This is a genomic window from Streptomyces cyaneochromogenes, assembly GCF_003963535.1.
GTDB classification, from domain to species: domain Bacteria; phylum Actinomycetota; class Actinomycetes; order Streptomycetales; family Streptomycetaceae; genus Streptomyces; species Streptomyces shaanxiensis.
Map to the genome: position 1 here is coordinate 3,424,182 of NZ_CP034539.1, position 461,373 is coordinate 3,885,554.

393 protein-coding genes, 9 tRNA genes and 3 pseudogenes (2 of these 405 running past the window's edge) are annotated in these 461,373 nt (G+C 70.5%); 194 read left to right on the forward strand and 211 right to left on the reverse strand.

The window, feature by feature from the left end; translation table 11 throughout:
- A protein-coding gene (locus EJ357_RS15305) for a hypothetical protein (protein ID WP_126392152.1) crosses the window boundary here: on the reverse strand, nt 1-7 show its 5' portion. Its footprint begins 491 nt before the window's first position; the window shows 7 of its 498 coding nt (coding positions 1-7); it begins with the start codon at nt 5-7; its stop codon lies off the left edge, out of view.
- Nucleotides 8-169: 162 nt separating this feature from the next.
- On the opposite strand from EJ357_RS15305, the gene EJ357_RS15310 reads away from it, so the two are divergent.
- Nucleotides 170-493, forward strand: a complete 324-nt coding sequence (locus EJ357_RS15310) for a hypothetical protein (protein WP_126392153.1) — start codon at nt 170-172, stop codon at nt 491-493.
- Between the two features lie 23 nt (nt 494-516).
- On the opposite strand, the gene EJ357_RS15315 is transcribed toward EJ357_RS15310, so the two are convergent.
- From EJ357_RS15315 to hrcA, 4 genes are all read right to left on the reverse strand, one after another.
- Nucleotides 517-1,266, reverse strand: coding sequence for a 16S rRNA (uracil(1498)-N(3))-methyltransferase (locus EJ357_RS15315; RefSeq protein ID WP_126392154.1), 750 nt, complete (start codon nt 1,264-1,266; stop codon nt 517-519).
- Entirely contained in the window at nt 1,263-2,339 is a 1,077-nt protein-coding gene (locus EJ357_RS15320; RefSeq protein ID WP_126392155.1) for a nitronate monooxygenase, read from the reverse strand. The genes EJ357_RS15315 and EJ357_RS15320 overlap by 4 nt, the downstream gene beginning before the upstream one ends.
- A 102-nt stretch (nt 2,340-2,441) precedes the next feature.
- Entirely contained in the window at nt 2,442-3,578 is a 1,137-nt protein-coding gene (dnaJ, locus tag EJ357_RS15325) for a molecular chaperone DnaJ (protein WP_126392156.1), read from the reverse strand.
- Entirely contained in the window at nt 3,579-4,595 is a 1,017-nt protein-coding gene (gene hrcA / locus EJ357_RS15330; RefSeq protein ID WP_126392157.1) for a heat-inducible transcriptional repressor HrcA, read from the reverse strand.
- Between the two features lie 164 nt (nt 4,596-4,759).
- Between hrcA and EJ357_RS15335 the strand changes: the two genes are divergently transcribed.
- A complete protein-coding gene (locus EJ357_RS15335) occupies nt 4,760-5,491 on the forward strand; it encodes an MBL fold metallo-hydrolase (RefSeq protein WP_126392158.1) in 732 nt (243 codons plus the stop codon).
- 42 nt (nt 5,492-5,533) lie between these two features.
- Entirely contained in the window at nt 5,534-6,343 is an 810-nt protein-coding gene (locus EJ357_RS15340; protein WP_126392159.1) for a DUF3097 domain-containing protein, read from the forward strand.
- Between the two features lie 14 nt (nt 6,344-6,357).
- Here the strand turns inward: EJ357_RS15340 and hemW are convergent, their stop codons facing one another.
- Nucleotides 6,358-7,590 (reverse strand): radical SAM family heme chaperone HemW, encoded by a 1,233-nt coding sequence (gene hemW, locus EJ357_RS15345; protein ID WP_126392160.1) that lies wholly within the window; start codon nt 7,588-7,590, stop codon nt 6,358-6,360.
- A gap of 214 nt (nt 7,591-7,804) precedes the next feature.
- The gene (locus EJ357_RS15350) at nt 7,805-9,931 is read right to left on the reverse strand and encodes an ATP-binding SpoIIE family protein phosphatase (protein WP_126392161.1); all 2,127 of its coding nucleotides are present in this window, start codon (nt 9,929-9,931) and stop codon (nt 7,805-7,807) included.
- Between the two features lie 192 nt (nt 9,932-10,123).
- Here EJ357_RS15350 and EJ357_RS15355 point away from each other — a divergent pair, with 192 nt between their 5' ends.
- Both EJ357_RS15355 and EJ357_RS15360 read left to right on the forward strand, forming a co-directional pair.
- On the forward strand, nt 10,124-14,206 hold the full coding sequence (locus EJ357_RS15355; RefSeq protein ID WP_407698487.1) for a HAMP domain-containing protein: 4,083 nt from the start codon (nt 10,124-10,126) through the stop codon (nt 14,204-14,206).
- Nucleotides 14,207-14,218: 12 nt separating this feature from the next.
- Nucleotides 14,219-14,794: a response regulator gene (locus tag EJ357_RS15360; RefSeq protein ID WP_126392163.1), complete on the forward strand. Its 576-nt coding sequence runs from the start codon at nt 14,219-14,221 to the stop codon at nt 14,792-14,794.
- 107 nt (nt 14,795-14,901) lie between these two features.
- Here EJ357_RS15360 and EJ357_RS15365 read toward each other — a convergent pair whose 3' ends face one another.
- Entirely contained in the window at nt 14,902-16,776 is a 1,875-nt protein-coding gene (locus EJ357_RS15365) for an AMP-dependent synthetase/ligase (protein WP_126392164.1), read from the reverse strand.
- A 202-nt stretch (nt 16,777-16,978) separates the two neighbouring features.
- Nucleotides 16,979-18,847, reverse strand: a complete 1,869-nt coding sequence (gene lepA, locus EJ357_RS15370; protein ID WP_126392165.1) for a translation elongation factor 4 — start codon at nt 18,845-18,847, stop codon at nt 16,979-16,981.
- A gap of 220 nt (nt 18,848-19,067) precedes the next feature.
- Between lepA and rpsT the strand changes: the two genes are divergently transcribed.
- Entirely contained in the window at nt 19,068-19,334 is a 267-nt protein-coding gene (rpsT, locus tag EJ357_RS15380; protein WP_126392167.1) for a 30S ribosomal protein S20, read from the forward strand.
- 212 nt (nt 19,335-19,546) lie between these two features.
- Here rpsT and EJ357_RS15385 read toward each other — a convergent pair whose 3' ends face one another.
- The 9 genes from EJ357_RS15385 to leuS all read right to left on the reverse strand — a co-directional run bounded on the left by EJ357_RS15385 (nt 19,547) and on the right by leuS (nt 31,359).
- On the reverse strand, nt 19,547-19,942 hold the full coding sequence (locus EJ357_RS15385; RefSeq protein ID WP_126392168.1) for a nuclear transport factor 2 family protein: 396 nt from the start codon (nt 19,940-19,942) through the stop codon (nt 19,547-19,549).
- 68 nt (nt 19,943-20,010) lie between these two features.
- Complete coding sequence (gene holA, locus EJ357_RS15390; RefSeq protein WP_188142319.1) at nt 20,011-21,000, reverse strand: DNA polymerase III subunit delta; 990 nt, start codon at nt 20,998-21,000, stop codon at nt 20,011-20,013.
- A gap of 136 nt (nt 21,001-21,136) precedes the next feature.
- Nucleotides 21,137-21,382, reverse strand: a complete 246-nt coding sequence (locus EJ357_RS15395) for a hypothetical protein (RefSeq protein ID WP_126392170.1) — start codon at nt 21,380-21,382, stop codon at nt 21,137-21,139.
- Between the two features lie 231 nt (nt 21,383-21,613).
- Nucleotides 21,614-22,453: an arylamine N-acetyltransferase family protein gene (locus EJ357_RS15400; protein WP_126392171.1), complete on the reverse strand. Its 840-nt coding sequence runs from the start codon at nt 22,451-22,453 to the stop codon at nt 21,614-21,616.
- A 4-nt stretch (nt 22,454-22,457) separates the two neighbouring features.
- Complete coding sequence (locus tag EJ357_RS15405) at nt 22,458-25,121, reverse strand: ComEC/Rec2 family competence protein (RefSeq protein ID WP_126392172.1); 2,664 nt, start codon at nt 25,119-25,121, stop codon at nt 22,458-22,460.
- Nucleotides 25,118-26,197, reverse strand: a complete 1,080-nt coding sequence (locus EJ357_RS15410) for a ComEA family DNA-binding protein (RefSeq protein ID WP_126392173.1) — start codon at nt 26,195-26,197, stop codon at nt 25,118-25,120. Before EJ357_RS15410 ends, EJ357_RS15405 begins: the two co-directional genes overlap by 4 nt.
- Nucleotides 26,198-26,334: 137 nt before the next feature.
- Nucleotides 26,335-27,180, reverse strand: a complete 846-nt coding sequence (locus EJ357_RS15415; RefSeq protein ID WP_126392174.1) for a DegV family protein — start codon at nt 27,178-27,180, stop codon at nt 26,335-26,337.
- Between the two features lie 92 nt (nt 27,181-27,272).
- Entirely contained in the window at nt 27,273-28,106 is an 834-nt protein-coding gene (locus EJ357_RS15420; protein ID WP_126392175.1) for a hypothetical protein, read from the reverse strand.
- 379 nt (nt 28,107-28,485) lie between these two features.
- Nucleotides 28,486-31,359 (reverse strand): leucine--tRNA ligase, encoded by a 2,874-nt coding sequence (gene leuS, locus EJ357_RS15425; RefSeq protein WP_126392176.1) that lies wholly within the window; start codon nt 31,357-31,359, stop codon nt 28,486-28,488.
- 446 nt (nt 31,360-31,805) lie between these two features.
- On the opposite strand from leuS, the gene EJ357_RS15435 reads away from it, so the two are divergent.
- Together EJ357_RS15435 and EJ357_RS15440 are read left to right on the forward strand one after the other, a co-directional pair.
- The gene (locus EJ357_RS15435) at nt 31,806-33,152 is read left to right on the forward strand and encodes a ferric reductase-like transmembrane domain-containing protein (protein ID WP_175647403.1); all 1,347 of its coding nucleotides are present in this window, start codon (nt 31,806-31,808) and stop codon (nt 33,150-33,152) included.
- Nucleotides 33,149-34,762 carry an NADH-quinone oxidoreductase subunit NuoF family protein gene (locus EJ357_RS15440; protein WP_175647404.1) on the forward strand — a complete coding sequence of 538 codons (1,614 nt, stop codon included), beginning with the start codon at nt 33,149-33,151 and terminating at the stop codon, nt 34,760-34,762. Before EJ357_RS15435 ends, EJ357_RS15440 begins: the two co-directional genes overlap by 4 nt.
- A 138-nt stretch (nt 34,763-34,900) precedes the next feature.
- On the opposite strand, the gene EJ357_RS15445 is transcribed toward EJ357_RS15440, so the two are convergent.
- From EJ357_RS15445 to EJ357_RS48295, 9 genes are all read right to left on the reverse strand, one after another.
- A tRNA-Ala gene (locus EJ357_RS15445) sits at nt 34,901-34,973 on the reverse strand.
- Between the two features lie 358 nt (nt 34,974-35,331).
- On the reverse strand, nt 35,332-35,565 hold the full coding sequence (locus EJ357_RS15450) for a hypothetical protein (protein WP_003976229.1): 234 nt from the start codon (nt 35,563-35,565) through the stop codon (nt 35,332-35,334).
- A gap of 445 nt (nt 35,566-36,010) precedes the next feature.
- Nucleotides 36,011-36,083: transfer RNA gene (locus EJ357_RS15460), tRNA-Ala, on the reverse strand.
- Nucleotides 36,084-36,182: 99 nt separating this feature from the next.
- Nucleotides 36,183-36,854, reverse strand: coding sequence for a histidine phosphatase family protein (locus EJ357_RS15465; RefSeq protein WP_126392179.1), 672 nt, complete (start codon nt 36,852-36,854; stop codon nt 36,183-36,185).
- Nucleotides 36,851-37,297: a ribosome silencing factor gene (rsfS, locus tag EJ357_RS15470; RefSeq protein WP_126392180.1), complete on the reverse strand. Its 447-nt coding sequence runs from the start codon at nt 37,295-37,297 to the stop codon at nt 36,851-36,853. Before rsfS ends, EJ357_RS15465 begins: the two co-directional genes overlap by 4 nt.
- A gap of 98 nt (nt 37,298-37,395) precedes the next feature.
- Entirely contained in the window at nt 37,396-39,099 is a 1,704-nt protein-coding gene (locus EJ357_RS15475) for an LCP family protein (RefSeq protein WP_126392181.1), read from the reverse strand.
- A gap of 25 nt (nt 39,100-39,124) precedes the next feature.
- Nucleotides 39,125-39,763, reverse strand: a complete 639-nt coding sequence (gene nadD, locus EJ357_RS15480; RefSeq protein WP_030051755.1) for a nicotinate-nucleotide adenylyltransferase — start codon at nt 39,761-39,763, stop codon at nt 39,125-39,127.
- A 77-nt stretch (nt 39,764-39,840) separates the two neighbouring features.
- The gene (locus EJ357_RS48290; RefSeq protein WP_031476884.1) at nt 39,841-40,005 is read right to left on the reverse strand and encodes a hypothetical protein; all 165 of its coding nucleotides are present in this window, start codon (nt 40,003-40,005) and stop codon (nt 39,841-39,843) included.
- Between the two features lie 130 nt (nt 40,006-40,135).
- The gene (locus tag EJ357_RS48295; protein WP_175647405.1) at nt 40,136-40,297 is read right to left on the reverse strand and encodes a hypothetical protein; all 162 of its coding nucleotides are present in this window, start codon (nt 40,295-40,297) and stop codon (nt 40,136-40,138) included.
- A gap of 124 nt (nt 40,298-40,421) precedes the next feature.
- Here EJ357_RS48295 and EJ357_RS15485 point away from each other — a divergent pair, with 124 nt between their 5' ends.
- Nucleotides 40,422-41,558: a M48 family metallopeptidase gene (locus EJ357_RS15485; RefSeq protein ID WP_407698488.1), complete on the forward strand. Its 1,137-nt coding sequence runs from the start codon at nt 40,422-40,424 to the stop codon at nt 41,556-41,558.
- 79 nt (nt 41,559-41,637) lie between these two features.
- Here EJ357_RS15485 and EJ357_RS15490 read toward each other — a convergent pair whose 3' ends face one another.
- The 5 genes from EJ357_RS15490 to proB form a co-directional block, all read right to left on the reverse strand.
- Nucleotides 41,638-42,711, reverse strand: a complete 1,074-nt coding sequence (locus EJ357_RS15490) for an SCO2583 family membrane protein (protein WP_126392183.1) — start codon at nt 42,709-42,711, stop codon at nt 41,638-41,640.
- Between the two features lie 121 nt (nt 42,712-42,832).
- Entirely contained in the window at nt 42,833-43,411 is a 579-nt protein-coding gene (locus EJ357_RS15495; RefSeq protein WP_456114835.1) for an SCO2584 family spore wall biosynthesis protein, read from the reverse strand.
- A 185-nt stretch (nt 43,412-43,596) separates the two neighbouring features.
- Entirely contained in the window at nt 43,597-44,883 is a 1,287-nt protein-coding gene (locus EJ357_RS15500; RefSeq protein ID WP_126392185.1) for a glutamate-5-semialdehyde dehydrogenase, read from the reverse strand.
- A gap of 134 nt (nt 44,884-45,017) precedes the next feature.
- On the reverse strand, nt 45,018-45,482 hold the full coding sequence (locus EJ357_RS15505) for a hypothetical protein (protein ID WP_407698490.1): 465 nt from the start codon (nt 45,480-45,482) through the stop codon (nt 45,018-45,020).
- Nucleotides 45,483-45,868: 386 nt separating this feature from the next.
- Nucleotides 45,869-46,996: a glutamate 5-kinase gene (gene proB / locus EJ357_RS15510; RefSeq protein ID WP_126392186.1), complete on the reverse strand. Its 1,128-nt coding sequence runs from the start codon at nt 46,994-46,996 to the stop codon at nt 45,869-45,871.
- 191 nt (nt 46,997-47,187) lie between these two features.
- Between proB and EJ357_RS15515 the strand changes: the two genes are divergently transcribed.
- Together EJ357_RS15515 and EJ357_RS15520 are read left to right on the forward strand one after the other, a co-directional pair.
- Nucleotides 47,188-48,600 (forward strand): polysaccharide pyruvyl transferase family protein, encoded by a 1,413-nt coding sequence (locus tag EJ357_RS15515; RefSeq protein ID WP_126392187.1) that lies wholly within the window; start codon nt 47,188-47,190, stop codon nt 48,598-48,600.
- A gap of 156 nt (nt 48,601-48,756) precedes the next feature.
- Nucleotides 48,757-50,853 carry a hypothetical protein gene (locus EJ357_RS15520; protein WP_126392188.1) on the forward strand — a complete coding sequence of 699 codons (2,097 nt, stop codon included), beginning with the start codon at nt 48,757-48,759 and terminating at the stop codon, nt 50,851-50,853.
- On the opposite strand, the gene EJ357_RS15525 is transcribed toward EJ357_RS15520, so the two are convergent.
- The 30 genes from EJ357_RS15525 to EJ357_RS15665 form a co-directional block, all read right to left on the reverse strand.
- Nucleotides 50,822-52,048, reverse strand: a complete 1,227-nt coding sequence (locus EJ357_RS15525) for a glycosyltransferase family 2 protein (RefSeq protein ID WP_126392189.1) — start codon at nt 52,046-52,048, stop codon at nt 50,822-50,824. The genes EJ357_RS15520 and EJ357_RS15525 overlap by 32 nt on opposite strands.
- 256 nt (nt 52,049-52,304) lie before the next feature.
- Complete coding sequence (locus tag EJ357_RS15530; protein ID WP_126399521.1) at nt 52,305-54,395, reverse strand: hypothetical protein; 2,091 nt, start codon at nt 54,393-54,395, stop codon at nt 52,305-52,307.
- Between the two features lie 147 nt (nt 54,396-54,542).
- The gene (locus EJ357_RS15535) at nt 54,543-56,042 is read right to left on the reverse strand and encodes a bifunctional cytidylyltransferase/SDR family oxidoreductase (RefSeq protein ID WP_126392190.1); all 1,500 of its coding nucleotides are present in this window, start codon (nt 56,040-56,042) and stop codon (nt 54,543-54,545) included.
- A 181-nt stretch (nt 56,043-56,223) separates the two neighbouring features.
- A complete protein-coding gene (locus tag EJ357_RS15540; protein ID WP_228473071.1) occupies nt 56,224-56,631 on the reverse strand; it encodes a hypothetical protein in 408 nt (135 codons plus the stop codon).
- A gap of 256 nt (nt 56,632-56,887) precedes the next feature.
- Nucleotides 56,888-58,447 carry an alkaline phosphatase D family protein gene (locus tag EJ357_RS15545; RefSeq protein ID WP_126392191.1) on the reverse strand — a complete coding sequence of 520 codons (1,560 nt, stop codon included), beginning with the start codon at nt 58,445-58,447 and terminating at the stop codon, nt 56,888-56,890.
- A gap of 166 nt (nt 58,448-58,613) precedes the next feature.
- Nucleotides 58,614-60,092, reverse strand: coding sequence for an FG-GAP-like repeat-containing protein (locus tag EJ357_RS15550; protein ID WP_126392192.1), 1,479 nt, complete (start codon nt 60,090-60,092; stop codon nt 58,614-58,616).
- 94 nt (nt 60,093-60,186) lie between these two features.
- Entirely contained in the window at nt 60,187-61,707 is a 1,521-nt protein-coding gene (locus tag EJ357_RS15555; RefSeq protein WP_126392193.1) for an FG-GAP-like repeat-containing protein, read from the reverse strand.
- A gap of 50 nt (nt 61,708-61,757) precedes the next feature.
- Nucleotides 61,758-63,191, reverse strand: a complete 1,434-nt coding sequence (locus EJ357_RS15560; RefSeq protein ID WP_126392194.1) for an integrin alpha — start codon at nt 63,189-63,191, stop codon at nt 61,758-61,760.
- Nucleotides 63,192-63,442: 251 nt separating this feature from the next.
- Nucleotides 63,443-64,888 carry a GTPase ObgE gene (obgE, locus tag EJ357_RS15565; protein ID WP_126392195.1) on the reverse strand — a complete coding sequence of 482 codons (1,446 nt, stop codon included), beginning with the start codon at nt 64,886-64,888 and terminating at the stop codon, nt 63,443-63,445.
- A gap of 143 nt (nt 64,889-65,031) precedes the next feature.
- Complete coding sequence (gene rpmA, locus EJ357_RS15570) at nt 65,032-65,286, reverse strand: 50S ribosomal protein L27 (protein WP_029387501.1); 255 nt, start codon at nt 65,284-65,286, stop codon at nt 65,032-65,034.
- A 14-nt stretch (nt 65,287-65,300) separates the two neighbouring features.
- A complete protein-coding gene (rplU, locus tag EJ357_RS15575) occupies nt 65,301-65,621 on the reverse strand; it encodes a 50S ribosomal protein L21 (protein ID WP_004931419.1) in 321 nt (106 codons plus the stop codon).
- 284 nt (nt 65,622-65,905) lie between these two features.
- Nucleotides 65,906-69,979 carry a ribonuclease E/G gene (locus EJ357_RS15580; RefSeq protein ID WP_126392196.1) on the reverse strand — a complete coding sequence of 1,358 codons (4,074 nt, stop codon included), beginning with the start codon at nt 69,977-69,979 and terminating at the stop codon, nt 65,906-65,908.
- A gap of 262 nt (nt 69,980-70,241) precedes the next feature.
- Entirely contained in the window at nt 70,242-71,024 is a 783-nt protein-coding gene (locus tag EJ357_RS15585; protein ID WP_126392197.1) for a TIGR03936 family radical SAM-associated protein, read from the reverse strand.
- A 48-nt stretch (nt 71,025-71,072) separates the two neighbouring features.
- Nucleotides 71,073-72,284 (reverse strand): phage tail tape measure protein, encoded by a 1,212-nt coding sequence (locus tag EJ357_RS15590; RefSeq protein WP_126392198.1) that lies wholly within the window; start codon nt 72,282-72,284, stop codon nt 71,073-71,075.
- Between the two features lie 64 nt (nt 72,285-72,348).
- Complete coding sequence (locus EJ357_RS15595; protein ID WP_126392199.1) at nt 72,349-74,136, reverse strand: ABC transporter ATP-binding protein; 1,788 nt, start codon at nt 74,134-74,136, stop codon at nt 72,349-72,351.
- Entirely contained in the window at nt 74,114-74,560 is a 447-nt protein-coding gene (locus EJ357_RS15600) for a lasso peptide biosynthesis B2 protein (RefSeq protein ID WP_126392200.1), read from the reverse strand. The genes EJ357_RS15595 and EJ357_RS15600 overlap by 23 nt, the downstream gene beginning before the upstream one ends.
- Complete coding sequence (locus EJ357_RS15605) at nt 74,557-74,877, reverse strand: lasso peptide biosynthesis PqqD family chaperone (protein ID WP_126392201.1); 321 nt, start codon at nt 74,875-74,877, stop codon at nt 74,557-74,559. The genes EJ357_RS15600 and EJ357_RS15605 overlap by 4 nt, the downstream gene beginning before the upstream one ends.
- A 27-nt stretch (nt 74,878-74,904) precedes the next feature.
- Nucleotides 74,905-76,734 (reverse strand): lasso peptide isopeptide bond-forming cyclase, encoded by a 1,830-nt coding sequence (locus tag EJ357_RS15610; protein ID WP_126392202.1) that lies wholly within the window; start codon nt 76,732-76,734, stop codon nt 74,905-74,907.
- Nucleotides 76,735-76,859: 125 nt separating this feature from the next.
- Nucleotides 76,860-76,970 carry a keywimysin-related RiPP gene (locus EJ357_RS50750; RefSeq protein ID WP_399102373.1) on the reverse strand — a complete coding sequence of 37 codons (111 nt, stop codon included), beginning with the start codon at nt 76,968-76,970 and terminating at the stop codon, nt 76,860-76,862.
- Between the two features lie 201 nt (nt 76,971-77,171).
- Nucleotides 77,172-79,145 carry a TIGR03960 family B12-binding radical SAM protein gene (locus EJ357_RS15615; protein WP_126392203.1) on the reverse strand — a complete coding sequence of 658 codons (1,974 nt, stop codon included), beginning with the start codon at nt 79,143-79,145 and terminating at the stop codon, nt 77,172-77,174.
- An 88-nt stretch (nt 79,146-79,233) separates the two neighbouring features.
- Nucleotides 79,234-80,742: a CYTH and CHAD domain-containing protein gene (locus EJ357_RS15620; protein WP_126392204.1), complete on the reverse strand. Its 1,509-nt coding sequence runs from the start codon at nt 80,740-80,742 to the stop codon at nt 79,234-79,236.
- A 133-nt stretch (nt 80,743-80,875) separates the two neighbouring features.
- Nucleotides 80,876-82,075: a rod shape-determining protein RodA gene (rodA, locus tag EJ357_RS15625; protein WP_126392205.1), complete on the reverse strand. Its 1,200-nt coding sequence runs from the start codon at nt 82,073-82,075 to the stop codon at nt 80,876-80,878.
- Complete coding sequence (gene mrdA, locus EJ357_RS15630; protein ID WP_126392206.1) at nt 82,072-84,333, reverse strand: penicillin-binding protein 2; 2,262 nt, start codon at nt 84,331-84,333, stop codon at nt 82,072-82,074. The genes rodA and mrdA overlap by 4 nt, the downstream gene beginning before the upstream one ends.
- A 157-nt stretch (nt 84,334-84,490) precedes the next feature.
- Entirely contained in the window at nt 84,491-85,171 is a 681-nt protein-coding gene (gene mreD / locus EJ357_RS15635) for a rod shape-determining protein MreD (protein ID WP_126392207.1), read from the reverse strand.
- A 13-nt stretch (nt 85,172-85,184) separates the two neighbouring features.
- Entirely contained in the window at nt 85,185-86,138 is a 954-nt protein-coding gene (gene mreC / locus EJ357_RS15640) for a rod shape-determining protein MreC (protein WP_126392208.1), read from the reverse strand.
- A 189-nt stretch (nt 86,139-86,327) separates the two neighbouring features.
- The gene (locus EJ357_RS15645) at nt 86,328-87,347 is read right to left on the reverse strand and encodes a rod shape-determining protein (RefSeq protein WP_004931372.1); all 1,020 of its coding nucleotides are present in this window, start codon (nt 87,345-87,347) and stop codon (nt 86,328-86,330) included.
- 268 nt (nt 87,348-87,615) lie between these two features.
- Entirely contained in the window at nt 87,616-88,029 is a 414-nt protein-coding gene (gene ndk, locus EJ357_RS15650) for a nucleoside-diphosphate kinase (protein ID WP_004001296.1), read from the reverse strand.
- A gap of 87 nt (nt 88,030-88,116) precedes the next feature.
- Nucleotides 88,117-88,473 carry a DUF4233 domain-containing protein gene (locus tag EJ357_RS15655; protein ID WP_126392209.1) on the reverse strand — a complete coding sequence of 119 codons (357 nt, stop codon included), beginning with the start codon at nt 88,471-88,473 and terminating at the stop codon, nt 88,117-88,119.
- Between the two features lie 9 nt (nt 88,474-88,482).
- Complete coding sequence (gene folC / locus EJ357_RS15660; protein WP_126392210.1) at nt 88,483-89,970, reverse strand: bifunctional tetrahydrofolate synthase/dihydrofolate synthase; 1,488 nt, start codon at nt 89,968-89,970, stop codon at nt 88,483-88,485.
- A gap of 141 nt (nt 89,971-90,111) precedes the next feature.
- Entirely contained in the window at nt 90,112-92,736 is a 2,625-nt protein-coding gene (locus tag EJ357_RS15665) for a valine--tRNA ligase (protein ID WP_126392211.1), read from the reverse strand.
- A 136-nt stretch (nt 92,737-92,872) separates the two neighbouring features.
- On the opposite strand from EJ357_RS15665, the gene EJ357_RS15670 reads away from it, so the two are divergent.
- Nucleotides 92,873-93,874 (forward strand): hypothetical protein, encoded by a 1,002-nt coding sequence (locus tag EJ357_RS15670; RefSeq protein ID WP_126392212.1) that lies wholly within the window; start codon nt 92,873-92,875, stop codon nt 93,872-93,874.
- 73 nt (nt 93,875-93,947) lie between these two features.
- Here the strand turns inward: EJ357_RS15670 and clpX are convergent, their stop codons facing one another.
- The 5 genes from clpX to EJ357_RS15695 form a co-directional block, all read right to left on the reverse strand.
- Nucleotides 93,948-95,234 carry an ATP-dependent Clp protease ATP-binding subunit ClpX gene (gene clpX / locus EJ357_RS15675; protein WP_126392213.1) on the reverse strand — a complete coding sequence of 429 codons (1,287 nt, stop codon included), beginning with the start codon at nt 95,232-95,234 and terminating at the stop codon, nt 93,948-93,950.
- Between the two features lie 180 nt (nt 95,235-95,414).
- Nucleotides 95,415-96,095: an ATP-dependent Clp protease proteolytic subunit gene (locus tag EJ357_RS15680; protein ID WP_126392214.1), complete on the reverse strand. Its 681-nt coding sequence runs from the start codon at nt 96,093-96,095 to the stop codon at nt 95,415-95,417.
- 48 nt (nt 96,096-96,143) lie between these two features.
- Complete coding sequence (locus tag EJ357_RS15685; RefSeq protein WP_175647819.1) at nt 96,144-96,752, reverse strand: ATP-dependent Clp protease proteolytic subunit; 609 nt, start codon at nt 96,750-96,752, stop codon at nt 96,144-96,146.
- Nucleotides 96,753-97,078: 326 nt separating this feature from the next.
- Nucleotides 97,079-98,473, reverse strand: coding sequence for a trigger factor (tig, locus tag EJ357_RS15690; RefSeq protein WP_126392216.1), 1,395 nt, complete (start codon nt 98,471-98,473; stop codon nt 97,079-97,081).
- 210 nt (nt 98,474-98,683) lie between these two features.
- Nucleotides 98,684-98,760 (reverse strand) — tRNA-Pro (locus EJ357_RS15695).
- 153 nt (nt 98,761-98,913) lie between these two features.
- Here EJ357_RS15695 and EJ357_RS15700 point away from each other — a divergent pair.
- Nucleotides 98,914-98,987, forward strand: a tRNA-Gly gene (locus EJ357_RS15700).
- A gap of 70 nt (nt 98,988-99,057) precedes the next feature.
- Here the strand turns inward: EJ357_RS15700 and EJ357_RS15705 are convergent.
- Nucleotides 99,058-101,199 carry a protein kinase domain-containing protein gene (locus tag EJ357_RS15705; RefSeq protein ID WP_126392217.1) on the reverse strand — a complete coding sequence of 714 codons (2,142 nt, stop codon included), beginning with the start codon at nt 101,197-101,199 and terminating at the stop codon, nt 99,058-99,060.
- 91 nt (nt 101,200-101,290) lie between these two features.
- Entirely contained in the window at nt 101,291-101,485 is a 195-nt protein-coding gene (locus tag EJ357_RS15710) for a hypothetical protein (protein ID WP_030044846.1), read from the reverse strand.
- 563 nt (nt 101,486-102,048) lie between these two features.
- Here EJ357_RS15710 and EJ357_RS15715 point away from each other — a divergent pair.
- A complete protein-coding gene (locus tag EJ357_RS15715) occupies nt 102,049-103,260 on the forward strand; it encodes an acyltransferase family protein (protein WP_126392218.1) in 1,212 nt (403 codons plus the stop codon).
- 49 nt (nt 103,261-103,309) lie between these two features.
- Here EJ357_RS15715 and EJ357_RS15720 read toward each other — a convergent pair whose 3' ends face one another.
- Both EJ357_RS15720 and EJ357_RS15730 read right to left on the reverse strand, forming a co-directional pair.
- The gene (locus EJ357_RS15720; RefSeq protein WP_126392219.1) at nt 103,310-103,783 is read right to left on the reverse strand and encodes an HD domain-containing protein; all 474 of its coding nucleotides are present in this window, start codon (nt 103,781-103,783) and stop codon (nt 103,310-103,312) included.
- A gap of 305 nt (nt 103,784-104,088) precedes the next feature.
- Nucleotides 104,089-105,270 carry a PP2C family protein-serine/threonine phosphatase gene (locus EJ357_RS15730; protein ID WP_126392220.1) on the reverse strand — a complete coding sequence of 394 codons (1,182 nt, stop codon included), beginning with the start codon at nt 105,268-105,270 and terminating at the stop codon, nt 104,089-104,091.
- Between the two features lie 162 nt (nt 105,271-105,432).
- Here EJ357_RS15730 and EJ357_RS15735 point away from each other — a divergent pair, with 162 nt between their 5' ends.
- Complete coding sequence (locus EJ357_RS15735; RefSeq protein ID WP_126392221.1) at nt 105,433-106,689, forward strand: GNAT family N-acetyltransferase; 1,257 nt, start codon at nt 105,433-105,435, stop codon at nt 106,687-106,689.
- 129 nt (nt 106,690-106,818) lie between these two features.
- Here the strand turns inward: EJ357_RS15735 and EJ357_RS15740 are convergent, their stop codons facing one another.
- Both EJ357_RS15740 and EJ357_RS15745 read right to left on the reverse strand, forming a co-directional pair.
- Nucleotides 106,819-107,628 (reverse strand): Fpg/Nei family DNA glycosylase, encoded by an 810-nt coding sequence (locus EJ357_RS15740; protein ID WP_126392222.1) that lies wholly within the window; start codon nt 107,626-107,628, stop codon nt 106,819-106,821.
- Between the two features lie 564 nt (nt 107,629-108,192).
- The gene (locus tag EJ357_RS15745) at nt 108,193-108,678 is read right to left on the reverse strand and encodes a ribose-5-phosphate isomerase (protein ID WP_175647406.1); all 486 of its coding nucleotides are present in this window, start codon (nt 108,676-108,678) and stop codon (nt 108,193-108,195) included.
- 217 nt (nt 108,679-108,895) lie between these two features.
- Between EJ357_RS15745 and EJ357_RS15750 the strand changes: the two genes are divergently transcribed.
- Complete coding sequence (locus tag EJ357_RS15750) at nt 108,896-110,371, forward strand: amino acid permease (RefSeq protein ID WP_126392223.1); 1,476 nt, start codon at nt 108,896-108,898, stop codon at nt 110,369-110,371.
- Nucleotides 110,372-110,494: 123 nt separating this feature from the next.
- On the opposite strand, the gene EJ357_RS49345 is transcribed toward EJ357_RS15750, so the two are convergent.
- A complete protein-coding gene (locus tag EJ357_RS49345; RefSeq protein WP_407698491.1) occupies nt 110,495-113,197 on the reverse strand; it encodes a serine/threonine-protein kinase in 2,703 nt (900 codons plus the stop codon).
- A 295-nt stretch (nt 113,198-113,492) separates the two neighbouring features.
- On the opposite strand from EJ357_RS49345, the gene EJ357_RS15760 reads away from it, so the two are divergent.
- Nucleotides 113,493-114,218: a hypothetical protein gene (locus EJ357_RS15760; protein ID WP_126392224.1), complete on the forward strand. Its 726-nt coding sequence runs from the start codon at nt 113,493-113,495 to the stop codon at nt 114,216-114,218.
- A gap of 107 nt (nt 114,219-114,325) precedes the next feature.
- Here EJ357_RS15760 and EJ357_RS15765 read toward each other — a convergent pair whose 3' ends face one another.
- Nucleotides 114,326-114,979 carry a DNA alkylation repair protein gene (locus tag EJ357_RS15765; protein ID WP_407698519.1) on the reverse strand — a complete coding sequence of 218 codons (654 nt, stop codon included), beginning with the start codon at nt 114,977-114,979 and terminating at the stop codon, nt 114,326-114,328.
- A 188-nt stretch (nt 114,980-115,167) separates the two neighbouring features.
- Entirely contained in the window at nt 115,168-115,749 is a 582-nt protein-coding gene (locus tag EJ357_RS15770) for a biotin transporter BioY (protein WP_126392226.1), read from the reverse strand.
- Nucleotides 115,750-116,214: 465 nt separating this feature from the next.
- On the opposite strand from EJ357_RS15770, the gene EJ357_RS15775 reads away from it, so the two are divergent.
- From EJ357_RS15775 to EJ357_RS15810, 8 genes are all read left to right on the forward strand, one after another.
- The gene (locus EJ357_RS15775) at nt 116,215-117,417 is read left to right on the forward strand and encodes an ROK family transcriptional regulator (protein ID WP_126392227.1); all 1,203 of its coding nucleotides are present in this window, start codon (nt 116,215-116,217) and stop codon (nt 117,415-117,417) included.
- 208 nt (nt 117,418-117,625) lie between these two features.
- On the forward strand, nt 117,626-118,693 hold the full coding sequence (locus EJ357_RS15780; protein WP_126392228.1) for an ABC transporter substrate-binding protein: 1,068 nt from the start codon (nt 117,626-117,628) through the stop codon (nt 118,691-118,693).
- 5 nt (nt 118,694-118,698) lie between these two features.
- A complete protein-coding gene (locus tag EJ357_RS15785) occupies nt 118,699-119,541 on the forward strand; it encodes an ABC transporter permease (RefSeq protein ID WP_126392229.1) in 843 nt (280 codons plus the stop codon).
- A complete protein-coding gene (locus tag EJ357_RS15790) occupies nt 119,517-120,233 on the forward strand; it encodes an ABC transporter ATP-binding protein (RefSeq protein ID WP_126392230.1) in 717 nt (238 codons plus the stop codon). Before EJ357_RS15785 ends, EJ357_RS15790 begins: the two co-directional genes overlap by 25 nt.
- 189 nt (nt 120,234-120,422) lie before the next feature.
- A complete protein-coding gene (locus EJ357_RS15795) occupies nt 120,423-121,766 on the forward strand; it encodes an LLM class flavin-dependent oxidoreductase (RefSeq protein ID WP_126392231.1) in 1,344 nt (447 codons plus the stop codon).
- An 11-nt stretch (nt 121,767-121,777) separates the two neighbouring features.
- Nucleotides 121,778-122,680: a TauD/TfdA dioxygenase family protein gene (locus tag EJ357_RS15800; RefSeq protein WP_126392232.1), complete on the forward strand. Its 903-nt coding sequence runs from the start codon at nt 121,778-121,780 to the stop codon at nt 122,678-122,680.
- A 120-nt stretch (nt 122,681-122,800) separates the two neighbouring features.
- Nucleotides 122,801-124,219: an amino acid permease gene (locus EJ357_RS15805; RefSeq protein ID WP_126392233.1), complete on the forward strand. Its 1,419-nt coding sequence runs from the start codon at nt 122,801-122,803 to the stop codon at nt 124,217-124,219.
- A 120-nt stretch (nt 124,220-124,339) separates the two neighbouring features.
- A complete protein-coding gene (locus EJ357_RS15810) occupies nt 124,340-124,981 on the forward strand; it encodes a superoxide dismutase (protein WP_126392234.1) in 642 nt (213 codons plus the stop codon).
- Nucleotides 124,982-125,126: 145 nt separating this feature from the next.
- Here the strand turns inward: EJ357_RS15810 and EJ357_RS15815 are convergent, their stop codons facing one another.
- From EJ357_RS15815 to EJ357_RS15825, 3 genes are read right to left on the reverse strand one after another with little or no spacing between them, the layout of a single operon-like run.
- Nucleotides 125,127-125,906, reverse strand: a complete 780-nt coding sequence (locus tag EJ357_RS15815; protein WP_126392235.1) for an SAM-dependent methyltransferase — start codon at nt 125,904-125,906, stop codon at nt 125,127-125,129.
- 12 nt (nt 125,907-125,918) lie between these two features.
- Nucleotides 125,919-126,584, reverse strand: a complete 666-nt coding sequence (locus tag EJ357_RS15820) for a histidine phosphatase family protein (protein ID WP_126392236.1) — start codon at nt 126,582-126,584, stop codon at nt 125,919-125,921.
- Nucleotides 126,581-128,041: an FGGY-family carbohydrate kinase gene (locus EJ357_RS15825; RefSeq protein WP_126392237.1), complete on the reverse strand. Its 1,461-nt coding sequence runs from the start codon at nt 128,039-128,041 to the stop codon at nt 126,581-126,583. Before EJ357_RS15825 ends, EJ357_RS15820 begins: the two co-directional genes overlap by 4 nt.
- A gap of 168 nt (nt 128,042-128,209) precedes the next feature.
- On the opposite strand from EJ357_RS15825, the gene EJ357_RS15830 reads away from it, so the two are divergent.
- The 6 genes from EJ357_RS15830 to EJ357_RS15855 are packed head-to-tail and all read left to right on the forward strand — an operon-like array spanning nt 128,210 to nt 134,324.
- Nucleotides 128,210-129,631: an ABC transporter substrate-binding protein gene (locus tag EJ357_RS15830; protein WP_126392238.1), complete on the forward strand. Its 1,422-nt coding sequence runs from the start codon at nt 128,210-128,212 to the stop codon at nt 129,629-129,631.
- Nucleotides 129,632-129,634: 3 nt separating this feature from the next.
- Nucleotides 129,635-130,516, forward strand: coding sequence for a carbohydrate ABC transporter permease (locus EJ357_RS15835; protein WP_126392239.1), 882 nt, complete (start codon nt 129,635-129,637; stop codon nt 130,514-130,516).
- The gene (locus EJ357_RS15840; protein WP_126392240.1) at nt 130,513-131,343 is read left to right on the forward strand and encodes a carbohydrate ABC transporter permease; all 831 of its coding nucleotides are present in this window, start codon (nt 130,513-130,515) and stop codon (nt 131,341-131,343) included. The genes EJ357_RS15835 and EJ357_RS15840 overlap by 4 nt, the downstream gene beginning before the upstream one ends.
- A complete protein-coding gene (locus EJ357_RS15845; protein WP_126392241.1) occupies nt 131,340-132,425 on the forward strand; it encodes an ABC transporter ATP-binding protein in 1,086 nt (361 codons plus the stop codon). The genes EJ357_RS15840 and EJ357_RS15845 overlap by 4 nt, the downstream gene beginning before the upstream one ends.
- The gene (locus tag EJ357_RS15850) at nt 132,422-133,264 is read left to right on the forward strand and encodes a DeoR/GlpR family DNA-binding transcription regulator (RefSeq protein ID WP_126392242.1); all 843 of its coding nucleotides are present in this window, start codon (nt 132,422-132,424) and stop codon (nt 133,262-133,264) included. Before EJ357_RS15845 ends, EJ357_RS15850 begins: the two co-directional genes overlap by 4 nt.
- A complete protein-coding gene (locus tag EJ357_RS15855; RefSeq protein WP_126392243.1) occupies nt 133,242-134,324 on the forward strand; it encodes an ABC transporter ATP-binding protein in 1,083 nt (360 codons plus the stop codon). Before EJ357_RS15850 ends, EJ357_RS15855 begins: the two co-directional genes overlap by 23 nt.
- Before the next feature lie 29 nt (nt 134,325-134,353).
- Here the strand turns inward: EJ357_RS15855 and EJ357_RS15860 are convergent, their stop codons facing one another.
- Nucleotides 134,354-135,547 (reverse strand): RNA-guided endonuclease InsQ/TnpB family protein, encoded by a 1,194-nt coding sequence (locus EJ357_RS15860; RefSeq protein WP_126392244.1) that lies wholly within the window; start codon nt 135,545-135,547, stop codon nt 134,354-134,356.
- A gap of 69 nt (nt 135,548-135,616) precedes the next feature.
- Here EJ357_RS15860 and EJ357_RS15865 point away from each other — a divergent pair, with 69 nt between their 5' ends.
- The 4 genes from EJ357_RS15865 (at nt 135,617) to EJ357_RS15880 (ending at nt 139,643) form a co-directional block, all read left to right on the forward strand.
- Entirely contained in the window at nt 135,617-136,642 is a 1,026-nt protein-coding gene (locus EJ357_RS15865) for a 2-hydroxyacid dehydrogenase (protein ID WP_126392245.1), read from the forward strand.
- Nucleotides 136,643-136,900: 258 nt separating this feature from the next.
- Nucleotides 136,901-138,325 carry an FGGY-family carbohydrate kinase gene (locus EJ357_RS15870; RefSeq protein WP_126399525.1) on the forward strand — a complete coding sequence of 475 codons (1,425 nt, stop codon included), beginning with the start codon at nt 136,901-136,903 and terminating at the stop codon, nt 138,323-138,325.
- 26 nt (nt 138,326-138,351) lie between these two features.
- Nucleotides 138,352-139,422 carry a glycerophosphodiester phosphodiesterase family protein gene (locus EJ357_RS15875; protein ID WP_126392246.1) on the forward strand — a complete coding sequence of 357 codons (1,071 nt, stop codon included), beginning with the start codon at nt 138,352-138,354 and terminating at the stop codon, nt 139,420-139,422.
- Nucleotides 139,419-139,643, forward strand: a complete 225-nt coding sequence (locus EJ357_RS15880; RefSeq protein ID WP_126392247.1) for a hypothetical protein — start codon at nt 139,419-139,421, stop codon at nt 139,641-139,643. Before EJ357_RS15875 ends, EJ357_RS15880 begins: the two co-directional genes overlap by 4 nt.
- 3 nt (nt 139,644-139,646) lie before the next feature.
- Here the strand turns inward: EJ357_RS15880 and EJ357_RS15885 are convergent, their stop codons facing one another.
- The gene (locus tag EJ357_RS15885) at nt 139,647-140,291 is read right to left on the reverse strand and encodes a mycothiol-dependent nitroreductase Rv2466c family protein (RefSeq protein WP_126392248.1); all 645 of its coding nucleotides are present in this window, start codon (nt 140,289-140,291) and stop codon (nt 139,647-139,649) included.
- A 160-nt stretch (nt 140,292-140,451) separates the two neighbouring features.
- Here EJ357_RS15885 and pepN (EJ357_RS15890) point away from each other — a divergent pair, with 160 nt between their 5' ends.
- Both pepN (EJ357_RS15890) and EJ357_RS15895 read left to right on the forward strand, forming a co-directional pair.
- Nucleotides 140,452-143,037 carry an aminopeptidase N gene (gene pepN, locus EJ357_RS15890; RefSeq protein ID WP_126392249.1) on the forward strand — a complete coding sequence of 862 codons (2,586 nt, stop codon included), beginning with the start codon at nt 140,452-140,454 and terminating at the stop codon, nt 143,035-143,037.
- 209 nt (nt 143,038-143,246) lie between these two features.
- Nucleotides 143,247-144,293 (forward strand): hypothetical protein, encoded by a 1,047-nt coding sequence (locus EJ357_RS15895; protein WP_126392250.1) that lies wholly within the window; start codon nt 143,247-143,249, stop codon nt 144,291-144,293.
- Nucleotides 144,294-144,586: 293 nt separating this feature from the next.
- On the opposite strand, the gene EJ357_RS15900 is transcribed toward EJ357_RS15895, so the two are convergent.
- Nucleotides 144,587-144,874, reverse strand: coding sequence for a hypothetical protein (locus tag EJ357_RS15900; protein WP_126392251.1), 288 nt, complete (start codon nt 144,872-144,874; stop codon nt 144,587-144,589).
- 88 nt (nt 144,875-144,962) lie between these two features.
- On the opposite strand from EJ357_RS15900, the gene pdxR reads away from it, so the two are divergent.
- Nucleotides 144,963-146,372 (forward strand): MocR-like pyridoxine biosynthesis transcription factor PdxR, encoded by a 1,410-nt coding sequence (gene pdxR / locus EJ357_RS15905; protein WP_126392252.1) that lies wholly within the window; start codon nt 144,963-144,965, stop codon nt 146,370-146,372.
- Between the two features lie 62 nt (nt 146,373-146,434).
- On the opposite strand, the gene EJ357_RS50220 is transcribed toward pdxR, so the two are convergent.
- From EJ357_RS50220 to EJ357_RS15925, 5 genes are all read right to left on the reverse strand, one after another.
- Entirely contained in the window at nt 146,435-146,560 is a 126-nt protein-coding gene (locus EJ357_RS50220; RefSeq protein WP_267132850.1) for a hypothetical protein, read from the reverse strand.
- Between the two features lie 127 nt (nt 146,561-146,687).
- Complete coding sequence (locus tag EJ357_RS15910; protein ID WP_126399526.1) at nt 146,688-147,869, reverse strand: glycosyltransferase family 4 protein; 1,182 nt, start codon at nt 147,867-147,869, stop codon at nt 146,688-146,690.
- Between the two features lie 100 nt (nt 147,870-147,969).
- Nucleotides 147,970-149,160, reverse strand: coding sequence for a serine hydrolase domain-containing protein (locus EJ357_RS15915; protein ID WP_175647407.1), 1,191 nt, complete (start codon nt 149,158-149,160; stop codon nt 147,970-147,972).
- Between the two features lie 327 nt (nt 149,161-149,487).
- The gene (locus EJ357_RS15920) at nt 149,488-151,278 is read right to left on the reverse strand and encodes a TIGR03767 family metallophosphoesterase (protein ID WP_126392253.1); all 1,791 of its coding nucleotides are present in this window, start codon (nt 151,276-151,278) and stop codon (nt 149,488-149,490) included.
- A 230-nt stretch (nt 151,279-151,508) separates the two neighbouring features.
- Nucleotides 151,509-151,979, reverse strand: coding sequence for an NUDIX hydrolase (locus tag EJ357_RS15925; protein WP_126392254.1), 471 nt, complete (start codon nt 151,977-151,979; stop codon nt 151,509-151,511).
- A gap of 192 nt (nt 151,980-152,171) precedes the next feature.
- Between EJ357_RS15925 and EJ357_RS15930 the strand changes: the two genes are divergently transcribed.
- Nucleotides 152,172-155,456 carry a S8 family serine peptidase gene (locus EJ357_RS15930; protein ID WP_126392255.1) on the forward strand — a complete coding sequence of 1,095 codons (3,285 nt, stop codon included), beginning with the start codon at nt 152,172-152,174 and terminating at the stop codon, nt 155,454-155,456.
- A 52-nt stretch (nt 155,457-155,508) separates the two neighbouring features.
- Here EJ357_RS15930 and EJ357_RS15935 read toward each other — a convergent pair whose 3' ends face one another.
- The gene (locus tag EJ357_RS15935; protein ID WP_126392256.1) at nt 155,509-156,309 is read right to left on the reverse strand and encodes a hypothetical protein; all 801 of its coding nucleotides are present in this window, start codon (nt 156,307-156,309) and stop codon (nt 155,509-155,511) included.
- Between the two features lies 1 nt (nt 156,310).
- Nucleotides 156,311-156,862 carry a sigma-70 family RNA polymerase sigma factor gene (locus EJ357_RS15940; RefSeq protein WP_175647408.1) on the reverse strand — a complete coding sequence of 184 codons (552 nt, stop codon included), beginning with the start codon at nt 156,860-156,862 and terminating at the stop codon, nt 156,311-156,313.
- A gap of 409 nt (nt 156,863-157,271) precedes the next feature.
- Between EJ357_RS15940 and EJ357_RS15945 the strand changes: the two genes are divergently transcribed.
- The 3 genes from EJ357_RS15945 (at nt 157,272) to EJ357_RS15955 (ending at nt 161,724) form a co-directional block, all read left to right on the forward strand.
- Nucleotides 157,272-158,288 (forward strand): aspartate-semialdehyde dehydrogenase, encoded by a 1,017-nt coding sequence (locus EJ357_RS15945; protein ID WP_126392258.1) that lies wholly within the window; start codon nt 157,272-157,274, stop codon nt 158,286-158,288.
- Nucleotides 158,289-158,471: 183 nt separating this feature from the next.
- Nucleotides 158,472-161,048, forward strand: coding sequence for an aminopeptidase N (gene pepN, locus EJ357_RS15950; protein WP_126392259.1), 2,577 nt, complete (start codon nt 158,472-158,474; stop codon nt 161,046-161,048).
- Between the two features lie 199 nt (nt 161,049-161,247).
- A complete protein-coding gene (locus tag EJ357_RS15955; RefSeq protein ID WP_126392260.1) occupies nt 161,248-161,724 on the forward strand; it encodes a DUF1203 domain-containing protein in 477 nt (158 codons plus the stop codon).
- Nucleotides 161,725-161,977: 253 nt separating this feature from the next.
- Here the strand turns inward: EJ357_RS15955 and EJ357_RS15965 are convergent, their stop codons facing one another.
- From EJ357_RS15965 to EJ357_RS15975, 3 genes are read right to left on the reverse strand one after another with little or no spacing between them, the layout of a single operon-like run.
- Nucleotides 161,978-162,901, reverse strand: a complete 924-nt coding sequence (locus EJ357_RS15965; protein WP_126392261.1) for a LysR family transcriptional regulator — start codon at nt 162,899-162,901, stop codon at nt 161,978-161,980.
- A 14-nt stretch (nt 162,902-162,915) separates the two neighbouring features.
- Nucleotides 162,916-163,893, reverse strand: coding sequence for a DMT family transporter (locus tag EJ357_RS15970; RefSeq protein WP_126392262.1), 978 nt, complete (start codon nt 163,891-163,893; stop codon nt 162,916-162,918).
- A 35-nt stretch (nt 163,894-163,928) separates the two neighbouring features.
- Nucleotides 163,929-164,870 carry an EamA family transporter gene (locus tag EJ357_RS15975; protein ID WP_126392263.1) on the reverse strand — a complete coding sequence of 314 codons (942 nt, stop codon included), beginning with the start codon at nt 164,868-164,870 and terminating at the stop codon, nt 163,929-163,931.
- Between the two features lie 109 nt (nt 164,871-164,979).
- Between EJ357_RS15975 and EJ357_RS15980 the strand changes: the two genes are divergently transcribed.
- Entirely contained in the window at nt 164,980-165,492 is a 513-nt protein-coding gene (locus EJ357_RS15980; RefSeq protein WP_126392264.1) for a MarR family winged helix-turn-helix transcriptional regulator, read from the forward strand.
- Nucleotides 165,493-165,524: 32 nt separating this feature from the next.
- Here EJ357_RS15980 and EJ357_RS15985 read toward each other — a convergent pair whose 3' ends face one another.
- Nucleotides 165,525-167,003 carry an FAD-dependent monooxygenase gene (locus EJ357_RS15985; protein WP_126392265.1) on the reverse strand — a complete coding sequence of 493 codons (1,479 nt, stop codon included), beginning with the start codon at nt 167,001-167,003 and terminating at the stop codon, nt 165,525-165,527.
- 113 nt (nt 167,004-167,116) lie between these two features.
- On the opposite strand from EJ357_RS15985, the gene EJ357_RS15990 reads away from it, so the two are divergent.
- On the forward strand, nt 167,117-167,698 hold the full coding sequence (locus tag EJ357_RS15990) for a TetR/AcrR family transcriptional regulator (RefSeq protein ID WP_126392266.1): 582 nt from the start codon (nt 167,117-167,119) through the stop codon (nt 167,696-167,698).
- 145 nt (nt 167,699-167,843) lie between these two features.
- On the opposite strand, the gene EJ357_RS15995 is transcribed toward EJ357_RS15990, so the two are convergent.
- The 3 genes from EJ357_RS15995 to EJ357_RS16005 all read right to left on the reverse strand — a co-directional run bounded on the left by EJ357_RS15995 (nt 167,844) and on the right by EJ357_RS16005 (nt 170,563).
- On the reverse strand, nt 167,844-168,101 hold the full coding sequence (locus EJ357_RS15995; protein ID WP_031476771.1) for a hypothetical protein: 258 nt from the start codon (nt 168,099-168,101) through the stop codon (nt 167,844-167,846).
- A 74-nt stretch (nt 168,102-168,175) separates the two neighbouring features.
- Nucleotides 168,176-170,302, reverse strand: coding sequence for a 4-alpha-glucanotransferase (gene malQ / locus EJ357_RS16000; protein ID WP_126392267.1), 2,127 nt, complete (start codon nt 170,300-170,302; stop codon nt 168,176-168,178).
- Entirely contained in the window at nt 170,303-170,563 is a 261-nt protein-coding gene (locus tag EJ357_RS16005; protein WP_126392268.1) for a hypothetical protein, read from the reverse strand. It abuts the gene before it with no gap.
- A 197-nt stretch (nt 170,564-170,760) separates the two neighbouring features.
- On the opposite strand from EJ357_RS16005, the gene EJ357_RS16010 reads away from it, so the two are divergent.
- Nucleotides 170,761-171,294, forward strand: a complete 534-nt coding sequence (locus tag EJ357_RS16010; RefSeq protein ID WP_126392269.1) for a PadR family transcriptional regulator — start codon at nt 170,761-170,763, stop codon at nt 171,292-171,294.
- Between the two features lie 185 nt (nt 171,295-171,479).
- On the opposite strand, the gene EJ357_RS16015 is transcribed toward EJ357_RS16010, so the two are convergent.
- The gene (locus tag EJ357_RS16015; protein WP_030049754.1) at nt 171,480-172,016 is read right to left on the reverse strand and encodes an HNH endonuclease; all 537 of its coding nucleotides are present in this window, start codon (nt 172,014-172,016) and stop codon (nt 171,480-171,482) included.
- Between the two features lie 318 nt (nt 172,017-172,334).
- Between EJ357_RS16015 and EJ357_RS16020 the strand changes: the two genes are divergently transcribed.
- Entirely contained in the window at nt 172,335-173,429 is a 1,095-nt protein-coding gene (locus tag EJ357_RS16020) for a mechanosensitive ion channel family protein (protein WP_126392270.1), read from the forward strand.
- A 103-nt stretch (nt 173,430-173,532) separates the two neighbouring features.
- On the opposite strand, the gene EJ357_RS16025 is transcribed toward EJ357_RS16020, so the two are convergent.
- Nucleotides 173,533-177,993: a wHTH domain-containing protein gene (locus EJ357_RS16025; RefSeq protein ID WP_126392271.1), complete on the reverse strand. Its 4,461-nt coding sequence runs from the start codon at nt 177,991-177,993 to the stop codon at nt 173,533-173,535.
- A 208-nt stretch (nt 177,994-178,201) separates the two neighbouring features.
- Between EJ357_RS16025 and EJ357_RS48300 the strand changes: the two genes are divergently transcribed.
- Nucleotides 178,202-178,372, forward strand: a complete 171-nt coding sequence (locus EJ357_RS48300; protein ID WP_175647409.1) for a hypothetical protein — start codon at nt 178,202-178,204, stop codon at nt 178,370-178,372.
- A gap of 10 nt (nt 178,373-178,382) precedes the next feature.
- On the opposite strand, the gene EJ357_RS16030 is transcribed toward EJ357_RS48300, so the two are convergent.
- Entirely contained in the window at nt 178,383-178,637 is a 255-nt protein-coding gene (locus EJ357_RS16030; RefSeq protein ID WP_126392272.1) for a hypothetical protein, read from the reverse strand.
- 44 nt (nt 178,638-178,681) lie between these two features.
- A complete protein-coding gene (locus tag EJ357_RS16035; protein WP_126392273.1) occupies nt 178,682-179,611 on the reverse strand; it encodes a LysR family transcriptional regulator in 930 nt (309 codons plus the stop codon).
- Between the two features lie 116 nt (nt 179,612-179,727).
- Between EJ357_RS16035 and EJ357_RS16040 the strand changes: the two genes are divergently transcribed.
- From EJ357_RS16040 to EJ357_RS16110, 14 genes are all read left to right on the forward strand, one after another.
- Nucleotides 179,728-181,020, forward strand: a complete 1,293-nt coding sequence (locus tag EJ357_RS16040) for an MFS transporter (RefSeq protein ID WP_126392274.1) — start codon at nt 179,728-179,730, stop codon at nt 181,018-181,020.
- Nucleotides 181,021-181,180: 160 nt separating this feature from the next.
- Nucleotides 181,181-182,392, forward strand: a complete 1,212-nt coding sequence (locus tag EJ357_RS16045; RefSeq protein WP_126392275.1) for an ROK family transcriptional regulator — start codon at nt 181,181-181,183, stop codon at nt 182,390-182,392.
- A 119-nt stretch (nt 182,393-182,511) separates the two neighbouring features.
- Nucleotides 182,512-183,849 (forward strand): ABC transporter substrate-binding protein, encoded by a 1,338-nt coding sequence (locus EJ357_RS16050; RefSeq protein ID WP_126399528.1) that lies wholly within the window; start codon nt 182,512-182,514, stop codon nt 183,847-183,849.
- Between the two features lie 8 nt (nt 183,850-183,857).
- The gene (locus tag EJ357_RS16055; RefSeq protein ID WP_126392276.1) at nt 183,858-184,799 is read left to right on the forward strand and encodes a carbohydrate ABC transporter permease; all 942 of its coding nucleotides are present in this window, start codon (nt 183,858-183,860) and stop codon (nt 184,797-184,799) included.
- A gap of 2 nt (nt 184,800-184,801) precedes the next feature.
- A complete protein-coding gene (locus tag EJ357_RS16060; RefSeq protein WP_126392277.1) occupies nt 184,802-185,692 on the forward strand; it encodes a carbohydrate ABC transporter permease in 891 nt (296 codons plus the stop codon).
- A 7-nt stretch (nt 185,693-185,699) separates the two neighbouring features.
- A complete protein-coding gene (locus tag EJ357_RS16065; protein WP_126392278.1) occupies nt 185,700-186,965 on the forward strand; it encodes a 6-phospho-beta-glucosidase in 1,266 nt (421 codons plus the stop codon).
- Complete coding sequence (locus tag EJ357_RS16070; protein ID WP_126392279.1) at nt 186,956-187,927, forward strand: N-acetylglucosamine kinase; 972 nt, start codon at nt 186,956-186,958, stop codon at nt 187,925-187,927. The genes EJ357_RS16065 and EJ357_RS16070 overlap by 10 nt, the downstream gene beginning before the upstream one ends.
- Nucleotides 187,928-188,199: 272 nt before the next feature.
- Nucleotides 188,200-189,672, forward strand: a complete 1,473-nt coding sequence (locus EJ357_RS16080) for a hypothetical protein (protein WP_228473072.1) — start codon at nt 188,200-188,202, stop codon at nt 189,670-189,672.
- Nucleotides 189,673-189,686: 14 nt separating this feature from the next.
- The gene (locus tag EJ357_RS16085; protein WP_126392281.1) at nt 189,687-190,763 is read left to right on the forward strand and encodes a glutamate ABC transporter substrate-binding protein; all 1,077 of its coding nucleotides are present in this window, start codon (nt 189,687-189,689) and stop codon (nt 190,761-190,763) included.
- Nucleotides 190,764-190,848: 85 nt separating this feature from the next.
- The gene (locus tag EJ357_RS16090) at nt 190,849-192,180 is read left to right on the forward strand and encodes a coiled-coil domain-containing protein (protein WP_126392282.1); all 1,332 of its coding nucleotides are present in this window, start codon (nt 190,849-190,851) and stop codon (nt 192,178-192,180) included.
- A gap of 22 nt (nt 192,181-192,202) precedes the next feature.
- Nucleotides 192,203-194,749: a serine/threonine-protein kinase gene (locus tag EJ357_RS16095; protein WP_126392283.1), complete on the forward strand. Its 2,547-nt coding sequence runs from the start codon at nt 192,203-192,205 to the stop codon at nt 194,747-194,749.
- A gap of 3 nt (nt 194,750-194,752) precedes the next feature.
- On the forward strand, nt 194,753-196,228 hold the full coding sequence (locus EJ357_RS16100) for a PP2C family serine/threonine-protein phosphatase (protein ID WP_126392284.1): 1,476 nt from the start codon (nt 194,753-194,755) through the stop codon (nt 196,226-196,228).
- Between the two features lie 98 nt (nt 196,229-196,326).
- Complete coding sequence (locus EJ357_RS16105; protein WP_126392285.1) at nt 196,327-197,673, forward strand: vWA domain-containing protein; 1,347 nt, start codon at nt 196,327-196,329, stop codon at nt 197,671-197,673.
- 104 nt (nt 197,674-197,777) lie between these two features.
- Entirely contained in the window at nt 197,778-199,340 is a 1,563-nt protein-coding gene (locus tag EJ357_RS16110; protein WP_126392286.1) for an FHA domain-containing protein, read from the forward strand.
- Between the two features lie 66 nt (nt 199,341-199,406).
- Here EJ357_RS16110 and EJ357_RS16115 read toward each other — a convergent pair whose 3' ends face one another.
- Nucleotides 199,407-200,402, reverse strand: a complete 996-nt coding sequence (locus tag EJ357_RS16115; RefSeq protein WP_126392287.1) for a methyltransferase domain-containing protein — start codon at nt 200,400-200,402, stop codon at nt 199,407-199,409.
- A 165-nt stretch (nt 200,403-200,567) separates the two neighbouring features.
- On the opposite strand from EJ357_RS16115, the gene EJ357_RS16120 reads away from it, so the two are divergent.
- Nucleotides 200,568-200,981 carry a globin gene (locus EJ357_RS16120; RefSeq protein WP_126392288.1) on the forward strand — a complete coding sequence of 138 codons (414 nt, stop codon included), beginning with the start codon at nt 200,568-200,570 and terminating at the stop codon, nt 200,979-200,981.
- 38 nt (nt 200,982-201,019) lie between these two features.
- On the opposite strand, the gene EJ357_RS16125 is transcribed toward EJ357_RS16120, so the two are convergent.
- The 5 genes from EJ357_RS16125 to EJ357_RS16145 all read right to left on the reverse strand — a co-directional run bounded on the left by EJ357_RS16125 (nt 201,020) and on the right by EJ357_RS16145 (nt 205,067).
- On the reverse strand, nt 201,020-201,703 hold the full coding sequence (locus tag EJ357_RS16125) for a hypothetical protein (protein WP_126392289.1): 684 nt from the start codon (nt 201,701-201,703) through the stop codon (nt 201,020-201,022).
- On the reverse strand, nt 201,700-202,113 hold the full coding sequence (locus tag EJ357_RS16130; RefSeq protein WP_126392290.1) for an acyl-CoA thioesterase: 414 nt from the start codon (nt 202,111-202,113) through the stop codon (nt 201,700-201,702). The genes EJ357_RS16125 and EJ357_RS16130 overlap by 4 nt, the downstream gene beginning before the upstream one ends.
- 6 nt (nt 202,114-202,119) lie before the next feature.
- Nucleotides 202,120-203,784: an energy-dependent translational throttle protein EttA gene (gene ettA / locus EJ357_RS16135; RefSeq protein ID WP_126392291.1), complete on the reverse strand. Its 1,665-nt coding sequence runs from the start codon at nt 203,782-203,784 to the stop codon at nt 202,120-202,122.
- Between the two features lie 210 nt (nt 203,785-203,994).
- Nucleotides 203,995-204,621 (reverse strand): hypothetical protein, encoded by a 627-nt coding sequence (locus EJ357_RS16140; RefSeq protein ID WP_126392292.1) that lies wholly within the window; start codon nt 204,619-204,621, stop codon nt 203,995-203,997.
- 248 nt (nt 204,622-204,869) lie between these two features.
- Entirely contained in the window at nt 204,870-205,067 is a 198-nt protein-coding gene (locus EJ357_RS16145) for a hypothetical protein (protein ID WP_126392293.1), read from the reverse strand.
- A gap of 311 nt (nt 205,068-205,378) precedes the next feature.
- On the opposite strand from EJ357_RS16145, the gene EJ357_RS16150 reads away from it, so the two are divergent.
- Both EJ357_RS16150 and EJ357_RS16155 read left to right on the forward strand, forming a co-directional pair.
- Nucleotides 205,379-208,051, forward strand: a complete 2,673-nt coding sequence (locus EJ357_RS16150) for a P-loop NTPase fold protein (protein WP_175647410.1) — start codon at nt 205,379-205,381, stop codon at nt 208,049-208,051.
- A gap of 1,012 nt (nt 208,052-209,063) precedes the next feature.
- Nucleotides 209,064-210,254 carry a hypothetical protein gene (locus tag EJ357_RS16155; RefSeq protein WP_126392295.1) on the forward strand — a complete coding sequence of 397 codons (1,191 nt, stop codon included), beginning with the start codon at nt 209,064-209,066 and terminating at the stop codon, nt 210,252-210,254.
- A gap of 360 nt (nt 210,255-210,614) precedes the next feature.
- Here EJ357_RS16155 and EJ357_RS16160 read toward each other — a convergent pair whose 3' ends face one another.
- Complete coding sequence (locus EJ357_RS16160) at nt 210,615-211,079, reverse strand: NUDIX hydrolase (RefSeq protein WP_175647411.1); 465 nt, start codon at nt 211,077-211,079, stop codon at nt 210,615-210,617.
- 18 nt (nt 211,080-211,097) lie between these two features.
- On the opposite strand from EJ357_RS16160, the gene EJ357_RS16165 reads away from it, so the two are divergent.
- The 14 genes from EJ357_RS16165 to EJ357_RS16230 all read left to right on the forward strand — a co-directional run bounded on the left by EJ357_RS16165 (nt 211,098) and on the right by EJ357_RS16230 (nt 219,292).
- Nucleotides 211,098-211,877: a GntR family transcriptional regulator gene (locus EJ357_RS16165; protein ID WP_126392296.1), complete on the forward strand. Its 780-nt coding sequence runs from the start codon at nt 211,098-211,100 to the stop codon at nt 211,875-211,877.
- 139 nt (nt 211,878-212,016) lie between these two features.
- Nucleotides 212,017-212,373 (forward strand): SCO3933 family regulatory protein, encoded by a 357-nt coding sequence (locus EJ357_RS16170; protein WP_126392297.1) that lies wholly within the window; start codon nt 212,017-212,019, stop codon nt 212,371-212,373.
- A 2-nt stretch (nt 212,374-212,375) separates the two neighbouring features.
- Entirely contained in the window at nt 212,376-213,731 is a 1,356-nt protein-coding gene (locus EJ357_RS16175; RefSeq protein WP_126392298.1) for an FtsK/SpoIIIE domain-containing protein, read from the forward strand.
- Nucleotides 213,732-213,811: 80 nt separating this feature from the next.
- Nucleotides 213,812-214,015 (forward strand): hypothetical protein, encoded by a 204-nt coding sequence (locus tag EJ357_RS16180; RefSeq protein WP_126392299.1) that lies wholly within the window; start codon nt 213,812-213,814, stop codon nt 214,013-214,015.
- Nucleotides 214,016-214,020: 5 nt separating this feature from the next.
- On the forward strand, nt 214,021-214,686 hold the full coding sequence (locus tag EJ357_RS16185) for a DUF2637 domain-containing protein (protein ID WP_126392300.1): 666 nt from the start codon (nt 214,021-214,023) through the stop codon (nt 214,684-214,686).
- A 22-nt stretch (nt 214,687-214,708) separates the two neighbouring features.
- Nucleotides 214,709-214,900: a mobile element transfer protein gene (locus EJ357_RS16190; RefSeq protein ID WP_126392301.1), complete on the forward strand. Its 192-nt coding sequence runs from the start codon at nt 214,709-214,711 to the stop codon at nt 214,898-214,900.
- A 9-nt stretch (nt 214,901-214,909) separates the two neighbouring features.
- Nucleotides 214,910-215,065 (forward strand): hypothetical protein, encoded by a 156-nt coding sequence (locus EJ357_RS16195; protein WP_126392302.1) that lies wholly within the window; start codon nt 214,910-214,912, stop codon nt 215,063-215,065.
- A 24-nt stretch (nt 215,066-215,089) separates the two neighbouring features.
- Complete coding sequence (locus EJ357_RS16200; protein WP_126392303.1) at nt 215,090-215,407, forward strand: SpdD-like protein; 318 nt, start codon at nt 215,090-215,092, stop codon at nt 215,405-215,407.
- A gap of 86 nt (nt 215,408-215,493) precedes the next feature.
- Nucleotides 215,494-215,703, forward strand: a complete 210-nt coding sequence (locus EJ357_RS16205) for a hypothetical protein (protein ID WP_126392304.1) — start codon at nt 215,494-215,496, stop codon at nt 215,701-215,703.
- The gene (locus EJ357_RS16210; RefSeq protein ID WP_126392305.1) at nt 215,700-215,897 is read left to right on the forward strand and encodes a hypothetical protein; all 198 of its coding nucleotides are present in this window, start codon (nt 215,700-215,702) and stop codon (nt 215,895-215,897) included. The genes EJ357_RS16205 and EJ357_RS16210 overlap by 4 nt, the downstream gene beginning before the upstream one ends.
- Entirely contained in the window at nt 215,894-217,279 is a 1,386-nt protein-coding gene (repSA, locus tag EJ357_RS16215; RefSeq protein WP_126392306.1) for a replication initiator protein RepSA, read from the forward strand. The genes EJ357_RS16210 and repSA overlap by 4 nt, the downstream gene beginning before the upstream one ends.
- A gap of 2 nt (nt 217,280-217,281) precedes the next feature.
- The gene (locus tag EJ357_RS16220) at nt 217,282-217,482 is read left to right on the forward strand and encodes a helix-turn-helix transcriptional regulator (RefSeq protein ID WP_126392307.1); all 201 of its coding nucleotides are present in this window, start codon (nt 217,282-217,284) and stop codon (nt 217,480-217,482) included.
- Nucleotides 217,482-218,744, forward strand: a complete 1,263-nt coding sequence (locus EJ357_RS16225) for a tyrosine-type recombinase/integrase (protein ID WP_126392308.1) — start codon at nt 217,482-217,484, stop codon at nt 218,742-218,744. The genes EJ357_RS16220 and EJ357_RS16225 overlap by 1 nt, the downstream gene beginning before the upstream one ends.
- 347 nt (nt 218,745-219,091) lie before the next feature.
- Nucleotides 219,092-219,292, forward strand: a complete 201-nt coding sequence (locus EJ357_RS16230; protein ID WP_126392309.1) for a hypothetical protein — start codon at nt 219,092-219,094, stop codon at nt 219,290-219,292.
- A gap of 287 nt (nt 219,293-219,579) precedes the next feature.
- Here the strand turns inward: EJ357_RS16230 and EJ357_RS16240 are convergent, their stop codons facing one another.
- The gene (locus EJ357_RS16240) at nt 219,580-220,371 is read right to left on the reverse strand and encodes a hypothetical protein (RefSeq protein WP_126392311.1); all 792 of its coding nucleotides are present in this window, start codon (nt 220,369-220,371) and stop codon (nt 219,580-219,582) included.
- A gap of 317 nt (nt 220,372-220,688) precedes the next feature.
- Between EJ357_RS16240 and EJ357_RS16245 the strand changes: the two genes are divergently transcribed.
- Both EJ357_RS16245 and EJ357_RS16250 read left to right on the forward strand, forming a co-directional pair.
- Nucleotides 220,689-221,258 (forward strand): hypothetical protein, encoded by a 570-nt coding sequence (locus EJ357_RS16245; protein ID WP_126392312.1) that lies wholly within the window; start codon nt 220,689-220,691, stop codon nt 221,256-221,258.
- A gap of 239 nt (nt 221,259-221,497) precedes the next feature.
- Nucleotides 221,498-221,773, forward strand: a complete 276-nt coding sequence (locus tag EJ357_RS16250; RefSeq protein WP_126392313.1) for a hypothetical protein — start codon at nt 221,498-221,500, stop codon at nt 221,771-221,773.
- Nucleotides 221,774-221,974: 201 nt separating this feature from the next.
- Here EJ357_RS16250 and EJ357_RS16255 read toward each other — a convergent pair whose 3' ends face one another.
- From EJ357_RS16255 to EJ357_RS16270, 4 genes are all read right to left on the reverse strand, one after another.
- A complete protein-coding gene (locus tag EJ357_RS16255; protein WP_126392314.1) occupies nt 221,975-223,393 on the reverse strand; it encodes a Cys-Gln thioester bond-forming surface protein in 1,419 nt (472 codons plus the stop codon).
- Nucleotides 223,394-223,653: 260 nt separating this feature from the next.
- On the reverse strand, nt 223,654-224,118 hold the full coding sequence (locus EJ357_RS16260) for a single-stranded DNA-binding protein (protein WP_126392315.1): 465 nt from the start codon (nt 224,116-224,118) through the stop codon (nt 223,654-223,656).
- 346 nt (nt 224,119-224,464) lie between these two features.
- Nucleotides 224,465-226,720, reverse strand: a complete 2,256-nt coding sequence (locus EJ357_RS16265; protein WP_126392316.1) for a YfjP family GTPase — start codon at nt 226,718-226,720, stop codon at nt 224,465-224,467.
- Between the two features lie 3 nt (nt 226,721-226,723).
- Nucleotides 226,724-228,331: a dynamin family protein gene (locus EJ357_RS16270; RefSeq protein WP_126392317.1), complete on the reverse strand. Its 1,608-nt coding sequence runs from the start codon at nt 228,329-228,331 to the stop codon at nt 226,724-226,726.
- Between the two features lie 321 nt (nt 228,332-228,652).
- Between EJ357_RS16270 and EJ357_RS16275 the strand changes: the two genes are divergently transcribed.
- The 3 genes from EJ357_RS16275 (at nt 228,653) to EJ357_RS48305 (ending at nt 230,815) form a co-directional block, all read left to right on the forward strand.
- Nucleotides 228,653-228,725 (forward strand) — tRNA-Arg (locus EJ357_RS16275).
- Between the two features lie 629 nt (nt 228,726-229,354).
- The gene (locus tag EJ357_RS16280; RefSeq protein ID WP_175647412.1) at nt 229,355-230,557 is read left to right on the forward strand and encodes a glycosyltransferase family 87 protein; all 1,203 of its coding nucleotides are present in this window, start codon (nt 229,355-229,357) and stop codon (nt 230,555-230,557) included.
- Nucleotides 230,558-230,656: 99 nt separating this feature from the next.
- A complete protein-coding gene (locus EJ357_RS48305) occupies nt 230,657-230,815 on the forward strand; it encodes a hypothetical protein (protein WP_175647413.1) in 159 nt (52 codons plus the stop codon).
- Here the strand turns inward: EJ357_RS48305 and EJ357_RS16285 are convergent.
- The gene (locus EJ357_RS16285) at nt 230,797-231,402 is read right to left on the reverse strand and encodes an NADPH-dependent FMN reductase (RefSeq protein ID WP_126392319.1); all 606 of its coding nucleotides are present in this window, start codon (nt 231,400-231,402) and stop codon (nt 230,797-230,799) included. The two genes, EJ357_RS48305 and EJ357_RS16285, sit on opposite strands and share 19 nt — an antisense overlap.
- Before the next feature lie 114 nt (nt 231,403-231,516).
- On the opposite strand from EJ357_RS16285, the gene EJ357_RS16290 reads away from it, so the two are divergent.
- A complete protein-coding gene (locus tag EJ357_RS16290; RefSeq protein ID WP_126392320.1) occupies nt 231,517-232,176 on the forward strand; it encodes a TetR/AcrR family transcriptional regulator in 660 nt (219 codons plus the stop codon).
- Between the two features lie 52 nt (nt 232,177-232,228).
- On the opposite strand, the gene EJ357_RS16295 is transcribed toward EJ357_RS16290, so the two are convergent.
- The 3 genes from EJ357_RS16295 to EJ357_RS16305 form a co-directional block, all read right to left on the reverse strand.
- Nucleotides 232,229-233,017, reverse strand: a complete 789-nt coding sequence (locus EJ357_RS16295; RefSeq protein ID WP_228473073.1) for an SDR family oxidoreductase — start codon at nt 233,015-233,017, stop codon at nt 232,229-232,231.
- A gap of 81 nt (nt 233,018-233,098) precedes the next feature.
- The gene (locus EJ357_RS16300) at nt 233,099-234,058 is read right to left on the reverse strand and encodes an NAD-dependent epimerase/dehydratase family protein (protein WP_126392321.1); all 960 of its coding nucleotides are present in this window, start codon (nt 234,056-234,058) and stop codon (nt 233,099-233,101) included.
- Nucleotides 234,059-234,100: 42 nt separating this feature from the next.
- Nucleotides 234,101-235,036: a ScbA/BarX family gamma-butyrolactone biosynthesis protein gene (locus tag EJ357_RS16305; RefSeq protein WP_267132859.1), complete on the reverse strand. Its 936-nt coding sequence runs from the start codon at nt 235,034-235,036 to the stop codon at nt 234,101-234,103.
- A gap of 287 nt (nt 235,037-235,323) precedes the next feature.
- On the opposite strand from EJ357_RS16305, the gene EJ357_RS16310 reads away from it, so the two are divergent.
- Together EJ357_RS16310 and EJ357_RS16315 are read left to right on the forward strand one after the other, a co-directional pair.
- Nucleotides 235,324-235,995 carry a ScbR family autoregulator-binding transcription factor gene (locus tag EJ357_RS16310; RefSeq protein ID WP_126392323.1) on the forward strand — a complete coding sequence of 224 codons (672 nt, stop codon included), beginning with the start codon at nt 235,324-235,326 and terminating at the stop codon, nt 235,993-235,995.
- A gap of 99 nt (nt 235,996-236,094) precedes the next feature.
- The gene (locus tag EJ357_RS16315; protein WP_126392324.1) at nt 236,095-237,054 is read left to right on the forward strand and encodes a D-2-hydroxyacid dehydrogenase family protein; all 960 of its coding nucleotides are present in this window, start codon (nt 236,095-236,097) and stop codon (nt 237,052-237,054) included.
- Nucleotides 237,055-237,063: 9 nt separating this feature from the next.
- On the opposite strand, the gene EJ357_RS16320 is transcribed toward EJ357_RS16315, so the two are convergent.
- The 5 genes from EJ357_RS16320 to EJ357_RS16340 all read right to left on the reverse strand — a co-directional run bounded on the left by EJ357_RS16320 (nt 237,064) and on the right by EJ357_RS16340 (nt 240,510).
- Nucleotides 237,064-237,657: a DUF2087 domain-containing protein gene (locus EJ357_RS16320; protein ID WP_126392325.1), complete on the reverse strand. Its 594-nt coding sequence runs from the start codon at nt 237,655-237,657 to the stop codon at nt 237,064-237,066.
- 72 nt (nt 237,658-237,729) lie between these two features.
- On the reverse strand, nt 237,730-238,590 hold the full coding sequence (locus EJ357_RS16325; protein WP_126392326.1) for a tyrosinase family protein: 861 nt from the start codon (nt 238,588-238,590) through the stop codon (nt 237,730-237,732).
- Nucleotides 238,574-239,071 carry a tyrosinase family oxidase copper chaperone gene (locus EJ357_RS16330; RefSeq protein ID WP_126392327.1) on the reverse strand — a complete coding sequence of 166 codons (498 nt, stop codon included), beginning with the start codon at nt 239,069-239,071 and terminating at the stop codon, nt 238,574-238,576. Before EJ357_RS16330 ends, EJ357_RS16325 begins: the two co-directional genes overlap by 17 nt.
- 90 nt (nt 239,072-239,161) lie before the next feature.
- Nucleotides 239,162-239,794 (reverse strand): vitamin K epoxide reductase family protein, encoded by a 633-nt coding sequence (locus tag EJ357_RS16335; protein WP_126399536.1) that lies wholly within the window; start codon nt 239,792-239,794, stop codon nt 239,162-239,164.
- Nucleotides 239,791-240,510, reverse strand: coding sequence for a glycoside hydrolase family 16 protein (locus EJ357_RS16340; RefSeq protein WP_126392328.1), 720 nt, complete (start codon nt 240,508-240,510; stop codon nt 239,791-239,793). Before EJ357_RS16340 ends, EJ357_RS16335 begins: the two co-directional genes overlap by 4 nt.
- A 248-nt stretch (nt 240,511-240,758) precedes the next feature.
- On the opposite strand from EJ357_RS16340, the gene EJ357_RS16345 reads away from it, so the two are divergent.
- The 4 genes from EJ357_RS16345 to EJ357_RS16360 all read left to right on the forward strand — a co-directional run bounded on the left by EJ357_RS16345 (nt 240,759) and on the right by EJ357_RS16360 (nt 242,566).
- Nucleotides 240,759-241,166: a hypothetical protein gene (locus EJ357_RS16345; RefSeq protein ID WP_228473075.1), complete on the forward strand. Its 408-nt coding sequence runs from the start codon at nt 240,759-240,761 to the stop codon at nt 241,164-241,166.
- Nucleotides 241,167-241,464: 298 nt separating this feature from the next.
- Nucleotides 241,465-241,800, forward strand: a complete 336-nt coding sequence (locus tag EJ357_RS16350; RefSeq protein ID WP_126392329.1) for a hypothetical protein — start codon at nt 241,465-241,467, stop codon at nt 241,798-241,800.
- 63 nt (nt 241,801-241,863) lie between these two features.
- A complete protein-coding gene (locus tag EJ357_RS16355; protein WP_126392330.1) occupies nt 241,864-242,184 on the forward strand; it encodes a hypothetical protein in 321 nt (106 codons plus the stop codon).
- Between the two features lie 61 nt (nt 242,185-242,245).
- A complete protein-coding gene (locus EJ357_RS16360; protein ID WP_126392331.1) occupies nt 242,246-242,566 on the forward strand; it encodes a hypothetical protein in 321 nt (106 codons plus the stop codon).
- A 355-nt stretch (nt 242,567-242,921) separates the two neighbouring features.
- Here the strand turns inward: EJ357_RS16360 and EJ357_RS16365 are convergent, their stop codons facing one another.
- On the reverse strand, nt 242,922-243,227 hold the full coding sequence (locus EJ357_RS16365) for a hypothetical protein (RefSeq protein WP_126399541.1): 306 nt from the start codon (nt 243,225-243,227) through the stop codon (nt 242,922-242,924).
- 483 nt (nt 243,228-243,710) lie between these two features.
- Here EJ357_RS16365 and EJ357_RS16370 point away from each other — a divergent pair, with 483 nt between their 5' ends.
- The 8 genes from EJ357_RS16370 (at nt 243,711) to EJ357_RS16405 (ending at nt 253,492) form a co-directional block, all read left to right on the forward strand.
- Nucleotides 243,711-244,826, forward strand: coding sequence for a glycosyltransferase (locus EJ357_RS16370; protein ID WP_126392332.1), 1,116 nt, complete (start codon nt 243,711-243,713; stop codon nt 244,824-244,826).
- Between the two features lie 20 nt (nt 244,827-244,846).
- Entirely contained in the window at nt 244,847-246,310 is a 1,464-nt protein-coding gene (locus EJ357_RS16375) for a sugar transferase (protein WP_126392333.1), read from the forward strand.
- Between the two features lie 6 nt (nt 246,311-246,316).
- Nucleotides 246,317-247,753 (forward strand): O-antigen ligase family protein, encoded by a 1,437-nt coding sequence (locus EJ357_RS16380; protein ID WP_126392334.1) that lies wholly within the window; start codon nt 246,317-246,319, stop codon nt 247,751-247,753.
- 137 nt (nt 247,754-247,890) lie between these two features.
- Entirely contained in the window at nt 247,891-249,810 is a 1,920-nt protein-coding gene (gene murJ, locus EJ357_RS16385) for a murein biosynthesis integral membrane protein MurJ (RefSeq protein ID WP_126399544.1), read from the forward strand.
- The gene (locus tag EJ357_RS16390) at nt 249,800-250,591 is read left to right on the forward strand and encodes a polysaccharide deacetylase family protein (protein ID WP_126392335.1); all 792 of its coding nucleotides are present in this window, start codon (nt 249,800-249,802) and stop codon (nt 250,589-250,591) included. Before murJ ends, EJ357_RS16390 begins: the two co-directional genes overlap by 11 nt.
- The gene (locus EJ357_RS16395) at nt 250,588-251,730 is read left to right on the forward strand and encodes a glycosyltransferase (RefSeq protein ID WP_126392336.1); all 1,143 of its coding nucleotides are present in this window, start codon (nt 250,588-250,590) and stop codon (nt 251,728-251,730) included. Before EJ357_RS16390 ends, EJ357_RS16395 begins: the two co-directional genes overlap by 4 nt.
- The gene (locus EJ357_RS16400) at nt 251,727-252,383 is read left to right on the forward strand and encodes a YveK family protein (protein ID WP_126392337.1); all 657 of its coding nucleotides are present in this window, start codon (nt 251,727-251,729) and stop codon (nt 252,381-252,383) included. Before EJ357_RS16395 ends, EJ357_RS16400 begins: the two co-directional genes overlap by 4 nt.
- The gene (locus EJ357_RS16405) at nt 252,380-253,492 is read left to right on the forward strand and encodes a GNAT family N-acetyltransferase (protein WP_126392338.1); all 1,113 of its coding nucleotides are present in this window, start codon (nt 252,380-252,382) and stop codon (nt 253,490-253,492) included. The genes EJ357_RS16400 and EJ357_RS16405 overlap by 4 nt, the downstream gene beginning before the upstream one ends.
- Here the strand turns inward: EJ357_RS16405 and EJ357_RS16410 are convergent.
- From EJ357_RS16410 to iolC, 11 genes and pseudogenes are all read right to left on the reverse strand, one after another.
- Nucleotides 253,483-254,736: a glycoside hydrolase family 26 protein gene (locus EJ357_RS16410; protein WP_126392339.1), complete on the reverse strand. Its 1,254-nt coding sequence runs from the start codon at nt 254,734-254,736 to the stop codon at nt 253,483-253,485. The two genes, EJ357_RS16405 and EJ357_RS16410, sit on opposite strands and share 10 nt — an antisense overlap.
- A gap of 157 nt (nt 254,737-254,893) precedes the next feature.
- Nucleotides 254,894-256,834 carry an AMP-dependent synthetase/ligase gene (locus tag EJ357_RS16415; protein ID WP_126392340.1) on the reverse strand — a complete coding sequence of 647 codons (1,941 nt, stop codon included), beginning with the start codon at nt 256,832-256,834 and terminating at the stop codon, nt 254,894-254,896.
- 535 nt (nt 256,835-257,369) lie between these two features.
- On the reverse strand, nt 257,370-258,926 hold the full coding sequence (locus tag EJ357_RS16425; RefSeq protein ID WP_175647822.1) for a vWA domain-containing protein: 1,557 nt from the start codon (nt 258,924-258,926) through the stop codon (nt 257,370-257,372).
- 147 nt (nt 258,927-259,073) lie between these two features.
- Complete coding sequence (locus tag EJ357_RS16430) at nt 259,074-259,940, reverse strand: ABC transporter permease (RefSeq protein WP_126392343.1); 867 nt, start codon at nt 259,938-259,940, stop codon at nt 259,074-259,076.
- On the reverse strand, nt 259,937-262,594 hold the full coding sequence (locus tag EJ357_RS16435; RefSeq protein WP_126392344.1) for a CocE/NonD family hydrolase: 2,658 nt from the start codon (nt 262,592-262,594) through the stop codon (nt 259,937-259,939). The genes EJ357_RS16430 and EJ357_RS16435 overlap by 4 nt, the downstream gene beginning before the upstream one ends.
- 210 nt (nt 262,595-262,804) lie before the next feature.
- Nucleotides 262,805-264,208, reverse strand: a complete 1,404-nt coding sequence (locus tag EJ357_RS16440) for an APC family permease (RefSeq protein ID WP_126392345.1) — start codon at nt 264,206-264,208, stop codon at nt 262,805-262,807.
- A 206-nt stretch (nt 264,209-264,414) separates the two neighbouring features.
- Complete coding sequence (mmsA, locus tag EJ357_RS16445; protein WP_126392346.1) at nt 264,415-265,917, reverse strand: CoA-acylating methylmalonate-semialdehyde dehydrogenase; 1,503 nt, start codon at nt 265,915-265,917, stop codon at nt 264,415-264,417.
- Nucleotides 265,918-265,931: 14 nt separating this feature from the next.
- The gene (gene iolD / locus EJ357_RS16450; RefSeq protein ID WP_126392347.1) at nt 265,932-267,839 is read right to left on the reverse strand and encodes a 3D-(3,5/4)-trihydroxycyclohexane-1,2-dione acylhydrolase (decyclizing); all 1,908 of its coding nucleotides are present in this window, start codon (nt 267,837-267,839) and stop codon (nt 265,932-265,934) included.
- A gap of 95 nt (nt 267,840-267,934) precedes the next feature.
- A pseudogene (locus tag EJ357_RS49350) lies at nt 267,935-268,048 on the reverse strand (5-deoxy-glucuronate isomerase); the annotation flags it as partial.
- A gap of 121 nt (nt 268,049-268,169) precedes the next feature.
- Nucleotides 268,170-269,051, reverse strand: coding sequence for a Cgl0159 family (beta/alpha)8-fold protein (locus EJ357_RS16460; protein WP_126392348.1), 882 nt, complete (start codon nt 269,049-269,051; stop codon nt 268,170-268,172).
- Nucleotides 269,048-269,998: a 5-dehydro-2-deoxygluconokinase gene (gene iolC / locus EJ357_RS16465; protein WP_126392349.1), complete on the reverse strand. Its 951-nt coding sequence runs from the start codon at nt 269,996-269,998 to the stop codon at nt 269,048-269,050. Before iolC ends, EJ357_RS16460 begins: the two co-directional genes overlap by 4 nt.
- Nucleotides 269,999-270,122: 124 nt before the next feature.
- On the opposite strand from iolC, the gene EJ357_RS16470 reads away from it, so the two are divergent.
- The 4 genes from EJ357_RS16470 (at nt 270,123) to EJ357_RS16485 (ending at nt 273,295) form a co-directional block, all read left to right on the forward strand.
- Nucleotides 270,123-271,040, forward strand: a complete 918-nt coding sequence (locus EJ357_RS16470) for a sugar phosphate isomerase/epimerase family protein (RefSeq protein WP_126399546.1) — start codon at nt 270,123-270,125, stop codon at nt 271,038-271,040.
- Between the two features lie 227 nt (nt 271,041-271,267).
- Entirely contained in the window at nt 271,268-272,080 is an 813-nt protein-coding gene (locus EJ357_RS16475; RefSeq protein ID WP_228473176.1) for a helix-turn-helix domain-containing protein, read from the forward strand.
- A 350-nt stretch (nt 272,081-272,430) separates the two neighbouring features.
- Entirely contained in the window at nt 272,431-272,634 is a 204-nt protein-coding gene (locus EJ357_RS16480) for a helix-turn-helix transcriptional regulator (protein WP_228473076.1), read from the forward strand.
- Nucleotides 272,635-272,710: 76 nt separating this feature from the next.
- Complete coding sequence (locus EJ357_RS16485; RefSeq protein WP_126392351.1) at nt 272,711-273,295, forward strand: GNAT family N-acetyltransferase; 585 nt, start codon at nt 272,711-272,713, stop codon at nt 273,293-273,295.
- Between the two features lie 49 nt (nt 273,296-273,344).
- Here EJ357_RS16485 and EJ357_RS16490 read toward each other — a convergent pair whose 3' ends face one another.
- Nucleotides 273,345-274,388: a zinc-dependent alcohol dehydrogenase family protein gene (locus EJ357_RS16490; protein ID WP_126392352.1), complete on the reverse strand. Its 1,044-nt coding sequence runs from the start codon at nt 274,386-274,388 to the stop codon at nt 273,345-273,347.
- Between the two features lie 113 nt (nt 274,389-274,501).
- Nucleotides 274,502-276,769, reverse strand: coding sequence for an MMPL family transporter (locus EJ357_RS16495; RefSeq protein WP_126392353.1), 2,268 nt, complete (start codon nt 276,767-276,769; stop codon nt 274,502-274,504).
- 194 nt (nt 276,770-276,963) lie between these two features.
- On the opposite strand from EJ357_RS16495, the gene EJ357_RS16500 reads away from it, so the two are divergent.
- From EJ357_RS16500 to EJ357_RS16510, 3 genes are all read left to right on the forward strand, one after another.
- On the forward strand, nt 276,964-277,605 hold the full coding sequence (locus EJ357_RS16500; protein ID WP_126392354.1) for a TetR/AcrR family transcriptional regulator: 642 nt from the start codon (nt 276,964-276,966) through the stop codon (nt 277,603-277,605).
- Nucleotides 277,606-277,705: 100 nt separating this feature from the next.
- Nucleotides 277,706-277,945 (forward strand): heavy-metal-associated domain-containing protein, encoded by a 240-nt coding sequence (locus tag EJ357_RS16505; protein WP_126392355.1) that lies wholly within the window; start codon nt 277,706-277,708, stop codon nt 277,943-277,945.
- Between the two features lie 7 nt (nt 277,946-277,952).
- Nucleotides 277,953-280,244: a heavy metal translocating P-type ATPase gene (locus tag EJ357_RS16510; RefSeq protein WP_228473077.1), complete on the forward strand. Its 2,292-nt coding sequence runs from the start codon at nt 277,953-277,955 to the stop codon at nt 280,242-280,244.
- A gap of 632 nt (nt 280,245-280,876) precedes the next feature.
- Here the strand turns inward: EJ357_RS16510 and EJ357_RS16515 are convergent.
- From EJ357_RS16515 to EJ357_RS16525, 3 genes are all read right to left on the reverse strand, one after another.
- Nucleotides 280,877-282,166, reverse strand: a complete 1,290-nt coding sequence (locus tag EJ357_RS16515; RefSeq protein WP_126392356.1) for a citrate synthase — start codon at nt 282,164-282,166, stop codon at nt 280,877-280,879.
- A gap of 264 nt (nt 282,167-282,430) precedes the next feature.
- Nucleotides 282,431-284,689, reverse strand: a complete 2,259-nt coding sequence (gene recD2, locus EJ357_RS16520; protein ID WP_126392357.1) for an SF1B family DNA helicase RecD2 — start codon at nt 284,687-284,689, stop codon at nt 282,431-282,433.
- Between the two features lie 67 nt (nt 284,690-284,756).
- The gene (locus tag EJ357_RS16525) at nt 284,757-285,122 is read right to left on the reverse strand and encodes a cupin domain-containing protein (protein WP_126392358.1); all 366 of its coding nucleotides are present in this window, start codon (nt 285,120-285,122) and stop codon (nt 284,757-284,759) included.
- A 237-nt stretch (nt 285,123-285,359) separates the two neighbouring features.
- Between EJ357_RS16525 and EJ357_RS16530 the strand changes: the two genes are divergently transcribed.
- The 6 genes from EJ357_RS16530 to EJ357_RS16555 all read left to right on the forward strand — a co-directional run bounded on the left by EJ357_RS16530 (nt 285,360) and on the right by EJ357_RS16555 (nt 292,026).
- Nucleotides 285,360-286,388 carry a LacI family DNA-binding transcriptional regulator gene (locus EJ357_RS16530; RefSeq protein WP_126392359.1) on the forward strand — a complete coding sequence of 343 codons (1,029 nt, stop codon included), beginning with the start codon at nt 285,360-285,362 and terminating at the stop codon, nt 286,386-286,388.
- Nucleotides 286,385-287,905, forward strand: coding sequence for a sugar ABC transporter ATP-binding protein (locus EJ357_RS16535; RefSeq protein ID WP_126392360.1), 1,521 nt, complete (start codon nt 286,385-286,387; stop codon nt 287,903-287,905). Before EJ357_RS16530 ends, EJ357_RS16535 begins: the two co-directional genes overlap by 4 nt.
- A complete protein-coding gene (locus EJ357_RS16540; protein ID WP_126392361.1) occupies nt 287,895-289,844 on the forward strand; it encodes an ABC transporter permease/substrate-binding protein in 1,950 nt (649 codons plus the stop codon). Before EJ357_RS16535 ends, EJ357_RS16540 begins: the two co-directional genes overlap by 11 nt.
- Before the next feature lie 120 nt (nt 289,845-289,964).
- Nucleotides 289,965-290,867, forward strand: coding sequence for a ribokinase (locus EJ357_RS16545; protein ID WP_126392362.1), 903 nt, complete (start codon nt 289,965-289,967; stop codon nt 290,865-290,867).
- Nucleotides 290,864-291,253, forward strand: a complete 390-nt coding sequence (gene rbsD / locus EJ357_RS16550) for a D-ribose pyranase (RefSeq protein ID WP_126392363.1) — start codon at nt 290,864-290,866, stop codon at nt 291,251-291,253. Before EJ357_RS16545 ends, rbsD begins: the two co-directional genes overlap by 4 nt.
- A gap of 386 nt (nt 291,254-291,639) precedes the next feature.
- A complete protein-coding gene (locus EJ357_RS16555; protein WP_126392364.1) occupies nt 291,640-292,026 on the forward strand; it encodes a DUF937 domain-containing protein in 387 nt (128 codons plus the stop codon).
- Here the strand turns inward: EJ357_RS16555 and EJ357_RS16560 are convergent.
- Nucleotides 292,001-292,213, reverse strand: a complete 213-nt coding sequence (locus EJ357_RS16560; protein WP_126392365.1) for a hypothetical protein — start codon at nt 292,211-292,213, stop codon at nt 292,001-292,003. The genes EJ357_RS16555 and EJ357_RS16560 overlap by 26 nt on opposite strands.
- Before the next feature lie 157 nt (nt 292,214-292,370).
- On the opposite strand from EJ357_RS16560, the gene EJ357_RS16565 reads away from it, so the two are divergent.
- The gene (locus EJ357_RS16565) at nt 292,371-293,507 is read left to right on the forward strand and encodes a PQQ-dependent sugar dehydrogenase (protein WP_126392366.1); all 1,137 of its coding nucleotides are present in this window, start codon (nt 292,371-292,373) and stop codon (nt 293,505-293,507) included.
- A gap of 69 nt (nt 293,508-293,576) precedes the next feature.
- On the opposite strand, the gene EJ357_RS16570 is transcribed toward EJ357_RS16565, so the two are convergent.
- Nucleotides 293,577-293,918 carry a hypothetical protein gene (locus tag EJ357_RS16570; RefSeq protein WP_126392367.1) on the reverse strand — a complete coding sequence of 114 codons (342 nt, stop codon included), beginning with the start codon at nt 293,916-293,918 and terminating at the stop codon, nt 293,577-293,579.
- A 437-nt stretch (nt 293,919-294,355) separates the two neighbouring features.
- On the opposite strand from EJ357_RS16570, the gene EJ357_RS16575 reads away from it, so the two are divergent.
- Nucleotides 294,356-294,541 carry a hypothetical protein gene (locus EJ357_RS16575; protein ID WP_228473078.1) on the forward strand — a complete coding sequence of 62 codons (186 nt, stop codon included), beginning with the start codon at nt 294,356-294,358 and terminating at the stop codon, nt 294,539-294,541.
- Nucleotides 294,542-294,689: 148 nt separating this feature from the next.
- Here EJ357_RS16575 and EJ357_RS16580 read toward each other — a convergent pair whose 3' ends face one another.
- Genes EJ357_RS16580 through EJ357_RS16590 form a run of 3 tightly spaced genes read right to left on the reverse strand, consistent with a single transcriptional unit; the run spans nt 294,690 to nt 297,843 of the window.
- Nucleotides 294,690-295,490 (reverse strand): sugar phosphate isomerase/epimerase family protein, encoded by an 801-nt coding sequence (locus tag EJ357_RS16580; RefSeq protein WP_126399555.1) that lies wholly within the window; start codon nt 295,488-295,490, stop codon nt 294,690-294,692.
- A 44-nt stretch (nt 295,491-295,534) separates the two neighbouring features.
- Nucleotides 295,535-296,689: a dihydrodipicolinate synthase family protein gene (locus EJ357_RS16585; protein WP_126392369.1), complete on the reverse strand. Its 1,155-nt coding sequence runs from the start codon at nt 296,687-296,689 to the stop codon at nt 295,535-295,537.
- The gene (locus EJ357_RS16590) at nt 296,686-297,843 is read right to left on the reverse strand and encodes a Gfo/Idh/MocA family protein (RefSeq protein ID WP_126392370.1); all 1,158 of its coding nucleotides are present in this window, start codon (nt 297,841-297,843) and stop codon (nt 296,686-296,688) included. The genes EJ357_RS16585 and EJ357_RS16590 overlap by 4 nt, the downstream gene beginning before the upstream one ends.
- Nucleotides 297,844-298,185: 342 nt before the next feature.
- Here EJ357_RS16590 and EJ357_RS16595 point away from each other — a divergent pair, with 342 nt between their 5' ends.
- Nucleotides 298,186-299,232 carry a LacI family DNA-binding transcriptional regulator gene (locus EJ357_RS16595; protein ID WP_126392371.1) on the forward strand — a complete coding sequence of 349 codons (1,047 nt, stop codon included), beginning with the start codon at nt 298,186-298,188 and terminating at the stop codon, nt 299,230-299,232.
- Nucleotides 299,233-299,914: 682 nt separating this feature from the next.
- Here the strand turns inward: EJ357_RS16595 and EJ357_RS16600 are convergent.
- Complete coding sequence (locus EJ357_RS16600; protein WP_126392372.1) at nt 299,915-300,475, reverse strand: GNAT family N-acetyltransferase; 561 nt, start codon at nt 300,473-300,475, stop codon at nt 299,915-299,917.
- 244 nt (nt 300,476-300,719) lie between these two features.
- Between EJ357_RS16600 and EJ357_RS16605 the strand changes: the two genes are divergently transcribed.
- From EJ357_RS16605 to EJ357_RS16620, 4 genes are all read left to right on the forward strand, one after another.
- Complete coding sequence (locus EJ357_RS16605) at nt 300,720-301,259, forward strand: GNAT family N-acetyltransferase (RefSeq protein ID WP_126392373.1); 540 nt, start codon at nt 300,720-300,722, stop codon at nt 301,257-301,259.
- 160 nt (nt 301,260-301,419) lie between these two features.
- The gene (locus tag EJ357_RS16610; RefSeq protein ID WP_126392374.1) at nt 301,420-302,019 is read left to right on the forward strand and encodes a dihydrofolate reductase family protein; all 600 of its coding nucleotides are present in this window, start codon (nt 301,420-301,422) and stop codon (nt 302,017-302,019) included.
- A 110-nt stretch (nt 302,020-302,129) separates the two neighbouring features.
- A complete protein-coding gene (locus EJ357_RS16615) occupies nt 302,130-303,062 on the forward strand; it encodes a bifunctional helix-turn-helix transcriptional regulator/GNAT family N-acetyltransferase (RefSeq protein WP_126392375.1) in 933 nt (310 codons plus the stop codon).
- A 95-nt stretch (nt 303,063-303,157) separates the two neighbouring features.
- Nucleotides 303,158-303,958: a sugar phosphate isomerase/epimerase family protein gene (locus tag EJ357_RS16620; RefSeq protein ID WP_126392376.1), complete on the forward strand. Its 801-nt coding sequence runs from the start codon at nt 303,158-303,160 to the stop codon at nt 303,956-303,958.
- Nucleotides 303,959-304,009: 51 nt separating this feature from the next.
- Here EJ357_RS16620 and EJ357_RS16625 read toward each other — a convergent pair whose 3' ends face one another.
- Complete coding sequence (locus EJ357_RS16625) at nt 304,010-304,417, reverse strand: VOC family protein (protein WP_126392377.1); 408 nt, start codon at nt 304,415-304,417, stop codon at nt 304,010-304,012.
- Nucleotides 304,418-304,572: 155 nt separating this feature from the next.
- Between EJ357_RS16625 and EJ357_RS16630 the strand changes: the two genes are divergently transcribed.
- Nucleotides 304,573-305,811: an MFS transporter gene (locus EJ357_RS16630; protein ID WP_126392378.1), complete on the forward strand. Its 1,239-nt coding sequence runs from the start codon at nt 304,573-304,575 to the stop codon at nt 305,809-305,811.
- On the opposite strand, the gene EJ357_RS16635 is transcribed toward EJ357_RS16630, so the two are convergent.
- Both EJ357_RS16635 and aroA read right to left on the reverse strand, forming a co-directional pair.
- The gene (locus EJ357_RS16635) at nt 305,792-306,373 is read right to left on the reverse strand and encodes an RBBP9/YdeN family alpha/beta hydrolase (protein ID WP_126392379.1); all 582 of its coding nucleotides are present in this window, start codon (nt 306,371-306,373) and stop codon (nt 305,792-305,794) included. The genes EJ357_RS16630 and EJ357_RS16635 overlap by 20 nt on opposite strands.
- 254 nt (nt 306,374-306,627) lie before the next feature.
- Nucleotides 306,628-307,866, reverse strand: a complete 1,239-nt coding sequence (gene aroA / locus EJ357_RS16640) for a 3-phosphoshikimate 1-carboxyvinyltransferase (protein ID WP_126392380.1) — start codon at nt 307,864-307,866, stop codon at nt 306,628-306,630.
- A 609-nt stretch (nt 307,867-308,475) separates the two neighbouring features.
- On the opposite strand from aroA, the gene EJ357_RS16645 reads away from it, so the two are divergent.
- Together EJ357_RS16645 and EJ357_RS16650 are read left to right on the forward strand one after the other, a co-directional pair.
- Nucleotides 308,476-310,374, forward strand: a complete 1,899-nt coding sequence (locus EJ357_RS16645; protein ID WP_126392381.1) for a glycoside hydrolase family 3 protein — start codon at nt 308,476-308,478, stop codon at nt 310,372-310,374.
- Between the two features lie 141 nt (nt 310,375-310,515).
- The gene (locus EJ357_RS16650) at nt 310,516-311,184 is read left to right on the forward strand and encodes a hypothetical protein (RefSeq protein WP_126392382.1); all 669 of its coding nucleotides are present in this window, start codon (nt 310,516-310,518) and stop codon (nt 311,182-311,184) included.
- A gap of 22 nt (nt 311,185-311,206) precedes the next feature.
- Here EJ357_RS16650 and EJ357_RS16655 read toward each other — a convergent pair whose 3' ends face one another.
- From EJ357_RS16655 to EJ357_RS16675, 6 genes are all read right to left on the reverse strand, one after another.
- A complete protein-coding gene (locus tag EJ357_RS16655; RefSeq protein ID WP_126392383.1) occupies nt 311,207-312,637 on the reverse strand; it encodes a S28 family serine protease in 1,431 nt (476 codons plus the stop codon).
- An 85-nt stretch (nt 312,638-312,722) separates the two neighbouring features.
- Nucleotides 312,723-313,115, reverse strand: a complete 393-nt coding sequence (locus EJ357_RS16660; RefSeq protein ID WP_126399558.1) for a cupredoxin domain-containing protein — start codon at nt 313,113-313,115, stop codon at nt 312,723-312,725.
- Between the two features lie 102 nt (nt 313,116-313,217).
- Nucleotides 313,218-313,364, reverse strand: a complete 147-nt coding sequence (locus tag EJ357_RS48310) for a hypothetical protein (protein WP_175647415.1) — start codon at nt 313,362-313,364, stop codon at nt 313,218-313,220.
- Between the two features lie 107 nt (nt 313,365-313,471).
- Entirely contained in the window at nt 313,472-317,206 is a 3,735-nt protein-coding gene (locus EJ357_RS16665) for an ABC transporter ATP-binding protein (RefSeq protein WP_126392384.1), read from the reverse strand.
- An 88-nt stretch (nt 317,207-317,294) separates the two neighbouring features.
- Entirely contained in the window at nt 317,295-318,314 is a 1,020-nt protein-coding gene (locus tag EJ357_RS16670; RefSeq protein ID WP_126392385.1) for an esterase-like activity of phytase family protein, read from the reverse strand.
- Nucleotides 318,315-318,367: 53 nt separating this feature from the next.
- On the reverse strand, nt 318,368-319,162 hold the full coding sequence (locus EJ357_RS16675) for a serine hydrolase (RefSeq protein WP_126392386.1): 795 nt from the start codon (nt 319,160-319,162) through the stop codon (nt 318,368-318,370).
- Nucleotides 319,163-319,345: 183 nt separating this feature from the next.
- Between EJ357_RS16675 and EJ357_RS16680 the strand changes: the two are divergent.
- Nucleotides 319,346-319,836, forward strand: a pseudogene (locus tag EJ357_RS16680) (nucleotidyltransferase domain-containing protein).
- Here the strand turns inward: EJ357_RS16680 and EJ357_RS16685 are convergent.
- Entirely contained in the window at nt 319,837-320,196 is a 360-nt protein-coding gene (locus EJ357_RS16685) for a hypothetical protein (RefSeq protein ID WP_126399560.1), read from the reverse strand.
- A gap of 330 nt (nt 320,197-320,526) precedes the next feature.
- Here EJ357_RS16685 and EJ357_RS16690 point away from each other — a divergent pair, with 330 nt between their 5' ends.
- The gene (locus tag EJ357_RS16690; protein WP_126392387.1) at nt 320,527-321,321 is read left to right on the forward strand and encodes a helix-turn-helix domain-containing protein; all 795 of its coding nucleotides are present in this window, start codon (nt 320,527-320,529) and stop codon (nt 321,319-321,321) included.
- A complete protein-coding gene (locus EJ357_RS16695; RefSeq protein WP_126392388.1) occupies nt 321,314-321,529 on the forward strand; it encodes a DUF397 domain-containing protein in 216 nt (71 codons plus the stop codon). The genes EJ357_RS16690 and EJ357_RS16695 overlap by 8 nt, the downstream gene beginning before the upstream one ends.
- A gap of 46 nt (nt 321,530-321,575) precedes the next feature.
- On the opposite strand, the gene EJ357_RS16700 is transcribed toward EJ357_RS16695, so the two are convergent.
- Nucleotides 321,576-322,019: an SUKH-3 domain-containing protein gene (locus EJ357_RS16700; protein ID WP_175647416.1), complete on the reverse strand. Its 444-nt coding sequence runs from the start codon at nt 322,017-322,019 to the stop codon at nt 321,576-321,578.
- A gap of 2 nt (nt 322,020-322,021) precedes the next feature.
- Nucleotides 322,022-326,677, reverse strand: coding sequence for an RHS repeat-associated core domain-containing protein (locus EJ357_RS50225; protein WP_126392390.1), 4,656 nt, complete (start codon nt 326,675-326,677; stop codon nt 322,022-322,024).
- A gap of 280 nt (nt 326,678-326,957) precedes the next feature.
- On the opposite strand from EJ357_RS50225, the gene EJ357_RS16710 reads away from it, so the two are divergent.
- The 3 genes from EJ357_RS16710 to EJ357_RS16720 all read left to right on the forward strand — a co-directional run bounded on the left by EJ357_RS16710 (nt 326,958) and on the right by EJ357_RS16720 (nt 330,738).
- Complete coding sequence (locus tag EJ357_RS16710; RefSeq protein ID WP_126392391.1) at nt 326,958-329,315, forward strand: ArnT family glycosyltransferase; 2,358 nt, start codon at nt 326,958-326,960, stop codon at nt 329,313-329,315.
- 228 nt (nt 329,316-329,543) lie between these two features.
- Entirely contained in the window at nt 329,544-330,353 is an 810-nt protein-coding gene (locus tag EJ357_RS16715; protein ID WP_126392392.1) for an endonuclease I family protein, read from the forward strand.
- A gap of 151 nt (nt 330,354-330,504) precedes the next feature.
- A complete protein-coding gene (locus EJ357_RS16720; protein WP_126392393.1) occupies nt 330,505-330,738 on the forward strand; it encodes a hypothetical protein in 234 nt (77 codons plus the stop codon).
- 4 nt (nt 330,739-330,742) lie between these two features.
- Here EJ357_RS16720 and EJ357_RS16725 read toward each other — a convergent pair whose 3' ends face one another.
- The 3 genes from EJ357_RS16725 to EJ357_RS16735 are packed head-to-tail and all read right to left on the reverse strand — an operon-like array spanning nt 330,743 to nt 335,016.
- Nucleotides 330,743-332,431 (reverse strand): thiamine pyrophosphate-binding protein, encoded by a 1,689-nt coding sequence (locus EJ357_RS16725; protein ID WP_126392394.1) that lies wholly within the window; start codon nt 332,429-332,431, stop codon nt 330,743-330,745.
- The gene (gene speB / locus EJ357_RS16730) at nt 332,428-333,417 is read right to left on the reverse strand and encodes an agmatinase (protein ID WP_126392395.1); all 990 of its coding nucleotides are present in this window, start codon (nt 333,415-333,417) and stop codon (nt 332,428-332,430) included. The genes EJ357_RS16725 and speB overlap by 4 nt, the downstream gene beginning before the upstream one ends.
- Nucleotides 333,418-333,474: 57 nt before the next feature.
- A complete protein-coding gene (locus tag EJ357_RS16735; protein ID WP_126392396.1) occupies nt 333,475-335,016 on the reverse strand; it encodes a sodium:solute symporter in 1,542 nt (513 codons plus the stop codon).
- Nucleotides 335,017-335,213: 197 nt separating this feature from the next.
- On the opposite strand from EJ357_RS16735, the gene EJ357_RS16740 reads away from it, so the two are divergent.
- The 3 genes from EJ357_RS16740 (at nt 335,214) to EJ357_RS16750 (ending at nt 338,504) form a co-directional block, all read left to right on the forward strand.
- Nucleotides 335,214-336,824 carry a PucR family transcriptional regulator ligand-binding domain-containing protein gene (locus EJ357_RS16740; protein ID WP_126392397.1) on the forward strand — a complete coding sequence of 537 codons (1,611 nt, stop codon included), beginning with the start codon at nt 335,214-335,216 and terminating at the stop codon, nt 336,822-336,824.
- A 132-nt stretch (nt 336,825-336,956) separates the two neighbouring features.
- Complete coding sequence (locus EJ357_RS16745) at nt 336,957-337,745, forward strand: phosphatase (protein ID WP_126392398.1); 789 nt, start codon at nt 336,957-336,959, stop codon at nt 337,743-337,745.
- 90 nt (nt 337,746-337,835) lie between these two features.
- Nucleotides 337,836-338,504 carry a DedA family protein gene (locus tag EJ357_RS16750; protein ID WP_407698520.1) on the forward strand — a complete coding sequence of 223 codons (669 nt, stop codon included), beginning with the start codon at nt 337,836-337,838 and terminating at the stop codon, nt 338,502-338,504.
- A gap of 4 nt (nt 338,505-338,508) precedes the next feature.
- Here the strand turns inward: EJ357_RS16750 and EJ357_RS16755 are convergent, their stop codons facing one another.
- The 3 genes from EJ357_RS16755 to EJ357_RS16765 all read right to left on the reverse strand — a co-directional run bounded on the left by EJ357_RS16755 (nt 338,509) and on the right by EJ357_RS16765 (nt 341,455).
- The gene (locus tag EJ357_RS16755) at nt 338,509-339,384 is read right to left on the reverse strand and encodes an acyl-CoA thioesterase (RefSeq protein WP_126392400.1); all 876 of its coding nucleotides are present in this window, start codon (nt 339,382-339,384) and stop codon (nt 338,509-338,511) included.
- A 46-nt stretch (nt 339,385-339,430) separates the two neighbouring features.
- Nucleotides 339,431-340,588, reverse strand: coding sequence for an acyl-CoA dehydrogenase family protein (locus EJ357_RS16760; protein ID WP_126392401.1), 1,158 nt, complete (start codon nt 340,586-340,588; stop codon nt 339,431-339,433).
- Nucleotides 340,589-340,852: 264 nt separating this feature from the next.
- A complete protein-coding gene (locus EJ357_RS16765) occupies nt 340,853-341,455 on the reverse strand; it encodes an SACE_7040 family transcriptional regulator (protein WP_126392402.1) in 603 nt (200 codons plus the stop codon).
- A 96-nt stretch (nt 341,456-341,551) separates the two neighbouring features.
- Between EJ357_RS16765 and EJ357_RS16770 the strand changes: the two genes are divergently transcribed.
- The 10 genes from EJ357_RS16770 (at nt 341,552) to EJ357_RS16815 (ending at nt 354,623) form a co-directional block, all read left to right on the forward strand.
- Nucleotides 341,552-343,168, forward strand: coding sequence for a carboxyl transferase domain-containing protein (locus EJ357_RS16770; RefSeq protein WP_126392403.1), 1,617 nt, complete (start codon nt 341,552-341,554; stop codon nt 343,166-343,168).
- Between the two features lie 14 nt (nt 343,169-343,182).
- On the forward strand, nt 343,183-345,135 hold the full coding sequence (locus EJ357_RS16775) for an acetyl/propionyl/methylcrotonyl-CoA carboxylase subunit alpha (RefSeq protein ID WP_126392404.1): 1,953 nt from the start codon (nt 343,183-343,185) through the stop codon (nt 345,133-345,135).
- Complete coding sequence (locus EJ357_RS16780) at nt 345,132-346,064, forward strand: hydroxymethylglutaryl-CoA lyase (protein ID WP_126392405.1); 933 nt, start codon at nt 345,132-345,134, stop codon at nt 346,062-346,064. Before EJ357_RS16775 ends, EJ357_RS16780 begins: the two co-directional genes overlap by 4 nt.
- A gap of 6 nt (nt 346,065-346,070) precedes the next feature.
- The gene (locus EJ357_RS16785) at nt 346,071-347,231 is read left to right on the forward strand and encodes an acyl-CoA dehydrogenase family protein (RefSeq protein ID WP_126392406.1); all 1,161 of its coding nucleotides are present in this window, start codon (nt 346,071-346,073) and stop codon (nt 347,229-347,231) included.
- 198 nt (nt 347,232-347,429) lie between these two features.
- Nucleotides 347,430-348,476 carry an ABC transporter substrate-binding protein gene (locus EJ357_RS16790; protein ID WP_126392407.1) on the forward strand — a complete coding sequence of 349 codons (1,047 nt, stop codon included), beginning with the start codon at nt 347,430-347,432 and terminating at the stop codon, nt 348,474-348,476.
- 116 nt (nt 348,477-348,592) lie between these two features.
- A complete protein-coding gene (locus EJ357_RS16795; RefSeq protein WP_126392408.1) occupies nt 348,593-349,435 on the forward strand; it encodes a siderophore-interacting protein in 843 nt (280 codons plus the stop codon).
- Between the two features lie 167 nt (nt 349,436-349,602).
- Nucleotides 349,603-351,045, forward strand: coding sequence for a lysine decarboxylase DesA (desA, locus tag EJ357_RS16800; protein WP_126392409.1), 1,443 nt, complete (start codon nt 349,603-349,605; stop codon nt 351,043-351,045).
- Entirely contained in the window at nt 351,029-352,312 is a 1,284-nt protein-coding gene (locus EJ357_RS16805) for a lysine N(6)-hydroxylase/L-ornithine N(5)-oxygenase family protein (RefSeq protein ID WP_126392410.1), read from the forward strand. Before desA ends, EJ357_RS16805 begins: the two co-directional genes overlap by 17 nt.
- Nucleotides 352,309-352,854 carry a GNAT family N-acetyltransferase gene (locus EJ357_RS16810; protein WP_126392411.1) on the forward strand — a complete coding sequence of 182 codons (546 nt, stop codon included), beginning with the start codon at nt 352,309-352,311 and terminating at the stop codon, nt 352,852-352,854. The genes EJ357_RS16805 and EJ357_RS16810 overlap by 4 nt, the downstream gene beginning before the upstream one ends.
- Entirely contained in the window at nt 352,851-354,623 is a 1,773-nt protein-coding gene (locus tag EJ357_RS16815; protein WP_126392412.1) for an IucA/IucC family protein, read from the forward strand. Before EJ357_RS16810 ends, EJ357_RS16815 begins: the two co-directional genes overlap by 4 nt.
- Before the next feature lie 71 nt (nt 354,624-354,694).
- On the opposite strand, the gene EJ357_RS16820 is transcribed toward EJ357_RS16815, so the two are convergent.
- Nucleotides 354,695-356,224 (reverse strand): beta-N-acetylhexosaminidase, encoded by a 1,530-nt coding sequence (locus EJ357_RS16820; protein ID WP_126392413.1) that lies wholly within the window; start codon nt 356,222-356,224, stop codon nt 354,695-354,697.
- 149 nt (nt 356,225-356,373) lie between these two features.
- On the opposite strand from EJ357_RS16820, the gene EJ357_RS16825 reads away from it, so the two are divergent.
- On the forward strand, nt 356,374-357,258 hold the full coding sequence (locus EJ357_RS16825) for a DUF4429 domain-containing protein (protein WP_126392414.1): 885 nt from the start codon (nt 356,374-356,376) through the stop codon (nt 357,256-357,258).
- Nucleotides 357,259-357,270: 12 nt separating this feature from the next.
- Here the strand turns inward: EJ357_RS16825 and EJ357_RS16830 are convergent.
- A pseudogene (locus tag EJ357_RS16830) lies at nt 357,271-357,777 on the reverse strand (phosphoesterase); the annotation flags it as partial.
- Between the two features lie 138 nt (nt 357,778-357,915).
- Between EJ357_RS16830 and EJ357_RS16835 the strand changes: the two are divergent.
- Together EJ357_RS16835 and glmS are read left to right on the forward strand one after the other, a co-directional pair.
- Nucleotides 357,916-358,173: a hypothetical protein gene (locus EJ357_RS16835; RefSeq protein WP_126392415.1), complete on the forward strand. Its 258-nt coding sequence runs from the start codon at nt 357,916-357,918 to the stop codon at nt 358,171-358,173.
- A gap of 13 nt (nt 358,174-358,186) precedes the next feature.
- Nucleotides 358,187-360,004, forward strand: coding sequence for a glutamine--fructose-6-phosphate transaminase (isomerizing) (glmS, locus tag EJ357_RS16840; protein ID WP_126392416.1), 1,818 nt, complete (start codon nt 358,187-358,189; stop codon nt 360,002-360,004).
- 222 nt (nt 360,005-360,226) lie between these two features.
- On the opposite strand, the gene EJ357_RS16845 is transcribed toward glmS, so the two are convergent.
- The 4 genes from EJ357_RS16845 to EJ357_RS16860 form a co-directional block, all read right to left on the reverse strand.
- Nucleotides 360,227-360,299, reverse strand: a tRNA-His gene (locus tag EJ357_RS16845).
- 116 nt (nt 360,300-360,415) lie between these two features.
- The gene (gene orn, locus EJ357_RS16850; RefSeq protein ID WP_126392417.1) at nt 360,416-361,018 is read right to left on the reverse strand and encodes an oligoribonuclease; all 603 of its coding nucleotides are present in this window, start codon (nt 361,016-361,018) and stop codon (nt 360,416-360,418) included.
- A 155-nt stretch (nt 361,019-361,173) separates the two neighbouring features.
- Complete coding sequence (locus EJ357_RS16855; RefSeq protein ID WP_126392418.1) at nt 361,174-362,418, reverse strand: helix-turn-helix domain-containing protein; 1,245 nt, start codon at nt 362,416-362,418, stop codon at nt 361,174-361,176.
- A gap of 377 nt (nt 362,419-362,795) precedes the next feature.
- Nucleotides 362,796-363,131, reverse strand: a complete 336-nt coding sequence (locus EJ357_RS16860) for a hypothetical protein (protein ID WP_126392419.1) — start codon at nt 363,129-363,131, stop codon at nt 362,796-362,798.
- A gap of 337 nt (nt 363,132-363,468) precedes the next feature.
- On the opposite strand from EJ357_RS16860, the gene EJ357_RS16865 reads away from it, so the two are divergent.
- Complete coding sequence (locus tag EJ357_RS16865) at nt 363,469-363,996, forward strand: universal stress protein (protein ID WP_093908257.1); 528 nt, start codon at nt 363,469-363,471, stop codon at nt 363,994-363,996.
- Nucleotides 363,997-364,146: 150 nt separating this feature from the next.
- The gene (locus EJ357_RS16870; protein ID WP_126392420.1) at nt 364,147-364,713 is read left to right on the forward strand and encodes a GPR1/FUN34/YaaH family transporter; all 567 of its coding nucleotides are present in this window, start codon (nt 364,147-364,149) and stop codon (nt 364,711-364,713) included.
- Nucleotides 364,714-364,875: 162 nt separating this feature from the next.
- On the opposite strand, the gene EJ357_RS16875 is transcribed toward EJ357_RS16870, so the two are convergent.
- Entirely contained in the window at nt 364,876-365,925 is a 1,050-nt protein-coding gene (locus tag EJ357_RS16875; RefSeq protein WP_126392421.1) for a sulfotransferase family protein, read from the reverse strand.
- 127 nt (nt 365,926-366,052) lie between these two features.
- Here EJ357_RS16875 and EJ357_RS16880 point away from each other — a divergent pair, with 127 nt between their 5' ends.
- Entirely contained in the window at nt 366,053-366,853 is an 801-nt protein-coding gene (locus tag EJ357_RS16880) for an alpha/beta fold hydrolase (protein ID WP_126392422.1), read from the forward strand.
- Between the two features lie 79 nt (nt 366,854-366,932).
- Here EJ357_RS16880 and EJ357_RS16885 read toward each other — a convergent pair whose 3' ends face one another.
- A complete protein-coding gene (locus EJ357_RS16885; RefSeq protein ID WP_126392423.1) occupies nt 366,933-367,988 on the reverse strand; it encodes a LacI family DNA-binding transcriptional regulator in 1,056 nt (351 codons plus the stop codon).
- A 381-nt stretch (nt 367,989-368,369) separates the two neighbouring features.
- Here EJ357_RS16885 and EJ357_RS16890 point away from each other — a divergent pair, with 381 nt between their 5' ends.
- From EJ357_RS16890 to EJ357_RS16910, 5 genes are all read left to right on the forward strand, one after another.
- Nucleotides 368,370-369,692, forward strand: coding sequence for an ABC transporter substrate-binding protein (locus tag EJ357_RS16890; protein ID WP_126392424.1), 1,323 nt, complete (start codon nt 368,370-368,372; stop codon nt 369,690-369,692).
- On the forward strand, nt 369,689-370,717 hold the full coding sequence (locus tag EJ357_RS16895) for a carbohydrate ABC transporter permease (RefSeq protein WP_126392425.1): 1,029 nt from the start codon (nt 369,689-369,691) through the stop codon (nt 370,715-370,717). The genes EJ357_RS16890 and EJ357_RS16895 overlap by 4 nt, the downstream gene beginning before the upstream one ends.
- Nucleotides 370,714-371,619, forward strand: a complete 906-nt coding sequence (locus EJ357_RS16900) for a carbohydrate ABC transporter permease (RefSeq protein ID WP_175647417.1) — start codon at nt 370,714-370,716, stop codon at nt 371,617-371,619. The genes EJ357_RS16895 and EJ357_RS16900 overlap by 4 nt, the downstream gene beginning before the upstream one ends.
- Before the next feature lie 120 nt (nt 371,620-371,739).
- Nucleotides 371,740-373,170 carry a GH1 family beta-glucosidase gene (locus EJ357_RS16905; RefSeq protein ID WP_126392426.1) on the forward strand — a complete coding sequence of 477 codons (1,431 nt, stop codon included), beginning with the start codon at nt 371,740-371,742 and terminating at the stop codon, nt 373,168-373,170.
- Between the two features lie 101 nt (nt 373,171-373,271).
- Complete coding sequence (locus tag EJ357_RS16910) at nt 373,272-374,837, forward strand: oxidoreductase (RefSeq protein WP_126392427.1); 1,566 nt, start codon at nt 373,272-373,274, stop codon at nt 374,835-374,837.
- Between the two features lie 84 nt (nt 374,838-374,921).
- On the opposite strand, the gene EJ357_RS16915 is transcribed toward EJ357_RS16910, so the two are convergent.
- The 3 genes from EJ357_RS16915 to EJ357_RS16925 all read right to left on the reverse strand — a co-directional run bounded on the left by EJ357_RS16915 (nt 374,922) and on the right by EJ357_RS16925 (nt 378,600).
- Entirely contained in the window at nt 374,922-376,397 is a 1,476-nt protein-coding gene (locus EJ357_RS16915) for a glycoside hydrolase family 18 protein (protein ID WP_126392428.1), read from the reverse strand.
- Between the two features lie 113 nt (nt 376,398-376,510).
- On the reverse strand, nt 376,511-377,914 hold the full coding sequence (locus tag EJ357_RS16920; RefSeq protein WP_126392429.1) for a sensor histidine kinase: 1,404 nt from the start codon (nt 377,912-377,914) through the stop codon (nt 376,511-376,513).
- Nucleotides 377,911-378,600 (reverse strand): response regulator transcription factor, encoded by a 690-nt coding sequence (locus tag EJ357_RS16925; RefSeq protein WP_175647418.1) that lies wholly within the window; start codon nt 378,598-378,600, stop codon nt 377,911-377,913. Before EJ357_RS16925 ends, EJ357_RS16920 begins: the two co-directional genes overlap by 4 nt.
- 110 nt (nt 378,601-378,710) lie before the next feature.
- Here EJ357_RS16925 and EJ357_RS16930 point away from each other — a divergent pair, with 110 nt between their 5' ends.
- Complete coding sequence (locus EJ357_RS16930; RefSeq protein WP_126392431.1) at nt 378,711-379,241, forward strand: hypothetical protein; 531 nt, start codon at nt 378,711-378,713, stop codon at nt 379,239-379,241.
- A gap of 1 nt (nt 379,242) precedes the next feature.
- Here the strand turns inward: EJ357_RS16930 and EJ357_RS16935 are convergent, their stop codons facing one another.
- Complete coding sequence (locus EJ357_RS16935; protein ID WP_126392432.1) at nt 379,243-380,112, reverse strand: spermidine synthase; 870 nt, start codon at nt 380,110-380,112, stop codon at nt 379,243-379,245.
- Between the two features lie 90 nt (nt 380,113-380,202).
- On the reverse strand, nt 380,203-380,640 hold the full coding sequence (locus EJ357_RS16940) for a hypothetical protein (protein ID WP_228473079.1): 438 nt from the start codon (nt 380,638-380,640) through the stop codon (nt 380,203-380,205).
- Nucleotides 380,641-380,906: 266 nt separating this feature from the next.
- Between EJ357_RS16940 and EJ357_RS16945 the strand changes: the two genes are divergently transcribed.
- Nucleotides 380,907-382,394: a hypothetical protein gene (locus tag EJ357_RS16945; RefSeq protein ID WP_126392433.1), complete on the forward strand. Its 1,488-nt coding sequence runs from the start codon at nt 380,907-380,909 to the stop codon at nt 382,392-382,394.
- Between the two features lie 38 nt (nt 382,395-382,432).
- On the opposite strand, the gene EJ357_RS16950 is transcribed toward EJ357_RS16945, so the two are convergent.
- The gene (locus tag EJ357_RS16950) at nt 382,433-383,029 is read right to left on the reverse strand and encodes a histidine phosphatase family protein (protein WP_126392434.1); all 597 of its coding nucleotides are present in this window, start codon (nt 383,027-383,029) and stop codon (nt 382,433-382,435) included.
- Between the two features lie 184 nt (nt 383,030-383,213).
- On the opposite strand from EJ357_RS16950, the gene EJ357_RS16955 reads away from it, so the two are divergent.
- From EJ357_RS16955 to EJ357_RS16985, 7 genes are all read left to right on the forward strand, one after another.
- Nucleotides 383,214-384,260, forward strand: a complete 1,047-nt coding sequence (locus EJ357_RS16955; protein WP_126392435.1) for a phosphatase PAP2 family protein — start codon at nt 383,214-383,216, stop codon at nt 384,258-384,260.
- On the forward strand, nt 384,211-385,419 hold the full coding sequence (locus EJ357_RS16960) for a hypothetical protein (protein ID WP_228473080.1): 1,209 nt from the start codon (nt 384,211-384,213) through the stop codon (nt 385,417-385,419). Before EJ357_RS16955 ends, EJ357_RS16960 begins: the two co-directional genes overlap by 50 nt.
- Nucleotides 385,410-387,053 carry a hypothetical protein gene (locus tag EJ357_RS16965; RefSeq protein WP_126392436.1) on the forward strand — a complete coding sequence of 548 codons (1,644 nt, stop codon included), beginning with the start codon at nt 385,410-385,412 and terminating at the stop codon, nt 387,051-387,053. Before EJ357_RS16960 ends, EJ357_RS16965 begins: the two co-directional genes overlap by 10 nt.
- On the forward strand, nt 387,050-388,384 hold the full coding sequence (locus tag EJ357_RS16970; protein ID WP_126392437.1) for an AAA domain-containing protein: 1,335 nt from the start codon (nt 387,050-387,052) through the stop codon (nt 388,382-388,384). Before EJ357_RS16965 ends, EJ357_RS16970 begins: the two co-directional genes overlap by 4 nt.
- Before the next feature lie 330 nt (nt 388,385-388,714).
- A complete protein-coding gene (locus EJ357_RS16975) occupies nt 388,715-389,080 on the forward strand; it encodes a hypothetical protein (protein WP_126392438.1) in 366 nt (121 codons plus the stop codon).
- A gap of 112 nt (nt 389,081-389,192) precedes the next feature.
- Nucleotides 389,193-389,852 carry a bifunctional DNA primase/polymerase gene (locus tag EJ357_RS16980; RefSeq protein WP_126392439.1) on the forward strand — a complete coding sequence of 220 codons (660 nt, stop codon included), beginning with the start codon at nt 389,193-389,195 and terminating at the stop codon, nt 389,850-389,852.
- Nucleotides 389,843-389,916: transfer RNA gene (locus tag EJ357_RS16985), tRNA-Lys, on the forward strand. Before EJ357_RS16980 ends, EJ357_RS16985 begins: the two co-directional genes overlap by 10 nt.
- A gap of 146 nt (nt 389,917-390,062) precedes the next feature.
- Here the strand turns inward: EJ357_RS16985 and EJ357_RS16990 are convergent.
- Complete coding sequence (locus EJ357_RS16990; protein ID WP_407698492.1) at nt 390,063-391,406, reverse strand: M6 family metalloprotease domain-containing protein; 1,344 nt, start codon at nt 391,404-391,406, stop codon at nt 390,063-390,065.
- A gap of 375 nt (nt 391,407-391,781) precedes the next feature.
- Here EJ357_RS16990 and EJ357_RS16995 point away from each other — a divergent pair, with 375 nt between their 5' ends.
- On the forward strand, nt 391,782-393,602 hold the full coding sequence (locus EJ357_RS16995) for a putative bifunctional diguanylate cyclase/phosphodiesterase (RefSeq protein ID WP_126392440.1): 1,821 nt from the start codon (nt 391,782-391,784) through the stop codon (nt 393,600-393,602).
- Between the two features lie 25 nt (nt 393,603-393,627).
- Here EJ357_RS16995 and EJ357_RS17000 read toward each other — a convergent pair whose 3' ends face one another.
- The 3 genes from EJ357_RS17000 to EJ357_RS17010 all read right to left on the reverse strand — a co-directional run bounded on the left by EJ357_RS17000 (nt 393,628) and on the right by EJ357_RS17010 (nt 396,551).
- The gene (locus EJ357_RS17000) at nt 393,628-394,734 is read right to left on the reverse strand and encodes an LLM class flavin-dependent oxidoreductase (protein WP_126392441.1); all 1,107 of its coding nucleotides are present in this window, start codon (nt 394,732-394,734) and stop codon (nt 393,628-393,630) included.
- Nucleotides 394,735-395,013: 279 nt separating this feature from the next.
- Nucleotides 395,014-395,745, reverse strand: a complete 732-nt coding sequence (locus EJ357_RS17005) for a maleate cis-trans isomerase family protein (protein WP_126392442.1) — start codon at nt 395,743-395,745, stop codon at nt 395,014-395,016.
- A complete protein-coding gene (locus EJ357_RS17010; RefSeq protein WP_126399571.1) occupies nt 395,742-396,551 on the reverse strand; it encodes a maleate cis-trans isomerase family protein in 810 nt (269 codons plus the stop codon). The genes EJ357_RS17005 and EJ357_RS17010 overlap by 4 nt, the downstream gene beginning before the upstream one ends.
- A 215-nt stretch (nt 396,552-396,766) precedes the next feature.
- On the opposite strand from EJ357_RS17010, the gene EJ357_RS17015 reads away from it, so the two are divergent.
- Nucleotides 396,767-397,762 carry a D-2-hydroxyacid dehydrogenase gene (locus tag EJ357_RS17015; RefSeq protein ID WP_126392443.1) on the forward strand — a complete coding sequence of 332 codons (996 nt, stop codon included), beginning with the start codon at nt 396,767-396,769 and terminating at the stop codon, nt 397,760-397,762.
- Between the two features lie 23 nt (nt 397,763-397,785).
- Complete coding sequence (locus EJ357_RS17020) at nt 397,786-399,240, forward strand: amidase (protein WP_228473081.1); 1,455 nt, start codon at nt 397,786-397,788, stop codon at nt 399,238-399,240.
- Here the strand turns inward: EJ357_RS17020 and EJ357_RS17025 are convergent.
- A complete protein-coding gene (locus EJ357_RS17025; protein WP_175647419.1) occupies nt 399,221-399,715 on the reverse strand; it encodes a DUF3830 family protein in 495 nt (164 codons plus the stop codon). The two genes, EJ357_RS17020 and EJ357_RS17025, sit on opposite strands and share 20 nt — an antisense overlap.
- A gap of 23 nt (nt 399,716-399,738) precedes the next feature.
- Between EJ357_RS17025 and ehuB the strand changes: the two genes are divergently transcribed.
- The 6 genes from ehuB (at nt 399,739) to EJ357_RS17055 (ending at nt 403,967) form a co-directional block, all read left to right on the forward strand.
- Complete coding sequence (gene ehuB / locus EJ357_RS17030) at nt 399,739-400,668, forward strand: ectoine/hydroxyectoine ABC transporter substrate-binding protein EhuB (protein ID WP_407698493.1); 930 nt, start codon at nt 399,739-399,741, stop codon at nt 400,666-400,668.
- A complete protein-coding gene (gene ehuC, locus EJ357_RS17035; protein ID WP_126392446.1) occupies nt 400,665-401,399 on the forward strand; it encodes an ectoine/hydroxyectoine ABC transporter permease subunit EhuC in 735 nt (244 codons plus the stop codon). The genes ehuB and ehuC overlap by 4 nt, the downstream gene beginning before the upstream one ends.
- Nucleotides 401,396-402,046, forward strand: a complete 651-nt coding sequence (ehuD, locus tag EJ357_RS17040) for an ectoine/hydroxyectoine ABC transporter permease subunit EhuD (RefSeq protein ID WP_126392447.1) — start codon at nt 401,396-401,398, stop codon at nt 402,044-402,046. Before ehuC ends, ehuD begins: the two co-directional genes overlap by 4 nt.
- Complete coding sequence (gene ehuA, locus EJ357_RS17045) at nt 402,036-402,827, forward strand: ectoine/hydroxyectoine ABC transporter ATP-binding protein EhuA (RefSeq protein WP_126392448.1); 792 nt, start codon at nt 402,036-402,038, stop codon at nt 402,825-402,827. Before ehuD ends, ehuA begins: the two co-directional genes overlap by 11 nt.
- Nucleotides 402,828-403,027: 200 nt before the next feature.
- Nucleotides 403,028-403,792, forward strand: a complete 765-nt coding sequence (locus EJ357_RS17050) for an IclR family transcriptional regulator (protein ID WP_126392449.1) — start codon at nt 403,028-403,030, stop codon at nt 403,790-403,792.
- Nucleotides 403,793-403,893: 101 nt separating this feature from the next.
- Nucleotides 403,894-403,967 (forward strand) — tRNA-Lys (locus EJ357_RS17055).
- Between the two features lie 195 nt (nt 403,968-404,162).
- Here EJ357_RS17055 and EJ357_RS17060 read toward each other — a convergent pair.
- The 5 genes from EJ357_RS17060 to EJ357_RS17080 all read right to left on the reverse strand — a co-directional run bounded on the left by EJ357_RS17060 (nt 404,163) and on the right by EJ357_RS17080 (nt 409,763).
- Nucleotides 404,163-405,812 (reverse strand): long-chain-fatty-acid--CoA ligase, encoded by a 1,650-nt coding sequence (locus EJ357_RS17060; protein ID WP_126392450.1) that lies wholly within the window; start codon nt 405,810-405,812, stop codon nt 404,163-404,165.
- A 40-nt stretch (nt 405,813-405,852) separates the two neighbouring features.
- A complete protein-coding gene (locus EJ357_RS17065; protein ID WP_126392451.1) occupies nt 405,853-406,326 on the reverse strand; it encodes a DUF3592 domain-containing protein in 474 nt (157 codons plus the stop codon).
- Nucleotides 406,327-406,417: 91 nt separating this feature from the next.
- Nucleotides 406,418-407,023 carry a lytic polysaccharide monooxygenase auxiliary activity family 9 protein gene (locus tag EJ357_RS17070; RefSeq protein WP_126392452.1) on the reverse strand — a complete coding sequence of 202 codons (606 nt, stop codon included), beginning with the start codon at nt 407,021-407,023 and terminating at the stop codon, nt 406,418-406,420.
- 142 nt (nt 407,024-407,165) lie between these two features.
- Nucleotides 407,166-408,293, reverse strand: a complete 1,128-nt coding sequence (locus EJ357_RS17075; protein ID WP_126392453.1) for an SPFH domain-containing protein — start codon at nt 408,291-408,293, stop codon at nt 407,166-407,168.
- 114 nt (nt 408,294-408,407) lie between these two features.
- The gene (locus EJ357_RS17080; protein ID WP_126392454.1) at nt 408,408-409,763 is read right to left on the reverse strand and encodes a peptidoglycan-binding protein; all 1,356 of its coding nucleotides are present in this window, start codon (nt 409,761-409,763) and stop codon (nt 408,408-408,410) included.
- Nucleotides 409,764-409,947: 184 nt separating this feature from the next.
- Here EJ357_RS17080 and EJ357_RS17085 point away from each other — a divergent pair.
- The 4 genes from EJ357_RS17085 (at nt 409,948) to glxA (ending at nt 415,333) form a co-directional block, all read left to right on the forward strand.
- Nucleotides 409,948-410,021 (forward strand) — tRNA-Lys (locus EJ357_RS17085).
- Between the two features lie 323 nt (nt 410,022-410,344).
- Entirely contained in the window at nt 410,345-411,061 is a 717-nt protein-coding gene (locus EJ357_RS17090) for a FadR/GntR family transcriptional regulator (protein WP_126392455.1), read from the forward strand.
- A 322-nt stretch (nt 411,062-411,383) separates the two neighbouring features.
- A complete protein-coding gene (locus tag EJ357_RS17095; protein ID WP_126392456.1) occupies nt 411,384-413,399 on the forward strand; it encodes a glycosyltransferase family 2 protein in 2,016 nt (671 codons plus the stop codon).
- Complete coding sequence (gene glxA / locus EJ357_RS17100) at nt 413,396-415,333, forward strand: radical copper oxidase GlxA (protein WP_126392457.1); 1,938 nt, start codon at nt 413,396-413,398, stop codon at nt 415,331-415,333. Before EJ357_RS17095 ends, glxA begins: the two co-directional genes overlap by 4 nt.
- A gap of 66 nt (nt 415,334-415,399) precedes the next feature.
- Here the strand turns inward: glxA and EJ357_RS17105 are convergent, their stop codons facing one another.
- A complete protein-coding gene (locus tag EJ357_RS17105; protein ID WP_126392458.1) occupies nt 415,400-416,425 on the reverse strand; it encodes a glycoside hydrolase family 6 protein in 1,026 nt (341 codons plus the stop codon).
- A gap of 197 nt (nt 416,426-416,622) precedes the next feature.
- On the opposite strand from EJ357_RS17105, the gene EJ357_RS17110 reads away from it, so the two are divergent.
- On the forward strand, nt 416,623-417,411 hold the full coding sequence (locus EJ357_RS17110) for a GAF and ANTAR domain-containing protein (RefSeq protein ID WP_126392459.1): 789 nt from the start codon (nt 416,623-416,625) through the stop codon (nt 417,409-417,411).
- A gap of 224 nt (nt 417,412-417,635) precedes the next feature.
- Here EJ357_RS17110 and EJ357_RS17115 read toward each other — a convergent pair whose 3' ends face one another.
- The 13 genes from EJ357_RS17115 to EJ357_RS17175 form a co-directional block, all read right to left on the reverse strand.
- Complete coding sequence (locus EJ357_RS17115) at nt 417,636-418,301, reverse strand: class F sortase (protein ID WP_126392460.1); 666 nt, start codon at nt 418,299-418,301, stop codon at nt 417,636-417,638.
- A gap of 34 nt (nt 418,302-418,335) precedes the next feature.
- A complete protein-coding gene (locus EJ357_RS17120; RefSeq protein ID WP_126392461.1) occupies nt 418,336-418,935 on the reverse strand; it encodes a hypothetical protein in 600 nt (199 codons plus the stop codon).
- Nucleotides 418,936-419,120: 185 nt separating this feature from the next.
- The gene (locus EJ357_RS17125; protein WP_126392462.1) at nt 419,121-419,900 is read right to left on the reverse strand and encodes an HAD-IIA family hydrolase; all 780 of its coding nucleotides are present in this window, start codon (nt 419,898-419,900) and stop codon (nt 419,121-419,123) included.
- An 84-nt stretch (nt 419,901-419,984) separates the two neighbouring features.
- Entirely contained in the window at nt 419,985-421,523 is a 1,539-nt protein-coding gene (locus EJ357_RS17130; protein WP_126392463.1) for an alkaline phosphatase family protein, read from the reverse strand.
- Between the two features lie 131 nt (nt 421,524-421,654).
- Entirely contained in the window at nt 421,655-422,710 is a 1,056-nt protein-coding gene (locus EJ357_RS17135) for a 2-aminoethylphosphonate ABC transporter substrate-binding protein (protein ID WP_126392464.1), read from the reverse strand.
- A gap of 66 nt (nt 422,711-422,776) precedes the next feature.
- Entirely contained in the window at nt 422,777-423,574 is a 798-nt protein-coding gene (locus EJ357_RS17140; RefSeq protein ID WP_126392465.1) for an ABC transporter permease, read from the reverse strand.
- The gene (locus tag EJ357_RS17145; RefSeq protein WP_126392466.1) at nt 423,561-424,343 is read right to left on the reverse strand and encodes a 2-aminoethylphosphonate ABC transporter permease subunit; all 783 of its coding nucleotides are present in this window, start codon (nt 424,341-424,343) and stop codon (nt 423,561-423,563) included. Before EJ357_RS17145 ends, EJ357_RS17140 begins: the two co-directional genes overlap by 14 nt.
- Nucleotides 424,336-425,382: an ABC transporter ATP-binding protein gene (locus EJ357_RS17150; protein ID WP_126392467.1), complete on the reverse strand. Its 1,047-nt coding sequence runs from the start codon at nt 425,380-425,382 to the stop codon at nt 424,336-424,338. Before EJ357_RS17150 ends, EJ357_RS17145 begins: the two co-directional genes overlap by 8 nt.
- On the reverse strand, nt 425,379-426,071 hold the full coding sequence (locus tag EJ357_RS17155; RefSeq protein ID WP_126392468.1) for a phosphonatase-like hydrolase: 693 nt from the start codon (nt 426,069-426,071) through the stop codon (nt 425,379-425,381). The genes EJ357_RS17150 and EJ357_RS17155 overlap by 4 nt, the downstream gene beginning before the upstream one ends.
- Nucleotides 426,065-427,189 carry a TIGR03364 family FAD-dependent oxidoreductase gene (locus EJ357_RS17160; protein WP_126392469.1) on the reverse strand — a complete coding sequence of 375 codons (1,125 nt, stop codon included), beginning with the start codon at nt 427,187-427,189 and terminating at the stop codon, nt 426,065-426,067. Before EJ357_RS17160 ends, EJ357_RS17155 begins: the two co-directional genes overlap by 7 nt.
- 142 nt (nt 427,190-427,331) lie before the next feature.
- Complete coding sequence (locus EJ357_RS17165) at nt 427,332-428,087, reverse strand: GntR family transcriptional regulator (RefSeq protein ID WP_126392470.1); 756 nt, start codon at nt 428,085-428,087, stop codon at nt 427,332-427,334.
- Nucleotides 428,088-428,183: 96 nt separating this feature from the next.
- On the reverse strand, nt 428,184-428,969 hold the full coding sequence (locus EJ357_RS17170; RefSeq protein WP_407698494.1) for a hypothetical protein: 786 nt from the start codon (nt 428,967-428,969) through the stop codon (nt 428,184-428,186).
- A 162-nt stretch (nt 428,970-429,131) separates the two neighbouring features.
- A complete protein-coding gene (locus EJ357_RS17175; protein WP_126392472.1) occupies nt 429,132-430,457 on the reverse strand; it encodes an ROK family transcriptional regulator in 1,326 nt (441 codons plus the stop codon).
- 48 nt (nt 430,458-430,505) lie between these two features.
- Between EJ357_RS17175 and EJ357_RS17180 the strand changes: the two genes are divergently transcribed.
- Entirely contained in the window at nt 430,506-431,579 is a 1,074-nt protein-coding gene (locus tag EJ357_RS17180) for a Gfo/Idh/MocA family protein (protein ID WP_126392473.1), read from the forward strand.
- Entirely contained in the window at nt 431,576-432,097 is a 522-nt protein-coding gene (locus EJ357_RS17185; RefSeq protein WP_126392474.1) for a heme-degrading domain-containing protein, read from the forward strand. The genes EJ357_RS17180 and EJ357_RS17185 overlap by 4 nt, the downstream gene beginning before the upstream one ends.
- A gap of 95 nt (nt 432,098-432,192) precedes the next feature.
- Here the strand turns inward: EJ357_RS17185 and EJ357_RS17190 are convergent, their stop codons facing one another.
- From EJ357_RS17190 to EJ357_RS17205, 4 genes are all read right to left on the reverse strand, one after another.
- Entirely contained in the window at nt 432,193-433,050 is an 858-nt protein-coding gene (locus EJ357_RS17190; RefSeq protein WP_126392475.1) for a fumarylacetoacetate hydrolase family protein, read from the reverse strand.
- A 127-nt stretch (nt 433,051-433,177) separates the two neighbouring features.
- On the reverse strand, nt 433,178-433,900 hold the full coding sequence (locus EJ357_RS17195) for a YidC/Oxa1 family membrane protein insertase (protein WP_126392476.1): 723 nt from the start codon (nt 433,898-433,900) through the stop codon (nt 433,178-433,180).
- Nucleotides 433,901-434,024: 124 nt separating this feature from the next.
- Nucleotides 434,025-434,336, reverse strand: a complete 312-nt coding sequence (locus tag EJ357_RS17200) for a DUF6412 domain-containing protein (RefSeq protein WP_126392477.1) — start codon at nt 434,334-434,336, stop codon at nt 434,025-434,027.
- A gap of 114 nt (nt 434,337-434,450) precedes the next feature.
- Entirely contained in the window at nt 434,451-435,251 is an 801-nt protein-coding gene (locus EJ357_RS17205) for a class E sortase (protein WP_126392478.1), read from the reverse strand.
- 361 nt (nt 435,252-435,612) lie between these two features.
- Here EJ357_RS17205 and EJ357_RS17210 point away from each other — a divergent pair, with 361 nt between their 5' ends.
- The 3 genes from EJ357_RS17210 to EJ357_RS17220 all read left to right on the forward strand — a co-directional run bounded on the left by EJ357_RS17210 (nt 435,613) and on the right by EJ357_RS17220 (nt 441,892).
- Entirely contained in the window at nt 435,613-437,085 is a 1,473-nt protein-coding gene (locus EJ357_RS17210) for a glycoside hydrolase (protein WP_126392479.1), read from the forward strand.
- Between the two features lie 415 nt (nt 437,086-437,500).
- Entirely contained in the window at nt 437,501-438,523 is a 1,023-nt protein-coding gene (locus EJ357_RS17215; protein ID WP_126392480.1) for an SEC-C domain-containing protein, read from the forward strand.
- Nucleotides 438,524-438,808: 285 nt separating this feature from the next.
- Complete coding sequence (locus EJ357_RS17220; protein ID WP_228473178.1) at nt 438,809-441,892, forward strand: DUF3427 domain-containing protein; 3,084 nt, start codon at nt 438,809-438,811, stop codon at nt 441,890-441,892.
- Nucleotides 441,893-441,904: 12 nt separating this feature from the next.
- Here the strand turns inward: EJ357_RS17220 and EJ357_RS17225 are convergent, their stop codons facing one another.
- Complete coding sequence (locus EJ357_RS17225) at nt 441,905-442,576, reverse strand: ATP-binding protein (RefSeq protein ID WP_126392482.1); 672 nt, start codon at nt 442,574-442,576, stop codon at nt 441,905-441,907.
- Nucleotides 442,577-442,756: 180 nt separating this feature from the next.
- Here EJ357_RS17225 and EJ357_RS17230 point away from each other — a divergent pair, with 180 nt between their 5' ends.
- Nucleotides 442,757-443,605 (forward strand): helix-turn-helix domain-containing protein, encoded by an 849-nt coding sequence (locus tag EJ357_RS17230; RefSeq protein ID WP_126392484.1) that lies wholly within the window; start codon nt 442,757-442,759, stop codon nt 443,603-443,605.
- Nucleotides 443,605-443,808: a DUF397 domain-containing protein gene (locus EJ357_RS17235; RefSeq protein ID WP_228473179.1), complete on the forward strand. Its 204-nt coding sequence runs from the start codon at nt 443,605-443,607 to the stop codon at nt 443,806-443,808. The genes EJ357_RS17230 and EJ357_RS17235 overlap by 1 nt, the downstream gene beginning before the upstream one ends.
- Here the strand turns inward: EJ357_RS17235 and EJ357_RS17240 are convergent.
- Nucleotides 443,801-444,376, reverse strand: a complete 576-nt coding sequence (locus tag EJ357_RS17240) for a hypothetical protein (protein ID WP_126392488.1) — start codon at nt 444,374-444,376, stop codon at nt 443,801-443,803. The two genes, EJ357_RS17235 and EJ357_RS17240, sit on opposite strands and share 8 nt — an antisense overlap.
- A gap of 100 nt (nt 444,377-444,476) precedes the next feature.
- On the opposite strand from EJ357_RS17240, the gene EJ357_RS17245 reads away from it, so the two are divergent.
- From EJ357_RS17245 to EJ357_RS17265, 5 genes are all read left to right on the forward strand, one after another.
- The gene (locus EJ357_RS17245) at nt 444,477-445,511 is read left to right on the forward strand and encodes a hypothetical protein (RefSeq protein WP_126392490.1); all 1,035 of its coding nucleotides are present in this window, start codon (nt 444,477-444,479) and stop codon (nt 445,509-445,511) included.
- Between the two features lie 692 nt (nt 445,512-446,203).
- Nucleotides 446,204-446,809: a hypothetical protein gene (locus EJ357_RS17250; RefSeq protein WP_228473082.1), complete on the forward strand. Its 606-nt coding sequence runs from the start codon at nt 446,204-446,206 to the stop codon at nt 446,807-446,809.
- A gap of 436 nt (nt 446,810-447,245) precedes the next feature.
- Nucleotides 447,246-447,488 (forward strand): hypothetical protein, encoded by a 243-nt coding sequence (locus EJ357_RS17255; protein WP_126392492.1) that lies wholly within the window; start codon nt 447,246-447,248, stop codon nt 447,486-447,488.
- A gap of 210 nt (nt 447,489-447,698) precedes the next feature.
- Nucleotides 447,699-448,436, forward strand: a complete 738-nt coding sequence (locus EJ357_RS17260) for a YqeB family protein (RefSeq protein ID WP_228473180.1) — start codon at nt 447,699-447,701, stop codon at nt 448,434-448,436.
- A gap of 269 nt (nt 448,437-448,705) precedes the next feature.
- Nucleotides 448,706-448,915: a hypothetical protein gene (locus tag EJ357_RS17265; RefSeq protein WP_126392494.1), complete on the forward strand. Its 210-nt coding sequence runs from the start codon at nt 448,706-448,708 to the stop codon at nt 448,913-448,915.
- A 161-nt stretch (nt 448,916-449,076) separates the two neighbouring features.
- On the opposite strand, the gene EJ357_RS17270 is transcribed toward EJ357_RS17265, so the two are convergent.
- The gene (locus EJ357_RS17270) at nt 449,077-450,591 is read right to left on the reverse strand and encodes a hypothetical protein (RefSeq protein ID WP_126392496.1); all 1,515 of its coding nucleotides are present in this window, start codon (nt 450,589-450,591) and stop codon (nt 449,077-449,079) included.
- A 345-nt stretch (nt 450,592-450,936) separates the two neighbouring features.
- Entirely contained in the window at nt 450,937-452,805 is a 1,869-nt protein-coding gene (locus EJ357_RS17275) for a sigma-70 family RNA polymerase sigma factor (RefSeq protein WP_126392498.1), read from the reverse strand.
- A 189-nt stretch (nt 452,806-452,994) separates the two neighbouring features.
- On the opposite strand from EJ357_RS17275, the gene EJ357_RS17280 reads away from it, so the two are divergent.
- Complete coding sequence (locus tag EJ357_RS17280; RefSeq protein WP_126392500.1) at nt 452,995-453,408, forward strand: SsgA family sporulation/cell division regulator; 414 nt, start codon at nt 452,995-452,997, stop codon at nt 453,406-453,408.
- 3 nt (nt 453,409-453,411) lie between these two features.
- Here EJ357_RS17280 and EJ357_RS17285 read toward each other — a convergent pair whose 3' ends face one another.
- Nucleotides 453,412-453,606 carry a hypothetical protein gene (locus tag EJ357_RS17285; protein ID WP_126392502.1) on the reverse strand — a complete coding sequence of 65 codons (195 nt, stop codon included), beginning with the start codon at nt 453,604-453,606 and terminating at the stop codon, nt 453,412-453,414.
- A 108-nt stretch (nt 453,607-453,714) separates the two neighbouring features.
- On the opposite strand from EJ357_RS17285, the gene EJ357_RS49370 reads away from it, so the two are divergent.
- From EJ357_RS49370 to EJ357_RS17305, 5 genes are all read left to right on the forward strand, one after another.
- Nucleotides 453,715-453,993, forward strand: a complete 279-nt coding sequence (locus EJ357_RS49370) for a hypothetical protein (RefSeq protein ID WP_228473083.1) — start codon at nt 453,715-453,717, stop codon at nt 453,991-453,993.
- A gap of 59 nt (nt 453,994-454,052) precedes the next feature.
- Nucleotides 454,053-454,535 (forward strand): hypothetical protein, encoded by a 483-nt coding sequence (locus EJ357_RS49375; RefSeq protein WP_228473084.1) that lies wholly within the window; start codon nt 454,053-454,055, stop codon nt 454,533-454,535.
- Between the two features lie 229 nt (nt 454,536-454,764).
- On the forward strand, nt 454,765-455,625 hold the full coding sequence (locus EJ357_RS17295) for an LLM class flavin-dependent oxidoreductase (protein ID WP_126392504.1): 861 nt from the start codon (nt 454,765-454,767) through the stop codon (nt 455,623-455,625).
- A gap of 58 nt (nt 455,626-455,683) precedes the next feature.
- Nucleotides 455,684-456,181: a hypothetical protein gene (locus tag EJ357_RS17300; protein ID WP_126392506.1), complete on the forward strand. Its 498-nt coding sequence runs from the start codon at nt 455,684-455,686 to the stop codon at nt 456,179-456,181.
- Between the two features lie 63 nt (nt 456,182-456,244).
- A complete protein-coding gene (locus EJ357_RS17305; protein WP_126392508.1) occupies nt 456,245-456,547 on the forward strand; it encodes a hypothetical protein in 303 nt (100 codons plus the stop codon).
- Nucleotides 456,548-456,637: 90 nt separating this feature from the next.
- Here EJ357_RS17305 and EJ357_RS17310 read toward each other — a convergent pair whose 3' ends face one another.
- Nucleotides 456,638-457,039, reverse strand: a complete 402-nt coding sequence (locus tag EJ357_RS17310; RefSeq protein ID WP_126392510.1) for a VOC family protein — start codon at nt 457,037-457,039, stop codon at nt 456,638-456,640.
- A gap of 213 nt (nt 457,040-457,252) precedes the next feature.
- On the opposite strand from EJ357_RS17310, the gene EJ357_RS17315 reads away from it, so the two are divergent.
- Nucleotides 457,253-458,731 carry an alginate lyase family protein gene (locus tag EJ357_RS17315; RefSeq protein ID WP_126399579.1) on the forward strand — a complete coding sequence of 493 codons (1,479 nt, stop codon included), beginning with the start codon at nt 457,253-457,255 and terminating at the stop codon, nt 458,729-458,731.
- Between the two features lie 82 nt (nt 458,732-458,813).
- On the opposite strand, the gene EJ357_RS17320 is transcribed toward EJ357_RS17315, so the two are convergent.
- Nucleotides 458,814-460,190 carry a DUF445 domain-containing protein gene (locus EJ357_RS17320; protein ID WP_126392512.1) on the reverse strand — a complete coding sequence of 459 codons (1,377 nt, stop codon included), beginning with the start codon at nt 460,188-460,190 and terminating at the stop codon, nt 458,814-458,816.
- Nucleotides 460,191-460,412: 222 nt separating this feature from the next.
- On the opposite strand from EJ357_RS17320, the gene EJ357_RS17325 reads away from it, so the two are divergent.
- Nucleotides 460,413-461,373, forward strand: the 5' portion of a protein-coding gene (locus tag EJ357_RS17325; RefSeq protein ID WP_126392514.1) for an SGNH/GDSL hydrolase family protein. 377 nt of this gene lie beyond the right edge of the window; 961 of the gene's 1,338 nt are visible here — the first part of the coding sequence; its start codon is at nt 460,413-460,415; its stop codon lies off the right edge, out of view.

Here is a 461,373-nt window from a genome sequence, read left to right on the forward strand (position 1 = left end):
CTGCCACCCGCACACCGTGGGCGCGGCGAACGGCCGAACGTGCGCTACCTGTGCGGCCCGTGCGACCCCAAACCCTCCTGAATGCCCCCATGGACGGCAGCCTGCCACTGTCCCCGCCGACGCGGTAGGGCGCATACGGCCACTCCCTGCTCGCGCACGTCACTATCAGGTGTCGCCGCCACGACCGACCGACCGCGCCGCCCCCGGCGGAGGACGACGGAGACCGAGCGGCGTCCGCACCCGGATCGTGTTCCGGGCGGGCGAGCCGGGCTCGGGCCGCGTTGTCGCCGAAGGCCACTTCTTCCCGGGCTGCGTCGCCGACGGCCGCGGCAGCCTCCTCAACCTGCGCGAACCCGGCGTCGTACGGGCTCTCGTCGACGAGGCCGAGGCGCGCCGACTTCTGCCGGGCGGCGCGGAGTCGGACGGCTGGGAGCTGTTCTCCGCGGCCGGCGAGGCGGTGGACCTCAGGCGCGGGGCCGCAGCCACTCCGTAGGGTTGCGAAACGCGCGACCGACGTCAGGACCAGCGGCCGGTACGGCCGAGGACCAGTGCCGTCGCCGCGGTCCCGGCGGTGGAGGTGCGCAGGACGGAACGGCCCAGACGGTACGCCTTGGCGCCCGCCTCCTCGAAGAGGGCCAACTCCTGCGGGGACACCCCGCCCTCCGGCCCGACGACGAGCACGATCTCGCCCTCGGCGGGCAGTTCGGCGGTCGCGAGCGGCTCGCTGCCGTAGTCGCGCTCCTCGTGCAGTACGGCGGCGAAGTCGGCCTTGGCGAGCAGCGCGGCGACCTGCTTGGTCGTCGCCGCGTCCGCGACCTCCGGGAAGCGCACCCGGCGGGACTGCTTGCCGGCCTCGCGGGCGGTGGCCCGCCACTTGCCGAGGGACTTCAGGCCCCGGTCGCCCTTCCACTGGGTGATGCAACGGGCCGCCTGCCAGGGCACGATGGCGTCCACACCGACCTCGGTCATGGTCTCCACCGCCAGCTCGCCCCGGTCCCCCTTGGGGAGGGCCTGGACGACGGTGATGCGGGGCTGTTGCGGCGGCTCCTCGGAGACCGAGGTCATGTGGAGGACCAGCTGGTCCTTGCCCTCGGTGCCGATCACGTCGCACAGCGCGTAGCGCCCGGCGCCGTCGGTGAGAACGACCTCCTCGCCCGGCTGGAGGCGCTTCACGGAGACGGCGTGCCGGCCCTCGGGCCCGTCGAGCACATACCGGCCTCCCCCGGTCGCGTCGAAGTGCTCGACCACGAACACCGGCGCGGTCATCGCTGCCCCCCGTTGACCGACAACGCTGTCCTCGCCGCGTCGAGTTCGGCCGCCAGCACCTCCACCAGCTGCCCGGCGGGCAGCTCACGTGCCATCCGGTGCCCCTGCCCCGCCCACAGCGCCAGGCCCTGCGGGTCGCCGGACGAGGCGGCCTTCTTGCGCAGCGGCGAGGTGAGGTGGTGGACCTCGGGGTAGGCGGCGGGGGCGTACGGGCCGTGCTCGCGCAGGAAGCGGTTGACCAGGCCACGGGCCGGCCGCCCGGAGAACGCGCGCGTCAACTCGGTGCGTGCGAACAGGGGGTTGGTCAGCGCCTGCTTGTGCAGGGCGTTGGCGCCGGACTCCGGGGTGGCGAGGAACGCGGTCCCCAGCTGGGCGGCACTGGCACCGGCGGCGAGCGCGGCGGCGATCTGGCTGCCGCGCATGATGCCGCCCGCGGCGACGATGGGCAGCCCGACGGCCTCGCGGATCTGCGCGATGAGCGACAGCAGCCCGATGCCGGTGCCGTCGGTCTCGGGATTGTCGCGATGAGTCCCCTGATGGCCACCCGCCTCGACACCCTGCGCGATCACCGCGCCCGCACCGGCCCGCTCCACGGCGAGGGCCTCGTCGGGGGTGGTGGCCGTGACGAGGGTGAAGGTTCCGGCACGCCGGAGGGACTCCAGCACATCGCTGCTGGGCACCCCGAAGTGGAAGGAGACGACGGGCACCGGATTGTCGAGCAGCACGGCCAGCTTGGCCTCGTACCCGTCGTCCCGCCCGCTGTCCGGGTCCCCGAGCTCGGTGTCGTACCAGGCGGCCTCGCCGGCCAGCTGATGCGCGTAGACGTCGACGGCGGCCTTGTCGGCGTACTCGGGCTGCGGCATGAAGAGGTTGACACCGAAGGGTTTCGTGGTCAGCCCTCGCAGCTGCTTGATCTCCTGGTACATCCCGTCGGCGGTCTTGTACCCGGCGGCGAGGAACCCCAGCCCACCGGCCTCGGACACGGCCTGGGCGAGATGCGGTACGGAGACGCCGCCCGCCATGGGGGCCTGCACGATCGGGAAGGGGAAGAGATCGGTCAGTGCGGAGGACATGACGGCATGTTGTCACGTCCCCCGAACAAGTCCGAATCGACCCTGTCCCTTGGTGCGGGCCAACGGAAACCAGCCCCTCCGGCGAGCGACCCCACCCACCGGTCAGCGACCGTTGAACGCGTCCTTCAACCGCGAGAACAGCCCCTGCTGCCCCGGCTGGAACTGCCCCTGCGGCCGCTCCTCACCCCGCAGCTTGGCCAGCTCCCGCAGCAACCGCTCCTGCTCGGGATCCAGCTTGGTCGGCGTCTGCACCTCGACGTGGACGATCAGATCGCCGCGCCCGCCGCCGCGCAGATGCGTGACCCCACGCCCGTGCAGAGGAATCGACTGTCCGGACTGGGTACCCGGCCGGATGTCGACCTCCTCCAGCCCGTCCAGCGTCTCCAGCGGCACCTTCGTACCGAGACACGCCGCGGTCATCGGGATCGTCACCGTGCAGTGCAGATCGTCGCCGCGCCGCTGGAAGGTCGGGTGCGGCAGCTCGTGGATCTCGACGTACAGGTCACCGGCGGGACCGCCACCGGGCCCGACCTCGCCCTCACCGGCGAGCTGGATCCGCGTGCCGTTGTCGACACCGGCCGGGATCTTGACCGTCAGGGTCCGCCGGGACCGTACGCGGCCGTCGCCCGCGCACTCGGGGCACGGCGTGGGCACCACGGTGCCGAAGCCCTGGCACTGCGGGCAGGGGCGGGACGTCATGACCTGGCCCAGGAAGGACCGCGTCACCTGGGACACCTCACCGCGACCGCGGCACATGTCACACGTCTGGGCCGAGGTGCCCGGCGCCGCGCCCTCACCGTTGCAGGTGTTGCAGACGACGGCCGTGTCGACCTGGATGTCCTTCGTCGTACCGAAGGCCGCCTCGTCGAGCTCGACCTCCAGCCGGATCATCGCGTCCTGGCCGCGCCGGGTGCGCGAGCGCGGACCGCGCTGGGACGCCGTACCGAAGAACGCGTCCATGATGTCCGAGAAGTTCCCGAAGCCGCCCGCGCCGAAGCCGCCGGCTCCTCCGCCGCCCGCCTGGGACAGCGGGTCGCCGCCGAGGTCGTAGACCTGCTTCTTCTGCGGGTCCGACAGCACCTCGTAAGCGGCGTTGATCTCCTTGAACCGCTCCTGGGTCTTCGGATCCGGATTGACGTCCGGGTGCAGCTCGCGCGCGAGCCGCCGGAAGGCCTTCTTGATCTCTTCCTGCGACGCGTCGCGACGCACGCCGAGAACGGCGTAGTAGTCCGTGGCCACTTACGACTCCGCCAGGATCTGTCCGACGTACCGTGCCACTGCGCGTACCGCTCCCATCGTTCCCGGGTAATCCATGCGGGTCGGTCCGACCACGCCGAGCTTGGCGACTGCCTCGCCGCCCGAACCGTAGCCGACCGACACGACGGACGTGGAGTTGAGTCCCTCATAGGCGTTCTCATGACCGATGCGTACGGTCATGCCCGAATCCCCGGCCTCGCCAAGCAACTTGAGGAGCACGACCTGCTCCTCCAGCGCCTCCAGGACGGGGCGGATAGTGAGGGGGAAGTCATGTCCGAAGCGGGTGAGATTGGCGGTGCCGCCGATCATCAGCCGCTCCTCGTTCTCCTCGACGAGCGTCTCCAGCAGAGTGGAGAGCACGGTCGAGACGGTGCCGCGGTCCTCGATGTCGAAGGCCTCGGGGAGGTCCTCGACGAGCGTCGGCACATCGGTGAAGCGCCGCCCCGCGACCCTGCTGTTCAGCCGCGCGCGTAGATCCGCGAGCGAGGCCTCACCGAAGGGCGCCGGGCAGTCCACCATCCGCTGCTCGACCCGCCCGGTGTCCGTGATCAGCACGAGCATCACACGCGCGGGCGCGAGCGAGAGCAGCTCGACGTGCCGGACGGTGGACCGGGTGAGCGAGGGGTACTGCACGACGGCGACCTGCCGCGTGAGCTGCGCGAGCAGCCGCACGGTCCGGGCCACGACATCGTCGAGGTCGACGGCGCCGTCCAGGAAGTTCTGGATGGCGCGCCGCTCCGGCGGGCTCATCGGCTTGACGCCGGCGAGCTTGTCGACGAACAGCCGGTAGCCCTTGTCGGTCGGGATCCGCCCCGCGCTGGTGTGCGGCTGGGCGATGTACCCCTCGTCCTCCAGGGCCGCCATGTCGTTGCGGATGGTCGCCGGGGAGACGCCGAGGCTGTGCCGCTCGGTCAGGGCCTTCGAGCCCACCGGCTCCTCGGTCCCGACGTAGTCCTGGACGATGGCGCGCAGCACCTGGAGCCTGCGTTCACTCAGCATCTCGCGCACACCTCCAGATGTCGTTCCCCTTGGCGCCTGCCTGGCACTCTGCGCTTGTGAGTGCCAGCCGTCCCCGGCCCAGTGTACGGCTGTGGGGTACGCCCCGGGCAAGGCCGGTCCGGCACGACGGTGCCGGCCGGTCGTGTCTTGGTTAGCGTCCCTGTATGACGGTGACTTGGGAAGAGCTGGGATGGGAGCGGCTGGCGGCCGGGGTGGGGCGGTGCCGGCTGCCGGTGTGGGACTGCACGGCGGGGCTGGTCGTCGGGGACGGGACCGCGTTGATCGTCGACGCCGGGTCAAGCCTCGGGGAGGGCGCGCGGTTGCGTACCCAGGCGCAGTGGCTCGCGGGTCACCGTGTGACTCATCTCGCGCTGACCCATCCCCACTTCGACCATGTCCTCGGGGCGGCGGCCTTCGCGGGCGCGGAGGTGTACGGCGCGGTGGGCATGGACACGGTCTTCGACGGACGGCACGCGCGCGAGGAGCTGCGCGCGGACGCGGTCCGCCACGGCCTGGACGCGGCCGCCGCGGAGGAGGCCGTGGACGCGCTGATCCACCCCCACCATCAGGTGAGCGGCGAGTGGACCCTCGACCTGGACGGCGGTCGGCAGGTGCTGCTGGCGAACGTGGGCCCGGCCCACACGGCCCACGACCTGGTGGTGCTCGTGCCGGGCGACCCGGAGGTGGTCTTCTGCGGCGACCTGGTGGAGGAGTCCGGCGAGCCCCAGGCCGGCACGGACGCCGTACCGTCCCACTGGCCGGCGGCCCTGGACCGCCTGCTGGAGCTGGGCGGCGAGGACGCGCTGTACGTGCCCGGTCACGGAGCGGTGGTGGACGCGGAGTTCGTGCGGCGCCAGCGCGACGCCCTCGCGGCCCGCTTCGGCGTGTCGGGGTGATCCGTACGCCAGACGGCCCACGCTTCTCCTATCGTCATCCGAATGCGCCAGTACTCGCCGGACCTGACTCCGCCGTGGAAGAAGCCCAAGCCGGTACCGGAGGTACCCGCCGACCCGGGCCTGGTCGTCGAGGAGGCGGGCACGGGGTTCTGCGGCGCGGTGATCCGCTGTGAGGCGGGCACGGTGACCCTGGAGGACCGCTTCGGCAAGCACCGGGTGTTCCCGCTGGAGCCGCGCGGGTTCCTGCTGGAGGGCAAGGTGGTGACTCTCGTACGCCCCTCGTCGCCGGCTCCGGTACGTCCCACCCGTACGGCGTCCGGTTCGGTCGCCGTCCCGCAGGCACGCGCGCGCGTGGCCCGCGCCGGCCGTATCTATGTCGAGGGCCGGCACGACGCCGAGCTGGTCGAGAAGGTGTGGGGCGACGATCTGCGCATCGAGGGCGTGGTCGTGGAGTACCTGGAGGGCGTCGACGACCTCCCGTCGATCGTCGCCGACTTCGCTCCGGGCCCGGACGCCCGCCTCGGCGTCCTGGTCGACCACCTGGTCCCCGGCACGAAGGAGTGGCGCATCGCCGAGTCGGTGACCAGCGCGCACGCCCTGGTGGTGGGCCATCCGTACATCGACATCTGGGAGGCGGTGAAGCCGTCGTCCCTGGGCATCGCGGGGTGGCCGCGGGTGCCGCACGGGCAGGACTGGAAGACGGGGGTGTGCCGGGCGCTGGGGTGGCCGTCCGAGAACACCGGGGCGGTGTGGCAGGCGATTCTGGCCCGGGTGGGCTCCTACAAGGATCTGGAGCCGGAGTTGCTGGGGCGGGTGGAGGAGCTGATCGACTTCGTGACGGCTCCGCAGTAGCGCCGTAGCGCCCCTCAGTCCACCAGGTCCCGCACCACGGCGTCGGCCAGCAGGCGCCCGCGCAGCGTCAGGACCGCGCGTCCTTCGTCGTACGGCTCCTGCTGCAGAAGTCCGTCCGACAGGGCGCGGCGGGAGGCCCTGAGGCCGTCCTCCCGCAGCAGCTCCAGCGGCGCCCCCTCCAGCAGCCTGAGCTCCAGCAGGATCCTCTCCACCCTGCGGTCCTCCCCCGACAGCAGCTCCCGTCCGGCCCCCGGCGACCGCCCGGCCGCCAGCGCCGCCGCGTAGGCCCCGGGGTGCTTCACGTTCCACCAGCGCACGCCGCCCACGTGGCTGTGGGCGCCGGGACCGGCCCCCCACCAGTCGGCGCCCCGCCAGTACAGCTCGTTGTGCAGGCAGCGGGCGGCCTCGGAGGTCGACCAGTTGGAGACCTCGTACCAGTCGAAACCGGCCGCCGTGAGCGTCTCCTCGGCGATCAGGTACCGGTCCGCGTGGACGTCGTCGTCGGTCATCGCAACCTCGCCCCGGCGGATCCGGCGGGCCAGCTGCGTGCCCTCCTCGACGATCAGGGCGTATGCCGAGATGTGGTCCGGTCCGGCCCCCAGCGCCGCCTCCAGCGAGGCCCGCCAGTCGTCGTCCGACTCGCCAGGGGTGCCGTAGATCAGGTCCAGGTTGACGTGCTCGAAGCCCGCCGCGCGGGCCTCCGCGACGCATGCCTCGGGGCGGCCGGGCGTGTGCGTGCGGTCCAGGATCCTCAGCACGTGCTGCTTCGCGCTCTGCATGCCGAAGGAGAGGCGGTTGAAACCGCCCCGGCGCAGCGTGGCCAGGTACTCCGGGTTCACCGACTCCGGGTTCGCCTCCGTGGTGATCTCCGCGTCGGGCGCCAGTCCGAACTCGTCGCGGATCGCCCCCAGCATCCGTACGAGATCGTCGGCGGCCAGCAGGGTCGGCGTACCGCCGCCGACGAAGACCGTGCGCACCTCGCGCGGGTCGTCGCCGAGGACCTTGCGGGCCAGGCGGATCTCGTCGATCAGCGTCTCGGCGTAGTTGTCGCGGGACGCCAGCACCCCGCCCGTGCCGCGCAGCTCGGTCGCCGTGTAGGTGTTGAAGTCGCAGTAGCCGCAGCGGGTCGCGCAGTACGGGACGTGCAGGTAGAAGCCGAGGGGTCGGTCGGCGGACCCGGCGAGCGCGGGCGCGGGGAGCGCGCCGTCGTCGGGGACGGGCTCGCCGTCGGGGAGTGCGGAGGGCATGGGTTCTATTGTCCCGTACGCGGCCGGTTGCTTCGGGCCCGCCGGTTGCCCGGGGCCCGCCGTGCCCGGGCCCGCCGGTTCCTCGGGCCCCGCCGGTTCCTCAGCCCTGCCGGTTGCGGGCCCGCCGGTTGCTCGGCCCCTGCGGTTACTCGGGCCGCCGGGTTCCTCGACCCCGACCGGTTACCCGGCCCCGCCGGTCATTCGGCCCCGCCGGTCATTCGGTCTGCAGCACCAGCAGCGCCAGATCGTCCTCCGGCGGGCGGCCGCCGAACTCGTGCACCAGCCTGCGGATGCGTTCCGCGATCAGCTGGGCGTTCAGGCCCGCGCATCCGGCGAGGGCCGCCGCGAGGCCGTCGCCGTCGTCGAACTGGCGGGAGCCGCTGCGCCGCTCGGTCACCCCGTCGGTCACGCACAGCAGGGTGTCGCCGGAGCGCAGCTCGAAGGTCTCGCTGGTGTACGTCGCGTCCTCGACGACCCCGAGGAGGGTCTGGGGCTGCGCGGCCGTGTGCACCTCGCCGCCCGCGCCGAGGAGGAGCGGCAGGGGGTGTCCGGCGGAGGCCAGGGTGCAGCGGACGCCGCCGTCGAAGGGGGTCAGCTCGCCGTACAGCAGGGACAGGAAGCGGGTCTGCGGGCCGTCTCCGGGTGCCATCGGGCCGACCAGGGCACGGGCGGCGGCGTCGGCGGCCTCCGTGGCGTCGTCGAGGAGGAGCTGGTTGAGGCGGTCGAGGACGTCGGCGACCCGGTAGCCCTCTCTGGCGAGGAGCCTCAGCCAGGGCCGCGCGATGCCGATCACCACGGCGGCCTCCGGGCCCTTGCCCTGGACGTCGCCGATGGCGAAGCACCAGCGGCCGTCGCCGGCCGGGAAGAGGTCGTAGAAGTCGCCGCTCGGGCCGCCCTTGTCGCACGGCTCGTACACCAGGGCGCTGACCACCCCGGGGATCTCCGCGACCGCGCCGGGCAGCAGTCCGCGCTGCAGGACCCGGCTGATGGTGGCCTGCCGGGCGTACTGGCGGGCCGCGCCGATGGCGAGGGCCACCCGGCGGCTGAGGTCCTCCACGAGCCCGGTGACCTCGTCGGGGAAGCGGCTGAGGCCGGCCCGCCCGATGACCAGCGTGCCCAGCGGGCGGCCGCCCGCGATCAGGCGGTACGCGAGCGCCGTGCCGCGGATGCCGCGCTCACCGAGCGCGTCACCGGGCCACGGGTAGGCGACGGGGCTGGTGCGGTGCTGGTCGGACGGTTCGGGCGGCTCCTTCTCCAGGGCGCGGCGGAGTTCCTCGATGAGGTTCTCGGAGCCGTGCCAGACGCGGGCGAGCCGGGGCCCGGCCCCCGCGCCGAAGTCCACCGGCCGGCCTCCCCCGCCCCCGGCCTCACCTGATCGGGGGTAGCCCCAGCGCCCGGCGACCTCGTCCTCCAGCCACACCGCGCACCAGTCCGCCAGCCGCGGCACGATCAGCTGACCGGCGAGCGCGGCGACGAGGTTCTCGTCGAGCTGCCCGGCGAGCAGGTCGGAGGCCTCCGCGAGGAAGGACAGGGCGCCTCGGTTGAGCCAGTCCCGTTCGCGTTCGGGGCGCGGGGGAAAGTGAGGATCCCCCTGATCGAGGGAAGCCGGGGCGCTCCCCTGATCGAGCGAAGCCGGAGCGCTCCCTTGGCCGAGTGACACCGAAGCGTCCTCCTGAGCGCCCTGATCGCCCCTCTCGCCCGAAGCCGCGAACGGTGGCCCGGCCGACAGCGGCAGCGGCTCCGGCGCGAGAATCTCCGCGACGCGCAGCCCGCGCTCCAGCGCACGCTCCTCGGCGTACGCCTCGATGTCGTCCCTGGCCACCACGGGATCCTCGGCGGGCAGCCGTGCCCACACGGTCTTGGCACCGGTGCGGTAGGTGACACCCCAGGACTCGGCGAGCCGGGACACCAGCCGCAGGCCACGGCCGTACTCCGGGGTCTCGTACGGCGCGTCGACCTCGCCGTCGCGCGGGGCGCGCGAGGGGTGGTGGTCCAGTACCTCGACGAGGAGTGCGCCGGTGTCCTCCTCCAGCCGACAGCTGAGCTCGACATCGGTACCGGCGTGCACGACGGCGTTGGTGACGAGTTCGCTGACGGCCAGGACGGCGTCCTCTACCAGGCGGTCGCTGACGCGCTCGGTGCCGGGAAGGCCGGAGGCGGCCCACTCGGTGAGGGTGGCGCGCACGAGGGAGCGGGCGGAGCCCGGGGAGAGGGGGGTGCCGGGGAGGGTGGTACGGGTCTGGGGGCGCACACCTTCCCCGGTACGCGGGCGCGCGTCCTCGTGCGCAGGCGCATCAGAGGCACGGGTAACGGTCTCCCGTTGCACCGGAATGGCCCCCATGGACAGCTCCCCGAGCGGTTCGGACGAATACGCCTCAGTCGACGCCGACAGAGTGACAGACTGGCCACGCCCATAAGCACCGAGTTACCGAAGTGGGCCGCCATGAGTGAGAACCGTGCTACGCGTGTGCTCGAAGACGGACAGAAAGACGGTCAAATTCGAGCATCGGAACTGCGCGCGCTGCTCGCCGCGATGACCGCGGCTCGAGACGGCGACTTCCGCAAGCTCCCGGAGACGGGTGAGGGGGTCGTCGCCGAGTTGACGGCTGTCTTCAACCAGATCGTGGACCGCAGCACGCACTTCAACAATGAAGTGCAGCGCGTCAAAAGGGAGTTGGTTCGGCACGGCCGCCTCGACGAACGGCTGTCCGCGAGCCCGGGACAGGGCGGCTGGATGACCCGGGTCAACGACGTCAACCAACTGCTCGACGCCCTGGTGGCCCCGGCGGCGAACGCCACGCGCGTGCTGGACGCGGTGGCCGGCGGCGACCTCACCCAGCGCGTCGACCTGCACGACGGCACCCGCCTGTTACGCGGCGACCTGCGCCGCCTCGGCCGGGCCGTGAACAAGATGGTCGACCAGCTCTCCCTGTTCACCGGCGAGGTCACCCGCGTCGCCCGCGAGGTCGGCACCGAGGGCCGGCTCGGCGGCCGGGCCAAGGTGACGGGTCTGTCCGGCAGTTGGCGGGACGTGACCGAGGCGGTCAACACGATGGCGTCCCGGCTGACGGCCCAGGTGCGCGACATCGCCCTGGTGACCACGGCCGTGGCCCGCGGCGACCTGACCCGCACGGTCACCGTCGAGGCGACCGGCGAGCTCCTCGAACTCAAGCTGACCGTCAACACGATGGTCGACCAGCTCTCCGCCTTCGCCGACGAGGTGACGAGGGTCGCCCGCGAGGTCGGCACCGAGGGCCAGTTGGGCGGACGCGCCCAGGTCCGCGGCGTCAGCGGCGTGTGGAAGGACCTCACCGACAACGTCAACTTCATGGCGTCGAACCTGACCTCCCAGGTCCGCAACATCGCCCAGGTCACCACCGCCGTCGCCAACGGCGACCTGAGCCAGAAGATCACCGTCGACGCCCAGGGCGAGATCCTCGAACTCAAGTCGACCATCAACACGATGGTCGACCAGCTCTCCGCCTTCGCCGACGAGGTGACGAGGGTCGCCCGCGAGGTCGGCACCGAAGGAAACCTCGGCGGCCGGGCCCAGGTACGCGGCGTCTCCGGCGTATGGAAGGACCTCACCGACAACGTCAACTTCATGGCGGACAACCTGACCTCCCAGGTCCGCAACATCGCCCTCGTGTCCACGGCCGTGGCCCAGGGCGACCTCGGCAAGAAGATCACGGTCGAGGCGAAGGGCGAGATCCTGGAACTGAAGTCGACCATCAACACGATGGTCGACCAGCTCTCCGCCTTCGCCGACGAGGTCACCCGCGTCGCCCGCGAGGTCGGCACCGAAGGAAACCTCGGCGGTCAGGCCCAGGTACGCGGCGTCAGCGGCGTGTGGAAGGACCTCACCGACAACGTCAACTTCATGGCGCTGAACCTGACCTCCCAGGTCCGCAACATCGCCCAGGTGACGACGGCCGTGGCGAACGGCGACCTGTCGAAGAAGATCACCGTCGACGCCCGCGGCGAGATCCTCGAACTCAAGGACACCGTCAACACGATGGTGCAGCAGCTGCGCGCCTTCGCCGACGAGGTCACCCGCGTCGCCCGCGAGGTCGGCACCGACGGCCGGCTCGGCGGGCGGGCGCAGGTGCTGGGCGTCTCCGGCGTCTGGCGGGACCTGACGGACAACGTCAACTACATGGCCGACAACCTCACCTCACAGGTGCGGAACATCGCCCAGGTCACCACGGCCGTCGCCAACGGCGACCTCTCCAAGAAGATCGACGTGGACGCGCGCGGCGAGATCCTGGAGCTGAAGACCGCCATCAACACGATGGTCGACACCCTGTCCTCCTTCTCCTCCGAGGTCACCCGCGTGGCCCGCGAGGTGGGTTCCGAGGGGCAACTCGGCGGCCAGGCCCGGGTGGAGGGCGTCTACGGCACCTGGAAGCGCCTGACGACGAACGTGAACGAACTCGCGTCGAACCTGACCACCCAGGTCCGCGCGATCGCCGAGGTCGCCTCCGCCGTGGCCCAGGGCGACATGTCCCGCTCGATCACGGTCGAGACGCGCGGCGAGGTCGCCGAGCTGAAGGACAACATCAACCTGATGGTGGCCAACCTGCGCGAGACGACCCGTGCCAAGGACTGGCTGGAGTCCAACCTGGCCCGCCTCGCCGCCCTGATGCAGGGCCACCGCGACCTGATGGAGGTCGCCGACCTGCTGCTGCGCGAGCTGACCCCGCTGGTCAACGCCCAGTACGGCGCGTTCTTCCTGGCCGACCCGGACGAGGAGAGCGCCGCACTGCGCACGACCGTGCCGGCGAAGGGGCTCGCGTTCATCGCCGGGTACGGCTCGGCGCAGGGCGCGACCGTCGAGACCGGCGGTCTCCCGGTGCACGGCCTGGTCCGGCAGGCGGCCCGCGAGAAGAAGCGGATCCTCGTCGAGGAGGCACCACCGGACTACATCAAGATCAACAGCGGCCTCGGCGAGGCGGCCCCGACCAGCGTCGTCATCATCCCGATCCTCTTCGAGGACAAGCTCCTCGGCGTGATCGAGCTGGCCTCCTTCTCCCGCTTCTCCGACGTGCACCTGGCGTTCTTCGACCAGTTCGTGAACACCATCGCCGTCGCCATCAACACGATCATCGCCAACTCCCGTACGGAGTCCCTGCTCGGCGAGTCCCAGCGCCTGGCCATGCAGCTCCAGGAACGCTCGGACGAACTCCAGATGCAGCAGGCGGAGCTGCAGCGCTCGAACGCGGAACTGGAGGAGAAGGCGGCCCTGTTGGCCACCTCCTCCCAGTACAAGTCGGAGTTCCTGGCGAACATGTCGCACGAGCTGCGTACGCCGCTGAACTCGCTGCTGATCCTGGCGCGCCTGCTGTCGGACAACCCGGACGGCCATCTGTCGGACCAGGAAGTGCAGTTCGCGACGACGATCCACCGCTCCGGCTCCGACCTCCTCCAGCTGATCAACGACATCCTGGACCTGTCGAAGATCGAGGCGGGCCGGATGGACGTACGCCCGAAGAAGCTCCCGCTCATCAAACTCCTCGACTACGTCCACGCCACCTTCCGCCCCCTCACCCTGGACCGGGGGCTCGCCTTCGAGGTGTCGGTCGGCGAGGACGTGCCGCGCGAGATGTACTCGGACGAGCAGCGCCTGCAGCAGATCCTGCGCAACCTCCTGTCCAACGCGATCAAGTTCACCGCGACCGGCCGGGTCGAGCTGCGTGTGAACCGGGTGAAGGACCCCGACCACCAGTACGTCCTCGAGGGCGACGAGGTGATCGCGTTCGCGGTGTCCGACACCGGCATCGGCATCGCGCAGGAGAAACTCCCGGTGATCTTCGAGGCGTTCCAGCAGGCCGACGGCACCACCAACCGCAAGTACGGCGGCACCGGCCTCGGTCTGTCCATCAGCCGGGAGATCGCGGGCCTGCTGGGCGGCCGTATCGTCGCCGAGAGCGAACCCGGCAAGGGCTCCACGTTCACGCTGTACGTCCCGGTCGTCAGCCCCGGCCACGCGGCGACCGGGCCGGTCCCCGAGGACCGCGCGCTGCCGATCCCGGAGCAACTGTCGGCCGAGCCCTTCACGGCCACCCACGACGCGGACGAGAGCTGGCCGACACCGACCAAGCTGGAGGCGTGGCAGACGGGCCGGGCAGGCCGCGTCCTCCCCGGCCGACGGGTGCTGATCGTCGACGACGACATCCGCAACGTCTTCGCGCTCACCCATGTCCTGGGCAGGGTCGGCATGCCGGTGCTGTACGCGGAGAACGGCCGCGAGGGCATCGAGACCCTGGAGCGCAATCCGGACGTCGAACTCGTCCTGATGGACATCATGATGCCGGAGATGGACGGCTACGAGACGATCTCCGCCATCCGCCGCACCCCGCGCTGGACCGACCTGCCCATCGTCGCGCTGACCGCGAAGGCGATGCCCGGCGACCGGGAGAAGTCCATCGCGCGGGGCGCCAACGACTACGTACCGAAACCGGTGGACGTGGATCAGCTGTTGACCGTCGTCTGCGACCTCCTGGACCCCGAGGGCGCGGAACGCGGAGAGGAACAGTCCGCGGAGCCGGAGAACACCGCAGAACCGGGACCGAGCACTTCCAAGGGGGAAGAGGTCCCGCCGACCATCACCGAATGAGGCCACTACACCATGAGCGCTGAGGCAACGACCGACGAGCGCGCCGGCATCCTCCTGGTCGACGACATGGAGGACAACCTGATCGCGCTGGAGGCCGTCCTGGGGTCCCTCAACGAGCCGCTCGTCCGCGCACGTTCGGGCGAGGAGGCGATGAAGGCGCTGCTGCGCCAACGCTTCGCCCTGGTCCTGCTCGACGTCCGCATGCCGGGCATGGACGGCTTCGAAACGGCGACGAACATCAAAAGGCTCGACCAGACCAAGGACGTCCCGATCATCTTCCTGACCGGAGCGGAGGACGACCCCGGCTACGCCTTCCGCGGCTACGCGACCGGCGCCGCGGACTACCTGACCAAGCCGTTCGATCCATGGGTGCTGCGCGCGAAGGTGACGGTGTTCCTGGACCTGTACCGCAAGAGCCGGGAGCTGGAACGCCTGCTGACCCAGAAGCCGACGCACAGCGCCGAGTTCCTCATACGGCTGGCGGCTCTGGAGGAGGAACTGAACGGGAAGGAACCGGACCTCGAAAGGCTGCGCAGCCAGGTCCGAGAGCTACGGCAATACCTGACAGGCGGACGGCAAGTGTCCTGACCTGGGGGGCGCGGGGCTGTGTCGATCCGCGGCTCCGCCGCGAGGGCGCGACCAGCCACAACGAACCGGCAGTCGCGCACAGACCCCGCCACCCCTCCCCTTGGGCGCTACGCCTCCCGCGTCCCCGCGTACATCTCCTCGATCAGCCCCTTGTACTCCCGCTCCACAACCGGCCGCTTCAACTTCAGACTCGGCGTGATCTCCCCGTGCTCCACGTCGAGATCCCGCGGCAGCAACCGGAACTTCTTGATGGTCTGCCACTTCTGCAGCCCGGCGTTGAGCTGCTTCACATAGCCGTCGACCATCTCGACGGTGGCCGGCGCGGCCACGATCTCCGCGTACGACTTCCCGGCCAGCCCGTTCTCCTCCGCCCACGCCAGGATCGAGGGCTCGTCCAACGCGATCAGCGCCGTGCAGAAGTTCCGGTCGGCGCCGTGCACCAGGATGTTGGAGACGTACGGGCACACCGCCTTGAACTGCCCCTCGACCTCGGCCGGCGCGATGTACTTGCCGCCCGACGTCTTGATCAGGTCCTTCTTGCGGTCGGTGATGCGCAGGTAGCCGTCCGGGGACAGCTCGCCGATGTCACCGGTGTGGAACCAGCCGTCGGCCTCCAGCACCTCGGCGGTCTTGTCGGGCAGCCCGTGGTAGCCCTCCATGATGCCGGGACCGCGCAGCAGGATCTCGCCGTCGTCCGCGATGCGCACCTCCGTGCCGGGCAGCGGCTTGCCGACCGTGCCGGTGCGGTAGGCCTCACCCGGGTTCACGAAGGACGCCGCGGAGGACTCGGTGAGGCCGTAGCCCTCGAGGATGTGGATGCCGGCGCCGGCGAAGAAGTAGCCGATCTCCGGGGAGAGGGCGGCCGAGCCGGAGACGCAGGCACGCAGGTTGCCGCCGAAGGCCTCGCGGATCTTGGCGAAGACGAGGGTGTCGGCGACCTTGTGCTTGGCGGCGAGGCCGAACGGCGCGGAGTGGGTGCCGGTGCGGCGGAAGTTGTCCTGGGTGACCTTGGCGTACTCGCGGGACACCCCGGCGGCCCACTGGAAGATCTTGTACTTGGCGCCGCCGGCCGCGCGGGCCTTCGCGGCGACCCCGTTGTAGACCTTCTCGAAGATGCGCGGCACGGCCGCCATGTACGTCGGCCGCACGACCGGCAGATTCTCGATGATCTTGTCGACGCGGCCGTCGACAGCGGTGACGTGACCGACCTCGATCTGGCCGGAGGTGAGCACCTTGCCGAAGACGTGCGCGAGCGGCAGCCACAGGTACTGCACATCCTCGGCGCCGACCAGCCCGGTCGCGGCGATCGCCTTCGCCATGTACGCCCAGTTGTCGTGCGGCAGCCGTACGCCCTTGGGGCGGCCGGTGGTGCCGGAGGTGTAGATCAGGGTGGCGAGCTGGTCCTTGGTGATCGCGCCGACGCGCTCCTTGACCAGCTCGGCGTCCTTCTCCAGCCGGGCCGCGCCGCGCTTCTCCAGCTCGTCGAGGGTGAGGATCCAGTCGGCGGTCTCGACGCCGGCCGGGTCGATCACGACGACATGCGTGAGGTGCGGCAGCTCGGCGCGCTTCTCCTTGGCCTTGGCCAGCTGCGCCGCGTCCTCGGCGATCAGTACGCGGCTCTCGGAGTCGGCGAGGATGAACGCCGACTCGTCGGCGTTGGTCTGCGGATAGACGGTGGTGGTGGCCGCGCCGGCGCACATGATGCCCAGGTCGGCGAGTATCCACTCGATCCGGGTCGAGGAGGCGAGGGCCACCCGCTGCTCGGGCTGGACGCCCAGCTCGATGAGCCCGGCCGCGATCGCGTAGACCCGGTCGGCGGCCTGTCCCCAGCTCAGGGACTTCCAGTCGTCCGGGCCCTGGCCGGTGGCGGCGGGCACCGGATACCGGTACGCCTCGGCGTCCGGCGTGGCCGCTACGCGCTCCAGGAAGAGGGTCGCCACGCTCGGCGGGCGGTTCTCGATCAGTGTCTGTGTGTCGCTCACGACATCCTCCGGGGCCCGCGACAGTGCGGCTGGCTCAGGTTGCGGCTGTTGTTTAACTCGCGAGTAACTATCGAGCAGGGATCAGAGTAGATGCCGACCGGCCGGTGCGTAAGGGGCGGCGGGCTGTCACTTCCTACAGAGGAAAGCGGAGGGCCCGCCACACTACGGCGCGACGGGCCCATGGAATCGGTACACCTCGGGACTATTTCTTGCCCTTGCCCGATCCCGCGCTGTCATCACTGCTCAGTACGGCGATGAAGGCCTCCTGCGGAACCTCCACGGAACCCACCATCTTCATCCGCTTCTTGCCTTCCTTCTGCTTCTCCAGCAGCTTCCGCTTACGGGAGATGTCACCGCCGTAGCACTTGGCGAGGACGTCCTTGCGGATGGCGCGGATGGTCTCGCGGGCGATCACCCGGGAGCCGATGGCGGCCTGGACGGGCACCTCGAAGGCCTGCCGCGGGATCAGCTCCTTGAGCTTGGCGACGAGCCGTACACCGTACGCGTACGCCTGGTCCTTGTGGGTGATCGCCGAGAAGGCGTCGACCTTGTCGCCGTGCAGCAGGATGTCGACCTTGACCAGGCTGGAGGTCTGCTCACCGGTGGGCTCGTAGTCGAGCGAGGCGTAGCCGCGGGTCTTGGACTTCAGCTGGTCGAAGAAGTCGAAGACGATCTCGGCGAGCGGCAGGGTGTAGCGGATCTCGACCCGGTCCTCGGACAGGTAGTCCATGCCGAGGAGGGTGCCGCGCCGGGTCTGGCACAGCTCCATGATCGAGCCGATGAACTCGGTCGGCGCGAGGATCGTGGCGCGCACGACCGGCTCGTACACCTCGTTGATCTTGCCCTCGGGGAACTCGCTCGGGTTGGTGACGGTGTGCTCGCTGCCGTCCTCCATCACGACCCGGTAGACCACGTTCGGCGCGGTCGCGATCAGGTCGAGGCCGAACTCGCGCTCCAGCCGCTCGCGGATCACGTCGAGGTGCAGCAGGCCGAGGAAGCCGACGCGGAAGCCGAAGCCGAGCGCGGCGGAGGTCTCCGGCTCGTAGACGAGCGCCGCGTCGTTGAGCTGCAGCTTGTCGAGGGCCTCGCGCAGCTCGGGGTAGTCGGAGCCGTCCAGCGGATACAGGCCGGAGAAGACCATCGGCTTCGGGTCCTTGTACCCACCGAGCGGCTCGGTGGCGCCCTTCTGCTGGCTGGTGACGGTGTCACCGACCTTGGACTGGCGAACGTCCTTCACACCCGTGATCAGATAGCCCACCTCGCCGACGCCGAGACCGTCGGCGGACAGCATCTCGGGCGAGTTCGTCCCGATCTCCAGCAGCTCGTGCGTGGCGCCCGTCGACATCATCTTGATGCGCTCGCGCTTGTTGAGCTGGCCGTCGATGACACGGACGTACGTCACGACACCGCGGTAGGAGTCGTAGACCGAGTCGAAGATCATCGCGCGGGCGGGGGCGTCCTTGACGCCGACCGGGGCCGGGATCTCCTTGACCACCTTGTCGAGCAGCGCGTCGACGCCGAGGCCGGTCTTCGCGGACACCCGCAGCACGTCGTCCGGGTCGCAGCCGACGAGGTTGGCGAGCTCCTCGGCGAACTTCTCGGGCTGGGCGGCCGGCAGGTCGATCTTGTTCAGTACGGGGATGATCGTGAGGTCGTTCTCCATCGCCAGGTAGAGGTTGGCGAGGGTCTGCGCCTCGATGCCCTGGGCGGCGTCGACGAGGAGGACGGTCCCCTCACAGGCCGCGAGCGACCGTGAGACCTCGTAGGTGAAGTCGACGTGCCCCGGGGTGTCGATCATGTTGAGGATGTGCGTGTTGCCGGGTTCGTGGGTGGGAGCCCACGGCAGCCGCACCGCCTGGGACTTGATCGTGATGCCGCGCTCGCGCTCGATGTCCATCCGGTCGAGGTACTGAGCACGCATCTGCCGCTGCTCGACCACACCGGTCAGCTGGAGCATCCGGTCGGCGAGCGTGGACTTGCCGTGGTCGATGTGCGCGATGATGCAGAAATTGCGGATCAGAGCCGGGTCGGTACGGCTCGGCTCGGGCACATTGTTAGGGGTCGCGGGCACGCAGGGTCCTGTCTCTTGAGGCGCCTTATGCCTCGGGTCGGATCGATACGTAGGTTCCATGGTCCCACGGGCGGCGACCGGCGACCGTTTTGGGCCGTCGGCCGGGCCACTGGTACTCTGGGTGGCTGTGTCTCATGCCCTCTCAGCACGAGGCACTCTCCAGAAAATCACCGGTGCGGGACCCTTGCGGTCCTGTGCCTGAACCTGAAAAGGCTCATTCGTGGCGAACATCAAGTCCCAGATCAAGCGGATCAAGACCAACGAGAAGGCCCGGCTGCGCAACAAGGCCGTCAAGTCCTCTCTGAAGACCGCGATCCGCAAGGCCCGTGAGGCCGCTGCCGCGGGTGACGTCGAGAAGGCCACCGAGTACCAGCGCGCCGCGTCGCGTGCCCTCGACAAGGCCGTCTCGAAGGGCGTCATCCACAAGAACCAGGCCGCCAACAAGAAGTCGGCGCTTGCTTCGAAGGTCGAATCCCTCAAGGGCTGAACCTCTTCTTTGATCTGACCGCCGGAGGGAATCGAGCGGGCCCTCTCTCATCCGCTCCCGTCCGGCACCCCGAGCCTGTACGCGGCCTGCGTTCGCCACGCGGGTACGGGCTCAGCAGCTTGAACCGAAGGCCCCGGCGCCTCGCCCTTCCCCAGGGCGCGGCGGCGGGGCCTTCGGCATGGGTCAGGCTGGTCAGGCCTTCCCTGCGACCGTCACGACCAGAAGTCGTTGGACTTGTCGATGTCCGCGATGCACTCGTCGAGATCGCTGATCCTGTCTCCTACGACGCGGAAGACGATCGCCCCGTCCTCGTCGATGCGCTTGCCCTGGCGCTCCGCCTTGAAGTGGTGCACGGAGACCACGTGCCCCCGGCCGTCGACGAGCAGGTTGCGGAGTTCGACCTGCATCGTCCCGGCCGTCTCCTCGAAGAGCCGGCCGTACATCTCGATGACCGCGTCCTGCCCCTTGAAGTCACCCGACAGCGGGTGGCTGCCGGGCACGTGGTGCGTGCAGTCCGATGTCATCAGCCCGCGCAGGGCGTCCATGTCACCTCGTGTGAAGGCTTCGTAGCCCTTCCGGACGAGAGTCGCGTGCGGGTGTTCAGCCATGCCTGATCGCCACCTTCCCTGATGTAAGGCGATGTACGGCCGATACGCCCGATTCTCCTCTCTTCTCCCTAGCCCCGCCCCCGGGAACGTGCCGCCCGCGCGACCGCCACGACCGCCTTCTCCAGGGCATACCCGGGGTCGTCCCCGCCGCCCTTCACTCCGGCGTCCGCCTCGGCGACCGCCTGCAGCGCGACCGCCACTCCGTCCGGCGTCCACCCCCGCATCTGCTGTCGGACGCGGTCGATCTTCCACGGCGGCATACCCAGCTCACGCGCGAGGTCGGCGGGACGCCCGCCCCGGGCCGAGGACAGCTTCCCGATGGCCCGCACGCCCTGTGCCAGCGCGCTGGTGATCATGACCGGCGCCACGCCCGTCGCCAGCGACCACCGCAGCGCCTCCAGCGCCTCCGCGGCCCGCCCCTCGACCGCCCGGTCGGCGACGGTGAAGCTCGACGCCTCGGCCCGGCCGGTGTAGTACCGCCCGACGACCGCCTCGTCGACGGTCCCCTCGACATCGGCGACCAGCTGGCTCACCGCGGACGCCAGCTCCCGCAGATCGCTCCCGATGGCATCGACCAGCGCCTGACAGGCTTCCGGCGTCGCGGACCGCCCGGTCGCCCGGAACTCCTGCCTGACGAACGCCAGCCGGTCCGCCGGCTTCGTCATCTTCGGGCACGCCACCTCCCGCGCCCCCGCCTTGCGCGCGGCGTCGAGCAGCTTCTTGCCCTTGGCCTGACCGGCGTGCAGCAGCACCAGGGTGATCTCCTCGGCGGGAGCCGTGAGATACGCCGTGACGTCCTTGATCGTGTCCGCCGACAGGTCCTGCGCATTGCGCACGACCACGACCTTGCGCTCCGCGAACAGCGAGGGGCTGGTCAGCTCGGCCAGCGTGCCCGGCTGCAACTGGTCCGAGGTCAGCTCCCGTACGTCCGTGTCGGCATCGGCGGCCCTGGCGGCAACCACCACCTCCCGCACGGCACGATCGAGCAGCAGCTCCTCCTGACCCACGGCGAGGGTCACAGGGGCAAGGGGGTCGTCGTTCGCAGTCTTCCTGGCCATCGCGTACAGCATGGCATGGGGGACTGACAGCGGGGGCGGGAGCGGTGTGCCCCCTGCCCGAAGAGCTGGGGGCACACCGCCGGCTCCGGACGGCGCGGCCCCGCCCCCCGCCCAGCCACGCCGGGCAGGCGTCCGGCTACGGCTCCTCCCGCCACCCGTCCCACTCCCCCGCGAACGCGTCCAGCTCCCCCGGATCCAGCCGCCCCGCCTCGTCCCGCAGCACCACCAGCCACTGCGCGTCCTCGGCGTCGTCCTCCCCGGCCAGCGCGTCCCGCACCAGCCGCGGCTGCTCATCGATCGCGAACCGCTCCCCGAGCGCCTCCGCGGCCTCCTCCGCCGCGTCACGATCGGGCAGCACCAGCACATGTCTCACATCACTCACGGAGCAATTCTCAGGCACCCGAGGAGGCTCGAACGCACGCCGGGGTCCGGGAACGGACAGCCGCCCGCCGCCGCAGCGCGGCCCTGAGGTGCCAGGGCAACCTCATGAACTCCGGCCACCCCGTGAACCCGGCCGACCCGTGCCCCCTGGGCAACCATGAACCCCACAGCCGGATTCGCCCGAGCAGCCTCCCTGCCCGGCTCGGGCCCGGACTCGGACGCGGACTCGGACTCAGCCCTCCCTGCCCGGCTTCCGTACCGTCGGCACCCGGTCCAGCTCGATCCCGAACCGTTCCCGGTAGACCCCCAGCACCTCCTCGTCCGTGCCCAACTCCCGCTCCTCACGACTCCCGTCGGCCGCCGTCGACTTGAACGTGCGGCCGCTGAGCGTGATCCGCCCTCCGTCCTCCGTCACGCGCGAACACACCAGGGACTGCGTGAAGTGCGACCCCGGCGAGGTGCTGTGCCACCACGCCCCCGCCACGAAGTCACCGAGCACCCGTGGCCGCTGCTCCAGCCGGTACTCCGGCCGACCGGCCATGCCGACCTCCAGGTCCGCCGCCTCCGCCACGTCGTATCCGCCACGCACCCCGGCCTCATCCGGCCCGGCCTCCACGATCCGGAACACGCCCGCGGGATCCACCTGCTCACCCCGCGCCTCGAACGCCAGCGGATAGTGACTGTGCGCCCCGAATCCGACGTCCGCCAGCCACGCTCCCCCGTCCACCGTCCTGACCTTGAGCGCCATGTGGTCGTAGGGGATCCCGAGCCGCCCCTCCTTCCCGTGCACCCGCGCCGCGAGCAGCGTCACGTCGAAGCCCAGCGCGGTGAGCAACGCCCCGAACGCCCCGTTCAGTTCGTAGCAGAACCCTCCCCGTCCGGCCCCCACCACCTTGTCCAGCAGTCGCTTCTCCTCCAGCACGATCTCCTCGCCGAGGTGGATCGACAGGTTCTCGAACGGCACGGTCTGCAGATGGCGCAGATGCAGCTCGCGCAGCACGTCCACGGTGGGCCAGGCCGGGTGCTCGACCCCCAGGCGACGGAGATAGGCATCAACCTCAACGGAATCCATGCCCTCAGTCTCCCGCCACCGCGAGCTCCGCGCCCGTGCCCACGACCGCCAGCGCCCCGTCCTCGTCCGTCCGCAGCACCACCGCACCCTGCGCCCGCAGCGCCGCGACGGTGCCGGGAGCGGGGTGCCCGTACGGGTTGTCCTCACCGCAGCTGATCAACGCCAGCCGCGGCGCCGCCCGGCGTATGAGCTCCGGGTCCTGGTACGCCGAGCCGTGGTGGGCGACCTTGAGCACATCCACGCCGCCCAGCAACGCCCCGGCCGGCGATCTCAACAGCGCTTGCTGGGCCGGGGGTTCGAGGTCCCCGAGCAGCAGGAGCCGCAGCCCGGCCGACCGGACGAGCAGGGTGACACTGGCGTCGTTCGGTCCCTCCGGGGCCGGCACCGGGTGCGCCGGCGGCCACACCACCTGCCAGCTCAGCGCCCCGGTCCGCCGCTCCTCCCCGGCAGCTGCCCGGGTCAGGGGGACGCCCCGAGCGGCCGCCTCCCTGCGTACGAACTCCACCTGGTCCACGGGCTCTTCGTGCCCTGTGGTCTCGATCGCGCCCACCTCACGCCCTCGCAGCACGCCGGGCAGGCCCGCGACGTGGTCCGCGTGGTAGTGGGTCAGCACGACGAGCGGGATCCTGGTGATCCCCAGCGTGCGCAGACACCGGTCGACCAGCGTCGGATCGGGGCCTGCGTCCACCACCACACCCGTGCCCTCGCCCGCCGCGAGCACCGTCGCGTCGCCCTGCCCCACATCGCACACGGCGAACCGCCACCCGGGCGGAGGCCACCCCGTGACCACCCTGGTCAGCGGCGGCGGCTGCAGCACCACCAGCAGGAGCAGCGCCCCGCAGACACCGCACCACCAGGGGTGCCGCAACAGTCGCCGACCGGCGAGCAGGGCGACCACCGTGACGAGGGCGAGCAGCGCCGCCCCCGTCCAGCTCCCTGGCCAGTCCACGCCCGCCCCGGGCAGTGCGGCGCCTGTCCGGGCGACGTCCGCGATCCACCCGGCCGGCCAACTCGCACACCAGGCCAGCACCTTGGCCATCGGCATCGCGAGCGGTGCCGACGCCAGCGCCGCGAAGCCCAGCACCGTGGCCGGTGCGATCGCGAACTCCGCGAGCAGGTTGCACGGCACCGCCACCAGGCTCACCCGGGCCGAGAGCACGGCCACGACCGGCGCGCACAGGGCCTGCGCGGCAGCCGCGGCCGCCAGCGCCTCGGCCAACCGCGGCGGCACCCCTCGGCGGCGCAGCGCCGCACTCCAGCGGGGCGCGAGGGTGAGCAGGGCGCCCGTGGCGAGCACGGAGAGCAGAAAGCCGTAACTACGGGCCAGCCACGGGTCGTACAGCACCAGCAGCAGTACGGCCGTCGCCAGCGCCGGGACGAGTGATCTGCGGCGTCCGGTCGCCAGTGCCAGCAGCGCGACGGCCCCGCAGGCCGCGGCCCGCAGCACGCTCGGGTCCGGCCGGCACACGACGACGAACGCGAGGGTGAGCCCTCCGCCGAGCAGCGCGGTGGACCGCAGGGAGATACCGAGGCGAGGTGCGAGGCCACGACGCTCTGCCCGCTGGGCCAGTCCGGGCGGGCCGATCAGCAGGGCGAGGATGATCGTGAGGTTGCTGCCGGAGACGGCGAGCGTGTGCGCGAGGTCGGTCTCCTTGAACGCCTCGTCCAACTCCGGCGTGATCCGGGAGGTGTCGCCCACGACCAGCCCCGGCAGCAGCGCCCGCGCGTCCGCAGGCAACCCGTCGGTCGCCTCCCGCAGGCCTCCCCGCAACCGCCCCGCCAACCGCTGCGCTTCAGTCGGCTGCCCCACGACCTCCGGCACAGCCGGGTCCCGGACCCGCAGTACGGCAGCGATCCGGTCACCGTCGGCCAAGGAGGGCGCGAGGCGGGCGGTCACGCGCAGCCGCGTGGAAGGGAGAAGCCGCAGCCAGGGCGAATGCCGGGCGGCAGCGGAGTGGGACGGCACATCGGCGTCGCCGGAGGCTCCCCATCCACCGTCGACGATCATCAGCACCGGCGCCCGCGTCACCACGGCCGCGCCGTCCGTCTCTTCGACGCGCCGTACGTCCGCGTTGATCAGCACGGACGTCGGCGCCATGTGATTCCCTCGGACCCGGGGCCGGGTGAGCCGCGGATCGGCGGTGACCTCGACCTCGGCGGTCACGGTGGCGTACTCCCGGGCCAGCCCCGGCACCGGCCCACGCCGCAGATCGGCCCCGTGCAGCCCGGCGGAGACGGCGGCCGCGGCGACGCAGAGCAGCACGGCGGCGACGGAGGTACGCGGCCAGGTGCGTCGCACGGGCGCGGTGTCCTGCCTGCGCGGCCACTTGAGCGGACCTGCCAAAGACGCCTGCCGGGCCGCTCCGTCCCGCCCGGGAGCGGAACCGGGTCGAGGTACGGTCGCATGACCAGCGCGCCCACCGCCCCGCCGTACCAGCACCAGTACGCCTGCCGCGACCAGACAGACGGCCGCCACACCGGCCACCCACACCGATGGGGCATCCAGCATGAGCGCCGCCGTTCCCCAGGCGGCCAGCGCGGGTAGGACGAGTCGGAGGTCCGTCGGTCCTTCCTGCCGGGGGTGGGAGGTGCCGAGCCGGCTACCCGACGCGGCATGAACGGCGGCGCGGGAGGGCGCGCGGACGGGTGTGCGGGCATCGTGACTCATGGCCGCACGAGATTCCGGAGATCGGCGAAACGACGCGTGCCGATGCCGTTGACCTCTTGCAGCTCGTCCACCGAGCGGAAGCCGCCGTGCCGGGTGCGGTAGTCGATGATGTGCTGGGCCAGCACCGGGCCGACGCCCGGGAGGGTGTCGAGCTGCTCCACGGTGGCCGTGCTGAGGGAGACCGGCGCGACAGGCGCCGCACCGGCGACCGCAGTACCGCCCGAGCCGCCCGTACCGGCCGCTGCCCCCGGCACGGCAACCGGACCGCCGACGATCACCTGCTCGCCGTCCACCAGGAACCGGGCCCGGTTGAGACCGTCGGTGTTCGTGCCGGGACGCACTCCACCAGCCACGCGCAATGCGTCCGCTACTCGCGAGCCGGCCGGAAGGCGATGGATCCCCGGCTCACGCACCTTGCCGCTGACGTCCACGACGATCTCCGCCGCTGCCGCGCCCTCGGTACCCGGCACACCGGCCGCCGACGCCCCCGCACCGGCTTCCCCGCCCGACTCACCGCCCCCGTGCGGGGCACCCGGCTCCCCGCTCCCGTGCGGGGGCGCCGCCCTCACCACCTCGGGCGCCCGCACGGACTGCGTCCGGCCGCTCCAGAAGTGCTGCACGGCGAACCCGGCGGCCAGGACGAGCACCACGCTGAGCGCGACCACGCTCCGCCGCTCCAGCCCGCACCTCGCCTGCAACCACACCGGCATCCGCTCCCGCAGCGCCAGCCCGGCCCGCCCCCGCCAGTCCCCGCTCCCGGCGTCACTGCTTCCAACGCCCCCACCGGCATCCGCCGCGCCCGGGCCCAGCACCGCGGCATCATCATCCCGGGCATCCCCCGTCGGCGGCCCCGCCCCCGACTCTCCCCACTCCTCGGCCCGTTCGGCGAAAATCACCTCCGCCCGGCGGCGCAGCTCCTGCGCCGACGCATGCCGCCGCCGTGCCCGGCCACGGGCACGCAGGCGTTGATGACGAGCGCGGACATCGGAGTGAGGACCGCGGCCCGGGCCGCTGGTCACCGTGGCCGTGCGTGTGCGTGTGGGTGAGCCCGTACGTGTACGTGATCGAAGTGCCATGCGACGAGGATCGAACACCTCGCCCAACTCGCGATGATCTTGCTCAATTCCCGGGGATTACCGCCCAGTTGTGGATAACTCGGCCACCCACACGAGTGACTCAACCGCCTGACAGGCCGGCCAACTCATCTTCACAGTCACCGCGGCGAAACCACTACCCCCAACAACCCGGGCCCCGTATGCGCCCCGATCACCGCCCCCACCTCACTCACATGCAGATCGGCCAGCCCTGGCACCCGCGTCCGCAGCCGATCCGCCAGCGCCGACGCCCGGTCGGGAGCGGCGAGATGGTGCACCGCGATGTCGACCTGTGCGCTGCCCGCACGGTCGGCCGCGATCTCCTCGAGGCGGGCGATCGCCTTGGACGCCGTCCGCACCTTCTCCAGAGGGCCGATCCGGCCGCCCTCCAGCTGCAGCAGCGGCTTCACCGCGAGCGCGGACCCCAGCAGGGCCTGCGCGGCGCCGATACGGCCACCGCGGCGCAGATAGTCGAGAGTGTCGACGTAGAAGTAGGCGGCCGTGGCCCCGGCTCGCTTCTCCGCGGCCGTCACGGCGTCGTCCACGGTGCCGCCCGCCTCCGCCGCCTCGGCCGCGGCGAGCGCGCAGAAGCCGAGCGCCATGGCGACCATCCCGGTGTCCACCACCCGCACCGGCACCGACGCCTCACGCGCCGCGAGGACCGCCGCGTCGTAGGTGCCGGAGAGCTCGGCGGACAGGTGCAGGGAGACGATGCCGGTGGCGCCGGACTCGGCGACCTTGCGGTAGTGCTCCGCGAAGACCTGGGGGCTGGGGCGCGAGGTGGTGACGGGGCGTCGCTTCTGCAACGCCTGGGCGAGGGAACGGGTCGAGATCTCGGTGCCCTCGTCCAGTGCCTGATCGCCGAGGACCACGGTCAGGGGCACCGTGGTGATGCCGTGGCGCTCCATCGTCCGCGGCGGCAGGTAGGCCGTTGAATCGGTGACGATCGCGACATGGCGGGACATGAGCTGGAGGTTACCTGGCGTAGCGCCCGGGCGGCAGCCCGACCCCGCTCAGCCGGTGCTCCCTTGACCGGATCATCGCGTGCACCGTGGGCTCAAGTCGTGCTCTCGGGGCGGGCCTTCTTCTGCCAGGGGTACGTCGGCCGGGGGCCGGGCGGGGTGATGGCGGGCCTGGTCGGCTCCTCGGCCCGCTGCGCCTGAGGGGTGTCCGGCCAGGTCTGCTCGGTCGTCGCGGCGGCCTCGGGAGCCGGAGCCTCCGGCCACGGGGGCGGCGTCGACGGACGTTCCGACGCCGGGCGTTCCGACGCCGGACGTTCCGAGGCCGCACGTTTCGACCCCGGCGCCGACGTGGGCGCCGAAGTCGACGCCGATGCCGAGGGCTCCGTCGTCTGCCAGTGCCGCAGGGCGCCGGTCTCCACGTCGATCTGCGCGCTGAGGGAGTCCAGGTCGTCGTCGGCGAAGCGGTGGGCGCGGTCGCGGGCCGCCCAGCGCAGGGAGTCCGCTGCCTGCACGATGCGTGCGGTGCGCTCGCGCAGGTCGGGCAGCCGCTGGGCAAGGGTCGAGCGGTCGGGCTCGGACTCCAGGCGCCGCAGTTCGGCGTCGAGTTCGTGCCCGTGCGCGCTGAGGCGCTCGAAGAGGCCGAGGGACTCCTTGAGGGACTCGTCCTCGGTCGCGCCCGCGTGCAGCGCGTCCTGGGTGGCCCGCATGGAGGTGCGCAGCTTCAGCCGCAGCTGGGCGAGCTCTCCGGCCGAGCCCGGCTGGGCCAGGGACTTTGCCCGCAGGGTGGTGTCCTCGACCGTGCGCCGGGCGTGGGTGATCGTCTCGTCCACACGGCGCTTTGCCGCGCCGACCACCTTCACCGTGGCGTACGCGCCGAGCACGACGAAGAGCACGAAGAGCAGGGCGACGACTGCGATCACTGCTTCCACGAGCTCCTCCTCCAGCCTGACACGACACACGCCGCGTCACTCTTCAACGGTAAACGCAGCAGGCAGGCCCGGAGTTCCAACAGAACCCCGAACCTGCCCGTAGGGGATCACCCCGAGCCGAGATCACCCGGAGACACCCGCCACACTCACGACAACTCCGAGCCGCCGGCCACGCAGGCCCGAGCCGCCGCAAGACTCACGCGAACCGAGCCGCCGCCCAGCGCATGGCAACCCGAGCCGCCCGCACGCTCCCGGCACCGCCGAGCCACCCGGCGACCGGCCGGCCCAACCGCCGGAGCCCAACCATCGGAGCCCCACCATCGGGACCCTGCACCGAAGGCCTCCGCCGAAGGCCCACGCCGCAGTCCCTCACCGAGCCCTAAGCCGGAACGATGTTCACCAGCTTCGGCGCCCGCACGATCACCTTCCGGATCCCGGCCCCGTCCAGCGCAGCCACGACCTTCTCGTCGGACAGCGCGACCTTCTCCAGCTCCTCCTCGGAGATGGCCGGCGAGACCTCCAGGCGAGCCTTGACCTTGCCCTTGATCTGCACAACACACGTCACGGTCTCGTCGACGACATACGCCGGGTCGGCGACCGGGAAGTCCTGGTGGACCACCGAGTCGGTGCGCCCCAGCTTGCGCCACAGCTCCTCGGCGATGTGCGGGGCCAGCGGGGCGGCCATCAGCACCAGCGACTCGGCGACGGAACGCGGCAGCGCGCCTCCCGCCTTGGTCAGGTGGTTGTTCAGCTCGGTGACCTTGGCGATCGCGGTGTTGAACCGCATGCCCTCCAGGTCCCCGCGCACCCCGTCGATCGCCTTGTGCAGGGCACGCAGCGTGTCCTCGTCGGGCTCGGCGTCCACCACCGTCACGGCACCGGTCGTCTCGTCGACGACGTTGCGCCACAGCCGCTGCAGCAGCCGGAACTGGCCGACCACCGCGCGCGTGTCCCACGGCCGGGACACGTCCAGCGGGCCCATCGCCATCTCGTACAGCCGCAGCGTGTCGGCGCCGTACTCGGCGCAGATCTCGTCCGGAGTGACCGCGTTCTTCAGGGACTTGCCCATCTTGCCCAGCAGCCGGGAGACCTTCTCGCCCTGGTAGTAGTACGCGCCGTCGCGCTCCTCCACCTCGGCGGCCGGCACCGCGATGCCACGGCTGTCGCGGTAGACGTAGGCCTGGATCATGCCCTGGTTGAACAGCTTGTGGAACGGCTCCGCGGAGGAGACGTGCCCCAGGTCGAACAGGACCTTGGACCAGAAGCGGGCGTACAGCAGGTGCAGCACGGCGTGCTCGGCGCCGCCGACGTACAGGTCGACACCGCCGTGCGGCTGGCCCTCGCGCGGGCCCATCCAGTACTGCTCGATCTCCGGGTCGACCAGCTGCTCGCTGTTGTGCGGGTCCAGGTAGCGCAGCTCGTACCAGCAGGAACCGGCCCAGTTGGGCATGGTGTTGGTCTCACGCCGGTACCGCTTGGGGCCGTCGCCCAGGTCCAGCGTGACGTTGACCCATTCCTCGTTGCGCGACAGCGGCGTCTCGGGCTGGGTGTCGGCGTCGTCCGGGTCGAAGGTGCGCGGCGAGTAGTCCTCGACCTCGGGCAGCTCCAGCGGCAGCATCGACTCGGGCAGCGCGTGGGCGATGCCGTCCTCGTCGTAGACGATCGGGAAGGGCTCGCCCCAGTAGCGCTGGCGGCTGAACAGCCAGTCGCGCAGCCGGAAGTTGACCGTGCCCTCGCCGATGCCCTTGCGCTCCAGCCACTCGGTGATGCGCACCTTGGCCTCGGCGACGCCCAGGCCGTCCAGGGAGATGCCCTCGCCCGTGGAGTTGATGATCTTCGCGTCGTAGGACCCGAAGGCGTTCTCCCACGTCGAGGTGTCCGTGCCCCGTCCGTCCGTCGGTTCGACGATGCACACGATCGGCAGCTCGAAGGCGCGCGCGAACTCGAAGTCGCGCTGGTCGCCCGCCGGAACGGCCATGATCGCGCCGGTGCCGTAGCCCATCAGGACGTAGTCGGCGATGAAGACGGGGATCTTCTCGCCGTTGACCGGGTTGGTCGCGTACGAGCCGATGAAGACGCCCGTCTTGTCCTTGGCCTCGGCCTGGCGCTCGACGTCGGACTTGGAGGCGGCCTGCGCACGGTAGGCGGCGACGGCCTCGGCCGGGGTCGCGTGGCCGCCGGTCCACACGTCGTGGGTGCCCTCGGGCCAGGCGTCCGGGGTGAACTTGTCGACCAGCGGGTGCTCGGGAGCCAGCACCATGTAGCTCGCGCCGAACAGGGTGTCCGGGCGCGTGGTGAAGACGGTGATGCGCTCGCCGTCGATCGGGAAGTCGACGCGGGCGCCCTCGGAGCGGCCGATCCAGTTGCGCTGCTGCAGCTTGATGGCCTCGGGCCAGTCCAGCTCGGTCAGGTCGTCCAGCAGCCGGTCGGCGTACGCGGTGATCCGCATGTTCCACTGGCGCAGCTTGGCCTTGAACACCGGGAAGTTGCCCCGCTCGGAGCGGCCCTCGGCGGTGACCTCCTCGTTGGCCAGCACGGTGCCCAGGCCGGGGCACCAGTTGACCGGCGCGTCGGAGGCGTACGCCAGCCGGTACTCGCCCAGGACGTCGGCGCGCTCGGCGGCGCTCAGCTCGCTCCACGCGCGCGTGTGGCCCGGTACGGCACGCTCACCGGACTCGAAGGCGGCGACCAGCTCGGAGATCGGCCGGGCCTTCTTCGCCTCGTCGTCGTACCAGGAGTTGAAGATCTGCAGGAAGATCCACTGGGTCCACTTGTAGTAGTCCGGGTCGATCGTGGCGAACGACCGGCGCTTGTCGTGGCCCAGGCCCAGCCGGCGCAGCTGGACCTTCATGTTCTCGATGTTGGCCTCGGTGGAGACACGCGGGTGCGTGCCGGTCTGCACGGCGTACTGCTCGGCGGGCAGGCCGAAGGCGTCGAAGCCCAGGGTGTGCAGGACGTTGTGGCCGGTCATGCGCTGGAAGCGCGCGAAGACGTCGGTGGCGATGTAGCCCAGCGGGTGACCGACGTGCAGGCCCGCACCGGAGGGGTACGGGAACATGTCCATGATGAACTTCTTGGGCCGGGCGACGACCGCGGGGTCGCCCGCCAGGTCACCCTTCGGGTTCGGCGCGGCGTACGTGCCCTCGGCGTCCCAGAAGTCCTGCCAGCGTGCCTCGATCTCGGCCGCCATGGCGGCCGTGTAGCGGTGCGGCGCTGCTGCCTCGGCGGCGGCAGCGGGGTTCGTCTCGCTCATGATCCTCAAAGCTCCATCGATCGTCTCTGCCAGCGGCTGCGGTTCTCTGGAAACGAAAAATCCCCTCGCACAGGAGGGGACGCCGCGCCGATTCCGACCATCCGATTCACCCGGTGGTCGGGACTGATCAGCGCGGCCCGCTAAGCAGAAGGCGTACGGCACGCATGGCGTCAGGGTACCGCAGCGCCGGAGCGGGTCGCGACGGGCTTCCGACGGGGGCGCGCGTGAACAATGACGCCCCCGATTGCGTACCTCAGAGTTGTGAAGACCTGGAGAAGTTGAACAACACTCAACTGTTACCTGGCGTAACAGTCGCTAAGGGACATCACAAGCCCCATACAGCCCGTAGATAACAACGCAATAACTCAAACGCCGTACCCACCGGTATGGAGCCACTTAGAGTGCGGCAGCGGGACCGCCTTCCCGAACCGCTCGGAGTTGCCCCCATGAACCCTCGTCGTAGTAACAGTTCGCTCCCCAGGACGGGCCGGTCGGCCTACGGGGTGGCGACCGCTGCTGTTGTGCTGCTCATACCCCTGGTCGTGCTGCTCGGCGGCACCTGGCTCCAGGAGTTCCTCAACTTCGGTGCCGGTGTCCTGTCGCTCGTCTGCCTCACCTGCTCGGTGATCTGGGGCCTGGTCGCCCAGGACCGGATGATCCTCAACACCCGCCAGCGGATCATCGCGCAGGGCATCCACCGGGTGACCGCCGTGGCCTCCATCGCGTTCCTCCTGGTGCACATAGGCGTCAAGCTGGCGCTGGAGCACGCAAGCCCGATCGCCGCGCTGATCCCCTTCAGCCTCGTGCTGTTCGGCGGCGACGAGATCCCCGGCAGCGCCTTCCTCATCGGCCTGGGTTCCCTGGCCGCGCTACTCATGATCTTCGTGGGCGTCACCGGCGCGCTGCGCAACCGGTTCGCCTCCCCCGCACCGGTCGCCGCGCGCTGGCGGGCGATGCACATGCTGGCCTACCCCGCCTGGTGTGCCGCCCTGATCCACGGCCTGTTCGCGGGCCGCCCGGCGAAGACCTTCTTCATGGTCTGCTACGAGCTGTGCGTGGTGGCCGTCGCCGCGGCCCTCGCGCTGCGCGCCGCCCCGCGCCCGGTCAAGCGCAAGTTCGCCGACCGGATCGCCCAGATCATCGGCAACGAGCCGGGGGCCCGCGAGGACCTGGAGGAGAGCCGCGCCAGGGCGGCGTCCGGGAGCTCGCTGCCGGGCTACCAGGATCAGCGCCCGTCCCGCTCGTCACGGCAGTCCCGCGACGAACGGACCGGCCCGCTGCCCGGCATGCCCGCCCAGCCCCCGTCGGCCGCGGAGACCACGGGCGGCTTCGCGGCCGCCTACCGCGCCGTCAACCCGCGCTCCCGCGGGCAGCAACAGCAGCCGTACGCCGACCAGACCGCGCGCATGGACCTGCCGCTGGACATGCAGCCGACGGAGGCGATCCCCCGCGTCGACGGCGGCGCGGGCAGCACCGGCAGCTGGCCGATTCCCTCCCCACCGCCGGTCGGCGAGGCGCCCCCGTCGTCCTACGACCCACTCAATGACACGGGATACAACATCCCCGTCTATGACAATTTGGGCACCCCGGGCTACGGCTCGGGCGCTTCGGGCTATGGCTCGAGTGATGTGTACGACACCTCTGAGACGAACGCCGCCTTCGGTACGTACAACCAGAACGACACGTACAACAACAGCGGTCCCGCCACTGAAACTTTCCCCGGTGCGTCCTACGACTTCGACGCACCGGGTTCGGGCGAACCTTGGAACACGCCTTCCGGAGGCTTTAAGTGAACGAGGCCCTGCCCGACGTACCCGAAGTCCGCGTGGTCGGACTTCCCCAGCTCACGTCGGGCTTCGACCTTGTCGAAAGACTTGACCTGCCCATGCATCTGAAGGTGCACGGGCCGCTCGAACCGTTGGGCGGCGAGCAACTCGCGAAGCTCGCCGAGAACATCAACCTGAAGGGCCGCGGCGGCGCGGGCTTCCCCTTCCACAAGAAGCTGCGCTCGGTCGCGGAGGCCGCGATCAAGCGCGGGGTACGGCCGGTCGTGGTCGTCAACGGCAGTGAGGACGAACCGGCCTGCCGCAAGGACACGGTGATGATCAACCGTGCCCCGCATCTCATCCTGGACGGCGCCCTGCTGTGCGCCGAGGCCATGGGTGCCCGCACGCTCGTGGTGGCGGTCACCCGGGAGTCCACCCAGCGCTCCATGGAGGCCGCCCTCGCCGAACGCGGCCTCAGCAACAGCCGTCGGTCCGCGCTACGCGCGTTCGTGCAGCGCAACCCGGTGCGCATGGTCACCGGCGCCGCCGCCTCCGTGATCCGCTCCATCGACGGCGGCCCGGCGATCCCGCCCGGCCGCAAGGTCAGCGCCTCGCAGAACGGCGTCGGCGGCGCCCCGACCCTGCTGTCCAACGCCGAGACCTTCGCCCAGCTCGCGATCGCCGCCCGCATCGGCCCGGAGCGCTACGGCAACACCGGCCTGTACGACGAGCCGGGCACCGTCATGCTCACGGTCTCCGGCGCAGTCGCACGCCCTATGGTCATCGAGGTCCCCACGGGCGTGCCGCTGCGCTACGTCCTCCAGCTCGCCGGCGCCCCGCCCGTCCCGCAGGGCGTGCTCACCGGCGGCTACCACGGCAAGTGGATCGACGCGGCGACGGTCAACGAGGCCATCGTCTCGCGCAACTCCCTGGACGCGGTGGGCGGTTCGCTGGGCGCCGGCGCGATCCTGCCGATCACCCAGGAAACATGCCCGCTGGGCGAGTCCCTCCGCGTCGCACAGTGGCTGGCCGAGGAGAGCGCGGGCCAGTGCGGTCCCTGCTACCTCGGTCTGCCGGCCGCCGCGCGCGGCATGGAGGACATCCTCAACGGCGGTGGACCCGCCGCCCTGGAGGCGCTCAAGCAGGTTGCGAAGAACGTGAAGCGGCGCGGCGCGTGCTCGCACCCGGACGGCTCCGCGATGTTCCTGGAGTCGACCATCAAGGCGTTCACCGACGACCTCGCGGCGCACGTCCTCGGCAATGGCTGCGGACGGCCCGTGGAGGGCGTTCTGCCGCTCTTCGAGGGCGGCAGGGGCCCGGCGGGCATCCCGGGCGGCGCCGAGGCGGAGGAGAACGGCCCCAGCCGCCAGAAGATCTACGTCGACTGGACCCTGTGCCGCGGCCACGGCCTGTGCGCGGACATCCTCCCGGAGGTCTTCCAGCTCGGCGCCGACGGCTTCCCGACCGTCGCCCAGGCGATGGTGCCGCGCTACGCCGAGGCCAAGGCCCTGCGCGCGGTACGCCGTTGCCCGGCACTCGCCCTGCGCATCGAGGAGGACACGCGCGCGCAGGACTCCTCCCGCAACAACCTGCCCGTTCTCTCCCAGGGCCGCGGCAGGCGCGCACTGGGCCGCTGACACCAGGCACGCACGCGTAGAGGGGCCGTCCAAGCGGGACGGCGGCCCCTCTTCCTGTTCCTCAACGGCCTGCGCAGCGGCGGCTTCCGCAGACGCAAAAAGATCCCGCCGGATCAACTGACCCGGCGGGATCTACTGTGGAGCTAAGGAGAATTGAACTCCTGACCTCCTGCATGCCATGCAGGCGCTCTACCAACTGAGCTATAGCCCCTTGCTTTGGTCCGCCCGGTTTCCCCGGCGGCGACGCCAACATTACCGGTCGACCTGGTGCAGCACCAAATCGTTTCCGGTCCGCGCCGATACGGGCGTCAATGTCGGCCTTCGTGACCGTGATCGCGTCCTCCGCAGTCCGCCGTGGGCACCGGTCGCCCTGGTCGCCTGCCTGGGTCGCGCAGCGCGCCGCGCAGGTCTCGAGTGGGTGTGATGGGTGCCACACGGCCCGGGCGGCTCGAACTGCGTCAGAACGGCATCGAGTTGATGTTCTCGGCCGACTACGGAACGGCAGGCTGCCTTTTCCTCGTGACCGGGGTCACTCCGCCCAGCCCCGCCCGACGTCAAGCCGTGACGCGTCAAGCCGTGACGAAGGAATAGAAGCGCTTGAGTGTGCAGTGTTCTTCGAGGAGGCGGCCGTAGATCGGTTCGCCCTCGAGTTCACGGTAGGTCTCGATGGGGTCGCCTTTTATGATCAGCGCCCGGGCGCATTCCTCGCACCAGTACTGGTAGTCGGGGTTCACCGGTTCCATGTCACGGACGATCGGCGTTCCGCTGCCGCACCAGTCGCACTTTCGCCTGTGTGCACCCATCGATCAGCTCCAGCTGTGGCCGCAGGCCGTGCACACGTAGGAAATTCCGCCGTTGTCACCGAGGAGCTGGGCGACATGGACGGAGCCGCAGGAAGGGCAGCTGAGGCGGGTGATCGTATCCCGTGTCAACGCTGCTTCGAAGAGGTGACCGACCTCTCCGAGGATGCTCGCAGGCATCACCACTCCCTCCCGTCGGGTCGCGCCCCCTTCCGGCCGTTTGATTCTGCCACGACCGGACCAATACGGTCAGCGACGCCTCAGTACCAGTCCGGACACGGCAGCCGTGGCGGCCGTACGAACCGTGCGAACACGCACCCCAAAGCGCCTCTTGAGAGGTATACGCCTCGCAGGCCCAAGTGACTCAAGCCGGGCGCGGAACAGTTCGGGGCGGATACCAGAAGATCCCGCCGATCGAAGCGATCGGCGGGATCTTGTTGTCTCACTGTGGAGCTAAGGAGAATTGAACTCCTGACCTCCTGCATGCCATGCAGGCGCTCTACCAACTGAGCTATAGCCCCGCGACACACGGTGGAAGCCGCATGTCGTCTCGTCCTCCCGCTCGGCGGGCGAACAAGAAGAACTCTAGCCTGCGACCTGCCGGAAAGTGAAATCCGGCGTCAGTCGTCGTCGCCGAGCACCGGCTCCGGCAGGGTGCCGGCGTTGTGCTCCAGCAGACGCCAGCCGCGGGCGCCCTCGCCGAGGACGGACCAGCAGCAGTTGGTCAGGCCGCCGAGGCTCTCCCAGTACCGGGGCTCCAGGCCCAGGAGTCGGCCGATGGTCGTACGGATCGTGCCGCCGTGGCTGACCACGACGAGCGTGCCGTCGTCCGGGAGCTTCTCGGCGTGCCGGAGCACCACGGGCGCGGCGCGGTCGGCGACCTCGGTCTCCAGTTCACCGCCTCCGCGGCGCACCGGCTCACCGCGCTTCCACGCGGCGTACTCCTCGCCGTAGCGGGCGATGATCTCCTCGTGCGTCAGCCCCTGCCAGACGCCCGCGTAGGTCTCGCGCAGACCCTCGTCGTGGGTCACCTCCAGGCCGGTGAGCCCGGCCAGCTCGGCGGCCGTGTCGGCGGCGCGCTGGAGGTCGGAGGCGATGATCGCGTCGGGCTTGAGGCTGACGAGCAACCGGGCGGCACGGCGGGCCTGGGATACGCCCGCCTCGGTGAGGGCGACGTCCGTGGAGCCCTGGAAGCGGCGCTCCACGTTCCAGGAGGTCTGGCCGTGCCGCCACAGGATGACGCGGCGGCCCCGGCCGGGCTTGCCGGCGAGCACCTCGCCGGTGGCACTCATCGCCACTCACCGCCCAGTTCGGCCGCCTCCTCGGAGGCCTGCAGCTTGGCGTGCTCCTCGGCCTTGCCGCGGGTGGCCTTGGCGTCGTCGGGCAGCTCGAGCTCGGGGCAGTCCTTCCACAGCCGCTCCAGGGCGTAGAAGACGCGCTCCTCGCTGTGCTGGACGTGCACCACGATGTCGACGTAGTCGAGCAGCACCCAGCGTGCCTCGCGGTCGCCCTCACGGCGCACCGGCTTGGCGCCGAGCTCCTTCTGGAGCCGCTCCTCGATCTCGTCGACGATCGACTTGACCTGGCGGTCGTTGGGTGCGGAGGCCAGCAGGAAGGCGTCCGTGATCGACAGGACGTCGCTGACGTCGTAGGCGATGATGTCGTGCGCGAGCTTGTCGGCGGCCGCCTGGGCGGCGGTGGTGACGAGCTCGAGGGAACGGTCGGTAGCGGTCACTACAAGGCTTTCGGGTCGGTGGTCACTTGACACCAAGGGTCTCACGGACCGCCGACAGCACCCCACGTGATTATCGGCTCACGTGGGGTGCCCCGTGGTCATGAGGACGAGGGCGCGTAGTCCTGGCCCAGGACCACCGAGACGTCCGCGTTCCCCGAGACCTGGCCCTTGGTGACCGCGTCGGCGGAAAGGCCGAGGGTCTTGGCGACCTCGGTGGCGTTCGCCTTGTCGGCGGCGTCGGCGTAGACGACCTTGGACGTGGCCGCCGCGGACGCCGTACCGCCCTCCAGGAAGGTGAAGCCGCCGTTCAGCAGCACCACGCGGGCCTTCTCGGTGTTGTCCTTGGTGCCGCTGGCGTTCTGGACGGACACGCGGACCGCGGCGTCCTTGTCGGGGCTCTTGGCGGTGCCGCCGAGGACGTTCTTGACGACGCTGCCGCTCGCCTGGGCGCTCAGCGTGCCGTCGGCCTGGACGGGCAGCATGGCCGTCTTGTAGTCGCCGCCCTTGGCGAGTTCGGCGAGCTTGGCGAGGAAGGCGCCCAGGTCCTTGTCGGTCAGCGGCGGTTCGATGATCATGCCCAGCGTCTGCACGGTGACGGTCGCGCCCTGGGTGTCGGAGGTCATCTTGCGCAGCACGGCCTGCATGACCTGCCCGAACCGCTCCAGCTGGGCGTTCTGGGCCTCGCCGGAGGCCTGGTACGTGGCGTAGGCGACGGCCGTCTTGCCGCTGAGGGTCTGGGCCTTGCCCTTGCGCACGAGGGGTGCGGCGCCCTTGGTCTTGGCGTCCGGGTCGGGCACGTCGGCGTTGGTGTCGACCTCGATGTTGCCGACCAGGTCGACGAGGTTCTGCAGATACGGGGTGTCCAGCCGCCAGGTGCCCTGGATCTCGGTGCCGAGGACGGTGTCGATCGCGTCGCGCGTCCCGGAGGAGCCGTCGTCGTCGACCGACTTGGCCAGGGTGGTCGTGGCGCCGTCGTCGCCGGACACGGCGAGGGAGTTGGGCAGCAGGACGGTGGTGCCCTGGTTGGTGGTGGTGTTGTCGACGAGCAGCGCCGTGGAGGTGCCGCCCTTCTTGGTGTTGTGCAGATGGACGACGATCACGTCCCGCTTCTGGGCGGCCACCGGGGTGTCGGTGCCGGTCTTGTCGTCCGACGTCGACAGTCCGGGCAGCTTCCCGGCGTACCAGAGGTAGCCGACGCCACCGGCCGCGACGAGCGCCAGCACGACCACGAGGGCGACCACGCGCGCGCGTGCCCGGCGCTTGGCCTCCTCGCGGCGCTCGGTGCGGTTCTCGGTGAACTTCAGCCAGTCGATGACGTCCTCGGAGTCCTGGTCGGGCTCCTCGACGAAGGCGAACTGCTCGGTGCGGTAGTCCCGGTCTCCCTGGTCCCCCCGGCCCTGGGGCAGGGGCTCCTCGACCGGCCCCGCCTGCTGCGGGATGTAGGCGGTCTGCTCGGCGACACGGGGCTGGTGACCGCTGGTGGCGGTGCGGCCGTAGGGGTCGTACGGCGGTGAGTGCCCGCCGGCCGGCTGCTGGTGCGTGCCGGTGCCGTACGGGTCGTAGGAGGGCGTGGGCGGCTGCTGACCGGTGTCGCCACCGGCGTACGGGTCGTACGGCGGGACCGGCTGCTGGCGGCCGGTTGCGTACGGGTCGTAGCCGTACCCCTGCTGTGCGTAGGGGTCGTACTGCTGCTGAGGCTGCTGCGGCGGCGCTACCTGTCGGTACACCGGCCGCCCGTACTCGTCGTAGCCGACGAGTTCGTACTGGTCGTCTCCATACCCCGCGTCGTATCGGTCGTTCACCGTCGCCCCTCTCGGCTCACTCGCCTCACTCGCCGCGGTACAGCTCACGTTTGTCGATGTAGCGCACGACTCCGTCCGGCACCAGATACCAGATGGGGTCGCCCTTTGCGACTCTCGCGCGGCAATCGGTGGACGAGATGGCCAGTGCGGGAACCTCGACCAACGACACGCCGCCCTCCGGGAGCCCGGCGTCGTCGAGATGGTGGCCGGGGCGGGTGACCCCGACGAAGTGCGCGAGGGAGAACAGCTCCACCGAGTCCCGCCAGGTCAGGATCTGGCCGAGGGCGTCGGCGCCGGTGATGAAGAAGAGGTCCGTGTCCGGATTGAGCGCGCGCAGGTCGCGCAGGGTGTCCACGGTGTACGTCGGGCCGCCTCGGTCGATGTCGATGCGGCTGACGGAGAACTGCGGGTTCTCGGCGGTGGCGATGACCGTCATCAGATAGCGGTCCTCGGCCGGGGAGACGTGCCGGTGGCTCTTCTGCCAGGGCTGGCCGGTCGGTACGAACACGACCTCGTCGAGGTGGAACTGCGCGGCGACCTCACTGGCCGCGACGAGGTGCCCGTGGTGGATCGGGTCAAACGTTCCGCCCATGACGCCGAGACGGCGCTTGCCGGGGTTCGACGGGCCGTTTCCGGGGCCGGTAGGCATGTCCTGCTCTCCCATGCGTGCAGACCCTACCGGCCCCGCCTGAGAGCTCCGGCCGACCGTTGCCGGGGCGGAGTGAGGGGCCTGGCCGGGACTCAGCGGTCGCGGTTGAAGCGGGTGGTGATCCACAGCAGCAGCATGAGGATGATGAACGCGCCGCCGCCGGTGGCCAGCGCGCTGATGCTGTCGTGGTTGCCGCCGTGCTCCTCGCCCTCGGCGGCGAGGGTGACCAACTGGGCAGCTGCGCTGTGGAAGCTCATCTTCGGCGTGACCTATCGGTGTGGGCGGGATAAAGATGTCGGCCCATCGTAAGCGGGCGCCATGACGGCGCTCACGCCGACTCCACCGTTGGGGCGCCCGGACGAACCGGCGGGGAACCTTCCCGGCGGCTCAGTCGTCCTTCCGCCTGTAGCCCCGCAACAGGAACCACGCGGTCAGCACACAGCCCACGACCATCACGATCAGCACGACCCGGAGCAGATTCCCCGCCCCCTGCTGCTCGGCCGCGCTCGCGGCCTGGGTGAGCCAGTCGGCTGCGGGGTTGTGCTCCATGGCGCGGAACTCCTTCGCTGTAGTGCCCGTCCACGGTAACTCCGCCTAGGCTGGGCTCTGCTTCGGGGGCGCAAAGGGCGGAACAAGGCTCCGCAAAGGGCCGCACAGAGCCATCCACACGCACATGGGGGAAGACATGTCCGACGGCCACGAGCACAACGGGCACGAGAACGTGCCGAGCAGGCAGCGCAGGCGTTTCCCGGGGATCTCCTCGCGTGCGTACGAACACCCGGCGGACCGCTCGGCCCTGGTGGCCCTGCGCAAGCTCAGCGGCTTCGACACCGTCTTCAAGGCGCTGAGCGGCCTGCTTCCCGAGCGCAGCCTCAGGCTGCTGTTCCTGTCGGACTCGGTGCGGGTGTCGGACCAGCAGTTCGCCAACCTCAACGACATGCTGCGGGACGCCTGTTACATCCTGGACCTGGAGAAGGTCCCGCCGATGTACGTCAACCAGGACCCGGTGCCGAACGCGATGTGCATCGGCCTGGACGAGCCGATCATCGTCGTCACCACCGGTCTGGTCGAGCTGCTCGACGAGGAGGAGATGCGGGCGGTGATCGGCCACGAGGTGGGCCACGCCCTCTCCGGCCACTCGGTGTACCGCACGATCCTGCTGTTCCTGACCAGTCTGGCCGTCCGGGTCGCCTGGATCCCGCTGGGCAACCTCGCGATCATGGCGATCGTGACGGCGCTGCGGGAGTGGTTCCGCAAGTCGGAGCTCTCCGCGGACCGGGCCGGCCTGCTCGTCGGCCAGGACCTCCAGTCCTCGATGCGCGGTCTGATGAAGCTCGCGGGCGGCCACCATCTGCACGAGATGAACGTGGACGCGTTCCTGAAGCAGGCCGAGGAGTACGAGGCGGGCGGCGACCTGCGCGACTCGGTCCTGAAGATCCTGAACGTCCTGCCCCGCTCGCACCCGTTCACCACGGTCCGCGCGGCCGAGCTGAAGAAGTGGGCCCAGACGCGCGACTACCAGCGGATCATGGACGGCCACTACCCGCGCCGCACCGAGGACAAGGACACGTCGGTCACCGACTCCTTCCGTGAGTCGGCGTCCCATTACGCCGATCACGTGAAGTCCTCCAAGGACCCCCTGATGAAGCTGGTCACGGACATCGCCGGCGGTGCCGGGGACCTGGGCGGCCGGGTACGGCGCGGGTTCGGGGGGTTCACGGGCACGGGCACGACAACGACCTCGACACCGAAGGACGAGCCGAGGCGGGACCACACGGACGACACCGACGACCAGGGGTCCGGCAGCTGAGGCAGCTGACCAGCCGACGCAGCTGAGGACGGACGCACGCCACCTGCGGGCCACGGACTCACCGCACCTGAGGAGGGGCTCACACCTTCGGCTGGGCCCCCGCCGCCAGCGACCCGCACAGCGCCGTGGCCCCGCCCGTGGCATAGGGGTCGGTCCCCGCCGGGCCGCCCTCCTTCGCCGTCTGGCCGGCCAGGAGCGGGTGGAGGCGGTTCGTGGAGTCCTCGGCGCAGGACAGCGGGCCGGCCTGCACGTAGGACACCACCAGCTGCGCCTGGTGCAGCCGCAGGTCCTCGCGGTCGAAGCGGAAGTGCAGCTCGCGCCGGACGGTGAACAGCGACGCCTCGCCCGCCTGCTCCGCCCGGGCGGACCGCAGCGCGTACACGAAGGTGTGGTCGGCCGTGACCTCGAGGGTGGAGGAGTCGGTCTCGGCGGCCTGGAGCGTGCCCTGCACCCGGACCTTGCGATCGGCCAGCTCGGTCTCGGCGGGGTCGAAGCGAACCAGCCACCCGGTCGGCGCGTGCCGCCCGTCCGCGGCCGGCTGCCTGAAGCTCTGGTCGAACTGGTCCAGTTGATCGGGGTCGAGCAGCACCCGGACCGACCGGACCTGGTCTCCGGTGAGCACCTCGGGATACAGCGAGGAATGCACGATGTAGTCCTTCGCGATGCTCAGCGCGTTGGTCACCTGGCTGTCCGAGAAGTGCGCCGTCCGCCGCGCGGCCGGAAGCGGAATGCCCTCGGCGCCGATACGGAACTGCGCGGCGGGGCTCTGCGCGTACAGGTGGTCGGTGTCGGTCGCCCCGGGCACCTTGCCCTGCGGGGCGAGCGGGATGACGGTCATCCGCAGGGGCTCGGCGGGCGGCCCGGAACCGGCGGGGCTCTGATAGGGATGCCGTACACCCATATAGATCGCCGTACCGAAGGCCACGGCGATCAACAGGACGAGGATCAGCGCCTGCCGGGACAGTCCCCGGCGCATGGGTGCACGACGGCGTACGGCGGGCGCGTGGTCGCTCAGGCGCTCCTGCGCGGAGAACTCCTGGAGGCGGGCAGCACGCACGAACGACTCGTCGAAGACGACGGATCGGTACTCGTCCTCGCCACCTCCGGGTCCGCCCTCGGGTGTCCCCTCAGGTGGGTCTCCAGGCCCTCCCATATATTCAGGGTAGGTCGCCGGGAGCCCCGGTAAACGCCCTGGTACACGACAAGTTCTGACAGGTTCTCACCAGGATGGCCGGGCAGCTCCCAGCAGCGCCCAGGCCCTCGATCCGGTCCGGTCAGGGAGTGCGCGGGGTCGCCGAGATGGCCGGCTGGGAGTGGTCGGCGGAGGCGGAGGGAGCTGCTCCGCTGCCCTGCTCCAGCCCGGTGGACGCGGGCGGCGGGACCTGCTGGTCCCGGCTGCTGGAGGAGGCGCCGCGGTAGACCGCCGCGAACGCCAGCGCGACCATGCCGACGCCCATCACGAGGGCGAGGATCCAGGCGACGGGACGATGCCAGCGGACCTGCTTGCCGTAGGCACCCGGGGCGCCGTAACGGCCCTCGAGTATGTCCGTGTCGTCCGGATCGTCGAAGTCCGGATCATGGCCGAAAGCGGTGTGGCCGTCGGGGCCGTACCCGTCGTCGTACCGCTCGCCGCGGCCGTGTGCCCGGCGCGCTTCCGCCTCGGAGGCCTCCGCTCTCGCCTGGGCGGCGGCCAGGAGGCGTTCGACGGCGGTCGGCTCGTGCACCACGGCCGCCTGTACGAAGGCCTCGTCGAAGACCACGGAGGCGAACTCTTCGTCCGACACCCCGCGGTCGTGGTCGTCGTCGGGCTCCCAGCCGTCAGGGAACGGCGTGCCCCCCACGTCCTCCGGCACGGCTCCAGAGTAGTCCTGGGGGGTCAATTTGGGCAGACGGTATGGAAATTCATCCGCCTGGTGAGACACCTCGTGTGCATCACGGAGGCAGCCGGGGGCGCGTGTCGGGCGCATATGCCCTGGCCACGCACCCCGCGCCCCGACGACCCGCCTACGCGCCCCCGATGGCGCGGATACGGCGCGACTCAGCGCCGTACGTGCCCGTCCCCCGTGACGATGTACTTCGTGCTGGTCAGCTCCGGCAGCCCCATCGGGCCGCGGGCGTGCAGCTTCTGCGTGGAGATGCCGATCTCCGCGCCGAAGCCGAACTGGCCGCCGTCGGTGAAGCGCGTGGAGGCGTTCACCGCGACCGTCGTGGAGTCGACCAGCTGGGTGAAGCGGCGGGCGGCCTGCTGCGAGGTGGTGACGATGGCCTCGGTGTGGCCGGAGGTCCACAGCCGGATGTGCTCGACGGCCTTGTCCAGCGAGTCCACGACCGCGGCGGCGATGTCGTACGACAGGTACTCGGTCTCCCAGTCCTCCGCCGTGGCCTCGACGACGGTCGCCTCGGAGTCCTTGGCGTACGCCAGCACCCTTTCGTCGGCGTGCACGGTCACGCCGGCCTCCGCGAGGGCGTCCAGGGCCCGGGGCAGGAACTCGGGGGCGATGTCCTGGTGGACGAGGAGGGTCTCGGCGGCGTTGCAGACGCTGACGCGCTGCGCCTTGGAGTTGATCAGGATGTCGATCGCCATGTCGAGGTCGGCGTGGGCGTCGACGTAGACGTGGCAGTTGCCGGTGCCGGTCTCGATGACGGGGACGATCGACTCGTTGACGACGGTCTGGATCAGCGAGGCGCCGCCGCGCGGGATCAGCACGTCGACCAGGCCGCGGGCCCGCATCAGCTCGCGCACGCTCTCCCGGCTCTCCCCGGGCACCAGCTGCACGGCGTCGGCGGGCAGCCCGGCCCCACCGACGGCGTCGCGCAGCACCCTCACGAGTGCGCTGTTCGACTCGTACGCCGAGGCCGAGCCGCGCAGCAGCACCGCGTTGCCGGACTTCAGGCAGAGCGCGGCGGCGTCCACGGTGACGTTCGGGCGGGCCTCGTAGATGATGCCGACGACGCCCAGCGGGACGCGGACCTGGCGCAGGTCGATGCCGTTGGGGAGCGTGGACCCACGCACGACCTCGCCGACCGGGTCGGGCAGCGCGACGACGTCCCGCACGTCGGAGGCGATGGCCCGCACACGCTCCGGCGTCAGCGTCAGCCGGTCGATGATCGCCTCGCTGGTGCCGGCCTCGCGGGCCTTGGCGATGTCCTTGGCGTTGGCCTCGACGATTTCGCTCGTACGGACCTCCAGGGCGTCCGCGACGGCGAGCAGCGCATCGTCCTTCTCCGCCCGCGGCAGCGGGGCGAGGTCGGCGGCGGCGGACTTGGCGCGGTAGGCGGCCTGGGTGACCGGGGACATGGAGTCGTACGGCGAGAGCGTGGTCATGAAAGAAGGGTAGTGCGCTCGCGCGGCCGGTCCATCGGTCATTCCGAACCGCGAGACGGGCCTCCCGGGTGCCGAGAGCGGCGCCGGTTCGGGTGCGCCGGGCCCTGCGACATGGGCATGATCAGCCGGAGCCCCTAGTACGGGTGGACACCCACCGGAGTCGCCGGTGGCGGACCGTATCCCTCCGCGATGCGCTGGTGGTAGGTCTCCCGGTCGATGACCTCCAGGCCGACGATCTCCCAGGGCGGCAGCCCCGCGCTCTGCCGGTGCTCGCCCCACAGACGCAGGGCCACGGCGGCCGCGTCGTGCAGGTCGCGGGCCTCTTCCCAGTAGCGGATCTCGGCGTGGTCGTTGGCGTACCTGCTGGTCAGCAGAAAGGGGTGGTCGTGGGCCAGCTGTTCGAGGGCGCGCCGCACCTCCTTCAGCGGGGCCTCCCGGCCGGAGACGCTGAGGGTGACATGCCACAGGCGGGGCAGGTCCTTGGGCTCCTCGTACCGTCCGCCGGCCGCGACGCTCGTCAAGGCGCGCTCCTCACCGGCCGCACGGGACGAGGCCCCTCCGGCACCACGGGACGCCGTCCCAGGGCGCACTCGTCTCACGACGGCCTCCTTTACACAGTGACCGAACCGGGGTCGCGCGGAATGTCTCCCTGAGACAAAGTTGAGCAGGCCGCAAGCGATCGCGGGGCGCTTTTGCGGAACGTCCACCTCAGGGCGACTCGTGTGGCAGGGCGTTCCCCCCGTTTTCGGCCGGGGGTCCGGGGGTTGCCCCCGGGGCAATGCAGCGCGGAACGTCCACCTCAGGGCGACTCGTGTGGCAGGGCGTTCCCCCCGTTTTCGGCCGCCGTTTTCGGCCGGGGGTCCGGGGGTTGCCCCCGGGGCAATGCAGCGCGGAACGTCCACCTCAGGACGACTCGTGCGGCAGAGCGTTCCCCCCGTTTTCGGCCGGGGCCCAAGGTCCGGCCGGACGCCGGCTCGCCCGGACCTCAGGGCTGCAGGATCACCAGATCGTCCCGGTGGACGACCTCCCGCTCGTACTCCGCTCCCAGCTCCCGCGCCAGCTCCCGCGTCGACCGCCCCAGCAGCTGCGGGATCTCCTTGGCGTCGAAGTTGACGAGCCCTCGGGCGACCGCGCGCCCGGTGCTGTCGCGCAGCTCGACCGGGTCGCCCGCGCTGAACTCGCCCTCGACGGCGGCGATTCCGGCCGGCAGCAGGGACTTTCGGCGCTCCACGACCGCCCGTACCGCACCGTCGTCGAGGGTGAGCGACCCCTGGGGCGTGGAGGCGTGCTGCAGCCACAGCAGCCGGTCGGCGGAGCGCTTGCCGGTGGGGTGGAAGTACGTGCCGGTGTCGCCGCCGTGCAGCGCCTCGGCGGCGTGGATCGCGCTGGTGAGGACGACCGGGATGCCGGCGGCGGCCGCGATCCGGGCGGCCTCGACCTTGGTCACCATGCCGCCGGTGCCGACTCCGGCCTTGCCCGTACTGCCGATGTCGACGTGGGCGAGATCCTCCGGGCCCCGTACCTCCGCTATCCGCGAGGTGCCCGGCTTGCTGGGGTCGCCGTCGTACACGCCGTCCACGTCGGACAGCAGCACCAGCAGATCCGCCCGTACGAGATGAGCGACCAGGGCTGCGAGCCGGTCGTTGTCGCCGAAGCGGATCTCGTCCGTGGCCACGGTGTCGTTCTCGTTGACGATCGGGAACGCGCCCATCGCGAGCAGCTTGTCGAGGGTGCGGGAGGCGTTGCGGTGGTGGGCGCGGCGGCTCATGTCGTCGCTGGTCAGCAGGACCTGGCCGACGCGGACGCCGTAGCGGGCGAAGGAGGCCGCGTAGCGGGCCACGAGCAGGCCCTGGCCGACGCTGGCGGCTGCCTGCTGGCGGGCCAGGTCCTTGGGACGTCGGCGCAGACCCAGCGGGGCGAGCCCGGCCGCGATGGCGCCGGAGGAGACGAGGACGACCTCCCTCTCCCCACCGCTGCGGCTCTTGGCGAGAACGTCGACGAGCGCGTCCACCCGGTCGGCGTCCAGGCCGCCCGACGCGGTGGTCAGCGACGAGGACCCCACCTTGACGACGATCCTGCGGGCCTCGCGCACACCCTGCCTTGCCCCTGCCACCTGTGCTCTTTCCCCTCGCGTACGTCCGGTTCCGTGCTCGGCAATCTACGCGAAGCGGATCGTGTGGCGCTCGGGGATTCCAGCCTCCGGACAGGCGAGCGGTAACTGTTTGCTCACGGGTTGCATACGGCAAAAAGGTTGCGTTGGTTGCCTATAGAAAACAAAGACAGTTCAAACTTATTTTGAACGCTGTGTCACACAATGCCCATCATGGTCACCGCGCGCGGCGCATCCTGCTCCGCTCGGGCAAGAGCCCCTACGACGTGGTTCCCGTGGAGGAAGCTCTCCACCGGGACGTCATCGCCACCAACGCCGGCAACCTGATCTTCAGCGACGCCACCCACAAGATCCTCGAGACCCCGCACACCGAGGTCGTCTCGAACGGCATCCGTACCGATGTCTCGGCCGCGGGCCGGATCAACGAGGAGTACGACGCGTTCGTCGTCCCGCTCGCCAACGCGTTCCGGCCCTCGTTCGAGGGGCAGTTGAAGCGGCTGACGCGGCTGATCGGCAAGCTGCGGATCCCGGTGGTCGTGGTCGGGGTCGGCGCGCAGGCGGGGCTCGGCTACAACGCGGCGCGGCTGAAGGGCATCGAGCCCGCGGTGCGCGAGTTCGTCTCCGCCGTGCTCGACCGCAGCGCCTCGATCGGGGTCCGGGGCGAGTTCACCGAGAAGTACCTCAAGGACCTGGGCTTCAGGGACGTCGAGGTCATCGGCTGTCCCTCGCTCTTCATGTACGGCAAGGAACTCACCGTCGCCAAGCGGGAGCCGGCCCTCGGTGCCGGCTCCCGGATCGCGGTCAACGGCTCGCACAGCGCGTTTCGGTCCCAGGGCCTGGACCGGGTCATCGACCGCGCCCACGCCCGCTATCCGTACCTGCGTTTCATCGGCCAGAACATCAGCGACGCACGGCAGTTGCACTGGCGGGACCTGTCCGACCCGAACGGCCTGGTGACGGCGATGCCGACGCATCCCGAGCATCCGATGTACCGGGAGGACAAGGTCCGCGTCTACGTCGACCCGGTCACCTGGATCGACGACCTGCGCGCGTTCGACTTCTCCTTCGGCTCCCGCATCCACGGCAACATCGCCGCGCTGCTCGCGGGCACACCGGCGACGGTCCTGTGCGGCGACTCCCGCACCCTGGAGCTGTGCCGCTACTTCGGCATCCCGCACCGCCGGATCGACAAGCTGCCTGAGGACCTGGACCCGGCGGCGCTGTACGAGGAGGCCGACTTCGGCGCCCTGATGAGCGGCCACCAGGAGCGGTTCGAGCGGTTCACGGCGTTCCTGGACCGCAACGGCCTGGACAACACGTTCACGCACGGCGACGGCGGCGCCGCCTACGACGAGCGCATGCGGTCGCTGTCCTTCCCGGCGGGCATCCGCCCCTGGAACGACGCCGACCTCGCCTCGCTCACCAGCCGGTTCGGCTGGCTGCAGGGCCGTATCTCCGAACTCGCCGCGGACAACGACCGGTTGAGGCGGGAAGTGGCTCGCTCCGGCAAGGGGGGCGCGGCCCTCCCGGCGGCGTCCGTCTACCGGCGGGCGCGGCGGATCGTGGGGCAGCCGATCCGGAAGGTGATCCGGCCGGCGCGAGGGTAGTGCCCGCTCAGCCGCGCTCGCTGCGGCGATGCCGGCGACAACCCTGAACACCCGGCGGCTCACTCCAACCCATCCGGACACTCGCGTGTCGTCCGGAGGTCGGCGCACGTTAACCCGGACGCACGACGTCCCGCGCCGACCTTGGAGTGACCGCAGTTGCCCACACCCCTGTCCCGCATCCCGGCGAGAGCCCTCGTCACGGCTCTCCTGGCCGCAGCCTTCTGCGCCCAGGCCGTGGCGGCGCTGCGCCCGCACATCCCGCTGCTGGTCGCCGCGACGGTCGCTTCGCTGGCCGTCGAGGGCGTGCTGTACCGCTGGCACCGGGGCATGCTGTCGGTGTTCGCCAAGTCGCACGCGGACATCACCGTGCGGCACGTGCTGCGGGACCTGCTGCTGGTCGTGGCCCTGCTACGGCTCGGCGAGCAGCACCGGGAGACGCTGTACACCCCGCTCGTCGCGGGCCTGCTCGCCTTCTACGCGCTGCACTGCGCGATCCAGGCGGTCTCGGTGCTGGTCCGCCGCACCCGCACGCTCCCGGTGGTCACCCGCAACATCGACGCCTCCGCCCTGCGCCTGTCCCCCGCCCCGCCGGCCCTGCTGCGCCGCCCCGGCGACCGTCTGCCGGCCTTCGGCCTCCCGGCCACCGCGGGCCTGCTGGCCACCGCGGCCACCGACGACCCGCGCTGCGCGGCCCTGGGCATCGCCCTGTCCCTCGGGCTCGCCCTGCTGGGCCTGTACGACCTTCTCGTACGGCTGCTGCCGAGCCGTCGCCCGGCGAGCGAGCGGGAGACGCTGGCCTGGCTGGACGCGTGGCTGGCGGAGTACCGGCCGACGGTCGGCCTGTACTTCTCCGGCGGAGCCGCGTCGGCGTACCAGGCGAACATGTGGCTGGAGCCGCTCGCGCAGTTGGAGGGGCGTCCGCTGATCGTGCTGCGCGAGCGGTTCATGGTGCAGAAGATCGGCCCGACGGACGTACCGATCCTGTGCCTGCCGAAGGTCTCCACGCTGATGCGCCTGGAACAGTCCACGCTCCAGGCCCTCATCCACCCCTCCAACTCCGGCAAGACCTCCCAGGTCCTGCGCATCCCCACGCTGAAGCACACCTTCGTCAACCACGGGGAGAGCGACAAGCTGTCGTCCTGCAACCCATACGCGAAGGCCTACGACGAGGTGTGGGTGGCCGGTCCGGCGGCGCGGGAGCGGTACGCGCTGGCCGAGGTCGGCGTCGAGGACAAGGACGTTGTGGAGATCGGCCGCCCGCAGCTGGACGCCGTACAGCCGTACGCGGGCCCGCCGGCCGATGCCCGCGGCGGAGCCGCCGACGGCCACCGCACGACCGTCCTGTACGCGCCGACGTGGGAGGGCTGGGACGGCAACCCGGGCAACACCTCGGTGATCGAGGCCGGCGAGAACGTCGTACGGGCGCTGCTCGCGGACCCTGGTGTACGGGTGCTGTACAAGCCGCATCCGCTGACCGGGTCGGTGGATCCTCGGGCCGGGGCGGCCGATCTGCGCATCCGTGAGCTGATCCGGGCGGCGAACCGGGAGCGGGTGGGCGAGCAGTCGCGCGAGACCGGTGAACTCGCCCGGTGTTCACGGGAGTTGGACCGTCTCACCACGACGACCGTCCGGGCGAGCGCCGACCAGGTCGAGCGGATGCTGCTGCAGTCGGCGCCGGAGCCGGGGCGGGCCGAGGCGGTGGCGCGGGCGACCGCCGCCTGGGAGGAGGCCTACTGGGCGTCACTGCCGGAGGGGGAGCACCAGGTCGTCACGGATCTCCGGCCCACGCTGTACGCCTGCTTCAACCGGGCGGACCTGCTGATCAGCGATGTGTCGAGTGTGATCAGCGACTTCCTGGCGAGCGGGAAGCCGTACGCCGTGGCGAACACCAGCGGGCTGGCGGAGGACGTGTTCCGCAAGGCCTTCCCGACCGTCCGCGCGGCGACCGTGCTGACGCCGGACGCGGCCGGGATGCCGGAGCTGCTGGACGCGGTGCGGCACCCCGAGAAGGACGAACTGGTCGAGGCGCGGGCCGAGTTGAAGCGGCACCTGCTGGGGCCGGACGAGCCGACGTCGCAGGTGCGCTTCAACCAGGCCGTACAGGCGCTGTGTTCTGCCGCCCGGGAGCACCAGGTGCGGATGGCGGAGCGGCTGGCGGCTGAGCTGCATCCGACAGTCGCTGCGCGGCGGGCCGCGGAGGTCCCGGACCAGCGCCGGTCCGTCACGCCGCAGCAGCCCGCCCACCCGGCGTAGCCCCGCCCGAGGACTTCAGCATCCGGCGCGCCTTGCGCACCGCCCGCCGCAGGAACGAGTCGACCCCGCCCTCCCTGTACCCCGGGAAGGCGCGGGCCTCGCGCGGTTCGGCGAGGTACACCGAGTCGGGTATCCCCGCGGCCGCGTCCCGGAAGTGCGGGTAGGCGAGGTAGACACGGCGGCCCTTCTTCTCCAGGAGGGCCGCCGCCTGCTTCTTGGCCTTGACGAACTCCACGACGGGCAGCAGGAGTTCGGGGCGCTGTTCGGCGACCAGGTGCAGCCGCAGACGCTCCTCGACCTTGAGGCGGCGGGCGACCCCCTCGGACCAGTGGGCGGCCATGAGGGGCGCCGCCAGTTCGAGCTTGTGCTGCCGCACCTTCTCGCTGTCCTTGGCGTACTTGGGGCCGAACTGCGGCAGCAGGGTGATGAGGAAGGGGCGCACCATGAGCAGGTCGCGCCGGTCACCGGCGGGTACGAGCTCGGCTATCAGGTTCATCAGGGCCCGCGCGGAGTCGAAGCGCAGGGTGTAACCGCCGCTCTTCGTCACGTGCTTGCCGTCGTCACGGCCCACCAGGTAGTAGCAGGTGTAGTCGGCGACCACGGAGACGCCGTCGGCCCGCAGATAGGCCTCCATCGTGAACAGCGCGTCCTCGCCGGTCCACAGGGACTCGTCGAAGCGCATATTGTGCCGGGTCAGCAGGTCGCGACGGAACAGCTTCTGCGCGCTCAGCGTGAACTTGATGTTGGAGGAGAAGACGTCGGTCCGGTCCAGCGTCTTGCCCCACATCGACTTCGGCGCGGTGCGGTTGACGCCCTCGACCCGGCCGAGCACCACGTCGGTGCCGTTCCTGTCGGCCATCGCGACCATGCGCTCCAGGGCTTCGGGGCCCAGCCGGTCGTCGGCGTCCAGGAAGAAGACGTAACGCCCGGCCGCCTTGCTCAGGCCGACGTTGCGCGGGCCGCTGGGGCCCCCGGAGTTCTCCTGCCGGATCACGGTCACCGGCATCGACGCCCGGGCGGCGAACTCCTCCAGGCACTCCCCCGTGCCGTCCGTCGACCCGTCGTCGACGGCGATGACCTCGATGCGCTCCGCGTCGATGGTCTGTGCCTCTACTGACGCAAGGCACTCGACGAGATACGGCATCGCTTCGTACGCCCCGATGATCACAGTCACATCAGGCTGCGTGACGGTCACGTTTCCCCCTTGTCAACGGGATATTTCCCCCGTATCGCCTCATTCGCTACTTGGTAGACGGCTGGACCCTGCAAGCGGTTGCCTCACATCACCGCTTTTGTGATCCAAGCCACATAGCGAACTGACATGGAGTCACGGTATTCGGGCAATGTAAGAGGCCCGCCAGAGGCGGTGCGGCAGACCACAAGAAACGGCGCGGCCCCCGAGGAACACTCCTCGGGGGCCGCGCCGTTGGATTCGCGGGTGACCTGGTGGGTCAGGCCGTCACATCGTCCCCGGCCGCCGACATCCGCTGCCCGGGTACGGCCGCCAGCTCTGCCCCGGCGGCTCCGGCCGCCGCCCGTGACTCCTGGCCGACGTTGCGCGTCTGGGCCTTGATCGCGAGGTTCGCCACCGCGGTGTTGAACTGCTCGATGGAGGTCGGCTCGTCCGGGCCCAGCAGGTACCGCTTGAGGTCCCCCCGGTCCTCGGCCAGCGGGTCGGCGGCCGGGTCCCGCACGGCGTCCAGCAGCTCACCCAGCTCGCCCGCGCTGTTGGACAGGATCGTCGCGGCGCGCACGGCCGTGTTCTGCCGCTTGAACTCCTCCACGCCCAGCTCGGCGGAGTCGGTGACGGCGTACGGCTTGCCGCTGGCGATGAAGTCGGAGACCACGCTGGAGATGTCGGAGACCATCGCGTCGGAGACGTTGAAGCAGTCGTACAGGCGCGGCTCGGCGCCCGTGATGACACGGTGCTCGTGGCTGCCGAAGGAGCGCCAGTACGCGGTGTTCCACTCGGCGCGCAGCCGGGCGACCTCCTCGTGCCTGGCGATGTCGACCAGGCCGTCGCGGGTGGCCTCGGCCTCGTCGCCCCGGCCGTTGCCGTTGCCCTTGCCGTTCCCCTTGCCCTTCCCGGACAGCTCGGCGAGGCGGGCCTCGATACGGGCCAGCTCGGCCTGGGCGGCGGCCTGCGCGGCGCTGTCGACCTGGAAGCGCGGGTCGGCGGCGCGCTCGGTGGCGGCCTGCTCGACCAGGGCGGTGATCCGGCGGTGCGCGGCGCCGGCCTCCTTGCTGACGGTGCCGGTGAAGGGGTGCGGCTTGTACAGGACACGGACCGGCGGGTCGGCCTTGACCAGCTTCTTCACGATGTTCTCGCCGGCCAGCACGATCGAGGTGTTGCCGGGGTTGCCGTCCCAGCCCTCCCAGGTCGGCGCGTACAGGACCGTCGGGATCCGGCCCTCCGGCACACCGTCCCAGCCCTGGATCGGCGCCAGCTGCGGGCGGCCGACCTCGACGATGTCGTCGTCACGGACGCCGACGTCGGCGATGGCGTAGCGGTCGCGGCCCGCGCGCCCGGCGGTCCACACCTCGTCGTAGACCTTGCTGTACGGGTTGACGCTGGCCAGCTTGTCGCTGTCGCCGTGGCCGATGAAGACGTGCTTCATGGTGGGGACGCGCAGCAGGTGGATGTTCTTGCCGACGTTCGCCGCGTAGAGCGCGACACGCACGTTGGACAGGTCCATGTTCATCAGGTGCACACCACCGGGCACGCAGATGACGGGGACCGTGGTGGGCGCCAGGTTGTTCAGGATGACCCGCTCGCGCAGGATGATCAGCGGCTTGGAGTCCAGCTGCTCCATGGTCTCCAGCCACATGTTGACCTGGTAGGCCGAGTCCTTGGAGCCGGAGAAGTACAGCACCGTCTCGGGCCGGTACTCGCCCAGCCAGTCGTCGACGGCGGCCAGGACGGTCTCCGCGTTCGGCGGGACCTTGCGGCCGCGGACGTACGGCACGAGCGCGACCACGTACAGGCAGCCCAGGCCCACGGTGACGCCGATGCCGATGAAGCCTGCGACGGCCGACTCCAGGGCGGCCGAGACGAGGATGCCGACGACGGCGGCGACGTCGAGGTGCAGCATCTTCTCGGCGGAGCGGTGCAGCAGCCGGCGCGGCGGGGCGTCCGGGATGCGGATACGCGAGGCGAGGTCGACGTTGCGGGTGGCGACCGGCATACGGCGGCGGTTGCGGATCAGGGTGACCAGCGCGCCGTGCGGGGCCTGGAGGCCGTAGAAGGCTATGAAGCAGGCGATCGCTCCGTAGTAGACCAGGTCGTCCGCGAAGCCGAGCCGGGCCAGCAGCAGGATCAGCAGCAGCTGCCTGATCAGGAAGCGGATCGACAGACCGGCCCGGACCTTGCTCAGGCGGTTGACCAGATAGCTGCCCTTGCGGTGCAGATAGTGGTCCGCCAGGTACGTCACGGCGGCCGCGGCCGCGAAGGCGGGGACGCTCGGGACGAGCGCGGCCAGCATGAGCGCCGGGAAGCCCAGGATCATGAGGGCCGCCGCGGCCAGCTCGGCCGGGCTGCCCACCCGGGCGACGCGAATAGCGGTGGATATCACGGAGAACCTGCTCAGGGAGAGGGGCCGGTCTGAGGGCTGAAGGACTCAGGCCCCTGTGAATTCTTCGTGAACGAAGAATCGCAGAGGCCTGAATTCCATAAGGCTATTGACTGCTGATTATGCCACGCCGTCCTGGCGGTCCAGGACACTGGCGAGCGCCTGCTCGAAGCCGGACGCCTTGCCGGCGGGCGCCGTCGGGTCCTGCTGGCGGACGTCGATCACATGGCCGGTCAGCTCGGAGAGCAGCACGTCGAGCGAGGTGCGGGCGACGGCCTCGGAGGAGAGCAGGCTGCCCGCGGGCTCCTGGCCGAAGGCCTTGGTGCGCATCGGGGTGGCGGTGCGCTCCGGGTTGATGCAGTTGACGCGGATGCCGTCGCCGGCCCACTCGTCGGACAGGGCCTGGGTGAGGTTCACCATGGCGGCCTTGGTCGAGGAGTACAGGCTGTACTCGGCGCGACCGCGGGTGTAGCTGCTGGAGGTGTACAGCAGCAACTGGCCCTTGGTCTCGGACAGGTACTTGTACGAGGAGCGCGCGATCTGCACCGGGGCCAGGTAGTTGACCTTCAGCGCCTCCTCGATGGTGGCGTTGTCGGTCTCGGCGAGCTTGCCGATGCGCAGGACGCCGGCGGTGTTGACGACGTAGTCGATGCGCCCGGTCTCGGCGTAGGCCTTGGACAGCGCGTCGTCGACCTCCTCCGGGTTCTCCACGTGGGTGCCGGTGGTGGAGCGGCCCAGCGCGTACACCTTGGCGCCGTAGGACTCGGCGAGTTCGGCGATGTCCTTGCCGATGCCGTACGAACCGCCGAAGACGACGATGGTCTTGCCGGTCAGCAGCTGGCGGTAGGCGTCCTCGCTCACCTGCTCGGGAGCGGCGGTGGAGGCCAGCTGGAAGAGCTTGTCGGCGATGAAGACGTCGACTGGCTGGGTGACCTTCATGTTGTACTCGTCACCCGCGACGACGTGGATCGGCACGTCCGGCAGGTACTTGAGCACGACGGAGCAGTCGTCGGTGGCCTGGAAGTTGGGGTCGCCCGCGGCGACCTCGTAGGCCCGCTTGATCGTGGACAGCTTGAAGGCCTGCGGCGTCTGGCCGCGGCGCAGCCGGGAGCGGTCCGGGATCTCGGTGATGAACTCGCCGTCCTCGCCGTGCGTGCGCGTGACGATGATGGTGTCCGCGGACGGGATGGCGACGTCGACGGCCTGGAAGCGCTCCAGCGCCACCACACAGTCGTCGATCACACGCTGTGACAGCAGGGGGCGTACGGCGTCGTGGAAGAGGACGTTGAGGTCCTCGCCCTCGGCCAGGCCCTCGCCGAGGGCGTCGATGGCGCGCTCGGTCGTCTCGTTGCGGGTCGAGCCGCCCTCGATGATCTTCTTGACCTTCGTGAACCCTGCCTTGGCCACGATCTTCTCGATGTCCGGCACATAACCGGGCGCCATCAGGACGATGACGTCATCGATCGAGTCGGCGTTCTCGAAGGTGGTCAGGGTGTGCTCGATGACTGCCTTGCCGGCGATCTTCAGCAGCTGCTTGGGGATCGACAGACCCACCCGCTGACCGGTACCGCCGGCCAGGATCACTGCGGTGGTACGGGGCTTGGCTATGTGCTGGGACACAGGTGACCTACCTTGTGGCGACTGGGAACTTCGAAATGGTCCCACTTGGGGTTACCGCAGTGCAAGGTGAGCGTCCCCGGCTGCATATGTGCGCGCAACCTGTCATTCACCTTGTACGCATGGTCATTGTCGAGAGGCTCTCCCGGAGCCCCGGGGAATTGCTGTGAGTAACGGCACAGGCTCAGCGAAGCCGTAGGCGCTTGAGACAACGATGGCCGAGTACGCGCAGCAGTTCCTTGGACGACGTCTGGTGAACCGTACGCGACTTGGCGGCCGCGGCGTGCCGCACGGGCGCGGCGACGGCCGCGGGGCTCACGCATCTCGGACAGAAGGCGCATGTCACCCAGGACGCGTACGTGCAGATCTTCACGTCGCCGGGACCGGGAGTGCACGTGTTCTTCATATGCATCACTGCGCCGTTCCGGACGAGCTGTGAATAGAGCTCCTCGGGCAGTTCATTGGCGCGGAATTCCTTATTAAGATTCCGCAGCATTTCGGTCTCGGCGAGGGTGAGTGACCGATCCGCGGCATCCGGAACGGGGTGCAGAAGGTGGGCGGACAGTCCGAGCAGCGCCTCGATGGTGCGCATCACGACGGTGATCTGTTCCGGCCCGACCACCCGGGCCCAGCGCTCGACCAGCCGGTCCTGCCGGTTTCCGCACGTACTGCTGCCACTGCGAGGGCATGATCCGCGCCAGTGGGCGCAGGGTGACCAGGACGTGCACGCGGTCGCCGCCGAGCTTCCCGACGATCCGCCCGATCGTCTTCCTGAGACCGCCCTGAGAGTGACCTGGGACACGGATGAGTCCCAGGTCCCCCAACGGGTGTTACGGGAGTTGCCGGAGTTACTCGACCTCGACGCCCGGCCGCCCCGCCTCCACGCGCAGCCGCGCCAGGGTGCTCGGCGTGGCCGTCGGCTGCCGGACCGTGTCCACGATCCGCACCTGGGCGTCGATGCCGTCGCGGCGGATGTCGAAGAGGTGGTAGCCGCGGTGGGCGTCGAGGAGCTTCCAGTGCGGGTTGTCCGGGACGCGCGGGTCCCACTCCCGGTGGAAGGCGGCCTGGTCCTGGTCGCCGTTGCTGGAGATGGACGTCCCGACGAACTCGGCGCCCACGACGGCCGAGCCCGGATCGGCGTAGTCCTCCTTGAGGTCGCTGATCATCGTCAGGTGGCGGTCGCCGGTGAACACGACCGGGTTGCGGACCTGCTTGAGCTCCTGCATCAGGGCGTTGCGTTCGGCCTGGTAGCCGTCCCAGGCGTCGTAGTACCAGAGCTTGCCCTCGCCGACCTTGAGGTCGGTCTCGGCCATCATGATCTGCGAGCCGATCATGTTCCAGCGGGCCGGCGAGTGCCGCAGCCCGTCGATCAGCCACTCCTTCTGCTCGGCGCCGAGCATGGTGAGCGAGGGGTCCTGGGCGCCTTCCTGGCTGGTGGCCTGATCGCTGCGGTACTGGCGGGTGTCCAGCACGCTGAGCCGGGCGAGGCGGCCGAACTCCAGCCGGCGGTACATCTGGATGTGCGGGCCGTTCGGGATGGCGCTCGCCCGGACCGGCATGTGCTCGTAGAACGCCTGGTAGCCGGCGGTCAGCCGGGCCACGAAGGCGTCGTGCGGCTGCTTGTCCGGGTCCTGCGGGATCTCGCCGGCGAAGTCGTTGTCGATCTCGTGGTCGTCGAAGGTCACCACGAAGGGCGCGTTCGCGTGCATCGCGGCGAGGTCCGGGTCGGTGCGGTACTGGGCGTACCGGTTGCGGTACTGGACCAGGGTGTACGGCTCGTCGGTGCCCTCGTGCTTGCGCAGGGCGGTTGCCGACGGCCGGGACTCGTAGATGTAGTCGCCGACGAAGAGGACGAAGTCGGGGTCCTGGGCCAGCATGTCGGCGTACGGCGTGAAGTAGCCATGCTGCCAGTTCTGGCAGGAGGCCAGCGCCATGCGCAGCCGGCCGCCGGAGTGGTGCGGGTGGGGCGCGGTGCGGGTGCGCCCGATCGGCGAGATCTGCCCGTCGACGCGGAAGCGGTACCAGTACGTACGGCCCGGGCGCAGTCGCCGTACGTCCACGTGAACGCTGTGTCCCAGCTCGGGCCGGGCCTGGGCGACACCGCGCCGCACCGGCTTTCTGAACCGCTCCTCCTCGGCGAGTTCCCACTCGACGGTCACCACGCGATCGGGCATCCCGCCGCCGTTCAGCGGGTCGGGTGCGAGCCGGGTCCACAGCACGATGCCGTCCGGCAGCGGGTCGCCGGAGGCGACGCCGAGGCTGAACACGCCGTCGGGCAGCGGGGTTTCGGCTGCTCGGGCGGCGGTCGGCAGCCACAGCTGGGCGGAGGCCGCGGCGCCGAGCACGGCGGCTCCGGCGGTCAGAAAGCGGCGTCGGTCGGGCGATACGGATCCGGAAACACCGGTCATCGGCGAACTCCCCTGCCTCGCTGGCCTCTTGGACACTTCGGATGCTCAGGCCCGTGGGCGGCCTGGCTGCTGAACTGCGAGCTTCGCGTGCATGACAAATAGGGAGACAACAGAAGACCCGTTGCGGCACGGAACGTGCCCTTGCCACAACGGGTCTGTCGATCGATCAGTAGTTGAACCCGGAACCCAGCTTCGCGTTGGTCGCGACCGTGCCGAGGGTCCCGGCCCCGAAGGTGAACGAACCGGTCGGTGTGATCCCGGTCGACGTGGGCTGGAAGACCCAGACCGACCCGGCGTTCGCGTTCTCCCCCGTGGCACCGACGACGAGTTCGGCGCGGCCGTCGTGGTCGGCGTCCACGAGGTGGGTGGTGGCGCCGAAGGCGTCGTTCGTCTCCGCCGCGCCCGGCACGCCCGTGGTGTCCTGGTTGACGCCCGTCGCGCCGGCGCCGGTCAGGCCGTTCGCGCCTCCGCGCAGCACGATGGCCCCGCCGGCGTTGCTCAGCCCGTCGAAGTCCTCGCCGGGAACGCCGGTGGAGACGTCGGCGTACCCGTCACCGTTGACGTCGGCGACCGAGACGTCGGAGCCGAAGCCGTCCCCCCGCTCGGCGGCGCCCGGGACTCCGGCGCTGTCCTGGTTGACGTACATCGCCTTGCTCACGACGGGGCCGTCGGCGCTGCCGGGGACGAAACCGACCCGGCCGCCCTTGGGGAGCGGGGTGTCGAGGTCGCTGTCGTAGCCGTCGACGGAGCGGCCCGCGACGATGTCGTCGTAGCCGTCGCCGTTCACGTCGCCGAGGTCGAGGGACTCGCCCTGCACCCAAAAGCCCCGGCTGTCCTCCAGCACGATCTTCTCCGCGAGACCGTCCGGCGTGCCCCGCCAGTACGTGATGCGGCGGTGGTCGTACTCGTCGCCGTCGTTCATGGCGCCGACGACGTCGTCGATGCCGTCACCGTTGACGTCACCGGTGGCCAGGTCCAGGAAGCGGGGGTCGGAGTTGTCGAGGACGGTCTGCTCACCGCTCGCGGCGCCGTCCCGCCCGAAGGGGCCCTTGATGACCCGCAGCTTGTAATTCCTCTCGATGACCACGAGGTCCGGTGCCCCGTCCCCGTTCACATCGCCGACGGTGAGCTCGCCCCGCTCACTGAGCCGGTCGTACGTCTCGTGCCCGTACGCCAACGCGGCCCCGCCCGACAGCCCGTTCGCGCCGCCCCAGACGACCTGTACGAGGCCGGTCTCGGCGCCCCCTTCGACCGAGTCCTCGCCGGTGACGCCGACGATCAGGTCGGTGTACCCGTCCCGGTCGAGGTCGGCGCTGCTCACCGCGCTGCCGAACAGGTCGCCGGTCTCGGCGGAGTCGGTGACACCGGCGGTGTTCTGGCTGATGACCTGCTTGGAGGTGGTCTTGAGCCCACTGGCCGACCCGTACAGCACGGCGACGTATCCGGCCCGGGTCTTGCCGTCGACGGTCGCCTCGGGCGCCGCCACGGCGAGGTCGGAGTAGCCGTCGCCGTTGAAGTCGTCCTGAAGCTTCGCCGCGGCCGACGGCGCGTCCCCGGCCGCGTGGGCGGAGGGCAGAACGGCCGCTCCCGTCACCGCCAGGACGACGGCGAGTCCCGTGCGCCAGGTTCCTTTGCGCCTGTTCATGGTGCTGTCTCCTGTCATTTCGTGGGGGGATGGTCGTACGGAGAGTTGTCGCAATACGGGGATGTATGCGTCGTACGAGGCTGCCGTGCCGTCATCAGTCCGCCAGCGAGGCGCCGAACTGGGCCCCGGTCGCGGGCAGGCCCATGGTGGCCGGGCCGAACGAGAAGGAGCCGCTCGCGGTGATACCGCCGGACGTGGCGGAAAAGACCCACACCGAACCGTTGTTGGCGTTCTCGGCGGAGTCACCCACGACCAGGCCGTCCTTCTTGTCCGCATTGGCATCGACCAGGGCGGTCACCGCGCCGAATCGGTCCAGCTTCTCGGCGGTGCCCGGCACGCCGCTGGTGTTCTGGCTGAACGGCTTGTAGCCGGTGGTCGTCAGGCCGTTCGCACTGCCGCGCAGCACGAGCACGGTGCCCGCGTCGGTGAGGCCGTCGAAGTCCTCGCCGGGCAGCCCGGTCGCCACATCGAGGTAGCCGTCACCGTTGGTGTCGCCGATGGACAGACCCGAGCCCATGCCGTCGCGGTACTCACCGACGCCCGGCACCCCGGGGGTGTCCTGGTTGATCCACACCGGCTTGCGGGTGGTCGACGTGCCGTCGGGGCCGCCGTAGACGACGATCAACGCGCCCCCCTTGCTGGGGAGTTCGACGTCGCTGTCGTAGGTGTCGATGAAGTGACCGACGACGATGTCGGCGTACCCGTCCTTGTTCAGGTCACCGATCTCGACGTCCTCACCGCCGATGCGGCGGCCCTGGGCGTCCTTGAGATTGCCCTTGCGGGTGAACCCGTCGGGGCCGCCCAGGAGGAGGGTGACCGCTCGTGAGTCGGACTCGTCCTGGAACGTGTTGGGCACCGCGAGGTCGGCGAAGCCGTCACCGTTGACGTCGCCGGCGGCCGGGGCGTCGTAGAAGGAGTACTGATCGGGATCGATGCCGAAGGAGGACTTCTTGGCGGACTCTCCGGTGCGGGTGAACGGACCGTGCCACACCGTGCCCGCCCCGCGGTGGGCCCCGTCCTCCCACCGGTCGGTGGCGACCGTCACCAGATCCTGTCGCTTGTCGCCGTCCACGTCGGCCACGGTGAAATGGCCGTGCCACTCGTTGTCCGGCGCCCACAGCAGCCTGGTCGGGGTGGTCGAAAGCCCCTGGGGTCCACCCCAGTTGACGACCACGGCGTACCCGGAGTCGATGTCCATCACGTCCTCCGAGACGGACGAGAGCAGATCCGCGTACCCGTCCCCGTCCAGGTCGGCGCTCCGCAGGGCGGTGCCGTACAACTGCTGCGGCGGCTCGGCGTTCTCCCGCGACGGCCAGGTCAGCACCTGCTTGCGGGACGTCGACAATCCGCCGGCCGATCCGTACAGCACGCTCACCGCGCCCGCCTTGACCTGCTCGCCCCGCTTGGCCTGCGGCGCGCCGATCGCCAGGTCGGGATAGCCGTCCCCGTTGAAGTCGTCGTGCAGCCGCTTGGCGCTCGGCGTGGTCGCCGTCGCCTCGGTGGCCGCGTTGACGGCGGGCACCGCCAGCGCTCCGGCGACGACGGCGGTTCCGGTGGCGAGGGCGAGACGTCTGCGCCGGGTGAGGAAGGTGCGGCGGTGAGAGGGCGAAACCATGTGATTCCTGACGTGAGAAGGGTGCGCGGGTTGATGTGGGGGGCAGCTGATCAGCGTGGGAACCGGTCACCGAGCCAGGCGCCGCTCGCGACCGTCCCGAGCGTGCGGGCGCCGAAGGCGAAGGAGCCCTTGGCGGTGACACCGGCCGAGCCGGACCGGAACACCCACACGCCACCGGCGTACGAGTCCTCCCCGACGGCGGCCACGACGGGCTCGGCCCGCCCGTCGCCGTTGCCGTCGACGAGGTGAACGTTCTCGCCGAAGCGGTCGTCCTTCTCGACGGTGCCGGGAACGTCCGCGCTGTCCTGGCCGAAAAGCCTGGAGCCGGCCCCGGTCGGCCCGCCCGGTCCGCCGGGCACGACGACGAAGGCGCCGGCCTGCCGCACCGCGCCCAGGTCCTCGAACGGGTCGCCGGCCAGGACGTCGCCGTAGCCGTCGCCGTTGACGTCGCCGACCGCGAGGTCGTGGCCGAACACGTCCCCGGCCTCGTCGGCACCGGGCACGCCCGGGGTGTCCTGGGTGATGGTGCGGGGGGCGACGGAGTCGGCGGGGCCGTTCGCCGTGCCGTAGATGAACCTGAGCCCTCCGTAGCCCATGACGATGTCCCCGCGGTGGTCGCCGTTGACGTCGCCGATGGCCAGGGTGTGACCCGGTCTGATCTTCTCGCCCTGTGCGTCCTTGAGGACGACGAGTGGCCGCAGGCCGTCGCGGCTGCCGCGCAGGAAGTTCAGATGCTCGCCCCGGTTGCCCTCGTCGTCATCGTCGAACGACTGAGCGAGGGTGACCACGTCGGTGATGCCGTCGCCGTCCACATCACCGGCCACCACCTTGACCAGTTGGATGTCGCCGTCGACGAGCTGCACGCCGGTCGAGCCGGCGGGTACACCGTCACGCCCGAACGGCCCGTACTCCACACGGCCGTTGTCGAGCAGATCCTGATGCCCGTCACCGTTGAAGTCACCGGTGACGGTCCCTGAGCCGCTCTGGTACCGGCCGTCGCCGACGGCGGGCCGCACCTTCCCCGAGGTGAAGCCGCCCGGGCCGCCCCACAGCACGGTCCGGCTGCCCTCCCGGACCACGCCGCCCTGCTCCCACAGCTCGTCGTCGGCCGACACCTGCAGGTCGGTGTACCCGTCGCCGTCCAGATCGGCGGTGACCAGGTCCGAACCGAAGCGGTCACCGGCCTCGACGGTGCCCGGAATGCCGGCGGATGCCTGCGTGTACACCTTCTTGGCCGTGCCGCGCAGCCCGTTCGCGGACCCGTACAGCACGGCGACGTAGCCCGCCTTGGCCTTGCCGTTCACGGTGGCGTTGGGAGCGGCCACGGCCAGATCGCCGTACCCGTCGCCGTTGAAGTCCTGCGGCACGGTGCCGGTCGCCGCACGGGCGTGCCCGGCCGGCAGCACACCGGCACACGCGGCCGCCAGGGCGACAGCTATGGCAACGGTGCGCAGCAGCGTCCTGCGGGGAACAGCCTCGACCACGTCGACTCCGGGAATCAGAAGGGCAGTTGAGCGTGGAGAGGGTCCGAAGGGTTCAAGATCCTCATCCACGCCGCCCAGTACGACTCACCGAAGAGCGAAGGGGTTGCCCTGAGATACCTCGCAAATTTTCCCGGCGTTAACCATTTCAGCCTGTCCGGCGATTGAGGACTAGGCCCTTCAAGGGACGAAAGCGGGGGTCTGGGGGCGGCAGCCCCCAGACCCCCGCGACATCGCCGGGCACCGCCTCAGGATCAGAACGGCTCGAAGTCGTCGTACTCCCGGAGGGCCTCGTCCCGCTCCGCCTGCTGGTCACGGCGCCGCTGCGCCGCAGGTCGCGGCGCCTCGAAGCGATGGTCCTCGCCACGCCGGCCGAGCATCTCCGCCCCGGCCGTCACCGTCGGCTCCCAGTCGAAGACGACGGCGTTGTCCTCGGGACCGATGGCGACGCCGTCACCGGACCGCGCCCCCGCCTTCATCAACTCGTCCTCGACACCGAGCCGGTTGAGCCGGTCCGCGAGATACCCCACGGCCTCGTCGTTGTTGAAGTCGGTCTGCCGCACCCAGCGCTCGGGCTTCTCACCGCGCACCCGGAACAGCAGCTCGCCGCCGATCTCCTCACGGGTCACGGTGAAGCCCGCGTCGTCGACGGCCTTCGGCCGGATCACGATCCGCGTCGCCTCTTCCTTCGGCTTCGCGGCCCGCGCCCTGCCCACCAGGTCGGCCAGTGCGAACGACAGCTCCTTCAGCCCCATGTGCGCGACGGCGGACACCTCGAAGACCCGGTATCCACGGGCCTCCAGGTCCGGCCGCACCATCTCGGCGAGGTCCTTGCCGTCCGGCACGTCGATCTTGTTCAGGACCACGATCCGGGGCCGGTTGTCGAGCCCGCCGTACTCCCGCAGCTCCGCCTCGATGATGTCGAGGTCGGAGACGGGGTCCCGGTCGGACTCCAGCGTCGCCGTGTCCAGGACGTGCACGAGCACACTGCACCGCTCGACGTGCCGCAGGAACTCCAGCCCCAGGCCCTTGCCCTGGCTGGCTCCCGGGATGAGCCCCGGGACGTCGGCGATGGTGTAGACGGTCGAACCGGCGGTCACCACACCGAGGTTCGGCACGAGAGTCGTGAACGGGTAGTCCGCGATCTTCGGCTTGGCGGCGCTCAGCACGGAGATCAGCGAGGACTTGCCGGCGCTCGGGTACCCGACCAGTGCCACGTCGGCGACGGTCTTCAGCTCCAGGACGACATCCTGCAGATCACCCGGCTCACCCAGCAGCGCGAACCCCGGCGCCTTCCGCCGCGCCGACGCCAGCGCCGCGTTCCCGAGCCCGCCCCGGCCGCCCTGCGCGGCGACGTACGACGTGCCGTGCCCGACCAGGTCGGCGAGTACGTTGCCGGCCTTGTCGAGGACGACGGTGCCGTCCGGCACGGGAAGGACCAGGTCCTGCCCGTCCTTGCCGGACCGGTTGCCGCCCTCGCCGGGCTTGCCGTTGGTGGCCTTGCGGTGCGGGGAGTGGTGGTACTCGAGCAGCGTGGTGATCGACTGGTCGACAGTGAGGATCACGTCCCCGCCGCGCCCGCCGTTACCGCCGTCGGGTCCGCCCAGCGGCTTGAACTTCTCACGGTGGACGGAGGCACAGCCGTGACCTCCGCTACCCGCGGCGACGTGCAGCTCGACGCGGTCCACGAAGGTGGTCATGGTTCAGTGCCTCCAGAAACTTACGGATACGTCTTCGTAGTGCTGTGCTCTATTAGAAACACGCGAAAGGCGGACCCGCCTTCCCCGAAGGGAAGTGAGGTCCGCCTCGCGAAACGTTCGGTCGAAGCCTTGAGCCAGAGGACTCAGGCAACCGGAACGATGTTCACGACCTTGCGGCCACGGTGGGTGCCGAACTGCACCGAACCGGCCTGCAGGGCGAACAGCGTGTCGTCGCCGCCACGGCCGACGCCCGAACCCGGGTGGAAGTGCGTGCCACGCTGGCGGACCAGGATCTCGCCCGCGTTGACGACCTGACCGCCGAAGCGCTTCACGCCGAGGCGCTGAGCGTTGGAGTCACGACCGTTACGGGTGGACGATGCGCCCTTCTTGTGTGCCATCTCTCCTCAGTCCCTTACTTCGCAGCCGCGGGGATCTCAGTGACCTTGATCGCCGTGTACTGCTGGCGGTGGCCCTGACGACGGCGGTAGCCGGTCTTGTTCTTGTAGCGCAGAATGTCGATCTTCTGGCCCTTGTGGTGGTCCACGACCTCGGCCTGGACCTTGATGCCGGCCAGCACCCACGGGTCGCTGGTCACAGCGTCGCCGTCGACAACGAGCAGGGTCGAGAGCTCGACCGTGTCGCCAACCTTGGCAGTGGAAATCTTGTCAACCTCAACGATGTCGCCGACAGCAACCTTGTGCTGGCGACCACCGCTGCGCACGATGGCGTACACGCGGATCTCACTCTCTCGCTCGGGAACGGCACCCCCGAAGTCCAGCCACCCGGCAGGCGGGCAGCCTCTCCGGAACACCCTGTGCTCCGGAGGAAGAGGTTTACGGGGATGTGGCGCGCCTATATCCACGGACACGCCGACGGTCAAGGTTACGGGGCCGTGGCCGAGAGGGTCAAACCGGGCCGGGCCCCAACGAAGTGCGGCCGGTCACAAAGGACCGGCCGCACCACACATCACTCTCCGATGAGCGTCACTCGTCGGTGAGCGTCACGCTCCGATGAGCGTCACTCGTCGGTGGCGGCCGAGACCGTGGTCTTCTTCGCCGCCGTCTTGGCCGCGGCCGTCTTGGCGGTCTTCGCCGCCTTCTTGGCCGTCACCTTCTTCGCTGCCGTCTTCTTGGCCGCGGTCTTCTTGGTGGCGGCCTTCTTCGCCGTGGCCTTCTTGGCCGTCTTACGGGCCGTCTTCTTGGCCGGAGCGGCCTCCTCGACGCCCTCCTCGGCAACCGTGGCCTCCGCCACCGCGGGCTCCGCCTGGGTCTCCCCCGCCGGGACGACCACGACGGCCGCCTCGTCGGACGCGGTCGGCGCGGTGGCCTTGCGCACGGCACGGCGCCGCGGGCGGGCCGGAGCCGCGCTCTCGGCGACCGGCTCGGCCGCAGCCGGTTCGGCCGGGGCCTCGGTCACCTGCTCGGTCGCGGGCGCGGCGGCCTCGCCGACCGTCACCACGGCGGCCTCGGCCCCCGTGGGCGACCCGGCGGGCGCGGACACCTTGCGGGTGGCGCGACGCCTCGTACGCCCCTTGGGCGCGGCCTCCTCGGCGACCGGAGCCTCGGCCTCGGTGACCGGGGCCTCGACCACCGCGTCCTCCGCCGCCACCGGCTCGGCCTTCGCCTCCGCGGCCGACTCGGGCCGCACCGGACGCTCGACCTCCTCGGCAACGGTCACGTCCTGAGCCGTGGGAACCGCCTCGGCCTTCTTCGGCGCACCGGCCGGAGCCGACACCCGCCGGCCGCCACGGCGCCGCGAACGACCGCCGCGCACGGCGGCCTCCGCCTCGGCGACGCTGCTGTACAGCTCCTCGTCCGGCGCGAAGGCGGGCTCGGGCAGCGCGGCCGGCTCGGCGACCTCCGCGACGACCTCGGCCTCGGTCTCCGCCTCCTCCTCGGCCGTCTCGACCGGCTCGGCGGCGACGGACGCCTCGTGCACGTGCTCGGGACCGGCACCGGCACGGGCGCGCTTCTTGCGCTTGCCGCCGCCACCGACGGCCGTCGGCTGCTCCATGTGCACGATGACGCCGCGCCCGTTGCAGTGGACGCAGGTCTCGGAGAACGACTCCAGCAGCCCCTGGCCGACCCGCTTACGGGTCATCTGCACGAGCCCCAGCGAGGTCACCTCGGCGACCTGGTGCTTCGTACGGTCCCGGCCCAGGCACTCCAGCAGGCGCCGCAGCACCAGGTCCCGGTTGGACTCCAGGACCATGTCGATGAAGTCGATGACGATGATGCCGCCGAGGTCGCGCAGCCGCAGCTGGCGGACGATCTCCTCGGCCGCCTCCAGGTTGTTCCTGGTGACCGTCTCCTCGAGGTTGCCGCCCTGACCGGTGAACTTGCCGGTGTTGACGTCGACGACGACCATCGCCTCGGTCCGGTCGATCACCAGCGAGCCGCCGCTGGGCAGCCAGACCTTGCGGTCCAGCGCCTTGGCGAGCTGCTCGTCGATCCGGTACGTGGCGAAGACGTCGACCTCGGAGGTCCACTTCGACAGCCGGTCGGCCAGGTCGGGCGCCACGTGCGAGACGTATCCGTGAATGGTCTCCCACGCGTCGTCACCGCTGACGACGACCTTGGTGAAGTCCTCGTTGAAGATGTCGCGGACGACCCGGACGGTCATGTCCGGCTCGCCGTACAGCAGCGTCGGCGCGTTGCCGTTCTTGGCCTTCTTCTGGATGTCCTCCCACTGCGCCTGCAGTCGCTCGACATCGCGGCGCAGCTCGTCCTCGGAGGCACCCTCGGCGGCCGTGCGGACGATGACGCCCGCGTCCTCGGGGACGATCTTCTTGAGGATGGTCTTCAGCCGCGCCCGCTCGGTGTCGGGCAGCTTGCGGCTGATACCGGTCATCGAGCCCTCGGGGACGTACACGAGGTAACGGCCCGGCAGGGAGACCTGGCTGGTCAGACGCGCGCCCTTGTGCCCGATCGGGTCCTTGGTGACCTGGACGAGCACGGACTGGCCGGACTTCAGGGCGGACTCGATGCGCCGCGGCCCGTTGGCCATGCCGAGCGCCTCGAAGTTGACCTCACCGGCGTAGAGCACGGCGTTGCGGCCCTTGCCGATGTCGATGAAGGCGGCCTCCATCGACGGCAGCACGTTCTGGACCTTGCCCAGGTAGACGTTGCCGACGTACGAGGTCGACTGCTCCTTGTTGACGTAGTGCTCGACGAGCACGTTGTCCTCGAGGACGCCGATCTGGGTGCGGTCGCCGTGCTGGCGGACGACCATCACGCGCTCGACGGCCTCGCGGCGGGCCAGGAACTCGGCCTCGGTGATGATCGGCACGCGACGTCGGCCCTGCTCACGGCCCTCGCGGCGGCGCTGCTTCTTGGCCTCCAGGCGCGTGGAGCCCTTGATGGACTGCACCTCGTCGGACGGCTCGGCACCCTTTTCCCGTGCGGGACGCGGCTCGCGGACCTTGACGACGGTGCGCTCGGGGTCGCCCTCGCCGGGCTCGGTGTCGACGCCGCTGTCACCGGCGCGACGACGACGGCGCCGGCGGCGACGGGTGCTGGAGCTGGAGCCACCGCCCTCTTCGCGGGCGTCCTCGGCGTCCTCTTCCTCCTGCTCGGCGGTGTCCTCGGCGTCCTGCGCGGCCTGCGCGGCGGCGAGTTCCTCGCCCTCGGCGTCACCCTCGCCGGCCTCGGCATCGGCGGACTCGCCACGACGACGACGGCGACCACCGCGGCGACGACGCCGACGCGACCCGGTCTCCTCGCTCTCCTCGGCCTCCTCGCCCTCGGCGACGTCCTCGGCGGCCTCTTCGGCTTCCTCGGTCTCGTCCTCGGCGGCGACCTCGACGCCCTGGGCCTCGGCCTCCTCGCCGAACGCGCCGCCCCGGCGCCGGCGACGACGCCGCGACGCGCCCGCCTGCTCCTCCGGGAACTCCTCGACGTCCTCGACCTCGGCCTCGGCGGCAGCCTCGGCCGCGGCCCGCTGGGGCGTCTGGAACTGGGGCTCGGTGAAAACGGGCGCCTGGAACACGGCCACGGAGGGACGCGCCGGGCGCGGAGCCTCGGCCGACTCGGCGGCGCGGGACTGAGCGGGCGCGGCGAACCCGGTCGCGGCGCGGCTGACGACCCGACGGCGACGGCGCGGGGCGGCCTCCTCGCCGGCCTCGGCGGCGGGGGCCTCGGCGGGCGCACCGGCACCGGTGACGGCAGCGGCCTCGGTCTCGGGGGTCGCGGGAGTCTCCACGGCCGCCGGAGTCTCGGCAGCGGCGGGAGCCTCGGCGACAGCGGCCTCGTCGGATGCGGCGGCCGCGGTCACACGCCGCGTGGCACGCCGACGCGTACGACGCGGAGCGGCTTCGGCCTCCTCGCCCGACTCGGCGGCCTCCTTCGGCTCCTCTGCCTCAGCGGCGACCTCGGCACTCACGGGCGCCTCGGCGGGCGCAGCAGCCTCCGCGGGAGCGGACGAACGGCGCACCGCACGCCGACGCGCACGACGCGGCGCGGCCTCCTCGGCTGGTGCCTCCTGCGCAGCGGCGACGGGCACCTCGGCGGCCTCAGGGCTCGCGGCTTCCTCGGCAGCGGCACCGGAGACCACGGTCTCGGCGGCCTCCGCCGAACCCGGAGCACCAGCGGGCGCCGACGCCCGACGCACCGCACGCCGACGCGTACGAGGGGGAGCCACCTCTTCGGTGGCGGCCGTGCTCGCCGCTTCGGCGACCGGCGCGGGGGCGGCAGCAGCCGGGACCACGGTCTCGGCCGCCTCGGCAGCCGCGGGCGCTCCGGCGGGCGCGGACGCGCGACGCACGGCACGCCGACGCGTGCGTCCGGCAGGCGCGACCTCCACCGTCTCCTCGGCCTCTACAGCCTCTTCGGCTTCTGCGGCCTCGGGAGTCACCTCGGCCTCAACGGCCTCGACGCTCTCCTCGGCCTTCTCGGCCTCTTCGGTCACCGCCGCGACATCGGCGGCATCGGCGACCGGTATGGCCGGCTCGACCACCTCCGCGGCCTGCGCCTCGGCGCCGGCCGTCGGCGGGCCCGCCGGGCGGGACGCGGCACGGCGCCGACGACGCGGCGGCAAGGTGTCGCTGGGGGTGTTCAGTTCGGAACCCTCGGTGGGTTCGGTCGGTTCGAGCATGCGGGCGTTTCTCCCGTCAGGCTCCCGGGCGCCGCGCCTGGTCCGGCGATATGCCGGTGACGTCCGCGGCTCGCGCGATGCGCGACTACCGCCGTCCGGGGCGCGGGCGCCGCACGGGAGCTCTCTGTGTCCTGTCTCGCCGGTTCCGTACGCCTCATGCGCACGGCCTGGCGAAAGTCTTCTGGTCGGTGCGCTGCCCGACCCAGGTGGCTCCCGAGTACGAGGGCGGCGCTTCGACGTACGTCCCTACGCGGAACCTTCCTTACGCCGGCGCCGTCGCGGCGGCAGCGGTCTCGGCCTCGGATGGGGCCGTCGCTGCCTCGCGGTCGGGCGCGAGCGGGTCGGTTACCGTGCCGGTCTCTTCATCGAACAGCCCCTGCGCCAGCCTGGTCACCGCTGCGGGGACCGGCGGCGCCAGGTCGGCCACGGCGCGGAGACCGGACAGGACGTCGTCGGGTCGTACGGCAGGCGTCACGTGCCGAACAACCAGCCGCAGTATCGCACAGGGCTGGTCGGTCGGCCTATCAGCCGTCGAACTGTGCGTTTCTGTTCCTTCGGTGCTTTCGAGGTGGACGACCGCCGGACGGGCGTCGAAGGTGCGCACGCCGTTCTTGGTCATGCGCTGGACCTCGACGGCGTCGGCGGCGTTGAAGGCGGCGACCGCGCGCCCGGCCTCGGCCGGGTCCACACCGTCGAGCCGCAGCTCCCAGACGGACGCCATGAGACGGTCGGCGAGCCCGGAGGTCCGGGCCTGGACCGCCTCGATGACGTCGAGCCCGGCGGGCATCGACTCGTCGAGGAGCACTCTCAGCTGCTCCGGATCGCGCGCCTCGGTGAGCGCGATCTCCAGGTACTCCGCCTCACTGCCCGTGCCGGTGGGTGCGGCATTGGCGTACGACACCTTCGGATGCGGCGTGAACCCCGCCGAGTACGCCATCGGCACCTCGGCACGGCGCAGCGCACGCTCGAAGGCGCGCTGGAAGTCACGGTGGCTGGTGAACCGGAGGCGGCCGCGCTTGGTGTAACGCAGTCGGATGCGCTGCACCGCAGGTGCGGGCGGCGGGCCTTCGGGCTGTCGCTTGCCCAGTGTCGTTCAGTCCTTCGTGAGAGCGGTCGTACTGCTACCAAGAGTACGTGTCTCGCGGGCCTCAGGTTCCCGCCGGGCGACCGCCTCCCGCTGCTTCGGCTCCCCGAACAGCATCCGCCGGAAGTCGGCACGGGCCTGCCGTACGGACTCGCGGGCGGCCGTGAGGGCCTGCCGGGTGGCCCGTCCCACGCTGCGCGCGGCCTCGGCGACGGGCCGCAGCACCATGTCCCGTACGACATGCCCGACCGGCGTGAACACCGTCCGGTACACCCACCGCACCGGCTCGACGAACGTCCACCGCAAGACAGTCGCGAGGAACCGCCCGACGGCGAGCGAGATCCGCCCGGCGACCCGCCAGGCGTGCCCGAGCGCGTCCCAGATCTCCCTGCCGATGACGGCGAACAGCCGACCGACCGGCGCGAGAACCCACCGGTACAGGCCCAGCGCGGGCAGCACAAACAGCACACGGACGATCCAGTACAGGGCGATCCCGATCCCGGTGACGACCGTGCGCACGGCCCACACGAGGCCCCGCGCGCACCAGGCGATCGCCCGCCCCACGGGCGTGAGGATCCACTCGTACACCCACAGGGCCGGGACGACGACCAGATACCTCACCAGCCACGCCACCACGCCGAACACGCCGATCCCGATCGCGGCGACCACCGCACCCAGCCCCTTGAGGACCCACATCACCGCATGCCCGACGGGCGTGAGCACGCGCGCGTAGAGCCACGCGAGCCCTGCACCGATCCCACGCGCCACCCACGCGAGCCCTGCGCCGATCCCCCGCGCCACCCACGCGAGCCCTGCGCCAATCCCACGCGCGACCCACGCGAGCCCTGCACCGATCCCACGCGCCACCCACGCGCACGCGTGCCCCACCGGAGTCAGTACATACCGGTACAGCCACACCGCGGGCACGACGACGAGCACGTTCCCCAGCCACGCGAGCCCCTTCGCCACGGGCACGACCACATACCGCCACAACCCCACGAACGGCCACACGAACACCGCCCGCCCGAGCCAGAGCAGCGCACGCCCCACCGGCCGCAACACCGCGTCGTTCAGGAACCGCCCGGCAACGACGAGCGCGTCCCACGCCATCCGCACCGGCACGACCAGCACGAGCGCGACGATCCGCACCGGCAGGCGAATCGCGACGACCAGACACCCTTCGGGTTGCTGGCGCGGCGGTGGCGATTTTTCGAGATCCATGTCCTTGGAGACGCCGGAACGGCCTGGGCGGATGCAGTGGCGGGCCAAGAGCTGATCGCAGGAGCTAACCGGAGAGCACGTCCTTCGTCTCCTGGGCGCGTGTCAGCAGTTGGTACTGCTCGCTGCCGGCCAGCAGTTCCTCGTGGGTGCCCGCGGCGACGACACGGCCCGCGTCGAGCACGACGATCAGGTCGGCGGCGCGGATGGTCGACATGCGGTGGGCAATCACCAGCAGAGCGCACTCCTGCGCGGTCTCCCGGATGGACCTGCGCAGCGCCGCCTCGTTGACGGCGTCCAGATGGGCCGTCGGCTCGTCCAGCAGCAGCAGACGCGGCCGGGTCAGCAGGGCGCGGGCGATCGCGATCCGCTGACGCTCGCCACCGGAGAGCGCCATGCCGTGCTCCCCGGCGTCGGTGTCCAGCCGCCGCGGGAGACGGTCGACCAGGTCCGTGAGGTGCGCCAGCTCGACCACCCGGTCCAGCTCGTCCTGTCCGGCGTCCGGGGCGGCGTACGTGAGGTTCTCCCGCAGCGTTCCGTACAGCACCGGGGCGTGCTGCTCCACCAGGCCGACCCGGGCCCGGTGGTCGGCGCGGCCGACCGTCCTTATGTCACGGCCGTCGAAGAGGATCCGGCCGCGATCGGGGTCGTAGAACCGCTCGATCAGGGCGAACACGGTGGATTTCCCCACCCCCGAGTTGCCGATCAGGGCGACATGGGCGTGCTCCGGTACCTGGAAGGTGACGCCGCGCAGGACGGGGCGCCGCGGTGAGTAGCCGAACCACACGTCCTGGAACTCCAGCACGGGCGCTCGAGACCGCCGGCGACTGCCGTCCGCACGCAGCGACGCCGCGGCCGCCGGGCCGGACACGGCGTCCTCCTCCGTGGGCAGTGCCAGCACCTCCGTGACCCGGTGGTAGGCGCCCATGCCCTGCTCCATGGTGCTGAAGGACTGGAACAACATGCCGATCGGCTCGACCAGATAGACCATGTACAGCAGGAAGGCGGCGAGATCGGCGATCGATCCCTGCCGGTCGGCGACCCGCACGCCGCCGATGAGCAGCACGACGATGAACGACCCCTTGACGGCCAGCTGGATCGCCGGTGCCACCACGGCGTCCAGTTTCGCCATCCGCACGCTTCCCTCGTAGGCCGATCGGGCGCCGCCGGCGATCCGGTCGAACTCGCGCTGCTCGGCACGGCTGGCCCGGACGGTACGGATGGCCCCGAGCGCGCGCTCCAGATCAGCGGTCATCGCGCCCGTCGCCCGCTGGGTGGACAGCGACGCCACCTCGATGCCGCGCAGCACCGAGGCGACGATCACGGTGGTGACCGCCACCATGGCCAGCACGACGAGGAACATCAGCCAGTCGAGCCAGATCATCAGCGCCACGACGCCGATCAGTCCGAGGGCGCCCGTCACCGCGGCGGTGAAGCCCTCGGCGATGAGCAGCCTCAGCGTGGTGCTGTCGGCGCCGACACGCGAGATCAGATCGCCCGTGCGGTGGCGGTCGTACACGGGGATCGGCAGCCGCAGGACATGCCCGATCAGGCCGAGCCGGATCCCCAGCACGACGCCTTCACCCGTGCGCACCAGGACGTACTGGGCGAGCCCCTGGACCAGTGCCTGGGCGAGGAAGACCACGACGAGCAGCACCAGGGCCAGCCCGGTCACACCGCCGGACCCGGTCGCTTCGATCACCCTCTTGACCAGCAGCGGCTGGGCCAGGCTGAGTGCCGAGGCGCCCAGCGTCAACAGCACCGCGAGGCCCATCCACCGACGGTGCCCACGCAGCAGGCGCAGGGCATCGCGCGGGCCGCTCCGGCTCCGCTCAGCTGCCGCTTTCGGCTTCATGGCTCAAGGACTCGACGGTGAGGAGGGTCCGGAAGTAGCCGGGCGGGTAGTTCTCACCCACCGGAACTCCCTCCGCCTCCACCCAGGCGTGCGCGCCGAAGGGCGGCAGGTTCCGCGCGCCCACGCACCACGTGGGCCACTGACCGTGCAGGCGGCACAGCAGCGTCGTGGCCAGTGACCGGGGCAGGCACCCTTCCCGCCCCCCGCACGCCAGGCTGATCGCGACCACAGTGTCCCGGGCGGCCTGGGCCTGCTCGACGGTGGCCGGACCGGCGCCCCGGCGCAGCCACTCCAGCACGGCCCGGATCCGCCGGGGACGCTGGGTGGCCAGCAGCCGCGCGGCGCCCACCACGAACCGGACCGGGATCCGGCGCCGCAGGGGTACCGAGCGGGGGTGGTGGTAGATGGCTTCCGGCGTGGTCATGATGTCTTCTTCTCCGGCCACCAGGCGCGTCGGCCACGCCGTACCGAGGGCCCCTGGGTGCTCTCTTCGGCCAGGCCCGCCGAGCACAGTTCGCCGACCAGCTCCCGGACGTCCCGGTGCGCGGTGTCGATGTCCACCGCGTACTCCTCGGTGAGCGTTCGCGCGGCATCGGCTTCGGTGCCGCCGTCCAACAGCGTCCGCAGGGCGATGGCCGCGCTGGGATTGAGCGTCCAGTACTGGTCGCGGTCCTCGTCGAGCACCGCGACCCCGTACTCGGTCTCGGCCGTGAACACGCCGTCACGCAGCTTCAGCGTCATGAACGTCTCCTTCGGTGACCGTCTCCCTCAGCCCGCAGCGGTGGCGCTTGCCGACGCCCGTAGCCACACCTCACAGCCCACGGTCTGGAACAGCGCGTCGAAGGGCAGGGCCGCAGGCAGCGGTCGCCCGCAGACCTCGCGCAGCACGTTCGCGTCGATCAGGCCCAGCCGAGCCATCCGGGAGTCCTCGCACAGGGCCAGCAACTCGGCACGGTTCTCGCGCAGCCCCACCTCCACCTCATGGGAGCCCTCGTCCTTCGTATGGCGGGTCAGGCTCTCGTCGGGAACGATGCCGCGCATCGCCTCGACGATGAGCGGCTTGTACGACCAAGGGGTGATCCGGTCCTCCGGCCGCACTGCCAGGCCCGCTTCGATCACGCGGTCGTCGTAGTAGGGGGCGGTGACGGTGAGCCCGGTACAAGCGGCCATCTGACCCAGCTGCCGGACCAACCCGGACGTGATCCGCATCGCGTGCAGCTCGACATGCTGTCCGCGTCGCTCGGCCAGCGGTTCGGCGGTTCGGGCCGCGGTGAGAACCAGCTCGCGCACGGCATCGACCGCCGCCGGCGTCACCCATGGGGGCAGCCGCGGCGGTGTCCCCCAGTCCAGAGTGGGTGCCTCCAAGGGTGGCGGCACGGCAGTGAGCCGGTCGCCGACCCTGGCCAGCCACTCCCGGTAGGGGCTGCTGTCCCACAACTGCCGGAACGTTTCCCGATACGGCCACGGGCGCTGGGCGGCGAAACCACGCACGCGCCGCAACGCGACCCCGGGACGCGTACGCGCGAGCGCGTGCAGGTGCGCAGGTGAGCCGGCGAGCAGTTCGTCCCCGCCGAAGCCGGTCAGATGCAGCTGTGAGCCGCGCGCCGCGGCCGACCGCGGGATGACCATCCACCGGCTGCGATCGACGACGGCCGGGCACGGTTCGTCAAAGCGGTCGTCCACGTCTCGCAGACCCTCGTACACCATCGGCGACCGGTCCCCGGCGATGATGTGGTGCTCCACCTCGCCCAGTCCGGCAACGGTGCGGCGGGCCCAGGTCACGTCGTCGCCCATGGGGTCGCGGCCGTCGGCGGTGTAGGCGATGACCTTCACCGCGTCGCGAGCGGCCAGAGAGCACACCGAGGTGGAATCCAACCCGCCGAGATCACAGCTCACCAGGCCTCGGCCCCGAACCCGAGCCTCGACCGCGGCGGACAGCGCCTCCCGCAGCGCCGCCGCGCCTTCGGCCATCGGGAGCACCGGCTCGGGCGGTGTCCACCGCCTGACGGACCGTCGTCGGCCGTTGCTGTCGAGCACCAGGTAATGGTCGGTCGGCAGGGCGCCCACTCCGCGCCACACCGGTCGGCCTGCGAGCGGGTGCGGCACCGACGGATTGAGCAGATGGACCGCCAGCAGCTGCTCGTCGACCGCGGCGTCGAGCAGGTCGGCCGGCACGTCGGCCCGGTCAGCGGCCACCGTGGCGTCACCGATCCTGGCGTGGAACACCCGCCGAAGGCCGGTGACGTTTCCCTGGACGCGCACGCAACCGTCGACCGAAGCGGCGAGATGGAAGCTCCCCACCACGGAGGCGGCGAATCCGTCGAGGTCAGCGACCGTTTTCGTGCGTCCGGCCGCCGCACTGAGCCGGTCGGCGGTGACGTCGTGTTCACCGATGACCGCGATCTTCACCCGGCCTGCCTCACCGACCACCAGGGCGTGGGGCGACCAGTTGCCCAGCAACCAGGGCCGCCCGGACGGATGGCTGACCTCCTGCACCGCCCGGCCACGCAGCACGGCGCCGACCGGCGCCGCCGACGCACAGTCCGGGAGAACGACAAACCAGCACGGAACGTCGCCGCCATCAGGAAAAGTGCCCATAACGGTGTCTCTCCCGGACGCTCGCCTCGGAGTGGTCGGAGTGGTCTCGGAGTGGTCAAAGACGGGAGGGCATAAGGAGGGCGGCGGGGTTGCGTATGACACAATCCACGCCACCCGGGAACGCTTCACAGGCTGAACCTCAGGGGAATGACCCTCTCAGGCCCTCTGTTCGTGCCCAGACCAGTCCTGCGGAAAGAACCGGCCGCACTCAGCGTCGGACGCTCGTAAGTACGCATCCCGTCACACCTCCTTTCCACCACCCGAAGCCGGACTGGAGAGTTCAGGAGTGTGATCCTCGATGTGCGCACTTCAATAGCGGATCCCTTCCAGGGTAGCCACACACTTGACAAAACGCCCACTTATGGACACCCCCGGGCAGTATGGAGCCCCCTCCCGATCGGGAGGGGGCTCCATTGACTTGACTCCAGGCCCCGGCCTCAGACCCCGCTGCCATTGGGAGCAGGCGCGGCGTTCTTGACCGTCAAGGGCAGCAGCTTCTTCCCCGTCGGGCCGATCTGGATGTGGGTGTCCATCTGCGGGCACACCCCGCAGTCGAAGCACGGCGTCCACCGGCAGTCCTCGACCTCGGTCTCGTCGAGGGCGTCCTGCCAGTCCTCCCAGAGCCAGTCCTTGTCCAGGCCGGAGTCCAGGTGGTCCCAGGGAAGGACCTCCTCGTACGTCCGCTCACGCGTCGTGTACCAGTCGACGTCGACGCCGAAGGGGGCCAGCGCCTTGTCCGCGCACTGCATCCAGCGGTCGTACGAGAAGTGCTCGCGCCAGCCGTCGAAGCGGCCGCCGTCGTCGTAGACCGCGCGGATGACGGCGCCGATGCGGCGGTCGCCGCGGGAGAGCAGGCCCTCGACGATGCCGGGCTTGCCGTCGTGGTAGCGGAAGCCGATGGAGCGGCCGTACTTCTTGTCGCCGCGGATCTTGTCGCGGAGCTTCTCCAGACGGGCGTCCGTCTCCTCCGCGCTGAGCTGCGGGGCCCACTGGAAGGGCGTGTGGGGCTTGGGGACGAAGCCGCCGATGGAGACCGTGCAGCGGATGTCGTTGGAGCGGGAGACCTCGCGGCCCTTGGCGATGACCTTCGTCGCCATGTCGGCGATCTGCAGGACGTCGTCGTCGGTCTCCGTCGGCAGGCCGCACATGAAGTACAGCTTCACCTGACGCCAGCCGTTGCCGTACGCCGTCGCGACGGTACGGATCAGGTCGTCCTCCGAGACCATCTTGTTGATGACCTTGCGGATGCGCTCCGAGCCGCCCTCCGGGGCGAAGGTCAGGCCGGAGCGGCGGCCGTTCCTCGTCAGCTCGTTCGCCAGATCGATGTTGAAGGCGTCGACCCGGGTGGACGGCAGCGAAAGACCGATCTTGTCTTCCGTGTAGCGGTCGGCCAGGCCCTTGGCGATGTCGCCGATCTCCGAGTGGTCCGCCGACGACAGCGAGAGGAGGCCGACCTCCTCGAAGCCCGTCGCCTTCAGGCCCTTGTCGACCATCTCGCCGATGCCCGTGATCGAGCGCTCACGCACCGGGCGGGTGATCATGCCCGCCTGGCAGAAGCGGCAGCCTCGGGTGCAGCCGCGGAAGATCTCCACCGACATGCGCTCATGGACCGTCTCGGCGAGCGGCACCAGGGGCTGCTTGGGGTACGGCCACTCGTCCAGGTCCATGACGGTGTGCTTGGACACGCGCCACGGGACGCCCGACTTGTTCGGTACGACGCGGGCGATACGGCCGTCCGCGAGGTACTCGACGTCGTAGAACGCCGGGATGTACACCGCACCCGTCTTCGCCAGGCGGAAGAGGACCTCTTCGCGGCCGCCGGGGCGGCCCTCCGCCTTCCACTCGCGGATGATCTTCGTCATGTCGAGCACGGCCTGCTCGCCGTCGCCGATGACGGCGGCGTCGATGAAGTCGGCGATCGGCTCGGGGTTGAAGGCCGCGTGGCCGCCGGCCAGGACGATCGGGTCGTCGATGGTCCGGTCCTTGGACTCCAGCGGGATACCGGCCAGGTCCAGGGCCGTGAGCATGTTGGTGTAGCCGAGCTCGGTGGAGAAGGACAGGCCGAACACGTCGAAGGCCTTCACCGGGCGGTGGCTGTCCACCGTGAACTGCGGGACGCCGTGCTCCCGCATCAGCGCCTCCAGGTCCGGCCACACGCTGTACGTGCGCTCGGCGAGGACGCCCTCCTGCTCGTTCAGGACCTCGTAAAGGATCATGACGCCCTGGTTGGGCAGACCGACCTCGTACGCGTCGGGGTACATGAGCGCCCAGCGGACGTCGCAGGACTCCCACGGCTTGACCGTGGAGTTGAGCTCTCCGCCGACGTACTGGATCGGCTTCTGCACATGCGGGAGCAGAGCTTCGAGCTGCGGGAACACGGACTCAGCGGCCGCAGCGGCTTCGGCAGGCATGTCGCGAACCTTCGTGAGCTGGACTGAACTGACAGGGGTGACCATCTAGCCTAACGCGACCGCGGACACCCCCCGTACGTCCGAAGGCTCAGAGGACCTCCGTCGCGCCCTTGGTGCCGGCCCAGAACCCGGGCAGCTCGGCCTCCACGGCCGCCGCACGCTGCTCCTCACGCCCGTACAGCAGGCCGTACGTGAAGGCGCTCTCCCCGGCCGCGTGCGCGACCGCGGACAGCTCGCGCAGGGTCCCGCGGGCCATGACGCTGTCCTGGTGCTCGCCGAGCAGGTTCTGCAAGGACTTCATGGTCTTGACCAGGTCCTTGGCCGGCTTGCCGAGCGCCGGGGTGGCCGCTTCCGCCGCGTAACGGGTGCGCTTGGTCTTCTTGCGGGCCTCGTGGATGGCGACGTCCCGGTCGCTGCCGGGGTCCAGCTCCAGCGCCTGCTCGACGAGCCGGGCCACCTTGCGGAAGTCCTTCTTCACGGCCTTGGGCAGCACCTTGCCGGGTTTCTTCCCGGCCGCCTCCCGCAGCGGCGGGTCGGTGAGCACCGCGTCCAGGGTGTCGAGCAGGGCCAGGTAGCGGTGGGAGTCCAGGACCCCGATCAGCCGGCCGCTCGCCCCGCCGGGGCTGTCACCCGCCCACTTGCTCACACGCTCGGCGACCGGACCGGAGACCAGCGCGGAGGGCACCTCGTCCAGAGCCGTCAACAGGCGTTCGTTCAGCACCTCTCGGTCCCGGTCCACGCCCAGCTCGCCGGCCAGCCACTTCAGCTCGTCACCGATCGGGTCGGTGACCGCCCGGTCCAGGACCTTGCCGAAGGACTTGAAGGTGCTGCGCAGCCGGCGGGTGGCGACGCGCATGCTGTGGACGGAATCCTCGACGTCCTGGCGTACCGCGGGGTCGAGGTCGACGATGGCGTCCCGCTGGGCACGGACGTACGCGAGCACGTGATCCCCGGCGGTCACGGCCTCCTCGGCGGACCCGGAAGCGAGCTTCCTCTTCTTCGGGGCGGTCTCGGCCAGGGCCCGCGCGAGCTTCGACGCCGACTTCGACGGCCGTACACCCGCCTTGCGCAACCGCTTCTCCACCTTGTCGAGCAGGACCGGGTCGACGTCGTCGGCCAGCTCCACCTCGATCTCGGTCCACTGTGCGGTGCCACTGCCGCCGCTGAGGCGTTCCGCCCGAACGGCGTCCACGCTGACCTCCGCCAGCACCCGCCCCTCGGCGTCGACGAGGTCCCGCACATCGCGGTCGGAACGCAGCCGGACCACAGGCACCAGCTCGGCGTCCCTGACCCTGGAGCGGACGAGTCCGGCGAGATCACCGGGCAGGTCGTCGGACAACGGGGCCTGGATCTCGTCCCGCACGCCCGGACTGACGGGGAACTTCAGATGCCAGCCCGCGTCGGAGCCGCCCGTCCTGCGTCGCAGGGTGACGGACGACGCGGCGAGGCGTTCGTCCACGGTGTCGTAGTAGGTGGCGTCCAACTGCGCGACACCTTTGTCGATGACCTCCGCCACCCCGGCGACGCCCGTCAGATCGGGCAGGCCGCTCTCGTCGGACTCGTACTTCCGCTCGATCTCGCGCTTTGTGTCCGCCATGACCTGAATCTAGTTGGTGTCACGACGTGATAACAGGGCCCACTCGACATGGACACCGGGCAAACGGGCGATGACGCCAGGGCATCCGACGTTTCTCGGTCTAGGGGTTCGGCACCCGGTCCGGAGCCCGGCGCTACGCGGACATCGGACGCTGCACCCGGATCGACTGCAGCAACCCGACCGCCACCCACACCGCGAACATCGACGACCCTCCGTACGACACGAACGGCAGCGGCAGACCGGTCACCGGCATGATTCCCAGCGTCATCCCGATGTTCTCGAACGACTGGAAGGCGAACCACGCCACGATCCCCGCCGCGACGATCGTCCCGTACAGCTCGGTCGTCTCCCGCGCGATCCGGCAGGCCCGCCACAGGATCACACCGAGGAGCAGGATGATCAGCCCACCGCCGACGAAGCCCAGCTCCTCCCCCGCCACCGTGAAGACGAAGTCGGTCTGCTGCTCCGGCACGAACTGGCCGGTCGTCTGCGAGCCGTGGAACAGACCCGAGCCGGTGAGCCCGCCCGAACCGATCGCGATACGCGCCTGGTTGGTGTTGTAGCCGACGCCCGCCGGATCGAGCTCGGGGTTGGCGAAGGCCGCGAAACGGGCGATCTGGTAGTCGTCCAGAACACCCAGTTGCCAGATCGCGATCGCACCGATCGTCCCCGTGCCGATCAGCCCGAAGACCCAGCGGTTGGAGGCGCCGGACGCGAGCAGCACGCCCAGCACGATCACGACCATCACCATGACCGAGCCGAGGTCGGGCATGAGCATCACGATCAGCATGGGCACCGTGGCCAGGCCCAGCGCCTGCACGACCGTGCGGTGGTCGGGGTACTGCTTGTCGCCCGCGTCCACTCTCGTCGCCAGCAGCATCGCCATGCCCAGGATGATCGTGACCTTCACGAACTCCGAGGGCTGGAGGGAGAAGCCGCCGGGAAGCTTGATCCAGGAGTGGGCGCCGTTGATGGTCGAGCCGAGCGGGGTGAGCACCAGCAGGATCAGGAAGACCGAGACGCCGTACAGGATCGGCACGGCGGTGCGCAGGGTGCGGTGGCCGAGCCAGACCGTGCCGATCATCAGGGCGAAGCCGATGCCGGCGTTCAGCAGATGGCGGACCAGGAAGTAGTACTGGTCGCCCTGGTTGAGCTCGGTGCGGTTGCGGGTCGCCGAGAAGACGAGCAGCGAGCCCATCAGCGACAGGCCGATCGCCGCCAGCAGTATCGTCCAGTCGAGCCTGCGGGCGAGCGAGTCTCGGGCGAACAAGCGGGTCCAGCCCGCCCGTTCCGGCCCGTACCCGGAGACCTGGAAGCTGTTGGCGCCGGTCATGTGAGCATCCTTCGGCTTCCCCGCCTGCGGCTGCGCCGCCGCCTGCGCCGTGTGTCCCGGTTCTCCGCCGACGGCGTCGCCGCCGTGCCGGCGAGCTGCTGCTGGTCCGTGGAGTCCTTACCCTTCTGGCGGGCCCGCTCCTCCTTCGCCGGGTCCTTGGAGACCTTCGGCGAGGTGATGGTGCCGTCCGTCCGGACCTTGGGCAGGCTCTTCTGCGGCGTCGGCAGCAGCGCCTTCTTCTTGTCGATCGCGCCGTCGTCGGAGACGCCGTACAGCGCGTCGTAGATGTTGCGCACGGCCGGACCCGAGGCGCCGGAACCCGTACCACCCTGGGAGATCGTCATGACGACCGCGTAGTCCTTGGTGTACGTGGCGAACCACGAGGTCGTCTGCTTGCCGTAGACCTCCGCGGTACCGGTCTTGGCGTGCATCGGGATCTTGTCCTGCGGCCAGCCGACGTCCGCGAACCGCCAGGCGGCGGTACCGCGGGTGGCGACGCCGGCGAGGGCGTCGTCCATCTCGGCCAGCGTCTGCCTGCTTATGGGCAGCTTGCCGTGGGACTTGGGCTTGATCTCCTCGACGTTCTTGCCGTCGGCGCTGACGATCGCCTTGCCGACGGTGGGGTCGTACAGGGTGCCGCCGTTGGAGATGGCCGCGTAGATCGTGGCCATCTGGATCGGCGTGACGAGGGTGTCGCCCTGGCCGATGGAGTAGTTGACCGAGTCACCGGCGCGCAGCCGGTTGCCTTCGAGGCAGTTCTCGTAGGCGATCTTCTCGGCGTACGAGCCGTCCTTCTTGCCGTACTTGCACCAGGCGTCCTTGTTGGCCTTCCAGTAGTCCTGCTTCCACTGGCGGTCCGGAATGCGCCCGGTGACCTCGTTGGGCAGGTCGATCCCGGTCTCCGCGCCGAGGCCGAACTGGTGCGCCGTCTTGTAGAACCAGTCGTTGGCGTTCTTCTTCGGCTTCGTGCCGCCGTCGCGCTGCCATTCCTGGTGGGAGAGGCGGTAGAAGACGGTGTCGCAGGAGACTTCCAGCGCACGCCCCAGGCTGATCGGGCCGTACCCCTTGGACTCGAAGTTCTTGAAGACCTGGCCGCCGATCGAGTACGAGCTCGAGCATTGGTAGGGGCCGTCGAAGGAGTAGCCGGCGTTGACGGCGGCCGCCGTCGGGACGACCTTGAAGATCGAGCCGGGGGCCGACTGGCCCTGGATCGCGCGGTTGAGCAGCGGGTAGTTGGACTCCTTGCCGGTCAGCCTCGTGTAGTCCTTGGCGGAGATGCCGCCCACCCAGGCGTTGGGGTCGTAGGTCGGGTTGGACGCCATGGCGACGATCCGGCCGGTCTTGGCCTCCATCACCACCACGGCGCCGGAGTCGGCCTTGTACGGCTCGTTGGTGTTGCGGTCCCACTCCTTGCGGGCCTGCTTCATCGCGTCGTTCAGCTCGTACTCGGCGACCCGCTGCACCCGTGCGTCGATGCTGGTGACGAGATTGGAGCCGGCCTGCGCGGCGTCCGCCTTGGCCTGGCCGATCACCCGGCCGAGATTGTCCACCTCGTACCGGGTGACACCGGCCTTGCCCCGCAGTTCCTTGTCGTACTCCCGCTCCAGCCCCGAGCGGCCGACCTGGTCCGAGCGCAGGTACGGTGAGTCGCTGTCCTGGGCCTTCTGGATCTCCTCGTCCGTGACCGGGGAGAGGTAGCCGAGGACCTGGGCGGTGTTGGCCTCACCGGGGCTCGCGTAGCGGCGCACCGCCTGCGGCTCGGCCGTGATGCCGGGGAAGTCCTCGGCCCGCTCGCGGATCTGCAGGGCCTGCTTCGGGGTGGCCTCGTCGGTGATCGGGATCGGCTGGTACGGCGAGCCGTTCCAGCAGGGCTGCGGCGTCTGCGCATCGCACAGCCGGACCTTCTCCCGCACCTCCTTCGGGGTCATCCCCAGCACACCCGCCAGCTTGGTCAGGACCGCCTTGCCGTCGTCCGGCATCTTCAGCAGATCCGTGCGCGAGGCGGACACCACCAACCGCGTCTCGTTGTCCGCCAGCGCCACCCCGCGCGCGTCCAGGATCGACCCGCGCACCGCGGGCTGCACGACCTGCTGGACATGGTTGCCCGACGCCTCCTTGGCGTAGGCGTCGCCCTCGCGGATCTGCAGGTACCACAGGCGGCCGCCGAGGGTGCCGAGGAGGGAGAGGACGAGGACTTGGATGACGATGAGCCGGATCTGGACGCGTGGCGTCCGGCCCGTCTCGGGAATGTTGGTCACGTCTGCTGCTCCCCCTCTCAGCTCGTGGACGGATAGGTGTGCGCGAAGGACGGCCGGGTGCGAACGAACGACCACCGTCTGCGTACGAGTGATGAACGTCGGGCCCGCGCGGCGCGGTTCCGGTGATCGTCACCCGTTCCGGTGAACTCTCCTGCGGTCACAGCCGCTTGACCCCCTTGATGCGCCCGGCGCGCGCCGTCCGCGCCCGCCCGGCCTTGACCTTCAGGCCGCCCAGCCCACCGCGCTGACCGCCGATGCGCAGGCCGGTGCCGCCGGAGAGCCAGCCGGAGGAGATGTTGGGCTTCTTCGCCTGGGAGTTGGTCTCGGCGAGCGGGTCGTTCTCCGCGCGCCGGGCCAGCGCCATGATCCCGGGGACCACGAACGGCGCGAGCAGCAGGTCGTACAGCGCGGCCGTGAAGAGCAGGCTGCCCAGGCCGACATGGCGGGCGGCGGTGTCCCCGACGAGGGCGCCGACACCGGCGTACAGCAGGGTCGAGCCGATCGCGGCGACGACCACGACGACCATCGGTCCGGTGGCCGACTTCAGCCGCCCGTTCTCCGGTTTGACGAGCCCGGCGAGATAGCCGATGACGCACAGCACCAGCGCATAGCGGCCGGCGGCGTGGTCGGCGGGCGGGGCGAGGTCGGCGAGCAGACCGGCGCCGAAGCCGACGAGGGCGCCGCCGACATGGCCGTAGACGAGGGCGAGGCCCAGCACGGTGAGGAGCAGCAGGTCGGGGACGGCGCCCGGGAGGTGCAGGCGGGCGAGGACGCTCACCTGGAGCACCAGGGCGACGACGACCAGCGAGGAGGAGAGCAGGATTCGGTTGACGCGCATGGGGCTTCAGCTCCTACTGCTCTTGCTCGTACTGGTTCTGGCCGTCGACCGGGGGCTCGCCGGACGGTGTGACGGTGACCGTCACGGTCGGCGTCGGGGTCGGCTTGGGCTTGGCGGGGAGCACCGTGTCGCGCGGGTCCTTCTCGGGGGCCTGGACGACGACGCCGACGATGTCGAGCTTGCTGAAGCCGACGTAGGGCGCGACATACAGGGTGCGGGTGAGGTTGCCGCCGGACGGGTCGACACGCGACACGACGCCGACGGGGACACCGGGCACGAAGGGCTTGTCGGCCTGCGAGCCGAAGGTGACGAGGCGGTCGCCCTTCTTCACCTCGGCCTTGCCGTTGAGGAGTTCGACACGCAGCGGACGGTCGCCCTGGCCGGAGGCGAAGCCGAGCTCGTCGGTGGATTCCATGCGGGTGCCGACGGTGAAGTCGGGGTCGTTGGCGAGGAGTACGGTCGCGGTGTTCGGGCCGACGGTGGTCACCCGCCCGACCAGCCCGTCCCCGTTCAGGACCGTCATGTCGCGCTTGATGCCGTCGCCCGCGCCGACGTCGATGGTGATCGTCCAGGAGAAGCCCTGGGCCGCTCCTATGGCGATGACCTCGGCGCCCTTGATGCCGTACTGGCCCTGGCCCGCGATCTTCAGCATCTTGTCGAGCTGACGCAGCCGGCTTCGGTCACGGTCGTCGCTGCCGAGCTTCGCCTTGAGGGCCGCGTTCTCCTGCTCCAGCTGGGCGAGCCGGTCATGGCGCTCGCCGGAGTCGCGGATCGCGGCGACCGCGTTGCCGACCGGGTTCACCCCGGCCGACACGCCGTCCTCGATCGGGCCGAACACCGCGGCGGCGGCGGACCGGGCGCCGTCGACGGGGGAATCCTCACCGCCGCGGATGTCCACCGTGATCAACGCGAACGCGATGGCGATCAGCAGCACCAGGAGCAGCCGGCTCTCTCGTGTGTCCCTCACGTGCGGCGGCCGTGCCCTTCCTCATAGGAATTCGGGAAACCCCCGGTAAACCCGAGGGGTTCTGTATACGGAGGTTGTACGCGGAGTTGTCTGCGAGGTATCGAGGCTCATTGTGGAGCTTATGCCTCTATATCAACGATCCGCCGTACGAGAGGAGATCATCCCGTACGGCGGAATCGAAGAGTTATGTCATCTGCGCGGCTGGGCGTCCAGCACCTGCTGCAACGCCTCGAACTCCTCGACACACTTGCCGGACCCGAGCGCCACGCTGTCCAGCGGGTCCTCGGCGATGTGGATCGGCATGCCGGTCTCGCGGCGCAGCCGCTCGTCGAGGCCGCGCAGCAGGGCGCCGCCGCCGGTCAGAACGATTCCTCGGTCCATGATGTCGCCGGACAGCTCCGGCGGGCACTTGTCGAGGGTCGTCTTCACGGCGTCGACAATCGCGTTGACCGGCTCCTCGATGGCCTTGCGCACTTCGGCCGCGGAGATGACGACGGTCTTCGGCAGCCCGGAGACAAGGTCCCGGCCGCGGATTTCGGTGTGCTCGTCAGCGTCGAGATCGTACGCAGAACCGATCGTGATCTTGATCTGCTCGGCCGTCCGCTCACCCAGCAGAAGGGAGTACTCCTTCTTGATGTGCTGGATGATCGCGTTGTCCAGTTCGTCGCCCGCGACACGGATGGACTGGGCGGTGACGATGCCGCCGAGGGAGATGACCGCGACCTCCGTGGTGCCGCCGCCGATGTCGACCACCATGTTGCCCGTGGCCTCGTGGACCGGCAGGCCGGAGCCGATGGCCGCGGCCATGGGCTCCTCGATGATGTGCACCTGGCGGGCGCCGGCCTGGGACGACGCCTCGATGACGGCGCGGCGCTCGACGCCGGTGATGCCGGAGGGCACACAGACGACGACCCGCGGGCGAGCCAGATACCGCCGCTTGTGGATCTTCAGGATGAAGTAGCGGAGCATCCGCTCGGTGATCTCGAAGTCGGCGATCACGCCGTCCTTCAGCGGACGTACGGCAACGATGTTGCCGGGCGTGCGCCCGATCATCTTCTTCGCCTCGGCGCCGACCGCGAGGATGCCACCGGTGTTGGTGTTGATCGCGACGACGGACGGCTCGTTGAGTACGATCCCGCGACCCCTGACGTACACCAGCGTGTTGGCGGTCCCGAGGTCGACAGCCATGTCACGGCCGATGAACGACATTGAGTTCCCCATCAGGATTCGTCTGGCCTTCCTGGGAGCTTTTGATGGCTTTTCAGGTCGGCGAAGTGGGTGCTGTGACGTGAAGGCTTCTATCGTAGACGCGCCTTCGCGAACACTGCGGGAGGGTCTTCGCCATTGTCAGCAGATGACGAGCCGCCCCGCTTGTAGGGACGGGCCATCGGGGGCACTCGTTCCCTCGATCGCCACGCATATGCCGCAGGGCGGCCGGGTTTCTACGGCCGCCCCGGATCGGGCCGGTTGAAGGGGCTCAGGCGCGGCCCGGGAAGAAGATCTTCACCTCGCGCTCGGCGGACTCCTCGGAGTCGGAGGCGTGGATCAGATTCTCGCGGACGATCACACCGTAGTCACCCCGAATGGAGCCGGGCGCGGCGGCGATCGGGTCGGTCGGACCGGCCAGCTGGCGCAGCCCCTCGATGACCCGCTCGCCCTCGACGATCAGGGCGACGACCGGGCCGGAGGCCATGAACTCCACCAGCGGCTCGTAGAAGGGCTTGCCCTTGTGCTCGCCGTAGTGCTGCTCCAGCGTCTCCTGGTCCAGCGTGCGCAGCTCCAGCGCCGTGATCTGCCAGCCGGCCTTGCGCTCGATGCGGCTGATGATCTCGCCGGTCAGGCCGCGGCGGACTGCGTCGGGCTTGAGCAGGACGAGGGTGCGCTGGGTCACGAGGGGGCTCCTTCTTACAGCCGGTGGTGCGGTGGGATGAGGCTACAGTGCGCACCCAGGTGCCTGTTACGCAGTGTCAGCTTGCGCTCAGGCGCCGGAGGGGCTGCCTTCACCGCTCTGCGCGGCGAATCTCGCCTTCGCCTCGTCGACCTTCCTGCCGAAGTGCACCGAGGCCCACCACAGCGCCGCGAAGATCGCGCCGAGGAAGAACATCGTGGGGACGATGAAGCCCGAGGCGATGAGGGCGATCTGCAGGGCCCAGCCGAGGGCGACGCCGCCGGGGCGGGTCACCACGCCGCACAGCACCAGGCACAGGAACATCGCGATGCCGCTGACCGTCCACACCTGCGCCATGGACAGGTCGGGGTCCTTCATGGCGACCAGACCGGCGAAGCCGATGACGAAGAACTCGCCGATCAGAGTCGAGGAACAGAGCGTACGCATCTTTCGGACTCAGCCCTTCCGCAGGAGCAGCCGGGCTTCGCCGACCGTGATGACGGACCCGGTGACCAGCACGCCACCACCCGCGAACTCGCCCTCCTCCTCGGCCAGCGTGATCGCGGCCTCCAGGGCGTCCGGCAGCCGCGGCTCGACCTGCACGCGCTCCTCGCCGAACACCTCGACGGCGATGGCGGCCAGTTCGTCGGCGTCCATGGCCCGGTGGGAGGAGTTCTGCGTGACGACGATCTCGGCGAAGATCGGCTCGAAGGCCTCCAGCAGCCCCTGCACGTTCTTGTCGCCGCTCGCCCCCACCACGCCGATCAGCCGGCTGAAGTCGAAGGCCTCCCCGATCGCCTCGGCGGTCACCCGCGCGCCGGCCGGGTTGTGGGCGGCGTCGAGCACGACGGTCGGAGAGCGCCGTACGACCTCCATACGGCCCGGCGAGGCGACGGCGGCGAAGGCCTTGCGGACGGTGTCGATGTCCAGCGGCTCGGCCCGCGCGGCGCCGACGCCGAAGAACGCCTCCACCGCGGAGAGGGCGACGGCGGCGTTGTGCGCCTGGTGCGCGCCGTGCAGCGGCAGATACACCTCGGGGTACTCGCCGCCCAGTCCGCGCAGGGTGACCAGCTGTCCGCCGACGGCGACCTGACGCGCCACGACCCCGAACTCCAGGCCCTCCCGGGCCACGGTCGCGTCGACCTCCACGGCCTTCTTCAGCAGCACCTGCGCGGCGTCCACCGGCTGCTGGGCCATGATCACGGTGGCGTCCTGCTTGATGATCCCGGCCTTCTCCAGGGCGATCTCACCCGGGGTGGTGCCGAGCCGGTCGGTGTGGTCGAGGTCTATGGGCGTCACGACGGCGACGTCACCGTCGATGACGTTGGTGGCGTCCCAGGCGCCGCCCATCCCGACCTCCACGACGGCGACGTCGACGGGCGCGTCGGCGAAGGCGGCGTAGGCCATGCCGGTCAGCACCTCGAAGAAGGACAGCCGGTACTCCTGCTGTCCGTCGACCATCTCGACGTACGGCTTGATGTCGTTGTACGTCTCGACGAAGCGCTCGGCGGAGATCGCGGCGCCGTCCAGGCTGATCCGCTCGGTGACCGACTGGACGTGCGGCGAGGTGTAGCGGCCGGTGCGCAGCTCGAAGGCGCCGAGAAGGGCCTCGATCATGCGGGCCGTCGACGTCTTGCCGTTGGTGCCGGTGATGTGGATGGAGGGGTACGACCGCTGCGGCTCGCCGAGCACGTCCATGAGCGCGGCGATACGGCTGACGGACGGCTCCAGCTTGGTCTCGCCCCAGCGCGTCGCGAGCTCCGCCTCGACCTCGCGCAAGGCCTTGTCGACCTCGGGGTCCTCGGGGCGTGCGGGCACGTCGGCCTCCGGCGGGCCGCCCTGGGTGCGCAGGGTGCGGCTGCCGGCCTCGATGACCGCGAGATCGGGGTCGCGGTCGGTTTCTGCCGCGATGATCTCGTCGAAGGGGTCGTCGCTCTCACTCACGGGGCCAGTCTACGGAGGGGGACTGACAGAGTGCCCACGGAGTGGGGTGCGTGGTGTTGTGCGGCGGGTGCGGGTGCGTGGTGGATACGCGGAGGCCCCCGGCGCCTCACAGCGCCGGGGGCCTCATGGCCGTAGAACCACCTACGCCTGCGGCAGGCGCTCCAGCTGGGCGGCGATCCGGGCGATGTCCTCCTCCGCCTTCGCCAGGCGGCCGCGGATCTTCTCCACGACGTTGTCCGGGGCCTTCGCCAGGAAGGCCTCGTTGCCGAGCTTGGCCGTGGCCTGGGCCTTCTCCTTCTCGGCGGCGGCGAGGTCCTTGGCCAGGCGCTTGCGCTCGGCCGCGACGTCGATCACACCGGACAGGTCCAGCGCGACCTCCGCGCCCGCGACCGGCAGGGTCGCCGTCGCCGAGAAGCTCTCGCCCTCCGGCTGGAGGCGCAGCAGCTGGCGGATGGCCGGCTCGTGCGGGGCGAGGGCCGTGCCGTCGAGGGTCAGGCGGGCCGGGACGCGCTGGCCCGGCTGCAGGCCCTGGTCGGCCCGGAAGCGGCGGACTTCGGTGATGACCGACTGGAGCGACTCGATCTCCCGCTCGGCGCCCTGGTCACGGAAGCCGCTGTCGCTCGGCCACTCCGCGATCACGATGGACTCTCCGCCGGTGAGCGTGGTCCACAGGGTCTCCGTGACGAACGGGACCACCGGGTGCAGCAGCTTCAGCGTGACGTCCAGGACCTCGCCGAGGACGCGCTTGGAGACCTCGGCCGGCTCCCCGCCCGCCTGGAACGTCGTCTTGGACAGCTCGACGTACCAGTCGAAGACCTCGTCCCACGCGAAGTGGAAGAGGGCGTCGGAGAGCTTGGCGAACTGGAAGTCCTCGTAGAACGCGTCGACTTCGGCGACGACGGAGTTCAGGCGGGACAGGATCCAGCGGTCCGTTGAGGACATCGCCGACGGGTCCGGCAGCGGGCCCTCGACCGTCGCGCCGTTCATCAGCGCGAAGCGCGTGGCGTTCCAGATCTTGTTGGCGAAGTTCCGGGAACCCTGGACCCAGTCCTCGCCGATCGGGACGTCGACGCCCGGGTTGGCGCCGCGCGCGAGGGTGAAGCGGAGGGCGTCGGAGCCGTACTTGTCCATCCAGTCCAGCGGGTTGACCGCGTTGCCGAAGGACTTCGACATCTTCTTGCCGAACTGGTCGCGGACCATGCCGTGCAGGGCGATGGTGTGGAACGGCGGGGTGCCGTCCATCGCGTACAGGCCGAACATCATCATCCGGGCGACCCAGAAGAAGAGGATGTCGTAGCCGGTGACCAGGACGGAGTTCGGGTAGAACTTCGCGAGCGACTCGGTCTGTTCGGGCCAGCCGAGCGTGGAGAACGGCCACAGGCCGGACGAGAACCAGGTGTCGAGGACGTCGGTGTCCTGGTGCCAGCCCTCACCGCTGGGGGCCTCGTCGTCGGGGCCGACGCAGACGACCTCGCCGTTCGGGCCGTAGAAGACCGGGATGCGGTGACCCCACCACAACTGCCGCGAGATGCACCAGTCGTGGAGGTTGTCGACCCAGTCGAAGTACCGCTTCTCCATCTCCTGCGGGTGGATCTTGACCCGGCCGTCACGGACCGCGTCACCGGCGGCCTTGGCGAGCGGGCCGACCTTGACCCACCACTGCATGGACAGGCGCGGCTCGATGGTGGTCTTGCAGCGCGAGCAGTGGCCGACCGAGTGGACGTACGGCCGCTTCTCCGCGACGATCCGGCCCTCGGCGCGCAGCGCGCCGACGATGGCCGAGCGGGCCTCGAGACGATCCAGCCCCTGGAAGGGGCCGTGCGCGGTGATGACCGCGTGCTCGTCCATCACCGAGAGGGACGGCAGGTTGTGCCGCTGGCCGATCTCGAAGTCGTTCGGGTCGTGCGCCGGGGTGACCTTGACGGCGCCGGTGCCGAACTCGGGGTCGACGTGCTCGTCGGCGACGACGGGGATACGGCGGCCGGTGAGCGGCAGCTCGATCTCGCGGCCGACGAGGTGGCGGTAGCGCTCGTCCTCGGGGTGGACCGCGACAGCGGTGTCACCGAGCATCGTCTCGGCACGGGTCGTGGCCACGACGATGGAGTCGTCGCCCTCGCCGTACCGGATGGAGACGAGCTCGCCGTCGTCGTCCTGGTACTCGACCTCGATGTCCGAGATGGCCGTGAGACACCGCGGGCACCAGTTGATGATGCGCTCGGCGCGGTAGATCAGCTCGTCGTCGTAGAGGCGCTTGAAGATGGTCTGGACGGCCTGGGACAGCCCCTCGTCCATGGTGAAGCGCTCACGCGACCAGGCGACGCCGTCACCGAGGCGGCGCATCTGACCGGAGATCTGCCCGCCGGACTCGGCCTTCCACTGCCAGACCCGCTCGACGAAGGCCTCACGGCCGAGGTCGTGCCGTGACTTGCTCTCCTTCGCGAGCTCCCGCTCGACGACGTTCTGCGTGGCGATACCGGCGTGGTCCATGCCGGGCTGCCACAGCGTCTCGTAGCCCTGCATGCGCTTGCGGCGCGTCAGGGCGTCGATGAGGGTGTGCTCGAAGGCATGCCCGAGGTGCAGGCTCCCCGTGACGTTCGGCGGCGGAATGACAATGGTGTACGGCTGCTTGTCGCTCTTCGCGTCCGCCTCGAAGTAACCGCGCTCTACCCAGCGCTCGTACAGCGGCCCCTCTACGTCGGCCGGCGCGTACTGGGTCGGCAGTTCGGTGCTGGGCGCTGGTGGCTGCTGCTGAGCGTTCTCGGTCACCCGCTCAGTTTAGGGGTGTCGCGGCGGTGTCCCGAAACGCGTTTGTTCTGTAACGGTGCGCCCCCCGATGCAACGCGCTTCCCCGGCCTGCGCCAGGATGTCGGGAACACATAAACATCTGGAGGGGAACCCAGAAATGAGCTACAACCAGCCGGGCCCGTACGGCGGGCAGCCCCAGCAGCCCGGTCCGTACGGCGGGCAGCCTCAGCAGCCCGGTCCGTACGGCCAGCAGCCTCAGGCGCCCCAGCCCGGCTATGGCTACCCTCAGCAGGCTCCGCCGCCCCAGCCCCCGGCCCAGCCCCAGGGCCAGCCCGGTTACGGCTACCCGCAGCAGGCGCCGCCCGGCCAGCCGGGCTACGGCTACCCGCAGGGCGTCCCGCCGCAGCAGCCGCCGTACGGCCAGGCCCCGTACGGGGTGCCGCAGCCGCCGGCTCCGGGTGGCGGCGGCAAGAAGGCCGGCCTGATCATCGGCGCCGTGGCCGTCGTGGTCGCGATCGGCGTCGGGGCGTACTTCGTGTTCGGCGGGGGCGGTGGCGCGGGCGCCATCGAGGACGACGGGGCACACAAGCTGGCGTCGCCGGAGAAGGTGCTCAACGAGTACACACTGGCCCCCACGGCCGGGGAGAGCGCGAGCAAGAACAACGACACCGCGGCCGAGCTGGCGAAGAACGGCGTCAAGAACGGCGAGAGCGTGGTCAGCGTCTACTCGACGACCGACCTGAGCAACTACGACCCCAGCGACCCCTCGACCGCGCCCGACGCGTCCGACCTCGCGACGAACAAGACCATCGTGGTCTTCGGCGCCTACGGTGAGATCGCCGACCCCGAGACGGCCCTGGACGAGTTCTTCACCGCGTTCAAGAAGGGCGCCTCCGACTCCAGCACGTCCGGCTCGGGCAAGACCGAACTGCTCGGTGAGCCCGAGGCGGTCGACCTGGACGGCGCCCTCATGAAGTGCCAGGGCATCAAGGGCCAGGACCTGCTGACCCAGAAGGAGAAGACCGACTGGTTCTGCGTCTGGGCCGACTACAGCACCATCGCCATGGTGACGCCGGGTGACGCCACGCAGGGCATCACCAAGGACGTCGCCGCGGACGTCGCCAAGAAGCTCCGCCCGGAGATCCGCGTCGAGGCCTGACCCACGCCGGCTCGTCAACTGCGAAGGGGCCCCGGTCGGTTGACCGGGGCCCCTTCGTGTGTCCGTGGTGCGGTTACGCCGTCTTCTGCTCGCCGGGACCGCGCCCGCGCGCGTCGCGCGGGATCAGCGTGGGGTTGACGTTCGAGTGGACGACGTCCGCCGTGATGACGACCCTCGCGACGTCCTTCCGTGAGGGCACCTCGTACATCACCGACATCAGGACCTCCTCCATGATGGCGCGCAGGCCGCGCGCGCCGGTCTGGCGGAGGATGGCCTGGTCGGCGATGGCCTCCAGGGCCTCGCGCTCGAAGTCGAGTTCCACGCCGTCGAGTTCGAAGAGGCGCTGGTACTGCTTCACCAGCGCGTTGCGCGGCTCGACGAGGATCTGGAGCAGGGCCTCGCGGTCCAGGTTGTGGACCGAGGTGATGACGGGCAGCCGGCCGATGAACTCGGGGATCATGCCGAACTTGACCAGGTCCTCGGGCATGACGTCCTCGAACTGGTCCTTGGCCTCCAGCTCGCGCTTGGAGCGGATCGTCGCGCCGAAGCCGATGCCCTTGGCGCCGGCCCGGGACTCGATGATCTTCTCCAGGCCCGCGAAGGCGCCGCCCACGATGAACAGGACGTTCGTCGTGTCGATCTGGATGAACTCCTGGTGCGGGTGCTTACGGCCGCCCTGCGGGGGAACCGACGCCGTGGTGCCCTCCAGGATCTTCAGCAGGGCCTGCTGGACGCCCTCGCCGCTCACGTCGCGGGTGATCGACGGATTTTCACTCTTGCGCGCGACCTTGTCGATCTCGTCGATGTAGATGATCCCGGTCTCGGCCTTCTTGACGTCGTAGTCGGCCGCCTGGATCAGCTTCAGCAGGATGTTCTCGACGTCCTCACCGACGTACCCGGCCTCCGTCAGCGCCGTCGCGTCCGCGATCGCGAACGGGACGTTCAGCATGCGGGCCAGCGTCTGCGCGAGCAGCGTCTTGCCGGAGCCCGTGGGGCCCAGCAGGAGGATGTTGGACTTGGCCAACTCGATGGCGTCCTCGCGGCTTTGGCCGCCGCCGTTCTCGCCGGCCTGGACGCGCTTGTAGTGGTTGTAGACGGCGACGGAGAGCGCCTTCTTGGCTGCTTCCTGGCCGACCACATAGCCCTCGAGGAACTCGTAGATCTCGCGCGGCTTGGGGAGTTCCTCCCAGCGGACCTCACTGGTCTCCGCGAGCTCTTCCTCGATGATCTCGTTGCAGAGATCGATGCACTCGTCGCAGATGTACACACCAGGGCCTGCGATGAGCTTCTTGACCTGCTTCTGGCTCTTGCCGCAGAACGAGCACTTGAGCAGATCGCCGCCGTCACCGATGCGTGCCACGGTGTGCTTCCCCTTCGCCTGGGAGACGACTGGACGTTTTCGAATCCAGCGGCTCCTGGTGCTGCCTTATGTCGACGGTACCTTGCTTGGCCCCCCGTTCGGGCCCCCCTTGGCGCGGTTCACTTTGACGTGCACCGTCCCAAACCGTGCCAAGGGGCAGCAGACAATACCGGGTCCGCGTCAGCGAACGTCGGCGTTGTTCATCTTCCGCGTGGAGATGATCTGGTCGATCAGCCCGTACGACAGCGCGTCCTCGGCCGTGAGGATCTTGTCGCGCTCGATGTCCTCGCGGATCTTCTCGATCGGCGTGGTGGAGTGCTTGGCCAGCATCTCCTCCAGCTGCGCGCGCATCCGGAGGATCTCGTTGGCGGCGATCTCCAGGTCGGAGACCTGGCCGCGGCCGGTCTCGCTGTACGGCTGGTGGATCAGCACACGGGCGTTCGGCAGCGCCATGCGCTTGCCGGGCGTGCCCGCGGCCAGCAGGACGGCGGCGGCGGAGGCCGCCTGGCCCATGCAGACCGTCTGGATGTCCGGCTTCACGAACTGCATCGTGTCGTAGATGGCCGTGAGCGCGGTGAAGGAACCGCCGGGGCTGTTGATGTAGACCGAGATGTCCCGGTCGGGGTCCATCGACTCCAGGCACAGCAGCTGCGCCATGACGTCGTTGGCGGAGGCGTCGTCGATCTGCACGCCGAGGAAGATCACGCGCTCCTCGAAGAGCTTCGCGTACGGGTCGTACTCGCGGATGCCCTGCGAGGTGCGCTCGACGAAGCGGGGGATGACGTACCGGGACTCGGCGGCGGGGCCGGTGTACTCGGCGCGCGTGCGGTCGTACAGGCCGCTGCCGGGGAAGTCGTTCACTGTCTGTCTCCTAGGGGCTGTGGCGGTCGGCTGAGGGGCGCTATGGGGCTACGCCGCCCCGGTGCCGCCGCCGCCCGGCATACCGGCGGCCGTCGGGATGACGTCGTCGATGAGGCCGTACTGCTTGGCCTCGAAGGCGTCGAACCAGCGGTCGCGGTCCGAGTCGCGGGTGATCTGCTCGACCGACTGGCCGGTGTGCTGCGAGGTGAGCTCGGCCATGCGCTTCTTGGTGTGCAGCAGCCGCTCCGCGTGGATCTTGATGTCGGAGGCCGAACCGGCCAGGCCGGCGGAGGGCTGGTGGATCAGGATCTCGGCGTTCGGCAGCGCGAAGCGCTTGCCGGGGGTGCCCGCGCTGAGCAGGAACTGCCCCATCGAGGCGGCGAGGCCCATGGCGATCGTCACCACGTCGTTCTTGATGTACTGCATGGTGTCGTAGATCGCCATGCCGGCCGTGATCGAACCGCCCGGGCTGTTGATGTACATGTAGATGTCCTTGTCCGGGTCGGCGGCAAGGAGCAGCAGCTGTGCGGTGATCTTGTTCGCGATGTCGTCGTCGACCGGCTGGCCGAGGAAGATGATCCGCTCGCCGAGCAGTCGGTTGTAGACATGGTCGCCGAGGCCACCGCCGATGGAGGGCTCGCCGGCGGCGGAGGGCATCAGATTCGTCACGTATCCACCTGCTCGTCTTACGACGGCGCCGGGCCGTCTCACGTGTTCTGCGTGGGCAACGGGGACTCCCCTGCCCTCATACTCATGGACCCTAACGCGCTGGTCCCTTCGGGGAATCCCGGAGCGGCAGGTGTTCGCCGGGGGCGTAGCGCCGCAGGGGCTTCGGTGCGCGAGCGGCCGCGGGTCCGTCGTGGTCGTTCGCGCAGCTCCCGCGCCCCTGGCGGCGCTGCCCAGCCCCATGACAGAAGGGCCCCGGGGATGGTCGTCCCCGGGGCCCTTCCTACCAGCTGTACGGCCTGTACGGCGCCGTGGGCTCAGCCCTCGGACTTCTCCTCGGCGGCGGCGTCGGCGGTGCCCTCGGCGGCCTCCACCGTCTCCGTGGCCTGCTCGACCTCGTCCTCATCGTCCAGGTCGATGACCTCGCCGTTGGTGTCCTTGACCACGGCCTTCTCGACCACGACGGCCAGGGCCTTGCCGCGGGCGACCTCGCCGACCAGGAGCGGAACCTGGCCGCCCTCGACGACCGCCTGGGCGAACTGGTCGGGGGACATGCCGGAGGAGGCGGCGCGGCGCATGAGGTGCTCGGTGAGCTCCTCCTGGTTGACGTTCAGCTTCTCCTGCTTGACGAGCTCGTCGAGGACGAACTGCGTCTTGATGCCCTTGACCGCGGCTTCCTTGGTCTCGGCGTCGAACTCCTCGACCGTCTTGCCCTGGATCTCGAGGTACTTCTCGAGGTCGAGACCCATCTGGCCGAGCTGGTGGTGCTCGAGGTTGTGCTTACGGGTGTTGATCTCGTCCTCGAGCAGCTTCTCGGGGACGGGCACCTCGACGAGCTCCAGCAGCTTCTCCAGGACGCGCTCCTGGGCCTGCGTGGCCTGGTCGAACTGCTTCATGTTCTCGAGGCGCTTGCGGCTGTCGGCCTTGAGCTCGTCGAGGGTGTCGAACTCGGAGGCGAGCTGCGCGAAGTCGTCGTCCAGCTCGGGCAGTTCGCGCGCGGCGACCTGGGTGACCTTGACGGTGACCTCGGCCTCCTTGCCGGCCGCCGAGCCGCCCTTGAGCTCGGAGGTGAAGGTGGCCTCGCCACCGGCCTCCAGGCCCTTCACGGCGTCGTCGATGCCGTCCAGCAACTCGCCGGAGCCGATGGTGTAGGAGACGCCGTCGGCGACGCCGTCCTCGAGGACCTCGCCGTCGACCTTGGCCGTCAGGTCGATCGTGACGACGTCGCCGTCCTCGGCGGCACGCTCGACGGGAGACGTCGACGCGAAGCGCTCACGCAGCTGCTCCACGGACTTTTCGATGTCCTCGTCGGTCACCTCGACGGCGTCGACCTCGACCTCGATGCCGGAGTAGTCCGGGATCTCGATGGCCGGGCGGACGTCGACCTCGGCGGTGAAGTTCAGCGTCTCGCCGTCCTTCAGCTCGGTGATGTCGACCTCGGGCTGGCCCAGGACGTTGAGCTCGGCCTCGTTGACCGCCTCGGTGTAGAACTTCGGAAGCGCGTCGTTGACCGCCTCCTCCAGGACCGCACCGCGGCCGAACCGCTGGTCGATGACGCGCGCCGGGATCTTGCCCTTCCGGAAGCCCTTCACCGTGACCTGCTGGTTGATCTTCTTGTACGCCGCGTCGAGGCTGTCCTTGAGCTCCTCGAAGGGCACCTCGACAGTGAGCCGAACCCGAGTCGGGTTCAGGGTCTCCACGGCGCTCTTCACGGTTCGGTCTCCTTGTGGCTGACTTCTTGGTTTCTGCCGGAGCCAGACTGGTCCGGCGGATTCGCCGCCCGGAGGACTTCGTGACTTCATACGGAGAGACACACGGGCGTGCAGCTTGCATAGTAACGGCAGCGACGACACGCCCCCAAAGGCGATCACAGGACGCGATCACACGAGGTCACCGCGCGTGCGGCCAATGGTGACCGGTCATGGTCGGGGTGGCGGGATTTGAACCCACGGCCTTCCGCTCCCAAAGCGGACGCGCTACCAAGCTGCGCCACACCCCGTGCTGGTGCGACACGTAGGGTACATGCCCGCAGGCAGTGCGGCTGCCGCATTTCCCGAGGGCCGGGACTACGGCAATGGAGTGTGCGTCGAGGGGCCACGACCCGCTACGATGCCTGCAGTGCCGCGGTCACCTGACCTGCGGCGCGTCCTGTGCGGGCGTAGCTCAATGGTAGAGCCCTAGTCTTCCAAACTAGCTACGCGGGTTCGATTCCCGTCGCCCGCTCCATACGGCTCAGGGCCAGGTCAGAGGATTAGTCCTCCGCCTGGCCCTGACTCGTTCCCGGCCGCGGCCCGGTTCAGAGGTGCCTTACGTCCACGGTGTAGACGGAGCGGACGCCGTACGGGACGTAGAGCGCGTCGCCTACCAGGACGGGCGCGGCGGTGATGCCGGTGGTGAGCAGGTCGAGGTCGCCGCCGTCGTCGCGGCCCGCGCGGGTGGCCTGGACCCTTCCGGTGCGCACGTCGATGGCGGCGACGCGGCCGCTCGGGGAACCGAGATAAAGACGGGTGGCGGAGGCGACCGGGGGTCCCGACTGCTCCACCGTGGAGTCGGTCTTCCAGAGCCGGCGTCCCGTGCTCGGATCGACGGCGCGGACACTGCCGGAGGGAAGCGTGAAGTAAAGGGTGCCGCGCACGAGGTGGACGGACGATTCCTCGGGCTGGGACTCGGACAGTTTTACGGTCGTCAGGACGTGCGACTTGGCGTTGATCAGGGTCAGCGTGCGGTGGGTGCCGAGGGCGCGGGCCAGCACGAGGCGTCCGTCCGTCTGTCCCGCGAGGTCCACGTCGCCCTTCACCTTCACGGTCCAGCTGGGCTTTCCTGTGGCCGTGTCGAGCTGCGAGATGCTCGTGCTGGTGATGTCGGTACCGGTGAAGACCGCGCAGACCAGGTACGCGTGCCGGGCCGCGCTGCGCAGCAGGCAGGGCTGGTTCTCCGGATCGGGCAGCGGGCGCTTCCAGCGGACCCTGCCGTCGTCGGCGCCGAGCAGCGCGTAGTACTTCGACTCGTCGCCGTAGGTGGCGATGACGCCGTCGGGCAGGGCGATGGACGCGCCGCGGTCGCTGTTCGGCTCCGTTGCCGCGTCCCCTTCGCCGGTGACCGTCTTCCAGATCACCTTGCCGGACTCGGCGTCGAGGGCCTGGACCGTGTAGCGGGTCGTGGACAGCCCGTCGCCACCGATGGGCCGGTCGTCGGCGCCGTAGACGTACACACGCCCGCTGCGGGCGGCGATGACCGTGCCCCCGGAGCTGCCGCCGAGGTCGTCCGCCGTTTCGTCGATGGGCCGGGCCCAGGTGTTGCGGCCGTCGGCGAGGGCGAAGCGGGTCGCCATGATGTCGTCGCCGGCACACACCAGGGACCTGCCGGTGGCGGCGCAGCGGTTGAACGGATTGCTGGGGCCCACCGGCTCCTTGTCGACGCTCGGGTCCCTCGACTTCTTCTGCCAGGCCTGCCATCCGGACGGCAGATCGGCGGGGGCGGCGGCCTCGGGGGTGACGGCGACCGTGGCGACGAAGACGCCGGCGAGGAGCGCGGCCCCCAGGGCGATGGCCGCCGGCCACAGGCGTTTGCGGCGCTTGGGGACGTGTACGGGGCGGGTGTCCTCGTCCGCCGGTATCGGCTCCGGAAGCCGGCCGTCACGCAGCAGGGCCAGCAACTCGTCGGGAGTGGGGCGGGACTTGGCGTGCTTTTCCAGACAGAGGCGGACGAAGGGCAGCAACTCGTCCGGCACACCGTCGAGTTCCGGAGTGCCGTCGACGACCCGCATGGCCGTCTCGTAGGGGCTCGGGCTGTCGAACGGGCCATGGCCGGTCGCGGCGTAGGCGACGACCGAGCCGAGGGAGAAGATGTCCGCGGCCGGGCCCACGTCCTGGGGGGACGAGAACTGCTCGGGGGACATGTAGGGCGGGGTGCCCATCACGCGGCCGGTCTGGGTGAGGACGTCGGAGGCCGCGAACTCGGTGGCGCGGGAGATGCCGAAGTCGATGACGCGGGGGCCGTCCTCGGCGAGCATCACATTGGCCGGTTTCAGGTCACGGTGGACCATTCCGGCACGGTGGATGTCGCGCAGCGCCTCGGAGAGGCCGGCGGCGAGTGCGCGCAACTTCGCCGGCGGCAGCGGGCCGTGGCGGCGGACGTGGGTGCCGAGGTCCTCGCCGGGGATGTAGAGCGTGGCCATCCAGGGGCGTGGCGCGTCGGCGTCCGCGTCCACGACGGGGGCCGTGAAGGCGCCGCTGACCCGGCGAGCGGCGGCCACCTCGCGGCGGAAGCGGATGCGGAACTCGTCATCGTCGGCGTACTGCGCGTGCACGACCTTGAGGGCGAGACGGCGGCCGGAGGCGGAGCGGGCCAGGTACACCACGCCCATGCCGCCGGAGCCGAGGCGGTCCTCGATCCGGTAGCCGCCCACCTCCGCCGGGTCGGACTCGCGCAGCGCCATCCCGTACGTCCCCCGTTCCGCATCGTCGTTCCGCGACGTTCGACGATCACGAACGAGGGTATCCGTACCCTTCCGGGCCGCCCCCCGGACCCTAGAACTGGATGGAGTTGATCGTCTCCGCTATCGAGTTGAGGAACCGCTGGATGTCGTCGGCCATGCCCGTCGAGGCAAGGAAGAAGCCGAACAGCACAGCGACTACGGCGGGGCCGGCCTTCAGGGATCCGCCACGGATCAGCACTACCAAGATGATCGCCAACAGCAGCACCACTGACAGCGAAATGGCCACAACAGATCACACCCTCGGTCGGTCCGCTCTCCCGGCCAGGGGATGCAACCCCGCGCACCCCCGCCAGAACCATCGTGCCACCAACCGGGCTCCGCTATGCGGCACGTGACGTTTCGTTCGCCACACCTGTGCCGGATCCGTGCGGACCCGACGCGCCCCGGACCGGTCGCCTCACGCCCGTACGGCTTTTCGACCGGACACCCGCACAGGGAATTCGGCGGGATCGTTTCCATTGGCACACAACATGTTCGCGGGTATTTCGAATTGCCGACGCGATGATCACTTCATCGATCGCTTCTTCGATCATTACACCGGAAGCAACTCCTAGCCATATGCACCTTTTAGTCAGGATGAATCCGGACAAGACGGGTGGCCAACAGGTATCCGGCAGGTGCATGTTCGCTGTACACGCGTCATCGATCGCAATAACCGCGAACGACCTCGGTGGTTTTACGAAATCACACAGACAACGCTAGGGTGCCTCAGATGTTCCACGCCGCCTCGTCCCCCGCATGCGCAGCGAGGTTCTCGATCGACTCCCCCGGATTCCCGCGGGAGGGTCTGTGACGAACTCGCTGCGACCGCACGGCCACAACAGAGCGCCACTCCCCCCGGCACAGTCGCCGGCGGACGGAGTGCCGAGTCCGCGCTCGCCGCAGAGCCAGCAGGCTCAGGCGGACAGCAGACCCGCGTCCAGCGGTGCCAAGCAGCGCGACGCGTTCTTCGACAACGCCAAGTACCTGGCGATCGTGCTCGTCGCCATAGGACACGCCTGGGAGCCGATCAAGGGCGACAGCCGGATCCTGGAGGCCGTGTACACCGTCGTGTACACCTTCCACATGCCGGCGTTCATCATCATCTCCGGCTTCTTCTCGCGCAGTTTCGACGCGACCCCCAGCCGGCTCAAGCGGCTGATCACCGGCGTCGCCGTGCCGTACATCGTCTTCGAGACGGCCTATCCGCTCTTCAAGCGCTGGATCGACGACGACCCGGGCCAGGAGATCAGCCTTCTGGACCCGTGGTACCTGACCTGGTTCCTGTGCGCGCTGTTCGTCTGGCGGATGACCACCCCCATCTGGAAGATGGTGCGCTGGCCGCTGCCGATCGCGCTCGGCCTCGCCATGGCGGCGACGGTCACCCCGGAGATCGGCGACGACCTCGACCTCCAGCGGGTCCTGCAGTTCCTGCCGTACTTCGTGCTGGGTCTGATCATGAAGCCCGACCACTTCCACATGGTGCGAACGCGCACGGTGCGGATCCTGTCCGTGCCGGTGTTCACCGTGGCGCTGGCCTTCGGCTGGTGGGCGGTGCCGCGTATGAACACCGCGTGGTTCTACCACCGTGACGCCGCGCAGGAGCTGGCCGCGCCGTGGTGGAGCGGGCCGGTGATGGTGCTGGCGATGTTCGGCTGCTCGCTGGTGCTGACGGCGTGCTTCTTCGCCTGGGTGCCGCGCCGCCACATGTGGTTCACCGCGCTCGGTGCGGGCACGCTGTACGGCTATCTGCTGCACGGCTTCGTCGTGAAGGCCGGTGACTACCAGGGCTGGTTCGACCACGCGTGGCTGCACCGTCCGCTCGGCGAGATCTTCGTCAGCGTCGTCGCGGCGATCGGGGTCACGCTGCTGTGCACCAAGCCGGTGCAGCGGGTGTTCCGGTTCGCGATGGAGCCGAAGATGGAGTGGGCGTTCAAGCGGGATGCCGCGCAGTTGGCGCGTGAGCGTGAGAAGCGTGAGAAGCGTGAGGGCGCTGCCGTGCGGGAGAAGGTCAACGCCTGATCTGAGCTGAACCTCTCTGAGCTGAACCTCGGAGTTCCCCCCCGCGGGATCACTCGTCGACCAGACCGAGAAGTGCGCGCATCCGTGCGTACTTCTCGGTCAGTCGTTTCCGGGTCGGCTCGTCGAGGGCCGCGAGGCGTGACGGGTCCGCGTTGTGCGCCAGGTCCGCCTCCTTCACCAGGAGGGCGCCGGGGGTGGTGAGGATGCGTTGTGCGTACGCCTCGGGGGGTTCGCCGGGGTGCTTGGTGAGGGCGCGCACGACGGCTTTTGTGCGGCGGCTCAGGGGGGCGGCTTCCAGCCACTGTTCGGAGAGTGCGTCGTCTTCTACGGCGTCGTGCAGCCAGGCTGCCGCGATCTGGTCGTCGTCGCCGCCGCGTGTGCGTACGCCCTCGGCGACGGCCCTCAGGTGTTCGGTGTAAGGGCGGCCGGCCTTGTCGGTCTGGGTTGCGTGGGCTGTGCGGGCGATGGCCTCTACGTCGGTGAGGGTCAGCCTGTGCGGATGCTGCTGCGGTGTCTCGGTCACCGGTCCAGTGTCTCGCCCCCGCCGCCCCTACCCGTCCCTCCTCCAGGGGCTCCGCCCCTTCGACCCCGCACCGCTTCTGGGGGCTGCCGCCCCCAGACCCCCGCTTCGGCCCTTAAGGGGCCTCGTCCTCAAACGCCGGACGGGCTGAGATGCCTGGGCCGGCGCTGAGATGTCGCCCCCGCTCAAAGGGCGCCCCCGCGGGTGGGTGGGGAATCGGGACAGCGAGTCCTCGTCCTCAAACGCCGCACGGACCGAAATGCCCGGCCCGGCCTCGAAAGGTACGGCCCCCGGCAGGTGGGTGGAGGTCAGCGTGGTGTCGACTGGGCTGTTGGGCCTTCTCGGCAGATCAGGAGGAGGGCGCGGTCGTCGTTGACGTCCTTTGCCACTGCCTCGATGAGGTGCCAGGCGGCGCCGTGGAAGCCGGCGGCCACGTAGCGGTCGGCCTCGCCGGTGAGGCGGTCTATGCCCTCGACGATGTCGCGGTCGGAGGTTTCGACCAGGCCGTCGGTGAAGAGCATGAGGACGTCGCCGGGGCGGAGTGAGCCCTTCACGGGGTCGAACTGGGCGCCGTCGTAGACGCCCAGGAGGGGGCCCTCGGCGGCCTTCTCCTCCCAGCGGCCGCTGCCCGCGCTCAGTTGGAGGCCCGGCGGGTGGCCCGCGGAGTAGAGCTCGTAGTCGCCCGAGTCCAGGTCCAGGACGAGGTGGATCGAGGTCGCGAAGCCCTCGTCCCAGTCCTGGCGGAGCAGGTAGCCGTTCGCCGCCGGGAGGAACGCGTGCGGGGGGAGACTGCCCAGGAGGCCGCCGAAGGCTCCCGAGAGGAGGAGGGCGCGTGAGGCCGCGTCCATGCCCTTGCCCGACACGTCCGTCAGGACGACCTCCAGCGTGCGGCCGCCGTTCGTGCGGGCCGCGACCACGAAGTCGCCGGAGAAGGACTGGCCGCCCGCCGGGCGCAGGGCCATCTCGCGGTGCCAACCCTGGGGCAGCTGTGGGAGCTTGCTCTGGACTCGGATGCGTTCGCGCAGGTCGAAGAGCATCGTGCCGCCGCGCCGCCACGGCACGCCCACCCGACTGCGGAACTGCGCGATCAGGAGGCCGAAGAAGCCGCACGCCGCCACGACGAGGACGATGCCCGGGGTGACTCGCGAAGGGCCCTCCGTGTACGGGCCCAGCTGCACCGACTCCACGATCAGCGCGGTGGCCGCCGCCGCGTACAGGCCCAGCAGGCTCGCCGGGCGCAGCAGCAAGCCGCCCGCGACGATGGGGAGGACCAGCGCGGCCGGGGAGAACCACACCGGGTTGGCCATCGTGACGGAACAGATCAGCGGAACCGTCAGGAGCAGGCCGGCCAGCGCGATCCAGTCCGAGCCGTCGCCGCGGAAGTAGTCCACGGCACTTCTGCGCACGCCGACGCGGGCCCGGTGCCAGTGCATCTTCAACCGGGCCATGAACGTCTCGGCCGCCGTGCGCCGCTCTCGTCCTGCTGCCATTAGTTCGGGACCCTATCCATCGGACCAGCTGCTTGGCACGGGAGGTCCCACTTGTCCCCCGTCCGAGGTTCAACTTCACAGTGAACTTCACAGAAAGCGGTCTCGCCGCCGCCAACGAGAAATTCCCTCGCTCGTCCCGCAATGCCCTGGTAGGCATGGTTCATGGCGAAAGACAGTGCGAGCGAGGCCGACCGTCCCGAGCTGCGGGTACTGCGCAAGGACGAGTGGGGCATCTGGTACGACACGCTCATCCGCGCCTTCGGTGGCGTCGCGGAGTCGGCCGAGGAGCGGGAGTTGTGGGACTCGCTCACCGAGGTCGACCGTTCCATCGGCGTCTGGGAGGGGGACGCGTGCGTGGGAACGGCCGGCGTGTTCAGCTTCCGGCTCACCGTGCCCGGCGGTGCTTCCGTCCCGGCCGCCGGTGTGACCATGGTCAGCGTCGCCGCCACGCACCGTCGGCGCGGCGTCCTGCGGTCGATGATGCGGCGGCAGCTGGACGACGTACGCGAATGGGGCTGGCCGCTGGCCGTCCTGACCGCCTCCGAGCCGGAGATCTACGGCCGGTTCGGTTACGGCGTCGGCACCTTCCAGACGAGCGTCGAGATCGACACGACCCGCGTCCGGCTGTCCGTGCCGCCCGGCACGGATGACGTACGGCTGCGCTACGCCGTACCGGCCGACGTCCTCGACGTCTGCGAGGCCGTGTACGCGCGCAAGGTGGCCGACCGGCCCGGAATGCTGGCCCGGCAGCCCGGCTGGGAGCGACTCGGGGTGCTGGACCCGGAGAGCGACCGGGACGGCGCGTCGCCGCTGCAGTGCGTGCTGGCGGAGCGGGGCGGCGAGGTGGTCGGGTACGCGCGCTTCCACGTCAAGCCGGAGTGGGACGGCAACGGGCCCAAGGGCGCCGTGAATCTGCGGGACGTACAGGCCCTCGACCCGGTGGCCCAGGCCGCGTTGTGGCAGTTCCTGTTCGGCATCGACCTGACGTCCACGGTGACGGCACGCGCGCGTCCGGTGGACGAGGCGTGGCAGTACCAGGTGTCCGACATCCGGCGGTGCGCGGTGCGGGTGCGGGACGGGTTGCATGTGCGGCTGGTGGACGTCGGGGCGGCGCTCGGGGCGCGGACGTATCAGGCGCCGGTGGACGTGGTGTTCGAGGTGGAGGATGCCTTCTGCCCCTGGAACACCGGGCGTTGGCGGCTGAGCGGGGACGCCAAGGGTGCGTCGTGCGAGCGTACGACGGACGCGGCCGATCTCTCCCTGTCCGTACGGGAGTTGGGGGCCGCCTACCTCGGTGGCGTGAGCCTCGCGGCGCTGGGGGCGGCCGGGCGGGTGCGGGAGGTTCGGCAGGGGGCGTTGGCGGAGGCGTCGGTGGGGTTCGCTTCTGCTGTGGCGCCTTGGTTGCCGCACGGGTTCTGACGTGAAGGTTCTGGCGGGTGGGTGCCTGCGGGTGATTCCTGTGGGTGGCCCCTGTGGGCGGGTGCCTGCTGGTGGGAACTGACGCGTGGGTTCTTGCGGGTGGGCCCTGACGCATCTCGGTCGGGGCGCCTACGGCGTCTGGCAGGTCGGGCACCAGAAGAGGTTGCGGGCGGCGAGGTCGGCGGTGCGGATCTCGCCGCCGCAGATGTGGCAGGGCAGGTTGGCCCGGCGGTAGACGTAGACCTCGCCGCCGTGGTCGTCGACGCGCGGCGGGCGGCCCATGGCCTCCGGGGTGTGCTCCGGGCGGACGGTGTCGATGCGGTTGTTGCGGACGCCCTCGTGCATGAGCTCGACGAGGTCCGTCCAGATGGCCTCCCACTGGGCGGGGGTGATGTCCTTGCCCGCGCGGTAGGGGTCGATGCGGTGCCGGAAGAGGACCTCGGCGCGGTAGACGTTGCCTACGCCCGCGATGACCTTCTGGTCCATGAGCAGGGCGGCGATGGTCGTACGGCTGCGGGCGACGCGTTGGTGCGCGGTGTGCGGGTCGGCGTCCTCGCGGAGGGGGTCGGGGCCGAGGCGGTCGTGTATCGCCTGCTTCTCGGTGGGGGTGATCAGGGCGCAGGTGGTGGGGCCGCGGAGGTCGACGTATGCGGTGCCGGTCGCCAGGCGGAGGCGGACGGTGTCCGTGGGTGGGGGTGCGGGGGCGTCGCCGAAGCTGACCTTGCCGAAGAGGCCGAGGTGGATGTGGATCCAGTCGGTGTCCCTAAAGCCGAGGAAGAGGTGTTTGCCGTGGGCCTCGGTGTGGGTGAGTTCGGCGCCGGTCAGGAGTTCTGCGGCGTCTGAGAACTTGCCCTGGGGGCTGGTGACGTTCGGGGTCGTGCCGAGGAATGCGGCGGCGTAGTCCTGGGCCAGCCGGTGGATGGTGTGCCCCTCAGGCACGGTGGCTCCTTCTTCGTCCTTTGTCTGGGGGTGGGTGGGGGCGGGGGCGGGAGGTTTTCGCCCCCGCCGCCCCTACCCGTCCCGTCCTCCAGGGGCTCCGCCCCTTCGACCCCGGTTGCTTTCTGGGGGCTGCCGCCCCCAGACCCCCGCTTCGGCCCTGAACGGGCCTCGTCCTCAAACGCCGGACGGGCTGAGATGCCCCGGCCGGCGCCGAGAAGTGGCCCTCGTCCACATGACGCCCCCTGCGGGTGGGTGGGGGCTAGGGACGGTGTGGTCCTGGCCTCGAACGCCGGACAGGCTGAGATGCCCGGGCCGGCGTCGAGCAGTGGCACCCGCCCACATCCGGCCCCTGCGGGTGGATGTGGGCTAGGGACGGTGTGGTCCTGGCCTCGAACGCCGGACAGGCTGAGATGCCCGGGCCGGCGTCGAGCAGTGGCACCCGCCCACATCCGGCCCCTGCGGGTGGATGTGGGCGGGGGAGGGCGGCCCACCGAGGAGTCGCCCTCGCCCAGAACGCGCCCCCTGCGGGTGAGTGAAGGCTCGGGGCGGCGTTGCTCCCGGGTGCTACTGCTGCGGGTGGTGCGGCGGGATCGGGGGGAGGTCGCCCGTCGTTTCGTAGTCGGCCAGCATGTTGATGCGGCGGGTGTGGCGGTCGTCACCCGAGTACGGGGTGCTCAGGAACGTCTCGACGAACTTCGTCGCCTCGTCCTGCGTGTGCATGCGGGCGCCGACCGCGATGACGTTGGCGTTGTTGTGCTGGCGGCCCAGCGCGGCCGTCTCCTCGCTCCAGGCCAGTGCCGCGCGGACGCCCTTCACCTTGTTCGCGGCGATCTGCTCGCCGTTGCCGGAGCCGCCGATCACGATGCCGAGGGAGTCGGGGTCCGCGACCGTCCGCTCCGCCGCGCGGAGGCAGAAGGGCGGGTAGTCGTCCTGGGCGTCGTAGATGTGGGGGCCGCAGTCGACCGGGTCGTGACCCGCCGCTTTGAGCCACTCGACGAGGTGGTTCTTGAGTTCGAAGCCCGCATGGTCGGAGCCGAGATACACGCGCATGGAACGAGTGTGACACGGCTGTTTCAGGGCAGCAGCGCCGGGTGTCGCCCGTGTCACATGTGACGCAGACTATGGAAGCTCAAGGAAACCTCAAGTAACAATCCCGAATCAAAGGTTCCCGAATCCGTTCTCCTCCGATTCACTGGTCCGACTCGTACACCGCTCGTTCACCATCCGTACGAGAACCGCTCCCCACGGCGCAAAGGAAATCCGTTCCATGACTTCGCAGCCGACTCAGAAGACGGCCGGACCGGCCGGACCTGCTCCCGGCGGCCACGGCCTACAGGCCGGCCTCAAGAACCGCCATCTGTCCATGATCGCCATCGGCGGTGTCATCGGCGCCGGACTCTTCGTCGGGTCCAGCTCCGGTATCGCCACCGCCGGCCCCGGCATCCTTCTCTCCTACGCCCTCGTCGGCACGCTCGTGGTGCTGGTGATGCGGATGCTGGGTGAGATGTCCGCGGCCAACCCGACCTCCGGGTCCTTCTCCGCGCACGCCGACCGGGCGCTCGGGCGCTGGGCCGGGTTCTCCATCGGCTGGCTCTACTGGTTCTTCTGGGTCGTCGTGCTGGCGGTCGAGGCGACCGCCGGTGCGGTGATCCTGGAGGGCTGGATCCCGGCCGTCCCGCAGTGGGGCTGGGCCCTGATCGTGATGGTGGTGCTGACCGCCACCAACCTCGTCTCCGTCGGCTCCTACGGCGAGTTCGAGTTCTGGTTCGCCGGCATCAAGGTCGTCGCGATCGCCGCGTTCATCGTCATCGGCGGGCTGGCCGTCTTCGGGCTGCTGCCGGGCGTCGACAGCGAACAGGCCGGGCTGAGCAACCTCACCGAACACGGTGGATTCCTGCCCAACGGTGCCGGTGCCATCCTGACCGGTGTGCTGCTGGTCGTCTTCTCCTTCATGGGCAGCGAGATCGCCACCCTGGCCGCCGGTGAGTCCGAGAACCCGCAGCAGGCCGTCACCAAGGCCACCAACAGCATCATCTGGCGAGTCGCCGTCTTCTACCTCGGCTCGATCTTCGTGGTGGTGTCCCTGCTGCCCTGGGACAGCAAGGCGATCGCCAAGGACGGCTCGTACGTCGCCGCCCTCGACTCCCTCGGCATCCCGCACGCCGGTCAGATCATGAACTTCATCGTGCTGACCTCGGTGCTGTCCTGTCTCAACTCCGGCCTCTACACCGCCTCCCGCATGGCCTTCTCCCTCGGCCAGCGCGGTGACGCCCCGAAGGCCTTCGGCCGCACGACCGGCAACGGCGTGCCGCGCACGGCGATCCTGGCCTCCGTCGTCTTCGGGTTCGTGGCGGTGTTCTTCAACTACGCCTACCCGGACTCCGTCTTCCTCTTCCTCGTCAACTCCTCCGGCGCGGTCGCCCTGTTCGTCTGGCTGGTCATCTGCTTCTCGCAGCTGCGCATGCGCAAGATCATCCAGCGCGAGGCGCCGGAGAAGCTCGTCGTGAAGATGTGGCTGTACCCGTACCTGACCTGGGCGACGGCCGCGCTGATCGTCTTCGTCCTCGGCTACATGCTCACCGACACCGAGCACGACGGCCGCAAGACCGTGCTGCTGTCCCTCCTTGTGGCGGCGCTCGTGCTGGTGACCGCCTTCGTGAAGGAGAAGGTCGGGCGTGGGCGCGCCGCGGGTGTCGAGGCCGCCGCCTCGGTCGAGCCGCGCGACGAGGTCAAGACCGGCTGAGCACGAACGCCGGGCCTTCGAGGGCCCGTGGAGTTCCCGCGGAGGGGCGGTGGGGTGCCGTGCGCACCCCACCGCCCCTCCCCTGTTTCCGGGAACATGTTGTTTCCGGAAACACCTGTCCTGTCACAGCACCGTGAAGCTGTCCCTCACCTTCTCGTACGTCTTCAGAGCCTCGGGCTCGATGTCCGGCTGGTACCAGGTGTTGATCTGGTACGACTTGCCCTCCACGGTGAAGCCCAGCAGCCGGGCGTGCCAGGGGGCGCCCTGGAGGGTGAAGGTGTACTCCCAGACGACCGCCGGGTGCCCGCGGAACGTCGTCCGCTCCAGGCGGATCTTGCGGTACTGCTGCCCCTGCCGGGCGTTCTCCTCCGACTTCTGCCAGGAGTCCATCAAGTCGTCGCGGGCCAGGGACGACTTGGCGGCGAGTTCCTGCTTGGCGTCCGGTGACGTGTAGTGCACCTCCGACCCCGTCTTGACGTCCCGTCGCCAGCCCTCGGGCGGCGCCCACGCGAACCCGCCCGCCTCCCGGCGCGACCCGGGCGGCAGGCTCTGCGGCCTCGACGTGCCCTCGACCGTGGACGACGGGCCCGTGGAGGGGGTGGACGCGACCGAGGCGGGCGGCGACGAGCCGGCTTCGCCGCCGCCCGGCGACCCCAAGTCGGTCGCCAGCACGATCGCCATGACAGCGCCCGCGACCACGACACCGACGGCGACGGCGATACGTCCCGTACGGCGGCGCCCGCGCCGGGGGCCGGCCGGGACCGGGGGGCCGGGCAGCTCGCCGGGTGGCATCGGGGTGGACGACCGTGCCGCGCCGGGCGCGAACTCCCCCTCCGGAACCGGCCGGCGCTCGGTCACCGCCTCGGCACGGGACAGGGAGACGCCGGGGCGGTGGGGAGCAGCGGGGCCGCGGGCATTGCCGGGAGCGGGGCCACGGGAGTTGCCGGTCGGGGTTTCGGAGCGTGCCTCCGAGCGGGGTTCGGAGGCGAGTTCGGTGGAGGAGGAAGAGGGCGGGGCCCCGGGGGGTGGGGTGGTGGAGGGCGGCGTGGTGGAGGGCGGGGTGGTGGAGCTGTGGGTGGGGGGTGGTGCGGGGTCCCGCCGGGTTTCGGTGGTGGGGTGCCGTACGTCCTCGGTCGTCGCGGGCTGCGGCGGTATCGCGTCGTGTACGGCTTCCGGCTCGCGAGGGTCGCGGGGGGTGACGACGCGGGGCGCCTCCAGGAGCGCGGGGGTGGGCGACTCGCCGGGGGGCGGGGGTGCCGGAGTGGACGGGGCGAGGTTCGAGTCCGAGGGCGGGGGCGGGGTGGGCAGGGATCGGGGAGTGGGAGCGTGTGCCGTCGCGCGCTCCGGCGCCGAAGTGGGCGACGGTTCCTGGTCGGGCCCGGCGGCATGCGCGAGGTCGGGGGCATGCCTTGGGTCGAGGGCGGGGCTGGGGGGATAGGCGGGGTTGGAGTCGTAGGCGGGCCCAGAGCCATAGTCAGGGTCTGAGCCGGAACCAGGGTCGCCGGAGCCAGGAACAGAGCCGGGGCTGAGGTCAGGGCCGGGACCGGGACCAGAGCCAGAACCGAGGCCGGAGCCGGAACCAGGGACGGAGCCCTGGACTGAACCGGGGCTGAGGTCAGAACCCGGACCGGAGCCAGAACCAGAGCCAGGACCAGAGCCAGGGCTGAGGCCAGGGCCGGGACCAGGCCCAGGACCAGGAACGAGACCAGGGCCAGAACCAGCCCCAGCGACAAGGCCGGGGACGGCGTTGGACTCAGGCTCGCGTACAGCCTCGGCCTTGCCACCGGGTCCCGGCGCGGGGCCTCCCTCAGCCGCCGGCGCACCCGCCGGCCCGCTCACCGGCCCGCTCGCCGGCTCGCTCGCCGCCCCGTCCAACCCCCCGCCCGCCCGCGACGACTCGGACGCGACCCCCGTACCACTCCCAGAACCAGCTCCCCCCGCACCCCAACGCCCGGCGCCTGCTCCCCCCTCCGCCTCTCCCGCACCATCCCTCACGGCCTCCGGCCCCCGCGGCTCCCCCCTGACCGACACAGACCCCGCTCCCCCAGTCCCCGGCATCGTCGGCGTAGCCGTGGGGAACGCCACCGGGTGGAGGGTCGTCTCCAGGTCGTCCAGGTCGGGGCGGCTTGACGGGTCCTTGTTCAGGAGGGCGGTGAGGATGTCGTGCAACGGGCCTGCTGTCGGCGGGAGTTCGGGCTCCTCGTACAGGACCGCGTGCAGGGTTGCCAGGGTGGTGTCGCGGGAGAACGGGGAGCGGCCGGCGAGGGCCGCGCTCAGGGTGGCGCCCAGGGACCAGATGTCGGACGGTGGGCCCTGGGGGCGGCCGGAGACGCGCTCGGGGGCCATGTAGTCGGGCGAGCCGACCAGCATGCCGACCATGGTGAGGGCCTTCGCGTCCTGGATCGCCGCGATGCCGAAGTCCGTCAGGACGACCCGGCCCCGCCCGTTCGTCGCCTCCGCCTCCACCAGGACGTTGCCCGGCTTGATGTCCCGGTGCAGGACACCGCGGGCGTGGACCTGGCGCAGCGCCGCCACCAGGCCCAGGCCGATGCGGGCCGTGTCGCGCGGGCCGAGGGGGCCCTCTTCCGCCATGATCCGTTCCAGGGAGCGGCCGGCCACCAACTCCATGACGATCCACAGGCGTTCACCCTGGTCGACCACGTCGTAGACCCGTACGACGTTGGGGTGGTCGATCCGCGCCGTGGCCCGCGCCTCGCGCAGGGTGCGTTCGCGGCGTGTGCGGGTGTCCTCCGGGTCGAGGCCGTCGATGCGCATTTCCTTGACGGCGACCAGCCGGTCGAGCACTTCGTCGACGGCTCGCCACACGCGCCCCATTCCCCCCTGGCCGATACTCTCGACCAGCCGGTAGCGCCCCGTCACCAGTAACCCTGGAAGCCCACCGCTCCTCGTATTTCCCGCGCTCCCCGCGCTCCCCGCATTTCCAGAATTTCCCGCGCTTCCCGCATTTCCCGGCAATCCACTGCACCCCCCTCGAAGCCGCATCGGACATCCGCCATTGAAACACAATGGTCACACTTCGTGCCGTACCAGCATAGTGCGGAGAAATCTTGTGGTAGCTCTTCAAGTACTGCGAATTCAGGCGCAGGCAAGGGGGACGAACATGAGTTCTCGTCGCACGACGGCCATCGCGGGATCGCTGGTCGCGGCATCTTTCTCGGCAGTGCTGATCCTTTCCGCCACTGCCGGCGCGGATGACCAGGGGCCCGGAAGCAACAAGGGGGGAAAGGTCATCGACGAGGCGCCGGCAGGGGTGAAGCTCACCACTCTGCTGCCCGAGAAGATCTCGGTGGACAACGGTTCACAGGAGACCGACATCACCGCCACGGTGAAGAACGAAGGGACCAAGGACAGCGGAGAGATCAGGCTTTTGGTCGTCGGTTTCGACGGCCTTACCGTCAAGAATGTCGAGGGTTGTTCAGCAATCGAGGAAAGCGGTCTTCCGGAGGGCTCGAACAGCGGTTTCAGCTGTGCCATCGACAATCTGCCGGCCGGTGAGTCGAAGTCGTACGCCGTCGACGCGACGTACGACCTGAGCAAGGCCGGCAAGATCTGCCTGCCCGTACAGACCGGTGACGGCAAGAAGACGTACTGGCAGCAGGGCCCGGTCCCGTTCGGTACGACGAACCCGTCGCCCGACGCGCCGGCCACCCCGCTGCTCCTCGGCACCGACAACAAGCCCGTCGCGCCGGGCGCCGACGAGCTGCCCAAGACCGGCCTCGGCCGTGACGTCCTGCCGCTGGGCGCGGCCGGCGCGACGCTGATCGCGGCGGGCGCGGCCGGGCTGTGGTGGTCGCAGCTGCGGCGGTCGCGACAGCCGCGGGGCTGACGACAGCCGCAGGGCTGAGCTGCACCGGATCAACACCCGTCGGGGTGCGGTCGCTTGCTGCCGCACCCCGCTTCCTCTTCGCAAGGAGACAGATCTGACGGCCGTTGTCAGGCCGGGCCCGCATCCTGCTGTCGCCGCACCATCTCGGTGATCCAGACGGGCGCGAACGGCGAGGTGCAGCCCGGGGACGTCGGGTAGTCCTTGAGCACCTGCAGGCGCTCACCGATGTCGATCGCGCGGGTGCGGTGCTCGGTGTGCTCGATCCCGATCTGGGCCAGGCAGTGGTTCATCGCCCACTGCAGACGGTCCGGGGCGTCCTTCATCTGCGCCTCGATGACGTCGAGCAGCCCGGCGAGGTCCAGGCCCTCGGGTTTCCTCGCCACGCGTTCGGTGGTGAGCGCCCAGCCGGCGCTCGCGACGACCGGGTCCGGGTCGGCGGACCAGGCCACGCGCAGCTCCTCGGCGTGCGGGTTCTTCTTCACCACGTAGTTCACGAGCCAGTCGTGCACCTTGGGTGTGCGCGCCTCGCGCAGCATGACGTCCAACTCGTCGCGCTCGAAGGCCTTCGGACGGCAGATCAGCAGCGCCAGCAGTCTCGCCGCGGTGTCGTCCGTGTCCCAGAGCCGGCGCGCGAGGTCCTGCTGGGTCTTCAGCCGCTTCGCGAGCGCGCGCAGCTTGCCGAGGTTCACCCCGTGATCGTCACCGTGTCGCTCGTTCACCGCGCGTGTCTTCGGGTCGTCGAGCCCGGCCAGCTCGGCCATCACCTCGGCGAGCGTCGTCTCGATCGGCGTCGTCCCGGCCACTTCGGCCTCCCCGGCCTCCCGTCCGTCGCCTGCGCGTCTCAGCCTACGAGGGGGCCGGTCCCCTGCCCCACCCGCGGGCGACGCAAGAGGCCCGCCGGGTTGTCGTCGTCGCACGACCCGGCGAGCCTCTTCGCGGAACTGCCGCGTCAGCGGTTGATCAGCTTCCAGGTGGTGGGCAGCGCGCCCATCGCCAGGGCCGCCTTGAGGGCGTCGCCGATCAGGAACGGGGTGAGGCCGGCCGCGATGGCCGCGGAGGCCGACATGCCGGTGGCCAGGGCCAGGTAGGGGACGCCGACGGCGTAGATGATCGCCTCGCCCAGGAGCATCGCGCCCGCCGTGCGCAGGGCGGTGCGGTCGGCGCCGCGGCGGGCCAGGGCGCCGACGACGGTGGAGGCGAGGATCATGCCGAGGATGTAGCCGAAGGACGGGGCCGCGGCGCCGGAGGTGCCGTCCGCGAACCACGGCACGCCCGCGATGCCCGCCAGGGCGTACAGCGCGAGGGAGAGGAAACCGCGACCGGCGCCGAGGGCCGTACCGACCAGCAGCACCGCGAGGGTCTGGCCGGTCACCGGGACCGGGGAGCCCGGCACGGGCACGGAGATCTGGGCCGCGAGGCCGGTGAACGCGGCGCCGCCGACGACGAGCGCGATGTCGCGGACGCGGGAGGCCGGGAGCAGGTCGGCGAGGACCTGCCCCGGGCGGGCGGGGGCGGCGGCAGCGGTGCTCATGGGGACTCCGCGAGGTGAGGACGGTACGGGACGCTTGTGACCGTATCCCGGCGTGTGCGGGCCGATCACCGTCAGTGGTCGACAAAGGCGCGTTCACGGGCTTGGTGGGCTCCGGACAAACGATGGGTGTTACACCGGGTACGGGGTGATGCCGGTCACTGAGGCCGGGACGTTCAGCTCACATGCCGTGGTGGGGGCGGGCTGTAGGGATCCGCCAATCGGGCCGCCCTCGTGAGAAGCGGCCGTCTCGCCCGTCGGTCGCCGTCTGGGCAGCGGGTGGGCCGTTTTGCTAGCTTCGAGCGCATGGTCGCCCAGTCCCGGAACTTCTCGTCGCGTCGCCACGTCGATCTGCGACGCGTGGGCGCGGCCGCCTGTCGCCGAACGAGGTGAGTCGGCTCCGGTGACCCGGTACGACTCGCCGCCTCAGACGGCGCAGTGTCGGACCGGCTCCCGAGGAAGTTCCCCATGCCCCGTACCGCGGCACCCACCCTTACGTCCACCGTCCCCCGTATCGCCGACCGCGACCGGCGCCGGACCAGCGCCAGCGTCATCCTGCGCTCCGTGCTGGAACACGGGCCGGTCGCCCGCAGCACCATCGCCCGGCTGACCGGGCTGTCACCGGCGTCGGTGACCGACTACTGCGCCCGTTTCACCGAACTCGGGCTCATCCGGGAGTCCGTCGCGCCCCGGCAGGTCAAGGGCGTCGGCAGACCGCACGTGCCTGTCGACCTGGACGACTCGCGGTTCGTGGTGTGCGGGGTGCACGTGGCCGTGCCCTACACCACGGTCGCGCTGCTCGATCTGCGCGGACGGGTCGTCGCCGACCGGGAGTTGAAGCACTCGGGGGCCATCGAGCCGTACGGCGTGCTGGCCCGGGCCGCCGACGGGCTGGCCGCGCTGCTGGACGAGACGCCGGGCAGCCGGCCGCTCGGCGTCGGATTCGCCGCGGGCGGCTGGGTGGACCGCGACACCGGGACCGTCGTCGCCCACCCGCTGCTGGGCTGGCGCGAGGTGCCGGTGCGGGAGGTGCTCGGCGCGCGCACGGGGCTGCCGGTCCATGTGGACGGCCACGCGCGGGCGTTGGTCAACGCGGAGCGGCTGTTCGGGCGGGCACGCGGCAGCGGGAGCGTGCTGCACCTGTTCGTCGGCAACGTGGTCGACGCGGCGTTCGCCACCCATGACGAGGTGCACCACGGACCTCGCTCGCAGGCCGGCGCCATCGCCCATCTGCCGGTGCCGGGCGGGACGGAGACCTGCGAGTGCGGTCGGGTCGGCTGCCTGCAGGCCGAGCTGAGCGAGCGGACGCTGTGCCGCCGGGCGCGTGCGGCGGGCGTCATCGAGGGGGTGAACCCCGTGCATGTGGTCGCCGCGGCGGCCGCGGGCGACCGGGAGGCCGTACGGCTGCTGGTGGAGCGGGCGAGTGCCGTCGGGCGGGCGGCGCGGCTGCTGCTCGACGTCCTCAATCCGGAGACGGTGGTGGTGACCGAGATGGGTGTCATTCACCGGGAGGACTGCCTCGCCGCGTTGCGCTCGGGGGTCGGCGACGGGCGCGCGACGGCCGTCGTGCCGACGAGTTTTCCGGATTCCGTGCTTGCCGTGGCCGGTGGCTCGGTGGCCCTCGACGTGCTCTACCGGGATCCGCTGGCCGTGTCACCTGAGGCTATTTAATTCAGAAACTCGGAATGTTGACAGGGATCGCCGATGTCCAGGAACATCCTGCTCATGAGCCTGTTCGTGAGCTGTCGCACCCTTTGTTGCTGACACACCGCCACGTGTGAAGCGCTCATTTCCTCCTGCGTGAATTTCCCCCTCCCTGGCTTTCTCCTGCCCGGAATTCCGCATGCATTCCCATCACTTTGGCCTACGGAGTCCTGCCATGTCATCTCTGCCTGCCCCGGGCGTTGACCGCCGTCTGTTCCTGACCTCGCTGCTCGGTGTCACCGCCGCGGCCGCCGGCCTCTCCGGCTGCGCCGACAGCAGCGCGGCCGCCGGCAGCGAGGGCGCCTCGACCGCCCCGCTGGCGAAGAAGGTGCCCGCCGGTACCAGTCTGAAGATCGCCTCGTTCTCCAACTCCCAGCAACTCCAGTTCAGACTGGCCAAGTTGGGCGACCCTCCGTTCAAGGTCAGCAACTGGCTGAACATCGGCGCCGGGCCCGATGTCATCAACGCCTTCCGGGCCAAGTCCCTGGACCTCGCCAACAATGCGGGCATTCCGCCGATCCAGGCGCACTACCAGGGCTTCGACGCGAAGATCGTCGCGATCAACATCACCCGCAAGCCCAATTACCTCTTCGCCACCAAGCCCGGCAGCGACATCCGGTCGGTCGAGGACTTCAAGGGCAGGAAGCTCGCCTTCTCGCAGGGCCAGGCGCAGGGCGTCGTCCTGCTGCGTGCGCTGAGGAAGGCCGGCCTGAAGTACGACGAGGTGGAGCTGGTCCCGCTGACCAGCAACCAGTTCCTCACCGCACTGCAGTCCGGCCAGGTCGACATCGCCCCGCTCGGCAACACCCAGGCGCCGGCCTACCTGTCGCAGTACGAGTCCAAGGGCGCCCGCACCATCCCCACCGACGTCGTCGACCTGCTCAACCTGCTGTGGGCGCCGGTCTCCGTGCTGAACGACCCCGCGAAGGCCGCCGCGGTCGCCGCGTACATCCCGTACTGGGCCAAGGGCCAGGTGTGGACGTACGAGCACCCCGACGTGTGGAACCGGGAGTTCTACGTCAAGACGCAGAACCTGACCCTCGCGCAGGCCGAGGCGATCACGAAGCTCGCCAACAAGCCGCTGTTCCCGCCGAGTTGGGACGAGGCCATCAAGTGGGAGCAGGAGACCGCGGATCTGCTCGCCGAGGGCGGCTTCGTGAAGAAGTTCGACGTCCGCGAGCTGTTCGACCACCGCTTCGAGGGCATCGCCGCGAAGTCCGTACCGGCCGAGTACCGGAAGTGACCGCCATGACCACGACCACCCTGGACAAGGCCGCCGACGTCGTCGTCGCCGACGAGCGGCCCCGCAAACGCCGCCGCGGGCTCGCCCCCGGCAAACGCCTGCCCGCCGCCCGGCTCACCGGGCCCCTGCTGGTGCTCGTCCTGTGGGCCGTCGCGTCCGCCGCCGAAGCGCTCGACGCCGCCGCGATCCCCGCGCCCTGGACGGTGGTGGAGACCGGCGTCCAGCTGTGGACCGACGGGACCCTGATCACCGACATCCTCACCTCTTTGCAGCGGGCCGCGTCCGGCTTCGCGATCGGTCTGACCGCCGGCATCGTGCTGGCCCTGGCCTCCGGGCTGACCCGCACCGGAGAGGCGTTGATCGACGGCACGGTCAACCTCAACCGGGCCATCCCGACCCTCGGTCTGATCCCGCTGTTCATCCTCTGGCTGGGCATCGGCGAGACCTTCAAGATCGCGATCATCGCCATCGTCGTCTACATCCCGATCTACCTCAACACGCATGCCGCGCTGTCCGGCATCGACAACCGGTTCGTCGAGCTCGCCGAGGTGCAGGGCCTGTCGAAGCTGCGCTTCATCCGGGAGATCGTCATCCCCGGCGCGCTGCCCGGGTTCTTCGTGGGACTCCGGCTCGGCGTGACCGGCTCCTGGCTGGGCCTGGTGGTCCTGGAGCAGATCAACGCCACCAGTGGACTCGGCTACATGATGTTCCAGGCGCAGAACTACGGCCAGTCGGACGTCATCCTCGTCGGCCTGGTCGTCTACGGCATCTTCGGCCTCGCCTCGGACAGCACGGTCCGCATCATCGAACGGAGGGTGCTGTCGTGGCGCCGCACACTGAGCAGCTGACCCGCCCCGCCGTCCAACTGCGCTCGCTGACGCGCTCGTTCGACGGACGTACCGTTCTCGACGGCATCGACCTGGACATCCCCGCCGGCCAGTTCGTGGCCCTGCTGGGGCACAGCGGCTCCGGCAAGAGCACCCTGCTGCGGGCGGTCGCCGGGCTCGACCACGAAGTCACCGGCAGCGGACAGCTCACCGCCCCGGACCGGGTGTCGGTCGTCTTCCAGGACTCCCGGCTGCTGCCCTGGCGCCGCGTCCTCGCCAACGTCCTGCTCGGGCTCGACGGCAAGGAGGCGGAGCACAGGGGCCGCGAGGCCCTCGCCGAGGTCGGGCTGAAGGGCCGCGAGCGGGCCTGGCCCAACGAGCTGTCGGGCGGCGAGCAGCAGCGCGCCGCACTGGCCCGCTCCCTCGTCCGTGAGCCCGAACTCCTGTTGGCGGACGAGCCGTTCGGGGCGCTGGACGCGCTCACCCGGATCAAGATGCATGCCCTGCTGCGGGAGCTTTGGGAGCGCCACAGGCCCTCGGTTCTGCTCGTCACCCATGACGTGGACGAGGCGATCGTGCTGGCCGACCGGGTGCTCGTGCTGGAGGAGGGGCGTATCGGGCTCGACCTGACCATCGACCGCGATGCGCATGCGCGCGGCGAGTACCGGTCGCGGCTGCTTGCGGCGCTGGGCGTGACCGAGGACGTCAGGTGACCGCCGGGTGCCGTGCGCTCGGGCGACTTTCGCCCCCGCCGCCCCTACCCGTCCCGTCCCCGGGGGCTGCCGCCCCCGGACCCCCGCCTCGGCCCTGAACGGGCCTCGTCCTCAAACGCCGGACAGGCTGAAATGCCCGGACCGGCGCTCGTAAGGCCATCCCCGACTGTCCAGAACGAAGGACACCGCATGCCCCGGCAACTCCACCTCAACGCCTTCCTCATGAGCACCGGCCACCACGAGGCCTCCTGGCGGCTCCCCGAGAGCGACCCGTACGCGCACGTCGACCTGGCCCACTACGTCCACCTCGCCCGTATCGCCGAGCGCGGCACCTTCGACTCCCTCTTCCTCGCCGACGGTCCGCAGCTGTGGAACAACCTGGCCCAGCGCCCGGCCGGTGCCCTGGAGCCGCTCACCCTGCTCACCGCGCTGGCGACGGCCACCGAGCACATCGGCCTGATCGCCACCGCGTCCACCTCCTACAACTCCCCCTACAACCTGGCCCGCAAGTTCGCCTCGCTCGACATCGTCAGCGGCGGCCGGGCGGGCTGGAACATCGTCACCACCGCCGGTGCCGAGGCCGCCCGCAACTTCGGGCTGGACGCGGAGCCCGCGCACGCCGAGCGGTACGCCCGTGCCGCCGAGTTCCTGGACGTCACCCAGAAGCTCTGGGACAGCTGGGAGGACGACACGGTCGTCGCCGACAAGGCGGCCGGCGTGTGGGGCGACGACGCCAAGATCCATCCGCCGCGGCACAGGGGGACGTACTTCAGCGTCGAGGGCGCGCTCAACGTGCCGCGCACGCCTCAGGGTTACCCCCTGCTCGTGCAGGCGGGATCGAGCGAGGACGGCAAGCACTTCGCCGCCCGGTACGCGGAGGCGGTGTTCACCGCGCAGCAGACGATCGAGGACGCGCGGGCCTTCTACGCCGACCTCAAGGCGCGTACCGCGCAGGCGGGCCGCGACCCCGACCACATCAAGGTGCTGCCCGGCATCGTGCCGGTGATCGGCTCGACGGAGGCCGAGGCGCTGGCGGCCGAGCAGGTCCTGGAGGACCACATCGTGTACGCGCACGGCGTGGGCCGACTGGAGAGCCTGCTGCAACTGGAGCCCGGGGCCCTGGAGTTGGATGCCGAGCTCCCGGCCGACCTGCCCGCCGAGGACGCCATCGAGGGTGCCAAGAGCCGCTACACGCTCGTGGTGGAGCTGGCCCGGCGCGAGCGGCTCACCGTGCGGCAGCTCATCGGGCGGCTCGGCGGCGGCCGCGGTCACCTCACCTTCGCCGGTACGCCCGAGCAGGTCGCCGACGCCATCGAGACGTGGTTCACGCAGGGCGCCGCCGACGGCTTCAACATCATGCCGCCGGTGCTGCCCTCCGGCCTCGACGCCTTCGTCGACCACGTGGTGCCGATCCTGCGCGCCCGCGGCCTGCTCCGCAGCGAGTACGGCCCGCGCCAGACCCTGCGCGAGCGCTACGGCCTCCCGCGCCCCGCCAACCAGTACGTCAGCCCGTCCGCACCCGCCCTCGTCTGAAAGGACCGCTCATGTCCCTCGACATCCAGAAGGTCACCGCCAACATCGGCGCCCGTGTCTCCGGGGTCGACATCTCCCAGCCCCTCGACGAGGAGACGGTCAGCGCTCTGCGCGAGGCCCTCAACGTCCACAAGGCGCTCGTCCTCGACGACGTGGACCTCGACGACGCCGGCCACCAGGCCTTCGCCCGCCACTTCGGCGACATCACCACCGCCCACCCGACGGTGTCCGCCGTCGATGGCGCCGCGAACGTCCTGCCCGTGGACAGCGAGCGCGGCCGGGCCAACCACTGGCACACCGACGTCACCTTCGTCCTCAACCCGCCGCAGGCCACCACCCTGCGCAGCATCACGATCCCGCCGTACGGCGGCGAGACCCTGATCGCCAGCTCGGCGGCCGCCTACCGTGACCTGCCCGAGCCGCTGCGCCGGCTGGCCGACACCCTGTGGGCCGAGCACACCAACGACTACGACTACGCGGTGCCGGACGAGGAGATCGACGCGGAGAAGGCCGAGCAGCGCGCCGAGTTCACCTCGATCAAGTACCGCACGGCCCACCCCGTCGTCCGCGTCCACCCGCTCACCGGTGAGCGCGGGCTGTTCATCGGCGGGTTCGCCCAGCGGATCGTCGGCCTGTCGGTCGGCGAGTCGCGCAAGATCCTCGACCTGCTCCAGTCGTACGTCACCCGACCCGAGAACATCCTGCGCTGGCGCTGGTCCCCGAACCAGCTGGTGATCTTCGACAACCGCATCACCCAGCACTACGCCATCGACAACTACGACGGCCTGCCGCGCCGCCTGCACCGGGTGACCGTCGCCGGTGACGTGCCGGTCGGCATCGAGGGCAAGGAGAGCTACTCGATCGAGGGGGACGCCTCGCACTACACGACGGTCGCCGCCCCCGTCGCCGCGTGACCTGGGCGTCACGTACAGTGCGGCGAGTGTCCGCATAGTGGGCAGCCTCTCCTTCTGAGCGGAGAGGCTGCCCAGACTGTGGGCGTTTTTGCCCTCTCACGCATTGGACGAGCCGCGCCCATGCAGAACAGCTCGACGGAGACGCCCGCGACCGCGGACGACGTCTCCCCCGGCCAGACCCCCGGCCCGAACCCCGGCCTGAACCACGGCCTCAAGCAGCGCCATCTGTCGATGATCGCCCTCGGCGGTGTCATCGGCGCTGGCCTGTTCGTCGGGTCCGGTGCCGGAATCGCCGCCGCCGGTCCCTCGATCGTCATCGCCTATGTCCTCTCCGGCCTCCTCGTGATGCTGGTGATGCGGATGCTGGGCGAGATGTCCGCCGCGTATCCGTCGTCGGGTTCCTTCTCCGCGCACGCCGAGAAGGCGATCGGGCCCTGGGCGGGCTTCACCGCCGGCTGGTCGTTCTGGGTGCTGCTGTGCACGGCCGTCGGCCTGGAGGGCATCGGCGCCGCGAAGATCGTCACCACCTGGCTGCCGCACACGCCCGAGTGGGCGTGGGTGGCGCTGTTCATGGTCGTGTTCTGCGGCGCGAACCTGGCCGCCGTGAAGAACTTCGGCGAGTTCGAGTTCTGGTTCGCCGCGCTGAAGGTCGGCGCGATCGCGCTGTTCCTGGTGCTGGGCGGGCTGGCCATCGCGGGCCTCCTGCCGGGCACGGACGCCCCGGGCACCGCCAACCTCACCGGCGAGGGCGGATTCCTCCCCAACGGCACCGAGGGACTGATCATCGGCCTGCTTGCCTCGGTCTTCGCCTATGGCGGCATGGAGACGGTCACCATCGCCGCGGCCGAGTCGGAGAACCCGGTCAGCGGTGTGGCGAGCGCGGTGCGCACGGCCATGTGGCGCATCGCCCTGTTCTACATCGGCTCCATGGCGGTCGTCGTCACCCTCGTCCCCTGGGACTCCGCGGAGATCGTCGAGAAGGGCCCGTACGTCGCCGCCCTCGACCACCTCGGCATCCCCGGCGCCGGCCAGCTCATGAACGTCGTGGTCCTGGTCGCCCTGCTGAGCGCCATGAACGCCAACATCTACGGCTCCTCGCGCATCGCGTACTCCCTCGTCCAGCGCGGACAGGGCCCGAAGACGCTGGGCCGGGTGTCCGGCGGCGTCCCGCGTGTCGCGGTCCTGGCCTCCTCGGTGTTCGGTTTCGTCTGCGTGGTGCTGAGCTACTGGCGCCCGGACGACGTCTTCCCCTGGCTGCTGAACATGATCGGCGCGGTCATCCTCGTCGTCTGGATCTTCATCGCCGTCTCCCAGCTGCGGCTGCGGCGCCGGCTGGAGCGCGAGGCGCCGGAGAAGCTGGTCGTGCGGATGTGGGCGTTCCCGGTGCTGACGTGGGTCGCGCTGGCGGGCATGGCGGCGATCTTCGTGCTCATGGCCCGGGAGCCGGACACACGGGTGCAGCTCTACTCGACCGGTGGGATGACGGTGTTCCTGGCGGTCGTGGGATACGCCTGGCAGAAGGCGCGCGGCAAGGCCTGACCACCGGTCCGCCGCCACCTCCACACGCACAGAAGCCCCCGTGTGATCCACACGGGGGCTTTTTGCTGTTAGCTTGTTGTTGCAAGCCACTTGCAATAAGAGCTCTGAGGGGAACCCTTCATGTCCGTCTACACACTCCCGGAACTGCCCTACGACTACTCCGCGCTCGCGCCCGTGATCAGCCCCGAGATCATCGAGCTGCACCACGACAAGCACCACGCGGCCTATGTGAAGGGCGCGAACGACACGCTGGAGCAGCTCGCGGAGGCGCGGGACAAGGAGCAGTGGGGGTCGATCAACGGCCTGGAGAAGAACCTGGCGTTCCATCTGTCCGGGCACATCCTGCACAGCATCTACTGGCAGAACATGACCGGCGACGGCGGTGGCGAGCCGCTCGCCGCCGACGGTGTGGGCGAGCTCGCGGACGCCATCGCCGAGTCCTTCGGCTCCTTCGCGGGTTTCAAGGCCCAGCTGACCAAGGCGTCGGCCACGACGCAGGGTTCGGGCTGGGGTGTGCTGGCGTACGAGCCGCTGAGCGGGCGGCTGATCGTCGAGCAGGTCTACGACCACCAGGGCAACGTCGGGCAGGGCGCCACTCCGATCCTGGTCTTCGACGCCTGGGAGCACGCCTTCTATCTCCAGTACCGCAACCAGAAGGTCGACTTCATCGACGCCATGTGGGCCGTCGTCAACTGGCAGGACGTGGCCCGGCGTTACGAGGCCGCCAAGTCCCGTGCGGACGTGCTGCTGCTCGCGCCGTGACGGCGAAAGGCCGTAGCGGCCACAGCGGCCGCTGACAGTCGTCCTGCCTCGTGATCGTCTTCTCACCCTTCACGAACGGCAGGCGGAATGACGGAAGCCCCCGCGAGGACCTGACTCGCGGGGGCTTCCCAGTGCCTGGAGGGCGTCAGGGCTTGCGGCCCAGGGCGCCGTGCTGGCCGATCGGCCGGGGGTCCTCGTCGCCCGGCTCGGGATGCCACAGCGGGACCGGGACGAGGCCGGGCTCCACCAGGTCCAGGCCCTCGAAGTACGCGGCGATCTGGTCGACCGGGCGCAGGAAGTAGGGGACGGCGCCGGTCTCGTTGTAGGCGTCCTGGGCATGCTCGTAGGCCGGGTCGGTGCCTCGCGAGCCCTCGTTGAGGGAGAGGTAGCTGCCGGAGGGCAGGCCGGCCAGGAGGCGGCGGACGATGTCGCGGGCCTGGTCGTGGTCGGCGACATGGCCGAGGATGCCGCTGAGGATCAGGGCCGTGGGGCGGGAGAGGTCGAGGGTCTCGCCGGCCGCCTCCAGGATCTTCTCCGGCTCGTACAGGCTCAGGTCCTCGTACGCCGTCGCGCCCTCGGAGGTCGAGGTCAGCAGGGCGCGGGCGTGGGCCAGGACCAGCGGGTCGTTGTCGACGTAGACGATCCTCGACTCGGGCGCGATGCGCTGGGCGACCTCATGGGTGTTGTCGACGGTCGGGAGCCCGGTGCCGACGTCGAGGAACTGGCGTACGCCCGCCTCCGCGACCAGGTACCGGATGCTGCGGCCCAGGAACGCCCGGCTGCCGCGGGCGATGGTGACGATGCCGGGGAAGACGGCGGTGTAGGCGTCGCCGGCCGCCTCGTCCACGGGGTAGTTGTCCTTGCCGCCCAGCCAGTAGTTCCAGATCCGGGCCGAGTGCGGTACCGAGGTGTCGATCTCCGTCATGTGCCCATGGTGCTACGGCAGGTCGGGGTCGCAGGGCACATTGAGGGAGAGAAGTGCGGCGCAGCCGTCGGTGTTCATACGGAGTTCGCTGACCGCCACGTTGCGCAACCTCGGGAACACTCTGCGGTACTCCCCGGCCGGGATCGACAGCAGCGTGCACAGCACCAGGCGGAAGAGGGTGTTGTGGGCGACCACGAGGACGCGGTCGCCGGGATGGGCGGCGGCGATGCGGCGCAGGGCGGCCGCACCGCGCTCGGCGGCGGCCGCCGGGTTCTCCGCCCCGGGGAACGGGTGAGCCACCGGGTCGGCGCGGAAGGCCTCCGCGGCCGCCGGGTCCTCGGCCGCGAACTCCGCGAGCGTCCGGCCCTCCAGCACACCGAAGTCGCATTCACGCAGGCCGGGTTCGCGGTGCGGGGTGAGGCCGAGGGCCCGGCAGGCCGGGTCGGCGGTGGCGACGGCGCGGGACAGGGGCGAGGTCCAGATCGCGTCGACCGGATGGGCGGCGGCCCAGCGGCCGAGGGCCTCGGCCTGGGCGCGGCCGGCGTCGGTGAGGGGCACGTCGCTGATGCCGGCGTAGCGGTTCTCGGCGTGCCAGATCGTCTGCCCGTGCCGGGCCAGCAGCAGCGTCGCACTCGTGGTCGTACCCGTGCTCGCACTCGAGCTCGTTCTCGTGCTCATGAATCCGCAGTATCCACGTCCAGGCGGGCATGCGCGTGCGCCGCGACCGGTGGGGGCAGCCAGCCCCGGGACGTCAGTTCGTCGACCAGGCGGGCGTAGGGCTCGGCGAAGCGGGCGGTGCGGCCGGGGCGGGGTTCGACGGTCGTGCCAATGCCGGCCATGCCCTCCGCGGCCTCCGCCAGCCGCGGCGCCGCGCCCGCCCCGTACGCCGCCAACGCCGCCATTCCCAGGGCCGGTTCCGTCTGCTCCGGCACCCGGGCCGGGCGGCCCAGGACGTCGGCGCGCAGTTGGTTCCAGTACGGGCTGCGGGCGGCGCCGCCGGTGAAGGTGAGGGGGCCGTCGAGGGGGGCGCCGAGGTGGTGCAGGTAGTCCAGGCACAGGCGTTCCGTGAGGGCGACGCCCTGGAGGAGCGCGGCCCACAGGTCGGCGTCCGACTCCGGTTCACCGAGGACCAGCGCGAAGGCGTCCGGGGCCAGGAAGGGGAAGCGCTCACCGGGTGACACCAGGGGGTAGGTGATCGCGCCGGACGGCTCGTACGCGGCGGCCGCCTTGTCCATGGCCGACGGGTCGGCGCCCGGGAACGCCGCCGTGAGCACCCCCGCGCCCACGCTGGAGGCACCGCCGGGCAGCCAACTCCCGTCCGGCGCACGGTGGTTGTAGACCACGCCGGTCGGGTCCCGGACCGGGGTCGGGGACGCGCCCTTGAGGACCAGCGTGGTGCCGAGCACCGAGTTCCAGGAGCCGGGGCGCAGGGCGGCGGAGGCGATCTGGGCCGCGCAGCCGTCGGTCATCCCGGCGATGACGGGGGTGCCGGCGGGGATGCCGGTGGCCTCGGCGGCGGTCGGGGTGACCTCGCCGAGCCGGGTGCCGGGGCGTACGACGTCGGGGATCGCCGTGTCGGACAGGCCCAGTAGGGCCAGCGGGGACGGCCAGGCGTCGCGCTCCAGGTCGTAGCCGGTCTTGAGGGCGTGGCTGGAGTCGGCCGGGGGCAGCGCGCCGGTGAGGAGGGAGACGACCAGGTCCGGCTGGTGGGTGACCCTGCCGGGGCCGTAGGCCTCGGTCAGCCACAGCGCCTTCGGCAACGCCCAGGTGTTCTGCACGCCGAGCCCCGCCGACCGTGCCCGCGCCGCCTCGGCCGCCGCCCGCCCGTCGTCGTACATCAGCGCGGGGCTCATCGGCCGCCCCGCCCCGTCCGTCAGCAGCACGGTCCCGGACGTCCCGCACACCGCGAGCCCGCCGACCCGCGTCTTCGACCGGCCCTGCAGCGCGGCACGGGACGCCGCGCACAGCGCGTCCCACCACTGCGCCGGATCCTGCTCGTGCCGCACACCGTCACGCCGCCCGGCGAGGGGCGCCGAGCCGCTGCCGAGGACCGTGCCGTCCCCGGTGACCAGCAGGACCCGGACGCTCTGGGTCCCCAGGTCGATCCCGAGCCACGCGTCCTGTTCATGCGTCATCCGGACCTCCCGCACATCTGGATCCGTGAACTTCACACTCTGCCCTGAGATTTTCCCGTGCGCGAGGGATTGACGCCCAACTTCCGCCGTTCCACCCTCTGTTAACGAGTCGACTCGCCGTGTTAACCACTCGCACCCGGATGGCCGAACCCCACGTGGAGGTCACGGATGGACACGCACGCCCACGACCGCCGACGGTTCCTGGCGCTGAGCGCCGCCCTGGCCGCCACGCCCCTCCTGTCGGCCTGCGGTGCCGGATTCGGCGGCGACGACAGCAAGAACGACGGCTCGGCGGCGGACGACGTCACCGGCTCCTTCGACTGGAAGCGGGAGAAGGGGACGACCGTCAAGGCGCTGCTCAACAAGCACCCGTACACGGACGCCCTGATAGCGGACCTGAAGTCCTTCACCGAGAAGACCGGCATCAAGGTCGAGTACGACGTCTTCCCCGAGGACAACTACTTCGACAAGCTCACCGTCGACCTGTCCAGCGGCCGCGCCTCGTACGACGTCTTCATGCTGGGCGCGTACATGGTCTGGCAGTACGGGCCGCCGGGGTGGCTGGAGGACCTCGGCCCGTGGATGCGCAACTCCTCGGCCACCGGCGCCGAATGGGACCAGGCCGACTTCTTCCCCAACCTCCTCCAGGCCGACCAGTGGTCCCTGAAGGCGGGCGCGCCGCTCGGGCAGGGCGGGCAGTACGCGCTGCCGTGGGGCTGGGAGACGAACGTCGTCGCCTACAACACGGACGTCTTCAGGAAGCTCGGCCTCAAGCCCGCCGAGACCTTCGACGAGCTGCGCGAGACCGCCGGGGCCATCAAGCAGAAGGCTCCGGGTGCCGGCTTCGACGGCATGTACGGGATCGCCGTACGGGGATCGAGGAGCTGGGCGACCATCCACCCCGGCTTCATGACGATGTACGCCCGCAACGGGCTCAAGGACTTCACGGTCGAGGGCGGGAAGCTCACACCGGCGATGAACAGCCCCGAGGCCATCGCCTTCACCGAGGACTGGGCCGGCATGGTCAAGCAGGGCGGGCCGCCGTCCTGGACGTCGTACACCTGGTACCAGTGCTCCAGCGACCTCGGTGCGAAGAAGGCCGGGATGCTGTTCGACGCGGACACGGCCGCCTACTTCCAGGCCGTCGAGGGGGCCAGCCCCGCCTCGGGGAAGATCGCCTTCCACCCCGGTCCGAAGGGGCCGGACGGGTCGCTCGCCACCAACATGTGGATCTGGTCGCTCGGCATGAACGCCAAGAGCAAGAAGAAGAGCGCCGCCTGGCTCTTCCTCCAGTGGGCGACCGGCAAGGAGCACCTGCTCAAGAGCGCCGTCACGCACAACCACATCGACCCTGTGCGCAAGTCCATCGCCGACGCCGCCGCCTACAAGGACAAGATGCGGCACCTCCCGGGCTTCATCGAGACCTTCGAGGCCGTCGTCGACCAGACGAAGATCCAGTTCACCCCGCAGGCGCAGTTCTTCGACGCGACCACCAGCTGGGCCGCCGCCCTGCAGGAGATCTACGGCGGCCAGGGCGCAGAGTCGGTGCTCGACGGGCTGGCGGGCGACCTCGCCGACAAGGTGGGCTAGCCGATGGGATGGCGGCTCGCCCTGCGCCCCTACGTCCTGATCGTCCCCGCCCTGCTGCTGACCTGCGGAATCCTCTACCCCTTCGGGCTCGGCCTCTACTACACCCTGTTCGACTTCTCGGCGAGCAAACCGCAGCCGGACATGGTGCGGTTCGAGAACTACGAGACCGTCTTCACGCAGGAGGCCTTCTGGAACTCGGCGTGGGTGACGGTGCTGTACGCGGTGGGGGCGGCCGTCGTGGAGACGGTCCTCGGGGTCGCCGTCGCCCTGCTGCTGCACCGGTCGTCGCTGGTCGGGCGGGTGCTGGAGAAGATCCTCATCCTGCCGCTGATGATCGCGCCGGTGATCGCGGCGATCATCTGGAAGCTGATGCTCCAGCCGTCGGTCGGAGTGATCAACCACCTCCTCGAACCCTTCGGGCTGGGCGGGGTCCAGTGGACGGACACCCCGACCGGCGCGCTGCTGTCGTCGATCGCCGTGGACGTCTGGGTCTACACCCCGTTCGTGGCGATCCTCGCCCTCGCCGGGCTGCGCTCGCTGCCCACCTCGCCCTTCGAGGCGGCGGCCGTCGACGGGGCCCGCTGGTGGTACACCTTCCGGCGGCTGACGCTGCCGATGCTGTGGCCGTACGTCCTGGTCGCGGTGATCTTCCGGTTCATGGACTCGCTGAAGGTGTTCGACATCATCTACGCCCTGACGGAGGGCGGGCCCGGCGACTCGACCGTCGTCCTGCAGATCCGGGCCTATCTGGAGGCGATCCGCTTCCAGCGGTACTCGTTCGGGATCAGCTACACGATCGTGCTGTGGGCCGTCGTGTATCTCGCCGCGATGGTGCTGGTGAAGCACCTGGGGAAGATCCAGCGAAAGGCGGCGGAGGTCAAATGACCATGCGCAAGCGCCTGTTGGGGTGGCTGGCGGACGCCGCCCTCATCCTCTACTTCGTGTTCGCCCTCTTCCCGATCGCCTGGATGGTGATCCTCTCCCTGAAGCCGACGAACGAACTCTTCTCCACCTACTTCTCCTTCTCCCCCACCCTCGACGGCTACCGCACCGTCCTCGGCGACAGCGAGGGCATCCCGTTCGTGCGGTTCTTCGTCAACAGCCTGGTGGTGTCGGTGGGAGCGGTCGTGCTGTCGCTCCTGGTCGGCCTGCCGGCCGCGTACGCCTCGGCGCGCTGGCGGTTCAAGGGCTCCGAGAACCTGATGTTCACGCTGCTGTCGTTCCGCTTCGCACCCGAACTCACCGTGATCATCCCGCTGTTCGTGCTCTACCAGAAGCTCGGCCTGTTCGACACGTACGTCGGCATGATCTGGGTGCTCCAGCTGGTGACGCTGCCGCTGATCGTGTGGATCATGCGGTCGTACTTCGCCGACCTCACGCCCGAGCTGGAACAGGCGGCGCTGCTGGACGGCTACACCCGCAAACAGGCGTTCCTGAAAGTGGCGCTGCCGCTGGTCAAGCCGGGTGTGGCGGCCGTGTCGCTGCTCGCCTTCATCTTCGCCTGGAACAACTTCGTCTTCCCGCTCATCCTGACCTCCAACGAGGCCCAGACCGTGACCGTGGGCGCGCTGTCCTTCCTCGGCGGGGACCGCCCCAAGTACAACCTGACGGCGGCGGCCGCGCTCGTCTCCGTCGTACCGCCGCTGCTGCTGGCCCTCACCATCCAGCGGTATCTGGTGCGGGGGCTGTCGTTCGGGGCGGTGAAGTCATGATCGTGCTGCGGGGCATCAGCAAGACCTACGGGAGGACGACCGCCCTGGACGACCTCGACCTCGAGGTCCGCGAAGGCGAGTTCTTCTGTCTGCTCGGCCCGTCCGGCGCCGGCAAGACGACCACCCTCAAGACCGTCGCCGGGCTCGAACAGCCGGACTCCGGCACGGTCGAGCTCGACGGCAAGGACATGAACGGCGTCGAACCGTACGACCGCGGCGTCGCGATGTGTTTCGAGAGCTACGCCCTCTATCCACACAAGTCCGCGTACGACAATCTGGCCTCGCCGCTGCGCTCCCCGCGCCACCGCCTCCCCGCCGTGCAAGCGCGGGAGCGCATCGGTGAGACCGCCGAACTCCTCGGCATCTCGGCCCTGCTCGACCGCCCCGTCGGGCAGCTCTCCAACGGCCAGCGCCAGCGCGTCGCCCTGGGCCGCGTCCTGGTCCGCCCGGCCCGCGCCTTCCTCCTCGACGAGCCCCTCTCCCACCTCGACGCCAAGCTGCGCCAGCAGATGCGGGCCGAGCTGAAGGCGATCGGCGCGGTGCGGCGCACGACCACCCTCTACGTCACCCATGACTCCGTCGAGGCCCTGGCGCTCGGCGACCGGATCGGGGTGATCCGGGACGGGCGGATCGTGCAGACGGGGACGCGGGAGGAGATCTGGTACCGCCCGTACGACACGGAGGTCGCGCGGGCCTTCGGGCGGCCCCGGATCAATCTGCTCCCCGGGGCCGTCGCGCCCGACGGCGGCTTCCGGTCGGCGGACGGCGAGGTCGAGCTGCCGATCGGAGCGCAGGCGTCTTGCGGCACGCAGGTGCTGATCGGCGTCCGGCCCCGCGATCTCACCCTCGGCGAGGGTCCCGGGCACGAACTCACCGGCACGGTCTACGTCACCGAGGTGCTCGGCCGGTCCGTGGAGGTCACCGTCCGGCTCGGCGAGCAGCACGTGTCCCTGGTCGCCCCGCGCGGCGACGCGACCGGTCTGCGTCCCGATGATCCGGTACGGCTGTCGGTCCGGCCTGAGAACCTGCTCCTGTTCGAGGCCGACCGGCCGGAGCGTCCAGGACGAAGGATCGGACCATGAACCCGGGATTGAACAACGCACAGCAGGGCCCCGCCGCCCGCCAGGCCGCCATGGCCGAGCAGGTCCTCGCCGAGGGGTCGGCCACGGCCGCCGAGCTGGCAGAGCGGTTCGGGGTGAGCCTGATGACGATCCACCGGGACCTGGACGAGCTCGAACGGCAGGGGATCGTCAGGAAGTCCAGGGGCGGGGTGACGGCCCAGCCCTCCGGTGTCTTCGAGTCGAACGTGCAGTACCGCCTCAAGACCATGCGCGCCGAGAAGGCCGCCGTGGCCGACCGCGCCCTGAAGCTGATCGAACCCGGCATGGCGATCATGCTGGACGACTCCACCTCCACCCTGGAGATAGCCCGCAGGCTGCGGCTCGGGGAGGTGACCCCGCTGACGGTGGTCACCAACTTCCTGGAGGCCATCAACCTCCTCTCCGACCAGCGCGGCATCCACCTCATGGCCCTCGGCGGCGACTACGACCCGCTGCACTCCTCCTTCCTCGGCGTGTCCTGCGTCGAGGCGATAGAGCAGCTGCGCGTGGACGTCTGCTTCGCGTCCACGTCGGCCGTGCGCGGGGGCTACGCCTACCACCAGGAGCAGCACATCGTGTCGGTGAAGCGGGCCATGCTCGACGCGGCCGCCCGCAACGTCCTGCTGATCGACCACACCAAGCTCGCCCGGGTCGCCCTGCACCGGGTGGTCCCGCTCTCCCGCTTCGACCTGCTCCTCGTGGACGACGGGGCGTCGGCGGAGGCACTGCGGGACCTGGACGAGCACAAGGTCACCTACGAAGTGTGCGCGAAGCCGCCGACCGTGACGAAGGGCAGCGATGACCGAGCTGGAGCTACGTGATCTGCGCAAGACCTATGCGGCGCGGGGCCGCCCGGCGGTGGACGCCGTACGCGGCATCGACCTGGCCCTGCGCTCCGGCGAGCTGCTCGGCCTGCTCGGCCCTTCGGGCTGCGGCAAGTCCACCACCCTGCGGATGATCGCCGGCCTGGAGTCGGTGACCGGCGGGGACATCCTGGTCGGCGGTTCATCGGTGATCGCGCGCCCCGCCCAGCAGCGCAACATCGGGGTCGCGTTCGAGAACTACGCGCTGTATCCGCCGCTGACGGTGGCGGAGAACCTGGCGTTCGGCCTGAAGGCACGGAAACGAGCCGCCCGGGGTGACGTCGACCGCAAGGTCAGGGAGATCGCCGACCGCGTCGACCTCACCCCCCTCCTCGACGCCCGCCCCACGGGCCTGTCCAGCGGTCAGAAGCAGCGTGTGTCCCTGGCCCGCGCCCTGATCCGCGAACCGGACGTCCTCCTCCTCGACGAGCCCCTCTCCCACCTGGACGCGGCCCAGCGCGACACGACCCGCCGCGAACTCAAACGCATCCAGCGCGACCTGGGCCATACGACCATCCTGGTCACCCACGACCAGGAGGAGGCCCTCTCCCTCGCCGACCGGATCGCCGTGATGAAGGACGGCGTCATCCAGCAGCTCGGCACCCCGTACGAGATCTACGACAGCCCCGCCAACGTCTTCGTCGCGGACTTCGTCGGCGAACCCGCGATCAACCTCCTCCCCGGCACGGCGACGGACGACGGCCACGCCCGCCTCTCCGACTCCGCACGGCTCGCACTGCCGGTGCCGGTGGCCGTCGGCCGGAAGGTGGTGGTCGGCATCCGCCCCGAGGACCTGACCCTGACCGGCGAGGACGACGGCATCGCCGCCCGCGTGGTGGCCCACGAACCCCTCCTGGAGTCGGGCATCGCCACCCTCGCCCTCGACGGCGTCGAACGCCCCCTCGTCGTCCTCACCGACCCCGAGGTCCGCCTCGCCCACGACGACCGCGTCCACGTCACCGCCGACCCTGACCTCACCCATGTCTTCGACGCCGAGACAGGAGACTCCCTGCGTTGACTTCCTCCCTCTCCTGACGGAGGGGACTCCTACAGCTCGCGCCGTAGGGCTTCCTGCTTCATCGCCGACCGCCCGCCCGGAGTGCTCCGTTGAGGTCTTACACCGGCTCCACAGGCCGACACCGCCAGCCCGGCGGCCAGAAGGTTATTCGCTGCGTTCTCATCGCGGTCGTGGTTGGTTCCACACCCACCGCACGTCCATGTTCGAACATGCAGCGGCATCCTGTCTTGCAGCACTCCGCACTTCGAGCACAGCCTGGAGGAGGGAAACCAGCGGTCGACGGCGATCACTTCGCGGCCGTACCACTCGGCCTTGTACTCCAGCATGCTGCGGAACTCGCTCCAGGCCGCGTCGGAGATGGCACGGGCAAGCTTCCGGTTCTTCATCAGGTTTCGAACAGTCAAATCCTCGATCACGATCGTTTGGTTGTCACGGACGAGTCGAGTTGTGATCTTGTGGAGATGGTCACGCCTCCGGTCGGCAATGCGGGCGTGGATACGGGCGACCTTGCGGCGCGCCTTGGCCCGGTTGGCACCATCACCTTTGACCTTGCGGGACAACTCCTTTTGCGCCTTCCCGAGGCGCGCGCGGTCCTTTCGCTCATGCCGGGGGTTGGTGATCTTTTCCCCGGTCGAGAAGGTCAGCAATCGGTCCAACCCTGCATCGATCCCAACCGCCGTTTCCGCGCCGGGAAGCGGCCTGACATCGGGGTCCTCGACGAGAAGGGATACAAACCAGCGTCCGGCCGCATCCTGGGAAACGGTCACCGTCGACGGCTGCGCACCCTCGGGAAGCGGCCGAGACCACACAATCTCCAGCGGCTCCGCCATCTTGGCCAGCGTCAACTCGCCAAGCCGGAAACGGAACGCGCTCGCGGTGTATTCGGCGGACTTCCGCGACTTCTTACGCGACTTGAAGCGCGGGTACTTGGCACGCTTCGAGAAGAAGTTCGTGAACGCGGTCTGCAGATGCCTCAGCGCCTGCTGGAGTGGGACAGAGGAAACCTCGTTGAGGTAGGCCAGTTCCCCGGTCTTCTTCCACGCGGTCAGCATCGCCGATGTGGCGTTGTAGTTAATTCGTTCCCGCCGCAGCATCCACGCCTCCGTGCGAGCCGCCAGCGCCATGTTGAAGACCTTCCGCACGCATCCGAACGTGCGCGACAGCTCTGCTGCCTGGGCATCAGTCGGATAGAAGCGGTACTTGAACGCTCTCTTCGCATGCACGACCTTTACAACTCACAAGATAGTGCTTCGACTTGTAAAGGGACTGCCAGACTTCGGAAAGGGCAGCGAATGACCGAACAAGTAAAAATTGTGGCCGCCGGTGACCACTTCGTCCTGCCGTCGATGATCACGCGGGCGGTGGAGCACGAGTCGGAGCGGGCGACCGTGAAGGAGCTGAAGCTCGGCTGGCCACTGGAGCCCTTCGGCCCCGTGGCCGAGGTGACGGAGGCGAGCGACGCCGAGGACGAGCTGATCGAGGCGCTCGCGGGTGCCCAGGTGCTGGTCACGCAGATGGGCCCGGTGACGGAACGCGTCCTCGACGCCTGCCCCGAGCTGCGGCTGGTGGTCGTGTGCCGGGGCGGCCCGGTGAACGTCAACCTGGACGCGGCCAAGCGGCACGACGTCCGTGTCTGTTACGCGCCCGGCCGCAACGCCGCCGCCACCGCCGAGTTCACCGTCGGCCTCATGCTGGCGGCCCTGCGCCGCATCCCGCAGGCCCACGACCTCCTCGCCCGGCAGGGCAGTTGGGCGGGGGCGACCTACTACACCTACGAGCACAGCGGCCTGGAGCTGGAGGACCTGCCGGTCGGGCTGGTCGGGTACGGGGCCGTGGGCAGCAGGGTCGCGCGGGTGCTGTGCGCGTTCGGCGCGCGGGTCATGGTCCACGACCCGTACGTCCACGGCGAGATCCACGGCCTGCGGGTCGCCTCCCTGGACGAACTCCTGCGCCGCTCCCAGGTGATCACCCTCCACGCCCGCCTCACCGCCGAGACCCGAGGCCTGATCGGCGCCCGCGAACTGGCCCTGCTGCCGCAGGGCGCGGTGGTCGTGAACGCGGCGCGGGGGCCTTTGCTGGACGAGGACGCGCTGTGCGACGCGCTGGAGAGCGGACATGTGTCATCGGCGGCCCTGGACACCTACGCGCAGGAACCCCTCCCCCCGGACTCCCGCCTGCACGCCTTGGCCGACCGCGTCGTACTGACTCCGCATCTGGGCGGGGCGAGCCGCGCGGTGGCGGAGAAGGCGGCGGCGATCGCAGCGGCGGAGGTGGGCCGCTGGGCTCGCGGGGAACAGCTCGCGCATTGTCTGACCTGAGCGCGATGGCCAGGTGAGGGGCCGGGTGAGGGGCCGGGTGAGTGCCCACCAACCTCACTGGTCCGACGACACCGGCCGCGAGAGAGCCGGAGGGGCGCGCCGGTGTCGAGAGGGCGAACGCGCGGAGGCGCGAAGCGCTGAGCACGATCGCCCTCTCGACACCGGCATAGAGCGCCCCGGAGGCGACCGAGCCAAATATTCGGCACGCCAACTGCAGAAGGCACGGCACAGCCGACCGAGCCAAAGAGGTGGGTGGGAATGTACGTCGGTATCGATGTAGGCACGTCCACGGTGAAGGCGGCCGCGTTCGACGCCGAGGGCCGCGAACTGGCCGTCGCGTCCCGCCCGGTGGACCTCGCCCTGCACGGCGGGTTCGTCGAGCAGGACATGGACGAGCTGTATGGCGCAGTCGTCGCCGTACTGGAAGAAGTGACCTCCCGCGCCCCGGACCCGATCGAGCTCGCCGGCCTGACCGGCCAGGGCGACGGCGTATGGCTGGTCGACGCCGAGGGCCGCCCCGTGCGCCCCGCCGCCTCCTGGATGGACGGACGGGCGCACGAGCTGGTCGACCGCTGGCTGGCGGACGGCACGTTCGAGGCGGTGTTCCGGCGGACGGGGAGCGCGATGTTCCCGGGGTGTCCGGGCCCGCTGCTGGCGTGGCTGGACAGCCACGAGCCGAAGGCGCTCGACGCCGCGACCGCGGCCCTGTACTGCAAGGACATGGTGTTCCAGCGGCTGACGGGGACCGGCCCGACAACCGACGTGTCGGACGCGTCGATGCCCTTCCTGGACCCTCGTACCCGCACGTACGACAACGGGGTCGTCGAGCTGCTCGGGCTGGCCCGCCGGCGCGGCCTCCTCGCCCCGGTCAGCGACCCGGTCGCGACGGCGCACACGCTCGGCGAAGGGCTCCCGGCCGGGACCCGGATCGCGAACGGGCCGTACGACCTGCCGGCCTGTGCGCTGGGCGCGGGCGTGACGTCTCCCGGCGACGGTCTGCTCATCGTCGGCACCTGCCTGGCCAGCCTCGTCGCCACCACCGACCTGGACCTGGCCGGTGAGCCGGCCGGTCTGTACATCAACACGGACCGGCCGGGGCACTGGCTGCGCGCGATGCCCGCGATGGTCGGTACGGCGGCGCTGGACTGGGTGCTGTCGACGACCGGCGTCCGGCACGAGGAGGTCGACGGGCTGCTGGCCGAGACGCCGCCCGGCGCGAACGGAGTACGCGTGCTCCCGTACTTCGCGCCTTCCGGCGAGCGCGCGCCCTTCGTCGAGCCACGGCTGCGCGCCGAACTGACCGGCGTCTCCCTGGAGTCGACCCGCGCCGATCTGGTCCGGGCGACCTGCGAGGGCATCGGTTACGCGGCCCGGCACTGCCTGCAGGCGGCGGGGCTCACCGGGACGCTGGCCGTGTGCGGCGGCGGTACCCGCAGCCCGGCCTGGATGCGGCTGCTCGCCGATGTGCTCGGGCGGCCGCTGCGGGTCGTCGAGGGCGAGGTGGGCGCGCGGGGCGCGGTGCTGGCGGCGGCCGAGCGGTACGGGGTGACGTTGGACGCGGAGGCGTGGACGCGGCCGACGGCGGTGGTCGAGCCGGACGCGGGGAGGGCGGCGTACTACACGGAGGGGTATGAGGAACACCTGGCCCGCCTGGCGGAGGCACGCGGCCGGGCACGCGCGTGAACATCCTTACAACGGAGGGCAGTTGCATGCACCCGAGACGTAGATCCCTGCTGCTCGCGGCCGCCGGCACCACGGCGGCCGCCGCCGTGCCCACATCCGCGGCGGCGGCCGCGACCGCCGAATCCCACCCGCCGGGCCGCCCGCTCGTCATCGGCCATCGCGGCGCGGCCGGCTGGCGCCCGGAGCACACGGCGTCCTCGTACACGTATGCCGTGCAGACCGGCGCCGACTGGATAGAGCCGGACCTGGTGCCGACGAAGGACCATGTGCTGGTCGTCCGGCACGAGAACGAGATCTCGCAGACGACGGATGTGGCGTCGCACCCGGAGTTCGCGGACCGGCGTACGACGAAGACGGTGGACGGGCGGTCGGTGACCGGCTGGTTCACCGAGGACTTCACGCTGGCGGAGCTGAAGTCGCTGCGGGCGGTGGAGCGGCTGCCGCTGGTCCGCAACCGCAACACGGTGTTCGACGGCCGGGATCAGGTCCTCACCTTCCAGGAGGTCGTCGACCTGGCGCGCGGGCTGTCGAAGGCGTACGGCCGGACCGTCGCCGTCTTCCCGGAGACCAAGCATCCGACGTACTTCCGCTCGATCGGCCTGCCGCTGGAGCCGAAGCTGGCGTCCACGATCCGCCGCAACCGGCTCGGCCGGCGCGAGTGCGTGGTGCAGTCCTTCGAGCCGACGAGCCTGCGGCGGATCGCGGCCGAGGGGCTGGGTGTGCCGCTGTGGCAGGCGTTGGGGACGACGGGTGGGCCGTACGACCTGGTCTCGTCCGGTGATCCGACGACGTACAAGGACATGATGACCCCGGCGGGACTGGCGCGGATCGCCGCGTACGCGGACTGGATCGGGCCGGACAAGTCCTCGCTCATCGGTACGTCCGTCCTCGCGGACGCCCATTCGGCGGGGCTGCGGGTGGGGCCGTACACCTTCCGGGCGGAGAACCAGTTCCTGCCCGCGGACCTGCGGCGCGGCAGCGGAGCCAACGATTTCGGGGACGCGTTCGCACAGTACGCGCTGTACTACGGGATGGGGGTCGACGCGGTGGTGACCGACTTCCCGGATCTGGCGGTGCTGGCGAGGAGGGGTTCGTGATCCGCAGGTGGTGCCCGACATGCCGCGGCTGGCAGGACTTCCGGCAGCTCAACCCCGACGAGAAGGCCGCCGTGCGGGAGGAGAAGGGGCCCCGCCATTTCGTGGGCAACCTCTGGCGCTGCACCGCGCGGGGCTGCCTCTTCTACCAGACTCATCTGCACGCACGGGGCGGCGGCATCCTTCCCGAGAAGTTCCGGGAAGAGGCCGCCGCCTCGGAGTGAGGCCTACAGGTTGCTGAAGTCAGGGCCCTTGGTGCGGGTGCGCTTGATCTCGTAGAAGCCCGGCACGGAGGCCACGGCGAGGGTGCCGTCCCACAGCCGCGCGGCGTCCTCGCCCTTGGGGGCCGGGGTGACGACCGGGCCGAAGAACGCGATCTGCTCGCCGTCGGCGCCGGGGACGGCGATGACCGGGGTGCCGACCTCCTGGCCGACCTTGTCGATGCCCTCCTTGTGGGAGGCGCGCAGCTCGGCGTCGAACTCGAAGTCCTCCTGGTCGGCGTAGTCGATCAGGTCGGCGGGCAGGCCGGCGTCGGCCAGCGCGCCGGCGATGGCCTCGATCGTCGGGCCCTCGCCGTTGTTGTGGAAGCGGGTGCCGAGCGCGGTGTAGAGCGGGCCGAGGACGTCGGCGCCGTGCTTCTGCCAGGCCGCGGTCACCACGCGCACCGGCTTCCACGCGTGCGTGGCGAGCATCTCCCGGTACTGCTCGGGCAGTTCGTCCACCTTGTCCTCGTTCAGCACGGCCAGGCTCATGATGTGCCAGCGGACCTCGATGTCACGGACCTTCTCCACTTCCAGCACCCAGCGGGAGGTCATCCAGGCCCAGGGGCACAGCGGGTCGAACCAGAAGTCGACGGGGGTCTTCTCCGACATGTCTCTCCTCATGAGGCAGGCGTGCGTGTGTCCGCGCAAACGTCTGGGGAACACCGCCCCTCGCCCCGCCATTCCCCGGTGCCCTGCGACAGGAGCGCATGGCAGGATCGGGGCTGTCCGCATGTCCGCATACTGAACACCACCCCAGGGAGTGCCACCCGTGCCCGGTGAGAATCTGTCCCGTGACGAGGCCCGGGAGCGGGCCGCCCTGCTGTCCGTCGACGGGTACGACGTGTCCCTCGACGTGCGTTCCGCCGTCGGCGCATCGGACCCGGAAGGCGGGGAGCCGCGCACCTTCCGTTCGGTCACCACGATCCGCTTCCGCTGCGCCGAGCCCGGCGTCACCAGCTTCGCGGACCTGATCGCGCCGAGCGTGACGGCCGTCTCCCTCAACGGCAGGGACCTGGACCCGAGCGAGGTCTTCGACGGCTCGCGGATCACCCTGGAGGACCTGGCCGCCGACAACGAGCTCGTCGTCGACGCCCAGTGCGCCTACTCCCGCACCGGCGAGGGCCTGCACCGCTTCGTCGACCCGGAGGACGGCGAGGTCTACCTCTACACGCAGTACGAGCCGGCCGACTCCCGCCGGGTCTTCGCGAACTTCGAGCAGCCGGACCTCAAGGCCCCGTTCCGCTTCGAGGTGCGGGCGCCCGAGGAGTGGACGGTGTGGAGCAACGGGGCCGGTGAACGCGTCGACGGGATGTGGCGGTTCGCCGAGACGAAGCCGATCTCGACGTACATCACGTGTGTCGTGGCGGGCCCGTACCACTACGTGACCGATTCCTACGAGCGGGTCTTCGCGGACGGCACCCGCCTGGAGATCCCCCTGGGCGCGATGTGCCGCAAGGGCCTCGCCCCGTACTTCGACGCCGACGACGTCTTCCTGGTCACCAAGCAGGGCCTGGACTTCTTCCACGACCACTTCGACTACCCGTACCCGTTCGGGAAGTACGACCAGGCGTTCGTGCCCGAGTACAACCTCGGCGCGATGGAGAACCCGGGGATGGTGACCTTCCGGGAGGAGTACATCTTCCGCGGCAAGGTGACGCAGACGTCGTACGAGGGCCGGGCCAACGTCATCCTGCACGAGATGGCGCACATGTGGTTCGGCGACCTGGTCACCATGGTGTGGTGGGACGACCTGTGGCTGAAGGAGTCCTTCGCGGACTTCATGGGCACGTTCGGAGCCGTCGGCGCGACCCGCTTCAAGGACGCCTGGATCACCTTCGCCAACCGCCGCAAGGCGTGGGCGTACCGGGCCGACCAGCTGCCCTCCACGCACCCGATCACGGCGGACATCCGGGACCTGCAGGACGCGAAGCTGAACTTCGACGGCATCACGTACGCCAAGGGTGCCTCCGTCCTGAAGCAGCTCGTGGCGTACGTCGGCCAGGAGGCGTTCCTGGAGGGCGCGCGGCGCTACTTCAAGCGGCACGCGTACGGCAACACGCGCCTGGGTGACCTGCTGTCGGTGCTGGAGGAGACCAGCGGCCGGGACATGGGCGCCTGGGCGCGGTCCTGGCTGCAGACGGCGGGCGTGAACTCGCTGACCCCGCAGGTGCTGCTGGACGCCGAGGGCCGGGTGAGCGAGCTGGCGGTGCTGCAGGAGGCCGCCGAGTCGCACCCGGAGCTGCGCCCGCACCGGGTGGCGGTGGGCCTGTACCGGCGGGGTGCGGACGGGGCGTTGGAGCGGTACACGCGGGCCGAGGTGGACGTCGACGGTCCGCGGACGGTCGTGGCGGAGCTGGCGGGCGCGGAGGCGCCGGAGCTGGTGCTGGTCAACGACGACGACCTGACGTACTGCAAGACGCGGTTCGACGAGACGTCGCTGGCGACGCTGCGTGCCGCTCTCGGTGACATGACCGACCCGCTGGCCCGTGCCCTGTGCTGGTCGGCGCTGTGGAACATGACGCGGGACGCGCTGCTGCCGGCGCGGGACTTCGTGGACCTGGTGCTGCGGTTCGCGAACCGGGAGTCCGACATCGGTGTGCTGCAGATGCTGCACGCGTGGGCCGAGTCGGCGGTGACGCACTACGTGGCGCCGGACTGGCGGGAGCAGGGTGTCCGGCTGCTCACCCAGGGCGCCTCGGAGCAGCTGTACGCCGCCGAGGCGGGCAGCGAGCACCAGCTCGCGTGGGCCCGGTTCTTCGCGCGCGTGACCGATGAGCCGGGCTTCGAGCTGCTGACGTCTCTGCTGGACGGCACGGTGACCCTCCCGGGTCTCGCGGTCGACCAGGAGCTGCGCTGGGCGTTCCTGGACACCCTGGCGGCACACAACGTCGTCGGCGAGAAGGAGCTGTCCGCCGAACTGGCCCGGGACGACACGGCGTCCGGCAAGCGCCACCAGGTGCGCTGCCTCGCCGCGCGGCCGTCGGCGGCGGTGAAGGCGCAGGCGTGGGCGCAGGTCGTGGAGTCGGACGCGCTGTCCAACGCCCTGGTCGAGGCGACCATCGCGGGCTTCAGCCAGTCCTCGCAGCGGGAGCTGCTCGCGCCGTACGCCGAGAAGTACTTCGCGGCCATCGAGCGGGTGTGGGAGGAGCGGTCGATCCAGATCGGCATGGACGTGGTCCGGGGCCTGTTCCCCTCGCTCCAGCAGTCGCAGGCCACGCTGGATGCGACGGACGCGTGGCTGGCGGCCCATGAGGACGCGGCTCCGGCGCTGCGGCGGCTGGTGCTGGAGGCGCGGGACGATCTGGCGCGGGGGCTGCGGGGGCAGGCGTGCGACGCGGAGGCGTCAACCGCATAAGACCTTTGGCCAACGGTCAGGGCACTCCGTGACCGTTACGGAATTCAGGCAATAGCAGCCGTAACCCCTGGTCCAACCCGAACGGACCAGGGGTTTTGCCTGCCTAGTCGGCACCCGAACATCCGTCCTTTAGTGCCAGGTTGTCCGTATTTGTCGACGGGCATGTAACAGCGGTTAGCGAGCCGACCGGACGCGGGAACCTCCGGGTCATGAACCACAACACCCCGGTCCCCCCGCTCTCCCCCCGCCCGTTGCGCCACCTCTCCGAGGTACACCGCCGTGTCATGACGACCGCGCAGCTGAAGTCCCACGGCGTCCCGGCCGCCGAGACGAACGAGCAGTGCCGCCCCGGCGGCCCCTGGCAGCAGATCCTCCCCGGCGTCTTCCTGCTCCACCCCGGCCCGCCCACCAGCGAGGAGCGCCTGCACGCGGCGCTGATGTACTCGGCGCGGGAACGCTCGCCGGGTGTGCCGGCCCAGCCGAACGCCGGCGAGGGCCACTCCCCGCTCTACCCCGACGCGGTGATCACGGGCCTCGCGGCGCTGACCCTGCACGGCTTCTCCGCCACGCCGCCGCTGACCGCGCTGGACACCATCGACGTCCTGGTCCCCCGCATGCGCCGGCTGCGCTCCACGGGCTGCGTCCGCATCCTGCGCACCGCCGCGCTCCCCGCCCCGCAGCAGGTGACGGGCCTGCCGGTGGCGCCGGTGCCCCGCGCCCTGGCCGACGCGGTGGCCGAACTGACGGACGCGAGCGCCGTACGCCGGCTGCTGACCGAGGCCGTCCGCGGCGGCCACTGCGAACCGGCCTCGGTGGTACGGGAGTTGAACCAGGCGAAGCTGCTGAGCCGCCCGCACGTGGTGGACGCGGTGGACTCGCTGCTCGCCGAGGGCCGCGCGATCGCGGAGGACCGCCTCTACGAGATGGTCCACGTCTACGGCCTCCCCGACCCCGTCTGGAACGTCGACCTGCGGCTGCCCGGCGGCCCCCACCTCGGCGGCCTGGACGCCTACTGGCCGGAGCAGGCGGTGGCGGTGGAACTGGACACCCGGGCGCCCCGCCACGACGAGGACGCCCTGTGGTCCGAGTACGCCCGCAAGCGCGAGCACCTTGAGCGCCTGGGCATCACGGTCGTGTACATCACCCCGAAGAAGCTGCGGGACGCGATGGAGCAGCAGGCGGCGGTGGTCCGTACGGCGTTGATGGCGGCGGCGGACCGCGATCCGGCGGCGTATGTCGTGGTGCTGCCCCGGTAGTGACGGACCGGGATGCGCAGCATCAGGAGGGGAGAGGAGGGGCCGCGGGTTCGGTTGACGCCCGGCGGCCCCTCCTCGTGTCGTCGGCCGGGACAGGGCCTGGGTTGGGCCGGATGAGATTCCGAGGCGTGTTCGTCGGCTACCTGGCCTACAGCGCGGTGGGGATGGCGGCCCTCGCCGCGAACGGACGGTTCCGCCTGCCGTGGCGGCGCACGCCCCTCACAGCGGCTACGGCAGTGCCGGACGAGCCGACCCCGCGTGCAGACGGTCGATGAGGGCGGCGTAGGAGGCGATCACGCGGGGCCGCCGGATTCACACCGGGCGGCCCCTCCTCGTGTCGTCCACGGGACCGCGTCATGCGGCCGGCCAGTCGATGGCAACGGCCGACGGGACACCGCGGTACGTGCGAAGCGGGTCCGCAGCCGACGCCACGCGGTCTGCCCCTGCCGGGGCTCGTCCGGTACGACCGGTGCGTCCGGCAGCGCCGACAGGGCACCGGCCCTGGTCTGCCAGTCGTCGAACACGCCGCGGAACATCTGGTGTTGGTCCTGGAGCGGCACCGAGCGCCTCACTGCGGCCACGACGGCCTCCTTCACCTCTACGTACATCCACGCTCTCGTCGATGCTGCGAAGGTAGCGAGCAATGGCTCGCTGCTACCGTCCAATGGCATGCGGGAATCACAGACCAATCCGGTGGGCGATCTTCTGCTGCACCTGGGCCGGCCCGGCGACGGGCCGCTGCACGAGCGGGTGAAGCGGGCGCTGCGCGCGGCGATCAGGGACGGGCGGATCGAGGTCGGCACCGCCCTGCCGCCGAGCCGCCGGCTCGCCACCGACCTGGGCTGTTCACGCTGGGCGGTGACGGAGGCGTACAGCCAGCTCGTCGCCGAGGGGTATCTGGAGGCGCGGACCGGCTCGGCCACGCGGGTGCGCTGGGCCAACGCCCCGGAAGCCGCCGCCGGGTCCCGCGTACCGCGCCACGCCTCCGAGGCCCGCTTCGACCTCGGGCCGGGCCTGCCGGACCTGCGTGCGTTTCCGCGCCGCCGGTGGGCCGAGGCCGTACGGGCGCAGGTGACGACCACGGCGTTCACGGAGTTCGGATACCCGCCGGCCGGCGGTCACCCCCGGCTCAGGCGGACGCTCGTCGCATACCTGGCCCGCTCCCGCGGCGTCACCGCGACCCCGGACGATGTGACGGTGTGCACGAGCGTGACCGACGGGATACGGCGCGTCTGCCACGGCCTGCGCGCCGAGGGCATCACCGCGGTCGGCTGCGAGGAACCGGGCTGGACCCGGCTGCGGGACGTGATCCGGGCCGCGGGCGTGGACCCGGTGCCCGTGCGCACGGACGACGGCGGCCTGCGCGTCGACGACCTCGCCGGGCTCACCGGCCTACGGGCCGTACTGGCCTCCCCGGCGCACCAGTTCCCGCTGGGCACCGTCCTCGCCCCCGAGCGGCGCGCCGCCCTGCTGCGGTGGGCGCGCCAGGTGGACGGCGTCGTCCTGGAGGACGACTACGACGCGGAGTTCCGCTACGACCGCCGTCCGGTCGCGGCCCTGCAGGGCATGGACCCGTCCCGCGTCGTCCTGTTCAAGTCGCTCAGCAAGATGCTGTCCCCCGCGCTCGGCATCGGCTGGATCGTGGCCCCGCCCCGCTGGACCCGGCACCTGCACCAGTCGGACCAGACGGCGACGCAGCCCCCGACCCTCGACCAGCTGGCTTTCGCCACCCTCCTGGAGTCGGGCGCGTACGACCGCCATCTGCGCGCCTGCCGGAAGCGGTACCGCGACCGCCGCGACGCGCTCGTGCGGGCCCTCGCCGACGGGTTGCCCGGCGTACCGGTCTCCGGCATCGCGGCCGGCCTCCACCTCATCCTCCGGCTGCCCGACGACGTGGACTGCGCTGCGGTCGTCAGGGCGGCGGCCGCCCGGTCGTTGCGCATCGCCGACCTCGCGGCCTATCACGCCACCGAGGACCACGCCGATCACGGCCTGGTCCTCGGGTACGGGAATCTCGCGGACGGGGCGGTGGGGGATGCCGTACGGCGTCTTCGTGAGGCGATCGAAGAGGTGGGGTGAGGCTGTTCAGCCGCCCCTCGACTCGACGGCGCCGCCGTGGCCTCAGTCGTCGAACTCCGGGATCAGCCCCCGACCAGCCGGATACTGCGCAGCACGCTCTCGTGGGGCAGCGCCCCGACCTGCTGGAAGCACATCCGCCGGTCGATGCCGAGGTCGGCGTAGGCACGCAGCTTCTTGCGGATGACCATCTGGGCCGGGCTCGGCCCACCCGCCGCTGCCGCCTACCGGCGCAGGAATTCCCCTGTGAGGCCACCGCCGTCCGGGTCGGCCATGAGGGCCTCCGCCTTCGTCACCCACCTCTGCCAGAGCTGACCGTCACAGCGGCTCCGGCAACGTCCGCCGAGCCACCCCCGCGTGCACGCGGTCGATCAGGGCGGCGTACGACGCGATCATCCGCGTACGGCTGAACCGCTCACGGCTCGCCGAGAGGGCCGGTGTGAAGGCGGGGCGGGCTGCGACGGCCGAGGTCCAGGCCAGGGCGATGGCGTCGGGGTCGGGCGGGGTGATCATCCCGTGTCCCGCCACGATCGACGTGCTGTCGCCGACCTCGGTGGCCACCGGCACGGCGCCGCACATCATGCCCTCGATGAGGCACAGGGGGGCCGCCTCACCCCAGGACGAGGTCAGCGCCACGACATCAGCGGCGGCGTAGACGTACTCCATGTCGCGCCGCACACCCAGGAGGCGCAGCCGTTCGGTGAGCCGTCCCCCGTCCCCGAACGCGGCCTCGATGTCGGCGCCGAGTCCGGGATTGACCGGCGTCATGCCCGCCCCGCACATCAGGACGTGCCCGCGCGGCTCGCGGCGGAGCCAGGCGTGGGCCGCCCGCAGGAACAGCGGGACGTTCTTCATCCCGTCGTAGCGTGCCGCGAAGACGATCACCGGTGCCGTGTCCGGGATGCCGAGCTCCGCCCTCAGGGCGAGCCTGCGGGCGGGGTCGGGGCGGAAGCGGAGCAGGTCCACGCCGTTCGGTATGACGTGGAGCAGGTCGGACGGGATGCCCGCCGCCTCGTACGCGGCCCGCGTCGACTCGGCGCAGCAGACGCAGGCCACCACGGTGCCGTCGGCGATGGCGGCCTTGAGCTCGTCCAGCGCGGGGCCCTGGTTCTGCGGGTCGGAGCGGTGCAGCGAGACCAGGACCGGGCGGCGGGGCAGGCCCGCCTGGTTGAGCAAGGCGAGGGGCTGCTCCTTGAGGGAGAGGATGACATCGGCCCCGGCCATGGCCCGCGCGGTTTCGGCCAGCTCCGGCCCGCTGAACCCGGCCGGAATCCGGCCCCTGCCCTGGACTCGGCCCAGCGATGTGACGCCCGCCCCGGCCGCGGTCAGCGACCCGTAGCAGGCGTCGTCCTCCATCCGCTGGCGGGTGGCCTCCCGGTACACCTCGCCGTGAATGCTCAGCACCCGATGGCGCTGGCCGCCCTCCATGAGCCCCAGCACCACATCGCTGTGAACGATCCGGGCCCCGCCCGAGAAGAAACCGTCGTAGACCGACAGCACACGCAGTCCATGTTCCGCGCGCACACGATCACCCGCCTTGCACACATATCAAGCCATCCCCCGTGAAGTGCGGGTTAGCCGATATGAGGCGGTACGGACATTACGGGCGCATGAACAGGGTGCTTCGTATCCGAGTCGGCTCGATTGCCTCGCCCGTTCCGCAGTACTCGGCCTCGACGACCGCCGCCGTGTTCCCCGACCAGTCGCCGTTGAAGTTGAGGGCGAGGTTGTGGCGGCCGTCCCTCGTCGTGACCGCCTCGGATATGGAGCCGTGGATGCCGCCGCCATGGCCCCAGACCGTGACACCACAGGACAGCTCGGTGCTCATCAGGCCGAGACCGTAGCCGGCTGCCTCGCCGACGGGGACCGTCGTGGTCATCTCGGCCAGCTGCTCACGCGGGAGGAGGCGCCCGCGCAGAAGGGCCGAGTAGAAGCGGTTGAGGTCGGTCGAGTTGGAGATCATCTCGCCGGCCGAGTAGGCGATGGACGGGTTGATCTTCGTGACGTCGTACGTCGGCCCCGTCGCCGTCTCCGCCAGCTTGGAGTAGGCGCGGCTGCTGGGCTGCGGCACGGTCACGCGGGTGCCGGGGACGGACGTGGCCGTCAGGTGCAGCGGCTCGATGATCCGCTCGCGGATCGCGTCGCCGTACGGCCGCCCCGTGGCCTTCTCGATCACCATCCCGGCCAGCACGTAGTTGGTGTTGGAGTAGTTCCAGGACGTCCCCGGCTCGAAGTCCGGCTTGTGGGTCATGGCCAGCTCGACCAGTTCCCTCGGCTTCTTGGTGTCGTAGCGGTGCTCGAAGAAGCCGTCCTTGAGGAAGTACGTGCGACCGAAGTCCTCGTCCGCCGTGTAGTTGAAGATGCCGCTGGTGTGGTTGAGCAGCTGGCGGAGGGTGACGCGGCCGCCGTCGTGGCCGTTGCCCCGCACCACCCCCGGCAGCCACTTCTCCACCGTGTCGTCCAGCGACAGCCTGCCCTCCGCCTCCAGCTGGAGCAGCACCGTGGCGACGAACGTCTTGGTGATGCTGCCGACCCGGTAGCGGTCGTCCGCCGAACGCGCCTTCCCGGTCGCGATGTTGCCGACGCCCGCCGTCGCCGACCACACGCCACGCCCGTCCCTCGCCGTCGCCGTCACGCCGGGGACGCCGTCCCCGACCGCGGCCTCGATGGCCTTGCGGGTCACCTCGTGGTCGGTTTGGCCGGGCGCCGCCACCGCGGGGGCCGCGAGGGCGACGGACAGTGCCGCCGCCGTCACCGCCACAAGGGCCGCGCGGGTGGTACGTACGCTCATGTCTCTCCCCCTTCCGCCCGCTCACGCCGAGCGGGATCGAGGGGAGAGACCCGGGGTGCGGGTGCGAAGGTTGAGCACCTGCGAGGTGGTTGAGCCTGTTTCAGCCAGGTCCAGCCGGGCCACACCAACTCCCTGTCCACGCAAGGGACTTCACAGGCCTGGGTACCTCTCCCCCGGCCCCGTCACTTCGCCCGGAGACTCGGTGTGGCTCCGGGGACACAGTGGAGGAGGGGAGCCGCGGCGCGGAGCCCGCACACGCGCGCTCCGCGCCGCATCCGCCGCCGTGCCGAGGAACGGCCGTGCCGCCCACCCCGCCCCCGGACCGCGTCAGCCCTTCTTCAGCACCAGCTCCGTGTTCCGGTCCTTGCGCTCGCCCGCCAGCGTCGAGCGCGCGCCGGGCGCGTTGAGCGACAGTTCGCGGTAGAGGGCGGCCAGGCCGGCCTGGGAGAGGTCCGTGAAGCTGGTGCGGTGCGGGGCCGAGGACTCGATCAGGGTGGTGAACAGGGAGATCGTGCCGTCCTTGTTGTCCACCACCTCGATGATCCGGGCGAGTTGCGGGAAGTCGACGTGGGAGGCGGTGGAGATCTCCCAGAAGGAGCGGCCGCCGGAGCCGGAGTGCGGCGTGATGACGTTCTTGTGGATGTGGCCGTTCACCCAGGCGAGGACGTTGCGATGGCTGCCGAGCAGCTTGAGCAGCTCCGCGCCGCCCACACGCCGCTCGTTCGGGCGGGCCGGGTCGCGGCGGAGGTTGTCCATCGTCTCGCTGGTGTGATGGCTGAAGATGATCGCGTACGAGTCCTTGTTGTCGCGCAGCGTCCGGTCCAGCCACTTGAACTGGGCCGCCCCGATGGACCCTTCGTAGTGGCCGCCCGGGTCGGTGGTGTCGAGGCTGATGCCGATGACGTCGTCGGCGATCCGGAAGCTGTAGTACTGGGTGCCCGCCTCCAGGTTGGCCGTCGAGTAGCCGTGGCCGACCGGGCCGTGACCCCGGTGGGCGGGGTTCAGGTGGGCCCGCACGTACTCCTTGGGCGTGAACGGGGCTCGGCTCTCGTCCGGCGTGACCGAGCGCATCGAGCGGGCGTGGGCCTTGAGGAAGTCCTTGAAGACGGTGCCCCTCGGGTCCTTGTCCTGCTTGAGGGAGTCCTGGAGCTTCTTGGCGTCCTGCGCGGACACGTTCATCAGCTTCTTGCCGCCGACGGCGAGGTCGGTGAGGTAGGAGTCGCTGTGCGAGGCGTAGGTGCCCAGCGGCATCGCGTCGTGGTTGCCGACCGTCGAGTACCAGGGGATGTTCAGGCCGGGGCTGCGCAGCTCGCGGATCGCGGCGTCCAGGAAGCCCTCGATGTGCGGGAAGCCGAGCTGCTTGTCGGCGTCGCGGATGGCGTCGTCGGCCTGCCAGTACAGCTTGAGGCCGCTGTTCTGGACGCCCTCGTAGCGGCGCGGGTCACCGGTGTTCGGGGTGACCCGGCCGCCGCTCATCACCGTCAGGAACCACTCCAGCTCGGACTTGCAGTTGTTGTCCGTGTTGTCGCCGGTGGTCATGGCGAAGTGGAACGGGGCGCCGGTGACGGGGCCGCCGCGCAGCGCGTTGAGCCGCTCGACGAGCGCCACCGCGCCGGGCACGGTCAGCGCCTCCTGCGGCCGCCAGGCGTGCACGTCCGTCGAGCGCAGGTACTCCAGGCGGAGCGGGTGCTGGGCGTCGATCAGGTGCAGATCGGTGAGCTGGACGAAGGCGGCGAGCGCCGTGCGCCGGCTCTCGCGGCCCGACTTGGCCGCGGCCAGGTTCTCGCGGACGACCCGCTTCCAGCCGGGACCGTCGCCGAGGCGGCGGTAGCCGGAGGTGCCGCGCGGGGTGGCGACGCCGGCGAGCGTGGTGCCCCGGGTGTACGGCGCGAAGGCGGCCGGCACCTTGCGGGAGGCGCCGACCGGGGCCTCGGCGGCGGCGTCGCCCGTGCCGGTGCTCGCCGTACCCGCGGTGTCCGTGGTCGTGGCGGCCTGGCTGTCGGTGGGCCGCAGGGCGTAGCCGACGCCCGCGGAGAGGGTCACCGCTCCGGTGGCGGCGAGCAGGGTACGGCGGTGAACCCCCAGCGCGGAGCTGGCGACAGAGCGTATGCGCGACATGCGCGATCTCCCCGAGTGCGAACGCGTCGGCAGTGGTCGCGGGTGGTCGCTGACGCGAACGTCCCGCTCACTGTGGATCGTTGGCACCGGGGATGACCTGTGCATGAACATGGCGGCAACGCGCAGCGCCGATCACCGTACGTGGATCTTCGCCCACCTTCCGCGTTCACGGCCGCTCCTCGAACGGCCGGAACGCGGTCACTCCCTGTTCATCTTTCGGGGTACTGAAGCTATTTCCCGGGCTGTTTCCCGGCACGGTGGATCCGCCCCGCGGCGGGCCGCTCGCGCCACAGCGACAGACCCTTGTCGACCATGGAGACGCGGGTCAGCTCCGCCACCTCGTCCATCGGATGCCAGGCCGCCATGTCGGTGGAGCCGTTCGCCTCGTAGCGCAGGTCGCCCCCGACGATCCGGGCCTCGTAGACGAGCCGTACGCCGTGATGGTCGACGCTCCGGCCGAAGCGGCGCGGGAAGGTGCGGTGGGAGGAGTCGATCCCGAGCAGGCCGGCGGGTTCGACGACATAGCCGGTCTCCTCCTCCACCTCCCGCACGACCGTGTCGTAGGGATCCTCGCCGTGCTCCATGCCGCCGCCCGGCAGCACCCACTCGAAGCCGCCGCCGGGCGCCGGGGACCGGGCGAGGAGGAGCTGTCCGTCACGAACGCATATGGCGTAGGCCGCCACCCTCAGCTTCTTGCGCACATACGGACATTAGCGTCCAGGCGTTGTGTCCCGTATGCCGCTCATCTCCCCAAAGTCCCTAGGGGGTTTTCCCCATCCGTCCATTTCGATTCGGTCAACTCTTCCCAAACATCCTTCCCTTGCATAAAGCTGTGCGGTCGTCCGGTGTCGCATACCGGACGCCTCTTGCTCCTTTACCTACAAGGGATGCCGATGACCCTCACCCCCCAGCGCGATCCGAAGCCGGGCCCGAGACGCGCGGCCCTCATAGCCGTGGCCGCCGGTCTCGTCGCCGCGCTCTCCGCGGCCGGGCCGATACCCATGGCCGTCGCCGCGGACTCCGCGCCCGCCGCTTCGGAACCGAGCGTCAAGTCCGCGCACGACAAGCTCGGTTCGAACGACGCCGACCTGCTCGCCGAGGCCAAGGCCGACGGCGACAAGAACATCACGATGATGGTCGCGACCGCGCCCGGCCAGACCGAGAAGGTCGCCGAGCAGCTGGACGCGGTCGGCTCCGTGGGCCGCACCTACGACAAGCTCGGCTACGTCCGGGCCACCGTGCCCACCGGCAAGGCCGACAAGGCCATCTCGGCCGCCACGAAGCTCTCCTCGGTGCACGGCATCGACCTGCGCGAGGAGATACCGCTGGACGACCCCGCCGTCGACACCAAGAAGTCGACGGCCGCCGCGACCTCGTACACCGGGCCGAGCAAGAAGACCCCGGCGGAGAACCCGTACAACCCGTCCTTCGAGACGGGCGCCGTCGACTTCGTCGAGGACCACCCGAAGGCGGACGGCCGCGGCATCACCATCGGCATCCTCGACTCCGGCGTCGACCTCGGCCACCCGGCGCTGCAGAAGACGACCACCGGCGAGCGCAAGATCGTCGACTGGGTCACCGCCACCGACCCGCTCCTCGACAGCGACCGCACCTGGCGCCCGATGGTGACCTCGGTCTCCGGCCCCACCTTCACCTACGGCGGCAAGACCTGGACGGCGCCCGCGGGCTCCTACCAGGTGAGCACGTTCCTGGAGTCGTACACCACGGGGGGCGACGCGGCGGGCGACGCCAACCGCGACGGCGACAAGACCGACTCCTGGGGCGTCCTGTACGACGCCGCGAACGGCACGGTCCGGGTCGACCTCAACAACAACAACGACTTCGGTGACGACGCCCCGATGAAGCCGTACAAGGACGGCTACCAGATCGGGTACTTCGGCACCGACAACCCGGCCACCGACGTCGCCGAGCGGCAGCCGTTCGTCGTGGAGATCCGCAAGGACGTCCCGATGGACCCGCTGGGCGGGGACTGGGTCGGCCAGAAGCGCGACTTCGTCAACATCGGCGTCATCGAGTCCGAGCACGGCTCGCACGTCGCCGGCATCACCGCCGCGAACGGCCTGTTCGGCGGCGAGATGAACGGCGCGGCGCCGGGCGCGAAGCTCGTCTCCTCTCGTGCCTGCACCTGGACCGGCGGCTGCACCAACGTCGCGCTCACCGAGGGCATGATCGACCTCGTCGTCAACCGCGGCGTCGACATCGTCAACATGTCCATCGGCGGTCTCCCGGCGCTGAACGACGGCAACAACGCCCGTGCCGAGCTGTACACGCGGCTCATCGACACCTACGGCGTCCAGCTCGTCATCTCGGCCGGCAACTCCGGCCCCGGCGCCAACACCATCGGCGACCCGTCCCTGGCCGCCAAGGTCATCTCGGTCGGCGCGACCATCTCCAAGGAGACCTGGGCCGCCAACTACGGCTCGGTCGTCTCCAAGCCGTACGCGATGATGCCGTTCTCCTCGCGCGGCCCGCGTGAGGACGGCGGCTTCACGCCGACCCTGGTCGCCCCGGGTGCCTCGATCAACACCATCCAGACCTGGCTGCCGGGCGCCCCGGTGGCCGAGTCGGGCTACACGCTGCCGGCCGGCTACGGCATGCTCCAGGGCACCTCGATGGCGTCCCCGCAGGCGGCGGGCGCGTCCGCGCTGCTGCTGAGCGCCGCCAAGCAGAAGGGCATCGCCCTCACCCCGGCGAAGCTGCGCACCGCGCTGACCTCGACCGCCGACCACATCAAGGGTGTTCAGGCGTACGAGGAGGGTGCCGGCCTCATCAACATCGAGGACGCCTGGGACTCGATCCGCGACGGCGCCACCGCCCACGAGTACACGGTCAAGGCGCCGGTCGACACCGCGATCGACCAGTTCCTGAAGACCCCGGGCTTCGGCACCGGCGTCTACGACCGCGAGGGCGGCCTCAAGGCCGGCCAGAAGAAGACGTACGACGTCACCATCACGCGTACGTCCGGCGCGGACAAGGCGATCCGGCACGAGCTGCACCTGGAGAACAACGCCGGGGACACCTTCCGGATCGTCGGCTCGGACGAGATCAGCCTCGGCCTGAACAAGCCGGTCACCGTCCAGGTCGCCGCGAAGCCGTCCTCGGCCGGCATCAAGAGCGCGATCCTGGAGGTCGACGACCCGCGCACCGAGGGCATCGACAAGCAGGTCCTCAACACGGTCGTGGTCTCGGCGCCGCTGAAGTACACCTACTCCGCGTCCGGTTCGGTGCAGCGCAACAGCACCAAGCACTACTTCGTGACCGTCCCCGAGGGCGCGAAGTCCCTTGAGGTCGCGATCGGCGGGCTGAAGGACAAGAGCCAGACCCGGTTCATCGCCATCCACCCGTACGGCGTCCCGTCCGACCCGACCGGCACCCCGAACTGCTACAACAACTACCTCGGCGGCAACGGCTGCAAGCCGGACGTGCGTTCCTACGCCGACCCGCAGCCCGGCGTCTGGGAGATCGAGGTCGAGTCGCGCCGTACGTCGCCGCTGCTCGACAACCCGTACACGCTGGACGTCACCGTCCTCGGCGCGGCCTTCGACCCGGAGACCGTGACCGTGCCCGAGGCCAAGGTCGGCACCCCGGCCGCCGCCTCCTGGAAGGTGACCAACAACTACGCCGCGATCGACGGCAAGCTGGCCGGCGGCCCGCTGGGCTCCTCGAAGACGGCGCGTCCGACCATCGCCGAGGGCGCCACGCAGACCACCACGGTCGAGGTGCCCGCGGGCGCCACGTCGCTCGACGTCACCATCGGCAACGTCTCCGACGCCGCCGCCGACCTCGACCTGGTCGTCAAGAACGCGGCCGGCACCGAGGTCGGCAGCTCCGCCGACGGTGACTCGGAGGAGTCGGTCTCGGTCGCGAACCCGGCCGCCGGGACGTACACGATCGACGTCATCGGCTACGCGGTGCCGGCCGGCTCGACGGCGTACGACTACCTGGACGTGTTCTTCTCCGCCGCCCTCGGCACCGTCACGGTGGACGAGTCGCCGGTGAAGCTGGGCACGGGTGAGTCGGCCACGGTGGCCGGCAGCGTCACCGCGCAGGCGGCCGCTCCCGAGGGCCGTGAGTTCTTCGGCCAGGTCCGGCTGGTGAACGCGCGCGGCACCGTCGCGGGCCTGGGCAGCGTGAAGATCGAGAAGGTCACGCCGTAGTCCTTGGTACGGCAGTGGGGGCGGGCGTCCGTGTGGGCGCCCGCCCTCTTTTTCATCCCTCGCAGGTCAGGTCGCGCGACCTGGGCAGCGAGGCAGTGATCCAGGCCCGTTCGAGGGCGATGTCCTGCTCGCCGACCGCCCAGAAGTCGGGCTGGCGGGCGCCCTGCCGGATGCCGATCAGCACGTGGTCGCCCTTGCGGACACCCGGGACGAGGTTCTCGTCGACCACGAAGGTCAGCTTCTCGTCGCCCTCCTCCGGCTTGTAGTAGCGCGTCATGTGCAGGGTCACGCGCAGGGACGTGGTCCCGGGGAGCCGTTCCACCTCGGTGGCGGTGCCCTCGGCGACCAGGCGGGAGCAGGCGAGGTAGCCGGGGCTGCCGAAGGCGACACCGCCCGACTCCAGCGAGGGGGCCGACTTGTCCGCGGTGCTCGCGCCGGCGTCGTCGGCGGCGCCCCCGTTGCGCGTCAGCAGCCAGCCCATGCCGACCAGCACCGACCCGGCGGCGGCCACGGCGAGGGAGCCGAGGGCGACGGAGAAGAGGCGGCGCCGGGCGCGGGAGGGCCGCCGTACGGGAGCGGGGCGGGGCGCCGGCTCGGGCCGCGGAGCCGGTGCCGGCGGCTCGGCGAGCGTGTGCCCGATGATCCCGAGCTGCTCCCGCAGCAGCGCCACGTCGGCGACGGCGGAGCGGTGCTCGGCCATGAAGGCGGCGTCCGCGCGGGCCTCGTCGGTGAGCGGCTCGTCGAAGATCGCGGCCATCAGCGCGTCGGCGCCGGAGCGGCCGTCGCGTCCGTCGCGTCCGTCGCGTCCGTCGCGTCCGTCGCGATCCTTACGGCTTTCGTTCTCGGCGGTCACGTCACACCACCTCGTCCTCGTGCAGGCGGGCGCGCAGGGCCCGTACCGCCGTGTGCAGCCTGCTCTTGACCGTGCCCTCCGGGATGCCGAGCTCCTCGGCGATCCCGCGCACCGACAGATCGGCGAAGAAGCGCAGGACGAGGACCTGACGCTGGGCGTCGGGCAGGTCGTCCAGGCCCTGGGCGACGGCGAGGGAGAGCAGGCTGGTGTCCTCGCCGGAGGGGTGGGCGGCGGGCTGGCGCAGGGCCGCGAGCCGCTCCCCGAGCCGTTCCTGGCGCTTCTTGGCCCGGTGCCAGTCCATGGCGAGGTTGGAGGCGACGACCGCCGCCCACGCCGACACGTCCCGGGGCGCCTCACGCCCGCTCGCGGCCCGCTCCAGCAGTCGCAGGCGGACCTGCTGTACCCCGTCCAGCAGGTCCGCCTGCGGCACCCCGCCCAGCGCGAGCACCGCCCGCACCCGACGCTCCTGGGCCGCGTCCAGCGGATCGTCCAGTACGTCCTGGACGGCGCCGCCCCCCTGGCCGCGGCGTGCCTTTCTGCGCAGCACAGCCACCCCTCCCCTCGCCGTGTTGTGCCTATGACGCCGGGGTGGGCCAAAACGTTCGGCTCCGTTCGGCGGGATTTTCCGCCGCGGCGCAGCGGTATGGATCGAGGTGTGGACAGGGGTGTGCGTGGGGGTGTTCGTGGGGGTGTGCGCCGAGGTGTACGTCACATCGCCGCGTAGCCCGGTGACGGGCGGGCAGGCGAGCTTGCGGCGCGGGGCCGCCGCAGGGCGAATTTCTCCAGCTCAGCCGGGGTGGGAGCCGCAGAAGCGGAGCCTGGCCCGGGTCGGTCGCGTCCCAATGGTTGAGCTGTCCGGTCAAACGATTGGACAGGCGGACCAAGGCTGACCGCATGATGGAAACACCTCGGCCATGCAGCAGTCACACACAATCCACGCAAGCCACGTAGAAGGAGTCGCCGTGAGGGTCGGAATCGTCGGAGCCACCGGTCAGGTCGGCACGGTCATGCGCAGGATCCTCAAGGAGCGCGACTTCCCGGTCACCGAGCTGCGCCTGTTCGCCTCGGCCCGCTCGGCGGGGTCGGTCCTGGACGGCGTGACCGTGGAGGACGCGACGACGGCCGACTACTCCGGCCTGGACATCGTGCTGTTCTCGGCGGGCGGCTCCACCTCGAAGGCCCTGGCGCCGAAGGTCGCCTCGCAGGGCGCCGTGGTGATCGACAACTCCTCGGCCTGGCGCCGTGACCCCGAGGTCCCGCTGGTTGTCTCCGAGGTCAACCCGCACGCGATCGCCGACCGCCCCAAGGGCATCATCGCCAACCCGAACTGCACGACGATGGCCGCGATGCCGGTGCTGAAGCCGCTGCACGCCGAGGCCGGTCTGGAGGCGCTGGTCGTCGCCACCTACCAGGCCGTCTCCGGCTCCGGTCTGGCCGGCGTCGACGAGCTGTTCGAGCAGGTCAAGAAGGTCGGCGACGACGCGCCCAAGCTGACCCACGACGGCTCGGCCGCGGAGTTCCCGGCCCCGAACAAGTACGTCGCGCCGATCGCGTACAACGTCCTGCCGATGGCCGGCTCCATCGTGGACGACGGTCTGAACGAGACCGACGAGGAGCAGAAGCTCCGCCACGAGTCCCGCAAGATCCTGGAGATCCCCGGCCTGAAGGTCTCCGGCACCTGTGTGCGCGTCCCGGTCTTCTCCGGCCATTCCCTCCAGGTCAACGCCCGCTTCGCCCGCCCGATCAGCGTGGAGCGCGCCAAGGAACTGCTGGCCGGCGCCCCCGGCGTGGCCCTCACCGACGTCCCGACCCCGCTCCAGGCGGCCGGCCAGGACCCGTCGTACGTCGGCCGCATCCGCCAGGACGAGACGGTCGAGCACGGCCTCGCGCTCTTCCTCTCCAACGACAACCTCCGCAAGGGTGCCGCGCTGAACGCGGTGCAGATCGCGGAGCTGGTGGCGGCCGAGCTGAAGGGCTGAGGCCCGCGCGACCGACAGAAGGGGCGGGGCACCGGAGAGGTGCCCCGCCCCTTCCGCGTGCTGACCGACGGTTCAGGTACAGGGCTTTCCCTACGGCCGTGTCGTGGGGCCCCCTGGACGTCGCCTCACGCGCAGGTCCCGTGGAAGGATGGCGCAACCCACACATATCGAGGAGATGACCGCGTGCCTGGCACAAACCTGACTCGCGAAGAGGCGCAGCAGCGGGCGAAGCTGCTCACCGTTGACTCGTACGAGATCGATCTCGACCTCTCCGGCGCGCAGGAGGGCGGCACCTACCGGTCCGTGACCACGGTGCGCTTCGACGTCGCCGAGAACGGCGCCGACTCCTTCATCGACCTCGTTGCCCCGACCGTGCACGAGGTGACGCTCAACGGCGACCCGCTCGACCCGGACCAGGTCTTCGAGGACTCCCGGATCGCGCTCCCCGGCCTCCTGGAGGGGCCCAACGTCCTGCGTGTGGTCGCCGACTGCGCGTACACCAACACCGGCGAGGGCCTGCACCGCTTCGTCGACCCGGTCGACCAGCAGGCGTACCTGTACACCCAGTTCGAGGTGCCGGACGCCCGTCGCGTCTTCGCGTCCTTCGAGCAGCCCGACCTGAAGGCGACCTTCCAGTTCACCGTGAAGGCCCCGGAGGGCTGGACGGTCATCTCCAACTCGCCCACCCCGGAGCCCAAGGACAACGTCTGGTCCTTCGAGCCGACGCCGCGCATCTCGACGTACATCACGGCCCTCATCGTCGGCCCGTACCACTCCGTGCACAGCGTCTACGAGAAGGACGGCCAGTCCGTCCCGCTCGGCGTCTACTGCCGCCCGTCGCTCGCCGAGTACCTCGACTCGGACGCGATCTTCGAGGTGACCCGGCAGGGCTTCGACTGGTTCCAGGAGAAGTTCGACTACCCGTACCCGTTCAAGAAGTACGACCAGCTGTTCGTGCCGGAGTTCAACGCGGGCGCGATGGAGAACGCGGGCGCGGTGACCATCCGCGATCAGTACGTCTTCCGGTCCAAGGTGACGGGCGCGGCGTACGAGGGCCGCGCGGAGACGATCCTGCACGAGCTGGCCCACATGTGGTTCGGCGACCTGGTCACCATGGAGTGGTGGAACGACCTGTGGCTGAACGAGTCGTTCGCCACGTACACGTCCATCGCCTGCCAGGCGCACGCCCCCGAGTCGCGCTGGCCGCAGGCGTGGACCACCTTCGCCAACCAGATGAAGACGTGGGCGTACCGCCAGGACCAGCTGCCGTCGACGCACCCGATCATGGCCGAGATCCGCGACCTGGACGACGTGCTCGTCAACTTCGACGGCATCACCTACGCCAAGGGCGCCTCGGTCCTCAAGCAGCTCGTGGCGTACGTCGGCCAGGACGCGTTCTTCAAGGGCGTCCAGGCGTACTTCAAGCGGCACGCGTTCGGCAACACGCGCCTGTCCGACCTGCTGGGCGCCCTGGAGGAGACCTCCGGCCGTGACCTGAAGACCTGGTCGAAGCAGTGGCTGGAGACCGCGGGCATCAACATCCTGCGCCCCGAGATCGAGACGGACGCGAGTGGCGTGATCACGTCCTTCGCGATCCGCCAGGAGGCCCCGGCGCTGCCGGCCGGCGCCAAGGGCGAGCCGACGCTGCGCCCGCACCGCGTGGCGGTGGGCCTGTACAACCTGGACGCCACCTCGGGCAAGCTGGTGCGCGCCGAGCGGATCGAGCTGGACGTGGACGGCGAACTGACGGCCGTACCGCAGCTGTCGGGCCAGCCCCGTCCGGATGTGATCCTGCTCAACGACGACGACCTGTCGTACGCGAAGGTCCGCCTGGACGAGGCGTCGCTCGCGTTCGTGACGCGCCACCTCGGCGACTTCGAGGCCTCGCTCCCGCGGGCCCTGTCCTGGGCGTCCTCCTGGGACATGGCGCGCGACGCCGAGCTCGCCACCCGCGACTACCTCTCCCTGGTCCTGTCGGGCATCGGCAAGGAGTCCGACATCGGCGTGGTGCAGTCGCTGCAGCGCCAGGTGAAGCTGGCGATCGAGCTGTACGCCGCCCCGGCGGCCCGCGAGGCCCTGCTGACCCGCTGGACGGACGCCACGCTGGCCCACCTGCGCGCGGCGGAGGCGGGCAGCGACCACCAGCTGGCGTGGGCGCGGGCGTTCGCGGCGACGGCCCGCACACCGGAGCAGCTGGACCTGCTGGAGGGCCTGCTGGACGGCTCCCAGGCGATCGAGGGCCTGGTCGTCGACACGGAGCTGCGCTGGGCGTTCGTGCAGCGCCTGGCGGCGGTGGGCCGCTTCGACGAGACGGAGATCGCGGGCGAGTACGAGCGGGACAGGACGGCGGCCGGTGAGCGCCACGCCGCCACGGCCCGCGCCGCCCGCCCGACCCCCGAGGCCAAGGCCGAGGCCTGGGCCTCGGTCATCGACTCCGACAAGCTCCCGAACGCCGTCCAGGAAGCGGTGATCGCGGGCTTCGTCCAGACCGACCAGCGCGAACTCCTCGCCCCCTACACGGACAAGTTCTTCGAGGTCGTCAAGGACATCTGGGACTCCCGCTCCCACGAGATCGCCCAGCAGATCGCGATCGGCCTGTACCCGGCGATCCAGGTCTCCGAGGAGACGCTGCGCAAGACGGACGCCTGGCTGTCGTCGGCGGAACCGAACGCGGCCCTGCGACGCCTGGTCTCGGAGTCCCGGGCGGGAGTTGAGCGGGCGCTGAAGGCGCAGGCTGCGGACGCCGCGGCTGCGGAATAGTCGGTTGTACGTCGCAGGGGATGTCCGGCACGCCATGCCGGACATCCCCTGCGACGTCTTAAAGATCGCCTCTTTCGTCGTCCGGCCATGTGGGGGCGGTGGACTTGGTGTGGTGTCAGACGGCGGAATTGCTCTACCCCCGGTGCGCGATGTCCGTTTACCGCCGGTGGGCGGAGCACGAGCGCGTGAGGCTGAGTGCATGACGACCTACCACGCACACCCCATCGATCCGACGGCCCTGAAGGAACTGCGCTCCGTTGACGACGCGGGACGCCGCATGGTTCCCGTGACGGACGAAGAGGGCGGGGCGCCCCTGCGCTGCTGTTTGCGCCGCAGCGCGGTGGGCGAGCGGATCGCGCTCGTCTCGTACGCTCCGCTGCGGCGCTGGGCCGCCGGGAACGGGAACGATCCGGGGGCGTACGACGAGCAGGGGCCCGTCTTCGTCCATGCGCAGGAGTGCGCGGGGCCGGACGGGGACGGGCTGCCCTTCACGAACGCCCACCGCACGGTGCGCCGCTACTCGGCCGACGGGCACATCCTGGGCGGGCGGCTCGTGCCGGAGCACGGGGAGTTCGAGGCGGCGTTCCGGGAGGCGTTCGACGACGCGGCCGTGGCGGTCGTCCACGTCCGGGCCGTCGAGTACGGCTGTTTCCTCTACGAGGTCCGCAGGGCCTGAACGCCCTGAGTACGCACACTGCCTTTCCGTCGCGGTGCGCAACCGGTCTCTTCGGTCAACTCCCTCCGAGCGGCAGCAAGGAGGCTGCTGTCCCCCCTTCCAGGTGCCCGCCGGGCAGCAGCCGGCGGTTCAGGGCAAGGCGCTTGACGTGGAGCACTCGGCCGGAGGCATCGGCGAGGACGGCCCCTGCTGTGACGTGGCCTCGGAATTCCTTGCGGCTGGAAAGGTCGGCCTCCTCGTCGAGGACACGCGATCAGCGGGGGCCGGCGTCCCGGGCATACCTGGTGGCAACGGTTCGCAGAGCGTCGAGCACCCTTCCGACCGCCGGCCCGTCCTCTCCGCCCTTCCGCACCGCCCCCACCACATGCCGAACCGGCCGCTGCTCCCCCACCTCCCGCATCACGACCCCGCCCCTGGGCACGGCGGCAGCCATGCGCGGCACCAGTGCCACCCCCATCCCCGCCTCCACCATCGCCAGGATCGCCGTCCACCCGGCCGCCGAATGTCCCTGCCGAGGACTGAACCCGGCCGCCTCGCACGCCCCCCGCGTGATGTCCGACCACGGCCCGCTGCCGCCGAAGATCCAGTCCTCCTCGGCGAGATCGGCCAGCCGCACCTCGCCGGCCCCCGCCAGCCGATGCCCGCGGGGCAACGCGACATCCAGTGGGTCCGCGAGCAAGGGCACCTGGGTGAACCGCGCGTCGCCCACCGCCGGCGCCTGCGCGGCCAGCGACAGCGCGAGGTCCACCTCCCCGGCGGCCAGCAACTCGTACGCCTCCCCGGCCTCGGTCTCCCGCACCCGTACGACCACCCCGGGATGTGTCTCCCGCAGCGCCCGCACGGCCGGGACGACCAGCGCGGGCACCGCCGTGGAGAAGGCGCCCACCCGGACCTCGCCGACCTCACCGTGCACGTAGGCCGCCAACTCGGCGTCCGCCCGCTCCAGTTGCTCGAAGACGGCCTCGGCGTGCCGCAGCACCAGCCGCGCCGCGTCCGTGAGCCGCACCCGTCGCCCCTGCGCCTCCAGCAACGGCACCCCGACCTGCTTGGCGAGATTCGTCAGCTGCTGCGACACGGCCGACGGCGTCATCCGCAACGCCTCGGCCGTCGCGGTCACGGTCCCCCGCTCCCGCAGCGTCCGCAGGATCTGCAGCTTCCGGATGTCCCACTCGACCATGGCGGCAACCTACGTCACCGACGCGCCGCCGCACCCAGGACGACTCCGCCGAGGATCAGCGCCATGCACAGCACCTGCGGCCGGCCGATGCTCTCGCCGAGGACAGCCCAGGACAGCAGGGCCACGCACACCGGCTGGAGGTAGTAGACGACCCCGGCGCGGCTCGGGCCGACCAGCGCGATCGCACGGTTCCAGGCGAAGAAGGCGACGGCGGAGGAGGCGACCCCCACGTACAGGATCGGCAAGGCGGTGCCGGGCGTCGGATCGAAGCCGCCCTGCACGGCGAGGCTCACCCCCTGCGCGGGCAGCAGCAGCGCCGTGCCCAGCAGGAACGTGGTGAACAGGAAGGCCGTACCGCCGAGTTCGGCCGGCTTGCGCCGCAACAGGCCGCTGTACGAGGCGAAGCAGCAGGCAGCCGCCACCATCCACAGGTCGCCCGCCGCGAAACCTCCTGCGCCTCCTCGCGCGCCTCCTCCGATGAGCAGTACGACGCCCGCACACGCCGTCAGCAGCCCCAGCACCCGGCGCGCTCCCAGCCGTACCCCCGCGGCCCGTTCGAACACGGCCATCAGGACCGGCGAGGCGGCCATGATCATGCCCATGTTGGCGGCGGGCGTGGTCAACCCGGCCTGGTTGACGAGGGTGTTGTAGACGGCCACGCCGAGGAGCGAGGCGGCGACCACGTAGCCGAGGTGACGGCGGATCGACTGCCGCTGGCGCCAGGCCTGCCGAGCCCCGAAGGGGGCCACCGCGACCAGCGCCACCAGCCATCTCCAGAACGCCTGCTGCACCGGCGGCACACTGTCGGCCAGCGCCCGGGAGGTGACGAAGCTGCCGGACCAGACGACGGTGGCGAGCGCGGCGAGCGCGATGCCGAGGGCGGTCGCCTTGAGGAGGGGGGTCGGGGCGGGGGCCGTCCTGGTTGTTCTGGCCGTCCTGGTTGTTCTGGCTGTCCTGGTTGTTCTGGCTGTCCTGGGGAGGACGACGGTCACGGAGATCCTTTCGCTGGTCGGTGATCGGGCTCGATCTACCGTCGCAGCGCTGGAACTGTCACGTCCATCGAATCTTTCCGAAGCTTCTCTTCAGTGGAACTGAAAGGTCGTACGGCCTTCGCGCCCGCCCCGATCTGCCCCACCACCGTCGCCCCGAACGCGAGGGCCATACCCACCAGTTGCACCGGCGTCAGCGCCTGTCCCAGCGCCGCCCAGCCCACCACCGCGGCGGTCAGGGGCGACAGCGGGCCGAGGAAGGTGACCTGTGTGGCGCTGAGGCGGCCGATGCCGCGGAACCAGAGCCAGTACGCGACCGCCGTGTTCGCCAGGGCCAGGTAGAGGTAGCCGGCGGTCGCCCGGCCGTCGAGCGCGGGTGGTGCGCCCTCGACCAGGAGGGCTAGCGGGGCGATGAGCAGGCCGCCCGCGGTGAGCTGCCAGCCGGTGAGGGCGAGCGGGCCGACGCCGTCCGGGCGCCCCCAGCGCTTGGTCAGGACCGTGCCGGTGCCCATGGACGCCGTGGCGGCGAGGGCCGCCAGCACACCGACGGGGTCGAGCGCGCCGGCCGCCTTCAGCACGACCAGGCTGACGCCGGACGCCGCCACGACGCCGGTGAGCACGTTCCGCGGCGTCGGCCGTTGCCCCAGCAGGAGCGCCGCGAGGCCCACGACCAGCAGCGGACCGACCGAGCCGACGACGGCCGCCATGCCGCCCGGCAGCCGGTACGCGGAGAGGAAGAGCAACGGGAAGAAGGCGCCGATGTTCAGCGCGCCCAGCACCGCCGACTTCCACCACCAGGCGCCGCGCGGGAGGACGCGGGCGAGGGCGAGCAGCAGCAGACCGGCGGGGAGGGCGCGCATCAGGCCGGTGAAGAGGGGCCGGTCCGGCGGCAGGAACTCGGTGGTGACCGCGTAGGTCGTGCCCCAGGAGATCGGGGCGAGGGCGGTGAGCAGTATCAGGGCGGCACGGTTGGCAGGCATGGAGTGACGCACCTTCCAGAGTAGGTCAGTAGCAAGTAGCTTAGCTCCAAGCTACTTTCCGTCAAGCCACTTTCTTGCGGGCGAGCAACCGACCGCCGATACTCGGCCCATGAGCGAACGCCCGCAGCGCCAGGACCCCGTCGACGCGATCATCGACCAGTGGGCGACCGTGCGCCCCGACCTCGACACCAGGCCGATGGAGATCTTCGGGCGGATCCACCGCCTCTCCCGCACGATGGGCGACCGCACGGAGAAGGCGTACGCGCCCCACGGCATCTCGCGCGGCGAGTTCGACGTCCTGGCGACGCTGCGCCGCTCCGGCGAGCCCTACACGCTCTCACCCCGCCAGCTCTCGGCGACGCTGATGCTCACCACCGGAGGCATGACCGGCCGCCTCGACAAACTGGAACGGGCCGGCCTGCTGCGCCGCTCCCCCGACCCGCACGACCGCCGCGGCCTGCACGTCACGCTCACCGAGAAGGGGCTGGCCCTCATCGACGAGGCGGTCGGCGCGGGTGTCGCCGTCCAGACGGAGGCCCTGTCGGCCCTCACCGACGAGCAGGCCGGCCAACTGGCCGACCTGCTGCGGGAACTGCTCGCGGGGACGCCCGAAGACCGGTAGGGATGCCCGAGCACCGGTAGGCAGGCCTCCGCTCACCCCAGGTGAGCGACGAGCGCCGCCTCGACCGCCGCCGCGTCCGCCGCGTCCGCCGCCCACGCCACGTATCCGTCGGGCCTCACGAGCACGGTCGTACGGCGGTCGCCCGCCCAGCGCTCGACGGCCAGCCGGTCCTCGCGGGCGCCCTGGCCGTCGTACGACTCCGCTTCGTCCGCCCTCGGCGTGATCAGCACGAACCGCCCGCCGCGCAGGGCCTCGTAGAGGCGGCCGCCGCCGGCGAGTGCGACGTCGGAGGCTCGGGTGCCGGCAAGGCGGTGGGCGCCGCGTGGAGCGGGGTAGCGGTAGCCGATGCCGGAGATCTGGGCCAGGGCCTTCGCCCGGGCCGGCCGGGCCACGCGGGCGAAGGCGGAGACGAGGGCGCGTACGGCTCGCAGGCCCGGGCTCTGCGCCCGTGCCAGCCGGACCAGCCCGCCACTGCTGCGCAGCACGGCCTTGCCGACGGGGTGGCGCTCGGCCTGGTAGCTGTCCAGCAGACCCTCCGGCGCCCAGCCCCGCACGGCCGCGGCCAGCTTCCAGCCGAGGTTGGCCGCGTCCTGGAGGCCGGTGTTCATGCCCTGACCGCCGGCCGGCGAGTGCACGTGCGCGGCGTCGCCGGCGAGGAAGACCCGCCCGACCCGGTACTCGGGTGCCTGCCGTTCGTCGCTGTGGAAGCGGGAGAGCCAGCGGGCGTCGTGCATGCCGAAGTCGGTACCCAGGGCGCGCCGGGTGACGTCCTTGACCTCGTCGAGGTCGAGCGGGACGTCGTCGGGGACCTCGTGGCGTCGGCTCCAGCCCATGACGCGGTACCAGCCGTCACCGAAGGCCGCGATCATCGCGAAGGCGTCACCCGCGCCGTTGACGGTGAGCACGCTCCCCGGCTGCTCGGTGAGCCGGACGTCCGCGAGGAACAGGGACTTGATGACGGAGACGCCGGGAAAGGGCAGGCCGACGGCACGGCGTACGGAGCTGCGGTGCCCGTCCGCGCCGACGACGTAGGCCGCGCGACGCGTGACGACCGCCCCGTCCGGGCCGCGTACATCGAGGTCGACCCCACTGTCGTCCTGCCGCAGCCCGACGACCTCGTTCTCGAAGAGGAACTCGACGCCGAGCTCCCGCGCCCGCCGCTCCAGCAGCCGCTCGACCTCGTACTGCGGGGTGATGAGCAGGAACGGGAAGCGGGACGGCAGCGTGCCCAGGTCGAGCGAGAGACGACGGAAGAGTCGCAGCTCGGTGATGGTGCTGCCGGTGGCGAGCAGCGGGTCGGCGAGGCCGCGGGCGTCGAGCTGCTCCAGGGTGCGGGCGTGCACGCCGAAGGCGCGGGAGAGGTTGCTGATCTTGTGGGGGCGCTTCTCGACGAGGGCGACGGGGACGCCGGCGGCGGCGAGGTCACCGGCGAGGAGGAGGCCGGTGGGGCCGGCGCCGACGACGATCACGGGGTGGGTGATGCCTACGGTGCCGGTGTGAGTGCCGTTCATGGTGGCCTCCTATTGTCAACACTCGTTTGCCAACGTCTGTTTGCCAACGCTTGTTGGCAACATTAGAACCGCACCCTTTGGGTGTCAACAGGTGTTGGCCTACAGTTGTTGGCATGATGCACAGCAAGCCCTCCACTCCGCCTCGCCGCTCCGAGGCCACGCGCAAGGCGATCCTCGACGCCGCCCGCGAGCGCTTCGCGACCGACGGGTACGACCGCGCCACCATCCGGGCCATCGCCAAGGACGCGTCCATCGATCCGTCGATGGTGATGCGCTACTACGGCAACAAGGAGGGCCTGTTCGCGGCGGCCGTCGCCATCGATCTGCGGCTGCCCGACCCGGGGTCACTGACCCGGGAGGACGTCGGCCGGGCGCTCGTGACGCACTTCCTGAGCATGTGGGAGAGGAACGAGGTGCTCACGGCCCTGCTCAGAGTCGGCGTGACCAACGAGGCCGGGGCCGAGCGCATGCGGGGCATCTTCGGGGACCAGCTGGTGCCGGTCGCGCGCCGGATGTGCCCCGACCCCGAGCAGGCCCCCGCGCGGGCGGCCCTGGTCTCGGCGCAGTTGCTGGGGCTGGCGCTCACGCGCTACGTCCTGCGGTTTCCGCCCGCCGTGGATCTGGCCCCCGAGGAGGTCGTGGCATGGCTGGCGCCCACGGTGCAGCGGTATCTGACGGCGCCGTACCCGGCGTGAGAACACACCGAGGGCGCCGGCCTCGTCGTCGCATACGGCGGTTACGCGTACGTGGTGACGGGGCCGACGCCCTCGGGAAGAGCTGTGAGCGGGCTCAGCCGCCCTGATCAGGCCTTCTCGGCCTGCTCGACCTGCTCGGGCCTGTTCAGGCCTTCGCCTTGGCCTTTGCCTTCGGCTGGCGGTCGGTGGAGCGGTCCAGGACCATCACGAGGCCCGCGATGACCGCGAACAGCACGATCGGGGCCAAGACGAACTGGCCCAGCGTCTCCATGACGCTCAGGCCCTGGCCGGGGTCGTCGCCGTCGTCACGCGTGAGCGCGAGCGCGGGGGACGACATGAGCAGCATCATCAGCGTCGTACCGGCAGCCAGGGCGCCGGCGCGCAGGGCGTTCTTCTTGTCCACGGTCCCAAAAGTACAGAACCCCATGACGGGCCGCGCGCCCGGGGTGCCGTATGCGACGCGGGCCCGCCCGGCCCTCACACCGGGTTCCCGTCGGGCGCGGCCGGCACCCCCGCCCGCAGCACCTCCACCAATGCCCGCACCCTGGGCGAAGCCGCCAGGTCCTCCAGCGTCACCGCCCTCCCCCCGGCATCGGCGATCGGCAGCCGCCAGTTCGGATACTGGTCCCACGTCCCCGGCAGGTTCTGCGGCCGCCGGTCGCCCACGCCGTCCGGGAGCCAGACGCCGACCATGCGGGCCGGGGTGCGCAGCAGGAAGCGGTGGACGGCCTGGATCTCGGCCTCCTCCTCCGAGGTGCAGTGCCCGCCGTGGGAGCCGCGCAGCAGTCCCAGCCGGGACAGCAGCTCCAGCCACTCGCCGGTGTCCGCCGACGCCTGCGCCCGCTCCTGCTCCAGGGGGCGGGTCAACAGGCCGAGGCCGTCGCGGAGTTCGACGTGTTCGCCGGTGAGGCGGGCCGCGGTGGGCGGCAGGTCGTGGGTGGTGGCGGTGGCGAGGCAGTCGGCGCGCCAGGATGCGGGAGGCAGGGGTCGGCCGTCGCCGTCCCAGTCCCGCTCGAACCACAGCACCGAGGTGCCGAGCACGCCCCGCGAACGCAACGTCTCCCGTACGCCCGGCTCCACCGTGCCGAGATCCTCCCCGATCACCACGGCCCCGGCCCGGGAGGCCTCCAGCACCAGGATCGCGAGCATGGCCTCGGCGTCGTAACGGACGTACGTCCCCTCCGTCGGCGCGTGCCCCTGCGGCACCCACCACAGCCGGAACAGCCCCATGACGTGGTCGATGCGCAGGGCGCCCGCGGACCGGAACAACGCCCGCAGCAGTCGGCGGTACGGCTCGTACCCCGACTCGGCCAGCCGGTCCGGCCGCCAGGGCGGCAGCCCCCAGTCCTGGCCACGCGCGTTGAAGGCGTCCGGCGGCGCGCCCACCGACATCCCGGCGGCGAAGTACTCCTGCTGCGCCCAGGCGTCGGCGCCCCCGGGATGCACCCCGACCGCGAGGTCGTGCACGATCCCGACCGGCATCCCGGCTTCCCGGGCGGCGCGCTGGGCGGCGGTGAGCTGGGTGTCGGTGAGCCACGCGAGGCGGCAGTGGAAGTCGACCCGGTCCATCAACTCGCGTCGCGCGCGGGCCGTTTCGGGCGACCGGGGATCCCGCAGCCCCGCCGGCCACCGGGACCAGTCCGAGCCGTGCGCCTCGGCGAGCGCGCACCAGGTGGCGTGGTCCTCCAGCGCCTGCCCCTCGCGCGCGAGGAAGTCGACGTACGCGGCCTGCCGCCCCGGCCCGAGCGGCACCTCGCGCACCAGTTCCAGCGCCTCGCGCTTCGCCTCCCACACCGCGTCCCGGTCGATCAGCTCCCCCTTGTCCAGCACCGCTTCCCGAAGCCGCCCGGCCCGCTCCAGCAGCCCCCGCACGCGCTCGCGGTCCTCGACGTACGCGAACTCGGGGACGTCCTCGACCCGCAGGTGCACGGGGTCGGGGAAGCGGCGGGAGGACGGGCGGTAGGGGGACGGGTCGGTAGGGGTGCCGGGTACGGCCGCGTGCAGCGGGTTGACCTGGACGAATCCAGCGCCGAGCGCCCGGCCGGCCCAGGCGGCGAGTTCGGCGAGGTCGCCGAGGTCGCCCATGCCCCAGGAGCGACGGGAGAGGAGGGAGTAGAGCTGGACGAGAAGGCCGTACGAGCGTCCGGCGGGTGCGGGCAGGCGGGGCGGGGCGACGACCAGATGCGTGGTCGCCGTACGGCCGTCCGGCGCGGTCGCCGTCAAACGGTGGACGCCGGGCGGGAGTTGATCGACAGCGGCCTGCGACCCGCCCTGCTCGGTCTCGATGCGCAGCCGGGTGCCGGCCGGCAGGGCGGCCAGCGTCTCGGGCTCGGCGTCGCCGCTCCAGCACACCACCGTCGTCGGCAGCAGCCGCTCACGCAGCTCCCGCTCCCGGGCGGCGAGCGCGCCGCGGACGGCGTCGGGTGTGCTCGTGTCGATGTCGAGGGCGGCCAGGGCGAGGGTGAGTGCGGTGGCGGAGGCCGTGACCCTGCGGTCCGGGGACGGCTCGTAGGAGGTGGCGACACCGTGCAGCTCGGCGAGCCGGGACAGGTCGTCGCAGGGGAGTTCCAGGTCCGGTGCGCCGGGCGGCCGCTGTGCTGTCATCTAGGGCCTCGGGGCGCGCAAGTCCATGTCCACACCGGTGTCCATACCCGTATCCGCCTCCACGTCCCAGGTGGCCGCCTCGCTCGTCAGTGGCGCGGCGTCGGCGAGCGGCGGCTCGCTGGTGAGGGGCTCGGCGTCGGGGAGGGGCGGTTCGCTGGTGAGGGGGATCTCGGCACAGGCGCCCTCGGCACTGAAGACGCAGGCGTACATCTCGGGCTCGAAGGGCGCCTCAGGTTTGGACAGGGCCGACGCTGTGGCCATGGGGGCCTCCTTTGGTCGTAGTACGACGGCGGGTCATCGCAGCCCTACCCAGTGGGCGCGTCGGCAGACGTACGGATGGGAACAACGTGCGTGTCATCACATTTCGTTCCGCAACATTTCCGTCGCCGCGCCTTCGCCGAAGGTGATTCACCGGTCACTATTCACTCAGTACATGTACTCAGTAGACAATGATCGGCATGAGCACCCGCCACATCCTGTTGGGGCTGCTCGCCGCGGGGCCGAGCCATGGCTACGACCTCAAGCGACGCCACGACGAACGTTTCCCGCAAGCCCGTCCGCTGGCCTACGGGCAGGTCTACACGACCTTGCGGCGCCTGGTCCGCGACGGCCTGGCCGAGGTCGAGGGCACCGACTCCGACGGCGGCCCGGAGCGGACGGCGTACCGCTCGACACCGGACGGAGCGCGTGAACGGGCCCGGTGGGCCGGGGAGATCGCGCCGCCCGCGCCGTTCGTGACGAACGAGATCTTCGCCAAGGTCGTCGTCTCGATCCTGTCCGGCGGCGACCCGGAGGCCTATCTGCGCGCCCAGCGCGCCGCCCACATGGAGCGGATGCGGGAGCTCACGGCGGTCAAGACCGCGCGCGGCGCCGACCTCGCGACCGTGCTCTCGGCGGACTACGCCCTCAATCACCTCGACGCCGACCTCCGTTGGATGACGACCACGGCGGCCCGGCTCATCACCCTGACCGCGGAGGTCGACACAGCATGAGCGACAGAGAGGGCATGGGTTGCCGCTGCCGGCGGCCCGTGACCTCGTCAAGGCACACAAGCTGATCCGCCGGACAGGCCCTGGCCCCGGGCGGCCGCGCGACCGCCCGGCCCCGGGGCCACCGGGGGACCCTCGGGGCCGGATGTCGCCGGCACCGTACGGCAGGTGTGCGAAGGCCCGGATCGTCAGGCGGAAATGCCGTCGATCCGGGCCATGGCGTCCTCCGCGCCGAACGGCTGCAAGTACGGCAGCCAGCGCGGGTCCCTATGCCCGGTGCCGATGATGCGCCAGGCCAGGCCGGTGGGTGGAGCGGGTTTGTGGCGCAGCCGCCAGCCGATTTCGAACAGGTGTCGGTCGGCCTTCACGTGGTTGCAGCGGCGGCAGGACGCCACCACGTTGTCCCAGACGTGCTTGCCCCCGCGGCTGCGCGGGATGACGTGGTCGACGCTGGTTGCGACGCCACCGCAGTACATGCACCGGCCCCCGTCGCGCGCGAAGAGCGCTCTGCGGGTAAGAGGAACGGGCCCCCGATAGGGAACCCGGACGAATCGCTTGAGCCGGACCACGCTGGGTGCGGGGACTGTGACGGTTGCGCTGTGCATGAAGGCGCCGGACTCCTCGAGGCATACGGCCTTGTTCTCGAGGACGAGGACGAGCGCGCGGCGGAGCGGTACGACGCCGAGTGGCTCGTACGACGCGTTGAGGACCAGGACATGCGGCACGGATGCCTCCTTGGGCGTCGGCGGCGCGTGGCTCGCGCCGGGACGATCTGTAGTCAGTCTCCCCTCTTGCCTGGTGAAAGCGCCACCATGTACCGGTAACGGGCTGAGAGTGTTTTCAACCACATCTCGATCCATCCCCCGGACGATGAACGCTTCATCCCACCAGTTCATCCCCGGGTGGGCACGTTTCCTCCCTCGAACATGGCGCCGATCCACACACGATGCCCCGATAGTGTGGTGGGCCTGCCCCGCCGGTGACCTTTTCGTGACCTTGACCATCTGCCGGTGGGGCGGGCCGCTGCACTGGAGGTACCCGCCGTGTCCTTGCCCGCCTTTCTCCTGGCCGTCGGTTCGACGCCGTCACCGTCTCCCTCGGAGAGCGAGACCCCGTCGGTCCCCACGGTCCAGGACGCCCAGGAGAGCGCGACCCAGGCCGCGAGCTGGGTCGAGCAGAACTGGTCGACCTGGCTCGCGATAGGCCTCAAGGTCCTGCTGATCCTGGTGATCGCCGGGGTGCTGAGAGTGCTGATCCGGCGGGCGATCACCAAGCTCATAGACCGGATGAACCGCACCGCGCAGGCGGTGGACGGTACGGCGATCGGCGGCCTCCTGGTCAATGTCGAGCGCCGCCGTCAGCGCTCCCAGGCGATCGGCTCCGTCCTGCGCTCGGTGGCCAGCTTCCTGATCATGGGCACGGCCGCGCTGATGGTCCTGTCCGCCTTCGACATCAACCTGGCCCCGCTGCTCGCCTCCGCCGGTGTCGCGGGCGTGGCGATCGGCTTCGGCGCCCGCAACCTGGTCACCGACTTCCTCTCCGGCGTCTTCATGATCCTGGAGGACCAGTACGGCGTCGGCGACTCGATCGACGCGGACGTCGCCTCCGGCGAGGTCATCGAGGTCGGCCTGCGCGTGACCAAGCTGCGCGGCGACAACGGCGAGATCTGGTACGTCCGCAACGGCGAGGTCAAGCGCATCGGCAACCTCTCGCAGGGCTGGTCGACGGCGGGCGTGGACGTCACGGTCCGCCCCTCCGAGAACCTCGACCGGGTCAAGGCCGTGCTGAGCGAGGTCGGCGAGGCGATGAGCAAGGAGGAGCCCTGGAACGAGCTCCTCTGGGGCCCGATCGAGGTCCTCGGCCTGGACAGCGTGCTGCTGGACTCGATGGTCGTCCGCGTCTCGGCGAAGACCATGCCCGGCAAGTCCCTCACCGTCGAACGCGAGCTGCGCTGGCGCATCAAGCGCGCCTTCGACGCCGCCGACATCCCGATCGTCGGCCGCCCGGCGCTCCCGGTGGAGGACGCGGCCGCGACCGACCCGACGGCGGGCATCTCGGCCCCGTCGGCCTACGCCAACACCTCGTCGCCGCAGGCCCAGGCGGCCACTCCGCTGACGCCGCCGAGCGTGACGAAGTAGGCCCACGAGGCCGCAGCAGCCGTATCACGAAGGGGCGCCCGGACGATTCCGGGCGCCCCTTGTCCGTCCGGCAACTCGGGAGTGCGCGGCGAGGGCGGGTTCCTTACGTTGCCGGATCCGGCGGCTCGTTCCGCGGTGCCGTCTCCTCGGCCGCCATGACTAGGCCGGGGACCTTGGGGAGTGCGGTGCGCACGGCGTCGGTCACGCGCGGGAGGTCGACGCCGAGGCGGGTGAGCCGGGGAAGCAGGTCATCCAGGGGGAGGCCGGCGAAGCGGACGATACGGAGGAAGTCACTGATCGGGTTGCCCAGGGACAGGGGGAGGCGAATGCTGTCCTCGCCCTGCTCGAACTCTTCGAGGCAGAGGCGGCGGTCGGTTCCGTCCAAGTCGTCCAGGCCTCGTGCAGGAAGCTGCAGACCGAACGCGGTGAGGCGCTCAATGACCTCGTCCTGCTCCATCAGCAGAGCGGGTGGTACGGAGACGAGATGGTAAACCGGCACCGGCTTGTCCCAGTCGAGCCAATGCCCTGCTGACTCTCCGTGACTCAGCCCAGGCCTGATGAGGTCGGTGTCATGTGTGCTCGCCTTGGTCGGCGCCTCGGCGAGCGATGTTCGCAGACCGTAGCGGTTCAGGCAGTCGATGATCGCCTGGGGGGACACGCGCCGGTACTCGGCGGTCCGGATCACTTCACGCGCGGGGACCGGGCGGTCCGGCACAAATCCTTCCCCGAAGGGCAGGCTGTAGTAAACGCTGCGGAGCACTTGCCCATCGCCCGGGGAGGCATGTTCAGGATGCTCGATGTTCGGTGCGTGCAGGCCATACTCTCGGAGCCGCACCGCGACCGCCGCCAACGGAAGCTTGCTTTCCTCGGCCGCCTGCACCAACGAGTGGAGGAGAACTTCCGGGCCGTCCCCCTGCCAGGTGACACCCGTGTGCAGGATCACCGGGTCCTTCTGCTCGGCCCGCTCCGGTAAGGCGCCGGTGGAGAGGCCCAATTCCTCAATGCGACGAGCGACGTCGCACAGCGGAACGTCTGCGCTGAGCGCCGCACGGGCGACGAGGTCCGGCGGTACCGGCATCCCCACCGACAAGCGCCCGAGCTCGCCGCCCCAGCCCCACTCCGCGCTCTGCCGCAGCAGCTCATCGGCGGACCGCTCGTCCAGGGAACCCAGGTCCGGACGGTATCCGTAGGCCTGCAGCAGCCCGACCACCTCGGGAAATGACAGGCCGAGACTCATGACGGCTTGCAATACATGTCCCACGCTGACCGGTTCGGCAAGATCGAGCCACGGAGGCACACCGTCCAGATCACGGCTGAGCAGAGGCAACGCCCGCTCATCGAGGGTCTCTGCCGGGATGGCCTCTTCGGAAGCCTTGAAGCCCAGCGCCCTCATCCGAGCAGCGGCCTCGTCGATACCGATGTTCAAGAGCAGGTGTGCTTTGAGCAGATGGCCCGGCGGCACCGGCTCTTCGGCTTCGATCCAATCTCCACTTCCGTTGTCGCCCAGTTCTTCGCCGAGAAGCGCTACCCCGGTCTGGTCCGCGACGACCGCGTGACCGGACTGTCGCGGGGTCGGCAGGCAGAGCTGCTCCATGCGTGACACGACTTCCTCGTACGACACTCCGCACGCCGTCGCCGCCGAGAGGGCATGGCCGGGGTGGGCCAACTCCCCGACGTTGCCTTCCGGGTCGATGCAGTGTCGGTGGTTCCACCTCCCGGAGATCACAGTGCGCAGCAGGGCGTCCGACGGTCGAGCGGCAAGAACTCCCTCGACCCGGGACAGCTCGGGAACGATCTGGGTCAGCACGGACAGTTCGGCGTTCGGCCGATGTGCGAGCAGCCGCCACAGCAACGTGACGTCGTCCAGGCGGCTGCCGACCCGACCTGCTGGGGTCTCGCCCACACTCGCCGTGTCCTCCTCGATCCCCGAGTCCGCACGATGAACGACGAGGACGTCGGGTGGGAAGAAGCCGGCCGTGGCGACAGGTGCCGGGTGGCCATGCAGGTCGAGCACGAACCGCTCCGCTGCGGCGGCATCGGTCACGATGTCGGCCAACCGGGGGCTGTGCCCCGCGACACCCGACAGCCAGTCGACGTCCAGCAGGGGTGGATCCGCGGCGAACAGGACCGGCAGCGCTGCTCTGATGAGCTCCTCCACCTTCTCGCACACGTCCTCGTCCAGGATCTCCGTACGATCCACCGACAGATCCCGGGGTCGCGTCCTCCCCGTCAGGTTCACCACGGCCCCGCGCAGCCGGCCCAGACCCCCCGGATCGGTGAGCACACCGCGCCGCACCCGGGGTTCGGCGTAGATCCCGTCGATCAGGACGCCTCCGCCGTGTTCGCACCAGACGACCTGCCCATCGGCACCGTAGCCGTCCGGAGGCCAGCAGACGGTACGCCCGTGTGCCACGAAGCCGTCCGAGCGGCCGACGAGAGCTTCCTGGGGCCGCAGCACCCCGGGCTGCCACTTCGCCTCCTGGTTCCCGTGCGTGGCGACGGTGCGGAACTCCGCCAAGCCGAGCAGTCGGCGCAGCTCCCGTACGCACGAGGGAGCCTTGTCGCCGTCCCGGAGGTAGAGGCGGACCTTGGTGCCGACGTGACCCGAACTGCTGGTCCTGCTGACCTTGAAGTAGTGACCGGGGCCGGTGATCAGGACGGTGAGTTCCTCATTCCTTCCGTCCGGTCGTGTCGTCACCCGGATCTCGTCCGCGAGCATGAAGTAGCTCAGCACACCGATGCCGAACCTGCTGTTCGGATGGATGGTGATGCCGTGCTCTTCCCACTGTTCGTGCTCCTCCTGAAAGCGGGGCAGGTCCGTGAAGCGCACGCCGGCCCGGGAGAAGACGTCCGCGAGCACGGTCTCGTCCATGCCGATGCCGTTGTCCGCGCATTCCAGGTAGTGGCGCCGCTCGTCCTTGTCATAGCCCTGGGTGAAGGTGATCTCGCCGATGTAGGTGTCACGGCCGTGGCGTTCACGCTCCCGCGCGCGGCGGTAGCGGCAGGCGTCCAGAGCGTTCTGGTAGAGCTCGCGAATGGCGAGGCTGCGGTCCCGGTAGAGGTTCTCGCCCATGAGCAGTTCCTGGATGCGCTCCTCGTCGAGCCGGAACCGGATCACCTCGCCCCCGGCCTGCCGTGGCTCGCCCCGCTCGTCCACCTCACGCACCTCGTCAGCGTGGGCGTACACGGGCAGTGTGCCGATCTCCTCGGCCGTCCTGGTCCCGCGGGCGCCGCGCAGCAGGCCGTCCACGAGCCGGACTTGCTCGGACAGCGCGGCCACGGCGGCGGGGTGGTGGCAGCCGGCCTCCAGCCCGAGCACATCCCGTTGCACGGTCCAGGACGCGTCCCGCACGGTCGTGAACAGACGGCCGGGAGTCAGCGGCTCCGGGATGCCCACGTGCCTGACGACCGTCGACGACAGATCCGTGACCTCGATGGCCAGAGCGTGCGCGATCGCGAACAGCGGGCCCACCAGCCGCTCCCGCACCTGCTGCCAGTCCCTGCCATCAAAGTCGAGAGAGAACGGCTTGTCCTTCAAGGCGCCCTCAGGGCCCTCCCCGTACAGTCTGCGCGGCGTCACCCGCGCACAGGACAGCAGCCGCGACAGCAACCGGGGATTGAGGACGTTCCCGATACCGGCCCCGTCCCCGTCCACCGCCCTCAGCAGAGCCGGGAGGTCCCCGGGCTGCCGCTTTGCCCACTGGTGGAACAGCCACCATCCGATCTCCCGGCTGCCGTCCCGGCGGTCGGGCAGTTCGCCGCCGCGCATCGCCTGGCGGATGAGCCGCTTGTGACCGCGCAGGAACCTCTCGTAGGCCTGCCGTTGGGGGCCGCCTCGGCTCAGCTCCGCCAGGTACGTCGGATCCACCTGGGACAGTCCGGCGACGGTCTGGGCGCTGTGCACCTGGTGGAGGAACGGAAGCAGCGCGAGCAGGGCGGCCTCGGCCGGTGCCAGGGCACCCTGCTGGTGGCCGCGGAGCTGGTACAGCAGGAAGTTGCTCCAGCGGACCATGCGGCCGGCCAGATGCGGGTCGTGCCAGGGGTCGTCGGTGAGGAGGCCGCGCGCCTCCTCGTACCGCTCCGCGAGCCGACTCACGGCGTCCCGGGCCTGCTCCTTCAGAATCGCTGCCCGCTCCTCAGCCCCCGCGGTGACGAACAGCCATGCTTCGCAACCCTCGATGTCGTCCAGCCAGCTCCGCCAGGAGACGGGCGGCGGTGAGGGCAGGGCCGCTGGGCCGGCGATCTCCTCCGGCTTCCTGAGGCGGGCCTGCCGAGCCTCCTCTGCCATTCCGGCCCACTGCGACACCGAGGGAATCCATAAACGCTCTCCGTGCCGTTGCCGGGCGATTCTCGCCAAGGCGCTCAGAAAGTCGTGGTGCTTCCTCTTGTTGACAGGACGAGGCACTCTCCCCGCGATCCACTCGTTGATCGAGCTTTCGGGCGCGGGAAGTTCGCCGGACGTCAGGTGCCGCGCGATCTCGTCGCGCAGCTCTGCCGACGTGGGCCTCCCGGCCGCTGTGATCAGTTTCTGAAGCTGCTCGTCGTACCGCAGCGGTCCCGCCATCCCCGCCGTCCCCTCCGTGCCCGCGCCGACGCCCCAAGTCGCCCGAGCCCATCGACTCGCACGACTCGCACGACTCGTGGAGCCGCACTTTACCCAGTTGACCTGCGGTATCACCCGGAATCAGGCAGATCCGCCAGAACCGCGGGAGGCAGAGGCAGGGCATCGTCGTCGATGTCGCCCTCCCTTTCCACATGCCGGAAGGACCCCGATGGACCCCGTACTCATTGCCGCCGCCTGCACCGTCCTGGCGCTGCTGATCGTGGCCTGCGCAGCCGTGTTCGTGGTCCGGTCCGCGCTCGATGGAGCCGACTCGAAGGACCGCGCGCGCATCCTGGGGGCCGTGGCCGAGGTGATGAGGGCACTGCGGGGGAAGCGATGACGGAGCCGCCTCAGTCGACCCACCCCCGCCACCGCGGCCACGGCGGCTCACACCGGCCGTCGGCGACCGCCTCCTCGTAGGCTCGCCGGATGATCTCCTCCAGCTCGTCCTCGGTCGCGGGCCCCCCGCCGATGACGGAGATCCGGGACTGGGCAACCACGCAGTCACCGTGCGGCACGGGCCGCGTCGCCCAGAAGACGAAGGACACGCCCACGAGGATCACGGCGAGCAGGGCGAGTGGTGAGCGGCCACGGTCACGCGTCATCCGCGCAGCCTAGCCGTGGCCGTTCAGGGCGCCGTCGGCACCGGTCACCATGCCCAGGCCGGCGTCCACGTCTCCTCCTCCCTGCCATCGGCACGGGCCGCGGCGAGGTGGGCGCGCAGTGCCACGAGGGTGGGGTGCGGGTTGTCGGCGCGCCAGAGCAGGGAGTGCGGGTAGACCGGGGCCGGATCGCGCAGCGGGATGCGGCGCAGGTCCTGGTCGGCGGGCCAGACCAGGCGGGTGTCCGCGCCGACGAAGGTCGCCAGTACGGCGGAGTCGGCGATCGTGTCGACGAGCGGATCGGTGCCGAAGTCGGGCCCGGTCGCCTCGATGGTGAGCGCGAACTCGGCGGCGAGGGCGGCGTAGTAGGCGGCCCATTCGGTGCCCTCGACGATGCCGGGCATCCAGATCCGGTGCCCGGCCAGCCGCGTGGGCGTCACGGCGCGGGCGGCGGCGAGAGCGTGAGCGGGGCCGGTCAGGAGCTGCAGCGGCTCGTCGTACACGCGGGCGGCCTCGATGCCGTCGGGCAGCTGCCGTGCGGGCACGGTCACGACACGGAAGGACGCGTCGATCGTGCCGGCCCGCAGGGCGGCGACCGCCGCGTCGGCGTCGAAGAGGGTGACGACGTCGAGGTCGGTGTCGGGGTGGGCGCGGTGGAAGCCGCGCAGCAGGACCGCCGGGGCGAGCCGTCGGCCGATCACATCGACACGCAGGGCACGTCGGCCGGGGCGTACGGAGGCGACGGCCCGTTCCTCGGCCTGGAGGAGGGCACGCGCGTGGGGCAGGAACGCCTGCCCGTCGATGGTGAGCCGGGCCCCGCGCGCGGTGCGCGTGAACAGCCGTACCCCGAGGCGCTTCTCCAGCGCGGCGATGCGCTTGGAGACGGCCTGCTGGGTGATCGACAGGATGGCGGCGGCGTCCTGGAACCGGCCCGTGTCCGCCGCGGCGACGAAGGTGCGCACGGCGTCGAGGTCCACGGCGTCATCGTATGCGCACAACCTCTGGTTGTGGCCGGGCACGCCGATTGGTTGTTTGATCCGGGGAATCGCCTCCGGCTTGGATGGCTCCGGTCAACGTGAGGTTGGGGCTGGGGATGTCGGGCAGGCGGTCGCTGGGACGGGACTTCGGGTGGCTGTGGGCGGCGTACGGGGTCAGTACGTTCGGGACACGGCTGGCCTTCGACGCGTTGCCGCTGATCGCGGTCGTCGTGCTGCACGCCGGGGCGACCGAGGTGGCGCTGCTGGCGGCCTCGGGGCTCGCCGTGGGGGCGCTGGTGGCGGTGCCGCTCGGGGCATGGGTGGAGATCCGCCCGAAGCGGCCGGTGATGGTCGCGGCGGATCTGCTCCGGTGCGCCGCGCTGCTGAGCATCCCCGCCGTCTTCGCCCTGGGCACGCTCGGGCTCGGCCAGCTGCTGGTGGTGTCGGTGCTGGTCGCGGCGGCGGACATCACGTTCATGGCGGCGAGCGGGGCGTATCTGAAGTCCCTGGTGCCGCGCGAGGACCTGCTCGTGGCGAACGGCCGCTTCGAGGCCACGATGTGGACGGCCACCGCGCTCGGCCCACCGCTCGGCGGAGTGGCGGTGGGCGTCTTCGGCCCCATGACGACGGTGCTGGCGGACGCGGCCGGCTACCTGCTGTCGGCGCTGGGGATCCGGGCGATCGGCGGCAAGGAGGCGATCGGCGGTAAGGAAAGGCAACAGTGCCAGGAGGACGAGGAGCGGCGCGGTAAGGAAAGGCAACAGACCTCCCCTGCCACCCCCTCGGGCCTGCGGATGAGCGACCTCCCGGCAGGCTGGCGGCACCTCCTCACCCACTCCACCCTGCGCCCGCTGTTCCTCAACACGATCCTGGTCAACGCCCTGATCATGGCGCCGGCCCCCCTGCTCGCCGTCCTCATGCTCGGCGAACTCGGCTTCACCCCCTGGCAGTACGGCCTCGCCTTCGCCGTGCCGTGCCTGGGCGGCCTGCTGGGCTCGCGCCTGTCCCGGCGCCTGGTCGCCCGCCACGGCGGCCACCGGGTCCTGCTCACCTTCGGCACCCTGCGCGCCTGCTGGCCCGTCGGCCTGGCCTTCGTCGGTCCGGGCACGTCCGGCCTCGTCCTCGTCATGGTCGTCGAGTTCGGCCTGATCACCTGCGTGGCCATCTACAACCCGGTGCTCGCCACCACCCGCCTCGACCTGACCCCACCGGACCGGATCACCCGCACCCTGTCGGCATGGACGGTCACGAGCCGGACGACGACCGCCGCCATGACCGCCCTGTGGGGTCTGCTGGCGGCACTGACCGGCACGCGCACGGCGATCGCCCTCGCCGGCGCCCTGCTCCTCGTGACCCCGCTCCTGCTTCCTCGGCGCGAGCGCACCCCGCAGCACAGCACCACCGGGTAACGACTGCGGCGCCTGGTATAGACCTCTCTTGACGCCACCTCCCCATCGGGTCTACCTTCCTGGGCAAGTCGATAGGAAACTTTCCTAACAGTGATCCTGGATGGACTTCCGTCGTTGATCGCTGAGAAGCTGGTCAGCCGAGAGGCAGGTGTCGATCCCCATGGCAGGAAACGCCGGTACGCCGGGCACCCCGCGCGTCCTGCGCGCCATGAACGACCGTGCCGCCCTGGACCTCCTCCTGGAGCACGGGCAGCTGTCCCGCACGCGGATCGGCAAGCTCACCGGCCTGTCCAAGCCGACCGCCTCCCAGCTGCTGGCCCGTCTGGAGGCCGCCGGCCTCGTCCTGGCCACCGGCACGACGGAGGGCCGACCCGGCCCGGGCGCCCAGCTGTACGAGGTCAATCCGGCCGCCGCGTACGCCGCCGGGCTCGATGTGACCCCCGAACGCATCCTCGCCGCCGTCGCCGACATCACCGGCCGCACGGTCGGGTCGTACGAACTGCCCACCCCCGGCAGACGTACGGCCCATCCCGTCGTACGGCAGGTCACCGACGCCCTGGACGGCGCGGTGAAGGCGGCGGGCCTCGCCCGCGACGACGTCCACCGGCTCGTCATCGGCACCCCCGGCGCCTTCGACCCCAACACGGGCCGGCTGCGCTACGCCTCCCACCTGCCCGGCTGGCACACCCCCGCGCTGCTCGACGAAGTCGCCGCCGCCCTGCCGATGCCGGTCGAGTACGAGAACGACGTCAACCTCGCGGCGGTGGCCGAGCAGCGGCTCGGCGCGGCCCGCGGCCACGAGGACTTCGTACTGCTGTGGAACGAGGGCGGCCTCGGTGCCGCCCTGGTCCTCGGCGGGCGCCTGCACCGCGGCTGGACCGGCGGCGCGGGCGAGGTGGGTTTCCTGCCGGTTCCGGGCGTACCCCTGGTCCGTCAGGTGACCAAAGCCAACAGTGGCGGCTATCAGGAGCTCGCCGGTTCGCAGGCGATCCCCCAACTCGCGCGCGAGATCGGCATGACGAACGTCCCGTCGGGGCCGTACGCCGAGGCCGCCGCCGCCCTCGTCGAACGGGCCGCCGCAGAGGACACCGTCCTCAACCGGCTGCTCCTCCAGACCTACGCGACCCGGCTGGCCACCGGTCTCGCCTCCCTGGTCTCCGTCCTCGACCCCGAACTGGTCGTCCTCAGCGGCGCCTCCCTGACCGCCGGCGGCGAGGTGCTGCGCGCTCTCGTCCAGGACGAGTTGGAGGAGCTGGCCGCGTCCAGGCCCCGGCTCGTCGTCGGTGACGTCCGTGAACACCCCGTACTGCGGGGCGCGTTGGAGAGCGCGCTCGCGACGACACGCGACGAGGTCTTCGACACCTCCCGCTGACCGCCGCCCCGCCGGTCACCCCTTCGCCCCACCCCCCTCAGACACCCCCCCACCTTCCCTCACCCACCCCTGTCCCGCCCTTGGGAGACCTCGCCATGTCCGGAAAGTCCTGGAAAGCCATACCCTCAGTGTCCCGCAAGGCAGCCACCGCCCTCGCCGCCACCGCCTCCTTGGCCCTGCTCGCCACGGCCTGTACGGGCCAGTCGGAGTCCGGCGCCACCGACGACCCCGACGCCAAGGCGACGATCACCTTCTGGCACGGCTGGAGCGCCCCCGCCGAGGTCAAGGCGATCCAGGAGAACGTCGACCGCTTCGAGAAGGCGCACCCGAACATCACGGTGAAGGTCGTCGGCAACATCAACGACGACAAGCTCAACCAGGCGCTGCGCGCGGGCGGTTCGAACGGGCCGGACGTGGTGTCGTCGTTCACGACGTCCAACATCGGCAAGTTCTGCTCCTCGGGCGCCTTCCTCGACCTCAAGCCGTTCATCGAGAAGTCGAAGCTGGACCTCGACAAGACCATCCCGAAGCCGATGCTGGACTACACCCAGTTCGAGGGCACCCGCTGCGCCCTGCCGCTGCTGGGCGACGCCTACGGCCTCTACTACAACAAGGACGCCTTCGAGAAGGCGGGCATCAAGTCCCCGCCGAAGACCTGGTCGGAGTTCGCGGAGGTCGCCAGGAAGCTGACTGTCAGCAAGGGTGACAGTTACCGGCAGCTGGGCTTCATGCCGACGTACCACGGCTACGAGACGGTCGTGGACCACTACATGTCCCAGTGGGACCACGCCTACTTCGGCAAGGACGGCAAGTCCAACATCGCCAAGGACCCGGCCTTCGCCGAGATGTTCACGTACCAGAAGAAGCTGATCGACGACCTCGGCGGCTTCGCGAAGCTGGAGAAGTACCGCAACACCTTCGGTGACGAGTGGGGCGCCAAGCACCCCTTCCAGACCGGCCAGGTGGCCATGCAACTCGACGGCGAGTGGCGCCTCGGGATGGCCAAGGACGCCGGCGTCGACTTCGAGATCGGCACCGCCCCGATGCCCGTCGCCGACGACGAGGCCGACGAGTACGGCAAGGGCTTCCTCTCGGGCACGATCATCGGCATCGCCCCGCAGAGCGAGAAGCAGAACGCCGCCTGGGAGCTGGTGAAGTACCTGACGACCGACACCGAGGCCGTCGTCTCCTTCGCCAACGCCATCCACAACGTGCCCTCCACGTTCGAGGCGCTGAAGTCGCCCGACCTGAAGGTGGACCCCGGCTTCAAGACGTTCCTGGACATCGCCCAGAACGCGCACTCGAACACGCCGCCGGCCTCCGTCAACGGCTCGACCTACCAGACGACGCTCCAGGACTTCGGCTACCAGTACGAGTCCGGCAAGGTGAAGGACCTCAAGGCCGGTCTGAAGAAGACCGCCGCGCAGATCGACACCGACATCGAGCAGGCGAAGTAGCGCCGTCGATGTCCACGCACACTCTCCGCGCGAAGCGCCGCAGGTCGGCGCTTCGGACGGTGGCCTTCCTGTCACCGTGGCTCATCGGGTTCGGCGTCTTCTTCGCCTATCCGCTGGTGTCCACCGTGTACTTCTCGCTGATGAAGTACGACGGCTTCGGCACGCCGGTCTTCCGCGGCCTGGACAACTGGGCCTACGTCTTCAACGACTACCCGCTGTTCTGGCCGGCGCTGCGCAACACGCTCTGGCTGGTGCTGGTGATGGTGACCTGCCGGGTGGTGTTCGGTCTCGGCATCGGCCTGCTCATCACGAAGATCAAGACCGGCACGGGCGTCTTCCGCACCCTGTTCTACCTGCCGTACCTCGCCCCGCCGGTCGCCGCGACCCTCGCCTTCGTCTTCCTCCTCAACCCCGGCACCGGCCCGGTCAACTCGGTCCTCGACGGCCTCGGCCTGCCGACCCCCGGCTGGTTCACGGACCCCGCCTGGTCCAAGCCGGCCCTCACCGCGCTGGCGCTGTGGGGCGTGGGCGACCTCATGGTCATCTTCATGGCCGCGCTGCTCGACGTACCGAAGGAGCAGTACGAGGCCGCCGAGCTGGACGGCACCTCGGCCTGGCAGCGGTTCCGGTACGTCACCCTGCCGAACATCTCGCCGATCGTGATGTTCGCCGTGGTCACGGGCGTGATCCAGACGATGCAGTACTACACACAGCCGCTGGTGGCCGGGAAGGTCGCCTCCGGCATCATCGGCGGCTCCGGCCAGCAGTTCGAGCCCGGCTACCCCGACAAGTCGACGCTCACCCTCCCCCAGCTCGTCTACAACCTCGGCTTCCAGCGCTTCGACTACGGCTCGGCCTGCGTGGTCGCGCTCGTTCTGTTCGCCCTCGCCATGGCGTTCACCGCACTGCTGATGCGGCGCCGGGGCGGACTGATCCAGGCAGGTGACTGACCATGACCCAAGTGCTGGACAAACCCGTTCAGTTGGGAACCCCGACAGTCGCCGAGCGCACGGCCCGCCGCAAGGCACTCCTGGAATGGATAGCGATCCACTCCCTCGGCATCGCGGCCGCGCTCTTCTTCACCCTGCCCTTCGTGTTCGTCGTCCTGACCTCCCTGATGAGCGACCAGCAGGCGCTCACCCGCGACCTGGTCCCGGACACCTGGCAGTGGAGCAACTACACCAAGGTCTTCGACACCCCGGGCTTCCTCACCTGGTGGAAGAACACGCTGATCTACGCCGGCCTGGGCACGGTCCTCACCGTGGTGTCGTCGGTCCCGGTGGCGTACGCGCTCGCCAAATTCCGCTTCCGCGGCCGGAACGTGGCGCTGATGCTGGTCATCTCGATGATGATGCTGCCGCCGCAGGTCGTCATCATCCCGATGTACCTGTTCTGGGCGAAGCAGCTGGACCTCTCGGGGAGCCTGTGGCCCCTGATCATCCCGATGGCGTTCGGGGACGCGTTCTCGATCTTCCTCCTGCGCCAGTTCCTGACGACGATCCCGAACGAGTACCTGGACGCGGCGAAGGTGGACGGCTGCGGCGAACTGCGCACGCTGCTGAAGGTCGTTCTCCCGATGGCCAGACCGGGCATAGCCGCGGTGGCCCTGTTCCAGTTCTTCTACGCGTGGAACGACTACTTCGGCCCCCAGATCTACGCGTCCGAGAACCCGGGCGCCTGGACCCTCTCCTACGGCCTGGAGTCGTTCAAGGGAGCGCACCACACCGACTGGAACCTGACCATGGCCGCGACCGTACTGGTCATGGCCCCCGTGATCGTCGTGTTCTTCTTCGCCCAGAAGGCGTTCGTAGAGGGCGTCACGCTAACCGGAGTAAAGGGTTGAACACCATATGAAACTCACCGTGGTCGGCGGAGGATCGACCTACACCCCCGAACTCATCGACGGTTTCGCCCGCCTGCGCGACACCCTGCCCGTGGAGGAACTGGTCCTCGTCGACCCCGCCGCCGAGCGACTGGAGCTGGTGGGCGGGCTGGCCCGCCGTATCTTCGCCAAGCAGGGCCATACGGGCCGGGTCGTCACGACCTCCGACCTGGACTCGGGGGTCGAGGGCGCCGAGGCCGTCCTGCTCCAGCTCCGCGTCGGCGGGCAGGCGGCCCGCGAGCAGGACGAGACCTGGCCCCTGGAGTGCGGCTGCGTCGGCCAGGAGACGACCGGCGCGGGCGGTCTGGCGAAGGCGTTGCGGACGGTGCCGGTGGTCCTGGACATCGCGGAACGGGTCCGCCGTACGAACCCGGACGCGTGGATCATCGACTTCACCAACCCCGTCGGCATCGTCACGCGCGCGCTTCTCCAGGCCGGCCACAAGGCGGTCGGGCTGTGCAACGTGGCGATCGGCTTCCAGCGGAAGTTCGCGGGGCTGCTCGGCGTGACGCCGTCCGACGTCCATCTGGGCCACGTGGGTCTCAACCACCTCACCTGGGAGACCGGGGTACGCCTCGGCGGCCCCGACGGCGAGGACGTCCTGCCGAAGCTGCTGGCCGACCACGGGGAGGCGATCGCGGCCGACCTGCGCCTGCCGCGCGCGCTGCTGGACCGGCTGGGCGTGGTCCCGTCGTACTACCTGCGGTACTTCTACGCGCACGACGAGGTCGTACGGGAGCTGCGCACGAAGCCGTCCCGGGCAGCCGAAGTGGCGGAGATGGAACGGCAGTTGCTCAAGATGTACGGCGACCCGTCGCTGGACGAGAAGCCGGAGCTGCTCGCCAAGCGGGGCGGCGCCTACTACTCGGAGGCGGCGGTGGACCTGGCCGCCGCACTGCTGGGCGGAGGAGGCAGCCGGCACCAGGTGGTGAACACGTACAACAACGGAACGCTGCCGTTCCTCCCCGACGACGCGGTGATCGAGGTGCAGGCGGCGGTCGGACCGTCGGGCCCGGCCCCGCTGCCGGTGCCCGCCCTGGACCCGCTGTACGCGGGCCTGATGGCGAACGTCACGGCCTACGAGGACCTGGCCCTGGACGCGGCGCTGCGCGGCGGCCGGGACCGGGTGTTCCGGGCGCTCCTCGCCCACCCCCTCGTCGGCCAGTACGCCTACGCCGACACCCTCACCGACCGGCTGATCGCATACAACCAGGAGCATCTCGCGTGGGCATGACCGCACGTGTCCTCGCTGTCGACGCGGGCAACAGCAAGACCGACGTGGCGGTGGTCGCGGCCGACGGGACCGTCCTGGCCACCGCCCGCGGCGGCGGGTTCCGTCCGCCGGCGGTAGGTGTGGAGGCGGCGATGGACACCCTCGCCGAGGCGGTGGAACAGGCCTTCACCGCGGCCGGGGTGTCCCGCGTCGAGCACGTCTCGGCCTGCCTGGCGAACGCCGACTTCCCCGTGGAGGAGGAGACCCTGGCGAGCGCGCTGCACACGCGCGCGTGGGGCACGACCGTCGAGGTCCGCAACGACACCTTCGCGATCCTGCGCGCGGGCGTGACGCAGCCCCGCGGGGTCGCCGTGGTCTGCGGCGCCGGCATCAACTGCGTGGGCATGCGCCCCGACGGCCGTACGGCCCGCTTCCCCGCGCTGGGCCGTATCTCCGGCGACTGGGGCGGCGGTTGGGGCCTGGCGGAGGAGGCACTGTGGCACGCGGCCCGGGCGGAGGACGGCCGCGGAGGGCCCACGGCGCTGGCGCACACCCTCCCCGGCCACTTCGGCCTGCCCACCATGTACGCCCTGATCGAGGCCCTGCACATGGAGGACCTCCCCGGCACCCGCCGCCACGAACTGACGCCGGTCCTGTTCGCCACGGCGGCGGCCGGCGACCCCCTGGCCCGCGCGATCGTGGACCGCCTGGCCGACGAGGTGGTGACCATGGCCACGGTGGCCCTGACCCGCCTCGACCTGCTGGAGGAGGAGACACCCGTACTGCTGGGCGGGGGCGTCCTGGCGGCCCGGCACCCCCAGTTGACCGACGGGATCCGAGACCTCCTCATGTCCCGCGCCCCCAAGGCGGTACCGCGGGTGGTGACGGCGAGCCCGGTGCTGGGGGCGGCGCTGCTGGGGCTGGACCGGGTGGGGGCGGGGGCGGAGGTGCAGGAACGGGTACGCACCCACTTCGCATCCTGAACGCCGCCGGTCGACTCCCAACGCCGGCCCGGGCAATCCAGCCCGTTGGGGGTGCCCCCTCTGGGGGAGTTTGAGGACGGGGCCCCTCAAGGGCCGAAGCGGGGGTCTGGGGGCGGCAGCCCCCAGGGAGGAACCGAACTGATTCCCACCGCGTGTTCATGGGCAGGGGTGATGCGGGACCCTGCCCAGCCGCCGGCAGGCATCCCGCCGGTGCGGATGTCAGTCCCGGCAGCGATACTTGCGGCGAGGGATGACCACGGGGGAGGTCAACAGTGACGCAGACGCCGAAGAGCAGCGCACCACCATCGGGGCACGGCCCGGCGTCCGGCGCGCCCACCATGCCGTCCGTACCGCCGCGGCCGGGCCTGCCCGAACAGCACAGCGGCGCCGCCCGACCCCTCACCCCCGCGCAACCGCCGGAGGCACGCCGCACCGCCTTCGCCGAGGGCTTCGACCAGCTCCGCGCGGCCGCCACCACCGAACCCGGCCGCCTGCGCATCATCGGCGCCCTGCTGGCCCTCTTCGTCGTCGCCTTCGGCGCCGTGGCCGCCTGGCAGATGACCGAGCGGGCCGCCGCGGCCGACGACGTCCTCAACCGCAGCCAGCCCCTCAGCTCCGACGCGGCCGACATCTACCGCTCCCTGGCGGACGCCAACACCGCGGCCGCCAGCGGCTACCTCGCGGGCCTGCAGGAGAAGCCCGCCATGCGCGAGGGCTACGAGAAGGACATCCGCACGGCCGCCGAGAAACTCGTCAAGGCCGCCGCCAACTCCGAACCGGGCTCTCCCTCGGCGAACACGATCGCCGAACTCAGCAGACTGCTGCCGGAGTACAAGGGCCTGGTCGAGACCGCGCGCGCCAACAACCGCCAGGGCTACCCGGTGGGCGGCGCCTACCTGCGCGCGGCGAACGAGATGATGCAGCAGAAGATGCTGCCGGCCGCCGGGAAGCTCTACCAGACGGAGAACGAGCGCCTGCGCTCCGACTACGCGGACGCGAAGTCCTTCCCCTGGGCGGCGACCGGCCTCGGCCTCCTCGCCCTGGCCGCCCTCGCCTGGGCCCAACGCCGCAACTACCGGCGTACGAACCGGGTCCTCAACCACGGGCTGGTCACCGCCACGGCCACCGCCACCGTGGTCCTGCTGTGGCTCGCCGTGAGCCACACGGTGGCCCGCGCGGGCCTGAACGACTCCTACGACCACGGCGTCCGCTCACTGAACGTGCTGCACGAGGCCCGCATCGCCTCCCTGACCGCCCGCAGCGACGAGAACCTGACCCTGGTCCGCAGGGGCGCGGACTCCAAGACGCTCGACGACGGCACGGTCGTGGACGCCTACGAGTGGGGCTACGACCAGCAGATCGACCAGCTCGGCAAGGCTCTCGCCCGCGCCGAGGGCCTCGCCGACGACTCGGCGGGAGAGAAGCCCGTGCAGGACGCGAACGGCTTCATGAAGATCTGGAAGGACCGCCACAACCTCGCCCGCGACGACAACAACTCCGGCAACTACCAGGCCGCCCGCGACCGCGTCATCGGCGCCGCCAAGGAGCCGACGAGCGTGTGCTTCGACAACGTCGACAAGGCCTTGGCGACGGCGCTGGAACACGAGCAGAGCGAGTTCAAGCAGGCCGCGAGCGACGGCCGTGACTCACTGACCGGCCTGCCGACAGGCGCCGCCGTCCTCGCGGTCCTGGGTGCGGCCGGCGCGGTCCTCGGCATCGGCCGCAGGCTGTCGGAGTACCGGTGAGAGGGGGCACGACGATGAACACAGGCGACGGCTCGGACCGTCTCCGGGTCGCACCCGGCCCGTGGCAGCGTCTGCGCACCGGCCTGCGGGGCTGGGGCGGCGTGGGCGCGATGGCGCTCCTTTGCGCCCTGGCGGTGACCTTCGTGCTGCTGCTGCCGCTGAGCCAGCCGCAGGGATACGACGCCGGTACGGCCACCGGGGCTCAGGGCGTCGCCCATGGCAGCCGGGTGAAGGCCGACGACTGCGAGAACCCGCAGGACCAGAGCCTGTCGCCGTCCGGCGGCGAGGGCAAGGCGCCGACGCTGGACGCCATCAAGGCCCGCAAGGACCGGCGCCTGATCGTCGGCGTCGACACCAACAGCTACCGCTGGGGCTACCTGGACCCGAACAACCCCGCCGGTGAGCTGGAGGGGTTCGACATCGACCTGGTCCACCGGATCGCCGAGGACATCCTGGGCGACCGGGACGCCGTGCAGTTCAAGGCCATCCCGACCAGCCGCCGTGTCGAGGCGATCCAGAAGGGCGAGGTCGACATGGTGGTGCGCACCATGACGATCAACTGCGACCGCATCGAGCAAGTCGCGTTCTCCGCGCCCTACTTCGTGACCGGCCAGCAGGTCCTGGCGCCCAAGACCTCGACGATCACCGGGTTCGACAAGACCCTGGCCGAGAAGAAGGTCTGCTCGGCGCAGGGCTCCACCGCGTACGACAACCTGGAAGAGGGAAGGAAGTCCGGCGACCTCCCGGACACCACCGACATCCGGACCACCGTCCCCAACCAGCTCGACTGCCTGGTGAAGTTGCAGCTCGGCGAGGTCGACGCGGTCGTGACCGACGGTGCGCTCGCCGCGAGTCAGGCCGCGCAGGACCCCACGGTCGAGCTGAAGGGCGGCCTGTTCACCGACGAGTACTACGGCGTGGCGATGAAACTGGGCTCCGACGATCTGGTACGCCAGGTCAACCGGACCCTGGAGAACTACATCGACGACGGCGGCTGGAAGGCGTCGTACGAGAAGTGGCTGCACCCGACGATGGATCAGGGCGACAAGAAGTCGGCGTCGGCGACTCCTCCCGAAGCCCGGTACAAGTGACCGGCGTCAACTGGCGGACACTGCGACAGAATCACGACAGCGCACGACAGAACACGACGGACCACAACGCAGCGAGAGGTGATCGATGGGCGTCACGGACCCCGCCGGGCCGGTGATGGACCGGGACGAGGTGGACCGTGCGCTGGCGCGGCTCGGCGCGGAGCACGAGGCGATCGAGACCTCGCTCCTCGCCCTGCAGGACCACGCGGGCCGCAGACTTCTCGAAGGAGCCGAGCTCACGGGCGTCACCAAGGAGCGCTGGACGACCGCGGAGGCGTCGATCACGCTGCTGTGGGCGTACTTCGACGCGTACACGGACGCGTTGCGCTCCGCCCGCGACATCCGCGCCCGCCGTCGCTGGTCCAGCCGCGACGACCTGGTGGAGCTGACGGAGCTGCTGCGCGGAGAGTCGGTGACCGTCGCGGGCTCGGCGTCGGCGACCGCCAACGCCCCGACGCTGCACGGCGGTTCGGGCAAGCTCAGCGAACAGTTCACGCTGGTCACCCTGGTGGACCGGATGAACGAGCTGTACGCGACCTCGCTGGACATGGTCGTCGCCGCCGACGCGGTCTGGTCGGCGCTGCCCGCCCGCATCGATTTACTGGCCGCCGAGCTCCAGCGCACCCGCCGGCTCGCGCACTCCGTCGGTGTACGTCCCGGCGAGCACCCGGCGGGCGACGACCTGGAGCGCATCACGCGCACGCTCACCCACCTGCGCGCGGAGGTGGTCTCCGACCCGCTCGCGTACTGGCTGCCCACGCAGGGGAGTTCGGCGCCCGGCGGCGGCAGGCCGGACACCACGGTCTACGACCGCGAGGCGCGCGCTCTGGAGGACGTACGGCGTGAGATCGACGCTGTACTGACGGTCCGTCAGGATGCCGAGCAGCGTCTGGTCAAACTGCGCGACGTGCTGTCCCGCGCGGACCGTACGCTCGCCGAGGCCCGCACCGCGCGCGGTGAGGTGCTGGCGAAGATCGCCGCCACGGAGGTGCCCGTCGTCAGCGGCCCGCCGACGGTGCTGCAGGAGCAGCTGGCGACGGCCGCCGAGTACCGCAGACAGGCCCAGTGGCACCGCCTGTCCCCGCTCCTGGAGTCCCTGGAGCAGAAGGCGGAGGACGAACTGCTGCGCGCCCGCGAGTCGCTGACCGCGGTCACCGCGCCCCTGGCGGTCCGCGCCGAACTGCGCGGCCGCCTCGACGCGTACAAGGCGAAGGTCGCCCGGCACGGCCTCGCGGAGGACCCGTTCCTCATCGAGCGCTACGACGCGGCCCGCCGCATGCTGTGGAGCGCCCCCTGCGACCTGCGCGTCGCCGAACAGGCCGTCCTGCGCTACCAGCAGGCGGCAGCCGAACTGCTCGGCGGCCCACGCGTGCCGGGTCCGCGGGCGCCCGAGGACCGGAGGGGGCCGGGATCATGAGGCACAGGGGGGAGTCGTCGTCATGAGTCAGGCACAGCAGACCTGCCAGCGGCCGGACTGCGACGGGGCGTACGAGGACGTGGGCGGCGGTGAGCTGTACTGCGACACGTGCGGCCTCGCACCGGTCGTCTCGGCGACCGGCACGGTCGGTTCGCCGCCCACCGGGGTGACGGGCGGCGGCAAGGGCTCGCGCGGCTCGGCGGGCAGCGGCAGCTCCCGCTCCACCAGCCGCGGCAGCTCCCGTACGTCGTCCCAGTCGTCGAAGTCCCGGCGCTCGGTGTCGGGACGGCTGTCGCGCGCGCTGTCGGGCCGTTCCACGGGCCGCTCGGTGTCGGTGCGCAGCTCCGGCTCGGGCGCCGGCACCAGCGGCCGCGGCAGGCTCGGCGCCGGCCTGGTCCAGGTCCCGGACGTCCCGCGTCCCGACCCGCGCGCGATGGTGCTGGAGAACCCGGAGGTGCCCGAGCGCAAGCGGTTCTGCTCGCGTTCGGACTGCGGTGCGCCGGTCGGCCGGGCCCGCGGCGAGCGCCCGGGCCGTACGGAGGGCTTCTGCACGAAGTGCGGGCACCCGTACTCCTTCGTCCCGAAGCTGAAGTCCGGGGACATCGTGCACGGCCAGTACGAGGTCGTGGGCTGCCTCGCGCACGGCGGGCTGGGCTGGATCTACCTCGCCGTGGACCGCGCGGTGTCCGACCGCTGGGTGGTGCTCAAGGGCCTGCTCGACACCGGCGACCAGGACGCGATGGCGGCGGCGATCTCCGAGCGGCGCTTCCTCGCGGAGATCGAGCACGCCAACATCGTGCGGATCTACAACTTCGTCGAGCACCTCGACCAGCGCACCGGCTCCCTCGACGGCTACATCGTCATGGAGTACGTGGGCGGCAAGTCGCTCAAGGAGATCGCCAACGGCCGCCGCACTCCCGGCGGCAAGCGTGACCCGCTCCCCGTCGAGCAGGCGTGCGCGTACGGCATCGAGGCGCTGGAGGCCCTCGGCCACCTGCACAGCCGCAACCTCCTGTACTGCGACTTCAAGGTCGACAACGCCATCCAGACCGAGGACCAGCTCAAGCTGATCGACATGGGCGCGGTGCGCAGGATGGACGACGACGAGTCGGCCATCTACGGCACGGTGGGCTACCAGGCACCGGAGGTCGCGGAGGTCGGCCCGTCGGTCGCGTCCGACCTCTACACGGTCGCCCGCACGCTCGCCGTCCTGACCTTCGACTTCCAGGGCTACACGAACGTCTACGTCGACTCCCTGCCGGACCCCGACAACATCGAGGTCTTCCGCCAGTACGAGTCCTTCTACCGCCTCCTGGTCCGCGCCACCGACCCCGACCCGGCCCGCCGCTTCGCCTCCGCCCAGGAGATGGCGGAGCAGCTGACGGGCGTACTGCGCGAGGTCGTGTCACTGCAGACGGGACGGGCGCGGCCGTCGCTGTCGACACTGTTCGGGCCGGAGGTACGGGTCACGGACACGGAGCTGTTCCCGAAGCTGGACGGAGAGGTCTCGCGACTGGGGGCGCGGGTGGCTCCCGCCAGGGCCAACGGGACCAGCGGAGCCAACAGGGCCAACGGCAAGACCCCCGCCCTTCCCCCGGCCGACCCGCCCGCTCCCGCCGCCGGCCTCGTCAAGGGCGTCAACACCTCCGCCACCGCCCTCGCCCTTCCCGTCCCGCATGTCGACCCCGCCGATCCCAACGCCGGTTTCCTCGCGGGCCTGATGACCACCGCCCCGGCCGAGCTGCTCGGTGCCCTCGCCGCCGCGTCGGCGCCGTCGCCCGAGACACGGCTGCGGCAGGTGCGCGCCTGGCTGGAGAACGGCGACACCGGCGCCGCGCACGAGGCCCTGCTGAAGCTGGAGGACGAGCGGCCCGACGACTGGCGGGTCGTCTGGTACCGCGGTGTGGCCGCGCTCGTCACCGGCGACCACGAGGGCGCCGCGCTCGCCTTCGACGCGATCTACGACGCCTTCCCGGGCGAGCCCTCCCCCAAGCTGGCCCTCGGCATGTGTGCGGAGGTACTGGGCCAGTTGGACAACGCCGCCGAGTACTACCGGCTGGTGTGGTCGACCGACCCGAGCTATGTGAGCGCCGCCTTCGGCCTGGCCCGCGTCCAGCTGGCGAGCGGCGACCGCCGCGGCGCCGTGACGACCCTGGAGTCGATTCCGGAGAGCTCCATTCACTACACGGCCGCACGCGTGGCGGCCGTCCGCGCGCGGCTGCGTCAACGCACGGCGACCGCCGCCGACGTACCGTTCCTGGAGGACCTGACCGCCGCCGCGGGTCAGGTCGAGGCGCTGGACAGTTACGGTCTGGATCCGGCGCGCCGGGAGCAGTTGTCGGCGGAAGTCCTCGGTTGCGCGCTGGACTGGATACTCTCCGGTGGCCAGGGTTCCGCCCCACCTGCCGCCGGAGGACGGACGCTGCTCGGCAGCGGCCTGGACGAGCGGGGACTGCGTTTCGGCCTGGAGCGTTCGTACCGCACGCTGGCCCGGCTCGCGCGGGGCGGCGAGGAGAGGATCGACCTGGTGGAACGTGCCAACCGTTACCGCCCCCGGACGTGGGTGTAGTTGATGTCGCAGATGCCCCAGTTGTCCGCCTGCCCGAGCTGCGAATGGCCGCTCGAGTCGGGTGACCGTTTCTGCGGTGCGTGCGGATACGACCTGTCCGCCGTGCCCGTACGGCCGGACGACAACCCGACCATCGCCATGAACGGCTCGGTGTCGCCCCCGGCAGGCGCGCCCGGTCCGGTCTGGCCCGCCGCCACACCGGACGGCACCGCCACGCCGGCGGCCACTCATCTGCCGGCGAACCTTCAGGGCACGCACTCCGGCGGCCACGACCTGCCCCCGGGCACACCCCCGCCCCCGCAGTCACCGCCGCCCGTGTCCCCGGCGATGCCCGGCCCCGACACGGCAGCCGGCTTCGGCTTCCCGGCACCCGGCGCCCCGGGCGCACCGGACGGCCCCCACCCGCAGCCTGCCGGTTCACCCGCCGATCCGCCCGCCCCGACGGGCTCGCCCGCCTCCCCGGCCTCCGGCGTGCGGTTCGACCGTCCGGCGGAGCCCGAGGAGTACCCGTTGCAGGCGCCCGACCCGCGTATCGCCCCCGACCTGCCGACCCCGCGCGAGGGCACCAAGGTGTGCGTGGCCTGCCGCGCGGGCCGCGTCGACCACGACGGGTACTGCGAGAACTGCGGGCACGCCCAGCCACGCGAACGCGACCACATGGAGCAGGACGTCGGCCCGGTCGCCGCCGTCAGCGACCGCGGCCTGCGCCACCACCGCAACGAGGACGCGTTCGCCGTCGACTGCACCGCGCTGCCCGACGGCCGGCCCGCGGTCCTGGCGATCGTCTGCGACGGCGTGTCCTCGGCGACCCGCCCCGACGACGCCTCGATGGCCGCCTCCCGGGCCGCGAGCGAGTCCCTGCTGGCCGCCCTGCCGCGCGGCACACACCCGCAGCAGGCCATGCACGACGCGATCGTCGCCGCCGCGAACGCGGTCAACGCGCTGGCCGGAGAACCGGCCACGGCCCGTGAGCACGCCCCGCACCAGAACGCCCCCGCCTGCACGATCGTCGGCTCCGTGGTGACGCCCGAGCTGCTGATCGTCGGCTGGGTCGGCGACAGCCGCGCCTACTGGGTCCCGGCGGACCGCAGCACTCCCCCGGCCCGGCTCACCGAGGACGACTCCTGGGCCGCGCAGATGGTCGCCGCGGGCCTGATGAACGAGGCCGAGGCGTACGCCGACGAGCGCGCCCACGCCATCACGGGCTGGCTCGGCGCGGACGCGTACGAACTGGAGCCGCACACCGCTTCCTTCAAGCCGGACCGGCCGGGTGTAGTGGTGGTGTGCACGGACGGGCTGTGGAACTACGCGGAGGCGGCCGAGGACATGGCCGACGCGCTGCCCCTCGACGCCATCGCGCGTCCCCTGCACAGCGCCCGGGTCCTGGTCGGTCACGCGCTCGACGGCGGGGGCCACGACAACGTAACAGTGGCCGTCGTGCCGTTCCCCGCACCGCCGATGGGGGCAGGATCGGCCTGAGGCCGCACCGCGGAGCGAGGTCTCAGCGGACCGGAGGGGACCGGTCCGTCGACATCCATGGCATCACCATGGGGTTCTTTAGGGGGATTTGAGAACGCATGGCCAATTTCTCGAAGTCGAACGTGCCGCAGTTCTCGGTGGACGTGTACCAGAACGAGTACCTGCCGGAGGGCGGTCGCGACGTCAACGCGATCGTCACGGTGACCGCGACCGGCGGCGGCACGGTCGGAAGCGCGGTCGCGGCGCCCCACCTCTACGCGCCGGGACAGGGTCCGTCCGCGGGCGTGGCGATCATGGTCGACTGCTCGGGCTCGATGGACTACCCGCCGACCAAGATGCGCAACGCCCGCGACGCCACGTCCGCCGCGATCGACACCCTGCGCGACGGCGTCCACTTCGCGGTGATCGGCGGCACGCACGTCGCCAAGGAGGTGTATCCGGGGGGTGGCCGTCTCGCGGTCGCCGACGCCACCACCCGCGACCAGGCCAAGCAGGCGCTGCGCAGGCTCAGCGCGGGCGGCGGCACGGCCATCGGCACCTGGCTGCGGCTCGCCGACCGCCTGCTGTCCTCGGAGGAAGTCGCCATCCGGCACGGCATCCTGCTGACCGACGGCCGCAACGAGCACGAGTCACCGCAGGACCTCAAGGCCGCCCTCGACGCCTGTGCCGGACGGTTCACCTGTGACGCCCGTGGCGTGGGCACCGACTGGGAAGTGAAAGAAGTCACAGGGATCGCCTCCGCCCTGCTCGGCAGCGCCGACATCGTCGCGGACCCGGCCGGTCTGGCCGCCGACTTCACGCGGATGATGGAGACGGCGATGGGCAAGGAGGTCGCGGACGTCGCCCTGCGGGTGTGGACGCCGGTGGGCACGACCATCAAGTTCGTCAAGCAAGTGGCACCGACGGTCGAGGAGTTGACCGACCGGCGCACGGAGGCCGGCCCGCGGGCCGGGGACTACCCCACCGGCTCCTGGGGCGACGAGTCCCGTGACTACCACGTTTGCGTCGAAGTGCCCGCCGCGGAACTCGGCCGGGAGATGCTCGCGGCCCGGGTCTCCCTGGTCGTCCCGCAACCCGACGGCAGCGCACAGAACTTGGGCGCCCAGGGTCTCGTACGGGCCGTGTGGACCGACGACATGGCCGCCTCGACGTCGATCAACCCCCAGGTCGCCCACTACACCGGCCAGGCCGAACTCGCGCAAGCCATCCAACAAGGGCTCGATCTTCGCAAAGCAGGCGATATCGATGGAGCAACGGCCAAACTGGGTCGCGCGGTTCAGCTCGCCAGCGCTTCCGGAAATGCGGATACCGCGAAACTCCTTGCGAAGGTGGTGGACGTGGTCGACGCCGCGACGGGTACTGTGCGACTGAAGGCGAAGGTCGCGGAGGCCGACGAGATGACTCTCGAGACACGGTCGACAAAGACTGTTCGTGTAAAGAAGTGACCTAGCAGCGACCCAGCAGGACCCTAAAAGCATCGAGCCTGACCCCTTGGGGTTGGAGAAATCCGGTCGACGACGGCCGGAAAAGGAGAGGGGGAAGCGCCGACATGCCGACCTGCCCGAACGGACACCAGTCGGGTTCCGACGACTGGTGCGAGGTCTGCGGTCACCGCATGGCCGGTGCCGTACCTCCGCCCCCTCCGCCTCCGCCCCCGCCGGGGGGTGGCTACGGCTTCCCGCCGCCCGGTGGCCCTGGTGGCCCCGGTCCCGGTGGCCCGTCCGGTGGCCCGAACATGGGTCAGCCGGGCGGCCGTCCGCACCTGTCCGCCGTACCGGAGCCGGAGCTCTGCCCGCAGTGCCGTACGCCGCGTGAGGGCGGTGCGCCGTTCTGCGAGGAGTGCCGGTGGAACTTCCTGACCAACACGGCGACGTCGTACACCCCCGCCGCCCCGCACCCCGGTGCGCCCGGCGGCCCGGGCCTGCCCTCCCACTTCCAGCAGCAGTCGGGGCCCCCGCCGTCGTCGGGGCCGCCTCCGTCGTTCGGCGGCGGTGACTCGTACGAGTACCAGGGCTCGCGCCCGTCCCAGGTGAACCGCCCGGCGGAACCGATCCCGCCGTTCGGCGCGGAACCGCAGGGTCCGGGTGGTCCCGGTGGTCCCGGGGGCTTCGGTCCCGGCGGTCCGGGTGGTCCTGGTCCGGGGGGCCCGGGTGGTCCTGGTGCGGGCTTCGGCGGTCCCGGTGGCCCTGGCGGCCCCGGCGGCCCCGGCGGCTTCGGCGGCTTCGTTCCTGGACCCGGTGGTCCTGGCCCCGGCGGTCCCGGCAACACCAACCCCGGTGGCCCCCCTGGCCCGGGTGGCCCCGGTGGTTTCGGTGGTCCTGGCGGCCCCGGTGCTCCCGGCCCTGGTGGCCCCGGCCTCAACGCCCCCTCCGGCTTCGGCGGCGACCCGTCGCGGCCGGTTCCGCCGCCGCCCGGCCCGACCCCGCCCGGCGGTCCCGGCGCGACCGGCGGTGCTCCGCAGGCGTTCCAGCCGTCCGGCCCGGCCGGTCCCGCGGCCCCGCCGGCCCAGCCCGGGTTCGGGCAGGACCCCAACCGTCCGCCGCAGGGCGGCCCGTCCTTCGGCGGCGGCAACGACGACTGGGTGATCTCCCCGCCGTCGTCGGGTCCCGGCGGCCCCGCTCAGGGCGGCTACGGCTACCCGCCGCCCGGCGCGACCCAGGCTCCGCCGCCGCCCGGTCCCGGCTACCCGCAGCAGCCCGCCGGCCCGGCGACCTGGACGGCCACCATCGGCCCGGACCGCGACTACTTCATGGCGATGATGCAGCGCTCCGGCCCCGAGGCCGCGGGTCTCAACCTGCCCGCGTACTCCCCCGAGCAGCAGCGCACGCTCACCGGCAACCAGGTCACCATCGGCCGCCGCCGCCACTCCACCGGCGAGTCCCCCGACATCGACCTGTCGGTGCCGCCGGAGGACCCGGGCGTCTCGCACCAGCACGCGGTCCTGGTCCAGCAGCCGGACGGCAGCTGGGCGGTCGTCGACCAGAACTCGACGAACGGCACGACCGTGAACGGCTCCGAGGAGCCGATCCAGCCGTTCGTGCCGGTCACGCTGCAGGACGGCGACCGGGTGCACGTCGGGGCGTGGACGACGATCACGATCCGGCGCGGCTAGGCCTCGGACCGGGAGGGGGCGGTCGTACGGCGAGAAAGTGCCGTACGACCGCCCCCTCCCGGCGTCTCAGCCGGGCAGCGCCCACGCGTACGGCCCCTCGGGGTCGTCCAGCCACGCCCACTCGTGTTCGCCGCTCAGCGTGATCCCGTACCGCTCCCGCTGCGGCTGGCCCTCCCGCTCCCACAGCGCGTACGCCTCCTGCGGGTCGAGGCTGCCGCGGGTCAGCGCCAGCAGGAAGCGGAACAGCTCGTGGTCGCGGGCCCGGCGCGGCAGCCCGCCCAGGTGGACGGACCCGGGCTCGGACCGCACCCCGCCGCGCAGCGGCACGAAGTAGGCAGGCGTGTGCAGGAAACGCCCTTCGGCGTGCTCGGCGTCCCGCACGGTCAGGGCGACCAGGCCGGTGGCGAACGGGGTCAGAATGCGGGCGCCCGGGCGGCACTGGGCGAGCCAGGCGCGCGGGATCGACAGCAGGGTGCAGGTCGCGATGATCCGGTCGAAGGGGGCGCGTTCGGGCACGCCGCGCGCGCCGTCGCCGGTGACGACGACGGGGTGGTAGCCGGCGGCCGCCAGGTGCCGGCGTGCCGACTCGGTGATCTCCGGCTCCAGGTCGACGGTGGTGACGAGGTCGTCGTCGCCGAGCCGGTGGGCGAGCAGGGCGGCGTTGTAGCCGGTGCCCGCGCCGATCTCCAGGACCCGGTCGCCGTCCGCCACCTCCAGCGCGACCAGCATCATCGCCATCAGGGACGGCTGGCTGCTGGAGGAGACCAGCTCGCCGTCGCGCAGCCGGGTGGCCAGCGGCGTGTCGGCGTACGCCCCGCGCACCCAGCGCTCGCGCGCGCCCGGGTCGGGGCTCTGGCCCCAGCGCCGCTCGTAGCCGCCGGAGACGCCGACGTAGTAGTACGGCACGAACAGATGCCGCGGAACGGCCGCGAAGGCCTCCCGCCACACGGGGTCCTCGGCCCACGCCCCGCTCGCGTCGATCGCACGCACCAGCTCGGCCCGCGCCGAGGCGGCGAGGGCCGCGAGTCCCTCGGCGTCCCTGTCGAGATCCTGCGCGCTCATACGTCCACTGTCCTGCGGCAGGCGGTGCGAGGCGAGCGCCCTGCCGGACGATCCGGAACGCGTCACTCGGGACCGTCCGCAGCGCGTCACTCGGGACCGTCCGCAACGCGTCACCGGGGGCGACTGGTCCTAAGCCTCCGGTCCTCCGTCTCCGCGTCTGAGACCATGGGCCATGTGAATGAAATTCGGCGCGGCACGCTTCAGGAGCAGACCTTCTACGAGCAGGTCGGCGGGGAGGAGACCTTCCGCCGCCTGGTCCACCGTTTCTACGAGGGTGTCGCCGAGGACCCGCTCCTGCGGCCCATGTACCCCGAGGAGGACCTGGGCCCGGCCGAGGAGCGCCTTGTCCTGTTCCTGATCCAGTACTGGGGCGGTCCGACGACGTACAGCGAGAACCGCGGCCACCCCCGCCTGCGCATGCGCCACGCCCCGTTCACCGTGGACCGCGCGGCCCACGACGCCTGGCTGAAGCACATGCGGGTCGCCGTCGACGAGCTCGGCCTCTCCGAGGAGCACGAGCGGACGCTGTGGAGCTACCTGACGTACGCGGCGGCGTCGATGGTGAACACCGCGGGCTGAGCCCGGCCGATCCCGCTCACGCCCCCGTCACGGCGGGGTCAGCGAACGCTGACGTCCAGCGCCCCGAGCCCCGCCCTGCGTACCGCGATCGACCCGTACGGCGTCCGCAGCCGCAGCCACGCCCCGGAGGACAGCAGCCCCAGCTCGCTCTGCCCCGCCGCCCCTCGGGGCCGCAGGAAGCCCAGCGACTGGGCCGCGTGCACGGCCCGTACCGGAAGGGGCGTCTCCCCGACCGTCCGGGACCAGATCTCCCGTCCGATCCGGTCGAGCTCGGCCCGGGTACGCCGCTCCGGCGCCAGCTCCTGCGTACGGGACCGGAACTCGGCCACCGCCGCCCCGACCAGCTTCCCCAGCTCGCCCGGCGCCGGCAGCCCGGCCTCGCGCCGCCAGCCACCGCGCGGCGGGAGCACCCCGGCCCACGGCGGCCCGGTGACCGCGGCGGGGACGACGGCCGTGCCCGCCGCCTCGTCGACGGACTCCAGCAGCTCGCCCGCGGACACGGTCACGTCCAGCGTGACGTCGAGCCCGTTCTCGTACGGCTTCGCCAGCCGTACCGCGCGGATCGCCAGCACCTCGAAGGACGGCGGCCGCCCGAAGACGGCGAGCGCGGTACCGGCCGCCTGCAGACGCACCGCGGCTCCGCGGTCGTAGTGGAGCAGCCGGGAGAGGAAGGCCGCGAGATCCGCCGCCTCCCCCTCGTCGGCGAGGTGGAGCACCGTCATGCGGCGACGGCCTCCTCCTCGTCGTCATCCCTGTATCCCGCGAGGAACTCCCGCTCCTCGCCGGTGAGCCTGCGCGGGCGCTGCGCCTCGAAGTCGAACGGCACTATCACCGTCGACGCCCGGACGTAGACGAGGTCGTCGTCCTTCACCTCATAGGCGATGGTGAAGGACGCCGCCCTGATCTCGGTCACCCACAGCTCGATGTCCACCGGGTGGTGCCGGTGGACGAGCTGCCGCTTGTAGTCGATCTCATGGCGGGCCACCACGGACCCCTGCTTGAAGTCCTTCTCCGGGCGGAACAGGAAGTCGATACGGGCTTCCTCCAGGTAGCGGAGGAACACCACGTTGTTGACGTGGCCGTACGCGTCCATGTCCGCCCAGCGCAGCGGGCAGCGGTAGATGTGCCGCAAGATCGATCAGCCCCGGGTCAGCTTCTTGTAGGTGGCACGGTGCGGACGCGCCGCGTCCGGCCCCAGCCGCTCGATCTTGTTCTTCTCGTACGACTCGAAGTTGCCCTCGAACCAGAACCACTTGGAGTCACCCTCGTAGGCGAGGATGTGCGTGGCGACCCGGTCCAGGAACCACCGGTCGTGGGAGACGACCACGGCGCAGCCCGGGAACTCGAGGAGCGCGTTCTCCAGGGAGCTCAGGGTCTCGACATCGAGGTCGTTGGTCGGCTCGTCGAGGAGCAGCAGGTTGCCGCCCTGCTTGAGGGTGAGCGCCAGGTTGAGACGGTTGCGCTCACCGCCGGAGAGCACACCGGCCGGCTTCTGCTGGTCGGGACCCTTGAAGCCGAAGGCCGAGACATACGCACGGCTCGGCATCTCGACCTGACCGACGTTGATGTAGTCGAGCTCGTCGCTGACCACGGCCCACAGCGTCTTCTTCGGGTCGATGTTCTCGCGGCTCTGGTCGACGTACGAGATCTTGACGGTGTCGCCGACCTTGATCGAACCGGAGTCGGGCGTCTCCAGACCCTGGATCATCTTGAACAGGGTCGTCTTGCCGGCGCCGTTGGGGCCGATGACACCGACGATGCCGTTACGCGGCAGAGTGAAGCTCAGGTCGTCGATGAGGACCTTCTCGCCGAAGGCCTTGTTGAGGTTGTTGACCTCGACGACGATGCTGCCGAGCCGCGGGCCCGGCGGGATCTGGATCTCCTCGAAGTCCAGCTTCCGCATCTTCTCGGCCTCGGCGGCCATCTCCTCGTACCGCGCGAGACGGGCCTTGGACTTGGCCTGCCGCCCCTTGGCGTTGGAGCGGACCCACTCGAGCTCTTCCTTGAGCCGCTTGGCGCGCTTGGCGTCCTTCTGGCCCTCGACCTTGAGACGGGTCTGCTTGGTCTCCAGGTACGTGGAGTAGTTGCCCTCGTACGGGTACGCGCGCCCGCGGTCGAGCTCGAGAATCCACTCGGCCACGTTGTCGAGGAAGTACCGGTCGTGGGTGATGGCGACCACGGTGCCCGCGTACTTGGCGAGGTGCTGCTCCAGCCAGTTCACGGACTCGGCGTCGAGGTGGTTGGTGGGCTCGTCGAGGAGCAGCAGGTCGGGCGCCTCGAGGAGCAGCTTGCAGAGCGCGACGCGGCGCTTCTCACCACCGGAGAGGTTGACGACGGGCCAGTCGCCGGGCGGGCACCCGAGCGCGTCCATGGCCTGCTCGAGCTGGGCGTCGAGGTCCCAGGCGTTGGAGTGGTCGAGATCCTCCTGGAGCTTGCCCATCTCGTCGAGCAGCGCGTCGGAGTAGTCGGTCGCCATCAACTCGGCGATCTCGTTGAACCGGTCGAGCTTGCCCTTGATCTCGGCGACACCCTCCTGGACGTTCTCCAGGACGGTCTTGTCGTCGTTCAGCTTGGGCTCCTGCATCAGGATGCCGACGCTGTAACCGGGCGACAGGAAGGCGTCACCGTTCGACGGCTGCTCAAGCCCCGCCATGATCTTCAGAACGGTCGACTTACCGGCACCGTTCGGGCCGACGACGCCGATCTTCGCTCCGGGGAGGAAGTTCAGGGTGACGTCGTCGAGGATCACCTTGTCGCCGTGCGCCTTGCGCGCCTTGCGCATGGTGTAAATGAACTCAGCCAAGAGAAACCGTCCGGCAGCTTGAAATCTGGCAGTGGGCAGATACACCCCATCTTGCCCGACGGCTACCCCTGGGGGGAAACGCGTATGGTCCGAGGCCTCTGACCTGGGGTTTCACTGTTGGCGGCTATGACTCGGCTGTCAACGTCGGTCATCGTCGGTCGGCCTCGGGCGCCCTCGCACGGCCCAGAGACGGCCCAGGATCGGGGCTGCTCACTCAAGGGGCTGGGCTGCCACAGGCAGCTGCTCGCTGTGGAGCCAGGTGAAGGTGCGGTCGGGTTCGAGGTGGGCGTCTCCCCAGTGGATGACGTGGATGCCGTTCTCAGGGTCGGCCGTGAAGAACAGACACACGAGTTTCGTGGAGGCCCCGAGGGCCTCAAAGGTCTCGTGCAGCTCCTCGTATTCCTCCGTCGTGAGCTCGTCGTCAAGAGGAAAGAGACCGTCTTGTGGCTCCGGCCCGTGGCTCAGGAGCATCCGACGGCGCGTGGGGGAAGCGTTGGCGGCCAGCCGCGCACGTTCGAGGGGCTTGGGGCGATCGGCGTACTTAAAGGGGAAGAGAGCGTGGTCGTTGATGACTGCGTACTCGTACCCGCGCACGTCCCGCACGGCTTCGTCCAGCTCACGAGCCGTATCCGCGAGGTTCTCGCGCACAGCCTCGGCCAGGGTGACGCCGTAAGGGCTGCGCTTCTTCAGCCTCGCGGTGAGGTGAACCGCATGAGCCCTCGTGTGAGCCCTCGCCAGTTGCTCCGGGATCGCTTCGACGAGCCTGCCGGCATGCCGCCCAAACCGCTCCACGGCCCAGTCCGACGGCCCGCCGTGGTTACCACCCAGCACGGACATGCAGAGTCCCCCTCCCCCAGTCACCCCGCTTACCAACTGTGTGACACGTGCATGAAGAATCAACAAGGGCGCGGATCCGGCCACACCCGGCGAGGGGCCTGCTGGGGTGCACCGACAAGCTTGGAGCGAGGGCTTAGAAGGCGCTTGGCGTGTTCACCGGGGGTCGGTCACTGATCAGGGCGGCTACGCCTTCCGCTGACAGCTCGCCACCTGCCGTCGACACACATTCGACACGGCCCGGAGCAGGTTCACGGCCGCCGGTAGGCCGATGGGTCGACACCCGCTTCTGGCGTCCTGCTGATGGACACGTAGGCGGGGTACTCAGAATCTCCAACCTGAATGAGGGCGAAGAGATCAAGGTCATGGTTCGCGAATCTGTGGAGGTACTGGAGGAACAGCTCCAACTCCTCGTCCGACAGCCGCTCATCGTGCCGCTCGTTGCGCATTCGGTCACGATACGAGCGGAGGAGCTACCGGTCAGTTCCGTCGCCAGCCGTCGCAGGTCCTCCGGGCCCGTGTCTGGGTCGCCGAGCTTGTCCGAGGCTTGTCCCAGCGGATCGGCAGCCATTCCTTGAAAGGATGGGTGCGCCAGAACTGGCATACGAGGGATGGTGCGATGCCGACAAGTCGAGGGACGTCGAGCCTTGAGTGGGCCTAAACTGGCAGGCCTAGGCGCCGCACCCTCTGGATCAATGCGGCCCGGTCGTCGCGGGAGGGCGATCAGTTGGGGAAGCATACGGACCGGTTCCAAGACGAATTGAGCGCGCTATACGAGGAGGCCGGCAAGCCGTCCCTGAGGCAGTTAGCCAGGCGAAGCGAGAATCATCTGGCGGCATCGACGATCGGCAGCTGGCTCAACGGTCGTGCCCTACCGAGCGAAGCACTCACGCACGATTTCCTGGCGCTGGTCAACTCGTTGGAAGTGCTGGCAGGGCAAATCGCAGGAAATACCCGGTCACGGGACTCGCGCTTGTGGCTGAGCCTGCTCCAGGCAGCCCGCCGGGAGCGCGATGTTCGCGTCGATTCCGAGGCGCCAGTCGACTGGGCTGAGATAGTCAAGAACCCTGCCATATTCGAGACACTGGTAGGTCTGCTCATTCTCCGGATTCGTCCTCATGCCCAAGTTGTCCAAGGAAATGATAAGGACCGCGGATACGATGTATTTGAGCACTCGGAGGTCGAAGGGTTCGTCCAGTACGAATTGAAAGCCTTCACGGGCCGCATGACGTCGGATCGCAGAGCGCAGATTCGTCGTTCGCTGCAGAGGCTCGCACCTCAGCCGGATCGCTGGGATCTCGTGGCGCCGATCGACCCGACACCCCCTGAGGCTTCATGGTTCGCAGACCTTCGCGCGGAGTTTCCGTTCGTCCGGCAGTGGAACGGCCTCCGTTGGTTGAATCGGGTGCTCAGCGGTCAACCTGACCTGGTCGCCCATGTGGTTGGGAGTTCACCAGACCTCCTTGGTAGGCGCCTGCGGGATGCCATGGCCAGCCGCCGCTCGCTGCCAGGAAAGGGTGCGCCAGACCCTCTAGGGGGGCATGGTTCTCTCCGCTGCCTAGGCTTTGGCGATCGGCCCGCTGACGAGGACTTACTGAACCGGGACGCCTTGGTCGCAGCTATCGCCGACCTGCTGGTGACGGCCGAAGAAGACGCCAGAACCATGGTGGAAGCAAGTGGCGGTTTTATGGACGCAACGGGCCCGACCGTCGTGGCTTTGGAGGGCCCATGGGGGTCGGGCAAGACGAGCATGATGCGACTGATCGAAAGGGAAGTCCTTCGCCGGCAGCCAGCACTCTGCGACACGAATGGCCCGCAACGGCGTTGGTGGCGACGTTCGCCCGAGCATCTTTCGGTCAAGGCGGCACTTCTGCAGCTGATACGGACCGCCCCTGAGGCACCCGAGTACAGAGAAGTTTCTGAGGCGGGAAAAGTGGCATGGGCCGTGCGACCTTCGACGTCTATAACAGCCCACTTCAACCCCTGGGCGCATCAGACGAATGATCAGATATGGGCAGGTCTGACTCGGACGATTGTCGAGGCTGCACAGCCTGCGCTGGGACCCCACGGGCGAAGCCGGGAGGCTTACTGGCTGCGCAGGAACTCAGTCCGCTTGGACCGTCATCAACTGCGTCGCACGATGTTGCGGCGGCTCTGCTCCCCGCTGCTGCGAGTGGCAGTCTTCGCACTGCTCGCTCCCCTGGTCGCACAGCTCGCCAAGGGAGGACAGAACTACGACATCGCTGGGCATCAGATCAGTGCAGTTTTGCTGGCAGGGGCGTTGCCGACACTCTTGGCCGCTGCGGGGGTCATTCATACGGTGTTGCGCCTAGCGGGCGGGCGGGCGCGGTCCTACCTGCCGGGCGAGCTCCTGGACGGCCCGGTGATGAGCGGTCCTCTCGCCTCTGGGGGAAGTGGAGGCGTTGGTGACGCTCTGAGAGACCCGTACTACAACGCTCGGTCCGGATACCTCTACCTCGTTCAGCACGACATCCGGGAGCTGCTCGCGACCTTGAAAGAAGGCGGTCACGAGCTGATCGTCTTCATTGACGACCTGGACCGTTGCTCACCCCGGGTGACCGCTGATGTTTTCGAGGCAGTCAACCTGTTTTTGTCGGGCGCGCTGCATGTCCCTACGCGGCAGAGCGCAGAGGACCAAGCCCGGTGCCGGTTTGTTCTTGGGCTCGACCCCGGAGTCGTCGCCGCGCATCTGGACCGAGCCTATGCAGATCTCGCGACTGCGGACCTAGCTGACGCTCATCAGGACCCTTCGGCTGGCTGGACCTTCCTGCGCAAGCTCGTCCAGCTGCCGGTGGCCCTGCCGCCGACGTCGCAGGGCAGCGTCGAAGCCGCTCTCACCGGGTTACTGGGCGACGTTGCCCTGTGGGCTCCGGTGACCGTCGTCGCTCCCGACGAGGCGGGCGAACAGCAGTCTGTCGCTGCTCCTGCTCAGGCCCCATCCTCGACCACGACTTACGGCCGTACATCGGAGACCGAGGTACTTGTACGTGCCCTGGAGACGGATCCCTCGGTCCGTGACCAGCTCGGGAAACGCCTGAGCGCACAGAAGGATCTCTCGCTCCGTGAAGTAAAACGGCTTTTGACGCTGTGGCAGTTCTATCTTCGGGTGCTAGGCCACAAGGAGCACGGACTGGAGAGGCTGTCGGTACAAGAGGCTGTCCATCTGGTGGTTCTTTCCGAGATCGCGGCCCGCTGGCCGGCGCTCCAGACGTCCCTGCGCCGACGCTTCGACGGAGTGACGGGGCTAGCGATTCTCGCTGAGAGCACCACGGACGACCTCTCGTGGGCCAGAGCCCTCCGGAGCGTCGGCCTGGATGACACGCGCCACGCCAAGTCGTGCATTGCGCTGCGATCGTTGCTCGCCGAGCATGAAGGAAAGGTGGTGGCTGAGCTCGCCGAACGGCTGTCTTAAGGATCCTTCTGGCGGCGGATGCAGGTCGCTGTTTCATGGGTCTGGACGAGTGGTGCTGGCAGACGCCCCTCTACGCAACCGGCCGGCGCCAGCGTTGCCGGATGAGGCCACCGCGCACAGCGAGCAGCGCATACAGGACCTATGCAGCCACAACTGATCATCGGCGGCGGTGACCTGCGGCCGCCTTACCGATCAACGCCCTGACCTGCTGCTGAGCTGTCGGTAGCTGTCGACGTTGGTCAACGTTGAGCGCCCTTCCACGGCCCTAGGACGGCCCGGGAGGGCGCTCGTTGTCTAGTACTGCATCCGAAGCAGCGAGCGCCTTGCCGACCGTAGCGTAGAACCCAGTACTGCCAGCCGAGGCTGTGACAGAGCCGGATTCATTCAATGAAGCCCCTACCTCCACGTGTGCCGTCTATCCTCAGAGCCGAGCGTGCGTACCTTTTGACGCAGGGGGGAAAGTGAATAAAAGAAGTTGCAAGCAAGATAAGGTTGAGTCAGATGGAATTACTTTCGTCACATGCTCGGACGGTTCGTATAAGTCGCTGAACTATCACCGCAGCGCGAGCGGGACAAAGAATCGAAAAACTTGCTGGGCAGTACCGGTTAAGGATGAATGTCATTGTTTTTGCGAGTCGGAGATATCTAGCTGGATTGACGCCAATAGAAATAATTGGTTTATCTCCAAAGATGCGCTCAAGGTGCTGGGGGACCGTCAGGAAAGAGTCGCATTTTTCCCTGTGGCGCAGAATGGCTCAGATCCTCGCCATGGGTACCCGGTGACAAGCCGGGGTGGTGCAAGAAAGTACAGGCCTCCCAAAAATATTCTCGATCTGTGGTTGAAGTCCGGCAGGATCAATAGCGTTACTTACGAGCGCCTCATGACGGGGAGGATCTAGTGTCGAAAGCTGGCGTGTTCCGCCTGAGAGTGCCAGGTGAGTGGCGTGACGCCTGGCTATATAAGGAGCACGTGCTCCTGTGGGGCCGAGATGGATCCCTGTACATTCTGGATATGGCAAGGATCTCCAAGGCGGTACTCGCAAAGTACGGACCGTCTAAAGCGGGCCTTTTGGATTACCTTATTTTGAGGAATGACTGGAAGGCAAGTTCGGCGTTCCGGCGGATCATGAGTATGCCTGAGGTGGCGTCAGCTTTTCTGAGAGATTTTCGCCTAGAAGGTAGCGACCTCGACCTGACTGTAAGTCTGGAGCCGATCAAGATTGGGCATGAAGGTACGCCTGGTTATCTATTCGATTCCGCGATCTATGCAAATCGCCTTTACCAGGCGACCAGCGAGGGCCTCTTCGAATCACGTTTCAACCCGGACCGTGAAATCGACGAGATGCCTCTCGTGCAGTTCCTTGAACACGAGACAAGATGTGTTTCCGCGCAGTATATGGCGGTCAATGCTTCAGCCGAAGAGCGGGGTCTGTGGTTTGCCCCTATCAGGCTCTTTGATATTGATGGTGATGACTATGAATATGGTGAGGGGGAACTGTGGGATCCCTTTGGCGAGAATGAAGAAGGATATCCCGCCACCGTTATTCGAAGGTCGGGAAATAGGATGGAGCAAGTGGCGGATTATTCGGCTTCATGCTCGTCTGCGGCACGGCACCTCTTGAACTATACGGATGCGCCTATGCCTGGATTTCTTAGAGCACACGATGTGAGAGGTAGGTCCCATGAGAGAGCGCAGTTCGATGAATGGATGGTTACGGGATATGAACAGGAGAGGAGTATCGAAGAGTTGACACAAAAGGCATTGTCGTTTAAGGCATCGCGTGGTGAAGGGGATGAGGGTACGCCCGCCTGGGGTGAGGGTGTCGAAGTCCTAGGTAACTCCAGCTATCGCCTACTCGTTAAGAGGAATGACGTGCTGGAAGTCGTCAACGTCTCGGCATTCGAGAACCGTGATGTCGCCGTTAAGAAAAATGCTGAGTTCAGGAAAATGAATCTACGCGACGTCGGAGGGTCGGAGATCCTCTCCACGCGGGATCTGGCTTCGGGGTTCGCAATCGAACTCTTCGACAGTATTTCCGTGGTGACGGCTTCCAGTGTTTTTAGCGTGTACAGGGAGCCTGCTGCGCGGATTCGTACTTTCCGGGCGTCCAGGCGCTATAAGGATGTGCTGGCTATCGCTGGGGAAAAGGATCTAGCGCTTGTCGGCTTCGTCGAGTTTGATGACGACGAAGCGGAGTTCTAATGATCCCTCGATGAGGCAGTGGAATAGGTAGATCACAAGGTCGGTGGAGCGGCTTTGGGCTGGAGCTGCTTTGGGGCGAGTGATCATGGCCCCGTAAGCTTCCGGCGCGTCGGGCAGTCTGTGGACCTGCCCGTTAAAGCACGACGTTGGGGCCATGATCTTAGAGGCTCGCCCCAAAGTGGCTGCCTAAAGCCGTGGAGCCGACCGCCCCAGCCACAGAGGGTGTCTCCCACTTCATGCCCGCAGCTCGCCAGCGCGCCGCCTGGCGCGGCCAGCCGGGGCGAAGACAGGAGGCAGGCCGCGCCGCAGAGGCGGCGCGCGCCCGCGCCGCGCGCGGGCCTTGATGAAGTAGGGAAAGTTCTATCCCGCTGGGATGAGGCGCTTGCCGTCGTGGCTCCGCACATGGGGGCCGTTGCCGTCCAAGGCATCCAAGAGCCTGATCGCGAAGACCTCGGACATACGCTCCGAGACCTCGTCGGGCGTCAGCCACGAGACCGCCGTCGACTCACTCGACGTGCGCTCAGTACCGCCGGAGGGCTTGCAGCGGAAGACCAGGGCCACGATGCCTCGGGTCGTGTTCTTGTAGACGCCGGTTAGTTCGTCCACCTCGACGTGGATGCCCGTCTCCTCCAGGACCTCGCGGGCGACTCCCGCCTCGGGGGTCTCGTCGAGTTCGAGTACGCCGCCGGGGAGCTCCCAAGTGCCGTTGTCGGCGCGGCAGATCGCCAGGAGTCGACCATCCTCGCGCACCACAACTCCGGCCACAGATACGGAGTGCAGTGGCGGCAAAGTTGCTTCCTGGGTTTTACTCATGCACAGGAGCATAGGAGGAAGTGAAGGACTATGGGAACCGCAGTAGGAGGTGAGCGGTCCGTACCTCGCTACGTGCAGATCGCTGACGAGATCGTGCAGCAGATCAGGGCGGGTGTCCTCAAGCCTGGCGACATGGTGCCGAGTGAGTCGGAGCTGGTCGACCGCTATGGCGTCTCGGGGGGCACGATCCGCAAGGCTATGGTCGAGGTGCGTGCGAGCGGGCTCGTCGAGACCCGGCACGGCAAGGGCTCCATCGTGAAGGATCGGCCGCCCGTACGGCACCGGTCCTCCGACCGTTTCCGGCGCTCGCTCCGGCAGGGCGGCAAGGCCGCCTACCTCGCCGAGTCTGAGCAGTCCGGCGCCACGGCCAAGGTGAGCGTCCTGTACATCGGCCCCATGGAGGCCCCCGAGGATGCCGCCCGGCGGTTGGGCGTCCCCGCCGGCACTCAGGTCCTCGCCCGGCGACGCCTCTACTTCCGCAACGGCACGCCCGTCGAGACCGCGACCTCCTACCTCCCCTGGGATGTCGTGAAGGAGATCCCGGAGTTGTTCGCCGAGAACCCCGGCGGCGGTGGCATCTACGCCCGACTCGAAGACCACGGGCACGAGTTCGCCGAGTTCGCCGAGACGCTGCAAGCACGCCCGGCCTCCAAGGCGGAGGCGTCCGAGCTGGCGCTGAGCCCCGGTGCGCCGGTGGTCCATCTGATCCGTGAGGCCCGTACGACCGAAGGTCTCGTGGTCGAGGTCTGCGACACACTCATGGCCGCTGACCAGTTCGTTTTCGAGTACCGGATCCCTGCCGCCGACTGACGCACGCTCAACTCCCCTCAGCCCGTCGCGGGTTCGTCTTCGCGGCGGGTTGACTCATGTATAGGAGTCAGGCACTCTTCTTCATGTCACTCATATACATGAGTGGCGGAGTCGAGCCTCTGTAGAGGAGTGATCTGCTGTGCGTCAGATTCCCGTCGAGACCTCCGGCGCGACCCTGATGGTTGCCCAGCCCCCGCAGAAGAAGGTCGTCAACCGCCAGACCGGCCAGGTCGCGGTGGATCGCGACAGCGGCGAGACCATGTGGACGGTGGACGTGCTGTTCGTGATGAACGGCAACGCGGAGGTCGTCACCGTGGCCGTGCCCGAACCGGGTATCTCCGGCGAGCTGGCCATGGGCACTCCGGTCGCCCTCACCGGCCTGATTGCCCGGCCGTGGGAGAACGAGTTCAACGGCCAGAAGCGGTGGGGCATCAGCTTCCGCGCGGTCGCGGTCACGTCGCTGGCCGCTGCGGGCTCGGTGTCCGAGGCGGCTTGATCATGACGTGGTTCATGGTCGCTGTGGTTGTGGTCGTCGCCACTGCGGGTCTCCTGCGGTGGCGGCGCCCCGCCTGGTACTGGCTGACCTTCGGGGTCACCTTCGCGGTTGTGCGCGTCCTGGTCCGGTACGGCTCGGTCATGGACGCCTGCGGGTTGACCGTCCCGCCCTCGCGCTGGCGTCTCACCCTTGCTCGGGTCGCCAACCGGCCCGTGCCGGAGTCCCGCCCGCCGCGCATCCTGCGGCTGCGGCCCACCCGAACCGGCCTGGTGCTGCGGCTCAAGCTCCGGCCCGGCCAGGACGCCTTCGACATCGCTGCCGCGTCCGACCGGCTTCGCCACTCCTTCTCGATGTACGGCGTCACCTCGCGCGAAATCCGCTCCGGGGTCGTTGAGTTGCGGATGACCGGCTACGACGTGCTCAAGCGGGTGCAGATGCCCGCCAAGACCGACACGGCGCCGATGCGGGTCCCCGTCGCCCTGCGCGAGGACGGCACGGTCCACTACCGCGACTACCGGGCCATACCCCACGCCCTCACCCTCGGCGCCACCGAGTCCGGCAAGTCCGTCTACCAACGCAACCTGGTCGCCGGGCTGGCTCCGATGGACGTCGCCCTGGTCGGAATTGACTGCAAGCAGGGCGTCGAACTCTTCCCCCTCGCCCGCCGGTTCTCCGCGCTCGCCGACAACCCGGACACCGCCGCCGAACTTCTCGACGCGCTGGTGGCCCACATGGAGGACGTCTACCAGCTCATCCGCGCCGAACAGCGCATCACCGCCGACGTCCCGGACGCCGAGATCGCCGCTGGTATCTGGAACCTGCCCGAACACCTGCGCCCGGTCCCGATCGTGGTCCTGGTCGACGAGGTCGCCGAACTCGCCCTGTTCGCCACCAAGGACGAGGAGAAACGCCGAGACCGGATAATCACCGCACTCGCTCGCCTCGCCCAGCTCGGCCGTGCCGCAGGGATCTACCTGGAGATCTGCGGGCAGCGCTTCGGCTCCGAACTCGGCAAGGGCATCACCATGCTCCGAGCCCAGCTCACCGGCCGCACCGCCCACCGCGTCAACGACGAATCCTCGGCGAACATGGCCTTCGGCGACATCGCCCCGGACGCCGTACTCGCCGCCATCCAGATCCCCGCCGACATGCGCGGCCTCGCCATCGCGGGCGACTCGACCGGCGGCTGGCACCGCATCCGTGCGCCGCACACGACGCTGCGGCAGGCCGTGAACACCTGCAACCGGCACGCCGACCGAACCCCACACCTGGCCGTCCTGGCGCCGTTCCGGCCCACGCTCGGCATCCCCAAGCCGGTGGCTGCCCCGGCCGTCGAGTCCATCCCGGCCACTCCCTGAACTCTCCCGCTCCACGGTCGGCGCGACCGCCTCGCGCCAGGCCCCTACCCGAGCCATGCCCGAAAAGGAGATCACCCGCCATGTGCCCCAACTGCGAGGACTTCGCCCGCACGGTGGTGATGCTCGGCCAACTCGCCCTCTACGCCGACACCTTCGACGCCGACCAGGACTTCATCGACACCGTCGGCCCGTGCCTGGCCGCATCGCTGCCTGAGCCCCCGCCCGGACTGTTCCCTCCCGGCTACGACCCCACCGACGGCCCCGAGTACCCCGGCGAGGGGTGACAACCATGCCCAGCAAGATCCGCCTCGTCGTCCTCGTCCTGGCCGTGATTGCCGGTGCCCTGTCCTTCGCCCACCTGCATGACCTCGCCGCCGCTGCCGGGCAGACCGGATGGAAAGCCTGGGCCTATCCCGTCTCGGTCGACCTGCTGCTGGTCTGCGTGCTGCACCGCCTGCGCACCGACCGCTCCATGACGGCCTGGCTGTGGTTCCTGGTCGCCCTGGTCGCCTCACTCGGCGCCAACATCGCCACCGCTGGTGTCCTCGACCTGGACCAGGTCCCGGCCTGGCTGCGCATCGTCGTCGCCGGGTGGCCCGCGCTCGCCTTCCTCGGCGGCACCCTGCTCGCCCACGCGCCGACTGAGGCCGGGGACCTGGTGCCGGTTCCGCCGGCACCCACCACCCCCGCACCCGACATCGAGCCCGAACCGAGCCCCGATCCGGAGCCGGAAGCCGCTCCGGTCACCGCGTCCGAGCAAGCCCCGGCCCTGCCTGCCGCCGCACCTGCTCCGGTGCCAGCGGTCCCTGTCCCGGCCGCCCTGGTCGACCACGCCCGCAAGGTCGCCGACGACCACCAGGCCCGCACCGGATCCCCGATCGACACCGACACCCTGCGCACGCGCCTCGGTGTCCCGCCGCACCTCGTCGACGCCATTGCCGCCCAACTCGCCTGACCAGAGAGGAGAACCGCCCGCCATGCCCGCTCGCGACCACTTCCACTCGCTGATGCAGATCGGCCCCGTGCAGATCGGGACCCACCGCGACCGCCACGGCCAGACCAAGCACGCCGCCGTCTGCACCGCCGACCGCTGCGGCTGGTCCTCGGACTACGCCAGCCAGTCGGCCGCTCAGCTCGCCGCCCGCACCCACCGCTGCCGCGTCCGCTAGGAGACCGCCATGGAAGTACCGCTCTGGCTCGCCCTGCTCGCCGTCGGCTACCTCGGCGTCAAGCTCACCCGCCCACCCGCCTGGCTCATCGCCGTGCTCCTGCTCGGCGGCTTCCTCCTCGCCGACAGCGTTCTGGCCCCCGCCATCAACACCTTCGTCAAGTAGCCCACCACAGAAGGGAGATCACCCATGCTCCGCCCAAAGATCCCGACCATGCCCGCGCCGACCGGCCACGTCACCCCACCCGCCGTCGTCGAGCCAACCGCCGTCGTCCCGGCCTCCCAGACCCCGGCGCCTGCCCCGGTGGCCCCGACGCCGTCTCGGCCCACGGTCCAGCTCACCCCTGGTGCCCTGATCGCCGTTGTCGGCGGCGGTACAGCCGTGGTCCTGGTCGTCGGCGCCGTCCTGGTCTCGCTACTGCTGGCGGTCGCCATCACGGGCGTCTCGGTCGCCGTCTGCGCTGTCGTCCTGCGCTCCCTGCTGGCCTCCGAGGCCAAGCGACGCTGACCGGCCCCCGGGCGGCCTGACACCGCCAAGCATCCGCCGCCCGGGCGCCGTCCCTGTCCGATCCACTGAACCGGAGGAACCCCATCATGACCGGCCCCAACCCGGCCACCACAACAACCGCCCGAATCTGCCCGAACTGCGACGGCTTTGCCACCGCCGCGATATCGTCCGGCGGCCGCGACGCCCGCGGACACCTGCACACGCTCACCGTCGACTGCTCGGCCTGCCACGGCACCGGCACCCTGCCACTCCGACCCCGTCTGGCCGTGACCGCGTGGGAGGTCGCTGCCCGATGAGCATCTTCCGCGACCGGCTGCCTCGCGACACGGGCCACCCTCTCGACTCGGACAACGACCGAGCCATCGGCGTGGCCAAGGCGCACACGCGCCACGACCGCTCTCGCCCCGCACCGTCGAAGACCAAGGGCGACACCTCCGGCCCGTCCTCGGCCAAGGCCAACACCCCACAGAAGCGGGGGTGGCGCCGGTGACCAACTCCGCGACCTTCGCGGGCCTGGACCCGGTCACCCTCAGCGACGCGCTCAGGGTGGCCGGGCTCCCCGGCTTCGACCGCTGGCAGGACCAGATCCGCCGTACCGGCGGCTGCGCCGACCCGATCCACCTGACCGGCTGGGTCCTCCACAAGGACAAGACGACCGGCGAGACCCTGCACCACTACTCCACCGAGAACGAGCCGGGCGGACGCCTCCGTGTCGCCTGCGGCAACCGTCGCGCCTCGCGCTGCCCGGCCTGCGCCTGGACGTACGCGGGCGACACCTACCACCTCATTCGCGCCGGACTCGCCGGAGACGATCACCGCGACATCCCGGCCACGGTCCGCGATCACCCCCGCGTCTTCGCCACCCTCACCGCCCCGTCCTTCGGCGCAGTCCACAACCGCCCCGACCGAGGCACCTGCCGCTGCGGCACCCGCCACACCACCGAAGACCCCGCCCTCGGCACCGCCCTCGATCCGACGACGTACGACTACGCGGGTGCCGTCCTCTTCAACAACCACGCGGGCGACCTCTGGCAGCGCTTCACCACCCGCCTACGCCGCGAGATCGCAGCCCGCGCCGGACTCACCCGCCGCGAACTCCCCAACCACCTACGCCTCTCGTACGGCAAGGTCGCCGAGTTCCAGAAACGCGGCGCCCTCCACTTCCATGCCGTGATCCGCCTCGACGGCCCGGAGGGACCCGACACCCCACCGCCCGCCTGGGCCACCGTCGACCTCCTGACCGACGCCATTCGCGCCGCCGCGACGCACTCATACACCTCGGTCTCAGTCCCGGCCGCCGACGACCAACCGGCTCGCACCTTCCGCTGGGGCACACAGCTCGACGTCCGCCCCGTGAAGGCCTTCGGCGACGGCTCCGACATCACCGAACAGGCCGTCGCCTCCTACGTCGCCAAGTACGCCACCAAGGCCGCCGAGAACACCGGCACCCTCGACCGCCGCATCGGCGAGCTCTCCGAACTCGACCGCCACCAGGTCCCCGACCACACCCGCCGCCTGATCAAAGCCTGCAAGACCCTCGACCCGCTCTACCCGGACCGCCGCCTCTGGGCCTGGGCACACATGCTCGGCTTCCGAGGCCATTTCAGCTCCAAGTCCCGCCACTACTCCACCACCCTCGGCGCCCTCCGCCAGGCACGCGCCGACTACCGCGCCGCCCAAGAGCGTGAAGCGCTCGGCCTGGACGACAACGAGCCAGACACAGTCCTCGTCCTGGCCGACTGGCAATACGCCGGACACGGCCACACTCCCGGCGAGTCGGCCCTCGCCGCGACGATCGCCCGCGACCTTCAACTCAACCGCGAAACCGCCCGCGAGGCGCTCGCCACACTGGCCGACGAGAGGGAGTGGTGATCATGGCGTCAGAGCTGCCGAGCCGCTTCCTCACACCTGACGACCTGGTGGAGATGTTCGAGCTACCCAGCGTCGAGACGGTCTATCAGTGGCGCCGCAAGCGCACCGGTCCCCGCGGCTTCCGCGTCGGCCGGCATCTCCGCTTCGACCCGGAGGACGTACGCGCCTGGGTGGACTCCCAGCTGAAGGGAGCTGCCGCCTGATGGCCGGACACATTCAAGACCGCTGGTACAGGACCGAGACCGGCCCGGACGGCAAGCCCCGCAAGATGAAGACCGACCGACACGGCGTCGGCCTGCGCTACCGCGCCCGCTACATCGGCCCGGACGGCACGGAGAAGTCCAAGAGCTTCCCGGACAAGCAGAAGCGGCTGGCCGACCAGTGGCTGACCAACATCGAGGCCGACATGGCGCGCGGCCAGTACATCGACCCGAGGGCGGCCCGGGTCACCTTCCGCGAGTACACGGAACGCTGGCTCGCCGCCCTCACGACCGATCTGACCAGCCGGGCCGCCGTGGAAGGCAGGCTGCGCCTGCATGCTCTGCCGTACCTGGGCACACGCCCCATCGGCTCGTTCCAGCCCGAGCACATCCGCGACTGGAACCGCCAGCTCGAAGACGCCGTAGCGTCGGCGCAGTACCGGCGCCTCATCTTCGACGCCGTCTCCTCCGTGCTCAACGCGGCCGTAGATGACCGCCTGCTGGCCTCGAACCCCTGCCGCGCCCGATCGGTCAAGGCGCCTCGTCCTGCGCCGACACGCGTCCATCCGTGGTCCGCTGAGCAGGTCTTCGCCGTTCGTGCGGGCCTGCCCGAGCGCTACCGTGCCATGGTCGACGTGGGGGCAGGGTGCGGACTGCGACAGGGCGAGATCTTCGGCCTGGCCGTCGACAACATCGGTGACCTCGGCTGGCTCTACGTCCGCCAGCAGGTCAAGAAGGTTCGGGGCACGCTCGTCTTCGCCCCACCCAAGCGCGGCAAGCTCCGTGACGTCCCCCTCGATCCCGAGGTGTCGGCCGCGCTCCGCGAGCACATGGCGACCTTCCCGCCCATCGAGGTGACCTTGCCCTGGCTCACCCCGACCGGCCCCAAGGTCACGCACCGGGTCGTCTTCACGAGCAGCATCGGCGCAGCCATCTGGAGCCAGGGGTTCAACGACCAGGCGTGGAAGCCCGCGCTTGCATCCGCCGGCATCATCCCGGCCCCCGAGAAGGGCGAGCGTCACGCACCGGCCCGCGAACACGGCATGCACGCCCTACGCCACTTCTACGCCTCGGTCCTCCTGGACGCCGGGGAGAGCATCAAGGCCCTGAGCCTGTACCTCGGCCACAGCGACCCGGGGTTCACCCTCCGCGTCTACACGCACCTCATGCCGTCCAGCGAGACCCGGACCCGAAAAGCCATCTCCGCGATGTACCGGGCCGCCGGTCACGCTCATGACGGCCCAGAGACGGCCCAGGCTGCCTGACACGGCCCCTCATCGGCGGGAAACTTGCTGGTGAGGGGCCTTTTCATGCCCTCTCGCGGCAAGTAACACCCCATCTTGCCCGACCGCTACCCCTGGGGGGAAACGCGTATGGGCAGGGGGCTCTGACCTGGGGTTTCGCTGTTGGCGGCGATGCCGACCGTCGCTGACGGACGCCGTCGGCCGGCCTTGGGGAGCTTCGGACGGCTCAGGGACGGCCCAGGTCCGCCCAAGGCTGATCACTCGGCAGGCCCTGGTCAGTCGAGATCAGTAGGGAGAACTGTCGTGGCGGCGATGGGCCCGCCGGAGGCACTGCTTTGAGCGTTGCCTCGCCATGAGGTGATCAGCTCATGCCCTCCGGCCCTGTCCGTATGGGGGCGTGTGCCGACGGCGGCAGCGCCGAGCGGGCCGAAGGCAGGAGCGCGGGCGCAGTCGCGTACTTCGCGCAGGAGCACGGGGAGGCGGCCCGTCGGCGCTCGGTCCATTGCGCGGTGCTCGGCTCCGCCCTGGTCACCCTCGACGGGAGTTGGACGGACGCCGACCACGCCTGATCCTCGTCCCTCCGCATGGGGACCTTTGATGAAGAAGAGGACGACGTCTCCAGCACCCAGATACGCGTGTGCTCATCTGTGGCCATGGAGCCGATATGGACCAGCGTTGTGGCAGTGGCGGGCACGTTGTTGGGTGCCTTCGTCACCTACCCGTTTCAGCGGCTTGCGGCCAAGCGGCAGACATTGCGCGACGAGCGGATCGCCGCGTACACCGCCTTCGCCGCTGCGAGGAGGCCCCCTGCCCGCCGGTGTCGCGGGCAGGGGATGGTCACTTCACAGGTCCCGGCTCACTTCACATCGACGAAGTCGGCCAGGCCAGACCTGGCCTCGGTGAGGGACGTGCCCGCGAAGTGGTAGCGGTACTGGCCGTCCGCCGTTGCCTTCACGGTGGTCGTGGCCCAGCCGTTCCGGTCGGTCTTGACCTTCTTCAGCGTGGTGAAGGCGCCGCTCGTGCCCTTGCGGAACTGGAGCAGCACCTGGTGCCCGATGAGGGGCACGTCCTTGTGCTTCTCCCAGCTGGCGACGATCATCCGTGCCTTGACCGTGAGGTTCTCGCCCTTCTTCACCGGCTCCGGGGTGGCGTTGGCCAGGGACAGGTGGGTCTTGCGCTTGATGCGGGCCAGCGGCATGTAGTCCTCGCGGGTGACGTTGCCCTCGCCGTCGACGGCCACGAAATTGATGCCCCAGGCACCTGCGAGGGCGTTGCTGCGGACGTTCGTGTACGGGTCGGCGATCATGAAGGCCTCGCACTTGGACCAGTACTCGTCGACCTTCACACAGTTGCTGGACCCGACCTGCGCGATGCGCCCGTCAACTTCCGCCTCGGTCGCTCCGTGCTGCAGCTCGAACGACACGCTCTGGATGCCCGCCGGATCGTGGACCATCGCGGAGATCGGGAACTTGATCTTCCGTGCGGCCTCGACGACAACGGTGTAGTCGCGGTCCTGGTTGACCTTGATATCCCTGATCTGTGTGGGTGTGTCGTCCTGCTCGGCCCCGGCGGCCGGAACGGCGAGAGTGGCGACGGCCAGCGCGGCGCTGAGGGCAGCGGCGGTGGCGACAGTGGCGCGTATGCGCATGGTGTGGTTTCCCCCACGCTTGATGAATTGGGTGGTGATTTCACCTGCGTCAGACAGAGGGGGCGCGTGGGGGGTTGTGCGCTATTGCCGACCCTACCCATCACTTAACTCCTGCTTCTCCTGGGGTTCGTGAAATCATCGACTGTCGGCCAACTTCCTTGCGCGCGTGATGAATTTGGAAGCAAAAGCAGAAGCGAGGGACGGTCGACGGCTCGTCCATCAGCGGCGTCGACCATGCCCGCACCGATGGAACGGTGGGTTCCCGGGCATCAGGAGCTTGCTGTCGACTACACATCCAGTCGAGCCGGGGGGCAGATATGGACAACGGTCTAACCGCGCTGATCGCTGCGCTCGTTGGCGTGACGGGGACCTTGCTGGCTCCCGTCTTCTCGCAGCGGATCGTCTTTCGATTTCAGGAGCAACAGTTCGAAAGGCAACAGCAGGCAGTCCAGGCCCAGTGGGCGCGCGACAGAGAGGAAGCTCGTCTGTCCGAGCGGCGCGCGTGCTACATCGCGACCAACACGGCCTATCGCCGCTATCGCATCCAACTCATGAACTACCTGTGGGATGTCCATCAGGGCACGGTGACGTCTACCTGCCGCGATGAGCTGGAAGCCGCGCGCCATGCCCATCACGCCGCCTTCGCGGAAGCGCAGCTGGTCGCCTCGTCCGTCGTACTGGCCGAGTTGGACGCCATGGCCAAGGAACTCGCTCAGGCATACCGACGAGTCAAGCGCCTGGAGGAGGGGAATCCGGTGAGGTCGTTCGAGGAGATCGAGCAGGATCTCCAGGACCTGTGGGAACGATGGAAGCAGATGCGCGGCCTGATGCGAACGTGCCTCGGCGTGGAAGATCCTCCGCTGGGCCGGCCCCCGAATCAGGGTTGAGATCGCACGACGGAGCAGCGACCTGGGGCTTTTCAGCCGGCGGGCGCGCAACCGGCGGGGTCAGGCTGCGGGCATCAGGGTGCAGGCGTGCGGATGCAGGCGTCCGGGTGTATTCGCGGCAAGATCGCGAAATTCGGCGTGCCGATCGGACATTTTAGGACCTTTTAATATTAGCTACCCGTGACTGCACGAAATCGATTCGTCACGGATCGAATACACCTCACTTCACCGGAGATGACATGCACAAGCTTCGCAAGGCTTCCGTCGTCGTCGCCGCCCTCGGCAGCGTCGCTCTCCTGAGCACGGGCACCGCTGCCGCGCAGGGCATGGACGGCCACGGCAACTCCATCCTGCAGAGCTCCAACTGCAAGTCGCACGACCTGAACCTCGACGTCCTCGGCCAGGTCGGCGTGCTCAACGGCGTTCTGGGCAACGCGCTCAACGGCGAGGGCAACTCGGGCGGGCAGGACACCCACCTCGGCTCGCAGATGGGCTGCAACAGCAGCGCCTTCTAACCCCTGACGGGGTCCGCCGGCAGAGCGGACCGGTGCCCCATGGCACGAACTACCGGTGGAGTACGGACCGTGGGCAGACGGTCCCCGAGGTTCCGCCGATGGCAGTGCACCGGTACCCCGTGAGCCGTGCTGGCCTGAAACAGGTGAGGGGGCGGTCCGTGACTGGCGGACCGCCCCCTCACTTGCGTGGGAACTCCCACCTCAGTCCCGAGTCGCCGCTTCCTTCTTCCGTACGACCACCAGGGCAGCTCCACCGATCAGGACCAGGCCGATGGCGAGGCCCCCGATCAGCGGGGTCATGTCGGAGCCGCCGGTCGCGGCGAGGTTGGTGTCGTCGGTCGTGGTGCCGACGGTGGCGGGGCTGGGCTCGCTGAGAGTCTGGGTGTCGGGGCCCGCCGCGTCGGCCTCGATCACCTGCGTCATGCAGTCCAGCACGCCCGTGAACCGCTTCTCGAAGCCGGCCGGGCCCTGGATCGTGAAGTCGTACGCCTGGTCCTCCTGCAGCGGGACCGTCACCGTCCGCGACTCGCCCGCCGCGATCGTGTACTCGATTCCGAGCAGATCGAAGGTGAACGGCGCGTCGCCCTCGTTGGCCGCGGTGATGTCGACACCGCCCTTGTCGCAGTTCTCCACCGCGGACAGCGCGGGTATCGCACCGGTCTTCGCCCAGGTCGCACTCGCGGTCGCCGAGACGGTCGACTCGCTGGAGCCGGCCAGGATCTGCGTCTGACTGCGGCTCTCGGCGGCGAGGGCCCGCCCCACCGGCACCGTCGTCGAGGCCTGCACCGTCAACTCGGCCTGGCCGTCCGCCGCCTTCTCGGGCACCTCGAAGAACACCTGGCCGCCGTCCGCCGCGGACGTGACGGGCTTGCCGTCCTTGTCCACGATCCGCACGCCACTGGTGGCCGCGTCAGCCGGCGGCGTCACCGTCACGCTCTCGGCGTCGGTGCGCACCGTCACCGGACCGAGCCGCTCACCGGGGTGACCGGAGACCGCGGGCGGGTCGAGCGTCAGCGACGCCCTCGGCTCGGCCACGTCCCGCGCGCTCTTCTCGAGGTAGTCCGCGAGCTGCTCGGCCTGCGGGTCGAGGGCGTCGACGTCCACGCCGTCCGAGTAGCGCCAGATGGCCACCTGGGTGCCGGCCGCAGCGTCCTGCTCGGTGAGGCCGCCCTTGACACCCGCCCTGCCGGCGAGTGACGCGAGGTCGTTCACCTGCGGGTAGGAGTTCTGCAGGATCCAGCGGATCTTCCCGGCCTTCTTGTTGGCACCCAGCGAGGTGCCGCTCCAGGAGGTCTCGTGGTACCTGGCGTCGCGCTGCGTGGGGTTGTGGATGTCGACGCAGTACGTCTGCAGGGTGCCGCCGCCGTCGACGGACATCTCGAACAGGCCCGCCGAGATCTGCTGGTCCCCGGTGTCGGCGTGCACGACCGCCGCGCCGTATGTCTTCAGGCCACCTATGGTGGCGGTCGCCCCACCCTGGCCCTCAGCGGTCCCGTCGGCCGCGGCCGGGCCGGCACCGGCCACCACAGTGGCGGCGACGAGCCCGGACACCAGGGTCGAGACGGCGAGGCGGGCCGCCCCTCGCCCCCGCACCGACAGTGCAGAGAACGCAGCAAACACAGAATTCCCCTTCGAGCAGGACCCGTTGACGTCGGGGAAAGGTCCCACCAGCAGAATCACCAGCCCCGAGAGCTATGCCCGGCATCCTAGGTACGCGGCGCACCACGCTTCCCTGGGATCCCGTCAGAGGGCCGATCCGACTCGGAATCGTTATCGCCAAGATCCCCTGCGAGCAGGGCTTATCGACAAATCCCCCTGGGTCGTTCGGAACGCATTCGTCGATAAGCCGCAGTTCGGTCAGCCGCGGATGGTGACTGACGTCACGTCACCGCCACTGGTTCCGGGGCCTGTTGGGAGGGGCTGTCCGTAGGTGGCGTCTCCCAGTCGGGCTCGGGCCGGTCCGGTGACGCGGCGCCGCCGACCTCCGGCCGGGGAGTGCGCCGGAAGGCCGAGGTGCCGCGGGCGAGGTCATGGCCGATCGCCACCGCGTCGATGTCGGCCGAGGTCCAGCTCTGCCCCTCGCGGACGTCCGACCGCACCTTCAGCCTGCCCTGCACCACGACGGGGTCGCCCACGTTCAGCGAGCCGGCGGCGTTCGTGGCGAGCTGCCGATTGGCCCACACCGTGAAGAAGTTGGTGTGCCCGTCGGTCCACTCGTTCTTCGCCCGGTCCAGGTATCGCGAGGTCACCGCGAGCCGAAATCGCGCGGACGGTCCCGTCGCGAGCTCCCGGTACACCGGCTGCGTCGCCACGTTGCCCACCGCGCAGATGGTCGTCTCGTTCATCCTCGAACCCCTCCCTGGCCCGGCCTTTTCCGCCGGGCCGATACGCGTACGGGCCCGTCCCGTACGGCTGCGTCCGACGTGATGGCGGCGCGCACGCGACGGCTCGCGCCGCGTCGTCCTCACCGCCATCACCGCGACCGACCGCACCGTCGCGATCGCCGCGAAACCAGACTGCCTCCGTCGGGCCGGGCCCGCCGAGCCCTGTGGATCACCGCCCGTCTGTGGAAAACTCCGCCACTCGAAGGGGTGATCCACGGCCGTCACCGCAGGACGTCGTCCCCAGGACACCGCCTCTCAAGGCCCCGACCACCGCCTCTCAGAGGCACCGCCCGCCCCGGACTCCAGCTCACTTCACCGCTCCCCCGACCCCCATCACCCGCCCGTACTGCTCCCGAACCTCCCGATAACGCAGCAACTCGGCGGCCACCGGATCCAGCACCCGGGCCCGCCCGCACCCGGCCGCGGCCTCCCGCAACCGCCGTTCAGCCTCCAGGCCGTACCGCCTCGCCGGCCCGCGTGCCGCGATCCGGCAGCCCCACTCGACGAGCGGTCCGCCCACGATGCCGGCCATCATCAGCAGCACCGGCACGCCCAGGTTCGGCGCCATGACCCCGACGATCTGCGCCACCAGCCACAGCCCGCCGACGATCTGAAGGATCGTCATGGCCGCCTGGACCAGTACGGCGGCCGGCCACCAGCCCGGCCTCGGCGGCCGGCCCGGCGGCAGTCCGGCCCGCGCGGCCAGGTCGTCCAGCGCCTCGGGCAGCCCCTGGGCCCCTCGTACGGCCGCCTCGCGCACCGCCTGCGCCCAGGGCCCGGGCAGCCCGTCCGACGCCTGGTCGGCGACCGTCCGCACCGCCTGTTCGACGCGCTGGCGCGCGGTGGCCTCCTCGTCCGTCTGCATGCGCAGGGAGAGGCGTCCCGTCGGGGGTTCGCCCCGGTCCTGGTACCAGCGCCACAGCCGCAGCCACGGCGTCCCGCACGCGCGGTTGGCGTTGCGCAGCCAGGCCCGCTCGGCCGCCTCGCCCGCCGCGGTCGCGCCGATCGCGTCCGCGAGCCGGGCGGAGAACTCGTCCCGTGCCTCCTCGCTGAGCCCGGTCCGCCGGCGCGCGGCGTACACGGGCCGCAGCCGCCACCCCGCTGCCTCCACATCGGCCGAGATCCGCCGTGCCGCGGCCCCGCGTCCCGCCACGAACTGGCCGAGCGCCTCCCGCAGATCACCGACACCGTCCCCGGTGAGCGCGGACAGCGCGAGCACCGTCGCGCCCGGTTCGCCGTGCTCGCCCAGCGCGATGCCGTCCTCGTCGAGCAGCCGGCGCAGGTCGTCGAGGACCTGGTCGGTGGCCTCGCCGGGCAGCCGGTCGGTCTGGTTGAGGACGACGAACATGATCTCGGCGTGTCCCGCCATGGGCCGCAGATAGCGCTCGTGCAGCACCGCGTCGGCGTACTTCTCGGGGTCGACGACCCAGATCACCGCGTCGACCAGCGCCAGGACGCGATCGACCTGCTCGCGGTGCTGTACGGCCGCCGAGTCGTGGTCGGGCAGGTCGACCAGGACGAGCCCGCGCAGCTGCCCGTCCGCGGCCGCGCTCTGTGCCGGGCGCCGCCGCAGCCGCGGCGGGATGCCGAGCCGGTCGATGAGGCCGACCGCGCCGTCGCTCCAGCTGCACACCAGGGGCGAGGCGGTCGTCGGCCTGCGTACGCCCGTCTCCGAGATGGTCACTCCGGCGAGCGCGTTGAACAGCTGCGACTTGCCGCTGCCCGTGGCGCCGGCGATGGCGACGACGGTGTGCTGCCCGGAGAGCCTGCGTCGCGCCGCCGCCTCGTCGAGCACCCGGCCCGCCTCGGCGAGCGTCTTGTTGTCGAGCCGGGCACGCGAGAGCCCGACGAGTTCGCGCAACGCGTCGAGCCGGGCCCGCAGCGCCCCGTCGTAGGCGAGCGGCATCACGAGCGGCCGCCCGGAGGCCCGCGTCTCCGCGGCGACGGGCTGCTCCACGGGGGCGTTCTCATTCACCCGCCGAGCGATGAGCCCGTCGTCCCAGGGGGTCGAGGAATCCGTGCCGGAGGGGGCCTCCGCGCGGGAGGAGGGCTCGGGGCGGGAGGAGGGCTCGGGGCGGGAGGAGGGCTCGGGGCGGGGGGAGGACTCCTTACGGGGGGAGGACTCATTACGGGACGCAGAGTCCTTGCCCGAGCCGGTGGCACCGGCGCTCACGCGCGCGTGAGCGCCGACGTCCTGCACGCGCGCGTGGCCGCCGCTCGGCTGCTCCTCCCGCTTCCCGCGCTTCCTCCAGAGCTTGCGCCTCTCCGGCTCCTCGGCGGCCGCGGAGCTCTCACTCGCGCCGGACTCCGCCTCCTGGACCGCGGCGGAGCCCTCGCCCTCGCCGGGCCCCGCCTCCGCGGTGCGGTCACCCTCCGTGCGGTCACCGTTCACGGGCAGGCCGTCCTCGGAAGCGGCCTCCTCGGGGGCACTGCTCTCGCGCTCGGCGTCATTGTCGTTGTCGTCCGTGGTGGCGCTGTCCTCCGGGAGATCGACCTGTTCCGTCTGTTCGACGTGGTCCGTCTGGTCCTGTTCCGTTTGGTTCTGGTCAGTGACGGCAGTCACCGGTCACCTCTTCTTCTGCAGTACGGACAGCGCGGCGATGAGTTCGGCCTGGGGGTCCGGATGGATTTCCAGGGCGTCGAGCGGGGCGAGCCTGCGCTCGCGTTCGTTGTGCATGACCCGGTCCAGGTGCTCGGTGAGCAGCCGACCGGCCCGGTCACGCAGCCGCAGCGCCCCGTGCGCCCCGATCCGCTCGGCGAGCCCCTCCCCCGCGGACCGGGCCCGGCGGGCCCCGAGCACCGCGGTGGCGACGAGGGCGGCGACGACCTCGGGGTCCTGGACGACGCCGCGGTCGATGTCGTTCACCTCGTCCTCGGCGTACTCCTCGAGCTCGCGCCGCCATCGCCGTACGGACATGCCGATGCGGTGTTCGACGCTCGTCGGACCCGGGTCACGGTTCGTCAGCTCGGGAGCCTCGGCGGCCGGTTCGTGCCGCCAGACGTCGTCGACGCGTTCGTCGGCGGCGGTGACGGCGCACAGCAGGAGGGTGCTCAGGCTCTCCACCAGCGAGTCGAGGAGCTCTCCGGCGGAGCAGTCGAGCGGAAAGGCCCGCCAGCGCTTCAGCGCGTCACCGGCGAGCACGGCGCCGGACTGCAACCGGCTCCGCACGCGCGCGTACTCGCTGTCGTACGCCGAGTCGACGGCTGCGGTGAGCCGCAGCGCGGCCGCGTACTGGGCGGCGGCGGCGCCGGCGAGTTCGGGCATGCGGACCTTGAGGGAGTCCAGGAACCCCTGGGCCGTGCGGGCCAGGGCGTGCTCGCGTGCCGCCGGGTCGTTGGCGTGATGGACGAGCCAGCTGCGCAACTGCGCCACCGCCGTGGCCGGGAGCAGCCCGCCGCCCCAGGCCGACTCGGGCAGTTCGGGCACGGTGAAGCGGGGTACGTCGCCGAGGCCGGCCTTGGTCAGCAGCGCCCCGTACTGCCGCGACACCTCGGAGACGACCTGGTGGGGAACCCGGTCCAGGACGGTCACGAGGGTGGCGTCGTACTCCTTGGCGGTGCGCAGCAGGTGCCAGGGGACGGCGTCGGCGTACCGGGCGGCCGTCGTGACCATCACCCAGATGTCGGCCGCGCAGATGAGTTCGGCGGCGAGGGCGCGGTTGTCGGCGAGCAGGGAGTCGATGTCGGGCGCGTCGAGGAGGGCGACCCCGGGCGGCAGCGTGTCGGCGGTCTCCAGCCGCAGCACGCGCGCGGGATCCTCGCCGGGCAGCATCAGCTCCTCGGCCGGATCGTGATCGGGGACCCACACGCGCGTGAGGTCGGGCAGTACGCGCATCCCGCTGAACCAGTGATGGTCCTCCGGATGGCAGACCAGCACCGGCGTCCGGGTCGTCGGCCGCAGTACGCCCGCCTCGGTCACGCGTTTGCCCACGATGGAGTTGACGAGCGTCGACTTGCCGGCGCCGGTGGATCCGCCCACCACGGCCAGCAAGGGGGCTTCGGGTGCTCTGAGGCGGGGCACCACATAGTCGTCGAGCTGCGCGAGCAGTTCGTCGCGGTTGGCACGCGCGCGTGGGGCCCCCGCCAGGGGCAGCGGGAAGCGTGCGGCGGCGACACAGTCGCGCAGCGCGGAGATTGCGTCGAGCAGCTGAGGCCGTACGTCCAAGGTCACCACATGCGAAGAATGCCCAATTTTAGGGGAATTCTGAAGCATATGAGCATGTCTGCGCGCCGACGGAACATAAGGGACGGAAGGGACGACTGAGACACAGGCACAGTCCAGGCATAACGAGTGCACAACACCCGGTGCGCAAGAGGCCAAAAGCGGTGCACGATTCGTACCTGCCTGCGATTATCAGGACCGCTTCACCGAACCTCCACATCGAGCCACGGAGGCGAAGCAGCAGGGACACGGATGCGGGAGCCCTATCCTTGTCCCCGGCAACGTCACGGACCGACCCACACCCGGGCGCCAGGACCGAGCCCACCACGACCGGCCCCCGTAGCTCAGTGGATAGAGCAGGCGCCTTCTAAGCGCTTGGCCGCAGGTTCGAGTCCTGCCGGGGGCGCCCAGTCTCCGCCCTCCTTCGGGAGGGCGTTTTTGCTGGTCAGCGCGCATATCAGGTACCACGGCGAAGCCCCGGACGCCCTCTTCGCGATCAAGGGCAGACTCCGGGCTGTCGGACTGCCACCGGGTACTCGCGGGTGGCTGTGTCGACTAAGTGTCGAAGTTCCGTGCCTCGGCGTCAGCCGGTGGACGGCCGCTCGGGAAGATCCCCGGCAGCTTCGAGCCGCCCCTTCAGGGCGCGGGCGGTCTCCATTGCCCTCGTTGATCGATCTCCGTAGAGCTACGGATCAGTGGCCAAGGATGACCGACAACGATCAGTAGGCGCATGGTCCCACGGGCCCCGAGCAGGGAGACGCAGGTTACCTGGATCCCCGACAAGGCCCCGGGCAAGAAGAAGTAGCAGTACGAGCCGGCAGATTCCATGGCATTGACTGACCATCAGTTCCGCGGCGGTATCGTCAGGCTCAATCAGACATGGTCGGGTAGTCCGAGGGATCTGCGCTTCCCTGCTGTCGACCCCGCGCAGCTACCGAAAGAACCGCGATGCCTCACCGGCCTGCTTCCGCAGCCTCGGTCTCCACACCTGTCCTCGACCGGCCGTCGGCCACACCTGGGCATCCCCGGGGTGGGTTGTCGGCCGTCATCATGCTCTGGTGCCTGACGCGCCTGTGGCTTGTCCCCACGGCGGCGGGGGTCAACCCGTTCACGGGCCATGGCCGCATCGACCCGTCCGTCGACAAGGTGTACCGCGGCTGGTACGAGGTTCTGGGCAACGGGTCCTTCCCTCTGCACGACGTCACCTGGCAGTACCCGCCCGGTGCGGCTCTGCCCGTCCTTGCCCCCGCGTTGGTCCCGGGTCTCGACTACGGACGCGCCTTCATCGCGCTGACCGCTCTCTGCGACATCCTCATCTTCGTCATGCTGCTCTGTGTGGCACGAGTGGCCGGACGCGGTCTCGCCGGTGCCTGGTTTTGGACCGTGGGGCTGGCAGTGCTCAGCACCATGCCCTGGAATCGTTTCGATCTGCTCGTCACCGGGCTGGCCATGGCCGCGCTCGTGGTGGCGTCCAACCAACGTGCTTGGTCCGACCGGGTATTCGGCGTGCTTGTCGCGCTGGGCTCGATGGTCAAGATGTGGCCGGTACTGCTCCTCATCGGCACTCGCAAGGGCCGCCGCACTCGAAGAGTCTGGGTTGCCGCGGCGCTCACCACGCTGGCGGTCACCGCTTCCTTCGTGTTGACCATGCCGAACGCGTTCTCCTTCCTCTCCGGCCAGAGGTCCCGCGGCATCCAGATCGAGTCCGTCGGAGCCTTGCCCTTTCATCTCGCCCGCCATCTCGGCTGGAGCGGAACCTGGGCGGCCAAGGACGGCTCGCACGAGTTCGTCGGACCGTGCGTCGAGGGCGTCAGCCTCATCATGCAGGCACTGACCGTCCTGGCCTTTGGCTGGCTTTTGTACTGGCGCCGACGCTCGGACCTCGGCCATTCCCACGCCCTGCCCGACGCGGCCCTGACAGCCACCCTCCTCTTCGTCGTCACAAGCCGCGTGATCAGCCCGCAGTACATGGTGTGGCTGATCGGACTGGCCGCCGTCTGCCTGCTGCGCCCCGACACCACCCAGCGCCCTGTCGCCTGCCTCCTGCTAGCGGCCTGCGTGCTCACGACCCTGGACTTCCCACTGCTCTACCGCGAACTCCGCGACGACGGCGCCCCTTTGGCCATCGCCAACCTGTACGCCCGCAACCTGCTACTGGTCGCGGCAGCAGTGCTGTCCGGGCTACGGCTGTGGCGCGCGACCGCGCTCCGACCGGTTGATCGCAGCTTCCCGGGCTGAGAACTGTGACGCGGCACGGTGAGGGAACTCAGGTACCTGACCTGACCGCCATCACGCGTGCCGTCGACACCTGCCGGATCGTCTACGAGATCCCGATCAATGGCCGGCTCAGCACACATGGCGGCCTGGATCGACGACGCGGACGGCTGGTACAGCGACACCGCCCGGGAGTTGCCCGCCGACGGTGGCTGGACGTTCATCGCGGCACGCGCACCCCCCGCCCCTCAGCCCTCAGCGCGTCAGGCCTGCGGGTTGTAGGGGGACTTGGCGCGGGCCTCGTGCAGTGCCGTGCCCCACCACGCGAGTTCGTCGAGCATCACCTTGACCGCGCCGTTCGTGCCCTCGGTGTCCCGCGGCGTGCCGTCCTCGCCGAACGCCTCCCAGTAGAACGGGAAGGCGACCCCGTCGCGGATGGTGACGGCGTGCATCTCGGCGAAGACCTGGCGCAACTGCTCGACGGCGCGCAGGCCGCCGCTCTGGGCGCCGTAGGAGACGAAGCCGACCGGCTTGGCCTGCCACTCGGTGAAGTGCCAGTCGACGAGCGCCTTCAGCGAGGCCGGGAAGCTGTGGTTGTACTCGGGGGTCACCACGACGAACGCGTCGGCCGCGGCCAGCTTCGCGGAGAGCGGGAGCATCGCGGCCGGGCGTATCTCGTCGGCCGCCATGGCGGGCGGAGTCTCCGGCAGGGCGAGCGGCAACTGCGTGCCGGCGAGGTCGACGACCTCGACGTCGAAGGCGCCGTGCTCCTTGGCCAGTCCGGCGAACCAGGTGGTCACGACCTCACCGAAACGCCCCTCGCGGACGCTTCCGAGGATGACGGCGAGCTTCAAGGTGTCCGTGGACATGCGGGGTTACTCCTTCGTCAGGTTCGTCAAGGGAACAAAGAGGTGCCGAAGGGAAAGTACAACGTGCATTGCAACGAGTAAAGTGGTCGTTGTAATCCACGAGGAGGTACCACGATGACCAGGGCGGACAGCGGGCAGAACCGGCCACGCAAGGGGTTCCCGGAGAAGCGGCGAGCCATCCTGGAGGCCTCCCGGAAGGTCTTCGGGAGGGTCGGCTACCAGGGCGCGAGCATCGACGTGATCGCCTCCGAGGCCTGTGTGTCGACGCGCACGATCTACAACCACTTCGAGAACAAGGAACAGCTCTTCGCCACGGTGCTGATCGACAGCTCGGAGCAGGTGGCCGCCGCCCACGAGGCCATGATCGAGCGCCACCTCGGCAGCACGTCGAGCGCCGCCGGCCTGGAGGACGACCTGGTGGGCCTGGCCAAGGACTGGGTGCGGCCGCGCCCGGAGTTCACCGACCACTTCGCGATCACCGCCCGGATCAACGCCGAGGGCGAGAACTTCCCCGGCGACCTCCACGACGCCTGGCAGAAGGCGGGCCCCCTGCGCGTGCAGCGCACCCTCGCCGCCAGGCTGGCCCGGCTGGCCGAGCGCGGGCTGCTGCACGTGCAGGACTCCGAACTGGCCGCCCAGCACTTCGTGGTGCTGATCTCCAACACCTGGGGCCGGGGCCGGGCGGGCGTGGACGCGCTCTCCGACGACGAGATCCACGAGATCGCGGCGACCGGCGTCCACGCCTTTCTGTACGGCTATCTGCCTCGGGGGTGAACCGGCCGGCCGGGGCCCTCAACCGCCGTCACAGGACGCGCGGTGCCCACCGTCACAGATCCGTGCCCCCACTGACATCGAGATACTGCCCGGTGATCCAGCGGGAGTCGTCCGACGCCAGGAACGCCGCCACGTCCGCCACGTCGGAGGGCCTGCCGATCCGGTCGAAGACGGACCTCGCGGCGAGGGCGGCCCGCGCCTGGGGGGTCTTCCTGCGCCGGGCGTTCATGTCCGTCTCGATGAACCCCGGCCCGATCGTGTTGACGGTGATGCCGCGACCGCCGAGCTCCTTCGCCAGGCACAGGGTCATCGTGTCCAGCGCGCCCTTGGACATGGCGTACGCCACGGAGTCGGGAAAGGCGCGCCGTGTGGCGAGCGAGGAGATGTTGATGACGCGCCCGCCGTCCCGCATCCGCCGCAGCGCCTGCTGCACGAGGAAGAACGGCGCCTTGGCGTTGACGGCGATCATCCGGTCGAAGACGTCGGGAACCGACTCCGCGATCGGCCCCGAACCGCTCACGCCCGCGCTGTTCACCAGGATGTCCAGCGAGCCCCCGGTGTCGACCGCCCCCCGCGTCTGCTCCAGCACCCCCGCGTCGAAGGCCGCGAAGACGGCATCGGCGTCGCCCGGCACCCCGAGCTCCGCCCCGACCGGGAAGGCCAGGCCGCCGTCCTCGCGTATCCCCGCGACGACTTCCAGCGCGGCGGCCTCACTGTGGCCGTAGTGAACTCCGACCAGCGCACCGTCACGGGCGAGTCGCTCGGCGATGCCTCTGCCTATGCCCCGGCCTGCCCCGGTGACAAGGGCGATCTTGCCTGTCAGTGCGCGTTTGGTTTCCACGATGACCCCGTGTGCAGAAGTCCCTGTGCGAGAAGAGAAGGGACGGAGCGGAAGACGATGTTCGGAAGGAGAGCGAGCCCGTCAGCGCTTCAGGAACTCCCGGTACCACACGGAGTGTCGGGACATGATCTGCCCGAATCCGGCCCCGGGATCGACGCCGACGCCGGCCCAGAAACCGCCGTCAGCGAACCAGTGGTCCACGGCGAGCATGCCGAGGTGGTGCAGCGCGCGCGGCTGTCCGGCGAGCCGCGTCCGGGCCTCCTCGACGGCCAGGGGCGGGCCCGGCAGCCGCAGGCCGAGCCGCTCGGCCACCGTGTCCAGCAGTACCGAACCGTCCACCGGCTCAGGGTGGCTGACGTGATGTGCGCCGGCCAGTGCCCGGTCCGACAGCCCGGCGGCGACGACCGCGCGCCCCAACGCCCGTACGTCGACGACGGAGTGGCGGGCGATGCCCTCCTTCAGGCCCGCCGACAGCAGCGCCAACAGGCCCACCATCCCCGGCACCACCCATCGGTCACCGGCCCCGAGCACGAGGTGCGGACGCAGTACGACCCCGCCCGCGTCCAGCACATGCCGCTCGGCGGCGGCCCGGGAGCGGCTGGTCGGCGAGGCCGGCGCGTACGGCAACCCACCCACGGGAGCGCCGGTGAAGGGGCCCCTGCCGTACACGGCGGCCGTACTGACGTAGACGACGCGGGCCACGCGGGCGCGGGTCGCCTCCTCGACGAGGGCGCGGGTGCCGTGGTCGTTGACGGTCTCGGCGCGCCGCTCGTCGTCGCCGATGTAGGAGGCGCAGTGCAGGACGACGTCGACGCCGGCGCAGACACCGCGCAGGGATGCCGGGTCGGCGAGGTCCGCCCGTACCACGTCCGCCGCGAGTGCGTCGTCCGTGGGGCCACGGCCCGCTGACAGGCTCGCCGTCTCGCGCAGCAGGAGCCGGACCGGCGACGTCGTGCCGCCATTCCTCAACTCCCCCAGGGATGCGACGACATGGCCCCCGATGAAGCCGCTGCCTCCGGTGACGAGGATGCGTGGTGACACGGTGGGGTCCTCCCTCTCGGCCTGCGATCCGCAGCGCCGCGCTCAACGGTCGCTGACGGACCCGTCGTTGGGGCCGTCGGGGGCAAGGGCCGGCACACAGGGCGCCGACGCCGCGACCGTCACCGTACAGCGGAAGACTTCGCCGGTGTCCTGCAGGCCCCGCACCCGCACCCTGGTCCGGTGGGGGTCGCCCGCGGCCATGGCGCCGGCCTCGATCCAGCAGGGCCTGTCCAGTTCGGCGTACCGCGAGAAGACCATGTCCATGCCGGTGGCGACCACGGGACCCCGGTGGCGCGAGAAGGCCGTCGCGGCCTGGCGGGCGGCCTCCAGCAGCACGATGCCCGGCACATGGTCGTTCGGCCGCCGGAACAGCGTGGGTTGCGAGGTGTCGACCCTGAGCCGCCAGGAACCGGGCCGTGGGGACGGCGCCAGTACGACGGCCGCGGTGTCGGTCCTGCCGACCTCCTCGGGCGGCACCCCGGGCAGAAGCGGCACCGGGCGGCCGGTGACGGACAACCGTTCCCCGCGCAACCGGCGGTAGGCCCGCTCCGACACGCAGTCGACGCGCCCGTCGGCTGTGGCGACGACCCGGCCCGCGCGGCGCAGCACCATGCTGCTGCGCATGCCCGTCGCACGCCGGCCCCGGCGTCGCACATCGCCGCAGGTGATGGAGGCGACGACGTCCTCGGCCGAGCCGTCGAGCGCGAGCCTGGCCGGCGATGTCGCGTACCGCACGCGCCGCATCACGAACCGGGCGTCGCGGGGCACCCCGAACTCGGCGTGGGCCAGCAGCATCGTGCTCTGCCGCAGTATCTCCGGTATCAGCAACGGGTCCTGGAGGCGTCCGGATCGCGCGGTGAAGAACCGGTGCCGCACCGGCCACCGGGCCCTCACCTGAAACCGGGTGTCGTCCAGGCGGCGCCATCCGGTGGGGAAGGCGTCCCGCGGATCCGTCCGGTGCACGTGCTCGCCGCTGATCTCCGTGTGCCAGGAGCACGTATGGCATTGGCCCGAATGGCATTGGCCCGAATGGCATTGGCCCGTGTGGCATCGGTCCGTGTGGCATCGGTCCGAATGGCATGAGTCCGTATGCCGTAAGTCCGTATGGCACAAGGCTGTTGCGTCAGGGGACTGCACCCGGTCCATGGCTTCCTCCGAGCATTCGCCAGAGCGGGGCGCTCCGGCCGGGGCGGGTAAGGTACGTGCGATCCGGTTTTCTTTTCAACACGCGTCGTGATGTCGTGGGCACACATGGTGGGGGTTTCATGGCCCGGCAGGACCGAGCGATCAGGACCCGCCGGTCGATCCTGGAGGCGGCCGCCCGGGTGTTCGGCGAGCGCGGTTACGCCTCCGCCACCGTGGAGCAGATCCTGAACCGCGCCGGGGTCACCAGGGGCGCCCTGTACTTCCACTTCTCCTCCAAGGAGGAGGTCGCACTCGGCGTACTGGAAGCCCAGATGCCGATAGACCGGCTTCCCGAGAGGTCGAGCAAGCTGCAGAAGCTCGTCGACCACGGCATGGTCATGGCCTACCGGTTGCAGCACGATCCGCTGGTGCAGGCAGGCGTCTCCCTCGCCCTCGACCAGGGCGCACGCGAGCTGGACCGCAACTCCGCCTTCCGCGCCTGGAGCGACCAGCTGGAGCAGATCCTGACCGAGGCGCGGGGCCAGGGCGAACTCCTGCCGCACATCGACGTGACCGACACCGCCGAGCTCCTCACCGGTGCCTTCTCCGGCGTCCAGGCGATGTCGCAGGCCTCCTGCAACCGCGCCGACCTGGGCCACCGCGTCTCCGTGCTGCTCCGCCACGTCCTGCCGAGCATCTCCACGCCCGCGATGCTGGCCGCCCTCGACCTCTCCCCGGAACGGGGTGAGCGGGTGTTCCAGGAGTACCGGGAGAGCTCTCCTGAGGCCGCGACGACCGTGACGCGCAGTTAGCGGACTCACAGGCAGAAACAAACCGGTCGTCCTGTTCTGCGTCGGATTCCGGGGCCGCTTCCGTACAGTCGGATCACTTGGCCATGGAAAGGAACCACCGTGCGGCTGCGCTGTGCTGTGCTCGACGACTTCCAGAACGTGGCGACCGAGGTCGCCGACTGGTCGCCGCTCGGGGACGACGTGGAGGTCGTCCCCTTCACCACCCACTTCCCCGACGAGGACGTCCTCGCAGCGGCTCTGACCGACATCGACATCGTCGTCACCCTGCGGGAACGCGTCCCCTTCCCCGCCTCCCTGTTCGCCCGTCTCCCCCGGCTGAAGCTGCTGATCGCCTCCGGCATGCGCAACTCGGTCATCGACTACGCCGCCGCCGAGGCGCACGGCGTCACCGTGTGCGGTACGGCCAGCTCCTCGGCCCCGCCCGTCGAGCTCACCTGGGCCCTGCTGCTCGGCCTCGCCCGCGGCATCGTCGAGGAGAGCACGAACCTGCGCTCGGGCGGCCCTTGGCAGCTCACGGTCGGCGCCGACCTTCACGGCCGGCGCCTCGGACTGCTCGGCCTGGGCAAGATCGGCAGCCGGGTGGCCCAGGTCGGCCTCGCCTTCGGCATGCACGTCAGCGCGTGGAGCCAGAACCTGACCAAGGAGTACGCCGACGAGGTGGGCGTCCATCTGGCCGCAACCAAGGAGGAGTTGCTCGCCGAGAGCGACTTCGTCTCCGTCCACCTCGCCCTGAGCGACCGCACCCGGGGCCTGCTCGGTGCGCCCGAACTCGCCCTGCTCAAGCCGACCGCCTACCTGGTCAACACCTCGCGCGCGGCGATCGTCGACCAGGACGCCCTGCTCACCGCCCTGCACGAGGGCCGTGTCGCGGGCGCCGGCGTGGACGTCTTCGACATCGAGCCCCTCCCCGCCGACCACCCGATGCGCACGGCCCCTCGCCTCCTCGCCACACCTCACCTGGGCTATGTCTCGCAGGCCAACTACGCGACGTACTACGGCCAGGCGGTCGAGAACATCCAGGCATACCTGGCGGGTTCACCGGTACGACGGCTGCCCTGAGGGCGGTGCTCAGGCGGCGTCGGCGTCGTCCTCGAGGTCCGTCGGACGCCGGTAGACGCCCTCGCTCCGGCGCAGATGGTGCAGGTCCACCAGATAGCGCCGGAGCGTCACATGGTCGATGTCGTCGCTGTCCTCGCACCAGGCGCGCAGCTTGTCGTCGACGGTCCGCTCCGGATACTCCACGCCCGGCTCGAAGCTCTGCTCGGCGATGTACCTGAGCACCAGCTTCTTACGGGTCCACCGCGCGGGCAGCCGGACCAGCCGGTGCCCGTCCCGGACGAAGGTCCGCAGGATCACGTCGGCCCGCTCGTCCCCGGAGTCCGGGCCGCCGGCGGCGTCGGACCGGCTCTCGCGCTGCGCGGCCTCCCGGGCGTACTCCTTGAACAGCCCGTAGGCGACGCCCAGTTCCCCGTCGTCCCCGGCCGTCACCACGCCCTGCTCCCGCAGCCGCCGCAGCGCCACGGCCGTCTCCTTCGGGGACAGCCCCGCCACCCGGGCGACCTCCTCACCGCTCCCCGCGCCCAGCGCCACGGCGGCGAAGGCGCGTACGCGGCTCTCCTCGGCGAAGAGTCGGACCAGTTGCTCCGTCGGATCGGTTCCCATGCCCGGAGGCTAATGGAGGGCGGGCGCCGAGCCGAGCGGTTTTCGGGTGGGGCGGGGCGTGCGGGACGGGCCTCAGGCGTAGCGGTAGATCTCGGACACGTCCTCCAGGTCGTCCGGAGTCAGATCCCACGGGGGCAGCCGCTCGTGCCGGGCGACGATCCGGCCGTCCTGGCCGCGGCTGCCGCCCGGTGGCCGCGCCGGCAGGTAGCGGTGGTTGCGGTGGCGCTGCTGCCAGCGCTGCCACTGCAGGTCCACGAAGGCGTGGACCAGCCAGAAGACGGGATCGTTGACGGACCCGCCGCCGAGCATGGCGCCCCCCACCCAGCGGTGCACCCGGTTGTGGTTGAGCCACGGGTTGGTGTCGGGGCCCCACCCCTCCATCTTGTTGCGGAAGCCCTTGGTGACCGTGGAGTCCCACGGGGAGACGTCGTAGACGGGGTCCTTCAGCGCCCGGTCCAGATCGGCCTTGGTGGGCAGGTTGATCGGATTGCGGGCGCGGCCCAGGTCCCGGGTGAGGAAACGGTCGTCGGTGACGCCCGCCCTGATGGGCCACCGGCCGTTGCGGTAGGCGAACGGCCCGGTCATCACCTGCCGGTCCCCGCGCCGTCCGTTCCCGCCGAGCAGATCGTCGGTCCACGGCACCGAGGTCGCCGAACGGTTCCTGGTCCAGTCCCAGTACGGCACCGTCACCGAGTCGTCGACGCGGCGCAGGGCGTTCTCCAGCTCCAGCACGAGCATGCGGTGCCAGGGCAGGAAGGAGGGCGTCATATGGGCGGCCCGCAGGCCTCGCTCGCCGTCGCCGCGGAAGTGCCTGATGTGCAGGCGTACGAACTCGTCGTACTCGCCGCGCCGTTTGACCTCGAGCAGCGCCCCGACGAACCGCCGCCTCTCACCGGCCGTCAGCCTGCTCACGTTCTTACGCACGTACACCATGCCGGCCCTCCCCGTGCAGGTGCTCGCCGCCGAACGGCCCGGGGGCCAGGTCGCGCAGCCGCCGACGGGGCCCGAGTTCGTCGACGGCCGCGCGGGTCGCCTCCAGCGGGGTCCGGTACCAGCTGTAGTGGTCGAGCATGCTCAGCCAGGTGCCGTCGGCCCGGCGCATCAGGTGCAGCGGATTGCCGTCCACCGTGACGCGCCAGTCGGCGCCGAGGGCGCTGAGTCCCTGGAAGGGCAGCGGGGCGCCCTGGATCCGGCGGCCGCGGTAGGTCTCGTCGAAGGGGATGTCGGTGGGCCGCTGCCGGTTCGCGGACTCCACGGGCCGGGAGGCGGCGAGCACCGGGGTGAGCGCCACGGCGCCGGAGCCGAGCAGCAGCCGCGCCACCTCCCGCCGTGTCCGCCTCCGCGGCTCAGCGCTCCCCCGGGTGCCCTCCCCCTGCACCGCACCCACCGACACTCCGTCTGCACTGACGGCCATCGCTCACTCCTCGCACGGTTCGGCTGTTCGTACGAGTAACCGTCCGGGGCGCCCCACGGTCACCACTGAAGCGCCCATACGGTGCAGTGGTCAGCTCGTCCAGAAGTCCCACCAGCGGGTCAGGATCAGCATCCCGACGACGCCGATGTGCAGGACCACCAGCACCCAGGTGAACTCCGCGAAGAGGGTCCGCGCCGGGCCCGGCGCGGGCAGGAGGCCGGCTCCCACGAGGAACGACGTCAGGTACCAGAACAGCACGATCGTCGCGAGCCAGGCCAGGCAGCACCACAGGCACAGGGCGTTGATCTCGTACAGCGACTCGTACTGCAGCCAGGAGACGAACCCGATCCCGAAGAGGCAGCCGGCCTCGAAGGTGAGCCAGTACCAGCGCGGGAAGGCGGCCCCGGCCAGCAGGCTCACGCCGACGCCGATCACGACGGCGTAGGTCACCAGGCCCAGCATGGGGTTGGGGAACCCGAAGGCCTCGGCCTGGTCGCTCTCCATCACGCTGCCGCAGGACAGCACCGGGTTCAGGCTGCAGCCCGGGGTGAAGTCCGGGTCCTCCAGCAGCTTGAATTTGTCGAGGGTGATGATCCAGGAGGCCAGTAGTCCGGCGGCCCCGGTGAGCACCAGCAGCAGGGCGAACGCGCGGCCGCCGCCCGTGGTCCGTCGGGCGTCCGGGGCCGGGGTCGGGGGCGGGGTCGGGGGCGGGGGCGGGGTCACCACCGTGCGGCCTCGCGGTAGACGCGGAGGTAGTCGACGGCGAAGGTGATCGGCGCCGGGTCGCACGGGGCCGGGTGCCACCGTCCGGCGCTCAGCGACAGGTTCAGGACCAAGTACGCCGACCAGTCGGAGCCGACGCCGGTGCCGTCGGAGAAGACGCACTCGCCGTTGACGTACCAGTCGACGGAGCCCGCGCCGTAGGTGGTGCCGACGGTCACCCACCGGTCCTGGGCGATCGCGTCGGCGTCGCTCCAGTACGTCGACGTCGACGCGCGGTTGGCATGGTTGGACAGTTCCAGCAGGGCCGGGTTGTCCGGGTGGTACTCGAAGGAGTCGACCTCGTTCCCGCCGTCCCGCCACGTCCACAGCGCCGGCCAGGCGCCGGTCCCCGAGGGTAGTTCGACGCGGGTCTCGACATGGTCCCCGGTCCGCACCCGGAAGCCCTCGGCGGAGTACTCGGTGGTGAGCAGCCCGGTGCGCCAGGCCCGCAACCCGTTCTCCAGGGTGCGGTCGGCGGGTGTCGCGGTGAAGGTGGCCACGCCGTCCGAGACGGTCACACAGCCGGGGTCGAGCCAGTCGAGTTTGTCGTCGTCCGGGTTGTGATCGCAGTAGCGGTAGGCGCTGGTCCGGTCGCCGACCCAGGTGGCGCCCCATTCGATCGGGGCGTCGAACTCCTCCGACCAGATCGGCGCGAACGTGGCGGTGTCGATGGTCATGGCGGCGAGGGTAGGTCACCCTCCGCATTTCCTGATTCACCTCGCGCAGACGATCGAATCGAGCCGGAAGAACCATACGATCAGGCGATCCGCCGACCAGATGCAAATACCTCCGAATGCCTCTGTGCATTCCATTCTTCACCCCTGCGTTTTTCACGCGTATGGAGCAACGAGTCGCTTTTACAGGGGCCGTGGACTGCTATGTTCTCCAACCGTCGGATCAGAGGTACTTTCAAGCGAGGTGAATCATGAAGAAGGCAATTTTCACCACTGCGGCGTTGGCCATCGGTGCGGGTCTTGTGGGCGGCGGCGCCGCCACGGCGGCGGCCGCCGCAGGGTCTTCCACGGGTGAATCGGGCATCACGGCCGGCCCGCTCGGTCTCATGTCCCCGTCCAAGGTGAGCCCGGCTATCGTGCCGGCCGCCGACACGGTGACGCGGCTGGCCCGCGACGGTGGGATCGCGAAGGGAAGCGCGTTCGACAAGAAGAGCAAGAACGCCGGTGGAATGTCCGGCGTTTACCTGGACGGAATGGACCCGGATACCGCCAAGCGGCCCACGATTCCGGTGAAGAACCCGGCGGGCAGCGGCTCCGTCCAGGTCCGTCCGCTGAAGGCGCCGACCGCCGCCGGCTTCGGCTCCCTCCTTCCCAAGTGACGACCCGGCAACCGTACGAGTCCCTGGCCCCGGAATTCTGAGACTCTGATCCGGTTCTCGGCAACCCGCGCACCATCACTCCGGCCCACCGGCCCGCACTCTGCCGGTGGGCCGGAGGCATGTCGGCATCCGTTCCACTGCGGGAATCCAGTTAAGCCGGACACAGCAACCGGCAGGCCGCATTGCGCCATCCGAAGGAATCTGTCCACGTTTGATTGTTCCCGCCGTGACTTATGCGTGCATATACGGGTTTCCTTTTCGTAAGCGTGCGCAACCGTGAATTCAGGAAGGAACCAAGTTGCCCAAGAAGTTCGCGGTCATCACGGCCCTCGCCCTCAGCACTGTCGTCGCCGGCGCCGGCCTTGCCTCTGCCGGTGAATACGACGGCAATGGCAAGACCACCACGGTCAAGGGCGGTGAAGGCTTCTCCTCGGCCCCCGTCGTCGTGAACGCGCCCCAGCAAGGCGTTCTCGTCGTCAACGGCACTTTGGTCGACGGGCGCTGCATCGCTCCGTGGTCCAACGGGTCCGTTCTCGGCGGCGTCCTCGCGACGAACTCGCACTACGCCTCCTGCAACACGGGCACGGTCAACCAGCAGCAGCCCGGCAGCTACAAGGGCGGCCTCCTCTTCTGACCTCTGCTCCGAGCGATTCGCAGCAGGTGAATCCCCCCAACGCAGCCCGGAAAGGGGCAACTCATGCGTAACAAGGTTACGGCCGTTTCCGCTCTCGCCGCGGGTATCGTCCTGGCGGCCGGCGGTACCGCAGCCGCCGACGGCGACATCACCACCGTCCACGGTGGTAAGGATTTCTCGTCGGCCCCGGTCGTCGTCAACGAGCCCCAGCAAGGCATTCTCATCGCCAACGGCACCCTGGTCGACGGTCGCTGCCTCGCTCCGTGGTCCAACGGATCCGTCCTCGGCGGCGTCGTCGCGACGAACTCGCACTACGCCTCCTGCAACACGGGCACGGTCGACCAGCAGCAGACCGGCCACTACAAGGGCGGCCTCCTCTTCTGACTCCTGGTCCGAGCAATTCGGAGCAGGTCAACCCCCAACGCAGCCCGGAAAGGCTCAGCTCATGCGTAACAAGGTTACGGCCATTTCCGCCCTCGCCGCCGGCATCGTCCTGGCGGCCGGCGGCACCGCCGCCGCCGACAGCGACACCACCACCGTCAAGGGCGGCAGCGGCTTCTCGTCGGCCCCGGTCGTCGTGAACGAACCGCAGCAGGGGATCGCCGTGGTCAACGGGGCCGTCCTCGACGCCCGCTGCGCCGCGCCGTGGTCCAACGGATCCGTCCTCGGCGGCGTCGTCGCGACGAACTCGCACTACGCCTCCTGCAACACGGGCACGGTGAACCAGCAGCAGCCCGGCTCGTACGTCGGCGGCCTCCTGTTCTGAGCAGTCGTTCGCCCGATGGCGGTCCGCCGGAAATCCGGTGGGCCGCCATCGGCCTTTGTGTACGGAGATCTCCGCGCCAAAGAAACATGGGCCCGGTCCGCATGGGAGTGCGGACCGGGCCCACGGAGAGCGCCGACAAGGAGGAATGAGCGCCGATTCACCTGGACCAACGACTCCGAAACACCTATGGTCACCCTGCCTCATTCATTTGGCCCAATGCGGCGCACCACCGGGGCGATTGAACTACCGCCGCCCCGAAAAAGCCGAAGGGCCGACTCCGCGAAGTGCGGAGCCGACCCTGAACGTCGAGCCGATGGGCGACGAAGTCGAGGAACGAGTCGCCTGCTTGGATCGCCTACCTGTTGATCGGAAGTCCACCGAGCAGCTGACCGTCGGCGGGGTTCGGCAGCGTGCCGCCGATGATAGGGGTCTTCACCACGCCCGACTTGTTCACGCCCTGCTTGACACCGTCCGTCGTGCGCCTGACGTTGTTGCCCACGTAGCCCGTAGGCACCTTGGCGGCCGAGGGGAGGCTGCGGGCGACCGACTTCCCGTTGTCGACGAGGCCGGTGGCGGGCATGTCCACCGCGGCGGCGGGCCCGGCGACACCGGCAACGGCGAGGGAGCCGGCGACGACCGCGGCAGCCTTCAGGTTCTTCATCATGTTCCTTTCCTGGGGACTCGACTTCTGTAACTCGCGTACGGCGAAAGGGATTTGATTCCGCAGGCGCCGTGAGTGAGTCGGTCTCGGTTCTCCTGGGCTAACGAGAGGGGGCCGGTCTGGAAACCCTCAGCGGCCAACTTCCAGGAACTCATACGAAAAGACCCGTGAGGACCGGCGAACGCTTCCGCCCCGAACGGACCAGCCCCCGGCCGATCGGGTGGCCGTCCGGAACCACACCGCACGGCGGCTCCGAATGGGTGGCATCGCACGGGAAACAACTCGGAAAGCGACGCCGTTCCGACACGGTCGGCGGCCTGGCCGTTAAATATGGATAAGTGTCTGGTGCCGCTCATCCCATGAACTTACAGGCCGGTTGCCTCGCAGAGCCTGTCGAACAGGCGCGGGATCTTACATCGGGAACGCGAGCCACACATCGTGTTGCTGGTTCGGACTCTTTTCTTCGGAAGGGCGGCCTCGGTCATGCGTATTTCCGCGCCGCACGTCCTGCATGTCGCGCAGCCCGTCGAGGCCGGTGTCGCGCGGGTCGTGACCGACCTGGTGGCCGCGCAGGCCGCCGCGGGGCTGCGGGTGACGGTGGCCTGTCCGCAGGGCGGCATGCTGACGGACTCCCTGCGCGTGCCGGACTGCACGGTGCTGCCCTGGGCCGCGACCCGCGCGCCGGGGCCCCGACTCCCGGGCGAGGTACGGCGGTTGGCGCGGTTGGTGCGTGACGTACGGCCGGACCTGGTGCACGCGCACAGCGCGAAGGCGGGGCTCGCGGCCCGGCTCGCCGTACGCGGCCGGCTGCCGACCGTCTTCCAGCCGCACGCCTGGTCGTTCGAGGCCGCGGACGGTGTCGTCGCGCGGCTGGCGCTGGGCTGGGAGCGGTTCGGGGCGCGGTGGGCGGCGCGTGTGGTGTGCGTGAGCGAGGCCGAGCGGCGTACCGGGGAGCGAAGCGGCATCGCCGCCTCCTGGCGGGTGATCCCCAACGGGGTCGACACCGGCAGGTTCCGGCCGGAGGGGGACAGCGCGCGGTCGGGGACGGGTCCGCTCGTGGTGTGCGTGGGCCGGCTGTGCCGCCAGAAGGGGCAGGACGTGCTGCTGCGGGCCTGGCCCGAGGTGGTGCGGCAGGTGGCCGGTGCCCGGCTGGTGCTGGTCGGCGACGGTCCGGACGCGGAGCGGCTGCGTCGCGATGCGCCCGCGTCGGTGGAGTTCGCCGGTCCCGCGTCCGACGCCGCGCCCTGGTACCGGGCCGCCGACGTCGTGGTCCTGCCGTCCCGCTGGGAGGGCATGGCGCTCGCCCCGCTGGAGGCCATGGCGTGCGCCCGGCCGGTCGTCGTCACGGACGTGGACGGAGCGCGCGAGAGCCTGCCGCCCTCCGGTCAGCCGTCCTGCGTGGTGCCGCCGGAGGATCCCGGCGCGCTGGCCCGTGCGCTCACGGCGCTGCTGCGGGACGAGCCGCTGCGCGCGGCGCTGGGCGCACAGGGCCGTGCGCATGTGCTTCTCGCCCACGACCTGCGGCATGCCACGGACGCGGTCACCGACCTGTATCGCGAGTTGCTCGGCGTCGTTCCCGCGCCGGTCGTACCCCACTAGAGCAGGAAGTGCATCACTACATGACCGCGGAAAGTACCGTCGCCTCGCCCGCGGGGCCGCAGCGGATGCCTCAAGGCGCTCTCTCCGTTCCCTTCCCGGGCCCCCTCGCCGCCGGACGCCGGCCGTCCGGGCGCACCGCCCGTCGTCCGCGGCGGGCAGCGCGGGTGCTGCTGTGGCTCGTCGACGGCACCGCCGCCCTGCCGGCCGTCCTGGTCGTGCCCGCGCCGCACAGGTACCCGCTGGTCTTCGCCCTGCTGGCTCTCGGTGTGCTGGTCCTGAACCGCCGGGCCTGGCTGTACGACACCTCCGTCGTCCCTGGTGTCCTGGACGAGATCCCGGCCGTCTGCGCCCGTATCGCCGTCGGCTGGTCGGCGGTCGTGGTGCTCTCCCCGTTGCGGTCGCTGCCGATGACCGTGCTGGCCGCCGCCGTCGCCGTGCACTGCTGGGCGGCCTGCGCGGGCCGGGCGGCGGTGCACGGGTACCGGCGCGGGGTGCTGCGGCGCCGGCCCTGTCCCGCCCTGGTGGTCGGTCCGCTCGCGGCGGCGCGGGGCGTCGCGGGCGCGCTGCTGCGTCACCCGGACTGCGGAGTCCGTCCCGTGGGGATCGTCGCCGACGGCCTGGAGGTCCTCGGCGACTGTGACGACGAGCCCGGGCTGCCGGTGCTCACCACGGGTCAGGACGCGCGCCGGGCGCTCATCCAGAACGGTGTGGAGACGGTGCTCGTCGTGGGGGCCGCCACCCGGGTGGAGAAGGCCGCCGTGCTGCGCGGGCTCGCCTCGTACGGCTGTGTGCTGTGGGAGTTGGGGGCGGACACGCCGTCGTACGGCCTCGGGGGGCGCCGTGCGCGGGCGGGGCTGCTGGCCGGCTTCTCGCGCAGGCCGCTGGCCCCGGCGGGCGGACGGTGGCGCGGCAGCGTGGGCAAGCGGGTGCTCGACGTGGCGCTCTCCGGCTCGCTGCTGATGCTGACCGCCCCGGTGCTGCTGGTCTGCGCGCTCGCGCTGCGGGTCATGGAGGGGCCGGGCGTGGTGTTCCGGCAGGAGCGGATCGGGAAGGACGGGCGGCCGTTCACGATGCTGAAGCTGCGCACGCACCGGCCCGCCAGCGCGCACGAGGCGGAGACCCGGTGGAGCGTGGCGAACGACCAGGACATGAGCCGGCTCTGCCACTTCCTGCGCCGCACCTCGCTGGACGAGCTGCTGCAGCTGTGGAACGTCTTCCGCGGTGACATGAGCCTGGTCGGGCCCCGGCCGGAACGGCCGTACTACGTCGCCAAGTTCAGCCAGGCCCACCCGGGCTACCCGGCGCGTCACCGGATGCGGACCGGGATCACCGGCCTCGCCCAGGTCCACGGGCTGCGCGGCGACACCTCCATCGAGGACCGGTGCCGCTACGACAACGCCTACATCGACACCTGGTCGCTGTGGCAGGACGTCTGCATCCTGCTGCGTACGGCGGCACAGTTCGTACGGCCGACGGGGAGCTGAGCACCGGTGAGCACTCCCTCGGCCACCGCTCCCCCGCCCGCGCTGTCGGCACAGCGCCAGGCCCCCTGCGTCCTGTCCGTACTGCCGGTGGTGGGGGTCGTCGTCCTGCTGGGGCTGCCGGTCGCACCGGACAGCCGCGTCACACCCGCGGACGCAGCATCGGGGCTGGTCGTGCTGTGGGCCGTCGTGCACACCGCGCGGCGGGCACGGCGGCCGCTGACACGGACGGCGGCGGTCGTGTGCGCTCTGCCCGTGGTGGGCATCGCGGTGGCCGCGGCGGGGGCGGCGACCGGCGGCGACGCGATCACCGGACTGGCCCGCCATCTGCAGCTGTTCGTGCTCGTCCCGGTCGCGGTGATGCTGCTGGTGCGCGACCGGCGGGGCGCCCGGGTGGTGCTGTGGTCCCTGGTCGGCCTCGCGGTGTGGCAGGGGGCGATCGGGGTGCACCAGAACCTCACCGGGACCGGGGCCCTGTATCAAGGGGCCGGCATCCGGGCGGTGGGCACGTTCGGGCCGTCCGACGTGATGGGGATGGCGAACGTCGTCTCGTACGGGATCGTGGCCGCGACCGGTCTCGCCCTCGGGGCGCGGGGGCGGCGGCTGGGGGTCCCCCCGCCCGAAGGGTGGGGGAGAGCCGTGGCGGCCGGATGTGCGCTGGCGCTGCTCGTGCCGCTCGCGCTGTCCTTCAGCCGGGGTGCCTGGATCGCCACGGCGGTGGTCTGCGGGGCGCAGTTGCTGGTGGCCGGGGTGCGGCGGGCAGCGAAGGTGTTCGCGGCGGCGGTAGCGGCCTGCGTCGTGCTGGTCGGCGGGTTCGGGGTGGGCGCGGCGGCGGTGCAGGAGCGGCTGACCAGCATCACCCAGGTCGCCGACGCGCCGGACCAGTCGGTCGTCGACCGGTACGCCCTGTGGGCGGCGGCGGCCGGCATGTGGCGCGAGAACCCGGTGACGGGCGTGGGGCTGAAGGCCTTCCCGGCACACCGGGACGGGCACGCCTCGCTCGCGCTGTCGTCGGGCAGCGACACGGAGGGGGCCGGCCAGGCCTTCCGACGTCAGCCCCTCCTCTCGCCGCACAACATGTACCTGCTGCTCCTCAGCGAGCAGGGGCTGCTGGGGCTGCTCACGGTGGCGGGCGGCTGGCTGGCGCTGCTGGTGTGCGCGGTGCGCCGGCTGCGGCGGGGCGGACGGTGTGGCCAGGGCGGACGGGGCGGACGCGCCCGGGACTGCGCGCTCGCGGCCTGCGGGCTGCTGCTGTGGCAGCTCGTGAACTTCCTGTACGCCGATATCGGCGGGCCCTCCACCGTCCTTACGGCCGTCTGCTTCGGGCTCGCCGCCTGGTGGGCGCTGGCAGGCGACGAGCCCACGGCACCGGCCGCGGGCGGGGCTACGGCGGCCCCGGCGGCCGACGAGGTGACGGCCCCGGCCGCGGAATCGGGCCGACGATGAGGCCCTGGTCGGCGGCGGCCGGTGACGCCCCGGAGCAGCGTCCGGGCGGTGTGGGCGGCAGGCCCGTGGTCGAGGGCTTCCGCCCCGAGTACGCGGGCGGCGCGCACCGCCTGGTCGCCGCCGGGCGACGCGCCGACATGGACGGCCGGCCCGTCGTCGAGTCCTCCCGGCGCTTCCTCGCGCGGGCGACCTTGCTCTCCGCCGCGCTGTCCATGGCCGGGGCGCTCCTCGGGCTCGGGCGGGATCAGACGCTCGCGCACCTCTTCGGTGCCGGTGCCGACACGGACGCCTTCCTGGTGGCCTGGACGGTGCCCGAGATGGCGTCGACGCTGCTGATCGAGGACGGGATGGCGTTCGTGCTCGTGCCCGCGTTCAGTGTGGCGCTGGCGCGGCGGGCGCGCGGGGTCGGCGGCCCCGACCCCGTGCACGCCCTGGTCGCCGCCACGCTGCCGCGGCTGTGCCTCGCCCTCGCCGGCACGGCCGCCGTGCTCGCGGCCGGGGCGCCGCTGCTGGTCTGCGTCCTGGCGCCCGGCCTGCCCGACCCGGCTCTGGCGGTGTCCTGCACCCGGCTGACCGCGACCTGCGTGCTGAGTTTCGGGCTGGCCGGCTACTGCGGTGCGGCGCTGCGGGCCCACGGCAGCTATCTCGCCCCGGGCGCGATCTACATCGCGTACAACGCCGCGATCATCACCACGATGTTCGCGCTGACCGAGCACTGGGGCGTACGGTCCGCGGCTCTCGGCGTCGCTCTGGGCGGGTTCCTCATGGCCACCCTCCTGGCACCGCCCCTGTGGCGGCGGATCACCGGGCGGCAGCACGGCCGGTCCGTGGGCGCGGGGGTGTACGACGGGGGCGGTGGCAGGCTGCCTGCACCTCCGGCGGGGGTGTTGGCCGCCGGGCAGCCCGGCCTGTCCGTGGATACGGCGACGCACGACGGCAACAGTGACCGACGGCCAAGGCCCGGGGCGGAACTGCCGGACGCCGGGCAACCCCGCCCGCCCGCGAACGCGGCGACGCACGACGGCAACAGTGACCGACGGCCAAGGCCCGGGGCTCAACTCCCGACCACCGGACAGCCCCACCCGCCCGCAACCGCGACGACGCACCACGAACGCAACGGCCCTCCACCAGCACCCGCCGCTCAACTCCCGCCCCCCGAACGGCGGCTGGCGCTCGGGCTCGTCTGTGCCGTGCTGCTCTTCGCCCTGTGCCGGCAGTCGCAGGTTCTCATCGAGCGGTACTTCGCCTCCGGGCTGCCCGCCGGGGCCATCTCGCATCTCAACTACGCCCAGAAGATCGCCCAGTTGCCGATGTCGCTGGCGCTGATGGTGTGTGTCGTGACCTTCCCGGTGGTGGCGCGGGCCATCGCCGAGGGTGATACGCGGCGGGCCAGGGACCGGGTCGAGCGGGACCTGGTGCTGACGGCCTGCCTGGTTCTGTTCGGCGCCGCCGTGGTCGTGGCGTGCGCGCCGCAGATCGTCCAACTGCTCTTCCAGCGCGGTGCGTTCACGGCGCAGGACACCGCGACGACCGCCGCCGTCATGCGGGTCTACGCGGCCGGGCTGCTCGGGCACACGCTGGTGGGGGCGCTCGTCATGTCGTACTTCTCGGCCGCCCGGACCACCTGGTACCCGCTGGGCGCGATGGTCGTGGGCGCGTTCACCACGGTCGCCCTCAGCGCCTGGGCCGTTCAGCCCTGGGGCGCCCGCGGCATCGCCGCCGCCAACGCGGCCGGCATCACCGTCACGGCACTGCTCCTGCTGCACGGTCTGGGTCCGCGCACCGTGCCCGTACGCGTCCGCCGGGTCGTCGCCGCGCTGGCCCGACCGGTGTGCGCGGCCGGGTGCGCCACCGGGGCCGGGCTGGCCGGTGCGGGGCTCTTCACCTCGCCGGCGCTGTCCGTCGCCGTCGGCTGCGCCTGCGTGGCCGCCGTGTTCCTCCTCCTGGCCCTGGTCCTCGACGCGGCGGGCGCCCGGTCCCTCCTGGCTCCCGTCACGCACTCCGTCCACCGCTCCGTCCACCGCCCCGTCACACGAAAGCTGCGCCATGGTCGCTGACACCTCCACCGTTCCGCGCACGGCCGAACCCCTTCCCGAACCAACCGTGGAGGGACGCCCGAAACGGGGTCCCGCCGCCTGGGTGGCCATGTACCACTCCGTCTCGGACTGCCCCGACGACCCCTACAACGTCACCGTCACACCCGCCCGCCTCGAACGGCAGCTCGCCTGGATGGCCGGCCGCGGCCTGCGCGGGGTGAGCGTCCGTGAGCTGCTCGCGGCGCGCGCCCGGGGCACCGAGCGCGGCCTGGTGGGGCTCACCTTCGACGACGGGTACACGGACTTCGTCACCACCGCCCTGCCCATGCTGCGCCGCCGGGGTTTCACGGCGACCGTGTTCGTGCTGGCGGGGCTGATCGGCGGCGAGAACGCCTGGGAGCCGATCGGCCCACGCAAGCCGCTGCTCGACGTGGACGGCATCCGCCGTGCCGTGGCCGCGGGGATGGAGGTCGCCTCGCACGGCCTGACCCACGTCGACCTGACCAAGGCCACCGACGACGTGCTGCACAACGAGGTCACCGACAGCCGCCACCGGCTCGCCGCCGTCATCGACGACGACGTCGAAGGCTTCTGCTATCCGTACGGCCACCTCGACGAGCGTGCCGCCGACGCCGTGCGCCGGGCCGGCTACCGCTACGCCTGCTCGATCACCGCCGGTCCGGCCGGCTGCGGCGACTTCGCGCTGCCCCGCATCCACATCGGGCAGGCGGACACGTCGGTGCGGCTGGAGCTCAAGCACCGTCTGGCCCGGGTCCACGGTCGTGCCCTGGAGGCGGTGTGAAAGCCCTCCACATCATCACCGGCCTCGGCGCCGGCGGAGCGGAGCAGCAACTACGGCTGCTGCTGCGCCACTTGACCGCCGAGTGCGACGTGGTGGCGCTGACCAACCCCGGCCAGGTCGCCGCCGGACTGACCGCCGACGGCGTCAACGTCACCCACCTCGGGATGCGCGGCAACCGTGACCTCCGAGCGGTCCCCCGCCTGGCCGAGCTGATCCGCGCCGGCGGCTACGACCTCGTACACACCCACCTTTACCGCGCCTGCCTGTACGGCCGTATCGCCGCGCGGCTCGCGGGAGTCAGGACCGTCGTGGCCACCGAGCACTCGATCGGCGGTTCCCGGCTGGAGGGCCGTCCGCTGACCGCGGGCGTGCGCGCGCTGTACCTGGCCGGCGAGCGCCTCGGCCTCGCCACGGTGGCCGTCTCGCCGACGGTGGCCGAACGGCTGCGGACCTGGGGCGTGCCCGGGCAGCGCATCCGGGTCATCCCGAACGGCATCGACGCGCCCCGGTTCCGGTACGACGAGGCGCGCCGCAAGCAGGCCCGGGCGTTCCACGGGCTGCCGGAGAACGCGTTCGTCGTCGGCGGCGTGGGGCGCCTCACCCCGGGCAAGCGCTTCGACCTGCTCGTGCAGGCGCTGGCCCTGCTGCCCATCAACGTATGGCTGTTGCTGGTCGGCGGCGGCCCCGAGGAGGCGGTGCTGCGGCGCACCGCCCAGATGCTCGGGGTCGCGGACCGGGTGGTGCTGACCGGCGAGCGGCCGTATCTGCCCGAACCCGGTGACAAGGAACCCGACCTGGTCGCCCTGCTGTCCGCGATGGACGTGCTCGCCTCGCCGTCGCCGGAGGAGTCCTTCGGGCTCGCCGTCGTGGAGGCGCTGGCCGCGGGGCTGCCCGTGCTGTACGCGAGCTGCCCCGCGGTGGAGGACCAGCCGCCGGACGCGGTGCCCGGTGCCCGGCGTATCACGGGCGGCGCCGGGGCGTACGCGCGCGAGCTGCTGCGGCTGCGGGCGGCGGGTCCGGGCGAGCGGACCGTCCCGGACGTCGTGCACCGCTACGACATCGCGAGCAGCGCCCGGCAACTGATGGACCTGTACACGGCCGCTCTGTCCGGCTCGACCTCGGAAGTGAGTTCCTCATGACGGACAACCCCGCTCCGCGTACCGGCCGCGCTCGTGCGAAGCGGCGGCCCTCGTGGTGGTGGCTGCCGGTCGGCGCGCTGCTCGGTGCCGTGGCCGGGGGCGCCTACGGCCAGTTGAGGCCGCCGGAGTACACGGCGACGAGTTCCGTCGTCGCCGTGCCCACCGGCCGGACCGACGCCGACTACGCCGACGCGCTCGGCTTCGCGCAGGCGTACGGCCGGGTGGCCGCGCAGCTCGCGGTGCTCGGGGACGCGCAGGTGTGGGCGGGCGTGCCGGTCGCGACGCTGCGCGAGAGCGTGCGGGTGGCGACCTCGCCGGACGCGCCGATGGTCGCGGTGTCGGCGACCGCGTCGCGCCCGGGCCAGGCCGTCGACATCGCCAACGCCGTGTCCTACGCGCTGGTCACCCAGGCGAACCACACCAAGGACGCGACCGGTATCCGGCTCGAGCGCCTCGCCCGTGCCCTGAAGCCCAGCGAGCCGTCGTCCGCGTCCCCGGTGCTGACCGCGCTCGTGGGCGCGAGCGCCGGCGGCCTGCTGAGCGGCCTCGCGCTGCTGGCCCGGCCGCGCCGGACCGAGGGCGACGACGACCAGGCGCGGGCGTCGGTGCCGGGCCCGGCCAACGCGGCGGACGCCCACGGGACGCTTGGATGACCGCGCCCGGCCGCGCGCTGTCGGTGGAGGTGTGCACCGACGAGCGCGCCTTCGCGGGCCTGGCCGGGGAGTGGGACCGCCTGCACCGGGCGTGCCCGTCGGCGACGCCGTTCCAGAGCCATGCCTGGCTGCACTCGTGGTGGCTGTCGTACGGCAGGCCGGGCAGGCTGCGGCTGGTCCTGGTGCGCAGGAGCGGTGAACTGGTGGCGGCGGCGCCGCTGATGCGCGCACACCGCCCGCTGCCGGCGCTGGTGCCGCTCGGCGGTGCCATCACCGACTTCTGCGATGTCCTCGTCGACGGTACGGCGGCCGCACAGGGCGCCTGGGCGCTGGCGGACGCACTGGCCGACATGGCCCGCAGCGCCCTGGTCGACTTCGGTGAGGTGCGGCCGGGCGGTGCGATGGAGCGGGTCTTCCTCTGCTGGCGTGGCCCGCGTCACCGGCTGCGTGACTCCGTGTGCCTGGAGTTGCCCGCCGTGCCGGTGGACGAGCTGGTCGGGCGGCTGTCGTCGCGGCACGCCCAGCGGGTCCGCAACAAGGTGAAGCGGATCGTTCGGCTCGGCGTCCAGTGGCGTGTCGTACACCACGACGAGACCGAGGCGGCCATGCGCCGGCTCCTCGAACTGCACCGGCTGCAGTGGCAGGGCCGACCCATGACGCCGGAGCACGCGCGGCCGCGGTTCCTGGATCACCTGGTCCGGTCGGTGTCTCCCATGGCCCGGTCCGGTCAGGCCGCGGTGATGGAGTTCCTGCTCGACGGCACGGTGGTGGCCGTCAATCTGAACCTGCTGTCAGGACAGATGGCGGGCACGTATCTGTACGGCTTCCACCCGCGGTTGCGGGAGCGCGGAGTGGACGTGGCGGCGATGCTGCTGCACGCCTCCACCGAGCACGCCACGTCCGACGACGGGCCGCGGGTGCTGAGCCTGTTGCGCGGCGCCGAACCGTACAAGTACCGCTGGCACCCCGAGACCGTCACCAACCAGCGCTTCCTGCTGGCCCGGCGCCGCACCCTCCCGCTGCTGGCCCTCGCGGCAGGCGAGGCGGCCGCGCGTCGCCGGGCCAAGAAGGTCCTGCGCGGGGACCCCGGTCCCGCCGGTCACCGGTAGCGCTCCGCCCACTGGAGGCAGGCGGTGCGCCTGCCGCCGATCTCGTGCTCGTTCGCGAGGTCCAGCGGTGTGCAGCGGGGCAGCTCGGAGGGCATGGCCGTCGGCGACTCGGCCGGCATCGGTGTCGGCTTCGGACTCGGCTTCGTCCCGGCGGGAACCGTCGGGGCGGTGACCGACGGCCCCGGTTCCGGCTGCGGCAGGTGGGGGCGGGACAGCAGCGCGCGGTACAAGGCGGCGGCCCGGGGGTTGTCGGAGCACAGCCAGACGCCGTGCGGGCAGTAGTCGGTGATGGTGTTGTACAGCGGCTTGTGCTCGTCCATCCAGGCGAGCATGCGCAGCATGTACGTGATGTTGTCGCCGTTGCGGAACAGGCCCCATTCCGGATACGAGATCGGCTTGCGGTGCCGGCGCGCGAAGTCCACGTGGTGCTGCAGGCCGTAGGGCTCGGACACCTGCCCGTCGAAGCTGAGCCCGCCGGGCTGGTCGTAGGCGTCCATGCCGAGGATGTCGACGAACTCGTCGCCCGGGTAGCACTCCGGCCAGGGAATCGCGTCCATGCCCCGGCTCGGGGCGAAGTCGAACCTGAACTTCTGCCCGGGGACCGAGCGCATGACGGTGACGATGCGCTGCCAGTACCGCTTCCAGCTCTCCGGATCGGGGCCGCAGCGGTGGGAGTAGGTGACGCCGTTCATCTCCCAGCCGAGCACGATGACGGTGTCCGGCACGTCCAGGTCGACCAGCCGCTCGGCCAGCGCCTCGAAGTGGTCGTCGAACTCGCCGGACGCGCCACGCCGCAGCAGCTCCCTGACGTCGTCGTCGGGGACGTTCTCCTCGTTGCGGTCCATCATCGGCACGTTGAGCACGAGCAGCCGGTCGGCCTTGGCCCGCCGCCACTTGGCCCAGCTGTCGAGGAAGCCGGGCGCGCCCTCGATGTTGTGCCAGACGTCGCCCGGCAGATAGGTGTGCCCCACGCGCAGTTCGTGCCCGCCGAGCCAGCGGCTGAGCTGCTTCATGCGCTCCAGGCCGACGGGCCCGTAGTGGAGGTACGCCCCGAACGCGGGGCCGCGCGCGGCCGCTCCCGGCGAGGAGTGCGTGGCGCCCGGGGGCGTGGGAGACGCGGTGTCGTCCGCGACGGCCGGGCCCGGGACCAGGGCCGCCGCCGCGAACACTCCGGCGGTGACGAACGCCAGTCGCCTCAGGCGCCCGTGGCGCCTGAGGCTGGACCGGCGGTGTTCGGGGTCCATGCGTCCTCCTTCGGGGCAGCTCCCTCCCACTCAGTGATACAGGGTCATATATGCGCTTAATACACCAATCGAGTACGGCGACCCGGCATGGATCGCCCGCAAGAGTGACCGCGAACGGTCCGTCGGTCGCAGACGGTCCGTCGGTCGCGAACCTGCCTCACTTGCCGTACAGCGCCTCGATCTCGTCCGCGTACGCCGCCGCCACCGCGTGCCGCTTGACCTTCAGGGACGGCGTGAGCATGCCGTTGTCCTCGTTGAACTCGCCCTCGACCAGGGCGAACGCACGGATCGACTCGGCCCGGGAGACGGCCTCGTTGGCGTAGTCGACGGCCTTTTGGACGGCGGCGCGCATCCGGGGGTCCCCGATCACCTCGGCCGGCGGGGTGTCGGCGGGCAGTTTGCGTACGGCGAGCCAGTGGGCCACCGCCTCGGGGTCGAGTGTGATCAGGGCGCCGACGAAGGGGCGGTTGTCGCCGACGACCATGCACTGGCCTATGGGCGAACGGCTGCGCAGACGGTCCTCCAGCACGGCCGGGGAGACGTTCTTGCCGCCGGAGGTGACGAGGATGTCCTTCTTGCGGCCGGTGATGGTGAGGTAGCCGTCCTCGTCGAGGGAGCCGAGGTCGCCGGTGGCGAACCAGTCGCCGTGGAGCACGGCGTCCGTGGCGGCCGGGTTGTTCCAGTACGAGCCGAAGACGATGCCCCCCTTGATGAGCACCTCGCCGTCCTCGGCGATTCGGACGGCGGTGCCGGGGACGGGTTGGCCGACCGTGCCCGGGCGGGGTTTGAGGGGCGGGACGATGGTGGCGGCGGCCGTCGTCTCCGTGAGGCCGTAGCCCTCGTAGACGATGATTCCGGCGGCGTAGAAGAACAGGTTGAGGTTGCGGTCCAGCGGGGAGCCGCCGCTGATGGCGTAGCGCATGCGGCCGCCGAGCTCCTTGCGGATACGGCGGTAGACCAGCAGGTCGTACAGGGCCCAGGCAGCGTAGAGGCCGGGGCCGGGGCCCTTGCCCTCGTCCAGGAACTTGTTCAGATACGCCTCGCCGAAGCGGACGCCGATGCGGTCGGCGCGGTCGAAGGAGGCGCCTCGGCCGATCTTCTCCGCCGTCGCGCGGCCGGTGTCGTGGATCTTCTCGAAGAGGTAGGGGACGCCGACAAGGAAGGTCGGGCGGAACTCCCTGAAGGCCGGGCGGAGTTCGTCGGGCTTGATGCTGGGGCAGTGGCCGATCTCGATGCGGGCCATCAGGCAGGCGATCTGGAGGGTGCGGCCGAGGATGTGGGCGAGCGGGAGGAAGAGGAGGGTGGAGGCGTCCTGGCCGGTGACCTCCTTGAAAATCGGGTGGAGCAGCTGGACCGTGTTGGCGGCCTCGGCGTGGAGGTTGCCGTGGGTGAGGACGCAGCCCTTCGGCCGGCCGGTCGTGCCGGAGGTGTAGCAGACGGTGGCGATGGTGTCGGGGGTGAGGGCCGCGCGGCGCTTGGTGACTTCGTCGTCGGGGAGGTGCCGGCCGAGGGTGGTGAGGGCGGCGACAGCGGCGAGTGCATCGGCCGTCTGCGGCGCGTCCAACTGCCATATGCGCGGGGGCTGTTGGTGGCCTGCCGTGGCTGTCGTCACCGTCTCGGTGTTCTCCTCCGTCTCGGTTATGACGTAGTGGGCGCCCGAGTCGCGGACGATCCACTCCACCTGGTCGGCGGAGGAGGTGGCGTATATGGGCACGGTCTGGCCGCCCGCGGCCCATATGGCGAAGTCCAGGACCGTCCACTCGTAGCGGGTACGGGACATCACGGCGACCCGGCCGCCGGGTTCGAGTCCTGCGGCGATCAATCCCTTGGCCACGGCGGTGACTTCGCGGGCGAAACCGGTCGCGGTGACGGGGTGCCAGGTGGTGCCCCGCTTGCGGCGGAGGACCACGGTGTCGGGGGCCTCGGAGGCGTTGGTGTAGGGGAGGTCGGCGGTGGTGTCGGTGGTGGGGTGTTGGGCGAGGGGTGGGGTGCGGGCCTCGCGGACCACTCCGTGGTCGTCCTTCGCTATCTCGACCCTGGTGCGCGCCATCAGGTCGGTGCGCTGCTTCGCCCGCTTCAGGTCCTTGCGTACGCCCATGTCGGCTCCCGGTGCCAGGTGGACTTACCGGGGGGTCAACTTACTCGCGCGTAGCGGAAGGTCAATGGGTCTGGTGGGGGTTGGGTGCGGGTGCCTCCGGCGGTGGGGGTGCGGATGCCTGCGGCGCCTGTGCGGGTGGGGTGGGGGTTCGCGTAGCGCCTGCGGGTGGGTTGTGGGTCGGGGCCGTGCAGGGGGGTGTCCGTCCTCGGACCGGCGGTTGGACTTAGGCCGGGAGGTGCCGCGTGTTGACGCCGGCCACTGCGGGCGGACACCCCCCGGCACGTCCCCTTCCCGCCGTACGCGGCCGCGGCGCCGCGGGGGTACGCCCATCACGGCCGTATCGGCCTCCCGCCGCGGGCGACTGCCCGTCCGTGGGGGTACGCGACCACCTCTCGATGCCGGCCCAGGCAATTCAGCCCGTCCGGCGTTTGAGGACGAGGCCCTTTCGGGGCCGAAGCGGGGGTCTGGGGGCGGCAGCCCCCAGGGACGGGACGGGTAGGGGCGGCGGGGGCGAGGGAAAGGTCTGGTGTGCCGGTCAGTCCTGGCCCGTGAGGTCGGTCGCGCGGTGGATCGCGTCGGCCAGGTGGCGTACCTCCTCGTCCTCCGTGGTGGTCGCCAACCTGTCGGCGCGGGAGGCGAGTTCGGAGAGATGGGACCCGCCCGGCAGGGCCGTCCAGCGGTCGTCGCCGAGGCGGAGGGCGTCGGCGAAGTAGGCGGCCGTGGCCGTGACCTGGAAGCGAGGGCTCGCGCTCCAGACAGAGGAGTCGAGGGAGCCGGTCTCCAGGCGGCCCGACTCCTCGTGCGGGGCACGGGAGTTGGGGTCGAGCCAGCGGACGGTCGCCGTGGCGAGGTGTCCCTCCGTACCGGGGCGGGTGCGGACGGCGTAGAGGGCCGTCACCGTGTGGCCGGGCCCGACCTCGCCGCCGTCGACGCTGTCGTCACGGAAGTCGTCGTCGGCGACCTGCCGGTTGTCGTAGCCGATGAGGCGGAACTCGGAGACCGTCGTTTCGTCGAAGGCGACCTGGGCCTTGGCGTCGCGCGCCGTGAGGTCGATGTTCTTCGGGAGCTCCTCGCAGAAGACCTCGCGGGCCTCGTCTTCGGACGAGACGTAGGTCGTGTGGCCGTCGCCCTTGTCCGCCAGGCGTTCCATCAGGGCGTCGCCGTAGTCGCTGCCGACGCCCACGCCGAAGAGGGTGATGCCGTGTTCGCGGCGCTCGGAGGCGATGCGTTCGAGGATGGTGTCCGCGTCGGTGTCGCCGGTGTTGGCCAGGGCGTCGGAGACGAGGACGACGCGGTTCGTGGCGCCCTCCCGGAGGCCTTCCACCGCTGTTTCGTAGCCCGTCTCCACGCCTGCGCCCAGGTTGGTGGAGTCCGTGGGCTCCAGGCTGTCGATCGCGTCGTGGATGTCGCCGCGGTTGTCGTCCAGGCGGGTCATCGGCAGGACCGTCTCCGCCTCGTCGCTGAAGGTGACGATCGCGACCGAGTCGTCGTCGCGGAGTTGGTCCGTCATGACGCCCAAGGAGTCCTTGGCGAGGTCCAGGCGGCCGGGTTCGGCCATCGAGCCGGAGATGTCGATGACGAAGGTGAGGGCGGCGGGCGGGCGTTCGTCGGCATCGGCAGCCGGGCGCGTGGCCAGGCCCACGCGGACCAGGGACCAGTCCTCGCGGTCGGTGCGGGCGCCGTCGACGGTGACCGTGAAGCCGTTGCCGTCGGGGCGGTCGTAGTCCTGGCGGAAGCTGTTGACGAACTCCTCGGGGCGGACCGTCGACGGGTCGGGCAGCCGGCCGTCGGCGAGGGCCCGGCGGGCGTAGCCGTAGGAGGCGGTGTCGACGTCCAGGGCGAAGGTGGAGAGGTAGTCGGGGGCTGCCTCGAAGTCGCGGGACTCCGAGTCGTCGTTGCCGTCGTTGTTCTTCTGTTCGCCCGTTCCGCCGGTGCTGTGCGTGTGGTCGGGGGCCGGGAAGCCGCTGGCGTAGCCGTTGTTGTCCGCCGAGGAGTCCCCGCTGTCGCCCGCGCCGCAGCCGGTGAGCAGCAGGCCCGCCGCCGCGCCGAGTGCCAGGAGGCCTCGTATTCGTTGTGCTCGGTACCGCTCCATCATCCGTGCCCCCTCGGTCCGTTGACGTCGACTTCTGTGACTGTGACGGGCCAGGGGGCCGGAACGTGCGCTACGGAGCGTTGCGGATGAGTCTCGAAGAGGGCACGGGGACGGCCCTTCGAGACCGGTGGGTGATCTTCCGTTGACCTACGACACCACGTCCTTGCGGGCGAAACCGCGGAAGGCCAGCGCGAACAGCACCAGGGCGTACGTTATCGACAGGGACGTGCCCTGGATCATGTCGGTCCAGTCGAGTTGGGGCCGTACGGCGTCCAGCCAGGCGTACTGCCAGTGGGAGGGCAGGAACTCCCGCCAGTCGCCGAGGGCCGTCACCTCGTCGAGGACGTTGCCGATGATGGTCAGGCCGACCGCGCCGCCGACCGCGCCCAGCGGGGCGTCCGTCCGGGTGGACAGCCAGAACGCCAGGGCGGCGGTGACCAGTTGGGACACGAAGATGTACGCCACGGTGATCACCAGGCGCTGGGCCGCGGTGGCGGGGTCCAGTGAACTGCCGGTGGGCAGCTCCAGCGGGCCCCAGCCGTACGCCGCCGTGCCGACGGCGAGCGCGGTGACCGGCAGCAGGATCATCGCGGCCAGGCTGAGGCTCAGCCCGACGACGAGCTTGGACCACAGCAGGCGCGCCCGGGGCACGGGCGCCGCCAGCAGATAGCGCAGGGAGGACCAGCTGGCCTCCGAGGCGACCGTGTCCCCGCAGAACAGGGCGACGGGCACGACCAGCAGGAAGCCCGCGGAGGCGAACAGGTTGACCGCGGCGAAGTTCGCCCCGGACAGCGTGGCCGTGTCCATCAGGCCGGTCCCGCCGTTGCGGGAATCCGGTGCGCCGCCCACCTGGAACGCGATGAGCAGGACGAACGGCAGGGCGAACAGGATGCCGCCCATGACGAGCGTGCGGCGCCGCTTCAGCTGCCGGACCAGCTCGACCCGGATGGGCAGGGTGCGGCCCGCGCGGTAGCCGTCGGCGACCTCCGCGCGGTCCGTCAGCGTGCCGCTCATGCGGAGTCTCCGATCAGGGTGAGGAAGGCGTCTTCGAGGCGGCGGTGCGGGCCCACCGACTCCACCGGGACTTCCAGCCGGACGAGTTCGGCGATCAGGCGCTGTGCGCTGCCGTCCGCGTCGAGCCGTATGAGCAGGCCGCCGTCGGTGCTCACCGCCGAGGCCACGCCCGGCAGGGCGGCGACCTTCTCGACGACGGGCTCGTCGACCGGCGCGCCGGTGCCGACCAGCAGGGTGTCGCCCGAGCCGACGATCTCCGTGACCGGGCCCGCCTGGACGAGCCGGCCGTGGTCCATCACCACGAGGTGGGTACAGGTCTGCTCGACCTCCGCCAGCAGGTGGCTGGAGACGATGACCGTGCGGCCGGCCGCCGCGTACCGGATCATGACCTCGCGCATCTCGCGGATCTGTGGCGGGTCGAGGCCGTTCGTCGGCTCGTCGAGGATCAGCAGGTCCGGCAGGCCGAGCATGGCCTGGGCGATGGCGAGGCGCTGGCGCATGCCCTGCGAGTAGGTGCGGACCGCTCGGGCGAGCGCGTCGCCGAGGCCCGCGATCTCCAGGGCCTCGTCCAGGTGGGCGTCCTGCGGCGGACGCCCGGTGGCCTGCCAGTACAGGTCCAGGTTCTCGCGGCCGGACAGGTGCGGGAGGAAGCCCGCGCCCTCGACGAAGGCGCCGACGCGGGAGAGCACGGGGGCGCCGGGCGCGATCGCGTGGCCGAAGACGCGGATCTCTCCGCCGTCCGGCTTGATCAGGCCCATCAGCATGCGCAGGGTCGTCGTCTTGCCGGCGCCGTTCGGGCCGAGCAGACCGAGTACCTGGCCCTTCTCCACCCGGAAGGACAGGTCCCTGACCGCGTAACGGTCGGCGGACTTCGCGTACCGCTTGCTCAAGTCCGTGATCTGGAGCGGCACTTCGGCCAGTGCCGGATCGGGGGCGGCGGGTGCCTTGGTGCGGCGCCGGCCGGTCACCAGCAGGGCCAGCGCGATCCCGGCGCCCGCGAGGGGCAGCCACCACACCCAGGCGGACAGCGTGGATGCGGTGTCGGTGTCGCCGAGCGCCGTCGGGACCGACAGCTCCCCCTTCAGGGAGACCGTGTACGTCGCCGGGGCCGTCGGGGAGGCGTAGCCGAGGTCGGTGGAGGCGAGGACCAGGCGCAGGCGGTGCCCGTCGTCGACCTCGTGGTCGATCGCCGGGAGGGTGATCGTGACGTCCTTGCCGGCCTTCGCGTCCTCGACGCGGACGGGCTCGACCAGCTGGGAGGGGAGCACCTGCCGGCCCTGGCCGCCCGGGCCGACGTCGTACACCTTGGCGAAGAGCACGGCGTCCTCGCTCGTGGACTTCACATGCACGGTGACCGTCGGCGACCCGGTGATCTGCAGGTCCTCCCGGACGGGCGCCGACTCGAACGCGGCGTACTGGCCCGGGAAGTCGAGGGACACCCCGACGCCGAGCGAGGACAGCTGGGCGAGTCCGCCGGAGCTGCCGAATCCGGGCAGGGCCGATACGGCGGGCGGGCTGGCGCCGGCCGGGTTCGCGAAGCTCTGCTCGCGCCCGGTCAGGGCGATCTCGCGCTCCTTGCCCGCCAGGCCGGGGTACTTGTCCGAGCTGACGCCGCTGAGCCGGGGCTCGCCGTCTCCGGTGCCGGTGCCGAGGGTGCGGGTGACGCGGAAGGCCGGGCCCGTGTCGACGCTCTTGTCGTCCTTGAGGTAGCGGTCGAACCAGGACTTCACGCGGCCCTGGATCCGACTCGTCTCCATGTCGCCGCCGTCATGGCCGCCGGAGATCCAGTCGACGTCGACCGGGGCGCCGCCCGCACTGATGGCCTTCGCCGCCTGGTCGGCCTGGCCGAGCGGGAAGAGGGAGTCGGACTGGCCCTGCATGAGCAGGGTGGGCACCTTGATGCGGTCGCCGACGGCGGACGGTGAGCGCTCCTCCAGCATGGTGCGGGCCGCGGCGTCCGGGGTGCCGGACTCGGCGACCCGGTCGTACATCTCGCAGATCCGCGTCTCGAACTTGTCGCAGCCGCCCGCCGAGTTGACGAAGATGCCCGCCCAGAGCTTCTTGAACACGCCGTTGGGGAACAGGGCGTCCGCGAGGTTCCAGTACGTGATCGCCGGGGCGATGGCGTCCACGCGGTCGTCGTGGCCGGCGGCCAGCAGCGCGATCGCGCCGCCGTAGGAGCCGCCCGCCATGCCGACCCGGGGGTCGCCGCTCTCGTCGAGCTCGACCTGGGGCTGCTTCGCGAGCCAGTCCAGCAGCCTGGAGACGTCGGCGACCTCGCCCTTCGGGTCGTTCAGCCCGACCTTGCCGGTCGACTTCCCGAAGCCGCGGGCCGACCAGGTCAGCACCGCGTACCCGTCCCGGGCGAGGTCCTCGGCCTGCTGCCGTACGTCGTTCTTGCTGCCGCCGAAGCCGTGTCCCAGCAGGACGGCCGGGCGGCGTCCGGAGGCGCCGGAGGTGAAGAACGAGGTGTCGATGCGGACCCCGTCCCCCATGTCCATGACGCGGCCGGCGTGCTGCACCGCGGGCGTGTCGTCGTCGGCGACGGCCGTCCAGGTCCCGGCACCGGCGAGGACGACGACGGAGGCCGCGGCGGCGAGCCACCGGCGCGGCCTCCTTACTCGCCCTCGCAGTGCGGGCAGTCGAAGATCCATGGTTCAACGGTACGGGGCCAACCTGTCGGCAAGTTATCGACCGGGGGCTGAATCGTGGGCCCTCCCGTAGGGGTACGGCGGGAGTTTTGTCTACCGCGTCCGTGGTACGACGGGTGAGAGCTCGGGGGGTTCGGTGATCTGCCGGCTGCGGGTTCGCTGTGTTGCTCGCGCCCACGCGGCGGAGCCGCAAATCGATAGAGCCCCGCGCCCCTAACGGGGCGCCTGCTCGTCCGTCGGTATGGAGATCAGCCACCTTGTGTCCCGGCGCGGGCGTAGGTACATCGCCCAGTACAAGGTCGCCGCCGCCACTATTCCGCCCGTCCACAGCAGGTACGTCGTCTCCTGCTGGCTCAGGACGTACACCAGGACCGCTGTCAGCAGGACCGGCATCGCCGGCCACAGGGGCATTCGCCACGCGGGGGTGTGCTTGTGGGGGCCTCGGCGGGATGTCAGCGCGGCGATCGCTACGAGCAGGTACATGCCGGTCACCGAGACGCCCGTGACGCCGTACAGGGTGTCGAGGTTCACGAAGCACAGGGCCGCGCCCGGTACGCCCACCGCCAGCGTCGACACCCACGGGGAGCCGAAGCGGCCGAGCTTGGCGAGGGCGTCGTTGACCGGCCGGGGCCAGGCCTTGTCGCGGGCGGAGGCGAACAGGACGCGGGAGTTCTGGATGACCATGACGATGCCCGCGTTGATGATCGCGAGGGCCACGCAGAGGCTGACGAAGGTGCCGGTCGCGGAGTTGGACCAGGCCGTCACCATGGTGCCGAGGTCGCCGCCGGTCAGTTCCTGGAGGTCCGACGCGCCCAGGGTGATCGCGACGACCGGGACCAGGATGATCACGGCGGAGATGCCGAGGGTCGCGAGGACCGTGCGGGCGACGTTGCGGCGCGGGTTCTGCAGTTCCTCGGAGAGGTAGACGGCGGTCGAGAAGCCTTGGGTGACGAAGAGGGCGATGGCGAGTCCGGAGACGATCAGCAGGGCCGTCACCGGGTCCGTACGGCCGTCCGGGGCGGCCACCTCCATCGACAGCAGGCTGCCGGGGCCGCGCTCGGCGTGGGCGAAGCCCAGTACCGCCACGACGGCCGCGGCGATGACCTCCAGGACCAGGAAGACACCGGTGATCCAGGCGTTGGCGCGCAGGTCGAGCAGGCCGGCGAGGGTGGCGAGCAGCATGACGGCGGCGCCGGTCATGGACGGGTCGAGATGTATGAGCGGGGCGAGGTAGTCGGCCGTGCCCATCGCGATCACCGGCGGGACGATCATGACGACCAGCAGGGACAGCACGAAGACCAGCCAGCCCGCCAGCCGTCCGGCCAGCGTGGACACCATCGCGTACTCGCCGCCCGCGCTGGGAATGAGGGTGCCCAGCTCCGCGTAGCAGAACGCCACGGCGACGCAGAGCAGGGAGCCGATGGCGATCGTGAGGGCGGTGGCGGTGCCGAGCGAGCCGAACAGGTCGGGGACGACGACGAAGAGGGTGGAGGCGGGGGTCACGCAGGAGAGCGTGAGCAGGGTGCCGCCGACGACGCCGATGGAACGCTTGAGCTTCTGAGGGCTGTCCGACGCCTCGACGACGGCGCCCTCGACAGGGGTGAGGGTGTCGGTCACGAGGGGGATGCAACATTGACGGAAACCGTCACGTCAATGGCTGATTAGCTGCGGAATTCGTTGCCGGAGGGCCTGTTGACGCGTGTTAACGTTGCGTCAAAGCCGTGTACAGCACGACTTTCGAGCATGCGGGAACCGCAGCGCGGGCCCGCAAAAAAGTGGGGCCGTCCGCGATCCGGACGGCCCCACACGCTCAGGTCGGTGCGTCAGTGGTTGCGCGGGAACCCGAGGTCGACGCCGGACGGAGCGTCGGCGGGGTCGGGCCAGCGGGTGGTGACGACCTTGCCCCGGGTGTAGAAGTGCGTGCCGTCGTTGCCGTAGATGTGGTGGTCGCCGAAGAGCGAGTCCTTCCAGCCGCCGAAGCTGTGGTAGCCGACGGGGACCGGGATCGGGACGTTCACGCCGACCATGCCGGCCTCGATCTCCAGCTGGAAGCGGCGGGCGGCGCCGCCGTCCCGGGTGAAGATCGCGGTGCCGTTGCCGAACGGCGAGCTGTTGATCAGCGCCACACCGTCCTCGTACGTCTCGGCGCGCAGCACGCACAGGACGGGGCCGAAGATCTCGTCCTGGTAGGCCCTCGCGGACGTGGGCACCTTGTCGAGGAGCGAGATGCCGATCCAGTGGCCGTCCTCGAAGCCGTCGACCGTGTAGCCGGTGCCGTCGAGGACCACCTCGGCGCCCTCGGCGGCCGCGCCGGTCACGTACGACGCCACCTTGTCGCGGTGGGCGGCCGTGATCAGCGGGCCCATCTCGGAGGTCGGGTCGTTGCCCGGACCGATCTTGATCTTCTCGGCGCGCTCGCGGATCTTCTCCACCAGCTCGTCGCCGATCGAGCCGACCGCGACGACCGCGGAGATGGCCATGCAGCGCTCGCCCGCGGAGCCGTACGCGGCCGACACGGCGGCGTCGGCGGCCGCGTCCAGGTCGGCGTCCGGGAGGACCAGCATGTGGTTCTTGGCGCCGCCCAGGGCCTGGACGCGCTTGTGGTTGGCGGCGGCGGTGGTGTGGATGTAGCGGGCGATCGGGGTCGAGCCGACGAAGGAGACGGCCTTGACGTCCGGGTGCTCCAGGAGGCGGTCGACGGCCACCTTGTCGCCGTGGACGACGTTGAAGACGCCGTCCGGGAGACCGGCCTCCGCCAGCAGCTCGGCGAGCTTGATGGACGCCGACGGGTCCTTCTCGCTCGGCTTGAGCACGAAGGTGTTGCCGCACGCGATGGCGATCGGGAACATCCACATCGGGACCATCGCCGGGAAGTTGAACGGCGTGATGCCCGCGACGACACCCAGCGGCTGCCGGATCGAGGAGACGTCGACGCGGCCGGCGACCTCCGTCGACAGCTCGCCCTTCAGCTGCACGGTGATGCCGCACGCCAGGTCGACGATCTCCAGGCCGCGCGCCACCTCGCCGAGGGCGTCGGAGTGCACCTTGCCGTGCTCGGCGGTGATCAGCTCGGCGATCTCGTCGCGGTGCGCGTCCAGCAGCGCCCGGAACTTGAACAGGATCGCGGTGCGCCTGGCCAGGGAGGACTGGCCCCAGGTCAGGTAGGCCTCCTTGGCGGCCGCGACCGCCGCGTCCACCTCGTCGACCGAGGCGAAGGCGACCTTCGTGGTGACCGCGCCGGTCGCCGGGTCGGTGACCGGCCCGAACGTGCCCGACGCGCCTTCGGCGGTCTTGCCGCCGATCCAGTGGTTGACGATCTTCGTCATGACCGGTTACTCCTTCACAGATGGCGGCGTCGGGTCGAGACGTGCCGTTCGTACAGCTCACGTGCCTTGACCGCCGACGGTCGCGTCGCGGTCTCGGCCACGGGAACATCCCACCAGGCCTGCGCGGGCGGCGGGCCCGACACTGTGTCTGCCGTTTGGGTCTCGACGTAGACACATGTGGGAGTGTCGGCGGCGCGGGCCTCGGCGAGCGCCTCGCGAAGATCGCTGACGGTCTTCGCGCGCAGCACCCGCATGCCCAGGCTCGCGGCGTTGGCGGCCAGGTCGACGGGGAGCGGGGCGCCAGTGAACGTGCCGTCCTCCGAGCGGTACCGGTACGCGGTGCCGAAGCGCTCGGCGCCCGTCTCCTCCGACAGGCCGCCGATGGACGCGTACCCGTGGTTCTGCACCAGCAACACCTTGATCGCGACGCCCTCCTGCACGGCGGTCACGATCTCCGTCGGCATCATCAGATACGTGCCGTCGCCGACCAGCGCCCACACGTTGCGCTCGGGGGCGGCCAGCTTCACGCCGATCGCGGCCGGGATCTCGTAGCCCATGCAGGAGTAGCCGTACTCCAGGTGGTACTGGTCCCGCGAGCGCGCCCGCCACAGTTTGTGCAGGTCGCCGGGGAGGGAGCCGGCCGCGTTGATGATCACGTCCGACTCGTCGACGATCGCGTCCAGCGCGCCCAGCACCTGCGGCTGCGTGGGACGTACGTCCGGCTCGTCGGCCTCGTAGCAGGCGTCGACGCGCTGCTCCCAGCGCTCCTTGTCCTCGGTGTACTCGGCGATGTAGCTGTCGGCGACCCGGTGCGCGTGCATGTCCAGGGCCGCGGTGAGCTCCTGCAGGCCGCTGCGGGCGTCCGCGATCAGCGGCATTCCGGCGAGTTTGTGGCCGTCGTAGGGCGCGATGTTGAGGTTGAGGAAGCGGACGCCGTCGCCGGCGAAGAGGGTGCCGGAGGCGGTGGTGAAGTCGGTGTAGCGGGTGCCGACGCCGATCACCAGGTCGGCGGTGCGGGCGAGTTCGTCGGCGGTGGCGGTGCCGGTGTGGCCGACTCCGCCGACGTCCTGGGGGTGGTCGTGGCGCAGGGAGCCCTTGCCGGCCTGGGTGGAGGCGACCGGGATGCGCGTGACCTCGGCGAACTCGGCGAGGGCCGCCTCGGCGCGGCTGTGGTGGACGCCGCCGCCCGCTACGACCAGGGGCCTGCGGGCGGACCTGATCGTCCGTACGGCCTCGGCGAGTTCGGTCGGGTCGGCGCCCGGGCGGCGTACCACCCAGGTGCGCTCGGTGAAGAAGTCGTCGGGCCAGTCGTAGGCCTCGGCCTGCACGTCCTGCGGGAGCGCCAGCGTCACGGCGCCGGTCTCGACGGGGTCGGTGAGCACGCGCATGGCTTGGAGAGCCGACGGAATCAAGGCTTCCGGCCGCGTGATCCGGTCGAAGTACTTCGACACCGGGCGCAGACAGTCGTTGACCGACACATCGCCCGCGTACGGCACTTCGAGCTGCTGGAGGACCGGGTCGGCGGGGCGGGTGGCGAAGACGTCGCCGGGGAGGAGCAGGACCGGGAGGTGGTTGATGGTGGCGAGGGCGGCGCCGGTGACGAGGTTGGTGGCGCCGGGGCCGATGGAGGTGGTGACCGCGTGGGTGGACAGGCGGTTCGACTGGCGGGCGTAGCCGACCGCCGCGTGCACCATCGACTGTTCGTTGCGGCCCTGGTGGTACGGCATGGCGGGGGATGTCCCGCCGCTGGACGCGGCGCCGTACTCGATGAGCGCCTGGCCGATCCCGGCGACGTTGCCGTGGCCGAAGATGCCCCAGGTCGCGCCGATCAGGCGCTGCCGTACGCCGTCGCGCTCGGTGTACTGGGCGGACAGGAAGCGGACGAGCGCCTGTGCGACCGTGAGCCTCGTCGTTGAGGTCATCGGTAACCCCCTGTGCTTTCTGGGTGGGCCGAAACGAAGCGGATCCGGCACTCTCGTACGGCTCCGCGACCCCGTCCGACTCGATGGCGCGGGTGGGGGACCTCCGGCGCGGGGCCGTAGCGGGCGGGGAGTCTTCGCTCGCACTTCGCTCCTGCCAAAGCAAAGCGGCTACCCGCGCCGGAGGCGATCGGTGCGTCGGCGCTCCGCGGGAAGAGCCGACGTGGTGTTGCGCGTCGTGCGGGGCCGGCCGCGCCCGTGTGGCCGGGCCGCGGGGCGGTGGCGCCTCGCGGCCTGACGGGACGGAGCGTCCGGCTCGTGGTCATGGGGACCTCACAGCAGTCCTACGGCAGTGTCCACCGCGGCGCTCACGTCGCCGTCGGCCGGGTAGAGCAACGAGCGTCCCACCACCAGGCCCCGCACGGTGGGCAGTTGGAGGGCGCCCCGCCACTTCTCGTATGCCCCGTCCTGATCGTCCCCGACCTCCCCGCCGAGCAGCACGGCGGGCAGCGTGGAGGTCGCCATGACCTCGGCCATGTCGTCGGGGTTGTCGGTGACCGGCACCTTCAGCCAGGTGTAGGCCGAGGTGCCGCCGAGCCCGGAGGCGATGGCGACGGACTTGGTGACGGCCTCCGCGGACAGGTCGTTCCTGACCTTGCCCTCGGGGGTGCGGTGGCTGATGAACGGCTCGACGAAGACCGGGAGTCGACGCGCGGCCATGTCGTCGATGGCGCGGGCGGTGGACTCCAGGGTGGTGAGGGAGCCGGGGTCGGCGTAGTCGATGCGCAGGAGCAGCTTGCCGGCGTCGAAGCCGAGGCGCTGGATGTCCTCGGGGCGGTGGCCGGTGAAGCGGTCGTCGAGCTCGAAACTCGCGCCCTGGAGGCCGCCGCGGTTCATGGAGCCCATGACGACCTTGCCGTCGAGCGCGCCGAGGAGAAGCAGGTCGTCGAGGACGTCGGCGGTCGCCAGGACGCCGTCGACGCCGGGGCGGGACAGCGCCAGGCAGAGGCGTTCGAGCAGGTCGGCGCGGTTGGCCATGGCGAACCTGCGGTCGCCGACGCCGAGCGCGCCGCGGGCCGGGTGGTCGGCGGCGACGATCATCAGCCGGCCGGAGTCGCCCAGGAGGGGCCGGCGGGTACGGCGGGCCGCCGCCTCCGCGACCGCTTCCGGTCGCTGGGTGCGCAGGCGGACCAGTTCGGCGATGTCGACGCTCACTTGACGGCCCCCGCGGCGATGGCGGCCTCGATCTCGCCCGGCGTCGGCATCGCCGAGGAGCACTCCAGGCGGGAGGCGACGATGGCGCCGGCGGCGTTGGCGTGCCGCATGATCTTCTCCAGGTTCCAGCCGTTGAGGAGCCCGTGGCAGAGGGAACCGCCGAAGGCGTCCCCGGCGCCGAGACCGTTGAGGACGTTCACCGGGAGGGGCGGGACCTCGGCCTGCTCGCCCTGGCTGTTGACGGCGAGGACGCCCTTGGGGCCCTGCTTGACCACCGCGATCTCGACACCGGCGTCCAGCAGCGCGCGGGCGGCGGCATGGGGCTCGCGTACGCCGGTCGCGACCTCCACCTCGTCGAGGTTGCCCACGGCGACGGTGGTGTGCTTGAGGGCCTCGGCGTAGAAGGGGCGGGCCTCGGCCGGGTCCTGCCAGAACATGGGGCGCCAGTCGAGGTCGAAGACCGTGATGCCGGACTTCGCGCGGTGGGCGAGGGCCGCGAGCGTCGCCGTACGGCTGGGCTCCTCGCTCAGGCCGGTGCCGGTGACCCAGAAGATGCGGGCGTCGCGGATGGCGTCGAGGTCGAGCTCGTGGGCGTCGATCTCCAGGTCCGGGGCCTTGGGCCGGCGGTAGAAGTACAGCGGGAAGTCGTCCGGCGGGAAGACCTCGCAGAAGGTGACCGGGGTGGGCAGGCCCGGGACCGGGGTGACCCAGCGGTCGTCGACTCCGAAGCCCTGGAGGGCCTCGTGGAGGTAGGCGCCGAAGGGGTCGTCGCCGGTGCGGGTGATGACCGCGGTCTGCCGGCCCAGGCGGGCCGCGGCCACCGCGACGTTCGTCGCCGAGCCGCCGAGGAACTTGCCGAAGGAGGTGACCTGCGGCAGCGGGACGCCGGTCTGCAGCGGGTAGAGGTCCACTCCGATCCGCCCCATGGTGATCAGGTCGTACGCCATCGCGTTCCCTTCGTATCGGCTCTCCCGGCTTTGTAGTCCGGTGCACGCACCCCTGTCAATGTTTTGTCCAGACATTCGGACCAGACCTTGACAGCGCTTGCCATACGCGCTGAAGCTGACCGCCATGACGTCGTTGTCACCTCAGTCCTCACTGTCCCGCATCCGGATCGGCTCGGCTCCCGACTCATGGGGTGTGTGGTTCCCCGACGACCCCCAGCAGGTCCCCTGGCTGCGCTTCCTCGACGAGGTCGCCGAGTCCGGCTACGAGTGGATCGAGCTGGGCCCGTACGGGTACCTGCCGACCGATCCCGCCGTCCTCACCGAGGAGACGGCGAAGCGTGGCCTGAAAGTGTCGGCGGGGACCGTGTTCACCGGTCTGCATCACGGCGAGGCCGTGTGGGAGAAGACCTGGGCGCACGTCGCCGACAACGCGGTGCTCGCGCAGGCGATGGGGGCGAAGCACCTGGTCGTCATCCCGTCCTTCTGGCGGGACGACAAGACCGGCGAGGTGCTGGAACCGGACACGCTGACGCCCGAGCAGTGGCGGAACCTGACCTCGCTGACCGAGCGGCTGGGGCATGAGGTGCGCGAGCGGTACGGTCTGCGGATCGTCGTCCACCCGCATGCCGACACGCACATCGACAGCGAGGACAACGTCGTCCGGTTCCTGGACGGGACCGACTCCGACCTGGTGTCGCTGTGCCTGGACACCGGGCACTACGCGTACTGCGGCGGCGACAGCGTCAAGCTGATCGAGACGTACGGGTCGCGCATCGGGTACCTGCACCTCAAGCAGGTCGACCCGGAGATCCTCGCCGACGTACGGGCCAAGGGGACGCCGTTCGGGCCGGCCGTGGCGCAGGGTGTGATGTGCGAACCGCCGGGCGGGGTGCCTGCGTTGGGGCCAGTGCTGGAGGCTGCGCAGAAGCTGGATGTCGACCTGTTCGCGATTGTCGAGCAGGACATGTATCCCTGTGCGCCGGACGCTCCGCTGCCTATCGCTCGGCGGACGCGGGCGTTTTTGAGGTCGTGCGGGGCGTAGGGGGCGCCTAGTGGGGTGCCGGGTTCCCTTGTGGGGCGAGTGCGGGATTGTCGGGGCTTGTCGCACAGTTCCCCGCGCCCCTTGAGGCGTTGCAGCATGGGTGGATGACAAGTGCCCTGCGTGTTCGGTCCGGGCAGGGGGTGTGGGGCTCATGGGAGACAGCCGTTGGCACGCCCCATCCTCGGCTGCGCCCTGGCGTGATCAGCTATCGCGGGATCCGGCTCGCGTTGGATCGGCCTCGACGGCGGCTTGAAGCGCCCATCGGGGCCGCGACCTTGCTGCTCGGCTTCGGCGAGCCGGTGCGGATCACCCGGCATGGCCGACCTGCCGACACCCTGGTCTCCGTCTACTGCGGGCCCACCACCACCCCCGCCGTCGGTGAGCACAGTGGTCGGCTGGCCGGTATCGAGGTGCTGTTGATGCCGTGGGCCGCGTTCTCGTTGTTCGGGACGCCGCAGTACGAGCTCGCCAATCGCACCGTCGACCCCGACGACCTGCCGCATGCCCTGCCCACGCGCATCGGCGAACTCGCCGCCGCGTTGGCCGCGTTGCCGACCTGGGCGGAACGGTTCGGGCTGCTCGACGACGTGTTCGCGCGCTGGTCGGGGGCCGGTACGCCGTGTTCGGCCCGGGTGGTGCGGGCCTGGACGGAGCTGATGCGCACGGGTGGGTCGATGCCGGTGGGGCGGCTCGCCGACGAGGTGGGGTGGAGCGTACGGCACCTGGAGAACCGCTTCCGGGAGCAGATCGGGCTGGGGCCGAAGGCGGCGGCACGTGTGCTGCGGCTGCAACGGGCGCGCCGGTTGCTGGCGGCGGGACGCGGCCAGGCGGAGACCGCGGCGGCCTGTGGGTTCTACGACCAGGCGCATCTGAGCGGGGAGTTCAAGGCGATGACGGGGTGCACGCCGCGTGAGTTCACGGCGGCGCGAGGGGTGCCGGTCGGGACGCCCGTGCCGGACCGGCTGACGGGCGAGGCGACCAGTCTCGTGCTCGCGTCCGGCCGTAGTGCGCATTTTTCCAAGACCCGTGACCTTGGCTGATGCAGGCTTTGGTCCTCGGCGAGCCGCAAAGGCGGGGGAGCTGGTGGGTCGGGCCCGGCGCAGCGGGTCCGGCCCACCGTTGCGTCGGGGCTGCCGCGGAACCGGCGTCTGTCAACGCGCCGCGCCCCTGCACCGGCGTGCCCGTCTGCGGCATCTGTGTCACAAGCGCGTCTTTCCTGTCACGCATGTCGCAAGTACGCGGGTCCCGCGTCACACTCCGCACACAGGCCCTGCCCCCTCCTCACTGTGCGTCGTTGACCGGACACAGGCTTTGTGATCGCCGGCGCAGCGCCACGGTCCCCCCGACGACCGCCCCCGGTCGCCGCCGCGGCGCGCGCGAGGAGGTGCAAATGATGACCGACCGAATCCTCTGGTCGTACAAGGAGATCGCCGCACACATCAAGGTGCAGCCGGACACCGTGCGGTCCTATCGCAAGCACGGGCTGCTGCCCCCGCCCGACCATGTGGAGGGCGGCAAGCCCTTCTGGTACCCCGACACCGTCCGGGCCTGGGTGGAGTCCCGGCCGGGCAACAAAGGACGCCGGACGGACTGACACCCCGGCCTGCTGACCTGCTGAGCTCCCGGAAAACAAGCTGTGCCCCACCAGCCACGTGGGGCACAGTCGTCCCATGGACTTCTCCGTCAAACCCACGCTCACCGGCGACAAGACCGTGCTCCGGCCGTTCACCGAGGCCGACGCCGACGTCATGTGGGAGATCTTCGAGGATCCCGAGGTCCTCCGCTTCACCGACGAGCCCTCCCAGGAGCTCACCCGGGAGCAGGTGCGTTCCTGGTACGGCTCCCGCTCCGACCAGCCCGACCGCCTCGACCTCGCCGTCATCGACCGCGCAGGCGGCGAACTCGTCGGCGAGGTCGTCCTGTACGAGTGGGACGCCAAGGCCCGCAGCTGTACGTTCCGCACGCTCATCGGGCCCCGGGGGCGCGACCGGGGGCTGGGCACCGAGGCCATCCGCCTCATCGTCGGCCACGGCTTCGAGCAACTCGGTCTGCATCGGATCGAGTTGGAGGTCTACGGCCACAACCACCGTGCCCGGCGGGCCTACGAGAAGGTCGGTTTCGCGGTGGAGGGAGTCCGGCGAGAGGCCGATCTGAGGGACGGCGAGTGGGTCGACTGGGTCGTCATGGCCATCCTCGACCGCGAGTGGTCCGCCCGGCACGGCCGCCCCGACGCCCTCAGCTCCACGGCTTCCTGACCCTCAGCTACACGGCTTCATGACCCTCAGGGCCACGGCTCGATGAACGTCAGCTCCACGGCTCGATGACGGTCACCCCCGCCCCCGGCGCCGTCCCCATCGCCTCCAACGCGCTCGGCACCGCGTCCAGCGCGATCGTCGACGTCACCAGCAGATCCGGCCGCAACACCCCCGCCCGTACCAGCTCCAGCATCGGCGGGTAGGTGTGCGCCGCCATGCCGTGGCTGCCCAGGAGTTCGAGCTCCAGGGCGATGGCGCGGGCCATGGGGACCGGGGTCGTACCTGACTCCGAGGGCAGCAGGCCCACCTGGATGTGCCGGCCCCGGCGGCGCAGGCCATTGACGGACGCGGCGCAGGTGACGGGGGAACCGAGGGCGTCCAGGGAGAGGTGGGCGCCGCCGCCGGTCAGGGCGTGGATCGCCGCCGACGTGTCGGGCACGCCCGACGCGTCCACGCACTCCACCGCCCCGAACTTCCGCGCCAGGTCCAGGGCCTGCGGCGAGACGTCCACCGCGATCACCCGTGCGCCCGACGCCGCCGCGATCATCACCGCCGACAGGCCCACCCCGCCGCAGCCGTGCACCGCGACCCACTCCCCCGCCGCCACCCGGCCCTGCTGCACGACCGCCCGGAACGCCGTGGCGAACCGGCAGCCGAGCGACGCCGCCGTGGCGAAGGACATCTCCTCGGGCACGGCGACAAGGTTGACGTCGGCGTGGTCCAGCGCCACGTACTGCGCGAAGGAACCCCAGTGGGTGAAGCCGGGCTGGGTCTGCCGCTCGCACACCTGCTGGTCGCCCGCCGCACACGCCGCGCAGCTGCCGCAGGCGCACACGAACGGCACGGTGACCCGGTCGCCGGGGCGCCAGCCGGTCACCCGGTCGCCCACCGCCTCGACGACACCGGCGAGTTCATGGCCCGGCACATGCGGCAGCATGATGTCCGGGTCGTGCCCCTGCCAGCCGTGCCAGTCACTGCGGCACAGCCCTGTCGCCTCGACGCGCACGGTCACTCCATGGGGGGCCGGGTGCGGGTCGGGCACCTCACGCACCTCGGCCGCCTCCTCGTACCGGTCGAACACCACAGCACGCATGCCCGTCTCCCTTCGGCCGCGCCCCTTGCACGGAGATCACCGCGAACGCTGGACGCTCCGCCGGGAACGCTAGACGCTCCGCCGGCTTCGCGGTACGGCACCCGAGCGCGGGGTCAGCCGCGCGCGCTCACCTTGTCCCGCTCCTGTGCGGGGTCCGGTGTCGGGGCCGCCGTCGGCCGGTTCGACTCGCCCTCGCTCACCCCGAACCGGTCATGGAACCGCCGCAGCGGCCCCGGCGCCCACCAGGTCGCCCGCCCCGTGAGGCGCATGACCGCCGGCACCAGGAGGCTGCGGACGATCATCGCGTCCATCAGCACCGCCAGGGCGATACCGAGGCCGAGCATCTTGGTGTTGGTCACCCGGGAGGTGCCGATCGCGACCATCACCACCGCGAGGATCACGGCGGCCGCGGTTATCAGGCCGCCGGTGCGCTGCAGGCCGTGGCGGACCGCCTGGTCATGGTCGCCCGTCGTGTCGTACTCCTCCTTGATGCGGGAGAGCAGGAACACGCCGTAGTCCATCGACAGGCCGAAGGCGACGCAGAACATCAGCACCGGGAGGGTCGTCTCGATCGAGCCGGGGCTGGTGAAGCCGAGCAGCCCGGACAGATGGCCGTCCTGGAAGACCCAGACCACCGCGCCGAACATCGCCGTCAGGCTCAGCGCGTTGAGCACGACCGCCTGGATCGGTATCAGCACACTGCCGGTCAGCAGGAACACCAGCAGCAGGGTGACGATCGCGATGAAGGCGGCCGCCAGGGGCAGTTGTTCCGCTATCGCGTCCTTGGAGTCGACCAGCACGGCCGCCGTGCCGGTCACCTCGGTGTCGAACGGCGCCTTCGCGGCGCGCAGTTCACCCACCAGGCGCTGGGCCGGTTCGTCGACCGCCTCGCCCTTCGGCAGCACCGTGAAGTACGCCGAGTCGCCCTTCACCAGCGGCCCGTCGACGCGGAGCACATCCGGGAGGGCGGCGATCCGCTTCTTGTAGTCGGCGTACTGAGCCTGCGTCGCCCGTCCCTCCGCGAAGACCTCCAGACCGCCGCCGGGGCTGCCCGGGAAGCCGTCGCGGATGTGCTGCTGCACCACATGGGACTCGGCGCTCGACGGCAGCTGACGGTCGTCGGCGGTGCCGAACTTCACGCCCAGGAAGGGCAGTCCGAGCAGGACCAGGACGGCGGTGGTACCCAGGGCGAAGAAGGGGGCACGGCGCATGACGAGGTTCGCGGTGCGGGTCCAGGCCCCGCCCTGCGTCGCGCCGGACGCCTGACCGGATGCTTGACCGGACTCCTGACCGGCTCCCTTCGGCCGCCCTCGCCGGAACAAGCGGCGCAGGTCCAGGGAGTTGACCCGGTGGCCGAGCAGGACGAGTGCCGCGGGGAGCAGGATCAGCGCGGCCGCCGCGGCCAGCAGCACCACCGCTATCCCCGCGTAGGCGAAGGAGCGCAGGAAGTACTGCGGGAAAAGCAGCATCGCCGCGAGGGAGACCGCGACCGTCAGGGCCGAGAAGAGGACCGTGCGGCCGGCCGTGCGCAGGGTCGTGCCGACCGCCGCCAAGGGCTCGGCGCCCGTGGCGAGTTCCTCACGGAAGCGGCGGACGATGAACAGGGCGTAGTCGATGGCGAGGCCCAGGCCCAGGGCCGTGGTGAGGTTCATCGCGAAGACCGACACGTCGGTGAGTTCGGTCAGGCCGCGCAGCACCGCGTTGGTGCCGAGGATCGCCACGATGCCGATGCCGAGCGGCAGCAGGGCCGCGATCGCGCTGCCGAAGACCATCACCAGCAGCACCAGGGTGACCGGCAGGGCGATCACCTCGGCGCGGATCAGGTCCTCCTGGATGGTCGTCTGCATCTCGTGCCGCACGGCGACCGGGCCGCCGACGCCGACCTCCACCGGACCGTGCGCGCCCCGGAACTCGGGCGCGAGGCGGTCCAGGGTCTCCCCCATCTCCTTCTCCTCGCCCGTGATGCGGGCGGCGATCAGCGCCTCATGGCCGTCCTCGGCGCGCAGGGCTGGGGCCGACGCGGGGTCCGCCTGCCAGTAGGAGCCGACCCCTGTGACGCCCTTCTCGGCGGCCAGGCGCTCCGTGAGCCGCCGGGCCTCGGCGGCCACCGCGGGGTCGTCCACCGAGGCGCTGCCCGCGTCCACGAGGAGCAGGAGGTTGGGCTGGGAGGCGGGGAACTCGCGCTCCAGTGCCTTGGTCGCGTATGTCGACTCGGCGTTCGGGTCCTCCCAGCCGCCGCTGCCCATGCGGTCGGCGACGCCGCTGCCGGCCACGACCGCGAGCGCGGTGAGCACCAGGGCCACGAGCAGCGACAAGCGGGGGTGTGCCGTCACGAAGCGGGTCCAGCCTCCGACTCGGGGTGGCCTGTTGACTTCGGTCATTGTGCGGTGTCCCCTTCACCCTGATCCATGCTGTTCATGGCCCGACGCGCTCGCCTGATCCACGTGAGCGCAGCCGGGCAGCATGGAGCCGTCGCTGCCATAGACTGGCAAACACGAGAGATCGCTCGCGTTTCTCAAGAATGCGAGCGGCCGCTCGCGTTTGTCAATCGCGTTCGGAGAACTGGGGATAACGCGTGTCCGTCAATCAGGAGAAGGACCAGCCGCGCCGCCGCCAGGCCCGCGGCGAGCGCCGTATCGCCCAACTCCTGGAAGCCGCGGCCACCGTCTTCACCACCACCGGCTACACGGCCGCCAGCACCAACGCCATCGCCCGCGAGGCGGGCGTCTCGCCGGGCACGCTGTACCAGTTCTTCCCGAACAAGGAAGCGATCGCGATCGAGCTGGGCGACCGGCTCATGCACGAGATGCGCGAGACGTACGGCGAGGCGCTCGCGCCCGTGGACCCCGCGACCCCCCTGGAGCAGGCGGTCGGCGCGGCCGTCGACCGGTTCATCGCCTTCAACTGCGAGCACCCGGTGTTCTTCGCGCTGATGCACGGCCCCGACATCCCCGGCCGCATCACCGAGGAGCACGACGCCCTGCACGCGACCCTGCTCTCCCGGATCGAGGGCCTGCTCTCCTCGGTCCTGCCGGACATCCGGCCGGCCGACCTCTCCCGGACCGCGCACATGTGCCTGGGCCTGTACAAGGCGGGCCTGGAACTGGTCCTCGCCCACGAGGGCACCGAGCGCGACGCCTACGTCCAGGAGCTGAAGAACGCCCTGATCCGCTACCTCGCCCCGCTGGTCGGCGACAGACTCGGGCCGACCCACTGACCACCCCCCTTGGAGTAATACCCCGTAGGGGTATAGCGTGGGGATATGGAGGCCCCCCGTGGGCCCCGTCAGCCCCACATGCCTCGACGAGGAGAACGACATGACCGCGCAGACCGACACCCCGGGTTCCGTCACCGCCGTCTACAAGGTGAGCGGCATGAGCTGCGGGCACTGCGAGGGTGCCGTGTCCGGCGAGATCTCCGAACTCCCCGGCGTCAGCTCGGTGAAGGCCGTCGCCTCGACCGGCGAGGTCACCGTCGTCTCCGCGGCCGCGCTGGACGAGGAAGCCGTTCGCGCGGCCGTCGACGAGGCGGGCTTCGAGCTGGTCGCCAAGATCTGAGCCGGACATGCCCCGCACCACCGACCAACCGCCGATACCGGGGACCGCCGGCCCGACCGGCGCAGCCGGCCCGGCCGATGCAGCCGGCCCTGCCGTCACCACCTCCGAAGTCGAGCTGCTCATCGGCGGGATGACCTGCGCCTCCTGCGCGGCCCGCGTCGAGAAGAAGCTCAACCGCATGGCCGGCGTCACCGCCACGGTGAACTACGCGACGCAGAAGGCGAAGGTCAGCTACCCCGCGGGCACGGAGGTCGCCGACCTCGTCGCCGTGGTGGAGAAGACGGGGTACACCGCCGAGGAGCCCGCTCCCCCGCAGCCCGCGCCGGAGCCGGCCCCGGACGACCCCGAACTGGCCGCCTACCGCCGGCGTTTCACCGTCTCCGCCCTGCTCGCGGTCCCCGTCATCCTGCTGTCGATGATCCCTGTCCTGCAGTTCGACAACTGGCAGTGGCTCGCGCTCACCCTCGCCTCGCCGGTCGTCGTCTGGGGCGGGCTGCCCTTCCACCGCGCCGCGTTCACGAACGCCCGGCACGGCGCGGCGACCATGGACACGCTGATCTCGATGGGCACGCTGGCGGCGTTCGGCTGGTCGCTGTGGGCGCTGTTCCTGGGCGACGCGGGCATGAGCGGCATGCGCGACGACTTCGAGTTCACCGTCGCGCGCGTGGACGGCGCCTCGCAGATCTATCTCGAGGTGGCCTCCGGGGTCGTCACCTTCATCCTCCTCGGCCGCTATCTGGAGGCCCGTGCCAAGCGGCGCGCGGGAGCGGCACTGCGTGCCCTGATGGAGCTCGGCGCGAAGGACGTGTCGGTCCTGCGGGAGGGCCGCGAGGTCCGTGTCCCGGTCGACCGGCTGGCCGTCGGCGACCGGTTCGTCGTACGGCCCGGCGAGAAGATCGCCACCGACGGCACCGTCGTCGAGGGCCTCTCCGCAGTGGACGCCGCCATGCTGACCGGCGAATCGGTGCCGGTCGACGTGACGGTCGGGGACACGGTCACCGGCGCCACGGTCAACGCGGGGGGCCGGCTCGTCGCCGAGGCGACCCGGGTCGGCGCCGACACCCAGCTGGCGCGCATGGCGAAGCTGGTGGAGGACGCGCAGAACGGCAAGGCCGAGGTGCAGCGGCTCGCCGACCGGATCTCCGCGGTGTTCGTCCCCGCGGTCATCGTGCTCGCGGTCGCCACCTTCGGGGCCTGGCTCGGCATCACCGACGACACGGTCGCCGCGTTCACCGCGGCCGTCGCGGTGCTGATCATCGCCTGCCCCTGCGCACTGGGGCTCGCCACGCCCACGGCCCTGATGGTCGGCACGGGACGCGGCGCGCAGCTCGGCATCCTGATCAAGGGCCCCGAGGTGCTGGAGTCCACGCGCCGGGTCGACACCGTCGTCCTGGACAAGACCGGCACGGTCACCACCGGCCGCATGACGCTCCAGAAGGTGTACGTCGCCGAAGGCGCCGACGAGGAGCAGGTGCTGCGGCTCGCGGGCGCCGTGGAGCACGCCTCCGAGCATCCCGTCGCCCGGGCCGTGGCCGCCGGCGCCGAGGGGCGGGTCGGGCGGCTGCCGGAGGTCGAGGGGTTCGAGAACGTCCCCGGGCGTGGCGTACGCGCGCGCGTGCAGGGCCGTGACGTGGCCGTGGGGCGCCTTTTCGAGGAGCTGCCCACCGAGCTCGCCCGCGCCCGGGAAGAGGCCGAGAGGGGCGGTTGTACGGCCGTCGTGGTCGGGTGGGACGGGGAGGCGCACGGTGTCGTCGCCGTCGCGGACGCGGTGAAGGAGACCAGCGCCGAGGCGGTGCGCGAACTGCGCGCGCTGGGACTCACCCCGGTCCTGCTGACCGGGGACAACCGGACGGTCGCCGCGGCGGTGGCGGACGCGGTCGGCATCGATGCCGGTCAGGTGATCGCGGAGGTCCTGCCCGAGGACAAGGTCGAGGCGGTACGGCGGCTGCAGCGCGAGGGGCGGTGCGTCGCCATGGTCGGCGACGGCGTCAACGACGCGGCCGCGCTCGCCACCGCCGATCTGGGTCTCGCCATGGGGACGGGCACGGACGCGGCGATCGAGGCCGGCGATCTGACGCTGGTGCGCGGGGACCTGCGGGTGGCCGCGGACGCCATCCGGCTGTCCCGCCGGACGCTGGCCACGATCAAGGGCAACCTCGTGTGGGCCTTCGGGTACAACGTCGCCGCGTTGCCGCTGGCCGCGGCGGGGTTGCTGAACCCGATGATCGCGGGGGCCGCGATGGCCTTCTCGTCCGTGTTCGTGGTGACGAACAGCCTGCGGCTGCGGACGTTCCGGTGAATTCGTAGTAAGAACCCCACTGGGCACCTCTGGAGTCCGAAGCCCAGCTCACATAAGCTCTTCACAAGGCTCACGCATCATCCTTACGCTTGGGTCCCGATCGACATATCGGGGCTCTTGCGTATCTAACGGACATATGCAAGAGACGCAGATCACAGTGATGTGAACGTAACCATCGAAGGGGTTCGAAGGTCTAAGTTGACGATGTCAGAGAGCGTCTTGGGGGGCGCTTGCTGGCATCTGGGGATGTCTTGGGGGACTTCCTCAGAGTTGCGTTGCCGGGGCACGTACATCGGGAAGCTTTGAGCGGCCCTCCCGAGCGTGCGCTGTCCCGGCAGACCGCACACAACCATGAGTACGACGAGATTTGCTCGTTCTGCTCAAACGGCAACACCGAAAGACAGCGAATTCAGGCGCTGGTCTCTCAGACGCCCGGCCGGATCCCGTGGGGGGAATCCGCACCGGGACATGGGAAGGCGCCCTGGACGTCGGCCCGTGGGGGGACCGCCGCCAGGGCGCCTTCTGCTATCCGTACGCACTTTCCGGCCTGCACCCGTACGCATCTCTCGGCCGCGCACGCACAAGAGCCCCGCACCCGACCAAAGTCAGGCACGAGGCTCCGACAGCAGGACTCAGCGCTCCTCGACCGGAACGAAGTCGCGCTCCACCACGCCCGTGTAGATCTGGCGCGGGCGGCCGATGCGGGAACCCGGCTCCTTGATCATCTCGTGCCACTGGGCGATCCAGCCCGGGAGGCGGCCGAGGGCGAACAGGACCGTGAACATCTCGGTCGGGAAGCCCATGGCCCGGTAGATCAGGCCGGTGTAGAAGTCGACGTTCGGGTAGAGGCTGCGCGAGACGAAGTAGTCGTCGGAGAGCGCGTGCTCCTCCAGCTTCAGGGCGATGTCCAGCAGCTCGTCGGACTTGCCGAGGGCGGAGAGGACGTCGTGCGCGGCGGCCTTGATGATCTTGGCGCGCGGGTCGAAGTTCTTGTAGACCCGGTGGCCGAAGCCCATCAGGCGGACGCCGTCCTCCTTGTTCTTCACCTTGCGGATGAAGGAGTCGACGTCGCCGCCGGAGGCCTGGATGCCCTCCAGCATCTCCAGGACGGACTGGTTGGCGCCGCCGTGGAGCGGGCCCCACAGGGCGGAGATGCCGGCCGAGATCGACGCGAACATGTTCGCCTGCGACGAGCCCACCAGGCGGACCGTCGACGTCGAACAGTTCTGCTCGTGGTCCGCGTGCAGGATGAGCAGCTTGTCGAGCGCGGAGACGACGACCGGGTCGAGCTCGTACTCCTGCGCCGGCACCGAGAAGGTCATCCGCAGGAAGTTCTCGACGTAGCCGAGGTCGTTGCGCGGGTAGACGAACGGGTGGCCGATCGACTTCTTGTACGCGTACGCGGCGATCGTCGGGAGCTTGGCGAGCAGACGGATCGTCGAGAGGTTGCGCTGCGTCTCGTCGAACGGGTTGTGGCTGTCCTGGTAGAACGTGGACAGCGCGGAGACGACCGACGACAGCATGGCCATCGGGTGGGCGTCGCGCGGGAAGCCCTTGTAGAAGTTCTTGACGTCCTCGTGCAGCAGGGTGTGCTGCGTGATCTCGTTCTTGAAGGTCGAGAGCTCGTCGACGGTCGGCAGCTCGCCGTTGATCAGCAGGTAGGCCACCTCCAGGAAGGTGGAGCGCTCGGCCAGCTGCTCGATCGGGTAGCCGCGGTAGCGGAGGATGCCCGCCTCGCCGTCGAGGTAGGTGACGGCGGATTTATAGGCGGCGGTGTTGCCGTAGCCGCTGTCCAGCGTCACCAGACCGGTCTGGGCGCGGAGCTTGCCGATGTCGAAGCCCTTGTCGCCGACGGTGCTGTCAATCACCGGGTAGGTGTACTCGCCGTCGCCGTACCGCAGTACTACAGAGTTGTCGCTCACGTCTTCCCTCACCGACGTTGTGCCTCATCTTCGAGGTTGCCCTGACTGTCTCTACCCTCCCCCATTTGGCTCAGGAGAGTGCACTCGGGGTCGACCATTGGGCCTATCGGCGGCACTCAGTGCCGCCAACCTGCCATCCTGCCCCCTGTTTTCCCCATCTGGAAGTGGTCTGTGACCTTCACGACTCGTTTGATCGATCATTTTTTTCGATGCCTCACGAATCGCCAGGTCAGAAGGGGGTCGGCTGGGGGACCTGAAACGGGGTCAGGAGCCCGCGAGCCGGAAGTCGAGCGCCGTGCAGCGCCGCCCTGCCGACACCGTGCGCACCGCCTGACCGATCGCCTTGCGTGACCCCACGAGAACGACCAGCTGCTTGGCCCGGGTCACGGCGGTGTACAGGAGGTTCCGCTGGAGCATCATCCATGCTCCTGTGGTGACGGGGATCACCACTGCGGGATATTCACTTCCCTGTGAACGGTGAATGGTCACCGCGTACGCATGCGCGAGTTCATCCAGTTCGTCGAATTCGTACGGAACCTCCTCGTCCTCGTCCGTCAGCACCGTGAGGCGCTGGTCGACCGGGTCGAGCGAGGTCACCACGCCCACGGTGCCGTTGAAGACACCGTTCTCCCCCTTCTCGTAATTGTTGCGAATCTGGGTGACCTTGTCGCCGACACGGAAGACCCGGCCGCCGAACCGCTTCTCCGCGAGGTCGGGGCGTCCCGGCGTGATGGCCTGCTGCAGCAGGCCGTTCAGCGTGCCCGCGCCGGCGGGGCCGCGGTGCATGGGCGCGAGCACCTGGACGTCCCGGCGCGGATCGAGGCCGAACTTGGCCGGAATACGACGGGCGGCGACGTCCACCGTGAGCCGTCCGGCCTCCTCCGTGTCGTCCTCGACGAAGAGGAAGAAGTCCTTCATGCCGTCGGTGACGGGGTGCTGCCCGGCGTTGATCCGGTGCGCGTTGGTCACCACGCCCGACTGCTGGGCCTGACGGAACACGCGCGTGAGGCGCACGGCCGGGATGGGGCTGCCGTCGGCGAGCAGGTCCCTGAGGACCTCCCCCGCCCCGACGCTGGGCAACTGGTCGACATCGCCCACGAAGAGCAGATGGGCGCCCGGCGGTACGGCCTTGACCAGCTTGTTGGCCAGCAGCAGGTCCAGCATGGACGCCTCGTCGACCACGACCAGGTCGGCCTGGAGCGGGCGGTCCCTGTCGTAGGCCGCGTCGCCGCCGGGCTTGAGCTCCAGCAGGCGGTGGACGGTGGAGGCCTCCGCTCCGGTGAGCTCGGCGAGTCGCTTGGCGGCGCGGCCGGTGGGGGCGGCGAGCACGACCCTGGCCTTCTTGGCGCGGGCCAGCTCCACGATCGAGCGCACGGTGAAGGACTTGCCGCAGCCGGGACCGCCGGTCAGGACGGCGACCTTCTCCGTCAGCGCCAGCTTCACGGCGGCCTCCTGCTCGGCGGCGAGGTCGGCGCCGGTGCGGCCCTTCAGCCAGCCCAGCGCCTTGTCCCAGGCCACGTCACGGAAGCCCGGCATACGGTCCTCGTCGGTGCGCAGCAGGCGCAACAGCTGGGCGGAGAGGGAGAGTTCGGCCCGGTGGAAGGGGACGAGGTAGACGGCGGTGACGGGATCGCCCGAGCCGCCGTCGGGACCGGGGACCTTCTCCCGTACGACACCGGGGTCGCCGCCGTCCTCGGGGACCTGGGCCAGCTCCGCGAGGCACTCGATGACGAGGCCGGTGTCTACCTGGAGGAGCTTGACCGCGTCCGCGATCAGCCGTTCCTCGGGGAGGTAGCAGTTGCCCTGGTCGGTGGCCTGCGACAGCGCGTACTGCAGGCCCGCCTTGACCCGCTCCGGGCTGTCGTGCGGGATGCCGACGGACTGGGCGATCTTGTCGGCGGTGAGGAAGCCGATGCCCCAGACGTCGGCGGCCAGCCGGTAGGGCTGGTTCTTCACGACGGAGATCGAGGCGTCGCCGTACTTCTTGTAGATCCGCACGGCGATGGACGTGGAGACCTCCACCGTCTGCAGGAAGAGCATGACCTCCTTGATCGCCTTCTGCTCCTCCCAGGCATCGGCGATCTTCTTGGTGCGCTTGGGGCCGAGGCCTGGGACCTCGATGAGCCGCTTGGGCTCCTCCTCGATGATCTTCAGGGTGTCCACACCGAAGTGCTGGGTGATGCGGTCGGCGAAGACCGGGCCGATGCCCTTGACCAGGCCGGAGCCGAGGTAGCGGCGGATGCCCTGGACGGTGGCCGGCAGGACCGTCGTGTAGTTCTCGACGAGAAACTGCTTCCCGTACTGGGGGTGGGAGCCCCAACGGCCCTCCATCCGCAGCGACTCACCGGCCTGGGCGCCGAGCAGCGCGCCGACGACCGTGAGCAGGTCGCCCCCGCCGCGCCCGGTGTCGACACGGGCGACCGTGTAGCCGTTCTCCTCGTTGGCGTACGTGATCCGCTCCAGCACGCCTTCGAGCACGGCGAGCCGCCGTTCACCCGTGGAAGTCCCCGCCTGATTGGACATGATCCGACGGTACCGGCCGGGTCCGACATCGCGGGCGGCCTGTGCACCCGGCGGCCGCCGGCCTGCCTCACCCCGCCTGTGCCGTCACGTGGTCGATGACCTTCTGGAAGTCCTCGGTCGGCGAGAACTCCACCAACTCGCAGTCCTCCAGAGCCACGGGGACGTGCCCGGGCGCCCAGTAGTACGCCTGCCCCGCCTCGTAGTGCTCCTCGCCCTCGGCCGTCAGCATCCGCAGCCGCCCCTTCAGCAGGTAGCCCCAGTGCGGGCACTGGCAGGCGTCGCCGTCGAGGCCCTTGAGGGCGGGGCCCATGTCCGTGCCCTCCGGCAGGCGGATGTAGCCGACGGACATGCCGCCGCCCATGGGCTTGGTGCGCACCTCCACGCCGTCTCCGGCGAGGGCGACGGGTACCTCGTCGCGGGTCGCTGCCGTCATGACTCCTCCACTCCGGCCCACGAGGGCCTGCGAGAACGCCCCCTGTCCCTCCAGGCTGGACCGCTCCGGAGTGCGCCGCGACATCACGATCCGGTTTCGGGATGTGGTTGAGGGCTTGATCAACCCCCGTGTAATCGATTCCAATCCTCCGTACACGTCGATGTAATCGATTCCAGGCGCGATCCGCGAACGATCCGCATCGACTCCACGAACGATCCACAAGGAGGTGGAGCGGCGATGGCGAGCATCAAGGACGTCGCTGCCGAGGCGGGGGTCTCCGTCGCCACGGTGTCGCGTGTCCTGAACGACCATCCGTCGGTCAGCGCCGAGGCACGCACGCGCGTGCTGGCGGCCGTCGAGACCCTGGGCTACCGCCCGAACGCCGTCGCCCGCTCCCTGCGCACCGACCAGACCCACACCCTCGGCCTGGTCATCAGCGACGTGCTCAACCCCTACTTCACCGAGCTGGCCCGCTCCGTCGAGGAGGAGGCCCGCGCGCTCGGCTACAGCGTCATCATCGGCAACGCCGACGAGCGGCCGGATCTGCAGGACCACCATGTGCGGAACCTGCTGGACCGCCGGATCGACGGCCTGCTCGTCTCCCCCACCGACGGCGGCTCGCCGCTGATGCTGGACGCCGTGCGGGCGGGGACGCCGATGGTCTTCGTGGACCGGTGGATCCCGGGCGTGGACGTGCCGGTGGTGCGGGCGGACGGGCAGACCGCGGTACGGGATCTCGTGGCGCATCTGCACGGGCTGGGGCATCGCAGGCTCGCCATCATCGCGGGCCCCGCGGCGACGACGACCGGACGCGAGCGCGTCGAGGCCTTCCGGGAGGCGCTCGCCGCGTACGGCCTCGAACTGCCCGACGCCTACACAGGGCAGGGCGACTTCCAGGCCGAGAGCGGGCGGCGCGTCACCGAGGGCTTCCTCGACCTGCCCGAGCCGCCCGAGGTCGTGTTCGCGGCCGACAACCTGATGGCGCTCGGCGCGCTGGACGCCGTACGCGCGCGTGGGCTGCGCGTGCCGGACGACATCGCGCTCGCCGCGTTCGACGACATCCGGTGGTTCGTGCACACCGATCCGCCGATCACCGCCATCGCCCAGCCGACGGGCGACCTGGGCCGGGCCGCCGTACGCGCCCTGGTCGACCGCATCGAGGGACGGCCCGGCGAGTCCGTCACCCTCCCCGCCCGTCTCGTCGTACGCCGCTCCTGCGGCGAGAACCCCGCCGAGACCCCCGTAACGAACAGGAGCCAGTCGTGAGCAACGCGGACGAGTTGCTGCGCATCGAGGGCATCAGGAAGGCCTTCCCGGGCGTGGTCGCGCTGGACGGCGTCGACTTCGATCTGCGCCGGGGCGAGGTGCATGTGCTGCTCGGCGAGAACGGCGCGGGCAAGAGCACCCTCATCAAGATGCTCTCCGGCGCGTACACGCCCGACGCCGGGCGGATCCTGGTCGGCGGCGAGGAGACGCGCATCCACGGGGCGCAGGACTCCGAGCGCCTCGGGATCGCCACCATCTACCAGGAGTTCAACCTCGTTCCCGACCTCACGGTCGCCGAGAACATCTTCCTGGGCCGCCAGCCGCGCCGCTTCGGGATGATCGACCGGAAGCGGATGGAGGCCGACGCCGAGGTCCTGCTGCGGCGGGTCGGCGTCAACGTGTCGCCACGCGCGCGTGTGCGTGAACTCGGCATCGCACGCCTGCAGATGGTCGAGATCGCCAAGGCGCTGAGCCTGAACGCGCGCGTGCTGATCATGGACGAGCCGACGGCCGTGCTGACCTCCGAGGAGGTCGAGAAGCTCTTCGCGATCGTGCGCAAGCTGCGCGAGGACGGCGTCGGGATCGTCTTCATCACGCATCACCTGGACGAGATCGCCGCCCTGGGCGACCGGGTGACGGTCATCCGGGACGGCAGGAGCGTCGGGCAGGTCCCGGCCGCCACGCCCGAGAACGAGCTCGTACGGCTCATGGTCGGGCGCTCGATCGAGCAGCAGTACCCGCGTGAACGGGCCGAGGCGGGAGCCGCGTTGCTCTCCGTCGAGGGGCTCACCCGCGACGGTGTCTTCCATGACGTCGGCTTCCAGGTGCACGCCGGTGAGGTCGTCGGTATCGCCGGGCTCGTGGGCGCCGGTCGTACCGAGGTCGTGCGGGCGGTCTTCGGGGCCGATCCCTACGACAAGGGCGCCGTGAAGGTCTCCGGGACGGCCCTGAAGGGCCACGACGTGGGCGCCGCCATGGCGGCCGGCATCGGGCTGATCCCCGAGGACCGCAAGGGCCAGGGGCTCGTCCTCGACGCCTCCGTCGAGGAGAACCTCGGCCTGGTGACCATGCGGTCCGCGACCCGCGGCGGGCTCGTCGATCTCAAGGGGCAGCGGGAGGCCGCCGCCCGGATCGCCGAGCAGCTCGGCGTGCGGATGGCCGGACTCGGCCAGCACGTACGGACGTTGTCCGGCGGCAACCAGCAGAAGGTCGTCATCGGCAAGTGGCTGCTGGCGAACACCAAGGTCCTGATCCTCGACGAGCCGACGCGCGGCATCGACGTCGGCGCCAAGGTCGAGATCTACCAGCTCATCAACGAACTGACGGCAGCCGGTGCCGCCGTCCTCATGATCTCCAGCGACCTGCCCGAGGTGCTCGGCATGAGCGACCGGGTCCTGGTCATGGCACAGGGCCGGATCGCGGGCGAACTCCCCGCCGACGAGGCCACCCAGGACGCCGTGATGGCGCTCGCCGTCAGCAACCCCACCACCGAGAAGGAGGCCCCCCGTGGCCGCTGACACGCTCAAGAGCACGACGGGCGCGAGTGGCGCCTCGGGGCTTCGCCGCCTCCTGCTCGACAACGGCGCGCTCACCGCGCTGATCGTCCTCGTCATCGCGATGTCGGCGCTGTCCGGCGACTTCATGACGACGGACAACCTCCTCAACGTCGGCGTCCAGGCGGCCGTGACCGCCATCCTCGCCTTCGGTGTGACCTTCGTGATCGTCTCGGCGGGCATCGACCTGTCGGTCGGCTCGGTCGCCGCCCTGTCCGCCACCGTCCTCGCCTGGAGCGCGACGTCGGAAGGCGTCCCGGTCTTCCTCGCCGTCCTCCTGGCCATCGCGACCGGCATAGCGTGCGGCCTGGTCAACGGCTTCCTGGTGTCGTACGGCAAACTCCCGCCGTTCATCGCGACGCTGGCCATGCTGTCGGTGGCCCGCGGCCTGTCCCTGGTGATCTCGCAGGGCTCCCCCATCGCGTTCCCCGACTCGGTCTCGCACCTCGGCGACACGCTCGGCGGCTGGCTGCCGGTGCCGGTGCTCGTGATGGTCGGCATGGGGCTGATCACGGCGTTCGTGCTGGGGCGGACGTACATCGGCCGCTCGATGTACGCGATCGGCGGCAACGAGGAGGCGGCCCGCCTCTCCGGTCTGCGCGTGAAGAAGCAGAAGCTCGCGATCTACGCCTTCTCCGGTCTGTTCGCCGCCGCCGCGGGCATCGTGCTCGCCGCCCGTCTCTCCTCCGCGCAGCCGCAGGCCGCGCAGGGCTACGAGCTCGACGCCATCGCGGCGGTCGTCATCGGCGGCGCCTCGCTTGCCGGCGGCACGGGCAAGGCGTCCGGCACGCTGATCGGCGCGCTGATCCTGGCGGTGCTGCGCAACGGGCTGAACCTCCTTTCCGTGTCCGCCTTCTGGCAGCAGGTCGTCATCGGTGTCGTGATCGCGCTCGCCGTGCTCCTCGACACCGTGCGCCGCAAGGCCGGAGCGACCCCGGTGGCCGCGGGCACGTCCCAGGGCGGCAAGGGCAGGCAGGCGGCGACGTATCTGCTCGCGGCCGTGGTCGCGGCGGCGGTCGTCGGGGCGACGTCCCTGCTGCACAGCGGCTCCTCGGAGGCGAAGAGCCAGAAGATCGGCCTCTCCCTGTCGACCCTCAACAACCCGTTCTTCGTGTCGATCCGGGCCGGGGCGCAGGAGGAGGCGCAGAAGCTGGGCGTCGACCTGACGGTCACGGACGCGCAGAACGACGCCTCGCAGCAGGCCAACCAGCTGCAGAACTTCACCAGTGAGGGCCTCGGCACGATCATCGTCAACCCGGTGGACTCCGACGCGGTGACCCCGGCGGCGATGGGCGTGAACAAGTCCGGCATCCCGCTCGTCGCCGTCGACCGGGCCGTCAACAACGCCGCCACCGCCGCGCTCGTCGCCTCCGACAACGTCACCGGCGGCAAGCTCGCCGCCAAGGCGCTCGCCGAGAAGCTGGGCGGCAAGGGCACCATCGTGATCCTCCAGGGCCAGGCCGGCACGTCCGCCAGCCGCGAGCGCGGCGCCGGCTTCGCCGAGGGCCTGAAGGACTACCCGGGCATCAAGGTCGTGGCGAAGCAGCCTGCCGACTGGGACCGCACCAAGGGCCTGGACGTCATGACCAACCTGCTGCAGGCCAACCCGGACATCGACGGCGTCTTCGCCGAGAACGACGAGATGGCGCTCGGCGCGATCAAGGCACTCGGCTCCAAGGCCGGCACGTCCGTCCAGGTCATCGGCTTCGACGGAACCGCGGACGGGCTGAAGGCCGTCAAGGCGGGCACGCTGTTCGCGTCGGTGGCGCAGCAGCCGACGCAGCTCGGCAGGATCGCCGTGCAGAACGCGGTGAAGGCCGCGCAGGGCGACAAGGTCGCGAAGTCGGTGATGGTGCCGGTGAAGGTGGTCACGGAGGAGAACGTGGCCGGGTTCGCGGGCTGAGACGGACGGACAGGCAGACTGACCGGCGGGCAGGCGGGCGGCTCCGATCGGGGATCCGCCCGCCGTACGTCGTTGCGCGGACCAGGCGTCACTACGGGGACCAATCAGGGGAGCAACCACATGTATGACTACGACCTCCTGGTCGTAGGGTCGGCCAACGCCGACCTGGTGATCGGTGTCGAGCGCCGGCCGGGGGCCGGGGAGACCGTGCTCGGCTCCGACCTCGCCGTCCACCCGGGCGGCAAGGGCGCGAACCAGGCGGTCGCGGCCGCCCGGCTCGGGGCCCGTACGGCGCTGCTGGCCCGGGTCGGCGACGACGGCCACGGCCGGCTGCTGCTCGACTCGCAGCGGGCGGCGGGCGTCGACACGGTGGGCGTCCTGGTCGGCGGTGCGCCGACCGGCGTCGCGCTGATCACGGTGGACCCGTCCGGGGACAACAGCATCGTGGTCTCGCCCGGGGCCAACGGCAGGCTCACTCCCGAGGACGTCCGGGCCGCCGCGAGCCTCTTCCAGGCGTCCCGGGTGGTGTCGGCCCAGCTGGAGATCCCGCTGGAGACGGTCGTGGAGGTCGTACGCAGCCTGGCGGACGGCAGCCGCTTCGTCCTCAACCCCTCCCCGCCCCGGCCGCTGCCGAGCGAGGTGCTGGCGGCCTGCGACCCGCTGATCGTCAACGAGCACGAGGCGAAGGTCATCCTCGGCGACTCGGCGGTGGGCGAGACGCCGGAGGACTGGGCGCGGATCCTGCTCGCCAAGGGGCCCCGCTCGGTGGTGGTGACCCTGGGCGCTCAGGGCGCGCTGGTGGCCTCCGCGCAGGGGGTGACGCGGGTGCCGTCCGTGAAGGTGGACGCGGTGGACACGACGGGCGCGGGCGACGCGTTCACGGCCGCGCTGGCCTGGAAGCTGGGGGCGGGCTCGTCCCTGGCCGAGGCGGCGGCGTACGCGGCCCGGGTCGGGGCGGCGGCGGTCACGAAGCAGGGCGCGCAGGAGTCCTTCCCGACCGCGGCGGAGGTCGAGGCCCGGTGAAGAAGGCCGGAATCCTGAACCGTTTCCTCTGCGGCGCCCTCGCCGAGCTGGGCCACGGCGACGGCGTGCTCGTGTGCGACGTGGGCATGCCGATACCCGACGGCCCCCGGGTCGTGGACCTGGCCTTCCGGGCCGGGGTGCCGTCGTTCGCCGTGGTGCTGGACGGCCTGCTGGCCGAGCTGGTCGTGGAGGGCGCGACGGCGGCGAAGGAGACGCGGGATGCCAACCCGGCGGCGGCCGCACTGCTGGACGGGGAGTTTCCCGAACTGGAGCTGGTCACGCACGAGCGGCTGAAGGAGCTGTCGGCCGGGGCGCGGCTGGTCGTGCGGACCGGGGAGGCTCGGCCGTACGCGAATGTGCTGTTGCGCTGCGGAGTGTTCTTCTGAGCCGCGACCAGGAGCCTGACTGGCGCCATTCATGGCACCAGTAGCGAAACGAGGTCGCGGCATGTCGATAACGGCCAGCGAGGCCCGCAAGAACCTCAAGGTCACGGAGCCCGACCTCGTCATTGTGCTGGCGCGATACCACTACTCCTGAGGCTCGCGAGCCGAGGGCGACAAGCTTCGAGGGGCCCGGTCAATGACCGGGCCCCTCGGGTTTTCCCCTCCCGTCAGGACCCCCGCGATCCCCCCAGATCCCCCTCCAGAAGTCCTGATGCCAAGTACGACCCGCGAGGTCGGCGGAGGGTTGCACGGTGTCCGCGAAAATTTTTCCGCGTCCCCCGGCACCGTCTCGGCGTGCCGACGATTCGGGGCGGACGTAGCGTTTAGGCATGTCCGAGGTAGACGAAAACCCCCTCACGTCACTCCAGGACGACGTGCTCGCAGAACTCGGCGACGATCGGATCTGGGACATCGCGGGGCTGCTGGGCACGGACGAGGCGGGCGCCCGGCAGATGGTCGGTACGACGGTGACGGCACTGTCCGGCGAGGCCGACACGGTCGCGACACCGCACGAGGCCCCCCTCACGGGCGTGGCCACGCTGGGGGGCTTCGCGACGGGTGGCCTCATGGCCGGGGTGCTGGCCGAGGAGGCCGAGTCGGTGGCCCACGCGGTGGCCCGGCGGACGGGGCTGGCGCCGGAGGCGGTGTCACGGGTGGTGGAGATGGTGATTCCGGTGGAGCTGGCGGTGCTTACCAAGCGGGCGGGGCGTCGCTGAGCCGGAGGGCCACGCCGCGCCCACCTGGATGCCGTACGGCACTGGAGACCAGCTCGGCGCCGAGCAGCTCGAGGGTGTCGCCGAGCTGCTCGGCGGTGACGGCGAGGTGGATCATCCGACGGCAGACGGGGACGGAGCGGGTGTCGTCGGGGTGGTAGATGGGCGGATTGTGGTCTACACCAGGCACCCCCTGCCTCAGTATCCTCATCCGTGGCCAGTAGCACACCATCCCCCACCCAGGTTGCGTGCTGGCGCGGGCGACACCCCACCTGTCTCTGCACCTCTGCACTCTGCCCAAGCAGCCGGGTGACCTCCCCCCGTTCACCGCCTCCAGGAGGATCACGGTGAGAGTTCGCACCAGAAGCTCGGCGATCATCGGCACCATCTGCCTCGTCGCTTCCCTCGCCTTGACCACGGCGTCCGCCGACGAGCCCGTCGCCCCACGTCAGGCAGCGAAGGTCACGCTCAAGGAAGTGGCCACGGCCCGGAATCCGACCGCCGGCACCGCCGGCCCCGGTGGCACGATCTGGATAGCCGAACGCGCAGGCACCGTAAGGGCCTTGGGCGATCAAGGGCTCGGCGAGCCCGTCCTCGACATATCCGGCGACACCACCACCGACGGCGAACGCGGCCTGCTGGGCGTCGCGTTCGACAAGGGATTCGCGCACTTCTACGTCTCGTTCACGAACCTCCAAGGCACCAGCACGGTGGACGAGTTCGCCGTGCGGGACGGCAAGATCCAGCCGGACACCCGGCGCACCGTCCTCACCCAGACGCAGCCCTACGCGAACCACAACGGCGGCGACATCGCGTTCGGCCCCGACGGCTACCTCTACATCGCGTTCGGCGACGGAGGCGCGGGCGGCGACCCGCACGGCAACGGGCAGAACCTCGACACGCTGCTCGGCAAGCTCCTGCGGATCGACCCGAGCGGCGCCAAGCCGTACGCGATCCCGCCGGACAACCCGTTCGTGGACGACCCGAACGCGAAGGACGAGATCTGGGCGTACGGGCTGCGCAACCCGTGGCGGTTCTCCTTCGACGCGGGCACGGGCGACCTCCTGATCGGTGACGTCGGCCAGAGCGCCTGGGAGGAGATCGACTGGGCCCCGGCAAGCAGCAAGGGCGGCGAGAACTACGGCTGGTCCCGGATGGAGGGCAACCATCCCTTCCGGGGCGGCACGGAGCCCGCGAACCACGTGCCGCCGATCCACGAGTACGACCGCAACGGGCTGGGCTGCTCGGTAACCGGCGGATACGTCTATCGAGGCACGGCGATCCCGGACCTCAGGGGCCAGTACGTGTTCAGCGACTACTGCGACGGCACCCTGCGCACCCTCCAGATGGAGAACGGCAAGGTCACCGGCGTGGGCGACCTCGCGGTCGACGGCGGCTCGGTCGTCTCGTTCGTACAGGGCGGCGATGGCGAGCTGTACGTGCTCGACCTGGGAGGCCGCGTCTCCCGCGTCGACCCGGCGTAACGACTGCCGGCAGTGCCCCCTCTGCCCCCGCCATGGCGGCGGGGGCATACTCCGGCTGAACAGAGCGCGTCAGCGCTCGTGACGCGGGTGGACGTGGAGATGGACCCATGGCAGGACCGCCGCCAGCATCAGGCACGCGACCTCGAACTGCCAGGGTGACGCCGTCGCGAGAAGCGACAGCGCCTTCGCCATCAGATAGGGACCGATGACCGATCCGGCGACTCCGGAGAAGGCGATGAGCGTCCGAAGCGCCTGTCCGGACTCCTTCTCCGACACGGAGGCCGTCAAGGCCGGGCCGTCGGGAGTCGTCGTGATCGACACGTATGCGGAACCGGTGGGTTCCCCGGTGTCGAGTACGAGGGCTTCGTCGTCTTCCTCGTTGCCGTGGGTCGGCGGGTCGTTGAGGGGCATGGCCGGACCTTTCCGGCCGGTTCAGAGTGGGTTGTGTATCAAGGGGGAACCGGCCTGATCGGCTGCACGGCGCCACCTCCATCCCGGGTTGAGTGCGGACAGCGACCTTCCCGGCAGCCGACCGCTCGCCCGAGCCCTCCTGGACCAGCGGCCTCCTCCGGGGTGCGCAGCTCTTCGCTGCGCCATTCCCCCCTTGCTCGCTGTGGAGCGCGGTGCCGCGGCCCCGTGTCCGCGGTGCCCGCGCTTCTCAACGAGGCAGGACCCACCGTAGCAAAGCTGGTGCGTTAACGCACCAATCTGGTGGTGTTCTGCTGCATTCCATGGCAGACTTGCAGATCAGAACGTCAGGGCGGACAAGACGAGAAGAGAAGGAGGGGCTGCACATGGGAGGACAGCCGGTTCGTTCGTTGCGTCATCCTGCGAGTGAGCGGTACTCCGTGACACTCGTTCCGCCGGCCGTGCAGGCGGTCGCCGAGCTCACCGAGGCGACCGGACTCAGCAAGGCGGACGTGATCAACCGCGCGGTGCAGATCTACGCCTATCTGGAGGCGCAACGGACGGAGGGTCGGGAGATCCTGCTGCGGGATCCGCAAGGCGCCCTGGAACGGGTACACATCGTCTGACGGCGGCCCCGCCCGGGATGGCGCCATCCCGCATCGGCCCACGGCGACAGCGGCGGAGGCGCCGCCGGTGACTCTCACAAACCTGATCCGGACATGGAACTGCCCCGCCCGGACGAAATCGCCGATGCGGGGCAGACGGTGCGGACCGCTACCGGATGACGTGCTCCACGAACCGTGACGCCGTCTCCGCGAGCACCTCGCGCCCGTCCCGGGCCCACAACCCGTCGTTGAACAGCTCGACCTCGATGGCGCCGGTGTAGCCCGCCGCCTCCACGTACCCCTTCCACTCCCGCATGTCGATCGCCCCGTCCCCGATCTGACCGCGCCCGGTGAGCACGCCCTCGGGCAGCGGGGTGGTCCAGTCGGCGAGCTGGAAGGTGTGGATACGGCCACCCGCGCCCGCCCGGGCGATCTGCTCCGGCGCCGTGTCGTCCCACCAGACGTGGTACGTGTCCACCGTGACGCCGACCTGCCGGGCCGGGAAGCGTTCCGCGAGGTCGAGAGCCTGGGCCAGGGTCGACACCACGCACCGGTCGGAGGCGTACATCGGGTGCAGCGGCTCGATGGCGAGCTTCACGCCGCGTTCCTCGGCGTACGGGCCCAGCTCCCCCAGCGCGTCGGCGATCCGCTCCCGCGCGCCGTGCAGGTCCCTGGAGCCGGCGGGCAGACCGCCGGAGACCAGCACCAGTACGTCCGTGCCCAGCGTCGCCGCCTCGTCGACGGCCCGGCGGTTGTCGTCCAGCGCCTTCGCCCGCTCGTCCGGGTCGATCGCGGTGAAGAAGCCGCCGCGGCAGAGGGTGGTGACCGTCAGGCCCGCGTCGCGGACCAGCTTGGCCGTCGCCTCCAGGCCGTACGACTGGACGGGCTCGCGCCACAGGCCGACGTTGCCGATGCCCAGCCGGCCGCACTCCTCGACCAGCTCCGGCATCGACAGCTGCTTGACGGTCATCTGGTTGATGGAGAAACGGGCGAGATCGGCGGGATCCGTGGCGCTCACTGGGCGACTCCATACAGCGACAGCAGGTTCTTCATCCGCTCCTCGGCCAGCTTCGGGTCCGGGAACAGGCCCAGTCCGTCGGCGAGTTCGTAGGCACGGGCGAAGTGCGGGAGGGAGCGGGCCGACTGCAGGCCGCCGACCATCGTGAAGTGCGACTGGTGGCCGGCCAGCCAGGCCAGGAAGACCACGCCCGTCTTGTAGAAGCGGGTGGGCGCCTGGAAGAGGTGGCGGGACAGCTCGACCGTGGGGTCGAGGAGTGCGCGGAAGCCGGGCACGTTCCCCGTGTCCAGCACCCGCACCGCCTCGGCCGCCAGCGGCCCCAGCGGGTCGAAGATGCCGAGCAGGGCGTGGCTGAAACCCTTCTCGTCGCCCGCGATCAGCTCGGGGTAGTTGAAGTCGTCGCCCGTGTAGCAGCGCACGCCCTGCGGGAGGCGGCGGCGGATGTCGATCTCCCGCTGGGCCTCCAGCAGCGACACCTTGATGCCGTCCACCTTGTCCGGGTGGGCGGCGATGACCTCCAGGAAGGTGTCCGTGGCCGCGTCCAGGTCGGACGAGCCCCAGTAGCCCTCCAGCGCCGGGTCGAACATCGGGCCCAGCCAGTGCAGGACCACCGGCTCGGAGGCCTGGCGCAGGAGGTGGCCGTAGACCTCCAGGTAGTCCTCGGGCCCGGAGGCGGCGGCCGCGAGGGCGCGGGAGGCCATCAGGATCGCCCGCGCGCCGGACTCCTCGACGAGCGCGAGCTGCTCCTCGTACGCCGCCCGGACCTCGCCCAGGGACGCCGGGCCGGTGAGCTGGTCGGTGCCGACGCCGCAGGCGATGAGCCCGCCGACCGACTTGGCCTCCGCGGCGCTGCGGCGGATCAGCTCGGCCGCGCCCGCCCAGTCCAGGCCCATCCCGCGCTGGGCGGTGTCCATCGCCTCGGCGACGCCGAGCCCGTGGGACCACAGGTGGCGGCGGAAGGCGAGGGTGGCGTCCCAGTCGACGGCGGCGGGCGAGTCGGGGGTCGTGTCGGCGTACGGGTCGGCGACGACGTGCGCCGCGGAGTAGACCGTACGGGAGGTGAAGGGCGCGCCCGGGTTGAGGGCGAGGGGCTCCTGGCGGGGCTCGTACGCCCTCAACCCGCCCTTGAGGTCGGGCAGCTGGATGGTCACAGCGAGATCTCCGGCACATCGAGACGGCGGCCCTCGGCCGAGGACTTCAGGCCCAGCTCGGCGAGCTGGACACCGCGGGCGCCGGCGAGGAGGTCCCAGTGATAGGGGGCGTCGGCGTAGACGTGCTTGAGGAACAGCTCCCACTGGGCCTTGAAGCCGTTGTCGAAGTCGGCGTTGTCCGGGACCTCCTGCCACTGGTCGCGGAAGGAGTAGGTGGCCGGGATGTCCGGGTTCCAGACCGGCTTGGGGGTGAGGGAGCGGTGCTGGACGCGGCAGTTGCGCAGACCGGCGACGGCGGACCCCTCGGTCCCGTCGACCTGGAACTCCACCAGCTCGTCGCGGTTGACGCGCACGGCCCAGCTGGAGTTGATCTGGGCGATGGCGCCGCCGTCGAGCTCGAAGATGCCGTAGGCGGCGTCGTCGGCGGTGGCGTCGTAGGGCTTGTCGTTCTCGTCCCAGCGCTGCGGGATGTGGGTGGTGGCGATGGCCTGGACGGACTTCACGCGCCCGAAGAGCTCGTGAAGCACGTACTCCCAGTGCGGGAACATGTCGACGACGATGCCGCCGCCGTCCTCGGCGCGGTAGTTCCAGGACGGGCGCTGCGCGGTCTGCCAGTCGCCCTCGAAGACCCAGTAGCCGAACTCGCCGCGGATGGAGAGGATCCGGCCGAAGAAGCCGCCGTCGATGAGCCGCTTCAGCTTCAGCAGGCCCGGCAGGAAGAGCTTGTCCTGGACGACACCGTGCTTGATGCCGGCGTCGGCGGCCAGCCGCGCGAGCTCCAGGGCACCGTCCAGCCCCGTCGCGGTCGGCTTCTCGGTGTAGATGTGCTTGCCGGCGGCGATCGCCTTCCTGATCGCCTCCTCGCGGGCGGAGGTGACCTGGGCGTCGAAGTAGATCTCGACGGTGGGGTCGGCGAGGACCGCGTCGACATCGGTCGAGATGTTCTCCGGGTCCAGGCCGTGCTGCTCGGCGAGCGCCCGCAGCGCGTGCTCGCGGCGACCGACCAGGATCGGCTCCGGCCACAGCACGGTGCCGTCGCCGAGGTCGAGTCCGCCCTGCTCGCGGATGGCCAGGATCGAGCGGACCAGGTGCTGGCGGTAGCCCATGCGCCCCGTCACACCGTTCATGGCGATACGCACCGTCTTGCGTGTCACGTCGTTCCCTTCGTACGCGGGGTAGGCGCCGCGTACGCCCTGTCTTTCAACTGGCGAGCGTCACAGCAAGCGCTTTCTATGTCATAAGAAGCTAGCCTCTGAGCAGGGGTCTGGACAAGACCGTGACCAGCCTGAGTTGTTCGAGGGGACGAACAACGGGGGTTGTTGGCCGTATGGTCTGCTCGGCACACACGGAACCGTGGACGTGGGCGGTCTGTCTACGTGGGCGTAAGCCTGCCTGCGAATACGCGGGCTTAGGCCTGCCAGTGAGTACGGGGGCGCAAGCCCGCCTGTGAGCGCGTACGAGGTGTACGACGAGATGCACGACCGGAGGACGACGAGATGACGGTGACCCTGGCGGACGTGGCGGCCCGCGCCCAGGTCTCCCCCGCGACGGTGTCGCGCGTGCTGAACGGGAACTACCCCGTGGCCGCCACCACCCGCGAGCGGGTGCTACGGGCGGTCGACGAGCTGGACTACGTGCTGAACGGCCCGGCGAGCGCGTTGGCTGCCGCCACCTCCGACCTGGTCGGCATCCTGGTCAACGACATCGCCGACCCCTTCTTCGGGATCATGGCGAGCGCGATCCAGTCGGAGATCGGCGGGCCGGGCGGCCGCGCGGGCGGTGAGCGGCTGGCGGTGGTCTGCAACACGGGCGGCTCGCCGGAGCGGGAGCTGACCTACCTGACCCTGCTGCAGCGGCAGCGGGCCGCGGCGGTCGTCCTGACCGGCGGCGCCGTGGAGGACGCGCCCCACGCGGCGGCCGTGGCCTCCAAGCTGCGGAAGCTGGCGGACGCCGGGACGAAGGTGGTGCTGTGCGGACGGCCGCCGGCGCCGGACACGGGTGCGATCGCGCTGACCTTCGACAACCGCGGGGGCGGACGTGAGCTGACCGAACACCTCATCGGCCTCGGGCACCGGCGGTTGGGCTACATCGCGGGCCCGGAGGAGCGGACCACCACCCGGCACCGCCTGGAGGGCCACCGGGCCGCGCTGGAGGCCCACGGCATCGAAGAGGACGCCCGCTGGACGGTCTACGGCCGCTACGACCGCCAGTCCGGCTACGAGGCGACCCTGGAGCTGCTGCGCCGGGACCCGTCCCTGACGGCCGTGGTCGCGGCGAACGACTCCGTCGCGCTCGGCGCGTGCGCGGCGCTGCGGGACTCCGGGCTGCGCATCCCGGACGACGTGTCGGTGGCGGGCTTCGACGACCTGCCGTTCAGCATCGACGCGGTGCCTTCTCTTACGACGGTGAGGCTGCCGTTGGCGGAGGCGGGGGCGCGCGCCGGGCGGATCGCGATGGGGCGGGAGGAGGCGCCGCCCGGGGGGATCGCGACGATTCGGGGGGAGTTGATGGTTCGGGGGTCTTCCGGGGGGCCTCGGGGGTAGGTCGGGGTTCGGACCCGGCTGGGGTCGGGGCTGGCTGCGGCCGGTCTCCGGGGCTGGATACGGCCGGCCTTCGCGGCCTCGCTGTGTGAGGGGGCGGGCGGGATGACCGGGACTTCTCCGGCTTCAGGCGACATGCTGGAGCCGGACAGGCAACACTTGCGGGACTCTCCGTACGACTTCGATGTGCCTTCCAGGCGTTCCGCGGCCGTGGCGGCACGGCGGCAACTGTACGGCTGCCGAGTACGAACGCCTGGCCTGTCCGGCGGACCTGCGGGGCGAGGAAGGTGCCGCCTGGCCAGGGTCGGCTCTCGGCGTGGTGGTCAGTTCCGAACTGTGCGTGAACAGCCCGTGCATCGCCGAGCTCGCGAGCCACTGGTGGAGCGCGTCAGGCGCGGGTCCGCCTGAGCCGGCCTGCGAGTTCCGCGTCACCGATCGGGCAGCGCGCGGTGATCCGGATCCAGCGAGACACCGGCCCGCTGGAAATCTGGTACTACGACATGGACATGAACGAAGTCGAAGGGTGGGGCCGACAGTTGGTGCGGCTGGACCTCACCTGTCCGGCGTACCTGGAACACTTGGCGCTGAGCAAGGGAACGTCGGCTGCGCTTCGCCGCCCGATTCAGCTGATGCGGCTAATGCGGCTGATGCGCCAGATTCGGCTGGCGCGGCTGGCGCGGCTGGGTCACTCGATTCCGCCGGACACGCCTTGGGCCCCGCCATCCGCCACGCGCCGCAGCTCCTTCTCCAGCAGCGTGAAGGACTTCGGCGGCGCCCCGCCCGGCTGCGGCTTGCCCTCCTTGTGGCCCACGACGCGGTAACCGGCGTCCTGGTAGTAGGCGTTGAGGGGCGCGTTGCCGGCCAGGCAGTCCAGGCGGACGCGGGTGCGTCCCACCTCGGCCACCCGGTGTTCCGCCGCCTTCAGCAGCAGCCGGCCCGTCCCGCGCGCGGCCGTGCTCCGGTCGACCATGAGCCGGTGCACGTACCCGGCCACCGGTGGCTGCGGGCCCCAGGCGGCCTCGTCCTCCCACCAGAGCTCCCAGGCACCCGCGACCCGCCCGTCGGCCTGCGCGAGCCAGACCTCGCCACGGGCCATGACCCGGCGGAAGTGGTCCTCGTCCAGCTCCCCCGGCCGCCACTGCCCGGTGATGCCGCGAGCGAGCATCCAGCGGGCCGCCTCGTCGCGGAGGCGGACGAGCGTGGCCAGGTCGGCCTCGGTGGCAGGGCGGACGCGTAGATCATTCACGCGGGGATCCTCGCACGCCTGTCCGACGGCGGTCCGTCGGGCCGCACGCTGCCGCTCGTACCAGCGGGAAGACCCCGTACCAGGGGGAGGGCCCCGCGGCAGGGGAGGCCCCGCAGCAGGCGAGGGCGCCGCAGCAGGCGAGGGCGCCGCAGCAGGCGAGGGCGCCGCAGCAAGGGGAAGATCTCGCACCACGGGGGAGATAAAGAGATTGCCTCGCGACCAGAGCTCCCGTTGGCTGGGCGGCATGGCTGAACTGCGTACCGACCGCCTCCTCCTGCGCCGATGGCGTGATTCCGACCTTGCTCCGTGGGCGGCGATGAATGCCGATCCCGAGGTTCGAGAGCACCTGGGCGATCTGCTCACCCGCGAACAGAGCGATGCCTCCGTGGCGCTCTTCCAGGCCGAGTTCGACCAGCGAGGCTACGGGTGGTGGGCGGTCGAGGTGCGGGCGACGGGTGAGTTCATCGGTTTCGCGGGCCTGGACGACGTGGACGACGGCATGCCGTTCACCGGAGTGGAGATCGGCTGGCGGCTCGCCCGCTCGGCCTGGGGTCAGGGCTACGCCACCGAGGCCGCGCTGACCGTCCTGGCCCATGGCTTCGACACCCTTGGGCTTCCCGAGATCCTCGCTGTCACCACGGCCACCAACCTTCGTTCGCAGGCGGTGATGCGCCGGATCGGCATGACCCGGGACCCGGCCGACGACTTCGACGACCTCACCGAGCCCGAGGGGCCACTGCGTCCGAACGTGCTGTACCGCATCGCCCACGGCGCGAGGAGCTGACGGCAGAGGGCCTCGATCGCGTAGCTCGCGAGCCTCGCGAAAGCCCCCGCCCCTACCGAATCCCTCGTTCCGAACGTAGGACTCTCCCACCGATGAGTTCCGGGCCCCGCCCCGGTCTCCAGTGCGTCCTCACCCGAGCGAGAAAACAGGAGCACCTCCCATGCGCATCGTCATCACCGAGTTCATCAGCCTCGACGGCGTCGTGCAGGCGCCCGGCGGCCCCCAGGAGGACACCGACGGCGGCTTCGCGCACGGTGGCTGGTCGCATCCGTACTTCGACGAGGAGGTCCTCGGCGGCGCCTTCGACGCGGGGATGCGCAACGCCGAGGCGCTGCTGTTCGGGCGCCGTACCTGGCAGACCATGGCCGGGGCGTGGCCGGAGCGGGCCGGGGACCCCTTCGCCGACCGGATGAACTCGATCAAGAAGTACGTCGTCTCCAGCACCCTCACCGACGCCGACCTGACCTGGGAGAACACCAGCCTCATCCCCGGTCCCGAAGCCGTCGCCCGGATCCGCGAGCTGCGTGCGGCCGAGGGCGGCGACCTGGCGATGATGGGCAGCCCCACCCTCGTACGGACCCTCATCCAGGAGGGCCTGGTCGACGAGCTCCAGCTGATCGTGATGCCGGTGCTGCTCGGCGGCGGGAAGTCGGTCTTCCCGGCCGACGGCGGGAAGCGGCCGTTCGAGCTGGTGTCGACGACCGCCGCGAAGACGGGCGCCCAGGTGTGCGTCTACCGGCCCGCCGCCGCGGAGGCATAGCCGAGGGGTAGCCGAGGGGTAGCCGTAGCGGCGCGGGCGTCCTAGGCTCGACATGGCGATATCTCTGACTGAGTCAAACATCTGAGTCAAGCATCCGGGGATCGACGACCATGACCGTCCATGACATCCGCGCCTTCAACCGCTTCTACACCAACGTCATCGGCGCCCTCGACTACAGCCGCCACCTCTACGCCCCGTACACCCTCACCGAGTCCCGCGTCCTGTACGAGCTCGCGCACTCCCCGCGTACCGACGCGGCCGATCTGCGGGCCGAGCTCTCGCTGGACGCGGGGTATCTGAGCCGGATCCTGAACAAGTTCGAGCAGGACGGGCTCATCGAGCGCACGCCCTCCCGGCACGACCCGCGCCGCCGGCGCGTCACGCTCACCGCGCGCGGCCGGGAGACCGGCAAGCTGCTGGAGGAGCGGGCGAACGAATCGGTCGGCTCACTGCTGTCGACCGTGCCGGCGGACGAACGGCCGCGGCTCGCCGAGGCGCTGACGACCGTACGCACCATCCTGTCCCACGGCCGCCCGCCCCGCCGCGAGGACGTCCTGCTGCGCGAGCCCGGCGCCGGCGACCTCGGCTGGATCGTGCAGCGCAACGCCGCGCTGTACGCCGCCGAGTACGGCTTCAACGCCGACTACGAGGGGCTGGTGGCGAGGATCGTCGCGGACTTCGCGGAGGATCACGATCCGCATCTGGAGCGGGTGTGGATCGCCGAGCTGGACGGGCGGCCGGTGGGCTGCGTGATGTGCGTGCGGGACGAAGCCCCGGCGACCGCCCGGCTGCGGCTGCTGCTGGTCGAGCCCGACGCGCGCGGCCTCGGCATCGGCGACCGGCTCGTCGCCGCCGTCGTCGACTTCGCCCGCGGGGTCGGCTACCGCGAACTCGTCCTGTGGACCAACGACGTCCTGGCCGCCGCCCGCCGCGTCTACCAGCGCCACGGCTTCGTCCTCGTCACCGAGAAGGCCCACCGCTCCTTCGGCAAGGACCTGAACGGGCAGGACTGGCGACTGGACCTGCACGGCACACAGGAGTGAGATCACCGGTACGGGGCAGGAGGTGACCGGTCCGGAGCGCCCCCGGCCCGCCTGCCGGATGGGCGTGCCCTCGTTTCCCTGGCAAGGTGGGATCCATGAAACTGGCGTTCTCCACCCTCGGCGTCCCCGGTCTCCCCCTCCCCGAGGTGCTGCGCCTGGCGACGGCACACGGGTATCACGGCGTCGAGCTGCGCACGCACCCGGAGGAACCGGTGCACCTGGGCCTCGGCCCCGCCGAACGGGCCGACGCGGCGGCCGAGTTCAAGACCGCCGGCGTCGAGCTGCTGGGCCTGGCCGGGTACGCCCGGGTCGCCGCGCCCGGTGACGACGGGCCCGTGATCGAGGAGGTCCGCAGGCTCGTCGACCTCGCCCACGACCTCGGCGCCCCCTTCGTCCGCGTCTTCCCCGGCGCCGACCCCGAACAGAGCCGGCAGTCGGCGGACGCGATCGCCGCGCGGCGGCTGGGTACGGCCGCGGAGTACGCCGCCGACATGGGCGTACGGATCCTGCTGGAGACCCACGACTCGCACCGCACCGCGGCCGACTCGATGCGCGTCCTCGGCCTGGTCGGCCACCGCCACGTCGGCTCGCTGTGGGACGTCATGCACACCTGGCTGGGCGGCGAGCAGCCCACGGAGAGCTACGCGGCCCTCGCCCCCTACCTCGGCTACGTCCAGCTCAAGGACATCGCCTCCGCCGACGACACGACCCCGCTCCCGCTCGGCGCCGGAGTACTGCCCCTCGCCGAGTGCGTGGAGGTCCTCTCCCGCCACGGCTGGGACGGCTGGCTGTGCTGGGAGTACGAGAAGCGGTGGTACGAGGACGCCGCCCCGCTGCCCGAACTCCTCGCCGCGGGGCGCGACCACCTGGCACGGCTGCTGAACGAGTCGGCCTAGGCGCCGACGCGGACACCGACGCCGACGGCAGGGGCCGTGCCCACTGTGCCGTCAGAGGGCGGCCACGAGTTCCACCTCGAACCCGTCGCTGTTCTCCAGGTAGGCCGCGTAGTGCCGCTTCCCGCCCGCGTGCGGATGCCGCTCGGGAAACATCAGCGTCCAGCCGTGGCCCGCCGCCCGTTCCGCCAGGGTGTCGACGGTCTGCCGGTCCCGGACGTGGAAGGCGAGGTGGTTCAGGCCGGGCGCGCACCGGTCGTGGCGGGCGGCGGTGAGTGCCGGTGACTGCTCGAAGACCAGGTAGGTGGGGCCGAGGCGCCAACTGTGCCCGTTCTCCCAGCTCTGGAAGAGCGTGTAGCCCAGCTCGTGCAGGAGCCACCGCCACTGTGCGACGGCCCGTTCGAGGTCCGGCACCCAGATCTCGAGATGGTGCAGGGTTCCCGCCGGGGCTTCGGTGGACACGGATCTCCCTCCTCGGATCTGTGCTCGGATCTGTGCTGGAACTGCGCTCGGATCTGCGCTCGGATCTGCGGACCGTAATTCGTTGGCCGACGCCCGGTCCGCCGTATAACGTCCCCCCTCGTGCCCGAACCCATCCCCCGCCCCGCCATGCCCTCATGAGCCTCGCCCGTACGTTCATCGACGTACGGCCGCTGCGCGCCTCCCCCGTTTTCCGGCGGCTGCTGATCGGGCGGACGGTGTCCGTGCTGGGTGGCTTCATGACCATGGTGACCGTCATGTACCAGGTCTGGGAGATGACGCACAGCGCGGTCTGGAGTGGTGCGGTCGGGGTCGCGCAGGTGGTGCCCATGGTGGGGGTGGGGCTGTTCGCCGGGGCTTGGGTGGACCGGGGGGACCGGCGGCGGATCTTTCTGGTGGCCACCGTGGGGCAGGCGGTCTGCGCGCTGCTGCTCGCGGTGCAGGGCTTCACCGGTGGCGTGCCGGTGGCCGGGATCCTCGCGCTGGTGGCGGCCGGGGCCTGCTTCGGTGCGGTCGGCGGGCCCGCGGCGGGCGTGTTCGTGCCGCGGCTGCTGCCGAAGGAGCAGGTGGCGGCGGGGCTGGCCCTCAACCAGGTCACCGGCCAGGCGATGATGCTGCTCGGCCCGGCACTGGGCGGGTTGTTCCTCGGCTGGTTCGGTATCGGCGTCTGCTATCTGCTGGACGCCCTCAGCTTCGGCCTCGCCTTCTACGGTGCCTTCGGCCTGCCCGCGCTGCCGCCCGAGGGCGAGCCGTCGCGGGCCGGGCTGCACGGCGTCCTGGACGGCCTGCGCTTCCTGGCCGGCCACCGCGTGGTGCGCGGCGCGCTCATCACCGACCTCGCCGCCACGGTCCTCGCCATGCCGGCCAGCCTCTTCCCCCTGGTCAACGCGGAACGCTTCGGCGGCAACCCGCGCACCCTCGGCCTGTTCGTCTCCGCCCTCGCGGTGGGCGGCGTCACGGCGACGGCCCTGTCGGGTTCGGTCACCCGGCTGGGCCGCCCCGGCCTGGTGATGCTGTGCGGATCGAGCACGTGGGGCGTGGCGCTGGCCCTGTTCGGCCTGACGACCGACCCGTGGGCCGGGCTCGGGCTGCTGGCGGTGGCGGGGGCCGCCGATGCCCTGGCGGTCGTCTCGCGCACCACGATCGTCCAGACCCTTACCCCCGACGTCCTGCTGGGCCGGGTGACGGCCGCCGAGCAGATCGTCGGCCAGGGCGGCCCGCACCTCGGCAACCTGCGCGGCGGCCTGGTCGCCGGCTGGTCCTCCGGCGCGACCGCCCTGGTCACGGGCGGGCTGCTGTGCGTACTGGCGGTGGCCTACGTGGGTACCGCCACGCCGGAACTGCGGGACGGGAAGGTCACTCCGGACGGGCCATGAGCGGCGTGGTGGGGTCGAGGCACCAGCCCAGCACGGCCGGCCACGGCCCGTACCCGGCATCCAGGTCGAGATGGGCGGCGCCCGGGAGGATGTCGGTCGGGAGCGCGAGCGGGGCGCCGTAGACGGTGTCGGCACCCTCCTCGCAGTACGGGTCGTCGTCACCCGCGACCAGGCGGGTGGGGCCGGGAAGGGTGAACTCCAGGGGCGGCGGGGCGAATCGGGCGACCTCCGGGTGCCGGGCGAGTACGGCGCCGGACGGCGGGGCCACGAGCAGTACCCGGTCCACGGCGTCGAGCCCGGGCATCCCGCGTGCGACGGCGTGCAGCCACAGCACGGCGGACAGGCTGTGCGCGACCACGACCCGTTCCGCCCCCGCGTCGAGCTCGCCGAGGTGCCGTCCCAACTCCTCCAGCCAGACCTCCGGTTCGGGGTCGTCGGGGTCGGGGAGCTGCGGGTAGACGACCTGGTGGCCGATGCCGGCGAGACGGTCGGCGAGCCAGTGCTGCCAGTGGTCCTTGGGGCGGTGGTTCTGCCAGCCGTGGAGGATGAGATAGGCGGTCATGGCGTCGATGGTCGCCGATCCCGGCCGTGGCGGGCCAATGTCGGCGTTCACTGGGCGCGGGGTGGGGTAGGTGGCGCCGACCGCGCGGCCCGAGGCGACGGAGACCTGCGCGTACGGCGCCGGCCGGCCCGGCGCCGCGCGGGCGGGTTACGGCGTGGGTTACGGCGTCGATGCAGTCGCCGACCTCACGAGCCCCTGGCACGCGAGTGAACGCGTAGCTCCCTGGGCCCTCTTCCCCTCCCCGCCGGCCCTCGTCACAACCGCGCCCGCAACGCCCCGAACTCCTCGTGGAAACCCGGAAAGGTCTTCCGTACGCACCCGGGGTCGTCGAACGAGATACCCGGCACCCGCAGCCCGGTCACCGCGAAGGACATGACGATGCGGTGGTCACCGTACGACTTGATCTCCGCGCCGACGGGACCACCCGCGGGACCCGGCTGGATCTCGATCCAGTCCGGGCCGGTGGTCACCTCCACCCCCAGCCGCCGCAGATTCTCCGCGCACGCCTCCAGCCGGTCGCACTCCTTCACCCGCGTGTTCGCCACGTCCTCGATCCGCACCGGCCCGGAGGCGAATGGCGCGAGGGCCGCGAGGGTCGGCATGGTGTCGGAGACGTCCCGCATGTTGACGGTGACGCCCCGCAGTTCACCGGTCCCCCGGACCGTCGTCGACTCCGCGCCCACCGACACCTCGGCGCCCATCCGGCGCAGTACGTCGACGAAGCCCAGGTCGCCCTGGAGCGCGCCCTCGCCCAGCCCCGGGACCGTCACCTCGCCGCCCGTGACGGCGGCCGCCGCGAAGAAGTAGCTCGCGGTCGACGCGTCGGGCTCCACCGCGTACGTCGTGGCGCGGTAGCCGCCGGGCGGGACGACGAAGACGTCGCCCTCGCGCCGCACCTCGACCCCGAAGGCCCGCATCATCGCGATCGTGATCTCGACGTACGGCACCGAGACCAGGTCGGTCACCGTGATCCGCAGGCCCGTGCGGGTCAACGGCCCGAGCAGCAGCAGCGCCGTGAGGTACTGCGACGACTGACCGGCGTCCAGCGTCACCTCCCCGCCCTCGACGCCGGCCGCCGCGACCGTCAGCGGATGGTGGCCCTCCCGCTCCTCGTGCCGCAGGTCCACGCCGAGGTCGCGCAGGGCGCGGGTCAGCGGGAGCAGGGGGCGGCGGCGCATCTGGGGCGAGGCGTCGAAGCGGTAGGTGCCGTGGCCGGCCGCGGCGAGCGTCGGCAGGAAGCGGGCCGTGGTCGCGCCGTCGCGGCAGTAGACGTCCGCCTCCGCGACCGCGGGCCCCTGCGGGCGGCCGTCGACCTGCCAGGCGTCCGGGGTCCTGCCGACCCGGTACCCGAGCCGGGCCAGCCCCTCGGCGAAGCCCTCCGTGTCGTCGGAGCGCAGCGGCCGTACGAGGGTGGTGACCCCGTCGGCCGCCGCCGCCAGGAAGAGGGCGCGGGCGGTGATGGATTTCGAACCGGGGATCTCGACAACGGGCATGCCGACATGATCGCCCGCGCAGCGGCCCCGACGCCGGTACGTCCACGGGATGGACCCACCCCGCCCGACCGCCACTGCCGGTTCGACGCCTGTCCGATGCCCGCGCGACACTCCGCCCGCCGCCCGGCCGACGCCCTGCGCGCCGCCAGCGCCCCGCCCGACGCCCTACCCGCCGCCGGTTCGGCGCCCCCGTCCGCCCGCCCCCGCACCACGCCCTCTCGACACTCTTCCCACCTCCGCCCCGCACCACCGCCCGCCACCCACTCCACCCCCACCCACATCCCACCCGCCCCCCTGACCCCCGCCTCACCAACTTCCCGGATTCCAGCCATCCCGTGGAACCCAGCCCCACCCCCGCTCGTCCAATGCGCAAGCTGCCGGAGAGTCACCGTGGCGCGGTGTCGGCCCTCGCTGCTGGCTGCGATCGCTGACCACCCTCTCCGCCGTGCCGCGGCCGGCAGCACGCCGTCATCGGCGCGCCCCCCTCCAACTGCGCCGATGGCGGCCCCTTGTTGGTTACGGTTCGTTCCCTTGACTGGCAGAAACTTCCCGGTTATTGGTGACTTCTCGGAAGTTTCCTTCAGTGCACCACCTCCGGAAGGAGCGCACGTGCCCGACACCAGCACGGGAAGCAGAGAAGGCACAGGCAGTGCAGGCAGCACAGGCAGTGCAGGCAGTACGGGAAACACCGCAGCCCCCTCAAGACGTACGGTCCTCGCGGCGACCGCGGGCGTCACCACCGCCCTGGCCCTCGGCGGCCAGGCCCACGCGGCCGCCCCCGACGACCGGAAACTCCGCGCCCTCATCGCCCGGATGACCCTGCCGGAGAAGGTCGGCCAGCTCTTCGTCATGCGGGTCTACGGCCACTCCGCGACCGCCCCCGACCAGGCCGACATCGACGCCAACCTCAAGGAGATCGGCGTCCGGACGGCCGCCGAGCTGGTCGCCGAGTACCGGGTGGGCGGCATCATCTACTTCACCTGGGCGCACAACACCCGTGACCCGCACCAGATCGCCGACCTGTCGAACGGCATCCAGCGGGCGTCTCTCAGCCTGCCCCGCGGCCTGCCCGTCCTCGTCTCCACCGACCAGGAGCACGGCATCGTCTGCCGCGTGGGCGAGCCCGCCACCCTCTTCCCGGGCGCCATGGCCATCGGAGCCGGCGGCTCGCGCGCCGACGCCCGCACCCTCGGCCGTATCGCCGGACAGGAACTCAAGGCGCTCGGCATCCGGCAGAACTACTCCCCGGTGGCCGACGTGAACGTCAACCCGGCCAACCCGGTCATCGGCGTGCGCTCCTTCGGCGCCGATCCGGACGCCGTGGCCGGGATGGTCGCCGCCGAGGTGTCCGGGTACCAGCGGTCGCGCGGCGACCGGCAGGTCGCGGCCACCGCCAAGCACTTCCCCGGCCACGGCGACACCGCCGTCGACAGCCACTACGGCTTCCCGGTCATCACGCACACCCGCGAGCAGTGGGAGACCCTGGACGCCCCGCCCTTCCGGGCCGCCGTCCGCGCCGGCATCGACTCGATCATGACCGCGCACATCATGGTCCCGGCCCTCGACGACTCCGGCGACCCCGCCACCCTCTCCCGCCCGATCCTCACCGGCATCCTGCGTGAGGAGCTGGGCTACGACGGCGTGGTGGTGACCGACTCACTCGGCATGGAGGGCGTACGGACGAAGTACGGCGACGACCGCGTCCCCGTCCTCGCGCTCAAGGCGGGCGTGGACCAGCTCCTCAACCCGCCCTCCCTCGACATCGCGTGGAACGCTGTCCTCAAGGCCGTCCAGAACGGCGAGTTGACCGAGGCGCGGCTCGACGAGTCGATCCTGCGCATCCTGCGCCTGAAGGCGAAGCTGCGACTGTTCGACGAGCCGTACGTCAGCCAGGGCGGCGTCGACCGCAACGTCGGCACCCCCTCCCACCTCAGGGCGGCCGACCGCATCGCCGAGCGCACGACGACCCTGCTGGTCAACGACGGGCCGCTGCTCCCGCTGTCCCGCCGCACCCACCCCAAGCTCCTGGTCGTCGGCGCCGACCCGGCCTCCCCGTCCGGCACGACGGGCCCGCCGACCGGCGTGCTCGCCACGGCCCTGACCGAGCTGGGCTTCACGGCGAGCGCCCTGTCGACCGGTACGGCACCCTCGGCCACCACGATCGCCCGGGCCGTCGCAGCGGCGGCGGAAGCGGACGCGGTGGTGGTGGGGACGTACAACGTCACGGCGCGCAGTACGCAGAAGGCGCTGGTCCAGCAGCTCCTCGCGACGGGGAAGCCGGTCGTGGCGGTCGCGATCCGCAACCCGTACGACGTGGCCCACCTGCCCGATGTCCGCGCCTACCTGGCCGCCTACTCCTGGACCGACGTCGAACTGCGCGCCGCCGCACGGGTGATCGCCGGACGGGTGTCCCCGCGCGGGACCCTGCCGGTGCCGGTACAGCGGGCGGACGATCCGACGCGGGTGCTGTATCCGGTCGGGCACGGGCTGTCGTACGGCAACAGGTAGCGTGCCGTAGCACTTTGGACGTAGAGCCCGTACGCCGCACAACGGGCGCACTCACCCCCAACCGACGCAAAGGACCCCACACGTCTGGCGTGCGCCCGCCGTAGCGGGTCACGCTGGACAGGGGTATCCGGGGGGAGTGCGATGCGCGGGAGAAGTGTGGTGGGGGTGGCGTGTGCGTTGCTGGTGCTGCTCGCCGCGCTGTTGACGGGGTGCCAGAGTCCGTCGGGGGCGGCCGAGGAGGACGGGCGGCTCGGGGAGAGCGGGAGCGCCGGCGCGAGTGCGACCGCGAGCGGGCGGCAGGTGACACCTACCCGGCCCGCCGGATACGGCGCGGTGTTCCTCGGCGTCGACGAGTGCAGTTCCTTCGGCACGACCAGCTTCACCGAGGTGCCCTGCACCAGTGAGCGGGCGGCGGCACGGGTCGTCGCGCGGCACGACGGCACGGTGGGCGACGGGCCCCTGTGCCCCGGGACCACGGACTTCGTCCTGCACATCAGCGAACAGAGCCGGACCTCCGACGAGGACGGCGACGGTGCGATCCCCCAGGGCTACGCCTGCATGCGCAACCTCGCCCCACCCCACCCCGGCGACCCCGGCGGCGGAGGCGGCCCCCGCACCATCGTCGGCGACTGCGTCTACAACTCCGGCGACGGCCAGGTCCGCGAGACCGCCTGCGACGGCAAGGACGAGCGCAAGCCGCAGTACAAGGTGACGAAGGCCGTCGACAAGCGGGCGAAGTGCCCCTTGTCGACGGCCCTGTACGTCCAACTGGGCGGCGAGAAGCCGGTGGGCTGCGCGCGGCCGGTGTGAGGCGCGCGGCCCGTTCCGGGTCCTACGGACGCAGGGCGGGCTCCCGCTCCACGTCGCGAACGTCCAGCTTCGCGTCGTACTTCGCCAGCGGCTTCGCCCGCTCCACGGCGGCGGACGGGACGCCCGCCCACTCCAGGATGCGGGCCGTCGCCAGGGCCTTCTCGTCCGCGACCAGACCCGCCACGCGTGCGCCGTGGTTGGCGCCGGGGGCGGTCAGGACGTACGAGTCCTGCGCGCCCTTGCCGAGGCGGAACGGTTCGGCGCCCCAGGGGTCGTTCTGTCCGTAGACGAAGAGCATGTGGCGGGCGTTGTGCTTCACCCAGGTGTCCACGTCGCGCATGGCCCACGGCTGGAACCGGGTCGGGATGTCGCTCGGGACGAAGTTCCGCGGGGGCTGGTAGCCGTAGCGGATGTACTGCTTCTCGATGTGCGGGAAGCCGATCGTCGGCGCGCCGAGCTGGGTCGCCGCCTGGTAGTAGTACGGCGTGTACGGCTCCAGGCCCTGGTCCGTGTAGGAGGCGAAACCGCCGACCGTGTCGATGGACGCCCAGATCTGGTCGTCCGTCGCGTTCTTCGCGTCCGGCGGGATCAGCGTGTCGTCACCGCAGTTCTCCAGCTGGTTGTACTGCCAGAAGCCCCAGACGTAGTCCAGGACGACCGCCTCGTACGCCTTGTCCAGGCTGCCGATCGTGCCGAAGGTGTAGTTGTTCTCGGCGGCGTAGGCGGCGTACTTCTTCTCCAGCGGCTCCCGGCGCACCAGCGCCTCCCGCTGCACGGCGTTCAGCCGGTCGCGGCACTCCTTGGTGCCGACGCCCGCGAAGAAGCGGTCGTAGGCCGAGTCCTCGTCGTTCACCACGTCGTTGGGAGCGACGTAGGCGACGACGCCGTCCATGTCCTTCGGGTAGAAGCGCTCGTAGTACGTGGCGGTCATGCCGCCCTTGGAGCCGCCCGTGGAGATCCAGTTCCTGTCGTAGATCTTCTTCAGCGCCTTGAAGATGCGGTGCTGGTCGCTGGCCGCCTGCCAGATGTCCAGCTTGGTCCAGTCGGCCGGGGCGGGCCGGGACGGGGTGAAGAAGCGATACTCCATGGAGATCTGGTTGCCGTCCACGATCTGGGCCGGCTCGCGGCGGCTCGGCGTCGTGGAGACGTTGTAGCCGCTGGTGTAGAAGACCGTCGGCCGGCTGACGTCCTTGTGCAGCACGGTGATCCGCTGCTGGAACGTGCCCTTGGACGGGTTCCGGTGGTCGACCGGCTGGGTGTAGTTGAGGACGAAGAAGCGGTAGCCGGTGTAGGGCTTCTCCTCGATCAGGCTCATCCCCGGTATGGAGAGCAGTCGTTCCTTGATGTCGGTCGTGCCGGTGGCCTCCGGCTCGGCGGCGGTTGCCGCGCCCGCCGTGCTCAGCGTGCCTATGAGCACGGTGAACGCGAGCAGCCATCTGAGCGCCTTGCGCATGCACCCTCCCCTGTGAGACAGATGTGCGTGCGGAAGCTATCGGAGCAACTCCCTTACGCACCAGGGGAGATGAAGAATTAGCAGGTCAGCAGAGGATCCAGCCCTTGCTCACGGACCCCCGCCCGACCTTGCCCTTCACCCATACGCAGCGCTGCCCGGCATGCACCGTCACCGGCCCGGCCTGGTAGCGGTAGTGCCACTCGTCGACGACGGGGTTGGCGCGACGCGCCTGCACGCTGACCATCATCCACTGCTTGCGGCCCGGGTCCTTGGGCTTGGTGATGGCGCAGACGTAGCCGCCCTTCTTGTAGACGTACAGCGTGCCGGTGGAGAACGGGTACGTCCTGACCTTGCGCCCCTCGCATTTCGTCGGGGCGGCGGCGTGCGCCTGAGTCGGCGCCGCGACCGCGAGCAGTCCGGAGGCGGTCAACAACGCCAGACCGACCGCCAGTCGTCGGCGTATCGCACCACTGTCCACTGTGTCGTCCTCCCCGTACACCGGCATTGAGCGTACTGATGTACGGACGCACGACGTATGCCGGGTGGTTGCACGACCGTCACGGTCACACCCGCGCGGGACCTATCGGGCCGCCCCCACCGGCTCCTCCGGCTCGCTCTGCCCGAGGAAGGTCCGCCACAACTGCGCATACCGCCCGCCCCGCGCCACCAGCTCCTCGTGCGTGCCGTCCTCCGCGACCCGCCCGTGGGCACAACCTCCCTCGGTCACCCTCGCGCCGCCCGGCCCTGACGGGCCTCCCAGCCGCGCCGCGGTAGCGGCACATCGACACAGCGGGCGACTGGCCGGACTCCGTCCGGCACTCACCTGACCCGGCACTACGCCGCGGCGGCCTCGGCCTCGGCCTCCCCCACGAACGTCCGCCACAACTCCGCGTACCGCCCGCCCCGCGCCACCAGCTCCTCGTGCGTGCCGTCCTCCGCGACCCGCCCGTGGTCCATCACCACGACCCGGTCCGCGCGGGCGGCCGTGGTCAGGCGGTGGGCCACCACGAGGGTCGTACGGCGGCCGGCGAGGCGGTCTGTCGCCTGGTTGACCTGGGCCTCCGTGGCCAGGTCCAGGGCGGCCGTCGCCTCGTCGAGGAGCAGGACGTCGGGGTCGACCAGCTCGGCGCGGGCCAGGGCGATGAGCTGGCGTTGCCCGGCGGAGAGGTTGCGGCCGCGCTCGGCGACCTCGTGGAGGTAGCCGCCGTCGAGGGTGGCGATCATCTCGTGGGCGCCCACCGCGCGGGCCGCCGCCTCGACCTCGGCGTCGGTCGCCTCCGGCCGGCCGTAGGCGATGGCGTCGCGGACAGTGCCCTGGAAGAGGTACGCCTCCTGCGGGACCACGCCGAGCCGGTGGCGGTACGACGTGATGTCCAGCGAGCGCAGATCCGTGCCGTCGACGGTGACCCGGCCGCCGGTCGGGTCGTAGAACCGCGCCACCAGCTTGACGAGGGTCGACTTGCCCGCACCGGTCTCGCCGACGAACGCGACCGTCTGCCCGGCGGGGATGCGCAGGTCGATCCCGCCCAGCGCCTCCTCAGTTCCGTCGGTGGAGCCGTACGCGAAGTGCACGTCCTCGAAGGCGATCTCGCCCCGCAGCGACAGCACCTCCAGCGGCTCGGAGGCCGCCTTCGTCGACGTCGGCTCCTGGAGCAGCTCCTGGATGCGGCCGAGCGAGACCGTGGCCTGCTGGTAGCCGTCGAAGACCTGGGAGAGCTGCTGGACCGGGGCGAAGAACAGGTCGATGTAGAGCAGGTACGCCACCAGCGCGCCCGCCGTCAGCGTCGCGTCGTCGATCCGGCCCCCGCCGACGATCAGCACCGCGACCACGGCCACCGAGGAGAGGAACTGCACGAAGGGGAAGTAGACGGAGATCAGCCACTGCCCCCGGATGCGGGCCTTGCGGTAGCTGTCGCTGCGCTCCGCGAACCGCGCGCCGCCGTCCCGCTCGCGCCGGAAGGCCTGCACGATCCGCAGCCCGGACACCGACTCCTGCAGGTCCGCGTTGACCAGCGAGACCCGCTCACGGGCGAGTTCGTACGCCTTCACACTCGCCCGGCGGAAGTAGTACGTCGCCAAGATCAGCGGCGGCAGCGTCGCGAAGACGAGAAGCGCGAGCTGGAGGTCGATCACCAGCAGGGCGACCATGATGCCGAAGAAGGTGACGACCGAGACGAACGCGGTGACCAGGCCCGTCTGGAGGAAGGTCGACAGGGCGTCGACGTCCGTCGTCATCCGCGTCATGATCCGGCCGGTCAACTCCCGCTCGTAGTAGTCGAGTCCGAGCCGCTGGAGCTGGGCGAAGATCTTCAGGCGCAGTGAGTAGAGGACGCGTTCGCCGGTGCGCCCGGTCATCCGCGTCTCCCCGATCTGCGCCACCCACTGGGCCGTCACGGCGAGCAGGGCCAGCAGGGAGGCCGCCCAGACCGCGCCGAGCGCTGCCTGGGTGACGCCCGAGTCGATGCCGTGCCGGATCAGGACCGGCAGCAACAGGCCCATGCCGGCGTCCACGGCGACCAGGCCGAGGCTGATCAGCAGGGGGCGCCCGAAGCCGCGGAGCAGCCGCTTCAGGCCGTACGACTCCTCCGGCCGCACCGCACGCGCCTCGTCGATGTCGGGCCGGTCGGCCGCCGGGGGCAACGCCTCGACCTGGGCGAGGAGCTCCGGGGTGGCCGGTGACTCCACGAGGGCGAGGTCCTTGGGCTCGCGGTCGCCGGTCCACAGCCTCGGCGTCACCCCGCGCTCGGCGTCGAACTCGGCGTCCAGTTCGTCGCGTACGGAGGTGTCCTCCTGCGGGCAGGCCGGCTGGGCGTGGCCGGGTGAGACGCCGCCGAGTTCGTCGGGGTCGGTGAGGAGGCGGCGGTACAGGGCGGAGCGTTCCTGCAGCTCCTCATGGGTGCCGATGTCGGCGAGCCGGCCGGCGTCGAGGACGGCGATGCGGTCGGCGAGGTTCAGGGTGGAGCGCCGGTGGGCGATGAGGAGAGTGGTACGTCCCTCCATGACCTGCTTCAGCGCCTCGTGGATCTCGTGCTCGACGCGCGCGTCCACCGCCGAGGTCGCGTCGTCCAGGACGAGGAGGCGGGGGTCGGTGAGGATCGCGCGGGCGAGCGCGACGCGCTGGCGCTGGCCGCCGGAGAGGGTGAGGCCGTGCTCGCCGACCTTGGTGTCGTAGCCCTCGGGCAGCTCTGCGATGAAACGGTCCGCCTGGGCGGCGCGCGCGGCGGCCTCGATCTGCTCGTCGGTCGCGTCGGGACGGCCGTACGCGATGTTGCTCCGCACGGTGTCCGAGAAGAGGAACGAGTCTTCGGGCACCAGCCCGATCGCGGCCCGCAGCGAGTCGAAGGTCAGCTCGCGCACGTCGTGGCCGCCGACGAGGACGGCGCCGCGTGTGACGTCGTAGAAGCGCGGGAGGAGGAGGGAGACCGTGGACTTGCCGGAGCCGGAGGAGCCGACGACGGCGAGGGTCTCGCCGGGTTGGATCTCGAAGCTGAGCCCGTCGAGGACGGGGCCGGTGGCGTCGTCGTAGCCGAAGGCCACGTCGTCGAACTCGACGGTCGCGGGCGCGTCGGCGGGCAGGCTCTTGCCGCCCTCCTTGATCGACGGCTCGGTGTCGATCAGCTCCAGGACCCGCTCGGTGCCCGCACGGGCCTGCTGCCCGACCGTGAGCACCATGGCGAGCATCCGGACCGGTCCGACCAGCTGGGCGAGGTAGGTGGAGAAGGCTACGAACGTACCGAGGGTGATGTGCCCGCGCACGGCCAGCCAGCCGCCGAGCGCCAGCATGGCGACCTGCCCGAGGGCCGGGACGGCCTGCAGCGCCGGCGTGTACTTGGAATTGAACCGGATGGTCCGCAGCCGCCCGGCGAACAGCCGCCGGCTGACGTCCCTCAGCTTCCCGGTCTCCTGCTCCTCCTGCCCGAACCCCTTCACCACCCGTACGCCGCTGACGGCCCCGTCGACCACGCCCGCGACGGCCGCGGCCTGGGCCTGGGCGTACCAGGTGGAGGGGTGCAGCTTGGTACGGCTGCGCTTGGCGATCCACCACAGTCCCGGGGCGACCGCGAGGGCCACCAGCGTCAGCGGCACCGACAGCCAGGCCATGACGACCAGGGAGATCACGAAGAGCGCGAAGTTCCCGATGGTCATCGGGAGCATGAAGAGCAGGCCCTGGATCAGCTGGAGATCGCTGGTGGCGCGTCCGACGACCTGCCCGGTGGACAGCTCGTCCTGTCGCCGCCCGTCGAGCCGGGTGATCGTCCCGAACATCTCGGTCCGCAGGTCGTGCTGGACGTCGAGGGCGAGGCGGCCGCCGTAGTAGCGGCGTATGTAGGTGAGGACGTAGACGGCGAGGGCGGCCGCCACCAGCAGGCCCGCCCACAGGGCCATGCCCCGGCTGTGGTCGCCGATCACGTCGTCGATGATCACCTTGGTGATCAGCGGGACGATCGCCATCACGGCCATACCGGCGAGGGAGGAGCCGAGGGCGAGGATCACGTCCTTGCGGTAACGCCAGGCATAGCCCCACAGTCGCCGTGCCCAGCCCCTCGTCTCCCCCTGCTGCGCTGCCACGCGGGTGCCCTCCGTTCGTCCTGATCTACCGGAAGGCACCAACACGAACAGAAGCGGATTTCATCCCGCTGTAACAGTCGGCGATCGATCAGATACGGACACGCAGGAAGTAGAACCGAGTCGTCTGTACGGCGTTCTGGTTGTCGTCGCTGACCAGCAGCACCTTCAGGCGCCCCTTCGAGTACCCCGTGATCGCCATGCCCTCGATGTTGTCCAGGAGCGGATTCGGCTGGGGCTGCTTGGCCGTGGCGCCCAGGGACGGGCAGGCGGCGATGTCCGCGAGGAGGGTCTTCTTGATCAGGCGTACGTCGTCCTGCCCGGTCAGATTCTCGATACCGCTCGTGTCCGTGGCGCGGCGCGGGTCGGCCAGGTGGAGGCGGACCGTGTTGCCGACGCCGGCGGTGAAGCCGCGCTCCAGGACGAGGAGGCGGCCGTCGGGGGTCGCCTGGACCTCGGGGACGCCGAGGCCGGTGTCGGTGCGGTAGGCGTACTGTCGGCCCAGCTCGAATCGACCGTCCTCGGACCGCTGCCAGGTCTGGAAGCGGACGATGCCGGCGCTGTCGCCGCTGAGGGCGTACTCCATCGACGCGAGCAGGGTGCGGCCGCCGGGGAGCAGGGTCAGCCCCTCGAAGGTGCCGTTGGAGACGGCACGGCCGGCCGGGGCGACCTTGAGCGCGTCCGGTACGGGGAGCCGTTCGAGGATCCTGCCGTCACGGGAGTAGCGGCGTACGGAGGGCTCGGTCTCGGAGGAGATCAGCCGGGTGCCGTCCCGGTCGATGACGAGCCCCTCGGAGTCGAGGGCGGCGCCACTGTCGTCGGCGAGCGGGACGACGGCCTGCGGCGCGAGCGTCCTGCGGTCGAGGCCGAAGAGGGCGGAACGGTCGGAGACGGCCGCGAGCGAACCGTCGCGGTCCACCGCGAGCGCGGAGAAGTTGCCGACGAAGGTGCCGTCGTACGTCGTCTTGTCGAGCGCGTCGGAGAAGCGGTCGATGGAGACGGTGGGCGAACAGGCGTTGCTCTGCACGGCGTTGGCGGGCCCCGCGGCGGACAGACAGGTGGCCGCCGCCAGGGACGCGGCGGCGGTCGCGAGTACGGTTCTCAGGCGCATGGGCGTCACCGTAGGACGGCACGGTGACGGAGGGGAGACCGCCGTGTGAAGCGTCAGCTTGCCGCCAGGTCCCGGTGGATGACCTTGGCGACGCCCTGAATGGTCGCAATGCCGTAGTTCATGGTGCTGTTGCCATGAGTGAGAACCGTGATCATGTAGTCATGGCCGCCCCCCTTGAACGCACCCACGCTGTGCACCCGCCAGCCGTTGGTGGCACGCTGCAGCCAGCCGTTCTTGACGGCCACGGAGACACCGGACGGCACTCCGTACGGCGTACCCCAGCGCTGCGAGGAGATGACCTGCCCCATCAGCTTCAGGATGTACGCGCGGGAGTTGTCGCTGAGCACGGAGTTCTTGGCCGTGACGAGCTTGAGGAGCTTCTGCTCGTCGGTGACGGTGATCTGGGTCAGGCCCCAGTAGCCGTTCGCGCCGGGCTTGGTCTGGGTCATGCCGGCGGCGGCGAGGAACCCCTTGATCTTCGTCAGCCCGAGCTGCTTCCAGAGCGTGCTGGTCGCGGCGTTGTCCGACTTGGTGATCATGGCTTTGGCGAGGGACACCTCGCGGTCGGTGAGGTACCGGTTGGTCTTCTTCGCGTCCCACAGCAGCGTGGCCAGCACGGTGACCTTGACGACGCTGGCGGAGTCGTAGGCGGTGGAGGCGCGCAGACCGCAGGTGGTGTTCGTGGACCGGTCGTAGAGCCCGACCGCGATGGTGCCCTTGCGGTTGGCGAGCGCCGCGGTGATGTCCTTCTTCAGCTTGTCGGCGAGGCCGGCCTTGGCGGACGTACAGCTGACGGTGGGGGTGGCCGCGACGGCGGGAGCCGCGGCGGCGAGGGACGGTATGAACACGCCGGCACCGACACCCGCGGCGACGAGCGCTCTGGCACGCCTCGAAACGCCCCTTGACTTCGCGCCCTTCGACTTCTCGCCCGTTGGCTTCTCATGCGATGTCTGCGATGTCCCGTGAGTCATGCCCTGATGACTCACGAGACCGAAGGAAAGGTTGTACGTGTGTCAAAACCGGTACGCGCGATGACCGCTGACGACGTGCTGACGGTCCTGACCCTGCTGCACGAGGCGCGGGCACAGGTCTGGATCGGGGGCGGCTGGGGCATCGACGCCCTCATCGGCGAGCAGACCCGCAGCCACCGCGACCTGGACCTGATGCACCGCCGGGAGCAGGAGGACGCGGTGCTGGCGGCCCTGAACGCGGCGGGTTTCGTCGAGACCCTGGACCGGCGCCCCGTCCGCTTCGTACTCACGGCCCCGGACGGACGGGAGATCGACCTCCACCCCCTGCTCTTCACGGAGGACGGCTCCGCGGAGCAGACGTCATTCGAGCCGTCGCGCCCATTCATCTACCCCTCCTCGTGCTTCGTGACGGGCACCATCGGCGGTACGACGGTGCGTGCCTGTCCGCGGACCAGCAGGTCTATTTCCACCAGGGCTATGAGCCGACTGACCGCGATCGGCACGATATGGCCCAGCTGCGGCGCGTGTTCGGGATCGCCACGCATTTCTGATCACTGGCCGACGGAAGGGTCAGGGCTGCGACACGGGAGGGCGGGGGCGTCGTTGTACTCGGACTCCTCGCGGACGGGTACGGGTAGTCGCGCACCCCGGCTCTCCGCGATACGACGGACATCGGTCAGCGCCTCGCTCATCCTGGCGAGCAGGAAGCGGAGCTGTGCGTATGTCACCCGGCGGTCGTCGTCGAGCATGTCGGCCACGTGATCGAGGAGGTCGTCCGCCATTCCGAGCTGCACGCTCTCGACGGTGTCGGCGACGCGGGAGACATGGCCGGTGCCGTCACTGAGGAGGTAACAGGGCTTACCCTCCGACCCCGTCCAGGGCAGGAGGCGTGCGTCAGGCACGCCGCCCATGTCGCCGGTCACTTGATGCTCCCCACGACCATTGAGGGCCTGCCGCACGATCCGATGCCGATGCCGGGTACGGCGAGCGGGCTTGCCATCTGCGGGGGCCTGGGCCGGGAGCCGGCGTGGTGAACGGTCGGCCCGTTGAGGCAACGGCACGCATACCGCCGGGGGCGGGTGCGCAGGAGGTGAAGCAGCGGTTCGAAGAACCGGTGGGCGATGGGGTGCCACATATCGTCGACTCCGTTCTGTAGCGATCAACTCACAGACTGAGACGGATCGGGCTAGCCTCGCCAGAGGGTTGGGTGTGACAGAGCATTCGTCACAAGGGAGTTGGCGATGAGCAACACGTACGGCGACTGGCTCCGGCAGCAGCGCGAGGCGACGGGGCTGACGCAGGAGGAGCTGGCCGACCGGGCGTTCATGACTCGGTCGCACATCGCGCATATCGAGGCGGGGCGGCGGATGCCGTCGAAGGAGGATGCGCGGCGGCTGGACATGGCTCTGGGCACTGGTGACGTGCTGAGCACCTTTCTGCCGCACGACGACGTGGCAGTCGCTGACTACTTCGAGGCGGTACGTGCACTCGAACAACAGGCGGTGATGATCCGCGAGTTCGCCCTGGCGTACTTCCCGGGCATCCTCCAGACGAAAAGGTACGCGCGTGCGGTCCTGGGCGCGGCGTTCCCTCCGGTGAGTGAGGAGGAGTGTGACAGGCGCGTTGTCACACGCCTTGAGCGCGCGAAGATCCTCGAAGATCCGGTGACGCCCGTGGTGTGGGCGCTGCTGGACGAGGCGCTGCTACGGCGCCCCGTAGGCAGCCGGGACATCATGGCGGAGCAGATCATGCACGTCGCACGTCTCGCCGAGACTGGACGCATTCGCGCGCACGTGATGCCGTTTGGCGTGGGCTTTCATCCACTCATGGGCAGCATGCTCACTCTGATGTGGTTCGAGGACCAGCCGCCGCTGGCATACGGTGAGGGTGGGCATACGGCGAGGTTGCACGACTCCCCGTCCGTGGTCCGGAAGTGGCAGCATCGTTACGACCTCGCGCTGAGCGACGCGCTGTCGCAGAAGGATTCGCTGGCCCTGCTCAGGGCCATCGCTGAGGAGTACGGACACCATGACTGACCGATCCATACCGAACGCAGGCCTGCTGAGCGGTTGGCGTAAGTCGTCGCACAGCGATGACAACGCGGGCAGCTGCCTCGAAGTCCTCGACAACCACCCCTCCGGCGTCCCCGTCCGCGACTCCAAGGCCCCCTACGGTCCGGCGCTGCTGTTCTCCGCCGCCAATTGGTCGGCCTTCGTCACGGCCGTCAAGGAATCCCAACGCTGAGAAAGAACCGCTGCAAGTGCTCCACTTCCGGCCCAGGTGGAACAGGTCAGCCAGAAATTTCCTCAGGTGCCACTCCCCGCACCAGGCCATCGATCGCTTGCGGCCACGGACCGAATCGCGCTACCCAGTCGGCTACCAGGTACACCACTCCGTTCTCGTCCATGCCGAGGAAGAAGCGCCCTTGATCCAGCTCCCCGAGTGGGAATAGTTGGAGTCCCAGCTCTTCACCCCACTCGGAGAACCGGTCCTCCTCTCCCAGGCAGAGGAGTGGGTCCAGTTCAAACGGCTCGCGGGCGCAGTTAACACCGGGCCCCGAGACGTCGACACTGAGGCCACCGAACTCTCTGAGGAATTCTTGCACCGCCGGATGCGCCCGGATTCCTCTCTCCTCGAACGGAAGCGTCCATCGTGTGGGATCTACAGTTCGCTGCGGATCCCAGCCGGATGTCCGGAGAACGTCCACTACGTCCGACGAGAAATTTGCTTTCACACTCACCCTCCTGTGATGAAGTCAATGCCATAGTGCCGCACCAGCGCCTTACAACTGTCGCAGGGGCCGACCGGCATTCCATGCTTGGGGTGATCGACGCTACTGCGCACCGTGACGGCCGCTCCCATGGCGCCATTGGGGTCCCTCCCGTCGCTCAGCGCCTCAGAAATACCACGGGGTAGTCCGCATTGGCCGTGTCCGCGGCCTCGCTCTTCGACAGGGATGGCGTCCAGGATGCCCTGCACATCGGGATGAAGCTGTGGGGTATCACCTCGACGACTGGACGCCGTATAGATCTCCCCGTCCCTCAGCATGATTCCCTCGGACACGGCAGGTCGCAGTCTCCCCGGAGTCACCCCCGAAGCAGCATCCGCTTCCCGGCCCACAGCATCGCGCAAGGAGTCTTCACAGGGGGAGAGACCGAGTGGGTCGCTCCACTTGTGGGGATTGTCGACGTAGGTGGCGGGGTTGGGGGCCGGGGCCAGGCCGAGGGGATCAGGGGTGAGGTAGCGGGCGGTTTCGGGGTCGTAGTGGCGGAAGTAGTTGTAGTGGAGGCCGGTTTCCGGGTCGTGGTACTGGCCGGGGAAGCGGAGTGGGGTGTAGGCCGTGGCTGAGCGCTCCCAGGCGGTGGTGCCCCAGAGGGTGGTGCGGGTGCGCCAGGCGATCTCACCCTGTTCGTCGACGAGTTCAGTGGGGGTGCCGACGAGATCCGTGATGATGGCGTAGAAGCGCTCGTCGACTTCCTCATCGGTGAGGTGCTTGCGCTCTGTCTGGGCTAGGGGGCGCAGGCCGTCGTGGTCCCAGGTGAGCGTGAGCGCGAAGCCTCCTGTACCGGGGTTGTGAGCGATCTGCTCACAGAGGGTGGCGCCGTCCCAGGTGAACAGAGTTTCCTCAACTGCGCTTTCACCGTCTGCGGCGAGGCGTTGTTTGGCAGCGCGGCGGCCGAGGGGGTCGTACAGATACCGCCAGACGGTGCCATCGGGCGTGGTGACGTGGGTGAGACGGTCCTCGGCGTCCCAGGCATAGCGCCACGTCTGGCGTTTCCCGGAGAGTGTGGTCTTGTGGCGGGCGGTGGTACGCCCGACCTCGTCGTATTCGTAGCGAACGGATCCGGCGGTGCGGATGCGAGTGCCGGTGTATGTGCGCTCTCCGGTCGCCTCGCTGCCAGGTATGCCGGTGGACCAGTCGGCGTGGGTTTGGTTACCGGCCTCGTCGTAGGCGTACGACTCCGTCCACCCTGCCGCGTGAACGGCACTGACGCGGCCTGCTTGGTCAAGGTCGAAACGGCGGCCACCGCCCAGCGAGTCGTCGACGCCTATCAGGTTTCCGTCAGGGCGGTAGCTGTAGGCGCGATGCTGAAGTCGGCCCGCGGGGCCGCTGAGTTCCTGCTCGGTGGGCCGACCGAGGGGGTCAAAGGCACTGGTGAGGCGAATGACTTCACTGATACAGCGAGCGGTCTCGCGGCCTGCGAGATCACGGGTAAAGGTGAGTGTGCGGCCAGAGGTGGCCAGCGAAGTCCGGTTTCCCGCCGCGTCGTAGGTCCAGGTGCTGGTCGCGCCGGTTGGCGTGGTGCGGGAGATGCAGCGGCCGATGGCGTCGTAAGTGCGCCGCAGCATACGGCCGTTAACCGTCTCGGCGAGCACCCGTCCCATGTGATCGCGCTCGATCCCTAGCTGGGCATCCGGCCCTGTTGCGGATACGAGTCGGCCACTGGAGTCGTAGCCGAATATGGTCACCGCGCCAGCGGCGTCCTTGCGTACTACGCGGCCTAGCGCGTTTCGCTCAAAGCGGACGGTCTCGCTATTGGCTGCGGTGCGGGCGGCGAGTTGACCTGCGGCGTCGTGTTCGTAAGTCACCGACTGGCCGTCAAAGTCGGTTTCGGCCACGAGACGGCCGGCCGGGTCATAGTTGTAAATCCAATACAAGCCCTGCGGGTTGGCGACTCTCGTGAGACGCAATTGAGTATCGTACTCGAACTCAAGGCGCGCTCCGTCTGGGCCAGTGGAAGCGGAGAGCAGGTCAAAGTGGGTGTACTCGAAACGGGAGACAGCCCCCATTGCGTCCGTGTGACTGCTGCAGTTGCCCTCGCCGTCATACGTCCACGATTCCGTAGTTCCGTCGGGAGCGGTGCGCGTGGCCAGTTTCCCCTCGACAGTCCACTCCAGATACGTGGTGGCTCCGAGTGGATCGGTGGTGGTGACCGGGCGGCCGAGTCCGTCTCGGCTGTAACGGGTGATCGCACCGAGTGGATCAGTGATCTCCACAGGGAGGCCCGCGCTATCGCACCGAATCCGCACAGTCTCACCAAGTGCGTTAGTAATAGAGGCCAGATTCCCCGCCGCGTCATAGGCATATCGAGTCGTCGCACCGCAGGCATCGGTCGCGTCGGTGCAGTTTCCGAACTCATCAAATTTCTGTAGTAGTTGCACCCCATCAGCAGTGATGATCTCGACAGGAAGATTCAGTGCGTTGTAGGTGGCGCGAACCTCGGTTCCGTCGGCGTGCGTGAGACTGACGACGTTGCCGGAGATGTCGTAGGCATACCGAGTGGTGCGGCCCAGCGGGTCCGTGCGGGCTAGTAGCCGGTCACAGGCATCGAATTCGGAGCGGGTGGTGTGGCCGAGCGGGTCGGTCTCGGCGATGATCTGGCCACGGTCATTGAGATGGAACTCGGTGACCGCTCCTTCGGCGTTGGTCCAGTGCGTGACACGGCCCGTTGTGTCGTAGGCGAAGGTGCCGGACAGGTAGCCGTCCGGGCCGATGGTCTGGACGACGCGTCCGGCTGCGTCGTGGACGTAGCGGTAGGTGGAGTCGTTGCGGTCGGTCCAGGAGGTGATCCGGCCCTGGGCGTCGTAGTCGAACCGCAGGGGCTTTCCTGAGGAGTTGACGACTTCGGTGAGGTCGCCGGAGGCAGTGTCGTAGCCGTAGGCCATGACCTGCACGGTGCCGTCGGTGTCGGGGCCGGTGTGCAGGGACAGCCGGGTGACGCGGCCGAGGCTCCGGTCGGCGGTGAGGCGGAGGTCGTAGCCTCCGCTGTGGGTGATCGACAGGGGCAGGCCGGTGCCGTCGCGGTGGATGTCGATCTGGTTGCCGTTGCGGTCCTCGATCGTGGTCAGCCACAACTGCCAGCCTTCACCGCGCGGGCGCGTGAAGTATCGGGTCAGGCCGGTGCGGGGGTCGGTGGTGGCGAACTCCATTTCCTGCGCTCCGAGCTCACTGGTACGGCGCAAGGGTATTCGCGGGCCTTCCAGCGGAAGCACTTCCGGCTGCTGCGGGGTGGGCAGCTGGTCGTAGGCCAGCAACGTGCCGTCCTCGCGGGCCCAGACCGCCTTGTTGCGGATGTCGACCTCGATACGCTCATCCAGGGTCGAGGCCCAGGAACGGCCGAACCACGTACCGAAGCTGTAGTCCGACAGATGCGTGCGCCGGAGGACCAGCGGCAGCACGCCGGGAAGGGTGAGATCGGTCTGTTCCAGCAGCATCTGGCCGCTGGCAACGTCGATCGGGTCTTCCTTGCAGGTGCGGTTGTTCGGCTCCACGCTGTGGTGGCGGGGGTCGTTGAGCGCCTTGTTCAGCGGATCCGGCTTACCGCCGGCCGGGCCGCCGTTGCCGCCCGGGCCCTTCAACGGAGACGTCGGGCCGCCCTTCCCGTCCTGACCTCCCGTGATCCTGTTCAGGGCGTCCTCGGTGGCCGATTCGTTGCGCCTGTGGTTGTCCGAGGTGTCGCGCAGCGTCTTCGGGATGGTCTCGCCGGTGTGCTTGACGATCTTCTCGACGGCCTTCTTCATGCCCTTGGTCGCGCCGTCCACCACACTGTCGATGCCCTGGGTGAACGGATCCCTGCCACGGGTACGGTCGTTGGCGCCGTTCGCGCGGTCCAACGAGCCCGACAGCCGGGTCAGTGAGCCCTGGCTGATACGGCCCAGGTCGCCGGCGGCCTTGTCATACTCGGCGTGGTCGATGCGCATCCGACCACCGCCACCGCCACCACCGCTGCCGCTAGGGCCGTCCGCCGAGTTCAGCCTCATCCCCGGGCCGCCGTTGCCGTGTCCGGCCCCACCCCCACCCGAACCGTCGGCCGGGGAGATCGCGCCGGACGCCAGGTCCAGGACCGCGTCGGCGATCATGTTCTCCAGCTTGGCGGCCACCGGCTCGGTCACCATCGCGATCACCCGGTCGACGATCTCGTCGGCGGCCTCCTTGATGAGGCGGCGCACCACCTCCCGCATCGCCGTGATCTGCGCCGCACCGATCAGCGCCGACAGGCCGCCGGTGACGAAGGCAAGACCGATGGAAACGCCGGCCGACGCCGCCATCGCGCCGAGCTCGATCTCGGCCTTGACTTTCATCCCGTAGATCACGTCCGCGACGACGTCCATCGCGTCCGCGAACAGACGGGCCGCTTCCGGCAGTTGCTCCAGGTGCGAGGTCTTCACCTTGCCCCAGTGCTCCTGCAGCGCGTCCACCGCCCAGCCCTCACTGGACGACAGCAGACGGCTCACCGAGGCGTGGGCCTCACCCGCGTGGTCGTCGAAAGCGTCCGCGAGCTCGCGCATCGCGTCCGCCATCTCGCGGTAGTCGTCCTCGTCAACGTTCGGCCAGTTGATCCCGATGAAGTCCAGGATCTCGTCCAGCCAACCGGGCAGAACGTAGCCCATCCCCCGTCAACCTCCCCGTGAACGATGCCCGTGACGCGGGCTCCGTTGATCACTGCATGTGCGAATTCGACCGTAACTGATCGCACTGACAGTGGCCCAGGGGCTCCCGCTTGGTCTTCCTGGTGTGACGTGAATTCGACCCTCACGTCGGTCGACCTGGCCGAGCCTCTTCGCCTGAGCACCTCGGTTGCGGCCCCCTTTGCGCTCTCCTTTGAGAATCCACAGCAAACAGCCAGCTCCGCCACAGCCCCCACCCACCCCCACCCCACACGATGCCCGGGTGACATCAGCCACCGATCCCCACCCCCACACGACCGTGACCACCCCCGACGTGCCCCCACCGACCCCGGCCCCACCCGCCGCCGCACCACCGGACAAGGCACCCCGCTGGTCACTCCCCGCGCTGATCGCGATCCTGATCCTGGCGGCGGTGCTGTACTCCTGGAACCTGTCCGGGTCCAGTCTGAACAGCTTCTACAGCGCGGCCGTGCTGAGCGGTACGCAGAGCTGGAAGGCGTGGTTCTTCGGCTCGCTGGACGCGGGCAACTTCCTGACCGTCGACAAGCCGCCGTTCGCCCTGATGGTGATGGAGCTGTCGTGCCGGGTCTTCGGCTACGGCACCTGGCAGATGATGCTGCCGATGATCCTGGTCGCGCTGGCGACGATCTGGATCGTGCACGCGTCGGTGAAGCGGGTGTGGGGTCACGGTGCGGCGACGGTCGCCGCGCTGGTGCTGGCCCTGACGCCGATCACGGTCGCCATCAACCGTGACAACAACCCGGACACCCTGCTGGTGTTCCTCATGGCCGGAGGCGCCGCGCTCGCCCTGCGGGCCGTGCACAACGGCAAGTTGCTGCCGCTCGTCGGCTCCGCTGTGTGCTTCGGGCTCGCCTTCAACACCAAGATGCTTCAGGGCTACATCGCGCTGCCCGCCGTCTTCGCCGTCTATCTCTACGCCGCGAAGCCGACGCTCGTTAAGCGGATCGTCAATCTGCTCATCGCCGGTGTCGCCCTCGTCGTCTCCAGCTTCTGGTGGGCGGCGGCCGTCTCCCTCGTGCCCGCCGACGACCGCCCGTACATCGGCGGTTCGACGGACGGCACTGCCTGGGACCTGATCATGGGCTACAACGGCCTCGGCCGGATCCTCGGCGGCGAGGGCAACGGCGGAGGCGGCGGTGGCGGAGGCGGCGGCTTCTCCGGGACCGCCGGGATCGGCCGACTGTTCAACGACATCCTCGGCGGCCAGATCTCCTGGCTGATCCCCTTCGCGGCCATCGCGTGCGTCGGCGGCCTGGTGCTGTGCGGACGTGCCCCGCGCACCGACCTCACCCGCGCGGCGCTTCTGATGTGGGGCGGCTGGACCGCCCTGCACTACCTGACCTTCGCCATGGCCGAGGGCACGATGCACCCCTACTACACGACCGCGCTCGCCCCCGGCATCGCGGCCCTGTGCGGAGGCGGCGGCGTGATGCTGCTGCGCGCCTTCCGCGCCGACAGGCGGTGGGCCTGGGTGCTCCCGGCGGGACTGGCCGTCACGGCGGTCTGGGCGGTCGTACTGCTGCGTCGGGCCTCCGGCTGGAACGCCTGGCTGTGGCCCGCCATCGCCGTCGTCATGGCGCTGGCGATCGTGGGGCTGGTCGTGTTCCGGTCCGCGTCGGGGACACGGGTACGGCTGCTGGCGGCATCCGTGGTGGCGGCGGTCGTCGCGGCGGTGGCGGGTCCGGCGGCGTACGCCTGGTCGGTGCCGTCCGGGTCGGGCGGCGGCGGCATGGGCGGCGGTACGAATCCGACGGCCGGGCCCTCCACGGGGAGCGGCTTCGGCGGTGGCCCCGGTGGGGGCGGTGGCGGCGGCCGGGGTGGCTTCGGCGGCGGGCAGAACAACCAGGCCGGCGGCCCGGGCAGCCAGAACGGCCAGCAGGGCGGCGGCTTCCCCGGCGGCCAGCCGCAGGGCGGCCAGGACGGCGGCGGGGCAGGTGGGGCAGATGGGGCAGGTGAGGCGCAGATGCCCGGCGGCGGGAACGGCGGACTGCCCGGCGGGCAAAGCGGCCAGAACGGTCAGAACAGCCAGAACGGCCAGGCTCCCGGCGGCACCGGCGACATGGGCGGTACGGCCCCCGGCGGCATGGGCGGCGGTCCCGGCGGCGGCATGGGCGGCGGCGCGAGCAGCGAGCTGATCTCCTACCTCAAGAAGCACCAGGACGGCGCCACCTGGCTGCTGGCGGTGTCGAGTTCGCAGAGCGCCGCGCAGCTCATCCTCAGCAGCGGTGAGCCCGTGATCTCCATGTGGGGCTGGTCCGGCTCCGACAAGGCGATGACGCCGGCCAAGCTCAAGGAGCTGGTGAAGAAGGGCGAGTTGCACTACATCCAGCTCGGCGGCGGCATGGGCGGCGGCCCCGGCGGCGGCAGCAGCGTCAGCTCCGAGGTCACGGAGTGGGTGCAGAAGAACGGGACGGCGGTGAAGGAGAGCGACTACAGCTCGACGTCGGGCACGAGCACGGACTCCGGCTCCGGCTCCGGCTCCGGCTCCGGCTCCGGCTCCGGCTCCGGCTCCGGCTCCGGCTCCGGCTCCGGCTCAGACAACTCCTCCCAGAGCAACCAGTCCACCATCTACCGCCTGGACCCGTCGGACGTCAGCTGACCCGACCGGCTCCCCAGCTCCCCGGCCCCCCGACCCCACTCCACGGCCCCCGGCTCACCAGCCGGGGGCCGTTTCGGCGTCAACTATCGCACCCATGCCCCGATTTGCCGCTTCACGTCACCCAATGGACACGCGCAAGCCCTCGACATGTCCGCATGTCCATGCCACTCTCCCGATTGCCGCCTCCATTCAACCCGCGTAGATCCCCCCGTAGATTGGGAACCCCACATGCTGGCGACACACATACGCCGCAGCCGCTGGAAGTCAGTGGCGCTGACGACGGCCGCCGTCCTGGTCGGCCTCACCACCCCGGCGCTCACCGCCTCCCCGGCCGCCGCGACCACGACGGAGTACGACGACACGTACTACGCCGACGCGATCGGCAAGTCCGGCACGGCCCTGAAGGACTCGCTCCACACGATCATCAGCGACCAGACGACGATCTCCTACTCGGCCGTCTGGAACGCCCTGAAGGTCACCGACCAGGACCCGAACAACAGCAGCAACGTGAAGCTGCTCTACAGCGGCATCTCCCGCAGCAAGTCCCTCAACGGCGGCAGCACCGGCAACTGGAACCGCGAGCACGTGTGGGCCCAGTCCCACGGCGACTTCGGCACCTCCGCCGGCCCGGGCACCGACCTGCACCACCTGCGTCCCGAGGACGTCCAGGTCAACAGCATCCGCGGCAACAAGGACTTCGACAACGGCGGCAGCAGCTTCACCAACTCCGGTGGCAGCCTGACCGACTCCAACTCCTTCGAGCCGCGCGACGCCGTCAAGGGCGACGTGGCCCGCATGATCCTCTACATGGCCGTCCGCTACGAGGGCGACGACAGCTGGCCCGACCTGGAGCCCAACGACGCCGTCACCAACGGCAGCGTCCCGTACCACGGCCGCCTCTCGGTCCTGAAGCAGTGGAACGACGAGGACCCGCCGGACTCCTTCGAGGAGCGCCGCAACGAGGTCATCTACGACTCCTACCAGGGCAACCGCAACCCGTTCATCGACCACCCGGAGTGGGTCGAGTCGATCTGGTAGGCGACCGGACCCTGTTCAGTCGCCATGGACGCGAGTCGCCGCAGACGCGAGTCGCCGTAGACGCGCCAGGGGCCCGCGCTGCCCCTGGCGCGTTCGATCACCACCTGTACAGCCGAATGACCTGCACCGATCCGACGCCGTTGACCCGGCTATGAAGAAGATCAGCGCGCTCGCCGCGCTCACCATGGCAGCCCTCGTAATCGCCACCCCGGCCCACGCCGACGACGGCGACCGGGGCCGTATCAACATCGCCGGCTACTCCTCCGCCGGCCTCTGCAGGCAGGCACTCGCGCTCGTCCCGTGGGCCGTACCGGGGACCGGCCCCGCGGTGGACGACGCCTGCTACGACCGCGACCACGTCTACGACGCGCGCGACGGCCGCTGAGGCATCACGTCGTGAGGTGCGTCGGCGCGAACATCCGCAGCACCGCCGGGAGGACGACCACCGACGGGCCGGGGGTCTGAAGCGCCTTCGCCAGATCCGCCTCCAGCGTCTCCGGGGTCGTCCGGGCCCCGGGGACGCCGAAAGACTCGGCCAGCGCCACATAGTCCGGCCGCGCCAGCTCCGTGGCCGTGGCCTGGCCGAACGCGTCCGTCATGTACTCGCGCAGGATGCCGTAGCCGCCGTCGTCGACGATGAGCCAGGTGACGTTCAGGTCGTACTGGCGGGCCGTCGCGAGCTCGGCGATCGAGTACAGCGCGCCGCCGTCGCCGGACACCGCGAGCACCGGACGCGTCGGGTCCGCGACCGCCGCGCCCAGCGCCGCCGGGAAGCCGTAGCCGAGGCCGCCGGCGCCCTGGGCGGAGTGCAGGTGGTTGGGGCCCTTGGCGTCGAAGGCCGACCAGGCCCAGTACGCCAGGATGGTCATGTCCCAGAACGACGGGGAGTCGGCGGGAAGGGCCCGCCGGACCGACGCCAACACGTCCTGTTCCAGGGTGAGTTCCTGGCCGGCGATCCGCTCCGACACCTTCCCCAGCACCTCGCGCACCCGCTGCGGTGCCGCCACGTCCTCCCGCTCCGAGACCGTCTCCAGCAGCGCCTGCAACGCCAGCCGCGCGTCCGCGTGGATGCCGAGGGCCGGGTGGTTGGACTCCAGCTTGCCGAGGTCGGCCTCGATCTGGATGACCCGGCCCCGGGGCTTGAACGTGTGGTAGTTGGAGGACAGTTCGCCCAGGCCCGAGCCGACCACCAGGAGTACGTCCGCGTCCTCCAGGAAGTCCGTCGTGTGCCGGTCCTCGATCCAGGACTGGAGGGACAGCGGGTGCTTCCACGGGAACGCGCCCTTGCCGCCGGGGGTCGTGACCACCGGAGCCTTCAGCGTCTCGGCGAGCCGGCGAAGCTTGCCGGACGCGTCCGCCCGTACCACTCCCCCGCCCGCGATGATCGCCGGACGGGCGGCGTGCGACAGCAAGTGGGCCGCCACCGCCGTCAGTTCGGGGCGCGGCGGCAGCTCCTCCGGGAACGCGTCGCCGCCCGTCACCACCGGAATCGACGTCTCGGCGAGCAGCACGTCCTGCGGGATCTCCACCCACACCGGGCCGTGCGGGGCGGACAGGGCCGACTTCCAGGCCGCCTCGATGGCGGAGGGTATCTGGGACTGGGTGCGGACCGTGTGGACCGACTTCACCACGCCCCGGAACGACGCCGCCTGGTCGGGGAGTTCGTGGAGGTATCCGTGCCTGCCACCGCCCAGCCCGGCCGTCGGAATCTGGCTGCTGATCGCCAGCACCGGCGCCGAAGCCGCGGCCGCCTCCTGGAGCGCGGCCAGCGAGGTCAGCGCGCCGGGACCCGTCGACAGCAGCAGAGGCGCCGCCTCACCCGTCATCCGGCCGTACGCGTCCGCCGCGAACCCGGCGTTGTTCTCCACGCGCAGGCCGATGTAGCGCAGATCGCTGCGGCGCAGGGCGTCGAACATGCCCAGCGCGTGCTGGCCGGGCAGCCCGAAGACCGTCGTCGCGCCGAGCCCGGCCAGCGTCTCCACGACCAGGTCCCCGCCGTTGCGGCCGGCGGGAGGATTCAGAGCGGCGGCGATCTGCGCCTCCGTCGGGCGGAGTACCAGGTCGTGGTCGTGAGTCACTTCGCTTCCGATTCCTTCAGGTCCGTCCGGGCCGCCGCGATCTGGCGGGACATGATCGTGGTCAGTTCGTACGCCGTGTGGGACGCGGCCACCGACGTGATCTCGGCGTGATCGTACGCGGGCGCCACCTCGACGACGTCCGCGGAGACCAGGTTGCAGGACGCCAGGCCCCGCAGGATCTCCAGCAGCTCGCGCGAGGTCATGCCGCCCGCCTCGGGGGTGCCGGTGCCGGGGGCGTGCGCCGGGTCGAGGCAGTCGATGTCGATGGAGATGTAGAGCGGGCGGTCGCCGATGCGCTGGCGCAGCTGGTCGGCGACCTCGTCGGCACCCCGGCGGTAGACGTCGGACGACGTGACGATGCCGAAGCCCATCTTCTCGTCGTCGGTCAGGTCCTGCTTGCCGTACAGCGGACCGCGGATGCCGACGTGGGAGAGCGCCTCGGTGTCGAGGATGCCCTCCTCGACCGCGCGCCGGAAGGGCGTGCCGTGGGTGTACTCCGCGCCGAAGTACGTGTCCCAGGTGTCGAGGTGGGCGTCGAAGTGGAGCAGGGCGACCGGGCCGTGCTTCTTGGCGACCGAGCGCAGCAGCGGGAGCGCGATCGTGTGGTCGCCGCCGAGGGTCATCAGGCGGGCGCCGGTGCCGAGCAGCTCGTCGGCCGCTGCCTCGACCGTCTCCACGGCCTCGTTGATGTTGAAGGGGTTCACCGCGATGTCGCCGCCGTCCGCGACCTGCGCGAGGGCGAACGGGGAGGCGTCCTGCGCCGGGTTGTACGGGCGCAGCAGCCGGGACGCCTCGCGGATGGCGTTGCCGCCGAAGCGGGCGCCCGGCCGGTACGAGACGCCCGAGTCGAACGGCACGCCGACCACGGCGACGTCGGCGCGGCCGACCTCGTCGAGGCGGGGCAGCCGGGCGAAGGTCGCGGGTCCGGCGTACCGCGGGATGCGGGAGGAGTCGACGGGGCCGCGGGGCGTCTCGTTGCTGCTCATGGGGAAATGCCTTCTTTCCTACGCTTCATCGCGTATGAGGGTTATCTTCCTACGACTCTACTGGCGAGCCGGCACCGGTTCGGACACGAGTTCGGGGTTCCGCCCGGCGAGGCGCTCACGCCAGGCGGCGAGTACGGCCGCGTCGGTCGGCCGTGTCAGCAAGGACACGGCGATGTAGGCGGCGAGGGAGAGGAGCAGGCCGTAGTAGACGGGCTCGTTGGCGAGGATGCCGTGGGTGGCCATCAGGACGATCACCGCGACGCCGCCGACGGTGACCGAGGCGAGCGCGCCCTGCACGGTCCCGCGCCGCCACAGCAGCCCGCCCAGGATCGGCACGAGCAGTCCGCCGACGAGCAGGTTGTAGGCGACGGTCAGCGCCTCGACGACGTTGTTGAGCGTGATGGCCGTGGCGATGACGGCGATGCCCATGAGGAGGATGAAGGCGCGATTGCCCTTCACCTCGTCGTGCGGGTCGTGCGAGTCGAGCGCGTCCGCAGTGCCGGGGGTGTCAGGGGCATCCGGGGCCCCGTGCGACTTGCGCACGTCGTTGGTGGCCTCGGTGCGGCGGACCGCGCCCCGCAGCCGCGACCAGATGTCGTTGTTCGCGACGGTCGCGCAGGCGATGAGCGCGCCGGAGGACGTGGACATCACGGCGGCGAGAGCGGCGGCCAGCACCAACCCTCGTACGCCGACCGGGAGTTCGTCCTTGACGATGGTCGCGAAGGCGTCGTCCGGGCTGCCGAGCTTGGGGTAGAGCACCTTGGCGGCCGTGCCGATGACGGCGCCGGCGAGGGCGTAGGCGAGACAGTAGGTGCCGGCGACGGTGCCGCCCCACTTGGCGGTCCTGTCGCTGCGGGCGGTGAAGACGCGCTGCCAGATGTCCTGCCCGATGAGCATGCCGAAGGTGTAGATCAGGACGTAGGTGAAGATCGTCTCGCCGCCGATGCCCAGCGGGTCGAAGTACTCGGTCGGCAGCTGCGCCTTCATCTCGCTGAACCCGCCCGCCTTGACGACGGCGATGGGGAGCAGGAGCAGCAGCACACCGATCGTCTTCACCACGAACTGGACCATGTCCGTCAGGGTGATCGACCACATGCCGCCGAGCGTCGAGTAGGCGACGACGATCGAGCCGCCGAGGATGATCGCGACGCTGCGGTTCATGTCGAAGAGGACGTCGAAGATCGTGGCGTACGCGATGGTCGACGTGACCGCGAGCATGAGCGTGTACGCCCACATGACGACACCGGAGATGACGCCGGCCCGGCCGCCGTAGCGCAGGTCGAGCATCTCGGAGACGGTGTAGACCTTCAGGCGGGCGATGCGGGCGGAGAAGAAGACCGAGAGGGCGAGCAGCCCGAGACCGATGGTGAACACCATCCAGGCACCGGAGAGTCCGTACTGGTAGCCGAGCCCGACGCCTCCGATGGTGGACGCGCCGCCGAGGACGATCGCCGCCATGGTGCCGGAGTACATGGTCGGCCCGAGCCGGCGGCCGGCGACCAGGAACTCGCTCTTGGACTTGGCGCGGCGCATGCCCCACCAGCCCATGGCCAGCATGCCGGCCAGATAGACGACGATGACTGTGTAGTCGACGGCCATGTGGGGCCTCCTTTGCGCGCATTCCGGTGGCGTGTCGTGCAGGTGGGGGGTGGGGACGTTCGGGATTCGGCAGCGGCTCGCGGGGACATCCGCCCGTACCCGCGGCTGCCGGTCTGGAACGACAGTAGGTGGCCGGAAAGCGACTGCGAAGTGTACGTTTCATCCATCCGAGGTTGCACGAGTGTAGGAAACGTCCCATGCCGGAACCCGCCGTTCCCCCCACCCCACCGGTGCCCCTCTCGGCGCTCCTGGCCCGCGAGGACCTGGCCCTGCGCCAGATCGCCGGCCCGACGGACGCGGACACGGTGATCCACTGGGCGCACACCTCGGAGATGGCCGACCCGTATCCGTATCTGCTGGGCGGGGAACTGCTGCTGACGGCGGGCGTGCACATCCCGGAGGCGGCGGGATCGGGCACGTACTTCGACGACTACGTGGCGAGGATCGTCGCGGCGGGCGGCGCGGCACTCGGCTTCGGGCTCGCTCCCGTCCACGACTCGGTGCCGCGCGCCCTGGTGGCGGCGTGCGAGGCGTACGAGCTCCCGCTCCTGGAGGTTCCTCCGCAGACCACCTTCTCCGGCGTGGCCCGCGCGGTCTGGCAACTGATGGCCCGGGCCCGCCTCGCCGAACTGCGCCGCGTGACGGAGGCCCAGCAGAGCCTGGCGGCAGCCGCCTCCCGCCCGGATCCGGTACGGGCGGTGCTGCGCCAGCTGGCGCAGCGGGTCGGCGGGTGGGCGGTGCTGTACGGGCCGGAGGGGGCGGAGGTCGCGTCGGCGGGGAGGGTGCCGAAAGGGGCGGGGAGCGGGGTAGTGGGGCGGGCGCCGGAAGGCGCGGCGAGCGGGCCGGCAGGACAGGCGCCAGAAGGCGCGGCGAGCGGAACAGCAGGACAGGCACCGCAGAAGACGGCGGGCAGGGCAACGGAACGGGCGCCGGAGAAGACGGTGAGCGGGGCGCTCGCCGGGCTCGCGGAGGTCGTACGTCCCTCGGGCCCGGGGACACCCACCTCCGCCGCCGACACCGCCTCCGGGGTCCACCTCGCCGCCTATGCCCTCGGCGCCGGACAGGGCTTCGTCCTCGGGGTCGCCGCACCGCAGCGCGATCCCGGCGATCACACCATCGCCTCGGTCGCCGCCGTGCTCCTCTCCCTCCTCACCGGCGAGCACCAGAGCGGCTCGGGAGCGGCCCGTTCCTCGGCGCTGGTACGGCTGCTGCTGGGCGCCGAGCCGCAGGCGGTGGCCCCGCTCCTGGGCGCGGGCGACTGGCTCGTGGTCCACGCCCGCCCCGACAGCCCGCCCTGCGACCCGGTGGCCGCCTCGGCGCTGGGCGCGGCGCTCGGCTCCCCGCTGGTCGACCTGGCGCGGGACGTCGTACGCGTCCTCGTCCCGGCGGACCGCGAACCGTCCCCGCAGTCCGGCTGGACCCTGGGCGTCAGCGCCCCCGCGTCCGCACCGGACTGGCCGGCGGCCGACGCCCAGGCGGCTCGGGCGCTGTCCCGGGCGAGGGCCACCCGCACGCCCCTGTTCCGGCACGGCACCCACCGCCCCGCCCTCACCGACCTGCTCTCCCCCGACGAGGCCGAGGCCCACGCCCGCACGCTCCTCGCGCCCCTGACGACCCCGCTCGGCGAGACCCTGCGCACCTGGCTCTCCCTGCACGGCAGTTGGGACCGCACGGCGGTGGCCCTGTCCGTCCACCGCAACACCGTCCGCCAGCGGATCGCCCGGTGCGCGGCGCTCCTCGGCACGGACCTGGACGATCCGGACGTACGGATGGAGCTGTGGTTCGCCCTGCGGCACATCGAGCGGTGACGTGCCACGGCGAACGGCCGCGCCCCATCCCACGAGGGCGCGCCACATCCCGCGATGATCTGCACAGTGACGCGCGTCGCACGCGCCCCGGAGGCAGCCGTTCCCGCAGTTGTCTGCCTCACAATGGGAGCCATGCCGATACCCGGGACACCCAGCCGCGCCGAGCTCGTCGACCACCTCGTCAGAACCCGCATCGCGGGCGATGTCGCGACGCCCCGCGAGAACAACCTCTCCCACTACCGCCAGCTGGCGAACGGCAACCGCCACTACTGGCTCGGCCTGGAGCTCGGCGACCGCTGGACCGACGAGCAGGACGTGCTGGCGGTGATGGCCGAACGCGTCGGCGTGAACGACGACGCGGAGCACCGCCACGGGCAGGACACCATCGACCCCGAGCTGACGGTGGCCGCGCTGGAGCGCATGGCAGCCCGGCTGCGCAAGGCGGCGGACGGTCAGCAGCGGGTGCTGTTCGCGACCGGCCACCCGGGCGGCCTGCTGGACGTCCACCGCGCGACGGCTGACGCACTGCGCGCCGCGGGCTGCGAGATCGTCGTCATCCCGGAGGGCCTGCAGACCGACGAGGGTTACGTCATGCAGTTCGCTGACGTCGCGGTCCTGGAGCACGGCGCCACGCTCTGGCACACCCACTCCGGCGACCCGATGAAGGCCATCCTCACGGGACTTGAGCGCGAGGGCCGTCCGCTGCCGGACCTCGTCGTGGCCGACCACGGCTGGGCGGGGTACGCCGGCCAGCACGGCGTCGACTCCGTCGGGTACGCGGACTGCAACGACCCGGCGCTCTTCCTCGCGGAGTCGGAAGGGACGGTGCAGGTGGTGGTGCCGTTGGACGACCATGTGGTCAGCCCGCGCTTCTACGACCCGATGACGGCGTATCTGCTGGCGGAGGCGGGGCTGGCGTAGCGGGCGGCCGCGTGTGCGGAACCCCACAGCCGGTGGAGCGGCCTTCCTCATACGGTCTTTAGGTCAAGACTTCGTAAAGTGGAAGGCATGATCATTGCTGCCGCGGCGGCGGACGCACCTGTCGGCGGAGTCGCCGGGTGGGCCGCCGACCTGATGGAGACGCTGGGCGGGCCCGGCGCCGGACTGGCCATCGCGCTGGAGAACCTCTTCCCGCCGCTGCCGAGCGAGGTGATCCTGCCGCTGGCGGGGTTCACGGCGAGCCAGGGGCGGATGGACGTCTTCGCGGCCGTCGCCTGGACGACGGCGGGTTCGGTGGCGGGCGCGCTGGTCCTGTACCTGCTCGGCGCTCTCCTCGGCCGGGACCGGCTGATCGCGGTGGCCTCCCGGCTGCCGCTGGTGAAGGTCGCGGACGTGGAGCGGACCGAGGCGTGGTTCCTCCGGCACGGCACGAAGGCCGTGTTCTTCGGCCGCTTCATACCGATCTTCCGCAGCCTGATCTCGATACCGGCCGGCGTCGAACGCATGCGGCTCCCGGTGTTCCTCGCCCTCACCGCGGCGGGCAGCCTCATCTGGAACACCGCGTTCATCGCGGGCGGCTACGCCCTCGGCGCGCGCTGGCACGAGGTCACCGACCTGGTGAGCCTCTACTCCAAGGCGATCCTGGTCGTCGTGGCCGTGGCGGTCGTCGCGTTCCTGGCGATACGCCTGCTGCGGTCGGGGCGTGGACAGCGCAGACGCTCGGGCGCGGCAGCGGAGTGAGCCGTCACCGCGGGATCCGGACGACGCCCTCCTGGATCACGGACACCGCGAGCCGCCCGTCCTGCGTGTAGATCCGCGCCTGCCCGAGCCCACGCCCGCCGTGCGCCGACGGCGACTCCTGGTCGTACAGCAGCCACTCGTCCGCGCGGAACGGGCGGTGGAACCACATCGCGTGGTCCAGCGAGGCTCCGACCACGTCACCGACGGCCCAGCCGCCCCGCCCGTGGGCGAGCAGGACCGAGTCCAGCAGGGTCATGTCGGAGACGTACGTGGCGAGTACGACGTGCAGGAGCGGTTCGTCATCAGAGCCGCCCAGCTTGCCGTTGGTGCGGAACCAGACCTGGGAGTGCGGTTCGCGGGGCTCGCCGAACTGGCCGTAGGGCGGCTCGTCGACGTAGCGCAGGTCGACCGCCTGGCGGGCCTCCAGGAACCGCTCGACGACGTCCGGGGCGAGATGGTCGTAACCACGCAGCCGCTCCTCGCTGGTGGGCAGCGTCGCCGGGTCGGGAGCGGGCGGCATGGGGGCCTGGTGGTCCATGCCCTCTTCGTACGTCTGGAAGGACGCCGACAGCGCGAAGATCGGCTTGCCGTGCTGGATCGCGACCACCCGGCGGGTGGTGAAGGAGCGTCCGTCGCGCATGCGGTCGACGTTGTAGACGATGGGCGCGCCCGGGTCCCCCATGCGCAGGAAGTACGCGTGGAGGGAGTGGGCGGGCCGGTCCGCGGGGACCGTGCGGCCGGCGGCGACGAGCGCCTGGGCCGCGACCTGCCCGCCGAAGACGCGCGGGACGACGGCGGAGCGGGACTGGCCGCGGAAGATGTTCTCCTCGATCTGCTCCAGGTCGAGCAGATCGAGGAGACCCTGTAGTGCCTGGTTCATGGCACCTTTTCTACTGGCAGGAAATTGCAGGAGTCCTACGGACCGCCTACAGGCCCATGTCCTTCGCGATGATCGACTTCATGATCTCGCTGGTGCCGCCGTAGATGCGGTTGACGCGGTTGTCCGCGTACAGGCGGGCGATCGGGTACTCGTTCATGAAGCCGTAGCCGCCGTGCAGCTGCAGGCAGCGGTCGATCACGCGGTGCGCGACCTCGGTGCAGAAGAGCTTCGCGGAGGCGGCCTCGGCCGGGGTCAGCTCGCCCGCGTCCAGGGCCTCCAGGGCGCGGTCGGCGACGGCCTCGGCGGCGTCGACCTCGGCCTGGCAGGCGGCCAGCTCGAACTTGGTGTTCTGGAAGTGGGCGACCGGCTTGCCGAAGACGGTGCGCTCCTGGACGTACTGCTTGGCGAACCGGACGGCGGCCTTGGCCTGCGCGTAGGCGCCGAAGGCGATGCCCCAGCGCTCGGAGGCCAGGTTGTGACCCAGGTAGTAGAAGCCCTTGTTCTCCTCGCCGAGGAGGTCCTCGACCGGGACCTTCACGTCGACGAACGCCAGCTCGGCGGTGTCGGACGTCTTCAGGCCGAGCTTGTCGAGCTTGCGGCCGACGGAGTAGCCCTCGGACTTGGCGTCCACGGCGAACAGGGAGATGCCGTGGCGGCGGTCCTCGGCGCTGGGCGCGTCGGTGCGGGCGCAGACGATCACGCGGTCGGCGAGCACGCCGCCGGTGATGAAGGTCTTGGCGCCGTTGAGGACGTAGTGCGTGCCGTCCTCGGAGAGCTTGGCGGTGGTCTTCATGCCCGCGAGGTCGGAGCCGGTGCCCGGCTCGGTCATCGCCAGCGCCCACATCTCCTCACCGGAGACGAACTTCGGCAGGAAGCGCTTCTTCTGCTCGTCGGTGGCGAGCATCTTGATGTACGGCAGGCCGAGCAGCACGTGCACGCCGGAGCCACCGAACTGGACGCCCGCGCGCGCGGTCTCCTCGTACAGCACGGCCTCGAACTTGTACGAGTCGATGCCGGCGCCGCCGTACTCCTCGTCGACGCGGATGCCGAAGACGCCGAGCTCGGCGAGCTTGTAGTAGAAGTCGCGCGGCGCCTGGCCGGCCGCGAACCACTCGTCGTAGACCGGGACCACCTCGGCCTCGATGAAGGCGCGGATGGTCTCCCGGAACGCCTCGTGATCCTCGTTGAACACCGTACGGCGCACGCCGCCCACCTCCACCGGTACATGTCTAAGCGCTTGCTCACTCAACCGTACCGGCGAGTACGAACGGCCGTCCAGAGGCCTCCCCCCGTAACGCTCGTCACTCTCACCGCACCGTTGGCGGATTTCGCCCACGCCGCCCCTGCCCGTCCCGTCCCTGGGGGCTGCCGCCCCCAGACCCCCGCTTCGGCCCAAAGGGCCTCGTCCTCAAACGCCGGACAGGCTGAAATGCCCGGACCGGCGAAATCCAGCGCCGCCCGCCCGTCCTCAGCCCGCCGCAGGCGATGCCGCCCCGAACGCCCCCCGCGCCATCCGATGCAGCAACTCCGCAGTGACCCCCCGCCCCGGCAGCACCCCCGGCCGCCCCAGATGCGGCGTCGAGTTCAGGAGCCCGAACACCGAGTGCACCGCCGAGCGGGCCGTCGGCTCCGTGAGCTCCGGGTACACCTTGCGCACCACCTCCACCCACAGCTCCACGTACTGCCGCTGGAGCTGGCGCACGAGCTTGCGGTCACTGTCGCGCAGGCGGTCCAGCTCGCGGTCGTGCAGGGTGATGAGGGGGCGGTCGTCGAGGGCGAAGTCGATGTGGCCCTCGATGAGGGAGTCGAGGACCGCCTCGGCCGGCACCCCGTCGGCCTCCGCGAGGCGCCGCTTCGCGCCCGTCAGGAGCTGACCGCTGATGCCGACAAGGAGCTCCGCGAGCATCGCGTCCTTGCCGGCGAAGTGCCGGTAGAGACCGGGGCCGCTGATGCCCACGGCGGCGCCTATCTCGTCGACACCGACGCCGTGGAAACCACGCTCGGCGAAGAGGCGCGCGGCCTCCTTGAGGATCTGCTCGCGGCGGGTGGGGGCGTCGGTTCTGGTGGCCATGGAAGCAATTCTAGACAGGGAGGTTAGCGGTCGTTAACCTGATGGAAATGCGTTAACGCTCATTAACTGGTCGACCACTGGTGAGGGGACCGCAGGATGCACGAGGCACCGGAGCTTCACAGCGCGGCAGATCCCGCGTCGGAAGCCTGGCGGGCCAACGAGGAGGCCCACCGGGCACTCGGGGAGGAGCTGCGCGCCAAGCTGGCGGCGGCGCGGCTCGGCGGCGGTGAGAAGGCACGCGCCCGGCACACCGCGCGCGGCAAGCTGCTGCCGCGCGACCGCGTCGACACCCTCCTCGACCCCGGCTCCCCCTTCCTGGAGCTCGCACCCCTGGCCGCCGACGGCATGTACGACGGCCAGGCCCCGGCCGCCGGCGTCATCGCCGGGATCGGGCGGGTCAGCGGGCGCGAGTGCGTGATCGTCGCGAACGACGCCACGGTCAAGGGCGGGACGTACTACCCGATGACCGTGAAGAAGCACCTGCGCGCGCAGGAGGTGGCCCTGGAGAACCGGCTGCCGTGTCTGTATCTGGTCGACTCCGGCGGGGCCTTCCTGCCCATGCAGGACGAGGTGTTCCCGGACCGGGAGCACTTCGGGCGGATCTTCTACAACCAGGCCCGGATGTCGGGCGCCGGTATCCCGCAGATCGCGGCCGTGCTCGGCTCGTGCACGGCGGGCGGCGCCTACGTCCCGGCCATGAGCGACGAGGCCGTCATCGTCCGGAACCAGGGCACGATCTTCCTCGGCGGCCCCCCGCTGGTGAAGGCGGCCACCGGTGAGGTCGTCACCGCCGAGGAGCTGGGCGGCGGCGAGGTGCACTCCAGGATCTCCGGCGTCACCGACCACCTCGCCGAGGACGACGCCCACGCCCTGCGGATCGTGCGGAACATCGTCGCCACGCTCCCCGCGCGCGGGGCCCTGCCCTGGTCCGTGGAGCCCTCGGTCGACCCGAAGGTGGACCCGTACGGGCTGTACGGCGCCGTACCGGTCGACTCCCGCACCCCTTATGACGTACGCGAGATCATCGCGCGCGTGGTCGACGGCTCCCGGTTCGCCGAGTTCAAGGCGGAGTTCGGGCAGACCCTGGTCACCGGCTTCGCCCGGATCCACGGCCACCCGGTCGGGATCGTCGCCAACAACGGCACCCTCTTCTCCGAGTCCGCCCAGAAGGGCGCCCACTTCATCGAGCTGTGCGACCAGCGCGGCATCCCGCTGGTCTTCCTGCAGAACATCTCCGGGTTCATGGTCGGCAGGGACTACGAGGCGGGCGGCATCGCCAAGCACGGCGCCAAGATGGTCACGGCGGTGGCCTGCACGCGCGTGCCGAAGCTGACGGTCGTGGTCGGCGGGTCGTACGGCGCGGGCAACTACTCGATGTGCGGCCGGGCCTACTCCCCCCGTTTCCTGTGGATGTGGCCCGGCGCCAAGATCTCCGTCATGGGCGGCGAGCAGGCCGCCTCGGTCCTCGCGACGGTCAAGCGGGACCAGTTGGAGGGACGCGGGGAGAGCTGGCCCGCGGCGGAGGAAGAGGCCTTCAAGGACCCGATCCGTGCGCAGTACGAGCGCCAGGGGAATGCCTACTACGCGACGGCCCGCCTGTGGGACGACGGGGTCATCGACCCCCTGGAGACCCGTCAGGTGCTGGGGCTGGCTCTGACCGCTTGTGCGAACGCGCCCCTGGGTGACCCCCAGTTCGGCGTCTTCCGGATGTGAAGGACACAACAACGATGTTCGACACGGTACTTGTGGCCAACCGGGGCGAGATCGCCGTCCGCGTCATCCGGACGCTGCGCGCGATGGGTGTGCGCTCGGTGGCCGTCTTCTCCGACGCGGACGCCGACGCACGGCACGTCCGGGAGGCCGACACGGCGGTACGGATCGGTCCCGCCCCGGCGTCCGAGAGCTATCTGTCCGTGGAGCGGCTCCTGGACGCCGCCGCCCGCACCGGCGCCGAGGCGGTCCACCCCGGGTACGGCTTCCTCGCCGAGAACGCCGGCTTCGCGCGCGCGTGCGCCGACGACGGGCTCGTCTTCATCGGGCCGCCCGCGGGCGCCATCTCCCTGATGGGCGACAAGATCCGCGCCAAGGAGACGGTGCGGGCCGCCGGGGTGCCCGTCGTCCCTGGCTCCAGTGGCAGCGGGCTCACCGACGGCCAACTCGCCGACGCCGCCCGCGAGATCGGCATGCCCGTACTGCTCAAGCCCTCCGCCGGCGGTGGCGGCAAGGGCATGCGGCTGGTGCGGGACGAGGCACATCTGACGGACGAGATCGCCGCCGCCCGCCGCGAGGCCCGCGCCTCCTTCGGCGACGACACGCTCCTCGTCGAGCGGTGGGTCGACCGGCCCCGGCACATCGAGATCCAGGTCCTGGCGGACGGCCACGGCAACGTGGTGCACCTCGGGGAGCGCGAGTGCTCCCTCCAGCGCCGGCACCAGAAGATCATCGAGGAGGCGCCCAGCGTGCTCCTCGACGAGGCCACGCGTGCGGCGATGGGCGAGGCGGCCGTGCAGGCGGCCCGCTCCTGCGGCTACCGGGGCGCGGGCACGGTGGAGTTCATCGTGCCCGGCGGCGACCCCTCCTCCTACTACTTCATGGAGATGAACACCCGCCTCCAGGTGGAGCACCCCGTCACCGAACTCATCACCGGACTCGACCTGGTGGAGTGGCAGCTGCGGGTGGCGGCGGGCGAGCGGCTGGCCTTCGGGCAGGAGGACGTACGGCTCACCGGCCATGCGGTCGAGGCACGTATCTGCGCGGAGGACCCGGCGCGCGGGTTCCTGCCCTCCGGCGGCACGGTGCTGCGGCTGCGCGAGCCCCAGGGCGACGGCGTCCGCACGGACTCCGGGCTCAGCGAGGGCACGGAGGTCGGCAGTCTGTACGACCCGATGCTGTCCAAGGTGATCGCATACGGCCCCGACCGCGCGACGGCGCTCAGAAAGCTCCGGGCGGCCCTCGCGGAGACGGTCACCCTGGGCGTGCAGACCAACGCCGGGTTCCTGCGGCGGCTGCTCGCGCATCCGGCGGTCCTCGCGGGCGAGTTGGACACGGGGCTGGTCGAGCGCGTGGTGGACGACCTGGTCGCCACCGACGTACCGGACGAGGTGTACGAGGCGGCGGCGGCCGTGCGCCTGGAGGCGCTGCGGCCTCGTGGTGCCGGGTGGACCGATCCCTTCTCCGTGCCGAGCGGATGGCGGCTCGGCGGCGAGCCCAGGCCCGTCGGCTTCCACCTGCGGATCACCGACCCCGTGGAGTACGCCCCGCTCGGCAGCCACACCGTCACGGACGATCGAGTCGCCGTCACCCTCTACGGCGTACGCCACACCTTCCACCACGCCGCCCTGCCGGACGGCACCTGGCTGGGCCGCGACGGCGACGCCTGGCACGTGCGCGACCACGACCCGGTCGCCGCCTCGCTCACCGGGACCGCCCACGCGGGCGCCGACTCGCTGACCGCGCCCATGCCGGGGACGGTGACGGTGGTGAAGGTCGCCGTCGGGGACGAAGTGGCGGCGGGCCAGAGCCTGCTGGTCGTGGAGGCGATGAAGATGGAGCACGTCATCTCCGCCCCGCACGCCGGCACGGTCACCGAGCTGGACGTCACGCCGGGCACGACGGTCGCCATGGACCAGGTCCTGGCGGTCATCGCGCCGGCGGAGGAGTCCGTGGAGGAGGAGCGATGACGCTGCCCATGACGGTGCCGGCCCCGGGGCTGCCCGCCCGCGTCCGGATCCACGAGGTCGGCCCACGCGACGGCCTGCAGAACGAGAAGGGCACGGTCCCCACGGAGGTCAAGGCGGAGTTCGTGCGCCGCCTCGCCGACGCGGGCCTGACGACGATCGAGGCCACCAGCTTCGTCCACCCCAAGTGGGTGCCCCAGTTGGCAGACGCGGAAGAGCTGTTCCCGCTCGTCGGCGACCTTCCGGTGGCGCTCCCGGTGCTCGTGCCGAACGAACGCGGACTGGACCGCGCCCTCGCCCTCGGCGCCCGGCGCGTCGCCGTGTTCGCCAGCGCCACCGAGTCCTTCGCCAAGGCCAACCTCAACCGCACGGTCGACGAGGCGCTGGCCATGTTCGAGCCGGTCGTGGCCCGGGCGAAGGCCTCCGGCGTCCATGTCCGCGGCTATCTGTCGATGTGCTTCGGCGACCCGTGGGAGGGCGCGGTCCCGGTCCCGCAGGTGGTGAAGGTCTGCAAGGCGCTGCTGGACATGGGCTGCGACGAGCTGAGCCTGGGCGACACGATCGGGGTGGCGACGCCGGGGCACGTACGGGCGCTGCTCACCGAACTCACCGAACAGGGCACCCCCGTGGCAGCCCTGGGCGTCCACTTCCACGACACCTACGGCCAGGCACTGGCCAACACGTACGCCGCCCTCGAACACGGCGTCACCACCGTCGACGCCTCCGCCGGCGGCCTGGGCGGCTGCCCGTACGCCAAGTCCGCCACCGGCAATCTCGCCACCGAAGACCTCGTGTGGATGCTGCGGGGCCTCGGCATCGACACCGGAGTAGATCTCGACCGCCTCGTCGCCACGAGCGCGTGGATGGCCGAACAACTGGGCCGACCCAGCCCGTCCCGCACCGTACGAGCCCTGTCCCACAAGGAGCAGTGACCCGCGATGGACCACCGACTCTCCCCCGAACTCGAAGAACTCCGCCGTACGGTGGAGCAGTTCGCGCACGACGTCGTAGCGCCCAAGATCGGCGAGTACTACGAGCACCACGAGTTCCCGTACGAGATCGTCCGCGAGATGGGCCGTATGGGCCTGTTCGGGCTGCCGTTCCCGGAGGAGTACGGCGGTATGGGCGGCGACTATCTGGCGCTCGGCGTGGTCCTCGAGGAACTGGCCCGCGTGGACTCGTCGGTCGCCATCACCCTGGAGGCGGGCGTCTCGCTCGGCGCGATGCCGATCCATCTCTTCGGCACCGAGGAGCAGAAGCGGCAGTGGCTGCCGCGGCTGTGCTCCGGCGAGATCCTGGGCGCCTTCGGCCTCACCGAGCCGGACGGCGGCTCGGACGCGGGCGCGACGCGTACGACGGCCCGCCTCGACGCGGAGACCGGCGAGTGGGTGATCAACGGCACCAAGTGCTTCATCACCAACTCCGGTACGGACGTCACGGGCCTGGTCACGGTCACGGCGGTCACCGGCCGCAAGCCCGACGGCAGGCCGCTGATCTCGTCGATCATCGTCCCGTCCGGCACCCCGGGCTTCACGGTCGCGGCCCCCTACTCCAAGGTCGGCTGGAACGCCTCCGACACCCGGGAGCTGTCCTTCGCGGACGTCCGGGTCCCGGCGGCCAACCTCCTGGGCGAAGAAGGCCGCGGCTACGCCCAGTTCCTGCGCATCCTGGACGAGGGCCGCATCGCCATCGCGGCGCTGGCGACGGGCCTGGCGCAGGGCTGTGTGGACGAGTCGGTGAAGTACGCCAAGGAACGCCAGGCGTTCGGCCGGCCGATCGGCGCCAACCAGGCCATCCAGTTCAAGATCGCCGACATGGAGATGAAGGCCCACACGGCCCGCCTCGCCTGGCGTGACGCGGCCTCCCGGCTGGTGGCCGGGGAGCCCTTCAAGAAGGAGGCGGCGCTGGCGAAGCTGTACTCGTCGACGATCGCGGTGGACAACGCCCGCGACGCGACGCAGATCCACGGCGGCTACGGCTTCATGAACGAGTACCCGGTGGCCCGTATGTGGCGGGACTCCAAGATCCTGGAGATCGGCGAGGGCACGAGCGAGGTGCAGCGCATGCTGATCGCGCGTGAACTGGGGCTCGTGGGCTGAGCCGGCCGACCGCTCGAACAAGGCTCAACGACCCTTGATTACAAGGTCGTTGGGCCTTGTTGGCTTATGTCGCGGCCTCACAGCCTGCGCACAACTTCGATCACAAGGGCCCCACCCCTGGGACATCAGCTCAGGTTAGGCTAACCTACCTTCGAATTGTCCGGCGGGCGATCCGCCCTGTTCGAAAGCAGCGTAGCCATGCCCAACGCCAGAGCCACCCACCTCACCCGCCGCGGCATCCTCGCCGCGGGCGGCGCCCTCGGCCTCGGGGCCGTGCTCGCAGCCTGCGGGGACGACGACGCGAAAAGCGGTGGTTCTAACGAGGCCACGACCGCTGCCAAGTCCGGCCCCTGGACGTTCAAGGACGACCGCGGCACCACCGTGAAGCTCGACAAGGTCCCGACGAAGATCGTCGCCTTCGTCGGTCTCGCGGCCGCGCTGTACGACTACGGCATCGAGGTCAAGGGCGTCTTCGGCCCGACCAAGACGCAGGACGGCAAGGCCGACGTGCAGGCCGGCGACATGGACGTCAGCAAGCTGACGGTCTTCGGCAACGTCTGGGACCAGTTCAACGTCGAGAAGTACGCCGCGTTCGCCCCCGAGGTCCTCATCTCCACGACCTTCGACAGCACCGGCACCCTCTGGTACGTCCCCGAGGCGTCCAAGGACAAGATCGCCAAGCTCGCCCCGAGCGCCGCGATCTCCGTCTACGACCGTCAGCTGACCCAGCCGCTGGAGCGGGTGTGGGAGCTGGCCGAGTCCCTCGGCGCGGACCTGAAGGCCGACAAGGTCGCCCAGTCCAAGAAGGACTTCGAGGCGGCCGCCGAGCGGCTGCGCAAGGCCGCCAAGGCGCGTCCCGAGATCAAGGTGATGGCCGGTTCCGCCAGCCAGGACATCTTCTACGTCTCCGGCACGAACCTCTCCGTCGACCTGGAGTACTTCAAGGCCCTCGGCGTGAACTTCGTCGAGCCGCCGGAGAGCGCCAAGAAGGAGGGCGGCGGCTGGTTCGAGTCGCTGAGCTGGGAGAACGTCGACAAGTACCCGGCCGACATCATCATGATGGACGACCGCTCCTCGACGATCCAGCCCGCCGACATCACCGAGGCGACCTGGAAGAAGCTGCCCGCCGTGAAGGCCGGTCAGGTCATCGCGCGTTCGCCCGAGCCGATTCTTTCCTACGCCAAGTGCACGCCGCTTCTCACGAGCCTCGCCGAGGCCATCGAGAAGGCCAAGAAGGTCGCCTGAGAAAGGGCCACTTGAGGTTGTGGGGCGACTGCGGGTCCGGTTGTGGCTGGTCGCGCAGTTCCCCGCGCCCCTGAAAAGCAGGTCGGCCTCCCTGACGTCGATTCAGGAGTTACCCCATGACTACCGCCGTCGCCGCCCCGTTCCGTTTCTTCTCCCTCCAGGTCATACGGACGCGGCGGCTCGGTCCGTCCATGGTCCGAGTCACCTTCGGCGGGGAGGATCTGGAGTACTTCTTCTCCGACGGGCGTGACCAGTCCCTGTCGCTGTTCCTGCCGCATCCCGGCCAGAGCGAGCCCCAGGTTCCCCTGGAGCTCGGTGACGGCTGGTGGCAGGGCTGGCGTGAACTGCCGGACGACGTGCGGGCCGTGATGCGGTCGTACACGCTGCGGGCGCTGCGGCGGGACGCCTACGGGCACACCGCCGAGATCGACATCGACTTCGTGCTGCACGGCATCGAGCCCGGCGCAGCCGTCCCCGCCGGCCCCGCCTCCCGCTGGGCCTCCCGGGCCACCGCAGGTGATCGCGTCCTGCTGCTCGGTCCCGCGATCGCCGACAACCGCGCGATCCGGTTCCGGCCGCCCGAGGACACCGACCTCCTGGTGATCTGGGGCGACGAGACCGCCGTACCCGCCGTCTCCGCCATCCTCGAATCCCTGCCGGCCGGCACCCGCGCCCGGGTGTGGCTGGAGGTGCACGACGCCGGGGACATCCAGGATCTGGCGACCGAGGCCGAAGCCGAGATCACCTGGCTGGTCCAGGAGGAGGCCGTCGGCGCCATCCGCGCCGCTCAACTCCCGCCCGCCGACCACCCGTACGTCTGGATCGCGGGTGAGTCCGGCTCCGTGAAGGCGCTGCGCCGGCACTTCGTCCAGGAGCGCGGGGTGGACCGGCGCCGGGTCACCTTCGTGGGGTACTGGCGGCAGGGGCTCAGTGAGGAGCAACTGCGCGAGCAGTCGTAACTGCCGCTGAAATCAAGGCAATCGAGCGACTACTGCGACGTAAGTGATCGCAGTCACCCTTGATGCCGCCCTGATCCAAAGTAACTTAGGTTAGGCTAACCTAAGTTGCACGCCACCCCGCATGCCACTTCGCACTTCACGGCCCGTCCCCACCGGAGGACCTCCCCATGCGCTCGCACCTGCTCAATGACACGACCGCGGAGCAGTACCGCCGCTCCGTGACCGAAGGTATAGAGCGGGTGGCAGCCAAACTCGCCGCCACCGACCGTCCGTTCACCGGCGTCACGGTCGACGCCCTGGCCCCGACCATCGACGCGATCGACCTCGACAAGCCGCTGCTCGACACCGCCGCGGTCCTCGACGAGCTGGAGGACGTCTACCTCCGGGACGCGATCTACTTCCACCACCCGCGCTACCTCGCCCACCTCAACTGCCCGGTGGTCATCCCGGCCGTGCTCGGCGAGGCGATCCTCTCCGCGGTCAACTCCTCCCTGGACACCTGGGACCAGTCGGCCGGCGGCACCCTGATCGAGCGCAAGCTCATCGACTGGACGACCGACCGAATAGGCCTCGGCGAGAACGCCGACGGTGTCTTCACCTCGGGCGGCACGCAGTCCAACCTGCAGGCGCTGCTGCTGGCGCGTGAGGAGGCCAAGACCGACTCCTTCGCGAAACTGCGCATCTTCGCCTCCGAGGTCAGCCACTTCAGCGTGAAGAAGTCCGCGAAACTGCTGGGGCTGGGCCAGGACGCGGTCGTGTCCATACCCGTCGACCACGACAAGCGCATGCAGACCGTCGCGCTCGCCCACGAGCTGGAGCGCTGCAGGAAGGACGGCCTGGTCCCGATGGCGGTCGTCGCCACCGCCGGCACCACCGACTTCGGCTCCATCGACCCGCTGCCCGAGATCGCCGAGCTGTGCGAGCAGTTCGACACCTGGATGCACGTCGACGCCGCCTACGGCTGCGGCCTGCTCGCCTCCGTGAAGTACCGGGGCCGTATCGACGGCATCGAGCGCGCCGACTCGGTCACCGTGGACTACCACAAGTCCTTCTTCCAGCCGGTGAGTTCCTCGGCCGTGCTGGTCCGGGACGCCTCGACGCTGCGCCACGCGACCTACCACGCCGAGTACCTCAACCCGAAGCGCATGGTCACCGAGCGCATCCCCAACCAGGTGGACAAGTCCCTGCAGACCACCCGCCGCTTCGACGCCCTCAAGCTGTGGGTGACCCTGCGCGTGATGGGCGCCGACGGCATCGGGCAGCTCTTCGACGAGGTCTGCGACCTGGCCGTGGAGGGCTGGCAGCTGCTGGCCGCCGACCCGCGCTTCGACGTCGTGGTCGAGCCGACGCTCTCCACCCTCGTCTTCCGCTACATCCCGGCCGCCGTCACCGACCCCGCCGAGATCGACCGCGCCAACCTGTACGCCCGCAAGGCCCTGTTCGCCTCCGGCGACGCGGTGGTCGCGGGCACCAAGGTGGGCGGCCGCCACTACCTGAAGTTCACCCTGCTCAACCCCGAGACGACGGCCGAGGACATCGCCGCCGTCCTCGACCTGATCGCCGGCCACGCCGAGCAGTACCTGGGAGAGTCCCTTGACCGCGCGTCCTGAAAACCCGACCAGAACCCATGATTTCGTGGGGATCGGGCTCGGCCCGTTCAACCTCGGTCTCGCCTGCCTGACCGAGCCGATCGACGAGCTCGACGGCGTCTTCCTGGAGTCGAAGCCGGACTTCGAGTGGCACGCGGGCATGTTCCTGGACGGCGCCCACCTCCAGACGCCGTTCATGTCGGACCTGGTCACCCTGGCCGACCCGACCTCGCCGTACTCCTTCCTGAACTACCTGAAGGAGAAGGGGCGGCTGTACTCGTTCTACATCCGCGAGAACTTCTACCCGCTGCGGGTCGAGTACGACGACTACTGCCGCTGGGCCGCGAACAAGCTGAGCAGCATCCGCTTCAACACGACGGTGACGGAGGTGACGTACGACGAGGAGGCCGAGGCCTACGTCGTGCGGACCGCCGCCGGTGACACCTACCGCGCCCGCCACCTGGTCCTCGGCACCGGCACCCCGCCCTACATACCCGAGGCCTGCCAGGGCCTGGGCGGCGACTTCATCCACAACTCCCGCTATCTGCAGCACAAGCAGGAGCTGCAGAAGAAGGAGTCGATCACCCTGGTCGGCTCGGGCCAGTCCGCGGCCGAGATCTACTACGACCTGCTCAGCGAGATCGACGTCCACGGCTACCGGCTGAACTGGGTGACCCGCTCCCCGCGCTTCTTCCCGCTGGAGTACACCAAGCTCACGCTGGAGATGACGTCGCCGGAGTACGTCGACTACTTCCGCGAGCTGCCGGAGGCGACCCGCTACCGCCTCACCGCCGAGCAGAAGGGCCTGTTCAAGGGCATCGACGGCGACCTGATCAACGAGATCTTCGACCTGCTCTACCAGAAGAACCTCGGCGGCCCGGTCCCGACCCGGCTGCTCACCAACTCCTCGCTGAACGGCGTGACGTACGAGAACGGCACGTACACGCTGTCCTTCCGCCAGGAGGAGCAGCAGAAGGACTTCGACCTCGACTCGCAGGGCCTGGTCCTGGCCACCGGCTACAAGTACGCCGAGCCGGAATTCCTCACGCCCGTCAAGGACCGCCTGGTCTACGACTCCCAGGGCAACTTCGACGTCGCCCGCAACTACGCCGTCGACGTCACCGGCCGCGGGGTCTTCCTGCAGAACGCCGGCGTCCACACGCACAGCATCACCAGCCCCGACCTGGGGATGGGCCCGTACCGGAACGCGTACATCATCCGCGAGCTGCTCGGCACCGAGTACTACCCGGTCGAGAAGACGATCGCGTTCCAGGAGTTCTCCGTATGACGTTCACGTTCCGCACCCTCGACCCCCTGCAGGACGCCGAGCTCCTGCACGCCTGGGTCACCCACCCCAAGGCCGCCTTCTGGATGATGCAGGACGCGAAGCTGGAGGACGTCGAGCGTGCCTACATGGAGATCGCGGCCGACGAGCACCACCACGCCCTGCTTGGCCTGCGGGACGGCGTCCCCGCCTTCCTGATGGAGAAGTACGACCCCGCCCACCGGGAGCTGGTCGGCCTGTACGACCCGCAGCCCGGCGATGTCGGCATGCACTTCCTCACCCCCGCGACCGACACGCCCGTGCACGGCTTCACGAGGTCCGTCATCACCGCCGTCATGGCGTACCTGTTCGAGGACCCGGCGGTCCAGCGCGTCGTCGTGGAGCCGGACGTCTCCAACAAGGCCGTCCACGCCCTGAACGAAGCCGTGGGCTTCGTGCCCGAGCGCGAGATCCAGAAGCCGGAGAAAAAGGCGCTGCTGAGCTTCTGCACCCGCGAACGCTTCTTCAATAGGCACAGCCCGTCCGCCCGAGGAGTGGCCGTATGACCCTGTCCGACGCCGTAGCGCATCTGTCCCCCCACCGCTGGGCGCGGGCCAACCGCCTCCTGATCCGCAAGGCGCTCGCCGAGTTCGCGCACGAGCGCCTCATCACGCCGGAGGCCGCCGGTGCCGGCGAGTACGTCGTCCGCAGCGACGACGGCCTGACCCGGTACACCTTCAAGGCCGTGATCCGTGCCCTCGACCACTGGCAGGTCGACGCGGACTCGATCACCCGCCACCGCGACGGCACCGAACTCCCGCTCGCCGCCCTGGACTTCTTCATCGAGCTGCAGAAGTCCCTGGGCCTGAGCGACGAGGTCCTGCCGGTCTACCTGGAGGAGATCTCCTCCACCCTCTCCGGTACCTGCTACAAGCTCACCAAGCCGCAGATCCCGGTCGCCGAGCTGGTCGGCGCCGGCTTCCAGGCCATCGAGACCGGCATGACCGAGGGCCACCCCTGCTTCGTCGCCAACAACGGGCGGCTCGGCTTCGGCGTCCACGAGTACCTGTCGTACGCCCCCGAGACCGGGAGCCCGGTCAAGCTGGTCTGGCTCGCCGCCCATCGCTCGCGCGCCGCGTTCACGGCCGGTGTCGGCATCGAGTACGAGGCCTTCGTACGGGACGAACTGGGCGCGGAGACCGTCGAGCGCTTCCACGGCGTCCTGCGCGAACAGGACCTGGACCCCGCCGACTACCTCTTCATCCCCGTCCACCCCTGGCAGTGGTGGAACAAGCTCACCGTCACCTTCGCCGCCGAGGTCGCCCAGAAGCACCTGGTGTGCCTCGGCGAGGGCGACGACGAGTACCTAGCCCAGCAGTCGATCCGGACCTTCTTCAACACCTCCAGCCCCGAGAAGCACTACGTGAAGACGGCCCTGTCCGTCCTCAACATGGGCTTCATGCGCGGCCTCTCGGCGGCGTACATGGAGGCGACCCCGGCCATCAACGACTGGCTGGCCCAGCTCATCGACAACGACCCGATCCTGACGGCGACCGGCCTGTCGATCATCCGCGAGCGCGCCGCCGTCGGCTACCGGCACCTGGAGTACGAGAAGGCGACCGACCGCTACTCGCCGTACCGCAAGATGCTGGCGGCGCTGTGGCGGGAGAGCCCCGTCGCCTCCCTCCAGGACGGCGAGTCGCTGGCCACCATGGCCTCCCTCGTCCACGTCGACCACGAGGGCGCGTCCTTCGCGGGCGCGCTGATCGCCCAGTCGGGCCTGACGCCGACGGAGTGGCTGCGCCGCTACCTGAAGGCGTACTTCACGCCGCTGCTGCACAGCTTCTACGCGTACGACCTGGTGTACATGCCGCACGGCGAGAACGTCATCCTGGCCCTGAAGGACGGCGTGGTCCAGCGCGCGATCTACAAGGACATCGCCGAGGAGATCGCCGTCATGGACGTGGACGCGGTACTGCCGCCCACGGTCGAGCGGCTGCGCGTGGACGTCCCGGAGGAGAAGAAGCTCCTGTCCATCTTCACGGACGTCTTCGACTGCTTCTTCCGCTTCCTCGCCGCGAACCTCGCCGCCGAGGGAATCCTGGAGGAGGACGACTTCTGGCGCACGGTCGCCGAGGTCACCCGGGACTACCAGCACTCGGTGCCCGAACTCGCCGACAAGTTCAAGCAGTACGACATGTTCGCCCCCGAGTTCGCCCTGTCCTGCCTCAACCGCCTCCAGCTGCGCAACAACAAGCAGATGGTGGACCTCGCGGACCCGGCGGGCGCGTTGCAGCTGGTCGGCAACCTCAAGAACCCGATCGCGGGGCTGTAGTCCACGGCCCTACACAGACTGACGGGCACCCCGGGGTACGGTCCCCCGGGGTGCCCGTCGTCGTTGGTGGACTAGCCTGCGGGCCAAGGAACCTGCGGCGATCGGTAGAACCCGATCCCCAGGGCCTCCCATCGCGGCCCCTGCGCAGCAAGCCGGTCTTTGTAGCCCTCCCAGTCATGCGTGGCAGCCGGCGACCACCCCAACTCGGCCACCCCCGCCAGCCTCGGGAACGCCATGTACTCGATGTCGGCGGACTTGCTGATCGTCTCCGTCCACAGCGGCGCCTCGACACCCCGGACCGCCGAAGAGGGCACCCCCGGCAGATAGTTGCCCGGATCCCAGTCGTACGACCGCTTCACCTCCACCAGCCCGGCCCAGTCCAGCCCCAGCGGAGTGTCGGCCGTGTACTTCATGTCGAGGTAGATCCGGTCGGCCGGAGACAGCACGATCCCCGTCCCGTTCTGCGCGGCCTTGGCAACCTGCGCCTTCTCCTCGGCACTCGTACCGTCCAGCCCCCAGTACTGCGCCACAGCCCCCCGCGAGGGGTTCGCCCCGGTCAGCTGATGCCAGCCGACCACCGTCTTGCCGTACTTGGCGACGAGCGGCTGCACCCGGTCCATGAACTTCACATAGTCCTCGTGGCTGGTGGAGTGCGCCTCGTCGCCGCCGATGTGCAGGTACTTGCCCGGCGTGAGCGCGGCCAGCTCACCGATCACGTCGTCCACGAAGTCGTACGTGATGTCCTTGCCGACGCACAGCGAGCTGAAGCCGACCTCGGTGCCGGTGTACAGCGGCGGCGCGACGCCGTCGCAGTTCAGTTCGGCGTACGAGGCGAGGGCGGCGTTGGTGTGGCCGGGCATGTCGATCTCGGGGACGACCTCCAGATAGCGGGAGGAGGCGTACCGGACGATCTCCTTGTAGTCGGCCTTGGTGTAGTAGCCACCGGGACCGCCGCCGACCTGCGTCGAGCCGCCGTACGTCGCCAGGCGCGGCCAGGAGTCGACGGCGATGCGCCAGCCCTGGTCGTCGCTGAGGTGCAGATGCAGCTTGTTGATCTTGTACAGGGCGAGCTGGTCGACGTAGCGCTTGACCTGGTCGACGGTGAAGAAGTGCCGGGAGACGTCGAGCATCGCGCCGCGCCAGCCGTAGCGCGGGGTGTCCTTGATCGTGCCGCCCGCGACCAGCCAGGGGCCGGGCTGGACGGAGTCCTTCTCGACGGCCGCCGGGAGCAGTTGGCGCAGGGTCTGCACGCCGTGGAAGAGGCCGGCGGCCCTCGCGGCGGTGATGGTGACGCCGTTGGCGCCGCTGTCGAGGCGGTAGCCCTCGGCGCCGTACGGGCCCTTGGCGAGGCGCAGTCGGATGCCGGCGCCACCGTGGGCGGTGACGGGGATGCGGTAGCCGGTGGAGGGGCGCAGGACGGTCGCGAGGTACTCGCCGACGCGGCGGGTCTCGCGGGAGTCGTCGACGCGTATGTGCGTGTCGCGGGTGATCCGGTAGGGGGATCCGCTCGGGGCGACCGACGCGGGCGCGGGGACCACGCGGTCGAGCGGGGTGGGCGACGCCGCCCGCACGGGAGCGGCCCCTGTCACGCAGACGCCCATCGCGACCAGCAGCAGGGAACCGAGAAGGCGAAGCGTTCTGTGGTGCTGTCTGACACGGCCATCTCTCACAAACGTGTCCCTTCCATGAGCCGTTGAGCTCCAAGAGGTCTGGACCACTCTCTCGTGAGACTGGTGGAACAATCCACCCCATGGCGGAAATCATCCAGAAGGACGGCACGTGGGTCTTCGACGGCGACGCCCTGCGGCTGACCCCCGGACGCGACAAGAACGTCAGTCTGTTCCGCAAGACGCTGGGTGAACTGCTCGTCCCGCTGGGGGCGCTGGCGGGAGTCTCCTTCGAGCAGGGCAGGAAGGCCGGGCGGCTGCGCCTGCGGCTGCGCGACGGCGCCGACCCGCTGCTGCACGCCACCGGCGGCCGGCTCACCGAGCCCAACGACCCGTACCAGCTGATCGTCGAGTCCGACCGCTACGGCGTCGCCGAGTACTTCGTGGACGAGGTACGCAACGCCCTGCTGCTGGACGAGGTCCCCGGCGACCCGGTCGACGCGTACCTGCTGCCGGGCCCCTCCGTGCCCCTGTCGGTCTCCGCCGGCGACGGCACCGCCAGCTTCGACGGTGAGCACATCCGTCTGGAGTGGAACTGGAAGACGGAGGACGCCAAGGCCGCCGGCGGCAGCCGCTCCCTCACGCTCACCGACATCGCGGCGGTGGAGTGGCATCCGGCGGCGGGCCTGGAGAACGGCCACCTCCGCTTCACCGTCAGGAACGCGCCCACCAAGGCCCCGCCCAAGTACGACCCCAACGCGGTCGAACTGTGGGGATTCAAGAAGGACCCGCTGATGGCCCTGGTCGCCGCGGCGGTCCAGGCCCGTCTGCCGCACCCGGCCGGGCCGGGCGCCGCGGACGTACAGGACGCGCGACCGGAGCTGCCTTCCCCCCGGGTCGCGCCCGCCGAGGACGACCACGACGCCCTCCTGCGCCGCCTGCGCGAACTCGGCGAACTCCACCGCACGGGCGTGCTGACGGACGAGGAGTTCACGATGGCCAAGCAGGCGGTTCTCAAGCGGATGTAGCGCGCGTACGGGTTACTTGGCCCTGCGGGCCACCGTGAAGTGGTCGATACGCTCGCCGGTCTCGGCGATGCCCTGCACCTTCAGGGTGGCGTAGCGGCCCTTGGGCGCCGGTGTGACGTCCACCCGCAGGAACGAGTAGTTGAGGTAGCGCACCCGGGACCAGGCGACCGTCTCGTTCTGCTTGCCGCCCTCGAGGTTGACGAACGAGGCCACGGAGTCCTGCTCGTGCTCGTGCCCCTCGTAGGAGTCCGGTGCGGTGAACGCGTACAGGCTGCGGCCCGCCGCGCCCGCCGTCACGTACACCACGCCCTCGGTCTCGGGGTAGGCCGTGCCGCCGATCGGCAGCTTCTTGGCGACCTCGTTGCCCTTGATGACGTCCGTGCGCTCGTACTGGTGGTTGTGACCGTTGATGACGAGGTCCACCTGGTACTTCTCGAACAGCGGCACCCACTCCTAGCGCACACCCCCCTCCGAGGCGTGCGCGGTGGAGGTGCAGTACGCGCAGTGGTGGAAGAACACGCACATCCCCCCGCGGAACAACCGCCCAACGAACACCCATGGGCTTTCCATGACTCTCCCAAAGCCCACTGACACCCTCTTGCCCGAAATCGGGCAGGATTCTTGCGAAAGAGCGGCTCGTACTCCAGGATCTACCGGGTGCACGACGAACTTGTTGATCACCTGACGCGGTCCACGCCCCTGAGCCGGGGCGAGGCATCGCGGGTGATCCAGGACGTGCTCGCCTACTTCGACGAGACGACCGAGGACTACGTCCGTCGCCGCCACCGCGAGTTGCAGGCCCAGGGCCTGGTCAACGCGACGATCTTCGAACGGATCGAGGCGGACCTGAAATACCGAGCGGTGGCACCGCCCGAGCTTACGCTCAGGCAACTGCGCCGCATCGTCTACGGCTGAGGGACATATCTGTATGTGCGGAATTGTCGGATACATCGGGAAGCGTGACGTCGCCCCGCTCCTGCTGGAGGGCCTCCAGCGCCTGGAGTACCGCGGCTACGACTCGGCGGGCATCGCCGTCACCTCCCCGAAGGCGGCGGGCCTGAAGACGGTCAAGGCCAAGGGCCGGGTCCGCGACCTGGAGGCCAAGGTCCCGGCGCGCTTCAAGGGCACGACCGGCATCGCCCACACCCGCTGGGCCACCCACGGCGCCCCCTCCGACGTGAACGCCCACCCGCACCTGGACGCCGAGGGCAAGGTCGCCGTCGTCCACAACGGCATCATCGACAACGCCTCCGATCTGCGCCGCAAGCTGGAGGCGGACGGCGTCGAGTTCCTCTCCGAGACCGACACCGAGGTCCTCGTCCACCTCATCTCCCGCTCGCAGGCGGAGAAGCTGGAGGACAAGGTCCGCGAGACGCTGCGCGTCATCGAGGGCACGTACGGCATCGCGGTCCTGCACGCCGACTTCCCCGACCGCATCGTCGTCGCCCGCAACGGCTCCCCGGTCGTCCTGGGCATCGGCGAGAAGGAGATGTTCGTCGCCTCGGACATCGCCGCCCTGGTCGCCCACACCCGGCAGATAGTGACGCTGGACGACGGCGAGATGGCCACCCTCAAGGCCGACGACTTCCGCACGTACACGACGGAGGGCACCCGCACGACGGCGGAGCCCACCACGGTCGAGTGGGAAGCGGCGTCCTACGACATGGGCGGCCACGACACGTACATGCACAAGGAGATCCACGAGCAGGCCGACGCCGTGGACCGCGTGCTGCGCGGCCGCATCGACGACCGCTTCTCCACCGTGCACCTCGGCGGCCTCAACCTGGACGCCCGCGAGGCCCGCCAGATCCGCCGCGTGAAGATCCTCGGCTGCGGCACCTCGTACCACGCGGGCATGATCGGCGCCCAGATGATCGAGGAGCTGGCCCGCATCCCCGCGGACGCCGAGCCGGCCTCGGAGTTCCGCTACCGCAACGCGGTGGTGGACCCCGACACCCTGTACATCGCGGTCTCCCAGTCGGGCGAGACGTACGACGTGCTGGCGGCCGTCCAGGAGCTGAAGCGCAAGGGCGCGCGGGTGCTGGGCGTGGTGAACGTCGTCGGCTCCGCGATCGCCCGCGAGGCGGACGGCGGCATCTACGTCCACGCCGGCCCCGAGGTCTGCGTGGTCTCCACGAAGTGCTTCACGAACACGACGGTCGCCTTCGCGCTGCTGGCCCTGCACCTGGGCCGCACCCGCGACCTCTCCGTCCGCGACGGCAAGCGCATCATCGAGGGCCTGCGCAAGCTGCCCGCGCAGATCGCCGAGATCATGGAGCAGGAGGCGGAGATCGAGAAGCTGGCCCAGAGTTACGCCGAGGCCCGCTCGATGCTCTTCATCGGCCGCGTCCGGGGCTACCCGGTCGCCCGCGAGGCCTCCCTCAAGCTCAAGGAGGTCTCCTACATCCACGCGGAGGCCTACCCCGCCTCCGAGCTCAAGCACGGCCCGCTGGCCCTGATCGAGCCCGCCCTCCCCACGGTCGCCATCGTCCCCGACGACGACCTCCTGGAGAAGAACCGCGCCGCCCTGGAGGAGATCAAGGCCCGCAGCGGCAAGATCCTCGCGGTGGCCCACCAGCACCAGGAGAAGGCCGACCAGACGATCGTCGTCCCGAAGAACGAGGACGAACTGGACCCGATCCTCATGGGCATCCCCCTCCAACTCCTCGCCTACCACACGGCGTTGGCCCTGGGCCGCGACATCGACAAGCCGCGGAACCTCGCGAAGTCGGTGACGGTCGAGTAGCCGCCCCGAAGCCGGGCAAGAGAACGGACCCCCATGTGATGCCACGCATCATGTGGGGGTCCGTTCTTTCTCCGGTCTGCCCCAGGAACGATCGGCCAGGTAGCTGATCCAGCATCAGGAGTACGACGCCACCCTGACGGGGACATCCTGGGCCGGCCCGACGGCCCCAGAAACAGCTTCAGCCGGTGGCTTCGTTTCCGAAGCCACCGGCTGAACACCGAGGGTGAGTGACGGGACTCGAACCCGCGACATCCTGGACCACAACCAGGTGCTCTACCAGCTGAGCTACACCCACCATGACCGGCGGTTGAGATTTGTGGTTTCTCCGACCGGCCGAGAAAAAGTGTACAGGGTCCGAAGGGGTGCTCGCGCACAGCTTTTGCGGCGGCCTTGCGAGCCCCCCTCGCGCACCTACTGAGCAGGCAGAACGTGCTTCGCGGCGATCGACTTCGCGGTGTCCGAGTCCGGGCCGGGCTGGGGCACGAAGACGGCCTCGCGGTAGTAGCGGAGTTCGGCGATGGACTCGCGGATGTCGGCGAGCGCGCGGTGGTTGCCGTTCTTCTCGGGGCTGTTGAAATACGCGCGCGGGTACCAGCGGCGCGCCAGCTCCTTGATCGAGGAGACGTCGACGATGCGGTAGTGGAGGTAGTCCTCCAGCGTCGGCATGTCGCGCAGCAGGAAGCCGCGGTCGGTGCCGACGGAGTTGCCGCACAGCGGGGCCTTGCCGGGTTCCTTGACGTGTTCGCGTACGTACGCCAGGACCTGCTCCTCGGCGGCCGCCAGCGTCGTGCCACCGGCGAGCTCGTCGAGCAGTCCGGACGCGGTGTGCATCTGACGCACCACCTCCGGCATCGTCTCCAGCGCCGAGTCCGGCGGGCGGATGACGATGTCCACACCGTCGCCGAGGATGTTCAGCTCGGAGTCGGTGACGAGGGCGGCAACCTCGATGAGCGCGTCGTCGGACAGCGAGAGGCCGGTCATCTCGCAGTCGATCCACACCATGCGATCGTTCATGCGACCACCCTAAAGCTGGCGTCGCCTTTTGGGATGCCCGGCGTTGCAGCCGACCTGCCCGGGGGCCGCCGCCCCCGGACCCCGCTTCGGCCCGGAAAGGGCCTCGCCCTCGAACGCCGGACGGGCTGGGACTCAGCCCGCCCGGCGTCGCGAGGTCACATGCCGCTGCGCTGCCCCGGCAGGCTCGCCCGGCCTGCCGCGTACGCCTCACGGCCGTTCTCCGACGGCACCGACAGCGAAGCGGACGTCCCGAGCGCGTGCGGTGCCGGTGTGCGGCGGGTCTGGAGCGGGACCGGGCCGCCCTCCGCGTAGGGCGACGGCGGTGGGCCCGGTGGCGGGGGTGGCCCGACCGTGGGCTCCGGGTCCGTCGGCCTTTCGGCCTGGGGGCGCCGGGCCCGGTACGCCGCCCGGTACGCGGCCGGCGACGAGCCGAGCTGGCGGCGGAAGTGCCCGCGCAGCGCCACCGGCGAGCGGAAGCCGCAGCGGCCCGCTACCTCGTCCACCGAGTAGTCCGACGTCTCCAGCAGCCGCTGCGCCTGCAGCACCCGCTGCGTGATCAGCCACTGCAGCGGGGCACTGCCGGTCAGCGAGCGGAATCGGCGGTCGAAGGTACGGCGGGACATGTACGCCCTCGCCGCCAGCGTCTCGACGTCGAACTGCTCGTGGAGGTGCTCCAGCGCCCAGGCGACGACCTCGGCCAGCGGGTCGGCGCCGATCTCCTCCGGTAAAGACCGATCGAGGTAGCGCTCCTGACCGCCGGACCGGCGCGGAGGCACCACCAGACGGCGGGCCAGAGCCCCGGCCGCCTCGTTGCCGTGGTCCGTCCGCACGATGTGGAGACAGAGATCGATTCCGGCCGCCGTACCCGCCGACGTCAGTACGTCTCCGTCGTCCACGAAGAGTTCTCGTGGATCCACGTGCACCGACGGGTAGCGCTTGGCCAGCGTCGGTGCGTACATCCAGTGCGTCGTCGCGGGACGGCCGTCCAGCAGGCCCGCCGCGGCGAGGACGAAGGCACCGGTGCACAGCCCGACTATGCGGGCACCTTCCTCATGCGCCCGGCGCAGTGCGTCGAGCGCGTCCTCGGGTGGCGGCGAGGTGATCGAACGCCAGGCCGGCACGACGACCGTGCCCGCCCGTGAGATCGCCTCCAGGCCGTGTGGTGCGGAGAGTTCCAGGCCCCCTGTGGTCCGCAGTGGGCCTTCCTCGCCGCCGCACACCAGCAGTCGGTAGCGCGGCACGCCGGCGTCCTGGCGGTCGATCCCGAACACCGACAGCGGTATGGAACTCTCGAAGATGGGGCCGCCGCTGAACAGCAGCACCGCGACGATCTCCTTGCGGCGTCGCCCGGACAGTTTCCGGGCCGCAGCTTCCGGCGCGGCAGTGGAGTCGTGGCTCATACTGCTAAGCCCCCCTCGGTGGTCGCGGCTCCTCGGTTGTGTCGCTCCTGCACGTTTCCCCTCGGTCCTGCACGAGTCCCCCGCCGTAGACAGTCAAGATCGAATCTACTGTGTCGCGTCGCGCCGCAGTGGCCGGTTCGGCACTCGGCACATTGTCGACTTGGCAACTTGGCGTGAAGCATTCGATCACGAAGCGTTGCACTCGCGGGCCGTGCAGGGAAGTGCGCCTTGTCGCAGTGGCCAATCCACGTAGGGTGCGCAGACCCCCTGAGGCCCTTTCCGTGCAGGTGGAACGGGGGTTGGGGGGTGTTCTGGGCGGGGGATGCATGCACGCCAGAAGTTGGCTGAAAAGCAACGTCCTCGTGCGCGGAAACCGGTCAGCCGACCGGTGTATTTCCCCCAGTGTGACGTCCGCCTCTATGGGCCCCGGTTCCGGTCCTGTGGTGACGTCCGCGGCGCGAGGGCGACTTCCCGCTGCGCTCCTCGTCCTTCAGCCGTGCCGCGTCGTCCTTCATGCGGGCCGCGCCGCGTTCCGATTCACGCAGCAGCACGCGGCAGACCGCCGTCACGGCCGCGAGGCCGAGGGCCGTGCCGGTGGCGCCGGCCAGGGAGGTGCCGTACCAGAGGAGGACCACGGGGACCAGGACACAGCTGAAGACCGCCCACCGGACCACGGTGGCGCTGTCCTCGGAGGGGGTGCGGGGTCCGGTCATGGGTGCGTGCTCCCTGGGCTCCCTGGGGGGCGGATCACGGTGATCAACGCCTGCTCGAGCGCTCGGTCACTGGTCCGGGACCATCCCGGGCAAGTTGAACCCTGTGCAAACCGCCTGTACACCGCAGCAACCATTGCGTTACGGGCGTCCCCTCGTGCATGCTCCCTGGAACCCGCACCGACCGTGAGCGGGTATCTGGGCTAAGGAGGCGTGCCGCCGTACCCTTGGGGTATGGGGTTGGGAAGACCATTCCCGGACACAGCTCCGCCACTGCTGCATCCGTCAACGAGCTCCGCTCGCGGGCCCACCCATAAAGGATCAATACGCCGAGACAGCCATGGCCGGTCACGAATTCTTCGAACCCGCGGACCGCAAGCGGCCCGTCGCCGACCCCACGGCGGCCGAGCCCCTGGCGGCGGAAGAGCCACGCCATTCCTGCGACCCCGCCTTCAAGCACGGCGTCGTGGTCGGCTTCGACGGCTCGACATCCAGTGAGCGCGCCCTCGCGTACTCCATCGGCATGGCCCATCGCTCCGGGTCGGGCCTGATCATCGTCCACGTCGCCAACCGGCTGCCCACCACGGTGTGGGCCGGCTGCGAGCCGCCGGTCTTCGTCGACGTGCCGGACCACCGCACCGAGGTGCTCGGCCTCGAACTCGCCTGCGCCGACTACCTCGCCGAGGTGCCGTGGATCCTCGTCGAGCGCGGCGGCGACATCTGCCACGAACTCGAAGAGGTCGGGCGGGAGTACGAGGCGGACGCGATCGTCGTCGGCTCCACGCACGGCATCGTCGGGCGGATCTTCGGCTCCGTCGCCGGGCGGCTCGCCAAGCGGGCCAAGCGTCCCGTCGTTGTCATTCCGTAACTCGACGTTGTCCCAGGTGAGATGAGCCGTTCGGGACGTCGCTCTCCTTCCTGCGGTGCGTGAATTTACTCGCGCGTAGAGGTGTTTGTGCCTTTGTGAAGGGCATATACCGGTCACCGCACAACTGCACATGCATGAAGGGAGCCCGCCGTGGACAACGACGTCTCTGCGGGAAACGGAATCACTACCGTGGTCGGCCGACTCGCCCTTGGAATCACCCTGTTGGCCTTCGGGCTGGGGTACACCGGAGTGATCGACGGTGTGTCGGCTGCTGACGCCGTATCAATCGCCCAGTACGTGGGCGGCATAGCCCTCTTCGTCGCCGGCCTGATGGCCCTGCGAGACCGTGACAGCGCGAACGGGACCGCGTTCGTGGCGCTCGGTGCGCTCTGGTTCACGTGGGCCGTCTCGGCCGACGCGGCCGTCTCCGCCAACGCGGCCGGGCTGTTCCTGCTGCTGTTCGCCCTGGTGGCGCTCTCCCTCACCCTCGCCGGTGGCGACCAGCTCGGTCAGGGTGCGTACGGGCTGTTCTTCGTCGGGCTGCTGCTCATGGCCATCGCCGTGTTCGCCGACAACGACGGGCTCACCAAGGTGGGTGGCTGGTTCGCCGTTGCCGCGGGTGCGGTGGCCTGGTACGCCGCGACTGCCGCGTTGGCCCACTGGCCGACCGCCCTTCCGCGACGCGCTGCCGGCCGGGGGGTGACGGCCACCGGCTAGCTGCGCAGGCTGGGGAGTTGGGCGGCTCCCCGGCGTTCGAACGGACCCCCCGTGAAGGTGGCATCACGTGGGGGTCCGTTGTCGTTGTTCGGCCTGTGCGGGTGCGTGGGGGCTGGTCGCGCCCGCGCGGCGGAGCCGCAAATCAATGCGGCCCCGCGCCCTTTAAGGGCGTTGCTCGACCGTCACCTGGTATGTCCCCAAGACATGGGTGCCCTGGGCGCAGCTCTCCGTCAGGTCGGCGAACTCGGCTGCCGACAGCCTGTTCGCGGAGCCGCGGCGGCTGTGGTCGAGCAGGACGGACCCGGTGTCCAGCCACTGCGGGCGGGGGTCGACGCCGATGAACTCGGCCAGGCGGGTGAGTTCATCGGCCGGTTCGTCGAGGAGATCCTCGTAGGCAAGGGTGGCTCGCTGGTCGGCGGGGAGCCCGGCCAGGAACTCCGTGCCGTCGGTGACCAGTTCGGACCACAGGGCGCCGAAGCGCCGCAGGGGGATGTCCCGGTCGCGCACGAGGGCCGGGTCGAAGCGGTCGTCGAGCAGCGGGGACAGGTCCGCGGGGAGCGCGCGTACGTGCTCGGGGGTCAGGTCGGCGAAGCTGTCGATGCCGGCGTGTTCCTTGATCTCGCGCAGCAGCAGGATCGCGCGGTACCCGGGATGGCGGCTCATGGACAGGGCGCAGTCCGGGCCGTCCCGGAACATGTGCACGAACCTCGCGTCCGGGAAGGCCTCCCGGAGCCCCGGTGCCCAGCCGGTCGAGTAACCGGACCGCTCCACGACGGCGGTGCGTCCGAACCGTCCGCAGAGGAGGCCGAACAGCGCTCGGTGGTGTTCGGGGGCGGTGCGCTCGGGCCATCGGACCACCGCCGCGGCGAGTTCGTCGAGCAGCCCGTCCGGGTCGTCGGTGAGGTGGGGCAGCACCATCAAGGAGAGCGCGGGGATGCCGGTGGCCCGCGCCGTGTACCTGCCGGGGCGGCGGGTGTGGAGGAACTCCGGGAGCGGGAGTCCGCTGCGGATCATCCGCTCGAAGTGCGGGGCGGGGCGGTACAGCGTCTGCCAGAACTCCTCACCGGTCACCGGCCCTTCGGGGAAGGCGGCATCGCCCACGGAGGCCATGAACTCGTTGAGGCTCAGTACGTCCGGGTGGGCGTTGAGGATGCGGGACAGGGCTGTCGAGCCACTGCGTCCCGTACCGATGACGAAGGTCAAGGAACGCATGGTCACCCTCCGCTTTCCGCGCCGGTCTTGTCCGTGGGGCCGTTCGCCCCGCGTGCGGTCCCACTCTGCCCGCTCCCGGGGCTGTCAGGGCATGATCGAGGTCGGCACATCCGTTTGGAGGAACGGCGTGGCATGGTCCGAGCACGTCGTCGTGCGAGACGGTGTCCGGCTCGTCTGCCGGGACCGGGGCGGGCCGGGGCAGCCCCTGGTGCTGCTGCACGGTCTGGCCGGTCACGCGGGTGAATGGGACGCCCTGGCACGGCACTTGAGTCCCCGCTACCGGGTCGTCGCGGTCGACCAGCGCGGGCACGGCGCCAGTGAGCGCCGTCCGCGGGACCTCTCCCGCGCCGCTCACGTCGCCGACGTCGTCGCCGTTGCCGACCGGCTGGGCCTACGGCGGCCGGTCCTCGTCGGCCAGTCGCTGGGCGGGCACACGGCCCTGCTCACCGCCGCCGCGCACCCCGCGCTGGTCCGCGCGCTCGTGCTCGTCGAGGCCGGCCCCGGCGGTCCGAACCCCGACGGTCCCGCGGACATCGGCGCATGGCTCGACTCGTGGCCGACGCCCTTCCCCTCGCGCGAGGCGGCGGCCGCGTTCCTCGGCGGCGGTCCGGTCGGTGCGGGCTGGGCGGCCGGCCTGGAGGAACGCGAGGGCGGTTGGTGGCCCCGCTTCGACCGCGACGTGATGGTCCGCGCGCTGGCGGAGAACGCCCGGCGTTCCTTCTGGCACGAGTGGGGGCAGATCACCTGCCCCACGCTGGTCGTCCTGGCCCAGTCCGGCTTCGTCCCCGCTCAGGAGGCCGACGAGATGCTGGGCCGGCGCCCCGACACCGTGGCCCTGAGCATCCCGGGCACCGGCCACGACCTGCACCTGGAACAGCCCGGAATTCTGCACGCCGCTCTCTCGGAGTTCCTGCAGGGCCTCGCCTGAGAATCCCGGGCCCCGCAGGGCCGCGTTCACCGTGTCCGACGTGGATCCATGGCATGCATCGCCGACAACGGTCCCGCCCTCAGGACGAAGCCCTCGTCACCAGCTCCGTCTGCAGCACCATCTGCGGCCGCTCCAGCCCCCGCGACACCGCCGGCCGGCGGTCCGCGATCTCGGTGAGGAGGAGGTCCAGCATCCGGCGGCCCATCTCCTCGATGGGCTGGCGGACGCTGGTGAGGGGCGGCTCCATGTGGCGGGCGATGGCGGAGTCGTCGTAGCCGACGAGCGCCACGTCGTCGGGGATACGGCGGCCCTCCTCGCGCAGCACCTGGCGGGCGCCCGCCGCCGTCACGTCCGACGCAGCGAAGACCGCGTCCAGGTCGGGGCAGCGCGCCAGGAGGGCCTGCATCGCGCGGGCGCCGCCCTCCTCGGTGAAGTCGCCGGGCTCGATCAGCCGCTCGTCCACCCCGTGCCCGGCGTCACGCAGGGCGTCGCGGTAGCCGTCGACGCGGCGCTGGGCACCGTAGACGTCGAGGCGGCCGGTGATGTGGGCGATCCGGGTGCGGCCGCGGGACACCAGGTGCTCGGCGGCCGAGCGGGCGCCGCCGTAGTTGTCCGAGTCGACCGAGGTCAGGGTCTCCGCGGCCGAGCGCGGGCCGCTGATCACCGCGGGGATCTCCAGCTGGGCCAGCAGGTCCGGCAGGGGGTCGTCGGCGTGGACCGAGACCAGGAGCACGCCGTCCACGCGGTGCGCCGCCAGGTACTGGGCGAGCCGGCGCCGCTCCCTGTCGCTGCCCGCGAAGATCAGCAGCAGCTGCATCTCCGTTTCGGCGAGTTCGGCGCCCACGCCCTTGAGCATGTCCGAGAAGTACGGCTCCGCGAAGAAGCGCGTCTCGGGCTCGGGGACGACCAGCGCGATCGCGTCCGTGCGGTTGGCCGCCAGGGCCCGGGCGGCCGTGTTGGGGACGTACCCCAGCTCCGCCACCGCCGCTTCCACCGCCGCGCGGGTCGCGTCGCTGACCCGGGGCGAGCCGTTGATCACGCGGGAGACGGTGCCCCGGCCCACGCCTGCGCGGGCCGCCACCTCTTCGAGGGTGGGTCGGCCGCCGCTCCGGCCCCGCGCTCCGTGGGTTGCCATGGGCTCCGCCTTCCCGCCGTTGTCTCTGTGCTGGCCTGGAATTTAACAGTCCCGCCAGGGAGAGTGACCGTCGCTGGGTGCTACCGCCCCCAGACCCCCGCTGGGCCCCGAAAGGGCCTCGTCCTCGATCGCCGGACGGACTGACCCGGTCCAGTTAACGGCCCGATAACTGAACGCATCTCTCCGCGTCGACTCCCTTGACACCCCCGCCCGGACCGACGAACCTTCAACACATCACCTGTGGGAGCGCTCCCACAGTACCTGACACATACACATCCCGCACGTTCCCCGCCCGAGCCGCAGCGATGCATCATGACGTTTCAACGGGCCCAACAATGCCGTTGGCCGGGGGGTCGGCACGTCAGGCAACAGGAGGACGCAATGCGCACGAGTACCCGCGGGTCCCGCCGGCTGATGGCCCTCGCGGCCGCGGCCGCGCTGACGACAGGGCTGCTCGCCGGCTGCGCCGAGGACTCGGACGACGGCTCCGGGAACGAGGGCGGAGGCAACGGCGGTGGAAAGACGACGCTCACCATCGGCACCTTCGGTGTCTTCGGCTACAAGCAGGCCGGCCTCTACGACGAGTACATGAAGCTCAACCCCGACATCACCATCAAGGAGAACGTCACCACCCGTACCGACGTCTACTGGCCCAAGACCCTGACGCGTCTGCAGGCCGGTTCCGGTACCGACGACATCCAGGCGATCGAGGTCGGCAACATCACCGAGGCCGTGCAGACGCAGGCCGACAAGTTCGTCGATCTCGGCAAGGAGGTCGACAAGTCCCAGTGGCTGGACTGGAAGAACGCCCAGGCCACCACCCAGGACGGCAAGCTGATCGGGCTCGGCACCGACATCGGGCCGATGGCGATCTGCTACCGCAAGGACCTGTTCGAGAAGGCAGGTCTGGAGACCGACCGGACCAAGCTCGCCGCGCAGTGGAAGGGCGACTGGGGCAAGTACGTCGACCTGGGCAAGCAGTACATGGAGAAGGCGCCGAGCGGCACCAAGTTCGTGGACTCCGCCTCCTCCGTCTACAACGCGGCCCTCGGCGGCGAGACCGAGCGGTACTACGACAAGGACGGCAACGTCGTCTGGGACAAGTCCGCGGGGGTGAAGAAGGCCTGGGACGTCGCCATGGAGGTGGCCACCAGCGACATGTCGGCGAAGCTGAAGCAGTTCGACAAGCCGTGGGACCAGGGCTACGCCAACGGCACCTTCGCCACGGTGGCCTGCCCGGCCTGGATGATCGGCTACATCCAGGAGAAGTCCGGTGACTCGGGCAAGGGCAAGTGGGACGTGGCGGCGGCGCCGACCGCGGCCAACTGGGGCGGTTCGTTCGTCGGCGTGCCGACGGCGAGCAAGAACCAGGAGGAGGCCGTCAAGCTGGCGAAGTGGCTGACCGCGCCCGAGCAGCAGGCGAAGGTCTTCGCCAAGCAGGCCAGCTTCCCGTCGACCCCGTCGGCGTACTCCGGCCTGAAGCCGGCGACCGCCACCCAGGCGTTCTTCTCGGACGCGCCGATCACGGAGATCTTCTCGGCCTCGGCCGAGACCATCCCGACCCAGTACCTGGGCGCCAAGGACCAGCCGATCGGCACCGCGATCACCGACATCGGCATCCTCCAGGTCGAGCAGAAGGGCAAGTCGCCCGACGAGGGCTGGGACGCCGCCACCGCGGAGATCAAGGACGTGCTCGGCCAGTGAGCAGTTCCAAGGAGGCCCTCGCGCATCCCGCGTCGAGCGCCGACGCCGCGCCCGGTGACCAGCCGGGCGCGGCCGGCCGCGCGAACGGTCGCGGTACGGCGCCGCCGGGGAGCAGTTCCTGGCGGAGCCGGCTGTACCGCTGGGACATGAAGGCGTCGCCGTACGCGTTCATCGCCCCCTTCTTCATCGTCTTCGGGGCGTTCTCGCTCGTCCCGCTGCTGTACACGGCCTGGTACTCGCTGCACAACGTGCAGCTGGCCAACCTGGACGGCCAGACCTGGACCGGCCTGGACAACTACAAGAACCTGTTGTCCTCGGACTTCTTCTGGAACGCGCTGTGGAACACCTTCACCATCGGTGTGATCTCCACGGTGCCCCAGCTGCTGATGGCGATCGGCCTGGCGCACCTGCTCAACTACAAGCTGCGCGGCTCGACCGTGTGGCGGGTCGTGATGCTCACCCCGTACGCCACGTCGGTGGCGGCGGCGACGCTGGTGTTCGTGCTGCTGTACTCCTGGGACGGCGGCATGATCAACTGGCTGCTGGAGTTCGTCGGCATCGACCCGGTCAACTGGCGTGAGTCCGACTGGGGTTCGCAGTTCGCGGTGTCGTCGATCGTGATCTGGCGGTGGACGGGCTACAACGCGCTGATCTACCTGGCGGCGATGCAGGCGATCCCGGCCGACCTCTACGAGTCCGCGGCGATCGACGGCGCCAACCGCTGGCAGCAGTTCATCCATGTGACGATCCCGCAGCTGCGGCCGACGATCCTGTTCACGGTGGTCGTCTCGACGATCGGCGCGACCCAGCTCTTCGGCGAGCCCCTGCTGTTCGGCGGCGTGAGCGGCTCGAAGGGCGGCTCCGGGCACCAGTACCAGACGCTCGGCCTGTACATGTACGACCAGGGCTGGATCATCGGCAACCTCGGCAAGGCGTCCGCGATCGCCTGGTCGATGTTCCTGATCCTGCTGATCGTCGCCGTGATCCAACTGCTGGTCTCCCGACGGCTGAGGAAGTCCCAATGAGCACACATGAACTGACGGCTCCTCAGTCGAAGGCCGGATCCGGGAGGCCCAGGCGCGAGCGCCCCCGGGTGATGGGCGCCGGCAAGCAGCTGCACGCCGGCCCGCTGACCTACGTCATCCTGTCCGTCTTCGCGCTGGTGTCGCTGGCCCCGCTGGTGTGGACGGCGATCGCGGCCTCGCGCACGGACCGGCGGCTGGCGGAGACCCCGCCGCCGCTGTGGTTCGGCGGGAACCTTTTCAAGAACATGGACCGGGCGTGGGAGGAGGCCGGGCTCGGGAAGGCGATGTTCAACACCATGTTCGTCGCGGGCACGATCACCGTCAGCACGGTGCTGTTCGCCACCCTCGCCGGCTTCGCCTTCGCCAAGCTCCGCTTCCGGTTCTCCGGCCTTCTGCTGCTGCTGACGATCGGCACGATGATGATCCCGCCGCAGCTGGCCGTCGTACCGCTGTATCTGTGGATGGCGGACCTCGGCTGGTCGAACCAGCTCCAGACGGTCATCCTGCCGACCCTGTGCACGGCCTTCGGTACGTTCTTCATGCGGCAGTACCTGGTGCAGGCGCTGCCGAGCGAGCTGATCGAGGCGGCGCGGGTGGACGGCGCGAGCAGTCTGCGGGTCGTCTGGCACGTGGTCTTCCCTGCGGCCCGGCCCGCGATGGCCGTCCTCGGCCTGCTGACCTTCGTGTTCGCCTGGAACGACTTCCTGTGGCCGATCATCGCCCTGAACCAGGAGAACCCGACCGTCCAGGTCGCCCTCAACTCCCTCGGCACCGGCTATGTCCCCGACCAGGCGGTGATCATGGCGGGCGCCCTGCTCGGCACGTTGCCGCTGCTGATCGCGTTTCTGCTGTTCGGGAAGCAGATCGTGGGGGGCATCATGCAGGGTGCGATCAAGGGCTGATGTCCGCTCACACCGCTTCTCCCGTACGTCCCCTGGGGCCGGGTCACCGCCGCCTCGGCCCCTTCCTCCCCCCTCCCCTCCTACCCGTCGGTCTCCACGACCCCCAATGGGAGCGCTTCCATGCCTGAGCCCATGTCCTCCGTGTCCTTTCCCCCTTCCTTCCTCTGGGGCGCCGCGACGTCCGCGTACCAGATCGAGGGAGCGGTGCGGGAGGGCGGCCGTACGCCGTCGATCTGGGACACCTTCAGCCATACGCCGGGCCGGACGGCCGGCGGCGAGCACGGTGACATCGCTGTCGACCACTACCACCGCTACCGCGAGGACGTGGCGCTGATGGCCGAGCTCGGCCTGGGCGCGTACCGCTTCTCGATCTCCTGGTCGCGTGTGCAGCCGACGGGCCGGGGCCCGGCGGTGCAGGTGGGCCTGGACTTCTACCGCCGTCTGGTGGACGAGCTCCTGGCGCACGGCATCAAGCCCGCCGTCACCCTGTACCACTGGGACCTGCCCCAGGAGCTGGAGGACGCGGGCGGCTGGCCGGAGCGCGACACGGCGTACCGGTTCGCCGAGTACGCGCAGATCGTCGGCGAGGCGCTCGGCGACCGCGTGGAGCAGTGGATCACGCTCAACGAGCCGTGGTGCAGCGCGTTCCTGGGCTACGGGTCGGGCGTGCACGCGCCGGGCCGCACCGAGCCGGCGGGCACGCTGCGGGCGGCCCACCATCTCAACCTGGCGCACGGGCTGGGCGCTTCGGCCCTGCGTTCGGTGATGCCGGCCCGCAACACGGTGGCGCTGAGCCTCAACTCCGCGACGGTACGGCCGGTGTCGCAGGACCCGGCGGACCTGGCGGCGGCACGGAAGATCGACGACCTCGCCAACGGGGTCTTCCACGGGCCGATCCTGCACGGGGCGTACCCGGAGACGCTGTTCGCGGCCACGGAGCTGGTGACGGACTGGTCGTACGTCCAGGACGGCGACCTGGCGGCGATCAACCAGCCGTTGGACGCGCTGGGCCTGAACTACTACACCCCCGCGCTGGTCTCGGCGGCGGAGACCGAGGTGACCGGCCCGCGTGCCGACGGCCACGGAGCGAGCGAGCACACGCCCTGGCCGGGCGCTGACGACGTCGCCTTCCACCAGACGCCGGGCGACCGCACCGCGATGGGCTGGACGATCGACCCGACGGGCCTGCACGAGCTGATCATGCGGTACACCCGGGAGGCACCGGGCCTGCCTCTCTACATCACCGAGAACGGCGCGGCGTACGACGACAAGCCGGACCCGGACGGCCGCGTCCACGACCCGGAGCGCATCGCCTACCTGCACGGCCACCTCGCGGAGGTCCGCCGCGCGATCGCCGACGGCGCCGATGTCCGGGGCTACTACCTGTGGTCCCTGATGGACAACTTCGAGTGGGCGTACGGCTACGAGAAGCGGTTCGGGGCGGTGTACGTCGACTACTCGACGCTGACGCGGACACCGAAGTCGAGTGCGTACTGGTACGGGAAGGCGGCTCGCACGGGGGCGTTGCCGGAGTCGGACGAGGTGTTCTAGGGACCGGGGACGGGGCGCGGCACGCGGAGGGGAGGCGCCGCGCCCCGCGGTTTCGGTCATGGGGAAGGGTGGGAAGGAGCGGAGATCACTACTCTGCTCGGGTGCTCTCATACGACGAACTGACGCCGCCCGAACGTGAGTTGTGGGACGCGTTTCCCGAAGGGCGCCGCGTGGATCTGCGCACCGGCGTACCCGAGGACGACCGCGTCGCCGGAGGGGCGCAGTGGGGGCCCGCCCGTACGGTCAGGGCCGCCGTGATCGCAGCGCTCCTGCTGGGCGCGAACCCCCCGCGGCCGGGCGCCGTGGCAGGTCTGAGACTCACCGGTGCGCGGGTGTCCGGGCACCTCGATCTGGCCGGCGCGCAGATCGGTCACGTTCTGTGGATCGAGGAGTGCTGGTTCGAGGGGTCGGTGAACCTGCTGGGAGCGTCGACGCAGTCGCTGATGATCGCAGCCAGCCGCGTGCCCGGCCTCGAAGCCGGTTCGGCGGTTGTCGAAGGCCACCTCGACCTGCGTCGCTCGGTCGTGGAGAGCGGTGCTCCCTCGCCCTTCCACCACAGCGTCACCGCGCTGTCGCTCACCAATTCCCGGGTGGCCGGTGGCGTGATCCTCAACGGGACCGAGCTCAGTGCGCCGGGAGGCTGGGCCCTGGCCGGCGGCGGTGTCGTCGTCGAAGGCGGCTTCTTCTGCCAGGTCGGGTTCGTCGCGCGCGGAGAGGTGCGGTTGCCGGGAGCCCAGCTGACGGGTGGACTCTTCATGAAAGGGGCTCGCCTGGAGCAGCCCGCGACCCGCGGCGTGGCGCTGGCCATGGACAACGCCACGGTGACGACGCTGGACCTGTCGGCGGGCTTCACAGCGAGCGGAACCGTACGGCTGCGCGGCACCCGGATCGTGGACAACCTGACCTTCGAGGGTGCCGTGCTGAACGGGCCGCCCGACGGTGACGGCCCCGCCCTGGTGGGGATGCTGATGCGGGCCGTCGACTTCGACCTCACCCTCGCCCGCCCGCCGTCTGGCGCCGTGGACCTGCGGGGCGCGCAGGTGTCGTACCTCCACGAGGGCGAGCACAGCTGGCCGGACGTGGTGGAGCTGGACGGGTTCGTCTACGGCTCCGTCAAGGTGGCCGACGCGGAACACAACGGCGAGCGCCGGGAAGCGGTGGGGGCGCGCAGTTCGGTCGCCCACCGCATCGCGTGGATACGGCGCAGCCCGGGCTACAGTCCGCAGCCGTACGAGCAGTTGGCGAGCTGGTACCGGACGGTCGGCCATGACGACGACGCCCGCCGGGTCCTGCTGGCGAAGCAGCGGCACCGCCGCCGCACCCTGCGACCTGCCGCCCGGGCCTGGGGGCATCTGCTCGACACGACCGTCGGCTACGGCTACCGCCCCTGGCTGGCCGGTGTCTGGCTGCTGGCGCTGACCCTGCTGGGCACGCTGGTGTTCCGCGCGCACTCCCCGACGCCGGTCAAGCCGGGCGAGGGCGCCCCGTTCCAGCCCTTCGTCTACACACTCGACCTGCTGATCCCCATCGGCGGTCTGGGGCAGCGCACGTCCTGGTACTGGACGGACGACGGTGCGCAGTGGCTGGCCTACGCGCTGGTCGCCCTGGGCTGGGTGCTGACCACGGCCGTCATCGCGGGCGTGACACGCACGCTGCAGAAGAACTGACGGCCGCGTTCGAAGACGCACGCGCCCCGGCCGGATGGGGGAAGACCGGCCGGGGCGCCCCCCGTGGCCCGAAGGCGGTCCGCGTCAGTTGTAGGCCGCGAACGCCTTCGAGAACGCGAACTTCTCCTGGAGGACCGAGCTGCACGTCGCGTCCGCCGACGGCTTCTCGCCTCCCGGGCACTGCTTGTCGCGGGTCGCCGACCACATCGACAGCCAGCCGAGGCCCTTGGACTTGGCGAAGTTCACCAGCTGGGTGGCGTCGTCGACCTTGAAGATCTCGGTGGTGACGTCGTTGACGCCGATCATCGGGGTGACGGCGACCGTCTTCCAGGCGGCGCTGTCGGAGAGGCCGAGCACGCTCTTGACCTGGGCCTGGGTGGCGGTGGCCGCCTGTTCGGCGTAGGTGCCCATGTCGCCGCTGTACGCGGGACCGTAGTCCATCGCCATGATGTTGACGGTGTTGATCTTCACGCCGTTCTGCTTGGCGTCGGCGAGGAGGTCGACTCCCGGCTGGGTCAGGCCCTCCGGCATGACGGGCAGGGTGAAGGAGACGTCCAGGTCGGGGTGGGCCTTCTGGAGCTTGGCGATCGCCTGGGCGCGGCGGGTGTTGGCCGCCTTGTCCGGCAGTGCGCCGCCCTCGACGTCGAAGTCGACCTTGGTCAGCTTGTACGCGTCAACGACCTTGGTGTACGCCGCCGCCAGCGCGTCCGCCGAGGAGCAGGTCGTCGCCAGCTCGCTGCCGGCCGCGCCGCCGAAGGAGACGCGAACATCGCCGCCCTTCGCCCTCAGGTCACCGATCTGCGCGGCCACCGCGTCGCTGCCGAGGTCCGTGACGCCGCCCCACTTCGGGGTGCAGCCACCGCCGTCGGTGACGAAGGCGAGGTTGTAGTCCTTGACGCCCGTCGCCGCGGCGCTCGCCAGCAGGTCGAAGGCCGGGTAGAGAGACGTGTCGATGTACGGGGCGAAGCCGGCGCTGGTTCCGGTTCCGGTGCCGGGGCTCTCCGAGGGCTTGGCCGTGGGGGTGGCGCTCTGGGTGGGGGTGGCCGTCGGTTTCGGCGTCGACGTCGGCGTCGGAGTGGGCGTGGGGGATGCGGTGGACGTCGGGCGGCCGCTCGGCTCCGGCGTCGCGCTGTCGTCCGTCGAGCACTTCGCGTCGTCGATCAGACAACCCGTCGGCGCGCCCGTGCCGTTGACCACGAAGCCGACCGTCACCGACTCACCGGCCGCCAGACCGTCCGTGTCCCACTTCGGCGGCGTCACGGTGACGTGCTGCCCGCGCACGCTCGACTCGGCGTTCCACAGGGAGCTGAGCTTCGAGCCCGACGGCAGGTCGAACTCCAGCGTCCAGTCCCGGTCCCTCTGACCGCTGGTGTTCGTGACGACGTACTGCGCGGTGTAACCCGTCGACCAGTCACTGGTCTTGGTGTACGCCGCCCCGACTCCGGCCGCCTGGGCCGTACCGGTGAACAGGATCGCGCCACCGCCGGCCACGGCCGCGGCGACGAGGCCGCCTATCGCCTTGTTCCTGCCACTGACCTTGCGCCGGTGGGTGCTCTTCACGTGTCTGCCTCACTGTTCACGGGGTTCGTGGGGGTGGGTGCGGCAGCACGCTAGCGATTCGGAATCGGGCAAATGGCCTGATCCGGACGGGGGTTGGCGACCTTAGGGCGCGCTTAAGGAAGGGATCGGGGCCGGTTAAAGGTCGAGACCAATTTGCCGGGACGGCGGCGTCGTACCGCCCCCCGGTGCCCCCTGCGCACCGGCTCTCTACCGTCCAGCTGGATCCAGATCCGCACCTCGGTTCCGCCCAGCACCGACGAGCCGATCCGCACGTCCCCGCCCGTCGACTCCGCGAGCCGCCGCACGATGTCCAGCCCGAGCCCGGTCGACCCGGCACTGCCCGAGCCCCGCCCGCGCGCCATCGCCGCCTCAGGGTCGGATATCCCGGGCCCCGCGTCCGAGACGAGCACGATCACCGCGTCCTCGCCGTTGTGCACGTCGACCGCGAACGCCGTGCCCTCGGACGTGTGCCGGAAGACGTTGCCGAGCAGGGCGTCCAGCGCGGCCGCCAGATCCGCCCGGGCCACGGGGATGCGCACCGGCCGGTCCACGCCGGCCACCCGCACCTTGCGGCCCTCGTCCTCCGCCAGCGCCGACCAGAACGCCATGCGCTCGCGCACCACCTCGGCCGCGTCGCACCCGGCGCCGGGGCCCGCCGCCACCGTCTGCGGCTTGGCCTCCCGGGCCGTACGGATGATGGTGTCGACCTCGCCCTCCAGCTGGGCGACGGCCGCCCGGGTCTGCTCGGCGGCCGGACCGTCCCCGAGCGAGGCCGCGTTCAGCCGCAGTACGGTCAGCGGGGTACGCAGGCGATGGGACAGGTCGGCCGCCAACTCGCGTTCGTTCGCGAGGAGTTGTACGACCTGGTCGGCCATCGAGTTGAACGCGACCGCCGCCAGCCGCAGTTCGTTCGGCCCCTCTTCGGGCACCCGGGCGCCCAGCTTGCCCTCCCCCAGCTCGTGCGCGCCCTCGACCAGGCGCTGCGCGGGCCGCACCATCCGTACGCCCAGCCGGTCGGCGACCGCCACCGACCCGACGATCAGCGCGAGGCCGACCCCGGCGAGCACCGCCCAGGCCGTGGTGAGCCCGTTGGTGACCTCCGTCTCGGGGACGTACACCTCGACGACGGCGATCTCGCCTGAGCTCAGCGCGACCGGCTGGAGCAGCGTGGATCCGCCGGCCACCTCGGTGGTCGAGGCACGGCCCAGCCGTCGTACGGTCGCGATGTCCTCGGCGGCGGCGCGCTGCCGGCCGAGGTCGACGGCGGCCGCGTCGCCGGACGCCGGTATGTGCACGGCCATGCCCGCGTCCGACCCGGCCGAGGCGACGACCCGCTCCAGCTGGTCCCGGTCGGTGGTGATGGACAGCGCGGGGGCGACGGCCGCGGCCTCCCGCTCGGCGTTGGAGAAGGCGCGGTCGCGGGCCATCTCCCGGATGACGAGCCCGAGGGGGACGGCGAAAGCGACCACGACCATCGTCGTGACCGCCAGGCAGACCTTGACCAGTGCCCATCTCATCGCGGCGGCTCCAGCTTCACACCGACGCCCCGCAGGGTGTGCAGATAACGGGGGTTGGCTGCCGTTTCGCCCAGTTTCCGGCGCAGCCAGGACAGATGGACGTCGATGGTCTGGTCGTCGCCGTACGACTGCTGCCACACCTCGGCGAGCAGTTCCTTGCGGGGGACGACGACACCGGGCCGCCCGGCCAGGAAGGCGAGCAGGTCGAACTCACGGCGGGTGAGGTCCAGGCCGACTCCGTCCAGCTCGGCCTGGCGGCGCAGCGGGTCGACGGTCAGGCCGCCGACGCGGAGCACGCTGGACGGCGCGGCCTCCGCGCTGCCGGACCGGGCGCGGCGCAGGACGGCGGCCATCCGGGCCGACAGGTGCTCGACGGAGAACGGCTTGGTCAGATAGTCGTCCGCCCCCGCGTTCAGCAGCCGGACGATCTCCGTCTCGTCGTCCCGTGCCGTGGCGATGATCACCGGCACGTCCGTGATGCCGCGCAGCATCTTCAGGGCCTCGGAGCCGTCCAGATCGGGCAGACCGAGGTCCAGGATCACCACGTCGAAACGGAAATGGGCGACCTCGCGCAGCGCCTCCAGTGCCGTCCCGACGCTGCGCACCGTGTGGGCGGCGTCGGTCAGGTGCCGGATCAGCGCCGAGCGTACGAACTGGTCGTCCTCGACCACGAGCACACTTGCCATGCGCCGCACCGTACGCCATGCGAGCGAGCCCGGTCCGGGCCTGTGGACAACTCCGCACCTGTGGACAACCGGGCGACACTCCTGGGACGCGTGAGGCAGTATGGCCCGCGATGCGCAGAGGACTCGTACACGTACTTGCTTGGTCGCTCGCCACGGGCGCGGCGGTCACGCTGTCGTGGTGGGGTGTCCACACGGTGATGGCGGGCACGGTGTACGACCGCCCGCGCGCCCTGCCCATCACCGCGGCCGACGCGACCACGCAGGAGTCGAAGCCGCTGGCGTCGTCGACGAACCGGCCGACGCCGTCGAAGGGTCCCTCCAGTTCCTCGGATCCCTCTCCGAAACCGACCGGCACGCCCCGTACGCCGGCCCCCTCGAAGTCGCCGTCCCAGAGCCCCGGCCCCACGTCCACCGCATCCGGCCAGGTCAAGAGCTACGACACCGACGGCGGCCGGGTGGTCTTCGACATCGGCAAGAGCTCCGCGACCCTCGTCTCGGCCACGCCGGGTGCGGGCTGGTCGATGCAGGTGTGGAAGACGGAGACATGGATCCGGGTGGAGTTCAGCGCGGGCGCGGACCGGGTGTCGGTGTTCTGCACCTGGCACGACGGGCCGCCGCGGGTGGAGATCGGGAACTACTGAGTCACCGGAAGACGGACGGCGGCGGGGCCGGGGAGGCCACTGCCGCGAGGTCGGTCACGGGGACGGCGCCACCGGTGAAGTCGGTGAGCGCTTTGCCGTGTTCGACCCGGCCGGGGTGCGGGTCGGCGGCGGCGCGGCGGGTCAGTTCGGCGACCGGGAGCGGGTGGTCGGAGGCGACGAGGACGGCGTTGCCGAAGCGTTTGCCGCGCAGTACCGCCGGATCGGCGACCAGGGCGAGTTCCTCGAAGCGGGCGCCGACCGTGGCGATCTGGCCGCGCAGATGGGAGAGCGGCGGACCGTCGGCGAGGTTGGCGGCGTACACGCCAGAGGGCCGCAACGCCCTGCGTACGTCGTCGAGGAACTCCGTCGAGGTCAGGTGGGCGGGGGTGCGGGCCCCGCTGAACACGTCGGCGATGACGACGTCGGCCCACGCGTCGGGCACCTTGGCGAGCCCGTCCCGCGCGTCCGCGGACCGCACTCGGATCCGGGCGTTCGGATCCAGGGGCAGCTCCCGCCTGACCAGTTGGACCAGGGTGGCGTCCCGCTCGACGACCTGCTGGGTGGAACGGGGGCGGGTGGCGGCGACGTACCGGGCGAGGGTCAGCGCGCCACCACCGAGGTGCACGGCGTGGACGGGCTTGCCCGGCGGGGCGGCGAGATCGATGACGTGGCCGAGGCGCCGCTGGTACTCGAAGGAGAGGTAGGCCGGGTCGTCCAGATCGACGTGCGACTGAGGAGCCCCGTCGATCAGGAGCGTCCACGCCCGGGCACGGTCCCGGTCGGGTATCAGCTCGGCGAGCCCACCGTCGACACGCTCGACGACGGCTTCGGCGGCGACCGCCCGACGCCGGACGTTCCTGGACTTCCTCATTAGGTCATTGTCACAGGTGGGAGGCAGTGCCGCCCGGGCAGCCGGGTCAGCGGCGGGACACAGCGCGCTCGCCCGCCCGGGACGGCCGCGTCACCGGCAGTTGTCGGCCGCCTCGATCAACCGCGCCGCCTCCCCCAGCGCGGCCCGCAGCGCCGCCGGGTCGGTCGCCAGGTCCGCCTCACCGGGCGGCAGCAGCCAGTCCGAGCCCTCGACCGGCGGCTCGGGGTCCGGGTTGAGGCTCAGCCCCCGGCCCTCGGTCTCCGTACAGGTGCTGCCCGGCATGTCCCAGGCGGCCGCCGTGCCGGGCGGGACCACGAAGCCGAGCGTGTCGCCACCGTCGTCGTGCAGCACGGGTCCGACGCCATCCCCGGCCCCGCGCCGCAGGATATCGACCGCCTCCAGGCCCTGGCGCGCCGGAACGGTGACCACGTCGCAGCCCGCGCCCGGCGGCTCGCTGCACTCCGCGGTCGGCGCATGTCCAGCCGTGGTCGACGGCGTACGAGGAACGATGCTCTGGCTGGTCTCCATCCCGACCTCCACCACGGAACCCCTTTTGCAGTCCGAAGAGTTCAACGCGGGGCGGCGTCAACGGCTACGGCGGAAGTCAGCCGCAAAGGATGGCAGTTCATGGCAGATCCCGTATGAGATATCCGGTTTGTAGCCAAACCCAGCGTGGCGGGTCCGACACAGCAGGTACGTTCTTGCCCGCCGGAGACAAGGGCACAGACGGATTTTTCGGTCCAACTCGTCCTCGTCCCGGCATGGTTCGACGGTTCGCACGAGAGGACCCGGCCATGGCGTCGTCAGAGCTGACCTCGTCCCTGCCCCCCAGGCCGCTGCGGCCGAATCTCGCGTTCCGGCAGTTGCGCGGACAGCGCTCGCCGGCCGAGTTCGCCGCCGTGGTGCGACGGGCAGCCCGCGAGATCGGCGAGCGGGTCAGCTGTGACGCGCGCTATGTCGGGCGGGTCGAGGCCGGCGAGATCCGCTGCCCCAACTACGCGTACGAACGGGTGTTCCTGCACATGTTCCCCGGCCGCACGCTCACTGACCTCGGCTTCGCGCCCCGCTCGTCCGTACGCGGACGCCGAGCGCACGCCGACGAGGAGGCGCCCCCCGTGCACACCACGATCCCGGCGCGCACCTCCAGTGAGACATGGATTGCCCACGAGCCGTATGACCCTCTGAACCCTCAGGACCCGTACGACCCCCACGACCCGTACGGCGCACAGCAGAACCACCTGAACCACGAGATCCACGAGGAGAGCGACGTGCTGCGTCGCGCATTCATGACCGGCGGTGGCGCCACGGTGGCCGCCGCCTCGCTGAGCCCCCTGGGGCTCGCCATCGACGCCGCGGCCGCGGAGCGTCCCGTCCGACGGGTAGGGGGGCGGGAGGCGGACGCGCTCGAAGTGGCCGTCCGCCGCATCCGGCTGCTCGACGACCGGCACGGCGCCGACGGCCTCTACCGGCGCGCGGCCGCGCCACTGCGGGCCGCCTACGCACTGCTCGACGCCGGTACGACCCGGCAGGCGGTGGGCGAACGGCTGCACGCGGGCGCGGGTGAACTGGCCATCTCGGTGGGGTGGCTGGCGCACGACTCGGGGCGGTTCGACGACGCCCGCTCGCACTACGCGGAGGCGCTGGCGACCGCCCGGATGGCCGGGGACGCGGGCCTTGAGGCGCACGCCTTCTGCAATACGTCGTTCCTCGCGCGGGACGCGGGCCGGCCCCGTGAGGCCGTGCGGGCGGCGCAGGCCGCGCAACGCGTCGCGCGCCCCCTGGGCTCCTCCCGTCTGATGTCCCTGCTCGCCCTGCGCGAGGCGGGCGGCTGGGCGGGGCTCGCCGACCGCACCGGCTGCGAGCAGGCCCTCGTCCGCGCGCAGGCCCTCTTCGAGCGCGGCAGCTCGGACTCCGACCCCGAGTGGATGAGCTTCTACGGCGAGGCCGAGCTGGAGGTCCTCGAGGCGCAGTGCTGGTCGACGCTGGGCAACTGGCGGCGGGCGGCGCGGCATGCCGGGCGGGCGGCCCAGCTGCAGGATCCGCACTTCACACGCAACATCGCGCTGTACACGGCGGAACTGGCGGACGACCTGGCCCGGGGCGGGCGGCCCGATGAGGCGGCGGCGGCCGGGATGCGGGTGCTGGACCTGCTGGACCAGGTGCAGTCCTCACGGGTGCAGACGATGCTGGCGGGGACGGCGCGGGTGCTGCTGCCGCACCGGCGGGCCAGTGGCGTCTCGGCGTTCCTGGAGCGGCACGCTTCGGCGCCGCGTACGCCTTGAGAGTCGTGGCCGCCGGTTTCCGGGGGGCTGTCCGCGGGCTAGCCGGCCAGGTGCCCCAAGTCGTTCCAGCTCTCGATCGCCGGTTCCCCGTACGCCCACCCCAGCACCGACAGGGACGTCGGATTCAGGCGGATGCGGGCGGCGAAGTCCAGGGGCAGGCCCAGCCAGCGCGCGCCTATGGAGCGGAGTATGTGCCCGTGCGCGAAGACCAGCACATCCCGGTCCTCCTCGCGTGCCCACGCCACCACCTCGTCGGCCCGGGCCGTCATCTCGGACAGGGTCTCGCCCTCGGGCACGCCGTCGCGCCAGATGAGCCAGCCGGGCCGGATGGCCTGGATGTCCGCCGGTGTCATGCCCTCGTACGCGCCGTAGTCCCACTCCATGAGCGCGTCCCAGGCACGCGCGCGTTCTCCGAAGCCGGCGAGTTCGCACGTCTCACGCGCGCGTGAGAGCGGGCTGGTGCGGACCTCGACGCCCGCCAGCCCGTCGTACGGCGCCCTGTGCAGACGTTCACCGAGGAGCTTCGCACCCCTGCGGCCCTCCTCCAGGAGCGGCACATCCGTCCTGCCCGTGTGCTTGCCGGACAGCGACCACGCCGTCTGTCCGTGCCGGGCCAACAGGATGCGCGGTGCCATGGAAAGGCCTTTCCGGGGAAATCAGAGGCGGACGCGTCCATCATCCCGCACGCTGTGCGGGGGCAACCTCGGGGGCGATCTCTGCGTCTTGAGGGCCAGGGCGCCCGCAGAGGGCGCGCGCATACACCGTAAAGTGGTCCGACCGGTCAACCGGGCGCCGCGACATGAAGGGGGAGGCGATCGGATGCCACGCGCCGAGACAGCTGGCGTGGAGGCGACGCCGCGGACCCGCCTGCGCTGGTGGACCGAGCTGCCGCTGATATTGCTGGTCTACGCCTGCTACTCGGCGGGGCGGCTCCTCGCCCGCGGCGACGTCAGCCACGCCGTGGACCACGGCCTCGCGATCCTGGACATCGAGAAGGCCCTGTTCCTCAACGCGGAGCACCCCCTCAACCGCCTCTTCACCCGCGAGCCCTGGATCGGCGTCCCGGCCGACTTCTGGTACGCGTCGCTGCACTACCTGGTCACGCCCGTGCTCCTGGTATGGCTCTTCCGGTCGCGCACCGTGCACTACCGCGCGGCCCGCACCTGGCTGATGACGTCGACCTTCATAGGCCTGATCGGCTTCACCCTGCTGCCCACCTGCCCCCCGCGGCTGCTCGACGCGAGCCACGGCTTCGTGGACACGATGGCCCAGTACAGCTCGTACGGCTGGTGGGGCGGCGAGGCGAGCGCGCCGCGGGGCATGGGCGGAATGACCAACCAGTACGCGGCCATGCCGAGCCTGCACGTCGGCTGGGCGCTGTGGTGCGGCGTGATCCTGTGGCGGTACGGAGGGACGCGTCTGGCGAAGGTGGCGGCGATCGCCTACCCGCTGATCACGACGATCGTGGTGATGGGCACCGCCAACCACTACTTCCTCGACGCGGTCGCGGGCGCCGCGGTGATGGGCGTCGGGCTGCTGCTGGCGCCGTACGTGATGCGGACCGCGGACCGGGCGCGGTCCCGGTTCGGGGCGCGGCTCGCGACCGCGGCGACCGCCGCGACAGCCGGGCGGGGCTCCCGCGACACGGTGGTCGTCGTAGGCCCGGACGACCGCGTCCCGGCCGGCTCCGGCACCCCCGTCCCCGTGGGCTCTGGCGACACGTCGTCCTCAATTGTCAGTGGCGGATGCCAGACTTCCGCGGGTGAGCGAATTCCACGGCAGCGCGAGTCCCGGTTCGGATCCGGAGCCGAGCCGAGTGCCTCTCCCCAGGACGCGGGGGACGGCGCTCCGACACCGGCTCGCTGAGCTGCGCGGTCCGGACGTCGCGGCCAAGGCGCTGGACGCGCGCGCCCTGGCCGCCCTCGCCGCCAACCCCGGCTGCAAGCGGCGCGCGATCCTGGACGGCGCGGGGGTGAACAAGGCGGCGCTGGCGAGCGCGCTGGGCTCGCCGTCGGCGTTCGGGCAGTCGCAGTTCGCCCTCACGCGCGGGAACGCCTTCGAGGCCAAGGTCAAGGCGGACGGCGGCGCGGAACTGCTGCGGCTGGTGCACGAGAAGCTGGACCGCGGCGCCGAACCGCCCGCCCACGCGCGTGTGCCCGAGCTCGCCGCGATCGGCCCCGAGGGCCGGACTGCCCGTACGGCACTGGCGCTGCGCGAGGCCGGCGAGGCGCGCGGCGAGTGGACCCTGCTCGACCACCCGATGCTCGCGCTGGACGTCGCCGGCTCGCCCGCCTTCCTGGAGCCGGACGCGGTCGTCGTGCACCCGGACGGCAGCTGGACGGTCGTGGAGATCAAGTCCTTCCCGATGCTGGACGGCTCGGCGGACCCGGCGAAGGTCGGCGCGGCCGCACGGCAGGCGGCGGTGTACGTGCTGGCCCTGGAACAGATCGCCGCCCGGCTCGCCTCGGACAGCGCCCCCGCCCCGCGCGTGCGCCATCGCGTCCTCCTCGTCTGCCCCAAGGACTTCTCCAACCTCCCCACCGCCGCGGCCGTCGACGTCCGCAAGCAGCGCGCGGTGACCGCCCGCCAGCTGGCCCGCCTCACCCGTATCGAGGACATCGCCGACACGCTCCCCGACGGCATCTGCTTCTCCCCCGACCTGCCCGCCGCCGACCTGACGGCAGCCGTCGAGTCGGTCCCGGCGACGTACGCGCCCGAGTGCCTGTCCGCCTGCGAGCTGGCCTTCCACTGCCGCGCCCGCTCCCGCGCGTCCGGCGCGGTGACGTCGCTGGGCCGTTCGGTGCGGGCCGAGCTGGGCGACCTGACCACGGTCGAGGACGTCCTGTCGGCGGCCCGGGGCGAGACCGGAGACCCGGACGACCCGGCGGTGGCCGCCCTGCGCAGAGCCGCGCACCTGCGTGCCGAGGCCCTCGGCCGGGAAGCCCAGGCCCTCGGCCGGAAGGTCCCGGCCGCCGGTCAGCCGGCCGACGCCCTCGGGCTTGAGGCGGTGGCCCCGTGTCGTTGATCGCCACCCTCGCCCGTCTCGAAGCCGTCAGCACCGGCCGCGCGCAGCCCATCGCCACCGTCCGCCACCGGCGCCTGTCCGAGCGCCCCCTGGTGTTCGTGCCCCTCACCACCGCGGGTGAGGCCGGCGCCCCGCTCGGCGCGCTGGTCGGCACGGACCGGGACGCCCCGCACCTGCTGGTCGTACCGCAGCCGCGCGACCGGGACCTCAGGTTCGCGTTCCTGTCCGAGCTGGCGGACATCGTCCTGCCGTACATCGACACCTATGCCGAGGACGTGGAGGCCGCGGAGCGCAACGAGACCGACCCCGAGACCGGCAAGCGGGTCAAGGTCGAGGTCGAACTGTGCGCGGACGCCCCGCAGTTGATCCTGCCGAGCCGAGCGGGCGTCGACTTCGTACGGCTGCTCGGCCGCTCCATGCGCTTCAGGCGTACGGCGGAGCAGGACCCGGAAACTCCCTACCCCGCGCCCCCGCGCGTGCCGTTGCTCGGCCGCTGGCTGACGCACTTCGGCGAACGGGCCCGGGTGCCCGGTTCCTCGCTGCTGCTGGCCATGACGGACGTACTGGCCCGGCACTGGGCGACCGGCCAGTCCACGCTGGAGGACCAGCACCTGGGCGCGCTGCTCGCGTGGATCGCCCCGCCGCAGGGCGAGACGGGCGCCGAGGCGGCTCTGCGGGCGGAGCTCGCGCGGGACGCGCAGGGCCAGTTGCTGTGCCCGCCGGCCGGTCCCGCCACCGACCCGGCGTTCGACAACAAGCTGCTCGCGCCCGCCTTCGAGCGCTACGACCGCGCGCGTACGGCCCTCGCCGCCGCCGAGGACGGTCTGGAGGCCGACGACCGGCTCGGTGACCTCACCGCCGCCGAGCGGGAGATCCGCGCCCTCGTCGAGAGCCGGACCCGGCCCACCTGGGACGCGGTGTGGCGCGGCCTGGACCTGGTGCGGGAGCTGCCCGAGGCCGGGCGGGTCGAGGAGCGGTGGACCCGGGACCGCTGGTCGTTCACCGGTCACCGCGATCGCGTCGCCGCCGGTGAACCCCCGCAGCCGCGCCGCGACGACGCGGTCACCGCCGCCAACAAGCTCGCCGCGCGCGAGCGGGAGCAGGCTCGCCTGGAGGCGCAGGAGGCGCTCGACGACCCGCTGGTGATGGCGGGGCGGCGGCTGTCCGGGGAGGCGTTCGCGGGCGAGGTCACCGAGGTCGTGATGGCGTACAGCGAGGGCAAGCGGCCGAGCCCGCGCCCGCTGGTCACGGTCCGCACGGACGACCGGCCGCATCTGGGTGAGCGGGCCAAGGTGTTCCGGTCGCTGGGCGGGAAACCGCAGTCGGCGGAGTTCGTCGGCTACGAGGAGGCCCTCGACAAGGGCGACGAGGACGGCGGGGTCGGCGAGGACGGCCGGGACGCGGGCGCGCTGCTCGTGCTGCGGGTGCTGGACAAGATGGGCCGCGGCAAGGAGCCGGAGGAGGGGTCGGTGCCGGAGAAGGGCGACCTGGTCTGCTTCACGCTGTTCGAGCACGAGCAGCGGGGCGGCGCGAAGCTGCCCGATCCGGAGGAGACGCCGTGGACGCATGGCGGGCCGCCCGGGGAGCAGGTGTCCGAGGCCGCCGATCCGCTGACCGAGGAGGACGTCCTGTGACCGCCGTGTTCGACCCCGGTGCCGCGGCGACCGAGGCCACCGACGCGATCCTCCGCGACACCCTGCACGGCACCGCGCGCGGTGTCGTCGTCGACTCCCCGCCCGGCGCCGGCAAGTCCACGCTCGTCGTCCGCGCGGCCCTGGAACTCGCCGACGCCGGCCGCCCGCTGATGGTCGTCGCGCAGACCAACGCCCAGGTCGACGACCTGGTGCTGAGGCTCGCCGAGAAGAACCCCGAGCTGCCGGTGGGCCGCCTGCACAGCAGCGACGCCGACCCGTACGACAAGGCACTGGACGACCTGCCGAACGTACGCAAGTCGGCGAAGGCGGGCGACCTGGGCGGCCTCTCGGTCGTCATCTCCACGGCGGCCAAGTGGGCGCACGTCAAGGTCGACGAGCCCTGGCGGCACGCGATCGTCGACGAGGCGTACCAGATGCGCTCGGACTCGCTGCTCGCCGTGGCCGGGCTCTTCGAGCGGGCGCTGTTCGTGGGCGACCCGGGTCAGCTGGACCCCTTCTCCATCGTCGGCAGCGAGCAGTGGGCGGGTCTGTCGTACGACCCGTCTGCGTCCGCCGTCACCACCCTTCTGGCCCACAACCCGGCCCTGCCCCAGCACCGCCTGCCGGTCTCCTGGCGCCTCCCCGCGTCCGCGGCGCCCCTCGTGTCCGACGCCTTCTACCCGTACACACCGTTCCGCAGCGGCACGGACCACGGCGACCGGCATCTCTCCTTCGGGGTCCCGTCGGACGGCTCGGGCCCCGACCGGGTGATCGACGAGGCGGCGGAGTCCGGCTGGGGGCTGCTGGAGCTGCCCGCCCGGCACACCCCGCGTACGGATCCCGAGGCGGTACGGGCGGTCGCGACGGTCGTACGACGCCTCCTGGACCGGGGCGGCGCGGCCACGTCGGAGCGCTCACCGGACCCCGCGCCCCTGACCGCCGACCGGATCGCGGTCGGCACGGCCCACCGGGACCAGGCGGCAGCGGTCCGTGCGGCACTGGCCGAACTGGGCGTGACAGACGTCACGGTCGACACGGCCAACCGCCTCCAGGGCCGCGAGTACGACGTGACGGTGGTCCTGCACCCCCTCTCCGGCCGCCCCGACGCCACCGCCTTCCACCTCGAGACGGGCCGCCTGTGCGTCCTCACCTCCCGCCACCGCCACGCGTGCATCGTGGTGTGCCGGGCAGGGGTGAGCGAGCTGCTGGACGACTATCCGTCGACGGAGCCGGTGCAGCTGGGGACGCTGGTGAAGTTCCCTGACGGCTGGGAGGCGAACCACGCCGTGCTGGCGCGGCTCGCCGAGCATCGGGTGGCGTGGCGGCCGTGATCGACACACCAGGCACCTGCTCGGCGCACACCCGGCTGAGCACCGCCCCCACGCCGGACGGAGTCCGGCACGCCGCCGCAGGCGGCCGAGGGAAACAGCCCGGACGGCTGGGAGGCGAACCACGCCGTGCCGGCGCGGCTCGCCGAGCATCGGGTGACGTGGCGGCCGTGATCGACACACCAGGCAACTCCTCGGCGGGCACCCGGCTCGCGGAGCATCGGGTGGACTGGCGGCCCCGTTGAGGAAGCCCCATTGACCTGCGTCACACGCCTACTTGCGCGGGCGCGGGACAATGGACGGTGGACCGGATACGTACGAGGAGGAGAAAGCATGGCGGAGCCCACGCCGCGCAGGAACCAACCGCGGCTACGCCCCGCGCCCCTGCTCTTCGAGCCCGCGCAGGTGGCCGACGACCCGGAGCACTTCTTCGACCTGGAGTCGATCGACGACCCCCGTGCGCTGCTGGCGCGGGCGACCGAGCTGACGCAGGCCTTCCGGGCGGCGACGGACCGTGCGGTGGAGTTCCAGGCCATCGCGGCGGCCCAGCTGGCGGACCCCCGGCGCTTCGACCGGCTGACGCCCGCCGACATCGCCGCGCAGGCCGAGTGGACCGAGGACTACGCCAAGAAGATGGTGGAGTTCGGCCGGGATCTGATGCGGGGCGTCGAGGGGCCGGGGCACGTCGACCCCGTGTGACCACCCCCACGGCATATGCCAGGCGGGCAAGATACCCGCTCTCCCCGCCTCCTGTCCCACTTTTCGGCAACCCTCGGAAACCGACCCCTCACCGTCGGTAGATGTATCCGTCATGAGCCGCACACGGGACGACCTCTTCTCCTACCTCTTCTCCGACCACTCCGGTGCCCGCATCGACGCCTCCGGAGTCGCCGGCGCCGGCGAAGCCACCGGCGTCACCGGCGTCACCCCCGAAGGAGCCGCCTGGCTCGCCTCGGCAGGAACGTATCCGCGCAGCACGCTCGCCCTCTGGGTGGAACGCCCGCACGCCCCGGTGGTTCTGCCCTGCGGCTCGGTCTTCGACGTGGTCAGCACCCCCGCGGTCTTCGGGCGCCGCATGCTCGACCGGCTGTGGGACGAGGGACCGGGGGCGGGCCCCGTGGCCGCCTTCCGGGGGCGGATCCTGCTGTTCGCCGCCCCGGGCACCGCCCAGCGGCTGCCCTCACTGCTGCGCTGGGAGGAGTTCAGCCGCACGGACGGCATCCCGCCGCTCCTCTGCCACGGCACCGGCGACGCGGTGACCGTCCCGGCGCCGGCGGACACCTATACGGCGTCCCCGACACCCTCCGGGACGCGGTGGCTGGTCGCCCCGGACACCCGTAGCCCTTGGTTACCGGGCCCGGAGGTGTTGCTCTGGGCAGCCGTACGGGCGGCTCGCGCGGCCGTTCGGATTTCGATTTTTCCCCACGCCGACCAGGATGCTAAGGTCTACGACGTCAGCAGGCGCCGCTAGCTCAGTTGGTTAGAGCAGCTGACTCTTAATCAGCGGGTCCGGGGTTCGAGTCCCTGGCGGCGCACAGACAGTGAAGGCCCCTCGCGAAAGCGGGGGGCTTTTCGCATGCGCCGGGCGTGCACCCGGAGTGCACCTCCACCACCGGCGCGGCCCTACCGGCACCCCCGGCGCGCCCTCGTCGGCCACGCCCCCCGATCCGGCGCGGGCGCGTCACCCCGCCGGCGCGATCTTCACCGTCCACGCCCCCGAGGCCGTACGCCCCTCCACCTCCACCCGCACCCCCTCCCCCGGCACCGTGAAGCTCTCGCCCAGCCCGACCGGCGCGTCCGCGAGCGGCGGATACACCGACTCCTCCCAGCACGCCTCGGTGCGCGGGTGGGCGTCGACCACCTCGACCGGGCCGCCCCCGGACTCGGTCTGACTGCGCACCCGGTACACCAGCACGCCCTGCCGGCAGGCCTGTGTGTCGTTGCCCACGGGACCGCGCACCTCGAAGGCGAGGGCGCTTTCGGGGCCGGTGCGGACGACGGCGAGCTTGATGCCGTTGCCCAGCCCGAAGCCCGGTACGGCACCCACCGCGCCGGGCGACCCGACCGAGCCGATGGCAGCGGGTGCCCCTGCCGCGACCGGGGCACCGGGCCCCGCCGCCAGCGGCTCCAGCGTCAGCCGCACCCCCGCGGCCCCCGCTCCCCGAACGCACACCACCTGCCGCGGATCCAGCCACCCGAGCTTCCACTTGTGCCAGCCGAACAGATCGGGCGCCATCCCGAACTGGCTGCCCATCAGGTCCCAGTCGCCGACGTAGGTGTCCCAGTCACCCTTGCCGTCCATCGGGCGGTGGTACAGGTCGGGCAGGTCGAAGACATGGCCGGTCTCGTGCGCCAGGACCAGCCGGTCCGGCGGATGGTTCTCGAACACCGTGACGACACGCCGGATGTCCTTGCCGTCCGCGCGCAGCGGGGACTCCAGGTTGACGACCTTCGTGGCGTCCGAGTCGACGCCGGGCGCGTCGGGATCGGCGACGAAGTAGACGACGTCGTAGCGGGAGAAGTCCACCTCCCGGTCCGCCACGGCGAGCGCGTCGCGCAGGTAGGCGGCCCGGTCGTTCATGTCCCAGTCGCGCTGTATGGCGTACGCGGTCGACGGGCGCGGCATCCGGAGCCAGTTCGGCAGCGGATGCGGGCGCAGGGTGAATCTGCCGTAGGAGGCGCGTTCGAAGAAGTGGGTGGTGGCCGGGAAGTGGTCGGCCGTCAGTTCGGCGGGTGTCGTCCGAGGGGGCGCGTCCGGGAAGGACAGGAAGACCATGACCGCGTCGAGCCCCCGGGTCGGGCGCGGATAGGCGGCGTTCCAGGTGTCCAGGCCCTCGGAGTGGTGCGCCTCGGTGCGTTCAAGGGCGCAGGCCGCCGTGTCGAAGGGTTCGGCGACCGAGGGGCCCGCGACCAGGGAGGTCGCGGTGAGTGCCGACATCGTGGTGAACAAGGCGGCGACGGTGCGCAGTCGGGGCCACTCCCGCAGCCGACCCATGCCGGGGAGCAGGGGGAACTGACGCGGCACGTGGACCTCCGGGGCGGTTCGCGGGACACCGCACCCAGCCTCGGTCAGATTGTCGTACTACGCCCTGTTTGCCTGCACCGGACGGGTGAGAGGCCCGGGAGGCCGCCACCATCAACACCCCCGAATCGCTCACGGAACGTCACAACCGGTCGAGGGGCCGAAGAAGCCGTCCAGGTGCGAGCAGAAACGATCTGTCGGAAGGTCGGGTCACATGGGAACACTGAACAGTGGGTGGAAGGGCCCGGGACCAGCCTCTATGATCGGCACACTTTCCTGACACTTTCCCTGCACGGACACGGCTCGGCGGCGACCGCCACCCGGCCGACCATTCCGATGAGACCCATCCGAAGAACGAGTGCACTGCGGGAGCGAGCGGTGAGCGGAACGTCCGAAGGGCCGACGCCCGCGGCAGACCTCATCGGGCCAGCCGTCACAGAGAGTAACCTAGAGCCATCGCCCGGTACTGGAGCGCCGCCCTACTCCACCGTCTTCCGCGCAGCGCCCCTGGCGATGGCCGTGGTCGACTGCGAGGGCCTGGTCACCGGCGCCAACCCGGCCTTCGCCGACCTGCTCGGCACGGCACCCGGGGAACTGGCCGGCGCCGTCGCGGCCGACCTGGTGGACCTGGCCTCCGACGCGCGCACCTGGCACGCGTACCTGGAGGTGCTGCGCGGCCGCCAGGCCAGACTGCGCTGCACACGCCGCCTCAAACACCCGGACGGGCACTCCCTTTGGGCCCAGGTCACGGTCGCGCCCCTGCCCGGCGCGGAGTTCGGCGGTGTCCTGCTGTCGGTCGTCGACATCAGCGCCCACCGCGAACTCCAGGCCCGGCTGCGGCACTTGCAGATGCACGACCCGGTGACCAGGCTGCCCAACCGCACCCTGTTCTTCGAGCGCCTGACGGCGGCCCTGGACGCGGAGTCGTACGAGGACAGCGGCACCACCGGCCGAATCGGCCTGTGCTACCTGGACCTTGACGGCTTCAAGGCGATCAACGACACCCTCGGCCACCGGGTCGGCGACAGCCTGCTGGCCGCCGTGGCCGAACGGCTCACGCGCTGCGCAGAGGAGGCGGGGTACGCCAGATCGAGCCCGCCCCTGGTCGCCCGGCTCGGCGGTGACGAGTTCGCCCTGCTCGTCGAGGACTCGACCGGCACCGAGCAACTGGCCGATCTCGCCGAGGCGGTGCTGGAGGCGTTGCGGGCCCCCTTCGACCTCTCCGGCCGGCGTCTGTCGGTGTCGGTGTCGATCGGCGTCGTGGAACGCCAGGCGAGCGGCACCACCCCCACCGCGCTGATGCAGGCCGCCGACACGACGCTGTACTGGGCGAAGGCCGACGGCAAGGACCGCTGGACGCTCTTCGACCCCGAGCGCAACGCCCACCTCATGACCCGCCAGGCCCTCTCCTCCACCCTCCGCCCGGCCATCGAGCGCGGTGAGTTCGCCCTGGAGTACCAGCCGTTGGTGAGCATGGAGGACGGCCGGCTGCGTGGCGTCGAGGCGCTTGTCCGCTGGAAACATCCTCAGTTCGGCGTACTGGCGCCGAATCGGTTCATCGGATTGGCCGAGGAGGACGGTTCGATCGTGCCGCTCGGCCGCTGGATCCTGGCGACCGCCTGCCGTCAGGCACGCGCCTGGCAGGTGGCGCACCCCGACGAGCCGCCGATCTTCGTGAGCGTGAACGTGGCGGTACGGCAGGTCTGGGACTCGGACCTGGTGGCGGACGTGGCCCGCATCCTCGACGAGACGGAACTCGCCCCGCACCTGCTCCAGTTGGAACTCACCGAATCGGCGGTGATGGGCTCGTCGGGCCGGCCCCTCCAGGACCTCCAGGCGCTCAGCGACATGGGCGTACGCATCGCGATCGACGACTTCGGCACCGGTTACTCGAACCTGGCCTACCTCAGCCGGCTGCCGGTCTCGGTGCTGAAGCTGGACGGCTCCTTCGTACGGGGGTTCCAGTACGAGAACGACAACAGCGCCGCCGTCCCGCCGAACCCGGCCGACGAGGTCGTCGTCGAGGCGATGATCCAGCTGGCCCATCGGCTGGGGCTGACGGTCACCGCGGAGTGCGTGGAGACGTTGGCGCAGGCGTCGCGGCTGCGGCGGATCGGGTGCGACACCGGGCAGGGGTGGCTGTACTCGCGGCCGGTGCCGCCGGATCGTATCTCCGCGTTGCTGGGGGTGCGGGTGTGAGGAACGAGGGACGGCGGCGTGAGGGTCAGGAGGCCGTCGGCAACCCGTAGGCGTCCGCTATGAGTTCGTACGAGCGCAGGCGTATGTCCATGTCGGGCGCGTTGCCCGTGATCATCAACTCGTCCGCGCCCGTGCGCTTCTGGAGCTCGTCGAGGCCGGCGCGGACCTCGTCGGGGGTGCCGTGGATGACGTTGGCGTTCCAGGAGTCGGCGAACTCGCGCTCCAGCGAGGTGAATTCGTGGGCCTCGGCCTCTTCCGGGGTGGGGACGAGGCCGGGGCGGCCGGTGCGCAGGCGGATCATGCTGAGGGCGGCCGCCCTGATCTGGCGGCGGGCCTCCTGCTCCTCGTCCGTGGCGAGTGCGGAGACGCCGATGAGGGCGTAGGGCTCGTCGAGGACGGCGGACGGCCGGAAGGACTCCCGGTACAGGTCCAGGGCCGGGACGGTGTTGCGCGCCGAGAAGTGGTGCGCGAAGGCGAACGGCAGGCCGAGGACCGCGGCGAGACGGGCGCTGAAGCCGGAGGAGCCGAGCAGCCAGAGCGGCGGGCGGTGCGGGGACTGGACGCCGCCGGGGGAGGTCGCCTGGATCGGGCCGGGGACGGCGTGGATACGGCGGTAGGGGTGGCCGTCGGGGAAGTCGTCGTCGAGGAAGCGGGTGAGCTCGGCGAGCTGCTCGGGGAAGTCGTCGGCGCCCTCGCCCAGGTGGTCCGTGCGGCGCAGGGCTGCTGCCGTGGCGCCGTCCGTGCCGGGGGCGCGGCCGAGGCCGAGGTCGATGCGGCCGGGGGCCATGGCCTCCAGGGTGCCGAACTGCTCCGCGATGACGAGGGGGGCGTGGTTGGGGAGCATGACGCCGCCGGAGCCTAGGCGGATGCGGGTGGTGTGGGCAGCGAGGTGGGCGAGGATCACGGCGGGGGACGAGGAGGCCACGCCGGGCATGGAGTGGTGTTCGGCGACCCAGTAGCGGTGGAAGCCGCGGGATTCCGCTTGGCGGGAGAGTTTGACGCTGGTGCGGAGGGCGTCGGTGGCGGTGCGGCCTGAGCTGACCGTGACCAGGTCCAGTACGGAGAGGGGGACGGGGGCGGTGCCCTGTGCCGTGCCCCGGATCTCGTCGGCCTGGGTTTTGTCTGCCGCCACGGGTGCCTCCTGCGGTGATGCGGTGCGTTGTCCTGCCCGGCGGTAACAGGAGGGAGGCTCCGGTTTATTCCCGGTGGCGTTTTCCTCGCCCCCGCCGCCCCTACCCTTCCCGTCCCTGGGGGCTGCCGCCCCCAGACCCCCGCTTCGGCCCTTAAGGGGCCTCGTCCTCAAACGCCGGACGGGCTGAAAAACAGCCCCTCCGGCGTTTGAGGAGCGGGGTCTGGGGCGGAGCCCCAGAAGGACGGGAAGGGTAGGGGCGGCGGGGGCGAGAAACCGTCCCTACACCTGCACGATCGGCTCCTTCGTGAAGAGCGCCCCCAGCTCCGGCGCGTTCACCCTGCGGTCCGTCAGCCTCAGGGCCTCCCAGACCGTGACCTGGTTGGCGGTGAGGACCGGCTTGGTGAGGTGCTGTTCCAGGGCGGTGAGGTAGGACGCGGTGTGCAGGGCCGTGTCGGGGAGGAGGATCGCCTCGGCGTCGGGGTGGTCCGCCTCCCTGGCCAGGGCGAAGAGTTCCGCGTCGCCCCAGGTGCCCACCTCCGCCGCCGTGATGATCCCGGAGCCGCGGATGGACACCACCTCCACGTCGGCCGCCCGCAGGAAGTCCGCGAAGAGCTGCGCCACGTCGTCGGGGTACGTCGCCCCGATCGCCACCCGCCGCACCCCGAGCTCCCGTACCGCGTGCACGAACGCGAAGGACGTCGACGACGCCGGCATGCCCGCCGTGACGGCGAGGGTGCGCACCTGCTCGTGGGCGCCCTCCCAGCCGTAGACGAAGCTGCCGGACGTGCACGCCCACACCACCGCCTCGGCCCCGGTCAGCCGCAGCGCCTCCACGCCCTCCGCGAGCCGCTCGGCCGAGCCCATCCGGAGCAGTGCGTCCACCCGGTGCGCGTCCTCACCGATGTCGGTGTGCACCACGTCGACCCGGATGTCGCTGGCGAGCAGCTGCTCGATGCGTGGGTAGTCGTCCTCGGCGGAGTGGCCCGGGTAGAGGAATCCCAGTGCGGTCATGTCGGCCCTTCCTGCTGCTGTTCTTCGCCCGGTACGTTCGGCAGTCCTTCGGGGAGGACGGGGCCACCACGCGCCGCCGGATCGATCAGCGCCTGGTACGCCCCCACCGCTCGGGTACCCAGCCGACGCAGCGCCGCCCACATCGTGACCTGGTTGGCCGAGAGGACCGGGATGCGGAGTTCCGCCTCCAGTTGCGGGATCACGTCGTAGGTGGGGAGGTTGGTGCAGCTGATGAACAGCGCGTCGGTGGCACCCCGCGCCGCCGTGCGCGCCATGTCCGCCACATCGCGGTACGGCACCTTCCAGATGTGCCGCGTCAGCCCCATGAACGCGCACCCGGTGACCGCGACCCCCGCCTCGGCCACGTACTCCTCCAGCGCCCGCGTCACCGAGACGGTGTACGGCGTCACCAGGGCCACCCGCCGCACCCCCAGCTCGGTCAGCGCCTCCAGGAGGGCGCCCGAGGTCGTGACGGCGGGTACCGAGCCCTCCCGCGTCATCGCCTCGCACATCGCCCGCTCGCCCGCGATGCCGCCGACGAAACTGCCGGAGGTGCAGGCGTAGGCGACCACCTCGGGCGAGATCGCGGTCAGGGTGCGGACGCCGTCACCGAGCGTCTCGTGCTCGCTGACCAGACGGGCCAGGTCAAGGCTGACCTCGACCGGGACGAACGGTGTTCGGGTCAGGTGCAGGGAGACCTCGTCCGGCACCCAGCGCCAGAGCTCCCGGTCCAGCGCGAAGTCGAAGGGGGCGACGACACCGACACCGCGCTGCGGGCGAGGTCCGCCGAGGAAGGAGATGTCCATGGAGTTCATGGCAGGCACCGTCCTCACTACGAGAAACAGGTGAGCAACGGACCGTAGGTACGCCCGTGTTGACGAAGGTAGGTTCGGGTGCGAGCGTGGTCAAACCTCGCATGTCAGACGGCCAAGCACTTCCAGTAAAACTCCGAGAAACGGCGCGCGCACACCCCCCGAGCACCCCCGGCACCCCCCGAGTCCCCCTGGAGAAGCGACCCCGAATGACCGCACCCACCCCCGGTCCGCCCCCCGCCTCCGACCCCGGCTCCGGCTCCCCGCCCACCCTTCTCGTCCTCGACACCGACCCCCTCCCCCGCCTCGGCCGTCTCACCGGCCGCGCCCGTGTCGAGCACGCGGACGAGTCGACCCTCGCCGAGCGGCTGCCCCACGCCGACGTCCTGCTGGTCTGGGACTTCGCCTCGCATGCCGTACGCCACGCCTGGCCCGGCGAGGGCCCGCGGCCGCGCTGGGTGCACACGGCGAGCGCGGGTGTGGATCATCTGATGTGCCCGGAGCTGACCGAGTCCGACACCGTGGTGACCAACGCGCGCGGGATCTTCGACCAGCCGATCGCCGAATACGTCGCCGCACTGGTGCTGGCGATGGCGAAGGACCTGCCGCGGACCCTGGAGCTGCAGCGCGCGCGGGAGTGGCGGCACCGCGAGGGGCAGCGGGTCGCGGGCACGCGCGCGTGCGTGGTCGGGTCGGGTCCCATCGGCCGTACGATCGCCCGCACGCTCAAGGCCCTCGACATCACCACCGCGCTGGTCGGCCGGGTCCCGCGCACCGGCATCCACGGCCCGGACGACCTCGACCGGCTGATGTCCCGCGCCGACTGGGTGATCGCGGCCGCGCCGCTCACCGAGCAGACCCAGGGCATGTTCGACCTCCGCCGCTTCGGCGTCATGCAGCCCTCCGCCCGGTTCATCAACGTCGGCCGCGGGCAGCTTGTCGTGGAGGACGCCCTGGCCGAGGCCCTCACCAAGCGCTGGATCGCGGGGGCCGCGCTGGACGTCTTCGAGCACGAGCCGCTCGGTCCGGACAGCCCGCTGTGGGGGCTGCCGGGGCTGATCGTCTCGCCGCACATGAGCGGGGACACCATCGGCTGGCGCGATGAACTCGGCAAGCAGTTCGTGGAGTTGTACGAGAGGTGGGAGGCGGGCAGGCCGCTGTTGAACGTGGTCGACAAGCAGCGTGGGTACGTACCCGGACGCTGACGTCTACGGCTGGAGGGCGACGCATGACGGATCTCACCGAACTGACCGCCGTACAACTCCTCGACGGCTACCGAGAAGGGCGGTTCAGCCCCGTCGACGCCACCCGTGCCGCCCTGGAGCGGGCCGAGCGGATCCAGCCGGAGGTCAACGCCTTCGTACGCCTCACCGCCGACGAGGCGCTCGCGCGGGCCGCCGAGTCGGCCGAACGGTGGCGGCGCGGTGAACCGGCCGGTCTGGTCGACGGCGTCCCGGTCACCGTGAAGGACATCCTGCTGATGCGCGGCGGACCGACCCTGAAGGGCTCGAAGACCATCGCGGAGAACGGCAGTTGGGGCGAGGACGCCCCCTCCGTGGCCCGTTTGCGCGCGCACGGCGCCGTCTTCCTCGGCAAGACCACGACCCCCGAGTTCGGCTGGAAGGGCGTCACCGACTCGCCCCTGTCCGGCGTCACCCGCAACCCGTACGACCCGGCCCGCACCGCCGGCGGCTCCAGCGGCGGCGCGGCGGCGGCCGTGGCCCTCGGCGCGGGCCCGCTCGCGCTCGGCACGGACGGCGGCGGCAGTGTCCGTATCCCGGCGGCGTTCTGCGGCATCTTCGGCCTGAAACCGACGTACGGCCGTGTCCCGCTCTACCCGGCCAGCGCCTTCGGCACCCTGGCCCACGTCGGCCCGATGACCCGTGACGCGGCCGACGCGGCCCTGCTGCTCGACGTCATCGGCACGCCCGACTCCCGCGACTGGTCGGCGCTCCCGCCGGCGCCCGGCTCCTTCACGGCGGACCTGACCGGCGGCGTGCGCGGTCTGCGCGTCGCCTATTCGCCTTCCCTCGGTGGCCAGGTCGCGGTGCGTCCGGCGGTCGCGGCGGCCGTGCGGCGGGCGGTGGAGCGGCTGGCGGGGCTGGGGGCGTACGTCGAGGAGACCGACCCCGACTTCACCGACCCGGTGGACGCCTTCCACACCCTGTGGTTCACCGGGGCCGCCCGGGTGACCCAGCATCTGGGGCCGCACCAGCGGGAGTTGCTCGACCCGGGCCTGCGGGAGATCTGCGGCGCCGGCGCCCGCGCCTCCGCGCTCGACTATCTGGCCGCGGTCGACGTCCGCATGGAACTCGGCCGCCGCATGGGCCGCTTCCACGACACCTACGACCTCCTCGTCACCCCGACCCTCCCGATCACCGCCTTCGAGGCGGGCGCGGAGGTCCCCAAGGGCTCGGGGCACCGGAGGTGGACGGGGTGGACCCCGTTCACGTACCCCTTCAACCTCACCCAGCAGCCGGCGGCCACCGTCCCCGTCGGCAGGGACGGCGACGGTCTGCCGATCGGCCTGCAGCTCGTGGCCGCCCGGCACCGGGACGACCTGGTGCTGCGGGCGGCGCACGCGCTCTACGAGGCCGGCATCGCCGACCTCGCCGGGAACACCGGGAACGCCGGGAACGCCGGGAACGCCGGGAACGCCGGAGTCACAGCCTCCGGAAGCTGAGCGACTCCCCCAACGCCCCCGACCTCCACAGGTCGTTGCAGCCCTGGGCCATCTCCTCCAGGCCCTCCACGATCTGGCCCCAGACGATGCCGGGCACCCAGCCCACGTCGCCGTTCAGGAGCAGGTTGTTGCGCTCGTAGAACAGGGCCAGGTCGACCACTGTCGTGTCGGGGCGGACCTCGCGGTCGTAGCCGTAGGACCTGGTGCCCAGTTCGGTGCCGGCGAAGGAGAAATAGCAGAGATCTCCGGGGATGGGGGTGATGGTCGGGTTTTCCAGGGGTGGTTCGGATGCCGCGAACGGCGGGAACAGGGCGTAGATCTCGTTGCGGGCGTATTTCGCGTGGTAGACCTCGCTGCTCAGCGGGAGGGCGTCCCACACGGCCGCGCAGGTGACGGGGGCGCGATCGTCCAGCAGTTTCGCCGTGCAGGTGATTGCGCGCTTGACCAGCGAGACTTCGATGTAGCGGTCAGCCATGCCATCCATAGTGCATACATCGCATGGTCTCGGGTAGCCGCGCCGCCATGGCTCCACCTAATGGGAACGACAGAGACACACCTGGGACCACGCGCCGATCGCTGCTCGCGGGGGTGGCGGCGCTCGGCGCGCTGGGAGCGGCCGGCTGCACGCGTGTGGCCACGGCATCGACCGAGGACGGCGGCGACCTGCTCGACCGGCTGAAGGCGGCGGGCGTCGTACGGCTCGGTATCGCGGGGGAGATCCCCTTCGGCTACATCGACAAGAACGGCGATCTGACCGGCGAGGCGCCGGAGTTGGCCAGGGTCATCTTCAAACGGCTGGGCGTCGACCGCGTCCAGCCGGTGCCGACCGAGTTCGGCTCGCTGATTCCCGGGCTCAAGTCGCAGCAGTTCGACGTCGTCGCCGCCGGGATGTACGTCAATCCCGAGCGCTGTGAGCAGGTCATCTTCTCCGACCCCGACTACCAGATGCTCGACTCCTTCATCGTCCGCAAGGGCAATCCGAAGGGGCTGCACGACTACAAGGACGTCGTCGAGAAGAAGGCCAGGTTCGCCACCGGGACCGGCTATGCCGAGATCCAGTACGCCGTCGAGGCGGGGTACGAGGAGGGCGACATCCTGATCGTGCCGGACCAGGTCGCGGGGCTGAACGCCGTCGAGGCGGGGCGGGTCGACGTCTTCGCCGGTACGGCGCTCACCACCCGGGAAGTGGTCAAGAAGTCCGGCAAGGCGGAGGCCACCAAGGCCTTCACACCGCTCGTCGGCGGCAAACCGCACGTCGACGGCGGCGCGTTCGCCTTCCGGCCCACCGAGACGAAGCTGCGGGACGCCTTCAACGTCGAGCTGCACAAGCTCAAGAAGAGCGGGGAGCTGTTCCGCATCCTCAAGCCCTTCGGCTTCACGGAGGCGGAGATGACCGACCTCACCGCGAAGGAGCTGTGCGGCGGATGACCCCGGGACTCTGGGAACTCGTACTCAAGGGGATCTGGACCACGATCCAGCTCCTCGTCCTCAGCGCGCTGCTGGCCGCTGCCGTGTCGTTCGTGGTCGGGATCGCGCGGACCCACCGACTGTGGACAGTCCGCTTCCTCGCGGGCTTCTACACCGAGGTGTTCCGCGGGACCTCCGCCCTCGTCATGATCTTCTGGGTGTTCTTCGTGCTGCCCCCGGCTTTCGGCTGGCAGCTGGTGCCGCTGTGGGCGGGCACGCTGGCGCTCGGGCTGACCTACGGGGCGTACGGCTCGGAGATCGTGCGCGGTGCGCTGAGCGCGGTCGACCCGGCGCAGAAGGAGGGCGGGGTCGCGCTCAGCTTCACGCCCTGGCAGCGGATGCGGCTGATCCTGCTGCCGCAGGCGGTGCCGGAGATGATCCCGCCGTTCTCCAACCTGCTGATCGAGCTGCTCAAGGGCACCGCCCTGGTGTCGATCATGGGCATGGGCGATCTGGCGTTCAGCGGCAACCTGGTGCGGCTGGCGCTGCAGGAGAGCGCGGAGATCTACACGTACATCCTGCTCATCTACTTCGTCATCGCCTTCCTGCTCACCCGCCTGATGCGGGGACTGGAGCAGAAGCTGAAGGCTGGGGTCGGGAAGACACCGACGCGCGGGGTGTCCGCGCATGAGCTCAAGCGCGCCGAGACGACCGGTGTCGGCGCCTCCTCCGGGGGAGGTGTTCTCGGATGAAGTGGGACTGGCAAGCGGTCGCCGACTTCATGCCGCAGTTCTGGGACGGTCTGCTGGTCACCCTGCAGGCGCTGGCACTCGGCTCGGTCATCTCCTTCGCGCTCGGCCTGGTGTGGGCGCTGCTGATGCGGGCGCCGAGCCGGTGGGTGACATGGCCGGTCGGCGTGGTGACCGAGTTCGTGCGCAACACCCCGCTGCTGGTGCAGCTGTTCTTCCTGTTCTACGTGCTGCCCGAGTGGGGGATCACCTTCTCCGCGCTGACCACCGGTGTCTTCGCGATCGGCCTGCACTACTCGACGTACACGATGCAGGTCTACCGCGCCGGCATCGAGGCGGTGCCCGTCGGCCAGTGGGAGGCCGCGACGGCGCTGAACCTGCCGGTCGCCAGGACGTGGCGGGTGGTGATCCTGCCGCAGGCGATCCGCCGCGTCGTGCCCGCGCTCGGCAACTACGTGATCGCGATGCTCAAGGACACGCCGCTGCTGATGGCGATCACCGTCCTGGACATGCTCGGCCAGGCCCGGCTGTTCTCGCAGGAGAACTTCCAGTTCACCGAGCCCCTGACCGTGATCGGCGTGGCCTTCATCCTCATCTCCTACCTGGCCTCCCTCCTCCTGCGAGCCCTGGAGCGACGTCTTGTCCACTGACATCCAGCACAATCCTGAGAAGAACCCCGCCGACAACCGCTCGGGCGGCGAGCTGATCCGTCTCGAGCAGGTCACCAAGCGGTTCGGCGACAACACGGTCCTCGACCACCTGGACTTCTCCGTCGAGGCCGGCAAGCACGTGACGCTGATCGGGCCGTCCGGATCGGGCAAGACCACGATCCTGCGGCTGCTGATGACGCTGACCAAGCCGGACGAGGGCCGGATCACCGTGGACGGGGAGCAGTTGTTCCCGGCCACCGAGAAGCAGATCCGTGAGGTCCGCAAGAAGATCGGGATGGTGTTCCAGCAGTTCAACCTGTTCCCGAACATGCCGGTCCTGCGGAACATCACCGAGGCCCCGGTCACCGTCCTCGGTCTGCCGAAGGACGAGGCGGAGGCGCGCGCCCGCGAGCTGCTCGACCTGGTGGGCCTGGCCGACAAGTGCGACGCCTACCCCTCGCAGCTGTCCGGCGGCCAGCAGCAGCGGGTGGCGATCGCGCGGGCGCTGGCCATGCGGCCCAAGGTGCTGCTGCTCGACGAGGTGACCTCCGCGCTGGACCCGGAGCTGGTCGCGGGCGTCCTCGACCTGCTGCGGGACATCGCCCGCACGACCGACATCACCATGCTCTGTGTGACCCACGAGATGAACTTCGCCCGGGACATCTCGGACCAGGTCCTGATGTTCGACTCCGGCCGGGTCATCGAGACCGGCTCACCGGAGAAGATCTTCAACGACCCCGAGAACGACCGGACCCGGGAGTTTCTCAGCGCGGTGCTGTGATCCCGGTCGGTCCCGATCATGCGCGCCGCTCGGACGGGTCATGTCTCTGGCATATGCCGGAGAGCTAGACCGCAGTTGAGGGCATCGCAATCTCGTCAACAACCGCTCACTACAGGCCTCTTGCCGGTTATCGTGGTGGGGATTGGCTTACCGCAAACCCGGCCCATTCCGAAAAGCGATGTGCGACCGCAGGGGGAACCGTGGCGCTGACGCACGAGCCGACCGCGCCGTACCACTCGGCCCAGGACGCCCTGCGCGTCCTGGAGAACGTGGCGCGGCACAGCACCGGAGTCACCGACGCCGAGCTCGCCCGGCACACCGGCATAGGGCCGGAGCGCCTGACCGGCCTGCTGCGGATGCTGCGCCGCGAGGGCTACGTCGAGCAGGTCGCCGACGGCTCCTACGTCACGGGCGACGCGCTGACCCGCCTGGGTTCCGCGCAGGGCCGCGATCAGGCCCTGCGCGAGAACCTCCAGCGCACCCTGGACCGGCTGCGCGACTCGGTCGGCGCCGCCGTCTACATCAGCCGGTACGTCGACGGTGAGATCAAGATCGACCAGTACGCCGCCGGCCCGGCCACGCCCGTGGTCAACGAGTGGGTCGACTTCCGCTACTCCGCCCACGCCACCGCGATCGGCAAGAGCCTGCTCGGCCAGCTCGACCACAACGGCCGGCGCGACCATCTCTCCCGCCACAAGATGGCCCGCCTCACCTCGCGCACGATCACCAGCGACAAGGTCCTGCTCTCCCGCCTGGAGTCCCAGCCGGCGACGGTCCCCCACCTCGACCTCCAGGAGTACGCGGTGGGCACGGTGTGCGCGGCGGTCCCGATCACCGCCGGTTCTTCGGTGGGCTGCCTGGCCCTGTCCCTCCCGGTCGAGCACGCCCACCGGCTGAAGCAGGCGGCGGACACGCTGAACCGGAACGCGGCGCCGGTGCTGCTGTCGCTGGCGATCCAGTCCTGACCGGCCGCGCGCGACGGTGGTCGGAAGCACCCCTGCGGACCAGGTAGTATTTTCTTCGTCGCCGCCGCGAGGAACGCGAAATCGCGGTCGGCGAGAGTCATGCGCCGCTAGCTCAGTTGGTTAGAGCAGCTGACTCTTAATCAGCGGGTCCGGGGTTCGAGTCCCTGGCGGCGCACTCGTGAAGGGCCTCTCGTGGGAGCGGGGGGCCCTTCGACGTGATTCAGCCCCCCCCCCGCCACGCCTGCCGACGAGGCGGCGACGCGGGGGCGCTCGCCTCGACGTCAGCGCTCCGGGTGCTGCAGGAGCGGCTGGGGGTCCGGGGGCCGCGCGGCGGTAGCCGCAAATCAATGCAGACCCCGGGCATGCAGCATCAGCGGGTCCGGGGTTCGAGTCCCTGGCGGCGCACTCGTGAAGCGCCCGCCGTGGGAGCGAGCGGCCCTTCGACGTCTTCCGGGGTCAGCCTCCGGTACCTCTGCTCGCCGGGCGGCCGCCACCACACCGGGTCGGAACACCGGAAGCCTTCCTTCCTGAGCCCCGCCCGGTGGATCTTGTTCGTGGCGGTCACCGGCATCCGCTCCACGACCCGCACGAACCGCGGCGCCATCTTCGTCCCCAGGTCCGGCTGGGCGAGCAGGAACCCGGCGAAGCCGGCCGGGTCGAACTCCCCCGCGACCGTCGCCATGACCTGGTCCCCGGTGACCGGATCCGGCACCGCGTACACCGCGACGGCGTCCGCACCCTCGTACCGGGCGAGGATGTTCTCGATCATCGCCGCGGACAGGTTCTCGCCGTCCACCCGGAGCCGGTCGTCACCGCGCCCCGCGAAGTACAGATAGCCGTCGGCGTCCCGGCAGAACAGGTCCCCGGTCCAGTACCAGCCCTCCCGGCGCCGCTCCGCCTCCGCCTCGGGATTGCGCCAGTACCCCTCGAAGGGGTTCGGCCCCCGGTTGACCAGTTCCCCGATGGCCTCGTCCCCGTTGACCAGCCGCCCGCCCGCGTCGAAGAGGGCCGGCGGGCACTCCGCGCAGGTCTGCGGATCGAGTACGACGAGCCCGGGCCCCGCCCGGCCCACGGCCCCCGGCGGCGTTCCCGGCGACCACTGCACGGCCGCCCCGCCCTCGGACGACCCGTACCCCTCCACCAGCCGCACCCCGAACCGGCGCTCGAAGGCGGCCGCGTCCACGGCGCCCGCCTCGGTGCCGAAGCCGAGCCGCAGCGCGTGGTCCCGGTCGTCGGGGCGCGGTTCGGTGGCGAGGAGGTACTGGATCGCGCGGCCGACGTAGGTGAAGTACGTCGCCCGGTAGCGCCGTACGTCCGCCAGGAACCCGGACGCCGAGAAGCGCCGCCGCAGTGCCACCGCCGCGCCGGCCGCGAGGGCGGGTGCCCAGTCGGCGATGACCGCGTTGCCGTGGAACATCGGCATGCAGATGTAGTGCACGTCGTCGGGGCGGACACCGAACTGGCCGGCCAGGGAGCGCCCGGCCGCCGCCAGCCGGCCCTGGGTGCAGATCGCGGCCTTGGGGGCGCCGGTCGAGCCGGAGGTGAAGTAGAGCAGGAGACGGTCGTGCGGGGTGGCTAGGCAGGGGTCGGGGCGGGCGTCGGCGTAGGGCGCGAGCAGGGCGTCGTACTCCGCCGAGTCGGTCGGCAGGAGGCGTACGCCAGGTAGTTCGAGGCCGTCGAGCAACGGCAGACGGGCCCGCTCTGTGATCAGGATCCGGCACTCGGTGTGCAGGATGTCGCGGGCGAGTTCGGGGCCCCGGCGGGTGGGGTTGATCCCGGCGACGGCGGTTCCCGCGAGGGCGGCCGCGCTCAACCACAGCGGGTATTCAGGGGTGTTGTCCAGCAGGACGCCGATGTGCGAGCGGGGCGGCGCGAGGTCGGCCAGCAGGGCGGCCCGGGCGGCGGCGCCCCTCGCCACCTCGTGATGGGTGAGCGCCTGCCCTTCGAACCACAGCCCCGGCCGATGGTCGTCCCACCGGCCGGCGACGAGTTCCGCGACCGTGTGCCTGTTGGGCTCCATGGCGGCGCACGGTAGTTGATGACCCGTCAGATGTGGAGGGTCAGAAGCCTCCGAAGCCCATGGGGTCCGCGCCCGAGGAGAAATCGCTGTACGTGGCCATGAACCCGGCGCAGAACAGCACGATCACGCCGAGGAAGACGAGGATGCCGAAGGCGCCCGCCGCGTGCTTGGCACGGCCGGGGCGGTGGGCCGTGGCCACGACCTCGGAGCCGTCGGCGTAGTAGACGGTCACGACATCACCCTCGACCGTCGTCCCCGGGCCGTCCTCCTCCTCGAACCGGATGAGGCGGCCGTCGTGGGTGGTGAACTCGTAGACATGGTGCAGCGTTGTGCTCACCCGGGTGTCGCCGCTGCCGCCGTGGGTCGTCGTGTACATCCGCAGACAACGCCCCTGCGCGGTCAGCCCGCTGTTCCAGGCCCGCTGGATCTGCAGCCAGCGGCGCACCACGCGGTACGCCATGAAGAGGGCCACAGCCATGATCAGGCCGGGTACGACGTAGAAGAACACGTCCATTGGTCATCCCCCGAGGTCGGTACGCAGGCCCCGGTCGGCCGGCGTGGCAGGAACCTACCCACGCCGGCCGGTGCGGTGACTCAAGAGAACCTCAGAACGTGACGTCCGAGCACGCGTAGAACGCGTTGCCCGTGTCGTGGACCGTCCACACCGCGAGGATGACGTGATGGCCGCTCAGCCCGGACGGCAGGGTGCCGCTGTGGGAGAGCGTGGCCGGTGGCCGCTGCCCGTTGTACGGGATGGTCAGGAACGGGGTGAGGTTGAGGTCGGAGCGGGCCAGGTTGTGGTTCTGGTTCCAGCCCGGCTTGGTGACGTAGTACTTGAAGTCGGTCGTGGCGTGCATGGCCGTGAACTGCCAGCGGAACGTGTAGCTCTGACCGCCACTCACCCGGGTGGTCGGCCAGGCGGCGCCGGACGGCGTGCGCGGGGCGCTGAGCTGGCTGAACTGGCCGAGGCCGGCGTTGCAGATCTGTCCGTCGGCCGGTCCGGAGCCGGGGAAGCCCTTCGGGCCCTCGACACTCTGCGGCTCCCACTGGATGGAGCCGCAGTTGGTCACGGTGCCGTTCTGGCAGAGCTTCTGCCTGCTGATGGGGAGGTCGGTGTAGCCATGGCTGCTCGCGCCGCCGGCGGAGAGCACGAGGGCCCCGGCCGTGGTGAGTCCGAGCGCGGCGGCGTACCACTTGGTCTTTCTGCGCATGCTGCTGCTCCTGGGAACGTGGGGGAAGTTCGGCGAGCTTGCAGGTCTAGACCAAGCCCCAGAATATTGCTGAGTGTTGAACATGTCCATACCAATCGGGGGACATGTTCGACGGGCCGTCAGGCGAACGCCACGCAGGTCCTCAGCCCGCCGTCTCGCCGCGCCCCGCGCAGAACGCCACCGTCAAGTCCTTGACCAGCGCCTTGCGTTCGTAGTCGTCCAGCTCCACCAGACCCCGCACGGTGAGCCGCGTCACCGTGTCCTCCACCGAGTCGACCACCGAGGTGAGCATGGTCGCCCGGTGCTGCGCGTCCAGCGCGGCGATACTGCGGCGGTGCATGGCCGCGGCGACCTCGGGCGCGTACTCCACCCGCACCGGCCGCACCGAGAAAACCTCCAGCCCGACCGCCCCCGCGTCCCGCACCACCAACCGGGTCAGGGTGTCCGCGGTCGCCTCGGCCGACCCGCGCGCGGCACCCGGCGTCTCCACCGGCACCCGGGCCAGCGCCGCCTCGACGCACTCGCGCAGATACGTCTCGTGGTCCTCCACCGTAAGCGTCGCCCGCGCGGTGTCCCGCACCCGCCACACCACCAGCACGACGGCCCGCAGCGCGACCCCGTTGCCGTCCGCCGCCGGCATCTGGTCGCTGCGCCAGTGCCGCAGCCGTACGTCGACCCGGCGGCGCAGCAGCAGCGGGTTGACCCACAGCAGCCCGGTGCGCCGGACCGTGCCCCGGTAGCGGCCGAACAGCCCGAGCACCCAGGCCCGCCCGGTCCGCCCCCGCGCCAGCCCGCCGAACCCGAACAGCCCCAGCGCCCCGGCCCCCGTGTACGCCGCCCACTGCGCCGGACCCAGCCCCGCCCCCGCGGACACCGGCAGCCCCAGCGCGTCCACCGCGAGCGGCGGCAGCACCCCGGCCCACCACGAGGTGGCCAGGCCCCCGGCAGCCCCGCAGGCCCCGGCGAGCACACCCGCCGCCCCGGGCAGCACCCTCGCCGGCCGCTCCACCAGGTCGGGGTCGACCTCCGGCACGGGCGGCGGCTTCGGCTGCACCGGACGGCGCAGCCGCGGCTGCTCCCCCGTGCCCTGCCGACGCCCCACGACCATCGGCCTGAGCGGCACGGACACCGGGTCGGGGCCGTCGCGGAACAGCAGATGGACGGGGATCTCGGTGGTCGCCTCGTTCTGGATCAGCCGCGCGGGGCGAGGCGCCGTCCCGCCGTCCGAGGTCCCCTCCGACTCGGGTGTGTGAGAAGCGGTCGTGGTCATGCGTGCCTCCAGCCTCCGCGCCAGACGCGTCACAGCAGTGGTTGTCGGGATGTCGGGTCAGGAGAGCAACGGCCACCCACGCGACCGGCCGTCGCCTACGAGAACAGCCGTCGCCTACGAGAACAGCCGCCGCCAGGTCTCCGGCCCCGGATAGCCGTCCGCCGCCCCGCCCCGCCAGCCCTGGGCACGCTGGAAGGCCTCCACGCCTCGCCGGTCCGCCTCGCCCCAGCGCGATCCCGGCCCCGTCCTGTAGTGCTTGCCGAACCCCTTCTCCACCAGCTGCCTGCCGAGCTGGGTGACGTACTTGTTGTTGGCGCCCGGCCGGAACATCGCCCGCCCCGGATACCCCGGCACCCCGTGCGACGCCGGCGCCCCGTGGCCGCCCGGCCCGTCCGCCTCCGCCGCCTGGATGTCCTTGCCCTTGCCCGTAGCCAGCAGTGTCCATGTCCGCGGCCCCGGCAGCCCGTCCGCGTCCCGGCCCTGCCAGCCCTGCGCCAGCTGGAAGGCCCGGGTGGCCCTGCGGTCCATGTCGGTCCAGCGCGAGCCGGGCCCGGAGGGGTAGTACCGGCCGGCGCCGTGCTCGACGAGCATGCGGCCCAGCTGAGCGACGTACTTGTTGTTGGCCCCGGGGCCGAAATACGCCCGTCCCGGGTACGGCACCACGCGCTTCGCACCCTCCGGCTTCGGGCCCCCCGGCTTGGCGTTGTCCGGCTGCTCGGTGTCCGGTTCCGTTCCCGCCGCGCCGCTCTTCAGCCCCTTGTAGCGGTAGGCGAGGTAGCCGTCGGAGTGGTTCCAGTAGGCGTACGGGGTGATCAGCCGACGGGCGTGGGGGCGGGTCGACTCGTAGGCGACGTAGTGGGTGCGCTTGTAGTCCGTCCAGCCGCCGAAAATGACGACGTGCGAGCCGTTCTGGGGGTTCGCCGGATTGTGGAACAGCAGAATGTCGCCGGGCTGCAGATCTTCCCGGGGGATGCGTACGCCGTACTGGCCGAGGCTGCCGGTCCATTCGTTTCCGGGCAGATTCCAGGCCATCGAGACGAATCCCGAACAGTCCTGCCGGTATCCGTCGGACCAGTACCGGGACATGCTGTACGGCACCTTCGCGGCGACCCATTTCTTGGCCCGCCGGATGATCTCCGCGCGGCTGGTCTCGGACGCCTTCACCGGGCCCGGCTTGACCGGCTGCCCGCCCGGGCCGTGCAGCGGGCCCTTGCTTCCCTGGGGCGACGCGGGCTCGTCACCTGCGGGAACGCCCGGCCGGTCGGAGGCGTGGGGGACGGCGAGGGCCGGGGCGGTGTGGCCCACGGCGAGGGTGGTGGAGGCGGCTGCGGCGACGATCAGCGCCCGGCCGGCCGCGGGGTGGCGGGCGGTCGTGGAATGCGGCAGGACGCGTCTCCAGTGAACGCATCCGGGGCAGTCGCAGTCACTCTCGGGATCGAATTCCTCGAATACCGGAGTCCGAGTCTCCATGCGATTCCCCTCACACTCCAGATGCAAATCTCCGCGGCTGTACACACCGTCAGTTTCACAACTGTCTTCGGGACTCGCATGTTGACGGTCCGAATGGTTTACGACCGCCCCACCCGCCCCCACACCACCCGCGCGCGTGGTCGGGAGCACTCTTGGGGGTCCTGTAGAGTTACGACGTCAGCAGGCGCCGCTAGCTCAGTTGGTTAGAGCAGCTGACTCTTAATCAGCGGGTCCGGGGTTCGAGTCCCTGGCGGCGCACAGACGGTGAAGGCCCCTCGCAGCTGCGGGGGGCCTTCGCTTATGGGAGCGGATTCCCCCGAGGTCCTGCAGCGACGGCTGGGGGTCCGGGGGTTACCCCCCGGGGAATGCAGCATCAGCGGGTCTGGGGTTCGAGTCCCTGGCGGCGCACGTTGACGATGGCGAGCCATGATCGCGGAAAGCGCGATCCCGGCTCGCCATCGTCGTTTCTGCGCGGCTGCGCCGCGCGTTGTGGGGGCTCCGCCACCCACACCTCCTTCAGTCCGCAAGCCCCTCGTGCAAGCGAGGGGCTTGCGGCGTGTTTGGCCGGATACCCTCTGGCCATGTCAGCGCGTGACCTTCAGGAGCGGATCAAGAAGCTCATCATCGACCGCCGGCTGCCCTCCGGGGCCCCGCTGCCGACGGAGCCCGAGCTGATGGCCCATCTGGGAGCCAGCCGGAACTCCGTGCGCGAGGCGCTCAAGGGGCTGCAGGCGATGGGCATCGTGGAGATCCGGCACGGGTTCGGGACCTACGTCGGCACGATGTCGCTGGCCCCGATGATCGAGGGCCTCGCCTTCCGTACCGTCGCCGGGCACTACCGGGGCGAGGACACCCTGCTGCAGCTGCTGCAGCTGCGGGAGGCCGTGGAGACGGGGCTGGTGTCGCGGCTCGCGGGGCGGGTCGCGGACGCCGACCTCGTTGAACTGGACGCGCTCGTCGACCGTATGGAAGAGCAGGCGGCGCAGGGCGGCGACGGCATCGCCGAGACCGACCGGGCGTTTCACGCCACCCTTTACCGGGGGCTGGACAACGCGCTGCTGGGTGAGGTGATGGAGGCGTTCTGGGACGCCTTCCACCGGGTCCACACCGATCTCGGGGGTACGCCGCAGGATCCCCTGGTCACCTGCCGGCAGCACCGGGAGATCGTGGACGCGGTGCGATCGGGCGACGCGATACGGGCGGAGGGGGCCATAAGCGAGCACTTCGGCAACATCCGCGCCCGCGTGTCCACAACGGGTACACAACACCCCCACAGGTGCCACAATGAGCGCGTATGACCGGTAAACACCTCGTTTCGCATCTTGCGATCATGTGGAACGGCGTGGAGCCTGGTGATTGGTTTTTCAAGATGCTGCGGATACGCGGCAGTTGGGGGGCAAGGAGCCGGTTGCCGGTTTTTACGGGGAGTAGGGGGCCCCGTTCATGACCGCATGCCGAGGGGGGCATGATGCAACCGGAAGGTCGCGTTTCCATGTCTAAGGTGTGGAAGATGTGGTGACTGCGGCCCACCACTGATACGCCTGTGCAGGTCGAGGGGGATCGACACAGTCGTTAGGAACCGACAGACACGCGGTTGAGCTGCGTGTGGGGGGATGACTCATGACGTCGACGCCGACGGGCGCCCGGCAGAACTTCGACCCGTCTCAGACAGCCCAGCTCAGGGTGCCGTCACAGACCCGGACCGGGGCTTTTCGCCGGATCAAGAAGACGCTGCCGAAGTACGACTACGAGCACTACAGCCGGCTGGCCGGCCCCCTCACCCAGCCCGACCCGAACAAGCCGTACCGGGTCGAGTACCGCTCGCTGATCTCGCAGGAGCCGCACCGGATACGCGTCGCACTGATGCTCGCCGCCGCCCCGGTGCTCTCGCTCGTCCTGCTGTTCTGGCTGCTGCAGCCCGAGCACTGGACCGAACGGGACTATCCCGCCTTCGACTTCCTGCCGGCGCTCGACATAGTCATGCTCGTCTCGATCGGTCTGATCGAGTTCTTCCGCTGCATGAACGTGCTGTCCAACGCGCACGCCACGCTGGTCGCCCGCGACCCGATCCCGGTGGTGCCGGAGACCGGCACGAGAGTGGCCTTCCTCACCTCCTTCGTGCCCGGCAAGGAGCCGCTGGAGATGGTGACGAAGACCCTGGAGGCGGCCGTCAAGCTGCGCCACCGGGGCCTGCTGCACGTCTGGCTGCTCGACGAGGGCGACGACCCGGAGGTCAAGGAGGTCTGCCGACGGCTCGGCGTGCACCACTTCTCCCGCAAGGGCGTCGCCAAGTGGAACCAGGCCAAGGGCCCGCACCGCGCCAAGACCAAGCACGGCAACTACAACGCCTGGCTCGACGCCCACGGCGACCACTACGACTTCTTCGCCTCGGTCGACACCGACCACGTGCCGCTGCCCAACTACCTGGAGCGGATGCTCGGCTTCTTCCGCGACCCGAACATCGGCTTCGTCATCGGCCCGCAGGTCTACGGCAACTACGACAACTTCGTCACCAAGGCCGCCGAGTCCCAGCAGTTCCTCTTCCACGCCCTCATCCAGCGCGCGGGCAACAAGTACGGCTCCCCGATGTTCGTGGGTACGTCGAACGCCGTACGCATCAAGGCGCTCAAGCAGATCGGCGGTCTGTACGACTCGATCACCGAGGACATGGCGACCGGCTTCGAGATCCACCGCCACAAGAACCCTGCGACGGGCAAGAAGTGGCGCTCGGTCTACACGCCGGATGTGCTGGCCGTCGGTGAGGGCCCGAGCGCCTGGACGGACTTCTTCACCCAGCAGATGCGCTGGTCGCGAGGGACGTACGAGACGATCCTCAAGCAGTACTGGAAGGGCTGGTACTCGCTGCCGCCGAGCAAGCTCTTCAACTACACGATGATGATCATCTTCTACCCGATGTCCGCCCTCAACTGGATCCTGGCCGCGCTGAGCTGTGCGCTGTTCCTGGGCCTGGGCGCCTCGGGTGTGAACATCGACCCCACGATCTGGCTGATGCTCTACGGCAACGCCTCCGCACTCCAGATCGGCCTGTACGTCTGGAACCGCCGCCACAACGTCTCGCCGCACGAGCCCGAGGGCTCCGGTGGTGTGGCCGGCATGGTGATGTCCGCGCTGTCTGCGCCGCTGTACGCGAAGGCGCTGATCGACTCGGTGCTGCGCAAGAAGAGCAAGTTCGTGGTGACCCCGAAGGGCGACTCGGCCAGCCCCGACCGCTGGTTCGGGACCTTCCGGTACCACTGGTACTTCATCGTCATCTTCGGCGCCTCGATCACGGCCGGATTCGTGTACGGGCACTCGCACCCCGCGATGATCATCTGGGCGACGTTCGCCATGCTGATCACCGCGACCCCGATCTTCGCCTGGCGCTACATGCTGCGGCAGGACAAGAAGAGGCCGTCCGCTACGGTGCCTGCCCAGACCGGGCCGCAGGAAGCGGTGGCGACGGGCGGGTCGGCGATGCCGTACCAGCCGCAGCCGCTGCCGACGCAGACCTCCGCGCACGCGCCCCACGGCCAGCACAAGCCGAGTTGGGCCGCGTCGAACAGTGGTGGTGGCGCCGCAGGCAACGACCAGACCATGCAGATTGCCCTTGGTGGACTTGGGGGACGTAAGGAATGAACGACCGTGCAGGCCGCCGCCGTGCTCGTCGACTCGCGATAGGCACGGCGGTGGTGCTCGCGCTGGCCGGAATGAACGGGCCGTGGCTCTATCGCGTCGGCACCGAGAAATACCACCAGTACCAAATCAACAAGCCCGAGTACAAAGCCGAGAACGGCAAGTGGGAGATCGTCGATTTCCCGGAGGAGTACCGCCAGAACACCATCCACGCGGCGCTCCTGCACACCGGCAAGGTGCTGCTGATCGCGGGTTCGGGCAACGATCAGGACAACTTCGACGCGAAGAAGTACGACACCCGGATCTGGGACCCGGTCAAGGGCACGATCAAGAAGGTGCCGACGCCGAACGACCTGTTCTGCACCGGCCACACCCAGCTGTCCAACGGCAACCTGCTGATCGCGGGCGGTACCAAGCGGTACGAGAAGCTGGAGGGTGACGTCACCAAGGCCGGTGGCCTGATGATCGTCCACAACGAGAACCCGGACCGGCCGATCACGCTGCCCGCGGGCACCAAGTTCTCCGGCAAGGAGAACGGCAAGACGTTCGTCTCCAAGGACCCGGTGTTGGTGCCGCGCGCGAAGAAGGTCTTCGACAAGGCGACCGGCAAGTTCCTGCGCAACGACCCAGGTCTCGGCCGGATCTATGTCGAGGCGCAGAAGAAGGGCGCCAAGTACGAGACCGGCACCCAGGACAACTACCGCGTCCAGGGGCTGTCCGGCGCCGACGCGCGCAACACGTACGGCATCGCGCAGAAGCTCGCCCTCGACAAGAAGGACTTCCAGGGCATCCGGGACGCCTACGAGTTCGACCCGGTCGCCGAGAAGTACATCAAGGTCGACCCGATGAAGGAGGCCCGCTGGTATCCGACGCTCACCACCCTGAGCGACGGCAAGATCCTCAGCGTCTCCGGCCTCGACGACATCGGGCAGCTGGTGCCGGGCAAGAACGAGGTGTACGACCCGAAGACCAAGAAGTGGACGTACACGGCGAAGGTGCGGCAGTTCCCGACGTACCCGGCGCTGTTCCCGCTGGAGAACGGCAAGATCTTCTACTCGGGTTCGAACGCGGGCTACGGCCCCGACGACGTGGGCCGCGACCCCGGCATCTGGGACGTGGACACCAACAAGTTCACCAAGCTGGCCGGGCTGAGCGATCCCAAGCTGATGGAGACCTCGGGCACCGTGCTGCTGCCGCCGGCGCAGGACGAGAAGTACATGGTGATCGGCGGCGGTGGCGTCGGCGAGTCCAAGGAGTCCAGCGAGAAGACGCGGCTCATCGATCTCAAGGACGACGACCCGAAGTTCGTGGACGGGCCGTCGCTGGAGAAGGGCACGCGCTATCCGCAGGCGTCGGTGCTGCCGGACGACACCGTGCTGGTGTCGGGCGGTTCCGAGGACTACCGGGGCCGCGGTGACTCCAACATCCTCCAGGCGCACCTCTACAACGCGGGCACGGGCGCCCTGGACCGGGTCGCCGACCCGCTGGTGGGCCGCAACTACCACTCGGGGTCGATCCTGCTGCCCGACGGCCGCGTGATGTTCTTCGGCTCGGACTCGCTCTACGCCGACAAGGCCAACACCAAGCCGGGCGAGTTCGAGCAGCGGATCGAGATCTACACGCCGCCGTATCTGTACCGGGACGCGCAGCCGTCGCTGTCGGGCGGCCCGCAGACCATCAGGCGCGGCGGGACGGGCACGTTCACCTCGCAGCACGCGTCGTCCATCCAGAACGCCCGGCTGATCCGGCCGAGCGCGTCGACGCATGTGACGGACGTGGACCAACGGTCGGTCGCGCTGGACTTCAAGAAGTCCGGCGACAAGATCACGGTGACCGTGCCGACGAACCGGAACCTGGTTCCGTCGGGGTGGTACATGCTGTTCGTGACGGACGACCAGGGGACGCCGAGCAAGGCGCAGTGGGTCAGGGTTCCTTAGCGAGCGAGCAAGCACATGCCTTGGGGGCGCCCTCCGTGACGGAGGGCGCCCCCAAGTGTGTACGGCCTACTTGCTGGCCTTCGCGAGGTTCAGGGCGTAGTCCGCCCACCACTCCCCCGCCTTGGGCCCGCCCTTGCACTCGCCGTCGGACTCGCCCGGGCGCTTGACCCACACATACGCGTCGACCAGCGGATCCTTCGTCTTCGTCGTCGGCGTCTCGCCCAGCGCGCGGCCCGGCGGGTTGCACCAGCGCTCGTCCGGGTTGCCCCCGGTGTAGGGGCCGTTGCCGTTGCGGCTGGTGTCGATCACGAAGGGCTTGCCACCCACCTTGGCGGAGAGCTCCTTGCCGTACGCGATCGAGTCCTCGGTCGTGTAGAAGTTGGAGACGTTGACCGAGAACCCGTCGGCCTGGTCGATGCCCGCCCGCTTCAGGGGGTCGAAGATCTGGTCCGGGTGGCCCCAGCCGGCGTTGCCCGCGTCCAGGTAGACCTTGGTGTTCTTCAGGGACTTGAGCTTGGCGACGGCGCCGCTCAGGAGGTCGTAGCGCTCCTCGTGGTACTCGGGGGCCGTGCAGTTGTCGACCATGTGCAGCACCGCGTCCGGCTCCAGGATCACCGTCGTCTCACGGTCGCCGATGCCCTTGGCGACGCTGTCGACGAACGCCCGGTAGGCGTTGCCGTCCGCGGCGCCGCCCTCCGAGAACTGGCCGCAGTCGCGGTGCGGGATGTTGTAGAGGACGAGCAGCGCCGTACGGCCCGCCTTGTCGGCGGCCTCGGTGAAGCCGCGTGCCTGCTCCTCCGGACTCTCCGGGCTGATCCACTCGCCCGTCGGCTGCTGAGCTATCTTGCGGATCTGCTCGGCGTCCTCCTTCTTGCCGGACTTCTGGTAGGTCACGACCTGTTGTGCCGCGTTCCCGTCCGGGTTCACCCAGAACGGATCGGTGTCCTTGGGCTGCTGGCTGATCCCGGCGTTGTCCTCCGGCTCATCGCCGTCCCCCGACGACGAACAGCCCGCGACCAGCAGTGCCGCCCCCAGCACCACCGCGGTCGTCCGCGCACGAGCGCCCCTCGAGGCCCCCCTCTGCAGGTACATCCAACTCCCCCTTGGGTGCACTGTTCCAAGGCTCAATCCTGACATACCCGCCGAGGGACACACGAGGTCGCCGGATCTTGTCGGGGAGCTGTTACAGCCACCGGAACGGCTCCCCGGCACGGCTCCGAGGGGCAGAGTAGGTGGCGCGTCCGCAGGACGCGGTCGACAGGGGAGACAGGGGAAGGGGAGGGTGCGTCATGCACCGGTCCACCCGGGAGATACGGCTGGCGGAGGCGTTGGTGGAATCGGCGGACACCCTCGTCGACGGCTTCGAGGCCGCGCACTACTTACCGCGCGTCGCCGACCACTGTGTGCGGTTGCTGGCCGCGCGGGCCGCCGGATTCATGCTGATCGACGAGGACGGGACGGTGTCGCTGGCGGCGAGCGCCGCGCATCGCGAGGCCGCGCTCGATCTGCTGCGGGCCCAGCGGAGCGGCGGGCCCTGCCTGGACAGCTACAGCTCCGGCCGGCCGGTGCCGCCGGTCTCCATCGGGGCGGCCCGGGCGGCGGCGCGCTGGCCGGAGTTCACGGAGCGGGCGCTGGCCCACGACATCGTCGGCACCTTCGCGGTCCCGCTGCGCCGCCACGAGCGGCTGCTGGGGGCGCTCAACGTCTTCGTGGCCACGCTCCCGGCCGGGACCTCGCCAGAGGAGCACACGGAGCTGCGGCTGGCCCAGCTCATCGCCGACTGCACGGCCCTCGGGCTGCAGAACCATGCCGTATACGTCCAATGCCGCACCGTCGCCGGTCAGTTGCAGCAGGCGCTGTCCAGCAGGGTGCGCATCGAGCAGGCCAAGGGCATGCTCGCCGAGCGCTGGAACACCGCGGCCGACGACGCCTTCGTGGCGCTGCGCCAGTACGCGCGCCGGCGCCGGGTGCCGTTGGACCGGGTCGCGCGGGAGGTCATCGACGGGGTCGTGGACGAGGCCGCGCTGCGCCGGGAGGCGGGGCGCGGGGGCGACGAGGGCGACGCGGGACCCGCGTAACCGGTCCGCCACCTGGCCCTCTAGGCCCCGGCGGACATCCGTTCTAAAGTTTTCTCCGGACGACCCCAGCCCCCGGTCGGACAATCCCCACTGGTCACTCGAGACCTCCCGCGCCGGTCGCCGGGTTACTCCCGCAGCCCGTGCGCGCGCGGTTGAGGACCAGCCCGGTCGGCGGCTTCGGGGGAGCGGTCGTCGACCGGGCCAGGTGGGGGCACAGCACCCCGTCACAGCCCCGTGCCCGTGAGGTACGCCGACACGATCACGTTCGCCGTGTAGCTGCGGGTCGTGCGGTCGAAGGTGCCCCCGCAGGTGATCAGGCGGAGTTCGGCGCGGCCGTCGTGGCGTGCGCCGTAGGCCTGGTGGGCGTCGAAGCGGTCGCGGGCCACGACGCGTACGTTCTCCACGGTGAACTCGGCGACCGTGCCGTCGTCGCGGAGCACGCGCACCGTCGCGCCCGGCCGCAGCGCGCCGATCCGGTGGAAGACGGCCGGCCGGGTCCGGGTGTCGACGTGCCCCACCATCAGCGCGGCCCCGGCGGCTCCCGGCCTCACCCCGGCCGCGTACCACCCGACGTCACCGGCCCGCTCGTAGGGCGGCGCGTCGATGGCTCCTTGCTGATCGAGCCCGGTGGCGACGACCGGTGCCCGCACGCCGAGCCCCGGGATGTCGAGGCGCTGCGGCAACGCGTCCCCGAGCGGCCGGGCGGCGGGCGGCAGCCGCACCTGCTGCGGGCGTCCCACCGCGGCGACATCGCCCGACACGGGCGCGGACACGGCCTGCCGTACGTCGGTGAGCTCCCGCCCCCACAGCCACAGCCCGAGCAGCAGCACGGCCCAGGCCACGCCCATCAGGAGGCGACCGCCGTGGGAGGTACGTTCGTGTCCGGACATGGTCAGCGCGGCCCGCCTCGCGGCCGAGCACCGTTCACCGCCGCCCACCCGCCTCCCGGGTGACCGCCTCGCGCTGCTGTCGGCTCCGGCGCGCGCTCCTGACCGCCACGGCCGTGGCCGCGACGCCGGCGAGGACCAGCCCGGTCACGGTGTGTGCCGTGCCGGGACCGGCCGCGCGGGCGTCCACGACGGAGAGCTGTACGGTGCCCCCGCCGCCGGCCCGGACCGGGGCCACGGGTGAGGCGGGGGCGGACGGCTGCGAGCCCTGCCGTCCGGAGCGGTCCGTGCCCTGCGGTACGACGGTGACGTCGCCCTTGGCGGCCGCCTGCCCGCAGGTCACCTTCACGTCGTACGTCCCCGCCCGCAGCGTGGAGCGGACGCGGCTCTCGCCGACGAGGGCGCCGGAGTCACCGACCGTGAGGCGGGCGTCGGCGACGAACGCCGTGGAGACGGCCGTCGCGGTCTTCCCCGGGCAGCCGCTCACCCGCAGCGCGACGTCGCTGCCCGGGTGCGGGGACGACGGGCTGACCGAGACACCCCCCTCGGCCGCTCCGTCCGCCGCGTGTGCCGCCGGGATGACGGCCACCGCGCCCAGAGCGGCGATAGCACAGAGAGTGACTCGCAGTGATCCCATCGTGAACCTCCAGTTATCTGGAGGCTCCCCCCGGAGCACGGGCCCCGCATCCTCTGCGGGGCCCGCACTGCTCCGTACGGGTCTTGTTGCGGCCGTACGGCCACGCGGCGGAGCCGCTGTCGCGCAGCCGGATCCCGGTTACAGACCCCGGTCCCGGTCTCAGATCCGGGTTTCAGATCCCGGTTTCAGATCCGCTCGACGAGGTCCGCGATCGAGTCCACGATCCTGGACGGCCGGTAGGGGAAGTTCTCGACCTGCTCGGGCCGGGTCAGGCCGGTGAGCACCAGGAACGTCTGCATCCCGGCCTCCATGCCGGCCAGCACGTCGGTGTCCATCCGGTCGCCGATCATGGCGCTGCTCTCGGAGTGGGCGCCGATGGCGTTCAGGCCGGTCCGCATCATCAGCGGGTTCGGCTTGCCCGCGAAGTACGGCTGCTTGCCGGTGGCCTTGGTGATCAGTGCGGCGACGGCGCCGGTCGCGGGCAGCGGGCCCTCGGTCGACGGACCCGTCTCGTCGGGGTTGGTGCAGATGAAGCGGGCGCCGCCGTTGATGAGCCGGACCGCCTTGGTCATGGCCTCGAAGGAGTAGGTGCGGGTCTCGCCGAGGACGACGTAGTCCGGGTCGTGGTCGGTGAGGATGTAGCCGATGTCGTGCAGCGCGGTGGTCAGGCCTGCCTCGCCGATGACGTACGCCGAGCCGCCCGGGCGCTGGTCGTCGAGGAACTGGGCGGTGGCCAGCGCCGAGGTCCAGATGTTCTCGATCGGCACTTCCAGGCCCATGCGGTTCAGCCGGGCGTGCAGGTCGCGCGGGGTGTACATCGAGTTGTTGGTGAGGACGAGGAACGGCTTGCCGGAATCGCGCAGCTTCTTGATGAAGGCGTCGGCGCCGGGGATCGGTACGCCCTCGTGGATGAGCACACCGTCCATGTCGGTGAGCCAGGACTCTATGGGCTTGCGGTCTGCCATGTTGCTGTGACTCTCCTGGCCTGCGTACTGCGTACGGGATGAGCGGGGCGCCGGAACCACGGCGTACCGACGCCCCCAGCGTAATCAGGACTGGCTGATCCTGACCCCGTCGATCACCCAGTACCAGTTGTTGGAACCGGTGTAGCGGAAACGGAAGCACACACTGGAGGCCCCGGAGGGGACGTCGACGGAAACGGACTGCGGCTGCGAGACGACGTCGGAGGTGTAGCTCTTGACGACGGTGGGCGTTCCGGCGTTGAAGGACACCAGGATCCGGGCGGTCTGGGAGCCCTCCTGCCGGTAGAGGGTCGTGAAGTCCAGCCGCACCTTGGTCTTCCCGGTGACGTCGTACGCCGGGGTGACGAGGGTCGAGTCGTACGGACCGGAGAAGGTCCTGTCCGCCCACTCGTCGGAGTCGGCGACCGCGAACACCCCGCGCGAGCGGACGTTGAGCTCACGCCACTGGTCGCGTTGGGTGCGGGACCAGAACTCGTCGGTGGCGAAGGCCCAGCCGCGCCACTCGGTCGTCCCGCCGGTGCCCATGGCGTTGTTGATGACCGACCAGCCGCTGGGCGGGGTGTGCGTGAAGCCGAGCACGCCGGCCGGGATGCCGGTCTCGTCGACCCGCGCGGTCAGCGCGGGCCGCAGGGCGTCGAAGGGGTCGGCGGACCGCTCCTGGATGGGCTTGCCGTCCAGGCCCCAGGCGGGGTCGACGGGGATGCCGAGCTGCGCCAGGACGGTGGGGACGACATCGACCAGACGGGTGTCGACGGGGCGGGCGCCCGCGGCGATGCCGGGTCCGGTGGCGAGGACGAAGACGCGCCGCTCGTCGACCAGCGAACCGCCGTGGCCGCCCGCGTCCAGGTGGCCGTGGTCGGTGGTGACGATGACCGTCCAGCGCTCGGAGGCGTAGCCGGGGCGGGCCTTGATCGCGGCGCGCAGCCGGCCGAGGTAGGTGTCCTGGACGGCGATCTGGTCGAGGTAGGCCTGGCTGCCCGCGCCCTGGTTGTGGCCGACGATGTCGGACTGGCCGAGGTAGACGAAGAGGACGTCGGGGTTCTGGTCGCGGATGATCGCCTCGGTCTCGGCGGCGATGGTGGCGTCGTGGCCGGAGTAGCCGTCGCGGTCGCCGTCGAGGACCAGCTTGGCGTCCGCGCCGGGGGTGACGGTGCCCTGGGTGTCCAGGGGCTTCCAGTCGACGGCCGCGTAGGTGGACAGCGCGGGCCGGATCCGGGCGAGGCGGGCGAGGAGGCCGGGGTAGCGGTCGTACTGCTTGCCGGTGAAGGTGTTGTCCTTGACGCCGTGCTTGTCGGGCCAGACTCCGCTGGAGACGGTGGACCAGCCGGGGCCGGACGAGGTGGCGGCCATCGGGCTCGCGTAGAGCAGCGAGGTGCCGTAGGTGCCCTCGCTCATCATGGCCTTCAGGTGCGGGGCGTTCGCCGCGTCGATGCGGTCGTGCCGCAGGCCGTCCATGCCGACGACGAGCACCTTGTCCTTGCTGGTGCCGTTCGGGAGCGTGGGGACGGCGTGGGCCTGGGAGGCGGCGGCGGTGCCCAGTGCCACGGTGGTGGCGGTCGCCGCGGTGGCGGTGAGGACGGTGCGTCGGGAGAGCGGTGATCTCACGTGATCCTCCTGAGACAAGTGTGCGCGGGCACGGCAAGCGCCCCCGGTTGTCGTGCCCAGGGGCGTTGCGCTGGGGAGAAGCGGGGGCGCTGATCGAGGGAAGGGTGGGAGAAGGGCGGTCGGCGTCGGCGTCAGCTGCCGGTGGCGGCCTTCCAGGCCTCGACGTACGACGTCAGGTGCTCGTCGATGTCGTCCCAGTCGGGCTCGAAGACCTCGACGCCGTGCATGATCTTCGTGAGGGCTTCGGCGTCCGCGCCGGTGGCCTTGATGTCCTGGCGGGCGCTGAAGCCGCCGCCGATCGCGCTGACCTGCTGCTGGGCGCCCTGGCTCAGCATGAAGTCGAGCAGTTTCCTGCCGTTCTCGGTGTGCGGGGCGTCGGTGACGAGCCCGGCGGCGTAGGGCAGGGCGAAGGTGGTGGGCCTGCCGCCTTCCCTCGCCGGGAACCAGATGCCGAGGTTCGGCATGGTCTTGGACTGGGCGTAGTTCATCTGGACATCGCCGTTGGCGACGAGGAGTTCGCCCTTGTCGACCTTGGGGGCCAGCTTGCCGGTGGAGGCGGAGGGGCCGACGTTGTTGGACTGGAGCTTGCCGAGGTAGTCCATGGCGGGCTTCTCGCCGCCGAAGTCGTGCATCGCCTTGATGAGGACGGCGGTTCCGTCGCCGGCGACACCCGGCGTGGAGTACTGGAGCTTGTTCTTGTACGTGCCGTCCAGCAGGTCCTCCCACGTCGTGGGCGGCTGCCGCAGCTCCTTCTTGTTGTAGATGAACCCGAAGTAGTTGTTCACGACCGAGGTCCAGGTGCCGTCGGCGCTCTTGCCGGCGTCGCCGACCTGGTCGGAGCCCTTCGGGGCGTACTTCTGGAGCAGGCCCTTGCCGTCGGCCTGCTGGATGAACGGCGGGAGCGTGACGAGTACGTCGGCCTGCGGGTTGGGCTTCTCCCGGGCGGCGCGCTGCACCATCTCCCCGGAGCCGCCCTCGACGTACTCGACCTTGATGCCGGTCTGCTTCTCGAAGTCCTTGAAGATCCGGTCGTACCAGCCGTCGCCGTTCTCGCCCTTGAGGCCGTCGGCGCTGTAGACGGTGACGACCTTCTCGTCGGAGGCGGCCGAGCTGCCGCCGCAGGCGGACAGGAGCGGGGTGACCAGGAGGGAGAGGGCTACCGCGAGCTTGAGGCTGTTTCTGGGCATGGCGGGGTGAACTCCTTGCGCGTTGAGGGTTTTTGCGGGCCGGGCGGAGAGCCGGGGCCAGGGGGTTCAGCGGTACGAGGCTCGGGTGCGGATCCGGGAGACGGCGAACAGTGCCAGCAGGGTCGCCGCCATCAGGACGACCGCGAGGGCGGAGCCGGTGAAGAGGGCGCCGCGGTCGGTGGCCGCGTAGATCAGGACGGGGAGCGGGGTCCAGTCGGGCGGATACAGCATCATCGTGGCGCTCAACTCGCCCATGGACAGGGCGAGGCAGAGGCCGGCGGCGGCGGTGAGCGACGGCAGGAGGAGGGGGAGCCTGACCCGCCACAGGACGTAGCCGGGCCGGGCTCCGAGGGAGGCGGCGGCCTGTTCGTAGGCCGGGTCGAGACGGGCGAGGGCGGCGGACACGGACTGGTGGGCGAAGGCGGTGACCAGGACGGTGTGGGCGAGGATCACGATCTCCCGGGTGCCGTTGAGCAGGAACGGCGGCTTGGAGAAGGCGACCAGGATCGCGAGGCCGACGACCACGGAGGGCACGGCGACCGGGAGGACGAAGAGCGCGTCCAGGACCCTGCGGTACCGCCGCTTCAACCCGGCCGCCGCGAGCGCCGCCCAGGTCCCGGCGGCCAGGGCGAGCAGGCTCGCGGCGGCGGCCGTCAGGAGGCTGGTGGTGAGGGCCTGGAGGGCCTCGCCGCGGGTGGCGGCGTCGTAGTGCCCGGTGGTGAAGCCGGAGGGCAGCGCGCTCGACCAGTTGGTGGCGAAGGATGCGCCGAGGACGACGAGGAGCGGCAGGGCGAACACGGGCAGGAACAGGACGAGGAACACGGCCCATACGGCCCACTTCGCCCCGCGGCTATGCACCAGCACGACGGCTCACCACCCGGTAGAGGCCGTACAGGCCCACGGAGATCAGGACGTTGACGACGGCGACCACGCAGGCGCCCGGGTAGTCGGACTCCAGGATCGCCTTGCTGTAGACGAGCATCGGCAGGGTCGTGACGCCTTTCGCGCCGGTGAACAGGACGATCCCGAACTCGTTGAGGCACAGCACCAGCACCAGGCTGCCGCCCGCCGCGAGAGCGGGCAGGGCCTCGGGAAGGATCACGCGACGGACGACGCGCCAGGGACGCGCCCCGAGCGAACTGGCCGCCTCCAGTTGGGCGGTGTCGAGCTGGGAGAAGGCCGCGAGCAGGGGTCGTACGACGAAGGGCGTGAAGTAGGTGATCTCGGCGAGGAGGACGCCCCAGGGGGTGGTGAGGAACTGGAAGGAGCCGATGATGCCGGTCGTGCCGTAGATGAACAGCAGGGCGAGGGTGATGAGGAAGGACGGGAAGGAGAGATAGACGTCGATGAACCTGGCGACCGCCTTCGCCCCGGGAAACGGCACGAAGGCGATGACCAGCGCGAGCGCGAACCCGAGCACCAGACAGCCGACGGTGGAGGCGAGCGCCAGCCAGACGGTGGTCCACAGCGCGTGCCGGAAGGCCTCCGAGGCGAAGACGTCGGCGTACGGCTGCAGGGAGGTGCCGCCGGTGTCGGGCTGGACGGACTGCTGGAGGACGAGGGCGAGGGGGTAGAGGAAGAGGAGGGTCAGGACGGCGACGGGCGGCACCGTCCACAGCAGCCGCCTAGTCATCGGTGACTCCCGCGGCCAGCAGCACCGCGTCCTCCGGTGCGAAGTGCAGCGTCACGGAGTCCCCGTGCGCGGGCGGGTCCTTCAGCTCGCGTACGTCCGCCATGACCCGGTTGCCGTCCACGTCCACGCAGAGCCGATGGGTGGACCCCCGCCACTGGATCTCGCTGACGGTGCCCGCGAGTTGGTTGGGCCCGTCCCCGAGGCCGACCAGATGCGGCCGTACGCACAGGGTGGCCGCCGCTCCCGGAGCCTCCCCCGACACCTTGATCCGCCGCCCGCCGAGGAAGACGCCCTCCTCCCCCACCGTCACCGGCAACAGGTTCGCGCCGCCCAAGAAGGACGCCGTGAACTCGTCGGCGGGCGCCCGGTACAGCTCCCGGGGCGTCCCGCAGGCACGCAGCCGGGCCCTGTCCATCACGGCGATCCGGTCGCCGAGGGTGAGGGCCTCGACCTGGTCGTGGGTGACGTACAGGATCGTCACGTCGGGCAACTCGCGGTGCAGCCGGGCCAGTTCGGCGAGCATGTCGGAGCGCAGGCGGGCGTCGAGTGCGGAGAGGGGTTCGTCGAGGAGGAGGACGTCGGGCCGTATCGCCAACGCGCGGGCGATCGCGACGCGTTGCTGCTGTCCGCCGGAGAGCTCACGGGGACGGCGGCGCGCGTAGGCCGCCATCCCGGTCATCTCCAGCGCCAGGGCCACCCGCTCACGGATCTCGCCCCGCGCGACTTTCTGCGCCTTCAGCCCGAAGGCGACGTTCTCCTCGACCCGCATGTGCGGGAACAGCGCGTACTGCTGGACGACCATCCCGATGCCCCGCCGGTACGGCGGCAGGTCCGTCACGTCCCGCCCGCCGAGGAACACCCGCCCGGAGGCCGGCCGCACGAACCCGGCGACCGCCCGCAGCGCGGTGGTCTTGCCGGACCCGGACGGCCCGAGCAGGGCCATGACCTCGCCGGGCTCGACGGTGAGGTCGAGGGAGTCGAGGACGACGTTGCCGTCGTAGGCGACGGTGACGGAGTCGAAGCGGATACCGCCGCTCATGTCAGCACTCCGGGCAACTCCGCGACGGAGCCGAGGACATGGGTCGCGCCCGCTGCCCGCAGCGCGTCGGCGCCGTGCGCGCCGGTCAGGACGCCGGCGACGACGCCCGCTGCGGCGCGGACCCCGCTGAGCATGTCGTACGAGGTGTCGCCGACGACGGCGATCTGCCGGACGTCCTGGGCGGCCGCAGTGCGCAGAAAGGCGGTGAGGACCATGTCCGGGTACGGCCGCCCCCGGCCCCCGGCGTCGGCGGGGCACAGGGTGAGGGGCACCAGGTCCTGCCAGCCGAGCGCGGCGAGGATGGCGTCCATCGTGGGGCGCGCGAACCCGGTGGTCAGGACGACCGTACGGCCCTGCGCCCGGAGCTCCTCGACGGCCTCGTGCGCGCCGGGCAGGGCCGCGACCTCGCCGGCGTCGACGAGGTCGGCGTACGCGGCCTCGAAGGCCTTGTTGGCCTCCTGTGCCTTCGTCTCCTCCCCGAACAGATGCCGGAAGACGGAGATCTTGGACTCGCCCATGGTGGCGCGGACGTGGTCCAGGCCCGCCTCCGGGTCCGCGCCGACGTGGCGCGCGGCCGCCGCGAAGGCCCGCTCGACGAGGCCGCCGTCGGCGACGGTGGTGCCGGCCATGTCGAGGACGACGAGTCGGATGTCCTGGCTGTTCCGGGTGTTCTCGGGTGCGTCTACCATCCCAGCTCCTTGGCGGTGGTCTCGGCTATCGCGGGCGAGCAGGTCATGCCGCGCCCGCCGGGCCCGGTGACCAGCCACACCCCGTCGCGCACCTGCTGCCGGTGCACGACCCGCCCCGGGTCCGTGCACTGCGCGTACACCCCCGCCCAGCGGCGCCGGATCCTCGGCAGCGGGCGGCCGAGGAGGGACTCGACGACCTCGGTGAGGTGGTCGTAGGGGTCCTCGACGGTGTCGAAGGCGAAGGGGTGCTCGTACTCGTGGGTGTCGCCGATGGTCAGCCCGCCGTCCGCGCGCTGGACCATGAGCAGCTGCATACGGTGGGCCGCGGCGGTCTCCGACTGCGGCCGGCCGGCGTTGAGCGCGTCGAGTGCGGTGGAGGCGTACGCCGGGTAGTAGCGGAAGCTGTCCGCGTCGGCGACCGAGGTGGTCAGCGGTTCGCCGAGCGGGGCGGTCTGCATCATCTGCAGGCGTACGCGGCGCACGGGCAGGTCGGGTCCGGCCAGCTCGCGGACCAGGCCGCCGAGCCAGGCGCCCGTGCAGAGGATGACGACGTCGCCGCTGTGCACGTCGCCGTGGTCGTCGCGGACGGCGCCGTGTCCGACGACTTCGCGGACCTCCCGTCCTGGCCGGAAGGTGTAGTTCGGGGACTTCAGCAGCTCTTCACGCAGGGCGAGTTGGGCGGTGCGCGGCTCTACGGCCGCGTCGCGCTCGCAGTACAGGGCGGCGGTGAACTCACCGCGCAGAGCGGGGTTCAGGGCGCGCGCCTCGTCGGGGGTCAGCAGCTTGTGGCCGCGGGCGGCGGCGTCCTCGCGGGCCACGGCGGCCTCGGCGACGGCGAGTTCGAGGTCGCCTCGGACGGGGGTCAGGGACCCGTTCGGCCGGAACCCGAGCCCCGGTACACGGGCCCCGATCTCCTCCCACAACTCCCGCGCCCGCAGGGCGGTTTCCAGTTCCTCGCCGCCCGCGCGGCCGCTCACCCAGATCTGCCCGAAGTTGCGCAGCGAGGCGCCGCGAGCCTCCGTCTCGCGCTCGATCTGTACGACCTCGTGGCCGCGTTCCACTGCCTGCCAGGCGTGCATGGTGCCCACCACGCCGGCTCCGACGACTGTCACTCTCACGACGGCCACGCTCCTCGGGATCGGGGAACCGGAAGGGTCCGGCTGACAACGAGAGCGTGAACTGGCTATCACGTTTGGGCTAGACCCGTTATCTGTTTGTGATAGTCGAAGGCGTGGTGGAATGGCTTCATTTCCGGACTTTTCAGCCGCTTAGATGGGTGGTGAAGGAGAACCGGTCGCCTCGGTAGAGGGATCGCACCCGCTCCAGCGGCCGCCCCTCCGAGTCCCTCGACACCCGGTGGATCAGCAGCATCGGGAGGGCGGGCGGGGTGCCGATGAGGAGGGCCTCGCGCGGGGTGGCCAGCACGGTCTCGATGCGCTCGTCGGCGTCGCCGAAGGCGATGCCCTGCCCGTGGAGGAAGGCGTAGAAGGAGGAGTCGGGGTCGAAGTCGGCGTCGAGCCGCGGCACCCGGGCCACGGCGACGTAGGTGCTCTCCAGGCCGACCCGCTCGTCGTCGGCGAGCAGGACACGCTCCAGATGCCAGACGGGTTCGCCGCGTTCGAGGCCGGTCTCGGCGGCGAGGGCGGCGGAGCAGGGGAAGCGGTCGAGGGTGACGAGGGTACGGCCGGGGGTGCGCCCCTGGCGCCGTACGCCCTCGGTGTAGCTGGCGAGGGAGAGGGGCTGTTCGAGCTTGGGCCCGGCGACGACCGTGCCCCGCCCCTGCCGCCGCAGCTTGCCCTCCAGCACCAGCTCGCGGATCGCCTGCCGGACGGTCTCGCGGGCGACCTCGTAACTCTCGGAGAGGTCGCGTTCGGTGGGCAGCGGGTCGCCCTCGCCGAGTTCGCCGATGAGGCCGTCGAGGCGGGCCTTCACGGCGTAGTACTTCGGGATGCGGCCGTGCTCGGGGATGCCGTGGCGCACGGGGGCGCCGGGGGCCTGGTCGTTCGGGTAGTCCACGCAGGGATCGTCGCAGACGGGGCGGGGGGATCGGGCGGCGGCTTCAGGTGAGGGGCGGGGCGGCCCGAGCGGCGCCCCCGGGTGACGGGCCCGGCCTCAGCGGCGCCTCCGGGCGAGGAGGAACCCGGCGCCGATCAGGAGGAGGGAGGCCGTGGCGGCGAGGGCGACGCCGGGGCCCGAGGCGAGGCCGGTGCGGGCGAGTTCGTCGGCGAAGGTGAGCTGGTTGCGGGCGATGTCGCCGCCGGGGGTCGGCGAGGCGTTCTGGGCGGCGGGGGCGGTCGGGTCGGCCGTGCCGGACGGGTCGGTCGCGGCGGCGGTCGGGTCGGCGTCGATGCTGAAGCGGTAGTCGTTGGACTGGCCGACCCAGTCGCCGTCGCCGTCGTGGCGCTGGACGACGGCCGCGTTGGCGATGACCTCGTTCGGCGCGGTGTCCGAGGTGAGGGCGAGCCGGACCTTCACGGTGACGGTCCCACGAGGGCCGACGGTGAAGCCGGGGAAGCCGTCGAAGGCGCCGACGAGTTCGTCCTGGTCGGTGGTCTCGAAGCGGACCGGGTGGGGGCGGGTGTCGTTGCGGGCGCCGTAGAACTCCAGGCGGGGCTGGGAGGGCTTGAGGGCGCGTTTGCCGTCGACGAGGACGACCACGGGGTGGATGCCGGTGCAGGTCCGCCCGGTCGTGTTGGTGAGTTCCAGGTACCAGGTGCCGAATCCGCCGCCGGCCGCGTAGGAGTCGGGGCCGCCGTGGAGACGGGTGGTGAGGGGGAAGTCCCGGTCACCGGTGGCGCAGCTGGGCAGCTCCGCCGGGGGGTCCGCGCGCACCGGGGACGCCGCGGCGAGGAGGGCGGCTGCTGCGAGGCAGAGGGGGGCGGGTGTATGCAGTCGCATAAACACATGACCATGCCGGGTGGGTACGGCTTTCGGGGGGTGCCATTCCGTACGGCGACGGAAGTGCGCTCGATCAGCGGACGCCGGGGAGTCCATGCCGGTCGATCCGCCCCGGGAGCTCACGCCGGTCAGCCGATGCCGGGCAGCACACCCGAGACGCCCTCACCCCTCGGCCCGCCCGAACAGCGGCGCCAGCAGCAGCTGGGCCGCTCCTTCGGCGACCCCGCTCCCCCCGCTCCCTCCCCGGCCCTCGTGCCCCCCGCCGGAGGCGACCCGCACCGGAACCGCGTCCCCGCCCGCGCGCCGGGCGCGTTCGTCGAGGACGGCGGCGACCCCGCGTACGAAGGTCTCCGGGGCCGCGGCGACCGTACGGCCACCCAGCAGGACCAGGTCGACATCGAGCAGCGCGACCAGGTTGCCGGCCGCGGTGCCGAGCACGCGGGCCGCCTCCGCCAGGTCGCCGCGCGCCACCGCGGCCAGGCACAGCGCCTCCACGCAGCCGCGGTTGCCGCACTCGCAGGGCGGACCGTCCAGCTGGACGACCTGATGCCCGAACTCCCCCGCGCCCGTACGCACCCCCCGGTGCACCGCTCCCCCGATCACGAGCCCTCCGCCGAGCCCCGCCCCGAAGTGCAGATACGCGAAGGACGCGAAGGAGGCAACGGGCGCGCCGGCGACGGACGCGGCTGCCCCGGAGGCCACCGCGCCGGAAGCCGCCGTACCGGAGGCCACCGCGCCGGAAGCCACCGTGCCGAAGGCAGCCGCGCCGGAAGCCACCGTGCCGAAGGCAGCCGCGTCGGAAGCCACCGCGGCAAAGGCGCCCGCTCCCCCGACCGCGAGCCCGAGGGCGGCCGCGTTGGTGTCCTTGTCGACGACGACCGGCAGCGAGAGCCTGCGCGCGAGCACGTCCCGCAGCGGATAGCCGTTCCACTCCGGGAACCCGGTGACCCGGTGCAGCACACCCCGCCGATGGTCGAGCGGCCCGGGCAGCGCCACCCCGACGCCGAGCACGGCCCCCGGCCGGACTACCCGCCCGCCCCCGGCCTCCAGCTCCCGCACCTCGCGCACGACCCGCTCGACGACCGTCTCCGCACCGGCCCCGAGATCCAGCGGCGTCCCGCGCCGGGCCACCACGGCGCCCGTCAGGTCGCAGAGCACGGCCGTCAGTTCGTCCCGGTCCAGATGCACGCCCACCGCATGCCCGGCCTCCGGCACCAGCCGCAGCACCGTACGCGGCTTGCCTCCCGTCGACGCCCGCCGCCCCGCCTCCGTCGCCAGCCCGTCCTCCCGCAGCCGAGCGGTGATCTTGCTGACCGCCTGCGGGGTGAGGCCGGTGCGCTCGGCGAGTTCGAGCCGGCTGATGCCCTCGGAGCCGGCCGTGCGCAGCAGGTCGAGCACGAGCGCGGTGTTGTGACTGCGCAGGGCGCCCAGGTTCACCCCACCGACCCCGGCACCGACATCGCCCTTCGTCCTGTTCACGCCCCCCATTGTCCCTGCCGCTTGCACTTTGGCAACAGCGTTGCGAAAGTGGGGACCATGAGTGCTACTCCCCTCCGCGTCGGCCTGATCGGCTACGGCCTCGCCGGCTCCGTCTTCCATGCCCCGCTGATCGCCACCACCGAGGGGCTCGCCCTGGACACGGTGGTCACGTCGAACCCCGAGCGGCAGAAGCAGGCCCGCGCCGAGCACCCGGACGTCACCGTCACCGCCACGCCCGACGAGCTGCTCGCCCGCGCCGCCGACCTCGACCTGGTCGTCATCGCGTCCCCGAACAAGACGCACGTCCCGCTCGCGACCGCCGCCCTGAAGGCGGGTCTCCCGGTCGTCGTCGACAAGCCGATCGCCGGCACGGCGGCCGAGGCGCGCGAGCTGGCGGCGCTGGCCGAGGAGCGCGGCCTGCTCCTCTCCGTCTTCCAGAACCGCCGCTGGGACAACGACTTCCTGACGCTCCGGGGGCTCCTGGCCAAGGGCGAGCTGGGCGACGTATGGCGCTTCGAGTCCCGCTTCGAACGCTGGCGGCCCGAACTCAAGGGCGGCTGGCGGGAGTCCGGCGACCCGGCAGAGATCGGAGGTCTCCTGTACGACCTCGGCAGCCATGTCGTCGACCAGGCGCTGGTCCTCTTCGGCCCCGTCACGCAGGTGTACGCCGAGGCGGTCGTCCGCCGCGCCGGCGCCGAGACGGACGACGACACGTTCATCGCCCTCACGCACGCGAGCGGCGTCCGCTCCCACCTGTACGCCTCCGCGACGACCGCCCAGCTCGGCCCCCGTTTCCGGGTGCTGGGCTCGAAGGCGGGATACGTCAAGTACGGCCTGGACCCGCAGGAGTCGGCACTGCGGGAGGGACAGCGTCCGGACACGACGGCCGGCTGGGGTACGGAACCCGAGTCGCTGTGGGGCCGGGTGGGCTCCGGAGAGTCCCCCCTGACGGGCGGCGGCCGCGTCGAACCCACCCTCCCCGGCGACTACCCCGCTTACTATGCGGCCGTGGCAAAGGCACTGCTGGACGACGGCCCCAACCCGGTGACGGCCCTGGAGGCGGCCTCCGCCCTGGAGGTACTGGAGGCGGCCGGCCGTTCGGCCCGTGACGGAGTGGCGGTGAAGCTGTGACCCCGAGCAAGTCGCACAACCCGGAGATCACCCCGAAGTTCCACCCGGAGATCACCCCGCCGCTGGAGGAGCTGGAGGCCCAGGAACGCCGTCTGGTCTTCCGCCAGTTCACCCACGAGGACGCCTGGGCCCTGGGCTCCCTGCTGGTCGAGATGGCCCGCGAGCGCCAGGCCCCGGTCGCCATCGACATCCACCGGGCCGGCCAGCAGCTCTTCCACGCGGCCCTGCCCGGCTCCACCCCCGACAACGACGCCTGGATCGCGCGCAAGCGCCGGGTGGTGGAGCGCTACGGCAGCGCCTCGTACATCGTCGGCGCCCGCTTCCGGGCCAAGGGCACGACGTTCGAGGACTCCTCCCGCCTGGACCCCGACACCTACGCGGCCCATGGGGGCTCGTTCCCGATCAACGTCGAGGGCGCCGGGGTCATCGGCTCGGTGACGGTGAGCGGGTTGCCGCAGCTGGAGGACCACAGGTTCGTGGTGGAGGCGCTGGAGGAGTTCCTGCACAAGCAGCGGTAAAGGATTTCAGGGGCGCGGGGAACTGCGCGAGCGGCCACGGACAACCCGCAGCCGACGAAACAACCCGCAGTTCCCCGGCTCCCTCAGCGGAGCGCCTACGCGTCCTTGAACTCCTGCCGCTGCCGACCGAGCCCCTCGATCTCCAGCTCCACCACATCCCCGCCCCGCAGGAACGGCTTCGGCTCAGGCTGCCCCAGAGCCACCCCCGCCGGCGTACCCGTGTTGATCACGTCACCGGGATACAGCGTCATGAACTGGCTGACGTACCGCACGACCTCCGCCACCGGAAAGATCTGCTCCGCCGTCGTCCCGTCCTGCTTCAGCTCGCCGTTGACCCACAGCTTCAGGGAGAGGTTCTGCGGGTCCGCCACCTCGTCCGCCGTCACCAGCCAGGGCCCCAGCGGATTGAACGTCTCGCAGTTCTTGCCCTTGTCCCAGGTCCCGCCCCGCTCGATCTGGAACTCCCGCTCGGACACGTCGTGCGCCACCGCGTACCCGGCGACATGCGCGAGCGCCTCCTCGGCCGACTCCACATAGCGGGCCGTACGCCCGATGACGACCGCGAGCTCGACCTCCCAGTCGGTCTTCACCGACCGCCGGGGCACCAGCACCGTGTCGTTCGGCCCGACGACCGTGTCCGCGGCCTTGAAGAAGATCACGGGCTCGGCGGGCGGTTCGGCGCCGGTCTCGCGGGCGTGGTCGTGGTAGTTCAGCCCGATGCACACGATCTTGCCGATCCGCGCGAGGGGCGGCCCGACTCGCAGCCCGCCGGCGTCCAGCGCGGGCAGCTCCCCGGCGTCCGCGGCCGCACGAATCCGCCCCAGCGCAGCGTCGTCGGCGAGCAGCGCTCCGTCGATGTCCGGGACGACACCGGAAAGGTCCCGCAGAACCCCCTCGGCGTCGAGCAGCGCGGGCGTCTCCGCTCCCGCCGTACCGACTCGCAGCAGCTTCATGATCACAATCTCCCTCGATCGCGGGGCGCCCGCCGATGTGTGCAGCCATCGGAGGACTGGTCGATCCTCCAAGGTCCACGGCCAGTCCGCAATACCCGGTTCACGTACTGGACCGTAAGTCCGAGGTTCAGCGGTAGAGCACGGCCCGCTCCACCGCGCTCCAGGTCGTGCTGGTCACGACGTACAGCGCGGCGGCCAGCGGCACCACGGCCACGGTGAAGAGCGTGAAGAAGGACATGAACGGCATGACCTTGGTCATGGCTCCCACGGCCCCCATCCCGGGCACCGCCTCGGCGTCGGCCACCGGCGCGGCCGGATTCGCGGCCATCATCCGCTTCGTACGGCGATAGTTGAACGCGGCGACGCAGGTCACGACCGCGAACAGCCCGACGTACACGAGCCCCGCGCCCCCGAACGCGCCGCCCCCGCCGAGCGCATCCGCCCAGCGGTCGCCGAGGGGCGCGGTGAAGAGCTGGTGGGACAGCAGCTCGTTCGCCTTCCCGCCGATCGTCGTGTTCGAGAACAGGTGGTAGAGGAGGAAGAACGCGGGCAGCTGGAACAGGCTGGGCAGACACCCGGACAGCGGCGACACCTTCTCCTTGGTGTGCAGCTCCATGACGGCCTTCTGGAGCCGCTCGGGGTTCTTGGCGTGCTTCTTGCGCAGCTCGGCGATCTTCGGCTGCAGCTCGGCCCGCGCCTTCTGCCCGCGCGCGGCGGCCCGGGACAGGGGATGGACGAGCAGCCGTACGAGCGCGGTGAACAGGACGATCGCGGCGGCCGCCGCGGAGGCGCCGAACAGCGGGTCGAGCAGGTCGGCCAGCCGCTGAACAAGGTCGGCGAAAACGGACATGGGTGAGCCCTCCGAGGGTCTCGTCGTGCCGGAGTGATGAGGGAGATGCCGGGAATCGGCATGGCGGCATGACGACCCGCACGGGGTCACACGTGTGAGCTGTTCGCTGTTTCCCGCGTGTGCCCTACGCGACGGTCGCCGGGAGGGCGTACCCGGGTGCCCTGGGCCGTGGCCGGCCCGAGGCGTCGGGGTCGCGTTGAGGCAGGAAGGCGGTACGGCGGGCCCGGTCGCGGATGGCCGTACGCACCCGGGTGGGCGCCACGGAGGGCGCGGCACGCGAGGCGAGCAGGGAGCAGACGGCGAACGCGGAACTCGCGGCGGCGGTCGCGGCGAGCGCGACGGTCGCGGAGAGGCTGCCGGTGTCGAGCAGCACGACCTCGAGGAAGAGCAGCACCAGCGCGGCGGTGGGACGCAGACCCGCCCGACTCTGCATCATCGGCCCCCCTCCCCTCGTACGGCTTGTACGGCTGTTACTGCTTGGCTCCCACGGCTTGTTCACCGTGCACGGCGCCCGCTCCGATGTCCACGGCGCACGTCGCTCGTCCTGATGTTACCGGGGCCGCATGGAGACAAGCTTGCCCCACACCACCAGCCGGTACTTCGACGTGTACTCCGGCGTGCAGGTGGTGAGCGTGAGGTAGTAGCCGGGTTCCGTGTAGCCGTGGCCCGGCTTGACGGTGGAGCGCGGGATCGGCGCGATGACGCTGCCGTCCCGGGCGGAGGTCTGCGGCAGAGTCCGGTCGACGGCGTACGTGTACGTCGCGCTCCGCGTCTCGACCCGGACGGTGTCCTCGGGTTCGAGCCGGTTGATGTACCGGAAGGGCTCACCGTGGGTGTTGCGGTGCCCGGCGAGGGCGAAGTTGCCCGCCTGGCCCGGCTGCCCGGTGCCGGGGTAGTGGCCGACGTAGCCCTTGTCGAGGACGCCGCCCTTGCCGACGCCTTCGGCGACGGGGACGCGGAGTTGGAGGCGGGGGATGGTGAGGATGGCGTAGGCCTGGGACCAGTCCGGGGAGGGGGCGGACCGGTCGGGCGAGCCGGCGGACGGGGGCGAGGGCTCGGACGCGGAGTCGGTCCCTGACCCGGCCCCGGATCCGGCCCCCGGCGTGGCCGTCGCGTCCGGTACGGCCGTACGGGAGTCACCGCCTCCCCCGTCCCACGCCCGCTCCAGCGCCCGGACCTCCCGCTCGGCGCCCGCCCTGGCCTCCCGGTTGGTCCACCACACCTGATGAACGACCAGCAGCAGAAGCACGACCCCGACGGTGACGAGCACCTCCCCGCCGCCCCACAGCACCCGCCGCCGCAGGGCACGCCGCCGAAGCCCGCTGTGCTGCACGACGCGAACCCGCACCATCCGTGCGCCTCCTCCACCAGGGCCGCCCGCACGATAGAGGCGGACCCGCGAGGTCTCCAGACCCATGCGTGACCCATGTGTGACCCATGGGTGGGCGGCCCGTCGGAACCCATGCGTGCTCGGCCTTTCGGAACCCATGCGTGCTCAGCCTTTCGGAACCCATGCGTGCGCGGCCCGTCGGAGCCGTCGGCCGTCCGGCCCCCGAACACTTCCTCCACAGGTTTGAGAAAGGGCCGTCGGAACCCTCGACAACCTCATGCGCCACACCCGATGCTTCGTGTCGGCATCCAACGGGACAGGCCACAGAGCCGGTTCGACGACGACACCGCCGACACCGGCCGTTGAAGGAAGCGGAGAAGTCATGATGCGACGCAGAACTCTGCTGGCGGCGACAGGCGGCGCCCTCCTCGGCAGCGCCCTGGCGACGGGCACCGCACACGCGGACGCGACCATCGCCGTCAACCCCGGCACGTCGTACGGCACCTGGGAGGGCTGGGGTACCTCCCTGGCCTGGTGGGCCAACGTCTTCGGCAACCGGAACGACTTCGCCGACCTCTTCTTCACCACCAACTCGGTGACCTACAACGGCACGACCCTCCCCGGCCTCGGCCTCAACATCGCCCGCTACAACCTCGGCGCGTGCAGCTGGAACAGCGTGAACGGCGAGTCGATGGTCGAGTCGCCGAACATCCCCGCCTTCAAGCAGATCGAGGGCTTCTGGCAGGACTGGAACAACGAGGACCCCACCTCCTCGGCCTGGGACTGGACGGCGGACGCGACCCAGCGGGCGATGCTGCAGAAGGCGACGGCGCGCGGCGCGACCACGGAACTCTTCGCCAACTCCCCCATGTGGTGGATGTGTTCCAACCACAACCCGTCCGGCGCGGCCGGCGGCGGCAACAACCTGCAGACCTGGAACTACCGCCAGCACGCGTCGCATTTGGCGGCGACGGCGTTGTACGCGAAGTCGAACTGGGGCGTGAACTTCGCGACGGTCGACCCCTTCAACGAGCCGGCCTCCAGCTGGTGGACCGCCACCGGCACCCAGGAGGGCTGCCACATGGACCCGGCGGTCCAGGCGGCCGTCCTCCCGTACATGCGCAGCGAGTTGGACAAGCGGGGCCTGTCGTCCGTACGGATCTCGGCGTCGGACGAGACGAACTACGACACGGCCCGCTCGACCTGGTCCTCCTTCAACTCCTCCACAAAGGCCCTGGTCAGCCAGGTCAACGTGCACGGCTACCAGGGCTCGGGCGGCCGCCGCGACCTGCTCTACACGGACGTGGTGACGACATCCGGCAAGAAGCTGTGGAACTCGGAGACGGGCGACGGCGACGGCACCGGCCTCACCCTGGCCTCCAACCTCTGCTACGACTTCCGCTGGCTGCACCCGACGGCCTGGTGCTACTGGCAGGTCATGGACCCGACGACGGGCTGGGCGCTGATCGCGTACGACGCGAACACCCTCCAGCCGACGACCGTCCAGACCAAGTACTACGTGATGGCCCAGTTCAGCCGCCACATCCGCCCCGGAATGCGCATCCTCGACACGGGCGTGAGCTACGCGGCGGCGGCCTACGACGCGTCGGCCCGCCGCCTGGTGATCGTGGCGGTGAACACGTCGACGTCGGCCCAGACGTTGACCTTCGACCTGTCCCGCTTCACGACGGTGAGCGGCGGCTCGGGCGGGCTGGTCCCGCGCTGGAACACGGTGACGACGGGCGGCGATCAATATCGGTCGTACTCGAACACGTTCCTGAGCGGGAAATCGGTGGCGGTGCCCTTCGCGGCGCAGTCCGTGCAGACGTTGCAGATCGACGGGGTGGTGATCTGACGCAAGAGGGAGAGGGAGTGGGAGACGGAGAGGGAGTGGGAGACGGAGACGGAGACGGAGACGGAGAGGGAGAGGGAGAGGGAGAGGGAGTCGAAAGCGAGCGCGGGCGCCGCCCCGGCCTGCTGGCGCCCGCGTTGGTCAACCTGGCCCTGGGCGTGCGTGGACGTCCTGGGCCCACGCCGCCGCGGCGAGGACCGCCCCGGCAGATGGCCGGCAGCGGCGACCCTGATCCCGGTGCCGTTGCTGGTACTGCTGTGCCTGGCGAAGACCTGAAGGACACCAGGACACCACCACGGCACAACCACGCCACAGCCACGGCACCCTCCGCCGGCCACGGCCTCGACCAGGCAATATCTGCACCCTCATCTCCCCTCCCTTCTCTCCTCCGTCAGCCGTGGGCAGTACGGTGTCCCCCATGCGCCCCGACACGCCTGCCGAAAACGTCGACCACCCCGCTGAAGCGGCACGCCTGGAGCGAACCGCCGGCCTCTACCCCGAGGACGCCGAGGCCCTTCTCCTCCAGGCCGCGGCCCACCTGGAACTGTCCGGCGACCGCCCCGCCGCCACCGCGCTCTACGACAGCCTGCTGTCGTCCGCTGCCGGCCTGGAGAACCCCCACCTGGTACGAGCCCTGAAGGCATCGAACCTCTGGGAGTACGGCCACGAGGCGGAGGCGAGGGCGATCATCGAAGGCGTCCGAGCCGCTTCCCCGCGGGACCCGGCGCCATGGGTGATCGTCGCGGAGGCCCTGGAGTCGCACGACGAGCTGGAGCAGGCGCAGGAGACGTTCACCGAGGGAGCCCGCCTCCTCCTGACGGACGTGCCGGAACCGCCGTACTCGACGCATCCGCTGCTGTTCGGCCGCCATCGCGTACGCCGCATGCTGGGCCTGCCCCACGACGACTGGGACACCCTGGCCGACACCCTCCACTCCATGCCGATCTCCCTGGACGAACTCCACGACCCCAAGCGCGTCTGGTCCCTGGGTTCGGACAACCCGGCGGAACTGGAGGCGGAGATCTCACGGCTCCGCGCGGAACTGGGCGCGTACCGGGAGGCACTGTCCCGCCCGTTCCCGGTGGCGGTGCTGCACTGGACGGTCGGGGAACTGGAGGAACTGGTCGAGGCGTACCCGACCCTGACCGAGGAGTACCCCTCCCATGAGGAGCACCTCACGACGATAGAGGCATCACTGAGGGAGCTCTCCGCCTCCGGCACCCCGAACCTGGGCATCGTGACGGGCACGGTGCCGTCGTACGAGGCGTTCGCGGCGTCGGAAGGGGCATCGCCGGGGGACGCGACGTTGCTGCCGCAGTATGCGACGACGTTGGCGGCGCGGGGGCGGGCTGTGGCTTGGCCGCCGCAGCGGGGGGCGGTTTGTTGGTGCGGTTCGGGACAGCCGTACGACGCCTGCCACGGAGTGGAACAGCAGGACTAGTGCAGCTCTGCTGGAGCTCTTAGGCAGCCGGATTCAGCCGGCTCGCCCCGCACGCTTGCCTGCGCACAGCACCCTTGAGGCGGCTCGCGGAGGCACGACACTGGCAAAGAAGCGGGCGGCCCGCAGAGCACCTACAGAGAAACCCAAGCCGTCCATGGGGAGTGTCAGCGTCACCTGCTACAACAGAGCCATTGCTGTGTGGGGATTGGGGAAAACAGCGTGGCTCAGCCGAGGGATCTTTCGCAGCCTGTCGCGGGTGTTTACGAGGAACTCGTCACCCAAAGCATGCATGAACAGATGGAGCAGTTGAACGCAGCAGGTTGGAAAGCCATCGATGACGAGGTCAGCGAAGAATCGTCCCCCCATGTGCTCGCCCGGCACATCAGTCAGGCCGTAAGTCGACGACTCAGTCAGCTGCCGCCTGACCAGCGCGTCGCCGTAGCAAACCAGATCATCGGGGCACTCTCATCCGACCCCTCCGGCCTTGAAAACAGCGATGGGGCCGAGCTCATCGCCGATGGACCCCGCCAGCTCCTCGCCCTGGCCGAGAAGGAAGCTCCCGGGGTCTACGCGATACGCCCGCTCACGCCGCTATCGGAGACCGCGCTCATCACCAACTCCCCTGAGGATCCAAACCTCGGTAGTGAGTTGCGCGCTGAGCTAGCAACTGCTGACCGCATTGACCTGATCTGCGCCTTCGTGAAGTGGTACGGCCTCCGAGTACTCGAAGACTCTCTGCGCGCTGCCGCGGAACGCGGTGTGCCCATCCGAGTCATCACAACCACATACATCGGGGCAACTGACCGACATGCACTCGACCGACTCGTCCGTGACTTCGGTGCTGAGGTGAAGGTCAACTACGAGATCCGTTCGACACGCCTCCATGCAAAAGCCTGGCTGTTCCGCCGCAAGAGCGGCTTCGATACGGCCTATGTCGGCAGCTCCAACCTCTCAAAGGCCGCATTGCTCGACGGCCTGGAGTGGAACGTTCGCCTATCGTCAGTGGCCACTCCGGCTGTGCTCAACAAGTTCGAGGCCACCTTCGACGCGTATTGGAACGACATCGCTTTTGAGCCCTACAACCCGGATCTCGACGCCCACAAGTTGGACGAAGCACTGCTCCTGGCAGGCGGGTCGTCGGCCAGCCAAGACTCCAAAATCAGTCTCTCTGGACTGGAAGTTCGGCCCCACCCACACCAGGCCGACATGCTGGAGCGGCTGCGTGTCGCGCGTGAGGTTCACGGTCACCGGCACAACTTGCTAGTTGCCGCAACCGGTACGGGCAAGACAGTCATGGCCGCCCTTGACTACCGCAATCTGCACAAAGAGTGGGGCGGCAAGCAGTACCCGCGGCTTCTCTTTGTGGCGCACCGCAAGGAGATCCTGAAGCAGTCGCTGCGCATGTACCGCGAAGTACTCGATGACGCATCCTTCGGCGAAGCGCTCTTCAGCGGCGAGCTGCCACGCGACTGGAAGCACGTCTTCGCAAGCGTCCAATCGCTCACCGACCAGCGCCTCGACCAGTTCGCCCCGGAACACTTCGACATCATCGTCATCGACGAGTTCCATCATGCGACGGCTACGACGTATCGCCGCGTTCTCAACCACTTCAGGCCGAAGCAGCTCCTCGGCCTGACCGCCACCCCCGAACGCGCCGACGGACTAAACGTCCAGGACACATTCTTTGAGGGACGGATTGCCGCCGAGATGCGGCTATGGGAGGCCCTCGACAACAACCTCCTCTGCCCGTTCCACTACTTCGGAGTGCCCGACGGCACGGACCTAACCCGCCTCAACTGGCGTTCTGGTGCATACGACCAGGGCCAACTCGGCGACTTGTTCTCCGCCGACCATGCCCGGGCCCGTATCGTCATCAAGCAGGTACGGGACAAAGTGTCCGACCCGATGGGCATGCGGGCTCTCGGCTTCTGCGTCAGCAGGAAGCACGCTCACTTCATGGCGAAGTGCTTCCAAGATGCAGGCTTCAAAGCTGCGGCCCTGGACAGCGCGTCGAAGCCCGAGGTCCGCGACCAAGTTCTGTCTCAACTCAAGTCCGGAGAGATCCAAGTTATCTTCTCCGTAGACCTCTTCAACGAGGGCTTGGACATCCCTGACGTCGATACGCTGCTTCTCCTCCGCCCAACGAGCAGCGCCACCGTCTTCCTTCAGCAACTCGGTCGAGGCCTGCGCCGCACGCCGAACAAGCCCGTGCTCACTGTGCTCGACTTCATCGGACAGCATCGTGCCGAGTTCCGCTTCGAGGAGCAGTTCCGCGCGATGACCAACCTGTCTCGTAACCGGCTCCTTGAGCATGCTGAGCACGACTTCCCTCTCCTCCCGTCCGGCTGCCAGATCATCCTGGAAGGCAAGTCCAAGGACCTAATTCTGGGCAACATCCGTACCCAGCTCAAGGCGACCGTCCAGACCCTCGCTAAGGAGGTTAGATCCTTCGACACGCCTCTCCTTGCGGACTATCTCAGGGAGAGTCGTCGCGAAATCAGGGAGTTGTACAAGTCAAGCAACTCATGGACGTCTGTGCTACGCCGAGCCGGCCTGGCAGACCTGCCTGAACAGCCTGGCGAGGAAGATCTACTGAAGCGTGTGCAAGCTTTCCTGCACGTCGATGACCGTGAACGTGCTGAGGCATATACCCGCCTGTTGAGCGATGACGCTCCAAGCTATGAGTCGCTGAATGCACGAGACCAAGCCTACGCGCGCATGCTCTTCTTCAACCTTTGGGACAAGGCTGGTGGATTCAACTCCTACATGCAGGGGCTTGAATCACTCCGTGAGCAGCGATCCCTCCGTAGCGAACTTCGGCAGGTACTCGACCACGTGATGGGGCAGGCCGACCACTTCCCCATTCCTTTGGAGGGCCCACACGCACACATCCCTTTGAAAATCCACAGCGCGTACAACCGCTCGGAGATTCTGGCAGCGCTTGGCGTAGCCCGCCTCGGCGGTCAGATGCCTGGTTCCTTTGCGCAGGGTGTCCTGTGGGACGAGTCGAACCAGACGGATGCACTGCTGATCACTCTCGAGAAGAACGAGAAGGACTTCTCCCCAACTGTCCGGTACAAGGACTACGCGTTGACTCCCTCCCTCTTCCACTGGGAGTCGCAGAGCACAACCGCAGACACCTCGCGCACAGGCCTGCGATACCAGCAGCACAGCCAACGCGGAAGCCACGTGCTGCTGTTCATGCGGCGCTACAAGGACACCGACATAGGCAAGGCCCAACCCTGGATGTTGCTCGGCCCGGCTACCTATGTCCAGCACGAGGGGAGTAAGCCCATGGCCATCACCTGGCGACTGCATTACGAGCTGCCAGCGGATGTGTGGTCGTACTCGGCCATTGCTGCGGGCTAGCAGACCGGACGCTCAGACAACCTCGCCGACCTCAGCCTCGAAGTGAGACTGCGCCCGGTCGAGTACGTCATCGGGGTCAAAGCCGTGTGCACGCAACCAGTGCAGCATGTCGGCCATGACCCCGATGGCAGCATCCTCCGCCACGGCCATGCTCAGCACACTGCCCTCACCAGGCACGGGTCCACCGTGCGGGAGTCGCCACGATCCGTACAGGTCAAGAATGGCCTCGGCCCGCGTGACACGGGGCCCAGTCGCCTGACCGCCGGCAGAGGAGGAGTCGACAGCAAGCTCACACCACACCACCTTGGAACGCCCTCGCGGCTCCACGCCCCACCTGTGTTCGGACAGGGCATCGACGAGTGCCATTCCTCGACCCGACTCCAGCGCACTACTTGCAGCGAGCAAGGTAGGCAACGCCCTCGCATCACAGTCCTCGATTTCCAGACGTAGATACGGCCCGCTGAGCGCTAGGCGCAGCGTGGCGGGGGTTCCCTGACCTACATGCTGGATGACGTTGGTCGCCAGCTCCGACAGGCAAATCTCCGCCGCATCAACATGCTCGCGCAGCCCCCAAAGGATGAGCTGGAGCTTCAGCGTCCTCCTCAGCTGGGAGAGTTCACTCGCCTGAGCAACGAACTGTTGCACCCAGGGCTCCCGCCCGACGCAACCGTTCACGTAGATCATCTCCGACCACCTTTCACGCGCTTCGTTGCACACCGTGCATGCGGCGATGACTCTTAGTGAGAGAGTTGCAGTGCACGTCCCGCCGTGCAACATGCATGAGGGGATTCCCCCTATAGGGTGATTGGCCTTTCGCGCCCCTTCCGATGGGATGGAACATCCGCTAGCCCTCGAGGAGTTGACATGGCCGGATCCCCCACGGCTCGACGTCGCCGTCTTGCGATCGAGCTCAAGCGTCTGCGCGAAGAGAGCCGCCTGACGTGCAGCCAAGTGGGCAAGCAGCTGGACTGGAGCAGTTCCAAAGTCAGCCGCATGGAGACAGGGCAAGGGCGCGTCCAACCCTCAGACGTCGACGCCCTCTGCCGCCTCTACGCGACTCCCGATGATCTGCGTGGCCTCCTAAAGGAGCTGGCCAAGGAGTCAAAGACGAAGGGGTGGTGGCACGCGCACGGCGATGCGATCCCCGCTTGGTTCTCGGTGTATGTCGGCCTCGAACAGGCAGTTTCCGACCTGCGCACCTATCACGCCGAGTTCATCCCAGGCCTGCTGCAAACACATGAGTACGCCGCCGAACTGAGTCGGGCGTGGGTTGACCACACTCCCGAGGACATTCAGCGCATGGTCGACGTCCGGATGCGGCGCCAGGAACTACTCATCAGCGACAGTGCACCCGACTTGTGGGCAGTTGTCCATCAGAGTGCTCTGCTGCACACGATCGGCAGCCGCCAGGTCATGACCCGGCAACTCGAACGTATGCTGGAAATCCAGAAGCTGAAGAACGTGACCGTCCAGGTCCTGCCGTTCGACGCAGGCGCCTATCCAACCACCGGGTCGTTCACGGTCCTCGGCTTCCCAGAACAGGAGGACCCAGACTTGGTGTACCGAGAAGGGCTCACCGATTCGGTGTACCTCGAAGAGCCCAAGGACGTAGCCCTCTACACGAAGGCGTTCGACCATCTCAGGGCCTTGGCACTGAGCCCCCAGCGCTCGGCCTTGCTGATCACAAGACTCCTGGAGGAGAACTCCCGATGATGCCGCCGTCGAGCATTCGCTGGCGCAAGAGCAGCTACAGCAACGGCATGGGGGGCGAGTGCTTGGAGCTTGCCGCATTCGCCGGGGCGATCGCGATACGCGACTCCAAGGTCGCCGAGGGCCCACAGCTCATGCTGAGCACCGCTGCATGGCAGGGCTTTGTGCGGTCCCTGCCATCAGGCAACCAAGAGTCCATTAGCTGACTGGCTGCCGCGGATCACGGACGATTTCTCCAGCTCTCTGGAGGAAGGTGGCGTGGGCCTGCGCCATCTCTCCTCTAGCCCGGTCAAATCCGGTCCAAGCTGCGCTCATCCCTGTGGAACTTGCGCGCTCCACCTGCAGCAAAGAGCTCACAGCAGCTATCGACTTCTCCGTTACCTCGTAGGCCAACCCATTCGCCTCAATTGGGCCCCAAAGCGCCAATTGGCTGGTTTTTGCCTGCAAATCGAGCGCACGCTCCCCCAACTCACGCCTTGCTTCCTCGCCAAGCGCAACTCCTTGCCGCACCTCGGGAGCGATGCGTGCGAGCGCTTCATCGAGAGCGGCAAAAGCCGCGAAGAGAGCAGCAAAAGACTGATGTCGCTGACTGCGCACCCACTGCCAGTGCTCCGCTGCGGCCTGGCCATGCACTTGCGCTAGCGCCGCCTCAACTGCCTTACGTCCGCCGGCTTCCGCTCCGCTCTTGGCGTACCTACCGGCGATCACAGCCCCGATGACTGCAGCTGCGAAAGCGATAACACCCGTGATGAGTGTCCCCGTCACCTCACTCATCACACCATCCTCGCCTGCGCCTGGCGCTGCCACAACGGCCCCCAGGCAATCCACATCACCTGCCGCACTCCACCAACACTGAACGCACTAACCTCGACCCATGACGACACCCCCCTCCAGGTTCCAACCTGGCGACATCCTCACGCGTAAGCAGATCCATCCCGTACTCGGTGGCAGCGGTTACGCCGGAATCTGTCCAGCAGTGGAGAAACGGAACGTCCTCATCTTCTCCGACGGCGAGATTGGTAAACGCTACGGGTATCGCGACGGATGGCTCTCCGAGGACGACGACCTGGGCCCCATATTCACCTACACCGGAGCGGGGAAGCAGGGGGATCAAACTCTCGATGGCGGGAACGCCTCGATCTTGAGGCACGCAGAAAAGGGGCGCACTCTACACTTATTTATCGCCATAGGTAAGGTTCCAGGAACTGACACGCGAACACACAAATATATAGGAAAGTTCAAGGTCGACGAGCGCAAGCCGTTCGAGACCCGAGAAGCCAAGGACGAACGAGGCAACGACCGAAACGTCATTGTCTTCCGACTGCGCCCTATCGGTCCATACGTCCGGGAGGCTGCCGACACTCTCCAACTGGCCCCAGAATCGCGGTCTCGGTTCAATCAGACCACGGGCCGCTTCGCTCGGGCCATCCGACGCCAGAAGCGCCAGCTCCAACGGCAAACCGACATCGACCAGGTGGAAGCGGCCCGTGATGACTTGGCCGACGCCTTCGAGGAGCGGAAGGTCGCAGCTGGAGAATCGATCGGCCAACTGGAGCTGTCGATGCGGAACTCAAGCTCGCGACTCATGCTGGACCTCTACGACCGAGGGAACAACACGGTTTACGAGCCAACGGGTAGCGCGGCAAGCGAATCGATCACTCAGGCCCTCGCTCAACTGCTCCTTGCACGGAGCCACTTGAGAAGCCTCACACACGATCAGCCCCTCCACCTCATGGTTCTCTCACCCGCACTACCGCGCGAGGACCTCCGTGACCTGCTCGCTGAACACGGGATAGGCATCGTGTACCGCAACGGCAGCGGCCACTTCACTGAGTTCGAGGGAAGCACCACCACCTCAAGCAGCGCTGCTCGATCTTTGCGCTGTCTGGATTGTCCCGTGCCTGCGTAGCAACCGGCTCAGCGTTGGCATTGAGGAGCCCTCCACGTGTGATCCATCACAGCCCCAGCGAGCCGCGAATGTCCGCGTACCTCAAGGCCAGTGAAGGGATGATCCGTGTCCGAAGAGGACTCTGATCGAGTGGCGATTACGGCCCGGAAACAGTTGCATCGGGGCGTGACAAGATAGCCGTGGCCGATTCAAGGTGGCAGCGCAGTGCGGGAGTTCATCGGAGCGATATTGATGCGCGGCAAGATGCCAGCAGGCGCACTCGGGTGACGGACGAGTCGAGGGCGGCTCTGACTCGCGTGAGACGCAGACCGTGAAACCCCTGACCTCCGACGGAACCGACATGGTTCATCGAGAATGCGGAGATTGGCGGATGAGCCTCAGCGGCTCAGGATGAATCTCGCATTGGGTGACCCCGGCCACACAAGCCATACCCATGTTCCTGATATGTTCACGGCGACCAAACACCCGGAAGGATCACCTTCCGGGTATCTCTGTGCATTCGCACAAGGGGGAAGCCCGAATGTTCGCGAGGAAACTCACTGTGCCCGCCGTGGGCGCCTGCACTGTCGCGCGGCTTGTCCATATCCCTTGTGCGGCAACCGTATCCAAGGGGAATTGTGGGCAGCGGCCGCGGTAGGCGTAGGGGAACCAGGCGTCAGGGAAGGCTCGCGCTGGGCCTGGTCTCGGCGGTGGTGGCGTCGGCGCTCCTGGTCGGATGGCTGTACTGCCGCGGCTTGCGTGTGGAGCATGTCAACGGTGAGGGGCCGCTTCAGTCCGACACCGCTCAGGGCGCCACGTCGGTGTACGCGCCGGCTGATGTGCCGTGGGCGGTGACGTTCGGGAGCTATCTGCTCTGTTCGACCAGCGGTGAGCCGATCGTCCTCGACGGGATCCGCTACCGCTCGCCGGTCCGGCCCAGGTCGGTCTCCCTCAAGCTGCGGACGGTCACCCCGCGGATGTGGAAGGCAGGTGTCGACGCGGGTTATCTCGGTGCCGCGCTGGGTGAACCCCCGCATTTCCAGAAGCGGAAGGTGCTCGGGCGTTATGAGGATGCCCGCGCCGGCCGTCGTATTACTCAGAGCTGCGCCGACCAGGACCGGGAAGGGGCCGGTTACACCGAGTTGCTGTTCGTCCTGGACGTCGGTGAGGCGGGTGGGTTCATCGACGCCGCCTGGATCGACTACCGCGTGGGTGGGAAGCCGTACACGCTGCGGCTGGACTGGAAGATGGTCGCCTGCGGAGCGAAGGTCCCGGACACGGTGGACGGGGTTGTCATGTGTGACGGGGAGCAGTCCTAGGGGTCGTCTCAGCCAACGGTGGCTATTGCGGCAGGAGTAGAAGCGAAGGCCAGTCCGCGTGGAATTCAACTTCGTGTCGTCCAGGGTGCGTTACTGGTTTGTGCACGGTGGCGCGGCTGCGTTGGTGGCGTCTTCCGGCGCGCCCGCGGTTCTGAGGGCGAACGGGTCGGGGCCTGGTAAGGCCGGTGTAGGTCCGGTGTGATGCTGCGCTCGCGTAATGGTGTTGACGGAGAGTCCGGTCCTTGGATTCGTTCCGCACGGGTGGCGTCGCGTTTTCCGGTCCGTGGCCGTCGCGGGAGAGGGCACCGTAACCGGTTCGGCCCATCGCCCCGTATGGCGGCCCCGATGAGCGGTGCGGGCGATATCGGATTAGCCTCCGAAATGAGCGCGAAGTGGATCTTTTACGGTGCGCGCTCTACTCAACTAAGGAGGAGAAATGCGCAAGCTTCAGAGGGCCGCTGTCGCGGCCGCCATGCTCGGTGGTCTCACTCTCATAGCCACGCCCGCCGCCACAGCCCAGCCGATGGGAGGCCATGGGGGCTGCAAGTCCCACGACCTGAACCTCGCTCTCCTCAACAACATCGGGATTGCCAACGGTCTGCTGGGCAATGCCGTCAACGGTGAGGGCAATGCCGGCGGGCAAGTCTTCCACCAGGGCTCCAGCTGCGGACACCACTGATCAACAGGAGTTGTGTTACGTAGCTCGCCCATGTGGATCTCGGCGCCCGGGTCTCCGACTCGGGCGCCGAGCTCTGTCTTCACGACCAAAGTTGCAGGTGTCGTAGACCATCGGCCGACGGCGGGGGCAGGGGAAGGTCTCCAGACTTGGCGCTGGGTCGCGGTCGGCGGCCCGGGATGTGTGTCGTCAGGGAAGCCGGGCGTGGGGGACATGAGGGGTACGGGGGATCTTTCGAAGCGGGGCACTGCGTCGGGCGGTGCGCCGGAGCGCGATGCCGACGCCGTCGCTGTAGTCGCCGAGTCGGCCTGGGTTCTTGTGCTCTTCTGGGTCGGGTGCGGGGTCGTCGTCGGCTGGTTGGCGCCGCTGCTCGCGGACTGGCTCGTGACGCTGCCCTGGGCGCCCCTGGAGGGGCCGGCCGAGTTGCTCAGTTCCGTTCCTGAGCCGTGGCGCACCATCGGTGGCGTGGGTGTGGGGGCGCTGCTGGGGCTGGTCGTCGGGCTCATCGTGGTGCATGAGTCGCTGGCGGTCGGCGTCTCCCGTGGCCGGGTGGTCCTCACGGTCAGGGACTCGTCGCAGGAGTTCGGGTGCGATGAGGTCGGCCTGGTGGTGCGGGACGGGAAGCAGCTCGTGCTGCTCGGTCCGGACGGTATGGAGATCGCTCGGGAGGACTGTGCCCTGCCCTGGCGGAAGCTTGCCGACGCCTTCGCCGAGCGTGGTTACCGGTGGGCGGACGAGGATCCGCACCGGGAGGAGTTCAGGCGCTGGGTGCCCGGTGTGCCCGGTCTGCCCGAAGGGGCGGACGCGCTGCTCAGGGCCCGTGCGGCGGCTCGGGAGAAGGACGAGAGCGCCGAGGACGCCCGGGAGCTGCGCAGGGAGCTGCTGAGGCTCGGTGTCGTCGTACGGGATGAGAAGAAGCGACAGTACTGGCGTATGCCTCAGCGACCCTGACGTTCCAGAAGGCTGACGTCTCGAAAGCTGATGCTCCAGCATCTGACGGGCGAGAACCTGATGGGCCAGCACCTGACGGGCCAGAACCTGAGGCCCCAGAAACCTGATGGACCCGGAAGCCTGATGGGTGCCCGGATACCTGATGGCCTAGAACCTGACGCCCCGACACCCTTATGGCCGCATCTTGAGGACTCCCTTCGGCCGGATCCGGTTCGAAGGGCTGTTCCCCCGGCTGGAAGGATTGCGCGGACCACTGGAGGAGAAGGGGGATGAGCGTGATCGTGCTCGTCTTGGTCGGCGTTCTCGTGCTCGCCGTCGGAGGGTGTGTCTGCGTCGTGTGGGCGTCTCGGGGCGGCCCGCGCTGGGTGCGCGGTGTGGCCGCCGTGACCCTGGCGCTCGGCGAGTTGGTGCGGAAGTCGGGGCGTTCGGGGCGGGGGTCGAGCTCGAACTCGTACTCGGACTCCGGTTCGAGTGAGTGAAGGCGTGCTGTCCGCCGACGGGGCGTAGGGCAGGAAACGCGGGCCGCGTCGAGAGCCTGTCTCGGCGCGGCCCGCGGTCGGTCCGCCTGTGCGGGGCTGGGCAGGTAGCGCAGCACGACCTTGCCGCCGGGTCGGGGCGGGGCGGGTCGGGTCGTACCGGGTCAGCCGGTCGTCTTCGGCCGCGTCTGCGGCGGCGCCGTCACCGCTCCCCCGCCCTGCGTCAGCAGCCACTCCCGGTGCAGTGCCCCCAGCGGAATCCTCTTCTGGAGGACGGGCGTGCCGAAGATGGTCAGTTGGAGCTGGAGGGAGCCGGTCAGGTCGACGCCACCGTAGAGGGCGTAGGCGCCTGACACCGTTCCCGTGCCGTCGGCGGAGCCCTCGGCCGACGCGTCGGCGTGGGCGCGGACGTAGGGGGCGAGGTCGGCGGTGACGCCCACCGTGCCGTAGAGGCCCACGGTTGCCTCGGCGCCCAGGGCCGCCTTGACGTCGCCGGCCGCCGTGACGCGGGCCTTCAGGGGCTCGCCGGTCATGTCGGACTCGCTGACCGGGGTCCAGCCCTTGGCCCAGGAGAACGTGCCGCCGACGCGGAAGTCGCCCTTGAGGTCCTGTTCGACGTCGACGGTGACCCGGCCGTCCGCGTTCACCTGGATGTAGCAGGTCAGGTCCAGATTGACGACCACGGGGACGGGGCCGACCTGGATCACCGGGTCGGAGTGGAGCTCGGCGAACGGGATACGGATGGGCTGTCCGCCGGTCGAGCCGGCCGCGCGGCCCTTCAGGGACCACTGGGAGGCCCAGTCGCCGGACAGACCCAGGAAGGCACCGCCGGGCGAGGCACCGGTGCCGGTGCCGGAGCCGTCGTACGAGAACGCGACCTCGGGGGCGAGCTGGACGTAGCCCTCCACGGATGCGGACGCCGACGCGGGGGCGCCCTCGGCCGTGGCGATCGCCGCGCCCACGTCGATACGCAGGCTGCCCAGCGGGAGTTTCGCGCCCTCGGGGCCGAAGCGGAGGTCACCCGTCTTGGCCCAGGAGACCTTCACGCCCTGGACGAGCGGTTCGACCCGCATGGCCGACGGGTCCACCGGGACCGTGCCCTCGGCCTTGCTCTCACCGAGTACGGAGTTGAGCTTCGCCGGTTCGGTCTCGACGGTCGTGTCGCCGTCCTCCGTGGCGCCGACCACCTGCGTGACCTCGGCCAGGACGCCGTCGGGGGCACCGGGGGCCGGTGCGCTGGCGATGATGTCGCCGACGGCGACCGGGGCGGCGCGCTTCGCGGGGTCCGGTGAGGGGCTGGGCGAGGAGCCGGTTGCGGGGCTGGTGGGAGAGCCCGCCGAGGGTGTCGCCGGTGGGGTGGTGGGCGGTTTCGCGGCCGAGGGCGCCTTTATGACGGCACGTCCGCTCTTTCGGTCGTACGAGGCGACCTTGAGGGAGGACTTCTTCGCCGCGCCTCCCTCGCCCGCGTCGGCCACCGCGGTGGGGGCGGCCGTACCGGACGGGGGCGACACGACGGCGAGTTGTTCCTCGGCCGCGGCGGCCGCGGGGGTCTCGGCCGCCCTTGTGGCCGGTGTGCCGGTGGCAGTGGTCGGGGTGCTGGTGGCGCAGCCTGTGGTCAGCAGGGCCGCGAGGGTGACTGCCGGCAGGAAGGCATGTCGGTTGAGCCTGGGTCTGTGCACGCGTTGTCCTCGGGAGCGATGTATGGGGGTGCGCTGCAGGAGGTGACGGGTGAGGAGCGGGCCTGCTGCGGCGGGCGGCGGCAGACGGGCGTGTCAGGGCATGCCGATGGTCAGGTTTCGCGGCATGCAGGTACGGCCGTTGCGGCGCTGTGCGCAGACGGTGGTTACCCCCCAGTAGTCATGCATGAGCATGCCAGTGACGCTGGGGCAGCATCCGCTTTCTTTGCGCGATAAGTCGGTGACGTGAGTCACAACGGCGTACGTCAGGGGCGCGCGGTGGGAGGAGGGCCGGGCGGGTGAATTTTCCGCCCGGCCTGCGGGGGGGGAGAGACGAAGGGGTCGTCGTCAGTTGCCGCAGCCGTTCCCGGGGTCCGCCGGTGCTGGCTGCGGGGCGGGCGCGGGGGTGGGGCCGGGGTCGGTCGTGTCAGGCGGGGTGGGGTCAGCCGGGGCCTGCGGGGCTTCAGGCGTCTCGGGTGCCTGCGGGACTTCGGGCGCCTCGGGTGCCTGCGGAACTTCGGGCACCTCGGGCGTCTCCGGGACTTCGGGCACCTCGGGCGCCTGCGGAACTTCGGGCACCTCGGGCGTCTCCGGCGCTTCCGGAGTCTCCGGCGTCTCCGGCGTCTCCGGCGTCTCCGGCGTCTCCGGCGCCTCCTCAACCGGCCCCGGCTCCGAAGGAGTTGAGGGATTCTCCGCCCCCGGGTCGTCCGGGTACGGCTCCTCGTGCCCGGGCTCCTCCGGATCCGGCTTCCCCGGCTGCTCCCCCACCGGATCGGCCGGTGCGGGCGCCGGCGGGTTGGCCGGCGGAGGCTCGGGCGCCGGCTCGGCGTGCGGCGGCGCCGGCACCTCAACCTCAGCACCGGGCCCCTCGCCCGACGGCTCCTCGGCAACCGGCTCATCGACCACTGGCACCTCGGCACCCGGCACCTCTGCACCCGGCACTTCGACCACCGGCCCAACCGCAGCCACCGGCCCCCTCACCGCCGTATCCGAGCCCGAGCCCGAACCCGAACCCGAACCCGCGTCGGAGTCGGAGCCCGAACCACCAGCATCGAAAGCCGCCGCACCCGCACCCCCCGCCCGGGACGCCACCGCGGCCACACCCCCCGGCTTCCCCGGCGCCTCGACAGGCCCCTCCGACGGGCGTGCGGCCGCCGGCGTCTCCGCGAGCGGCACCTGGGGTGAAAGCGGTGCGGGAGAGGGGTCGTTCACGCCCAGCGCGATCATCATCGCGAGGGCCGCGCCGGCGACCGTCGCCCCCGCGGCGATCGCCGTCGGCACCTTCGCACCGCCCGCTCCACCGGTCACCGCCTGGCGGGCCGAGTGCAGCGCGCCGCCGATCTGACCGCCGAGAGCGGCCGTGGCGCCGGCGGATCCGGCAGCGCCCGCCGCGAAGGACAGCAGGAACTTGCCCGCGCCTCCGACGGCGAAGACCAGCAGGGCCGGTCCGACCAGTGCGGGCAGACGGTCGTTGGCGCGCATGAGTACCGCGAGCCGACCGCGGCAGTCGTCGCAGGCGTCCACGTGGGCGAGCAGGCGTTCCGACTGGCGCGGGGTCGCGTTGCCGCGCACGTACGCCGGCATGCGCACCCAGTGGACCTCGCAGGCGGGGTCGTCGGGGGCGCCGGTCTGGGAGCGCAGGAAGGCCTGGCGCATGCCCTCGCGGGCCCGGTGCAGGAGTACGGCCGTCGCGCCCTGCTTGGCGCCGATGCGCTCTCCGACCGTCTCCAGCGGCTGCCCCTCAGCCTCCGCGAGCCACAGGGCCTGCACCCAGCGCTCGGGGAGCTGGCCCAGCACCCGCACCAACAGGTCGACGGAGGAGACCTGTTCGGCCGGGTCGGCCGGGTCCCCGGCGTGGACGGCGATCTCCGTCCGCTCGGCGGCGGTCCGCGGGTCGTGCGGGGTCTCGCGCTCGCCCGCGGCCGTCGCCGCCAGGTGCCGCACCGTCGTCATCAGGTACGCCGGGACGTTCTCGATCTCGTGCCCCTCCGACAGCCGCCGCCAGACACGGAAGTGCGCCTCGGCGACGACGTCCTCGGCGGCCCAGGAGTTGTTCCGGGTCAGCGAGCGCGCGTAGGCGACCAGGCGCGGCTGCTGTTCCTCGTAGATGCGGGCGTACGAGGCGGTGGCGGACGCGGTCACAGACGTGGTCGCGGACGCGGTCACGGACTCGGGAGGTGACGCCTGGGCGGGCACCTTGGGGGAACCGTCGGACATGGCGGGGACGCTCCAGTCGCCTGTCGGCCTGGTGGGCGCGGACGAGTTTGTCAGCGTAGATGACTAAAATCTCAACCAAACGGTTCGCGTGAGTTAGATCACAGCAAGCGCGTTCCGGTTCGGCGTAATCAATAGGCCCGGCGCCGGGTCGAGAAGGCGCAATGTCAGCCACACAGGAAAAGGCCCACCATGCGCCGCACCCTCGAACAGCCCGTCCGCGCCCGCCTCGTCACCCCCGGCTACCCGCAGCTGCCGATACGCCCCACCCTGCGCTACTCCGCCGCCGAGCCCTTCGCCGTGCACTTCGACTTCCCGGCCCATGTCTCGGACGACCAGCGAGGGGTCACCTGGACGTTCGCCCGCTCACTGCTGGAGGAGGGGCTCGACGGGGCGGCCGGGATCGGGGACGTCCGCATCGTGCCGCGCGGGCGGTCCCGTACGGTCGTGGAGTTCCACGCGCCGCACGGGATGGCCGCGATCAGATTCGGTACGGCCTCCCTCCGGCGGTTCCTGCAACGGTCGTACGCCGTCGTCGAACCGGGGAGAGAGGACCTGGGGCAGGAACTGGACCTCTGCCTCATGTCCCTGCTCGACGGGGTCTGAGGATCAGCCCTCGTCACCGGCCCGGTCGAACCGGTCGGCCCGGCCCGCCCGATCGGTCCTCATACCGGCCTCGATACCGCTCTGGTCCGTGAGGAAGGCGTGCAGGTGCTCGATGGCTGAGTGGGCGCAGCCATCGGCGAAGACCAGCGCTGGAGCGAGCTGGGGGAGGGTGAGGATCGCCGAATCAGTGTCGTCCATGGCCGTCGTTCTTCCCGGGCCGCCGATTTTCGTTCGGGCGAGCCGCCCGACTCCCGTACCACGCCCTAGATTTCCCTTGTCTGCCGGATTGAAGGGAGCCCTCGTCCCATGACGACCGCCGCCGCTGCCGAGCAGCCCGTGGACCAAGCCGTCCACCACTACGACCGGTTCCTCGCCGAGCACTACACCTGGATGCTCGGCGGCGATCTCGACGCGCTCGCCGCCGTGCAGCGCGCCTCCCTCGCGGCGTGGGGCGTGACCCCTGAGTCGGCGGCAGGTCCGGCGGGCGGGGCGCTCGCCGTGGATCTGGGGTGCGGGCCGGGGCACGCGAGCCTGGCGCTGGCCGGGCTGGGCTGGGCTTCGACTCCGTCCTCGCGGTCGACCTGAGCCGTCCCCTGCTGGGCGAACTCGTCGCGCACGCGGCCCACTTGCCCGGGGTGCGACCGGTGCGGGCGGATGTGCGGACCGCTCTGCGGGAGCTGGTGCGGCCCGGGTCGGCGGCAGCCGTCGTATGCCTGGGAGACACGCTGACGCATCTGCCGACCCGCGGTGACGTGGCCGCCCTCTTCGCCGACGCCGCCGCCGCGCTCGCGCCCGGAGGGACGGCCGTGTTCGGCTACCGCGACCTGACGGTCCCGCTCACCGGTACCGACCGTTTCCTCCCGGTCCGCGCCACCGAGGACCGGATCATGACCTGCTTCCTGGAGTACCCGGACGACTACAACGACTACACGGTCGTCGTGCACGACCTGATCCACACGCGGGACGGCACCCACCCGGGCGCCGACTGGACCCTCACCGCCCACAGTTACCGCAAACTGCGACTCTCCCACGCCTGGCTGCTGGAGCAACTCCGCACGGCGGGGCTGCGCGTGCGGCACGAGGAGAGCGGGCCGGGGGGCATGCGGACGGTCGTGCTCGGGCGTTGAGGAGTCGCGCCGAGGGCTGACGTACGGGTCCGTCTGCCCGGGAATCGGCAAATGGTTTGTCCGGCGAAGTCGGCCCGCCCTACAGTGAGCCGACTTCGAAGAGACGTTCCCCCGGAAACACGCCGCAGAGCGGGAGCGTCCCACCTCACGGTTCTCATCGGGATCACCGAGGTGCAGGAGGGGCGGCAGCCGCCTTTGTCGACCCCTCTTCTCCTTCGGAGGCTCCTCCATGAACAACGTCGCTCCGAACGTGGGCATCGGCCTGCCCATCGGCGACCCGCCCACCCTGCTCACCTGGGCCCGGCGTGCCGACGCCGGCCCCTTCAGCACACTCGGTCTGCTCGACCGGCTCGTGTACGACAACCCCGAACCGCTGGTCGCCCTGTCCGTCCTCGCGGGCGCCACCACCCGCGTCCGCGTCCAGACCGAGGTGCTGCTCGCCCCGCTGCGCGACACCGCCCTGCTGGCCAAGCAGGCCGCCACCCTGGACCGGATGACCGGCGGTCGCTTCGTCCTCGGCCTGGGCATCGGCGGCCGGGACGACGACCACCTCGCCACGGGCACCGACCCGCGCACCCGGGGCCGGCGCCTGGACGAGCAGATGGCGTTGATGTGCCGCCTGTGGCGGGGCGAGTCGTACGGTGACGGCGTCGGCCCGATCGGTCCGGCGCCCGCCCGCCCCGGCGGCCCGGAGATCCTTTTCGGCGGCTTCAAGCCCGCCGCCCTCGAACGCGTCGCACGCTGGGGCGACGGCTTCCTCGCGGCCGCGGCGCCCTCCTGGGCGGGCGGCCTGTTCGACACCGTCCGGGACTTGTGGAAGGAGTACGGCCGCGACGGCGCGCCCCGTCTCGTGGCCCAGGTGAACGTCGCGCTCGGCCCGCGGGACGTGCTCGACGACGCGCGTGCCCGCATGCACGCGTACTACGCCTTCACCGGCATGGCCGACCGCATGGTGGCCGGCCTGCTGACCACCCCCGCCGAGATCCGCACCGCGATCGCCGCGTTCGCCGGCCTCGGCGCCGACGAGGTCATGCTCTACTGCTATGGCCTCGACCCGGACCAGGTGGACCGCCTGGCCGAGATCATCTGACGCCCTTGGCTGTGACGCCGTTCCTGTGACGCCGTTCCTGTGACGCCCCGGAGGCCACGTGTTACTGCTGCTCCTGCTGTTCGTGGTCGTCGTGGTGATCGTCGCCGTCGCTCTGTGCGGATACGGCGGCGGCACCCTGGCCGCCGACGGCATCCGGCGTGCGAGCGCCCCCGTCCGGCTGCGCGGCCTCGCCGCCCTCGCGGGCGCGGGCGCGTGCGCGCTGTACGCGTGGGGGCTGCTCGCCGTCTGCGGCGCGGTCCTGTCGGCGGAGGACGGCGGCGCCGACTCGTCACCGCCGCATTCCTGCCGCACGCAGGGCTGGTGGGAACGGCATCAGCAGGGCGTCGAGATCGTCGGCCACACGGTGTCGTACGTCCCGCTCGGGTTCGTCTGCGAGACGAGCGACGGCGGGAGCTACGACACCGGTGACGTGCCCGGATACGTCAACCCGGGCGTGGTGGCCCTGGCCCTCACCGCCGCCGGGTGCGCCATCGGGGCGGGGTACGCGTCGGAGCTGCGTGCCCGTGCCGAGTCGCGGAAAGAGCAGGCCGGTTAGCCTCGGTTCTCGACAGCCCGGCAGCTCGACAGCAGCGGCCGGCGGAAATGGTGGGAGGCAGACATGGCGAAGATCCCCAGCGCGGCGGTCGCCGCGGGCGGACTCGTCGGAGGGTACGGCGTGGCCCGCTGGACGAAGAAGCGGCAGCTCGGCGGGGCCGTACTGGCCGTCGCGGGGGCCGCGGCCGCGCAGCAGTGGCGGCAGCGGGCCGGCGGGAAGGCGGCGGGGGCGCTGACCGCCGCGTATGTCGCCGCCTTCGCCGGGTCGCATCCGCTGGCCAAGAAGGTCGGCGCCTGGCCCGCCGTCCTCGGGGTCGCGGGGGCGGTCGCCCTGGCGTCCTGGGCGGTGGCGGACCGCAACGGCTGAGCCGGCCGGGCGATTCTCCCTCGCCCGGCCCCGTCGGCCCGGGCTGCCGGACGAGTTCGGGCGGTGCGCCGGGCCTTCGCCGGCCCGCGGTCACGGCTGGTCGCGCACGTCGTCCCGGACTGAACCGGGCCCGGCGGGCAGGTGCGTCAACACGTTCACCACCCGCCCGTTCGGGTCCCGTACGAAGAACCGCCGTACACCCCACTCCTCGTCCCGGAGCTCCCGGACGACCTCCGCGCCCGACGCCACCACCTGCGCGTACACGGCGTCGACGTCCTCCACCTCCACGCTCAGGTCGGAGACGACGGGGGCGGTGCGTTCCTCGGTGAAGAAGCTGATCTGGGCGGTGGGATTGGCGGGGGACGCCAGGGTCGTCACCCAGCCCATGTGCATGACCTCCTCGAAGCCGAGAAGGCCGTAGAAGTCACGGCTGGTCGCCATCTGCTCGGCGGAGTCGACCCGGTGGTTGGGGACGATCCTGCGGACGGTCATCGGATGCGGCTCCTCGTCGGCGGCGGCGTCGGTGCTCTGTGATCGGTGTCGGCCCGGTGATCGGTGTGGGTTCCCAGTGATCGGTGTGCGTTCCCAGTGATCGGTGTCCGGAGTTTTTGTTATCCCCCGCGGTCTGCCTCCGTCTCCTCACCGTCCCCAGCCGCAGGCACGCGAGGAATTGACGACGTGACACGACAGATCAGCCGCCGGAGCATGTTCAAGGCCGCGGGCGCGGCAGCCGGAGCCGTCGGTATCGGTACGGCCGTGACGCCCACCCCTGCCGTCGCGGCGGGGACGTATGCCCACCCCGGCCTCCTGCACACCCGCGCCGATCTCGACCGTATGGCCGCGAAGGTGAAGGCGGGCGCCGCCCCCTACACGGCCGGGTTCGCCAAGCTGACCGCCAACCGGCACTCGCAGACCGGCTGGGCGGCCAATCCGCAGGCGACCGTGATCCGGGGTGGGGCCGGCCAGAACTACGGGATCCTCTACAACGACATCCACGCCGCCTTCCAGAACGCCCTGCGCGGACACGTCAGCGGCGACAGCGCGCATCTCGACACCGCCGTGGCCATCCTCAACGCCTGGTCGGCCAAGCTGACCGGCCTCGGCGGCAACGCCGACCGCTTCCTGGCCTCCGGTCTGTACGGGTACCAGATCGCCAACGCCGCCGAACTCGTCCGCGACCATCCCGACTTCGAGCTCGGGCGGTTCCAGGAGCTGCTGACCAAGGTCTTCGCGCCGCTCAGCGACGACTTCCTGGTCAGCCACAACGGCGCCGTCGTCAGCAACTACTGGACCAACTGGGACCTGGCGAACATGTGCTGCGTCCTGGCGACCGGCATCCTCTGCGACGACAAGGCCCAGGTCGCCCGCGCCGTCGACTACTTCAAGCACGGCGAGGGCCTCGGCTCCCTCCGCAACGCCATCCCCGTCGTGCACGACGACGGACTCGCCGAATGGCTGGAGGCCGGCCGCGACCAGGGGCACGCCCTCCTCGGCGTCGGCCTGATGGGCACCTTCTGCGAGATGGCCTGGAACCAGGGCGTCGACCTGTACGGCTACGACGACAACCGCTTCTTCAAGGGCGCCCAGTACGTCGCCAAGTGGGCCATGGGCGGTGACGTGCCGTTCACCGACAACACCCGCAGGAAGGGCGCGATCAACGGCTGGTCGGGCTCGGAGACGGTGACCGAGGCCGCGCCCGTGGACCCGGCGATGACCCGCCCCATCTGGGCGATGATCGCCAACCACTACACCAAGCGCCGGGGCCTGTCGGCGTCGTACCTCACACAGATCGTCGCCAAGGCCGGGCCGGAGGGCGGCGGCGGGGACTACGGCCCCAACAGCGGCGGCTACGACCAACTGGGCTTCGGCACGCTGGCGTTCACGCGGGACAAGGCCACGGGGACGGGCGGCTCGCCCAGTCCGGCGGCGTCGGGGTCGGCGTCGGCCGCGGCCGGTTCGGGTGGTGGGTCCGGATCGGGGTCGGGGTCGGATGCCCGGCCGCAGACGGGAAGCGGAAGCGCGGCTTCGCCCTCCGCGTCCACCTCCTCCGGCGCCGACGGTGACCTCGCCGCCACCGGCTCCAACGAGATCATCGGCTGGACGGCCGCCACCGGTATCACCGCCCTCGCCGGCGGCATGCTCCTGCTGCGCCGCCGCGACCGGGTCCGGCGCGAGTCGCAGTAGCGGCAGCCCGCCAGAGGTACCACGATCCCCGGTCCCGGCTCCCACCACGAGGGGCGCCGGGACCGGTCCGGCGCCGTCTCCCCTACGCCCCCAGTGCCCGCGACACCGTGTAGATCAGCAACCCGGCCAGCGAGCCGACCACCGTGCCGTTGATCCGGATGAACTGCAGGTCACGGCCGATGTGTGCCTCGATCTTCCTCGTGGTGTGCGAGGGGTCCCAGCTCGCCACGGTGTCGGTGATCAGGGAGGTGATCTCCTTGCGGTACGTCGTCACGACGTGCACCGCCGCGTCCTCGACCCAGCGGTCCACCTTGTTCTGCATCGAGGGCTCGGCCGCCATGCGGGCGCCCACGGACAGCAGGGAGGCACGCACGCGCAGGCGCAGCTCGCTGCGCTCGTCGTCGGCCGCCGACACGATCATGGCGCGGACGGCGGTCCAGGCGGACGCGATCAGGTCCTGGACCTCGCCCCGGGCCAGCACCTCGCCCTTCAGCCGCTCCACGCGCGCGCGTGTGTCGGTGTCGGACTGCAGGTCGGAGGCGAAGTCGATGAGGAACCGGTCGAGGGCGCCGCGGGCCGGGTGGGAGGGCATGTCGCGCATCTCGACGCAGAAGCGGAGCAGTTCCTTGTAGACCCGCTCGCCGACCTTCTTGTCGACGAACTTCGGCGTCCAGCCGGGCGCGCCGCCCTGAACCGCGCCCATGATCTCGTCATCGTGCAGGATCAGCCAGTCGTGCGCCTTCGCCACGATCAGGTCGACGGCCCGTCGGTGGCCGCCGTCGGCGACGATTCCCTCCAGCATCTTGCCTATGCCGGGCGCGATCTCGCGGGCGTCGGCCCGCCGGGTGATCGCCTCGCCGACCACCGCCTGGACGTCGGAGTCGCGCAGCACCGTCAGGGCGCCTCTGAGCGCCGTCGCCAGCTCGGCCGTCACCCGGTCGGCGTGCACCGGTTCCGCCAGCCAGGCGCCCAGCCGGCTGCCGATGCCGACGGCGCGCAGACGCTGTCGTACGACGTCCTCGGAGAGGAAGTTCTCGCCGACGAACTCGCCCAGCGAGACCCCCAGCTGGTCCTTCTTGTTGGGGATGATCGCGGTGTGCGGGATGGGGATGCCCAGCGGATGGCGGAACAGGGCCGTCACCGCGAACCAGTCGGCGAGCGCGCCGACCATGCCGGCCTCGGCGGCCGCCGCGACATAGCCGGCCCAGGCGCCGGCGCCCTCGTTCGACGCCCATTTGGCGAGGACGTAGATCAGCGCCACGAGCAGCAGCATCCCGGTCGCGGTGATCTTCATCTGCCGTACGCCGCGCTGCTTCTCCTCGTCGGCTTCGGTGAAGGTCGTCATCGCACGTACGGCCGATGCGGGGACACGCCGGTTATCGGCGGCAGCCGGCCGGGCATGCTGCTCTACGTCAGGCGTTCCCGATTCATCCGGATTCGTACGTTCCATCCGCTCCATCCGTCCAGGATCCCCCGCACATATTGTCCCTACCTGACCGACTCCTGGAACGAATCAAGAGTTCCCGGCGTCTGTCCGGTGGGGGGAGGTCGATGGCGAACTCCGGATGAACTCCGGCGGCCCAATGGGGGGTCCGTGCAACTCCCTTCTGCCTCATGACGCATCATGAGGTGATCACATCGGAGCCTCGGGCTCCCATCCGCCCGAGGAGACACGCACCGCATGACCAGGCGAAACGGTTATGCCCTGCTTGCCGCGATGATCGCCCTGATCGTCACGCTTTCCGCCGCCATATACGTCGGAGTCGCCTCCGACGACGGCAGCGCCACCGACAGGAGCGCCCCCAGCCGGGAAGGCTCCCAGCGCGGCCCCGTCGCCCCCGCCTCCACCGGCATCTGGGTCGGCGCCTGGTCCGCCTCCCCGGTCGGCGCCGAGCCCGGCACCGAGGTCGAGGGCCTGGTGGGCCGCTCGGTGCGCAACGTCGTCCACACCAGTGTCGGCGGTACGAGTGCCCGGATCACGCTGTCCAACCTGTACGGCCAGTCGGCGCTGACGATCACGCACGCGTCGATCGCCGTGGCGGCCGGCACCGGCACCGCGGCCGCCCTCGCGGACACCATGCGGCGGCTGACCTTCGGCGGCAACACCACGGTCGTCATCCCGCCGGGGCAGCAGGTGCTGAGCGACGCCGTGCGCCTGGCGATCCAGGCGGACGCCGACATCCTGGTCACCACCTACTCCCCCACGCCGTCCGGCCCGGTGACCTACCACCCTCACGCGCGCCAGATCAGCTACGTGGCCGAGGGCGACCTCACCGAGGACGCCACCGGCGTGGCGTACACCGGGCAGGCCGAGTCCTGGCGGTACCTGACCGCGCTGGACGTGCTCAGCAACGAGTCCGACGGCACGGTCGTGGTCTTCGGCGACTCGCTGACCGACGGCATCACGTCCACGGAGAACGCCAACCGCCGCTGGACGGACGTGCTGTCGCGCCGGCTGCGCGAGGCGGTCGCGACCGGTGCGGACGTGCCGCGCTACAGCGTCGTCAACCAGGGGATCAGCGGCAACCAGATCCTCGCCAGCGGCTCCGGGCGCCCCGCGGACAACCAGGCCGGCGTCGGCCGCTTCCACCGCGACGTCCTCTCCCGTACGAACGTCAAGGTCGTCGTCATCGACCTCGGCG

Excerpts from the sequence above, each read along its gene's own strand:
- EJ357_RS15490 (WP_126392183.1), bottom strand. The coding sequence starts at position 42,711 with ATGGGAGGGCCTGGAGACCCACCTGAGGGGACACCCGAGGGCGGACCC.
- orn (WP_126392417.1), bottom strand. The coding sequence starts at position 361,018 with ATGAACGATCGCATGGTGTGGATCGACTGCGAGATGACCGGCCTCTCG.
- EJ357_RS16670 (WP_126392385.1), bottom strand. The coding sequence starts at position 318,314 with ATGCGCCTGAGAACCGTACTCGCGACCGCCGCCGCGTCCCTGGCGGCG.
- EJ357_RS16340 (WP_126392328.1), bottom strand. The coding sequence starts at position 240,510 with ATGACCATCGACACCGCCACGTTCGCGCCGATCTGGTCGGAGGAGTTC.
- EJ357_RS16090 (WP_126392282.1), top strand. The coding sequence starts at position 190,849 with ATGGGCGTCACGGACCCCGCCGGGCCGGTGATGGACCGGGACGAGGTG.
- EJ357_RS15930 (WP_126392255.1), top strand. The coding sequence starts at position 152,172 with ATGACCCTCACCCCCCAGCGCGATCCGAAGCCGGGCCCGAGACGCGCG.
- EJ357_RS15655 (WP_126392209.1), bottom strand. The coding sequence starts at position 88,473 with ATGCGTACGCTCTGTTCCTCGACTCTGATCGGCGAGTTCTTCGTCATC.
- EJ357_RS16365 (WP_126399541.1), bottom strand. The coding sequence starts at position 243,227 with ATGAAGAACCTGAAGGCTGCCGCGGTCGTCGCCGGCTCCCTCGCCGTT.
- EJ357_RS16570 (WP_126392367.1), bottom strand. The coding sequence starts at position 293,918 with ATGCCCCTCAACGACCCGCCGACCCACGGCAACGAGGAAGACGACGAA.
- EJ357_RS16220 (WP_126392307.1), top strand. The coding sequence starts at position 217,282 with ATGGCGTCAGAGCTGCCGAGCCGCTTCCTCACACCTGACGACCTGGTG.
- EJ357_RS17105 (WP_126392458.1), bottom strand. The coding sequence starts at position 416,425 with ATGTACCTGCAGAGGGGGGCCTCGAGGGGCGCTCGTGCGCGGACGACC.
- EJ357_RS17275 (WP_126392498.1), bottom strand. The coding sequence starts at position 452,805 with ATGTCCGACGGTTCCCCCAAGGTGCCCGCCCAGGCGTCACCTCCCGAG.
- EJ357_RS16935 (WP_126392432.1), bottom strand. The coding sequence starts at position 380,112 with ATGAGGAAGTCCAGGAACGTCCGGCGTCGGGCGGTCGCCGCCGAAGCC.
- EJ357_RS16790 (WP_126392407.1), top strand. The coding sequence starts at position 347,430 with ATGCCCAACGCCAGAGCCACCCACCTCACCCGCCGCGGCATCCTCGCC.
- EJ357_RS15820 (WP_126392236.1), bottom strand. The coding sequence starts at position 126,584 with ATGAGCACGAGAACGAGCTCGAGTGCGAGCACGGGTACGACCACGAGT.
- EJ357_RS15870 (WP_126399525.1), top strand. The coding sequence starts at position 136,901 with ATGTACGTCGGTATCGATGTAGGCACGTCCACGGTGAAGGCGGCCGCG.
- EJ357_RS15600 (WP_126392200.1), bottom strand. The coding sequence starts at position 74,560 with ATGACCACGCCGGAAGCCATCTACCACCACCCCCGCTCGGTACCCCTG.
- holA (WP_188142319.1), bottom strand. The coding sequence starts at position 21,000 with ATGGCCAGGAAGACTGCGAACGACGACCCCCTTGCCCCTGTGACCCTC.
- EJ357_RS17155 (WP_126392468.1), bottom strand. The coding sequence starts at position 426,071 with ATGGTAGACGCACCCGAGAACACCCGGAACAGCCAGGACATCCGACTC.
- EJ357_RS15920 (WP_126392253.1), bottom strand. The coding sequence starts at position 151,278 with ATGTCGCGCATACGCTCTGTCGCCAGCTCCGCGCTGGGGGTTCACCGC.
- EJ357_RS17080 (WP_126392454.1), bottom strand. The coding sequence starts at position 409,763 with ATGGAGACTCGGACTCCGGTATTCGAGGAATTCGATCCCGAGAGTGAC.
- ehuC (WP_126392446.1), top strand. The coding sequence starts at position 400,665 with ATGACCCCGGGACTCTGGGAACTCGTACTCAAGGGGATCTGGACCACG.
- EJ357_RS17285 (WP_126392502.1), bottom strand. The coding sequence starts at position 453,606 with ATGGACGACACTGATTCGGCGATCCTCACCCTCCCCCAGCTCGCTCCA.
- EJ357_RS16210 (WP_126392305.1), top strand. The coding sequence starts at position 215,700 with ATGAGCATCTTCCGCGACCGGCTGCCTCGCGACACGGGCCACCCTCTC.
- EJ357_RS15800 (WP_126392232.1), top strand. The coding sequence starts at position 121,778 with ATGTCCCTCGACATCCAGAAGGTCACCGCCAACATCGGCGCCCGTGTC.
- EJ357_RS17135 (WP_126392464.1), bottom strand. The coding sequence starts at position 422,710 with ATGCCCAGAAACAGCCTCAAGCTCGCGGTAGCCCTCTCCCTCCTGGTC.
- EJ357_RS17260 (WP_228473180.1), top strand. The coding sequence starts at position 447,699 with ATGAGGGGTACGGGGGATCTTTCGAAGCGGGGCACTGCGTCGGGCGGT.
- mreD (WP_126392207.1), bottom strand. The coding sequence starts at position 85,171 with ATGCGCGTCAACCGAATCCTGCTCTCCTCCTCGCTGGTCGTCGTCGCC.
- EJ357_RS15320 (WP_126392155.1), bottom strand. The coding sequence starts at position 2,339 with ATGTCCTCCGCACTGACCGATCTCTTCCCCTTCCCGATCGTGCAGGCC.
- glxA (WP_126392457.1), top strand. The coding sequence starts at position 413,396 with ATGAACGACCGTGCAGGCCGCCGCCGTGCTCGTCGACTCGCGATAGGC.
- EJ357_RS16615 (WP_126392375.1), top strand. The coding sequence starts at position 302,130 with ATGACCGTCCATGACATCCGCGCCTTCAACCGCTTCTACACCAACGTC.
- EJ357_RS17220 (WP_228473178.1), top strand. The coding sequence starts at position 438,809 with ATGCATGAACAGATGGAGCAGTTGAACGCAGCAGGTTGGAAAGCCATC.
- EJ357_RS16695 (WP_126392388.1), top strand. The coding sequence starts at position 321,314 with ATGACTGACCGATCCATACCGAACGCAGGCCTGCTGAGCGGTTGGCGT.
- EJ357_RS16530 (WP_126392359.1), top strand. The coding sequence starts at position 285,360 with ATGGCGAGCATCAAGGACGTCGCTGCCGAGGCGGGGGTCTCCGTCGCC.
- EJ357_RS15705 (WP_126392217.1), bottom strand. The coding sequence starts at position 101,199 with ATGGCGCTGCGCGAGTCCGACCCGGCGGAGGTGGGCGGCTACCGGATC.
- EJ357_RS16905 (WP_126392426.1), top strand. The coding sequence starts at position 371,740 with ATGCCTGAGCCCATGTCCTCCGTGTCCTTTCCCCCTTCCTTCCTCTGG.
- EJ357_RS15580 (WP_126392196.1), bottom strand. The coding sequence starts at position 69,979 with ATGCTCGAACCGACCGAACCCACCGAGGGTTCCGAACTGAACACCCCC.
- pdxR (WP_126392252.1), top strand. The coding sequence starts at position 144,963 with ATGCGGGAATCACAGACCAATCCGGTGGGCGATCTTCTGCTGCACCTG.
- EJ357_RS17210 (WP_126392479.1), top strand. The coding sequence starts at position 435,613 with ATGATGCGACGCAGAACTCTGCTGGCGGCGACAGGCGGCGCCCTCCTC.
- EJ357_RS50220 (WP_267132850.1), bottom strand. The coding sequence starts at position 146,560 with ATGGTCATCCGCAAGAAGCTGCGTGCCTACGCCGACCTCGGCATCGAC.
- EJ357_RS17265 (WP_126392494.1), top strand. The coding sequence starts at position 448,706 with ATGAGCGTGATCGTGCTCGTCTTGGTCGGCGTTCTCGTGCTCGCCGTC.
- speB (WP_126392395.1), bottom strand. The coding sequence starts at position 333,417 with ATGAGCAGCAACGAGACGCCCCGCGGCCCCGTCGACTCCTCCCGCATC.
- EJ357_RS16775 (WP_126392404.1), top strand. The coding sequence starts at position 343,183 with ATGTTCGACACGGTACTTGTGGCCAACCGGGGCGAGATCGCCGTCCGC.
- EJ357_RS16715 (WP_126392392.1), top strand. The coding sequence starts at position 329,544 with ATGCTGGCGACACACATACGCCGCAGCCGCTGGAAGTCAGTGGCGCTG.
- EJ357_RS16100 (WP_126392284.1), top strand. The coding sequence starts at position 194,753 with ATGTCGCAGATGCCCCAGTTGTCCGCCTGCCCGAGCTGCGAATGGCCG.
- glmS (WP_126392416.1), top strand. The coding sequence starts at position 358,187 with ATGTGCGGAATTGTCGGATACATCGGGAAGCGTGACGTCGCCCCGCTC.
- EJ357_RS16595 (WP_126392371.1), top strand. The coding sequence starts at position 298,186 with ATGACGGTGACCCTGGCGGACGTGGCGGCCCGCGCCCAGGTCTCCCCC.
- EJ357_RS15830 (WP_126392238.1), top strand. The coding sequence starts at position 128,210 with ATGGACACGCACGCCCACGACCGCCGACGGTTCCTGGCGCTGAGCGCC.
- EJ357_RS16855 (WP_126392418.1), bottom strand. The coding sequence starts at position 362,418 with ATGAGCCACGACTCCACTGCCGCGCCGGAAGCTGCGGCCCGGAAACTG.
- EJ357_RS16950 (WP_126392434.1), bottom strand. The coding sequence starts at position 383,029 with ATGGCACCGCGCATCCTGTTGGCCCGGCACGGACAGACGGCGTGGTCG.
- EJ357_RS17065 (WP_126392451.1), bottom strand. The coding sequence starts at position 406,326 with ATGGACGTGTTCTTCTACGTCGTACCCGGCCTGATCATGGCTGTGGCC.
- EJ357_RS16945 (WP_126392433.1), top strand. The coding sequence starts at position 380,907 with ATGGCGTCGTCAGAGCTGACCTCGTCCCTGCCCCCCAGGCCGCTGCGG.
- EJ357_RS16285 (WP_126392319.1), bottom strand. The coding sequence starts at position 231,402 with ATGTCCACGGACACCTTGAAGCTCGCCGTCATCCTCGGAAGCGTCCGC.
- EJ357_RS16650 (WP_126392382.1), top strand. The coding sequence starts at position 310,516 with ATGCGCGGGAGAAGTGTGGTGGGGGTGGCGTGTGCGTTGCTGGTGCTG.
- EJ357_RS16245 (WP_126392312.1), top strand. The coding sequence starts at position 220,689 with ATGGACAACGGTCTAACCGCGCTGATCGCTGCGCTCGTTGGCGTGACG.
- EJ357_RS16505 (WP_126392355.1), top strand. The coding sequence starts at position 277,706 with ATGACCGCGCAGACCGACACCCCGGGTTCCGTCACCGCCGTCTACAAG.
- EJ357_RS16330 (WP_126392327.1), bottom strand. The coding sequence starts at position 239,071 with ATGGCCGTCAGTGCAGACGGAGTGTCGGTGGGTGCGGTGCAGGGGGAG.
- EJ357_RS16495 (WP_126392353.1), bottom strand. The coding sequence starts at position 276,769 with ATGACCGAAGTCAACAGGCCACCCCGAGTCGGAGGCTGGACCCGCTTC.
- EJ357_RS16320 (WP_126392325.1), bottom strand. The coding sequence starts at position 237,657 with ATGGGAACCGATCCGACGGAGCAACTGGTCCGACTCTTCGCCGAGGAG.
- EJ357_RS15540 (WP_228473071.1), bottom strand. The coding sequence starts at position 56,631 with ATGCGCACCATCGAGGCGCTGCTCGGACTGTCCGCCCACCTTCTGCAC.
- EJ357_RS15355 (WP_407698487.1), top strand. The coding sequence starts at position 10,124 with ATGACCGCGGCTCGAGACGGCGACTTCCGCAAGCTCCCGGAGACGGGT.
- EJ357_RS16690 (WP_126392387.1), top strand. The coding sequence starts at position 320,527 with ATGAGCAACACGTACGGCGACTGGCTCCGGCAGCAGCGCGAGGCGACG.
- EJ357_RS16610 (WP_126392374.1), top strand. The coding sequence starts at position 301,420 with ATGCGCATCGTCATCACCGAGTTCATCAGCCTCGACGGCGTCGTGCAG.
- EJ357_RS16140 (WP_126392292.1), bottom strand. The coding sequence starts at position 204,621 with ATGTCCGTGCTGGGTGGTAACCACGGCGGGCCGTCGGACTGGGCCGTG.
- EJ357_RS15965 (WP_126392261.1), bottom strand. The coding sequence starts at position 162,901 with ATGGTCGAGTGGGACATCCGGAAGCTGCAGATCCTGCGGACGCTGCGG.
- EJ357_RS15450 (WP_003976229.1), bottom strand. The coding sequence starts at position 35,565 with ATGGGTGCACACAGGCGAAAGTGCGACTGGTGCGGCAGCGGAACGCCG.
- EJ357_RS16200 (WP_126392303.1), top strand. The coding sequence starts at position 215,090 with ATGCTCCGCCCAAAGATCCCGACCATGCCCGCGCCGACCGGCCACGTC.
- EJ357_RS16865 (WP_093908257.1), top strand. The coding sequence starts at position 363,469 with ATGGCCGGTCACGAATTCTTCGAACCCGCGGACCGCAAGCGGCCCGTC.
- EJ357_RS15775 (WP_126392227.1), top strand. The coding sequence starts at position 116,215 with ATGCCCCGTACCGCGGCACCCACCCTTACGTCCACCGTCCCCCGTATC.
- EJ357_RS17025 (WP_175647419.1), bottom strand. The coding sequence starts at position 399,715 with ATGGCTGACCGCTACATCGAAGTCTCGCTGGTCAAGCGCGCAATCACC.
- EJ357_RS16355 (WP_126392330.1), top strand. The coding sequence starts at position 241,864 with ATGCGTAACAAGGTTACGGCCGTTTCCGCTCTCGCCGCGGGTATCGTC.
- EJ357_RS15645 (WP_004931372.1), bottom strand. The coding sequence starts at position 87,347 with ATGTCGTTCATCGGCCGTGACATGGCTGTCGACCTCGGGACCGCCAAC.
- EJ357_RS16110 (WP_126392286.1), top strand. The coding sequence starts at position 197,778 with ATGCCGACCTGCCCGAACGGACACCAGTCGGGTTCCGACGACTGGTGC.
- EJ357_RS16430 (WP_126392343.1), bottom strand. The coding sequence starts at position 259,940 with ATGAGCGGCACGCTGACGGACCGCGCGGAGGTCGCCGACGGCTACCGC.
- EJ357_RS16410 (WP_126392339.1), bottom strand. The coding sequence starts at position 254,736 with ATGGACCCCGAACACCGCCGGTCCAGCCTCAGGCGCCACGGGCGCCTG.
- EJ357_RS15770 (WP_126392226.1), bottom strand. The coding sequence starts at position 115,749 with ATGAGCACCGCTGCCGCCGCCCCCGCCCGCCCGGGGCAGGTCCTCGCC.
- EJ357_RS16470 (WP_126399546.1), top strand. The coding sequence starts at position 270,123 with ATGACGTCGTTGTCACCTCAGTCCTCACTGTCCCGCATCCGGATCGGC.
- EJ357_RS15750 (WP_126392223.1), top strand. The coding sequence starts at position 108,896 with ATGACTTCGCAGCCGACTCAGAAGACGGCCGGACCGGCCGGACCTGCT.
- EJ357_RS15875 (WP_126392246.1), top strand. The coding sequence starts at position 138,352 with ATGCACCCGAGACGTAGATCCCTGCTGCTCGCGGCCGCCGGCACCACG.
- EJ357_RS15550 (WP_126392192.1), bottom strand. The coding sequence starts at position 60,092 with ATGAACAGGCGCAAAGGAACCTGGCGCACGGGACTCGCCGTCGTCCTG.
- EJ357_RS16225 (WP_126392308.1), top strand. The coding sequence starts at position 217,482 with ATGGCCGGACACATTCAAGACCGCTGGTACAGGACCGAGACCGGCCCG.
- EJ357_RS48290 (WP_031476884.1), bottom strand. The coding sequence starts at position 40,005 with ATGAGCTTCCACAGCGCAGCTGCCCAGTTGGTCACCCTCGCCGCCGAG.
- EJ357_RS15745 (WP_175647406.1), bottom strand. The coding sequence starts at position 108,678 with ATGCGCGTGTATCTCGGCTCCGACCATGCGGGCTTCGAACTCAAGAAC.
- EJ357_RS17125 (WP_126392462.1), bottom strand. The coding sequence starts at position 419,900 with ATGGCAGACCGCAAGCCCATAGAGTCCTGGCTCACCGACATGGACGGT.
- EJ357_RS16405 (WP_126392338.1), top strand. The coding sequence starts at position 252,380 with ATGACCGCGCCCGGCCGCGCGCTGTCGGTGGAGGTGTGCACCGACGAG.
- EJ357_RS15610 (WP_126392202.1), bottom strand. The coding sequence starts at position 76,734 with ATGGGCACTTTTCCTGATGGCGGCGACGTTCCGTGCTGGTTTGTCGTT.
- EJ357_RS16115 (WP_126392287.1), bottom strand. The coding sequence starts at position 200,402 with ATGAGCGCGCAGGATCTCGACAGGGACGCCGAGGGACTCGCGGCCCTC.
- murJ (WP_126399544.1), top strand. The coding sequence starts at position 247,891 with ATGGACGGCCGGCCCGTCGTCGAGTCCTCCCGGCGCTTCCTCGCGCGG.
- EJ357_RS15785 (WP_126392229.1), top strand. The coding sequence starts at position 118,699 with ATGACCACGACCACCCTGGACAAGGCCGCCGACGTCGTCGTCGCCGAC.
- EJ357_RS17175 (WP_126392472.1), bottom strand. The coding sequence starts at position 430,457 with ATGGGGGGCGTGAACAGGACGAAGGGCGATGTCGGTGCCGGGGTCGGT.
- EJ357_RS16105 (WP_126392285.1), top strand. The coding sequence starts at position 196,327 with ATGGCCAATTTCTCGAAGTCGAACGTGCCGCAGTTCTCGGTGGACGTG.
- EJ357_RS17110 (WP_126392459.1), top strand. The coding sequence starts at position 416,623 with ATGCACCGGTCCACCCGGGAGATACGGCTGGCGGAGGCGTTGGTGGAA.
- EJ357_RS16290 (WP_126392320.1), top strand. The coding sequence starts at position 231,517 with ATGACCAGGGCGGACAGCGGGCAGAACCGGCCACGCAAGGGGTTCCCG.
- EJ357_RS16120 (WP_126392288.1), top strand. The coding sequence starts at position 200,568 with ATGGGCCATGTGAATGAAATTCGGCGCGGCACGCTTCAGGAGCAGACC.
- EJ357_RS15850 (WP_126392242.1), top strand. The coding sequence starts at position 132,422 with ATGAACCCGGGATTGAACAACGCACAGCAGGGCCCCGCCGCCCGCCAG.
- EJ357_RS15955 (WP_126392260.1), top strand. The coding sequence starts at position 161,248 with ATGACGACCTACCACGCACACCCCATCGATCCGACGGCCCTGAAGGAA.
- EJ357_RS16635 (WP_126392379.1), bottom strand. The coding sequence starts at position 306,373 with ATGACCGCCTATCTCATCCTCCACGGCTGGCAGAACCACCGCCCCAAG.
- EJ357_RS16250 (WP_126392313.1), top strand. The coding sequence starts at position 221,498 with ATGCACAAGCTTCGCAAGGCTTCCGTCGTCGTCGCCGCCCTCGGCAGC.
- EJ357_RS15670 (WP_126392212.1), top strand. The coding sequence starts at position 92,873 with ATGAGCTACAACCAGCCGGGCCCGTACGGCGGGCAGCCCCAGCAGCCC.
- EJ357_RS16825 (WP_126392414.1), top strand. The coding sequence starts at position 356,374 with ATGGCGGAAATCATCCAGAAGGACGGCACGTGGGTCTTCGACGGCGAC.
- EJ357_RS15405 (WP_126392172.1), bottom strand. The coding sequence starts at position 25,121 with ATGAGTCACGATGCCCGCACACCCGTCCGCGCGCCCTCCCGCGCCGCC.
- EJ357_RS16940 (WP_228473079.1), bottom strand. The coding sequence starts at position 380,640 with ATGGAGACCAGCCAGAGCATCGTTCCTCGTACGCCGTCGACCACGGCT.
- EJ357_RS15485 (WP_407698488.1), top strand. The coding sequence starts at position 40,422 with ATGGGGGAAGACATGTCCGACGGCCACGAGCACAACGGGCACGAGAAC.
- EJ357_RS17150 (WP_126392467.1), bottom strand. The coding sequence starts at position 425,382 with ATGAGCGGCGGTATCCGCTTCGACTCCGTCACCGTCGCCTACGACGGC.
- EJ357_RS16920 (WP_126392429.1), bottom strand. The coding sequence starts at position 377,914 with ATGAGATGGGCACTGGTCAAGGTCTGCCTGGCGGTCACGACGATGGTC.
- EJ357_RS15780 (WP_126392228.1), top strand. The coding sequence starts at position 117,626 with ATGTCATCTCTGCCTGCCCCGGGCGTTGACCGCCGTCTGTTCCTGACC.
- EJ357_RS17010 (WP_126399571.1), bottom strand. The coding sequence starts at position 396,551 with ATGGACATCTCCTTCCTCGGCGGACCTCGCCCGCAGCGCGGTGTCGGT.
- EJ357_RS17255 (WP_126392492.1), top strand. The coding sequence starts at position 447,246 with ATGCGCAAGCTTCAGAGGGCCGCTGTCGCGGCCGCCATGCTCGGTGGT.
- EJ357_RS16875 (WP_126392421.1), bottom strand. The coding sequence starts at position 365,925 with ATGCGTTCCTTGACCTTCGTCATCGGTACGGGACGCAGTGGCTCGACA.
- EJ357_RS15980 (WP_126392264.1), top strand. The coding sequence starts at position 164,980 with ATGAGCGAACGCCCGCAGCGCCAGGACCCCGTCGACGCGATCATCGAC.
- EJ357_RS16375 (WP_126392333.1), top strand. The coding sequence starts at position 244,847 with ATGACCGCGGAAAGTACCGTCGCCTCGCCCGCGGGGCCGCAGCGGATG.
- EJ357_RS15465 (WP_126392179.1), bottom strand. The coding sequence starts at position 36,854 with ATGAGTGCCACCGGCGAGGTGCTCGCCGGCAAGCCCGGCCGGGGCCGC.
- EJ357_RS16185 (WP_126392300.1), top strand. The coding sequence starts at position 214,021 with ATGCCCAGCAAGATCCGCCTCGTCGTCCTCGTCCTGGCCGTGATTGCC.
- EJ357_RS17120 (WP_126392461.1), bottom strand. The coding sequence starts at position 418,935 with ATGGGATCACTGCGAGTCACTCTCTGTGCTATCGCCGCTCTGGGCGCG.
- EJ357_RS16885 (WP_126392423.1), bottom strand. The coding sequence starts at position 367,988 with ATGGCAACCCACGGAGCGCGGGGCCGGAGCGGCGGCCGACCCACCCTC.
- EJ357_RS17305 (WP_126392508.1), top strand. The coding sequence starts at position 456,245 with ATGGCGAAGATCCCCAGCGCGGCGGTCGCCGCGGGCGGACTCGTCGGA.
- EJ357_RS16975 (WP_126392438.1), top strand. The coding sequence starts at position 388,715 with ATGGCGGAGCCCACGCCGCGCAGGAACCAACCGCGGCTACGCCCCGCG.
- EJ357_RS16435 (WP_126392344.1), bottom strand. The coding sequence starts at position 262,594 with ATGGATCTTCGACTGCCCGCACTGCGAGGGCGAGTAAGGAGGCCGCGC.
- EJ357_RS17310 (WP_126392510.1), bottom strand. The coding sequence starts at position 457,039 with ATGACCGTCCGCAGGATCGTCCCCAACCACCGGGTCGACTCCGCCGAG.
- EJ357_RS16720 (WP_126392393.1), top strand. The coding sequence starts at position 330,505 with ATGAAGAAGATCAGCGCGCTCGCCGCGCTCACCATGGCAGCCCTCGTA.
- EJ357_RS17060 (WP_126392450.1), bottom strand. The coding sequence starts at position 405,812 with ATGGAGCCCAACAGGCACACGGTCGCGGAACTCGTCGCCGGCCGGTGG.
- EJ357_RS15810 (WP_126392234.1), top strand. The coding sequence starts at position 124,340 with ATGTCCGTCTACACACTCCCGGAACTGCCCTACGACTACTCCGCGCTC.
- EJ357_RS16230 (WP_126392309.1), top strand. The coding sequence starts at position 219,092 with ATGCCCTCCGGCCCTGTCCGTATGGGGGCGTGTGCCGACGGCGGCAGC.
- EJ357_RS17315 (WP_126399579.1), top strand. The coding sequence starts at position 457,253 with ATGTTCAAGGCCGCGGGCGCGGCAGCCGGAGCCGTCGGTATCGGTACG.
- EJ357_RS16205 (WP_126392304.1), top strand. The coding sequence starts at position 215,494 with ATGACCGGCCCCAACCCGGCCACCACAACAACCGCCCGAATCTGCCCG.
- EJ357_RS16040 (WP_126392274.1), top strand. The coding sequence starts at position 179,728 with ATGTCGGGCAGGCGGTCGCTGGGACGGGACTTCGGGTGGCTGTGGGCG.
- EJ357_RS15835 (WP_126392239.1), top strand. The coding sequence starts at position 129,635 with ATGGGATGGCGGCTCGCCCTGCGCCCCTACGTCCTGATCGTCCCCGCC.
- EJ357_RS16425 (WP_175647822.1), bottom strand. The coding sequence starts at position 258,926 with ATGGAGCGGTACCGAGCACAACGAATACGAGGCCTCCTGGCACTCGGC.
- EJ357_RS15685 (WP_175647819.1), bottom strand. The coding sequence starts at position 96,752 with ATGCCCTCCGCCGCCGGCGAGCCCTCCATCGGCGGTGGCCTCGGCGAC.
- EJ357_RS17145 (WP_126392466.1), bottom strand. The coding sequence starts at position 424,343 with ATGACTAGGCGGCTGCTGTGGACGGTGCCGCCCGTCGCCGTCCTGACC.
- EJ357_RS16810 (WP_126392411.1), top strand. The coding sequence starts at position 352,309 with ATGACGTTCACGTTCCGCACCCTCGACCCCCTGCAGGACGCCGAGCTC.
- mmsA (WP_126392346.1), bottom strand. The coding sequence starts at position 265,917 with ATGACGAAGATCGTCAACCACTGGATCGGCGGCAAGACCGCCGAAGGC.
- EJ357_RS16545 (WP_126392362.1), top strand. The coding sequence starts at position 289,965 with ATGTATGACTACGACCTCCTGGTCGTAGGGTCGGCCAACGCCGACCTG.
- EJ357_RS15360 (WP_126392163.1), top strand. The coding sequence starts at position 14,219 with ATGAGCGCTGAGGCAACGACCGACGAGCGCGCCGGCATCCTCCTGGTC.
- EJ357_RS15555 (WP_126392193.1), bottom strand. The coding sequence starts at position 61,707 with ATGGTTTCGCCCTCTCACCGCCGCACCTTCCTCACCCGGCGCAGACGT.
- EJ357_RS15975 (WP_126392263.1), bottom strand. The coding sequence starts at position 164,870 with ATGCCTGCCAACCGTGCCGCCCTGATACTGCTCACCGCCCTCGCCCCG.
- EJ357_RS17245 (WP_126392490.1), top strand. The coding sequence starts at position 444,477 with ATGACGACACCCCCCTCCAGGTTCCAACCTGGCGACATCCTCACGCGT.
- EJ357_RS16025 (WP_126392271.1), bottom strand. The coding sequence starts at position 177,993 with ATGGCGGGACCGCTGCGGTACGACGAGCAGCTTCAGAAACTGATCACA.
- EJ357_RS16260 (WP_126392315.1), bottom strand. The coding sequence starts at position 224,118 with ATGAACGAGACGACCATCTGCGCGGTGGGCAACGTGGCGACGCAGCCG.
- EJ357_RS16370 (WP_126392332.1), top strand. The coding sequence starts at position 243,711 with ATGCGTATTTCCGCGCCGCACGTCCTGCATGTCGCGCAGCCCGTCGAG.
- EJ357_RS16010 (WP_126392269.1), top strand. The coding sequence starts at position 170,761 with ATGAGCACCCGCCACATCCTGTTGGGGCTGCTCGCCGCGGGGCCGAGC.
- EJ357_RS15895 (WP_126392250.1), top strand. The coding sequence starts at position 143,247 with ATGAACCACAACACCCCGGTCCCCCCGCTCTCCCCCCGCCCGTTGCGC.
- EJ357_RS16795 (WP_126392408.1), top strand. The coding sequence starts at position 348,593 with ATGACTACCGCCGTCGCCGCCCCGTTCCGTTTCTTCTCCCTCCAGGTC.
- EJ357_RS17225 (WP_126392482.1), bottom strand. The coding sequence starts at position 442,576 with ATGATCTACGTGAACGGTTGCGTCGGGCGGGAGCCCTGGGTGCAACAG.
- EJ357_RS15400 (WP_126392171.1), bottom strand. The coding sequence starts at position 22,453 with ATGGATTCCGTTGAGGTTGATGCCTATCTCCGTCGCCTGGGGGTCGAG.
- EJ357_RS16780 (WP_126392405.1), top strand. The coding sequence starts at position 345,132 with ATGACGCTGCCCATGACGGTGCCGGCCCCGGGGCTGCCCGCCCGCGTC.
- EJ357_RS16655 (WP_126392383.1), bottom strand. The coding sequence starts at position 312,637 with ATGCGCAAGGCGCTCAGATGGCTGCTCGCGTTCACCGTGCTCATAGGC.
- EJ357_RS16165 (WP_126392296.1), top strand. The coding sequence starts at position 211,098 with ATGGGAACCGCAGTAGGAGGTGAGCGGTCCGTACCTCGCTACGTGCAG.
- EJ357_RS16820 (WP_126392413.1), bottom strand. The coding sequence starts at position 356,224 with ATGGGCGTCTGCGTGACAGGGGCCGCTCCCGTGCGGGCGGCGTCGCCC.
- EJ357_RS48295 (WP_175647405.1), bottom strand. The coding sequence starts at position 40,297 with ATGGAGCACAACCCCGCAGCCGACTGGCTCACCCAGGCCGCGAGCGCG.
- leuS (WP_126392176.1), bottom strand. The coding sequence starts at position 31,359 with ATGAGCGAGACGAACCCCGCTGCCGCCGCCGAGGCAGCAGCGCCGCAC.
- EJ357_RS16815 (WP_126392412.1), top strand. The coding sequence starts at position 352,851 with ATGACCCTGTCCGACGCCGTAGCGCATCTGTCCCCCCACCGCTGGGCG.
- EJ357_RS15730 (WP_126392220.1), bottom strand. The coding sequence starts at position 105,270 with ATGGCAGCAGGACGAGAGCGGCGCACGGCGGCCGAGACGTTCATGGCC.
- EJ357_RS16955 (WP_126392435.1), top strand. The coding sequence starts at position 383,214 with ATGCCACGCGCCGAGACAGCTGGCGTGGAGGCGACGCCGCGGACCCGC.
- EJ357_RS16310 (WP_126392323.1), top strand. The coding sequence starts at position 235,324 with ATGGCCCGGCAGGACCGAGCGATCAGGACCCGCCGGTCGATCCTGGAG.
- EJ357_RS16785 (WP_126392406.1), top strand. The coding sequence starts at position 346,071 with ATGGACCACCGACTCTCCCCCGAACTCGAAGAACTCCGCCGTACGGTG.
- EJ357_RS48305 (WP_175647413.1), top strand. The coding sequence starts at position 230,657 with ATGGCCGGCTCAGCACACATGGCGGCCTGGATCGACGACGCGGACGGC.
- EJ357_RS15385 (WP_126392168.1), bottom strand. The coding sequence starts at position 19,942 with ATGGCTGAACACCCGCACGCGACTCTCGTCCGGAAGGGCTACGAAGCC.
- EJ357_RS16060 (WP_126392277.1), top strand. The coding sequence starts at position 184,802 with ATGACCCAAGTGCTGGACAAACCCGTTCAGTTGGGAACCCCGACAGTC.
- EJ357_RS16605 (WP_126392373.1), top strand. The coding sequence starts at position 300,720 with ATGGCTGAACTGCGTACCGACCGCCTCCTCCTGCGCCGATGGCGTGAT.
- EJ357_RS15595 (WP_126392199.1), bottom strand. The coding sequence starts at position 74,136 with ATGAAGCCGAAAGCGGCAGCTGAGCGGAGCCGGAGCGGCCCGCGCGAT.
- EJ357_RS15765 (WP_407698519.1), bottom strand. The coding sequence starts at position 114,979 with ATGGCCGAGCTGGCCGGGCTCGACGACCCGAAGACACGCGCGGTGAAC.
- EJ357_RS15620 (WP_126392204.1), bottom strand. The coding sequence starts at position 80,742 with ATGGCGGACACAAAGCGCGAGATCGAGCGGAAGTACGAGTCCGACGAG.
- EJ357_RS16620 (WP_126392376.1), top strand. The coding sequence starts at position 303,158 with ATGAAACTGGCGTTCTCCACCCTCGGCGTCCCCGGTCTCCCCCTCCCC.
- EJ357_RS16630 (WP_126392378.1), top strand. The coding sequence starts at position 304,573 with ATGAGCCTCGCCCGTACGTTCATCGACGTACGGCCGCTGCGCGCCTCC.
- EJ357_RS16490 (WP_126392352.1), bottom strand. The coding sequence starts at position 274,388 with ATGCGTGCTGTGGTGTTCGACCGGTACGAGGAGGCGGCCGAGGTGCGT.
- EJ357_RS15335 (WP_126392158.1), top strand. The coding sequence starts at position 4,760 with ATGACGGTGACTTGGGAAGAGCTGGGATGGGAGCGGCTGGCGGCCGGG.
- EJ357_RS15915 (WP_175647407.1), bottom strand. The coding sequence starts at position 149,160 with ATGAGCGTACGTACCACCCGCGCGGCCCTTGTGGCGGTGACGGCGGCG.
- EJ357_RS17015 (WP_126392443.1), top strand. The coding sequence starts at position 396,767 with ATGACCGCACCCACCCCCGGTCCGCCCCCCGCCTCCGACCCCGGCTCC.
- EJ357_RS16360 (WP_126392331.1), top strand. The coding sequence starts at position 242,246 with ATGCGTAACAAGGTTACGGCCATTTCCGCCCTCGCCGCCGGCATCGTC.
- ehuB (WP_407698493.1), top strand. The coding sequence starts at position 399,739 with ATGGTCTCGGGTAGCCGCGCCGCCATGGCTCCACCTAATGGGAACGAC.
- EJ357_RS16005 (WP_126392268.1), bottom strand. The coding sequence starts at position 170,563 with ATGGCCACAGCGTCGGCCCTGTCCAAACCTGAGGCGCCCTTCGAGCCC.
- EJ357_RS16400 (WP_126392337.1), top strand. The coding sequence starts at position 251,727 with ATGACGGACAACCCCGCTCCGCGTACCGGCCGCGCTCGTGCGAAGCGG.
- iolD (WP_126392347.1), bottom strand. The coding sequence starts at position 267,839 with ATGACCTCAACGACGAGGCTCACGGTCGCACAGGCGCTCGTCCGCTTC.
- EJ357_RS15795 (WP_126392231.1), top strand. The coding sequence starts at position 120,423 with ATGCCCCGGCAACTCCACCTCAACGCCTTCCTCATGAGCACCGGCCAC.
- EJ357_RS16980 (WP_126392439.1), top strand. The coding sequence starts at position 389,193 with ATGAGCCGCACACGGGACGACCTCTTCTCCTACCTCTTCTCCGACCAC.
- EJ357_RS16925 (WP_175647418.1), bottom strand. The coding sequence starts at position 378,600 with ATGGCAAGTGTGCTCGTGGTCGAGGACGACCAGTTCGTACGCTCGGCG.
- EJ357_RS15590 (WP_126392198.1), bottom strand. The coding sequence starts at position 72,284 with ATGGATCTCGAAAAATCGCCACCGCCGCGCCAGCAACCCGAAGGGTGT.
- rpmA (WP_029387501.1), bottom strand. The coding sequence starts at position 65,286 with ATGGCACACAAGAAGGGCGCATCGTCCACCCGTAACGGTCGTGACTCC.
- EJ357_RS17200 (WP_126392477.1), bottom strand. The coding sequence starts at position 434,336 with ATGATGCAGAGTCGGGCGGGTCTGCGTCCCACCGCCGCGCTGGTGCTG.
- EJ357_RS15615 (WP_126392203.1), bottom strand. The coding sequence starts at position 79,145 with ATGCCTGCCGAAGCCGCTGCGGCCGCTGAGTCCGTGTTCCCGCAGCTC.
- EJ357_RS16860 (WP_126392419.1), bottom strand. The coding sequence starts at position 363,131 with ATGACCGGACCCCGCACCCCCTCCGAGGACAGCGCCACCGTGGTCCGG.
- EJ357_RS17280 (WP_126392500.1), top strand. The coding sequence starts at position 452,995 with ATGCGCCGCACCCTCGAACAGCCCGTCCGCGCCCGCCTCGTCACCCCC.
- EJ357_RS16095 (WP_126392283.1), top strand. The coding sequence starts at position 192,203 with ATGAGTCAGGCACAGCAGACCTGCCAGCGGCCGGACTGCGACGGGGCG.
- EJ357_RS17070 (WP_126392452.1), bottom strand. The coding sequence starts at position 407,023 with ATGCGCAGAAAGACCAAGTGGTACGCCGCCGCGCTCGGACTCACCACG.
- EJ357_RS17195 (WP_126392476.1), bottom strand. The coding sequence starts at position 433,900 with ATGTCCGTTTTCGCCGACCTTGTTCAGCGGCTGGCCGACCTGCTCGAC.
- EJ357_RS15500 (WP_126392185.1), bottom strand. The coding sequence starts at position 44,883 with ATGACCACGCTCTCGCCGTACGACTCCATGTCCCCGGTCACCCAGGCC.
- EJ357_RS17235 (WP_228473179.1), top strand. The coding sequence starts at position 443,605 with ATGCCGCCGTCGAGCATTCGCTGGCGCAAGAGCAGCTACAGCAACGGC.
- EJ357_RS16770 (WP_126392403.1), top strand. The coding sequence starts at position 341,552 with ATGCACGAGGCACCGGAGCTTCACAGCGCGGCAGATCCCGCGTCGGAA.
- EJ357_RS16030 (WP_126392272.1), bottom strand. The coding sequence starts at position 178,637 with ATGACGCGTGACCGTGGCCGCTCACCACTCGCCCTGCTCGCCGTGATC.
- EJ357_RS50225 (WP_126392390.1), bottom strand. The coding sequence starts at position 326,677 with ATGGGCTACGTTCTGCCCGGTTGGCTGGACGAGATCCTGGACTTCATC.
- desA (WP_126392409.1), top strand. The coding sequence starts at position 349,603 with ATGCGCTCGCACCTGCTCAATGACACGACCGCGGAGCAGTACCGCCGC.
- EJ357_RS15990 (WP_126392266.1), top strand. The coding sequence starts at position 167,117 with ATGATGCACAGCAAGCCCTCCACTCCGCCTCGCCGCTCCGAGGCCACG.
- EJ357_RS17115 (WP_126392460.1), bottom strand. The coding sequence starts at position 418,301 with ATGTCCGGACACGAACGTACCTCCCACGGCGGTCGCCTCCTGATGGGC.
- EJ357_RS17240 (WP_126392488.1), bottom strand. The coding sequence starts at position 444,376 with ATGAGTGAGGTGACGGGGACACTCATCACGGGTGTTATCGCTTTCGCA.
- EJ357_RS17090 (WP_126392455.1), top strand. The coding sequence starts at position 410,345 with ATGTCAGCGCGTGACCTTCAGGAGCGGATCAAGAAGCTCATCATCGAC.
- iolC (WP_126392349.1), bottom strand. The coding sequence starts at position 269,998 with ATGGCGTACGACCTGATCACCATGGGGCGGATCGGAGTGGACCTCTAC.
- EJ357_RS17320 (WP_126392512.1), bottom strand. The coding sequence starts at position 460,190 with ATGGAGCGGATGGAACGTACGAATCCGGATGAATCGGGAACGCCTGAC.
- EJ357_RS16065 (WP_126392278.1), top strand. The coding sequence starts at position 185,700 with ATGAAACTCACCGTGGTCGGCGGAGGATCGACCTACACCCCCGAACTC.
- hemW (WP_126392160.1), bottom strand. The coding sequence starts at position 7,590 with ATGCCCTCCGCACTCCCCGACGGCGAGCCCGTCCCCGACGACGGCGCG.
- EJ357_RS17230 (WP_126392484.1), top strand. The coding sequence starts at position 442,757 with ATGGCCGGATCCCCCACGGCTCGACGTCGCCGTCTTGCGATCGAGCTC.
- EJ357_RS16175 (WP_126392298.1), top strand. The coding sequence starts at position 212,376 with ATGACGTGGTTCATGGTCGCTGTGGTTGTGGTCGTCGCCACTGCGGGT.
- EJ357_RS15545 (WP_126392191.1), bottom strand. The coding sequence starts at position 58,447 with ATGACCGGTGTTTCCGGATCCGTATCGCCCGACCGACGCCGCTTTCTG.
- EJ357_RS15760 (WP_126392224.1), top strand. The coding sequence starts at position 113,493 with ATGAGTTCTCGTCGCACGACGGCCATCGCGGGATCGCTGGTCGCGGCA.
- EJ357_RS16180 (WP_126392299.1), top strand. The coding sequence starts at position 213,812 with ATGTGCCCCAACTGCGAGGACTTCGCCCGCACGGTGGTGATGCTCGGC.
- EJ357_RS16045 (WP_126392275.1), top strand. The coding sequence starts at position 181,181 with ATGGCAGGAAACGCCGGTACGCCGGGCACCCCGCGCGTCCTGCGCGCC.
- EJ357_RS17180 (WP_126392473.1), top strand. The coding sequence starts at position 430,506 with ATGAGTGCTACTCCCCTCCGCGTCGGCCTGATCGGCTACGGCCTCGCC.
- EJ357_RS17005 (WP_126392442.1), bottom strand. The coding sequence starts at position 395,745 with ATGACCGCACTGGGATTCCTCTACCCGGGCCACTCCGCCGAGGACGAC.
- EJ357_RS16085 (WP_126392281.1), top strand. The coding sequence starts at position 189,687 with ATGAACACAGGCGACGGCTCGGACCGTCTCCGGGTCGCACCCGGCCCG.
- malQ (WP_126392267.1), bottom strand. The coding sequence starts at position 170,302 with ATGACAGCACAGCGGCCGCCCGGCGCACCGGACCTGGAACTCCCCTGC.
- EJ357_RS15815 (WP_126392235.1), bottom strand. The coding sequence starts at position 125,906 with ATGACGGAGATCGACACCTCGGTACCGCACTCGGCCCGGATCTGGAAC.
- EJ357_RS15350 (WP_126392161.1), bottom strand. The coding sequence starts at position 9,931 with ATGGGGGCCATTCCGGTGCAACGGGAGACCGTTACCCGTGCCTCTGAT.
- EJ357_RS16685 (WP_126399560.1), bottom strand. The coding sequence starts at position 320,196 with ATGGGCGGCGTGCCTGACGCACGCCTCCTGCCCTGGACGGGGTCGGAG.
- EJ357_RS17190 (WP_126392475.1), bottom strand. The coding sequence starts at position 433,050 with ATGAAGCTGCTGCGAGTCGGTACGGCGGGAGCGGAGACGCCCGCGCTG.
- EJ357_RS15855 (WP_126392243.1), top strand. The coding sequence starts at position 133,242 with ATGACCGAGCTGGAGCTACGTGATCTGCGCAAGACCTATGCGGCGCGG.
- EJ357_RS16930 (WP_126392431.1), top strand. The coding sequence starts at position 378,711 with ATGCGCAGAGGACTCGTACACGTACTTGCTTGGTCGCTCGCCACGGGC.
- EJ357_RS15805 (WP_126392233.1), top strand. The coding sequence starts at position 122,801 with ATGCAGAACAGCTCGACGGAGACGCCCGCGACCGCGGACGACGTCTCC.
- EJ357_RS17075 (WP_126392453.1), bottom strand. The coding sequence starts at position 408,293 with ATGACCACGACCGCTTCTCACACACCCGAGTCGGAGGGGACCTCGGAC.
- EJ357_RS16240 (WP_126392311.1), bottom strand. The coding sequence starts at position 220,371 with ATGCGCATACGCGCCACTGTCGCCACCGCCGCTGCCCTCAGCGCCGCG.
- EJ357_RS16765 (WP_126392402.1), bottom strand. The coding sequence starts at position 341,455 with ATGGCCACCAGAACCGACGCCCCCACCCGCCGCGAGCAGATCCTCAAG.
- EJ357_RS16190 (WP_126392301.1), top strand. The coding sequence starts at position 214,709 with ATGCCCGCTCGCGACCACTTCCACTCGCTGATGCAGATCGGCCCCGTG.
- EJ357_RS15985 (WP_126392265.1), bottom strand. The coding sequence starts at position 167,003 with ATGAACGGCACTCACACCGGCACCGTAGGCATCACCCACCCCGTGATC.
- EJ357_RS15865 (WP_126392245.1), top strand. The coding sequence starts at position 135,617 with ATGACCGAACAAGTAAAAATTGTGGCCGCCGGTGACCACTTCGTCCTG.
- EJ357_RS15415 (WP_126392174.1), bottom strand. The coding sequence starts at position 27,180 with ATGTCCCGCCATGTCGCGATCGTCACCGATTCAACGGCCTACCTGCCG.
- aroA (WP_126392380.1), bottom strand. The coding sequence starts at position 307,866 with ATGCCCGTTGTCGAGATCCCCGGTTCGAAATCCATCACCGCCCGCGCC.
- EJ357_RS15825 (WP_126392237.1), bottom strand. The coding sequence starts at position 128,041 with ATGACGCATGAACAGGACGCGTGGCTCGGGATCGACCTGGGGACCCAG.
- EJ357_RS16580 (WP_126399555.1), bottom strand. The coding sequence starts at position 295,490 with ATGACCGTCAAGCAGCTGTCGATGCCGGAGCTGGTCGAGGAGTGCGGC.
- EJ357_RS17295 (WP_126392504.1), top strand. The coding sequence starts at position 454,765 with ATGAACAACGTCGCTCCGAACGTGGGCATCGGCCTGCCCATCGGCGAC.
- EJ357_RS15435 (WP_175647403.1), top strand. The coding sequence starts at position 31,806 with ATGAACCCTCGTCGTAGTAACAGTTCGCTCCCCAGGACGGGCCGGTCG.
- EJ357_RS16160 (WP_175647411.1), bottom strand. The coding sequence starts at position 211,079 with ATGCTCCTGTGCATGAGTAAAACCCAGGAAGCAACTTTGCCGCCACTG.
- EJ357_RS15340 (WP_126392159.1), top strand. The coding sequence starts at position 5,534 with ATGCGCCAGTACTCGCCGGACCTGACTCCGCCGTGGAAGAAGCCCAAG.
- EJ357_RS16390 (WP_126392335.1), top strand. The coding sequence starts at position 249,800 with ATGGTCGCTGACACCTCCACCGTTCCGCGCACGGCCGAACCCCTTCCC.
- EJ357_RS17170 (WP_407698494.1), bottom strand. The coding sequence starts at position 428,969 with ATGCGACTGCATACACCCGCCCCCCTCTGCCTCGCAGCAGCCGCCCTC.
- EJ357_RS17215 (WP_126392480.1), top strand. The coding sequence starts at position 437,501 with ATGCGCCCCGACACGCCTGCCGAAAACGTCGACCACCCCGCTGAAGCG.
- EJ357_RS16125 (WP_126392289.1), bottom strand. The coding sequence starts at position 201,703 with ATGACGGTGCTCCACCTCGCCGACGAGGGGGAGGCGGCGGATCTCGCG.
- EJ357_RS16555 (WP_126392364.1), top strand. The coding sequence starts at position 291,640 with ATGTCCGAGGTAGACGAAAACCCCCTCACGTCACTCCAGGACGACGTG.
- EJ357_RS15315 (WP_126392154.1), bottom strand. The coding sequence starts at position 1,266 with ATGACCGCGCCGGTGTTCGTGGTCGAGCACTTCGACGCGACCGGGGGA.
- EJ357_RS49370 (WP_228473083.1), top strand. The coding sequence starts at position 453,715 with ATGACGACCGCCGCCGCTGCCGAGCAGCCCGTGGACCAAGCCGTCCAC.
- EJ357_RS15845 (WP_126392241.1), top strand. The coding sequence starts at position 131,340 with ATGATCGTGCTGCGGGGCATCAGCAAGACCTACGGGAGGACGACCGCC.
- EJ357_RS16145 (WP_126392293.1), bottom strand. The coding sequence starts at position 205,067 with ATGCGCAACGAGCGGCACGATGAGCGGCTGTCGGACGAGGAGTTGGAG.
- EJ357_RS16055 (WP_126392276.1), top strand. The coding sequence starts at position 183,858 with ATGTCCACGCACACTCTCCGCGCGAAGCGCCGCAGGTCGGCGCTTCGG.
- EJ357_RS16755 (WP_126392400.1), bottom strand. The coding sequence starts at position 339,384 with ATGAACCAGGCACTACAGGGTCTCCTCGATCTGCTCGACCTGGAGCAG.
- EJ357_RS16735 (WP_126392396.1), bottom strand. The coding sequence starts at position 335,016 with ATGGCCGTCGACTACACAGTCATCGTCGTCTATCTGGCCGGCATGCTG.
- obgE (WP_126392195.1), bottom strand. The coding sequence starts at position 64,888 with ATGACCACCTTCGTGGACCGCGTCGAGCTGCACGTCGCCGCGGGTAGC.
- nadD (WP_030051755.1), bottom strand. The coding sequence starts at position 39,763 with ATGGGAGAGCAGGACATGCCTACCGGCCCCGGAAACGGCCCGTCGAAC.
- EJ357_RS16155 (WP_126392295.1), top strand. The coding sequence starts at position 209,064 with ATGGCAAGGATCTCCAAGGCGGTACTCGCAAAGTACGGACCGTCTAAA.
- EJ357_RS17020 (WP_228473081.1), top strand. The coding sequence starts at position 397,786 with ATGACGGATCTCACCGAACTGACCGCCGTACAACTCCTCGACGGCTAC.
- EJ357_RS17095 (WP_126392456.1), top strand. The coding sequence starts at position 411,384 with ATGACGTCGACGCCGACGGGCGCCCGGCAGAACTTCGACCCGTCTCAG.
- EJ357_RS16740 (WP_126392397.1), top strand. The coding sequence starts at position 335,214 with ATGCCGGAACCCGCCGTTCCCCCCACCCCACCGGTGCCCCTCTCGGCG.
- EJ357_RS50750 (WP_399102373.1), bottom strand. The coding sequence starts at position 76,970 with ATGCGTACTTACGAGCGTCCGACGCTGAGTGCGGCCGGTTCTTTCCGC.
- EJ357_RS16325 (WP_126392326.1), bottom strand. The coding sequence starts at position 238,590 with ATGGTGTACGTGCGTAAGAACGTGAGCAGGCTGACGGCCGGTGAGAGG.
- EJ357_RS16485 (WP_126392351.1), top strand. The coding sequence starts at position 272,711 with ATGGACTTCTCCGTCAAACCCACGCTCACCGGCGACAAGACCGTGCTC.
- EJ357_RS15735 (WP_126392221.1), top strand. The coding sequence starts at position 105,433 with ATGGCGAAAGACAGTGCGAGCGAGGCCGACCGTCCCGAGCTGCGGGTA.
- EJ357_RS16745 (WP_126392398.1), top strand. The coding sequence starts at position 336,957 with ATGCCGATACCCGGGACACCCAGCCGCGCCGAGCTCGTCGACCACCTC.
- EJ357_RS16345 (WP_228473075.1), top strand. The coding sequence starts at position 240,759 with ATGAAGAAGGCAATTTTCACCACTGCGGCGTTGGCCATCGGTGCGGGT.
- hrcA (WP_126392157.1), bottom strand. The coding sequence starts at position 4,595 with ATGCTGAGTGAACGCAGGCTCCAGGTGCTGCGCGCCATCGTCCAGGAC.
- EJ357_RS16480 (WP_228473076.1), top strand. The coding sequence starts at position 272,431 with ATGATGACCGACCGAATCCTCTGGTCGTACAAGGAGATCGCCGCACAC.
- EJ357_RS16890 (WP_126392424.1), top strand. The coding sequence starts at position 368,370 with ATGCGCACGAGTACCCGCGGGTCCCGCCGGCTGATGGCCCTCGCGGCC.
- recD2 (WP_126392357.1), bottom strand. The coding sequence starts at position 284,689 with ATGTCCAATCAGGCGGGGACTTCCACGGGTGAACGGCGGCTCGCCGTG.
- EJ357_RS16900 (WP_175647417.1), top strand. The coding sequence starts at position 370,714 with ATGAGCACACATGAACTGACGGCTCCTCAGTCGAAGGCCGGATCCGGG.
- EJ357_RS15410 (WP_126392173.1), bottom strand. The coding sequence starts at position 26,197 with ATGGCACTTCGATCACGTACACGTACGGGCTCACCCACACGCACACGC.
- EJ357_RS16415 (WP_126392340.1), bottom strand. The coding sequence starts at position 256,834 with ATGGGCGTACGCAAGGACCTGAAGCGGGCGAAGCAGCGCACCGACCTG.
- EJ357_RS15885 (WP_126392248.1), bottom strand. The coding sequence starts at position 140,291 with ATGTCGGAGAAGACCCCCGTCGACTTCTGGTTCGACCCGCTGTGCCCC.
- EJ357_RS48300 (WP_175647409.1), top strand. The coding sequence starts at position 178,202 with ATGGACCCCGTACTCATTGCCGCCGCCTGCACCGTCCTGGCGCTGCTG.
- EJ357_RS16510 (WP_228473077.1), top strand. The coding sequence starts at position 277,953 with ATGCCCCGCACCACCGACCAACCGCCGATACCGGGGACCGCCGGCCCG.
- EJ357_RS15605 (WP_126392201.1), bottom strand. The coding sequence starts at position 74,877 with ATGACGCTGAAGCTGCGTGACGGCGTGTTCACGGCCGAGACCGAGTAC.
- EJ357_RS15840 (WP_126392240.1), top strand. The coding sequence starts at position 130,513 with ATGACCATGCGCAAGCGCCTGTTGGGGTGGCTGGCGGACGCCGCCCTC.
- EJ357_RS17205 (WP_126392478.1), bottom strand. The coding sequence starts at position 435,251 with ATGGTGCGGGTTCGCGTCGTGCAGCACAGCGGGCTTCGGCGGCGTGCC.
- EJ357_RS16195 (WP_126392302.1), top strand. The coding sequence starts at position 214,910 with ATGGAAGTACCGCTCTGGCTCGCCCTGCTCGCCGTCGGCTACCTCGGC.
- EJ357_RS16525 (WP_126392358.1), bottom strand. The coding sequence starts at position 285,122 with ATGACGGCAGCGACCCGCGACGAGGTACCCGTCGCCCTCGCCGGAGAC.
- rodA (WP_126392205.1), bottom strand. The coding sequence starts at position 82,075 with ATGACCGGCGCCAACAGCTTCCAGGTCTCCGGGTACGGGCCGGAACGG.
- ehuD (WP_126392447.1), top strand. The coding sequence starts at position 401,396 with ATGAAGTGGGACTGGCAAGCGGTCGCCGACTTCATGCCGCAGTTCTGG.